397 protein-coding genes, 16 tRNA genes, 3 rRNA genes, 4 pseudogenes and 1 riboswitch (2 of these 421 cut by a window edge) are annotated in these 461,373 nt (G+C 45.2%); of the genes and pseudogenes, 153 read left to right on the top strand and 267 right to left on the bottom strand.

Annotated features, from left to right (window positions below):
- Nucleotides 1-1,139, top strand: the 3' portion of a protein-coding gene (locus KXJ80_RS09565; protein ID WP_037428301.1) for a multiheme c-type cytochrome. The gene continues 976 nt to the left of window position 1, outside the view; only the last 1,139 of its 2,115 coding nucleotides appear in the window; its start codon lies off the left edge, out of view; its stop codon occupies nt 1,137-1,139.
- A 171-nt stretch (nt 1,140-1,310) separates the two neighbouring features.
- Nucleotides 1,311-3,461: a M3 family metallopeptidase gene (locus KXJ80_RS09560; RefSeq protein ID WP_218678864.1), complete on the top strand. Its 2,151-nt coding sequence runs from the start codon at nt 1,311-1,313 to the stop codon at nt 3,459-3,461.
- A gap of 92 nt (nt 3,462-3,553) precedes the next feature.
- Here the strand turns inward: KXJ80_RS09560 and KXJ80_RS09555 are convergent, their stop codons facing one another.
- The 3 genes from KXJ80_RS09555 to KXJ80_RS09545 all read right to left on the bottom strand — a co-directional run bounded on the left by KXJ80_RS09555 (nt 3,554) and on the right by KXJ80_RS09545 (nt 7,170).
- The gene (locus KXJ80_RS09555; RefSeq protein ID WP_259474685.1) at nt 3,554-5,122 is read right to left on the bottom strand and encodes a Na+/H+ antiporter NhaC family protein; all 1,569 of its coding nucleotides are present in this window, start codon (nt 5,120-5,122) and stop codon (nt 3,554-3,556) included.
- 79 nt (nt 5,123-5,201) lie between these two features.
- A riboswitch (Lysine riboswitch) is annotated at nt 5,202-5,398 on the bottom strand.
- Between the two features lie 95 nt (nt 5,399-5,493).
- Nucleotides 5,494-6,420 carry an electron transfer flavoprotein subunit alpha/FixB family protein gene (locus KXJ80_RS09550; RefSeq protein WP_037428291.1) on the bottom strand — a complete coding sequence of 309 codons (927 nt, stop codon included), beginning with the start codon at nt 6,418-6,420 and terminating at the stop codon, nt 5,494-5,496.
- Complete coding sequence (locus KXJ80_RS09545) at nt 6,421-7,170, bottom strand: electron transfer flavoprotein subunit beta/FixA family protein (protein ID WP_144375108.1); 750 nt, start codon at nt 7,168-7,170, stop codon at nt 6,421-6,423.
- A 309-nt stretch (nt 7,171-7,479) separates the two neighbouring features.
- Here KXJ80_RS09545 and KXJ80_RS09540 point away from each other — a divergent pair, with 309 nt between their 5' ends.
- From KXJ80_RS09540 to KXJ80_RS09485, 12 genes are all read left to right on the top strand, one after another.
- Nucleotides 7,480-7,872, top strand: a complete 393-nt coding sequence (locus KXJ80_RS09540) for an H-NS histone family protein (protein WP_037420523.1) — start codon at nt 7,480-7,482, stop codon at nt 7,870-7,872.
- A 207-nt stretch (nt 7,873-8,079) separates the two neighbouring features.
- The gene (locus KXJ80_RS09535; RefSeq protein WP_259474684.1) at nt 8,080-11,154 is read left to right on the top strand and encodes an amidohydrolase family protein; all 3,075 of its coding nucleotides are present in this window, start codon (nt 8,080-8,082) and stop codon (nt 11,152-11,154) included.
- A complete protein-coding gene (locus tag KXJ80_RS09530) occupies nt 11,154-12,443 on the top strand; it encodes an amidohydrolase (protein ID WP_172591435.1) in 1,290 nt (429 codons plus the stop codon). Before KXJ80_RS09535 ends, KXJ80_RS09530 begins: the two co-directional genes overlap by 1 nt.
- Nucleotides 12,444-12,520: 77 nt before the next feature.
- Entirely contained in the window at nt 12,521-12,901 is a 381-nt protein-coding gene (rcsF, locus tag KXJ80_RS09525; RefSeq protein WP_037420516.1) for an Rcs stress response system protein RcsF, read from the top strand.
- A gap of 95 nt (nt 12,902-12,996) precedes the next feature.
- Nucleotides 12,997-13,731, top strand: a complete 735-nt coding sequence (tsaA, locus tag KXJ80_RS09520; protein WP_011716468.1) for a tRNA (N6-threonylcarbamoyladenosine(37)-N6)-methyltransferase TrmO — start codon at nt 12,997-12,999, stop codon at nt 13,729-13,731.
- A complete protein-coding gene (locus KXJ80_RS09515; protein ID WP_259474683.1) occupies nt 13,732-14,361 on the top strand; it encodes an acyltransferase in 630 nt (209 codons plus the stop codon).
- Nucleotides 14,362-14,558: 197 nt separating this feature from the next.
- The gene (locus KXJ80_RS09510; RefSeq protein ID WP_259474682.1) at nt 14,559-16,271 is read left to right on the top strand and encodes a proline--tRNA ligase; all 1,713 of its coding nucleotides are present in this window, start codon (nt 14,559-14,561) and stop codon (nt 16,269-16,271) included.
- A 264-nt stretch (nt 16,272-16,535) separates the two neighbouring features.
- Nucleotides 16,536-17,660 carry a patatin-like phospholipase family protein gene (locus KXJ80_RS09505; RefSeq protein WP_259474681.1) on the top strand — a complete coding sequence of 375 codons (1,125 nt, stop codon included), beginning with the start codon at nt 16,536-16,538 and terminating at the stop codon, nt 17,658-17,660.
- 268 nt (nt 17,661-17,928) lie between these two features.
- Complete coding sequence (locus tag KXJ80_RS09500; RefSeq protein WP_099458403.1) at nt 17,929-18,177, top strand: hypothetical protein; 249 nt, start codon at nt 17,929-17,931, stop codon at nt 18,175-18,177.
- A 150-nt stretch (nt 18,178-18,327) separates the two neighbouring features.
- Nucleotides 18,328-19,038 (top strand): YjbF family lipoprotein, encoded by a 711-nt coding sequence (locus KXJ80_RS09495; RefSeq protein WP_172588772.1) that lies wholly within the window; start codon nt 18,328-18,330, stop codon nt 19,036-19,038.
- 10 nt (nt 19,039-19,048) lie between these two features.
- Entirely contained in the window at nt 19,049-19,834 is a 786-nt protein-coding gene (locus KXJ80_RS09490; RefSeq protein ID WP_259474680.1) for a capsule biosynthesis GfcC family protein, read from the top strand.
- A complete protein-coding gene (locus tag KXJ80_RS09485) occupies nt 19,834-22,212 on the top strand; it encodes a YjbH domain-containing protein (protein WP_259474679.1) in 2,379 nt (792 codons plus the stop codon). Before KXJ80_RS09490 ends, KXJ80_RS09485 begins: the two co-directional genes overlap by 1 nt.
- A gap of 19 nt (nt 22,213-22,231) precedes the next feature.
- On the opposite strand, the gene rfbC (KXJ80_RS09480) is transcribed toward KXJ80_RS09485, so the two are convergent.
- From rfbC (KXJ80_RS09480) to KXJ80_RS09470, 3 genes and pseudogenes are all read right to left on the bottom strand, one after another.
- Nucleotides 22,232-22,774, bottom strand: a complete 543-nt coding sequence (rfbC, locus tag KXJ80_RS09480; protein ID WP_069455291.1) for a dTDP-4-dehydrorhamnose 3,5-epimerase — start codon at nt 22,772-22,774, stop codon at nt 22,232-22,234.
- Nucleotides 22,761-22,940: pseudogene (locus KXJ80_RS09475) on the bottom strand (glucose-1-phosphate thymidylyltransferase RfbA); the annotation flags it as partial. The gene rfbC (KXJ80_RS09480) and the pseudogene KXJ80_RS09475, both read right to left, overlap by 14 nt.
- 180 nt (nt 22,941-23,120) lie before the next feature.
- Entirely contained in the window at nt 23,121-24,482 is a 1,362-nt protein-coding gene (locus tag KXJ80_RS09470; RefSeq protein WP_172588775.1) for a sensor histidine kinase, read from the bottom strand.
- Nucleotides 24,483-24,871: 389 nt separating this feature from the next.
- Between KXJ80_RS09470 and KXJ80_RS09465 the strand changes: the two genes are divergently transcribed.
- Together KXJ80_RS09465 and KXJ80_RS09460 are read left to right on the top strand one after the other, a co-directional pair.
- Complete coding sequence (locus tag KXJ80_RS09465; RefSeq protein ID WP_172588785.1) at nt 24,872-25,318, top strand: copper resistance protein NlpE; 447 nt, start codon at nt 24,872-24,874, stop codon at nt 25,316-25,318.
- A 134-nt stretch (nt 25,319-25,452) separates the two neighbouring features.
- Nucleotides 25,453-25,698 (top strand): annotated as a pseudogene (locus KXJ80_RS09460) (HutD/Ves family protein); the annotation flags it as partial.
- A gap of 53 nt (nt 25,699-25,751) precedes the next feature.
- Here the strand turns inward: KXJ80_RS09460 and KXJ80_RS09455 are convergent.
- From KXJ80_RS09455 to rfaH, 21 genes and pseudogenes are all read right to left on the bottom strand, one after another.
- A pseudogene (locus KXJ80_RS09455) lies at nt 25,752-26,674 on the bottom strand (IS5-like element ISSpu11 family transposase).
- 43 nt (nt 26,675-26,717) lie between these two features.
- Nucleotides 26,718-27,272 carry a nucleotidyltransferase family protein gene (locus KXJ80_RS09450; protein ID WP_172588776.1) on the bottom strand — a complete coding sequence of 185 codons (555 nt, stop codon included), beginning with the start codon at nt 27,270-27,272 and terminating at the stop codon, nt 26,718-26,720.
- Nucleotides 27,273-27,552: 280 nt separating this feature from the next.
- A complete protein-coding gene (gene gmhB, locus KXJ80_RS09445; protein WP_172588777.1) occupies nt 27,553-28,098 on the bottom strand; it encodes a D-glycero-beta-D-manno-heptose 1,7-bisphosphate 7-phosphatase in 546 nt (181 codons plus the stop codon).
- Nucleotides 28,095-28,790: a sugar phosphate nucleotidyltransferase gene (locus KXJ80_RS09440; protein ID WP_254068288.1), complete on the bottom strand. Its 696-nt coding sequence runs from the start codon at nt 28,788-28,790 to the stop codon at nt 28,095-28,097. The genes gmhB and KXJ80_RS09440 overlap by 4 nt, the downstream gene beginning before the upstream one ends.
- 5 nt (nt 28,791-28,795) lie before the next feature.
- Nucleotides 28,796-29,392, bottom strand: a complete 597-nt coding sequence (locus KXJ80_RS09435) for a D-sedoheptulose-7-phosphate isomerase (protein WP_172588779.1) — start codon at nt 29,390-29,392, stop codon at nt 28,796-28,798.
- Nucleotides 29,377-30,405: a GHMP family kinase ATP-binding protein gene (locus tag KXJ80_RS09430; RefSeq protein WP_172588780.1), complete on the bottom strand. Its 1,029-nt coding sequence runs from the start codon at nt 30,403-30,405 to the stop codon at nt 29,377-29,379. Before KXJ80_RS09430 ends, KXJ80_RS09435 begins: the two co-directional genes overlap by 16 nt.
- On the bottom strand, nt 30,402-31,580 hold the full coding sequence (locus tag KXJ80_RS09425) for a glycosyltransferase (RefSeq protein ID WP_259474678.1): 1,179 nt from the start codon (nt 31,578-31,580) through the stop codon (nt 30,402-30,404). The genes KXJ80_RS09430 and KXJ80_RS09425 overlap by 4 nt, the downstream gene beginning before the upstream one ends.
- Nucleotides 31,577-32,467 carry a glycosyltransferase family 2 protein gene (locus KXJ80_RS09420; RefSeq protein WP_259474677.1) on the bottom strand — a complete coding sequence of 297 codons (891 nt, stop codon included), beginning with the start codon at nt 32,465-32,467 and terminating at the stop codon, nt 31,577-31,579. The genes KXJ80_RS09425 and KXJ80_RS09420 overlap by 4 nt, the downstream gene beginning before the upstream one ends.
- Entirely contained in the window at nt 32,464-33,672 is a 1,209-nt protein-coding gene (locus KXJ80_RS09415; protein ID WP_259474676.1) for a hypothetical protein, read from the bottom strand. Before KXJ80_RS09415 ends, KXJ80_RS09420 begins: the two co-directional genes overlap by 4 nt.
- A complete protein-coding gene (locus KXJ80_RS09410) occupies nt 33,672-34,271 on the bottom strand; it encodes an acyltransferase (protein ID WP_259474675.1) in 600 nt (199 codons plus the stop codon). Before KXJ80_RS09410 ends, KXJ80_RS09415 begins: the two co-directional genes overlap by 1 nt.
- Nucleotides 34,258-34,782, bottom strand: a complete 525-nt coding sequence (locus tag KXJ80_RS09405) for an acyltransferase (RefSeq protein ID WP_259474674.1) — start codon at nt 34,780-34,782, stop codon at nt 34,258-34,260. Before KXJ80_RS09405 ends, KXJ80_RS09410 begins: the two co-directional genes overlap by 14 nt.
- 8 nt (nt 34,783-34,790) lie before the next feature.
- Nucleotides 34,791-36,092: an MATE family efflux transporter gene (locus tag KXJ80_RS09400; protein WP_259474673.1), complete on the bottom strand. Its 1,302-nt coding sequence runs from the start codon at nt 36,090-36,092 to the stop codon at nt 34,791-34,793.
- Nucleotides 36,093-36,153: 61 nt separating this feature from the next.
- A complete protein-coding gene (locus KXJ80_RS09395) occupies nt 36,154-36,981 on the bottom strand; it encodes an NAD-dependent epimerase/dehydratase family protein (RefSeq protein WP_259474672.1) in 828 nt (275 codons plus the stop codon).
- A 6-nt stretch (nt 36,982-36,987) separates the two neighbouring features.
- Nucleotides 36,988-37,539: a dTDP-4-dehydrorhamnose 3,5-epimerase gene (gene rfbC, locus KXJ80_RS09390; protein ID WP_172590020.1), complete on the bottom strand. Its 552-nt coding sequence runs from the start codon at nt 37,537-37,539 to the stop codon at nt 36,988-36,990.
- A gap of 9 nt (nt 37,540-37,548) precedes the next feature.
- Nucleotides 37,549-38,412: a glucose-1-phosphate thymidylyltransferase RfbA gene (gene rfbA / locus KXJ80_RS09385; protein WP_259474817.1), complete on the bottom strand. Its 864-nt coding sequence runs from the start codon at nt 38,410-38,412 to the stop codon at nt 37,549-37,551.
- Nucleotides 38,413-38,462: 50 nt separating this feature from the next.
- Nucleotides 38,463-38,813: a four helix bundle protein gene (locus KXJ80_RS09380; RefSeq protein ID WP_259474671.1), complete on the bottom strand. Its 351-nt coding sequence runs from the start codon at nt 38,811-38,813 to the stop codon at nt 38,463-38,465.
- Between the two features lie 96 nt (nt 38,814-38,909).
- The gene (gene rfbB, locus KXJ80_RS09375; protein ID WP_259474670.1) at nt 38,910-39,983 is read right to left on the bottom strand and encodes a dTDP-glucose 4,6-dehydratase; all 1,074 of its coding nucleotides are present in this window, start codon (nt 39,981-39,983) and stop codon (nt 38,910-38,912) included.
- Between the two features lie 37 nt (nt 39,984-40,020).
- Nucleotides 40,021-41,007 (bottom strand): sugar transferase, encoded by a 987-nt coding sequence (locus KXJ80_RS09370; protein ID WP_172590024.1) that lies wholly within the window; start codon nt 41,005-41,007, stop codon nt 40,021-40,023.
- A gap of 14 nt (nt 41,008-41,021) precedes the next feature.
- Nucleotides 41,022-41,990 carry a Wzz/FepE/Etk N-terminal domain-containing protein gene (locus KXJ80_RS09365; RefSeq protein WP_172590025.1) on the bottom strand — a complete coding sequence of 323 codons (969 nt, stop codon included), beginning with the start codon at nt 41,988-41,990 and terminating at the stop codon, nt 41,022-41,024.
- A 177-nt stretch (nt 41,991-42,167) separates the two neighbouring features.
- The gene (locus KXJ80_RS09360) at nt 42,168-44,933 is read right to left on the bottom strand and encodes an SLBB domain-containing protein (RefSeq protein ID WP_425289240.1); all 2,766 of its coding nucleotides are present in this window, start codon (nt 44,931-44,933) and stop codon (nt 42,168-42,170) included.
- Between the two features lie 888 nt (nt 44,934-45,821).
- A complete protein-coding gene (gene rfaH / locus KXJ80_RS09355) occupies nt 45,822-46,322 on the bottom strand; it encodes a transcription/translation regulatory transformer protein RfaH (RefSeq protein ID WP_037420418.1) in 501 nt (166 codons plus the stop codon).
- A gap of 475 nt (nt 46,323-46,797) precedes the next feature.
- Here rfaH and KXJ80_RS09350 point away from each other — a divergent pair, with 475 nt between their 5' ends.
- Nucleotides 46,798-48,267 carry a peptide MFS transporter gene (locus KXJ80_RS09350; protein WP_037420415.1) on the top strand — a complete coding sequence of 490 codons (1,470 nt, stop codon included), beginning with the start codon at nt 46,798-46,800 and terminating at the stop codon, nt 48,265-48,267.
- A gap of 325 nt (nt 48,268-48,592) precedes the next feature.
- Here KXJ80_RS09350 and KXJ80_RS09345 read toward each other — a convergent pair whose 3' ends face one another.
- Both KXJ80_RS09345 and KXJ80_RS09340 read right to left on the bottom strand, forming a co-directional pair.
- Entirely contained in the window at nt 48,593-49,696 is a 1,104-nt protein-coding gene (locus KXJ80_RS09345; RefSeq protein ID WP_259474669.1) for a response regulator, read from the bottom strand.
- A gap of 120 nt (nt 49,697-49,816) precedes the next feature.
- Nucleotides 49,817-50,602, bottom strand: a complete 786-nt coding sequence (locus tag KXJ80_RS09340; RefSeq protein WP_259474668.1) for an MlaA family lipoprotein — start codon at nt 50,600-50,602, stop codon at nt 49,817-49,819.
- A gap of 220 nt (nt 50,603-50,822) precedes the next feature.
- Here KXJ80_RS09340 and KXJ80_RS09335 point away from each other — a divergent pair, with 220 nt between their 5' ends.
- Entirely contained in the window at nt 50,823-52,823 is a 2,001-nt protein-coding gene (locus KXJ80_RS09335; protein WP_259474667.1) for a hypothetical protein, read from the top strand.
- A 15-nt stretch (nt 52,824-52,838) separates the two neighbouring features.
- Nucleotides 52,839-53,147 (top strand): EscU/YscU/HrcU family type III secretion system export apparatus switch protein, encoded by a 309-nt coding sequence (locus tag KXJ80_RS09330; protein ID WP_037420403.1) that lies wholly within the window; start codon nt 52,839-52,841, stop codon nt 53,145-53,147.
- A 95-nt stretch (nt 53,148-53,242) separates the two neighbouring features.
- Here the strand turns inward: KXJ80_RS09330 and KXJ80_RS09325 are convergent, their stop codons facing one another.
- From KXJ80_RS09325 to KXJ80_RS09080, 50 genes are all read right to left on the bottom strand, one after another.
- Nucleotides 53,243-53,641 (bottom strand): DUF2802 domain-containing protein, encoded by a 399-nt coding sequence (locus tag KXJ80_RS09325; RefSeq protein WP_037420401.1) that lies wholly within the window; start codon nt 53,639-53,641, stop codon nt 53,243-53,245.
- A 147-nt stretch (nt 53,642-53,788) separates the two neighbouring features.
- A complete protein-coding gene (locus KXJ80_RS09320; protein WP_011073088.1) occupies nt 53,789-54,283 on the bottom strand; it encodes a chemotaxis protein CheW in 495 nt (164 codons plus the stop codon).
- A gap of 7 nt (nt 54,284-54,290) precedes the next feature.
- Complete coding sequence (locus tag KXJ80_RS09315; protein ID WP_259474666.1) at nt 54,291-55,271, bottom strand: chemotaxis protein CheW; 981 nt, start codon at nt 55,269-55,271, stop codon at nt 54,291-54,293.
- Nucleotides 55,255-56,046, bottom strand: coding sequence for a ParA family protein (locus KXJ80_RS09310; protein ID WP_069453224.1), 792 nt, complete (start codon nt 56,044-56,046; stop codon nt 55,255-55,257). The genes KXJ80_RS09315 and KXJ80_RS09310 overlap by 17 nt, the downstream gene beginning before the upstream one ends.
- A gap of 66 nt (nt 56,047-56,112) precedes the next feature.
- Nucleotides 56,113-56,631 (bottom strand): hypothetical protein, encoded by a 519-nt coding sequence (locus KXJ80_RS09305; RefSeq protein ID WP_047540461.1) that lies wholly within the window; start codon nt 56,629-56,631, stop codon nt 56,113-56,115.
- A gap of 13 nt (nt 56,632-56,644) precedes the next feature.
- Nucleotides 56,645-57,769, bottom strand: coding sequence for a protein-glutamate methylesterase/protein-glutamine glutaminase (locus KXJ80_RS09300; protein ID WP_218737119.1), 1,125 nt, complete (start codon nt 57,767-57,769; stop codon nt 56,645-56,647).
- A 20-nt stretch (nt 57,770-57,789) separates the two neighbouring features.
- Nucleotides 57,790-60,099 (bottom strand): chemotaxis protein CheA, encoded by a 2,310-nt coding sequence (locus KXJ80_RS09295; protein ID WP_172590028.1) that lies wholly within the window; start codon nt 60,097-60,099, stop codon nt 57,790-57,792.
- A gap of 15 nt (nt 60,100-60,114) precedes the next feature.
- Nucleotides 60,115-60,852, bottom strand: a complete 738-nt coding sequence (locus KXJ80_RS09290; RefSeq protein ID WP_037424753.1) for a protein phosphatase CheZ — start codon at nt 60,850-60,852, stop codon at nt 60,115-60,117.
- A gap of 13 nt (nt 60,853-60,865) precedes the next feature.
- Entirely contained in the window at nt 60,866-61,249 is a 384-nt protein-coding gene (gene cheY / locus KXJ80_RS09285) for a chemotaxis response regulator CheY (protein WP_007649667.1), read from the bottom strand.
- Nucleotides 61,250-61,296: 47 nt separating this feature from the next.
- A complete protein-coding gene (locus tag KXJ80_RS09280) occupies nt 61,297-62,010 on the bottom strand; it encodes an RNA polymerase sigma factor FliA (RefSeq protein WP_109277554.1) in 714 nt (237 codons plus the stop codon).
- Nucleotides 62,003-62,884, bottom strand: a complete 882-nt coding sequence (locus KXJ80_RS09275; protein WP_037420384.1) for a MinD/ParA family protein — start codon at nt 62,882-62,884, stop codon at nt 62,003-62,005. The genes KXJ80_RS09280 and KXJ80_RS09275 overlap by 8 nt, the downstream gene beginning before the upstream one ends.
- 4 nt (nt 62,885-62,888) lie before the next feature.
- Nucleotides 62,889-64,268, bottom strand: coding sequence for a flagellar biosynthesis GTPase FlhF (gene flhF, locus KXJ80_RS09270; RefSeq protein ID WP_218737120.1), 1,380 nt, complete (start codon nt 64,266-64,268; stop codon nt 62,889-62,891).
- Between the two features lie 11 nt (nt 64,269-64,279).
- Entirely contained in the window at nt 64,280-66,379 is a 2,100-nt protein-coding gene (gene flhA, locus KXJ80_RS09265; protein ID WP_037420379.1) for a flagellar biosynthesis protein FlhA, read from the bottom strand.
- Nucleotides 66,380-66,688: 309 nt separating this feature from the next.
- Nucleotides 66,689-67,819 (bottom strand): flagellar biosynthesis protein FlhB, encoded by a 1,131-nt coding sequence (gene flhB / locus KXJ80_RS09260; protein WP_218737121.1) that lies wholly within the window; start codon nt 67,817-67,819, stop codon nt 66,689-66,691.
- Between the two features lie 17 nt (nt 67,820-67,836).
- A complete protein-coding gene (gene fliR, locus KXJ80_RS09255) occupies nt 67,837-68,634 on the bottom strand; it encodes a flagellar biosynthetic protein FliR (RefSeq protein WP_069453227.1) in 798 nt (265 codons plus the stop codon).
- A gap of 4 nt (nt 68,635-68,638) precedes the next feature.
- On the bottom strand, nt 68,639-68,908 hold the full coding sequence (gene fliQ, locus KXJ80_RS09250) for a flagellar biosynthesis protein FliQ (RefSeq protein ID WP_037420368.1): 270 nt from the start codon (nt 68,906-68,908) through the stop codon (nt 68,639-68,641).
- Nucleotides 68,909-68,925: 17 nt separating this feature from the next.
- Entirely contained in the window at nt 68,926-69,672 is a 747-nt protein-coding gene (gene fliP, locus KXJ80_RS09245; RefSeq protein ID WP_370687101.1) for a flagellar type III secretion system pore protein FliP, read from the bottom strand.
- Nucleotides 69,669-70,076, bottom strand: coding sequence for a flagellar biosynthetic protein FliO (gene fliO / locus KXJ80_RS09240; protein ID WP_037424769.1), 408 nt, complete (start codon nt 70,074-70,076; stop codon nt 69,669-69,671). Before fliO ends, fliP begins: the two co-directional genes overlap by 4 nt.
- Nucleotides 70,077-70,109: 33 nt before the next feature.
- Nucleotides 70,110-70,484 carry a flagellar motor switch protein FliN gene (fliN, locus tag KXJ80_RS09235; RefSeq protein WP_037420360.1) on the bottom strand — a complete coding sequence of 125 codons (375 nt, stop codon included), beginning with the start codon at nt 70,482-70,484 and terminating at the stop codon, nt 70,110-70,112.
- A gap of 12 nt (nt 70,485-70,496) precedes the next feature.
- Nucleotides 70,497-71,528 carry a flagellar motor switch protein FliM gene (gene fliM, locus KXJ80_RS09230; RefSeq protein ID WP_037420356.1) on the bottom strand — a complete coding sequence of 344 codons (1,032 nt, stop codon included), beginning with the start codon at nt 71,526-71,528 and terminating at the stop codon, nt 70,497-70,499.
- A 40-nt stretch (nt 71,529-71,568) separates the two neighbouring features.
- Nucleotides 71,569-72,090: a flagellar basal body-associated protein FliL gene (gene fliL / locus KXJ80_RS09225; RefSeq protein WP_037420354.1), complete on the bottom strand. Its 522-nt coding sequence runs from the start codon at nt 72,088-72,090 to the stop codon at nt 71,569-71,571.
- Between the two features lie 83 nt (nt 72,091-72,173).
- Entirely contained in the window at nt 72,174-73,799 is a 1,626-nt protein-coding gene (locus tag KXJ80_RS09220; RefSeq protein ID WP_259474665.1) for a flagellar hook-length control protein FliK, read from the bottom strand.
- Nucleotides 73,800-73,958: 159 nt separating this feature from the next.
- Nucleotides 73,959-74,405 (bottom strand): flagellar export protein FliJ, encoded by a 447-nt coding sequence (gene fliJ, locus KXJ80_RS09215; RefSeq protein ID WP_086903727.1) that lies wholly within the window; start codon nt 74,403-74,405, stop codon nt 73,959-73,961.
- Nucleotides 74,406-74,416: 11 nt separating this feature from the next.
- Nucleotides 74,417-75,754 (bottom strand): flagellar protein export ATPase FliI, encoded by a 1,338-nt coding sequence (gene fliI, locus KXJ80_RS09210; RefSeq protein ID WP_218737123.1) that lies wholly within the window; start codon nt 75,752-75,754, stop codon nt 74,417-74,419.
- Complete coding sequence (gene fliH, locus KXJ80_RS09205; protein WP_218737124.1) at nt 75,723-76,685, bottom strand: flagellar assembly protein FliH; 963 nt, start codon at nt 76,683-76,685, stop codon at nt 75,723-75,725. Before fliH ends, fliI begins: the two co-directional genes overlap by 32 nt.
- Nucleotides 76,672-77,718 (bottom strand): flagellar motor switch protein FliG, encoded by a 1,047-nt coding sequence (gene fliG / locus KXJ80_RS09200; RefSeq protein ID WP_011716417.1) that lies wholly within the window; start codon nt 77,716-77,718, stop codon nt 76,672-76,674. Before fliG ends, fliH begins: the two co-directional genes overlap by 14 nt.
- Nucleotides 77,711-79,396 carry a flagellar basal-body MS-ring/collar protein FliF gene (fliF, locus tag KXJ80_RS09195; protein ID WP_259474815.1) on the bottom strand — a complete coding sequence of 562 codons (1,686 nt, stop codon included), beginning with the start codon at nt 79,394-79,396 and terminating at the stop codon, nt 77,711-77,713. The genes fliG and fliF overlap by 8 nt, the downstream gene beginning before the upstream one ends.
- A gap of 44 nt (nt 79,397-79,440) precedes the next feature.
- A complete protein-coding gene (fliE, locus tag KXJ80_RS09190) occupies nt 79,441-79,779 on the bottom strand; it encodes a flagellar hook-basal body complex protein FliE (protein ID WP_011716415.1) in 339 nt (112 codons plus the stop codon).
- Between the two features lie 175 nt (nt 79,780-79,954).
- Nucleotides 79,955-81,295, bottom strand: a complete 1,341-nt coding sequence (locus KXJ80_RS09185) for a sigma-54-dependent transcriptional regulator (protein ID WP_259474664.1) — start codon at nt 81,293-81,295, stop codon at nt 79,955-79,957.
- Entirely contained in the window at nt 81,288-82,370 is a 1,083-nt protein-coding gene (locus tag KXJ80_RS09180) for a sensor histidine kinase (RefSeq protein WP_011716413.1), read from the bottom strand. The genes KXJ80_RS09185 and KXJ80_RS09180 overlap by 8 nt, the downstream gene beginning before the upstream one ends.
- 108 nt (nt 82,371-82,478) lie before the next feature.
- Nucleotides 82,479-83,912: a sigma-54 dependent transcriptional regulator gene (locus KXJ80_RS09175; protein ID WP_047539521.1), complete on the bottom strand. Its 1,434-nt coding sequence runs from the start codon at nt 83,910-83,912 to the stop codon at nt 82,479-82,481.
- 286 nt (nt 83,913-84,198) lie between these two features.
- Entirely contained in the window at nt 84,199-84,612 is a 414-nt protein-coding gene (gene fliS, locus KXJ80_RS09170; RefSeq protein ID WP_037424797.1) for a flagellar export chaperone FliS, read from the bottom strand.
- Between the two features lie 6 nt (nt 84,613-84,618).
- Nucleotides 84,619-84,948 carry a hypothetical protein gene (locus KXJ80_RS09165; protein ID WP_037424799.1) on the bottom strand — a complete coding sequence of 110 codons (330 nt, stop codon included), beginning with the start codon at nt 84,946-84,948 and terminating at the stop codon, nt 84,619-84,621.
- Nucleotides 84,949-84,966: 18 nt separating this feature from the next.
- Nucleotides 84,967-86,337 carry a flagellar filament capping protein FliD gene (fliD, locus tag KXJ80_RS09160; protein ID WP_259474663.1) on the bottom strand — a complete coding sequence of 457 codons (1,371 nt, stop codon included), beginning with the start codon at nt 86,335-86,337 and terminating at the stop codon, nt 84,967-84,969.
- Between the two features lie 48 nt (nt 86,338-86,385).
- Nucleotides 86,386-86,772, bottom strand: a complete 387-nt coding sequence (locus tag KXJ80_RS09155) for a flagellar protein FlaG (protein ID WP_088585287.1) — start codon at nt 86,770-86,772, stop codon at nt 86,386-86,388.
- Nucleotides 86,773-86,909: 137 nt separating this feature from the next.
- Complete coding sequence (locus tag KXJ80_RS09150; RefSeq protein WP_086903733.1) at nt 86,910-87,734, bottom strand: flagellin N-terminal helical domain-containing protein; 825 nt, start codon at nt 87,732-87,734, stop codon at nt 86,910-86,912.
- Between the two features lie 255 nt (nt 87,735-87,989).
- Nucleotides 87,990-88,817: a flagellin N-terminal helical domain-containing protein gene (locus KXJ80_RS09145; protein ID WP_088585285.1), complete on the bottom strand. Its 828-nt coding sequence runs from the start codon at nt 88,815-88,817 to the stop codon at nt 87,990-87,992.
- Nucleotides 88,818-88,919: 102 nt separating this feature from the next.
- A complete protein-coding gene (gene flgL / locus KXJ80_RS09140; protein WP_259474662.1) occupies nt 88,920-90,131 on the bottom strand; it encodes a flagellar hook-associated protein FlgL in 1,212 nt (403 codons plus the stop codon).
- Nucleotides 90,132-90,142: 11 nt separating this feature from the next.
- Nucleotides 90,143-92,068 carry a flagellar hook-associated protein FlgK gene (gene flgK, locus KXJ80_RS09135; protein WP_259474661.1) on the bottom strand — a complete coding sequence of 642 codons (1,926 nt, stop codon included), beginning with the start codon at nt 92,066-92,068 and terminating at the stop codon, nt 90,143-90,145.
- 40 nt (nt 92,069-92,108) lie between these two features.
- Complete coding sequence (locus tag KXJ80_RS09130; protein WP_259474660.1) at nt 92,109-93,263, bottom strand: flagellar assembly peptidoglycan hydrolase FlgJ; 1,155 nt, start codon at nt 93,261-93,263, stop codon at nt 92,109-92,111.
- Between the two features lie 17 nt (nt 93,264-93,280).
- Nucleotides 93,281-94,372, bottom strand: coding sequence for a flagellar basal body P-ring protein FlgI (locus tag KXJ80_RS09125; RefSeq protein ID WP_037420597.1), 1,092 nt, complete (start codon nt 94,370-94,372; stop codon nt 93,281-93,283).
- A gap of 11 nt (nt 94,373-94,383) precedes the next feature.
- Nucleotides 94,384-95,058, bottom strand: a complete 675-nt coding sequence (gene flgH / locus KXJ80_RS09120) for a flagellar basal body L-ring protein FlgH (protein WP_011716401.1) — start codon at nt 95,056-95,058, stop codon at nt 94,384-94,386.
- A 12-nt stretch (nt 95,059-95,070) separates the two neighbouring features.
- Complete coding sequence (gene flgG / locus KXJ80_RS09115; protein WP_011716400.1) at nt 95,071-95,859, bottom strand: flagellar basal-body rod protein FlgG; 789 nt, start codon at nt 95,857-95,859, stop codon at nt 95,071-95,073.
- 10 nt (nt 95,860-95,869) lie between these two features.
- Nucleotides 95,870-96,613 carry a flagellar basal-body rod protein FlgF gene (gene flgF / locus KXJ80_RS09110; RefSeq protein ID WP_011716399.1) on the bottom strand — a complete coding sequence of 248 codons (744 nt, stop codon included), beginning with the start codon at nt 96,611-96,613 and terminating at the stop codon, nt 95,870-95,872.
- Between the two features lie 172 nt (nt 96,614-96,785).
- Nucleotides 96,786-98,147, bottom strand: coding sequence for a flagellar hook protein FlgE (gene flgE / locus KXJ80_RS09105; protein WP_086903735.1), 1,362 nt, complete (start codon nt 98,145-98,147; stop codon nt 96,786-96,788).
- Between the two features lie 62 nt (nt 98,148-98,209).
- Nucleotides 98,210-98,989: a flagellar hook assembly protein FlgD gene (flgD, locus tag KXJ80_RS09100; protein WP_086903736.1), complete on the bottom strand. Its 780-nt coding sequence runs from the start codon at nt 98,987-98,989 to the stop codon at nt 98,210-98,212.
- A 24-nt stretch (nt 98,990-99,013) separates the two neighbouring features.
- On the bottom strand, nt 99,014-99,430 hold the full coding sequence (gene flgC, locus KXJ80_RS09095) for a flagellar basal body rod protein FlgC (protein WP_011622048.1): 417 nt from the start codon (nt 99,428-99,430) through the stop codon (nt 99,014-99,016).
- A 2-nt stretch (nt 99,431-99,432) separates the two neighbouring features.
- Entirely contained in the window at nt 99,433-99,837 is a 405-nt protein-coding gene (gene flgB / locus KXJ80_RS09090) for a flagellar basal body rod protein FlgB (RefSeq protein WP_086903737.1), read from the bottom strand.
- 144 nt (nt 99,838-99,981) lie between these two features.
- Nucleotides 99,982-100,821, bottom strand: coding sequence for a CheR family methyltransferase (locus KXJ80_RS09085; protein WP_011716394.1), 840 nt, complete (start codon nt 100,819-100,821; stop codon nt 99,982-99,984).
- 101 nt (nt 100,822-100,922) lie between these two features.
- Nucleotides 100,923-101,843: a chemotaxis protein CheV gene (locus KXJ80_RS09080; protein WP_259474659.1), complete on the bottom strand. Its 921-nt coding sequence runs from the start codon at nt 101,841-101,843 to the stop codon at nt 100,923-100,925.
- Nucleotides 101,844-102,048: 205 nt separating this feature from the next.
- Here KXJ80_RS09080 and flgA point away from each other — a divergent pair, with 205 nt between their 5' ends.
- From flgA to KXJ80_RS09065, 3 genes are all read left to right on the top strand, one after another.
- Nucleotides 102,049-102,756, top strand: a complete 708-nt coding sequence (flgA, locus tag KXJ80_RS09075) for a flagellar basal body P-ring formation chaperone FlgA (protein WP_086903739.1) — start codon at nt 102,049-102,051, stop codon at nt 102,754-102,756.
- A gap of 75 nt (nt 102,757-102,831) precedes the next feature.
- Nucleotides 102,832-103,158, top strand: coding sequence for a flagellar biosynthesis anti-sigma factor FlgM (flgM, locus tag KXJ80_RS09070; protein ID WP_218737128.1), 327 nt, complete (start codon nt 102,832-102,834; stop codon nt 103,156-103,158).
- A gap of 2 nt (nt 103,159-103,160) precedes the next feature.
- Nucleotides 103,161-103,586, top strand: a complete 426-nt coding sequence (locus tag KXJ80_RS09065) for a flagellar protein FlgN (RefSeq protein WP_218737129.1) — start codon at nt 103,161-103,163, stop codon at nt 103,584-103,586.
- 124 nt (nt 103,587-103,710) lie between these two features.
- On the opposite strand, the pseudogene KXJ80_RS09060 reads toward KXJ80_RS09065, so the two are convergent.
- The 3 genes and pseudogenes from KXJ80_RS09060 to KXJ80_RS09050 all read right to left on the bottom strand — a co-directional run.
- Nucleotides 103,711-103,785 (bottom strand): annotated as a pseudogene (locus KXJ80_RS09060) (LPP20 family lipoprotein); the annotation flags it as partial.
- A 47-nt stretch (nt 103,786-103,832) separates the two neighbouring features.
- Nucleotides 103,833-104,282: an LPP20 family lipoprotein gene (locus KXJ80_RS09055; protein WP_218737130.1), complete on the bottom strand. Its 450-nt coding sequence runs from the start codon at nt 104,280-104,282 to the stop codon at nt 103,833-103,835.
- Nucleotides 104,279-104,911: a FlgO family outer membrane protein gene (locus KXJ80_RS09050; protein ID WP_218737131.1), complete on the bottom strand. Its 633-nt coding sequence runs from the start codon at nt 104,909-104,911 to the stop codon at nt 104,279-104,281. The genes KXJ80_RS09055 and KXJ80_RS09050 overlap by 4 nt, the downstream gene beginning before the upstream one ends.
- 278 nt (nt 104,912-105,189) lie before the next feature.
- Here KXJ80_RS09050 and KXJ80_RS09045 point away from each other — a divergent pair, with 278 nt between their 5' ends.
- The 13 genes from KXJ80_RS09045 to KXJ80_RS08985 all read left to right on the top strand — a co-directional run bounded on the left by KXJ80_RS09045 (nt 105,190) and on the right by KXJ80_RS08985 (nt 120,023).
- Entirely contained in the window at nt 105,190-106,365 is a 1,176-nt protein-coding gene (locus tag KXJ80_RS09045; protein ID WP_259474658.1) for a flagellar assembly protein FlgT, read from the top strand.
- Nucleotides 106,366-106,420: 55 nt separating this feature from the next.
- A tRNA-Arg gene (locus tag KXJ80_RS09040) sits at nt 106,421-106,496 on the top strand.
- Between the two features lie 47 nt (nt 106,497-106,543).
- Complete coding sequence (locus KXJ80_RS09035; RefSeq protein WP_218737133.1) at nt 106,544-107,869, top strand: motility associated factor glycosyltransferase family protein; 1,326 nt, start codon at nt 106,544-106,546, stop codon at nt 107,867-107,869.
- On the top strand, nt 107,869-108,138 hold the full coding sequence (locus KXJ80_RS09030; protein ID WP_218737134.1) for a hypothetical protein: 270 nt from the start codon (nt 107,869-107,871) through the stop codon (nt 108,136-108,138). Before KXJ80_RS09035 ends, KXJ80_RS09030 begins: the two co-directional genes overlap by 1 nt.
- A 67-nt stretch (nt 108,139-108,205) precedes the next feature.
- Nucleotides 108,206-109,078, top strand: a complete 873-nt coding sequence (locus KXJ80_RS09025) for an N-acetylneuraminate synthase family protein (RefSeq protein WP_218737135.1) — start codon at nt 108,206-108,208, stop codon at nt 109,076-109,078.
- Nucleotides 109,078-110,823 (top strand): thiamine pyrophosphate-binding protein, encoded by a 1,746-nt coding sequence (locus KXJ80_RS09020; protein WP_218737136.1) that lies wholly within the window; start codon nt 109,078-109,080, stop codon nt 110,821-110,823. The genes KXJ80_RS09025 and KXJ80_RS09020 overlap by 1 nt, the downstream gene beginning before the upstream one ends.
- Nucleotides 110,816-111,550: an SDR family NAD(P)-dependent oxidoreductase gene (locus tag KXJ80_RS09015; protein WP_218737137.1), complete on the top strand. Its 735-nt coding sequence runs from the start codon at nt 110,816-110,818 to the stop codon at nt 111,548-111,550. The genes KXJ80_RS09020 and KXJ80_RS09015 overlap by 8 nt, the downstream gene beginning before the upstream one ends.
- On the top strand, nt 111,522-112,748 hold the full coding sequence (locus KXJ80_RS09010; RefSeq protein WP_256930933.1) for a class I SAM-dependent methyltransferase: 1,227 nt from the start codon (nt 111,522-111,524) through the stop codon (nt 112,746-112,748). The genes KXJ80_RS09015 and KXJ80_RS09010 overlap by 29 nt, the downstream gene beginning before the upstream one ends.
- Complete coding sequence (locus KXJ80_RS09005; RefSeq protein WP_218737138.1) at nt 112,748-113,977, top strand: ATP-grasp domain-containing protein; 1,230 nt, start codon at nt 112,748-112,750, stop codon at nt 113,975-113,977. The genes KXJ80_RS09010 and KXJ80_RS09005 overlap by 1 nt, the downstream gene beginning before the upstream one ends.
- Nucleotides 113,974-115,878, top strand: coding sequence for a polysaccharide deacetylase family protein (locus KXJ80_RS09000; RefSeq protein WP_218737139.1), 1,905 nt, complete (start codon nt 113,974-113,976; stop codon nt 115,876-115,878). The genes KXJ80_RS09005 and KXJ80_RS09000 overlap by 4 nt, the downstream gene beginning before the upstream one ends.
- The gene (locus KXJ80_RS08995; RefSeq protein ID WP_218737140.1) at nt 115,875-117,608 is read left to right on the top strand and encodes a cytidylyltransferase domain-containing protein; all 1,734 of its coding nucleotides are present in this window, start codon (nt 115,875-115,877) and stop codon (nt 117,606-117,608) included. The genes KXJ80_RS09000 and KXJ80_RS08995 overlap by 4 nt, the downstream gene beginning before the upstream one ends.
- 10 nt (nt 117,609-117,618) lie before the next feature.
- Nucleotides 117,619-119,055, top strand: a complete 1,437-nt coding sequence (locus KXJ80_RS08990) for a B12-binding domain-containing radical SAM protein (RefSeq protein WP_218737141.1) — start codon at nt 117,619-117,621, stop codon at nt 119,053-119,055.
- On the top strand, nt 119,052-120,023 hold the full coding sequence (locus KXJ80_RS08985; RefSeq protein ID WP_218737142.1) for a glycosyltransferase family 2 protein: 972 nt from the start codon (nt 119,052-119,054) through the stop codon (nt 120,021-120,023). The genes KXJ80_RS08990 and KXJ80_RS08985 overlap by 4 nt, the downstream gene beginning before the upstream one ends.
- Here the strand turns inward: KXJ80_RS08985 and KXJ80_RS08980 are convergent.
- Genes KXJ80_RS08980 through pseB form a run of 6 tightly spaced genes read right to left on the bottom strand, consistent with a single transcriptional unit; the run spans nt 119,966 to nt 126,136 of the window.
- Nucleotides 119,966-120,829, bottom strand: a complete 864-nt coding sequence (locus KXJ80_RS08980; RefSeq protein WP_218737143.1) for an NAD-dependent epimerase/dehydratase family protein — start codon at nt 120,827-120,829, stop codon at nt 119,966-119,968. The two genes, KXJ80_RS08985 and KXJ80_RS08980, sit on opposite strands and share 58 nt — an antisense overlap.
- The gene (rfbH, locus tag KXJ80_RS08975; protein ID WP_218737144.1) at nt 120,822-122,135 is read right to left on the bottom strand and encodes a lipopolysaccharide biosynthesis protein RfbH; all 1,314 of its coding nucleotides are present in this window, start codon (nt 122,133-122,135) and stop codon (nt 120,822-120,824) included. Before rfbH ends, KXJ80_RS08980 begins: the two co-directional genes overlap by 8 nt.
- Nucleotides 122,132-123,214, bottom strand: coding sequence for a CDP-glucose 4,6-dehydratase (rfbG, locus tag KXJ80_RS08970; protein ID WP_218737145.1), 1,083 nt, complete (start codon nt 123,212-123,214; stop codon nt 122,132-122,134). Before rfbG ends, rfbH begins: the two co-directional genes overlap by 4 nt.
- On the bottom strand, nt 123,211-123,984 hold the full coding sequence (gene rfbF, locus KXJ80_RS08965) for a glucose-1-phosphate cytidylyltransferase (protein ID WP_037424876.1): 774 nt from the start codon (nt 123,982-123,984) through the stop codon (nt 123,211-123,213). Before rfbF ends, rfbG begins: the two co-directional genes overlap by 4 nt.
- 8 nt (nt 123,985-123,992) lie before the next feature.
- Nucleotides 123,993-125,144, bottom strand: coding sequence for a UDP-4-amino-4,6-dideoxy-N-acetyl-beta-L-altrosamine transaminase (gene pseC / locus KXJ80_RS08960; RefSeq protein ID WP_218737146.1), 1,152 nt, complete (start codon nt 125,142-125,144; stop codon nt 123,993-123,995).
- Nucleotides 125,141-126,136 (bottom strand): UDP-N-acetylglucosamine 4,6-dehydratase (inverting), encoded by a 996-nt coding sequence (gene pseB, locus KXJ80_RS08955; RefSeq protein WP_037424882.1) that lies wholly within the window; start codon nt 126,134-126,136, stop codon nt 125,141-125,143. The genes pseC and pseB overlap by 4 nt, the downstream gene beginning before the upstream one ends.
- A gap of 378 nt (nt 126,137-126,514) precedes the next feature.
- On the opposite strand from pseB, the gene KXJ80_RS08950 reads away from it, so the two are divergent.
- The 3 genes from KXJ80_RS08950 to KXJ80_RS08940 all read left to right on the top strand — a co-directional run bounded on the left by KXJ80_RS08950 (nt 126,515) and on the right by KXJ80_RS08940 (nt 130,372).
- Nucleotides 126,515-128,983, top strand: coding sequence for a motility associated factor glycosyltransferase family protein (locus tag KXJ80_RS08950; protein WP_218737147.1), 2,469 nt, complete (start codon nt 126,515-126,517; stop codon nt 128,981-128,983).
- A gap of 104 nt (nt 128,984-129,087) precedes the next feature.
- Nucleotides 129,088-129,567, top strand: coding sequence for a DUF2947 domain-containing protein (locus KXJ80_RS08945; RefSeq protein WP_037424885.1), 480 nt, complete (start codon nt 129,088-129,090; stop codon nt 129,565-129,567).
- A 244-nt stretch (nt 129,568-129,811) separates the two neighbouring features.
- Complete coding sequence (locus KXJ80_RS08940) at nt 129,812-130,372, top strand: chalcone isomerase family protein (RefSeq protein ID WP_037424887.1); 561 nt, start codon at nt 129,812-129,814, stop codon at nt 130,370-130,372.
- Here KXJ80_RS08940 and KXJ80_RS08935 read toward each other — a convergent pair whose 3' ends face one another.
- Together KXJ80_RS08935 and KXJ80_RS08930 are read right to left on the bottom strand one after the other, a co-directional pair.
- Entirely contained in the window at nt 130,373-131,248 is an 876-nt protein-coding gene (locus KXJ80_RS08935) for a DUF6268 family outer membrane beta-barrel protein (RefSeq protein ID WP_256931005.1), read from the bottom strand.
- A 176-nt stretch (nt 131,249-131,424) separates the two neighbouring features.
- The gene (locus KXJ80_RS08930; RefSeq protein ID WP_037424895.1) at nt 131,425-132,045 is read right to left on the bottom strand and encodes a TetR/AcrR family transcriptional regulator; all 621 of its coding nucleotides are present in this window, start codon (nt 132,043-132,045) and stop codon (nt 131,425-131,427) included.
- 137 nt (nt 132,046-132,182) lie between these two features.
- On the opposite strand from KXJ80_RS08930, the gene KXJ80_RS08925 reads away from it, so the two are divergent.
- A complete protein-coding gene (locus KXJ80_RS08925; protein WP_218737149.1) occupies nt 132,183-133,298 on the top strand; it encodes an efflux RND transporter periplasmic adaptor subunit in 1,116 nt (371 codons plus the stop codon).
- Between the two features lie 2 nt (nt 133,299-133,300).
- On the top strand, nt 133,301-136,381 hold the full coding sequence (locus KXJ80_RS08920) for an efflux RND transporter permease subunit (RefSeq protein ID WP_218737150.1): 3,081 nt from the start codon (nt 133,301-133,303) through the stop codon (nt 136,379-136,381).
- Here KXJ80_RS08920 and KXJ80_RS08915 read toward each other — a convergent pair.
- Nucleotides 136,366-136,611 (bottom strand): HP1242/YdcH family protein, encoded by a 246-nt coding sequence (locus tag KXJ80_RS08915; RefSeq protein ID WP_047534029.1) that lies wholly within the window; start codon nt 136,609-136,611, stop codon nt 136,366-136,368. The two genes, KXJ80_RS08920 and KXJ80_RS08915, sit on opposite strands and share 16 nt — an antisense overlap.
- Nucleotides 136,612-136,881: 270 nt before the next feature.
- On the opposite strand from KXJ80_RS08915, the gene KXJ80_RS08910 reads away from it, so the two are divergent.
- The gene (locus tag KXJ80_RS08910; protein WP_218737151.1) at nt 136,882-138,885 is read left to right on the top strand and encodes a methyl-accepting chemotaxis protein; all 2,004 of its coding nucleotides are present in this window, start codon (nt 136,882-136,884) and stop codon (nt 138,883-138,885) included.
- Nucleotides 138,886-139,432: 547 nt separating this feature from the next.
- Here the strand turns inward: KXJ80_RS08910 and cydX are convergent.
- From cydX to purL, 4 genes are all read right to left on the bottom strand, one after another.
- On the bottom strand, nt 139,433-139,549 hold the full coding sequence (gene cydX, locus KXJ80_RS08905; RefSeq protein ID WP_011622029.1) for a cytochrome bd-I oxidase subunit CydX: 117 nt from the start codon (nt 139,547-139,549) through the stop codon (nt 139,433-139,435).
- 18 nt (nt 139,550-139,567) lie between these two features.
- A complete protein-coding gene (cydB, locus tag KXJ80_RS08900) occupies nt 139,568-140,707 on the bottom strand; it encodes a cytochrome d ubiquinol oxidase subunit II (protein WP_037420654.1) in 1,140 nt (379 codons plus the stop codon).
- A gap of 15 nt (nt 140,708-140,722) precedes the next feature.
- Nucleotides 140,723-142,279: a cytochrome ubiquinol oxidase subunit I gene (locus tag KXJ80_RS08895; RefSeq protein WP_037420657.1), complete on the bottom strand. Its 1,557-nt coding sequence runs from the start codon at nt 142,277-142,279 to the stop codon at nt 140,723-140,725.
- Nucleotides 142,280-143,517: 1,238 nt separating this feature from the next.
- Nucleotides 143,518-147,399: a phosphoribosylformylglycinamidine synthase gene (gene purL / locus KXJ80_RS08890; RefSeq protein ID WP_259474814.1), complete on the bottom strand. Its 3,882-nt coding sequence runs from the start codon at nt 147,397-147,399 to the stop codon at nt 143,518-143,520.
- A 278-nt stretch (nt 147,400-147,677) separates the two neighbouring features.
- Between purL and mltF the strand changes: the two genes are divergently transcribed.
- Complete coding sequence (gene mltF, locus KXJ80_RS08885; RefSeq protein ID WP_037420663.1) at nt 147,678-149,114, top strand: membrane-bound lytic murein transglycosylase MltF; 1,437 nt, start codon at nt 147,678-147,680, stop codon at nt 149,112-149,114.
- Between the two features lie 452 nt (nt 149,115-149,566).
- Here mltF and tadA read toward each other — a convergent pair whose 3' ends face one another.
- Entirely contained in the window at nt 149,567-150,079 is a 513-nt protein-coding gene (tadA, locus tag KXJ80_RS08880; protein WP_144375230.1) for a tRNA adenosine(34) deaminase TadA, read from the bottom strand.
- A 377-nt stretch (nt 150,080-150,456) separates the two neighbouring features.
- On the opposite strand from tadA, the gene KXJ80_RS08875 reads away from it, so the two are divergent.
- Nucleotides 150,457-151,095, top strand: a complete 639-nt coding sequence (locus KXJ80_RS08875) for a GGDEF domain-containing protein (RefSeq protein ID WP_172588201.1) — start codon at nt 150,457-150,459, stop codon at nt 151,093-151,095.
- A gap of 57 nt (nt 151,096-151,152) precedes the next feature.
- Here the strand turns inward: KXJ80_RS08875 and tnpA are convergent, their stop codons facing one another.
- The 3 genes from tnpA to guaB form a co-directional block, all read right to left on the bottom strand.
- On the bottom strand, nt 151,153-151,587 hold the full coding sequence (gene tnpA / locus KXJ80_RS08870) for an IS200/IS605 family transposase (protein ID WP_259474645.1): 435 nt from the start codon (nt 151,585-151,587) through the stop codon (nt 151,153-151,155).
- A gap of 175 nt (nt 151,588-151,762) precedes the next feature.
- The gene (guaA, locus tag KXJ80_RS08865) at nt 151,763-153,340 is read right to left on the bottom strand and encodes a glutamine-hydrolyzing GMP synthase (RefSeq protein ID WP_037420668.1); all 1,578 of its coding nucleotides are present in this window, start codon (nt 153,338-153,340) and stop codon (nt 151,763-151,765) included.
- A gap of 116 nt (nt 153,341-153,456) precedes the next feature.
- Nucleotides 153,457-154,923 (bottom strand): IMP dehydrogenase, encoded by a 1,467-nt coding sequence (gene guaB / locus KXJ80_RS08860; protein WP_140907529.1) that lies wholly within the window; start codon nt 154,921-154,923, stop codon nt 153,457-153,459.
- Nucleotides 154,924-155,045: 122 nt separating this feature from the next.
- Here guaB and xseA point away from each other — a divergent pair, with 122 nt between their 5' ends.
- Nucleotides 155,046-156,383, top strand: a complete 1,338-nt coding sequence (gene xseA, locus KXJ80_RS08855; protein WP_259474657.1) for an exodeoxyribonuclease VII large subunit — start codon at nt 155,046-155,048, stop codon at nt 156,381-156,383.
- A 162-nt stretch (nt 156,384-156,545) separates the two neighbouring features.
- Here xseA and KXJ80_RS08850 read toward each other — a convergent pair whose 3' ends face one another.
- The 13 genes from KXJ80_RS08850 to rlmN all read right to left on the bottom strand — a co-directional run bounded on the left by KXJ80_RS08850 (nt 156,546) and on the right by rlmN (nt 171,972).
- Entirely contained in the window at nt 156,546-157,391 is an 846-nt protein-coding gene (locus KXJ80_RS08850) for a LysR family transcriptional regulator (protein WP_259474656.1), read from the bottom strand.
- Nucleotides 157,392-157,513: 122 nt separating this feature from the next.
- Nucleotides 157,514-158,638 carry a putative porin gene (locus tag KXJ80_RS08845; protein ID WP_259474655.1) on the bottom strand — a complete coding sequence of 375 codons (1,125 nt, stop codon included), beginning with the start codon at nt 158,636-158,638 and terminating at the stop codon, nt 157,514-157,516.
- A 139-nt stretch (nt 158,639-158,777) separates the two neighbouring features.
- Nucleotides 158,778-160,427: an HAL/PAL/TAL family ammonia-lyase gene (locus KXJ80_RS08840; RefSeq protein WP_047534051.1), complete on the bottom strand. Its 1,650-nt coding sequence runs from the start codon at nt 160,425-160,427 to the stop codon at nt 158,778-158,780.
- 96 nt (nt 160,428-160,523) lie between these two features.
- The gene (locus KXJ80_RS08835; protein WP_052183958.1) at nt 160,524-160,898 is read right to left on the bottom strand and encodes a cytochrome c3 family protein; all 375 of its coding nucleotides are present in this window, start codon (nt 160,896-160,898) and stop codon (nt 160,524-160,526) included.
- A gap of 9 nt (nt 160,899-160,907) precedes the next feature.
- Nucleotides 160,908-162,422 (bottom strand): flavocytochrome c, encoded by a 1,515-nt coding sequence (locus tag KXJ80_RS08830; RefSeq protein WP_231570468.1) that lies wholly within the window; start codon nt 162,420-162,422, stop codon nt 160,908-160,910.
- A gap of 514 nt (nt 162,423-162,936) precedes the next feature.
- Nucleotides 162,937-164,403, bottom strand: a complete 1,467-nt coding sequence (gene der, locus KXJ80_RS08825; protein ID WP_037420678.1) for a ribosome biogenesis GTPase Der — start codon at nt 164,401-164,403, stop codon at nt 162,937-162,939.
- A 79-nt stretch (nt 164,404-164,482) separates the two neighbouring features.
- Nucleotides 164,483-165,670: an outer membrane protein assembly factor BamB gene (gene bamB / locus KXJ80_RS08820; RefSeq protein ID WP_037424915.1), complete on the bottom strand. Its 1,188-nt coding sequence runs from the start codon at nt 165,668-165,670 to the stop codon at nt 164,483-164,485.
- Between the two features lie 11 nt (nt 165,671-165,681).
- Nucleotides 165,682-166,302, bottom strand: coding sequence for a tetratricopeptide repeat protein (locus KXJ80_RS08815; protein ID WP_140907526.1), 621 nt, complete (start codon nt 166,300-166,302; stop codon nt 165,682-165,684).
- Nucleotides 166,303-166,314: 12 nt separating this feature from the next.
- Nucleotides 166,315-167,592, bottom strand: a complete 1,278-nt coding sequence (gene hisS, locus KXJ80_RS08810; RefSeq protein ID WP_259474654.1) for a histidine--tRNA ligase — start codon at nt 167,590-167,592, stop codon at nt 166,315-166,317.
- Nucleotides 167,593-167,750: 158 nt separating this feature from the next.
- Nucleotides 167,751-168,866, bottom strand: a complete 1,116-nt coding sequence (gene ispG / locus KXJ80_RS08805) for a flavodoxin-dependent (E)-4-hydroxy-3-methylbut-2-enyl-diphosphate synthase (RefSeq protein ID WP_037420691.1) — start codon at nt 168,864-168,866, stop codon at nt 167,751-167,753.
- A 42-nt stretch (nt 168,867-168,908) separates the two neighbouring features.
- The gene (locus tag KXJ80_RS08800) at nt 168,909-170,033 is read right to left on the bottom strand and encodes a RodZ domain-containing protein (RefSeq protein WP_218737157.1); all 1,125 of its coding nucleotides are present in this window, start codon (nt 170,031-170,033) and stop codon (nt 168,909-168,911) included.
- Nucleotides 170,030-170,818, bottom strand: coding sequence for a type IV pilus biogenesis/stability protein PilW (gene pilW / locus KXJ80_RS08795; protein ID WP_218737158.1), 789 nt, complete (start codon nt 170,816-170,818; stop codon nt 170,030-170,032). Before pilW ends, KXJ80_RS08800 begins: the two co-directional genes overlap by 4 nt.
- Before the next feature lie 32 nt (nt 170,819-170,850).
- Nucleotides 170,851-171,972, bottom strand: coding sequence for a dual-specificity RNA methyltransferase RlmN (rlmN, locus tag KXJ80_RS08790; RefSeq protein WP_047534067.1), 1,122 nt, complete (start codon nt 171,970-171,972; stop codon nt 170,851-170,853).
- A gap of 144 nt (nt 171,973-172,116) precedes the next feature.
- Here rlmN and KXJ80_RS08785 point away from each other — a divergent pair, with 144 nt between their 5' ends.
- On the top strand, nt 172,117-173,208 hold the full coding sequence (locus KXJ80_RS08785; protein WP_037424927.1) for a CNNM domain-containing protein: 1,092 nt from the start codon (nt 172,117-172,119) through the stop codon (nt 173,206-173,208).
- 95 nt (nt 173,209-173,303) lie between these two features.
- A complete protein-coding gene (locus tag KXJ80_RS08780) occupies nt 173,304-175,055 on the top strand; it encodes a bifunctional metallophosphatase/5'-nucleotidase (protein ID WP_109277536.1) in 1,752 nt (583 codons plus the stop codon).
- 396 nt (nt 175,056-175,451) lie between these two features.
- Here the strand turns inward: KXJ80_RS08780 and KXJ80_RS08775 are convergent, their stop codons facing one another.
- On the bottom strand, nt 175,452-176,345 hold the full coding sequence (locus KXJ80_RS08775) for a LysR family transcriptional regulator (protein WP_172589085.1): 894 nt from the start codon (nt 176,343-176,345) through the stop codon (nt 175,452-175,454).
- Between the two features lie 164 nt (nt 176,346-176,509).
- Between KXJ80_RS08775 and KXJ80_RS08770 the strand changes: the two genes are divergently transcribed.
- Nucleotides 176,510-176,953 (top strand): DoxX family protein, encoded by a 444-nt coding sequence (locus KXJ80_RS08770; RefSeq protein ID WP_011716306.1) that lies wholly within the window; start codon nt 176,510-176,512, stop codon nt 176,951-176,953.
- A gap of 10 nt (nt 176,954-176,963) precedes the next feature.
- The gene (locus tag KXJ80_RS08765) at nt 176,964-177,659 is read left to right on the top strand and encodes a pirin family protein (protein WP_218737159.1); all 696 of its coding nucleotides are present in this window, start codon (nt 176,964-176,966) and stop codon (nt 177,657-177,659) included.
- A 103-nt stretch (nt 177,660-177,762) separates the two neighbouring features.
- Here the strand turns inward: KXJ80_RS08765 and KXJ80_RS08760 are convergent, their stop codons facing one another.
- The 5 genes from KXJ80_RS08760 to KXJ80_RS08740 form a co-directional block, all read right to left on the bottom strand.
- Nucleotides 177,763-178,293 carry a GNAT family N-acetyltransferase gene (locus KXJ80_RS08760; RefSeq protein ID WP_037420716.1) on the bottom strand — a complete coding sequence of 177 codons (531 nt, stop codon included), beginning with the start codon at nt 178,291-178,293 and terminating at the stop codon, nt 177,763-177,765.
- Nucleotides 178,294-178,356: 63 nt separating this feature from the next.
- On the bottom strand, nt 178,357-178,896 hold the full coding sequence (locus KXJ80_RS08755) for a GNAT family N-acetyltransferase (RefSeq protein ID WP_055648339.1): 540 nt from the start codon (nt 178,894-178,896) through the stop codon (nt 178,357-178,359).
- A 150-nt stretch (nt 178,897-179,046) separates the two neighbouring features.
- On the bottom strand, nt 179,047-179,349 hold the full coding sequence (locus KXJ80_RS08750) for a hypothetical protein (RefSeq protein ID WP_011622005.1): 303 nt from the start codon (nt 179,347-179,349) through the stop codon (nt 179,047-179,049).
- A gap of 127 nt (nt 179,350-179,476) precedes the next feature.
- Nucleotides 179,477-179,686: a DUF3820 family protein gene (locus KXJ80_RS08745; RefSeq protein ID WP_011622004.1), complete on the bottom strand. Its 210-nt coding sequence runs from the start codon at nt 179,684-179,686 to the stop codon at nt 179,477-179,479.
- A gap of 149 nt (nt 179,687-179,835) precedes the next feature.
- Nucleotides 179,836-180,294, bottom strand: coding sequence for a GNAT family N-acetyltransferase (locus KXJ80_RS08740; RefSeq protein WP_218737160.1), 459 nt, complete (start codon nt 180,292-180,294; stop codon nt 179,836-179,838).
- A gap of 533 nt (nt 180,295-180,827) precedes the next feature.
- Here KXJ80_RS08740 and KXJ80_RS08735 point away from each other — a divergent pair.
- The 6 genes from KXJ80_RS08735 to KXJ80_RS08710 all read left to right on the top strand — a co-directional run bounded on the left by KXJ80_RS08735 (nt 180,828) and on the right by KXJ80_RS08710 (nt 186,913).
- Nucleotides 180,828-181,610 carry an AAA family ATPase gene (locus tag KXJ80_RS08735; protein ID WP_037420721.1) on the top strand — a complete coding sequence of 261 codons (783 nt, stop codon included), beginning with the start codon at nt 180,828-180,830 and terminating at the stop codon, nt 181,608-181,610.
- A complete protein-coding gene (locus KXJ80_RS08730; RefSeq protein ID WP_172589088.1) occupies nt 181,570-182,007 on the top strand; it encodes a CopG family transcriptional regulator in 438 nt (145 codons plus the stop codon). Before KXJ80_RS08735 ends, KXJ80_RS08730 begins: the two co-directional genes overlap by 41 nt.
- Before the next feature lie 181 nt (nt 182,008-182,188).
- A complete protein-coding gene (locus KXJ80_RS08725; protein ID WP_088586910.1) occupies nt 182,189-183,634 on the top strand; it encodes an ABC transporter substrate-binding protein in 1,446 nt (481 codons plus the stop codon).
- On the top strand, nt 183,631-185,355 hold the full coding sequence (locus tag KXJ80_RS08720) for a GGDEF domain-containing protein (RefSeq protein WP_218737161.1): 1,725 nt from the start codon (nt 183,631-183,633) through the stop codon (nt 185,353-185,355). The genes KXJ80_RS08725 and KXJ80_RS08720 overlap by 4 nt, the downstream gene beginning before the upstream one ends.
- Before the next feature lie 122 nt (nt 185,356-185,477).
- Nucleotides 185,478-186,302 carry a M90 family metallopeptidase gene (locus tag KXJ80_RS08715; protein WP_037420729.1) on the top strand — a complete coding sequence of 275 codons (825 nt, stop codon included), beginning with the start codon at nt 185,478-185,480 and terminating at the stop codon, nt 186,300-186,302.
- Between the two features lie 119 nt (nt 186,303-186,421).
- The gene (locus KXJ80_RS08710; protein ID WP_370687113.1) at nt 186,422-186,913 is read left to right on the top strand and encodes a nuclear transport factor 2 family protein; all 492 of its coding nucleotides are present in this window, start codon (nt 186,422-186,424) and stop codon (nt 186,911-186,913) included.
- Between the two features lie 4 nt (nt 186,914-186,917).
- Here the strand turns inward: KXJ80_RS08710 and KXJ80_RS08705 are convergent, their stop codons facing one another.
- Together KXJ80_RS08705 and ltaE are read right to left on the bottom strand one after the other, a co-directional pair.
- Complete coding sequence (locus tag KXJ80_RS08705; protein ID WP_218737163.1) at nt 186,918-188,381, bottom strand: HDOD domain-containing protein; 1,464 nt, start codon at nt 188,379-188,381, stop codon at nt 186,918-186,920.
- 162 nt (nt 188,382-188,543) lie between these two features.
- Nucleotides 188,544-189,557, bottom strand: coding sequence for a low-specificity L-threonine aldolase (gene ltaE / locus KXJ80_RS08700; protein ID WP_218737164.1), 1,014 nt, complete (start codon nt 189,555-189,557; stop codon nt 188,544-188,546).
- A gap of 299 nt (nt 189,558-189,856) precedes the next feature.
- Between ltaE and KXJ80_RS08695 the strand changes: the two genes are divergently transcribed.
- The 3 genes from KXJ80_RS08695 (at nt 189,857) to tpx (ending at nt 191,992) form a co-directional block, all read left to right on the top strand.
- Entirely contained in the window at nt 189,857-190,432 is a 576-nt protein-coding gene (locus KXJ80_RS08695) for an OmpA family protein (RefSeq protein WP_069453278.1), read from the top strand.
- Nucleotides 190,433-190,463: 31 nt separating this feature from the next.
- Complete coding sequence (locus KXJ80_RS08690) at nt 190,464-191,291, top strand: mechanosensitive ion channel family protein (protein WP_037420742.1); 828 nt, start codon at nt 190,464-190,466, stop codon at nt 191,289-191,291.
- Nucleotides 191,292-191,401: 110 nt separating this feature from the next.
- Nucleotides 191,402-191,992 (top strand): thiol peroxidase, encoded by a 591-nt coding sequence (gene tpx, locus KXJ80_RS08685; RefSeq protein WP_099456808.1) that lies wholly within the window; start codon nt 191,402-191,404, stop codon nt 191,990-191,992.
- A 38-nt stretch (nt 191,993-192,030) separates the two neighbouring features.
- On the opposite strand, the gene KXJ80_RS08680 is transcribed toward tpx, so the two are convergent.
- On the bottom strand, nt 192,031-192,672 hold the full coding sequence (locus KXJ80_RS08680) for a trimeric intracellular cation channel family protein (protein ID WP_037420748.1): 642 nt from the start codon (nt 192,670-192,672) through the stop codon (nt 192,031-192,033).
- Nucleotides 192,673-193,025: 353 nt separating this feature from the next.
- Entirely contained in the window at nt 193,026-193,586 is a 561-nt protein-coding gene (locus tag KXJ80_RS08675; RefSeq protein ID WP_055647824.1) for a DUF4136 domain-containing protein, read from the bottom strand.
- A gap of 178 nt (nt 193,587-193,764) precedes the next feature.
- On the opposite strand from KXJ80_RS08675, the gene KXJ80_RS08670 reads away from it, so the two are divergent.
- From KXJ80_RS08670 to ruvX, 4 genes are all read left to right on the top strand, one after another.
- Nucleotides 193,765-194,079 (top strand): hypothetical protein, encoded by a 315-nt coding sequence (locus KXJ80_RS08670; RefSeq protein WP_037420754.1) that lies wholly within the window; start codon nt 193,765-193,767, stop codon nt 194,077-194,079.
- Between the two features lie 162 nt (nt 194,080-194,241).
- A complete protein-coding gene (gene yciH / locus KXJ80_RS08665; protein WP_037420757.1) occupies nt 194,242-194,571 on the top strand; it encodes a stress response translation initiation inhibitor YciH in 330 nt (109 codons plus the stop codon).
- A gap of 68 nt (nt 194,572-194,639) precedes the next feature.
- A complete protein-coding gene (locus KXJ80_RS08660) occupies nt 194,640-195,203 on the top strand; it encodes a YqgE/AlgH family protein (protein ID WP_069453279.1) in 564 nt (187 codons plus the stop codon).
- Between the two features lie 29 nt (nt 195,204-195,232).
- Entirely contained in the window at nt 195,233-195,658 is a 426-nt protein-coding gene (gene ruvX / locus KXJ80_RS08655) for a Holliday junction resolvase RuvX (protein ID WP_037420762.1), read from the top strand.
- A 63-nt stretch (nt 195,659-195,721) separates the two neighbouring features.
- Here ruvX and hemH read toward each other — a convergent pair whose 3' ends face one another.
- From hemH to KXJ80_RS08635, 4 genes are all read right to left on the bottom strand, one after another.
- Nucleotides 195,722-196,705 (bottom strand): ferrochelatase, encoded by a 984-nt coding sequence (hemH, locus tag KXJ80_RS08650; protein ID WP_211164613.1) that lies wholly within the window; start codon nt 196,703-196,705, stop codon nt 195,722-195,724.
- A gap of 68 nt (nt 196,706-196,773) precedes the next feature.
- Nucleotides 196,774-197,307, bottom strand: a complete 534-nt coding sequence (locus tag KXJ80_RS08645; protein ID WP_037420768.1) for a glutathione peroxidase — start codon at nt 197,305-197,307, stop codon at nt 196,774-196,776.
- Between the two features lie 171 nt (nt 197,308-197,478).
- A complete protein-coding gene (locus KXJ80_RS08640; protein ID WP_188870156.1) occupies nt 197,479-198,591 on the bottom strand; it encodes a PilT/PilU family type 4a pilus ATPase in 1,113 nt (370 codons plus the stop codon).
- Between the two features lie 9 nt (nt 198,592-198,600).
- Nucleotides 198,601-199,638 (bottom strand): type IV pilus twitching motility protein PilT, encoded by a 1,038-nt coding sequence (locus KXJ80_RS08635; RefSeq protein WP_037420775.1) that lies wholly within the window; start codon nt 199,636-199,638, stop codon nt 198,601-198,603.
- A gap of 35 nt (nt 199,639-199,673) precedes the next feature.
- Between KXJ80_RS08635 and KXJ80_RS08630 the strand changes: the two genes are divergently transcribed.
- The 8 genes from KXJ80_RS08630 (at nt 199,674) to KXJ80_RS08595 (ending at nt 207,049) form a co-directional block, all read left to right on the top strand.
- Nucleotides 199,674-200,393, top strand: coding sequence for a YggS family pyridoxal phosphate-dependent enzyme (locus KXJ80_RS08630; protein ID WP_259474653.1), 720 nt, complete (start codon nt 199,674-199,676; stop codon nt 200,391-200,393).
- Between the two features lie 215 nt (nt 200,394-200,608).
- Nucleotides 200,609-201,427, top strand: a complete 819-nt coding sequence (proC, locus tag KXJ80_RS08625) for a pyrroline-5-carboxylate reductase (protein ID WP_218737165.1) — start codon at nt 200,609-200,611, stop codon at nt 201,425-201,427.
- Between the two features lie 74 nt (nt 201,428-201,501).
- A complete protein-coding gene (locus KXJ80_RS08620) occupies nt 201,502-202,050 on the top strand; it encodes a YggT family protein (RefSeq protein WP_037420784.1) in 549 nt (182 codons plus the stop codon).
- Nucleotides 202,050-202,340, top strand: a complete 291-nt coding sequence (yggU, locus tag KXJ80_RS08615) for a DUF167 family protein YggU (RefSeq protein WP_037420787.1) — start codon at nt 202,050-202,052, stop codon at nt 202,338-202,340. Before KXJ80_RS08620 ends, yggU begins: the two co-directional genes overlap by 1 nt.
- Nucleotides 202,341-202,413: 73 nt before the next feature.
- Entirely contained in the window at nt 202,414-202,848 is a 435-nt protein-coding gene (locus KXJ80_RS08610; protein WP_218737166.1) for a DUF4426 domain-containing protein, read from the top strand.
- 160 nt (nt 202,849-203,008) lie between these two features.
- Complete coding sequence (rdgB, locus tag KXJ80_RS08605) at nt 203,009-203,626, top strand: RdgB/HAM1 family non-canonical purine NTP pyrophosphatase (RefSeq protein ID WP_011625625.1); 618 nt, start codon at nt 203,009-203,011, stop codon at nt 203,624-203,626.
- Nucleotides 203,626-204,783, top strand: a complete 1,158-nt coding sequence (gene hemW / locus KXJ80_RS08600) for a radical SAM family heme chaperone HemW (RefSeq protein ID WP_011625624.1) — start codon at nt 203,626-203,628, stop codon at nt 204,781-204,783. Before rdgB ends, hemW begins: the two co-directional genes overlap by 1 nt.
- A 418-nt stretch (nt 204,784-205,201) precedes the next feature.
- On the top strand, nt 205,202-207,049 hold the full coding sequence (locus KXJ80_RS08595) for a DUF885 domain-containing protein (RefSeq protein WP_218737167.1): 1,848 nt from the start codon (nt 205,202-205,204) through the stop codon (nt 207,047-207,049).
- A gap of 625 nt (nt 207,050-207,674) precedes the next feature.
- On the opposite strand, the gene KXJ80_RS08590 is transcribed toward KXJ80_RS08595, so the two are convergent.
- The 5 genes from KXJ80_RS08590 to trmB form a co-directional block, all read right to left on the bottom strand.
- Nucleotides 207,675-208,616, bottom strand: coding sequence for a LysR family transcriptional regulator (locus KXJ80_RS08590; protein ID WP_011625622.1), 942 nt, complete (start codon nt 208,614-208,616; stop codon nt 207,675-207,677).
- A 404-nt stretch (nt 208,617-209,020) separates the two neighbouring features.
- On the bottom strand, nt 209,021-209,842 hold the full coding sequence (locus KXJ80_RS08585; RefSeq protein ID WP_144375274.1) for a YggN family protein: 822 nt from the start codon (nt 209,840-209,842) through the stop codon (nt 209,021-209,023).
- A gap of 178 nt (nt 209,843-210,020) precedes the next feature.
- On the bottom strand, nt 210,021-210,935 hold the full coding sequence (gene glsB / locus KXJ80_RS08580) for a glutaminase B (protein ID WP_011621971.1): 915 nt from the start codon (nt 210,933-210,935) through the stop codon (nt 210,021-210,023).
- A complete protein-coding gene (locus KXJ80_RS08575) occupies nt 210,935-211,261 on the bottom strand; it encodes a YggL family protein (protein WP_037420808.1) in 327 nt (108 codons plus the stop codon). The genes glsB and KXJ80_RS08575 overlap by 1 nt, the downstream gene beginning before the upstream one ends.
- 47 nt (nt 211,262-211,308) lie before the next feature.
- Nucleotides 211,309-212,025 carry a tRNA (guanosine(46)-N7)-methyltransferase TrmB gene (gene trmB / locus KXJ80_RS08570; protein WP_055647817.1) on the bottom strand — a complete coding sequence of 239 codons (717 nt, stop codon included), beginning with the start codon at nt 212,023-212,025 and terminating at the stop codon, nt 211,309-211,311.
- 179 nt (nt 212,026-212,204) lie between these two features.
- Here trmB and mutY point away from each other — a divergent pair, with 179 nt between their 5' ends.
- Both mutY and KXJ80_RS08560 read left to right on the top strand, forming a co-directional pair.
- A complete protein-coding gene (gene mutY / locus KXJ80_RS08565; RefSeq protein ID WP_218737168.1) occupies nt 212,205-213,302 on the top strand; it encodes an A/G-specific adenine glycosylase in 1,098 nt (365 codons plus the stop codon).
- 9 nt (nt 213,303-213,311) lie between these two features.
- A complete protein-coding gene (locus KXJ80_RS08560; protein WP_037431342.1) occupies nt 213,312-213,590 on the top strand; it encodes an oxidative damage protection protein in 279 nt (92 codons plus the stop codon).
- A gap of 72 nt (nt 213,591-213,662) precedes the next feature.
- Here KXJ80_RS08560 and KXJ80_RS08555 read toward each other — a convergent pair whose 3' ends face one another.
- Both KXJ80_RS08555 and KXJ80_RS08550 read right to left on the bottom strand, forming a co-directional pair.
- Entirely contained in the window at nt 213,663-214,238 is a 576-nt protein-coding gene (locus KXJ80_RS08555) for a YceI family protein (RefSeq protein ID WP_218737169.1), read from the bottom strand.
- Between the two features lie 4 nt (nt 214,239-214,242).
- Nucleotides 214,243-214,794 (bottom strand): cytochrome b, encoded by a 552-nt coding sequence (locus KXJ80_RS08550; RefSeq protein ID WP_047533772.1) that lies wholly within the window; start codon nt 214,792-214,794, stop codon nt 214,243-214,245.
- Between the two features lie 387 nt (nt 214,795-215,181).
- Here KXJ80_RS08550 and KXJ80_RS08545 point away from each other — a divergent pair.
- The 4 genes from KXJ80_RS08545 to KXJ80_RS08530 all read left to right on the top strand — a co-directional run bounded on the left by KXJ80_RS08545 (nt 215,182) and on the right by KXJ80_RS08530 (nt 215,972).
- Nucleotides 215,182-215,257, top strand: a tRNA-Phe gene (locus KXJ80_RS08545).
- A 21-nt stretch (nt 215,258-215,278) separates the two neighbouring features.
- Nucleotides 215,279-215,354, top strand: a tRNA-Thr gene (locus KXJ80_RS08540).
- 445 nt (nt 215,355-215,799) lie between these two features.
- A tRNA-Phe gene (locus tag KXJ80_RS08535) sits at nt 215,800-215,875 on the top strand.
- 21 nt (nt 215,876-215,896) lie between these two features.
- Nucleotides 215,897-215,972 (top strand) — tRNA-Thr (locus KXJ80_RS08530).
- Between the two features lie 57 nt (nt 215,973-216,029).
- On the opposite strand, the gene KXJ80_RS08525 is transcribed toward KXJ80_RS08530, so the two are convergent.
- Nucleotides 216,030-216,215: a hypothetical protein gene (locus KXJ80_RS08525; protein ID WP_037420841.1), complete on the bottom strand. Its 186-nt coding sequence runs from the start codon at nt 216,213-216,215 to the stop codon at nt 216,030-216,032.
- Nucleotides 216,216-216,369: 154 nt separating this feature from the next.
- Here KXJ80_RS08525 and KXJ80_RS08520 point away from each other — a divergent pair, with 154 nt between their 5' ends.
- Nucleotides 216,370-216,714 (top strand): DUF3634 family protein, encoded by a 345-nt coding sequence (locus tag KXJ80_RS08520; protein WP_037420843.1) that lies wholly within the window; start codon nt 216,370-216,372, stop codon nt 216,712-216,714.
- A gap of 75 nt (nt 216,715-216,789) precedes the next feature.
- On the opposite strand, the gene KXJ80_RS08515 is transcribed toward KXJ80_RS08520, so the two are convergent.
- The 12 genes from KXJ80_RS08515 to KXJ80_RS08460 all read right to left on the bottom strand — a co-directional run bounded on the left by KXJ80_RS08515 (nt 216,790) and on the right by KXJ80_RS08460 (nt 227,019).
- A complete protein-coding gene (locus KXJ80_RS08515) occupies nt 216,790-217,002 on the bottom strand; it encodes a hypothetical protein (protein ID WP_218737925.1) in 213 nt (70 codons plus the stop codon).
- A 91-nt stretch (nt 217,003-217,093) separates the two neighbouring features.
- Complete coding sequence (locus tag KXJ80_RS08510; RefSeq protein ID WP_218737170.1) at nt 217,094-217,645, bottom strand: DUF3833 domain-containing protein; 552 nt, start codon at nt 217,643-217,645, stop codon at nt 217,094-217,096.
- The gene (locus KXJ80_RS08505) at nt 217,633-218,181 is read right to left on the bottom strand and encodes a chalcone isomerase family protein (protein WP_203433149.1); all 549 of its coding nucleotides are present in this window, start codon (nt 218,179-218,181) and stop codon (nt 217,633-217,635) included. The genes KXJ80_RS08510 and KXJ80_RS08505 overlap by 13 nt, the downstream gene beginning before the upstream one ends.
- A 20-nt stretch (nt 218,182-218,201) precedes the next feature.
- Nucleotides 218,202-218,753 carry a DUF2878 domain-containing protein gene (locus tag KXJ80_RS08500; RefSeq protein ID WP_259474813.1) on the bottom strand — a complete coding sequence of 184 codons (552 nt, stop codon included), beginning with the start codon at nt 218,751-218,753 and terminating at the stop codon, nt 218,202-218,204.
- 42 nt (nt 218,754-218,795) lie between these two features.
- Nucleotides 218,796-220,052, bottom strand: coding sequence for an SAM-dependent methyltransferase (locus KXJ80_RS08495; protein WP_037420850.1), 1,257 nt, complete (start codon nt 220,050-220,052; stop codon nt 218,796-218,798).
- A gap of 1 nt (nt 220,053) precedes the next feature.
- The gene (locus KXJ80_RS08490; RefSeq protein ID WP_218737172.1) at nt 220,054-220,845 is read right to left on the bottom strand and encodes a DUF1365 domain-containing protein; all 792 of its coding nucleotides are present in this window, start codon (nt 220,843-220,845) and stop codon (nt 220,054-220,056) included.
- Nucleotides 220,842-222,092 carry an NAD(P)/FAD-dependent oxidoreductase gene (locus KXJ80_RS08485; RefSeq protein ID WP_218737173.1) on the bottom strand — a complete coding sequence of 417 codons (1,251 nt, stop codon included), beginning with the start codon at nt 222,090-222,092 and terminating at the stop codon, nt 220,842-220,844. Before KXJ80_RS08485 ends, KXJ80_RS08490 begins: the two co-directional genes overlap by 4 nt.
- Complete coding sequence (locus KXJ80_RS08480; RefSeq protein WP_099456815.1) at nt 222,089-222,889, bottom strand: SDR family NAD(P)-dependent oxidoreductase; 801 nt, start codon at nt 222,887-222,889, stop codon at nt 222,089-222,091. The genes KXJ80_RS08485 and KXJ80_RS08480 overlap by 4 nt, the downstream gene beginning before the upstream one ends.
- A complete protein-coding gene (locus KXJ80_RS08475) occupies nt 222,889-223,335 on the bottom strand; it encodes a nuclear transport factor 2 family protein (RefSeq protein ID WP_037428819.1) in 447 nt (148 codons plus the stop codon). The genes KXJ80_RS08480 and KXJ80_RS08475 overlap by 1 nt, the downstream gene beginning before the upstream one ends.
- Before the next feature lie 44 nt (nt 223,336-223,379).
- Nucleotides 223,380-224,918 (bottom strand): deoxyribodipyrimidine photo-lyase, encoded by a 1,539-nt coding sequence (gene phrB / locus KXJ80_RS08470; protein WP_218737174.1) that lies wholly within the window; start codon nt 224,916-224,918, stop codon nt 223,380-223,382.
- A complete protein-coding gene (locus KXJ80_RS08465) occupies nt 224,908-225,945 on the bottom strand; it encodes a MerR family transcriptional regulator (RefSeq protein ID WP_218737175.1) in 1,038 nt (345 codons plus the stop codon). The genes phrB and KXJ80_RS08465 overlap by 11 nt, the downstream gene beginning before the upstream one ends.
- Before the next feature lie 120 nt (nt 225,946-226,065).
- Nucleotides 226,066-227,019 carry a YbgA family protein gene (locus tag KXJ80_RS08460; RefSeq protein WP_037420865.1) on the bottom strand — a complete coding sequence of 318 codons (954 nt, stop codon included), beginning with the start codon at nt 227,017-227,019 and terminating at the stop codon, nt 226,066-226,068.
- A 201-nt stretch (nt 227,020-227,220) separates the two neighbouring features.
- Here KXJ80_RS08460 and KXJ80_RS08455 point away from each other — a divergent pair, with 201 nt between their 5' ends.
- On the top strand, nt 227,221-227,730 hold the full coding sequence (locus KXJ80_RS08455) for a hypothetical protein (RefSeq protein ID WP_218737176.1): 510 nt from the start codon (nt 227,221-227,223) through the stop codon (nt 227,728-227,730).
- Between the two features lie 132 nt (nt 227,731-227,862).
- Here KXJ80_RS08455 and KXJ80_RS08450 read toward each other — a convergent pair whose 3' ends face one another.
- Together KXJ80_RS08450 and KXJ80_RS08445 are read right to left on the bottom strand one after the other, a co-directional pair.
- A complete protein-coding gene (locus tag KXJ80_RS08450) occupies nt 227,863-229,092 on the bottom strand; it encodes a DEAD/DEAH box helicase (protein ID WP_218737177.1) in 1,230 nt (409 codons plus the stop codon).
- A 128-nt stretch (nt 229,093-229,220) separates the two neighbouring features.
- Nucleotides 229,221-231,857, bottom strand: coding sequence for a bifunctional diguanylate cyclase/phosphodiesterase (locus KXJ80_RS08445; RefSeq protein ID WP_218737178.1), 2,637 nt, complete (start codon nt 231,855-231,857; stop codon nt 229,221-229,223).
- Nucleotides 231,858-232,393: 536 nt separating this feature from the next.
- Here KXJ80_RS08445 and KXJ80_RS08440 point away from each other — a divergent pair.
- A complete protein-coding gene (locus KXJ80_RS08440) occupies nt 232,394-234,814 on the top strand; it encodes a Lon protease family protein (RefSeq protein WP_218737179.1) in 2,421 nt (806 codons plus the stop codon).
- Nucleotides 234,815-234,893: 79 nt separating this feature from the next.
- Here the strand turns inward: KXJ80_RS08440 and KXJ80_RS08435 are convergent, their stop codons facing one another.
- A complete protein-coding gene (locus tag KXJ80_RS08435; protein ID WP_037428790.1) occupies nt 234,894-235,961 on the bottom strand; it encodes an alkene reductase in 1,068 nt (355 codons plus the stop codon).
- 129 nt (nt 235,962-236,090) lie between these two features.
- Here KXJ80_RS08435 and KXJ80_RS08430 point away from each other — a divergent pair, with 129 nt between their 5' ends.
- Nucleotides 236,091-236,672, top strand: coding sequence for a TetR/AcrR family transcriptional regulator (locus KXJ80_RS08430; RefSeq protein ID WP_055647802.1), 582 nt, complete (start codon nt 236,091-236,093; stop codon nt 236,670-236,672).
- A 100-nt stretch (nt 236,673-236,772) separates the two neighbouring features.
- Here the strand turns inward: KXJ80_RS08430 and KXJ80_RS08425 are convergent, their stop codons facing one another.
- Both KXJ80_RS08425 and KXJ80_RS08420 read right to left on the bottom strand, forming a co-directional pair.
- Nucleotides 236,773-236,997: a TIGR02922 family protein gene (locus KXJ80_RS08425; protein WP_037420886.1), complete on the bottom strand. Its 225-nt coding sequence runs from the start codon at nt 236,995-236,997 to the stop codon at nt 236,773-236,775.
- A 323-nt stretch (nt 236,998-237,320) separates the two neighbouring features.
- Complete coding sequence (locus tag KXJ80_RS08420) at nt 237,321-238,889, bottom strand: methyl-accepting chemotaxis protein (RefSeq protein ID WP_055647801.1); 1,569 nt, start codon at nt 238,887-238,889, stop codon at nt 237,321-237,323.
- A gap of 383 nt (nt 238,890-239,272) precedes the next feature.
- On the opposite strand from KXJ80_RS08420, the gene KXJ80_RS08415 reads away from it, so the two are divergent.
- The 3 genes from KXJ80_RS08415 (at nt 239,273) to KXJ80_RS08405 (ending at nt 242,486) form a co-directional block, all read left to right on the top strand.
- Entirely contained in the window at nt 239,273-239,995 is a 723-nt protein-coding gene (locus tag KXJ80_RS08415; RefSeq protein WP_055647800.1) for a YebC/PmpR family DNA-binding transcriptional regulator, read from the top strand.
- A 608-nt stretch (nt 239,996-240,603) separates the two neighbouring features.
- Nucleotides 240,604-241,746 (top strand): sensor histidine kinase, encoded by a 1,143-nt coding sequence (locus tag KXJ80_RS08410; protein ID WP_088586889.1) that lies wholly within the window; start codon nt 240,604-240,606, stop codon nt 241,744-241,746.
- A 44-nt stretch (nt 241,747-241,790) separates the two neighbouring features.
- The gene (locus KXJ80_RS08405) at nt 241,791-242,486 is read left to right on the top strand and encodes a response regulator transcription factor (protein ID WP_055647799.1); all 696 of its coding nucleotides are present in this window, start codon (nt 241,791-241,793) and stop codon (nt 242,484-242,486) included.
- 64 nt (nt 242,487-242,550) lie between these two features.
- Here the strand turns inward: KXJ80_RS08405 and hpf (KXJ80_RS08400) are convergent, their stop codons facing one another.
- Both hpf (KXJ80_RS08400) and KXJ80_RS08395 read right to left on the bottom strand, forming a co-directional pair.
- On the bottom strand, nt 242,551-242,907 hold the full coding sequence (gene hpf, locus KXJ80_RS08400; protein WP_023266557.1) for a ribosome hibernation-promoting factor, HPF/YfiA family: 357 nt from the start codon (nt 242,905-242,907) through the stop codon (nt 242,551-242,553).
- A gap of 228 nt (nt 242,908-243,135) precedes the next feature.
- Nucleotides 243,136-244,704, bottom strand: coding sequence for a methyl-accepting chemotaxis protein (locus KXJ80_RS08395; protein WP_037420899.1), 1,569 nt, complete (start codon nt 244,702-244,704; stop codon nt 243,136-243,138).
- Nucleotides 244,705-245,085: 381 nt separating this feature from the next.
- On the opposite strand from KXJ80_RS08395, the gene KXJ80_RS08390 reads away from it, so the two are divergent.
- The 4 genes from KXJ80_RS08390 to KXJ80_RS08375 all read left to right on the top strand — a co-directional run bounded on the left by KXJ80_RS08390 (nt 245,086) and on the right by KXJ80_RS08375 (nt 248,019).
- A complete protein-coding gene (locus KXJ80_RS08390) occupies nt 245,086-245,454 on the top strand; it encodes a DUF3649 domain-containing protein (protein WP_037420902.1) in 369 nt (122 codons plus the stop codon).
- 1 nt (nt 245,455) lies between these two features.
- On the top strand, nt 245,456-247,135 hold the full coding sequence (locus KXJ80_RS08385; RefSeq protein WP_055647798.1) for a PepSY-associated TM helix domain-containing protein: 1,680 nt from the start codon (nt 245,456-245,458) through the stop codon (nt 247,133-247,135).
- Nucleotides 247,132-247,482 (top strand): DUF3325 domain-containing protein, encoded by a 351-nt coding sequence (locus KXJ80_RS08380; protein ID WP_037428781.1) that lies wholly within the window; start codon nt 247,132-247,134, stop codon nt 247,480-247,482. The genes KXJ80_RS08385 and KXJ80_RS08380 overlap by 4 nt, the downstream gene beginning before the upstream one ends.
- 99 nt (nt 247,483-247,581) lie before the next feature.
- On the top strand, nt 247,582-248,019 hold the full coding sequence (locus KXJ80_RS08375) for an OsmC family protein (protein ID WP_055647797.1): 438 nt from the start codon (nt 247,582-247,584) through the stop codon (nt 248,017-248,019).
- Nucleotides 248,020-248,224: 205 nt separating this feature from the next.
- On the opposite strand, the gene KXJ80_RS08370 is transcribed toward KXJ80_RS08375, so the two are convergent.
- From KXJ80_RS08370 to thrA, 5 genes are all read right to left on the bottom strand, one after another.
- Nucleotides 248,225-251,509 (bottom strand): S41 family peptidase, encoded by a 3,285-nt coding sequence (locus KXJ80_RS08370; protein WP_218737180.1) that lies wholly within the window; start codon nt 251,507-251,509, stop codon nt 248,225-248,227.
- A 195-nt stretch (nt 251,510-251,704) separates the two neighbouring features.
- Nucleotides 251,705-252,589, bottom strand: a complete 885-nt coding sequence (locus KXJ80_RS08365; protein WP_089068217.1) for a substrate-binding periplasmic protein — start codon at nt 252,587-252,589, stop codon at nt 251,705-251,707.
- Between the two features lie 528 nt (nt 252,590-253,117).
- Nucleotides 253,118-254,401: a threonine synthase gene (gene thrC, locus KXJ80_RS08360; RefSeq protein WP_218737181.1), complete on the bottom strand. Its 1,284-nt coding sequence runs from the start codon at nt 254,399-254,401 to the stop codon at nt 253,118-253,120.
- A 67-nt stretch (nt 254,402-254,468) separates the two neighbouring features.
- The gene (thrB, locus tag KXJ80_RS08355; RefSeq protein WP_218737182.1) at nt 254,469-255,407 is read right to left on the bottom strand and encodes a homoserine kinase; all 939 of its coding nucleotides are present in this window, start codon (nt 255,405-255,407) and stop codon (nt 254,469-254,471) included.
- Nucleotides 255,404-257,872, bottom strand: a complete 2,469-nt coding sequence (gene thrA, locus KXJ80_RS08350; protein WP_218737183.1) for a bifunctional aspartate kinase/homoserine dehydrogenase I — start codon at nt 257,870-257,872, stop codon at nt 255,404-255,406. The genes thrB and thrA overlap by 4 nt, the downstream gene beginning before the upstream one ends.
- A gap of 642 nt (nt 257,873-258,514) precedes the next feature.
- Between thrA and slyD the strand changes: the two genes are divergently transcribed.
- Together slyD and KXJ80_RS08340 are read left to right on the top strand one after the other, a co-directional pair.
- Complete coding sequence (gene slyD, locus KXJ80_RS08345; protein WP_218737184.1) at nt 258,515-259,177, top strand: peptidylprolyl isomerase; 663 nt, start codon at nt 258,515-258,517, stop codon at nt 259,175-259,177.
- A 193-nt stretch (nt 259,178-259,370) separates the two neighbouring features.
- The gene (locus KXJ80_RS08340) at nt 259,371-259,748 is read left to right on the top strand and encodes a hypothetical protein (protein ID WP_037420926.1); all 378 of its coding nucleotides are present in this window, start codon (nt 259,371-259,373) and stop codon (nt 259,746-259,748) included.
- Between the two features lie 31 nt (nt 259,749-259,779).
- Here the strand turns inward: KXJ80_RS08340 and trpR are convergent, their stop codons facing one another.
- A complete protein-coding gene (trpR, locus tag KXJ80_RS08335; protein ID WP_011073277.1) occupies nt 259,780-260,055 on the bottom strand; it encodes a trp operon repressor in 276 nt (91 codons plus the stop codon).
- A gap of 189 nt (nt 260,056-260,244) precedes the next feature.
- Between trpR and KXJ80_RS08330 the strand changes: the two genes are divergently transcribed.
- Nucleotides 260,245-260,694, top strand: coding sequence for a c-type cytochrome (locus KXJ80_RS08330; protein WP_037420929.1), 450 nt, complete (start codon nt 260,245-260,247; stop codon nt 260,692-260,694).
- A gap of 121 nt (nt 260,695-260,815) precedes the next feature.
- On the top strand, nt 260,816-262,138 hold the full coding sequence (locus tag KXJ80_RS08325) for an IS4-like element ISSba6 family transposase (RefSeq protein WP_259474652.1): 1,323 nt from the start codon (nt 260,816-260,818) through the stop codon (nt 262,136-262,138).
- A 47-nt stretch (nt 262,139-262,185) separates the two neighbouring features.
- Here the strand turns inward: KXJ80_RS08325 and KXJ80_RS08320 are convergent, their stop codons facing one another.
- Nucleotides 262,186-262,875: a cytochrome b/b6 domain-containing protein gene (locus tag KXJ80_RS08320; protein ID WP_203433116.1), complete on the bottom strand. Its 690-nt coding sequence runs from the start codon at nt 262,873-262,875 to the stop codon at nt 262,186-262,188.
- Between the two features lie 297 nt (nt 262,876-263,172).
- Here KXJ80_RS08320 and hpf (KXJ80_RS08315) point away from each other — a divergent pair, with 297 nt between their 5' ends.
- The 3 genes from hpf (KXJ80_RS08315) to KXJ80_RS08305 all read left to right on the top strand — a co-directional run bounded on the left by hpf (KXJ80_RS08315) (nt 263,173) and on the right by KXJ80_RS08305 (nt 268,054).
- Nucleotides 263,173-263,529 (top strand): ribosome hibernation-promoting factor, HPF/YfiA family, encoded by a 357-nt coding sequence (hpf, locus tag KXJ80_RS08315; protein WP_037420938.1) that lies wholly within the window; start codon nt 263,173-263,175, stop codon nt 263,527-263,529.
- A gap of 1,168 nt (nt 263,530-264,697) precedes the next feature.
- Nucleotides 264,698-265,162: a DNA polymerase III subunit chi gene (locus tag KXJ80_RS08310; RefSeq protein ID WP_218738149.1), complete on the top strand. Its 465-nt coding sequence runs from the start codon at nt 264,698-264,700 to the stop codon at nt 265,160-265,162.
- A 15-nt stretch (nt 265,163-265,177) separates the two neighbouring features.
- A complete protein-coding gene (locus KXJ80_RS08305; protein WP_218738148.1) occupies nt 265,178-268,054 on the top strand; it encodes a valine--tRNA ligase in 2,877 nt (958 codons plus the stop codon).
- 406 nt (nt 268,055-268,460) lie between these two features.
- On the opposite strand, the gene KXJ80_RS08300 is transcribed toward KXJ80_RS08305, so the two are convergent.
- The 13 genes from KXJ80_RS08300 to recA all read right to left on the bottom strand — a co-directional run bounded on the left by KXJ80_RS08300 (nt 268,461) and on the right by recA (nt 275,964).
- Nucleotides 268,461-268,537: transfer RNA gene (locus KXJ80_RS08300), tRNA-Arg, on the bottom strand.
- 94 nt (nt 268,538-268,631) lie between these two features.
- A tRNA-Ser gene (locus KXJ80_RS08295) sits at nt 268,632-268,723 on the bottom strand.
- Between the two features lie 36 nt (nt 268,724-268,759).
- Nucleotides 268,760-268,836 (bottom strand) — tRNA-Arg (locus KXJ80_RS08290).
- A 44-nt stretch (nt 268,837-268,880) separates the two neighbouring features.
- A tRNA-Arg gene (locus KXJ80_RS08285) sits at nt 268,881-268,957 on the bottom strand.
- A gap of 43 nt (nt 268,958-269,000) precedes the next feature.
- A tRNA-Arg gene (locus tag KXJ80_RS08280) sits at nt 269,001-269,077 on the bottom strand.
- Between the two features lie 83 nt (nt 269,078-269,160).
- Nucleotides 269,161-269,237, bottom strand: a tRNA-Arg gene (locus KXJ80_RS08275).
- A 28-nt stretch (nt 269,238-269,265) separates the two neighbouring features.
- Nucleotides 269,266-269,342, bottom strand: a tRNA-Arg gene (locus KXJ80_RS08270).
- Between the two features lie 18 nt (nt 269,343-269,360).
- Nucleotides 269,361-269,452 (bottom strand) — tRNA-Ser (locus KXJ80_RS08265).
- 203 nt (nt 269,453-269,655) lie between these two features.
- Nucleotides 269,656-269,853, bottom strand: a complete 198-nt coding sequence (gene csrA, locus KXJ80_RS08260) for a carbon storage regulator CsrA (RefSeq protein ID WP_006082602.1) — start codon at nt 269,851-269,853, stop codon at nt 269,656-269,658.
- Between the two features lie 118 nt (nt 269,854-269,971).
- The gene (locus tag KXJ80_RS08255) at nt 269,972-271,228 is read right to left on the bottom strand and encodes an aspartate kinase (protein WP_218738147.1); all 1,257 of its coding nucleotides are present in this window, start codon (nt 271,226-271,228) and stop codon (nt 269,972-269,974) included.
- A 9-nt stretch (nt 271,229-271,237) separates the two neighbouring features.
- On the bottom strand, nt 271,238-273,862 hold the full coding sequence (alaS, locus tag KXJ80_RS08250; protein ID WP_218738146.1) for an alanine--tRNA ligase: 2,625 nt from the start codon (nt 273,860-273,862) through the stop codon (nt 271,238-271,240).
- A 543-nt stretch (nt 273,863-274,405) separates the two neighbouring features.
- A complete protein-coding gene (locus KXJ80_RS08245; RefSeq protein ID WP_373290347.1) occupies nt 274,406-274,873 on the bottom strand; it encodes a regulatory protein RecX in 468 nt (155 codons plus the stop codon).
- A 17-nt stretch (nt 274,874-274,890) separates the two neighbouring features.
- Nucleotides 274,891-275,964 carry a recombinase RecA gene (gene recA / locus KXJ80_RS08240; protein WP_037420979.1) on the bottom strand — a complete coding sequence of 358 codons (1,074 nt, stop codon included), beginning with the start codon at nt 275,962-275,964 and terminating at the stop codon, nt 274,891-274,893.
- Nucleotides 275,965-276,346: 382 nt separating this feature from the next.
- Between recA and mutS the strand changes: the two genes are divergently transcribed.
- Nucleotides 276,347-278,917, top strand: a complete 2,571-nt coding sequence (gene mutS / locus KXJ80_RS08235) for a DNA mismatch repair protein MutS (RefSeq protein ID WP_218738145.1) — start codon at nt 276,347-276,349, stop codon at nt 278,915-278,917.
- Between the two features lie 81 nt (nt 278,918-278,998).
- Here the strand turns inward: mutS and rpoS are convergent, their stop codons facing one another.
- From rpoS to mazG, 11 genes are all read right to left on the bottom strand, one after another.
- The gene (gene rpoS, locus KXJ80_RS08230; protein WP_218738144.1) at nt 278,999-279,979 is read right to left on the bottom strand and encodes an RNA polymerase sigma factor RpoS; all 981 of its coding nucleotides are present in this window, start codon (nt 279,977-279,979) and stop codon (nt 278,999-279,001) included.
- An 81-nt stretch (nt 279,980-280,060) separates the two neighbouring features.
- Complete coding sequence (locus KXJ80_RS08225) at nt 280,061-280,957, bottom strand: peptidoglycan DD-metalloendopeptidase family protein (protein ID WP_259474651.1); 897 nt, start codon at nt 280,955-280,957, stop codon at nt 280,061-280,063.
- Nucleotides 280,958-281,016: 59 nt separating this feature from the next.
- Nucleotides 281,017-281,652 carry a protein-L-isoaspartate(D-aspartate) O-methyltransferase gene (locus KXJ80_RS08220; protein ID WP_203433109.1) on the bottom strand — a complete coding sequence of 212 codons (636 nt, stop codon included), beginning with the start codon at nt 281,650-281,652 and terminating at the stop codon, nt 281,017-281,019.
- Complete coding sequence (gene surE / locus KXJ80_RS08215; RefSeq protein WP_218738142.1) at nt 281,649-282,398, bottom strand: 5'/3'-nucleotidase SurE; 750 nt, start codon at nt 282,396-282,398, stop codon at nt 281,649-281,651. The genes KXJ80_RS08220 and surE overlap by 4 nt, the downstream gene beginning before the upstream one ends.
- Nucleotides 282,395-283,522, bottom strand: coding sequence for a tRNA pseudouridine(13) synthase TruD (gene truD / locus KXJ80_RS08210; RefSeq protein ID WP_218738141.1), 1,128 nt, complete (start codon nt 283,520-283,522; stop codon nt 282,395-282,397). Before truD ends, surE begins: the two co-directional genes overlap by 4 nt.
- A 29-nt stretch (nt 283,523-283,551) precedes the next feature.
- Nucleotides 283,552-284,031 (bottom strand): 2-C-methyl-D-erythritol 2,4-cyclodiphosphate synthase, encoded by a 480-nt coding sequence (gene ispF / locus KXJ80_RS08205; protein WP_011621907.1) that lies wholly within the window; start codon nt 284,029-284,031, stop codon nt 283,552-283,554.
- A gap of 51 nt (nt 284,032-284,082) precedes the next feature.
- Nucleotides 284,083-284,832 (bottom strand): 2-C-methyl-D-erythritol 4-phosphate cytidylyltransferase, encoded by a 750-nt coding sequence (gene ispD / locus KXJ80_RS08200; RefSeq protein WP_218738140.1) that lies wholly within the window; start codon nt 284,830-284,832, stop codon nt 284,083-284,085.
- 10 nt (nt 284,833-284,842) lie between these two features.
- A complete protein-coding gene (ftsB, locus tag KXJ80_RS08195; protein WP_011625569.1) occupies nt 284,843-285,142 on the bottom strand; it encodes a cell division protein FtsB in 300 nt (99 codons plus the stop codon).
- A 100-nt stretch (nt 285,143-285,242) separates the two neighbouring features.
- Nucleotides 285,243-286,538 carry a phosphopyruvate hydratase gene (gene eno / locus KXJ80_RS08190; protein ID WP_011621904.1) on the bottom strand — a complete coding sequence of 432 codons (1,296 nt, stop codon included), beginning with the start codon at nt 286,536-286,538 and terminating at the stop codon, nt 285,243-285,245.
- A 213-nt stretch (nt 286,539-286,751) separates the two neighbouring features.
- Entirely contained in the window at nt 286,752-288,392 is a 1,641-nt protein-coding gene (gene pyrG, locus KXJ80_RS08185) for a CTP synthase (RefSeq protein WP_218738139.1), read from the bottom strand.
- A 116-nt stretch (nt 288,393-288,508) separates the two neighbouring features.
- Complete coding sequence (gene mazG, locus KXJ80_RS08180; RefSeq protein ID WP_218738138.1) at nt 288,509-289,387, bottom strand: nucleoside triphosphate pyrophosphohydrolase; 879 nt, start codon at nt 289,385-289,387, stop codon at nt 288,509-288,511.
- 1,066 nt (nt 289,388-290,453) lie between these two features.
- Between mazG and KXJ80_RS08175 the strand changes: the two genes are divergently transcribed.
- Complete coding sequence (locus KXJ80_RS08175) at nt 290,454-290,663, top strand: hypothetical protein (RefSeq protein ID WP_047537043.1); 210 nt, start codon at nt 290,454-290,456, stop codon at nt 290,661-290,663.
- Nucleotides 290,664-291,114: 451 nt separating this feature from the next.
- On the opposite strand, the gene relA is transcribed toward KXJ80_RS08175, so the two are convergent.
- Nucleotides 291,115-293,322, bottom strand: coding sequence for a GTP diphosphokinase (relA, locus tag KXJ80_RS08170; protein ID WP_218738137.1), 2,208 nt, complete (start codon nt 293,320-293,322; stop codon nt 291,115-291,117).
- A gap of 189 nt (nt 293,323-293,511) precedes the next feature.
- Nucleotides 293,512-294,861 (bottom strand): 23S rRNA (uracil(1939)-C(5))-methyltransferase RlmD, encoded by a 1,350-nt coding sequence (gene rlmD, locus KXJ80_RS08165; protein ID WP_218738136.1) that lies wholly within the window; start codon nt 294,859-294,861, stop codon nt 293,512-293,514.
- Nucleotides 294,862-294,962: 101 nt separating this feature from the next.
- Here rlmD and barA point away from each other — a divergent pair, with 101 nt between their 5' ends.
- The 3 genes from barA to KXJ80_RS08150 all read left to right on the top strand — a co-directional run bounded on the left by barA (nt 294,963) and on the right by KXJ80_RS08150 (nt 298,720).
- Nucleotides 294,963-297,770: a two-component sensor histidine kinase BarA gene (barA, locus tag KXJ80_RS08160; protein WP_218738135.1), complete on the top strand. Its 2,808-nt coding sequence runs from the start codon at nt 294,963-294,965 to the stop codon at nt 297,768-297,770.
- A complete protein-coding gene (locus KXJ80_RS08155) occupies nt 297,745-298,344 on the top strand; it encodes a YjaG family protein (protein ID WP_037421135.1) in 600 nt (199 codons plus the stop codon). Before barA ends, KXJ80_RS08155 begins: the two co-directional genes overlap by 26 nt.
- A gap of 142 nt (nt 298,345-298,486) precedes the next feature.
- Complete coding sequence (locus tag KXJ80_RS08150) at nt 298,487-298,720, top strand: DUF3319 domain-containing protein (RefSeq protein WP_047534791.1); 234 nt, start codon at nt 298,487-298,489, stop codon at nt 298,718-298,720.
- 2 nt (nt 298,721-298,722) lie between these two features.
- Here the strand turns inward: KXJ80_RS08150 and lldR are convergent, their stop codons facing one another.
- The gene (gene lldR / locus KXJ80_RS08145; protein ID WP_088586863.1) at nt 298,723-299,622 is read right to left on the bottom strand and encodes a LysR family transcriptional regulator LldR; all 900 of its coding nucleotides are present in this window, start codon (nt 299,620-299,622) and stop codon (nt 298,723-298,725) included.
- Nucleotides 299,623-299,874: 252 nt separating this feature from the next.
- Here lldR and KXJ80_RS08140 point away from each other — a divergent pair, with 252 nt between their 5' ends.
- Together KXJ80_RS08140 and recN are read left to right on the top strand one after the other, a co-directional pair.
- The gene (locus KXJ80_RS08140; protein WP_218738134.1) at nt 299,875-300,837 is read left to right on the top strand and encodes an AEC family transporter; all 963 of its coding nucleotides are present in this window, start codon (nt 299,875-299,877) and stop codon (nt 300,835-300,837) included.
- 129 nt (nt 300,838-300,966) lie between these two features.
- Nucleotides 300,967-302,625, top strand: a complete 1,659-nt coding sequence (gene recN / locus KXJ80_RS08135; RefSeq protein WP_218738133.1) for a DNA repair protein RecN — start codon at nt 300,967-300,969, stop codon at nt 302,623-302,625.
- A gap of 195 nt (nt 302,626-302,820) precedes the next feature.
- Here recN and KXJ80_RS08130 read toward each other — a convergent pair whose 3' ends face one another.
- The 9 genes from KXJ80_RS08130 to glyA form a co-directional block, all read right to left on the bottom strand.
- Nucleotides 302,821-303,315, bottom strand: a complete 495-nt coding sequence (locus KXJ80_RS08130; protein WP_218738132.1) for a phosphatidylglycerophosphatase A family protein — start codon at nt 303,313-303,315, stop codon at nt 302,821-302,823.
- Nucleotides 303,315-304,271 (bottom strand): thiamine-phosphate kinase, encoded by a 957-nt coding sequence (thiL, locus tag KXJ80_RS08125; protein ID WP_047534785.1) that lies wholly within the window; start codon nt 304,269-304,271, stop codon nt 303,315-303,317. Before thiL ends, KXJ80_RS08130 begins: the two co-directional genes overlap by 1 nt.
- A gap of 78 nt (nt 304,272-304,349) precedes the next feature.
- Entirely contained in the window at nt 304,350-304,754 is a 405-nt protein-coding gene (gene nusB / locus KXJ80_RS08120; protein WP_218738131.1) for a transcription antitermination factor NusB, read from the bottom strand.
- Between the two features lie 14 nt (nt 304,755-304,768).
- Nucleotides 304,769-305,245 (bottom strand): 6,7-dimethyl-8-ribityllumazine synthase, encoded by a 477-nt coding sequence (gene ribH / locus KXJ80_RS08115; protein ID WP_011073313.1) that lies wholly within the window; start codon nt 305,243-305,245, stop codon nt 304,769-304,771.
- Between the two features lie 140 nt (nt 305,246-305,385).
- Nucleotides 305,386-306,489: a bifunctional 3,4-dihydroxy-2-butanone-4-phosphate synthase/GTP cyclohydrolase II gene (ribBA, locus tag KXJ80_RS08110; protein WP_047534781.1), complete on the bottom strand. Its 1,104-nt coding sequence runs from the start codon at nt 306,487-306,489 to the stop codon at nt 305,386-305,388.
- A gap of 67 nt (nt 306,490-306,556) precedes the next feature.
- Nucleotides 306,557-307,213, bottom strand: coding sequence for a riboflavin synthase (locus tag KXJ80_RS08105; RefSeq protein ID WP_011621887.1), 657 nt, complete (start codon nt 307,211-307,213; stop codon nt 306,557-306,559).
- Between the two features lie 7 nt (nt 307,214-307,220).
- Nucleotides 307,221-308,366 carry a bifunctional diaminohydroxyphosphoribosylaminopyrimidine deaminase/5-amino-6-(5-phosphoribosylamino)uracil reductase RibD gene (gene ribD / locus KXJ80_RS08100; RefSeq protein WP_218738130.1) on the bottom strand — a complete coding sequence of 382 codons (1,146 nt, stop codon included), beginning with the start codon at nt 308,364-308,366 and terminating at the stop codon, nt 307,221-307,223.
- A gap of 98 nt (nt 308,367-308,464) precedes the next feature.
- Nucleotides 308,465-308,914 carry a transcriptional regulator NrdR gene (gene nrdR / locus KXJ80_RS08095; RefSeq protein WP_011073317.1) on the bottom strand — a complete coding sequence of 150 codons (450 nt, stop codon included), beginning with the start codon at nt 308,912-308,914 and terminating at the stop codon, nt 308,465-308,467.
- Nucleotides 308,915-309,124: 210 nt separating this feature from the next.
- Nucleotides 309,125-310,378, bottom strand: coding sequence for a serine hydroxymethyltransferase (glyA, locus tag KXJ80_RS08090; protein ID WP_218738129.1), 1,254 nt, complete (start codon nt 310,376-310,378; stop codon nt 309,125-309,127).
- A gap of 190 nt (nt 310,379-310,568) precedes the next feature.
- Here glyA and ettA point away from each other — a divergent pair, with 190 nt between their 5' ends.
- The gene (ettA, locus tag KXJ80_RS08085) at nt 310,569-312,236 is read left to right on the top strand and encodes an energy-dependent translational throttle protein EttA (RefSeq protein WP_218738128.1); all 1,668 of its coding nucleotides are present in this window, start codon (nt 310,569-310,571) and stop codon (nt 312,234-312,236) included.
- Nucleotides 312,237-312,371: 135 nt separating this feature from the next.
- On the opposite strand, the gene KXJ80_RS08080 is transcribed toward ettA, so the two are convergent.
- Complete coding sequence (locus KXJ80_RS08080) at nt 312,372-313,310, bottom strand: LysR family transcriptional regulator (protein WP_218738127.1); 939 nt, start codon at nt 313,308-313,310, stop codon at nt 312,372-312,374.
- Nucleotides 313,311-313,500: 190 nt separating this feature from the next.
- Between KXJ80_RS08080 and KXJ80_RS08075 the strand changes: the two genes are divergently transcribed.
- Both KXJ80_RS08075 and KXJ80_RS08070 read left to right on the top strand, forming a co-directional pair.
- Nucleotides 313,501-314,400 carry an MBL fold metallo-hydrolase gene (locus KXJ80_RS08075; RefSeq protein ID WP_037426260.1) on the top strand — a complete coding sequence of 300 codons (900 nt, stop codon included), beginning with the start codon at nt 313,501-313,503 and terminating at the stop codon, nt 314,398-314,400.
- Between the two features lie 113 nt (nt 314,401-314,513).
- On the top strand, nt 314,514-315,179 hold the full coding sequence (locus KXJ80_RS08070) for a DsbA family protein (protein WP_218738126.1): 666 nt from the start codon (nt 314,514-314,516) through the stop codon (nt 315,177-315,179).
- 155 nt (nt 315,180-315,334) lie between these two features.
- Here the strand turns inward: KXJ80_RS08070 and KXJ80_RS08065 are convergent, their stop codons facing one another.
- A complete protein-coding gene (locus KXJ80_RS08065; protein WP_047534758.1) occupies nt 315,335-315,670 on the bottom strand; it encodes a TapY2 family type IVa secretion system protein in 336 nt (111 codons plus the stop codon).
- Between the two features lie 22 nt (nt 315,671-315,692).
- Nucleotides 315,693-319,325, bottom strand: a complete 3,633-nt coding sequence (locus tag KXJ80_RS08060; RefSeq protein WP_259474650.1) for a pilus assembly protein — start codon at nt 319,323-319,325, stop codon at nt 315,693-315,695.
- Nucleotides 319,326-319,868: 543 nt separating this feature from the next.
- Between KXJ80_RS08060 and KXJ80_RS08055 the strand changes: the two genes are divergently transcribed.
- The 5 genes from KXJ80_RS08055 to KXJ80_RS08035 all read left to right on the top strand — a co-directional run bounded on the left by KXJ80_RS08055 (nt 319,869) and on the right by KXJ80_RS08035 (nt 327,293).
- Nucleotides 319,869-321,023: a metallophosphoesterase gene (locus KXJ80_RS08055; RefSeq protein ID WP_218738124.1), complete on the top strand. Its 1,155-nt coding sequence runs from the start codon at nt 319,869-319,871 to the stop codon at nt 321,021-321,023.
- A 173-nt stretch (nt 321,024-321,196) separates the two neighbouring features.
- Nucleotides 321,197-321,991 carry a substrate-binding periplasmic protein gene (locus KXJ80_RS08050; RefSeq protein ID WP_218738123.1) on the top strand — a complete coding sequence of 265 codons (795 nt, stop codon included), beginning with the start codon at nt 321,197-321,199 and terminating at the stop codon, nt 321,989-321,991.
- 199 nt (nt 321,992-322,190) lie between these two features.
- Nucleotides 322,191-323,300, top strand: coding sequence for an efflux RND transporter periplasmic adaptor subunit (locus KXJ80_RS08045; protein ID WP_037421088.1), 1,110 nt, complete (start codon nt 322,191-322,193; stop codon nt 323,298-323,300).
- Nucleotides 323,300-326,440, top strand: coding sequence for a multidrug efflux RND transporter permease subunit (locus KXJ80_RS08040; RefSeq protein WP_218738122.1), 3,141 nt, complete (start codon nt 323,300-323,302; stop codon nt 326,438-326,440). Before KXJ80_RS08045 ends, KXJ80_RS08040 begins: the two co-directional genes overlap by 1 nt.
- Nucleotides 326,441-326,819: 379 nt before the next feature.
- Nucleotides 326,820-327,293, top strand: a complete 474-nt coding sequence (locus KXJ80_RS08035; protein WP_069455408.1) for a LabA-like NYN domain-containing protein — start codon at nt 326,820-326,822, stop codon at nt 327,291-327,293.
- Nucleotides 327,294-327,305: 12 nt separating this feature from the next.
- On the opposite strand, the gene KXJ80_RS08030 is transcribed toward KXJ80_RS08035, so the two are convergent.
- From KXJ80_RS08030 to KXJ80_RS08020, 3 genes are all read right to left on the bottom strand, one after another.
- A complete protein-coding gene (locus tag KXJ80_RS08030) occupies nt 327,306-328,574 on the bottom strand; it encodes an HD-GYP domain-containing protein (protein WP_037421083.1) in 1,269 nt (422 codons plus the stop codon).
- A gap of 136 nt (nt 328,575-328,710) precedes the next feature.
- The gene (locus KXJ80_RS08025) at nt 328,711-331,854 is read right to left on the bottom strand and encodes an efflux RND transporter permease subunit (protein WP_259474649.1); all 3,144 of its coding nucleotides are present in this window, start codon (nt 331,852-331,854) and stop codon (nt 328,711-328,713) included.
- A 13-nt stretch (nt 331,855-331,867) separates the two neighbouring features.
- A complete protein-coding gene (locus KXJ80_RS08020) occupies nt 331,868-333,106 on the bottom strand; it encodes an efflux RND transporter periplasmic adaptor subunit (protein ID WP_218738120.1) in 1,239 nt (412 codons plus the stop codon).
- 624 nt (nt 333,107-333,730) lie between these two features.
- Here KXJ80_RS08020 and KXJ80_RS08015 point away from each other — a divergent pair.
- Nucleotides 333,731-334,351: a TetR/AcrR family transcriptional regulator gene (locus KXJ80_RS08015; RefSeq protein WP_218738119.1), complete on the top strand. Its 621-nt coding sequence runs from the start codon at nt 333,731-333,733 to the stop codon at nt 334,349-334,351.
- Between the two features lie 94 nt (nt 334,352-334,445).
- Here the strand turns inward: KXJ80_RS08015 and KXJ80_RS08010 are convergent, their stop codons facing one another.
- Together KXJ80_RS08010 and KXJ80_RS08005 are read right to left on the bottom strand one after the other, a co-directional pair.
- Entirely contained in the window at nt 334,446-334,874 is a 429-nt protein-coding gene (locus tag KXJ80_RS08010; protein ID WP_218738118.1) for an OsmC family protein, read from the bottom strand.
- A 286-nt stretch (nt 334,875-335,160) separates the two neighbouring features.
- A complete protein-coding gene (locus tag KXJ80_RS08005) occupies nt 335,161-336,657 on the bottom strand; it encodes an aldehyde dehydrogenase (protein WP_099457656.1) in 1,497 nt (498 codons plus the stop codon).
- 281 nt (nt 336,658-336,938) lie between these two features.
- On the opposite strand from KXJ80_RS08005, the gene aptA reads away from it, so the two are divergent.
- The 4 genes from aptA (at nt 336,939) to KXJ80_RS07985 (ending at nt 341,108) form a co-directional block, all read left to right on the top strand.
- A complete protein-coding gene (gene aptA / locus KXJ80_RS08000; RefSeq protein WP_218738117.1) occupies nt 336,939-338,279 on the top strand; it encodes an omega-aminotransferase AptA in 1,341 nt (446 codons plus the stop codon).
- Nucleotides 338,280-338,330: 51 nt separating this feature from the next.
- Complete coding sequence (locus tag KXJ80_RS07995; RefSeq protein WP_099457654.1) at nt 338,331-339,821, top strand: CoA-acylating methylmalonate-semialdehyde dehydrogenase; 1,491 nt, start codon at nt 338,331-338,333, stop codon at nt 339,819-339,821.
- Nucleotides 339,822-339,834: 13 nt separating this feature from the next.
- Nucleotides 339,835-340,206 (top strand): cupin domain-containing protein, encoded by a 372-nt coding sequence (locus tag KXJ80_RS07990; protein ID WP_055648318.1) that lies wholly within the window; start codon nt 339,835-339,837, stop codon nt 340,204-340,206.
- Nucleotides 340,207-340,385: 179 nt separating this feature from the next.
- Entirely contained in the window at nt 340,386-341,108 is a 723-nt protein-coding gene (locus tag KXJ80_RS07985; RefSeq protein WP_055648319.1) for a TorF family putative porin, read from the top strand.
- A 92-nt stretch (nt 341,109-341,200) separates the two neighbouring features.
- Here the strand turns inward: KXJ80_RS07985 and nagP are convergent, their stop codons facing one another.
- The 8 genes from nagP to KXJ80_RS07945 all read right to left on the bottom strand — a co-directional run bounded on the left by nagP (nt 341,201) and on the right by KXJ80_RS07945 (nt 352,734).
- Nucleotides 341,201-342,508: an N-acetylglucosamine MFS transporter NagP gene (gene nagP, locus KXJ80_RS07980; RefSeq protein ID WP_099458503.1), complete on the bottom strand. Its 1,308-nt coding sequence runs from the start codon at nt 342,506-342,508 to the stop codon at nt 341,201-341,203.
- Nucleotides 342,509-342,847: 339 nt separating this feature from the next.
- A complete protein-coding gene (gene nagX / locus KXJ80_RS07975) occupies nt 342,848-344,035 on the bottom strand; it encodes a transmembrane glucosamine N-acetyltransferase NagX (RefSeq protein ID WP_218738116.1) in 1,188 nt (395 codons plus the stop codon).
- 136 nt (nt 344,036-344,171) lie between these two features.
- Nucleotides 344,172-345,308: an N-acetylglucosamine-6-phosphate deacetylase gene (gene nagA, locus KXJ80_RS07970; RefSeq protein ID WP_218738115.1), complete on the bottom strand. Its 1,137-nt coding sequence runs from the start codon at nt 345,306-345,308 to the stop codon at nt 344,172-344,174.
- Between the two features lie 42 nt (nt 345,309-345,350).
- The gene (gene nagB-II, locus KXJ80_RS07965) at nt 345,351-346,349 is read right to left on the bottom strand and encodes a glucosamine-6-phosphate deaminase NagB-II (RefSeq protein ID WP_218738114.1); all 999 of its coding nucleotides are present in this window, start codon (nt 346,347-346,349) and stop codon (nt 345,351-345,353) included.
- A 58-nt stretch (nt 346,350-346,407) separates the two neighbouring features.
- Complete coding sequence (nagK, locus tag KXJ80_RS07960; protein WP_208659795.1) at nt 346,408-347,316, bottom strand: N-acetylglucosamine kinase; 909 nt, start codon at nt 347,314-347,316, stop codon at nt 346,408-346,410.
- 222 nt (nt 347,317-347,538) lie between these two features.
- Complete coding sequence (locus KXJ80_RS07955; RefSeq protein WP_218738113.1) at nt 347,539-350,229, bottom strand: beta-N-acetylhexosaminidase; 2,691 nt, start codon at nt 350,227-350,229, stop codon at nt 347,539-347,541.
- A gap of 28 nt (nt 350,230-350,257) precedes the next feature.
- Nucleotides 350,258-351,745: a methyl-accepting chemotaxis protein gene (locus tag KXJ80_RS07950; protein WP_099457648.1), complete on the bottom strand. Its 1,488-nt coding sequence runs from the start codon at nt 351,743-351,745 to the stop codon at nt 350,258-350,260.
- Nucleotides 351,745-352,734 (bottom strand): substrate-binding periplasmic protein, encoded by a 990-nt coding sequence (locus tag KXJ80_RS07945; protein ID WP_218738112.1) that lies wholly within the window; start codon nt 352,732-352,734, stop codon nt 351,745-351,747. Before KXJ80_RS07945 ends, KXJ80_RS07950 begins: the two co-directional genes overlap by 1 nt.
- 490 nt (nt 352,735-353,224) lie before the next feature.
- Here KXJ80_RS07945 and KXJ80_RS07940 point away from each other — a divergent pair, with 490 nt between their 5' ends.
- Nucleotides 353,225-354,133 (top strand): sulfite exporter TauE/SafE family protein, encoded by a 909-nt coding sequence (locus KXJ80_RS07940; protein WP_218738111.1) that lies wholly within the window; start codon nt 353,225-353,227, stop codon nt 354,131-354,133.
- Between the two features lie 59 nt (nt 354,134-354,192).
- Here the strand turns inward: KXJ80_RS07940 and KXJ80_RS07935 are convergent, their stop codons facing one another.
- The 3 genes from KXJ80_RS07935 to KXJ80_RS07925 form a co-directional block, all read right to left on the bottom strand.
- Entirely contained in the window at nt 354,193-354,882 is a 690-nt protein-coding gene (locus tag KXJ80_RS07935; RefSeq protein WP_218738110.1) for a SapC family protein, read from the bottom strand.
- Between the two features lie 35 nt (nt 354,883-354,917).
- A complete protein-coding gene (locus KXJ80_RS07930) occupies nt 354,918-356,441 on the bottom strand; it encodes a tryptophan halogenase family protein (protein ID WP_218738109.1) in 1,524 nt (507 codons plus the stop codon).
- A gap of 96 nt (nt 356,442-356,537) precedes the next feature.
- Complete coding sequence (locus KXJ80_RS07925; protein ID WP_037421023.1) at nt 356,538-359,162, bottom strand: TonB-dependent receptor; 2,625 nt, start codon at nt 359,160-359,162, stop codon at nt 356,538-356,540.
- A gap of 426 nt (nt 359,163-359,588) precedes the next feature.
- On the opposite strand from KXJ80_RS07925, the gene KXJ80_RS07920 reads away from it, so the two are divergent.
- A complete protein-coding gene (locus KXJ80_RS07920; RefSeq protein WP_037421020.1) occupies nt 359,589-360,605 on the top strand; it encodes a LacI family DNA-binding transcriptional regulator in 1,017 nt (338 codons plus the stop codon).
- A 165-nt stretch (nt 360,606-360,770) separates the two neighbouring features.
- Here KXJ80_RS07920 and KXJ80_RS07915 read toward each other — a convergent pair whose 3' ends face one another.
- Nucleotides 360,771-362,060 (bottom strand): NAD(P)/FAD-dependent oxidoreductase, encoded by a 1,290-nt coding sequence (locus KXJ80_RS07915; RefSeq protein WP_144376115.1) that lies wholly within the window; start codon nt 362,058-362,060, stop codon nt 360,771-360,773.
- Between the two features lie 192 nt (nt 362,061-362,252).
- Nucleotides 362,253-362,591, bottom strand: a complete 339-nt coding sequence (gene glnB / locus KXJ80_RS07910; protein ID WP_011073353.1) for a nitrogen regulatory protein P-II — start codon at nt 362,589-362,591, stop codon at nt 362,253-362,255.
- Nucleotides 362,592-362,837: 246 nt separating this feature from the next.
- Between glnB and KXJ80_RS07905 the strand changes: the two genes are divergently transcribed.
- The gene (locus tag KXJ80_RS07905) at nt 362,838-363,350 is read left to right on the top strand and encodes a GspH/FimT family pseudopilin (protein ID WP_218738108.1); all 513 of its coding nucleotides are present in this window, start codon (nt 362,838-362,840) and stop codon (nt 363,348-363,350) included.
- Between the two features lie 275 nt (nt 363,351-363,625).
- The gene (locus KXJ80_RS07900; RefSeq protein ID WP_144346248.1) at nt 363,626-364,120 is read left to right on the top strand and encodes a GspH/FimT family pseudopilin; all 495 of its coding nucleotides are present in this window, start codon (nt 363,626-363,628) and stop codon (nt 364,118-364,120) included.
- A gap of 150 nt (nt 364,121-364,270) precedes the next feature.
- Here the strand turns inward: KXJ80_RS07900 and KXJ80_RS07895 are convergent, their stop codons facing one another.
- The 12 genes from KXJ80_RS07895 to murJ all read right to left on the bottom strand — a co-directional run bounded on the left by KXJ80_RS07895 (nt 364,271) and on the right by murJ (nt 378,035).
- Nucleotides 364,271-364,576, bottom strand: a complete 306-nt coding sequence (locus KXJ80_RS07895) for a TapY2 family type IVa secretion system protein (protein WP_047536832.1) — start codon at nt 364,574-364,576, stop codon at nt 364,271-364,273.
- Complete coding sequence (locus KXJ80_RS07890) at nt 364,573-364,965, bottom strand: type IV pilin protein (RefSeq protein ID WP_047540417.1); 393 nt, start codon at nt 364,963-364,965, stop codon at nt 364,573-364,575. The genes KXJ80_RS07895 and KXJ80_RS07890 overlap by 4 nt, the downstream gene beginning before the upstream one ends.
- Nucleotides 364,966-364,975: 10 nt before the next feature.
- On the bottom strand, nt 364,976-368,488 hold the full coding sequence (locus tag KXJ80_RS07885) for a pilus assembly protein (protein ID WP_218738107.1): 3,513 nt from the start codon (nt 368,486-368,488) through the stop codon (nt 364,976-364,978).
- Nucleotides 368,489-368,491: 3 nt separating this feature from the next.
- On the bottom strand, nt 368,492-368,953 hold the full coding sequence (locus tag KXJ80_RS07880; protein ID WP_144376112.1) for a pilus assembly PilX family protein: 462 nt from the start codon (nt 368,951-368,953) through the stop codon (nt 368,492-368,494).
- A gap of 11 nt (nt 368,954-368,964) precedes the next feature.
- Nucleotides 368,965-369,924, bottom strand: a complete 960-nt coding sequence (locus KXJ80_RS07875) for a PilW family protein (RefSeq protein WP_144346244.1) — start codon at nt 369,922-369,924, stop codon at nt 368,965-368,967.
- A gap of 13 nt (nt 369,925-369,937) precedes the next feature.
- Nucleotides 369,938-370,525 carry a type IV pilus modification protein PilV gene (gene pilV / locus KXJ80_RS07870; RefSeq protein ID WP_218738608.1) on the bottom strand — a complete coding sequence of 196 codons (588 nt, stop codon included), beginning with the start codon at nt 370,523-370,525 and terminating at the stop codon, nt 369,938-369,940.
- A gap of 192 nt (nt 370,526-370,717) precedes the next feature.
- Nucleotides 370,718-371,674: a 4-hydroxy-3-methylbut-2-enyl diphosphate reductase gene (gene ispH / locus KXJ80_RS07865; RefSeq protein ID WP_037421194.1), complete on the bottom strand. Its 957-nt coding sequence runs from the start codon at nt 371,672-371,674 to the stop codon at nt 370,718-370,720.
- A gap of 1 nt (nt 371,675) precedes the next feature.
- Nucleotides 371,676-372,098: an FKBP-type peptidyl-prolyl cis-trans isomerase gene (fkpB, locus tag KXJ80_RS07860; protein ID WP_069454418.1), complete on the bottom strand. Its 423-nt coding sequence runs from the start codon at nt 372,096-372,098 to the stop codon at nt 371,676-371,678.
- Nucleotides 372,098-372,610, bottom strand: coding sequence for a signal peptidase II (gene lspA, locus KXJ80_RS07855; RefSeq protein WP_011623704.1), 513 nt, complete (start codon nt 372,608-372,610; stop codon nt 372,098-372,100). The genes fkpB and lspA overlap by 1 nt, the downstream gene beginning before the upstream one ends.
- A gap of 9 nt (nt 372,611-372,619) precedes the next feature.
- Nucleotides 372,620-375,442 carry an isoleucine--tRNA ligase gene (gene ileS / locus KXJ80_RS07850; RefSeq protein WP_218738106.1) on the bottom strand — a complete coding sequence of 941 codons (2,823 nt, stop codon included), beginning with the start codon at nt 375,440-375,442 and terminating at the stop codon, nt 372,620-372,622.
- Nucleotides 375,443-375,474: 32 nt separating this feature from the next.
- Nucleotides 375,475-376,410: a bifunctional riboflavin kinase/FAD synthetase gene (gene ribF / locus KXJ80_RS07845; protein WP_023267621.1), complete on the bottom strand. Its 936-nt coding sequence runs from the start codon at nt 376,408-376,410 to the stop codon at nt 375,475-375,477.
- A 65-nt stretch (nt 376,411-376,475) separates the two neighbouring features.
- Complete coding sequence (gene murJ / locus KXJ80_RS07840) at nt 376,476-378,035, bottom strand: murein biosynthesis integral membrane protein MurJ (protein ID WP_218738105.1); 1,560 nt, start codon at nt 378,033-378,035, stop codon at nt 376,476-376,478.
- A 252-nt stretch (nt 378,036-378,287) separates the two neighbouring features.
- On the opposite strand from murJ, the gene rpsT reads away from it, so the two are divergent.
- A complete protein-coding gene (rpsT, locus tag KXJ80_RS07835) occupies nt 378,288-378,554 on the top strand; it encodes a 30S ribosomal protein S20 (protein WP_037421209.1) in 267 nt (88 codons plus the stop codon).
- Nucleotides 378,555-378,614: 60 nt separating this feature from the next.
- On the opposite strand, the gene KXJ80_RS07830 is transcribed toward rpsT, so the two are convergent.
- Nucleotides 378,615-378,911, bottom strand: coding sequence for an ArsR/SmtB family transcription factor (locus KXJ80_RS07830; RefSeq protein WP_006084975.1), 297 nt, complete (start codon nt 378,909-378,911; stop codon nt 378,615-378,617).
- Nucleotides 378,912-379,046: 135 nt separating this feature from the next.
- Between KXJ80_RS07830 and KXJ80_RS07825 the strand changes: the two genes are divergently transcribed.
- Nucleotides 379,047-380,453, top strand: coding sequence for a M28 family metallopeptidase (locus KXJ80_RS07825; RefSeq protein WP_055648481.1), 1,407 nt, complete (start codon nt 379,047-379,049; stop codon nt 380,451-380,453).
- Between the two features lie 101 nt (nt 380,454-380,554).
- On the opposite strand, the gene yaaA is transcribed toward KXJ80_RS07825, so the two are convergent.
- Together yaaA and KXJ80_RS07815 are read right to left on the bottom strand one after the other, a co-directional pair.
- Nucleotides 380,555-381,328 (bottom strand): peroxide stress protein YaaA, encoded by a 774-nt coding sequence (gene yaaA, locus KXJ80_RS07820; protein ID WP_055648480.1) that lies wholly within the window; start codon nt 381,326-381,328, stop codon nt 380,555-380,557.
- A 108-nt stretch (nt 381,329-381,436) separates the two neighbouring features.
- Complete coding sequence (locus tag KXJ80_RS07815) at nt 381,437-382,903, bottom strand: alanine/glycine:cation symporter family protein (protein WP_037421222.1); 1,467 nt, start codon at nt 382,901-382,903, stop codon at nt 381,437-381,439.
- A gap of 430 nt (nt 382,904-383,333) precedes the next feature.
- On the opposite strand from KXJ80_RS07815, the gene KXJ80_RS07810 reads away from it, so the two are divergent.
- The 5 genes from KXJ80_RS07810 to KXJ80_RS07790 all read left to right on the top strand — a co-directional run bounded on the left by KXJ80_RS07810 (nt 383,334) and on the right by KXJ80_RS07790 (nt 390,317).
- The gene (locus KXJ80_RS07810; RefSeq protein WP_037421225.1) at nt 383,334-385,700 is read left to right on the top strand and encodes a phosphoketolase family protein; all 2,367 of its coding nucleotides are present in this window, start codon (nt 383,334-383,336) and stop codon (nt 385,698-385,700) included.
- A 239-nt stretch (nt 385,701-385,939) separates the two neighbouring features.
- Nucleotides 385,940-387,052 (top strand): OmpA family protein, encoded by a 1,113-nt coding sequence (locus tag KXJ80_RS07805; RefSeq protein ID WP_037421235.1) that lies wholly within the window; start codon nt 385,940-385,942, stop codon nt 387,050-387,052.
- 248 nt (nt 387,053-387,300) lie between these two features.
- Entirely contained in the window at nt 387,301-388,257 is a 957-nt protein-coding gene (tal, locus tag KXJ80_RS07800; protein ID WP_218738104.1) for a transaldolase, read from the top strand.
- Nucleotides 388,258-388,277: 20 nt separating this feature from the next.
- A complete protein-coding gene (pgi, locus tag KXJ80_RS07795) occupies nt 388,278-389,915 on the top strand; it encodes a glucose-6-phosphate isomerase (protein WP_218738103.1) in 1,638 nt (545 codons plus the stop codon).
- A 216-nt stretch (nt 389,916-390,131) separates the two neighbouring features.
- Entirely contained in the window at nt 390,132-390,317 is a 186-nt protein-coding gene (locus tag KXJ80_RS07790; RefSeq protein ID WP_037421244.1) for a DUF3545 family protein, read from the top strand.
- Between the two features lie 86 nt (nt 390,318-390,403).
- Here the strand turns inward: KXJ80_RS07790 and KXJ80_RS07785 are convergent, their stop codons facing one another.
- The 4 genes from KXJ80_RS07785 to KXJ80_RS07770 form a co-directional block, all read right to left on the bottom strand.
- The gene (locus tag KXJ80_RS07785) at nt 390,404-390,940 is read right to left on the bottom strand and encodes a hemerythrin domain-containing protein (protein ID WP_037421247.1); all 537 of its coding nucleotides are present in this window, start codon (nt 390,938-390,940) and stop codon (nt 390,404-390,406) included.
- 213 nt (nt 390,941-391,153) lie between these two features.
- Nucleotides 391,154-391,882 carry a hypothetical protein gene (locus tag KXJ80_RS07780; RefSeq protein ID WP_218738102.1) on the bottom strand — a complete coding sequence of 243 codons (729 nt, stop codon included), beginning with the start codon at nt 391,880-391,882 and terminating at the stop codon, nt 391,154-391,156.
- Entirely contained in the window at nt 391,875-392,477 is a 603-nt protein-coding gene (locus tag KXJ80_RS07775) for a sigma-70 family RNA polymerase sigma factor (protein ID WP_037429652.1), read from the bottom strand. The genes KXJ80_RS07780 and KXJ80_RS07775 overlap by 8 nt, the downstream gene beginning before the upstream one ends.
- Before the next feature lie 44 nt (nt 392,478-392,521).
- Nucleotides 392,522-394,399, bottom strand: a complete 1,878-nt coding sequence (locus tag KXJ80_RS07770) for a vWA domain-containing protein (protein ID WP_218738101.1) — start codon at nt 394,397-394,399, stop codon at nt 392,522-392,524.
- 225 nt (nt 394,400-394,624) lie between these two features.
- On the opposite strand from KXJ80_RS07770, the gene dauA reads away from it, so the two are divergent.
- The 4 genes from dauA to KXJ80_RS07750 all read left to right on the top strand — a co-directional run bounded on the left by dauA (nt 394,625) and on the right by KXJ80_RS07750 (nt 399,646).
- Nucleotides 394,625-396,385: a C4-dicarboxylic acid transporter DauA gene (dauA, locus tag KXJ80_RS07765; protein WP_037429656.1), complete on the top strand. Its 1,761-nt coding sequence runs from the start codon at nt 394,625-394,627 to the stop codon at nt 396,383-396,385.
- A 255-nt stretch (nt 396,386-396,640) separates the two neighbouring features.
- Nucleotides 396,641-397,132: a 5-(carboxyamino)imidazole ribonucleotide mutase gene (gene purE, locus KXJ80_RS07760; RefSeq protein ID WP_037421257.1), complete on the top strand. Its 492-nt coding sequence runs from the start codon at nt 396,641-396,643 to the stop codon at nt 397,130-397,132.
- On the top strand, nt 397,132-398,229 hold the full coding sequence (gene purK, locus KXJ80_RS07755; protein WP_218738100.1) for a 5-(carboxyamino)imidazole ribonucleotide synthase: 1,098 nt from the start codon (nt 397,132-397,134) through the stop codon (nt 398,227-398,229). Before purE ends, purK begins: the two co-directional genes overlap by 1 nt.
- A gap of 154 nt (nt 398,230-398,383) precedes the next feature.
- Nucleotides 398,384-399,646, top strand: coding sequence for a sensor domain-containing diguanylate cyclase (locus tag KXJ80_RS07750; protein WP_218738099.1), 1,263 nt, complete (start codon nt 398,384-398,386; stop codon nt 399,644-399,646).
- Between the two features lie 51 nt (nt 399,647-399,697).
- Here KXJ80_RS07750 and KXJ80_RS07745 read toward each other — a convergent pair whose 3' ends face one another.
- The 5 genes from KXJ80_RS07745 to KXJ80_RS07725 all read right to left on the bottom strand — a co-directional run bounded on the left by KXJ80_RS07745 (nt 399,698) and on the right by KXJ80_RS07725 (nt 406,233).
- A complete protein-coding gene (locus tag KXJ80_RS07745; protein WP_218738098.1) occupies nt 399,698-400,315 on the bottom strand; it encodes a transglycosylase SLT domain-containing protein in 618 nt (205 codons plus the stop codon).
- Between the two features lie 156 nt (nt 400,316-400,471).
- Complete coding sequence (locus KXJ80_RS07740) at nt 400,472-400,915, bottom strand: hypothetical protein (protein WP_370687122.1); 444 nt, start codon at nt 400,913-400,915, stop codon at nt 400,472-400,474.
- Between the two features lie 17 nt (nt 400,916-400,932).
- Entirely contained in the window at nt 400,933-402,582 is a 1,650-nt protein-coding gene (gene gshA / locus KXJ80_RS07735) for a glutamate--cysteine ligase (RefSeq protein WP_218738096.1), read from the bottom strand.
- A 236-nt stretch (nt 402,583-402,818) separates the two neighbouring features.
- Complete coding sequence (locus tag KXJ80_RS07730) at nt 402,819-405,668, bottom strand: M16 family metallopeptidase (RefSeq protein WP_259474648.1); 2,850 nt, start codon at nt 405,666-405,668, stop codon at nt 402,819-402,821.
- Nucleotides 405,669-405,807: 139 nt separating this feature from the next.
- Nucleotides 405,808-406,233: a YqaA family protein gene (locus tag KXJ80_RS07725; RefSeq protein ID WP_218738094.1), complete on the bottom strand. Its 426-nt coding sequence runs from the start codon at nt 406,231-406,233 to the stop codon at nt 405,808-405,810.
- Between the two features lie 287 nt (nt 406,234-406,520).
- Between KXJ80_RS07725 and KXJ80_RS07720 the strand changes: the two genes are divergently transcribed.
- The gene (locus KXJ80_RS07720; protein ID WP_037421282.1) at nt 406,521-407,762 is read left to right on the top strand and encodes a dicarboxylate/amino acid:cation symporter; all 1,242 of its coding nucleotides are present in this window, start codon (nt 406,521-406,523) and stop codon (nt 407,760-407,762) included.
- A 63-nt stretch (nt 407,763-407,825) separates the two neighbouring features.
- On the opposite strand, the gene KXJ80_RS07715 is transcribed toward KXJ80_RS07720, so the two are convergent.
- Entirely contained in the window at nt 407,826-408,449 is a 624-nt protein-coding gene (locus KXJ80_RS07715; RefSeq protein WP_069454405.1) for a 2OG-Fe(II) oxygenase, read from the bottom strand.
- A 225-nt stretch (nt 408,450-408,674) separates the two neighbouring features.
- A complete protein-coding gene (locus tag KXJ80_RS07710; RefSeq protein ID WP_218738093.1) occupies nt 408,675-410,825 on the bottom strand; it encodes a M3 family metallopeptidase in 2,151 nt (716 codons plus the stop codon).
- 697 nt (nt 410,826-411,522) lie between these two features.
- On the opposite strand from KXJ80_RS07710, the gene KXJ80_RS07705 reads away from it, so the two are divergent.
- Both KXJ80_RS07705 and KXJ80_RS07700 read left to right on the top strand, forming a co-directional pair.
- A complete protein-coding gene (locus tag KXJ80_RS07705; protein ID WP_218738092.1) occupies nt 411,523-413,580 on the top strand; it encodes a bifunctional 2',3'-cyclic-nucleotide 2'-phosphodiesterase/3'-nucleotidase in 2,058 nt (685 codons plus the stop codon).
- Nucleotides 413,581-413,807: 227 nt separating this feature from the next.
- On the top strand, nt 413,808-414,524 hold the full coding sequence (locus tag KXJ80_RS07700) for a DUF2057 domain-containing protein (protein WP_218738091.1): 717 nt from the start codon (nt 413,808-413,810) through the stop codon (nt 414,522-414,524).
- Nucleotides 414,525-414,760: 236 nt separating this feature from the next.
- Here KXJ80_RS07700 and rrf read toward each other — a convergent pair.
- From rrf to pssA, 4 genes are all read right to left on the bottom strand, one after another.
- A 5S ribosomal RNA gene (gene rrf, locus KXJ80_RS07695) occupies nt 414,761-414,876 on the bottom strand.
- Nucleotides 414,877-415,098: 222 nt separating this feature from the next.
- A 23S ribosomal RNA gene (locus KXJ80_RS07690) occupies nt 415,099-417,991 on the bottom strand.
- A gap of 318 nt (nt 417,992-418,309) precedes the next feature.
- Nucleotides 418,310-419,852 (bottom strand): 16S ribosomal RNA (locus KXJ80_RS07685).
- The 16S, 23S and 5S rRNA genes sit together here, the layout of an rRNA operon.
- 692 nt (nt 419,853-420,544) lie before the next feature.
- On the bottom strand, nt 420,545-421,363 hold the full coding sequence (gene pssA, locus KXJ80_RS07680; protein WP_069454401.1) for a CDP-diacylglycerol--serine O-phosphatidyltransferase: 819 nt from the start codon (nt 421,361-421,363) through the stop codon (nt 420,545-420,547).
- A gap of 91 nt (nt 421,364-421,454) precedes the next feature.
- Here pssA and KXJ80_RS07675 point away from each other — a divergent pair, with 91 nt between their 5' ends.
- Nucleotides 421,455-421,916 (top strand): DUF4124 domain-containing protein, encoded by a 462-nt coding sequence (locus tag KXJ80_RS07675; RefSeq protein ID WP_037421312.1) that lies wholly within the window; start codon nt 421,455-421,457, stop codon nt 421,914-421,916.
- A gap of 166 nt (nt 421,917-422,082) precedes the next feature.
- Here KXJ80_RS07675 and clpB read toward each other — a convergent pair whose 3' ends face one another.
- From clpB to rluD, 3 genes are all read right to left on the bottom strand, one after another.
- Nucleotides 422,083-424,656 carry an ATP-dependent chaperone ClpB gene (gene clpB / locus KXJ80_RS07670; RefSeq protein WP_037421313.1) on the bottom strand — a complete coding sequence of 858 codons (2,574 nt, stop codon included), beginning with the start codon at nt 424,654-424,656 and terminating at the stop codon, nt 422,083-422,085.
- A 117-nt stretch (nt 424,657-424,773) separates the two neighbouring features.
- Nucleotides 424,774-425,547 (bottom strand): peptidoglycan editing factor PgeF, encoded by a 774-nt coding sequence (pgeF, locus tag KXJ80_RS07665; protein ID WP_218738090.1) that lies wholly within the window; start codon nt 425,545-425,547, stop codon nt 424,774-424,776.
- 3 nt (nt 425,548-425,550) lie between these two features.
- Nucleotides 425,551-426,522 carry a 23S rRNA pseudouridine(1911/1915/1917) synthase RluD gene (gene rluD / locus KXJ80_RS07660; protein ID WP_011073400.1) on the bottom strand — a complete coding sequence of 324 codons (972 nt, stop codon included), beginning with the start codon at nt 426,520-426,522 and terminating at the stop codon, nt 425,551-425,553.
- A 122-nt stretch (nt 426,523-426,644) separates the two neighbouring features.
- Between rluD and KXJ80_RS07655 the strand changes: the two genes are divergently transcribed.
- From KXJ80_RS07655 to KXJ80_RS07635, 5 genes are all read left to right on the top strand, one after another.
- Nucleotides 426,645-427,406 carry an outer membrane protein assembly factor BamD gene (locus tag KXJ80_RS07655; RefSeq protein ID WP_011073401.1) on the top strand — a complete coding sequence of 254 codons (762 nt, stop codon included), beginning with the start codon at nt 426,645-426,647 and terminating at the stop codon, nt 427,404-427,406.
- A gap of 219 nt (nt 427,407-427,625) precedes the next feature.
- A tRNA-Phe gene (locus KXJ80_RS07650) sits at nt 427,626-427,701 on the top strand.
- 56 nt (nt 427,702-427,757) lie between these two features.
- Nucleotides 427,758-427,844, top strand: a tRNA-Leu gene (locus KXJ80_RS07645).
- 42 nt (nt 427,845-427,886) lie between these two features.
- Nucleotides 427,887-427,973 (top strand) — tRNA-Leu (locus KXJ80_RS07640).
- 161 nt (nt 427,974-428,134) lie between these two features.
- Entirely contained in the window at nt 428,135-429,760 is a 1,626-nt protein-coding gene (locus KXJ80_RS07635) for a methyl-accepting chemotaxis protein (protein ID WP_218738089.1), read from the top strand.
- Between the two features lie 285 nt (nt 429,761-430,045).
- Here the strand turns inward: KXJ80_RS07635 and KXJ80_RS07630 are convergent, their stop codons facing one another.
- Together KXJ80_RS07630 and KXJ80_RS07625 are read right to left on the bottom strand one after the other, a co-directional pair.
- Nucleotides 430,046-430,768, bottom strand: coding sequence for a pseudouridine synthase (locus KXJ80_RS07630; protein ID WP_047537344.1), 723 nt, complete (start codon nt 430,766-430,768; stop codon nt 430,046-430,048).
- Nucleotides 430,769-430,782: 14 nt separating this feature from the next.
- The gene (locus KXJ80_RS07625) at nt 430,783-431,403 is read right to left on the bottom strand and encodes a helix-turn-helix transcriptional regulator (protein ID WP_218738088.1); all 621 of its coding nucleotides are present in this window, start codon (nt 431,401-431,403) and stop codon (nt 430,783-430,785) included.
- Nucleotides 431,404-431,549: 146 nt separating this feature from the next.
- On the opposite strand from KXJ80_RS07625, the gene KXJ80_RS07620 reads away from it, so the two are divergent.
- The 3 genes from KXJ80_RS07620 to KXJ80_RS07610 all read left to right on the top strand — a co-directional run bounded on the left by KXJ80_RS07620 (nt 431,550) and on the right by KXJ80_RS07610 (nt 433,272).
- The gene (locus KXJ80_RS07620; protein ID WP_218738087.1) at nt 431,550-432,164 is read left to right on the top strand and encodes an NADPH-dependent FMN reductase; all 615 of its coding nucleotides are present in this window, start codon (nt 431,550-431,552) and stop codon (nt 432,162-432,164) included.
- A 50-nt stretch (nt 432,165-432,214) separates the two neighbouring features.
- Entirely contained in the window at nt 432,215-432,631 is a 417-nt protein-coding gene (locus KXJ80_RS07615) for a VOC family protein (RefSeq protein ID WP_218738086.1), read from the top strand.
- A 170-nt stretch (nt 432,632-432,801) separates the two neighbouring features.
- On the top strand, nt 432,802-433,272 hold the full coding sequence (locus KXJ80_RS07610; protein ID WP_037421331.1) for a YcxB family protein: 471 nt from the start codon (nt 432,802-432,804) through the stop codon (nt 433,270-433,272).
- An 82-nt stretch (nt 433,273-433,354) separates the two neighbouring features.
- Here KXJ80_RS07610 and KXJ80_RS07605 read toward each other — a convergent pair whose 3' ends face one another.
- Nucleotides 433,355-433,924: an acetate uptake transporter gene (locus KXJ80_RS07605; protein WP_047537352.1), complete on the bottom strand. Its 570-nt coding sequence runs from the start codon at nt 433,922-433,924 to the stop codon at nt 433,355-433,357.
- Nucleotides 433,925-434,642: 718 nt separating this feature from the next.
- Between KXJ80_RS07605 and KXJ80_RS07600 the strand changes: the two genes are divergently transcribed.
- From KXJ80_RS07600 to KXJ80_RS07580, 5 genes are all read left to right on the top strand, one after another.
- Nucleotides 434,643-434,879, top strand: a complete 237-nt coding sequence (locus KXJ80_RS07600; RefSeq protein ID WP_037421337.1) for a hypothetical protein — start codon at nt 434,643-434,645, stop codon at nt 434,877-434,879.
- A 348-nt stretch (nt 434,880-435,227) separates the two neighbouring features.
- The gene (locus KXJ80_RS07595) at nt 435,228-436,091 is read left to right on the top strand and encodes a MipA/OmpV family protein (RefSeq protein WP_218738085.1); all 864 of its coding nucleotides are present in this window, start codon (nt 435,228-435,230) and stop codon (nt 436,089-436,091) included.
- Between the two features lie 26 nt (nt 436,092-436,117).
- Nucleotides 436,118-436,510, top strand: coding sequence for a DUF3019 domain-containing protein (locus KXJ80_RS07590; protein WP_080612404.1), 393 nt, complete (start codon nt 436,118-436,120; stop codon nt 436,508-436,510).
- Nucleotides 436,510-437,223 carry a winged helix-turn-helix domain-containing protein gene (locus tag KXJ80_RS07585; protein ID WP_011073412.1) on the top strand — a complete coding sequence of 238 codons (714 nt, stop codon included), beginning with the start codon at nt 436,510-436,512 and terminating at the stop codon, nt 437,221-437,223. The genes KXJ80_RS07590 and KXJ80_RS07585 overlap by 1 nt, the downstream gene beginning before the upstream one ends.
- Before the next feature lie 8 nt (nt 437,224-437,231).
- Nucleotides 437,232-438,497 (top strand): ATP-binding protein, encoded by a 1,266-nt coding sequence (locus KXJ80_RS07580; RefSeq protein ID WP_099457611.1) that lies wholly within the window; start codon nt 437,232-437,234, stop codon nt 438,495-438,497.
- Between the two features lie 42 nt (nt 438,498-438,539).
- On the opposite strand, the gene KXJ80_RS07575 is transcribed toward KXJ80_RS07580, so the two are convergent.
- Nucleotides 438,540-438,848: a DUF1289 domain-containing protein gene (locus KXJ80_RS07575; protein WP_037429746.1), complete on the bottom strand. Its 309-nt coding sequence runs from the start codon at nt 438,846-438,848 to the stop codon at nt 438,540-438,542.
- 147 nt (nt 438,849-438,995) lie between these two features.
- On the opposite strand from KXJ80_RS07575, the gene KXJ80_RS07570 reads away from it, so the two are divergent.
- Complete coding sequence (locus KXJ80_RS07570; RefSeq protein ID WP_099457610.1) at nt 438,996-439,532, top strand: DUF4136 domain-containing protein; 537 nt, start codon at nt 438,996-438,998, stop codon at nt 439,530-439,532.
- A gap of 135 nt (nt 439,533-439,667) precedes the next feature.
- On the opposite strand, the gene cysM is transcribed toward KXJ80_RS07570, so the two are convergent.
- A complete protein-coding gene (cysM, locus tag KXJ80_RS07565; RefSeq protein ID WP_218738084.1) occupies nt 439,668-440,546 on the bottom strand; it encodes a cysteine synthase CysM in 879 nt (292 codons plus the stop codon).
- Between the two features lie 209 nt (nt 440,547-440,755).
- Between cysM and cysP the strand changes: the two genes are divergently transcribed.
- The 4 genes from cysP (at nt 440,756) to KXJ80_RS07545 (ending at nt 444,789) form a co-directional block, all read left to right on the top strand.
- Nucleotides 440,756-441,763 (top strand): thiosulfate ABC transporter substrate-binding protein CysP, encoded by a 1,008-nt coding sequence (gene cysP, locus KXJ80_RS07560; protein ID WP_218738083.1) that lies wholly within the window; start codon nt 440,756-440,758, stop codon nt 441,761-441,763.
- Nucleotides 441,764-441,937: 174 nt separating this feature from the next.
- A complete protein-coding gene (gene cysT, locus KXJ80_RS07555; RefSeq protein ID WP_218738082.1) occupies nt 441,938-442,783 on the top strand; it encodes a sulfate/thiosulfate ABC transporter permease CysT in 846 nt (281 codons plus the stop codon).
- A 9-nt stretch (nt 442,784-442,792) separates the two neighbouring features.
- Nucleotides 442,793-443,662, top strand: coding sequence for a sulfate ABC transporter permease subunit CysW (cysW, locus tag KXJ80_RS07550; protein WP_218738081.1), 870 nt, complete (start codon nt 442,793-442,795; stop codon nt 443,660-443,662).
- Nucleotides 443,659-444,789, top strand: a complete 1,131-nt coding sequence (locus tag KXJ80_RS07545; RefSeq protein WP_218738080.1) for a sulfate/molybdate ABC transporter ATP-binding protein — start codon at nt 443,659-443,661, stop codon at nt 444,787-444,789. Before cysW ends, KXJ80_RS07545 begins: the two co-directional genes overlap by 4 nt.
- Nucleotides 444,790-444,911: 122 nt before the next feature.
- Here the strand turns inward: KXJ80_RS07545 and KXJ80_RS07540 are convergent, their stop codons facing one another.
- From KXJ80_RS07540 to KXJ80_RS07520, 5 genes are all read right to left on the bottom strand, one after another.
- Nucleotides 444,912-446,057, bottom strand: coding sequence for an HlyD family secretion protein (locus tag KXJ80_RS07540; protein WP_218738079.1), 1,146 nt, complete (start codon nt 446,055-446,057; stop codon nt 444,912-444,914).
- A 1-nt stretch (nt 446,058) separates the two neighbouring features.
- Complete coding sequence (locus KXJ80_RS07535) at nt 446,059-446,472, bottom strand: DUF3302 domain-containing protein (protein WP_226770068.1); 414 nt, start codon at nt 446,470-446,472, stop codon at nt 446,059-446,061.
- A 593-nt stretch (nt 446,473-447,065) separates the two neighbouring features.
- Nucleotides 447,066-447,548 carry a hypothetical protein gene (locus tag KXJ80_RS07530; protein WP_218738078.1) on the bottom strand — a complete coding sequence of 161 codons (483 nt, stop codon included), beginning with the start codon at nt 447,546-447,548 and terminating at the stop codon, nt 447,066-447,068.
- Between the two features lie 47 nt (nt 447,549-447,595).
- A complete protein-coding gene (locus KXJ80_RS07525; protein WP_218738077.1) occupies nt 447,596-447,748 on the bottom strand; it encodes a hypothetical protein in 153 nt (50 codons plus the stop codon).
- A gap of 39 nt (nt 447,749-447,787) precedes the next feature.
- Complete coding sequence (locus tag KXJ80_RS07520; protein WP_037421380.1) at nt 447,788-449,275, bottom strand: AAA family ATPase; 1,488 nt, start codon at nt 449,273-449,275, stop codon at nt 447,788-447,790.
- Between the two features lie 217 nt (nt 449,276-449,492).
- Here KXJ80_RS07520 and purT point away from each other — a divergent pair, with 217 nt between their 5' ends.
- The 3 genes from purT (at nt 449,493) to KXJ80_RS07505 (ending at nt 454,665) form a co-directional block, all read left to right on the top strand.
- Entirely contained in the window at nt 449,493-450,668 is a 1,176-nt protein-coding gene (purT, locus tag KXJ80_RS07515; protein ID WP_099457603.1) for a formate-dependent phosphoribosylglycinamide formyltransferase, read from the top strand.
- 237 nt (nt 450,669-450,905) lie between these two features.
- On the top strand, nt 450,906-452,396 hold the full coding sequence (locus KXJ80_RS07510; RefSeq protein WP_218738607.1) for a DUF3142 domain-containing protein: 1,491 nt from the start codon (nt 450,906-450,908) through the stop codon (nt 452,394-452,396).
- Nucleotides 452,386-454,665 carry a hypothetical protein gene (locus tag KXJ80_RS07505; RefSeq protein WP_259474647.1) on the top strand — a complete coding sequence of 760 codons (2,280 nt, stop codon included), beginning with the start codon at nt 452,386-452,388 and terminating at the stop codon, nt 454,663-454,665. Before KXJ80_RS07510 ends, KXJ80_RS07505 begins: the two co-directional genes overlap by 11 nt.
- 235 nt (nt 454,666-454,900) lie before the next feature.
- Here the strand turns inward: KXJ80_RS07505 and KXJ80_RS07500 are convergent, their stop codons facing one another.
- The 7 genes from KXJ80_RS07500 to KXJ80_RS07470 form a co-directional block, all read right to left on the bottom strand.
- Nucleotides 454,901-455,122 (bottom strand): hypothetical protein, encoded by a 222-nt coding sequence (locus KXJ80_RS07500; protein ID WP_256931065.1) that lies wholly within the window; start codon nt 455,120-455,122, stop codon nt 454,901-454,903.
- A 143-nt stretch (nt 455,123-455,265) separates the two neighbouring features.
- Entirely contained in the window at nt 455,266-457,473 is a 2,208-nt protein-coding gene (locus tag KXJ80_RS07495) for an SEC-C metal-binding domain-containing protein (RefSeq protein WP_218738074.1), read from the bottom strand.
- Nucleotides 457,474-457,969: 496 nt separating this feature from the next.
- On the bottom strand, nt 457,970-458,923 hold the full coding sequence (locus tag KXJ80_RS07490) for a D-2-hydroxyacid dehydrogenase (RefSeq protein ID WP_218738073.1): 954 nt from the start codon (nt 458,921-458,923) through the stop codon (nt 457,970-457,972).
- A 45-nt stretch (nt 458,924-458,968) separates the two neighbouring features.
- On the bottom strand, nt 458,969-459,613 hold the full coding sequence (locus KXJ80_RS07485; RefSeq protein ID WP_218738072.1) for an outer membrane beta-barrel protein: 645 nt from the start codon (nt 459,611-459,613) through the stop codon (nt 458,969-458,971).
- Nucleotides 459,614-459,668: 55 nt separating this feature from the next.
- Complete coding sequence (gene djlA / locus KXJ80_RS07480; RefSeq protein ID WP_011621706.1) at nt 459,669-460,457, bottom strand: co-chaperone DjlA; 789 nt, start codon at nt 460,455-460,457, stop codon at nt 459,669-459,671.
- A 93-nt stretch (nt 460,458-460,550) separates the two neighbouring features.
- Nucleotides 460,551-461,222, bottom strand: a complete 672-nt coding sequence (gene murU / locus KXJ80_RS07475) for an N-acetylmuramate alpha-1-phosphate uridylyltransferase MurU (protein WP_218738071.1) — start codon at nt 461,220-461,222, stop codon at nt 460,551-460,553.
- On the bottom strand, nt 461,219-461,373 hold the 3' portion of the coding sequence (locus tag KXJ80_RS07470; RefSeq protein ID WP_099457592.1) for an aminoglycoside phosphotransferase family protein. The gene runs 937 nt beyond the window's last position; only the last 155 of its 1,092 coding nucleotides appear in the window; its start codon lies off the right edge, out of view; it ends in the stop codon at nt 461,219-461,221. Before KXJ80_RS07470 ends, murU begins: the two co-directional genes overlap by 4 nt.

Here is a 461,373-nt window from a genome sequence, read left to right as displayed (position 1 = left end):
ATGAAGGTAAAACAGGTATTACTGAGCGCCAAGCATTACGTGCTAAGTATAAACTTGAATTATCTACCCCTGTTAAAGTTGATGATATTTCAACAAAAACAGATCATTATGCGCCAACTGGTGCAGCTTCTGCCGTTACCGCACCAGGCTGGTGTACCACTCTGACAGTAAAAGATACTGACGGTAATATCTTTAGCATTAAAGATAACTTCAACTACTCAAATCCGCTGGTATTTGATGCTAAGAAACCGATTGTTTACGCAGGTGCTTATCTGCATTCCTACGAAAAAAATAGCTTAGTCGGTCGCCCAGGTAACCGTACTAACTATTACTATGGCTACAATGCTGATGGTACTAAAAATATCTGTCATCTGCTGACCGATATCAGCCCTGTAAACGCCAACTATGTCTACTCTGCACGTGTGACCTTCAGCACCGCAGGTTGGATGGAGTACGACGGTAACCAACGCTATCAAAGCAATGGCAGCCTCAGAGCCAATGGCTATGACGGCTCAATGGGGGTCTCGTTCACCGCATACTCTGATGTAGTCGATCCTGCGACTGCAACCAAAGTATCCGCCTTTGAACGTCGCACCGTAGTCAGTGATAACAGCTGTACTACTTGTCACAATGATGCCACCGCATTCCACAAAAATGGCGCATTTGACGAAGGCGGTAAGGCTTGCGTAGCTTGCCATGATAACGGTATGGCACGGACTTCGGCCACTCTGGGTGCTGGTTTTGGTCCAATGGTGCACAGCTGGCACTGGGGCAACGGTGCGAATGTCGGTGAGATGAAGGCCGATGGCACTCAAGCGAAAACCGCTAACGGTGCAGGTGCAATCAACCCAGTCACAAGCTGTGTTGCCTGTCACGAAACCGCGATTGATTTAAACAAAATACCAAACCAATACATCCTTGAACCTGGTAACAAAATGACCAGCCCTGTCACCGCTAACTGCTATGCTTGCCACACAGGCGATGCAGTCAAAGCTCACATGGCTAGCAATGGTGGCGAGATCAGCGTTCCTGCAGTAGGTGATTGGTTCAAACAACCAACAGGAGAAGCATGTGCTGTTTGCCATAACACAGGTAGCAGCTCAGGTATCGACAAATACCACAACTTCACCCGTAAATAGTTAATCGTCCCGCTATTTTCCCTGCAAGAAAATAGTTCAAAGCGCCCTGTAACCTTGGGGCGCTTTTTTTGTTTACTTTTACTTACAACTTCATCCCATAGGTTTTCAGTCCTATTTAAGTTAGTAACGCTAGAGTCACAAAAACTACAATTCTAAGGAAATCACTCAACTATGCGTAAAAGTTTTATTGCCATCGCCATTGGCGCCACACTGATGACCGGAGCACTCGCAGGCTGTAGCACTCAAGATACAAAAGCTGCAAATGTCACCGCAGTACAAACCCAAAACCCCTTATTCCAAGCCAGTACACTGCAATATCAAGCACCTGATTTCAGCGTTATTAAAGACGAGCATTTTCAGCCCGCTTTAGAACAAGGTATTAAAGAGCAGTATCAAGAAATTTTAGCGATTGCTAACAATCCTGCTGCGCCAACCTTTGATAACACAATTGTCGCCATGGAAAAAAGCGGCGCCCTGCTCAACCGTGCATCGAGCGTGTTTTACAACCTCGCAGGTTCGAACAGCAATCCAGCCCTGCGTAAAATCCAAGGTGAAATGGCACCCAAAATGGCTGCTCACTCGGATAACATCAACCTTAATCCTGCGCTATTCGCTCGTATTGAAGCCATTTATAACGACCGCAATAACTTAGGTTTAACGCCTGAAGCGGTACGTTTGGTTGAGGTGTATCACCAGCGCTTTATCATGGCTGGCGCTAAGCTGACCGATGAGCAGAAAGTAAAAATCCGCGCCCTAAATGAAGAACAATCAACGCTGACCAACGAGTTCTCTCAACGTTTACTACGCTTAACCAAAGAAATCGCTATTGTTGTCGATAACAAAGAACAACTGGCGGGCCTAAGTGACAGCGAAATCACCTCGGCAGCAAACGATGCCAAGGCAGCAGGCCATGAAGGTAAGTACTTAATCAATATCACCAACACTACTCGCCAGCCAATACTCGCCTCTTTAGAGAACCGTGAACTGCGCCAGCGCATTTGGGAAGCCTCGGCAAACCGTGGCTTAACGGGTGAAAACGAGACCGCATCTTTAGTGTCTCGCTTAGCCCAATTACGTGCCGAGCGCGCGGCTCTCTTAGGTTATGAGAACTGGGCTAGCTATCGCCTTGCACCGCAAATGGCAAAAACGCCAGAAGCGGTTTACAGCATGTTTGGCTCTATGGTGCCAGCCGTAGTCGCCAACACAGAGAAAGAAGCGGCCGATATCCAAGCGATGATCAACAAGACCGGTGGCAAGTTTGAACTCGCACCATGGGACTGGGAGTTTTACGCAGAGAAAGTCCGCCAAGAAAAATACGCTCTTGATGCCAATAGCATTCGTCCCTACTTCGAATTTAACCGCGTCCTCGAAGACGGCGTGTTCTATACGCTTAAAGAGTTGTATGGCGTGACGTTAAAACCACGTCCAGATTTGCCTGTATACCACCCAGATGTGAAAGCCTATGAAATGTTTGATGCCGATGGCTCAAGCATGGCGATTTTCTATGCTGATTACTTTGCCCGTGAAGGCAAACGCGGTGGCGCATGGATGAGCTCGTTTGTAGGGCAATCCTTCCTCGAAGGTACTAAGCCCGTCGTAGTTAACGTGATGAACATTAAAAAGGCGCCTGAAGGCCAACCTACCTTCGTCAGCTATAACGAAGTCACCACCATGTTCCATGAAATGGGCCACGGTACCCACGGTATGTTCTCCAAAGTGACTTACCCAAGTCTTTCTGGGACTTCGGTATCCCGTGACTTTGTGGAATTTCCATCGACTTTCGAAGAAGATTGGGCGGCTCACCCTAAAGTGTTAGCCAACTACGCCAAGCACTACGAAACAGGAAAGCCTATCCCTGATGAGTTACTGCAAAAACTGTTAAAATCCGGCAGCTTTAACCAAGGCTTCGATACGTTAGAGTATATGGCTGCGGCGCTAGTGGATATGGAATGGCACTCATTAAGCCCTGATGCCCCACTGCAAGATGTAGCGACCTTTGAGGCTAATGCGCTGAAAAAGCACGGCTTAAATATCACCGCTGTACCGCCACGTTATAAGTCAACTTACTTTGCCCACGCCTTCCCAGGTGGTTACTCAGCAAGTTACTACGCTTATATGTGGAGTGAGATTTTAGCGGCTGACGCCTTTGCCTATGTGCAAACCCAAGGCGGCCTAAACCGTGAGATCGGCATGAAATACCGTAAGACCATTCGCGAAGTGGGCAACAGTATTGCGCCAATGGAAGCTTACAAGAACTTCCGTGGCCAAGAGCCTACCACTGAAGGTTTACTCAACCGCCGTGGACTCAATCAGACTCAGTAATCTTAGATACTGAGTAGATAAAAATCAGCCAGCATAGTTGCTGGCTGATTTGTTTTACATTCTCAAGATAAGAGCGAAGTTAAATCACGGACTTATAAAGCCGTACTTTTGGATTTAATGTGCAAACCAAAAATAGTCAATACAAACAATATGCTACAAGTCACTAATCCCGCATTGACCGATTCAGTAAAGCCAAGCACTACGTAGCCGATCATGCTGATCAGCGCAACGATTACGGCGTAGGGAAGCTGAGTCACTACATGGTCGATATGATGGCAACTGGCCCCCGTCGACGACAAAATAGTGGTATCAGAAATCGGTGAACAATGATCACCAAATACCGCCCCCGCTAATACCGAAGCCAGCATAGGTAACATCATGGCAGTATGGCTGCCCATAGCCATATCCGCAGCTATCGGCAGCATAATCCCGAACGTACCCCAACTAGTTCCTGTAGAGAATGCAGTCAGGCCCGCTAACACAAACATTAATGCAGGTAAGAAAGCAAAGGGAATATTCCCAGTGGCTAGGCTAGCCATAAACTTACCGGTTTCAAGCTGGCCGATCACACCTGCAATGGTCCAAGCAAATAACAAGATGTAAATCGCAGGCAACATAGAGCGAGCGCCCTGCACTACGCCTTTTAATACCATTGATTTTTCAACGCCTTGCACTAAGTTAAGTACCAGCGCAACCGCTAAACCAATCAGGGCACCAAAGAACAGTGATGAACTCACATCGGTTTTCTCGAAAGCAGAAATAATATTAAATTCAATGCCTTCTTTAGCTAATACTTGGGCACCGCTATCAATCATAAAATACAGGGTCGCAAATACCAGTACTGTGATAGGTAGGAATAACCCGAGGATTTTACCTGTTTCAGCTTCGGGTAAATCAGCATTAGCACCTGGCGGTAAACCTTTAGTCTCATCGTATAAATTACCGCGCATGGCATTTAATTCATGTTCACGCATAGGGCCAACATCTAAGCCCATAAACGCCACACAAAGCAGTAATAATAAAGAGAAAATTGCGTAGAAATTCATAGGGATCATTTGAATAAATACACTCAAATGACCAGAGTCCGCAAAACCATGTGCTGTTAATATTCCGCCAATTAACGCAATAATATAAGCGCCCCAACTTGATACCGGTGAAATGACACAAACTGGTGCTGCGGTAGAATCTAATAAATAAGCTAACTTAGCGCGGGAAATATGGTAACGGTCGGTAACAGGCCTTGCGACAGACCCAACGACTAAACTATTGAAATAATCGTCAATAAAAACAACACAGCCTAAAAACATGGTCAGTAATTTCGCATCGCGCTTATTACGAATATGTAACCTTGCCCAATCAGCAAATGCCCGAGCACTACCACTCACAGTAATTAGAGCGGTGATCATCCCCAATGCAATCAAGAAACCGAGAATGTATAAATTCCAAGAATTTACGCCATCTTCCGACCAAAAAAGTCCTTTTACACTGTTAAATAAAAACTCACCGCTGGCCACAGGAGAAAATTGATTGAGCAATAATACTCCAATCATAATTCCTAAACCGAGGGAAAGAAGCACTCGGCGAGTAAAAATCGCCAATACAATTGCAACCACAGGCGGGAGCAAAGAAAGCGCCGAATCGGCATAACTAACTACAGTCATTGATTATTTCTTCGTCAAAATACGAATGGAGGGCGACTGAACTGGTGGGAAAAGGCAATAGATACCCAAGATCACCTGTCCTATCAGTAGCGCTCCATAGTAACTATTCCTAATATCCGTATCTGGAAATACTATGGCAGTGTTGTACCTATTAGACACAACCCCAGCAGTTGATCGTGATATATCAAACTACTTCGGCACCAAATCCTTTCGTGAACGATCAACGGAATCACCCTACTGATCACTACTGATATTTGGTGCGCCTCTACTTCTAAGAACGCCCATACATGGGCGTGAGGCTCATAAAAACATAAGCGGCTAAGCAGTTACCACCGCGAAGCCGCTTACTTTGACTTAGCTCACAAATAAAATCAACTTAAGCTTGCAATCAACTGCGGAACGGCTTCGAACAGGTCAGCTTCGAGGCCATAATCGGCAACTTGGAAGATAGGCGCTTCAGGGTCTTTGTTGATAGCCACAATCACCTTAGCGTCTTTCATTCCCGCTAAATGTTGGATCGCGCCTGAAATACCTACTGCAATATAGAGGTTAGGTGCGACAATTTTACCAGTTTGACCGACTTGCAAGTCATTCGGAACAAAGCCTGCGTCAACCGCCGCACGCGAAGCACCTACTGCAGCACCAAGCTTATCAGCCAGTTGCTCTAACATGCCGAAGTTTTCACCGCTGCCCATGCCACGGCCACCAGATACGATAATGCTAGCATTACCTAACTCTGGACGTGCTGAAACTGTCAGCGCTTGAGACACAAACTGAGCTTTGGCTTCAAACACTTTATCCAAGGTAGTTACAGCAGCATTATTACCCTGTGTCACCGCATCGAAGGCACTGGCACGCACTGTCATCACTTTGATAGCGTCATGGCTTTGAACTGTCGCTAAGGCGTTACCCGCATAAATCGGGCGAACAAATGTATCGCTACTCACCACGCCAATCACTTCCGAAATTTGCGCCACATCTAAAAGTGCTGCCACACGCGGTAACGTGTCTTTACCCGCACTCGATGCCGCTGCGAGAATATGGCTGTAGTTTGGTGCTAAGTCCACCAGCAATTTAGCCACGTTTTCGGCTAAATGCGCTTCATAAGCGCTGTTATCGGCAACTAATACTTGCGCGACACCTTGTAGAGCTTGAGCGGCTTGCACCACTGCACCACATTGATGGCCCACCACCAATACATGTACATCACCGCCGATCGCACGAGCTGCGGTGACAACTTTAGCGGTATCCAGTTTCAGCGCCGCATTATCGTGTTCTGCTAATACTAAAATGGCCATTTAGATCACCTTCGCTTCATTCTTTAACTTTTCAACCAGCTCTGCTACCGACGCAACCATAATACCGGCCTTACGTTCAGCAGGCGGCGTTACCTTGATCACCGTTTGATGCGCTTTGAGCGTCACGCCTAAATCAGCCACCGTCAGCACATCTAATGGCTTACGTTTGGCTTTCATGATATTAGGTAATGAGGCATAACGTGGCTCATTCAAACGTAAATCCGCAGTCACCACAGCTGGCAACGGTAGATTTAAGGTTTGCATACCACCATCTATCTCACGAGCAACTTGAAGTGAATTACCTTCAACTTTAATTGCTGAAGCAAAGGTCGCTTGCGGCATATCCGTTAATGCAGCAAACATTTGGCCCGTTTGGTTATTATCACCATCAATGGATTGCTTACCAAACAGCACTAATTGCGCTTGTTCTTTTTCTTGTACGGCTTTAAGTAATTTGGCAATTGATACTGGTGCTAACTCTTCTTCAGTATCAATGTGAATCGCGCGATCAGCACCTAATGCTAATGCGGTACGCAATTGTTCTTGAACGGCTTTATTGCCGATGCTGACGACCACTACTTCAGTAGCACTGCCCGCTTCTTTTAAACGAACCGCTTCTTCTACTGCAATTTCACAAAAAGGGTTCAACGCCATTTTGAGGTTTGCGTTATCAACGCTGGTGTTGTCAGCTTTTACCCTGACCTTCACATTGGCATCAACTACGCGCTTAACAGGCACCAATACTTTCATAGGGCTTCCTTCCTACACTTTCATGTACATGGACAAAACATTGGTGATCACCAATGCAGGATAGCGCCACTTTACGTCCTGTTAACGTTAACGTCAACCAAAGTCAAACGCTTGTTTGCATTTTTAAGACTGTCGTATTGGCCACATTTTTGAACACTTATTTGCCATATATAAAAAGTTCAAAAATTAAATAATATTTAATTTTTGTTTATTGCATAATTTTATTTGATTCGAGCAATATTAGTTTCTATCATTTAGCTGTTGTTCACCATTATCCTGTAATAAAAATAGAGTGGGACGAAAATAGATATGAGCGAATTTTTAGAGATATTAACTCACGGTCGTCGTTTTAAAGCTGCGGTAAAAGATCTTAGCGTTGAAGAACTGCGTGATTTAGCAGCTAAACTAGATAAAATTTTAGTTGAGCGTGAGTCAATGGAAGCAGAAGAACAGCAAGCTATTGCTGCTCGTAATGCAAAAATTGAAGAAATCCGTCAACAAATGGAAGCCGTTGGTTTATCAATCGACGATTTAGGTGGTGTTGCAGTTAAAGCCTCGAGCAAGAAACGCGCTCCTCGTCCAGCGAAATACCAAATTGAAGTTGATGGCGAAGTGATCCAGTGGACAGGTCAAGGCCGTATGCCAACAGTATTTAAGAACGAAGTCAATAAAGGCCGTTCTATGGATGATTTCTTAATCTAATCCAATACCGTAATGGTAATGACAATAGCCATTCGCTATTATCATTGAGTAACATAAAAAAGCTCGCGCCCTGCGAGCTTTTTTATGCCTATCCCACCCCGCCCATTGTCATTCAAGTAAATGCTTAAATTGCGTTACAATTCATCTTTAGTATTTACATCTACTTTAGGTTACTCTTTATTCACCCTCCGTCTAAGTGAATAAAAAATGCAGATAAACAATAAGATAATAATAAGCTGCGGCATAATAAGTAGTTTTGTATCTCAACCCATTTTTGCCGAGGCCAATCCCATCCCCCCCGTCAATAAGTTAACTGCATTGATCAATGCAGAATTAATTCTTGCACCGGGGAAACGACTCTCAAATGCCACATTATTAGTTGAAAACAATCGGATCAAAGCCATTATTGACCAAGGTGATATCCCCGCGGCGGCACTAAAAGTCGATCTCAGTGGTTATACTATTTATCCCGGTTTTATCGATCCTTTTACCGATTATGCTATCGAGTTTGAATATCCCAAATTGCAGCTCACTCGTCCGGTATATGATATTAAGCGTATTGGCGGGAATGCTGAAAATGGTGCAATTCATGCTGAAAAAGAATGGTTTAATTACATTTACCCCAATAAAGAACGCGCACGAGATTGGATCAATAACGGCTTTACCAGTGTACAAAGTAGTAAACTCGATGGTATTTTCCGAGGCACGGGTGTCAGTCTTTCACTCGCGGATAAAACTGCCAATGAGGTAATTTATCGCGCACGCAGCCAACCTTTTATGGCCTTCGATAAAGGCACCTCCGAGCAAGACTACCCCAATTCCCTCATGGGTAGCATCGCGCTTATCAGACAGACCTTTGCTGATGCTAACTGGTATAACCAAAATAAGCACAAATCGGTTAATAGTTCAGCTACACCTCAAATTGAATTTAATATTGCCTTCGAACGTTTAGATAACTTAGCCGAGAAACCAATCGTATTTGAAACAAAAAATCTGAACGATTTGTTGCGTGCAGCGAACCTACTCAAAGAACATAAGCAGCCCGCCAACTTACTCGCAAGTGGCCAAGAATATGCTCGGATCAACGAATTAAAGGCTCTGAATTATCCTTTAATTCTTCCTCTTAATTACCCACAAGCACCCGATGTGGGTACCGATGATGCCGATCGCGAAGTCTCCCTTGCAGAACTCAGACAATGGGAGCGCGCGCCCACAAACCCTGCCGCAGTAGCAAATGCAGGTATCCCCTTTGCGTTTACCCAATTTGGCATTAAGACAGAGGCGTTTTGGCCACGCCTTCGTCAAGCGATTGCGCAAGGACTCAGCGAAGATAAAGCCCTCGCGGCCCTCACCACTCAAGCTGCTGAAATGGCAGGAACCGCTGACTTGACCGGTAAACTTGCCCCGGGCTATATGGCGGACTTTGTCATTACTAAGGGCAATATTTTTAAAGACGGACAGATTTACAGTGTCTGGCTACAGGGACAAGAACAAGCAATCCGCTCACTTTCACAAGCCAAGATGTTGGGTGACTATCAGCTGACGTTGAATAATTTAACTTTAGATTTGAGCCTTGAAGAAGCAGACAAAGCAGGTAAAACCACTTTGCAAGGAAATCTGAGCAGTGGCGAGAAGAGTATTCCACTCACCAACCTCAAGCTTGAAGACGACGGCCGCGTCAGCTTTAACGCCAATTTAACTGATGCAGGCATTCATGGGATCAGCCGTTTTACCCTCTGGTTTGCCAAAGACGGCATTCAAGGCCGGATGGTAGACGCCCAAAGTCGTAGCATTAATGTTGCTGGTATTGCCCTTACGCCTCCGCCAAAGACGGAGCAAGTAGGCACGCCTAAAGCCGATTCAACGCAAACCTTAGTCAGTCAACTTACCTACCCTAACGTCGCCTATGGTTTAAGTGAGGCGCCCAAAGCCGAGAAACTCCATATTAAAAATGCCACCCTGTGGACCTCAGATAAACAAGGTATCTTGGAACATGCGGATCTGCTAATGGCCAATGGCAAGATTGAAAAAATCGGCCAGCAACTCAACACGCCTTCTGGATATCAAGTCCTCGATGCAACGGGCAAGCACTTAACAGCGGGGATTGTCGATGAGCATTCCCATATTGCCATCAACGGCGGCACCAACGAAGGCACAGACGCAGTCACCTCTGAAGTGCGGATTGGGGATGTGATTAATCCTGAAGATGTCTCCATCTATCGCGCACTCGCGGGCGGCGTGACCAGCGCACAATTACTCCATGGCAGCGCTAATCCTATTGGTGGCCAATCCCAGTTAATCAAAATGAAGTGGGGAGAAAGCGCAGAACAGCTAAAGTTTGCCAATGCCCCTGCCAGTATCAAATTCGCCCTTGGCGAAAACGTTAAACAGAGTAACTGGGGCGAAAAGTTTGTGCAGCGCTTCCCGCAGACGCGCATGGGGGTAAAAGCCTTATTTGAAGAAACCTTCGATGCAGCACTCGCCTATGAGAATGCACTGAAGGATTATGATGATTTACGCAGCAGTGAGAAGAAGAAAACCCTCGCACCGCGCCCAAGTTATCGCCTGCAGGCGGTGGCCGAAGTGCTTAAGCAACAGCGCGATGTGCATATTCACTCTTATGTACAGTCGGAAATCTTAATGTTCCTGCGCTTAGCCGAAGCCTACCACTTTAAAGTGCAAACCTTTACCCATGTGCTTGAAGGTTACAAGGTTGCCAGTGAACTGGCTGCCCATGGTGCGGGCGCCTCGACCTTTGCCGATTGGTGGGCTTATAAGTTCGAAGTTTATGATGCGATCCCTCAAAACGCGTGCCTAATGCAAAAACAAGGTGTGCTGACGAGTATCAATTCCGATGACTACGAAATGCAGCGCAGACTCAACCAAGAAGCAGCTAAGTCAATGATGTATTGCGGTATGTCAAAGGAAGATGCCTGGAATATGGTGACCATCAACCCAGCGAAACAGCTCAGAGTCGATGAGTATGTTGGCTCACTCACCTCAGGCAAAATGGCCGATATTGTGCTTTGGAACGCCGAGCCGCTGTCGATTTATGCCAAAGTGACCCAGGCTTGGGTTGAAGGCAAACGCTACTTCGATCGCGACCAAGACCAGCTTGCCCAGCAGCAAGTGGTGGCTGAGCGTGCCGCTCTTATCCAAAAAATTCTCAGTAGTGATGATAACGCTAAGGCGGGTGAAAAAGTTACACCGCTTAACGAGCCACAATGGCACTGCGATACCCATTATCAGGCTTGGGGCCAACATCATCAGGGAGCAAAATAATGAAGCACTTACCCACGACCTTGCTGCTGTCGACACTGGCCATCACCTTGTCCGTGCAGGCACATAATCTCATCCCTACGCCTAAACAAACTCACGGTGTGTTGATTAAAAACGCCACTGTGCATACGGTCAGCCAAGGGGTTTTAACCAATACCGATGTGTTGATTGAAAACGGTAAAATCAGCGCACTAGGGCCACAGTTAAGCGCCAATGAGGCTGATGGCCAGATGCAGATCATCGATGCTACGGGTAAACATTTATATCCAGGCCTTATTGCACTGGATACCAGTCTTGGCTTAGTGGAAATCGAGATGGTTCGCCCGACCGTAGATAACGCTGAAGTCGGTGACTTTAACCCGCAAATTAGTGCAGCAACGGCTTACAACCCGGATTCGGAGCTGCTGCCAACCATTCGCTATAATGGCATCACTCACGCACAAATTGTCCCTAGTGGTGACGGACTCGCAGGCCAATCGGTGGTCGTCGATCTCGATGCGTGGACCATTGAAGATGCATTGCACCCCAGTGAAGGCCAATTTCATGTTTACTGGCCACAGATAAAACGCATGCCAGAGGATGAAAAAGGAAAAGCCAAAGCGATTGAAAAAAATCAGCAGGCGATCAATCAACTCATCACTGCCTTTGAAGATGGTTACCGCTACTTTTTGAGCCAAAATACACCGGATGCCGACCACAAGCCTAATCTGCGTTGGCAGGCCATGTTGCCACTGTACCAAGGTAAAGCGACGCTATTTGCCCACGCAGACAGTGTTAACCAAATCGAGCAAGTAATTGCACTGACTAAAAAATATCAATTTAAATTGGTCATTGTCGGCGGTTATGACGCGTGGCGATTAGCTTCAAGTTTAAGGGAAGTGAATGCCAGTGTGATTTACCCGCACACCCTAAGCCTACCTAAACGTACAGATGAACCGGTAGATTTACCGTTTAAAATCCCGTCGTTACTTGCGAGCGCAGGCATTCCCTATGCGCTTGGCTTTTCATCGGATTGGAACAGTCGTAACCTACCCTATGCCGCAGGTTACAGCGCAGCTTATGGCGTTACGGCAGAGCAAGCGTTGAAATCTGTCACGTTAGATGCTGCAAAGCTGTTAGGGATTAACGATTTAGGCGCTATCGAAGTAGGCTATCAGGGCAGCGTTGTGCTGAGTGACGGAGATATCCTCGACCCCATGAGTAACAAAATTGATGCGATCTGGATTGAAGGAAGACAAATAGATCTGAATAATCGCCACCAGCAGCTTTATCAAAAGTATCTTAAGCGATAGAATTTACTGAGATAAATCGCACAGCACCGCGCAGTCCATGGGACTGCGCTTCTTTACCCTTAATCTCAGGTCAAACCATGAAAATCATCCTCTCAAGTGCATTAGTGCTCCTGCTTAGCGCCTGTGCCAGCGACTACAGTTTTAATAGCAATTTAGACGGTGAGGCGATTAGTGACTACTTCAAGGCAGGCGATGTTACGCTATTTGAAGGTGATAGTTTGCCTAAAGGCCACTACGAATTGAAAGGCTTAGTGCAAGGAGAATCTTGCCAAGCGGATGTAAATGGCGTGCCAGCATCCTTAAGCGAAGCCAGAACCGAAGCCCGCCGTGCTGCGGCAGACAAAGGTGCTAACGGTATCATCATCAAACAATGCGTGATGATGGAAGAAGCTGCGCAAGGCTGTATCAGCCGCGCGTTATGTGTCGGTCAAGCGATTAAAATGGCCACCGCCGACTAGTTCATCGCGTGTATACTGCACGCCATTCTTGTTGTACTTTACAACCTAAGCCATCTGAGTTTGGGTTGTTGCTCCTTCCTTTAGGTGTTTTTTGCATGACATTTACCAACCAAATTACCGCTGTGGCCACCTGTCGTACCCCCTATAAACAAAAATTTGGCATTCCAAGGCAACCTGGTTTGGTAGAAGCACGCGGTTATGTTGAGCTGGAAGGCCATATCAATCATCTCGACGCCGTGCGCGGTATCGAGCAATATTCGCACCTTTGGCTGCTGTTTTGTTTCCATGAAAATCTCGCCCAAGGCTGGAAAACCACAGTTCGCCCACCGCGTTTAGGTGGTAATGAAAAACTCGGTGTATTCGCAACCCGCTCGACGTTTCGCCCAAACGGCATTGGCCAATCAGTGGTAAAACTCCACCGAGTGGTGCAACGTAAAGGCAAAGTATGCCTGGAGATTTCAGGTATGGATCTTGTCGATGGCACGCCCATTATCGATATTAAGCCCTATATTCCCTTCTCAGATTCGATTGAAGGTGCCGTCGGCGGTATCGCTCAAGAAGCGCCTAAGCTGATTAGCGTGGTGTTTTCCGAGCTCGCGGCAACGCAGATTAACGCCTATAGCAAACAGGACGCTTATACTGATTTGGCCGAACTTATCCGCGGCGTACTCGGACAAGACCCTCGCCCTGCCTATAAAAAAGCCAAGGATGATCCCAAGCTATATCAAGTGGCTTTGTATGATTTGGATATCTTTTGGCGGATGGCGGTTGATGAGGATGATCGGGAATATATTCAAGTGCTCGAACTCAAACCCGGGAAATGTGGCTAAATGCAGACGCTAAACACAACCGCATTGCCTGATTATCAGAGCCAACACAAAAAGCGTCTGTCTTGGATGCCCTGGCTGTATTTTTCACTCAAAGAAAAACACTTAGTCTGGGCTAAACCTTGGCAGGATGAAATTCAAACCAACCTTTGCGCCCTCGAAACCGTCACCATTGGTGATAACTGTTTTATCGCTCCCGAGGCACAGTTATTTGCCGAGCCCAATCGCGATATCAAGATAGGTAATCACTGCATGATTGCCGCCGAATGTTTTTTACATGGCCCGATCACCCTTGGTAATGAAGTCGCCATCAATCATGGCTGCTCCTTCGATGGCGGTCGAGTGGGGATTCAAATTGGCTCCCAAACTCGCATTGCTAACCATGTGACAATCTACGCCTTTAATCATGGCATGGCGCCCGATACGCCCATTTATCAACAAGCCTCCCACTCTAAAGGAGTCGTGATAGGTAAAGATGTCTGGATTGGCGCACAGGCCGGGATAGTTGATGGTGTCACCATTGGCGACCATGCGGTGATTGGCATGGGCTGTATTGTCACTAAAGATGTCCCCACATGGGCTATCGTCGCCGGTAATCCTGCACGGGTGATTGGCGATCGGCGAAATAAGTAAGCAGCGACGAGAATCTAGATATGAGCAATGACGAAGTCGCCCCCTAACGGCGTAGTGCTTATCTTTCTTTATCCGTTATCCAGCATCAAAAATGCTATTTGTCTCCCAGCTAGTTGAATTTAACCTAAATCCATAGGTGACATCATCAAAGCAGGTGATAAAATGGCGCCCATTCAACTCAAATTTGGACATCGGTAATGCGCGTTAGCAAATACCTACTTTCTACTCAAAAAGAAACACCTGCGAATGCAGAAGTCATCAGCCATCAATTAATGCTACGTGCGGGTATGATCCGCCGTAACGCTTCAGGCTTATACAGCTATCTGCCCACGGGCCTGCGTGTATTACGTAAAGTCGAAGCGATTGTTCGTGAAGAAATGAACAAAGCGGGCGCGATTGAAATCCTAATGCCTATGGTGCAACCGGCTGATTTATGGGTAGAAACGGGTCGCTGGGACAAGTTTGGTCCTGAACTACTGCGTTTTAAAGACCGTCATAGCCGTGACTTCGTTCTGGGACCAACCCACGAAGAAGTGATCACCGACTTAATCCGTAAAGAAGTCAGCTCTTACAAACAATTACCGCTGAATCTTTATCAAATTCAAACTAAATTCCGCGACGAAGTTCGCCCACGTTTTGGCGTGATGCGTTCTCGCGAGTTCCTGATGAAAGATGCTTATTCTTTCCATCTTGATGTGGATACCATGAATGAAACCTATGAGGCGATGTATCAAGCCTATAGCAACATTCTGTCGCGCATGGGCTTAGCCTTCCGCCCTGTTTTAGCGGACACGGGTTCTATCGGTGGCAGCATGTCACACGAGTTCCATGTATTAGCGCAAAGCGGTGAAGACTTAATCGCCTACTCTACGGGTAGCGATTATGCCGCTAACATCGAGAAAGCCGAATCGCCAATGCCAACCGAAACGCGCGGCGCGGCGACTGAAGCATTACGTTTAGTCGATACCCCAAATGCGAAAACCATTGCTGAGTTAGTTGAGCAATTCGGTTTAGATATCACTAAAACAGTGAAAACCTTGATTGTTAAGGGTGCGACTGAAGCGGCGCCACTGGTTGCGCTGATTGTACGTGGTGACCACGAGCTAAATGAAATCAAGGCAGATAAATTAGATTTAGTGGCATCACCATTAGAATTTGCCCCAGAAGCCCTGATCCGTGACGCCATTGGCGCAGGTCCAGGCTCATTAGGCCCTGTCGGCCTGAATATGCCGATCATCATCGACCACAGTGTTAGCGTGATGAGCGATTTTGCTGCCGGCGCAAACGTGGATGATAAACACTACTTTGGCATCAACTGGAAGCGCGATCTGCCACTGGCACAAGCGGCCGATATCCGTAACGTGGTTGAAGGCGAGCCAACACCGGATGGTTTAGGTACCTATGCCATGGCTCGTGGTATCGAAGTGGGTCATATCTTCCAACTCGGCACTAACTATTCTAAATCGATGAATGCGACTGTTCTCGATGAGAACGGTAAATCACAGGTGCTGCTGATGGGTTGTTACGGTGTTGGCGTGAGCCGTATCGTGGCTGCTGCGATTGAGCAAAACTTTGATGACCGTGGCATTGTATGGCCAGAAGCGATTGCACCATTCAGTGTGGGCATTCTGCCAATGAATATGCACAAGTCGCACCGCGTCACCGATATCGCCGAGCAGTTATACAAAGACTTAAGCGCTGCGGGTATTGATGTCCTGTTGGATGACCGTAAAGAGCGTCCAGGCGTGATGTTCGCCGATATGGAGCTCATTGGTATTCCTCACACTGTGGTGATTGGTGATCGCAATATCGACGCGGGTGTATTTGAATACAAAAACCGCCGCACCGGTGAAAAACAAGACGTGCCATTCGACCAAATCGTCGATTTCTTAAAGAATCTGCAAGCTTAAGCACTGTCTTTTGCGCTGAATACACATTCGCCAGTGCGAGTTAATGGCTACCATTAACCTCTCAATACAGCAACGCACTTAGGTTTAACTTAAGTGCGTTTTTTATTTCCCGTCTGTTGATGACAAACAAGCTCTCAAGTGCTTGCCTTTGACTCTTCTCATCAAAAACTAAAGAAATGTCATTAAGATAACTGCTCAGACTTGCTTTTTTAGACAAGGCATTGCTTTAATAAAATCATAATAACAAGTCGTTGAGTATTAAGATTGCCAACATCAACAGCATTAGTTCTCGGTGGCGGTGGCGCTCGTGCCGCCTATCAAGTGGGAGTGTTAAAAGCACTGGTCCAGCTTTATCCTCGCAACCATGGCATTCCCTTCAAAATCATATGTGGCACTTCCGCTGGTGCCATTAATGGTACTTCAATCGCCACCCATGCCTCATGTTTTCATTTAGGTGTCAAAAAACTCGAATGGGTATGGCGTCATTTTGAAACTAGAAAAGTGTACAGAGCCACTCTTCCTGGCGTGTTAAAGCACCTCTCAAAAATGGCGCTAAAAGGCTTACAGGACGATAAGGTCAATACAGATGCTGGCAGCCTGCTCGATAATGAACCTTTACGGCACTTATTGAATGAACTTATCGATTTTAAAAGAATTGATCGCAATATCCGCAACGGCGCTTTAACCGCTCTGAGTGTCGATACCTCCTGCTATAACAACTCGCGTTCGGTGACGTTTTTTCAAGCGGCACGGGATATTGAAAACTGGACCCGCGCCAGACGCAGCGGTGAGCGGCGCATGTTAAATACCGAGCACTTGTTAGCAAGCTCAGCCATTCCCATGGTGTTCCCGTCAATTAAACTTAATCAAGCTTATTATGGTGACGGCTCAGTCCACCAGCTCGCGCCGCTTTCAAGTCCAATCCATTTGGGGGCTAATAAGCTATTAGTGATAAACCTAGACAGTCCCCATAAGCATTTTCCGATGGAGCTAGAATATCATCCGAAGACAGCGACCATCGCGGGTCATCTGCTGGATACTATCTTTTCTGATACCTTAAATAGCGATTTAGAGCGCCTAGAGCGCATAAATCATACGCTTTCCCTTATTCCAGAAGAAAGCCGTGCACAACTAGCATTACACCCCATAAAAACCTTAGTGATAAAACCCAGCGAAGATTTAAGCAAAATTGCCGCTCGCTTCTATGATGATATGCCCTGGGCAATTAAAACCTTGCTGGGATTTTTTGGTATCGATAGGCAGTCTGACTCCAGTATTGTGTCGTACCTCTTGTTTGAAAAATCCTATACCAGCGCCCTAATCGATTTAGGTTATAAAGACGGCATGGCGCAACTGAATGAGCTAAAAGCATTTTTCAATTTAACCTAATGCGATGGCGCACAACAAAAAGGCTTACTAAAATCAAATTGAAGCCAGAGTCTTGCCATGATATAAATTGCGCGATGACATATTTCCTTAATCACAATGTGCGAAACTCATTCAAAATTAAGGATTATTCAGTAGCAGCTAAGCTGTAAATCAGTCTAAAGTCTGAGTGACGGAATAGATTTAACATTGATCATTTAAGTTGAATCACCTATCATGCTGTACTAGATTAGCTAAAAATTAGGTTAATTTTTTCTAAAAGGGAATCACGATGAAAAAAACTTCATTAGCACTTATTGCTGCTATTTCAATGTTAGGTTCAGTTGCTGCTAACGCTAACACAACTGGTGTAGCAACTGGTGGTACTGGTGTTGGTGGCGCTACAGGTGCTATCGTTGCTGGTGGTATTGCAGCTGGTGCAGTTGTAACTGGTGTTTTAGTTGCAGCTAACAGTTCTGATGGTAGCCCAGCAGCAACTGGTACTGGTACTGGTACTGGCACAACTACTGGCACTAACTAATCTTTTAGTCAGTGTATTTAAACAACCGCCTTATTGGCGGTTGTTTTTTTTAGGCTTTTTGTAAACAAAATGTATGCTTAATCTAGCTTGAAATCACGCCATCATATATTTACATTGGTTAACAACTACTATTGAGAATAAGCAACTCGGATGCGTATATATAAAAAAATCTTTTCCTTTATTGCTGTTTCGACAGTATGTCTAGGCTTATCGGGCTGTAGCCAACGAATTAGCGCACTAAACGATACCGCAAAACTCGCCTTTTTTGGGAGTGACGATGTGATTCTCTCCCCTGAGCAAGTATCGGCTAATCCTTATGCCAGCATCTATGTAAAAATGGAAGATACGGCTCAGGCATTTGTGGTTTTAGCCTTTGCAGAGCCTAAAATCAGCCTATCTTCAGTAAAAAACTCGCCCGAAGCACTCGAACTTAAATGGTTATCAGCGGATAAGGGCATGTTAGTGACAGTTAACGGCCGCCTAGTCAAAACCCATAATTTGCTTACAGGTAATTTAAGTGCTGTTGAAAGTGATGAGCCAGATCCACTGTTATTAGGATTACACTTAAGCTCCACCCCCAAAACTTGGACTCGAACCCTCGATTGGCAACCTGGTTATCATTATGGCTACCGAGCAACATCAGAATTTAAATTGATTGGTGACGAAAATATTCTAATCAATGGCGCTCCTACACAAGCTTTGCATTTTAGTGAAAACGTCTCTGTGGATGCACTCAATATCCAATATCAAAATGAGTTTTGGCTAGATCCACAAACAGGCAACGTTATTAAAAGCCATCAGAAAATTGCGCCCAATCTGCCGTTTATTGATATCACCTTACTGAAGCCTTTTGCTGCTTAGTGGAGCCATAATGAGATCCTATATTACCCCGTTGGCGCTACTAGTAAGTTCAGTGTTTTTGCCATCCGTAGAAGCCAATACCCAACTTTCTGTCAGTACCTCAGCGTCTCACACGCCGCAGCTACACATTACCTATCCCACAGCTATTCGAGTAGGGCAAGCGGTACAAGATGGGTTAACACAACTTCCCCTTTATAATCAAACGATAAAAAATGAGCCAGTCTCAATTTATTGGCTAGGTGCAGCCCTCTTGGATACAAACAATACTGCTGAATTAGAGGTCACTCGCAAGCAAGTATTGCAACAATTAGCAGACATGGGAGAGCAGGTCGATAATAGTCAATATATTGCTAAACTGGCCAAATTTGCCCAGTTTTTGCGCAACATCAAACTAGGCCAGCGAGTTAATCAGCCGTTAGATCTCGACTTAGTCCGGATTACCGACGCTTATAATCCGGTTATCGATGGTGATTTTTTACTCGTATTACCGCCTCGACCAACTACGGTCACTGTCGTTGGCGCGGTCGCGCAAACGGGTGAACAAGCATGGCAATCACGGGCCAGCAGTAAAGATTATCTAAACCAAGCAGGTTTACTCGATGATGCCGAAAATAGCTTTGTGTGGATTATTCAACCCGATGGCAATGCGATAAAACAGCCTATCGCCTATTGGAATCATCAGGCTCAGGATATAGCCCCTGGAGCAATACTCTTTGTGGAGTTCACGGCGCTGTTTGATGACCATGCCGAATTAAATAACAATATTATTGAATTACTCAAAAATCGGGCTCTGTAATGAAAAAGTCAACTCCCACTTTGCATACGTTCGGGCGTTTATCTGCGCTGTCATTAGCACTGCTACCTTTATTACATGTTAGCGCCGATGAATTTTCTTATCCAACACTCTTACCTTCACAGTCAGATTTTGGTGGCGTTGGTTTAATGCAAATGCCGACTGGCCGCATGGCACCAGAAGGTGAGTTTAACTTTGCCACAAGTTATAACGACGAATACCAACACTTCACCGCCTCAGTACAATTATTCCCTTGGTTTGAAACAACAATCCGCTATACCCAAGTACAGGATTTACTTTATAGCGATGATCCGAGCTTTAGCGGAAGCACTAAATACACAGATAAAGGAATTGATTTTAAGGTACGTCTACTTGAAGAAAGTAACTGGCTGCCAGAAACCTCGATTGGGGTTCGGGACTTTGGCGGCACAGGCTTATTTGATGGTGAGTTTATTGCCGCAACAAAACGAGTCGGCCCATTAGATTTTACCCTCGGCATTGGCTGGGGCTATATTGGCAATAGCGGTAATCTAACCTCGGACAAAAAAGATCTTAATTACAACTGCGACAGAGATACCTCCTATGGTGGTAAAGGTGGAACCGTAGATTACCAACGTTGGTTTAAAGGCTGCGCAGCGCTCTTTGGTGGTGTTGAATACCAAACGCCATGGAAGCCTCTTCGCTTAAAAGTGGAGTACGACGGTAACGACTATCAATCGGATTTCCCCGTTGTACGTGGCGGCATTCCAATGCCTCAGGACAGCAAATTTAACTATGGGATGCTCTATCGGTTTGGCAACTGGGGGGATCTGCATTTAAGTTATGAGCGGGGTAATACTTGGACGCTTGGTTTTAGTCTACAAACTAATTTTAATACCTTATCGCAGATTAAAACCGATCCTGCTGCCGCAAAATATAAGCCACTCCCGGCTGCGCCATTAACCCTTTCACAGACAGAGTCCTCCGCGCCAGTAAACACACCAACAGTCGAACAAGTGACTGTTAGTGTTGATACTTCCGCAACAAATAAATCAGAAGAGCAAAATGCAGAAGTAGCTAATCTAGAGCCTGTAAACGCTTCCAGTCAGACGGTTGCGAATACCCAAGTAGATTGGAATAAGGTCGCTCAAGACTTACAAACCATCGCAGGGTACGCAAACGCCAGAATTTATTTGGATAAAGACAGCATCACTGTCGTCGGTGAACAAACCAAATTCCGTGATAGAAATGAAGCACATCAAAGAGCGGCAACCATACTCGCTAATAGCACTGATGCAACTCGTATCAAAGAGTATAGGTTGATTGAAACCCGTTATAGCCAACCAATAACAGAAACGCGCATCGATGCGCAAAAATTTGCCCAAGTGGCAAGTTATGGCTATCTGAATGCTAAAATCACTGATGCCAGTGTTGTGAGTGTTCCCAGCTTACCACAGGGACAACAAGTCAATAACACTGATAAAGATTGGTTAGATAAGCTTAGTTTTGATGTTTCGCCCACCATGGCCCAATCCTTCGGAGGCTCTGAAGGTTTTTATATGTTCAATATTGGGGTCACAGGCAGTGCAAATTATCGCTTTACCGATAATTTAGACTTTTCAGGTTCCCTTTATCTGAATCTTTACGATAACTACGACAAGTTTTTATACGATGTTCCACCTGATGGAACTGACTTAAAACGTGTTCGCACACTTATCCGTCAATATGTTCATGAAAATCCAGTAAGGGTGAATAATCTGCAACTGACTTGGATGGATAATTTAACGGATAATATATCCTACCAAGCCTATGGCGGCTATTTAGAAATGATGTATGGTGGTGTAGGGACAGAGTTCCTCTACCGCCCCCTTAACAGCCAATGGGCCTTTGGTGTTGATGTGAATTATGTTAAGCAGCGCGACCCAGATAGCATGCTTGGCTTCTTTAAAGATGAACATCAATTTGATCCTATTACAAACCGCCCTTATAGAGTACAAACGGGAGCTGTCACAGGTAATGCGACTGTCTATTATCAACCCGACTGGTTCCCCAATACTTTATTGAGGATCAGTGCGGGTCAATATCTGACTGAAGATAAAGGGGTAACGGTTGATTTCTCCAAACAATTTGATAGCGGCGTGATTGTTGGCGCCTTTGCGACTAAGACAAACCTTTCTTCTGAGGAATATGGTGAGGGTAGCTTTACCAAAGGCTTCTACATCTCTATCCCATTTGATTTAATGACGATTAAATCAACTCATAGTCGTGCGACAATCAGTTGGATGCCGCTCACCCGCGATGGTGGTCAAATGGTCGGCCGTAAGTATTACCTCTTTGATAATACTGATGCTCGCTCACCTTGGTTCACTCGCCCCAGCACTGAAAATAAGCCTGTAAAATAACCGAAACCGCCGTTAGCGTTTAGACGCTAACGGCGGCATTGGCATCTCTTACGGAAAGAATGGGTGTGTTGTTTAACAGTGGCCACTCAATCGCAAACTTGGCACTATTCCAAGCAAGTACATATTCATCACTCGGCGCATAATAATCACTACAACGATACAACACATCAGCATACTCACTTAACACATAAAACCCGTGGGCAAAACCTGGGGGGATCCACATTTGCAAATGATTATCCGCAGAAAGAATCCTGCCAATCCATTTGCCATAGGTCGCGGATTGTGGACGAATATCGACGGCAACATCAAAAATACTGCCAGCACACACTCGGACTAATTTACCCTGCGGATATTGTTGCTGGTAATGCAATCCACGCAATACATGCTGCTGCGAGCGACTATAGTTATCTTGCACTAACGCTGGCGCTTCAAATCCGCGACTCAGCAAGCACTCAGTAAAATACGCTTGTCGAAAGGTTTCCATAAAAAAGCCTCGCTCATCGCCAAATACCTTAGGTTCAAAGATAAGTACTTCAGCCAGCTCGGTTTCAATGCACTTCATTAAACACCTGTTTATTTAATAAACCTAAAAGATACTCACCATAGCCACTTTTAAGTAAAGGTTGAGCTAAGGCAGCTAGCTGCGACGCATTAATCCAGCCACAATGGAATGCCACTTCCGGGCAATTTACTTTCAAGCCCTGTCGTTTCTCAATAGCGGCAATAAATGACCTTACCGACCATTAAATCCAACATTCAAAATGCCTTTTCTCATTGATACATCAAGGATTAGTGAATTGAATCGAGGCGCAGATAGTAGCATACAAATACAAATTAAACGCAGGGCGAAACGGCTTACTAGAAAATGCAGAACGTTGCTATGCGGGTTCTAGATTCTAGATTCCGCTTTATTTCTCAGGAAGTTGTATGTCGACTTTTACGCCTTGGTTAGGCGAAGAGGTCAGAATAATACTGCCATGGAGCTTTTGGGTAACCAAATTGTAGATAATTGACATGCCTAAGCCTGTGCCGCCATCTTTGCGAGCGGTGGTAAAAAAAGGCTCAAAGGCTTTCATCTTGACCTCATCAGTCATGCCGACACCATTATCTTGATAACTCATGCAAACGCTCGAGCCTTGCTGTTCAACTCGGATAGTTATTTGTTTATCACCAGCAAAATTGTCAGGAAACCCATGCCGAAAGCTATTGGCAACTAGATTGGTAAAAATTTGCGCGATTGCCCCAGGGTAAGACTCGATAAAAATTTGGTCACCAAGGTCAACGGTTAAGGTGATATTCTTCTTACGCATTAATGGCCTTAATGAGCTAAAAATCTGGAAAAGATAAGCCTTTAAATTAAATCGCTCACGTTCAAGTACCGACTGATCCGCCGCGGTCCGCTTAAAGTTGTGGACTAACTCCGCTGCTCGCGCCAAATTTCGCTCTATCAGTCCCAAACCATCTTGCATCGTATTGATAAAGTTTAAAAACTTATCTTCGTCGAGTTCATTTTGCTCAAATGTACTTTTTAGCAATGCGACCTCATCTAAACAATGAGTTACTGAGGTCACAGCAATCCCCAAAGGCGTATTGACCTCATGGGCAACCCCTGCCACTAAACTCCCTAAAGCCGCCATTTTCTCATTTTCAATCAAATGATGTTGTGTTGAACGTAAATCCGCCAATGCGGTTTCCAATTCTTGAGTTCTTAATTCAACTTGCGCTTCCAAATCCGCATTAATGGCTTTTAATTGCTGCTGATAATCTAAAATTTCCCTTGCACTCATTGCCCGACCAAATAAATCGGCCAAAGCGGAAGCAAAGGCTTTTTCATCGCGGGTCCATTCTCTTGGCTCACCTTGATGTTCAGAACAAATAATGCCCACCATCTTACCGCGATGACGGATAGGGCTATCTAATATGGAGGTAATACCATTAGGCACTAAGTAAACCTTTACAAACTCATGGGTTGCTCTATCGGTTTGAGCCTGATTAGCCACTATCGCTCTTTCATTATCTAATAAACTGAAATAATAAGGATAATCAGCACGCGTTAAGACAAAAGCTTCTTGTCTTTGCATATTATCGAGCAGGTAAAAGCAGTGCATACTTTGATGATCTTCAGTCCATAACCAAATACTGGCACGGCTGATGTTTAAGCCTTGGCACACTGAAGCAACAATGAGTTGCGATGCCTCAGCTAAATCGCCACCATCAATAATTGAAGAGCGACTCACGTCAAATAAAATCCTATCTAACATCCGCGTCATAATGATGGAGTTCTCCGCGTGGCTTCACCAGACATTGAAATCTGACAATAGCTTCAGTGGCCACTGCTTATGCAAGAGTCTTAAGTACTAACCTTAAAGTGACAGTCTTTAGTATAGATTCTATCTGCAAACTCACTAGGTCATTACTCTACAGAATAGCATTTCAGCGCATCTCGTTCCCCCAGCTCAACTGCGACAGCGCCATATTCTCGGATTTAACACTATAGCAATGAAGCCGTAAGCGCCGCTGAAATTAAGATCCCAAATGCCATATCGAGCATAGCCTTAAGGCCTTTAATATGACCCCATACCATAGTAAATAAGTTTGGTGCCATCGTAGATGGCGGTTATCATCCCTAATATCAATAAATCAGAGGCTTGAGATGAATATGCAACGTCCACTCTTTACTATCGCCTTAGTCGCAATCATGGCAACCGCTTGCAGCGATCCGCAACATGCAACAGATCAAACCTCCACAGCCAATACAGAAACTCAAAAGACCATCCCCCTTGGCGATACCAGCCAAAATGCACTCGATTGGCCAGGCATGTATGAAGGTGTTTTACCCTGTGCGAGTTGCGAAGGTATTCAAACCACGCTAACGCTACTGGCAGATAACAGCTTTGAATTAAAAAGTATTTATTTGGGCAAAGATGAGAGCATCTTCAAGGTGGCAGGAAAATTTGACTGGGATGGCAAGGGCTCAAAAATTACTTTATCCGATGGCAGTAAATACCTCGTCGGTGAAAACCAGCTATTTATGCTAGATAACGAAGGCAACAGGATAAGCGGCGAACTAGCTGAGCACTATATATTGAAAAAGAAAGGGATGTAAAAAAGAGCATTGCAGCGTGACAGTGAGAAGTTGAGTGCTCCACCCAGCTAGAACGCTGTGATTCTAGAGCAAGCTTGTCAGCGTCCTAGATTCTCACATTGGTGGTCACTCAAAATGAAAAGAGTTACTAAGACATGAACCCAGATATCCAAATTATCCGCTATCAAGACTGTGAATCGAGTTTATGGAAAAACGGCGGCGGTAGTACTAAACAACTGTTAATATCGCCAAAGGATGCTGACCTAACTAACTTTGATTATAGGTTCAGCGTTGCCACCATTTCGAGCAACGGCCCCTTCTCACCATTTCCTGGCATCGATAGACAGTTGTGTATCTTGGAAGGCGAAGGCGTAAAGCTAATGATGTCTGACAATGCGGGGCTTTGTTTCCTAAATCGATTCAGCGAACAAAGCCCCTCATAATCGTCTAAATATCAAACTACACGGTAAGTTACAGGCATGCCTAGCCCTGTAAGCTTGTTCAAAGCCTTTATCATCGCGTAAGTTTCTCCCACCTGACCGTTATAATTTCGCAGGCTCAATCTACCACCAAGTAATTGCTTTACCCTGTACATGGCAGTTTCTGAGATTGACCGCCGATGATAACCATACCGTTTTTTCCACTGCTTATTTGAACTATAAAGCTGTTGCCAACTGACCGCTAAGTTACGCGGATGTCCGTGTTCCCAGAGTGCAGCACCTTCCCTCGGTGGAATGAGTACTAAAGCGCGTTTTCTACGAACCGCATCGTGACAGGCTCTTGTGTCGTAAGCACCATCACCTGAAATATTTCGGATTTTTCGATGGGTTTGCTTGAGCAAATTCGGCATAACTTCAGCATCAGTGACGCCGGATAAACTCAGTTCTGCTGCAATAATTTCATGGCTATGGGTATCGACGGCGATATGCAGCTTACGCCACACGCGGCGCTTGCCATCTGTGCCATGTTTCTTCACTTTCCACTCACCTTCGCCATAAACCTTCAAGCCTGTCGAATCGATAGCCAAGTGCTCAATGGTGCCACGCGTCTTGGTTTTAAAAGCAATCTTGACGGCTTTCGCTCGTTTGCTGATACAAGTGTAATGTGGGCACGAAAGCGGAATATCAGCCAGTTTAAACACCGAGTTGATAAAGCCTTGTAACGCTCGCAGTGGCATAGAGAAAACACGTTTAACCATCAGTGCGGTGGTAATGGCTAAGTCGCTAAATACGTGTGGGCGACCTTTCCTTGGTTGCTCAGCCTTAGCTTTCCACTGGGCGATAGCGTCCTCATCAATCCAGAAGGTAAGTGAGCCACGATTAACTAAGGCTTGATTGTATGCTTCCAGTTAGTTGTTTTATAGCGAGGTTTTGACACGATTGATGGGTGAGTTGATAGGCTATGCCGATCAGATCACCAGCTATGGTTTTAGTTCAACTGATTTAGGAAACAAAGCCTTATTTTGTGCAAGTTTATCATGATAAACTATCAAATCTATTAACCATTTTATCCGATGGCAATTTGTTTTCATCGCATGAAGACATAAATACAGGTATTCTAGCGTGCAAGGCTCTCGAGTGCCGGAAAGGTAATAAGTTGACATGTCTTTACTAATTTGCGAATTTTCGTTATCTAACCTAGTGTGTAACTCTATGATCTTATTATTATCTGAAATATAAACTTTATCTTTAAATGATTTAGTGAGCATATTTTCACCGAGATCATTGTCAGCAAATAATCCATGCTTTGGTTTAAATCCATATTTCAGTAACATCTCTTCGACTGAAATTACATTATCTGAATTGGTGAGTAAATCTATATCGTTCGAATACCTTATCCCTAAATTTTCATAGAGGCGCATAGAGAGATCTATTCCTTTAAAAAATCTAAAGCTGAGGCTGTTATTAGAGAAATCTTTACTAAGCTCAGTTTGAATTTTAAACTGAACTAGCGTGAAACCATTGTTTTTTGGCAATGCTAGCAAGCCGCTAGTTAAATGGATTAGAAAAAAAACCTTAAATCGGAGATATTATTAAATACTAAATTCCACACTCGGTGATAATTTATTAACTTTTTCAAATTTTCTTCATCAAAGCCATCGGCTAAAGCCTGCCTGACATGTTCACATTTAGATAGAGGATTACACAATAGAAAAAGTAATCGTAACTGATTAACATCTGAGCCTAGTATTAATGCAACCTTGATAAGATTAAATTAGATAGCAAAAAGCCCTATAAAATAGGGCTTTTTTAAGATTAATAACCATGCTTGGTCGTATAATCGATTAAAGAGTCGTAAACAGCATCGGCAACGACAAGATCATCTTCGCATAATGGATGACCGGAACGCAGTAAAATACTCCTCCCTACATTCGCAGCTTTTGCAGCCAAAATATCTGAAATCTTATCTCCAAACATTATGCTCTCAGACATATTGATATTGAACGCCACTTGAGCCTCAAGCAACATACCAGGATTAGGCTTACGGCAAGAGCAATCCATTAAATATTTGCCAACCCCCTTGAGAGGGTGATGAGGACAAAAGTAAACTTTTAAGACCTCAATTCCTTCTCTCTGAAGTATGTCAAGATAATAACGAGTGAGTGTATGATATTGCTCCTCAGTATAATAACCCCTGCCAATCCCGGCCTGATTAGTGATAACCACAAATGAAAATCCTTCAGACTTAAGGGATTTAAGTGCAGGAATAACACCATCAACAAACTCAAAATCTTCTATCTTGTAGAGATAGTTCTTTTCGACATTAATGACACCGTCACGGTCTAAGAATACTACCTTCATTGAGTAAATTCTTTGATTAAACGGAAGTAGTCCTCAGGTACACCTATATCAATAAACTCAGCATCTGCGACACATGTCTCAACTAAATTTAATGCAACGAGTTTAGGCAATATATCTGTTTCGAAAGAAAATACTTTCATATCAGCATTTACAACATCAAATGCAGATCTTTTAACGTTATAAATACCTGCATTGATAAAACCTGAACCAAGCGTCCCTTTTTCAAGAAAGGCGGTTACTTTGCCAAGTTCAAAACTGAGACCACCGAAACGAGCTCTATCATCTACTTCAATCGCAAGGATCTTAACCGCAGAATTTGGGTCTTCGAAAGCAATCGCCTGACTCGAATACTCACCAAAAATTAGCGTATCACCGTTTACAACTGTAGCCTCTGTAATGTTGCACTTATCCATGGCATAACGAATTGCACCACCAGTACCAAGTAACTCATCTTCAATGACACATTCGTATGAAAAATCATTTACTGAATCAGCTAAATAACTGATTACCGTTTCAGCCTTATAACCGAGTGAAAAGATAAAGTGCTCGTATCCCTTTGAGACTAACTGATTTAATAAAATTCTTAAAAAAGGGTCAGTTCCAATGGGAGCCATACACTTAGGCACATCGGCAACAACACTTCTTAGTCGAGTTCCTAAACCGCCAGCCAAAATGATACAAGTTTGCTTCATCAAGATTATTCCGGTTTTAAATGGGAGAACATTTCTTGCTCTACATGTTGACACAACATGTGGCCAATCAAAATATGAGATTCCTGAATACGCGCAGTGTGATAAGAAGGAACCTTGATCGCATAATCAACAAGCTCTTCTAATTTGCCGCCAGCACCACATAAAGCTACAGATGTCACTTCTAGACTTTTACAAATATCAAATGCAGCAACCACGTTTTTTGATGTACCAGACGTTGTAATACCGACAAACATATCGCCCGCACGAGCCTGTGCGGCCAATTGTCTTTTAAACAAGTTTTCATACCCATAGTCATTACCAATAGCAGTGATCATGGAGGTGTCTGTAGACAGAGATAATGACGGCAGTCCGGGACGATCGAATTCAAAACGACTCACAAACTCAGCAGCTAAATGTTGAGCATCGGCCGCACTACCACCGTTTCCAGCAAAAATAACGCGATTACCACGGCGAACAGTTTCTGACATCAGCTCACCGACTTTTACGACTAAAGCCAACAGCGCTTCGTCTTCAAGCAATTGTTGCTTAACATTAATAGAATCTTGAATGCCCTTTTTAAGTAAACTTAAGCGATTGTCCATGATTTAACTCCTTCCTCGACAAATTTAAATGAAAAAAAACTTCCCTCATAAATTGAAAGGGCACGCATTACGTTTAAGCGATTAGCTGGAGATACAGCAATCATCATAAAACCACCACCACCTGCACCAGAAATCTTTAGTGCTGAAGCGCCAGCAGCCATCGCAGAGTTCGCAATGTTATCGATATGAGAGTTGGAAATACCTGCAGCAGCATTCTTTTTCGCTATCCATGACTGGCCTAATACTTCAATAAAGCCATCAATATCGCCTTTGAGCAATTGCTCTTTCATCTTAATCGCAATAGCACGAATTGCATGCATAGCATCTAAAGCCTTGGTATTCTCTTTAGTAGACGCAATTTGCTCATTAATGATTTTAGCCGACTCACGCGAACGACCAGTATGATAAAGTAAAAGACGACTTTCTAACTCGAGTAAAATATCACCTTTAACTCTTAATGGATTAACGATTACATTGTTGTTATCGTGAAATTCCATAAAATTAACACCACCAAATGCAGCTGCGTATTGGTCTTGCTTTCCTCCTGCCATTAAGCAATCAACGCGCTCAATTTCGTAAGCTAACTTTGCAACGTCATATTCGCCTAACGGTAGCTTTAGGTATTCACTATAAGCTTGTACTAATGCGACAACGAGCGCAGATGAAGACCCCACACCACTTCCTGGAGGTGCATCTGAATATGAAATCACATTAACAGAAAGGGGTTGGCTGTTATTGAAATCCTTAATAATCCGATTGTAAACCGCTCTGTGTAGAACTAGATCCCCTTCAAGGTCATAGTGAGAGGATATCGGCAGTAACTCAGACACATTAAAATCTGAAGCCTCAAATCGCACCTGTGTACCATTATATTCAGTGATATGAACATTGGTTGCGAGTGAAATGGTTGCATTTAACACTAGGCCACCATAAATATCACTGTAGGGACTGACATCTGTCCCACCACCTGCCAAACCTAGTCTGAGTGGCGCCTTAGCATGTACACTTTTCATCTACCATTCCTTTCTATACTAGACTCTATTACTTCAATGTATTTTTCAGCAGAGGATGACCACGTAAAACTCTGTTGAATATATTCCCTGGCTGCAATTTGCACAGATTTTCGACAGACATCATCCTCTAATAATTGCGAAATTAACCTAATCCAATCTTCATTGTCTTTTGCAATAAATGAATGAACAGTATCTTCTAATCCAACCATTGGTTTGGCAGCTAATGGACTCATAATATTAGGCAAACCCAGAGCCATTGTTTCGAGTACCTTATTCTGAATGCCACCACCACTCACCATTGGTGCAATAGAAAATTTTGTCTTTGAAATAAAATCAAAAGGGTCATCCATAAATCCAGTGATAACGACTCTTGAATCACGCTCTGCCAGCGCTTTTACTTCAGCAGTTGGACTTGCACCAACAATATAAAAATTTACATCCGCTGGCAACCTGTTCAAAATGTGTTTGGCAAACCACAAAACTGCGTCAATGTTGGGTTGATAATCCATTTTCCCCAAGAATGAAAAGGCATTTTTCTTTTCCTCAACAATAGGATAAGTTAATAATTTCTCATTAACACCATGAGGAATCCAAGTTATTCTTTGCTTATTCTTAAAGTTATCGATTTCGGTCAAGTTGAACAAAAAAGTGCCATCGAAATGGTCGACTACTGTTTGCTCATATTTAATTAAAAGCTTCGATTCAAACTTATAGTAAAGTGATTTCCAAGAACTTGCGACCGTTTCTGCTGATTTCTGGTAATTCTGACCTATGCTGTCAGCCATATCGCAAAGTTTTGTCTTTTTTAATAATCTTGCATATTCAGCTGTACGTACTAGGGTACAAAATATTGCATCAACATTATTTGAATAACTTTGAATGTAACGATTGACATCACTAAAAAAGTAAAGAGAGCATTGCAAAGGTATTGGTAGACGAAATACGCCCTTTAATAACGAGGCCAAAAAATCAAACTTTGACTTTTTGAACACTTTATATTCACCTACTGACTCTAAAAAAGCGACCTGTTCCGCAGTCACATCTTCACTAGTGATAACAACTACATGCAACTTATATTTTAAAGCTAATTTTTTTAATAAATTGTAGTTTTTCGCTCTATCACCACCTATCGGTGGATACGGCATACGCGAACACAAAAACATCAACTTTTTCACTTTGTCACCTGCATTGCCATACCTTCCCAAAAGGCTTTTTGTCTTATTTTATATTCATCCAAGGACTCCATTCGAAGAATGATTCGTAAAATAAAGTCAAATTGAATTAACACTAAGTGAATCGGCAAAAACAATAAATTGGAGAATTTCCTTGCCATATAAACTCTATTTCGAGCCGTCATACGAACAGAAAAAGGAGAACCTTTACCTGTCAGGCTGCTTACCTTATGGAAAAGAATAGGTGTAGGCGTATAAAATAGAGTTAAGCCCGCATGGTAAGCCCGAATACAAAAATCTGTATCATCACAATACACAAAATATTGCTTATCCATTAAGCCAATTTTATCAAAAACATCATACTTGATAAGCATCGCGCAAGTTGGCGAATAGTTGATTTTCTTAGCGACATTTAACTCATGACAATCTTTTTTATTGATGCCAAGGTGAGTCGCTGCATATCCACGCCAAATCTCTAATTGTCCGCCGGCACACCAGATAGTATCTCTTGGATCATCATAGTAAATTTTTGGTACTAGCAGATCAGCATTAAGTGCATCTTGCTCCAAAAGCATATTGAGCAAAAAATCATCCGGAAAATGAGTATCATTGTTCAATAAGAGGATAAAATCACACTTATCTGATAAAGCCGCTTCTATACCCTGATTGTTACCTTCTGCAACACCAAGATTATCCTGATTTGCAATCACTCTAACCTCAAAGGGTAACTCAGCCTTCGCGAGCATATCTAGAGTTAGGTCGCGAGAATTATTATCAACCACATATAAAACAAAATTTTGATGTCTTTGGTTGGTAAGAGAAGCAAGAAAATCTTCTAATACAGGTTCGCTATTAAAGGTAACTGTAACTATACCTATTTTGTTACTCATAAACTTCTGCCACCACTCTCGCTAGAATGAGTTTCAATTAGCTTGCCTAGAAAAGCTAACCAAAACCAAATATATATATCATTAAAAACGGGCAACCCAATTAAGGTATAGGCTGCCATACCAAAAAAAATAGGCTTTAGAATTTTACTACTTTGTTGTTGATTACAAATAGTAAACACACCACGCCAAAAAACAAAGTAGTATAAAAAAAGTCCAACTACACCCGTTGAAACGAGCATCTTTGCAGAAACTGAAGATAGTGAAAAGTTAAACTGCTTTACATCTTGAATGACGGGAAGAACATCTTCAGGTATAAACATTGCAAATTCAGAGCTTTCTGCAGCCAAGCCTAAACCAATCCAATTTTCAGGTTTAAGAAAATAGTCAAAAATAAAAAATAACACACCGCGGTCAATCACAGAGGCACTTTGTTCTCCGGCCCCATTTATGCCATTAAAAGCAGACAATATCATCAACTTTGCGTAATTGTTTTCAGCAGAAAAAAGCATTAAATACGCAAGAAAACAAGATAGTGCTATAGCGAGCATTATTCCATATTTGCGATAGTTCGAAAATAAAACAACACCAAGACCGAGGCAACCGAGTCGAATAATACCTGTTCCACTAAGACTTAAAACAAAGACTAGCGCTACCATCAGGGCTGTTACTTTCGAGAGCAAATTTAATCGATTAAAATAAATAACTTGAAATAGCAACAGTGGCATCATAATAAAGACTGAATACTCAGCCAAATGCGATGGCTCAGTAAAAATAAAACCTGTCGCTCGACCTCCCACTAAAACGACTTGCACAAGAGATAAAACGAATACACCTATAAAACTATAAAAAATTAAACTAATAATTTTCTCAACTGACGTGCGACTAAAAAGATATTGAAACAATAAGAAGGTTAAGTAACCTAATAGAAGTGAAATTGTCGTACGGATAATGGACTGCACTCGCAAGCCATTAAAAGGGTCAATATCTTTAATGATACCCTGCAAAAGTAAAGAAAAAAGTGATAAGAAAAAATAACCTAATAAAACAGCACCAACAAATCGACCAACTTTACCACGAAAGACTCGTGGCAAAAGAAATGGTGCCATAACTAATGCAATAAAATTAAGTAGCCAAAAACTTTGTACTGGTAGACCAATGTAATAAAACAGTGATTCTATTGGCAACAACAATAATAAATAAGACATTACTGACCTATTCGTTCCCAGCTTGCTGTTTCAAAGTTATACTTTTTGATTATTTTTGCAGGGTTACCTGCAACAACACAATAATCTGGTACACTTTTAGTAACCACAGACATCGCTCCTACAATACAATTTCTACCTATGTGTACTCCAGGAGATATATGTGCACCATACCCGATAAATGAACCCATTCCAATACGCACACCTAAAGAATGAGAATCAACTCTTGCGCCAATTTTAGGTTCAACGGATATATCATCGAAAGGGTGAATAACATCTACTATTGAACAATTACCTGTTATAGAAACATTATCTTCGATACAAATTGAACGCATGCCTACTATATGTACGTTCTGTTCTATATTCACGTTATTCCCAACTAGAATTACAACATCACTAACAGGACATACTACTTCAATTCGAGCACCTTCTCTTATTGAAACACGATTACCTATTGATACATGATTAATATTAGAAAATAGGATTGGCTTATGAATTGTGCAACGCTTGCCAACATTACTAAATTGATGCTTATAATATAAAAATGTCACAAGACGTCTATAAACGACATTTATAATATTTAAAAAATTATTCAATGTCACTAACTGACTCCCAACAATTTGTTTGATTGTTATATTTCTTAATTAGTCTAGCAGGATTTCCTGCAATCATACTAAAACTTGGGAAAGACTTTGTAACAATGGAACCGGCACCTACAATACACCACTCACCTAATGTCACATTTCCAAAAACCTTTGCACCATGTCCTATGAATGAATTTTCTCCTATATAAATTTCACCTCTATCATACCAATCTTGCTTCATGATCAAACCGTCTCTAGGTGATATCCCATGAGCCACAGTGCTCATGTACACATAATCAGATAAAACTACGCCATCTGATAAAGTAATTTTCGACGATGTATGTAAGTCAAAAAACTTTCCAACATACACATCATCACCTAGAACAATTTTTGCATTTAAGTTTTTATTTTTAAAAACCAAAAAATTCCCGAAATAGTGTAGACTAACATTTTTACCATATACGATAGTCCCACTAATTTTTTGCAGAAAATATTTAAATCTATATAGTTTTAAAATTAAAAAAGACAAATTAAACCTCAACTATTGAACAAAAAAAGCCAAATCATTAGCAGCGGAAATACTACATAGGTTATAACAGCAAAAAATAAATTTACATCAATATTTCTTCTTAGCAAGAAAAAGCAATAAATGGCCATGATAATAAGTGCAGACAAAGCAACAGCATATACTATTGAAAGCCAACCTACTGAGAAAACATTAATAAATAATAATGAAAACCCAAAACAAAGAGCCCCCTCGACAAATGGAAATAGCATGATGTTAGAATGCTTCGCCTTTGCGAGTAATACAAGCCCAAATGGAACACCAATGCTTCTAATAAGGTAAACCAATAATAATGCACTAAACATTGAAGACACTTCAGCTGAGTTATCTCTATTTGTTAATATGTCAAATAAAAACTCCCCAATGTAAAGTGATACAAGTACAGAAAAAGGAATTATAATGCAGATTGATATGGTAACTATCTTAAAAACTTTTGATATTCCATTCTCATTACCAGTCTTATATAAATGCGTCAATGGCTGAATAAGTGGAGAAAGAACAGTCGACATTGCTCCAGAGATAAGACCAACAAGACTCATTGCAACAGAGTAATTTGCCACGTGTTCATAATCGTACTTAGATATAATTAGAACACCAATTCCGCTCACTAAAAACGTCGAAAAATTTAATACAAAAACACCATAATAATATCGCCACTCTTGATTGTTTAACTCTGGAAATGAGTTAATTACTTTCTTTGCACATCGAATAAATATAAACTTTATATAACTAGGCGATAAATAACACAATACCAAGTACGAAAAGATATTAATTATAAAAAATGATAACGACATGGCAAGTAGCCCATAATGCGCTACATTCACGAGTACGACACCTAAAATACATTTAAATACGACGTTGACAAGTGCCGGTATTTCATTTTTCTCTTTGCCGATAAAAACACCGGTAAAATAGCCGCCAAATATGTTTAACATATAAGAAAAACAAACAATACTGATCGACCAACTCGCGTTAGGCAAAGTGTCTGTGATTGCTTGATAATTCTGGATTAGCCAACCGTAATTAATACTCAACAAAGAGATAAACAATGTCGACAATAGAATCAAGCAAAACGCAAGTTGCTGAAATCTAAACATCGAGTTTACAGATTTTGAAAGCGAATTTGACCTGTAGGAGACAAAACGGCCAACACTGACTTGAAGTGATGTAGCAGCTACATTAATTAAAATACCGAGCTGTATCGTTACCGACCAAATGGAGAACTCATCTTTAGTTAAAATTTCGTATAAAAATGGCGTAATAGCAACACTCATTAAACTTGTTGCAAAGCCATTTACTATGTTTGAAATCGAGTTTTTAATTAATCTCGACGAATTAATCATTTAAAAGTTCTGACTTAAATTCGGTTATCATTAGTGATAGATCTGAGAGTACATTTCTGGGCGAATAATGAGGTATAAACTTTTTTATTTCATCGATACTTACTGGAGAGAAACGCTCTCTCGGAAAATTCATATCGTGCCAAGTAATAGTACAGTGAGTTTCTGTCTCGAGTACGTCGGCTATTTCTGCCGCTGTAATATTAAAGCCAGCTGCGATATTGATTATTTGCCCTTTGAAATCAAGGTGCTGCGATAGATAGATGCAGGACTCTGCGACATCATAAACAGAGACATAATCTTTGGCATAATCCTTTGCTATATACATATCAATATGCCCGGTATTAATCGCATTACGCGTTATCGCAGGCAAGAAAAGTGGACTATTTAATGCCACTCCGTACACATTACTAGGCCTAACAATACAAACCTTATGCGCGCTTTTAAGACAAAGTTCTTCCGCAACTAATTTAGTTAAATTAAATAGGCGGCGATTATCGTCTACACAAACCGTCAAGTCGGCCGATTCAAAAGATGCCTCTTGGTTCATGTATACACGCGTTGATGACATATACAGCAGACGCTCAAAATGAGCTTTTTGCAGTAGTGAGGATAATAACGTTACATTCGCCTCCAATACTGCAAACGGCGCATTTTTACAATCACCATGACCAGCACAATAAATAATTGTACCAAGATCTTTGTGATAAATGCTTTCATCACCTCGTTCAGGTACAAAAACATTGTGACCTAATTGATTGAGTTGTTTTACTATTTCTGAGCCGATAAACCCGCGACCACCAAATACAGTATATAGGGACATAAAATCCTACCATCCATTAATCAGATTATTTCTGATTGCTGCTAACTCGGGTTGTAGTTTGTCTTTTTCTGATAACAGCGGGTTCTCAATTGGCCACTGGATATTAAGTGATGCATCATTCCAAAGAAGACCACTTTCATCACTTGGGTCATAATAATCTGTACATTTATACTGAAAATCTGCCGTATCACTTAACACACAAAAACCATGGGCAAAACCAGGGGGTACATAAAATTGCAATTTGTTCTTACCGGTTAGGATAATGGTTTCATACTGGCCAAATGTTGGCGAATTCGGCCTTAAATCCACTGCAACATCGAAGACTTCGCCATCAGTAACTGTCACAAGCTTGCCTTGGGGTTTAGTCTTTTGAAAGTGTAATCCCCTGAGCACACCTTTAGATGAGCGTGAACGATTATCTTGGACGAACTCCGCATCAATTCCTGCTTCTCTATAGCGCTGCTTTTGGAAGGTTTCATAAAAAAAACCTCTGTCATCCCCGAAAACTTTGGGTTCGATAATCAGCAGATCTTGTATTTTGGTTTTAATGACATTCATAACACTGACCTACTTAGTGATATTGAGCAAATATTGACCGTAACCCGTTTTCGAGAGTGTCATCGCTGTCTCTCTAACTTGTTGCTTGGTCAACCATCCCTGAAGTAGGGCAATTTCTTCAAGACAAGCAATTTTAAAACCTTGTCTTTTTTCAACTGTTTGCACAAATTGTGATGCTTCTAGCAGTGAGTCATGGGTTCCTGTATCTAACCATGCAAAACCACGACCTAACTGCTCGACTTTAAGCGAACCTTGCTCTAAATAGGCTTGATTGACTGAGGTAATTTCTAACTCACCACGCTCTGATGGCTTCACCTTTTTAGCAATATCAATAACGGAATTGTTATAAAAATAAAGTCCAGTAACCGCCCAATTCGATTTGGGATTAGCTGGTTTTTCTTCTATTGAAAGCGCCTTAAAATCTGCGTCAAACTCAACAACACCAAAACGTTCGGGGTCCATCACTTGGTAACCAAATACAGTTGCACCAGTTAGGTTTTGAACAGCATGCTTGAGTTGTTTACCAAATGCTTGGCCAAAAAAGATGTTATCTCCCAAGGCTAAACAAACGTCGTCCTTGCCGATAAACTCTTCTCCAATAATAAAGGCTTGAGCTAAACCATCTGGTGACGGCTGAACCGCGTAGGATAAACGAATGCCAAATTGGCTACCATCGCCAAGTAAACGGATGAAACCATCTTGTTCTTCGGGTGTAGTGATGATCAATATCTCATTAATCCCCGCTAACATAAGAACAGATAATGGATAATAGATCATCGGTTTATCGTATATGGGGAGTAGCTGCTTAGAAACACCTTTAGTGATGGGATGTAAACGAGTACCTGAACCACCCGCAAGAATAATTCCTTTAATTTTACTCGTGACTGGTGAGTTGTTATTTGTTAATTGTTTGCTATCCATTTCTATAAACCTTTTATGCTTTTCTTTAGTCCGGTGAGCAATGCGCCAACACTATTCAGTTGTTGTGTAATCAATGGGTCTGGTGACAAATAGTTGAGCATTTGCGCAATTTCTAATTGCGTATCCAATTCCGCTAATGAACCACGAGCAATATCGAGGAAATGCGCAAATTCTTTACTACCACTCCGACCAGCACCTTCTGCAATATTCGATGGTATTGAAACTGCGGCTCGCCGCATTTGACTTGTTAAACCAAACATCTCTTCACGCGGGAAAGTCGATGTAGCTGCATATATCATTTTTACCAGCGCCATAGCCTGTATCCATACATCAAGCTGCTTATGCGTTTTCATTCCTTGAACCTTTATGAGCCGTTAATAGTTATTCGTTAAAAAGAGAGTCGCGAATGTGCCACTCTCTATTCACCATTCACTATTCACAACTCACCACTAAAGTGCGCCTAAACGCTCACGCTGATAAGTACCGTCTTGAACATGCTGGCACCATTCTTGGTTAGCTAAATACCATTCAACTGTTTTACGTAAGCCAGTTTCAAAGGTTTCTTGTGGTTGCCAGTCAAGCTCTGTACTCATTTTACTTGCATCAATGGCATAACGGCGATCATGGCCAGGTCTATCAGTGACATAGGTAATTTGCTCAGCGTAAGGTGTGGCTTTAGGCATTAATGAATCTAAGATGCTGCAAATGGTTTGAACCACTTCAAAGTTCCGCTTTTCGTTATGACCACCAATATTGTAGGTTTCTCCAATTTTGCCCTCGGTAACTACTTTATAGAGCGCGCGAGCATGGTCTTCGACATATAGCCAATCACGGATCTGATCGCCCTTACCATAAATAGGTAATGGCTTGCCTTCGAGTGCATTAAGGATTACCAGAGGAATTAACTTTTCTGGAAAATGATAAGGTCCATAGTTATTGGAACAATTCGTCACTATTGTCGGTAAACCATAGGTGCGTAACCAAGCACGTACAAGATGATCGCTTGAAGCTTTAGAGGCTGAATATGGGCTGCTTGGAGCATAGGGTGTTGATTCAGTGAAAAGAGGCAAGGTCACATCCGGTGACACTTCATCAGGATGCAGCAAATCACCATAGACTTCATCTGTTGAAATATGATGGAAACGGAATCGAGTTTTAGCCGCAGAATCCATTTGCATCCAATACTTGCGCGCAGCTTCTAGCAGCGTGTATGTACCAACTATGTTGGTTTGGATGAAATCGCTAGGTCCTGTGATTGAACGGTCTACATGAGACTCAGCAGCCAAATGCATAACGGCATCAGGCTGATATTGAGCAAATACACGGTCAAGTTCTGCACGATTGCATATATCTACGTGCTCAAAAGCATAACGTTCACTTGTCGCCACGCTTTCAAGTGATTCGAGATTACCCGCATAGGTTAGTTTATCTACGTTTACAACGCTGTCAGTTGTGTTGTTAATAATATGACGTACTACAGCCGAACCAATAAAACCTGCGCCGCCAGTTACTAATATTTTCATACTACAAGACCTTTAACCTAATCAATAATACTTCTTGTTATCGGCCCATGCCAAATAACACGACTTTGACAGTCTTTAATAAAATTTTAATGTCCAATAATGTGCTGTGGTGCTTAATATAATAAATGTCGTACTTATGCTTCCAAATCGCATCTTCAATTGATGCTCCGTACGGGTAACTTACCTGAGCCAACCCTGTCACCCCCGGCTTTACCGCATGACGGAAACGATAATATGGTATTTCTTGCTCTAATTCGGCAATAAAGACTTCACGCTCGGGTCTAGGACCAACGATTGACATTTCACCTTTTAGGATATTGATAATCTGCGGTAATTCATCGATACGGGTCTTCCGAATAAAGTTACCCACTTTAGTAACACGTGCATCATTTTGAGTAGCCCATTGCGCTCCAGACTTTTCAGCATCGTTGCGCATTGAACGAAATTTTATGACTTCAAATTCATCGTTATATTGTCCAGTGCGCCGTTGTTTATAAAAAATGGGTCCTGGACTTTCAAGCTTAATGGCTAATGCAGTAAGTAGCCCTACCGGTAACGCCACTGTAGACAATAGAAAAGCAGCACATAAGTCAACTACTCGCTTGGCAAGTTGTGTACGTTTAGTCGATAAAATTGAAAATGCTTTTTGGTGCAAAAAATAGCCACTGTGTAGTAGCCTTACTTCTGTATAACCAAGTCTTTCATCTAAATAGCTGACTAACGGTTCAACCCAAGCCCCAAGCTCAGTCGCCTTGACCAGGAATTGGCGCTGTTCTTTTGTCAAACGCGCGCTTTCGAAATGGCAAATAACTTTGCAGCTTAAATCTGTAATGGTGTAATCATTAACAACCATGTCAAAAGAGTAATCATCGACTATCTCACCGATTTCCCGCTCTCTATTCTCTGGGCAGTAAACGTAGATTACGTCTTGATTTAGAACTTGTTTTTTCGACTTGAAGCGTAAGATTGCTTTAGCAGTGGAAAAACTTTCTGGCTCAACAGCACTATTAATTCTTGTATTCATGTCAATATGCCAAATTAAGAAGATTTACGAGAAAAATATCTAACTAAAACGATCATACATCCTAGGCATAAACCTAGTAAAAGACCAAGTGCTACTATAAGTAACCTTTTTGGCTTCACTTTAAATTCAGGTGCAATTGCTGGATCCACTGTTTTGAAAACATACTCATCACGAACCTCAGCAAACATGATTGTTTTGGTTTGCTCTTCAACTAGCTTATATAGAACTGATTTTATGTCTGCTACATTAGTCAAAGCAATTTGCTTGTTTAAAAACTCACGACTTCTGTTTGCCTCAGCGACATCTCGTTCCTTCATCACAGTGTTAATATCATGAACTAGCCAAGTAACCCATTGCTGAGCAATATTGGGAGAAATATGCTCTACAGAAATGGTCACCATACCAGTCTGTTTATCAGTTTCAACAGCAAAAATTTTAGTAAACTTTTTAAATGCTTCCTGCATTGAAGGTTTAGGTGTAAATGGAGGCTTAACCTTCCTAATCCAGGTTTTTGTCTCTACAAGATAATCATCTTCATCATAAACTAACTTATCTTCGAGTTTCTCCCAGGTTTTGGCCGCCATCAACTCAGCTAAAATATCGTGTTGCTGAATAAACTCGCTTGCAAATTGACGTGATTTTAAAACTTCTATCGCCATTTGTGCTTTGTCTGAACCGGCCCCTTTACCTCGCAAATTTACACCAGCCAAACTGGCTAACCCACCAAATTGCGAAGCTAAAGCACTCAAGCCGCCACTTTGTTCTTCTGCAACAGGAGCGAGTAAAGCCTCCGAACGATAAACATTAGGCATAAACAGGGCTGCAGCAACAGCAAAGGTTGTAAACAGTAAAACTGAAGACAAAACGAGCCATTTCCCCCTCCATAACTCAGAAAAAACTTCTCTTAAGTCAATTTCATCGGGTGAAGACATTGGCTGTGCGAAATTTGCATTTGTGTTGATCTTTGTAACGTCAGTGGACATTGGACATTTGTCTCTTAATGTATGTGTATAACCAAATTAATTACCGTTAAAAGAAAACTTGTATCGTATAAAACAAAATTAATAAAAATAAGGAAAAGGTACTTCTCCTTATTTTTTGATACGTATACAAATGACTAACAGTTAAAAAGCCGTCGGATAAAAGAGCAAGCCATATAGCTATAAACCAGCGATAGCAGATATAGCAACCGCAGTGTTATAGATGATACCAGTCACCTGTGACCAAAGCGTTAAGCTGTCTTTATATTCAGTATCTAATGGAACAATCACAGTATCACCAGGTTGCAATTGTTCACCACTGCTAAACCAGCTTGAACGCGAAGGCATTAGAACGGAACCATTAGCCTGAATAACGTATGTTCTGCCCTCGTCAGCACGCTCTCTTGTGCCGCCTGACATAGACAAATATTGATCTAAGGTTAAACCTTCTTTAAATCTATGGGTGGCAGGATGTTGAACTTCTCCCATCACAGAGATCGTTTGTTTAGTTGAAGGGACATATAAAATGTCAGCATCTTCTAACTGCAAATCAGCCTGAGTAATACCAAGTGAAATTGCGGGTAAATCCACGACTAAACGGCCAACCGCTTTAATATTTTCAAGGTCGGTTAGCATTAACTGTGCATCAGCATAATTAACTACCGTGCCATCCTTTGAAATCCCGCGGGTAGCTATATCACGACGCAGTTGGTCTGCCAGCTTTTTGATTTCAATCTGCTCTTGTTGGCGCACAGACTCACGTACAAAGACTGCGGAAGGTAATGCCGCATATTCGGTAAAGCCACCCACACGGGTGATTAAGTCACTTAAGGTTTCACCACGTCGAATATTGTAACGGCCAGGGAATTTAACCTCGCCTCTGACCTCAACCACTTTGGTTTCTTGCCAATCTGGCGTTGTCATCACAGTAAGAATATCTCTGCCAGATAACAATAAATTGGCACTAGAGTTATTTTGCAGTGCTAAAGCAAGGTCAATATTTTTATGCTCAGTTTTAGAACCAGAATTATCAACTACCGTTGATGTTAATTCGGCTCTAGTTGTGTAAGCACCTTCTTTCAAGCCACCAGCAGCAACAACTAAATCATTGACTCTTGCACCTGCGGTTAATGGGTACAGACCGGGTAAACGTACCTGACCATCAATCCCGACAACCTGAATCCCAGCTCCTGCTCGGCCCTGGTTATTAAGCTTAACCATGACCGGATAGAGTAATTCTTGGCGAGCCATTTGATTACTGAGTTTGAGTAACTCTGTATCATCAAATAAGTTTGCCAACATTTTGTTGACGACACCTTTAACCACAGCCACATCTTCTGACTCAGTTTTATCAGTAACAACCACTCCAGCCAACTGCGAACGCTGAGTTAATCTACTTTTATCAAGCTGAACAAACCCTGCTTTGAATAAATCAGAACTGATCAGAGAATTCGTGTTTAAAGAGGTCACCTTCTCTACGCGCTGTTTAACTAATTTATTCAGCTCGAAACGATTTTGTACATCGTCAGAAAAATTAAAAATAATGATTTTATCTCGGGGATTTAAAGCGATATCTTGGTCACTATTTTTGTCATTAATAGCTTTACCCGGTGAAAACTGACGAACTTCAATATCACCATATTGGTTCACTTCACGAACCACTAAGGCATAATCTAAATCAGCAGAAATGGCTAAATCCCCCCAAATTGAGGGAAAAACATCACTGACTTTTTGTCCGGAAAACCATTGATATTTACCAGGACGTACGACAGCACCGACTACGGTCACTGCGCTTTCAAACTGTTCAGAAGCGTTTTTAACACGAATAACATCACCCGCTTTGGCTAATGTCATTTTGCCCTGTTCGCTAGTAAGGTCGACATTGATGACTGTTTTTAGCGATTTACTGTTGTAACGTTCAACCGAACTGCTTTTAGGATAGGCGCCAGGATTTAAACCCGCTGCCATGGCGATAACATCAGCCATGGTTTCGTTGTTTTTTAACTCATAAATAGCTGGACGTCTTACTTCACCAGAGACGCTAACAAGGCCACCAATTGAAGGAATAAAGACGACATCTCCAGAACGTAAGCGCAGGTCGCCCGATGCATCCCCTTTTAACAGCAGATCATATAAGTCTAATGTACCGACAAGTTTACCATTACGTTTAAGTTGTACATTCCGTAATGAGCCAATTTCGTTAACACCACCAGCAACAAATAACGCTTGGGTGATAGTCGATAAACTAGAAACCGTATATGAACCAGGTTTGTAAGCATCACCCGCCACAAAAATACGAATAGAGCGCAATTCCCCCATGGTGATATTGGACTCAATACCAATCATTTGTTGTTGAATACGCTGCCCCAGCGTTTCTCTTAACTCAGAGAACGTTAACCCATTTACAGGAATGGGCCCTAATTCGGGGAATTGAATGACTCCTTCGCGATTAATTACTAAGTCGTATTCTTTATTCTCTTTCCCATAAAGCTGTACTTTGATGTTATCGCCTGGACCGACAAGATATTCCCCAGGAACTGGCACATCAGATACAGGCGCAAAGGTGCTAGGCTCACCTGCAAACATTTCATAGCCAAAGCGACGTAGTTTAAGGTTGGAAGAATCCGCAGAAAAATCTAATTCCGCTTTTTCTTTCTTATCACTTGCCGTATTGATGCGCTCAGGTTGCATGTCACGCTCGGAAACAACCTGCGGATTTGCAATCTGCGGCTGAGCTTGACTACCGGAAATCATACTGGGATCAATTCCGTACTGTCTCGCTAAGCGCTGTTGTTCTGCTTTGGGTAATTGTTTGAATTGTTCAATCATCTGCGGAGAGGGCGTAACGGCTTGCGCCTGAGCGCCCATCAATATTGCAGCACTCATGCTTGCGAATATCGCGACTCGAGGGGCCGCCTTGATGTATTTTTTAAGTTGTTGTAACACCAGATATCTCCGATTGGGTTTAAAGATGAAAAACAATAATAAAGCAGAGCGTCGCTACGCTCCTTCTAGATTCTAGCGCCACCGTAGTGGCGTCCTAGAGCAGCGCTTTTTTGCTTCGTCCTCGCAGTTGCGAAGCAACGTCCTTCTTTTTTTCAGACACGCTACCGATTATTCCGTATGTCCATATACTCCACCCTGCGGGCTTGCTAAAGCAATTTTGAAGTGTTCCTGACACTTCTATCGCGTGGCGGCCAGAGGCCTTATTCAGTGCATCGAGCACTTCATCCTTCGGATCAGCTAACGCTGTTAATAATTGTTCCAGACAATTATTTGCGGCGTCCGCTTAACGAATGAAACTATTCATTCGATGCCTTTCAGGCACGCTACCGCCCATAGATTGCGGCCTCTATATTGCCCTTCGCGCTGCGAATATTCTAATTTTTCAAAATCTTAGCATTTGTTGCTTGCTGTTTTAATTGTTGGCTTTCTGAATTCCAAACTTATCAGTTAACCATCTTTAGTTTGGCTAACATCTTCAAAAGACCTAAGCCCTGCTGGCAATTTAAGCCCGCGAGCCTCATATGCCACAGCGTAAAAAACAAGTAAAACTTTTGTTGCACACAACTTAGATCAGCCGCAAAAATTGTACAGCCAAACCACTACGTCGTTTGCTCAAAAAACATGCACACAAATTATGTTTAACTTTTAATGGTGCAGATTTAGTTTTCTGATACCACCTCAATGCACAAACAAATATAACACACTGAAAATTATATATTTTTAATTTCAAGCTCTATATTACTTGAAATGAAATAAGTCAACCTATGGCAAATGTCTTACACAACTCTAAGCTAAAGTCTTAATCAACATAGTAAAATAGTTCACAACTCACACTCGTTCTACGGACTGTTCTGGCACAGTTAACATATTGATCTGTCCCATAATATTAAATAAAACGTGGCAACGTTTGTTTGGGCATTTCTCTTGAAAAATAGCTTCTAAGTCTGCAAACGGGCCGTCTTTAAAACGAATTTTCTCCCCTGTCTTTAGCTCTAACGGAGTGTCTAAAACAGATTGGGAAGGCGTTAATTCTTTCATGCGAATGGCGTGAATGACTCGGTCATCAATGGGTGTCATTCTTTCCTGACAATTGACAATACGACTCACACCGCGAGTAGAGTGGACCTGCTTAACGCTAGTTTGGCTTGGGTCAAAATTGATAAACAAATAATTTGGGAATAAAGGCACACGACAGATCCGCTTCTGACCGCGTTGAGATTTTTCTTCAGAGACCATTGGTAAATATGTCTCTAAATTTTGAAGAGCTAAATTTTGTTGTGCCCTCGCTTCACTACGAGGTTTACAGTACAAAAGGTACCATGCCTTCATCGATTAATCTCACTACCCTATGTTAAGTGACGTCCATTCACGGGTCGCAATCATAACAAAGTTGTCAAGACGGATGGAAGCAGTTTTTTGCCTTAAAACCCTTGCTGTTCGGTATCTAAACAAAGTACCGATATATTAGGAAAATCAACATAAATCGATATTAGGCGGCGAGTTGCAGATAATCTCACCAGTTAGCAAGTCAAAATTGACTTTAGTGACTTTTAAAGGGTATATAAGGTGGGAATTTTAGCGAAAATATCCTAATTAACGCTTAAAATATTACTTTTATTATAAGAATGTAACAATAACTCATACTTAAATCTCAGCAATTCAACAATTTACTCATGCTTTTAAGCTAGAGCTAAATATCGAATTGACTCAAGATAAATGAGAAGAGCAACAATCATTTTTCTGTGGTGACATCATCCTGTTTCAGGGGCGCCACAGGCAATCACGAGCTTAAGGTGGAAACTTCATGAGCGTAGCAAAACCACAAGGGACAATGCTTGGCCATCCCAAAGGTCTGTTCCTACTGTTTACAACAGAACTCTGGGAACGTTTTAGTTATTATGCAATGCGTGCCATTTTGGTACTGTACTTAGTTGATAAAGTGCAAAGCGAAGGTGGACACGGTTTAGGTTGGAGCCAAGCTGATGCCATTTCGTTATATGGCACCTTCACTGGGCTTGTTTATTTGACCCCACTTCTAGGTGGTTGGTTAGCAGATACCTTTCTAGGCCAACGCCGGGCCATTATGATTGGCGGTACTTTAATGGCGGCTGGTCAATTTATTTTAGGTACGCCCCATGCGTGGGTACCTGGGATGGAAACCGAAGTATTCTACGTCGGCTTAGGCACGTTAATCTTAGGTAACGGCCTGTTTAAACCGAATATTTCTACTATGGTGGGCGATCTGTACCAAGAAGGAGATCACCGCCGTGACGGTGCTTTCACTATTTTCTATATGGGGATCAACGTTGGTGCTTTCCTCTCAGGTATTATCGTAGGCTCAGTAGTTGCCGCTTACGATGGCAACTTCCAAGCTGGTTTTATCTGCGCAGGTATCGGTATGATCCTGTCGTTAATTATCCAACTTGTGTTTGCGCAAAAGTTACTTGGTGATATCGGTAGAACTCCTGCTGCTAAGCTTGAAAAGCAAAAAGCAGCAGAAAAAGGAGAAGTCCGTAAAGAACCACTGACGAAGGTTGAACGTGACCGTATTAAAGTCATCATGGTGATGGGTTTATTTACCATTATTTTCTGGGCAGGCTTCGAGCAAGCTGGCGGTCTGATGAACTTGTTCACGAACGACTTTACCGACCGCATGATCGGCACATGGGAAGTACCAACCACTTGGTTCCAATCCTTAAACGCAATGTTTATCGTTATTTTTGCTCCTGTTGTTGCTTCCATTTGGGTACGTTTAGGTAAGAACGAACCTAACTCCCCGATTAAGTTTGCTTTAGGCTTAGTGCTGTTAGCCGTTGGCTTCTTATTTATGATCGGTGCCGTTGTCGAAATGGGCGGTGACGCTACAGCTAAATCAAGCATGTGGTGGTTGGTTGGCGCTTATTTCTTCCATACCATGGGTGAACTTTGCTTGTCGCCTATTGGTTTATCTATGGTCACTAAGTTAGCTCCACTACGCATAGCTTCGTTAATGATGGGTTCTTGGTTCCTCTTTGTGGCTGCAGCTAACAAAATTGGTGGTGTGGTGGGTTCCTTTATTGGCCATGGCGGCGAAAAAGAAGAACAACTTGCCAATGCAATGGCTATCTTCTCGGGTATTGCGATTACCGCAGCACTTTCTGGTGTGATCTTATACTTTATGGCTGACAAATTAGTCGATTGGATGCACGGTGCGGAAAGCAAGCATCACAATGAAGCCGAAGCATTAGAAGATGAAATTGCGGTAACCGCTGAACACGAAGCCATTAAAAGATAACGCAGCTAGAAGCTAGGACGCAGCCAAATGCGCTGCTCTAGTGACTTAGCTGCGAGAAAAAGCAGATCGGGCTTCGTCCTGATAGGACGCTTCTACCATCCTGAATAATTCTATATTAGATAAAAACGCTGCAGAAATGCAGCGTTTTTTATTGCTTTGCTCCCAAAACACGTTGAGTTTAGAGATGGGATGTTTCGCACTCTGACAAATTAGAACATGGGTGCTAGGTGCTAGGTGCTAGGTGCTAGGTGCTAGAGTCTAGCTTCTCGAGCCACGCAGTGGCGTTCTAGCAGCGCTTTTGGCTGCGTCCTAGCATCTTATCTTCTTATAAACTTAATTGAATAAAACCACCCGCAGGCAAGTTTGAATTGTATACTAATCCTTTAAATTGATTATCTAATAACTGCTGCTTGTGTTCAGGCTCATTGGTTGCGATACAAAGTTGCTCCTGCGGCAGAATCGTTCGAAACTGAACACTCGGTTTACCCCAATCTAATACCCCTAGTGGTAAACTTTCTGAAATAGCCAATGGACTTAACCCTTTGTCATTACGTAAATAGCACCTCATTCCCTTGCCTGCTAGGGCAATGGCTGCACGATAACGTGTTAATTCGATTGCGACATAAACAATATCTACGGTGATATCCAAACCGGACTTAACTAAACGCTCATTCAAGTAGCTCAGCATATTGAACGGCTCGATAATGGTTTTACTCTGACCACTTCGATAACTTTTCAGCTTTTGGTTTACAAAACTGCGTAGCAAAACACAAGCAAACGCCGCGCGATTGTCTTCGGGATAGAGGTGGGCCATATACATGATCAAATGATCACTACCCACCATTGTTGAGTCAATAAAGTAGCTACTGATATCACTGCTTTTAAATAAGCTGTAATCAACTTTGGCGGCGGGATAACTGATATTTGAGGCTGGGAAAAGTTGCTGCTGAACTTGTTTGGCCGCTTCAACACTTTGTTCTAATAAGGCTAAATTATCATTCAACTCTTGGTGAGATAAAGCATCAAAGTCTGCCTGAGTAATATCATCGGGATGATTTCGCTGCAGCCCTTGTTGAATGGCTTGCTCGATAATAAAGAGATCGGCAACAGGTTTAACCAAATAATCACTCGCACCGATGCGCAGCGCCTCGACAACATCCGCCATAACATTGTTACCTGAAATAACAATAGAAGGCACTAATGGCTCTAACCTGCTCATTTCCTTAAGCATATCTAAGCCACCAAGCTTTGGCATACTCAAATCGGCAAGTATGATATCGAAACGTTGTTGCTTGAAATGAATCAGCCCCTGCTCTCCATCACCAGCCTGCACTACCTGTGCACCGCGACCATTTAGAAAGGTAGCAACGATTTGCCTGAATACTGGGTCATCTTCAACCCACAGAATTGAAACACCATTTAACGCCATAAAGATTCCCGCGTAACGTTTACTGCAACAGCAATGATTCGATGATGACATGGGAAGAATCATTTATACGGCATGGGCTTGGCTGCATATTCATGCCTGCAGCCAAGTTAGCGCATGAGCTTACTCAAGTTCCTGCATGTACTGGTCGAGTAACTCATCATCTTCTTGTTTTTGAGGAACATTGCCATCATAGACCTTATAGTCCATGTGTTGTAAGTACGCATCTTTCACGAAGGCATAGGGATCGAGCGCATTATCAACAAGTCTTTCCTGGTCAATTGCCGAGGCTCTAGCATGTAAGCTTTTAAGGCCCCATTTAACCACGGATTGCCACACTGTGAGTTCAGATAGTGGAAAGTATAGACCATCAACCCAATCTGATGCGAGTTCACGAACAACATATGGACCAGCAAAGGGTGCCATAAAATAGGGACCATTAGGTACACCGTAATAGCCCAACACTTCGTTAAACTCGTCCTGCTTACGTGGCATTCCCATCATATCAGCCACATCAATAACACCTAGTAACCCTATCGTCGTGTTAACCGTAAAACGACCACCCGCATTCGCCGCCCACCCCCATTTGCCTTGCAATAAGTTGTTTACCACGCTGCTGGGTTCTTCCAAGTTTTGCACAAAGTTATTAATCCCTGTTTTAGCAGGCAACGGGATATAATCGTTATACCCATGTGCAACTGGCCGGTATAGGTACCTATCGAGAAACAGATAGTTAAAGTCCCACATGGCGCGGTTGAACCCTTCAAAGGGATCTCTTGGATCTTCGTAAGTAATTTTTACAGCTGAAGCCCCGTCCTTTGGAGTGTTATCGGGTACGGCTACCTCTGCGCCATAAACCTTGGGCAGTAATGCAAAGCCTAAAAGTCCCCCTATCCATTTCAACTTCATATTGCTCTCTTAAATAAATGTACTGCCGAGTTCACGAGTTTTCGTTAAAGTGACCATCAACAAGTGACGATAAAAGATTAGTCATCCGAGTCGTATACTAAGTATGACAGACAAAATGCCACTGACTTTACAAAGCGCATAAGCATACTTGGCAAAACAGTTTGGTCAATTGTTAATTTTTTAAATAACGCACCGCGAGTTATTCCAACAAAGGTTTAGTATGGAGTCGATTCCACTTAGTCAGATTACCAACGCACCATTAATCACTTCAGGGACTCAAAACACTGCCCTGAGCACCAATGCGCGTCCTATTCCCGCTGAAGTCCAACTATCTCCTGAAGGCGATAGTATTATTCTAAACGGTACAGAATATAATTTAAAGCTCGTTAATGCTCAGCAGCGCCAAGCATTAATTATTGCTAGTCAATTTTTAGTCAATCAAGTCGTGAATAGCCCCTCTGAATCGAGTGCTATGCCCCAAACCTCGCAACTGATTGCCTTGGGTTCGACAGTCAACCTTAAGCTCCCAGAAGCGATCACATTACTTGCCCAACAAAATGGGATTTCAGAGACAAAATTATACTCTCTCTCTGCCCGCCCACAGGGCTACCCCCTCCCTAATGTCATTGTTACTGCAAAAGAATTCCAATTTACGAATGGAACTGTTGTGCCACAGGATCCAGGAACACGACTTAATGCGGGTGAATATCAAGCAAAAATTACCCTTTTACAAGGGAAACCTATTTTAGTGTTGACCCCAATACTGAGCAAACTCGAAATCCAAATTGGCGCTCCGATAAATGAAACTCAGCTTCCCATTATTGACAAGCAAGCGAGTCATGTTGTGATAAGCAAAATGGAACCCGTTCAGATTATTGCGAGTTTTTTACGGAAACTTGAGGGCTTAGTCCCCCAAACGGATAGCACTGCTGCAAAAGTAAATACGTCTAGCACCCAAGGTGGATCAATTTCCGACATAAAAATATCCCAGACTCAAACGGGTTCTATTGCGGATGAAGTGACATCCGTAAAAAACTCACCACCCAAGATTGCTATTAGCGTAAATTTACAATCTACCACTGAAGCAAAGCTGACGGCAGGACAAACTACCAATCAACAAATTGATCCCAAAACAGCTATTCCTGAACCTAAGGCACTGACTAAAGATGCAAGCGCATCGGATGTAAAAAATACCGTAACGGTGTCAAATACTTTGCAAAGTCAACATGCAAAATCGGACTTTAGCAGCTTACAGACCAAACCACAGGTCCCCGCTAATGAGTTAGCGATGACCAAAAATTTGTCCACTAATGAAACACAGCTAAATCTTAAAACCCCATCAGACTCGTTAGGTGCTGACAAACAAAATAAACTCAACGAAGCCAATATCAATGTTAATCAAGTGCTTCAAAAAGCCTTTACCAAGGCCGGTGCTCTCCCCATCGAGCAGATGGTCTCTCGAGCTAGCACAAACTTAGCTGCCGAGCTGTTAAAACATTTGCCTCATCTAGGCCCACATCCTTTAGGCCAATTAAGCGATCCAAACGAACTAAAAGACAGCATCCTTGGTCTCGCAACCTTAAATTTAGCAACGCCGCAGCTCGCTCAAGCCTCAATGCTATTGAATGCGGGAGCCATTAGCTCATTGTTTCAGTTGTTATTGGGGTTTAGGGCAAATAATGCCAATAGTAAAATGAGTGCTAAGTTGGCTGATTACTTAGAGCAACTCCAAACTAAAATCGGATTATCTAACCATCAGCTAGGACAATTTAGCAAAGCTGGCGGCTTAGAAAGCATGGTACAACTAGCTTCAAGCCTACAGCTTTATCAACAAGCCAGTAGTGAAAATAATGGCAATTTAGTGTGGTTTTTTGCCCTTCCCTATGGGATTAATCAACGTCATGAACAATTAGAAGGTAAATTCGAGCGAGAAGCCGATAGCGATGAACAGCAACATCATAAAGGCTGGAATTTACAATTGAAGTTTAATCTCGCCCAGGGTCCATTACTGATATCGGCACGTTTTCACCAACAAGTACTAGATATTCAGTTCAAAGGTGACAGTCAGTCATTACTTCGCCGAGTAGATAACTTTCTGGCTCCACTGGGACAAAAACTATCGCAATTAGGATTTACACCGGGTGAATTATCCACCCAATTAGCACCAGTTCCAGCAACATTGCTGCCTGGTGATCATTTTCTTGTGAAAACAAGAGCATAATTAAAGAGTCTATCTATGGCGGAAGAATATAAAACCCAGCAAGCTGTTGCCTTGAGTTATGACGGAAAACATGCGCCTAAAGTAGTCGCATCGGGTGAAGGGCTAATCGCTGACGAAATTATCGCTCTAGCAAAAGCCTCAGGCGTTTATATTCACCAAGATCCGCACCTGAGTAACTTTCTTCGATTGCTTGAATTAGGCGAAGAAATTCCAAGAGAGCTGTATCTGCTTATCGCCGAATTAATCGCATTTGTGTATATGTTGGACGGAAAATTCCCAGAACAATGGAACAATATGCATAAGAAGATTGTTGATAAGGCTTAAAGCAAAAGTGGCTAGCTCCTAGAGCCACAACGTGGCGTTCTAGAGCAGCACTTTGCTGCGGCCGAGAGTCACGAAGTGCGTCCCAAATTATTCACCTATTTACGGTGTAAACGAATTAACAACTCAGCCTCAGCTTTAGGCAATTCACACTCTTTGATTAGCTCATCTACACCAGCTCCGAGGGCCACCATCTTCATCGCACGCGTATAAAGCTTTGCTTGGGGATCCTGTTGAGTAGATTCTTCAATGCGTTCAGATTGTTGATGTAAGCGTTTTTCAAGCTCAATCACACGACGTCCCATACCAATAGTACCGCTTCGAAGCTCCTGCATTTCACGCTTAAAGCCCTCGCGCTGACGATCGCCCTCTTTCACTAATACGGTTAACGCTTCAACTTTACTGCGCAACTTACTTAATTGTTTCTGAAGGTAAAGAACTAAACCTAAACACGCAATCACATAAACTAAGGCTGCGATTAAAAATTCATCGCCCATTCATCATCCCTACGCATCACAATCAGCTGAAATCAGCACCGACTCATCAAGTGGCATTCTAAAAGAGTAAATTAAAGCCAAATGAATCGTTCGCATAACAAAAAGCAAAGCGGCAGATAGACACTATCTGCCGCCTCCGATGAATATTTAGAGTTGATTTAACTCAGCCCACTCTTCATCAGATAATAGTTTGTCTAAATCAACTAAGATCAATAACTCATTATCACGATTGCTAACGCCTTGAATAAACTTCGCACTCTCTTCTGTACCAACGTTAGGCGCGTTATCAATTTCAGAGCGGCGTAAGTAAACGACTTCAGCAACACTATCGACCAAAATACCAATGACTTGCTTTTCTGCTTCAATGATCACGATACGTGTCGAATCATCCACTTCCGCTGATTGCAACCCAAAACGTGAGCGGGTATCAATAACAGTAACCACATTACCGCGTAAATTGATAATCCCTAAAACATAGTGTGGTGCACCAGGTACGGGAGCAATTTCGGTGTAACGCAGCACTTCTTGCACTTGCATGACATTAATACCATAAGTCTCGTTGTCTAACTTAAAGGTAACCCATTGCAATACTGCATCATCTTTACTTGCAGCCACGGCTGCGACATTTCTTGTATCTTTCATGTTTACCTCAACCAATGGAGTCCTGACAGCCTAAACCCGCATCAAGCATTTCAACTAAGGCTTGTACGTGCAAAATGCCACACATTTGTTCTTTAACCACACCAGCTAGCCAAGGACGTTTCCCTGCTTTGCTGCGCCAATTTACTTGCGATTTGGTAATTTTTACTGCATTAAGCAGGGACTCACAAGCTAATCCCCAATTACTGCCCTCTAATAATACAAGATATTGATAATTTACCGATTGCGCCAGTTTATCTGTGTATTTTTCTGGCATAACCCACGCACAGGTATCCACTAGATTTAACTGTTCTTCTCGATGAGTTTGTACACCAAGGAACCAAGAAGGACGGCCAATAATATGATTAATCCGTTCTACTTTGACGATACCACCGAGACTGACTAATGGAACCGCTAACGTCAACCCAGCTACCTTAAAGAATAGTACTTGAAACTCATCATCGAGTACTTCTTGCAGATCTTTTGTCACACTTGGAGGCGCAAAGCCGACTTGAGTGTCAGGCACAGTCGATAAGTTATCGACTTGCGTCGGCGCAACATCCGCAGTCTCATCAACTTCAGCAACCGTTATTGCAACAGGTTGCTTGGGTGCTGGTAAAGGTTGCTCGATAACCTCCGTTGGCTTATCAACAACTGTAGCTTCCACTTTTAGGACTGGCGCAAGCAGGCGCTCTAGCGACTGTTTATTCACTAACGGCTCAGCACTCTCCTTAGAGGAGACAGTAACAATGCTTTTTGCCCGAATAGGTTGTACTTCAGGCTCTAGAGTAGCTTTAACATCCGCTTTAGACCGCTCATGCTCTGCCAAAATGGCATTATTGAGCTGCTGAGTTTCCGTTTTTTTACTGCTATCAAAAGCGGTCGCAACATTTTCTTGAGATTTAATGGGGGAAGCACCAAAGGCACTATCGTCTTCGTGCAATAATAATTCAAAAAAATCAAAAACAGTTTCATCAACCGATTTTGACATGGCCAAACTCCCCAGCTAAAAGAAAATCTAATAATCTTTCATAGGCCTTTACACCACGACAACCGCTTGCATAATGGGAGGCGGGTAAATGCGCTAAACTTGCATCTCTAAACTTAGTATCTACAGGAATAACATCACGCCATAGACTCTCACCATACTGTTCACTCAACACCTGCAACGCAGCAGGAGATGCCTTAGTACGCTTATCAAACATGGTTGGGACTACGGTATAACTGTAACGAGTCTTCTTTGACCGCCCCATGATTTCCATAGTTTTGACCATGCGCTCAAGCCCTTTAATCGCTAAGAACTCTGTTTGCACAGGAATGACAATATGTTGGCTCGCGGCTAACGCATTTACCATCAGCACACCTAAGACGGGCGGGCAGTCGACGATGGCAACATCATATTCATCAGCAACAAGGGCAAGCAAATTACGCAAGACAAGTCCCATGCCTTCTTGATGGCCTAAAGCTCTATCCAGTGTTGCTAGCGCCATAGTCGACGGTAATAAATCTAAACCATCCACCAAAGTTGGTACGATATGCGATTTAACCAGCTCTTTTGTAAGATGATTGTGCGCAACAAATACATCAAAAAGAGAACCAGGCACCTCTTCTGAGTCAATCCCAAGGTAGTAACCGAGTGAAGCATGAGGATCGGTATCAATCATCAAGACGCGCTTCCCCCGTTTAGCGAGGGCTCCCGCTAAACTTGCTACCGAAGTGGTTTTACCGACCCCACCTTTTTGATTCGCTATGGTCCAGACTTTCAAAGCACTGACCTCTTAAATGTTGATTCTGTGCCATTTATAAGTGGAATGATTACGCGGCCCACCACGTTACTCTTCTTCCCTTGTCGTGACTCTTATGCCACCGTTAGGCAGACTTATCACCTTAACACCGTCGGCATTTTCCGAAATCACCACAGGAACTTGAGTCGACTCCTGTCGAACCTCTGTTGTCAATGCTGCTTCATTTTGCAAACGCAAAGAGACTGATGATTCAGCAGGTGACTGAGAGGATAACTGTTGTTTATCCATCTCAGGCACTTTTTCAAGTAAAGGCGGAATATTATTACCATCCGCCGCTGGCATTTCAGGCCCAAGAGTCACCGCATTATGTTCACCAGGCGCCACCATTTTTAGCATAGCCTTAGTTTGTTCTGGATGTGTGGCAAGCCAATCAGCAATGACCTTAGCTTGTTCATCAGGCACCATGAGCACGACTTGGGTCGATGCTAAGCGTTTAACATCAGCAAGCAATTTTATGTTTTTTCGATGATAATCGAAACTTAAGGCACCAAGACAAACGATCGTCATCATCATTAGCACCATAATAAGCACAATATTTGTGCTTATCTGTGACTTGCTACTAGCCACGTGCAGACTCTTTTAAAATCGATTCAGCCATGTGCTCCAGTGAAATGGATTGAGTGGCAATTCCCGCACTGGCCACTGCTTGAGGCATGCCATAAACGACGCAACTCGCTTCATCCTGCGCCCAAATGGTCGCACCGGCAGCTTTAAGCATGCGTGCTCCTTCTCGGCCGTCAGCTCCCATTCCAGTTAACACTACAGCAAGCACATCTCCACCGTAGGCTTTTGAGGCTGAAGCAAAAGTGATATCGACACAAGGCTTATAATTCATTTCAGCACTACCAGCGAGCACTTTTATTCGGCCTGTGACGCCTGTACGCTCTACCATCATCTGCATTCCACCTGGCGCTAGATACGCACAACCTGGACGCAAAATATCGCCATTTGCCGCTTCTTTTACCTCGATTTTACATAAACCATTTAAACGATTTGCAAATGCTGGGGTAAAAGCGGCTGGCATGTGTTGGATCAGCAAAATAGGATGCGGATAATTTGCTGGAAACTGAGTCAAAATTTTCTGTAAGGCGACAGGCCCCCCCGTCGACGTACCGATTAACAATAATTTGTATTGCTTACCACTAGCACGAATAGACGATACTGGTGACGTGCGTACTGGCGCAGGTACACTTTGAACAGGTGTGGGCACATTCCCTAATACCGAGCCCGTGCTTGGTCTTGGGGTAATTGGGGCAACACTAGGGCGCGCCACTGGACGGAAAATTCGACGACGACCAAGAGCCTTGACTCTTTGCTGCAATAACAAAATCGCTTCATCTTTATTGGTCGCGATATCTTCAAAACGTTTAGGTAAAAAATCTAACGCACCCGCATCTAGGGCGTCTAAGGTGGCCTTAGCGCCATCATGGGTTAATGATGAAAACATCAGAATCGGGGTTGGACACTTTGCCATGATTTCACGGACGGCGGTGATACCGTCCATGACAGGCATTTCAATGTCCATAGTGATTACTTGGGGATTAAGCTCAGCAGCCATCTTCACCGCTTCAGCCCCGTTAGCAGCCGTCGCGATCACTTCCAGTTCAGGATCTTGATTGACTATTTCACTAACACGTCGTCTAAAAAAGCTTGAGTCATCAACGACTAATACTTTAATGGCCATTCCATTCCTTAACTTGGGAACTAACTTTTATTTTTCGCATAATGCTTTAATAGCCCAGGAACATCCAAGATAAGCGCAATACCACCATCGGATGTAATCGTTGCCCCAGCCATACCTGGCGTACCGTGCAACAAGGCTCCCAGTGGCTTAATCACCACCTCTTCTTGGCCAATCAGTGCATCCACAACAAAACCGATCTGCATCATACCTAACTGCACTATCACGACATGACCATGTTTCTTGTCACCATGTTTGAAGGTGGTTTTATTTCGATGCAACCAATGCTCTAGATAGAATAGCGGCACGGCCTTGTTGCGAACGATAACAGTGAGTTGTCCGTCAACAATATTGGTTTTGGTAAGATCGAGATGAAAAATCTCATTAACACTGGATAAAGGTAATGCAAAAACTTGTTTAGCCACATCGACCATAAGTGTTGGCATAATTGCCAAGGTTAACGGCACTTTAATCTCAAGTATGGTGCCTTTGCCTTTCATCGAGTCAATATGCACAGTACCGTTGAGTTGGGTGATACGGGTTTTAACCACGTCCATTCCCACGCCACGACCAGAGATATCTGAAATCTCGACCTTGGTTGAAAAGCCTGGGGCAAAGATCAAGTTATAAGCTTCGTTGTCCGTCATACGCGCAGCGGAATCTTCATCCAGCACGCCACGTTTAATGGCAATTTGTTTTAACTTTTCGGGATCCATACCTGCGCCATCATCTTCGATTTTTAGCAGAATATGGTCACCCTCTTGGCTTGCCGATAGAGTAATCGTCCCCGTCCTAGGTTTACCTGAGGCTTCACGGTCATTTGGCATTTCAATACCATGGTCGACCGAGTTACGAACCAAGTGCACTAAAGGATCCGCCAGCGCCTCAACCAAGTTTTTATCAAGGTCAGTTTCTTCACCGACCAACACTAAATCAATTTCTTTATTGAGCGTACGGGCTAAATCACGAACAACGCGAGGGAAACGGCCAAAAACCTTTTTAATAGGCTGCATACGGGTTTTCATGACCGCGCCTTGCAAATCAGCAGTCACTAAATCTAGATTCGCGAGTGCCTTAGACATCTCTTCGTCATCACGACTAATGCCCAAACTCACCAAACGGTTACGTACTAATACTAGCTCTCCCACCATATTCATGATTTGGTCGAGTCGTGCAGTATCTACGCGAACGGTCGTTTCACCTTGAGGAACATTTGCTGATGCGGCAGCGGCCGCTTTAACAGGAGCCTTCTCGGCGAGCGCAACTTCGGCCTGAGGTTTAACCGCTGGAGGGGTTACCGGAGTAACACTGGCTTTAGGCACAGCAGGAGCCGCAGCAGATGTGGCAGGAGTGGGAGTCGGTTTCGCAGATTCCACTTTTGCAACAGCTTTGGCTGGTGCCCCACCTTTTCCATGAAGTTCGTCGAGTAAACGCTCAAATTCATCGTCAGTAATTTCGTCTGAATCGACAGCAACAGCAGTTGGTGTTGGTGTTGACACTGGCACAGCAACAGTTTCAACCTTAGGCTGAGGTGATATAGGTGTATCTACTTTGCCATTAAATTTTCCTGAACCATGAAGCTCATCAAGCAGGGCTTCAAACTCATCGTCAGTGATATCATCACCCGAGCTGGTAGCTTGTTGTACTTTAGGCTTGGCTGTATTTGATACAGAGGGAGTTGACGCAGTGGGTGCTGCCACAACATCAGCATTAGTAGTGTTAGTCACACCGGGACCTTTTCCACTACCGTGCAGTGCATCAAGCAAAGCCTCAAACTCCGCTTCATTAATCTCATCAATACTTGAGTTTGAAGAACTCACAACCTCAACAGGCATCTCTTCAACTGCGGCAACGTCAACAACAGTTTCAATAACGGGCTCGAGTTCGGGCTCAGCAATAGATTCAGGCTCTGACACAGTTTGTCCTAATTCTGACGGCAGAGGCTCACCAGAACTAAGTAACTTTAACTTTGCAAGTAATGCAGCATCAGCAGGATCTTGTTGCTCTCCCTGCTGGGTTTGAGCAAACATGGTGTTAATCGCATCAACAGCCTGAAGAATAATATCCATTAATTCTGCTGTGACACTGCGCTTGCCAGTACGCAATAAATCGAATGTGTTTTCTGCCTCATGGCAGACATCAACCATGGGAGTCAAACTTAGGAAACCTGCGCCGCCCTTTACGGTGTGAAACCCCCTAAAAATGGCATTTAGCAAGTCAGTATCATCAGGATTATTCTCAAGGGCAACAAGCTGCTCTTGAAGCAACTCTAATATTTCCCCCGCCTCGATTAAAAAGTCCTGGAGTATCTCTTCATCTACATCAAAGGCCATCAAATTGACTCCCAGTTAGAAACCCAGACTCGATAGCAGATCATCCACTTCGTCTTGACCTGTTACTACATCTTGACGAAGCTCGGCATTCATTATCGGCCCTTCAGCTTCAATATTATTTTTCTGAGTAATCTGACTCTCAATCATTGGCTGCTCACCAAACACCGTCAGCATAGACACCAGATTACTTTCAACTTCCATCACTAGATCGATTACCCTGCGGATCATTTGTCCAGTCAGGTCTTGAAAATCCTGCGCCATCAATATTTGGTTGAGCAATTCGCGTAATCGGTTTGAGTCCAATTCACTTCGCGACATCAAATGCTGAACGTTATGGCAAAGCACCTTAAAATCACTGAGGGCAATTTCACGACGCATTAATTTGTCCCACGATGGCATCACTTGTTGGATGTTCGCGGTTAATGCATTCGCTAACGGCAAGCACTCCTCAACAGCATCCATAGTCTTATTTGCAGCTTGTTCAGTCATGTCAATGACATAACTTAGCCGTTCCTTAGCATCGGGTATTTCTGTATTGGCTAACTCAACTAACCGATTATCGATTTGGAAATCCATAAGAGCGCTATGCAATTGGCGAGTGAGTTTGCCTACCTCATCAAAAAGTTCCCTCTGAAGAGGAGCTGCCAGTTCTCTTAATAAATCATCAGCTTGATTTTGTTCATTCGCGCTTAACAGTTCGACTAAACGCTGAGCATGCTCGAGCGTGATGAGCCCTGATGTATGTGACTTCATAGCTCATCCCTGCTTAAGCGAGTCGTTCAAATATTTTATCTAGCTTCTCTTTCAATGTTGCTGCGGTAAAAGGCTTTACCACATACCCATTCACACCCGCTTGTGCTGCAGCAATAATTTGTTCACGTTTTGCCTCGGCAGTGACCATTAATACCGGTAGATGCTTCAAGGAGTCATCGGCCCTAATGGCTTTAAGTAAATCGATACCCTGCATGCCTGGCATATTCCAGTCTGTAACGACAAAATCAAAATCGCCTTTTTGCAACATTGGCAAGGCGGTTGAGCCATCGTCCGCTTCCTGGGTGTTGTTAAAGCCCAAGTCTCGCAACAAGTTCTTGATGATACGTCTCATTGTCGAAAAGTCATCAACGATGAGAATCTTCATATTCTTGTCCAAGGTTTCCTCCGGTGAGCTGACATTCAGTGCTCAATTAATAATTATACTTATGTCCAATGCTTGAGTTTGCCTTTGAGTCGCAACATTGCCTGACTTAATATCTGGCTAACACGCGATTCGCTTACCTCAAGAATGGCGCCAATCTCTTTTAAATTCAATGCTTCATCGTAGTATAACGATAGCACTAGCGCGTCCCTTTCGGGCAATAATTTTATCGCCTCAACAAGTGCAGAATGAAACTGGGTTTCTGCCAAGACCTCAAACGTACCATCGCTAATATCATCCCTTGTAGTGAGTATATCCTGTGATACGCCTAAATCTTCTATCCCTATGATTTTACCAACAGAAACATCGTTAAGAATATGATGGTACTCATCGAGCGTCATATCAAGTTTTTCTGCAATTTCTGTGTCGCGCGCATCACGACCTAGCACTTGCTCTAATTCATCAATAGCTTGGGCAACTCGACGATTATTTCGGTGGACAGAACGAGGAACCCAATCGCCACGGCGGATTTCATCCAACATGGCGCCACGGATCCTTATGCCGGCGAAGGTTTCAAACTTTGCACCTTTACCGCCATCAAACTTAGATGATGCTTCTAATAATCCCATCATCCCCGCCTGTAGCAGGTCATCTAACTGCACAGAGGCAGGTAATCTGGCGAGCAAGTGATGTGCAATTCTTTTAACCAACGGTGCATACTGTTCAACGATTGACGTTTTATTGTCTAAACAAGTATACGCTGCGGCTTTATTCACTCGTTTTTTCCTCTTGAAAATCTGGTCGTTGAACTAAGCGCTCAACGAAAAACTCCAAATGCCCACCAGGTTGCTGTGGTACTGGCCAGCTCATAATTTTATTCGCTAGGCCTTGATAAGCAATTGCAGCGGGAGACTTAGGATAAGCTTCAACCACTAACTTTTGCTTGCGAACCGATTTACGCAAATTTTCATCAAATGGAATGGTCGCAACTAATTCAAGTGCTACGTCCAAGAATCTGTCGGTCACTTTACTGAGTTTAGCAAACAATTCCATACCTTCGCGTAAACTACGCACCATATTTGCAACAATTTTAAAGCGGAAGACGCCGTGTTCACGGCTGAGGATTTTGATTAATGCATAGGCGTCAGTAATAGACGTTGGTTCGTCACAAACAACAACCAACACATCCTGTGACGCACGGGAGAAACTGAGTACCATGTCAGAAATCCCCGCGGCAGTATCCACGATGAGGATATCAAACTGGGTACGCATCTCACTGAAAGCACGAATTAAGCCCGCATGTTGCGCAGGACTTAGCTCTACCATTCCCTGAGTACCCGATGTGGCTGGCACAATCCCAATACCTTTAGGCCCCCGGACAATAATGTCATCTAACTCAGCATCGCCAGACAATACATGGGAAAGGTTACGTTCAGCACGGATCCCTAACATGACATCGACGTTTGCTAAGCCAAGGTCAGCATCAAGCACTAAGACACGCTTGCCCTTCTCGGCTAATGCTACGGCAGTATTGATGGATACGCTGGTTTTACCCACACCACCTTTACCACCCGTAACCGCGATTACTTTCACTTTTTCGTTATAGGGTTGATTCATCATACGTAAACCACTTGCTTGATCCAGGGTCATAACTCTACTCAAATGCACAGGTCATATTATCTGACCACGCTGTGTCTGGTAACGATTGTTGTTCTGTGTTTTCTAAGGCCGCTAATGCTTGCTCAGCGAGCATCAAAGTATCAGCAACTTTCATATCTTCGGGCACTCGCTGCCCATCCGTAACATAACTTAATGGCAATCCACTTTGGATCAACACACTTAATGCGCCCGCTAACGACACAGATTCATCAAGTTTGGTGAGTACAACACCAGATAAGGGAATGCGTTTAAAGTGATTTACAGCATCTTGCAGCACGCGGCGCTGTCCTGTGGCAGACAGTACCAGATAACTGCGGATAGGTATTCTGCTATTTGCAGTTAAATTATCAAGTTGCTGGTAAAGCCGCATATCTCGTTGGCCCATACCCGCGGTATCTATCAATACTAGCTTGCGATTTCTAAACTGATACAGAATTTGCTCTAGTTCAGCAAGGTCATGGGCTTGTTTGACTGGGCAGCCCATGATTTTGCCATAGGTGGCCAATTGCTCATAGGCGCCAATACGATAATGATCTGTGGTAATCAATGCCACTTGGTCAGCACCATGGTGAGCAGCAAAGCGTGCGGCCAGTTTAGCCAAGGAAGTGGTTTTCCCCACACCAGTGGGACCAACTAATGCCACAACACCGCCTTGCTTAACAATATCATCACCTTGATTATCAAGCATATTAGCAAGACTTTGCGGCAGTGCACGAACTAATTCTGCAGGAGTATAGTGTTGGCTCAGCGCAGCTAATTTGTTTGCCACCGGTGGTGAAAACTCGGCCTCCAACAACTTTGACTCCAGCATGGCACCGACAGGGTCGATACGCTTTTTATGCTCAGTCATCAATGCTGAAACCTGATGGGTCAACAAATTACGTAAGGATGATAACTCGTCGCGCATGGCTTCAAGATCGGCATTTTGCTTTTGCGAACTCTGTGACTTTTTATCGAAGGGATTGCCCATATCACGGCGCTCAGCTTTAGGCGCAGCTGCGGTGGCTTGTAATCCTTTAGCCCATGCAGGAAGCTCAGCATCTTGTTGTTGATGCGTGAGTTGTTGGTTTAAACGATTTTGTTGCTTCTCAAGCAAGGCTTGGAGTGAGTCCGCTGGCGCCGAGGGTTTTAGCTTAGTTTCAGCGCGGATCGGCGCTTTGGCGCCGAGCGAAACTAAGTCATCACTCACATCCATAAAGGTCGGAGTCGCAGCAGGCGCTTTCGCTTTTGGCTCGTCGTAGTCAACGGCAGCGACAATCTCAATACCGCCGTTCACCTTTTTATTGGACATAATCACCGCATCGGAGCCGAGCGTGTCCTTCACTTGGGCCAGTGCAGCACGCATGTCTTTGGCAAAAAAACGTTTAATCTTCACTTATGCGTCCTCTACTGGCCGACGGCAGATACGATGCGTATTTGCTTTTCATCGGGGATTTCTTGGTAAGAAATCACTCTGAGATTAGGAATAGTATATTTAACAAAGCGAGACAGGGTCGCACGTAACATACCAGACGTTAGCAAAATGGCAGGCTGTCCGACCATTTCTTGCTTTTGAGCGGCATCCGCTAAGGATTGTTGCATACGCTCCGCAAGACCTGGCTCGATATTGGGGCCATCGCCACCCGTTGCTTGCATTGATTGATGCAACATCTGTTCCAACTCTGGTGCCAAAGTTATGACGGGGATTTCGAGTTCAGGGCCAGAGATCTCTTGAACGATCATGCGCTTCAATGCGATACGCACCGCCGCTGTTAACACTTCAGTATCGTTACTCTTAGTGCCGTATTCTAACAAAGTTTGCACTATGGTACGCAAGTCTCTGACAGAAACTCCTTCATTTAATAGGTTTTGCATCACTTTTACGACATTTCCGAGCGGCATCACATCAGGAATAAAGCCATCCACCAACTTAGGCGAGTGTTTAGCAAGCATATCCATCAGTTGTTGCACTTCTTCGTAGCCTAAAAGTTTTGCTGCATTATTCGTCAATATTTGGCTGATATGAGTTGCCACTACCGTCGCGGCATCCACCACGGTATACCCTAAGGTTTGGGCATGTTCACGCAGTTCGGGGGCAATCCACACGGCTTCTAGACCAAAGGCAGGGTCACGGGTCTCAATGCCATCTAACTTACCGTACACTTGTCCTGGATTAATGGCGAGCTCGCAGTCATGGCGAATATCCGCCTCACCCACAACAACGCCCATAAGAGAAATACGATAGGCATTAGGCGAAAGGTCTAAATTGTCACGTATGTGAACCGCAGGAACCAAGAATCCCAATTCTTGCGAAAGCTTTTTACGTACGCCCTTGATCCGGCTGAGTAATTCTCCACCTTGACCTTTATCGACTAAGGGGATTAAACGGTAACCCACTTCAAGACCGATAGTGTCAACATGATGCACATCGTCCCAGCTAAGTTCCTTAGGCTCTCTTTCAGCTCTTTCCGTTGGGCCCGTTTTGACTTGTTCGAGGGCTTTGGCACGTTTAGCCTCATTACGTTTAAATATAAAATAAGCCGCACATCCCGTTAAAACGGCGAAACTTAAAAACGCCATGTGCGGCATTCCAGGCACAATCCCCATAACGAACAATACGCCAGCAGCAATCCCTAGCGATTTATGACTGTCAAACATCTGACTCATCAACATCTGACCCATATCGCCAGATTCATTTTGGCGAGTTACCATCAATGCCGCAGCAATTGACAGTAATAAGCCTGGGATTTGGGCGACTAACCCGTCACCTATTGTTAAGAGGGTATAAATTTCAACCGCTTGAGAGAATGTCAAACCATGCTGAACAATCCCGATAATAAAACCACCGAGAATGTTGATCACTAAAATCATGATACCAGCGATAGCATCGCCCTTAACGAACTTAGACGCACCGTCCATTGCGCCATAGAAGTCAGCTTCGCGGGTGACTTCAGCCCGTCTGGTTCTGGCTTGATCTTGATTAATAATGCCCGCATTTAAGTCAGCATCAATTGCCATTTGCTTACCGGGCATCGCATCTAAGGTAAAGCGAGCACTCACCTCAGCAATCCGGCCAGCACCTTTGGTAACAACAGCAAAGTTGATAATAATCAGAATGATAAATACAACTAGACCAACGGCATAGTTACCACCAATCACTACGGAGCCAAAGGCCTCAATCACCTTACCCGCCGCATCACCACCGTTGTGACCTTCGAGTAATACCACACGGGTCGATGCCACGTTAAGTGCAAGTCGAAGCAGTGTCGCAACTAATAAAACGGTTGGAAAGGCAGCAAAGTCTAAAGGTCTATCGGTGTAAATCGCGACCAAAAGCACAATCAAGGCTAAAGCAATGTTAAAGGAAAATAAGATGTCGAGTAGAAACGGGGGAATTGGCAGTACAATCATCGCCAATGCTGCAAGCACTAGTGCTGGCGTACCTATGCCCTTAAAAGAGCTTAGCTTCAACTGTTTTACTTGGCCTAGGGAGGCTTTAACATCCATTCACAGATACCTAAACTTTGACGTATAACAGCCTAAAAGCAAAAAGCACGCCAACAACTAACAATCAGGTAGTGAAGCTAATATGTAGCTAGCTAACTTTACGTTAGAGCACTATTTACTCGTTACTAGGACTTGTTGAGATTTCAAGATTACATTTTGTTCATTCTGGGGCGAAACGAAGAAAGATGTGTGGTTGTTCTACTCAAATGACGAGCAGCTTTTATGACAGAAAGTAAGAGTAAGGGCTTACCAGATAACTCCTGAGGGCTGCATTTAACTGCAAAAATAACCCTGAAACGTCAACACGCCCTAGTACTTCAGATCTTCAGGAATAGGTTGATTAACGGGGATAGGGATAGGTTTGCGGCCACGCCCTTTTTGATACTGCCTTAACTGGAATACATAAGCGAGTACCTGTGCTACCGCGGTAAATAGGCCTTCGGGGACTTGTTGATCAAGTTTCGTTGTATGGTAAATCGCCCGCGCAAGTGGTGGTGCAGTAACAATGGCAATATTATGCGCCCTTGCTACCTCACGAATTTTAAAGGCAACCTCATCGACGCCCTTAGCAATCACAAACGGTGCTGCAGAGCGCTTAACATCATATTTTATCGCCACTGCATAGTGCTCAGGGTTCACCACAATCACATCCGCATTGGGAACTTCGGCCATCATGCGTCGCTGCACTAATTCACGCTGCATTTGGCGGACTCGCCCTTTGACCTCAGGTTTACCCTCGGTATCTTTATACTCGTCTTTGACCTCCTGCTTAGTCATTTTCAGCTGTTTATTATGGTTCCAGATCTGAAATGGCACATCGATCACCACAATGAATAATACGGAAGAGCAAAGTAGGATAAACATCCATACCAGTAAATCTAAGGCGTGGTAGACATTCCCAGGAAGATGATCGGCAGAAAGGAGTAAAATATCATTAAAATAATGATTTAGAAGAAAATATGCCGCCAACGCAACAACAGAAAACTTAGCAATCCCCTTCGCTAATTCAACCAAGGCTTGCACACCAAACATCCGTTTAAAACCCGCAATCGGGCTCATTTTGCTGGCTTTAGGCATCATGGCTTGGGTAGAAAAATTCATTCCACCAAGGGACACGTTACCGATAAATGCCACCACCACAATCAGCAACATAATCTTAAGTAACGGCCAACCAATTTCGCCGCCGACAACGCCCCAGACATTAAACATTTGATTAGTATCAAAAATTGCAGATCTATCCATGGTAAACACACGTTCAAACACATTGGAAAGTGCTTTTGCAATACCAGGACCGAGCATATACAGTCCTGTTGCAGCCGAAAGCAGAACTGTGGCCGTACCTAATTCTTTGGAACGGGCAACCTGACCTTTTTCCCGCGCCTGTTCGAGGCGCCTCCCGGTGGGTTCCTCGCTGCGTTCGCCGCTACTTTCTTCAGCCATTACGCGTTCCTATCCGGTTAAAGTATGCCATCGGCTTGACACTGAAGCCCTAAAATATCACACAGCAAAAGCTGTGCCGATGCCCATACTTCATCGAAATGAGCCATAACAGGAGTTAAGGTTAACCATAAAATTAACAATCCACCGATCATCGTAATCGGAAAACCAATCGAAAAAATGTTTAGCTGTGGTGCAGCGCGGGTCATAACCCCAAAGGATAAATTGACTACCAATAACGCGATAATTGCTGACAGCGACATAGTTAATGCCGCACCAAACATATAAGACCCCCATTCCGCCAACGCGCGATAGCTGGTCAACGTTAATCCCACATTAGAAATCGGCAATGTATCAAAACTGGCAACAAGCATACGGATCATCAACAGATGACCATCAACAGCTAAAAAAATTAAGGTTGCGAGCAACAGGAAGAAGTTACCAATCACTGGAGTTTGTTGTCCTGAACTCGGATCAACCATAGAGGCAAAACCTAAGCTGGTCTGCATGCCGATAATCTGACCCGTTAACACAAAGGTTTGCATCACCATTTGGGTCACAAAACCCATGGCAACACCAATAATAATTTGCTGTGCAGTAATAAAAACGGCGCTTAAGGAAAAGAGTTCTGCATCCTTAACGGGCGGCAACACGGGGGCAATTGCGAGGGTTATGGCAATAGCAAGAAGTAAACGCACACGAGTGGGAGTTGTTGCCGCGCCAAACACCACCATAACCATCAGCATACTGGCGACTCGAAACAGTGGCCACATATACGAAGCAATGGTTTGCATTAACGTATCAAGCAGCAACTCCATGGGGTTAACCTACCACTTGAGGAATACGGTTAACCATTTCAATAAAGAAATCCATTAAGGTCTGTACTAACCAATGACCCATTAACATCAAAGCAAGCAAGGTCACAATAAGTCGAGGTAAAAAACTTAAAGTTTGCTCGTTAATTGAGGTCGCAGCTTGGAATACCGCCACAATTAAGCCAATGCCGAGTCCAGGCAAAACAATAGCCGAAACCATCATCACAATAACGGCTAGAGCTTCGCGAAAAATATCGATTAGCGCTTCTGGCGTCATCTCAGTACTCCGCCTGTCTAACCAAAGCTATTGGCTAAGGTGCCCATCACGAGCCCCCAGCCATCAACAAGTACAAACAGCATAATTTTAAAGGGCAATGACACAATCATAGGCGAGAGCATCATCATCCCCATGGCCATTAAGATACTGGCCACCACTAAATCGAGTACTAAAAAAGGTACAAACAACATAAAACCAATTTGAAAGGCCGTTTTGAGCTCGCTGGTGATAAATGCTGGCACAAGCACACTCATTGGTGCTTCTTCGGGTGAATTAATATTCTGGTAACCCGAAATATCGATAAAGGTTTTGAGATCCGTGGTACGCACTTGCCCCAACATAAATGCCCTTAACGGCTCTTTGCCCTTATCAAAGGCCTGTTGCAGAGTAAGCTGTTCATCAATATAAGGTTTTACCCCTTGATCATAAATTTTATCAAATACCGGCGCCATAATGAAAAAGGTCATAAACAAGCTCATACCGATTAAGACTTGGTTAGACGGTGTCTGCTGTAAACCAATCGCTTGGCGCAAAATGGAGAGCACCACAATGATGCGGGTAAAGGACGTCAACATAATGACCATGGCGGGTAAAAAACTCAGCGAAGTCATTAGCAATAGGATTTGCATGGTAACCGAATATTCGGTCGAACCATCGGTGGCGGTTTTTACGGTTACCGCAGGCAGTACACCATCGGCAGCGCCTACCGAGGTCGCAAACATCAGTGCACTGATCCCTATAAAAGTGAGTATGTACTTCATCATTGTTTTAATTTCGCCTGCCGTAGCTTGTCCGCAAAAGATACGGACTCAATTTCGATAGGCTCAGCTAATTTATCAATTAAATTAACTTGTTGCCCACTCACGCCAAGTAAATACTGCTGCTCACCCACTTGAACCAAAACAAGGCGCTCTTTCTGACCAAGGGATGTTACTGCAAGGGTTTTGAGCACACTATGATTGGTTGGCACTAAATTAAATCGCCTTAGCAGGTAAGCTAAGGCGAAAATAAGCAATAGAACTAAAATAAGCCCACCGAGCATACTCGCCGCTGCTGCCATTTGTGATGGCTCAGTCACTTTTGCTGTCGCCACTGCACCTTGGGTAGCCACTTCAGCGACACTCGCCTGAGCTGCTGACGCGGCATTGAGAATTACCGATGTGCTCATCTCGCTCCTTCAGGCTTTTCTTAATGAGTGATATTACTTAAGCTTTTTAATTCGCTCAGTCTGACTAATTACATCTGTTAAGCGAATACCAAATTTATCGTTTACCACCACCACTTCACCATGGGCGATAAGCGTGCCATTAACCATCACATCCAACGGTTCACCTGCAACTCTGTCGAGCTCAACCACTGAACCTTGGTTCAGCTGTAACAGATTACGGATACTGATGAAGCTGCGACCAACTTCCATCGAAATTGTCACAGGTATATCTAAAATGGTATCTAACTTAGCCGCTTCTGCCTTGCTAATCGGCTGTGAGTCATCCACTAGCTCATCAAGATCAACGGCATTAGCCTCTTCCAGAGCTTGTTCGGCCATCGCTGCTGCCCAATCATCATCTGTACTCATCTCACTCCACCTTTATAATTCTGATATGTCTCTAGCTTTGCCTTTACGCGTCACTAATTGTAATTCGGATTTGACCGTCTCAGGACGAGGGATTTTTTCGTAAATTTTAAGTGCTAGATTATCTCGTGAACGTCCCATTTTACAGCGGTAAGTCGGTAAGTCCTCAATTCTCATCATAATGTACTCTGGTAATTCAATAGGGATAATATCCCCAGCCTTAAAGTTCATTACATCTTTGAGTGTGAGTTCGTGCTCAACCACTGTGGCATCAAAGCCTACTTTAACGTCCATAATCTCGTCATGCAGCGCCTGCGACCAACGCATATCGGTATCTTGTTTATCACTCTGTACGCCCGCATCGAGTAATTCGCGGATTGGCTCAATCATCGAATATGGCATCGTGATGTGGAAATCACCGCCACCACCATCCACTTCGATATGGAAGGAGTTAATGACAACGACTTCAGTTGGACTGACAATGTTAGCCATCGCAGGGTTAACTTCGGAGTCTAAATAATCAAACTCCACATCCATCACGGGTGCCCAAGCATCTTTATAATCTTCAAAGATAATTTTAAGTAATAACTGCACAATACGCCGTTCAGTGGGGGTAAATTCCCGCCCTTCAATCTTGGCATGGAAACGGCCATCACCACCAAAAAAGTTATCCACCAAAATAAATACCAGTCGCGCTTCCATGGTAATCAGCGCAGTACCTTTTAGGGGGTGGAAACGTACCATGTTCAGACTGGTTGGGACGAATAGGGTATGTACGTACTCACCAAACTTGAGCATTTGCACGCCGTTGATCGACACTTCGGCCGCGCGACGCATCATGTTAAACATGCTGATCCGCAGGTGACGGGCAAAACGCTCATTAACAATTTCGAGCGTGGGCATACGACCACGCACAATCCGATCTTGGGAAGAAAAATCGTAGGAACGAGCCTCCTGCCCAGCGGCATCAAGCTCATCATCCTCTTCGACATCATCGACCCCGTGTAAGAGCGCATCAATTTCGTCTTGGCTTAATAAATCACTCACAGTATTGTCTTCGCCTCTTTAAGGTGCTGAAGATGAAAGGTTATTGCATGACAAAACCAGTAAAGAGCACTTTTTCAACGACTTTACGTCCCGTTACAGATTGCAACGTGTTTTGTACGCTCAACAGGGCTAATTGTCGTAATTCATCTTTACCCGCCTGTGTACTTAGCTTTTGCACATCGGCACCACTAAAAGTGGTTAGCAGCGCATCTTCAATCAATGGAATGTGCTTTTGGGTCAACACATCATCATCTTGACCTCTGACCATAAGTTGCACTTTGATTTCGACAAGCCGAGCGCGATCCGGTCCTGGAAGGTTAAATAAAAATGGGCGAGGCATCGGCACATAAGCTGCTAATGCTGGCTCAGCTGCCGGCGCAGCCGTTTCGGTTTTAGCACCTTCGGCCTCGACAGGAGCCTCTTCACTACTTCCAAGGAAAAACCAAAGCGCGCCACCAATTAATAGCGCAACAAAGACACCCACACCGATAAAAATAAATAGCTTCTTTTTACTTTTTGGTGCTTCAGTACTTTCAAGTTCTAGTGATTCTTCCTTGGCCATTTTCTGTTCTCTTTAATAGGCTAAATTTGGTAATGGGATTAAGGCTCAGTTTATAATCCACTTTGTTACTATAGGTTACCTGCTTAAGCGTAATAATCTATACCCGAATTTAAACTAGTTGCTTGATTTAAACCTAAATCGAGTTCTTCTGCCGAGAAATCATCCACATTTCCACCACTTGAACCGCCACTGTCTGCAAATCCTCCCTCACGGCGTTGTCCTTGGTCACCTTGAGAGACGTGACTGTCAGCGAGCTGCATGCCTTGTTCTTGTAATAATTCACGTAAACGAGGAATCGCTTGCTCAACCACATCGCGGGTCTGCGCCTGAGCAACATGGAATTGCACTTGCGTCTGCTCACCATGAACTTGTATTTTCACTATCATGTGTCCAAGTTCGGGTGGATCTAGGCGAATTTCAGCCTGTTGAATACCTTGGCTAACCATAGTGACAAGCTGCTGTTTCATCACAGGAGAAAAGCGCTGGATCATTTCCTGCATCTGATTTTGGTTTTCAACGCCTTGACGTAAGGAAAGATGAACCTGTGGTATCTCTTGGCGTTGAATTTGCTGGTTAGCTAAAGAGTGTTGTATCGATACCGCTTTAAAATCAACAGGCTTAAACTCTGTAACAGATTCTTCATGACCAGTATCGAGTGAAGATAAGGCGTTTTCTTGCCGCGAATCCAGTGTGACGGCTAACTTGGCATCTTTTAACAATAATCCTGCCGAAATTTCGGCGCGTGAAGGATTGTCGTCAATAGCATTAGGCTCAACCGAAACCGCACCTAAGGTATTAAGCTCTTTAGTCGTAGAGTTTAATATCACGGCATCAGCATCGGTAACTGACACATTAGCTGTATTAATTGACGGTGACTGTCCAACCGTTGGTGAAGTCGTTTTATCAGTTGATAGGAGCGACAGATTGCTCGACTTATTGCTTAGTTCAGCCTCTTTCGCCTCTAACTTGTTAGCTTCAGAGATAGATTCCCCTTCAATCGGTAAAATGGGGGTTTCTGGCGGTTTAACCCATTTTTCAGTTCGCATCTCTGCAAGCATTGATGCATCATCTATAAGCGTATCATCGGTCGAAGCGCCAGTCTTATCCACAGTTTCAGTATTCGCCGTTGCAATCAAACCTACTGTATTAATTGACTGATTTTGTTTATTTATAATATCTTCTGGAAGTGCAGATGCTCGTTCTTGTTGAAAAACAAATGTACCCGTTTGCTCTAAAACTTGTGCATCTAATGTATCATTCGTTAAGGTAACTTCATTTGACTGAGCAAATTTCGCTAGCTCATCTAAAAAAGTTGGCTTGATAGTCTCTTCCGTTGGTAAATCGCCATCCTCTGTTGCAGGCGCTAAGATGCTAGCGGCATCTTCTGTCGTTAATTGAGCTTCAAGCGGCAAAGAGTCGCTCGGAGCGGCCGCTTTCTTCATCTCATTTGCCATACCAATCTGGGCAAAAATCAAGTTGATATCGGCTTCATCATCAGTGTTGGTATCGTCAGGGCTGGCTTCCACTTTGGCAGATTTGACGGCCACATCCTGAGACACAGGGGTTTTAGTCGAGGGGGAAGATACGGATGTGACTGAAGCCAACGCTGCAGAAAAGTCTTCACTATTAGTATCTTGAGTCAATGCTTTACTTGAGCTAGCGCTATTTTTCGCGCTTGACGCTAATAGGATATTGTTCATTTGTTGCATATCAGCTCCTAAACATTCACCCGAAGACATACAAACGTGCGGGCAAACGTCAATTTATGCGGCTTTGGCCATCTCTGGCATAAAGCAAGCAAATAAAGTGCCAATAAGTGAGGGTTACATGTCGAAGAAACAACTTACACACGCAATGGCGAGCTTGGGTTAGGGTTTATTGCGGCGAAAAAACTGCTGAGAAGCAAATTCATCGGTCATCTTTTGTTCTTTTTTCAACTCAAGAGCTTGGCGTTTTTTCTCTTTATTATCCAAGAGCAGTTCAACCGCCTTGCGTTTCTTTTGCTTGTCGAGCCAATGCTGCTGACGATAATATTTCTGTTTCTCACCATCGGCGACCACACGATTTTGCTGGGCGATGGCCTCATCGATTTGCCGAATAAAACGGTGGAATTGGTGATAATGGCTGGCGCTAATGGCTTGGCCCTGCTGAGACTGCATCTGCTTCATATAATCCAAGCGATAGTTATTTAGCGCATCAAGCTGATTTTGGCGCTTTTGGCACTCAAGTTGTGCCGACTTGAGCAGCAGCGCAGCCTGTTCCTCGGCATCGAGGGCTAACTTTAATACGAGTAATAGGGGATCGGCATTCGCCATAACGGCCTCAATTATTTACATTGCGCAGCGAGTTGCCCGAGCATCATTTGACTATCAGCAAAGCTAAAGGCATCACGCATGGTCTGCCGTAAAAAGGCATTCATCGCAGGTTGCAGGCGTATAGCGTTATCGATTCGCGGATCGCTGCCTTGGGCATAGGCACCAATCGAAATCAGATCCTTATTCTGTTGGTAGAGGGAATAAGTCTGCTTGACGCGGCGCATGGCTTCTAAGTGCTCGCTCGAAATCACCATTGGGGCCACACGGCTGATCGAAGCCTCAATATCGATTGCGGGATAATGCCCAGAATCCGCCAGCGAGCGTGAAAGCACAATATGTCCATCGAGGATCGCCCGAGAAGCATCGGCAATCGGATCCTGTTGATCGTCGCCCTCGGTCAGCACAGTATAAAATGCGGTGATAGAACCTTGTCCAGGCCCACCATTACCCGCCCGCTCAACCAAGCGTGGCAATTTAGCAAATACCGAAGGCGGATAACCTTTAGTTGCCGGCGGTTCACCTACGGCCAGAGCAATCTCACGCTGCGCTTGGGCGTAACGAGTCAGACTATCCATTAATAACAATACGTTATAGCCTAAATCACGAAAATACTCAGCGATACGAGTCGAAGTTTCACAGGCGCGAAGGCGCATCAAGGGTGAGGTATCGGCGGGCGCCGCCACCACAACAGAGCGTGCTCTGCCCTTTTCACCGAGGATTTCTTCAATAAATTCTTTAACTTCGCGGCCACGCTCCCCGACGAGTCCCACCACAATGATGTCAGCTGTCGTGCCCCGTGTCATCATCCCTAACAGCACACTCTTACCCACACCCGAGCCTGCAAATAGGCCCATACGTTGGCCCTTACCAACGGTGAGCATGGCATTGATGGCGCGCACACCCACATCGAGTGGTTCGGTAATCGCACGGCGAGAAAGTGGGTTGATGGCGTTACTGTGCCTTGGCGCCTGCTGTTCGGTCGATAACGCGCCAAGACCGTCTAACGGCACACCATTACCATCGAGCACGCGTCCCAATAGGGATAAGCCCACACTCAGCCCCGCTTGCTCACCGAGGGGGACGACACGGGCGCCGGGTAACACGCCGCGTAATTCCTCAATCGGCATAAGGTACAGCAGTTCATCGTCAAAACCGACGACTTCGGCAATCAACTCTCCAGCCATGGTTTCGATAGAGCACAGGCTGCCCACGGGCGCACGGCAACCACTCGCCTCTAAGGTTAAACCTACCACGCGCACAAGTTGACCACTGGCGACGGCTCGAAATGGCGGGACTTTGTCGATGCAATGATTCAGTTTATTCAGCAGTTGATGGCGGCGATTTTGCATCTTGCTCTCCATCAGCTTGCGACTCTGTACTCAGGGACTCGGTGCTCTGCGCCTCGTCACCTAGCTCAGCACCCGATAGCACTTTTGCGGCGTTTTCCTCATCGAGAACCGCTTGCCGTTGTTGCTGCTGATGACTCAAATGGAACTGTTGATTACGTAATGACTCAAACACCGCATCGATGCGCGACGACAGGGTTAAATCCACCAGCGAGCGTTGGCTGCTGATAATGCAATCCCCAGAATTTAAGCTGGGATCGGCCTCTAACTGCCACTGATTACGGTTTAATTGGGTACTGGTATATAGCTGCTCCACCAAGGCGACATCATCGGGATGCATGCGAATACTGACGCTTTGCTCCTTGATTGGCAGAGATTCGACCCCTAAACGTAGCGCCGACAGGATTTGTTCTGGATGAGTTTTAAGTTCATGACCAATCACAGATTTGGCCAGCGCCATAGTGAGTGTCATTAAGGAATGTTCAATATCGCCATCGAGTAACTGCAATGGCTTTTCAAATTGGCTTAACAGCCCTTCGAAGCGGCTGACTAATGCCTTGGCTTCAGCAAGCCCAGCCTCAAGCCCTTGCTCATGACCTTGGGCGAGGCCCTCGGTATGGCCTTGCTCTAAACCTTCGAGTCTGCCCTGCTCCAGTCCTTCGGCATAACCTTGCGTCTTACCTTCGTTAAAACCTTCTTCTTCGGCTTGAGCGCGAATATCTTCAATTTCCGCCATGGTAGGTGGCGCAATGGTTTCGGCGGCCACCGCCTTGGGCGCTTGCTGCGGCGAATAACCAAAGAGGTTTGAAATACTCACCTCTTCGGTTTGGGTCACATCGGGTAATTGCCAATGGCTGAACTCGATCTCCGAGTCGCTGACGACCCGATGGGACAATTTATTGTCGCTATTGTCACTCCGATTAGAGGAACTCATCGCCGCCACCGCCGCCTAACATGATTTCACCGCTGTCACTTAATCGACGCGCAATTGACAGAATTTCTTTTTGGGCGATTTCCACTTCGCTGATCCGGATTGGGCCCATGGCCTCTAAATCGTCACGCAGCAATTCGGCGGCCCGTTTTGACATATTGCCCAATATTTTGTCTTTGAGCTGATCGTCTGCACCTTTCAGCGCCTTCATCAATACATCCTGCTGCACTTCACGCAGCAAGGTTTGGATACCACGGTCGTCCACATCGATCAGGTTTTCGAATACGAACATTAAGTCTTGGATTTGCTGCGCCATTTCCTCGTCGGTTTCGCGCATGGTTTCCATCAACTGACTTTCGACCCCCGTATCGAGGTAGTTCATAATGTTGGCCGCCGCCTTTAGACCGCCCATCTTCGCTGCTTGCGCGCCGCCTTGACCGGCGAATTGCTTCTCCATGATGTCGTTTAATTCCTGCAATGCCGCAGGTTGCACTTCTTCAAGGTTAGCAATACGCATCATTAAGTCTAAGCGGGTATTCTCTGGGAACTGGCCGAAAATTTCCGCCGCTTGATCTGGCTCTAAATACGATAAAACAATGGTTTGGATCTGTGGATGTTCGTTTTGGATGATAGTCGCGACTTGGCGCGCATCCATCCATTTAAGCGAGTCCAAACCTTTGGCGCCGCTGCCCATGATAATTTGTTCAATCAAATTACCGGCTTTGTCTTCACCTAGAGCCGCGGTTAACGCCTTACGGACGAACTCTTCGCTGTTAAAGCCAATAGAAGAATACTTTTGAATATCATCGAGAAACAGCTTATGCACTCCGATGACTTTTTCCTGCCCAAAGTCTTCCATGGCCGCCATCGCCATACCGACCTTTTGCACTTGTTTAGGTTCTAAGTGCTTTAAAATAGAGGCGGCATCGGCTTCACTCAAACTTAACAGTAAAATCGCCGTTTTTTCGATGCCACTGAGATCCTTAATATTGAAACTTGAGGTTTCAGCGGCGTCTTTTGATTTATTCTCAGCCATTGTCTTGTAACCAGTTTTTCACGACTTGGGTTGAAAGCTCGGGCTCATTGGCCACAAGCGCACGGATAGCTTTAATCATATCATCATCTTTATGCAGATTAGGGATAAGAATTGAGCCATCGTCGGCATAACTATACTCTGCTTCTTTGGTATTGAGCATCCCTAAGGTGTCGGCAGCGTATTGATCCTCAATCTCGGCCAGCTCATTACCCAATCTTGAATCTTCAGGCATGTTCACACTGTCTGGGTAGATTAAGCGTTTCAGCATTGGGCGCACCACAGCAAGGATCAGCACTAAGATAACTAAGGCACCGATACCTAACTTAACGGCACGCCAGAACCAAGGCTGTTCCCAAAGCTCAGGCGCAGGTACATCTTCAACCAATTGATCCATAAAGGGAACAGTGACCACCTCTAAAACATCACCACGCTGCGCGCTAAAGCCTACCGCGCCTTCCAGTAAACGGCGGATATTGGTGAGCTCTTGCTCAGTGCGGGCAACGCGCGCCACTTGACCATTTTCACCCGCAGCGCCCGGTTTAAAGTCCACGGCTACTGACACACTGACGCGGCGCACTACGCCAATTTGCTGACGGGTATGGCTGATGGTGGTATCTAACTCAAAATTACGGGTCGCTTCGCGGTGCGAGTTACCTGCCGTCACGCTTTCTGTCGCCTTGGTCGCATCCTGAGGAATATTTGACTCCATCGGAGGTTGGTTCGACAACGCGCCAGGAATACCGCCAGTTGAACCGCCTGTCGAATTATTCTCAACAGTCATTTCGCTACGCAGCGACGGTAAGTCAGGGTTAAAACGTTTAGCGGTTTGCTCAACCGCGGTGAAATCCATGCTCACATCCACTTGGGAGGTGAAATTATCTGGGCCAAGGATGGGCGAGAGAATCGAATCAATCTTGGTTCGGTATTCGGCTTCTTTTTGTTGAACCAACTCAAGCTCGCGGCGCGCCCTGGCAGAGATGCCATCTTGGCTGCCAGAGTTCAGTAAACGGCCGTTAGAATCTGTGACGGTAACGCGAGATGGCTCTAGGCCCTGAACGGCAGAAGCGACGATATCCACAATCGCATCGACCTCTCCTTGGCCTAAACCGCCACGACGAGTGTTAATTACAACTGTTGCACTTGGCTGAGAAGTATTACGGGCAAATACGTTTTCTTTGGGGAGTGCCAAAATCACTTTAGCGCGGCTTACGCTTTGTAACTGTTCAATCGCGCGGGCGAGGTTTTCCTCTTGGCTATGCTTGAGGCGAGCCTGCTCCATTCTTTGGCTCACACCAAAACCACTGTCTTGGGTGAGAAAGTCTTTGTTTGAGGCGGCGGCACTATCAATACCCGCACGGCTCAGCATCATTTTAACTTCTTGGTATTTGTCCTCGGGTACCTTCACGACGTCAACATCGATTTGATACTTGATCTTATTTTTATCAAGCACGTCGAGCACTTGCACCATTTCTTGAGTTTCCATTTTACCCAATGGACGGTACTCAGGTTCCTGTGCCCAGATCATGACGAACACGGCTAACGCCAAACAAATGGCGAGGGCTAAAATCATGGTGATTTGACGCATCATATCGACGCCACCGAGACTCCCCAGCACGCCGGATTTATTTTCCTGTTGGACCCCTTGGTCCATTACGCCGGCATTCGATCCGACAATCATTTCTGTGCTCACGATTCGTACCTGCTAATTGCGTTATTCAAGGCCTAAACAGGCATGCTCATTATTTCTTTATAAGCTTCAACGAGCTTATTGCGCACTTGGACTGTGGCTTCAAAGGCAACACTGGCCTTTTCGCGGGCGATAACAGTATCAGAAAGGCTCACGGTGGTATCACCCATTTCTAAGCGAGTCGAGAGGTTAGATGAGGTTGACTGCAAACCACTCACATTACCAATGGCTTGTGAAAGTAGCTGGCCAAAGTCAGCACCACTGGTGTTATTCACTTGCTGCACAATATTATTAGGTGAAATCCCAAAAGAGGGTTTGATTTCACCTTGAAGTGACTGCATTTCTTGCAGTAATGAATTCGCGCCAATTTGCATGTCGTGCTCCCCATCGTCGAGTTATTGACGATTAAACTCTCAAGATAACGAGGATATGCAAAACTACGGCCAAGTTTTTACTTGGCCGAGCTAAAAAGAATTGCAGAGGTCATAGGTGTGAAATCGCCAAAGGATAACCAGTGGCGATGGTGCTAGAAAGGTTGCAAAACTCGACTTAGTTGGGCAATTGAATCCCCATATCGCGCATTCTGGCCATCTTGTATCTTAAGGTGCGCGCACTGATCCCAAGTTTTTCGGCAACCAGCTTACGACTACCTTGGCATTGCGCTAAGGTTTCGAGAATGATCACATGCTCCTGCGCTTTTAACTCTTCACCTAAACCTTCCGGCTCGTTGGCGTATTCGGCGTCATCGGATGACAGAGGCACATCTTGGGCATCGATAATAATATCGTTGGCACTAATCACAGCCCCAGCACGTAAAATTAACGCGCGTTGGACAACGTTATCCAACTCCCGCACATTACCCGGCCAGCGGTGACTGAGTAAACGACGACAAGCAGCTTCATCAAACTCTGGTAAATCAAGCACATTTAGTGCCTTTGCGTGTTTTGTGAGTAAATGCCGAGCTAAGGGTAAAATATCCGCAGGCCGTTGATTCAGCGCAGGCCACGTCAATGGAAACACGTTAATGCGATAATAGAGATCTTCCCTAAATTGCCCCGCGGCAACTACGGCTTTTAAATCACGATTTGAGGTTGCTAGCACTCTCACATCCAGCTTGATGGTTTTACGGCCGCCTAACCGCTCTACTTCACGCTCTTGCAATACGCGCAGCAGTTTGGCCTGTAACCCTAAATCCATCTCTGAAATTTCATCGAGTAATAAAGTTCCGCCCTGTGCTTGTTCGAATTTACCGGGGCAAGCTTGGTAAGCACCGGTAAAGGCGCCCTTTTCATAACCAAATAATGTGGCTTCAAGCATATTCTCGGGGATGGCCGCACAGTTGATGGCCACAAAGGCCTCGTCAGCACGGCTACTATGTTGATGAATATAACGGGCTAACACTTCTTTACCCGAACCACTTGGCCCAAGGATCATCACAGAAGCATCGGATGCTGCCACCCGCTGTGCCAGAGACAAGAGCGCAAGACTCTTTTCATCGGCAACCACAGGTTGATCGCTATTTTGTTTGAGTGGTAAATAGCGGGAAACTTGATTGAGCAACACCTCTGGAGCGAAGGGTTTTGCCAGATAATCGACGGCGCCCAATTTAATTGCACTGACAGCACTGCCTATAGTGGCGTACGCCGTCATTAACAGCACGGGCAATTTGGGATGATGTTGCTGTAAGTAATTTAATAAGCCTAAGCCGCCAATGCCCTGCATCTGCACATCGCTGATCACAAGATCAAATTGATGTTGTTTTAGTACGATTATGGCTTCTTCACCTGATGCCACATCAATACAGTCGTATTGCGCCAACATTAAGGTATCGAGCAAAGCCTCACGCAGGGAGGCATCGTCTTCGACTAAGAGTAATTTGGCTTCAGACATAGGGTTTCTCCAGCGGCAATACAGCAGCCGATTTCGCCTGCGGGAAGGTTAGCGACACAGTACAACCCTTATTGGGCATGCAGCTTAATTGCAGTTGGCCGCCATGATTACGCACCACAGACTGTACAACGGCTAAGCCTAAACCTGTCCCCTGAGCTTTAGTGGTAAAGAAAGGTTCCAACACTTTTTGTTGCATCTTAGCATCCAACCCTTTGCCATTATCGATGACATTGAGATGTAACTGTTCATTGCTATCACTAGCAACGATTTGGATCTGCGTTGCCCCGGCTTCAAGACTGTTCATCACGAGGTTATTGACGGCTGAACTGAGCGCATTCACATTCGCCAGCATTAAGCTATTAGAAATATTGGTTACCGCCAGTTCAGCGCCATGCTTAGCAACTATTGGTTCACAGTTAGCAACAACATTCTCGATAACATCATTAAGATTAATCAGTTCGCCCAGCTCATCTTGACGTCCTTTGGCCATCAGCAGCATATCGTTCACTTGGCGTTCAAGCTCATTGAGTCTATCCACTAATTTCTGCTGAAATTTTGCCTTAGCAGATTCCGATAATTTGGGACTGGCCAGATTAGCAGCATATAACAGTGCAGCCGACAATGGCGTACGCACCTGATGCGCCAGCGTCGCCACCATTTTGCCGAGGGCTGACAGGCGCTGCAGATGGGAAAGATTCTTTTGCAGTAGACGAGTTTCGGTCAGATCCGTCAGCACAATTAATTGGCCAGGTTCCGGCGTTAATGGGGTAATCGCAAATTTGACTCGGCGGCCATTGCGTAATGAGACTTCATGGCCATCATCGTCCTGTGGCGCAAACGCCGTATGGATCACATCAATCCAGCGGGCGCCGCATAACGACTGCTCCAGCAATTCGACGGCTACGGGGTTTGCATCGGTGACAATACCATCACCGTTCAAAATCACCACGCCAGAGGGCATAGCCTGTAAAATATGCTCCATCCGATTGGACATATTGGCGGCCTCACGCAGTTGGTTCCATTGTTTGCTAGTGTGCTTGAATGTTTCAATTTGCGCTAGTGGATGAGCAGACATAGTCACTCCGTCAAAAAATTGCTTATGACGGAGTGTTTGCAGATTCTATGCCAAATTAGGAAATGAATTTAGATAGATAAAACAATAAGATAAATAACATCAAAATGACTATTCTTTCGTCATTCCGTACTTACGCATTTTCTCAACCAAGGTAGTACGGCGAATACCGAGCATTTCTGCAGCACGCGCAACGACGTTATCCTGCAGCTCTAACGCCTGACGAATCATATCGATTTCAAGCTCAGCCAGCAGATCCTTGAGGTTAACGCCTTCAGGTGGTAACTCACTGGGGAAACGCGTTTCAGGAATTTCTACTGGCTCTTCGCTGGTGAAAATCGAAGCGAGCGCATCACGTTCTTGCTGCTCTTCACTGAGTTCGACACTATACTCAGGCACATCAATATGACGATACTTTATCGGCAAGTCGTTCACATCGACTAAACCGCCTGGATATAAAATCGTTAGGCGTTCAACAAGGTTAGATAACTCCCGGACGTTACCTGACCAAGCATGTTCTTTTAACGATTCAATAGCACGCTGAGTAAAACGAACTTTGCCACGCCCCTCGTTATAGACACGACTCACTAACTCTTGCAGCAGTAAAGGAACATCATCCTTACGCTCACTTAATGCTGGCATTTCGATCGGGAAGACGTTAAGGCGGTAATAAAGATCTTCACGGAACTCATTGCTGCTGATCATAGTTTCAAGATCCCTATGGGTTGCCGCTACGACACGTACATCAGCATTAATCGTTTTAGTTCCCCCAACACGCTCAAAGACACGTTCTTGCAACACGCGCAGCAATTTTACCTGCATTTGCAAAGGCATGTCGCCAATTTCATCGAGGAACAGCGTGCCACCTTCGGCAAGTTCGAAACGGCCCTTACGAGAACTAATTGCCCCAGTAAAAGAGCCCTTTTCATGGCCAAATAATTCACTCTCCAATAACTCAGGCGGAATCGCGCCACAGTTAACCGGAATAAAAGGACCATCTCGGCGCTCAGATAAATAATGAATGTTCCGAGCAACCACTTCCTTACCTGTCCCCGACTGACCCAGGACTAATACAGTGGCATCAGAGGTGGCGACTTGGCTAATCAAGTGACGCACATTGGCAATGCCTTCACTACGACCCACTAAGCTACGAAACAGTTTGGTTTGATTTGCACTGGTTGGGACTTGTGGACGTTTGACTTGCCCATAAACCTGACAAAAATGCAGGAGTTCGGTTAGTTGTGGGTAGTTTAATGGCTCTTCAATGTGACCCAGTACATTCGACACTTGCAGATCATCTACATTGCCAAATAACAAAATGGGTTGCCATGGGTACTGACTCGCAAGTGACTTGAGAGCATCAGCTGGCATGTTATCAGCAGTGACCACTAAAGCGCGGAACCGGGTATCTTGCAGACAAAGACTTAACTTTTCGATGGCGACGATTTCAATCTGCTCACCCAAAAATTCAAAAATGCAACACAGGCGACTTAAGCGCTCTGATGGGGTTCCGACAAGTAAAATTCGTTGATCTGTTTGCATCATTCAGTAGGCCGTAAAGCTCTAATATGTATTAATTTGCATTAATTATTTTATGATTAGTTGCTGTAAAAGCTTAACAAATTCAATGTAACAATCTGTGCCACCATCACTACTGTGATGAATATTGTATTATCAGCAGTCGAGAAGCAAGCCTCGAATGCCGATTCTGCCAAACTGAATTGATTTTAGTTCATTTAAGCTATGATTCTAGCTAAAAAGGTCAATTAATTGACACAAGACAAAAAAGACGCACTTTAGGGTGCGTCTTTTTTATTACTTAAAAGTAGGGTTAACGAGCTTCTTCAGTATGGGAAGATATATTGTGTTTATCTACAGGGATGGCATCCCACCCTTCTTTGATGGTTCGTAAAATATCACAAACATCATCAATGGCCTTTACATCGTTATTGAGGTTAGCTTCAGAAATCTTACGTAACATAAAATCGTATAACTCACTCAAATTTTTAGCTATTTGCCCACCGGCATCCATATTTAAACTATTACTCAATCCGGTAATAATACCGATAGCTTTATTAATATAAATACCTTTATTGGCCAAATCATTTTGCTCAATAGCGTAACGGCTTTGTGCCAAACGTTGCAGCGCTCCAGCAAACATTAACTGAATGATTCGATGCGGTGAAGCTACAGTGATCTCACTTTCTAACGAAACCTTACGATATGATTGCAGCGATCCTCTCATAAATACCTACCTGTTTGAATCTATAGTCTCGTAAACACTGATCTTGCGCTTATTCTTACTGCCCGCATGTAATAATGCTTGCCTGTCCGCCATGATGTGATTTGCCTTAATAGTGAACTCTTTAGTGAGGTCAAGCTGACACTGAAGATAATCAGCGTCCGTCATGCTAGCATCAGCCACTAATACATTGAGTAAAAGTTGACGCTCTCCAACGAGTACCTGCAAATTTGACACCAACTCGTCAGTTTGAGGATATTCTGCGGGGATGCGAGTTAACTGATTCAATGTGTCGCTGAGCGTTATATTAAGTTCATTAAGTTCATTAAGTTGTTTCACTAGACGTTTCCTTACTTACTAACTCTTTTTAACTGCTCCAGGAAGCGAGTTTAAACTAGCTTGTAAACCACTACTCTGCTGGTTAAGTTGTCCTACGACAAGATCCATTGCATTAAACTGTTTTGTTAAACGGGCAGTTTTCTGGTCCATTTTAAGAGTAAAAGCTTCTCTTTGTTCTGCTAACCTACTTTGCTGATTAGTATAACTTGTCTCTCTATCTGCAATCACGCCTCGGGATTTAACATAGCTTTCAGAAACATCGTAAAACCGATTAGCTAAGCCTTTTTCTGGTGTAGCAAAGAGAGCTTCAACACTAGACATATCCTCAGAAAGCACTTTATCAAGCTTAGTATCATCAATAGATAACTTACCATATCTATCTGTTGTGATACCTATATCATACAAAGCTATAGAACCACCATCTTCGGTAGGCACTCGTTCGCTCGCAATACGACGGAGTTGTGATTCAATCGAACGGATCATCGAGTCGCCCTGCAATGCCGCTGCAGTATTTGTATCTTGATCGTAGGATGACAGCTCATCGACCGTTGTAACTAAGCTATTGTAGGCATCAACAAATGCCTTAACGTTTGTTTTAACTGCATCGTTATCTTGTTCTATTTTGAGTGAAGTGGTTTTAGTAAGATCAGCATCTGTTAACTGTAAAGTCACACCTGTAATCGCATTCTTAACTTCATTAGTTTGCGAGGTGACTTTTTGGTTATCAATATAGATCACTGCATTTTTGGCATCTTGTAATGTTGTAATATTACTGGCATCAAACATATCACTGAGCCCTGAGCCTGAAGTGTCAGTCGCAGTAATATTGATTTGATTATCCTCACCCGTTTTATTGGAACTAAACACCAATCGACTACCAGCATCACTGGTAACTACGGTTGCGGTAACACCCACATTGTCAGAAGCTTTATTGACTTTTTTGGCTATTGCATCAAGGGAATCTGTTGCGGCTATATCAACAGAGAAATTTTTTCCATTGATGTCAAAATCTAGGCTTCCTTCACCAACACCAGATGCAGGATTCGCAACATTTGCTCCTGCAATCTTATGGTTGACAGCAAGCTGTTCAACTTTAATAGCATAACTACCTGTTTGAGCTGTTTTATCAGCAGTTGCAGTTAAATATGTACTATTACTAACGGATATTTTGCGTTGATTTAAAGCCTCACCGGTTTGTAATTTTTTTACGGCATCCTGAAATGTCGTCAGTGCGCTTTTTAAGGTTCCCATAGCAGAAACCTCAGCTTTAATGCTATCTTCTTGTGCTTTAAACATTGCTTCTTTAGGAACTTTTTCAGCATCCACTAATACTTTTACAATGTTAGCAGTATCTAACCCTGAACCGATACCTGTCGCTGTGATTGCCATACAAACCCCTTACTCATCAACTATCACTATATTTAGTAATGTCAGTATTTAAGCCTCTGTTTTCATCAAAAGCCCTGTCACTTCAGATAGCTTTTCAGCTAATGCTAGTGCTTCTTCACTCGGCATTTGTCTAATGACATCACCCGTATCTTTGTCTAAAACAGTCACAACGGCTTGACCTGACTTCTCATCAACCTTAAATGCAAGCCCCTTACGCATCATAGACATCATATCCGACAGCTCAGTAGCAATTTGCGTAAGTTTAGCCGGATTAAATTCGTTATCGACACCATCTTGTGCAATGGTTTGTTCAATTGTCGATACTGCGGCATCTCCCTTTAACTCAACTCCTGAAGCTGGAGTCTTTGGAGACACTTGAGCTAAATCGACTTTATTGTGAACCATAGTAGCTGAATTTGATATATTGATATCCATAGCCACACCTCACCATATTAACCCCTTGTTTTATTTATCATAAAACAAGTCTACTTTAAAAGCTTTATCAACCTTTAATGTGGCAAAGGGAGATCCGTTGCCGAACCTCCCTTAGAGCCTTATACTTCAGTATGTTATTAAAGTAGTGATAAGGCCACTTGGGGTAATTGGTTAGCTTGCGCCAACATTGCTGAACCTGTTTGTTGTAACACTTGGTTCTTGGTCATTTGCGATGTTTCTTTCGCAAAGTCAACGTCTACAATACGGCTCTTCGCATCAGCAACGTTAGCTTGCGTATTAGCACTATTGCTGATGTTATAAGCTAAACGGTTTTGTATAGCACCTAATTTTGCCCTTTGGTTATCAATTGACTTAATTGCTGCATCAATATTTGTTAGTGAAGTACTTCTCTGGGCTGCAGTAGAAACCTTAACATCCGAAGCCTGTACATTTAGAGCACTTGCAGTCACTTTAGACACAGAAACCGCTATATCCTCTTTATTCTGGTGTCCCACTTGGAATGTCTTACCAGTAGCAAATGAACCATCCAGTAACTTAGTGTTACCAAATGCTGTTGTATTAGCAATAGCAGTAATCTCAGTTGCAAGCGCGTCCAGCTCTGATTTTATAGCATCAAGATCGGATGTAGAATTTGAACCGTTTTCAGACTGAATAGTCAGATCACGCATACGTTGCAACATATTAGTTTGTTCTTGCATCGCGCCTTCAGCAATCTGTGCAATAGAGATCGCATCGTTGGCGTTACGCATACCCACTTCTAAGCCACGAACCTGACTATTTAAACGGTTAGAAATAGCTAAACCTGCTGCGTCGTCTTTTGCGCTATTAATGCGCAGACCACTGGATAAACGTTCCATGGAGGTGGCCAAGCCGCTTGCTGAAGTATTTAGGTTTTTCTGTGCTTTCAAAGATGTAACGTTTGTGTTTACTGTAATGGCCATGATCGTTTCCTCTTTATACCTGGCTTTATCTAAACTTGCCTGTCTGCTTAAGCCAGGCGGGTCTTAGTGGTTACAGTATATTTAACGGCCATCTTTTTTTTATCTTTAGTATTATTTTTAAAAAATTTTTATGTTTATAAAAAATCTTTTTTTTCATAAAGATAAAGCTTTTCAATTAAAAACTTTGCCTACTTTTCTAATCGTAGCTAGAAAAAGTAGGCAAAAGTACTCTACAAAAGATACGCTAACTTAAGCTTAGCCCAACAATGACAACGCCACTTGTGGTAATTGGTTTGCTTGAGCGAGCATCGCAGACCCAGTCTGTTGCAGTACTTGGTTCTTAGTCATAACTGACGTTTCTTTCGCAAAGTCAACATCCACAATACGGCTCTTCGCATCGGCAACGTTAGCTTGAGTATTAGCACTATTACTAATGTTATAAGCTAACCTATTCTGAATCGCACCCAAGTTTGATCTTTGCTTATCAATGGCTTTAATTGCTGCATCAATATTTGTTAGTGAAGTACTTCTCTGGGCTGCAGTAGAAACCTTAACATCCGAAGCCTGCACCTTTAGAGCACTTGCAGTCACTTTAGACACAGAAACCGTAATATCCTCTTTATTCTGGTGCCCCACTTGGAATGTCTTACCAGTAGAAAATGAACCATCCAGTAATTTAGTGTTACCAAATGCTGTAGAGTTTGCAATTGCTGAGATTTCAGAGGCTAATGCATCAATTTCTGATTTAATTGCATCAATATCAGAAGTTGAGTTCGCACCGTTTTCTGCTTGGATGGTCAAATCACGCATACGTTGCAACATATTAGTCTGCTCTTGCATTGCGCCTTCAGCAATCTGGGCAATAGAAATGGCATCGTTTGCATTACGCATACCCACATCTAAGCCCCGCACTTGACTATTTAAACGGTTTGAGATTGCTAAACCCGCAGCGTCATCTTTGGCGCTATTAATACGCAGACCACTCGATAGACGTTCCATAGAGGTTGCTAAGCCACTACTGGATGTATTTAAATTTTTCTGTGCCTTCATCGAAGTCACGTTGGTATTAACTGTAATAGCCATAGTATTTTCCTCTTCTAAGTATCTTGCCAAGACTTCGAAGCTTGGCCATTTCCAATCTTGAAACTACCAGTGCATTTAGGCTATTACACCTAAAAATCACGATTAAATATAATCAAACAGGGAAACAGAACCCACCTTACTAAACACGCTAGAGACTGCGTTCAATGCAAGCTGCTGCTTTGCAAATTCCGTAATCGCTGACGCGTAATCAAGATCCTCAAGTAGAGAAAGAGCAGATGTATTCAACACTTGTTCCTCGATGTGAGTATCTTTGTAGCTTTCAACGGCTTTCAGATTATTCCCCGCCACACTTCTGGCAGAACTGATCTGATTGACACCACTATCGATGTCATTCAATATCTGTGCCAACTGAGATCGACCTTGAGGTGTGTTAGCTGAATTAGGATCTTCAATTAATGCGATCGCACGACTGATTGTATCGAAAATGCTGACTTCAGACTGTGGCTCCATGGTGAAACTATCGCCAGCGCTGGGTTTTCCAGAAATGTTGACTTCAATACCATTAAAACTTACAGGGGTTGCCGCATCAAAATTAGCAATGTTCGCCACTGGATTATTGGCTGAATCAAGTACTTGTAAATTGGTTCCACCAGAACCATTATCTGAAAAATTAAATGTATATGTATCAGCTAGATAAGTTGCTGGATCAGCAATCTTCGCCGTTTTAACACTAAACTCGCCCTGCTGGCTGGCCAAATAATTGACACTATAATCGCCAAGTCCATTGGGGGCTTTCATAAAAGCGGTGTCGCCAGGGACATTAGTTCCTAGTGCAACGCCAGACTGCACTAAACTATTTCGAATGCCAGAATCACCGCTATAAACTATTTGGGGAGGTGTTGAGTTGTCGAAAGCAAATGGCTCTTTATCCGTGCTGTAACCAGAGAACATATAGTTGCCAGATTCATCCTTACTATTGGCAATAGACAGTAACTCTTCTAAGCTTCCTTTCATTTCATCGGCAATCATTTGCCGCTCAGAATCCGCTAGTGTGCCGTTTACCGCTCGCATAACTTGTTCACGTATGGAAGATGCCAGATTTTCGGCACTCCCCAACTTACTTTCAGTTACTGCTAATCGATTAGTCGCGTAGTCAATATTCTTCATAAATTGATCGACTAAGGCATTGCGTTGATTCAGGTTATCGATACCTAGCGCCGCAACGGGATCATCACCCGCAGTATTGACTTTTTTGCCGCTACTGAGCTGTTCGAGGATCTTGCTAGTTGCCGTTTGCTTTTGCAGTACACTCGTAATGCTTTGATTAAAGATCTGCGCGGATGATAGTCGCATGATTAAATCTCCTAACGCACTGAAGTTAATAGGGTGTCAAAAATTTGTTGTGCCGTAGTCATGATACGAGCAGAGGCTTGATAAGCCTGTTGAAAACGCATTAAATTGGCGGCTTCTTCATCTAAGTTGACGCCCGATTCGCTTTCTACTCTGGCATAGGCTTGTTGGTAAATAGCCTCTGCAGACCCTACACGCACTTCGGCCGCTTTTGTCTTACTGCCTATGTCAATTTTTGTATTTTCAAATACATCCGCTAAGGTTGACTTCCCCCCATTCATCACTTTACTTTCACTCAATTTGGCCATAGCAACGGCGTTAGAGTTGTCGCCTTCAGCAAAGGCTAAGTTAAAGGTAAATCTGTCATTACTGGCGGCTGCGGTACTATCAACTTCAAAGGTAAAACCAAAGGCACTTATACTTGGGGGAGTATAAGGAGCGGCAGCGCCAAGGGAGGTTCCGGAGGCATCAAATGCTTCATAGGTTGGAGGTATCGCGGTGGTATCGAGCTGGATCGTCAATTCACTGCCAGTAACGGGAAAGTTGGCGGCACTACGATTAGTAATTTGCGTCACTTTAACTTGGGTATTACCCGAGTTCGCGGTATCTGGTGTTATTTTAGGCGAAGCCGCAGCAATGCCTTTAGGATCCGTCATTTCAACGGTAATGCCGTTAGCGGCGCCCGCAGTAGGTCGAATAATAAAGCGATCACCTGAAGCCATCGCCCCTGCTTTAATATCGATTGAAAATCCAGCACCACCTTCTAAGGTCGACCCATTTAACGTCAGTGGTGTAATTACCCCTGTTTCTGTATCCCTTAGTTCATAGGAGGCCGGCGCAGTAAAAGATAACTCATATGAGCCACCCGTTAATAAGCTTGTGTCATCAATATTCACGCCTAAGGTTGCGTTACCAGTATTGTTTGAATAGCCACCAACACGACCCAATGACATCAAAGGATCATTAATATCCCTAAAGATATTCGCTCCCACTTGGCCATTTAGATCTAATCCTTGTTGCTGCATTTTGTTGAAGTTATCAGCAATCCCCAGGGCCAACTGATCAAGCTCATGGCTTGCAGGAATTAACGTTTGATCACGGTACTCAAACAACGCCCCTAATTGCCCGCCTAATTTACTCGGATCGGCAGCAACACTTTGTGAGCCAATACTTGACGTCAATTGCAATTCATTGGGAAATGGATCTCCAGTTTTAGTATCCATCGTCATGGCGATTTCACCGGAAACCAACATCACCGAACCACCTAACATAATACTTTTTGCACCATTCTCTTGAGGAATTACATTCACCTGAGCATATTGGCTTAGCTCTTGAATGAGTGCATCTTGCTTATCGAGTAACATGGCATCTTGATTTGGCGATTTCATCAGCTCGAGATTTAAATTAGCCAGCTCCTTACTAATCTCGTTGATGCGCTTAGTCATCCCCGTGATCTGGTCATTGGTTTGCGTAAGCTGGCCATTTAGACTCGATTGCATCTGATTCAAGCTACTTGCCACTTGTTTAGCATCAGTCAGGGTTGAGCTGCGAAGACCTAAATCAGCAGGTAAATCCGCTAAACTGTTTACTCCAGCAAAGAGAGAATTTAAGCTCTGCGGCACCATTTTACCGGTTTGAGAAAACAGTTGGTCGAGCTCACTGAGTTTGCCATAACTCGCTTCAGCACCACTTAGGGTTGTTTGTCCAATACGTAATTCTCTTGCCGCATAGTCGTTGTAAATACGTTTTACATCATCAACGTAAGTCCCCGTGCCATAAAAACTATTACCAAGCCGTTGTGACTCTAGCGTCGACTGGGTTGCCACCTGCCTGTGATAACCTGCGGTATTCGCGTTGGCAATGTTATTACTGGTAACCCCAAGTTGCGACTGCGAGGCTAGCACCCCAGTACGAGCAATATTTAATAGGTCAATCGCCATTAGCCGACACTCCTCAGAACTAATAACCTATGAAGATTTATCATTTGTCTTCTCCTTGCAGTATCGACTTAAGCTCTTGGCTTATTGTCTGCATCACTTTAATGACTTTCTCAGCATATTTTGGATCGGTGGCATAGCCCGCATCCTGCAATGCACGAATAAATTGGGTTGGTGAAGCGGCGACTTTTTTAGCATCTTGATAACGCTCACCCTCAGCAATAAAGGAAACAAAATCGTTAAAACTGTGCTCGAAATCGGCATACACCCTAAAATCGGCTTTTTGTCTAACGGCAATACCCTGCTCAAATTCCAAGGTACTCACGTTAGCCTTATCCCCAAGCCAACGGCGATCAGCCTTAATGTTGAATAAGTTATGGCTAGGAGTGCCGTTATTTCCGCGAACAATTTTTTGCCCCCAACCAGTCTCGAGAGCCGATTGAGCCAATAACACTTCGGGTTTAGTGCCAAGGGCTTTAGCGGCTTTTTCGGCATGGGGATATAACGTCGCTAAAAATTCTTCACGGCTACCAAACTTAAGCGTCTTTTGCGTTTCTCTAAATGCCACTGTCGGCAATATTTGGCCGCTGATAACAGGTTCTATCGGTGATAAGGGTTGCTCAGACCAGGTAGGCTTAGGTGTATCTATCGCCAACAAGCGTTCAGGTCGGTCAATGTCTAAGGAAGAAGTGACACCATCGGCCTTTTCAAATTCAACATTTGGACGCGCTATCGATGCAGGTACACCTTGTGCGGCTTGTTCTGAAGTGTTGCTATTTATAGCTTCAGCAGTCGATGGGGCTTGAACAGGAATATTAAAGGCTTTAGCGTCATGTTCTAGTTTCATGCCACCATCATTACGTAGCACCGATGCAGGTGTTAGCTGGCTTGACTCAGGATACAACTGCTGCACCATCATGTCAGCCAGCCCCAGCACACCTTTATCCGATAAGTCGACGGATAATTGCTGATCCCGCATCTGCTCATAAAATTTGGTGTATTGACTATTGAGGGGACTGTCAGACTCAAACACCGCATTAGCATCACGCATGCTCTTCATCAGCATTTGCACAAAAACGCCTTCAAATTGCTGGGCAACTTTTTTCAAAGCGCCCTTTTCATCTTTCTGAGCCTGGGCGCGCAGGTTATCGAGCCCGCCCAGATCAAGAAAATGTGATGAACTTGAAAGCTTTTCCATGATTTTCCCGACAGAAATTAGATGATGATAAGTTCACCATGCAAAGCTCCTGCCACTTTTAACGCTTCCAGAATGGCAAGGACATCAGAAGGGGCTGCACCGACCAAATTCACGGCGCGCACTAATTCATCTAAGGTCGTGCCGGGATTAAACATAAACATCCGACGATCACTTTCAGTCGCATTTATCGTGCTATTGCTGGTCACTGTTGTTTGGCCATTGGCTAGCGCATTTGGCTGAGACACCTGAGTCGCTTCGGCGATCGTCACCGTCAAACCACCATGAGTCACAGCCGCAGGTAATAACTTGACGTTCTGCCCAACGACTATCGTGCCAGTGCGCGAATTCACAATCACTTTGGCAGACTCCTCAGCAGGTTCCACCTCGATATTTTCGAGCGTAGCTAAAAAAGACACCCGTTGTGATACATCCCTTGGCGCACTGACTTGAATCGACGTTGCATCCAATGGGCGTGCCATATCAGGGCCGAGCAGATCATTAATCGCATCGGCCATACGCTGCGCGGTCGAAAAATCCGAGCGACGTAGGTTAAACGTCAAATAATCGCCAGTAGAAAACGGCGTAGCCACACTGCGTTCAACAATTGCGCCGTTAGGAATACGGCCAACCGTTGGCGTGTTTTGAATCACTTTCGAACCATCCAAACCATCGGCACTAAAACCACTTACCACTAAGCTGCCTTGGGCAATCGCATATACATTGCCATCAACCCCTTTGAGGAAGGTTTGCAGTAACGTCCCACCACGTAAGCTTTTTGCTTCACCGAGGCTTGAAACGGTCACATCCAATTCTTGGCCTGGTTTAATAAACGCTGGCATATCGGCATGCACAGCAACCACGGCCACGTTTTTGATTTTGGGTCTAAAATTTTCAGGCAAATTGATGCCGAAATTTTTAAGCATGGTGGTGAATGTTTGCTCTGTGTAATTGGTTTTCTCACCCGTACCAGGCAACCCCACTACTAAGCCATAACCAATTAACTGGTTATTTCGTACCCCTTGCACATTAGCAATATCTTTAATGCGTTCAGCCTGGCTTGGCATCGAAAACGCCAACATAACAACGGCCAAAATGAGTTTATATTTCATGATATGACTCCTTAGAAGGGCCACCAATCGCTCATAAAGAACTGGCTTAACCAGCCCACTTTTTGCGCTTCGGCGAAAGTACCAGTACCGCTATATTGAATACGCGCATTGGCCATACGGGTTGAATCAATGGTGTTATCTGGCTTGATATCCTGCGAGCGCACAATACCGGTCACGCGAATAAACTCATCACCATTGTTGATTGAAATCCACTTTTCACCGCGCACAACTAAGTTACCGTTATTGAGCACTTGCATAATATTGGCGGAGATACTGCCGTCTAAGCTATTGCTTTGATCTGCATCGGATTCACGCTTAGTATTCATGCTGTCTTTGTAGCGTAAATCGAGGGGAATACCGCCTAAAGACACATTGCTCCCGCCGGCATAAATGGGATCGAGTGTCATATCAGAACCTTTTTTGATCTGATTACCGGCACTCTTTTTCGCCTGAGTCGCTTCTTTCAACACGATAGTGATAATGTCACCGACTTTATGGGCACGAATATCCGAGTAAAGACTCGCCGCTTGGCTATCTTGGTAAATCGACCCCGTTGCAGCAATTTTAGTCGGTGGTGCTTCGGGATAAACTGGGGCATAGAAGGGATCATCCGCAATCGGCTTCTTTGGAGTTGAACTACATGCCGCCAGCAAGAGCGTACTAGCCAATAGTAGATATCTAGCCATGATCATGTGCCTCTATAGATTCTGATTCACATAAGCCAGCATCTGATCGACCGCCGAAATCACTTTGGAGTTCATCTCGTAGATCCGCTGACTTTCAATGAGGTTAACTAGCTCTTCGGTCACGTTCACGTTAGAGGTTTCTAACGCACCTTGACGAATCGCTCCCATACCATCAAGTGATGCAGTGCCTTGAATAGGCGTACCACTCGCACCAGTTTCGGTGTATAGGTTTTGTCCCATAGGATCTAAACCCGACGGGTTAATAAAGTCGGTCATACTTAGCTGCCCAACGACCTGGTTTTCCGCCGCACCTGGTGTTTTTACCGAAACTTCCCCTTCAGCAGAGACTGTAATACTGGTTGCATCCTCAGGGATAGTGATCGCAGGTTGCAACACATAACCCGAACCCGGTGTGACAATTTGCCCAGTATCATCTAAGGTAAATTGACCATTACGGGTATAAGCCGTAGTCCCATCGGGGAGCTGCACTTCGAAAAATCCTGGGCCTTCAATCATCAAATCGAGCGAGTTGTCCGTGGTCAGCATATTGCCTTGGGTAAACATTTTTTGGGTGGCTACCACCTTGGTACCCGCACCAATGTTCAAACCGTTTGGCAACTTAGTGTTAGAGGCGCTGATCCCACCCGCTTGGTTAACAGTTTGATAAAGTAAGTCTTCAAATACCGCGCGGCTTTTTTTATAGCCCACAGTACTGGCGTTAGCGACGTTGTTTGAAATCACCGCAATATCGGTTTGCTGTGCGTCTAAGCCAGTTTTACTAATCCATAACGCTGGATGCATAATTTATCTCCTAACTAATCCGCATTAATGAAGATGAAGCGCGGTCATTTTCTTCCGCGGTTTTCATCATCTTCACTTGCAATTCAAATTGTCGCTGTAGGTCGATTAAGGACACCATCTCATCCACTGGATTGACGTTACTGCCCTCTACAGCACCACTTTCTACAAATACACTGGGATCGGCAGGCGCCGGATCACCGGATACCAAACGGAACAACCCATCCTCGCCGCGCATCATTTGTGCATTGCCAGGGTTTACTAACTTTAATCTTCCGACCTCTTCGACGACTTCTGTCGTCGCACCTTGAGGACGAACAGAGATAATCCCATCCTGTGAAATAGTGACCTTTTCAATTGGCAGCGGTAACACTATCGGTCCGGCATCACCCATCACGGGATTACCACGGTCGTTATGCAATAAACCTGTTGAGTCAAAACTGAGACTGCCAGAACGGGTATAAGCTTCACTACCATCCTGTGCTTGCACGGCAAACCAACCGTCACCTTTAATGGCAACGTCAAGATCGCGTCCAGTAGATTTAATCGGGCCCGAACGAAAATTGGCGGAGGGGGTTTCAACCATGGCAAAGACCCTTGTCGGTAATCCTTCACCAAAGGCTTGCATCGATCTGGCTTGCGCCATATCCGACTTAAATCCATCGGTATTTGCGTTGGCTAAGTTGTTGGCACGCAACGCCAATTCATTCATATTTTGCTTAGCGCCGCTCATGGAGATATAAAGGAATTTGTCCACAGACTGCTCCGTCAAAGTTTCAACCTGACAATAGCAAAGCAAGCATCATGCCAATAAAATTAATGGCTAATTTACTGATAAATTGGGAGAAGATTATGAGGAAATGGCGACAACGCCAAAAGAGGCTAAGTGTTGCCGCCAGCGGCAACACTTAGAAAAGGAGTAAATCAGCTTAACGAATTTGCAGTACAGTTTGTTGCAGAGTGTTGTTCACTTCGAGGGTACGCGAGTTAGCCTGGAAGTTACGTTGCGCCGAAATCAAATCCACCAGCTCAGTCGTTAAGTCGATGTTGGACTGCTCTAATGCCGAAGAACTGATGCTACCGAAGGTACCACTGTTGGGTTCCCCCGCAAGTGCTGGACCCGACTCAAGGCTCGCTTTCCATGAGGTGTTACCTACCTGCGTTAAACCTTGCTCGTTGGCAAAACGCACTAAGGCAACGCGGGATAATGGCACGGTTGAACCGTTAGAGTAGCTGGCGGTGATCAAACCATCTTCACCGATTTCAACGTTGGTTAAACGGCCCACTGTCGTACCATCTTGAGTTAATTCGGTGGCCGCAAACGGAGCTGAATACTGAGTCGGTGCATTGAACTTAATGGTCACATCTTGAGTACCATCGGCACCAGGGCCTAACACACCAGCACCACCCACGCCTAATGCTTCAGTTGTCACGACAGCAGGATCGCTTCCGGTATACACACCGACAGAGTTAAACTTCAATACCGAACCTTTCCAACCGCCTGTGGTTTGGGCTGTCTCTGTACCATCAGCCGTACCATCGCCATTGGTATCCGTCTGATAAGTCCCCGCAGGACCAGACACATCCACTTGCTTACCATCAATTGCGTAGTAGGCAACCCAGTTGTTTTCACCGTTGTAAGAGCCGTTGTTTGGCTTCACAAAATAGGTGGTCATGATATGCGGCTCACCGAGTGAGTCGTAAATCGTCATGGAGGTCACACTGTTGTAGGTTTTAGAGTCCAGCGGGTCAAAGGCAGCAGGATCGAGTGAACCTTCTTTCGCATTTAAGTTCATCTGCAGAGTCACGTTTTCAGTCTGAACTGGACTGCCAGCAGTATCAGGAATTTGCACAGGTTTAGCCGTCGTTAAACTGACCGATGTCGAATTACCATCTTTATCAACAGGGAAGGTTTGCAGATAATTACCTGCAGAATCAACCATATAATTATTTTTATCGACTTTAAATGCGCCAGCACGGGTAAACTGATGATCTAGGGTGCCAATCTCAGAAGCCGTGACAAAAAAGCCGCCCCCTTTAATCGCTAAATCTAAGGAGTTATTGGTCAGCTGCAAACTACCTTGGTGGAATTGCTGCGCCACTTGGCTCGTTGCCACACCACCACCGACAGCGGTTTTAGAGTTAGAGAAAATTGAATTAGCGTAAACATCCGCAAATTCAGCACGCGATTCTTTAAAACCAATGGTGTTAGCATTCGCGATGTTGTTCGCGGTAGTGTTTAAGTCTTTCTGTGCAGCAGAAATGCCACTCAATGCAATGTTAAACGACATAATTCACCTCTACATTTCACTCAATTCAATTAAGGACCCAGGTCCAACTCAATACTGACAAATTAGGTTTCTGATACCGCGAGTACATCAGAGAGCTTAATACCTGCACCACCGCGAAGATTAAGAATCGCCCCAGTACTTGCAGTGCCCAGAGAAACGCTGGTCACGTGGGCATAGGTCGAAACGGCAAGCTCTTGAGATTCTCCATCAACAAGACCACTGGCCTTAATGGTGTAATTGCCAGCACTGACAGGTTGGCCATTTTCATTCAGACCATCCCATGTCACTGGGATGTTGCCGCCATCACTGCCATCGATGTTAAAGGTGCTAACCACTTGGCCTTTTTCATCGAGTACACGCACGTTAATCACAGGAATTTTGTCTGGCGTACTCACCACGCCACTCAGGGTGGGGCTTTCGACTGACACATTGCCGGTATCGGTTGGGATCAACACCTTTCGTCCAACTAATCCCGATGCTTGCAGCGCCTGACTCGATGTCATCACGCTGTTTAAATTAACAATCTCATCATTGAGCTTTGAAATACCATCCACGGTAGAAAAAGATGCCATTTGTGCAATCATCTGGTCGTTGTCGACGGGCTTAAACGGATCCTGCATCGACAACTGCTGACTGAGTAATGAAAAAAAGTCTTCCTGTGTCAGCTGTTGACTCTTGGCTTCTGGCACAACAGATTGGCTAGGCAAGCGGATCCCATCTAAAAATGGATTGCCGGTTGATGTACTCGTTGTGCTCGTGGTATTAGTCGCTACCGTATTCGATTGGCTCTTAGTTTGAGTCGTCTGAGCCGTATTCTGGCTAAGTTGGTTAATGAGGCTCACAGCTTACCTCCTAAATCGCGCATGTTATTTACCCATCCCAAGTGTTTGTTGCAGCATAGATTTTGCGGCTTCAGCGACTTGAACATTCATCTGATATGAGCGAGAGGCAGAAATCATATCCGCCATTTCTTCCATGACATTTACATTCGGCTTATAAATAAAACCATCCGCATCCGCCATCGGGTGATCAGGCGAATACTCTTTTAATAGGGGTTTATCGCTCTCAACGATGCCTTTTACTGCAACACCTTGAGAAGCTTGCTGTTGGCTCTGCGCTTTCGCCATTTCAGCTTCAAAAATGGGATGACGTGAGCGGTAAGTTTTATCAATACTGCTAGAAACAGAATCGGCGTTAGCGATGTTACTCGCCGTGGTATTGAGTCGGACGGACTGAGCTGACATACCAGAGCCAGCCACATCAAAAATGCTAAATAAACTCATGATTAATCCCCTCTCAGCGCTTTTTTCATGCCGCTAAACTTACTGTCCAAAAATCCCAGAGACATTTGATATTCGAGGGCATTTTGCATAAATGCCGACTGTTCCTGTTGAATATCCACTGTATTACCATCTCCAGTATCTGGCTGATTTGGCACACGGAACTTCATGTATTGTCCCGTTAACTGTGCGAGGCCAAAATGCTGCTCATCGCCTGTCATCTCAAGGCTATTGCGTTGCTGTTGCTGGGTCTTCGCAATATTTAAGGCCGCAGAAAAATCGACGTCACGGGCTTTATAATGTGGCGTATCGGCGTTTGCGATGTTGCTTGAAATCACTTCGGCACGCTCGGCACGTATCCCCAAAGTGAATTGGTGCACACCTAGTGCCTTATCAAAATTAATCGCCATAAAATTGCCTCCATCGTGACTCTCACGGGAACAAAGCAATTCATGTGCCAAAAAACAGAAACTATCAGAAATGTGTAGAAATGGGGTTTGGTGGGGTAAAAAATTACCGACTAATGTCGGTAATTTTTATTTAATATCATAACATTAAGTCTTTTTCTGGTAATAGATACCAGGGTTGCAACGCACCATGTCAAACTCATCTGTCAGGCCCGCAATGGATTCTGACGCGCCGAGAAAAAGTATGCCCTTCGGATTTAATGCGGCAGCGAATTGCCGCAAAATTTTTGCTTTTGCCTCTGGGGCAAAATAGATCAGCACATTTCGACAGAAGATAATGTCGAACTTGCCGAGTAAGGTGTAACTCTCAAGTAAGTTATGGGCGCGAAAATTGACTAAACGCTTAACGTTATCCTTAACTCGCATGTTGCCAGAGGGCAAAGCATCAAAAAACTGGCGCTTACGTTCCTCGGATAAACCACGCGCTAGCGCCAAACTATCGTATTCGGCATTTTTGCAACGTTCCAACATCGAAGGCGAAAGATCGGTTGCTTGGATCGAGGCGCCGCCCGGCAAAGCTCCCGGCTTCTTCTGTTGATATTCTAAGATAGTCATTGCCAACGAATAAGGCTCTTGGCCAGACGAGCAGGCAGCGGACCATATTTTTAATGGACGCCCCAACTTACTGTATTCAGGTAACAACACATTATTGAGCAACTCAAACGGATAACGGTCACGAAACCATAAGGTTTCATTGGTAGTCATGGCGTCGATCACTTCTGCCCGTAAGGCTCGCTCCGTGGGCTTCATCGAATGTTTTACCACATCGGATAACGAAGGCAGATTATATTTGCCCATCAAAGGAGCAAGACGGCTACGTACTAGGTATTGTTTATTTTCCCCCAGTACGATGCCGCTGTGTTGTTCTAGGAACAACCTAAATTGATTATATTCGGCTTCAGCGAGTGATTTGTCAGGCACATTCACGTCCTAGATCCTATAGCAAGCACCCAAATAAGTGCCAACAATCATGTAATAAGGGCTAGATTATAGCGTAAAGCGCTACTAGGCACTAACCCACACTTTCACTACAAACTTAAATGCTTGTTCACTGCTGCCGCTAATTCATCAGGATTGAATTTCGCGATAAAGTCGTTGGCGCCTACTTTTTGCACCATGGCCTGGTTGAACACGCCGCTGAGTGAGGTATGTAAAACGACCTTAATATGCTTGAGCTTTGGATCGTCGCGGATTTCTGCCGTTAAGGTATAACCATCCATTTCAGGCATTTCGATATCGGAAATAATTAATGGGATCTCTTCCGCGACATTGTTCATTTCACTAGCAATCGCCTTTAACTTGTCCAATGCTTCGCGGCCATCTTTTGCCGTATCAATTTGTAAATTTAACGACTCTAACGACCGAATAATTTGCTTGCGTGCCACCGCCGAATCATCAATCACCATAATATGGTAATGCTGACTTCTATCGAGAGTAAGTTGCTCATTAACCTCTTCACTAATGGCCGTTTTGACAGGTGAGATTTCATCTAAAATCTTTTCAACATCCAAGATTTCAACCAACTCACCTTCAATCTCGGTAACCGCGGTTAAATAGGAATAACGCCCAGCACCTTGTGGTGGCGGCATAATAGCTTCCCAGTTCATGTTGATAATACGTTCAACAGAACTAACCAAGAACCCCTGCACACTACGGTTATATTCCGAAATGATAATAAAGCAATTCTCGGTACTCGCGAGCGGACGCCCACCAGTTGCGGCACTTAAATCGATGACTGAAATGGTCGTTCCGCGAATATGTGCCACCCCTTTAACGTAGGGATTAAGTTTAGGCAAGGCCGTTAATGGTGGACACTGCAGAACCTCTTTTACTTTGAATACGTTAATCCCAAAACGTTGACGACCATTCAACTTAAATAGCAATAGTTCTAGTCGGTTTTGACCTACGAGTTGGGTGCGTTTGTTGACTGAATCAAGAATACTCGACATAACTCTGCCTTGTTGTTCTGTTTATGTACGGCCCTAAAACTCGTTTGAGTATAGGCATATTAATTGCTTGCGTCTTGTTATCCATAACCATAGTTGAAACTGAGTCAAACTTCTGACACGAAATTTTGGCCTTAACGACACAGGACAGTTTCACGTTTGATAAAAGTATAGGTGCATTCTGGCGTTACAAGCTAGTCTCTTCATTATGAAAGTAAATTTAGTATATTTTTTATGTGTTATCGCATTATTTCTCACCTCGGCGGCCAATGCAGCTCCCGAGGTACCTAGCGTATCGGCGATATCAGAGTTAGCTAAAGCCCTTATTAATGAAAAGATTTCAGTACCGGCGAATGCCAAAGTGGAAATCGCTCCCCAGTCTATTGATAACCGACTATTACCAGCACAATGCGCGTCCCCAATAAAAGTTGAACTAGCATCGGATAGGGAAATCAGCCGCAACAACACAGTAAAAGTCAGCTGTGACACACCGGATTTGGCCTACCCTTGGCAGATTTTTATGTCGGTACGTGTTGATATTATGTTCCCTGTTGTGGTAGCCAGCGAAACACTGGCGCCAGGCGAGTTAATCAGTCCGACTCAGATTGAAATCCGTTATATTGATCAAAATAGCTTACGCGGAATGCAATTTAGCGATACCAGCCAACTTTCAGGCGTACGGGTTAAACGCCGTGTTGCCAAAAATTTTCCCATTTTTGCAAACAACCTTTGCTTTGTTTGTAAGAATGATTCAGTGTCGATTTATGTCCGTTCCAGTAATTTTGTACTAAAAACCGTGGGGGAAGCACTGCAAGATGGTAATATTGGTGACCAAATTAGGGTCAAAAATAGCAGCTCAAACAAGGAACTAGATGCTATAGTCACAGCCATTGGCGAAGTCGAAGTTAGAATGTAAAATAAGCTAAAGCTTTTCGATGGGCTGCCGATACCCCAGTTAAGAAATCCCGTATACACGACGCTGGAGCCTAACATGGCAATTGATATTAGCAAATTTAACGCCGGAGCGGCCGCGCAAGTCCGTTCAAACAGTACAAAAAAGAACAGCGAAAGCGAGCAATCGACTCAGGTTGCGGCTAAATCGACTCAACAAAAAGGTGACTCAGTTGTCATTACGGCTCAAGCTCAACAGCTTCAAGGAGCTCAAACCAAAATGGCCAGCCTACCTGAAGTCGACCAAAAGAAAGTGGCCGAAATAAAACAAGCCATTGCCGAAGGTCGTTATAAAATTGATCCCGAAAAGTTGGCTGCGAATATTGCCAGCTTCGAAGCAGAATTAAATGAGCTTAATAAAGAGTAACTATGACAGAAATAGCTAAACTGGTAGATCAACAACACGCCCATTTGGCTGTTCTTAAACAAATTATTCTTAAGGAAAAAGGCGCTTTGGTTGACCAAAACGCCGATTTGCTTTTGTCGCTTGCTGAGCAAAAATCAACATGTCTACAAGCCCTTAAAGCAAATGATGACTTGCTGGCTGGTCACAGTGATAAAGCCTTACTCACAGAGCAAGTTGAGCTATCCGATAAAATGGCAGTGGTTAAAGAGGCACTCGCAGAATGCAAAGATCTCAACGCACAAAATGCTAGTTTGATCGAGATGAATCTTGCAAGCCTAAACCGCTTTGCTCAAGCCTTGCAGGCGAGCCGAAATGCCACCACGCTGACGTATAACGATAAAGGTAAAACCTCGACAATCTCAAGCTTAGGCAATGATCTAAAAGCGTAAGGCGTGTTATAAGAACAAACGGATTTCAAACAAAAACCGCGCTTAGTTAGCGCGGTTTTTGTTTATCGATTATCTGTACCCAAACCATCTCATGCTTGTCTTCTGGTTGATAGGAGATGACACCTTAAAAGTAAGTGACTTCTTTAATTCTCTGTGGCCGACTCTGCTGTTGATAGATTTGCCATACCTTAGAAAAATCACCCAAACCATCTCATGCTTGTCTTCTGGTTGACAGGAGATGACACCTTAAAAGTATGTGACGTCTTTAATTCTCTGTGGCCGACTCTGCTGCTGATAGATTTGCCATACCTTAGAAAAATCAAGTTCTAACTCAGTAACGTAATGCTCACCTGCAGGATAACTTTTAACTACTCTTGCGCCGCGGATCACCCCAGTGACTGAAGCTTTAACATTATCATCGGTTAGCATCCAATCACTGACACTGCTGTTAGCGGTGATCTTTTGACCATATACTTGTTCAGCTAGCTCACGGTAAGCCACAATTTTGGATGCTTGCATCGCCATCAACATTCTTTGAGATTGCTCTTTCGCTGGTTGAGTCGCTAACGGGGCATAACCAATAGCAGTCAACTTAGGGAAGCTAGATGGAGGAACATCTTCCCACTGCACATACTTGTCTCTAGAGGCACAACTTGTCAGTAGAAGCGCCGCAATCACTAACAGGTAGCGTTTCATTTTCCATCTCCTAATACACGCACTTCATTCATACCGGGAGCCGACTGACGATATAAAATCCCATCGTGGGAGATCACTTGCTCAGAGGGCTGCATATAATTGCTTAATTCTTTTTGTGTCACAAAGGTCTGTGAAGCTGACACCACTCGGTTGTTACTTAAGGTAACGATTCGAGTATTAATGGCTAAGCCATTGGTCGTCGGACTCATCGTGGATACCACAATATGGTCAACAGGTAAGTTGGTCGAAAGCTTTTGCCAATCGCGCGTCAAAATAAAATCGCCCTCACCAGTAACATGCAGTCCATCAGCGAGATTTAACTCCACCACATTAAATTGAAAACTGTGCAACGATGCCATGAGTCCCTGCTGCAATTGCAGCGCAACCGCATTCGTACTCGTCATGTCGCCAACTAATACTGGTGTAGTTACAACGATAGGTTGATCAGGACGCAATGCATCATTTTGCTTGACTAGCTCGGTCACAATACGCTGCGCTAAATGATTAATCACCGCTGTCGGCGGCAAACCATTGCCGTCAACTAGGCTAGGTTTTGGCGGCACAACGGGTTTAGTCGCACACCCAATCAGCGCCAAAAGAGCCAAGGGAATGAACGCACGCTTTAGCATGGGAATAACCTCATTATCGATATCAATGCGCCTCAAAGCGAGTCGCAATCTTTAGTCAAAAAGATTGCAAATATTAGACCAAGTCAAAATACAATCCTTGATTCACTCACCTGATTATCGACAACGATGCCAATAACTTTACCCTCTATACCTATTCAGCAACTTCAGATAGTTTGGGGATATTTCATAAATCAGGCACGGAACTTGCTTTTACAGCCAATAAAACCGCCATTAAACTGACTCAACTGATTGGCACAATTGACCTGAAGGGCTTATTAATGAACATACTCAGAAAGCACTTGCTCATCATTAGCAGCCTACTGCTGGCCGCACTTCAAGCTAATCAAGCACAAGCAGAATGGGTCGAAGCCAGTGGTGAAGCAATCATCACTAATGGCAACATTGCCCAAGCGCGGGAAGAAGCTATCAATCAAGCGGTTAGCTATGCCACCCTCAGCACCGGGATCCAAATATCCAGTGAACAACAAACCACCAACGGCAATCTCACACAAGACAGCTTCGCCATTAATCGTAACGCTCAAGCGATTAGTATTCAGTTAGTAAGTGAACGCATTCAAGGGAATAAAATTTATGTGTCGCTCAGGCTCGATCTGAATGATGACCCAACACAACAATGCCCTACGGGCCAATTAAAAGCCGCGATCCTTATTCCCCAAGCCCAAATAAAAGATCGAGCACAATTACGCTACGGCCAATTATCAGGATTTGAAGAAGTCATATCCGAAAGACTCGGTAATAGTATTGATGGCTACTCATCAACTGGATACAGCCATATCCATGCCAAAGAGCGGCTTGATATCGCACAAGAATTGGTCGATATCCGCGGCTATCGACTCCCTAGTTGGTTGAGTGAAATCACCGATAGCCAATATATTTTATTGCCACAAATCATCGATATATCGACGGAGCCAGTGCAATCAACCTTTATGGGATGGTGGGATGAAGCGCCACTCAGACAATTCCAATTTAAGCTCAGTCTCTATCACGGCATTAGCGGCGAGGAAGTGTGGAGCAAAACCTACAGTACCTCTGCCCCGTGGGAGTTTGAAGAACAGGCCATCATAGCCCCTAATAGTGACCGATTTTGGCGTTCATCCTATGGCAGAAATATCAGCCAAATCATGCAAGAAGCGACTCGAGATATAGACAACACGCTCAATTGCAGACCACTGTTGGGGCAAGTCGTCAGCCGTCAAGGCGATAGAATTATCCTCAACTTAGGTCGCAAACACGGCATTCGAGTTGGCGATAAATTCCAGGTCGTGTTACAACAAAACTTACCCGATAGACTCAACGAAATGCGTGCCGTCGCCACCAAGAGCCGAGCAACGGTAAAAATCGAACAAGTCAGCGAAGAAAGTGCAACGGCGGTCCTCGTTGACCAAAATGCGGCTTACAATGTACAGATAAACGACATCGCGCTTAAGATTTAACCAACTAAATCATAAGCCTTTTAATCAAAGATAAAACCAGTATAATCACTGGCGTCTCTTCATAGCTCAACAGGATAGAGCAGCCGCCTCCTAAGCGGCCGATCGGGGTTCGAGTCCCTGTGGAGAGACCAGATAGTGATGTCGGTAATATCAACACGAAAGCTTCCGAGGAAACGGAATGACTGAACTATTTGCCACTAATCTGAGTATTATTGCTAAACGCTGGCCAATTGTGGCTGCTGCGATAAAAAGCCAATCAATTGACCATCTTGATGCACACTTAGTCCAAGGCCAAAACCAAACTATCAGTGTTAATGGCATTCAGCTCAGCAGTCGCCATGACCGCATCGCTGAAGCACAGCTGTTTATTAGTACCCTTCCCTCAAATGTTCAGCAAGTCACGGTTTATGGGGTAGGAATGGGCGATGTGCCGAGTCTACTAACGGATAACCAGCAATATCAAAAAATCGAAGTTTGCATTTTAAACTTAGCCGTATTCGCATTACTGCTTTGTTACACCGATCAGAGGGAATGGCTCTGTCATCCGAATGTGCTATTAAATGCGATGCCCAGTGCCACGCTGCAATTTCCGAATGTTGCCATTACCCCAGATCTCAATCTGGTCAGTGATGACAATGCCACACTGAGGGATCTCTTGGTGATGGAGCTTAATCGTGATTTCACCAATCGACACCATCAAATCGATGATCCTGAGATCCTTAAGCGCTTTGCCGATAATCAGGTTTTTATTACCAACGATCCTGATGCTGCCCATTTAACGAAAAGCTACAATCCATACAAAGCAATTGTTATAGGCTCAGGTCCGTCTTTAGAAGAACATTATGCTTATCTTAAGCAACTGACTTTAAGCCCATCGAAACCCTTGTTGATTGCTGCGGATACGGCTTTACGTGGCTTACTTCATCATCAGATTAAGCCTGATATAGTGGTCTGTATTGACGGTTTGATATCCTCCTATCATTTGCCTTTGTCAGAAACCCAAGAAATCAATCTTGTGTATTTTCCTCGGGTAGCCCCCGAAGTATTAGCCCATTGGCTAGGGCCAAGATTTGTGGCTTATGGCACGAGTAAAATTTACGACAGCATGGCCCAGCTGAACCCCAAGCTGAGGCTGTTTACAAACGGCAGTGTGATTCACCCAGCAATTGATTTAGCCGTTAAGTTACATGCTAAGGAAATCACGCTATTAGGCTGTGACTTTTGTTACTGCAATAATAAAAGTCATGCTTTTTGGAATGATTATCCGTTTGAAAGTAAGGACAAATCTGAAAAAATATGGGTTGAAGCTGTGATACAAAAGGTGAAAGAAGCAAAGCATTGGTTGATTAATGGCAAAGGCCAACGGATTGCTACAGATCTTAATCTTCGCGCTTATTTACGACATTTAGAACGCTATATTGCTAAACATCCACAGGTGAAGTTTTACCAAGCGAGTTTATCGGGTGCGAAAATCCGTGGTTCGCAATATAAGGAGCTGATTTAATGTCTTTCAAACCACATAATTCACCAAAACAATCCCTAGAAGACATGCTTTGCCAAGCGGCCCACTCCTTCCGTTTAGGCAAGGAAGCTCAGGGCTCAGTGGAATTTCGTTTATGTCTCGATTCAATAGAGAAACATCACCCCGAGCTGATGCAATTACCCTCATTTAAGCAAATGCTGGCGCCAATGCTACAAGCTCAGGAGCAACACGATTGGCTAAGTCTTGCAGATTACTTAGAGTATGAACTCATTAGCCTTGTCAGTAGCTAAAACACTAACATAAAGCTTCCCTATCATTTGCCGTTAATACCTTATCAACGCCATTTAGTGAGCCACTATGACTAAACATTCCCCTGTCTTTATCGCCGAAGTTTCTAGTAACCATCATAGAGACTTACAACGTTGCATAGAATTTATCAAAACAGCTGCTGACATAGGTTGCGATGCCGTTAAGTTTCAACTGTTTAAAATTGAAGAACTTTTTGCCCCAGAAATTCTATCTAAGAGTGAAATGCATCGTAAACGTAAAGCATGGGAGTTGCCCGTCAGTTTTCTGCCCCAACTCAAGCAATCCTGCGATGAATACGGTATTCAGTTTTCTTGTACCCCGTTTTATCTCGACGCGGTAGCAGAGCTTGAACCCTTTGTGAATTTCTACAAGATCGCATCCTATGAATTACTTTGGGACGACCTACTCGCGGCCTGCGCGAAAACAGGAAAACCAGTTGTGATTTCAGCGGGCATGGCCACGATAGAAGAAATCGATCACGCGTTAAAAACCTTGAAAGAAAATGGTGCCAGTGACATTACCTTACTGCACTGTGTTTCTGCATATCCAACCCCAGAACGTGAATGTAACTTAGCCGTTTTAGGTAGTTTTAGAAATCGTTACCAAGTTAAAGTTGGATGGTCTGATCATACTGTTTCCAGTGCTGTCATTAATCGAGCCGTACACAGATGGGAAGCCGATGTTGTCGAGTTCCATTTAGATTTAGATGAAACAGGCGATGAATACGCTGCTGGTCATTGCTGGTTACCACAACAAATTGCAACGGTAATTCAGGGAGTCAAACTTGCAACTGTCATTGATGGAAACCCAGTAAAACAATTTGTTGCCAGCGAAGCCTCAGATAGAGAATGGCGAGCCGATCCGCAAGATGGATTACGCCCAATGAAGTCTCAAAGAGAAAAATTTGGAGTATCAGAATAATGAGTATGTCCCCAATTACAGTAGTAGCAGATGCTATTATTGAATTTTTAGCCCACCAAGGGATTAAAGCATTTCACAATTATCCCGGTGGAACCATCGCTCCTTTATTAGATGCTTGCAAACGTTTCGGAGTAACCGTTTACACTTCACGAAATGAGCAAGGCGCCGGTTATGCTGCACTGGCTCAAGGTAAACTAACCCAATTACCAGGTATAGTGGCAGTAACATCAGGCCCAGGTGTAACCAATGTATTAACGCCCGTCGCCGATGCCTATTTTGATGGTATTCCGATGTTAGTATTTACGGGCCAAGTGGGTACTGGCGACCTCACAGGCCAAAAACGAGTAAGGCAATCTGGGTTCCAAGAAGTTGATACCCCATCATTGATGAAACCTATCACTAAGGGACAATTCCAACCTAAAAACAGTGAAGAGCTATACGCTATTCTTCCTATTGCATGGCAACTGGCTTTAGAAGGCAGAAAAGGCCCGGTTTCGATTGATTTACCAATGGACGTTCAACGCAGTGCAGCAACTGAATCCATCAAAGTTCCCGAAATGGTTGCTTATCCAGTCAATAACACTGAGCTAGGCACTTTTATAGATGAACTAATCAATGCCATTGAACATTCGCAAAAACCAGTGATTATTTGCGGCAATGGTATGACATCACCCGCATTAGTGGATGCAATCCGTACCTTAAGAAACTACTGGCCTGCGCCAGTGAGCCATAGCTTGCTAGGCGTTGGAGTTTTGGACACCGATGATTCTGGGTCATTAGGGTTTCATGGCCATACAGGTAGCCAATTAGCAGGTAAAGCCATTGCTGAGTGTGATTTATTACTGGTATTAGGTTCCAGATTAGATGTTCGCCAAACTGGCACACTGAAAACAGCCTTTGCATCCAATGCGAAAATTTTTAGAGTCGATTTAGATATTGGAGAATTAACTGATAGTCGTATCGCTCACCATAAGGCTGTTCAAGCTGAACTAGAGCAATTTTTTGATGCCTTACACCCCAAATTTGCTCAATTATCACCACCTAATCTATCATCATGGCATAACACCATTTCGCAGTGGAAAGCGCAATTAGCTTGGCCCTACCCAGATTATCCAGGAATTGCACCTAAACTCTTGCTAGAAAAACTAAGCAACTCTTTACCCGAGAACACTATCGTCACCACAGGTGTTGGCGCACATCAACATTGGGTTGCAAGGCACTTTAGATTTGCCCTCCCCCATCGCCAGCTTTTTACCTCGGCAGGCCATGGCACCATGGGCTATGATCTCCCGACAGCGATAGGTGCCGCAATCCACTCACCAGAGTCCACCATTTTGTGTATCGCTGGAGACGGTTCATTTCAAATGAATATCCAAGAACTGGGCGTGATCAAGGAGTTAGGCCTTAAGATCAAAATACTGGTTCTGGATAACCACAGATTAGGCTTAGTATCTCAATTCCAATTAATGAATTGGGAAACTGATACTGCTTGTGGTAACAAACAATCGCCTAATTTTGCCTTAATAGCTCAAGGTTACAGCATTAAAGCATTGCATTGTAGTGATAGCGCTAAACTAGAACAAACATTGGCTGAATTTATTGAGACCAATGAATCTATTCTGCTTCATATCGAAATTGCCACACAGCATGATGTCCTCCCAATGCTATTAGGGGGTCAAACAACAGATAAAATGTGGCCTTACTTTGACATGCAAGGTAATCCAAGGGATCCATCAAATGTCTAAACTCGTTTTGATCACAGGTGGAAGCAGAGGAATTGGTGCCGGTATCGCCAAAGCCTTTGCGGAGGCGGGATATTGGGTCGCGATAACTTACCTTAATCACCAAGATAAAGCCGTATCATTAGCTAACATCTTAGGAGATAAGGTAGCCGCTTTTGCATTGGATCAATCAAAACCTGAGAGTATTAAACAATGTATTACTGAGGTCGAAAAATATTTTAATCGAAGTATTGATGTACTGATTAATAATGGCGCCATAGCCCAGGAAAAGCCCTTTAGCGACATTACTGCCGATGATTTTACCACTATGCTGAACACTAATCTGCGCGGTCCATTCTTGCTCGCACAAACTTGTATTCCTGCAATGCAACAGCATGGCTTTGGCAGAATCATCAACATTGGCTCTATTGGAGGTCAGTGGGGAGGCTATAACCAAGTTCACTATGCCGCAGCCAAGGCAGGGCTTATTAACCTAAGCCAATCAATTGCAAAAATCTATTCGCGAGATGGGATAAGAGCCAACACGATTGCTATAGGTTTAGTTGCAACAGAAATGACTGAGCATGAATTGAATACCGAGGCAGGCAAACAAAAAGCAGCGGCAATTCCAGTTGGACGTCTTGGCAAAGTTGAAGATATAGCCTCAATCGCCCTCTTTCTCGCCTCCCAAGATAGTGATTATCTCAGTGGACAAACCATAAATGCCAATGGCGGAATGTACTTCGGATAAGGATGCTCTTCTAATGATAAGAAATTGCTTTCTTTGTCAATCAAAAACCGAAGTTGTTTTTTCAACAACTTGGGCACTTCCAGGCCTCGCACCAAGGGAAATTGGTTTTTCTGTATGCCCTGAATGTGGATCTGTTTGTCAAAGTCCATCGGTTAGTTTCGATGAAATGATGACGTTTTATAGCTCGATGGCGGTTTACACTAATCCAGGAAGACAAGAGAAACCAACTGAAGCCAAGATTAGAGACCTTGATGAGCAAATTCGTTTTATTCGTAGAGGCATAGGTTTCCTTCCCAACTCAGCACTGCAAATTGGTAGCTCTGACGGTTATACCTTATCGCGTTTTCGCGAGGCAGGAATTAGCAGAGTCCTAGGCGTTGAACCAGGTACAGCGTCAGTTGAACTTGCAAAACGGTTATATCAAATCGATTGTATCCACGGCAGCGCAGAAGATTTTGACACTGACGAACAATTTGAGCTAATTATTTTGACCCATGTGCTGGAGCATCTTTATCGTCCCCAAGATACCCTAAAAAAATGCCATAACCTGCAACAGAACATGGCAGAGGGGTTTATTTATGTCGAAGTGCCACTCATGGCTAAACCTGCCAGTCTATGCCCTGGATTTTTCTCTTTCGAACACATTAATTACTACACTCGGGATAATTTGGTTCGCAGTCTGAGCGACGCGGGTTATTCAGTTGTATCTCTAGTCGAGCACTACAACAGTAACCTTTCGCCTATTATTGGCGTGCTAGCAAGTACCAAAGCACAAGACCACTGTGATGATGCACAACCCAATATCAGCCGGAATAGGGCTATTTTGTCTGATTACCGCGCAAAAGAAGTGGCGTACTGGCAAGGTTGTTTAAATGCAATATTACCAGCACTTAAGCAGAGTAAGCGAATCTTCCTTTGGGGTGCAGGTATCCATACATGCCAAATTGTTGCCAACACTAATCTTATCGACGAATGCGTTATAACGGGACTGACTGATACCTCCAAACTAAAGTGGGGATTAAGGCAAGGTGAGTGGATTTGCCAAGCGCCAGATACAATCGATTGGCAGGATGGAGATTGTGTCCTCATATCATCCTACGCCAGTGAGAAAGAAATTTTTGATGCGCTCAAATGGCTAAGAGATAAAGGTATTCTTACCTTAAGACTTCACAATGTTGACGATACTCGGACTCATTAATGACAAAGAATTTACTGATTGTGGGTGCAGGCGTAGAAGCCTGTGAAGGTATCCGCATTGCCAAGGAAATGGGACTTAAACTTGTTATTGCTGATGGCAACCCCTCCGCCCCAGGACTTACCATGGCAGATTGGCCAATTATTGCCAGTACCTACGATGGTCAAGCCATCTTAGCAGAAGTCAAAAAACTCCAAACACAGGGCGTAAATATTGATGGTGCGATCGCCATGTGTGCCGATGTACCTTTAAGTGTAGCTATCGTCAGTAATGACTTGGGGTTGCCAGGCCTGTCACTTGAGTCAGCTTTTTGGGTTTCTGATAAATTAGCAATGAAAAAGAGGCTGCAAGCAGAAGGTATTCCTATTCCACGCTTTGCGGATGTATCTGATAAATCAATTTTACTTAGTCAAGCCAATCAGATTGGCTTTCCACTGATTATTAAACCCGTTGATAGCCGTGGCGCACGCGGGGTGCAACTGATAGAGATGGCCTCAGAGCTGGATAGTGCATGGAAATTGGCTGCCAGAGAATCCCCAACCTCAAGGGTCATGTTAGAAGAATATCTCGAAGGTCCACAGTTCAGTACAGAAACCTTGGTCGATCGTGGACGCTACTATACCCTCGGTTTTGCCGACCGTAACTATGAGTGGCTCCCTCGAACTAAGCCTTTTATCATTGAAAATGGCGGCGATGCTCCTACGGGTGTTAGTGCAAACATCAAAGCTGAGGTTATTGCCACTGTTGAACGAGCAGCGGCGGCACTTGGGATCAACCAAGGCGTAGCCAAGGGAGATATGGTCTATACGGCTCAAGGCGCTAAAGTGATTGAAATTGCAGGGAGACTCTCAGGCGGATTCTTTTCGACCACTCAAATCCCCCTTGCGACTGGCGTTAATTTTATCGAAAAGGCTATCAAACTAGCCCTTGGCGAGCCCTTAACCACAGAGGAAGTTACAGCTAAATATCAGCGGGCGGTCGCTATTCGCTACCTTGATTTAGCATCAGGCAGAGTACGTCATATTTATGGAGTATCGCAAGCAAATCAAGCCATTGGCGTAGAAATGTTAACGCTATTTATCGCGCCTGGAAGCGTAATTTATCCGCTTGCTAATCATACGCAAAGAGCGGGGTTTGCTATTGCGAGTGCCGATAACAAAACCGATGCAATAGCTAGAGCAGAAGCTGCGCTGGCGTTGATCCATATCGAATATGAGGATGAACCAGTATGACTACTGCCCTCTACACGGTATTTCATCTCAATCTGGCCTTTTCCTCCATTGAAAATGAACAACATGCCGAAGTCATTCGCAAATGCTATTGGCCACTCCTACAGATAGCGCAAAAAGGTATTCCTGTTGGAATTGAAATGACGGCCTATACCTTAGAAGCAGTCCAACAGGTTGATCCTCTGTGGGTACAGGAATTCAAACTATTGCTCCAACAAGGAATGTGCGAACTTATCGCCAGCGGTGATAGCCAAATTATTGGGCCTTTGGTTCCTGCAGAAGTCAATCAGGCTAACCTCCGTCTTGGGCAGGATACCTATCACACCTTGCTTGGGGTGCGTCCTCAAATTGCCTATATCAATGAGCAAGCCGTTTCAGCAGGGCTCTTAGATGTTTATATCGACCAAGGTTTTGAAGCTGTAGTGGTGGAATGGGATAATCCCTACTCCCATAATCCAAACTGGTCCAACACACTGTTGGACAGGCCACAGAGTTTACAAGCCGCAAGTGGTAGAACAATTAAGGTGATTTGGAACCACGCAATCGCTTTTCAAAAGTTCCAGCGTTATGTTCATGGCGAATTAACACTAGAAGATTATCTGCACTATCTCGTTAAAATATTCAAACCTGGCATGTTGGCCTTTCCAGTTTATGGCAGTGATGCCGAAGTGTTCGACTTTCGTCCCGGGCGCTATCAAACTGAGGCGGTTCACGTTGAAGGAGAATGGCAGCGGATTTCCACCCTTTTTAACACTCTTGCAGAGATGGATAACTATTGTTGGCAATTGCCTCAACACATTCTTAAGTTTTGGCAAGAATCAAATGCGGTCGAAATCACCAATGCAGAGCATCCGGTTTCAGTCAAAAAACAAGCTAAATATAATGTTAGCCGCTGGGGATTAAGTGGTCGTAATGACCTCCTACTCAACAGTCTATGCTATCAACGATTCACCACACTCGCACATAATCCACATGCAACAGAGCAAGACTGGCGAAACTTATGCCGTATGTGGGCAAGCGATCTGCGTACCCATCTCACCGCAAAACGCTATCAGCAACTTAACTTGGTTGCTAATCCTGCTAATGCGCCAGTATTTGCGTCTTGGGAAGCACAAGAAGATATTCAGATTGAGTACGATACACAAAGACGTCGTTTGCATATTCGTACCCCTAAGGTACACCTGAGCCTAAATGGTAACCGTGGATTGGCTATTGATAAATTAGCCTTTAAGTCCCACGGCTTTGAACCTGTCCTTGGTACCTTATCACATGGTTTCTTCGACCATATTAGTTATGGTGCTGATTTCTACTCGAATCATTTATTGATGGAACGATTTCGTGCACGTGATCGTGTCACCGATCTCAATCGGGTGAATTATGAATTGGGCTGCGTAGAGGGCAATTTAGTGATTTATTGCCGTCAATCATTAAAAAGTGGCGCCATCATTAAATGGTACCGTATCGAGCATGAGTCTTTGCATACAGGCCTTTTCTTTGAGGACAAGCAGCGCCCTGAAGCCTCAATCCGACTCAGTTATCTGACTTTACTCGGCTGTGATAATAGAGCCTGGTACCAGACCAATCTCGGTGGTGAACAGGAAGAGTTTTTTCAAATACAAGAGGATATGGACCAAGGTTCTCCAGTTTCTTCAATTGTTTCCGCAAATAGCGCCATTGGTGCTACTGCTGGCCAAATTCGGTTTGGCAGCGGCCAATGTGGCGTGCGATTAACTTGGGATCCCGCCAATTGTGCTGCACTCCCCATGATTTCGAGTAAAAAAATAGATGATAAATACCTTAATCGATTATGGTTTTCGTTAGCAGAAGCCGATGAGACACTCAAGGAAGGTGGCAATTTACTCGATTTCAATCTCTGCATTACCCCTGAGAGTATTAATCTATGACCAAAATACTCGCCATCATTGGCGCACGCCTTAACTCTAGTCGCTTAGCTGGTAAACATTTGCTACCACTTGCTTGTGATGCCGCAGGTAATACTCTTCCTATTATTGGCCATATTTTAAGGCGCCTAAAGACGTGTAGCACAATTAGCGCAATAGAACTTGCCACAACTGCAGATGAGTTCAACCAACCCCTAATCAATTGGGCACAAGAAAACCAGCTAACCTGTGTCCCCTTTGAAGGTGATGTTAATGATCTGATGGGCAGGCTTGATAGGATCATCCAGCGACAACAGCCTGATTATATCGTGTATATCTGTGGTGATTGCCCACTTATAGACCCCAATTTTATCGATCACGCCTTAACGGCACTAATGGCATCAAACAAGGACAGTATTAAGCTCCGTGACAATCTAAGCTCAATTCATGAGGGAATGGCATTTTACAGCCAAAGGGGATGGAAAAAACTGATGACAGCCAGTCAATGCGACATGTCTCGGGAACACGTAGGTTATGCAGATAAACTCACCCCTGTACTTGATTATCTCTCTATTGACGATAGTGCGGATTATTCACGGATAAAGCACCGGATTTCCGTGGATACCCCTGCCGATTTTCGCTTTATGGCAGAGGTGTACCTTCGTTGGTATGTCCATCATGGTGCGGAGTCGATTGTAAGCCTTCAATGGGTACAGCAACAACTGCTTGATGACCCTGCATTAGCCGCAATAAATACCCATGTGCAGCAAAAAGCCGCCGATAAACAGTATCCTAAGGTAAGCCTTTATTGCCACGTTGATAGTGTCATCGGTATGGGACACCTCAAACGCTGCGCCCTAATTGCCGAGGCACTGCAGGAACAATTAGGTTTAGGCACCAAATTACATGTTATTGGCTCCCCATATGAACTCCCTTGGCTACACACTAAAGTGCAATGGTTTGATGGTGACGTTGAACTCTTTAATTGCATTAAGCAGGACAATAATCCTCTGTTGATATTGGATTTCCATCCCGATTTTATTGATATGCTAGCCCTTGAAAATGCCTGCCACCATGCCAAGTTGCAAGGCCGTGCATTACTAGCACTCGATAAGCTAACTGCGCTTGTAGAAAGTGTCGATAAGCTATTTATTCCGAGTTTTTATTGCAGTATTAAACATCCCAATATCAGTTATGGTTGGCAGAATTATCTCTTTAGTCCAATCACATTGCTCCCTAAAAAACCGCAAGTAATGATTTTAACGGGCGGCACAGATGCGCTGGATTATGGTCGATATCTACCCAATTTACTGGAAGATACGATCAACCCTCACTGGGATTACCTTTGGATAAGAGGCCCGTTAGCAAAGGCGCCTGAGATCAAAAGTGACTCCAAGATCAAGGTTCTCCATAATCCGAGCAACCTGCCACAATTACAGGCCGAATCAACAATAATATTAAGCTGTTACGGCTTATCCTTATTTGAATCTATCGCCGCACGGGCAGCCACTATCCTGTTACCGGTCAAACACCTGTGTGAAAATGCCGAATTGGACGCACTGGCAGCATATCAATGTTGCCAAATAAGCAATACTTTACCCGAGGCCGTATCTCAATTAATGATTTTACAAAACCAGCCTGAAGTTCGGAATCAACTTATAAATAAAGCTGGAACAGTTTTTGCCGATATAAAGGGGATGTCAAAATTACTTTCTATCGTGAGTGAGTTGCTTACGACCGCAAACCGTCACTGAGGAACAATGTATGTTTATCTTAGTTACCACCCCCGTAGGTAGAACAGAGCTAGGCGATCAAATCGATTATTTTCCAAGCCGTTGGAGTGGTAGCTCAGGCAAATTTAAAGTCACGACCTTTTATCCGTTTAATTTATCTTATCTCACCGCCATGCTAAAACGCGATACTGAGCATCGGGTCCGTATGATAGATATGAACTATTACGGAGTCGACAGTGATGAATATCGCAATATCGTCACCCAACTCGCACCAGATTTATTGATTGTGGAAATTGACTCTATTATTTACCGCAAACAATTGGCCATATTTAAGATGCTTAAGCAACACTTGCCGCAACTTAAAATTCTTGCCTGCGGTCCGCAGCCGACTGCGACCCCTGAAGACTGTTTGCTGCAAGGCGTAGATTATATTGCTACAGGTGAATTTGAGCATTCCATCACTCACTTTATCCAAAGCGGTTTAAATGTTCATTCTCCTGGGATATATCCCAATAAACAGCCGAATTTAGTTGATATTAATACATTACCCTTGCCAGATGATATCGATCTCAAACGACGTAATTACTGCCGTCTTTATGGCTCAGAATATAACGAAGTTGAAATGTGGGTCACCCGTGGCTGCCCGGTAATGTGCAATTTTTGTGTGGTGGCAAATGTCTACTATGCCAAACCTAACCACAGGGTGAGGGATTTAGATAAAGTCATTGCTGAAATTCGCTATCTCCAAAAGACCATACCCGATTTAGAGGGTATCTTCTTCAATGAAGAAGCCCACACCATTAACCGCAATTATCTACGAGCCCTGTGCCAAAGATTGATCGATGAAGGCCTGAATAAAGAGCTTAAATTCAACTGCATGGGTAACTACGACACTCTTGATACCGTGACACTCACACTGATGAAGCAGGCCGGATATTATAAAATCCGCATTGGGCTTGAGAGTTTAGATGAATCAGTAATGCAGCATATTTCTAAGTACCGTTCGAAGAGCAACTACCAACGTCTACTTGATGTACTGTACGATTGCCGCGAACTAGGAATTAAAATATACGGCACAATGTCAGTCGGAACCGTTGGGGCCAATTACGATTCAGACATTGAGTCGCTCAATACGATTAAAAAATTGCATGCCGAGGGATACATTCAGGAATTTTCTCTCTCCATCAACACCCCACTTCAGGGGACGCCTTTTTTTGATAAAGCAAAAGCGGAAGGTTGGCTTATTGCCACCTCCTCTGACTATGATGGAAGCTATGGTTCGATGGTCAACCTCCCAAATTATTCGGCGGAATTGATCAATAAAGCTTTTGAATATGGTTCGCAAATCAGAGCTCACATCAACCAAATAAACCTAGAGAAAGGCGTGCGTTACTCCTCCTATGACCGCGAATGGTGCGCCCCTGTTTATGCCACCTCCCATCGTCTAATTGGGACCCAAATACTATGATGCCAATCTTGAGTGTTTGCATTCCTAACTACAACCATGGTGCGGTATTAGGGGAAACCTTAACCTCAGTATTATCAAAAAACGTCACTGCAAATTTGGATGACGTTGAAGTACTGGTTTCCGATAATGCGTCCACCGATAACAGCCTCAGTATTATTGCTCCGTGGCGCAGTCACCCAAATCTCAGGGTACTTGAGCAACCCCACACGCTGCCAATGTCCAGCCACTGGAACAGAGTGATGCAAGCTGCCAAGGCTAATTGGGTATTAGTGTTATCCTCCGACGATATATTACTACCCCAGTCACTGGACACCTTAAAAGCAGTGATCAAATCAACCGAAGCCGACGCGATATTCTTTGAATACGATTTTCTCACGCCCCAAGGCCGAGTCAGTAAATGCCCCTTCTATAGGAACAGCGCGATAATTCTAGGTGAAGAGCAAAGCAAAATTTTTCTGAAGGGAAACAATTTCCCTCTCTCTGCATGCTTGTTTCGTCGCAAAGCACTGGAACAACTCGGTGGATTTGACGAAACAAAAGTCTTCTGCACTGACTGGCATGCATGGCTAGGCTTAAGTGCACGGGCATCTAAGATCATATATATCAAAGAGCCTTTAATGCTATACCGACAACACGAGGCCAACGAAACCCATCGATGTATTGAAAACCTGAGTGCACTTAAGGAAGTCATCGCGATGAAACAGGACTTTATCAACAAAAATAAAGTGACTGATCCCGACGTACTATGGGGGGCGTTAAATAATGATGTAAAACTAGCCCATCGCTATGCTGAAATAATGAAATCTCGTCAGTTAGAACAAGCTTATTTACATTATCAAAAACAAGTGACGTTACTCACGAATAGACTCACTAGTCTGAGGTCAACAAAACCCATGCCGATGACTGCTCCTTATCCATTACCATGGGGCTCAGAAGTAATAGAACTGGCCAATCTAGCTCTCAAATAATCCTCTAGACAGTAACTTTCCGACCAATGCGGCAGGGTCGGTATATGCTCATCGTTAGGATGTATAATCTCCATCATGCCATTATTGAGCGGACTATATCTGACGTTTAGCGTATACCCCAACTTTTCAAACAAGCGACCTAAACGTTCGAAGGTCCATAATTGTTCAGTCCTGACTCGATATGTTAACAAGGGTAGTGGAGCTGAATAAGAGGACAACAACATAATAGCGCTAGCTACATCCCGCACATCGGTTAACGCAAAGTGTTTATCTTGATGTCCAAGATTGACTGACCGTTTAGTCTTGGCTGCATTGACAAAGTAATCAACTAACTTTCCCCTAGGATCATTAGGGCCATAGCTAGATGACAATATCAAATGATAACAATCAAGCCTTTCACAGCGACGATAATAATCCAAAAACACCGCAAGACTTTGTTTAGATGCACTATACATATCCACTGGGCCAGGAGTTTCAATATCCCCAAATTGCCAAAAACTACCTGCTGCGATAAAGCGAATATTCGCCTGTGTCGATGCCCATTTTAGCAAACGAAGGGGCAATAATAAATTCGCCTGCAAGCCTTCTCCTTTAGCCTCCTCACCATAACTGGCCGCAAGGTGAACGATCACTTTAGGGGCAAACATGGTCAGGTGAGATTCAAGCCGAGGGTCATCAAATGCTAGAGCCCCATCTATCGCGTGACGATTAATACATAAAATCTGCCAACCTTCTAACAATGCGCTCTTTCGTAACGTCTGCCCAAGAAACCCCGAAGCACCTGTTATCACCATACTCTTAGTCACTTAACCTCCGGCATAATGACACTAACGTATCAGCCATATAGTCGAGCATTGTTGTATCTAAACTGGGATGCACTCCTAACCAGAAGGTATTAAACATCACATTGTCGGTATGGATTAACCTAGTCGCAATGCGATAATTAACCCCTTTAAAATAAGGTTGCTTGGTCAAGTTCCCTGCAAAGAGTAATCGTGTTCCAATTTTTGCCTGTTCTAACTCTCGCAGTAGTAAAGTTCTTCTCCCTGCAAGGGAGCCAGACAAGGTCAGCGGTATACCAAACCAACTTGGATTACTTCCCTGTGTAGCTTGCGCAATTTCAAGCCCATCAACATGACTTAGTTTAGATGCTAAATAGTTGAAATTATGGCGACGTTTCTCACAAAATGAAGCTAATTTATCCATTTGTGATAGACCACAAGCCGCCTGCATATCGGTGATTTTTAGGTTATAACCAATATGGCTGTAAATGTACTTGTGGTCATAACCTTGGGGAAGCTCACCGAGTTGATGGTAGAAGCGACGTTTGCAAGTATTATCCTCCCCAGGCTTACAATAACAATCACGCCCCCAATCACGAAAGGATTCGACAATTTTTGCCAACTTTTTGGAACGGGTAAACACTGCACCGCCCTCCCCTGTTGTGATATGGTGAGCGGGGTAAAAACTTAAGGTTGCGACATCACCAAAACTCCCCACATGCGACCCCTGATATGTGCTGCCAAGGGCATCACAACAGTCCTCGATTAACCACAACCCATGCTGATCGCAAAACGATCTCACTGCTGCAAGATCGAAAGGGTTACCCAAAGTATGCGCAATCATGACCGCCCGCGTCCGCTCACTTAAAGCTTGCTCAAGTAAATTTACATCAATGTTCAAAGTGTGGGGATTGACATCCACAAAGACAGGAATCGCTTGGTTTTGAATTATCGGATTAACCGTCGTAGGAAATCCGGCTGCGACAGTAATCACCTCATCGCCAGCCCGTATAGCTTTTTCCTGCAGTTTGGGGGATGTCAATGCAGTGAAAGCTAATAAATTTGCCGCAGAGCCTGAAACTGTAGTCAATACATGTTCAACCCCCAGCCATTGCCCCAACCGCTGCTCAAAAGCTTTATTGTAACGTCCTGTGGTCAACCAACCATCTAAGCAAGCATCAACTAACATGCTGATATCATTACTATCAATCAACTTACCCGAAACAGGTATATAGCTCTCTCCTGCGATAAACAACTTCTTTACTTGCTTATCAGTATATTGTCGGGTAAGGGTTAAAATCTGCTCCCTCAATGCAGCTTGGTTCGTCAAAGGCAAGCTCCTGTTTCAGATAAAGATGAATTCATATAATGGTGAATTTGCGCTTGAGTGAGTAGCCTAACATCTGCACCATCCGCTACACCTAGATACCATTCAAGGATCTTTTCAATTGTCTGGTTCAGGCTCCAATGGGGTTGCCATTGTAATGACTCGCGTGCCTTTGTGCTGTCCAATAGTAGAATTTCCGTTTCCTTAAATTGACTAAATTGCGATTCAATACAATATTGCATGCCTATGTGTTGGTAACAACGTTGCACTAACTCGCCAACAGTCAACATATCCTTTGCAAGGGGACCAAAATTCCACGCTTCAGCATACTTCTGGGGCTGCTGATATAACGCCTCAGCTAACAGTAGATAACCGTGTAATGCGTCTAGCACATGTTGCCAGGGGCGAACAGCATCTGGATGACGCAATGCGACATGCTTACGGCGAACGATCGCAGCCATAGTATCAGGAATAATACGGTTAGCAGCATAATCGCCCCCCCCAATCACATTGCCCGCCCTTACAGATGCAATACCTATTTGGGGAGTGTTGCCAAAAAATGAAGCTCGATAAGCATTAACCACCAGTTCACAGCCAGCTTTGGAGCAGGAATAGGGATCAAAACCACCAAGACGATCGGACTCAATAAAACTATACTCGCCATGGGAAGGCTGATAACACTTGTCGGAACTGACGATGATAACAGCTAAAGGTAAAGGCCAATCCTTAAGGGTATCGAGTAATTTAGCCGTCCCCATGATGTTGGTATCTAGAGTGCTCAAGGGGTCCTGATATCCCGTAGCAACCAAAGATTGCGCCGCAAGATGGAAAATTACGTGAGGTTTAAACGCCATGATCTCTTTTTTGATTAACTCAGCATTATTTATGTCACCAATCCTATGCTCAACCACTGAGGCAATTTTTGCTAAATCAAATAATTGCTTTGGCATCACCTCTAAAGAAAACCCACGAACCTGCGCCCCAAGTGTCGTTAACATCAGGCTCATCCAACTGCCCTTAAAACCAGTATGTCCGGTCAGAAACACCCTTTTACCGGACCAAAAATCCGCACTTGCTTTCATAGCCAGCATTTCCAAGGCGCTTTATCCGTTTGCCACAAGTTTTCCATTTGTTGTTTGTCCCTTAATGTATCAATCGGATGCCAGAATCCATCATGGCGAAATGCCATTAATTCCCCTGCCATGGCGAGTTGTTGCAGTGGCTCTTGCTCCCAAGAGGTGTTATCACCGTCAATAAAAGTCAGCACCTTAGGCGACAGGACAAAAAAGCCACCATTAATCCGCCCACCTTCATTGGCAGGCTTTTCATCAAAACGAATCACTTGATTCCCCTCAAGCGTAAGCCCACCAAACCTTGGGGGAGGAACCACAGCCGATAAGGTAGCTAACCGGCCATGCTCTTTATGAAATCGGATCACAGAGCTGATATCAATATCCGACAAGCCATCCCCGTAGGTCATACAAAAAGTGTCTTCACCATCGAGCAATTTAGCAATGCGTTTAAGGCGGCCACCAGTCATAGTGTCACGCCCTGTATCTACTAATGTCACTTTCCAAGGCACAGTTGAAGCGTTATGAAGATACCGCTCCCCAGTCATAAAATCCAAAGTCACATCACTGGTAAAAAGATGATAATTACTAAAATACTGCTTAATCACTTCTCCCTTGTAACCACAAAGGATGATGAAATCACTTAATCCATGCACTGAATAAATTTTCATGATGTGCCATAACAGGGGTAAGCCCCCAATCTCTACCATTGGTTTAGGCCGAAGGGCAGTTTCTTCACTTAAACGAGTCCCCAAACCTCCAGCCAAGATCACAACCTTCATAGAGCCTCCTAAGATGCAATAAATTCCATAAACAAGGATGAAATCCGTTGTACATCCCCTTCTGCCAGTCCTGGATATAATGGTAGGGTTAGGATTTGCCCATAGAAGCATTCAGCATTGGGAAAGCCTCCTTCCTTAAAGCCTCTTCGTAAATAAAAGGGTTGAAGATGTACGGGGAAATAATGCACATGCACTTGTACATTTGCAGCTCTCATATCGTTGAATAGCTGCTTTCTTCTTGATGCGTCATTTAGGCGGATGATTTGTAAATGTCTGGCACTTTGAGTATTTGATAAAGGCTCAACACAGCTTAAGGGTAAACCAACGAGTTCTTTACGATAGATAGCGGCTAGTTCATTGCGTTTCAAAACAAAGGCATTAAGCCTGCTGATTTGCGACAAACCAAGTGCTGCCTGCAACTCCGTCATCCTATAGTTAAATCCCAAGGCGTGTTGTTCGTAATACCAGTCCCCTTCATCAGGTCTTAACATTTTATCGGGGGCTTTAGTAATACCGTGGCTGCGGTAAAGGGCCATTTTTTCAGCTAATTCTGAGCTGTTTGTCATGGCCATACCGCCTTCGGCGCTGGTGATAATTTTGACGGGGTGAAAGCTAAAAACGGTAATATCAGAGTATTGGCAGCTACCCAAAGGGTATCCATGATAGCTCCCGCCAATCCCATGCGAGGCATCTTCAATGATGTGAAAGCTATATTGTTCAGCAAGAGCAGCGATCGCTGCCATATCACAACTATGACCACATAAATGTACAGGTATAACAACCTTAGGGAGCTTCCCTATCCGAGCAGCTTGTTCTAATTTCATTGCCAATGTATTTGGACAAAGATTACCCGTTAGAGGGTCCACATCGACAAAATCAATCTCAGCTCCACAGTAAAGCGCGCAGTTTGCCGAGGCGACAAAGGTAATTGGAGAAGTCCATACTATATCGTTTGGTCCAACCCCAAGAGCGAGACATGCAATATGCAAGGCGGAAGTCGCACTGTTTACCGCTACGCCATAGCGAGCTGAACAATAGGCAGCAACTGCTGACTCAAATGCAGGAACCCTAGGCCCTTGAGTCAAATAATCAGAATTAAGCACTTCAATCACAGCATCAACATCAGCCTGATTGATGTCTTGTCGGCCATAGGGGATCATGCAACGGTATCCAGTTTAAGAATTTCAGCCTGTGTTAAAAAATGTGGATTAGTGCCAGAATTATATTCAAATCCCATCGACACAGCCTGCCCCTTCTCTCCTAAGGCATTGGTACAAAAATCTGTTTCACGCCCAAAAAAACGAATACTTGGCGTGATGACAAAGTGATCATCAAATTCGATCGTGTGATGTGAGTCATCCCCTGGACACATGACCTCATGCATTTTTTCCCCGGGACGAATACCTACAATCTGCTGCTCCAAACTCGGCCCATAGGCTGCGGCAAGATCAGTGATGCGTATGGAAGGTATTTTAGGTACGAAGATCTCCCCGCCCTGCATACGGGAGAAGTTTTTTAAAACAAAATCAACACCATCCTGAAGAGTAATCCAAAAACGTGTCATATCGGGATGGGTAATGGGCAGCGAAGTCGCGCCATTGGCAATGAGTTGTTTAAAGAAAGGCACGACTGAGCCACGTGACCCCACAACATTACCATAGCGAACAGCAGCAAATCGGGTTTTGCCATCTCCAACCACGTTATTGGCGGCAACAAACAGCTTATCGGAGGCCAACTTAGTCGCACCATATAGGTTAATAGGACTCGCGGCTTTGTCTGTTGAGAGGGCGATAACCTTCTTAACATTATTACTGATGGCGGCCCGGATCACATTTTCGGCCCCATGGATATTGGTTTTTATGCATTCCATCGGGTTGTATTCGGCAGCGGGAACCTGTTTAAGTGCTGCGGCATGGATAACAAAATCCACATCTTTAAAGGCTTGCTTTAGGCGATCACCATCACGCACATCACCGATAAAATAACGCATACATGGCGCGTTAAACACTTGCTGCATCTCATACTGCTTTAATTCATCTCGAGAAAAAATGATCAATCGCTTCGGTTTATACCGTTCGAGAATGGTTTTGGTGTATTTTTGTCCAAATGACCCCGTGCCACCCGTAATCAAAATTGTTTTATTATCAAACATAGAGTTCCCCACTCACGATTTAAACCTTCGATTAGCTACTTGTGACAACGATGAGCCATTTCGTCAACTCTCCAACTCCTACAAGATCCACGCCAAAAATCCTCGTCGGAATAAAATGATCTGAAATGTTATACATACAAGCCACTTCATTATAGGCAAATATCGATAAAATATAAATTTTTTATATACTTATTGCTAGATACCTAGCAAACAAATGCTTTACAGCTCAAGCAAGGTACCAGCCTATTAGTGTCAATTTTTTGCTGGAACATATTTTGCAAAGTCCTAGTAACACTTGCTCAGACAATGAATGAAGTGACATTATGCTGGCGTATCATCCGTGTAATCGCTCAGTTGTTCGCTCTACTCGAGGAAAACATGCAACTACAAGCCCACATCTTGAATAACTTTGCGATCAGTCGCTTTAACGAATACTACTTGCCTAGTATTAATCGCCATACCTTTGAGGGTATTGACTCTAAAACCCTTTACAATCGTCGTTTCAGGCAATCATTTTCTCAACAAGATAAGCTGCATATTGTGGTTGGAATGGATTCAGGGCTGCTAGCCAATTACGTGTTGGAGCAGGATCTCCCACTCGGTGCTAAATTTCTTTTTGTTGAATTAGATGAAGTTATGCCCTTATTGGTTATCGATATCCCCGCAGACAAACAATCTGCAATCAGGATTGTTAATGAAGCCAGTTTTATTGAGTTAATGGAACATGATGAATTTAAAATCTATCTCATCAAAGGCGAATACGAAATTCATCAATCCTTAGGCGTAGCATCTCAACACTTAAACGCCTATAGCGCTTTATTCAATCGCATTGAAACCAAGATTCAGGATGATTATTTCACCCATAGGATCGGTTTTAACCAAAAAATCTTTTTTCAAACCCAGCTTGAAAATATTGCCGATAATCAAACGCCAGCCAAAATACTACGGAATAGATTTAGCGGAAAAACCTGCCTAATCATCGCAGGCGGTCCTTCCCTTGACGAACACATCAATTGGATAAAACATAATAACGACAATTTATTTATTATCGCCGTCTCACGCATCGCAGGAAAACTAGCCGATAATGGCATATCCGTAGACATTATTACTTGTGTCGACCCTCAGGATTTTAGTTTCGACGTAAGCCGTGACATGTTTAAATTAAGCCACAAAACCTTGCTGGTAAATTCCTATCACGTAAGTCATAAAGTCCTTTCCCAATGGAATGGCCCTAAAGCCTATTTGGGTCAACGCTATCCTTGGAGTGGCAAGCATGATCATGACAATATAATCACCGTCGGCCCAACGGTCACCAACAGCTCAATACGCCTTGCTATCGAAATGGGCTTTACTACCCTATTGCTAAGTGGCGTCGATTATTGCTATTCAAAATCCGGTTATAGCCATGCAAAAGGAACGTTTGAAGCCAGCATTGGTCCAAGTCTAGGCCGTAATAATAAATGGGTTGAAACCTACGCAGGACTGCCAGCAGAAACCCCAATTCAGCTTATTCATGCAATGGAATCTCTTGCTGAAGAAGCCAAGACCTATCCCGAAATTAGCTTTATTAACCTGTCAATCAATGCGGCTAAAATTGAGGGTATTGTTCACATGCCAACAACGGCAATAGTGCTTTCATCCTTTACGGATAAATCCGTCATTGAAGTGATCAACGAGGCAACTCCCGATACTGAGGATGACTTAAACTCCGCAATACAAGCGTGCAGTAAAGCCATTAGCCAATTAGAAACATTAAGGCAGCTAACTAAAAAAGCGCTAACGCTTGCAAAAACACTGAATGAGGATCCACAGGACGCTTGTTTAACGCTGGATAAAATCAACCAAATAGAAGAAGAGATTAATCTTCACTACGCCACACTGTCTCGGTTGATTAAAACCTACGGTTATTATGAGTTCTCACATTTTCTCACTTCAAGAAATACCGATAGTTGGACACAATCCCATATCAATGAAATGACGCTAAACTATTATGAAGCGTTCAATACAATATGCCATGATATTTTGGAACTCACTAAAAAATCCTATGATAATCTTAAATTTCGACAACTCGAATTAAATTCCACCTCATTAACGCTGCTTGCACCTATTTGGTTAAAAAAAAACCAATCAGGCCGTATTTATATTTGGAATAAATACCATAAACATCCCACATTATCTGAATCCGATCAGGTAATATGGAATGAATTAACAGAACAATTTTCTCAGGATATTACCCTAGTAAGCCCAGTCTATGTTGAGGCATTAAATAAAGCGTCTACTGCGGAAAATATCTACACAAAAATCATGACGCTTTACGCAATGAGAAACAATCAAGGTCTATCGATAACAGTAGAAAATCTACTGCCATTTGTCGATGGCAATCCAGAATTGCAAAGGCTGTATCACTTGGCTCTCGCGTTACAACTCAGCCTAGAGCAACAACATCAGCAAGCCTTAGATGCACTATTAGCATTACCCGAAGAACTCTGTACAGAAATGGAGTTAAAACACATTATTCTGCTTGCGCTAAAATTGAGCAAACTTGAGCTTGCCGAGTCAACCCTTGTCAAAATTTTGGCCTATAGCGACGAGTATATGCCACAGTATGCGCATATCCTTAAGCTACGCGGAAAAATCCAAGAGTCAGTCAACGTCTATCTAGACTACTTAGAAAAATATCCTTCAGATACGCAGACTTGGATAAAACTTGGCTTATTCATGGTTGAACTTGGCCAAGCTGAAGGCGCACATACTGCGTTTACCAATGCCCTCAATGCCGATCCGAGTAATCAGGTAGCACAACATTATGTGGCAGAACTCACCCGAATCATGACTGAAGCACAATAACCTAGTTGCCAAGTGGTGATATCTCCACTTGGCGATTTTATTATTCATGCTTAGCATCTTATAATGAGCCTGTTTCAATCTTGCCATTTCCTAGGAGATATTGCTTGGCTCATACCTACATACCTTTAGACACCTATCGCCGTAAGTGGATTTTTAACCACAAAGACTTACCTGTGAGCGATGATGACAAGACTGTCATTCTGCCGCTAACGGATAAAAGCGCCATGCTGGTGTGGAATCAGTGGATTAGCAATAAAAGTAGCCGCGCCGAACAGTTTACTAAAGGGGATTGGGCCGCCAAAGCCAACGCATGGGTCAAAACAGATCATTGGCAGAGTGCGTGGGACAGTGAAGATAACAGTCTACCCGAGATGTTAGCCGAGTTTATTCAGTGGCCAGAGGATACTCAGGTCTATTTTTGCTACGAAAAATATCAAGTGATTGAGACTCGTTGGGATGTGTTTGTCCGCAATTGGAAGTGCTTTCTGTTTTTTGATGATGGCCCAATCCTGATCTCCCCTAAGCAAAAACAAGCGGTGATGTTTGAGCAAAATGGCCAATATAAATTAGGCGTTCGTGGCTAACCCTGCCAGCTAATAAACTAAACAGGTCGAATATTTCTTCACACATATCGCTTTTTTAATGCGCTCGACAAGGGAAAGTCGCCTTGTTTTGCCTAAGTCACCAGCGATAGCTTGCATAGATTAGGCTATCGCTCCTCTTGGGTTTCGATTAGTATCGCTTCGCAATCTACAGATAAATCACCGTTCGAGTCACTCAGATGATTGATACACTCAACGGCCATAACTAAAAAATATGAGGTGTATAATGAAGTTACTCTCAACCTTAACGCTCACTACTGCTTTGCTTTTTCCACTATTTACCCAAGCTAAAGAAGTGTCAGGTGTTCAAGTCGCCGACAGCATTACGCTCGATGCTCAGGCGCTGCAATTAAATGGCGCCGGTGTCCGCAGCAAATTCTTTATGGATTTGTATGTCGGTAGTCTGTACGTGCCCACTCCCAGCAAAACCACCGCCGAGGTGATCAATGCTCCGATAGCCGCGATTCGCCTTAATATTACGTCTGGAATGATTACGTCTGAGAAAATGCGTGATGCGATAACCGAAGGTTTTGAGCATGCAACCGCCGATAATACGACTGATATTCAGCCACAAATTGATGCGTTTATGGCGCTATTTAAGGATGAAATTAAACAAGGAGACCAATTTACCTTAGTCGCCAACAAAAGCCGTGGTGTGACCGCCTATAAAAATGGCCAAGAACAAGCCACGATTGAAGGTGAAATGTTCCGTCAAGCCTTACTCAAGATTTGGTTAGGTGAAAAACCAGCCCAGACAAGCCTCAAAGAAGCCATGCTGGGCCAGTAATTAAAATCGAAACTCGAGATCCAAGGCCGCTGCGCCTTGGTTATCGAGATCAAGCGCGGCCTCATCGGTCACTTCTAATTCACCGTTAAAGTAATAGCCCGCGTAGAGATTTAACGCGATTGCTGGTGTCACACGCCAACCAGCTCGCAGATAGCTCACCCATTCATTGGTTTCGACTACCGTTTCATCATCGGCAATTAAAAATCGCTCCGTGCGGCGCGAATTACCCAAGCCCACGTTCCAAGCGGGATTGAACTGATAACTAAGTTCCAATCCTGCTGGCCCACTAAAGCCCGCTTGGGAAGGATTTGCTAGACGCCAGCGATCATTAATCTGCCAGCTCACGGCAAGGTAAGGCAAAGTACGCACTTCATCTATGTCATTCAAGTAGGCCACACCAAAGCCCAGCATGTTTCCCGATTCAAAGGCATACATGGCCGAGGCAACCACACCATAACTCTGTGCATTACTGGCGGACGCGGTATCGGCATAAGCATATTGGATTTGTGGCGAAAGCATAAATGACCAATGCTTATCCATCCGATAATTAACAGATAGGCTCGCACGGTAGCGATCGATATTTTCCCAGGTTTCACCCGCATCACTAAACAATGCTGCCGTATTATTGGCGCCTGTTAAACGAATATTACGCCAATCGTAGTCAAGTCTGTCGTAGCCAAGTCTCATCCCAACGGACCATTGTTGACTCAAGGGCATAGTCACGCCAGCGTTGAGTAACAGGCTATCCCGCTGCAACTCAGTTTCACCATTGGCAACGTTGGCACTCTGGGTACTAATTTGCGATACGCTGACCTTAAAAGGCTTATATTCTTGACGAGGCTCTGCTGCGAAAACGGAGTAGCTCAACAAAGGCATCAACCCTATGAACACTATGCTGGGGTTAATATTGACTGGTGAATGAAGTGGTTTAGCCACGCCTGCTCCTTGCGTTACTGGTTGAATAATGTATTGCGTATAATACGCGTTACCCAAGACAAAAGTACATTCTTAATCGAAGAATGATACAAACTGATACCTTAACTCCACTTTAATTAAACACAATAAGCTTTTAGGAACATCTCAGCACAACCCCGAATATACTGCTCACGTTCCCCCAATAAGCTCTCGGTTTCTAGCCCCAACTCTAACCTGAGCTTCAATTCACCAAACAGCATTAAACATAAACGAACCGCACAGTGATGCGGTTGTGGAAATCGATACAATCCAAGCGCCTCAACAGCCACTAAATATTTTGTCAGCATCGCAAGCATATGTTGTGGACCCGCCTCAAAAAATAAGCGTGAGACTTCAGGGTGGCTTTCCGATTGCGCCACACAGGCTTTAAAGACTGTAATAGCCTCAGGGCTGACAATCATTTCACCAAATTGCAACGCAAACTCGGTGATAGTGGCTTCGGGTTGGCTTGGATCACTCAGTAAGTCATCATGTAAATTGTGACCCACGCATTTTGACTCAATCGCAGCCACAAACAGGTCATCTTTACTGCCATAGTGAGAATAAACGGTTTGCTTAGAAACACCTGCCAATTTAGCGACTTCATCCATACTGGTATGGGGAAATCCCTGGCGGCAAAACAAGTCAATGGCCGCCACTAGCACTTGCTGTTTCTTTTGTTCACTGCGGCTCATCGGGATCTCAGTGGACTGAGTCATATCTTCACTCAAGGTAGCAACATAATTAATTCGTATTAGTTAAGCATAAAATAGACTAGACAGTCCAGTTCCGCACAACTAGACTAGCAAGTCTAGTTACATAAAATTAACCTTAAGCTTACAACGGAAGGATTCAAATGGATCAAGCGGCCCGATGTTTTTGGCGTGTATTTTGCGTTTGCGTGATTGCCGTCACCACCTTAACGGCCTGTCAAAAGGAAGTGACAGAGCATGCCAATACTGCGCAATTACAAACCGTGACGACGGCACCGCTGCGCTTGTCGACTAGCTATCAGAGTGAGCAAGTATTCACTGGCACAATCCGTGCGGGCAATACCACGGGCGTCGGATTTGAATTATCGGGTAAGCTCAGTGAGTTAACTGTCGATAGCGGCGCTAAGGTGACTCAGGGGCAAGTATTGGCCAAACTGGATACCCGCTTGCTTGAAGCCGAGCGCCAAGAAATCCAAGCAAGCTTAGCGCAAACCCAAGCCGATGTTGACCTTGCCACCAGCACTCTCAAACGGAATCTAGAACTGAAAAAGTCCGGTTATGTCTCTGAACAATTGCTCGATGAAACTCGAACTCAACTCACCAGCCTAGAGGCGGCTAAACAACGCTTGCTCGCCTCGCAACATGCCAATCAACTCAAACTCGACAAATCACACTTACTCGCCCCCTTTGATGGCATCATCAGTCAGCGCCAACATAATTTGGGGGAAGTCGTTGCCGCGGGTAACCCCGTCTTTACCTTAGTTGGTAGCATCAATACCGAGGCCTATATCGGTGTCCCGGTTGCCATTGCTAACCAATTCACTACCGGACAAGAAGTAAAGGTTAGTGTCCAGAATCAACTATTTATGGCTAAAGTCGCTGGGATCAGTGCCGAGGTCAACCCCATTAGCCGCACGGTACAACTGCGGATTAGTCTACCTGCACAGGCCAAGGTGATAAATGGAGAAATAGCCTATTTACATCAACAACAAACCGTTGAACAAGCAGGCTACTGGGTGCCAATTTCAGCACTGATTGATGGTATTAGAGGACGCTGGAATATCTATGTTACGGCGCAACAAACAGCTGATAGAGCTTCAACTCAAATAGAGCGTCGCGATGTCGATATTCTCTACACCACGCAGGATATGGCTTATATCCAAGGAGCGATTAAAGCCGACGAACAATATGTGACTCAAGGTTTGCATAAATTAGTCGTTGGCCAAGCCGTTTCCACAACAATCGCAACGACGAGGTAATCATGATTAAAGCCTTCGTCGAAAATGGTCGCTTAGCCAGCCTAGTGATCGCCCTACTACTGGTCGCGGGATTTGGCGCGATGTCCAGTTTGCCTCGCACCGAAGATCCACATATCACCAACCGCTTTGCCTCTGTCATCACTCCTTATCCCGGCGCATCCGCCGAGCGGGTCGAGGCACTTGTCACCGAAGTATTAGAAAATCAATTACGTCGCCTTGAGGAAATAAAGCTGATTCAATCCACCTCAAGGCCCGGTATCTCAGTGATCCAGTTAGAGCTCAAAGACACAGTGACAGATACTGCGCCTGTGTGGTCAAGGGCGAGAGATCTGCTGGCCGATGCCAGAAACACCCTCCCCGATGACATACAGACACCGACCTTAGACGATCAAGTCGGCTACGCCTACACCGCGATTTTAAGCCTAGTGTGGAACGATAATAGTCAACCACGGGTGGATATGCTCAACCGCTATGCCAAGGAATTACAAAGCAGGCTCAGACTCTTATCCGGCACCGATTTCGTTAAACTCTACGGCGCACCCGAGGAAGAAATCCTAGTCCAACTCGATGGCTATAAGATGAGCCAGTTGCAATTAACACCGGGTACCATAGCGAAAATCTTAAGCAGCGCCGACAGTAAAATTGCCGCAGGCGAGATCAATAACAATCACTTTCGCGCCCTTGTCGAAGTCTCGGGTGAGCTCGATTCGCAGAGCCGTATTCGCCAAGTACCACTTAAAGTTGATAACGATGGGCAAATCATTCGTCTGGGCGATATTGCGACTATCAGCCGCCAAGCTAAAAAACCAGCAGATAGCATCGCTCTCGTTGACGGCGAGCAAAGCGTGTTTGTCGCAGCGCGAATGTTGAATAACACCCGTGTTGATATCTGGCAAGGACAAGTCAAGCAACTGGTCGATGAGCTCAACAACGAGCTTCCCGCAAATATCAAAGTGCAATGGTTATTTGAGCAAAACAGTTACACCAGTGACCGGCTTGGCGGACTCGTTATCAACCTAATACAAGGGTTTGTGATTATTCTCACCGTCTTACTGCTGACCTTGGGCTTAAGAAACGCGATTATCGTTGCCCTATCACTTCCCTTAACCGCCCTGTTTACCTTAGCCTGCATGAAGTATATCGGCCTACCCATTCATCAAATGTCGGTCACAGGTTTAGTCGTTGCTCTAGGGATCATGGTGGACAATGCCATTGTAATTGTTGATGCCATTTCCCAGCGCCGCCAACAGGGTATGAGTCGCTTAAACGCTGTGACTGAGACCTTACATCACCTGTGGTTGCCTTTGGCGGGCTCAACGATTACCACTATTCTAGCCTTTGCGCCGATCGTATTAATGCCAGGCGCAGCCGGAGAGTTTGTGAGTGGCATCGCTATATCGGTAATGTTTGCACTCTTTGGCTCCTATGTAATTTCCCATACTTTGATCGCCGGTCTTGCGGGACGCTTTAGCCTCGAAGGTAAACATCCCGTCTGGTATCAACATGGCATCAACGTGCCTTTAGTAAGCGGTTACTTTCAAGCAAGCCTAAGATTTGCGCTCAATCGCCCACTACAGAGCGCTACGCTTATCGGGATAATACCGCTGTTAGGTTTTTACGCTTCAGGCAAGATGACTGAGCAGTTTTTCCCGCCATCGGATCGGGATATGTTCCAAATTGAGCTGTATCTCGCCCCCCATGTCAGCCTCGAAAACACCTTAAACCAAGTGCTATTGATGGATAAGCAGTTGCATCAAATCGAGGGTATCAGCCAAGTCGATTGGGTTGTGGGTGGCAATACCCCTTCGTTTTATTACAACTTAACTCAGCGCCAACAGGGGGCCACTAACTATGCTCAAGCTATGGTGAAAGCCAGCGACTTTGAGCGCGCCAACGCCCTTATCCCAGAGTTGCAGCAAAGCTTGGATAAAGACTTTCCAGAAGCGCAGGTGCTGGTGCGTAAACTGGAGCAAGGCCCGCCCTTTAATGCCCCGGTCGAGTTGATGATTTTTGGCCCTAATCTGGAAACATTACGCACCTTGGGTGATGAAATCCGTCATATTTTGGCTGCAACGCCCGATGTGATCCACACCCGCGCTACCTTAAGTGCCGGCGCACCTAAGGTATGGCTACAGGTCAATGAAGATGCGAGCTTAATCAGCGGATTAAGCCTGACGGATATTGCTAGACAAGTCCAAATGTCTACAACTGGAGTGATTGGCGGCAGCGTATTAGAACAAACCGAGTCACTTCCTATACGCGTGCGTCTAGGTGAGAGTAGCCGCGAGCAGGCGAGCCGTATTGCGGAAATCCAGCTCATGACCCCTTCGGGCACTGCAGTTCCTTTATCTGCGCTGTCCCACAACGAGGTGCAAGTCAGTCGCGGGGCGATCCCTAGGCGTAATGGTCAACGCGTCAACACGATCGAAGCCTATATCGTCAGCGGGGTATTACCTGCCCAAGTCTTAAATGATGTAAAAGATAAAGTGGCCGCAATCAAACTACCGGCAGGTTATCGGATTGAAATTGGCGGTGAAAGTGCTAAACGCAATGAAGCGGTAGGTAATCTACTGTCTAATATCATTTTAGTGGTTACCTTATTGCTAGCCACAGTTGTCTTGTCCTTTAACTCCTTTAGGCTAACAGCGATTATTTTACTGAGTGCATTACAGTCGGCGGGGCTTGGGCTACTTGCGGTCTATGTGTTTGGTTATCCCTTTGGCTTCCCTGTGATCATCGCCCTACTCGGCCTAATGGGGCTTGCGATCAACGCGGCGATTGTGATTTTGGCTGAGCTGGAAGATACACCGAATGGCAGAGCGGGAGATGAAGCTGTAATTATCAATATTGTCAGCGGCTGTGGCAGGCATATCAGCTCAACCACAATCACGACGGTGGGGGGATTTATTCCACTGATTATTGCAGGTGGCGGATTTTGGCCGCCCTTTGCCATCGCTATCGCGGGAGGCACCTTGCTAACAACCTTGCTATCACTCGTTTGGGTGCCAACCATGTATCTGCTACTAATGAAAAACCGCAATAGGTTAAATAAATCGCCGTTGTCGCCTCAAATAGCATCATGAACCAGATATTGATACAACTTATCTTTAAGGTGAAGCCGTTCTAATTTTAAGGCCACAAAGTGCTCATCATTGGTGGGCACTTTGGTTAACTCTAGAGCGCGAATTTTATGGTCTAACTCATGGTAACGCTGCGCCATGGTCGCGAAAATTGCATTGTTTTTTTTAAGATGATGAATATGGTCAGCAAAATCTGGAAACTCATAAATTAACGCATGATTTTCACCCAACATAGTGTCACTCCTTGTCGTCTTGTATTGGTTCGATTGCGATAAGCCATGGGAAGTCATCCATTTACCCCAAAACTTATCACTCTAGACCGCATTCCCCACCGCAAAGTGCTATATTCCTATCCGCTAAAATAAAGCAAAGTTATCGTGGTAGGAATTAGCAATATGTCAGCGAACTATCTATAAATAATAGAAAATCTTAGACCCATATCAAGACCATGACGTAAAAGTTAGGTTACATTAGCGTTAACCTTTACCCTATAGGATCGCAGAATGAACTATAAAAATTGGCCTATTGCAAAACAGATCGGTGCCCTCGCGTTTGCCCTTACCCTTATTATTTTCTGTATACTCAGTACTCTTTCCTATAAATCCGCTTCAAATGTGCTCGAGGACAAAGGCATTAGTGCCATGAAAGCCGAAATGCACGCTGTATCCGATATGCTTGAGCTTCAATACGATAGCTTGTTGCAACTAGCAAGACGCAATGCCGATGTATTTAAAGAAATGTATCCTGGTCAATTCAGTATCTTGGATAAAACGGTCAATGTACTTGGCGTAAACACGCCAGCATTGTTACATGAAAAAGAACAAATCAACTCTTCAAAGAGTAAAGTTGACCGTTTTGCTAACCTCACAGGTGGCACAGCTACGGTCTTTGCTCTCGCTGGAGATGATTTTGTCCGTATTGCAACCTCCCTTAAAAAACCCGATGGCAGCCGCGCCTTAGGTACCTTTTTAGGTAAAACCCATCCAGGTTATCCGACCTTAATCAAGGGCGAGGTTTATGAAGGTTACGCCAAACTTTTTGGTAAAGACTACATGACCGTCTATCGACCCATTAAGGATCTGCAAGGAAAAGTGATTGGAATCTTATATATCGGTTTTGAAATCACACAATCCTTAACCCAATTACAAAAAGCGGTGAATAAAATCACTCTAGAAGAAACTGGCCATTTCCTATTAATGCGTAAGATAGACAACGTTCTCGTCGCTCATCCCAAATTTAATACTGGCGAACCTGTGACAGAGTCTATGCTTGATGGCTTAACCCTCAGCCAAGCCACCCAAGATCAAGCTGAATGGCGTTATAGCAACAGCAAAAACCAACCGATGTTTGCTTACAGTCAAAGTGTTAGCGGTTGGAACTGGATGCTGATTGGTCAAGTTAACGCAAATGAATTAAATGAAGAAAGCCTTCTCTTATTGACGATTAATGCCATTGTGGCCGTCTCAGGCATAGTGTTAATTACCGTACTACTGTCCTTAGTGCTACTGCGCTCACTCAAGCCTTTGCACACACTCCAACACCATATGGAAATCTTAGGTTCAGGAGACTTTAGTCACCACCTCCCCGCATCAACTTTAGGTAGTCAAAACGAAGTCGATAAGATCACCACAAGTGTTTCCACTATGTCATCGGAACTGCGTCAATTAATCAGTGCCTTGCAAGCGTCGGTGCAGAGTATTGAACACCAGGCATCAAAAGCGCAGCGTATTGCCAAACAAAATGGCGAAGAAGCTCAAGCGTTGATGCAACAAACGGATCAAATTGCTACGGCAATTGAGGAAATGTCCACTTCAATCCGCGATGTAGCAAATCACGCTCAAGAGGGGGCAACTCAAAGCCAGCAGGTCGATATCGCCGCGAAAGAAGGTCAACAGCAACAAGTACGCTTAGTACAAGACCTACTTAAATTAAGCCAACAACTTAGTCAAAGTCACCAAGCCGTAGAGAAAGTTAGCCAAGAAAGTGAAGCGATCAGCAAAGTTACAGAAGTGATTAACAGTATTGCCGAGCAAACCAACCTACTTGCTCTCAACGCAGCCATTGAAGCGGCAAGAGCTGGTGAACAAGGGCGTGGTTTTGCCGTGGTCGCAGATGAAGTTCGAACTTTAGCTCAACGGACGCAATCATCGATTTTGGAAATTGGTCAAACAATCGATAAGCTTCAAAGCCAAGTTAAAACGACAACAAACCAAATGTCGCAAAGCCATCAACTGGGTATTGCATCGGCAAATCAAGGGGAAGAAACAGGCAAACAACTTGAGGAAATTACCCGCAGGATTGGAGAACTTGCGATTAGCTCGCGCAATATTGCTTCTGCGACTGAGCAACAAAGCAGTGTTGCCCAAGAGATCACCCATAATCTGCATCAAATTAGTGAACTTGCCAATGAAGGAGAGCATAGAGCGGCTGAAACAGTAAACTCGGCAAATGAGTTATCTTCCCTCGCCGTCGCGCTTAAGCAGCAAATTAGCCAATTTAAGGCTTAACCAATACTGCTAAAATTAAGCCCCAAACTCTAAATACCGCCCAACAGGGCGGTATTTTTTATCACTTTATCAAAGCTTAGTTGATGTATTGAGGCAAGATGTTGTTCGCTCTAGCCATTTAGACCTCGTAAAACGCGCAGTAATCTGCCGTTACTCTCCTCACACAGCAAGTGACAAATAGCGAACGAGCCAGACGCCTGTTTGGGCAATGTTTGACTAACGTTTCTGCGGCATTCTCGTTCGTTTAGGTAACATCAAACTCCGACATTACCTTGCATCCCTCCAACCGCTGATCACCTAACACATCAGCACGCAATGGAAACTTTGCCTCTCATGTTGTTAAGATTGATTTAACCATTTTCAACGGCACAGACTTATCCCTGCTATCGATAATTTCAGTCATAATCTTCCCTCCTTAAACAGGCTTATTGTCTATGCATGCGAATAAGCAGCGTGTTTAGGATTAGCGTACTGGTATTTTTTTATTCCAATAAAAAACCCTGCAGATGCAGGGTTTTAGATGATTTACGCTGTTGGAGTTTAGCGATTACTCAGCGTCATCGCTTGAGCGGTCCATATTCTCCGTGTTTTCAAGCCAAAGCGCATTGATAACACCGAAGGAACAGGCTAACAAAACCCCTAATATCCACGTGAAATACCACATAGTAGATGCTCCTTAATTCTAATAGAGTGAGGCTTTGTTATCTTCAATATGTTTGCGGTTTAAACGACCAAACATCTTGAAGTAAGTCCATACAGTGTAACTTAACACGATTGGAACGAAGATAATCGCCGCCCAAGTCATCACAGTTAATGTCATTTCACTCGCAGTCGCATCCCACATGGTTAAGCTCACGTTAGGATCTAATGAAGATGGCATAACGAATGGGAACATTGCTGCACCACAAGTTAAGATCACCATCGCCACAGTCAGCGAGCTAAATAAGAATGCGAAACCTGAACGATTTAAGCGACTCACCACAATCACTAACAGTGGTAATGCCACACCTAATACTGGGAACAGCATAGTAATAGGATACTTATCGTAGTTAGCTAACCAAGCACCAGACTCAACGGCTACGGTTTTCAGCGTTGGGTTTGACAGTGCATGGTGGTCAAGGGTTGAAGTGATAACATAACCATCAATACCATTGGCTAACCACACACCCGCAGCGGCAAATAATACTGCCACTAACAGTGCACATAGCTGAGTCGCATTCGCGGCACGTACACGCAGCTCACCGTCGGTCTTCATTTGCAGCCAAGCAGCGCCTTGCATCATAAACATGCTCACGCTCACTAAGCCCGCCAGTAAACCGAATGGGTTCAACAGGCCAAATAAACCACCGTGATAAGTCGCACGCAGGAACTCATCGAAATTGAATGGTACACCTTGGAGTAAGTTACCGAAGGCCACACCGATGATCAGCGGTGGAATAAAGCCACCACAGAACAACGCCCAGTCCCACGATTTACGCCATTTTGGATTTTCAATCTTAGAGCGATAGTCAAATCCAACTGGACGGGTATACAAGGCAAACAGCACTAACATCATGGCCACATAGAAGCCAGAGAAAGATACTGCATATACCATAGGCCATGCCGCAAATAAGGCACCACCCGCGGTGATTAACCATACTTGGTTACCGTCCCAATGGGGGGCAATAGTGTTGACCATAATACGGCGCTCAGTATCGTCTTTACCGATAATCGGTAATAGTGCACCCACGCCCATGTCAAAACCGTCAGTGACCGCAAATCCGATGAACAGTACGCCGATCAGAGCCCACCAGATAACTCTCAATATTTCATAATCAAACATAATGAAATCCTCTGCTTAGGCTTCTAGTTTCTCGAAGTGATAACGACCAGTCTTTAAGCTGCTAGGGCCAAGACGGGCAAACTTAAGCATCAAGAATATCTCGATCACCAGCAGCACAGTGTAGAACAGTGAAATCGAAATAATACTGAACCACAGATCCCCAGTCGTTAGACTCGAGGCAGACATAAAGGTCGGCAGAACCTCAGAGATGGTCCAAGGTTGACGGCCATATTCAGCCACAAACCAACCACACTCGATAGCAATCCAAGGTAATGGCAAGCTAAAGAGCGCCGCTTTAAGAACCCATTTCTTCTCTTCGATTTGATGACGTGTGCTTTGCCAGAAGGCCGCAGCGAACACAATCAACATCACAAAACCTAAGCCAACCATCACACGGAAGCTCCAGAAAATCGGTGCCACGTTCGGGATAGAATCCTTCGCAGCCGCTTTGATTTGCTCTTCTGTCGCATCAACTACGTTGTCGGTGTAACGTTTCAGCAGTAAGCCGTAACCTAAGTCAACTTTAGCCGCTTCAAATGCTTCACGTAATTCTGGAGACTTATCACCAGCGCGCAGTTTCACCAGCATCTCATAGGCTTTCATACCATTGCGAATACGCACTTCGTGTTCAGCCACTAAGTCACGCAGACCAGTCACTTCTTCATCTAAAGAACGTGTTGCCACGATACCCATTGCGTAAGGGATCTTCACCGCAAAATCGGTATGCATGGTTTCTTGATTTGGGAAACCAACTGCAGTAAAGGCCGCTGGAGCTGGCTCTGTATGCCACTCAGCTTCGATTGCCGCTAACTTAACGCGCTGCGCTTCACCCACTTTATAACCTGATTCGTCACCCAAAACGATAACAGACAGGATAGATGCCATACCAAAGCTGGCGGCAATCGCAAATGAACGACGGGCAAAAGGTAAGTCACGTTTCTTCAGAATGTAGTAAGAGCTGATCGCTAATACGAACATTGCACCTGTTACATAGCCAGAAGCCACAGTGTGAACAAACTTCACCTGTGCAACAGGGTTGAAGATAACATCAGCAAAGCTGGTCATTTCCATACGCATGGTTTCGTAATTGAACACGCTACCTACAGGGTTTTGCATCCAACCGTTTGCTACCAGAATCCACAATGCGGAGAAGTTGGAACCAAAAGCCACCAACCAAGTTGTCGCTAAATGTTGACGTTTTGAGAAACGATCCCAACCGAAGAAGAACATACCTACGAAGGTCGATTCTAAGAAGAATGCCATTAAACCTTCGATGGCCAGCGGTGCACCAAAGATGTCACCTACATAGTGTGAATAGTAAGACCAGTTAGTACCAAACTGGAATTCCATCGCTAAACCCGTTGATACACCCAAGGCAAAGTTGATACCAAACAACTTACCCCAGAACTTAGTCATATCTTTATAAATTTGTTTATCAGTCATCACATAGAGTGATTCCATGATAGCCAGCAAAAATGCCAACCCCAAGGTTAAGGGAACAAACAGGAAGTGATACATGGCTGTCAGCGCAAACTGTAGCCGCGATAGCTCAACAACCTCTTCAACAATCATCGGTGACTCCTTACGTGGTGCGTCCAATTGCTACGACAACATGAGCCATTCATAGCAAGTGCCTTTGTAGGATAGTGAGTTTTCATTTTGTGTTTATAGCTGAAGCCAGTATAAACCGTTAAATATCATCTTTTTCATTACATCGAGGCAGCAAGGCCTAAAAATCCCCTTTTTCCTTGCATACTGAGACCCTAGTCACACTATCGCTCGGCTTTGAGACTTCCACCTCACCACCCAATCCTACAAATGATCCCATCGATATAAATATCAGATAGTTAAGATATTTAATCGCTTTCATTTGTGAGTATTTTATACCACCCGCCTTTGATTCAAATCAATCAAACTCAGGGGTTTAGATGGGTTTTGCGGCAGGGCACACACTTCACTTTGACACCCTATTGACAGGAAATAAAATATGAAGTAGAGAACAAGATTGAAAGAATTAAAAAATAAACTTTTAAGCACTTTAGTACAAATTACTACCATAACCAGCAAAAACAACAAAAAACAAATAAAAAACAACATTAACACTAATAAAACAATAATCACAAAAAATGCAAACACACAAAATAAACTAATACAAACAATAAGTTAAAAAGACATAAAGGATTAGCAAAAAAACAAATCAACTAATATTAATTAGTTTTTTTAATGATTAATTGTATTTTTTCTCGTTTGAGAGTGACTGTGAGATTGGTTAATATATCTCCTGTGTTAAGGAGACGGTTTGGTACGACTGGTGAAGTGTCCCAGACAAGCCCAACTCCGCGCACATAGGTCTAACTTTGGTGTGGAGAAAGAGATATGACAAACTTATTCGAACGTCTGGTTAACAGCTATAAGCGTGTTTTTGTTGAACTTTATACAGCGCATGAGCTGTAATCGTTCACCGCTTACTCTGAAATAATACTGATTTGATTTGAAGTTTTGTTAGCGCAAAACGAGCCCCCTTCTCGATGAGTTGGGGGCTTTTTATTTTTATTGTCCGCAGATTGCAGGCATTAAAGCAGTTAAAAAATGGCAATAAGGTTTTGTTTCACTTGTGTGAACTACTTATTAAGAGGTATTTAGCTGATTAAGTCGGTATTTTTCAAATTGACTGCATTAGAAAAAAAGCATATAAAGCTAACATATTAAAATATATTATTTTTTTAAAAGATGCGTTTTATATATAAAAAAGGAGCGAAAATTTTCGCTCCTTTTTAGTCACTTAAGTGATGGTTTTATCAATAAAAACCTTAGCCTAAGTTGACTCGCGCATTGCGGAACATCCGCATCCATGGGCTGTCTTCACCCCAGTTATCTGGGTGCCACGAGTTCGCAACCGTTCTAAATACACGCTCAGGGTGTGGCATCATCAAGGTCACACGGCCATCAGTACTACAGATACCGGTTAACCCGTTTGGCGAGCCGTTCGGGTTTTGTGGGTATTGAGTCGCGATCTCGCCTTTACCATTCACAAAACGCAGCGCAATGGTGCCAGAAGCCTCTGCTAAGGCCAGCGCCTGTGCACTAGCAAACTCAGCATGTCCTTCACCGTGGGATACAGCGATTGGCATACGTGAACCCGCCATACCTTGGAAGAACAATGACGGACTTTGCTGCACTTCAACCAAGCTGAAACGTGCTTCAAAACGCTCAGAGCGGTTACGCACGAAACGTGGCCAATGCTCGCTACCAGGAATAATTTCCTTCAGATTTGACAGCATTTGACAGCCGTTACACACGCCGAGCGCAAAGCTTGAGTCACGTTCAAAGAAACGTGAAAACTCATCGCGAGCACGCTCGTTAAACAGAATCGACTTAGCCCAACCTTCACCGGCACCTAGTACGTCACCGTAGGAGAAGCCACCACAAGCCACCAAACCTTGGAACTCTTCAAGGCTAATGCGACCTGACAGAATGTCAGACATATGCACGTCGCGGCTTTCAAACCCTGCGCGATCAAACGCAGCAGCCATTTCGACATGGGAGTTTACGCCCTGCTCACGCAGGATTGCCATTTTAGGTGCAGCACCTTTGAGGATATAAGGCGCAGCAACGTCTTCACTCGGGTCAAAGCTTAACTTAACCGTTAAACCTAAGTCAGTTTCATCCTGCTTAAGCTTAAATTCTTCTAATGCACAGGCTGGGTTATCACGCAGTGCTTGCATACGGTAAGTGGTTTCTGACCACACAGTGCGCAGTGCAACACGCGTCTCGCTGAACACTTCACGCTCACCCTCTTTAATGGTGATGCGTTGATCATCGGCTAGCGTTCCGATCACATGGCAAGGTACGCCAGCGATAGCAAACTGAGCGGCGATTTTGGCAGCGTTATCGCGGCTCACTTGCAGCACAGCGCCGAGCTCTTCATTAAAGAGTATTTCTAAATCAGTGCCCTGTAGATCTTCTATATCAATGTCTAAGCCAGTGTTACCCGCAAAGGCCATTTCCACCAAGGTCGTGAATAAACCACCGTCGCTACGATCGTGGTAAGCAATCACTAACTTATTAGCCACTAGCTTTTGCATGGTTTCGAAGAAACCACGTAACAGTGCAGCATCGTCTAAGTCTGGCGCGATATCGCCTAACTCACCGTAAACCTGTGCTAAACAAGAACCACCTAAACGATTTTTACCAGCGCCTAAGTCAACTAGCAATAAAGAGGTTTCACCTTTATCGCTGCGCAGCTCTGGCGTCACGGTGTTACGAATATCCTGCACCACACCAAAGGCCGTGATAACCAATGACATTGGTGATGTCACGGTTTTATTCACACCATCTTGCTGCCATGCGGTTTTCATCGACATGGAGTCTTTACCGACAGGAATGGTCAGGCTCAGTTCTGGACACAGCTCTTCACCGACAGCCTTAACCGCTTCATAAAGACCCGCATCTTCGCCAGGGTGACCTGCGGCCGACATCCAGTTAGCCGACAGTTTGATACGTTTGAACGAACCAATATCCGCACCCGCGATGTTCATAATCGATTCGGCCACCGCCATACGGGCAGAGGCGCCAAAATCGAGCAGTGCCAGCGGCGTACGTTCACCCAATGACATAGCTTCACCGGCGTAGGTATCAAAGCTTGCCGCAGTTACCGCGCAATCTGCAACGGGTACTTGCCATGGGCCAACCATTTGGTCACGGTTCACTAGACCCGTTACTGTGCGGTCACCAATGGTGATCAAGAAGGTTTTGTCCGCCACTGTTGGCAAGCTAAGAATACGTTTAACCGCATCTTTAATATCGATATTGCTTTGCTCAAGTGCAGGTGAAACCGCCTTTTTAGACACCACATTACGGCTCATCTTAGGTGCTTTACCTAATAACACCTCGAGTGGTAAATCGATGGGATTGTTATCGAAATGGCTGTCGGCTAGGGTTAAATGCTGCTCTTGCGTCGCCTCGCCCACTACCGCAAACGGTGCGCGCTCACGCTCACAAATTGCAGTAAATAAAGGCAAGTCTTCGGCAGCAACCGAAAGTACATAACGTTCCTGCGATTCGTTACACCAGATCTCCAGCGGGCTCATGCCCGGCTCGTCCGATGGCACATTGCGCAGATTGAAGATACCACCACGGCCGCCATCATTCACTAACTCAGGGAATGCGTTAGATAAACCACCCGCGCCCACATCGTGGATAAATTGGATTGGGTTTTTATCGCCTAACTGCCAGCAGCGGTCGATCACTTCCTGACAGCGGCGCTCCATTTCTGGGTTTTCACGCTGTACTGACGCAAAGTCTAAATCTTCGCTCGATTGACCTGACGCCATCGAAGAAGCCGCGCCGCCGCCCAGACCGATGTTCATCGCAGGGCCACCGAGTACGATCAGCTTAGCACCGACGGTGATTTCGCCTTTTTGTACATGCTCTTCGCGAATATTACCTAAACCACCCGCTAACATAATGGGCTTATGATAACCACGGACTTCTACGCCGTTGTGGCTAGAGACTTCTTGCTCATAGGTACGGAAGTAACCTAACAGGGCTGGACGACCAAACTCGTTGTTAAACGCGGCGCCGCCTAATGGGCCTTCGGTCATAATATCCAGAGCGCTAACGATGCGATCCGGCTTACCATAATTACCTTCCCAAGGTTGAACAAAACCTGGGATTTTTAAATTCGATACGCTAAAGCCAGTTAAACCCGCTTTAGGTTTAGAACCACGACCAGTTGCACCTTCGTCACGGATCTCACCACCAGACCCCGTCGCCGCACCAGGGTATGGACTGATTGCCGTTGGATGGTTGTGGGTTTCCACTTTCATCAGTACGTGCATTGGTTCAGTGTGATAGCTATAAACACCGTTTGGATCGGGGAAGAAACGTCCCGCAACCGAACCTTCCATCACAGCGGCGTTATCTTTATAGGCAGATAACACGTGGTCTGGTGTGGTTTCAAAGGTGTTTTTAATCATCTTGAACAGAGACTTAGGCTGCGCCTCGCCATCAATTGTCCAATCTGCGTTAAAAATCTTGTGACGGCAGTGCTCGGAGTTGGCCTGAGCAAACATCATCAGTTCGATATCATTTGGATTGCGGTTCAAACGGACAAAGTTTTCGACTAAATAATCGATTTCATCTTCAGCGAGCGCTAAACCCATTTCGACGTTGGCCACTTCAAGGGCACGGCGACCTTCAGCCAACACGTTCACACTCTTGAAAGGCGCAGGTTCAGTGCGTTTAAACAGCACATCGGCCTTTGCAAAATCGTCCAGAACCACTTCAACCATACGGTCGTGCAATAACCCTTTGAGGGTTTGTTGCTGCTCGGCAGTCAAAGTGTCTGACTCCACATAATAGGCAACACCACGTTCCAAACGCTTTACCTTACCGAGACCACAATTGTGGGCGATATCAGTAGCTTTTGAAGACCATGGGGAAATTGTGCCGGGGCGGGGAGTAACAAACAGGAGTGAACCTTGGGGGGTATGGGCTTCGATAGCAGGTCCATAGGTGAGAATTTTTTCAAGTTGCTTGCGCTCATTGGTCTCAAGCAACTCGCTCAAATCCGCTAAATGAACATACTCAGCATAGATTTGGCGTACCGGAAGCGCAGCGTTTACGCAGGCCTCCATTAGCTTTTGCACTCTAAACGTCGAGAGTGCTGGGGCTCCGCGGATGATCTCCATCACGTCAATTCACCTTATATTTATAATTGCAGGGGTCAGAGATGGCGCTATTATAGGGAAATGTCTGTCACAAATCACCTGTGACCTTACGCAAAACAGTGTTTCCTATAAGATAAAAAGCAAACCTTTTTTCTTGGTTTGCACACCATTCGATACGATTTTTTTACGTAATCGGTGACAAACGGATATAATCACAGCAATGTCAGCTAGTTTATCTTAGTTACCTCACTGACCTTCTACTATTCATCTTTTTGATTTTATTTAATAAAGTGTACTTAATGGCTCGATTTCTGTTCTTGACTATCTTGGGTTTCTTACTGACTGCCTGTCAGCAAGTTACCGTGGAAGAAACAGAATACGTCCCCCATAAACTCACCGAATTAAGAGTCGGCACCCTTTATGGCCCGCAAATTTATATGACCTCGGGCCAAGGCAACAGCGGTTTCGATTATGATATGGCCGTGCTCTTTGCCGAATACCTCGATGTCCCCTTAAAAATGGTGCCCTATACCAGTCGTGTAGAGCTCTATGAAGCACTGAAAAAAAACGAGATTGATATCATCGCCGCAGGGATGACAGAAACCCCAACACGGCGCGAGCAATTCCGTTTAGGCCCGCCACTTTATCGGGTTAATCAAGTATTGGTTTACCGTGAAGGTATGCCTACACCCAAAGATATTACTGATTTAAAGGGTAAAATTACTGTTATTGCCGACTCAGCATTTGTCGAAACCTTGACTCAATTGCAGAAACGCCATCCGACGCTGGTATGGGATCAAGTGACAGATAAAGACAGCGAAGAACTGCTAGCAATGATCGCCAATAAAGAAATTGACTACACCATAGCCGACTCCAGTAGCGTACAAATAAACCGTCGCTACTTACCCGATCTCCGCGCTGGATTAGTACTTGAAGAGAAGCTCGACGTAGTCTGGTTATTACCCGCCAATCATAGCGATGGTTTGATGAGTCAACTGCTAGCATTTTGGCACCAAGAAAAATTAGCTGGCACACTCGATCATCTAAACGAAAAATATTTTGGCCATGTTAAACGTTTCGATTATATCGACACCCGCGCCTTCCTACGCGCCATCGAAACCGTGTTACCACGCTACCGCCAGTTATTTGAAACCCACGCCGGTGACTTAGATTGGCGAAAATTAGCAGCGACCAGTTATCAAGAGTCCCATTGGAATCCCAATGCCCGCTCACCGACTGGCGTGCGCGGTATGATGATGTTGACACAACCGACCGCCAAAGAAATTGGCATCACCAACCGACTCGATGCTGAAGAAAGTATCCGCGGCGGCGCCGCCTATTTACGGGATATGATCAACCGTTTACCCGAGTCGATTCCCGAAAGTCAACGCATGTGGTTTGCACTGGCATCTTACAATATCGGTTATGCCCATGTGGAAGACGCCCGTAAACTTGCTGAATCTATGGAGTTAAATCCCAACGCGTGGCGAGATCTTAAAAAGGTGTTACCACTGCTGCAAAAGCGCAAATACTACCAAAAGACCCGCTACGGTTACGCCCGTGGTAGCGAAGCCGTGCATTATGTGGATAGCATTCGTCGCTACTACGACACCTTAGTCTGGGTCGATAATCAGTCTCAACAGCAAAATAGTGATGACGTCGAACCCAGCGATCTAGCTTCAGAAGATACACCCGCACCAGTATCTGGCACCTTAAGCCCTGATAAGCCAAAATAGCCCAACAAATATCTGCCAAATAGTTTGAATTACGCCACAGTGTTGAAACGCCAACAGAATAAGCCTTAGCTTTTAATCTTAGATTAAGTGAATACGCGCTAAAGTGAAGCCGCTTTGAGGTAAAAATGCTGCTTTATAGAGCAGATGCATCATGGGGGATTGCCGCATGAGATCTCTACTGATACTGTCGTAATGACAAATAAAGACAAAAATGATTGCCGCGTTAACCATTGTCTCTCAACCAAAATGGTAACCCAAGCAAAGTAGCCTTAACTTAAACAATAACAAGATTGAAATGGGGTCTATATGAGAAGAAAAACCATCAATAACAATGCGTCTCGCCGTCGTACTTTACTTAAAATTCGCCATCGCCGAGTGCTGAATCGTCACAAACTGTTTTTTACCTTTCTGCAAGCGCAAGACTAAATCAAAACAATAACTCAATTTAGTCCTTAAGAAATCCTCTCCTGCTGCGCCTTTTGAGCCTGTTTTAAAGCCTTCTTTTCCTCCCGACGACGTTTAAAAAAGCGGCTCAATTGGTCGGCACAATCCTGCGCTAACACGCCGGATGTTACCTCAACTTGATGATTAAAAACGGGATGTTGCAAGAGATTAAGCACGGTGCCCGCGGCGCCCGTTTTTTCATCCCGAGCCCCAAATACCACTCTAGCAATACGGCTATGCACCATAGCGCCAGCACACATGGCACAAGGCTCAAGGGTCACATATAAGGTAGCATCAAGGAGTCGATAGTTTTCAACGGTTTGCCCAGCGGCGCGCAAACAGAGGATCTCAGCATGGGCACAAGGATCATGCTGACTGATAGACAAGTTATACCCAGCCGCAATTTGCTGGCCATCCTTCACTAACACCGCGCCTACGGGCACTTCACCTTCAGCCTCGGCCTTCTCGGCCATGGCCATCGCGACCCGCATCCAATGTTCATCTTGTTGATTTGTATCCACTCACATACTCAATTTATCAAGCTTAAATAATGACAGATTATATCAGCAATATATTGATAATTCATGGCGATAGCTAATCTGATGCACAAAACTATCGCCATACTATACTTGACCTAACATCCTGAACTGATACGAATATTCAAATGACTCGATACATTTGGCAGTTCTTCATTCTTATGATTAGTATGAGCTTTTCGTTCGCCATGCTATATGGCAAACCTCTCAAAGCTGAGATTAATTATTATGAGCTCAATCTTGAACTGCTACGCACTGTTATATGGTTATTTATGATGTTCTATATTGCCCATATCCGGCGTTGCAACCAAATCTACTTTTGGTTATTGACTGGTTGTGGCTGTTTATTTTTTGGAAACAATATGAATATCTTGGATGAGGTAGCCTCATTTGAAGATCATTACTATCAAGAAGTTGAAGATTTACTTTTTAACCTAGGAATAATATGCGCTTGGTTCGGCTTATATAAATTGATCCAACAACAGATAATCCGAACTCAAATACTTGATATTGCGGCGAATACAGACCCATTAACGGGACTATTAAATCGACGTAGTTTTAACCAAACATCGAATAAACCAACCAAGACTGAAGTCAATTCGTACTTAATGCTCGATATCGATTACTTTAAACAAATTAATGATAATTATGGTCATTCTGCTGGTGATGAAGTGCTTACTCAAGTCGCTGACTACATCAGGCAATGTTTACGAAAAGAAGACCGAGTTGCCCGATGGGGTGGTGAAGAATTTCTAATTGAAATCAACAATTGTAATACCGACACGGCTAAGATCATCGCCGAAAAAATAAGAGCATTAATAGAAAAAACTTATTTTACAGTTGAAAAACATGTATTACAGCTCACCGTCAGCATTGGCATTGCACATGTCAGCGCTAACAATCAAAACCGAGATGAAGTCATCAATCTTGCGGATAAAGCATTATACCAAGCCAAACATCTGGGACGAAACCGCATAGTCAGCGCTGACGAGCTGGAATAGTAAAGAATCCACCTTCTGAAGAAGGTGGCTTTGTTTTAACCCCCTAAAAGGGGGCCTTTATTCAAGAGCAAGTTGACCCTGCTCTTGCCACTCTACTTTCTCTTGATGCCTAACGTATCTACGGATTATTTCCTCGTTAATTCCAATCGAATCGACGAAGTATCCTCTCTGCCAAAAATGATTTCCCCAAAGTTTATTCTTACGTAGGTAAGGAAATTTACTGAATATTTTCAAAGCTATCTTACCTTTTAACGCCCCCATTAAATTCGATATAGATATCTTCGGAGGTACCTTCACCACTAAATGAACATGGTCAACTTGAACATTTAGCTCCATGACTATGCATCCCATTTGATGGCAATAAACCTGAATGCATCGATAAACCTCTTTTCCGACATTACCTTTCAATATCCGAAAGCGGTACTTTGGTGTCCAGACTATATGATATTGACATCGCCAGAACACATGCGATGCTTGCTCGTATCTACTCATGTTATTTGCCTCTTTTGACTTCGCTAAAAATCAAAGATGCATTTAACATGGGTAGGTATACAGGCAAAGCCTCAAATGATGATAACCACCTACTGAAGTAGGTGGTTTTGGGCTAAAAATAAAAAAGGCGCACTTGGCGCCTTTCGTTAATTAATCATGCCATTAAGACAAGCAATTATTCCCATTCGATGGTTGCAGGTGGCTTACCTGAAATATCGTAAACTACGCGGGAAATACCGTCGATTTCGTTGATGATGCGGTTTGATACGCGGCCAAGGAAATCATATGGCAAATGTGCCCAATGCGCGGTCATAAAGTCGATGGTTTCAACGGCGCGCAGTGACACCACCCAATCGTATTTACGGCCATCGCCCATCACACCCACAGAGCGAACCGGTAAGAACACAGTAAAGGCTTGGCTGACTTTGTTATAAAGATCAGCTTTGTGCAGCTCTTCGATGAAAATCGCATCGGCGCGGCGCAGCAAATCACAGTATTCTTTCTTCACTTCGCCCAGTACACGCACGCCTAAACCTGGTCCTGGGAACGGGTGGCGGTAAAGCATGTTGTATGGCAGACCTAGCTCAAGGCCAATCTTACGCACTTCGTCTTTAAAGAGTTCGCGCAGTGGCTCAACCAGACCTAACTCCATATCGTCTGGCAGACCGCCAACGTTATGGTGCGACTTAATCACATGGGCTTTACCTGTGGCGCTGCCAGCGGATTCAATCACGTCTGGGTAGATGGTGCCTTGGGCTAACCATTTAGCGTTAACGCATTTCTTGGCTTCTTCGTCGAAGATCTCAACGAATACACGGCCGATGATTTTACGTTTCGCTTCTGGATCGGCTTCGCCTTTCAGCGCGTCAAGGAAGCGGTTTTCCGCATCGACGTGAACAATGTTCAGACCAAAATGGTCGCCAAACATTTCCATCACTTGCTTGGCTTCGTTTAAACGCAGTAAGCCGTTATCAACAAATACGCAGGTCAGCTTCTTACCAATTGCGCGGTGCAGCAGCATGGCCACGACAGATGAATCCACACCACCAGACAGACCTAAAATCACTTCATCGTCACCCACTTGCTTTTTCAAGCGCTCGATGGCGTCTTCGATAATGGATGACGGCTTCCAGTTTGCGGCACAACCACAGATATCTAAGGCAAAGTGCGACAGCATACGCATACCTTGACGGGTATGGGTTACTTCAGGGTGGAACTGTACGCCGTAGAAACGTTTTTCCTCACAAGACATGGCCGCAAATGGGCAAGTATCGGTTTTAGCTACGGCCACAAAGCCTTCTGGGATCGCCGACACTTTATCGCCATGGCTCATCCATACATCCAGCAGAGACTTGCCATCGCTGCTAACGGCATCTTCAATACCTTTAAACAGGGCAGATTCGGCAAGCATTTCAATCTGGGCATAACCAAATTCGCCTTCACCCACGCCTTGGATCACTTTACCGCCAAGCTGTTCAGACATGGTTTGCATGCCATAGCAAATACCAAGAACAGGTACGCCAGCATTGAACACATATTCAGGTGCGCGGGGAGAGTTATCCGCAGTCACGCTTTCTGGGCCGCCCGCGAGGATAATGCCGTTCGGGGCAAACTCACGAATTTGGGCTTCGGTCACATCCCATGCCCATAACTCACAGTAAACACCAATTTCACGGATACGACGGGCAATCAGTTGGGTGTACTGAGATCCAAAATCGAGGATCAGTATCTTATGCTCATGAATATCGCTCATGGATAACCTTTATTTCATCTATTGTTTTAACTTAGCTCAAGACGAGAAGTGCAATCTTGAGGGCATACGGATCTTAATACCGGGGCGGCTAACTGCCGCCCCGGTATTACAAACGCTTAAGAACCTGAACGATAGTTCGGTGCTTCTTTAGTGATCGTCACATCGTGCACGTGGGACTCGCCCATGCCCGCTGAAGTAACTTTCACAAACTGGGCTTTTTCATTCAGCTCTTGGATAGTGGCACAGCCTGTTAAGCCCATGCATGAACGTAAACCACCCATATGCTGATGGATGATTTCCTTCAACTTACCTTTGTAAGGTACACGGCCTTCAATGCCTTCTGGCACAAGCTTGTCGGCAGCATTGTCAGATTGGAAATAACGATCGGAAGAACCTTGAGACATGGCGCCTAAAGAACCCATACCGCGATATGACTTATAGGCGCGGCCTTGATAAAGCTCGGTTTCGCCCGGCGCTTCATCAGTACCTGCGAACATTGAGCCCGCCATAATGCATGATGCACCCGCCGCTAACGCTTTGGCTAAGTCGCCAGAGAAACGCACACCGCCGTCGGCGATAACAGGGATACCTAATCCTTTTACGGCTTCGGCCGCATCAGAAACCGCAGTAATTTGTGGCACGCCCACACCCGTCACGATACGTGTGGTACAGATAGAACCAGGGCCAATACCGACTTTAACTGCGTTAACGCCGGCTTCAACTAAGGCCAATGCGCCTTCCGCTGTCGCCACGTTACCACCGATAATTTGTAAATCTGGGTATTTAGCGCGGGTTTCACGGATACGTTGGAGTACGCCTTCAGAATGGCCATGGGAAGAGTCAATCAGTAGCACGTCGACACCGGCTTTCACCAGCGCATCGACACGCTCTTCGTTACCCGCACCCGCACCAACGGCTGCGCCCACACGTAAACGACCTAGCTCATCTTTACAGGCGTTAGGTTTACGCTCGGCTTTCTCGAAGTCTTTAACTGTGATTAAGCCTTTCAGCTTGAAGTTATCATCAACAACTAATACTTTTTCGATACGGTGAGAGTGCATTAATTTTTGCACTTCATCTAACTTAGTGCCTTCGGCAACCGTGACTAAACGCGCTTTAGGCGTCATCACTTCTTCTACGGTTTTGCTCCAGTCAGTCACGAAACGTACGTCACGGCCAGTGATAATACCGATCAGCTCATTGGCGTCGTTGACTACAGGATAACCCGCAAAACCATTCTTAGCGGTCAGCACTTTAAGATCGGCAAGTGTGGTTGAAGGCGTTACCGTTACAGGTTGTTGAACTACACCTGCTTCGTAAATTTTAACTTTACGAACTTCTTCAGCCTGCTTTTCTATGCTCATGTTTTTATGAATAAAACCTAAGCCACCTTCCTGTGCCATGGCGATAGCAAGACGCGCTTCGGTCACAGTGTCCATAGCGGCAGACACAAGCGGAATATTCAGTTCAATGGTATTGGTCAGGCGAGTTTTAAGAATGGCGGTATTTGGGAGTACAGTAGAATGCGCAGGAACAAGTAACACATCGTCAAAAGTTAGCGCTTCTTTAATTAAACGTAGCATAGGCAACATCTCCCCAGTTGAGTAGGATTTTAGAGGTGAAATATTGCGGCGGGATTATACCTTGCATCTAGGGAGCGGTAAATGGAAAATAGTGAAAAAATCCCATTTGCGCGAGAAAACACATGCAAGTCCCTAAAAATAATATTTATACCGTCTCACGCCTCAATGGTGAAGTCAGGCAAATTCTTGAGGGGCAACTGGGTAAGATCTGGCTAAATGGGGAAATTTCCAACTTTTCAGCCCCCAGTTCAGGCCATTGGTATTTAACCCTTAAAGATCATTATTCACAAATTCGCTGCGCCATGTTTAAGGGCCGCAACCAAAGCGTTAGCTTTAAACCCGTAAATGGCCAGCAGGTGATCGTAAAAGGTGCGATTAGCGTTTACGAGCCGCGGGGCGACTATCAATTATTGATTGAGTCAATGCTCCCCGCAGGAGACGGCTTACTGGCACAACAATTTGAAGCGTTGAAAATGAAGCTCGCGGCGCAGGGATTATTTGCCGCCGACACTAAACGCCAACTTCCGAAAAATATTCAACGCATCGGGGTGATCACCTCCCCTACAGGTGCCGCCATTCGCGATGTGTTACATGTGCTTGCACGTCGTGACCCATCGATTGAAGTCATAATTTACCCGACACAAGTACAGGGTGAAAACGCGGATATGAATATCTGCCAAGCGATCAATATCGCCAATCAACGGCTTGAGGTAGATGTATTACTGCTTACCCGCGGCGGTGGCTCGTTAGAAGATTTATGGTGTTTTAACAGCGAAGCGCTCGCCCATACCATTTATAACAGCGCACTGCCCATAGTGAGTGCCGTGGGCCATGAAGTCGATACCACAATAAGCGACTATGTCGCCGATGTGCGTGCCCCCACGCCCTCAGCAGGCGCTGAACTGCTCTCGCAGGACAGTGACAATAAAAGCCAACGTTTAGCCACAGTACTTGCCCGTCTTAAACAGAGCGTAAGCCACTATCAACTCAAGCAAGAGAGACGCTTAAGCTTGCTTGAACACAGGTTGCAACGCTTAGATCCTAAGCGCACCCTACAGCAGTTTGAGCAACGTTTCGATGAAATGCAATTACGCCTCGAAGCGGCGTTTACCAATAAGCTGCATGGCTTAAGTCGCCGTCAGCAGCAACTGGCAAATCGCCTCGAGCAACAATCACCAAAACATAAACTCGCACTTGAGGCCAATCGTTTGAGCTATTTAGCAACGCGTTTGCAGGACGCAATGCAAGATACCCTCAATCAAAGCGAGCAGCGAATTAAATATGCCGCCCATCAGCTTGAAACGGTCAGTCCATTAGCCACCTTAAGTCGCGGCTACAGCATCACAACTGACAAAAACGGTGAAGTTATCACATCTGCAAGTCAAATCAGTCTTGGTGATACAATTACAACTCAACTGTCCAACGAGCGTCTAATGTCTACCGTTACTCGTCTCCCATAACATTAAGCCTTTATTATTTTGCAGTTTATTGGGGAGTATGTGACAAAAAGTGATAGGCTTTCTGCCATTTACTCTTCAAGCATTAGCTGCCACGCATGACGTGCAGCTAATAAACTAAAGATTTAGTCCTAAAGGCTAAAAATATTATCTTTATATAAACGACTAACTGTCACTTGATTCCTTTTTAAACATATTAACCAATGACCTTAAATTTTTATGTTGTGAATATTTCTTTGAATAAAGGCATATTGGCCCGAGAACATTGTTTCTAGTTGGACCATGACATACTTCTAAATTAGCATTATTACTAATCATAATGTTCGGTAGCAGTCCAATACCAACACCAGACTCAATCAAACGCTCAGCAAAATCTGGCGTATCAATAATTAACTTACGCTTAAACTCTTTGTTTCGATTTAAAGCTGATGATAAATCATGCCAATGATCCCAGACTTTTGAATGAACGAGTGTTGGACAGGGGATATCAAACTGTTGATTAACTTTTTTAGCCCAACTAAACTTCAATACATCAATAACACCCTCATTAATATATCTAGAATGACTATCAAATAACCCTTCAGTAATCACTATGTCAGCTTCTTCCTTATCCAGCCAACTTTTTATAGCTGTCAACTCGCCAGTTTTAATATGAAATAAATTATTGTTTATCAACTCATCTGTCAAATAAGGTGCAACATACTTTGTGTAAAGCCTAGGTTGAGTAACAATTACTATTGGTTCTTCTTCAAAAAAATATTCTACAACACTATCAAACTCTTTATAACTATTTACTATTTTTTCTGCAACCAAATACAGCTTCTCACCTTCTTTAGACAGTGAAACGCGGCCTTGCTTTCTAATAAATAGTATTGTATCAAGATCTTTTTCTAATTTTATTATTTGTCCACTTATATTAGGCTGCGTTGTCTCCAATATCTCCGCAGCCCGTGAAAAGCTGGAATATTTTGCTGAAAAATAGAAAGCATGAACAGTGCCACTGCTAATCATAGATTAAAAACCTTGATTTAAAATAATGACAATATAGTCAAAAACCTACTTCTGCCCAACAAAAATATCACAACACGTGTCAAAAGTAACAAATATCAAAATATGGTGAACTAGATCTACCACTAAAAATAGAAGCCAAAGTTTATATTAACTCTTTTATCCCAATCATCACCCACTTCAGGTAAACCTATGTGATCATTATTGGCGGTAGAGAAGGTCATATTTTTACCCATAATAAAGTCAATCATTGTGTAGGTAGGACCTGCAGAAATCGCCATACCAGTGACGTTTTGCATACTGTTATCGTAGCTATCGTCATCAACATCTGGCGTCATTAAACCAAAGTCGTTGTAGAACTTAATGCTACCCCAATCTGTGTTCACGGTTTTGGCAATGTTGATGTTATAGGCTTGGCCCTTAGAAGCAATTTCATACTGCCAGCTTACTACTGACACGCCAATTTTATTAGAGTCAATAGCATCTGCAGCATCGTATTCATATTGCATGGCTTGCATTTGTAAATTCCAGCCTTTGTAGCTGCTGTCTAAATGCAATGCTACGGCATAGCGATCGCCATTGTTGCCCGTCTCGCTGTTGTAGATTTGACCATACTGCACAGAGCCACCAAAGGTAGTCGAGCCGCCTTCGTATTCTGTTGTATAAGTTTGTCGCACGTTTAACTGGTTAGTCTCTTCATTGTGATACTCAGTGCCATTGATGGTACCGGTATACAAATCGGTCGAATAACGCTTGTTCTCGGTCGCACCATACTCAGCACTTTTATAAAAGGCGACATCTGTATGCCAACCTTGATTTTCATAAACCACTTTAACACCTACGTCAGAGTCATCTTCAAACCCTAAGTAATATGGCAAACCAAACCACCAACTATTTGATATTAACTCTCGATTACCAAAAGGAACCTTATTAATACCAACTTGAACTTGCAGATCATCATTTACATCATAGAAACCATAACCATGTTTAATGAAATTCGTTTTTGATGACAGTCTATAATCTGCAGATATCCCCCAGTCCCCTATTTTTCCATTTAACGTTAAAGTTGCAACATCAAAATAAAAATCCCCCCCTTTATCTTTTGAAGCTTGGTCATAATCTCTATAAGCATAGTTCGCTCTAACCGAACCGCCAAATTTAATTCCTTCATCTGGCGTATCCGCATAAATACTAAACGCAGACAATCCAACAATTACAGAAATAAACTTACATAATAACTTAATGTTCATCAATTACTCCAAAGACATTAAACTGATAGAATTATATTATTCATGGAAGAATGAAATAGTTATGCTAGGTCGACTTATAGCGTGCAAAGCATATATAAAATGCCTTGCACGATAACCATCATTTAGAAAGTAACAAAAATTATCTTGTACTGTAGGTTTTTAAAAATTTAACACCGTTATTTATATCAGGAGTGTAAATTCTATCTTTAGATACAAATGGAACATATTTACGGTATTCATGAAGAAATTCACTCGTACCATTTCCCATTTTTTGGCTATATTCTTTTGTTCTGATATCCATACCTTGTGTGGTATGCAACACCTCATAAGAGTAAATTTCATAAGCAATATCTGCAATTTTATCTAAGCGATTTGCAATTAAATTGACGTTACTAAAAGTTTCCTCAATACCAACAGATGTTGGTACGCCATAAATTGCAGCACTATTGGTCAGAGACATTGCTTCAGCATAAAGACCGGACATTGACTGTGCAATATTAGCAAAACCATCACCACCAACATTTTCCTTAGAAATTAAGTATGTTGTTAATTTTGTACGGTGACCGTCATCTAATTGGGTAGTACGCCAGGCTGAAATATGAATCACTTGAGCAAGTGCACGACTCAAAGACTCCAGCTGCACTGCTAGCTGGGTATTATCAAAATTAGAACCTGAGTTTACAAAAACATTTTTTCCACCAACCCGTAAACCATTAACATAATCGCTATTGCTGTACCATAAATCATCTCTTGCATCTGTATGCACTATTGGATTATCTGTCGTATGGTTGATTGCGGTATTGAGTAGCTCTTTTGCTTGGCGTAATTCTTCTTTCGCTGCTGCTAAGATTTGACCTGATGATCGAAAACTTAACGGGTCCTGTAAATTTCGCTTAGCATCAACACTCCAAAGATATGAACCTTTTAAATGAGATAAAATAGATTCTGCCGCTTCATGTCCCTGTGGCCATCCTTTTGTATCGACTGTATGCCATAGAAAAGGAGACACGTTACCATTTAACGCTTCTAAACTAGACGCAATTATCACAGATGATAGATCGAGCAGATGCTCCACTTTTTTCACTGCCGTAACCGATTGTGCTTCAGCTACATTACTATTTGAGAGAATTGAAATACCATCCATCCCAAATGGCTGATATTTTTTCAATCCAAGCTCTTTACGTACCTCAGCTGAAGAGCGACGCTTTCCTTGGTACATGACATCCCACTCACCCATTAAGGCTAAGCCGACATGTGTCACCATACTCAAATCATTTGCACCTTCTGAACCTCGTGAAGGAATTAATGGATAAACATCATTGTTGATATATTCCATGTAGGCATTGGCAGCCTCAACACTCATCCCAGTAAATCCAGCAGCCATCTGGTTCAAACGGATAACCATCGCCATTTTAGATTCAGCTTCAGGTAAAAATGGCTCCATCCCTGCTGCTTGAATTCGCATTTGCCGCTCATTAAATTTAATCGACTCTGAACGATTCGGCTCATTTTCGACCGAAGACCCCGCGACACGCTGGTCTTTCAGCGCACCATAATTAACCGTTAATCCATAAATAGATCGCCCATCTTCAGCTGCATCAATAGGTGCTTTATAAGACGCTCGAATACGCTCCCAACCTTCTTTCGAAATGTTAACATCTTCACCGGACTTAGATATTTCCCAAAGTTTATCTACAGTCAATGAAGTACCATCAAGCGTATGAGTTGCTGCGATTGATGTCATAGGTAATATAGCGGCTATTACAAGCGGTATAGTTTTTAATTTCATGGCAACGTCCTATTATTAGTTTAATATAAAAATACCTAGTTATTTTTCGAATCAAGATTAATTAAGAATCAACAAATAGAGTCTATTAAATTGGAATTACTTTAAATTTGGAAACTCCACTATATGGCAATCACTACATATAGCATGTGATGGTTTATGCTCTGAATGACAAGCTGTACACTCCAATGTATTCCGATAGTGAGCAGAGTCATGGGGTAATTTATCGTATTTATTTTCTTTCGTTGGAATTTCGTCCATTGTACCATGGCATCTAATACAAAAACTTGAATCTGGTCTTTCATTCGGGATACCGCTACCGTGACATGTTTTACAACTGCCACCTTTTCCCATCAACTTAAAATGATGTTCTTTAATGGGGACTCCACTTAACGTATTCTCCGTAGTGTAGGCTGATAAAGATGTCATTAATAAAGCACTAACCAAACCTAATTTATGTATATATTTCATCATTATCACCTATTACACTTTTCTAATCGCAGCTTGATTTCCTGCAATTTGTCCAAACACGAGACCATCAATAGAAGAGCAACCGCCTAATCGGTCCATTCCATGTGTACCACCAGTAACTTCACCAGCAGCAAATAAGCCTGAAATTGGTTCACAAGTGTTAGAATCAATAACCTCTGCATTAGGTGTAATAGCAACCCCCCCCATGCAATAATGTAACTTGGGTGACAATCGGATTGAATAAAATGGAGGTTTTAAAATTGTTTTCTCATCTAAAGGCTTATTAAACGGATCTTTTGCTTTACCTTGAACAATCTCATTCCATTCATTTACTGAATTTTTTAATGCATCAATATCAACATCATAACGTTTAGCTAATTCATCAAGCGTTTCTGACTTTTTAATTGCACCATCACGGTAAGCCGCTTTAAAACCTTCAGCATGATTTGCCGTTGCTTCACCACAAAATACAAATGGCATATTAGGTTTTTCTTTCGTACCTGAGGCCAATACAGCCAACTGCGCATCCGCACGAGTTCGACGGTCTGCTAATTCATTCATGAATCTCGCGCCAGTTTTAGGGTCAATTGCGATCCCTTCTGCAAAAGCATAATCCGCAAAGAAACTCGCAGGGCCTGCGCCCTTCTCATCTGGTGTAGCCCAAGGACCTAACTGGTACATGTCTAACATTACCGGCAGGGCTCGAATAGACAATAATGACTTAATCATGGTTGCTGAAGCGCCAGGCTGAGCAGTGCTTTCAAGTTCCTGATATGCAGGCATTGTTGTTTTAATAAACTGGTGATCTTGTCCCCATCCACCAGAAGCAACAATTACCCCTTTTTTAGCCTTATAAGCGAATTGACCTCTATTGGAACCACTCTTAAAATCGTATTTTTCACTGACGACAATTCCTGTTACACCACTGTCGCCACGAATAACTTCTTCAACATTCGTTCTATTTTGAAATATGATCCCAGCCTTACGAAGGTAGTTATGCATAGGAACGACAATGCCACCACCGGATGCACTTTCGGGTAAATGTGCACGTGGAGCACTATGCCCACCGAGACGAATTACCTTGTCTTGAAACTTTACGCCACATTCCATCAGCATATCGTAGGCTTTGTGCGCTTCTGTAGCTAAAGTGCGACAAAGTTCAGGATGATTAAAACCACGCCCAGCTTTAAGCATATCTTTGATCATTAATTCTGCGGAGTCTTTAATTCCTAATTTTTTTTGCATCGGCGTTAATGGCATACACATCAAGCCACCACATATAGCTGAGTTACCACCAAATGCCTCCATTTTTTCTAGCACTATGATATTTTTTATTCCTGCTTTATGAGCTGAATAAGCAGCCGACAGGCCAGCAAAACCACTGCCGATAATGATAATATCAAATTCTTTATCCCAAGCTCTTCCATAATTATCGTTCGATGCTTTAATTGGAAATGCCATAGCGGCGGTAACGCCTGTTGCTAACTTAAGGAAATCTCTTCTTCCGGCCATAATACCCTCACCCATTAAATATTCTATTTAATAATCAAAAAAATAAATTAATAGAAATAATAAATCGCAATTAATCTAATTTTTGAAATTAATTTTACTGCTAATTAAAAAATCGATAATCTTGTAAGCAACATTTAAAATAGGCTAACAATTATCACGATGTATGAGCATATTATTTTTATTAAACATTTGTTAATGTGACTAACGACCGCCATTTATGTCCATAAGTTTTTCTTATAATCTGAGCGTGATCTAGATCTATCTATAGGAAAAGTCGTGAGATAAATATTGATGATTAACTGTTTAGCATCAGACAAAAATTTAGTGTAAACATCAAATAACGTCTTCAGTTCAAGAGGGGTAACTTAAAGATTTTCTGAATTAGCTAATACATTATTTGATATTAATTTCCAAATAATTATTGGAAAGTGTTAAGGCTATTTATGACCGTTCAGTTAAAAAAAAGGAACCCTAGGGTTCCTTTTCTATTGATTCACTTAAATAAATGACTCGGTTTTTCGTTTGAGTCTTATTTTGCCTTGCGGTCTTTAATATGACTCAAGGCACGTTTACGGCGACGCTCTTGGCTCATGGTCAGCTTTTCCACTTTGTTTTCAAACGGGTTATCACCCTCTTGGAAACGCAGTTGGATTGGCGTACCGACCACTTTTAATGAACGGCGGAAGTAGTTCATCATGTAGCGCTTGTAAGAATCCGGTAGCTTGCTGACTTGGTTACCGTGAATAACCACGATTGGCGGGTTATAACCACCGGCGTGGGCGTATTTCAGTTTCACACGGCGACCGTTCACCAATGGTGGCTGATGGTCATCCTGCGACATTTGCATAATGCGGGTCAGCATTGAGGTGCTCACGCGGCGAGTCGCACTGTCGTAAGCTTCTTCAATCGACTCAAACAGATGGCCAACACCCGTGCCATGCAGCGCCGAAATAAAGTGAATACGGGCAAAGTCGATAAAGCCTAAACGACGGTCGAGTTCACTCTTAACACGGTCTTTAATGCCTTGGTCGATGCCATCCCACTTGTTAACGGCAATCACTAACGCGCGGCCTGCGTTTAGGGCAAACCCTAATAGGCCAAGATCTTGCTCGGCAACGCCTTCACGGGCGTCGATGATAAGTAACACCACGTTAGCATCTTCAACCGCTTTGAGGGTTTTAATCACCGAGAACTTTTCAATCACTTCATGGACTTTACTGCGGCGACGTACACCAGCAGTATCGATAATCACGTATTCGCGACCATCGCGTTCCATCGGAATGTAAATACTGTCACGAGTGGTGCCAGGTTCGTCATAAACCACCACACGCTCTTCACCTAAGATACGGTTGGTCAGGGTCGATTTACCCACGTTAGGTTTACCGATGATGGCGAGTTTGATCGGTAAGTCCTGTAGACGCTTTTGCTCAGCTTCGGCTTCTTCTTCAGTGTACTGACGCTCGTCAACTTCTTCCTCTTCGCCTTGGCGCTCAATGCCCATGGCTTCAGCGTAAGGAGTTAAGGCGTACTCAATCATATTGGTTACACCGCGACCTTGGGCGGCAGCCATTTGATAGACTTCACCTAAACCCAAAGACCAAAATTCGGCGCAGGCCGAGTCGGCATCAATACCGTCAATCTTGTTAGCCACCACAAAGGTGGTTTTTTGGCGGCTACGTAAATGCTGAGCGATAGACAAATCCGCAGCGGTTAACCCAGCACGCGCGTCGGTCATAAATAAGACTACATCGGCTTCTTCGATAGCGGCAAGGGACTGCTCGGCCATCTTAGTTTCGATCCCCTCTTCAGTGCCGTCGATACCGCCGGTATCCACCACGATAAACTCATAGCCGGATAAGAATGCTCGACCATATTTACGGTCACGTGTTAGGCCAGGAAAGTCAGCAACCAGCGCATCACGCGTACGCGTAAGGCGGTTAAATAAGGTGGATTTACCGACGTTCGGCCGACCAACAAGGGCCACTACAGGGATCATGATTTCGCCTCTAAAAAACTTTTCAATAAAAAGCCCCCGGAACACACTTCCAGGGGCTCTACAAGGATAACACTTTTAACTAAGGAAGTGTTACAACAGCTAACTTTCCGCTGCGACCTTGCACATAGATTTTATCATCCACCACTAATGGCTGGCTGAATAATCCAGAGCTGTCCACTTGGATACGACCGACAATACTGCCTGTGCTACGGTCGATAAAGTGCAGATAACCTTCAAAATCACCCACGACCAAATAGTCTTTATATACCTCTGGTGAAGTGAGTGTGCGATTGACCAACTCAGAGTTGCTCCACAACTCTAAACCGTTACGTCTATCCACTGAATAGATACGACTATGGTCATCAACCAAGAACAAACTTAAACCCGCCGTAGCTAACTCATTGAAGCTTGAGTACTTACGAGTCCAAATAATCCGTCCGGTGCGCAGTTCCATCGACACCAAGTTACCGTTGTAGCTCACCGCATATAAGTTATCGCCGAGGATCAACGGTGTCATATCCACATCGGCCATACGGGTAAACTCATTGCCACCTGTAGGATTATAGATGGCTTGCTCCCATGCAGCTTGACCGTTGTTTTTGACGACAACAGCCACTTTGCCATCGGCGGTACCAATAAAGAAACCACCCGCTTCATAAGCTGCTGAACCCGTTCCCCGGAGCGTCAGGTTAGGCAACTGCATGTTATAAACCCACAGTTTTGCGCCAGTATCAACGTTATAGGCTTCAAATGAACCTGAACTGGTGCTCACCACCACGACGTCGTCAGCCACGGTTGGCTTAGATAACAATTCGCCACCCGCAATAACATGCCATAATACTTGGCCGTCTTCTGCATTCAGCGCAGCCAAAAGGCCACTCTCACCGCCGATAAAGAGCTTATTGCGTGCCGCTGTTACACCAGCGGCCAAACGTGCACCTTTGTTTTTGGCTAAGGCGTTATCACGGAACTCTTCACTAAAATCTTTTTTCCAAACCTGTTCACCCGTTGCTTCATCAAAAGCAACGACTTCACCATAACGGTCGGCCGCAAAAATTTTACCATAACGAACTGCAGGTGTGAGACGAGAATAGTAATCCCCAACACCATCACCTACAGAGGCGCTCCAACTTACTTCAGGAAATACTGTCGCCTGAATCGCAGTTAACTCACTTACCGGTTCTTCTTCCACATCACTAGAAGAACAGGCGGATAACATGGCTAGGCTTAACCCAGCGGCTAGCAGGTTCTTGCACCAAGACTTCATCAAGGGATCCCTTATGCTTGATTTAAGTTATCAAGTTTGATTTTAAGTGCAGGGCTGGTCACAACACCGCCGTTATCCATTGCTGCCTGATAAGCAGTTTTCGCTTTATCGGCTTGGCCTTGACGAACAAAGAAGTCACCTTTCAGTTCTTCACGTTGTGCTAAAAAAGCCTTATCAGTCACTTGTTCTAGCGTGGCTAACGCAGTGTCAACTTGACCTTGTTCAGCCTGAATACGCGCTAAACGCAGCGTTGCAATGGTGTCTAATCCGGCGCCTGGTTTCGCAGCAATCACTTTCTTCAGTGCTTCTTCGGCCTTAGGAAAATCTTTCGCTTCCACCGCGGTTTTCGCAACGATCAGGTCTAGCAGTGATTGATAGCCCTTTTGGTCGTAATTTTTCGAAAACTCAGCCACACCAGCAATCATGGCCGCTTCATCGCTTGATTTGGTGGTTAAGGTTTGGAACGCCTGTGATGCTTCTTCGGCCTTCACGATTTTCATGTCGGAATAAGTGTTCCAACCGTACAGGCCGCCTAAACCAACGACCGCCCCGATAACAATCGAGGTTCCATAGTCTTTCCAGAACTGTTTGATAGCATCAACTTGTTGTTCTTCTGTGCTATAAATTTCCACGCGCACGTCCCCTTATTTGCTAAGTTCAGCTAAAAATGCGCTTAATGCATTTCGAGCGACCCGTTGTTGTTCGTTGTCATTGCGTAAGTATTTTACGGTAACCACACCTTCGGCGAGTTCTTCTTCACCGATGAGTAAGGCTACTTGTGCACCGCTTTTGTCGGCACGCTTAATTTGCTTCTTGAAGTTACCACCACCGCAGTGACTCATCACTCGCAGTGTGGGCAACGCTGAGCGTAACTCCTGCGCCACTTTAATGGCTTCAACCAAACAGCTATCCCCCATCGCCGCGACATACACATCGACAGCCGCTGGGATATCTTGGGTCAGCTCTAAGGTTTCAAGCAGTAAAACGATGCGCTCTAATCCCATCGCAAAACCGACGGCTGGCGTATCTTTACCGCCCAGTTGAGCGACTAAACCATCGTAGCGACCGCCCGCAAGTACTGTGCCTTGAGAGCCTAAGCTATTAGTAACCCATTCAAAAACCGTGCGATTGTAGTAATCCAGACCACGAACTAAGCGCGGGTTAACTCGGTATTGGATGCCAACCGCGTCGAGGAGTTCACGCAATTGTGCAAAATGTTGTGAAGATTCTTCGCCTAAGTAATCCATCAGCGCAGGCGCATCACCTAAAATGCTTTGCACTTGGGGATCTTTTGAGTCCAATACGCGCAGCGGATTGCTGTACATACGGCGCTGGCTATCTTCGTCTAGTTTGTCCTTGTGTTGCTCTAAAAAGGCAATCAAGGCTTCACGGTAAGCGGCGCGCTCGGCAGGATCGCCTAAGGTGTTCAGCTCAAGCGTCACATGCTCGCTAATGCCGAGTTTTTCCCATAGACGGGCAGATAACATCAACACTTCGGCGTCGATATCAGCGCTACCAATACCGTAGACTTCAACACCAAATTGATGGAACTGGCGGTAACGGCCTTTTTGCGGGCGCTCATGGCGGAACATGGGGCCCATGTACCACAAACGTTGTTCTTGGTTATACAGCAGGCCATGCTCATTGCCAGCACGTACAGTCGAAGCGGTACCTTCGGGGCGCAACGTCAGACTATCGCCATTACGGTCTTCGAAGGAATACATTTCTTTTTCAACAATATCAGTCACTTCACCGATAGAGCGTTTAAAAAGATCGGTATTTTCCACTATTGGAGTGCGGATCTCACTATAACCATAAGCAGCAACGCTTGAACGTAGTACCGCTTCCACTTTTTGCCATAGAGGACTTTGAGTTGGCAGAATGTCATTCATTCCGCGAATCGCTTGGATCTGTTTTGCCACTGTATCGACTCGTCCGATTTCGCTAAATTAATAAAAAATGTCAGGCATTATAGGCTGTTCAACACTAAACGTAAAATGACCCCGTCAGTTTCGAGGTCTAGCTCAAGCCTTGAATGTTTTTATAACGCTTAACCTATGAGGTTATTCGGCTGCGGTTGTTACTCAGTAGTGTCTTTCACTTGGATGCGGTTAGCCATTTGGCTCGCCTTAGCGCGAATTTTCGCTTCGAGGGAATCGACTAGGTTATCATTGTCGAAACGCTCTTTTTGACGCTCGCCTTCATCGTAGTAACCACTCTTACGATGTCCACCCGTTAAGCCGATGTGTGACACTAAGGCTTCGCCTGGGCCATTGACCACACAGCCGATGATAGACACATCCATCGCGGTCGTCACATCTTCGAGGCGGCGTTCTAACTCATTTACGGTGCTGATCACATCAAACTCTTGACGTGAGCAAGAAGGGCACGCAATAAAGTTAATGCCACGGCTACGGATACGCAGTGACTTTAGAATATCAAAGCCGACTTTGATTTCTTCAACCGGGTCGGCCGCCAAGGAAATACGCAGCGTATCACCAATGCCCTCGGCAAGCAGCATACCTAAACCGACGGCAGATTTGACCGCCCCCGCACGCGCTCCCCCCGCTTCAGTAATACCTAAATGCAATGGCTGACGAATTTGTTTGGCTAATAAACGATAGGATTCCACCGCTAAGAACACATCGGAGGCTTTTACGCTGACCTTAAATTGGTCGAAGTTCAAACGGTCGAGAATGTCCACATGGCGCATGGCCGACTCGAGCAGGGCTTCTGGCGTAGGTTCTTTGTATTTGTCCATCAGATCTTTCTCTAATGAACCACCATTAACCCCAATACGAATTGGAATGTTTTTATCGCGGGCGCACTCCACCACACTGCGGATACGCTCTTCGTTACCGATATTGCCTGGGTTGATACGCAAACAGTCCACCCCATATTCGGCCACTTTCAGGGCGATACGGTAATCAAAATGGATATCCGCGACTAACGGCACTGACACCGATTGCTTAATCACTTTAAAGGCTTCGGCGGCGTCCATCGTCGGCACTGAGACACGCACAATATCGGCACCCACTTTTTCTAAGGCGCGGATTTGGGCAATGGTCGCCTCAACATCAGTCGTTTTAGTGTTGGTCATTGACTGCACTGCGATCGGTGCACCATCACCAATGGGTACATTGCCCACATAAATGCGGGTTGAAGGACGTCTCTTTATGGGTGTTTCGTTATACATACTCAATACGCTCTTTTCGGTACTCTGCGTTAAGCGTGAGACTTAAGCCTGTGGGATAGTCAAACGCGCAACACGACCCTTAGGAAATTCAGCAAGACTGATGGCTTTACCATCAACCGTAAAACTAGACACAACAGTCGGCGCGCCTAAGATCACTTTAAACGGAGGCACACCACTGGCTTGAATAGTTGCGCCAGCACCTCGGACCCCATCAACAATCGCTTTGCCCTTGGCATCGACGATGTTGATCCAGCAATCACCCGTGAGTTGAATATTGATATTGGATTGTCCAGCAACCACAGGCATGGTTTGCTCACTCGAAGCCGCTGGCGTGACACTGTTCACCGGCGCGCTGGCTGTTGGTACATTTTGAGCCGCTGCGTTTGTTGCAGAAGAATTTTGTGTAGAAAGCGTGTTTTGCGCAGTCACCCCTGCCGTTTGCACCGCACCTGATGCACTTTGGGGGTTATTAGGCTCACTCGCATTGACTGTCGAATTGGCAGACACCTGCCCTGCTTCCATTGCCGCCATATCCCTGATATTCGGGTCAATAGTGCTAGCATCAGTATCTTTTACTGGACCATCGGTCGCCATTGAACCGTTGACCGCGATCTCACTCAAACGTGCACTCGCATCCGTTTCGGTGAGTAAAACATCACCCGGCAAGGTTTGATTCGCCGCGGCTAACTCTTCAGCGGTTGGTTTTGAAATATCGACATGAGTCACTAGCGTCGTTCGTTGCATCCACCAAAGCACAAACAGACCGAGCAACACGATGACAATAAAAAAGCTCAGCCACTTTAATTTAGTGTCACGAGCTTGATAAGTGGTCTTACGGGAAAAACTTTGCATCGCAGGCTGTGTTACATAGGGCACCTGCCTTGCGAGACAGGCTTCGATGAGCGTGTTGTCGACCCCCAGCATACGCGCATAATTTTTAACGTATCCGCGTACGTAGGTTGATGAGGCAATATTAGAAAAATCATCGGCTTCGAGATTTTCAACAATACCAGGCCGCAAATGCAGCTTCACAGCTGTCTCTGCAATGCTCAAGCCCATCTGCTCACGAGCTGTTTTGAGTACGCTTCCGAGCGTTACATTAGGCGTCGACTCAGCTTCTTCTGTTGTCACTGGTTCTACTGACGCGTTCATTTCGTTATCTTTCATTGATGCAAATTAACTCTATATTGCTTGGCTTGAGGCGATGCTGGGAATTTGGCAAGCAATAAAATGCCAAATCGCTTCATGGCAGCATCATCATTCAACGCCTGCTCAATTTTTATTCCGAGCGTTAAACTCTCTGGAGTCTGGGCCGCAACTTGGTGGTAACGCGCTAACTGGTTACGCGCATCAACATAATCACCTTTATCTATCCCAAGCTCAACCAGCTCCAGTAAAGACACCGAGCGTCTCGGGTCATACTTTAACGCCATCTGAAAATACTGTCGTGCCTTTTCTGCTCGTCCCGAGTCTCTGCTGCAAAGACCTAAGTTTTCATAACTGGATGCGGTACGCGTATATTTGGGCATTTCTATTGCAGCCAAAAACATTTTTTCAGCTTTTTCGTATTGCTTTTGTTGGCACAAAAACACCCCAAAGTTATTCATGGAATCGCCAGAGGCGTCCTTAGTATTGATAGCGTCCTGATACGCCTGTTCGGTACGTACTAAATCGCCTACGGTTTGATAGTAATAAGCCATTGCCACATGCACATCTTCGAGCTCTGGCGCATATTCGATTGCTTTATCAAGATTATACTTGGCTTGTTCCGAGTTACCTCGATTAAGGTAGGTTAAACCGAGCTGCATACGCTCCCGCGCAGCGGCAACTTTATCCAGTTTTCGCTCCGACACCGGAATATCAGTCCCTGAATAGGTACGCTCAGTTACGCATCCTGTCACTAATAATGACAGGGCTATTGCTAATGAAAACCCTGACAATCCATGCTTCATGGGCAAGCCTATAAATCTGTGCAAACAAAGAGTTAATTCATTGTGACCGAAATCTGATTTTCTTGCATGCGTTTTTTTGCTAAACGCTTGGTTCGATCGCGAATATCCCCAGCCAGCTGTCCACAGGCGGCATCAATATCGTCACCACGGGTCTTACGCACAATCACGGTTAAGCCATATTCCATTAACACTTTCGAAAAACGGTCGATGCGCGAGTTTGACGAACGGCCATAGGGTGAACCTGGGTATGGGTTAAACGGAATAAGGTTTACCTTACAGGGGGTATCCTTCATTAATTCTGCTAATTCATGGGCTTGTTCGGTACTGTCGTTGATGTGATCGAGCATCACATATTCCACAGTGACACGACCACGGTTAGCGTTAGATTTGGCGATGTAACGGCGGATCCCCGCAAGGAACTCCTGCAGTGGATACTTTTTATTCACCGGAACCAGAATATCGCGCAGCTCATCGTTTGGCGCATGGATACTGACGGCCAATGCGACATCGAGGGCATCACCTAATTTGTCTAATGCTGGAACAACGCCTGAGGTCGATAGCGTTACGCGACGTTTTGACAGACTAAAGCCAAAATCGTCTAGCATGATATCCATTGCAGGGATCACGTTAGCAAGGTTAAGTAAAGGCTCACCCATCCCCATCATCACCACGTTGGTAATGGGGCGCTCACCAGTATCTTTCGCGAATCCTAAGAAATGAGAAACACGCCAAATTTGGCCAACAATTTCAGAGACAGTTAGGTTGCGGTTAAAGCCTTGCTGCGCCGTAGAGCAGAAAGTACATTCGAGGGCACAACCCACTTGAGACGACACACACAAGGTAGCGCGGTCATCTTCAGGAATATAAACAGTTTCGACCTCTTGGCCTTCACCGACATGGATGGCGAACTTAATGGTGCCATCGGCGGATTTTTGATAGCTGGAAATCTCGGGCGCCACAATCTCACAGCGCGCCGCCAGTTTTTGGCGTAACACTTTGTTGATGTTAGTCATCTCTTCGAAGTCACTGACACCGAAATGATAGATCCACTTCATCAGCTGATCGGCACGGAAAGGCTTCTCACCCAGATCGGCAAATAATGCCCGCATCGCTTTACGATCAAGGTCTAATAAATTGATCTTTTTTTCACTCATAGGACTAACCTCAACACCAAAACCTGCAACAGGGCGGCGAATTATACAGACGCAGAAAAATTTTAGCCAGCAACTCCATTCTCCTATGCTAGAATCGCCGAGGGTCAATGTTGGCCTAAATTATGGAGTTGTAATACCACCAATATGTTAACCCTCATCATTATAGTGCTTGTCGCTGTTGCAGTTTCTTTTCTGTGCAGTGTATTCGAAGCAGTGTTGCTCTCGGTTACCCCTAGTTATATCGCTACGCTCGAACAAACTGACAGTGCTGCGGCGACAAGGTTGCGTAAACTGAAAGAGAACATCGAAGCGCCATTGGTGTCTATTTTGACCCTCAATACCGTCGCCCATACCGTAGGTGCCGCCGTTGCTGGTGCGCAAGCCGCTAAGGTCTTTGGGGATGATATGCTCGGCGTTTTCTCCGGAGTGTTAACCTTTATTATTCTGTTCTTCTCAGAGATTATTCCTAAATCTGTCGGAGCCAATCACTGGCGCCGTTTAGCCCCGAGTGTGTCGATTGCCATTACGTGGATGAAGCGTGCTACCCAGCCATTAATTTGGATGTCGCAGCAAGTGACTCGCCTGCTAGGTAAAGGTGAAGAAGGCCAATATATTCGCCAAGAAATGAGCGCGATGGCCAAAATCGGTCAAGAATCCGGTGAGTTAGACGAACAAGAATCCAAGATTTTGACCCAAATGCTTAAGGTGCGTGATGTGCCCGTTACCGCGATTATGACGCCGCGCACCGTGATGTTCTCTTTGCCTATTTCACTGACGCAAAATGAGTTTGTGCAAGAATATCGTGACAAGCCTTTTACCCGTATTCCGGTATACGATCAGGACCACGACGATATTATCGGCTATATCACCCGCACCGATGTGTTGCTGGCTGAGCGTTATACTCCTGACGCGCCAATTGGCGAACTCAAGCGTAGCCTGTTTGTCGTACCCGAAACGGCCAAAATCCTGCCGTTATTTGAGCGGATGATTAAGCGCAACACCCAAATTGCCATGGTGGTTGACGAATACGGCAGTAGCCAAGGTATTGTGACCCAAGAAGATATTATCGAGTCGCTACTGGGATTAGAGATTGTCGATGTGAATGACCCCGCGACCGACATGCAGCAATTGGCGCGTAAACTCTGGACCAAACGCATGAAGCAAAAAGGCATTCGCCTCTCCGATGATGGCGACTTCGAAGCCGCCGCCGACGATGATGAAGCGCGCTCGGGTTAATCTTGATTTAGTCATTGTTAAAGTAAAGGGAGCTTAGCTCCCTTTCTTGTTTTTGATGAGAAGGTTATAATCTCCCGCCGTAAAAGAGGTAAGTTATGACACAGAGATACACTCTCTCACTCGCGCACATCAACGATACCCATTCGAATTTTGAGCCTAGCCGCGTACATTTTTCCCTTAATCTTGGGCTTAAATCCTTAGATATTACCAGCCACAGCGGTGGTTATGCTCGTTTGGGATATCAAATTAGCCAGGCGCGCGTTCAAGCCATCCGAAGCAATACCCCGTTTTTATTTTTGCATGGGGGCGACAGTTTCCAAGGCACACTGTATTTCAGCCATTTTAAGGGTAAAGCCAACGCCCATCTGCTGAATTTACTTGCCCCCGATGCCATGGTAATTGGCAACCACGATATTGACGAAGGTAATGCGCGGCTCGCCGAATTTGCCAAGCAAATCGATTTCCCGCTGCTGGCGGGGAATATGGACTTGAGCCAAGAGGATATCCGCAAGCCGGGTAACCTGCGTACTGTGGCGAATATTCTGGCCTATGATGAAAAAACACAGCTTGCCAGCTACCTAGAAAAGCCCTTCTATGACAAAAAGCTCGCCGTCATCGGCATTACTCTGGATCAGATGAAGGACATTGCCAGACCCGATCCCGATACCCACTTTGTCGATGCGATTGCGACCACGGCGCGAACCGTCTCGCATCTGCATGCCAAAGGCATTAAGCACATTATTGTGCTGAGTCATTTAGGTTTAGATCAGGATAAACGGCTCGCAGAACAAGTCGATGGTATCAGCCTTATCGTTGGTGGCCATACCCATACTCTACAGGGCGACTTTAGCGCCTTGGGGTTAAGCAATCTTCCCTATGGCGAAACCATCAATGGCACGCCAATTGTCCATGCAGGGAAATACGCCGAAACCTTAGGTTTGGCCGAAGTTGAGTTTGATGAAGCTGGCCGCGCGATAAGTTTAAGCGGTGGCAACTACTTTATGCTCGATAAGCAGTTTATGTTGAGTTCGAGTGAGCAAGTGGATGACACCGACTATCAAGCCGTGCGCCAACGCTTTGATGAACATCCCTATATATTGTGGGATGAAGCCGATGAAGATATTCATGGCGTGATCCACGATATCTATCGCCCTGCGATTGCCGAGATGGAAAACAAAGTCTTAGCTCTAGTGCCTAAGAATCTGGTGCACACTAGACTGCCTTCTAAGGCGCTGCCCCATGGCAGTGAAATCGCCCCTTGGGTAAGTCGCAGTATGTTCCAAGAGGCTAAACTTGAAGACCCTCGCATCCACTTTGCCCTGCATAATGCGGGTGGTGTCAGGCAATCGGTCGCCCAAGGTAGACTGACCCTCGCCGATGTGTTGGGCCAATTGCTGCCCTTCGAACTGCCATTAGTCAAATACGAAATCCATGGCCAATTTCTGTATCAGGCGCTGGAGTCGGCGATTAACGCCGCCACCAATAACAGTGTACGCGGCACAGGCGCTGGCAGCTTCCCCTATACCTATGGATTGCGTTATTACTACGATGGCAGACGCCCCTTAGGGGAACGTTTATTCAAGCTAGAAATGATGCAGCAGGATGGCTTATCACTCTGGTATCCAGTGCAACCCGATGCGCTCTATGTGGGGGTATCAACCTCCTATACCGCCGCGGGGAAAGAAGGTTATCACCCACTGTTACAGGCACGCTGGCAAGAGCCGATTGAGACGCTCACCCTACCCCAGGCTTTTATTCGCTTCCTCAATCGGGCGCCCAACCCCAATTTAGCGGATTTGCTCTCCCCCCATGTGCATTACACCAGCCATGTAAAGCGCTCAGTGTAAGCGCCTAGTGTCAGGGATTTATATCAGCGCTGCCACAAAGCCCAGCCCTCTTAATTCATCACAGTACTTAGGGCGTGTTGACGTTTCAGGGTTATTTTTGCAGCAGTTTGGCTGGCGTTTATGCAAGGTAAAGTCCGTGCAGTGTAGTTATTCTACATAAACGGACGATAACGCAGCAGAAACGCCAGCCAAACGCTGCCCGAAGGGTTCGTCTAGCAAGCTCGTTCTCTTTGTCACTCGTCATTTGAGTAGAATAACTACACATCATTCCTCGTTTCGCGAGCACGAGCTTGCCAGAACGAACAAAATTTAATCTCGAAACGTCAACAGGCCCTAGCAATGGTTAAGTACTGTGATTCACTCAATCCAGTAGCCAAACGCACTATCGACATCTCACTAAAACAACCAGTCGCAATGGGGCAAACGCTCGGCAAACCACGCCTGCGCCTTGCCTTGGTTGCCCTTGCGCCACGCCAGAAACACTGGCTGCGCTGGTCTTGGGATCTCAACCTTGCACGCGACCAATGCGCCTGAAGCGAGTTCTTCGCGAATCAAATGCTTGGGAAGATAACCTACACCTAGCCCAAGTTGCTGTGCTTTAATCTTGGTCTGCATGTTCGGCACGCGGATGACTTGGCGACTATCAAATAACCCACTGGAGCGCTGCGCGAGCGCCGTTGAACTGTCGGCCACCACCACGGAGGGAAATTGCAACAGGGCTTCGGTCGGGATTGGATGGTCAAACTGCGCTAAGGGGTGGTGAGGTGCAAGGGCAAAGATGAATTCAAGCATACCGATCTCAACTAAGTGATATTGCCCCTTAGGTAACTCCCCCGTGACCCCAATGGCAATATCTGCGCGGCCCGAATACAGTGCATCCCAACCACCACCCAATGACTCCTCAGTGATATTGATGGTCACCTGTTTACCTAACTCGGTAAATTCAGCAATCAGTTTTAACATTGGTAAATCGGGCACTACAGTGTCTATGGCTAAGGTTAACACCGACTCCCAGCCGGTTTCGAGTTGCCGAACCGCCTCTTCAAGCCTTGCGGTGGCGGCTAAGATCTCCCGCCCTTGGCGTAATACCAGTTGGCCAACTAAGGTCAGCTCGGCGCGCTGCCCCTTACGTTCAAATAATTTTACCCCTAAGTCGCTCTCTAATTTCTGCACTGTATAGGTCAGCGCCGATGGCACTCGGAATAAGGATTCAGCTGCAGCCGAAAAACTGCCTTTCTTATCAATAGCATCTAGCACTATCAATCCATCGAGACTCATCACTGGCAACATAACCGCTCCATATTCAAATTTTTTGAAATATACTTTGAAAATGTTCCGATTTTCTTCCTTAAAGGTCAAGTCTAGACTGTAAACCAATGGAGAGATTGACGCTAAATCTCGACCGACTCCCCCATTAACGACATAGTTAAAAAATTTGAATTAAGGAACATCCCATGAAAGCACTTATCACAAAATTACTGACCTCTGCGCCTAGTTTCGCCCCATTGGCCCTGCGTATTCCTATCGGGATCATCCTCATGGCCCACGGCTCACAAAAACTCTTCGGCTGGTTTGGCGGCTATGGCCTAGAAGGCACAGGACAATGGATGGCCTCCATCGGCTTAACCCCTGGTTACTTAATGGCGCTGATGGCAGGTTCAAGCGAATTCTTTGGTGGCTTGCTGATCATTATCGGTTTACTAACTCGCCCAACGGCACTGGTATTGTCCTTTACTATGGTGGTCGCGATTTTCTCGGTTCACATTGGTAACGGTCTGTTCCTTAGCAATAACGGTTATGAATTTGGTTTAGCCCTGTTAGCCGCTACGGTATCTCTGGCCGTGTCAGGTGCAGGTAAACTGAGTGCCGACAATCTGTTAGCCGCACGCTTAAAATAAGGAGTTAACGATGATCCGTATACGTAAAGCGCAGGACCGTGGGCAGGCAGACTTAGGCTGGTTAAAGAGTCAACATACCTTCTCATTCGCAAGTTACTACGATCCGCGGCATATGGGTGTGTCTTCCCTACGAGTCATTAATGATGACCGAGTCGCGCCGAGCGCGGGGTTTGAAACTCATGGCCATAAAGACATGGAAATCATCAGTTATGTGATTTCAGGCACAATAGCTCATAAGGACAGCTTCGGTAATATTAAGACCTTACCAGCGGGTGAGTTTCAGTTAATGTCCGCCGGTAAAGGGATTTATCACAGCGAGTTTAATGCATCAAACACTGAGCAACTGCACTTTTTGCAGATCTGGATCCAACCAGACACCTTAGGCATTGATGCGGGTTATCAGCAAAAAGCCTTCGAGCAAACCTCGGCGCTCACAGCCGTGGTCACGCCAACGGGTGAAAATGGCACCTTGAAAGTACAGCAGGATGCGACCTTATATCGCCTAATGCTGGCACCGCAAGAGCAAGTGCATATGCCGCAGCTTAAGCCGCAGCGTCAGCTGTATGTGCAACTGGTGGAAGGTACGCTTAAGGTCAATGAACAAATACTCACCCCTGGGGATGGCGCGCATATCACCGCCGAAGAAGTGGTTAGATTTAGCGCCACTGACAGCCCAGTCACAGCACTGGTGTTTGACTTAGCCTGATGATGCTTACTGACCAATAAAAACCGCCAAGGAAACGAGGCGGTTTTTTATTACTCTGTGTATGGTGTATGGCTAAAACAGAATAGTCTCTTCAAGCGCGAACCTATGATAAGGACATGATCAAACTAAAGTTCACTAATACTTGCGCCCTGTCGTTTTGTTTGTCTTCAGCGGTGAGATAGCGACGTAGTTCATTACGGCGAATGCAATTAAAGCCCTGTTTTTCAAAGAAAGGCCGCGCCTGATAGGAGGCTTCAACTGTGAGTCTTTTAAGGTTTAGCCTTTTCGACTCTTCGAGTAGTGCCAAGTATAAATGTGTCGCTACACCAGCACGACCATATTCAGGATGAACAAACAGACAATCAACTTCGCCGACTAAGCAATCAAGCTCTTTATCGGGGCACAACCTTAAACTGATAAAACCAACCAGCTTATCGTCTTCAAGTGCAACCCACGTGGTTGTATCTTCTAACTTGGCCAGCCAGTAGGCATCGCTACGTGCCTCACCTTGATTTTGCGCCCACGCTAAACGTTCTGTCAGCGAATAATATTCCTGTGCGCCCTCCATAACACTGGCGTTAAATACCGCCGCTACCTGCGCCACGTCCGCAGGAGAAAATAAGCGTATCTGCATTGGAGTCCACTCCTATGGGTTAATCATGACCAATGGGCACACAGGCAGTGCATTCCCATTCAGTTACAGTTTTTTAGTCATATAAAAACTCGGCAACACTTGGCCCAGTTTTTGTTGATAGCTGCGTTGCTGTTGGACGAATCCGAGTTTAATAAACAGCCCACGGGAAAGATAAGAAGCATCGGCACTTAATTGGCTGTAACCTTGCTTCCTCGCCCATTGCTCTAACTGTCTGATAGCCAGTTCACCGAGTCCACAGCGCTGCCAATTAGGATGAATATACAAACTATCGATATATCCCCTATGGCGAAAATCCGTTTCAACATTGATAAAACCTGCACAAATCTTAGTTAAGCTCAGCGCATCTGTCACCAAAATAATCCAAGCTTGGGAACGACTTAAACGTAAATGCCAATGTTTACTGGAACGGGGCGAGGGTGACCAGGCATTTAACTGCGCAGTAGTATAACGCTCATGCTGTATTTGATGAACACAGTGATGAAAAAGCTGACTGACCGCACTTGCATAGCAACGCTGATAAGCGACGACTTCAATTTTCTCGTTAGTTTGGTTAGACGTTGGCACGGTATGCTCAAATATCATTGCGAGTATTTGCCGTATTTTGCAGTTATTTATTGAGAAGTGATAGCGTTGACGTTTATTTAAGCCGAACACCGCTGAAAACAAAACCGCCTCGAACAAGGCGAGGCGGTTTAGGAACTCATTGCAACATGAATGTTGCTAAGACATCGATTATTTCTTCTCGATTTGACCAACAAACAACAGCTTGTCGAAGGTGCGGTTTAAGGTTTTGCTGGTGAACTGGTTCATCCACATTTGCTCAACCACAGCTACTTTGTCACCTTTCTTGACTTCAGCTTCTGGGCCAGCGGCCCAAAACGTGTTGTCAGCTTCTTTAATTTGAACATAGGTGTAGCCGCCACCATTCATAGTATCAACCACAGTACCTTCATGAACTACGCCCTGTGCCCAAGCACTTGACATACCTAACGCTAATGTTGCTACAGCAGCTAATTTTACCAATTTTGCCATCATGCCTTTTGTTCCTTGTGTTTTACTAATATGCAGCATTAAAACATGCCATAGGTAATAAATCGCCAATCTCTATCACGAAATACAACACTTATCGCAAAAGTAGGATTTTTATCTCCAGCTAGGGAACTCATTTCAATAGCGGTTTTAACATGCCCTCAAGGCCATTGAGTTTTACCTCATAAATCAGCGCTAACTGCTCCCCTAATTTTCCCTTTGGAAAACCTTGTTGATGAAACCACACAAGATAGGGTTCAGGCAATTCGAGTAAGCGGCGGCCAGCATATTTACCAAAGGGCATGACCTGATTTACGGCATCGATAAGCTGTTGTTGATCCATGACAGTATTAGCTTGAACTCAGACAGAAAACTAGATTGAGGATGCTACCCTAATACCCAATGAATGCCTATGGCTAATACAAGCTGAGAACGACTAAGGGAGGGATAAACTCAGAGCAAACAGCAGGCTTACCCTGAGTTGATACGGCATCAAGCGTAGATTTTACGCAGATTCGGTCCAAGATTCGCACAATGTGAATACTCAAAACCGTACTCAATACAGAGTCGTTGTTCTTCTCCGTGGGCGTTAATGCTCACACAAGTTCCTTGACTCGCATGCTCATCAACAAAAGTCATGACTCGCTCTAACATTATTTTTGCCAGCCCCACATGCCGATACTCAGGTAAAACAATAAAATCCTCAATCGCCAGATGGTTAGCCTTATCACCATATACGCAGGCTGTTGCCACTATCGCGCAGGTATTTTTTGACTGCTCACTCGTTAAGCGAATAGATACCCAATATAAAGGCTGTAACGGATGCCCATCAGCCATCTCAACGCCGATAGAAGGATACCCAGCCGCATCGCGTAGATTCAGCAACTCATGAAATAAAGGAGCAGTTTCAACCAGCTCAAATTCAATAGGCATTGACATTTTAATATCCATTTGGGCATCCCTTCACGAATGGTAGAAAAATCAAGGTGATTAGACGGCATTAATGGGAAAGACTAACTCAACAAGGTGGCAATTTGATGACACTCAAGTTTTATGCAAGACAACTTTCGTTTGAAAAGTAGTCGTGAGAGACCAATATTTTAATAATATTTTTGCATAAAAAATTAAAATAAACGTTCAAAGTAAACTATACCAAGCCTTAATTTCAATATCATTGCCGCAATGGAGAGCAAACACTCATAATCAATTGATGTTAAAAATTCACTAAAAACCTTAATAATCAGATAACTAAAATTCAAAATCGCCTAAGTAATCCCGCTAGCAGAAAGAGTCAAATTAACGGCATATTACATGGTAGCGTCAAATATTAATCACGCGACATTTTATAAAAAAACGTCAAAAATCAGATAATTGACCAACGTTAACACAGGGTTTACATTCGTTTATGACAACAAGGTGCGGTAAAAAAACCATAAGCAACATATTACCGCCCAAGTGATAGCCTAAGCATTGAGGAACTCGTCATGATAGTGTTAGTCGGCGGCGAAAAAGGCGGCAGCGGTAAGAGTTGCCTCGCACAAAATATCGCAGTATTTCTCACCACCGAATGTGGTGCCTCTGTCATCATGGTGGATTGCGATCCACAGCGAACCACATCGGATTGGATCCAAGCCAGAAACAATAATCCGAAACTGGCAAGCATCAACTGCGTACAACTTTATGGCAAGATCCGTAACGATCTTCTGAGCTTAGAACAACACTATGACTTTGTACTCGTTGACTGTGGTGGGCAGGATAATCTTGCATTAAGGGCAACCATGTCAGTTGCATCGCATATATTAATGCCGCTCAGACCCAAACGCCGAGATTTAAAAACCGTGAGTCATATGGATGATATCGTCGCGACTTGTAAGATGATTAACCCTAAATTACACGCGTCTTTCGTTATCACGCAATGCCCCAACCTTCCCAATCAAGCGAATCGTATTTTAGAGGCTAAAGAGGTCTGTAAAACCTACGATATCAATGTATTAGATGCAATTACCTATAGTCGTAATATCTATGATGACAGTGAAGAGTCTGGATTGTCGGTGATGGAGATAGAACCAAAGGGTAAAGCCGCAGCTGAAATCCGTGCTATCGCCTGTGAAATGTTTCAAGTGGACTGCGCAGCCTCGTTAACGGCCTTACTCAAACCAAGCACACCAATAGCCGCGCATCGTGCCGCTATCAATCAACCTCAGCCGAATCATCTGAGAGGACAATATGGGACTCAGCGACCTCAAGAAAAACGCTATGCCATCTAGGGGAGGCGTCCAGCCCCTCTCCCTCGATGAGTTTATTGATGCCGCAACCCTTTATGCTATGGGAGAAAGTCATATTCCAAGCACGGGCAACTCAGTGGCGGCGATGGAGCGAGTGAAAGAATCACCACTTGAAGTCACCTTGGAAACTTCCAATGTGGTGACTTTGCATCGACCACAAACGGCATCAAGACCCCTTGATGCCACGATTGACGACGAACGGCCACATTACCGCAAAGCCACATTTTCACTGAGTGAGGCGGCAATAGCCCATTTAGCAACGCTCTCAGAGGAAAGTGATATTTCTAAATCTAAATTGATCCGTTTTTTAATTGAACAACATTATGCTTTGCCAACCGCATTGAGGCAGATGCGCGAACAGCAAATAAAACAAGCTTAATTGCGCACCATCTCCCACCCTTTACCGATGATCTGAATTAATTAGGTCATCGGACTTTTTTTGTCTAAAAAACCGATAAAAAAATTGAGTCAATTTTTTTACAAATCTATCCTTAATGTACAGCTGAGCTGATTAATGCTATTGATTAGCATCAATAGCCCGAGTATTTAAGGAGTTATTCTTGTTAACACGTTTGTCAATCCTATTATTCGGACTGGGATTAACGCTAGCACCTCCCGCCTTAGCGGAGTTTTCTTTGGATCAAATTCCCCCCTTGCCGAATAAAACGCCAATCACTTTAGTTGCCGAAAAAGGCTTTTGGACTGACTATCTCACCCAGCAAATGCTACCCAAATTCACCGAAAAAACTGGTGTTAAAGTCAATGTGATTAGCACCGAACTTGAAAGCATGTTCGAACTTCAGACCCACGCATTATTAATGGGGGAAGGAAAATACGATCTGCTCACTATGGAGGCTGGCTGGGCAAAAGAATGGGCGGCAAACGGCTATACAGTCCCCCTGTTGGAATTAGCAAAACTCTATGATCCCGATGGTGAAAAAGCGATGGAAAGCTACCTCGAACCCTACTATCCATCATTACTGAATATTTTATCCTACCACGGAGAATTGCACGCAATTCCCTATAATAACTACGTAATGGGAAGTCATTACCGCGCCGATTTATTTGAAAATAAAACCGAACAGTCTCACTTTCAACAACGGTTTGGCTACCCACTCAAACCCGCGACCAACTTTCAAGAATTAGAAGATCAAGCCGTCTTCTTTACGCGAAAAGCGGGTGAACTCCTTGCAGACAAACCATTGACCCATAACTTTTATGGCCTAGCGTTGATGTCGGGTAATAAACCCCATATTAACGATGAGTTTTCCAGCATTATTTGGAGTTTAGGCGGCGTTTGGATGTGGCCTATTTATGATCAACAAAAAAAACTGACTCACTTTGAAGTTCCGAGTGTCAATCAACAGGCAATTACCGCTGGAATAATCTATCGCAAACTAATGCCCTATGCCTATCCTGCTGATGATAAGTTTGCCTTTAATGAAGCCGCGAATGCTATGGCGACGGGACAGGTAGCCATATGGCCCTTTGCCTATAACAACCTTTGGCCAGCCTCTTTTAAAGTTGAAGCCAATATACCTGGTGCTCGACTTGGGGTATCTCAAGTCCCCGGAGGAACTCCTTACAATGGTGCCTATGCCTTTGCGGTGAGCTACGACAGTAAAAATCCACAAGCCGCCTATTGGTTACTCAAATATATGGGCACTTTTGAAGCCCAATATGCCTATGCACTTGGCGGCGGAAATCCATGCCGAATGGATGTCGTTACGGCTCCCGAATTTAAACAAGCTTCAAAAAGGTCTGTTGCTGGTGCATTTGAGGCAAGCCATATTGCTAACTTGTTCTGGTCGACTAAAGTATTGGAAGTAGGACACTTTACCACTACAGCAATGGGGCAGATTTATCCAGAATTAAGCCATGCTTGTTATGCCGCAAGCCAGCATGAAGCCAATAGTACAGATATTTTTATTGAGTTAAGCACCAAAATTAAACATTTGCAGAACACCTACGGGGAAGTCCCTGCAATCGACAAGAAAAACAAATGAACTCAAAACGACTGACCAGTCTTAAACAGAAAATTACGCTAGCCTTCTATATTATTCTCGGCATGGCGTTACTCAATGGCATTATCGCTATCCTATTGTCACAACAATTGAGAACTGAAATTGAGCAACTGGTAAATAGTGATGTCGTAAAAGTCACCACTGCGCTGCAACTAGCGAAAAACAGTGAAAGGTTGCAAATTATCACCACAGAATTAAACCACTATGATACTGAGCAACAACGACTGTCCCTACTTTCAGAGTTAACTAATCAATGGGAGCATTTGTTAAAAGATACAAAAGTATTACTAAGTCTTGAAACCACTCCCAAGATGTATCAAGCCCTAAACACAACGATTGATACTCAGCTTTATTATCAGCAACAACTCCCATTGCTCAATACGCTTACAGACAGTGCTTTACAGGCAAAGTTACAGGCACAAAATATTCAAACAAATTTGGCCGGTATGTCATCAGCATTTTCTGATGAAATGCAGACTCAACTGAATCAGACCCATGAACGATTCGCTCTATTAGTTAACCATAAAGATCTCAGTGGAATTACCAACAATCAGATAGAACATCAAGCAATTTCGGAGTACCAGCACCAAGGTGAGCACCTGTTTGTGTTATTAGATGAAGTAAAAAATACCCCAAATATAGCGACGTTAAATCACCTTCAACGGGAAGCGATGCGACGACTTATTCAAATGGAAAATATCGTCGCGTCTATGCATTCGAGTAATACAATTTATCTCAACTGGTTATCGCAAATAAAACAAAACATGGTTGGCAATGACAACCTATTTGAGCTATCCCGTAATGCCTTAAAAAGTACTCAAATAGCCAATGCTCATTTTGACTATCAAGCCAGTGCAGCGAGGCAAATAGCAACCTTCACCCAAGAGTTAGTCAACCATGTTGAAGAAGAAATTCAGATCGCAGGCACCGATCTCAAGAGTGATAGTACCTCGTTTGTCATCCTCATCTTTTGTGGAGGTATTCTTTATTGCTTTTTTATCTGGCTCACCAGTTGGCACTTTATTGCTAAAGGTATTATTAAACCCGTGATTGAGACTCGTGATGCAATGAATGCCATCGCCAATGAAAAACTCGATACCCAAATGCCGATTACCGATAACCTTGAACTACAACAAATGGTGAGTTCACTTGAAACCCTAAAAACCTACGCAGCTCAAGTTAAAGCGATGGCAGAAACCGATGGACTCACTGGATGCTATAATCGCCGCTATTTAGATAGCCAAATACTAAAAGAATTGAGTTACGCCAACGATCATAATATGCCATTGAGTATTGTGATGTTCGATTTAGATCACTTTAAGGAATTTAATGATCAATATGGCCATGTGGTCGGTGATCAATGCTTAAAACAGATCGTCGAGGCCACCAAAGCAATTCTACAACGTCCCACAGATATTCTAGCTCGCTATGGTGGTGAAGAATTTATGTTACTCTTGCCCTCAAGCCATATTGAAGATGCTTACAAAATTGCCGAACATCTGCGCGAAACCATTATAGACTTGCATATTCCCCATCAAGGCTCATCAAACATAGGGATTGTCACCATTAGCTTAGGAATTGCCTGCTGGCAACCTCCGCAATTACTCGATGCAAACAAGCTGATAAGCCATGTTGATGAGGCGCTCTATCGTGCCAAACTAGCAGGGCGAAATCGCACAGAAGTCTTCATTGGCGCTCACTAACACCACTCGTACCGCATTAAGCCGCTCACTGAAAGCGTTTTATTTTTAACCAAAGGATTGAGTTCAGTACGCTCAATCCCCATTAGCTAATATAACTGACACCAATAACACACTGAGGGACTATGCTCGCCAGTTTAACGATTCTAATATTTGGCCTCAGTGCGATTGCTTGGTTGGCCTCCAGTCGTTGGCGCAAAAACCTCCATCGTAAACAAGTGATGGCAAGCCCCTTTCCAAAGACTTGGCGAGCAATACTAAAAAGAAGACTTCCATTTTTTCATGCATTACCTGCAGATCTTCAATTGCAACTTAAACGTCATATTCAGGTATTTTTAGATGAAAAGCATTTTGTTGGCTGCGATGGTTTACTCATAACCGATGAAATTCGAGTCACTATTGCTGCCCAAGCATGCCTACTGCTACTTAATCGCAAGACCGATTTCTACCCTAAACTAAGACAAATTTTGGTCTACCCCGATGCATTTATAGTCGACAGCCAACGACAAGATCCATCAGGCTTAATCAGGGAGCAACGTAACGTACTCGCTGGAGAATCATGGGAGCAGGGACAAGTAATACTTTCATGGAAAAATACGCTTGAAGGCGCTGCCAATCCACACGATGGCAACAATGTTGTCATCCATGAGTTTGCCCATCAATTAGATCAAGAGGATGGCCACGCCAATGGCGCCCCAATTTTAGCTCGTGGCCAAGATTATCTGTCTTGGTCAAGCGTATTTAATCAAGCATTTAATGAACTAGTTGAAGATACTGCCGTCGGTAAACCAGCCCTATTTAATGGCTATGGGGCTACCAACCCAGCAGAATTTTTTGCCGTAGCGACCGAAGTTTTTTTTGAAAAACCAGCAGAACTCAACCAAGAACATCCAGCACTTTACCGAGAATTAAGTCATTTCTATCAAGTTGATCCGCTCAATTGGCACTGATGTCATTACAAAGTAATAAACACAAGGAATACCCTATGACAATAATAGCTAAATACAAACATCTTTCAGCCACTTCGCATAATGCCACTCGGCAAAATTCAAGTCGATTCTGTACCACTATGTTCATTCTTGTTGTGGTCGCGTTACTCTTCAGCTCTAACAACCATGCTAATGATAATAATGCCATCACACCAGCAACAAGCGGCATATCAGCCCCATCAGCCGATGAACAAGCCGCAGCTCAAGTACTTGATCAATTGAATCAATATTCCAGTAGTGCCGATTGGGATAAATATTTTTCACTGTATCGTCAGGATGGGATTTTTATCGGAACGGATGCAAATGAACGTTGGGGAATGGCAGAATTTGAACACTATTCCCGTCCCACAAAAGGCTGGCGCTACGATTTAACTTCGCGCCATTTAGTGCAGCATGGTGATGTAATTCTGTTCGACGAGCTGCTCAATAGTCCGAGTTATGGCGTGAGTCGTGGTACAGGAACATTAATCAAAACTAATGGAGAATGGAAAATAGCTCAATATCATTTAAGTTTTCCCATCCCCAATGGTATAGCGAAAAAAATCACTGCTGAAATTAAAAAAGCACAGTAAATCGTTATTTTAAGGACACGGTAAAACACACATTTGCCAGCTGCGAGAAGTGGATAAAAGCTTGAAAATCCACTTCTGTAAAACACCTCTCAGATGGTCCTCTATCTGCATAATAAAAGCCGATCACTTTATTATCCACCAACAAGGGCGCCACTAAAAAACCCGACTCTGGCAATTGCACTTTTAACTCACGACATTGTTCTTGCCATTTTTTTGCACTCAGATTATCAACCCAAAGTGACTCCTTATGCTCCATCGCCATTGGAAATAACCCCTTCTTATCCCCAAGTTCGATAATAAATAATCGCTTCATTTCCTCTGCATCTCTGCCAAGCATAATTCTTGGCTGTAGCTGTTTACGGCTAGGAGACAACAGCAACACACCACAACGATCAACTCCAACCCCCTCTAAAATACCCTCAAGTACGGTTTGCATGATTTGATTAAAATCGGCTTTATTGATTGCAAAAGCTGTAAGCTCACGCAGTTTAGCTAATTGGATATTTAAATTGGCGGCAAAAATCGGTAGTTCTACTTCTGGCAAACGAGACTCAAGCTTATCGAGCCTCTTGGGATCAGGTAGATAGTCAATCAACACTTTAGCACCATAGGCTTCAGCTAATTTATGGGTCGCCTTGGTACAACGCTGCATTCTTAAGGTAAATTCACTCTCATCCAGCCCGGTAAAGTTGGCCGCTTGAGTTATAAATTTCTCAAGATCGATCTGATCTGGTATCGCCACTGAGAGCGTTTCGCAAAGTTTATCCGCTAAAAATATGCAGCGTATTTCAGGACGAGAGTCATCGGGATTATTTACCGCTTGGATCAATAATTCCCCCAATCCCCAATGGCGAGCAATACTCTGGGTTAGTTGTGAAAAAGAGGTACCTAATGATTCACGAATAAGAGTTCGCTCTTCTGCTGGAGTTTCACATTTCGTTAATTGGCTATCGAGGGTTTCGGTAAATTCTCCCCCGATACTCCAAAACGCACTCTCACCAATATGAAAAAGCAAACAGGCTATAAAGGCCTCCTCTTGAATATCATCATCATAATGACTCAGCATCATCCGAGTTAACATGGCAGCTTGAAATGCCTTAGCCATTAATTTGATTAATCTTTGATATACTGAAGGCGAGAGGTTTTTACTTTCTAACAAGCTAGATAATAATTGTGCAGTGATACAAATATTACGAACTGCATCAAAACCAAGCACAATAGCGGCTCGGCTTACAGTAGAAATTTGCGTACTGCCCTTATGGTAAATAGCACTATTTGCGACCCGTAAAATACGTGATGTGAGGGCGTTATCATGCATCACGCTACGCCCTAATAAGGCAAGTGAAGAAACGTCATCCTTGGCAAGCTTTTCTAACGTTTGGACGGTGGAACAAAGCGCTGGCATTTCCAACTCACTTATCCGTTTTGTCCAATAATCAACCCCTTTATTAGTATTATTAGGTTTCAACCTAGCTTTCCCTTGATGGTTTAATGTTATTGTTTTTAGTATAGATAGGCTTAAAAAATTCGCCTTGCATCTGGTTCACAATTCAACGATTGATTTTTAAATCCGCAATAGGCTGAACTGAAAACAAAGAAAAGCCCAAGGTTTAACTTGGACTTTAATTAATTATGCCTGCAGATGTAATTTAAAAACCCGCAGTACTTTATCAATATCCTGGCGCGAGACATCTTTATGGGTAACAAAACGTATGGTACGCCCAGGACTAATCAAAATGCCCTCATTACGACAGCGTTGCGCTAAGGCCTGTTCATCGATATGAGAAGCTAAGGTTGCAAACACCATATTGGTTTGAACGGATGGCAAGTCAATTTCAAACTCGTCTAATAGGCTTAACTGTTGGGCCAGATATGCAGCGTTTTGATGATCATCTGCCAACCTTTCAACTTGCGCAGTTATAGCTAACTCCCCCGCAGCTGCTAGAATCCCAGCTTGACGCATACCTCCACCAAGCATTTTTCGCCAACGCTTCGCTTTTTTAATGAGGCGTTCATCGCCTAAGAGTAACGATCCGACTGGCGCGCATAATCCCTTTGATAAACAGATCGAAACGGAATCAAAGTGTACGGCGATATCAGCAATAGCGATCCCTTGTGCCACTGCGGCATTAGCCACTCTCGCACCATCTAAATGAATTTTTAAACCGCGCTGAAAAGCCAGTGCCTGCGCATTGGCAAGATAGGTTTGGGGCAACACTTTCCCCCCGATAGTATTTTCCAAACTCAGCAAGCGCGTTCGGGCAAAATGAATATCATCAGGCTTGATTGCCGCTTCAATTTCGCTAAGAGCAATAGTCCCATCTAATTGATTTGTTAGCGGTTGTGGTTGAATACTACCTAACACCGCCGCACCACCACCTTCAAATTTATAGTTATGAGCTTGCTGACCGCATAGATATTCATCCCCGCGCTCACAATGCGACATCAAAGCCAGTAGATTGGCTTGGGTGCCAGATGCCGTAAAAAGTGCTCCCTCAAAACCAAACATCTCGGCGGCCATGTCCTGTAAACGGTTAACGCTCGGATCATCACCATAAACATCATCACCCACTTCAGCCCTCGACATGGCTAAACGCATTGCCTCAGTAGGCTGGGTTACAGTATCACTGCGTAAATCTATCATTTTGTCCTCAACTTCTTCTGCCTATCCCCTATGCGCATATCAAACACGCCTAGCGACTCTAGCCTTAAAGGAAAAAATTGTATAGCTTGCTGATATAGCTGCCGATAAAACATACAACCTAATGCAAAATTTAATCTGATATAATTGATTTATATCGAATAAATGGCAAAACTTGGCGTTAGAACGTTTAAAAGCTACAATAGCAAACTAGGATGCTCATGCTAAAGCAATGCCAATCTCCTAGTGATTTTGACTGCTAGATATTAAACATAAGGTGATTTGTGGTGAATATATCCGTAATGCAATGGATTAAACTAGCCTCTTTAGCATTGAGTTTAACCCTAATGCTACCAGCTTATGCGTGGCAGGATACAGATCAAGATGGCGTGCCCGATATTAAAGATGCCTGCCCCAACACAACCGCTAACACTACGGTGATGGCAAATGGCTGTGTTTATGAAGTCGAAGCCACGGCCACTAATATTCAATGTAATCTCAATGACCCCAGCACCTATTCAGCTCCTGATTGTCATCATATTGAGACAGCCATTGTGTATTTTGAGTTTGCGATAGCAGAGGTAGATTTATCGCAGTGGAAAGCATTAGCCTTAGTCAAAGCATTTTTAGAGTCAAATACTGATGTTCATTTAATCTTGGTTGGGCACACAGATATTGTCGGCACACCTGAGTTTAATTATCAGTTATCACTTCAACGTGCGCAAAATGTGAAACAAATTTTGGTTGAAGACTATGGATTCAACCCAAATCGCTTTACCGTTGTCGGTAAAGGTATATCTGAACCAGTAGCAGATAATCGTTCCAGCGAAGGTCGCAGATTAAATCGACGAGTACAATTTTTCGTCAATAATAAGTAGTTTTGTTAGCGTATTTTTAGGGAGTAATTTAATGGAAAACCTTGAAGGCTTATTAAAGCAGGCTCCAGATCTGATCATGACCTATGGAGTGAAGATCTTATTTGCCCTTGTTATCTTTTTTGTCGGTAAATATTTTTCCGGCGTTGCGCAAAAGGTAGTGCGAAAGCTACTCAACAGCCGCAAAGTTGATCCAACGGTGGTCTCTTTTGTAGCCAACTTATCGTGGGCTGTTGTGTTTGTCTTCACCATTATCGCCACCTTAGGCCAAATTGGTGTGCAAACCGCATCTTTAGTCGCGGTTATCGGTGCCGCCGGTTTAGCGATAGGTTTAGCGCTGCAAGGATCATTATCTAACTTTGCTTCAGGCGTGTTAATGGTGTTATTCCGCCCATGTCGCGTGGGTGACTATATTGAAGCTGCTGGTATTGCTGGCACTGTTGATGAAATCACCATTTTCTCAACTAAATTACGCACGCCAGATAATAAGGTTATCGTTGCGCCCAACTCTTCAATCATGAATGGCACGATCACCAACTACTCAGCCTTAGAAAATCGTCGTATCGATTTAGTCATTGGCGTGTCTTATTCTGCGGATATTGCCCAGACTAAAAAAGTTTTAACCGAGATTTTAGATAACAACCAATATGTGCTGAAAGAACCGGGTTACACCGTGGGTCTGTCTGAACTAGCAAATTCTTCAATTAACTTTGTAGTTCGTCCTTGGGTAAAAACGGCGGATTACTGGACAGCTCGTTTCGAGATTTTAGAACAAATCAAAAATGCGCTTGATGCAGCCAATATTGAAATTCCATTTCCACAAATGGATATTCATGTAAAACAACTGCCCGAGAGCAAATAATCAGCAGTGATATTAGAAGGCCGGTGAAAACCGGCCTTTTTTATGGTGATAAGCCGGATTTTGGCGTACCTTAACCGAATATGCACACATATCTGAGTAAGAGAGAGAATATGCCAAAGTATGTTTCATTTCTGGCCGCTGGCTGTGTTTTTAGTTTAATGCTGCTCAGCCCAATGGCGATTGCCAGCAATAAAACCCAAGTAATGATGGGTGAAAAGGCTGTCACCCTAGAAGGAAAATTACCTCAACTTGAGCAAATGGCTCCAAGATTTAAAGTCGTTGATGATAAATTCAATCCAATCAACTTAACCGACTTTAAGGGAAAAACCATCCTGGTTAGTGCGGTGCCTAGCTTGGATACGGGTGTTTGTGCGTTACAAACTAAACGCTTTAATAGCGAGGTCAGCCACTTTTCTGATGATGTCGTCATGCTAACCATCAGCACGGATTTACCTTTCGCGCAAAAACGTTTTTGTAAAGTTGAGAATGTCGAAAATATTAAAGTGTTATCCGATTCTGTTTGGCGTGATTTTGGCGAGAAGTATGGTCTGTTAATTGAAGATTATGGCTTACTTGCACGGGCGATTTTCATCGTCGATGCCGAAGGTAAACTCAAGTACCAAGAATTAGTACCCAACATTGCCCAGCATCCAAACTATGATGCCGCGCTAGAGGCGCTAAAAACCATTCAAGCACAGTAATATGCATAAAAATAGGGCATTTAATGCCCTATTTTTTACTAGTGCGTATGTTGGTCGCCGTTGGCTTGATAGTCGAAGGTAGGCATAGACCAATGATAGCGTAATGCTAACATCCGCCAGCTAAATCCAAAACTTAAGCAAATTAATAGATTAATCCATTCAGCCAATTGATAGGCGTTTAGCGTGATATATAACCCCGCCGTAAAGAGTGAGATTACCGCATAGAGCTCTTTCTTAAAAATCAAAGGCACTTGATTACAAAGAATATCGCGAATAACACCACCAAAAACACCGGTAACCAATCCCATAACGACCGCAATAGTTGGACTAAAACCAAGCATCAGGGTCTTTTGCGCGCCAACAATTGAGAACACCGCTAAGCCTAAGGCATCGATGGCCAAAAACAGCTTAGACAAATAACGCATAACTGGCGCAATCGCGACGGTTAACAAAGATGCAAATGCAATCGCAATTAGATAGTGGACATTCTCGACCCAAATCAAAGGGTAATTTCCAAGTAACATATCTCGTAATGTGCCGCCACCAATAGCGGTAGCACAACCGATAATGACTACGCCGAATAAATCCATCTGCTTACGGCCAGCGGCTAATGCCCCAGTCATGGCCTCAGCCAAAATCCCAATCAGCCATAATAATCCGATAAATTGCGCTTCTTGCATTTAAACTACTTATTACCCATGCATAAAAAACGGATTTTGCCTGATAATCCACGGGCTGGATAATGAGATTATTTAAATTTTGTCATTAGAATATTTAATCTATTGATACCATTTATGCATTAGTCATTTCTAACTTTCAATATCACGCTACACTACACTCCTTAAATAACAATAAATTAACTAACAGACAGTTGCCAGCCGCATTCAATTAAGCTTATTTTTTGATAAGTTTTAATAAAGCATAATCAATTAAACTTTGAAATTTTGTAGAAAACTCAACATCATGTCATTCAAGCCTAAATTTTGGCCACAAAAAAGCGGCCTAATGGCCGCTTTTTTAGACGAAAAGTAAATTATTTGTTTTCAGGTTTCGGAGGATAATTCGCCATGACACTTCCAACGGCATCATTGATGAGCTGGACTCTTTCAGAAGGAGTATTTTTATCACGAATGGTGTCAGCCACCGAACCACGCCATATTAACTTAGCGGTTTTATTATCAACTAAATCAATGATCAACGTACCAACTTCGTATTCTCTCACCGTGGTTTGTGTTTGCATGTTGCCACCCCATCCCCAACCAGGACCATAGTAAGGGTTATAGCCAAAGTTGGTATTGAAAGTATCGACATTAATCTTTTTGTCGATTTTAGTCAGATAGTTAACTAGGACATCAGCGTCTTTTGTATCGACTAACGTCATGCCCTTAGCAGAAAGCTGTGCATTAACTGCATCACGCACTCGCTGATCCATCAGACCATCGAGATGATAACCTGAAGCATCGGTCTTTTGTGCTACCCAAGCATAGGTTTTGTATTGAGAGAAATTGGCACTGGGATCATAGTCCCAACCAGACTTAAGAGAACTACAAGCACTCAAGGCCAGCACTGCTAACCCTACGATAAAATTTTTCATGGTGATTTCCTTGGATTTCGTAAAGAACACAAATGAGCCGATAAATAAATTTAGCTTACAGAGCAATGGCCGATTCTACAACTCAATATAATGAAAAGCAGAGCGTTATTCAGCTTGACTTCAGCAATCGCTTTAAATGATAATGATTATCACTTAAAGCGATTAAGGGATAAATAACATGTACTGGTTCATTAGCGCATTGATTGTTGCATCAGCAATTTTCTGGCTAGCGCCACAAAAAGCCTCAATCGACACCAATAACAATAAACTCACGCCTCATCTCCCGATGATGTTATTGTTTTTGCCTTTGATTGTAATGAGTTGGCTGATATTCGAAGCTGTATCAAATGGTGCAGACTACACCACAATTGCCGCATTTGGTTTTGTTGCCACAGCCTGTTTAATTGCACTTCCCAAATTACATCGTTTTATTATGCCCTGCGCCCTACTCACCGCATTGGCATTAATCGCTATGGTTTTGCAACATCTATAAATTCCGTTTGAAAACATGCTACTTCCCTGCAAAGAGCTAGCATTTACCTTCGGCCACTTTCAGTCTCTGTCTGTGGCCTTTTTTTACCTCTACTTTTTACCTCCACGAAGCATAATGAATTTGATAGACTTAAGCAGTTTACATTCAGATAAAAGATGACTTATGAGAGTAGATCCCAACGTTTCCTTAGTATACAGCACTGATAAAGGTCGCATTACTGCCGAACCAGAAGCAAAAGCACTCCCCGCATCCGATGGCATTGTGCGTATCCACAGAGACAGCAAAGGCCGCAAAGGGAAAGGTGTCTCGGTCATTTCAGGCCTAGGGCTTGACGATACTGGCTTAAAAGCACTAGCACAAACACTTAAAAAACAATGTGGTTGTGGTGGGACGGTTAAAGATTTCACGATCGAAGTGCAAACCGATAACCGTGAACTACTCAAACAGTTGCTTGAAAAACAAAACTATAAAGTCAAATTAGCCGGCGGTTGATACGCCACGATCCCAAGTAGCTGGATTTTATCTATCGATCAATGCATATGGGCTGAACGGAGCATTTAATGGAGAGTTTGCAGAACCATTTTTTAATCGCCATGCCATCACTCGATGACACTTTTTTTGAGCGCACCGTCATCTATTTATGTGAGCACGATGAAAAAGGCGCCATGGGACTAGTGATTAATAAACCGCTGGGCATTGAAGTTAACTCCTTGCTCGAGCAGATGGATCTCCCAACAGAGCAAGTGTCTGCCGATTTTGCAATGGGATCGCAAGTCTTAATGGGCGGGCCAGTTTCCCAAGATAGAGGTTTTGTACTGCATACTTCCCAACCCTATTGGGCCAATAGTACGGAATTAGGCTCGGGACTGATGCTTACCACATCTCGAGACGTATTAACCGCTATAGGCAGTAAGCGCTCGCCAGATAAGTTTCTCGTGGCATTAGGTTATGCTGGCTGGAGTAAAAATCAGTTAGAGCAAGAACTTGCCGATAACTCTTGGCTTACGATCCCCGCTGATCACACCTTACTCTTTGAAGTAAACCACGAAGATAGATGGCAACAAGCTAGCCGTTCACTGGGATTTGAGGCTTGGCAACTTTCAACACAGGCAGGCCACGCCTAATCTCACTTTATTTAACGAGTTAATATCAGATGAATACTAAAACCGTGTTAGGTTTTGATTTTGGTACAAAAAGCATCGGCGTTGCCGTAGGGCAACAAATTACCTCCAGCGCAACACCACTTTTATCTCTTAAGGCCGTTGATGGCATTCCAAATTGGGATGAAATAGCCAAACTCATCCAAGAGTGGCAACCCGATTTAGTCGTCGTGGGTTTACCGCTCAACATGGATGGTACAGAACAAGAAATGACCCACAGAGCAAGAAAATTTGCCAATCGACTAAACGCTAAGTTTGGGGTCAAAATTGTCACTCAGGATGAAAGACTCACCACCACAGATGCAAAAGCTAGGCTATTTGAACTCGGCGGCTTCAAAGCCCTCACCAAAGGTCAAGTTGATGCTGTGTCAGCCGTATTGATTGTCGAAAGCTATTTTGAAAATCATTTCGGCGACTAATGAGCGATATCAAAACAAAAGGATAGCCTGAGCTATCCTTTTTTATTTCTACGATATTAGTGTCTACAGATAGGGTTTAACCAAGCTCGCCATCATGCTGATATGGTCATCATTATCATTTAGCGCTGGAATATAACGGAACTTCTCCCCCCCAGCATGAGTAAAGATATGGCCATTTTCGCCCACGATCTCTTCTAACGTCTCTAAACAATCGGCACTAAATGCTGGACACACAATCGCAACATCACGCACACCTTGACTCGGCAGAGCCGCCATCGTCGCATCCGTATAAGGCTGTAACCACTTAGCTTTACCAAAACGTGACTGGAATGTAATTGCAAATTCATCTTTGGCCAAACCCAATTGCTCAGCCACAAGACGAGTGGTCTTCATGCAAAAACAATAATAGGGGTCACCCAGATGAAGATTACGCTCAGGCATACCATGGTAAGACAGCACCAACTTTTGTGGCTTGCCATGTTTGTCAAAATCGGCACGAATCGAATTGACTAATGCAGCAATAAACTCAGGGTTATCGTGATAAGTATTAATAAAATGCAGCGAGGGCAAATAGCGCCATTGACAAAGTTCCTTGGCAATAGCGTCAAAAGCGGAACCCGTTGTCGGCGCAGCATATTGGGGATATAAGGGTAAAACAACTATCTTATCAATCCCTTGCTTATGCATATCCTGTAATGTGTTTGCCACTGAAGGGTTTCCATAGCGCATAGCTAAGTGAACCGACACAGGATAACCATCGGCGGTTAATTTATCGGACAATTTAGCCGTTTGCCGCAAACTGATATCCATCAGTGGCGACCCAGCTTCTGTCCACACCTTTTGATAAAGTGCCGCGGACTTTGCTGGGCGAACGCGCAGCACTATGCCATGTAAAATCAGCATCCAGAGGAGTTTTGGAATTTCTACCACCCGAGGGTCGGATAAAAACTCTGCAAGGTAACGCCTTACGGCCGATGCCGTTGGCGCATCTGGCGTGCCAAGGTTAAGTAACAACACACCCACTTTGCCACGCGTTGCGTGGCCCATCTCTTTTGATAATCGTGAAAACCTAGCCAAAGTAGCCTCTTAAAATTTGTAAATGAATAAATTGGGCATTAAAGCACGGATTCTATTGCCTGCTTAAGCTCGGCACTATCGGGTTTAACCTTAGAATTAAATTGCTGCACAGTATTGCCATCGCCACTCACTACATATTTGTAGAAATTCCACTTGGGTGAGCCAGCTTTATCGCCTAAGTATTTGAATACACTGTTAGCATCACTACCTCGGACGGGAGACGTCGCGAGCATGGTGAAGGTGACACCATAGTTGATGTAGCACACCTTAGCTGTGTCTTTTTCATCATTCTCCTCTTGGAAAAAATCATCCGAAGGGAAACCAATTACCACTAACCCTTTATCTTTATATTGTTGATGGAGTGCTTCTAAGGCTTTAAATTGCGGCGTATAACCACAATTACTGGCGGTATTGACCAGCAGCACAGGCTTACCCTGAGTGAGCTCACATAAGTTAACGCTCTGTTCTGAGTGCAATTTACGCACTTCAACATCAAGGTAGCTTGGGCATGTTGCCGCCAAAGCGCTGGTGCTCATCAAGCTAGTCAAGATAAATAGCGGGAGTTTCATCATAATGTCCTTCTTATTCAATGATCCAAGATAGGCGAACTTATTCTTATTACGTCACTTGCTACGGTAAAGATCATATTGAATAAAAAAATAAAAGCTACAAGGAGTTATCGATTGCTTTAGCTGATAAAAAAGCAGCTCAATCGAGCTGCTTTAACACACGACAAAATAGGATTAATCCATATCCAAGGTCACGCCTTCCATAAAGCTCGAACTGGCGGGTTCTTTATTTTGCAATTTAATCATTAACCGCAAGTCGTTGGGTGAGTCAGCATGGTGAAGCGCGTCGGCATAACTGATCTCCCCATCGACATAGAGCTGTAACAGTGCTTGGTCAAAGGTCTGCATGCCCTGCTCATTCGATTTGGCCATGGTTTCTTTGAGCAAATGCAGCTCGTTTTTAGCAATCAAACTCGCGACACGTGGCGTATTGATCAAGACTTCAATCGCCGCCCGGCGCCCTGTGCCATCAACTTTAGCCACCAGCTGCTGCGCCACAATGCCACGCAGGTTGAGTGACAAATCGAATAATAGCTGTTGATGTTTACTCTCTGGCACTAAGTGCATAATCCGGTCTAATGCTTGGTTAGCATTGTTAGCATGCAGTGTCGCCATACACAGATGGCCCGTTTCAGCAAAGGAGAGCGCAAACTCCATGGTTTCTTGGGTTCGAATTTCACCGATAAGGATCACATCAGGCGCCTGACGCAACGAGCTTTTCAACGCCGCATCAAAGGACTCTGTATCTATGCCCACTTCACGTTGAGTAATGATACTTTTGCGATGATCGTGAACAAATTCCACAGGGTCTTCAATCGTCAAGATATGCCCGCGGGCATGGGCATTGCGGTAACCGACTAATGCAGCTAAGGAAGTCGATTTACCGGTCCCTGTTCCCCCCACCATGATGATAAGTCCACGCTTACTCATCACCAGATCTTTTAAAATGGGTGGCAGTTTTAAATCATCCACTTCAGGGATTTTGGTCTCAATCCGGCGCATAACACAACCCGGAGACTCACGCTGCCAGAATGCACTGACGCGAAAACGACCCAACTCCTTAACCGCAAAAGCAAAGTTACACTCACGAGTCGTGTGAAACTCCTTCTTTTGCGCCTCCGTCATCACGGACTCGACAAAATCCAAAGACTGCGCGGGCGTGAAGGCACTCTCGGCTAACGGGCGTAACTCACCATCGATTTTGGCGCTCGGCGGAAACCCTGCGGTAATAAACAGGTCCGAGGCTTTACGCTCCACCATGACTTTTAAAAACGGACGGACATCCATCATAAATCCTTAAAACGTCGCTTGTTTGTTTGAGCTCTTCGCCATGGCATCCTCACGGGTGATGAGACCACGGTTCACTAAGTTTTGCAGACACTGTTCGAGTGTTTGCATGCCATGGGCCATCCCCGTTTGAATGGCTGAGTACATCTGCGCCACTTTATCTTCACGGATAAGGTTACGAATAGCGGGCGTACCCATCATAATTTCGTGGGCAGCCACACGGCCGCCACCGATTTTCTTAATCAAGGTTTGTGAAATAACCGCCTGTAATGATTCAGATAACATGGTACGAACCATGTCCTTTTCACCGGCAGGGAAAACGTCAACCACACGGTCAATAGTCTTAGCCGCCGACGTGGTGTGTAAGGTGCCAAAAACTAAGTGACCCGTTTCAGCCGCCGTCATCGCCAGACGAATGGTTTCAAGGTCACGCATCTCACCAACGAGGATAACGTCAGGGTCTTCACGCAGTGCGCTACGCAGTGCCGCGTTAAAGCTGTGGGTATGGCGATGCACTTCCCGTTGGTTAATCAAACATTGCTTGTTGGGATGAACAAATTCGATTGGGTCTTCAATGGTTAAGATATGATCATGGCGGTTTTCATTGATGTAATCGACCATGGCCGCAAGTGTGGTACTCTTACCGGAACCTGTAGGCCCAGTGACTAACACTAACCCACGGGGAAAACTGGCAATTTTTTTAAAAATTTCAGGCGCACCTAACTGCTCAAGTGACAAGATATCGCTGGGAATGGTACGAAATACCGCCGCAGCGCCGCGAGATTGGTTAAAGGCGTTCACACGGAAACGCGCTAAATTAGGGACTTCGAACGAAAAGTCGATTTCTAAATGTTCTTCAAAGTCCTTGCGTTGTTTATCATTCATAATGTCATAAACAAGGCTGTGTACACCCTGATGATCGAGCGCGGGCAGATTGATTTTTCTCACTTCACCGTCGACACGGATCATGGGAGATATCCCTGCAGAGAGGTGTAGATCCGAGGCTTTGTGTTTTACACTAAAAGCTAATAACTCAGTGATTTCCATAGTTTGGGATATCCTTGCAACTAGATAATTACATCATGACAACAATAGCAGACAGACTCGCCCACGCCCAGAGCAGGATTGCGCAAGCGGCGCAAAAATGCGCACGCTTACCTCACACTATTCGCTTACTTGCCGTCAGTAAAACTAAACCTATCGCAGATATTATAGCCGCCTATAATGCAGGCCAGCGTTGCTTTGGTGAGAACTATGTTCAAGAAGGTGCGACAAAAATTGAAGCGCTAAAAGATACTCATCCCGATATTGAATGGCATTTTATTGGGCCTCTACAATCCAATAAGACCACATTAGTTGCCCAGCACTTCGATTGGATGCACACCCTTAGCCGAGAAAAAATTGCCCAGCGGCTCAATGAACAGCGCCCCACTCACCTTGCGCCACTTAATGTGTGCATTCAAATCAACATCAGTGATGAAGACACAAAATCTGGTATCGATGCCGAGCAAATGCTACCGCTAGCCAATATCATCAGCCAACTGCCGCAGTTAAGGCTCAGAGGCTTAATGGCTATTCCCACTGCAACCGATAACATTACCCAGCAAACCCGGGAACTTACCGAGCTCAAGCAGTTATTCGAGACACTGAAACAGCATTATCCCGATGTCGATACACTATCAATGGGCATGAGTAATGATTTGGACATCGCTATCGAGTGCGGCTCAACCATGGTGCGCATTGGCAGCGCCATCTTTGGAGAGCGGGATTATTCCTCAAAAGAAACTCAATTGAGTCGATAAGTATCAAACCTATTGCCATTAAAGAGGTCATTGCCAACCATCGCTATCACAGATTGAAAACTAAGGTATAGCGACTGACTCGGTATTTGGTCTTGTTTTTACAGGCTAAAGCCCAAATACTGTAAAGAGACATTAAATAGAAATTTTTATCCGGTCTAATTTTGTCATCGCTGAACCATAGGATTCAGCCCTAGGCCAGACATTATGGGGTACACATGAGTCAACAAAAAATCTGCTTTATCGGCGCGGGCAATATGACCCGTAGTATTATCAGCGGCTTAATTCGTAGCGGTTATCCAGCATCACAGGTTCAGGCGACCAACCCAAGCCAAGGTAAACTCGATGCCCTCGCTCACGACTTTGGTGTGCGAGTATCCCAAGATAATGTCAGCGCCGCCCAAGATGCCGATGTCATCGTATTATCCGTTAAGCCGCAGTTGATGGAACAAGTCTGCCAAGCACTGCAAGACATTGATATGTCAAATAAGCTGATCATTACTATTGCCGCAGGGATTAAAGCTGAACGCTACAGCCAGTATTTAGCACAACCCATCACGCTGGTTCGCACTATGCCAAACACCCCAATGCAAATCGGCGTCGGCATGACGGGACTCTACGCACCGCAACCCCTATCGGATGCACAAAAAGCCATTACTGAACGATTGATGTCCAGCGGCGGTGAAATAGTGTGGGTAAATGAAGAATCTGAAATTAATCAAGTCATTGCCCTTGCTGGTAGCTCACCAGCATATTTCTTCCTGCTGATGGAATCGATGATTGATGCGGGTAAACAAATGGGCATGGACGAAGCCAAAGCCAGAAGCTTAGTGCAGCAAGCCGCCCTTGGTGCTGCTATGATGGCTAAACAAAATCCTGAGCTCACGCTGGGTAATTTACGGGAAAATGTCACCTCTAGAGGTGGAACAACGGCGCAAGCCATCGCCACATTCGAAGCGGCAGATCTCCGTGGCGTCGTAAAAAAAGCCATGGAAAACTGCATTAATCGCGCAGAAGAAATGGCAAAGACATTTTAATTAAACCACTTTCCCGACGGCTCAAACACAGATAACGGGCGTTTTTAATTGGACTCATATAGGCAGAAATCTCGATGAATGCATTAACCTTCTTGATCAGCACACTCTTCGATTTGTATTTGATGGTAGTGATTTTGCGGCTCTGGCTCCCCTTGGCACGGGCCGATTTTTATAACCCTTTTAGTCAATTTATCGTGAAAGCAACTCACCCACTCATCGCCCCAATGCGCCGAGTGATCCCATCAATAGGAAGATTTGATACAGCCTCGTTTGTGTTGGCATTATTGGTCGTCATCGTAAAAGTCTTGCTATTGAGCCTTATCGCCGGTGGCGCTATTGATATTGTGCTGTTCTTTGTATTTGCGCTTGTCACTGTCATCAAACAGACAGGCATTTTGCTGTTTTGGATGTTGATCATCCGCGCGATTTTGAGCTGGTTCAATCAAGGCTATAATCCGATCGTGATGATTATGGGGCAATTAACCGAGCCCATTTTGGCCCCAGTGCGCCGCATCATTCCGCCCATTGGTGGTTTAGATTTGTCAGTGATGTTGGTGATTATCGGCATGAACTTTATCAACATGCTGTTGGCGCAATACGTACCTTTTTGGGCCGTGATTTAATGAGCGCAGTCATTATGCAGCAAGGCGACTTGCTGCTTAATTTGTATATTCAACCTAAAGCGAGTCGCGATCAGATAGTTGGGCTTCATGGTGATGAGTTAAAAGTCGCCATTACCGCCCCGCCTATTGATGGCAAGGCCAATGCCCATTTAAGCAAGTATTTAGCCAAGGCCTTTAAAGTCCCTAAAAGCGATGTTCACATCCTTAAGGGCGAATTGGGGCGCCATAAACAGGTACGGATTAGCGCTCCTAAAAACGTCCCGACAGAAATCGCGACACTGCTCGAATAAACACAGCGTTGGAAGTCTAGGTTCCGATACATATAATCAAGCAATCTCTCATATTAAGTTAAGGTACAACATTATGTTACGTAACCTCCTAATCATGCTCGTATTAACAGCTAGCCTTTGTGGTGTCGCTGATGCCGAGCAAAAAGAAACCGTCGGTAATTTTGATATTCATTATATCGCGTTAGGAAGTACCTTTCTGACCCCCAGTATTGCTAAAACCTATGGCATTGAGCGTAGTAGCTACAAAGGTATTATCAACATCGCGGTATTAGATACGAGCGAAACAGGCTCCCCCGCAGTTCCCGTAGAAATCACCGGTGTTGCCAATAACCTACTCGATGCACGTATCGATTTGAAATTTAGAGAGATCCGTGAAGGTAAAGCGATTTATTACATCGCCGAAGTCCCTTACCGCGACGATCAAGAAATCAATTTCAACATCGCCATCAAACACGGTAATCAACTCAACACCAATCTGCAGTTTAAGCAAAAATTCTACGTCGAATAATCTCAACCTCATAAGGCAGGACGATACCAAGTATCGTCCTGCCTTTTTCTGTCCTTTACCGCTCAGCTTGGGTATCATTGCCGCATACAGTCCAATGACATCGCTCAATGTTCACACTCAGTGACACACAGACAAGAGCGCCCAATCCAATAGGTATTCCATGCAACAAATCGTCCTCGCCAGTGGCAATAAAGGTAAACTTGCCGAATTCGATCAAATGCTCGCCGCCTATGGCGTAAAAGTGCTGCCACAAAGCCAATTTAACGTTAGCGAAGTGGCCGAAACGGGCACCACCTTTGTCGAAAACGCCATTATCAAAGCCAGACATGCGGCGCAAATTACTGGACTTGCCGCCATTGCCGATGACTCGGGATTAGAAGTCGATTTACTCCAAGGCGCACCGGGGATCTACTCTGCGCGCTATGCGGGGGAAAATGCCAAGGATCAAGACAATGTGTTAAAACTCTTAGACACATTAAAGGATAATCCTGCGCCGCGTACGGCCAGATTCCAATGCGTTCTAGTCTATATGCGCCATGCCAAGGACCCAACGCCCATCATTTGCCAAGCCTCTTGGGAAGGCCAAATCGATTTCGTGCAACGGGGTGACAACGGCCATGGTTACGATCCGATTTTTATTCCAGAACACCATGATTGCAGCGCCGCCCAAATGAGCAGTGACGAGAAAAATGCCTTGAGTCACCGTGGTAAAGCTTTAGTGCAACTGATTGCTGCCATGCAAGAAAAAGGCGTATTTACCGACGGGAACGCCCAATAATGTCAGTGAATGTGTCACCTCAGTTAACCCTGCCGCCGTTGAGCTTGTACATCCATATCCCTTGGTGTGTACAGAAATGCCCTTACTGCGACTTTAACTCCCATGGGCAAAATGGCGAATTACCCCAGCAGGCCTATGTGGATGCGCTGCTAGCGGACCTACGCCAAGACTTGCACTTAGTCCAAGGCCGTAAGCTGCACACCATTTTTATTGGTGGTGGAACACCGTCTCTGTTTGATGCCAATCAAATCAAACGGATATTAGATGGCGCCAATGCGCTAATTCCCTTTAGTGACGATATTGAAATCACCATGGAGGCCAACCCTGGCACCCTAGAGCACGATGACTTTAGTGCCTACCGCGCCGCCGGGGTCACCCGGTTATCCATTGGAGTACAGAGTTTCTCTAAGGATAAGCTCAATCTGCTGGGGCGGATCCACGATCAAAACGAAGCCCAAACCGCCGCCCAAAAAGCCAGCCAAGCGGGTTATTTAAGTTTTAACTTGGATTTGATGCACGGACTTCCGAATCAAAGTTTTGCTGAGGCCATGGCGGATATAGATACCGCTGCAGCGCTCAATCCGCCGCATTTGTCTTGGTATCAACTGACGATTGAGCCCAATACCCTGTTCCATTCAAAACCGCCGCAACTACCCGACGATGAAGATCTCTGGCAGATCTACGAACAAGGGCAACAAAAGTTAGCGGCACTCGGTTATGAGCAGTATGAAATCTCGGCCTATGCCAAACCCGGCTATCAATGCAGGCATAACCTTAACTATTGGCAGTTTGGCGATTATTTAGGCATAGGCTGCGGTGCCCATGGCAAAGTGACCTTGCCCGAAGAAAATCGCATTATTCGCACGGTTAAAATCAAACACCCTAAGGGTTATTTAGCTGCCGACAACTATCACTTCGAGCAGACTGAGGTCGCCGAAGAAGATCGCGCGCTCGAATATTTGATGAATCGTCTACGCTTAATGACGCCTATTCCTAAGCAAGAGTTTGAAGACAGAACCGGTTTACACCGAGATACGTTGAAAGAGGGAATGGAAAAGGCCAAACAACGGGGTTTACTGACCGAATCGGCTGAACATTGGCAATTAACCAGTAAAGGTCACATGTTTGTGAACGATTTACTGACGCAATTTTGTTGATTCACTAGGGCGTGTTGACGTTTCGAGATTAGATTTTGTTTGTTCTGGCAAGCACGTGCTCGCGAAACGAGGAATGATGTGTAGTTATTCTACTCAAATGACGAGTGACAAAGAGCAAGGGCTTGCTAGACGAACCCTTCGGGCAGCGTTTGGCTGGCGTTTCTGCTGCGTTATCGTCCGTTTATGTAGAATAACTACACTGCACGGACTTTGCCTTGCATAAAAGCCAGCCCAACTGCTGCAAAAATAACCCTGAAACGTCAACACGCCCTAATTAAATTCCCCATATAAATAATGTGTTAGCTTAGGTTTCTCGATGAAGCATCTTTTATGGCTAACACATTTTCTAACATTTATATTCATACATTTTCCCCCTGCTTCTTTAGAATTGCCTGAACATTGTTAAGGAAGCCTGATCATGCCAATAAAAACGAACATCAGCTTAGTCGCATTTACTCTCTCCGCCCTGCTTGCACTGCCCTCCTATGCAGTGCCCACCTTAAGTGACTCACATCATGTGGCCAGTACCAGTGTTGCCGCCCAAAGCGAGTCAGAAAAAGCCAATGCCTTGTTTGAAACCATCTTCATGGAAAACATTATGGCAAGCCCCATTGCGCAAACCTATATGGGCATTAAGCAGGACTATGATAAGTGGGACGACATTGGCGATGAGGCGGATGCCCGTGAGTTGGCGCGAACCAAGAAACAGCTAGCCGAAGTGAATAAACTGGATGCGAGTAAGCTTGATCCACAAACTCGCCTAAGCCTGACGTTACTCACCCAAAACCTGAATAACGATATCAAAGACTATCAGTGGCGTTACCATAACTACCCAGTGAATCAGATGCATGGTGGCCACTCGATGATAGCCTCCTTCCTGATTAATCAACACCAGATCACCGATGTCAGCGATGCTAAGGCCTATATCAGCCGCTTAAATGGCGTGCCTAAACGCTTAAGCCAACTGCAACAGGCGCTTGAGATCCGCGCAGATAAAGGCATTATTGCCCCTAAATTTGTGTTCGGTTACGTGATTTCTGACAGCCAAAACATCATTAAAGGCGCCCCCTTCGATAAAGGCGAAGACAGTGCGTTGTTGGCGGATTTTCGCAAAAAAGTGAATGCACTCAGCATCTCTGAAACAGAAAAAAACCAACTGATTGCCGATGCTGAAAAAGCACTAGTCTCGCAAGTTGAGCCCGCATACAAGACGCTTATCGCCTATATCAAAACCTTAGAAGCCAAGGCCGATACCCGCGATGGGGTTTGGAAACTCCCCGACGGCGAGGCGTTTTATAACAATGCACTTGCGCGTACGACCACTACCCACATGACGGCGGATGAAATCCATCAACTTGGTCTTGCCGAAGTGGAACGCATCCATAATGAAATGCGCGCCATTATGAAAAAGGTGAATTTTAACGGCACCTTGCAAGAGTTCTTCGCCTTTATGCGCGATGATCCGCAGTTCTATTATCCAAATACCGCCGAAGGCAAGGCGGCATATTTAGCCGATGCAACCAAGCTTATCGATAATATGCGCTCACGCTTGGATGAAGTCTTTAAGGTTAAGCCTAAAGCAGCCATGATAGTCAAACAGGTTGAAGCCTTTAGGGAAAAATCCGCGGGTAAAGCCTTCTATGAACAACCGGCGCCCGATGGCTCTCGCCCTGGCAGCTACTATGCCAACCTCTACGATATGAAAGCCATGCCTAAATACCAGATGGAAGCACTGGCTTACCACGAAGGGATCCCTGGCCATCATATGCAAATCGCTATCTCACAGGAGTTAAAGGATATTCCTAAGTTCCGTAAATTCGGTGGCTATACTGCCTATATCGAAGGTTGGGGACTCTACAGTGAATCTTTCCCGAAGGAGATGGGCTTATATGCCGACCCTTACTCCGATTTTGGTCGACTGGCGATGGAGTTATGGCGAGCTTGTCGTTTAGTGGTCGATACTGGGATCCACGCCAAGAAATGGACCCGCGAACAAGGGATAGCTTATTACGTCGATAATACCCCTAACGCAAAATCCGATGCGAAGAAAATGGTAGAACGTCATATCGTTATGCCATCTCAAGCCACAGCCTATAAAGTTGGGATGATTAAGTTACTCGAACTGAGACACAAGGCGGAAAAACAACTGGGTGATAAGTTTGATATCCGGGATTTCCATACTTTAGTCTTGGCTAATGGGGCACTGCCTTTGGATGTGCTAGAAGAGCAAGTCGATCAATGGATTGCCAGCGTTAATAAAGCCTAAGCATATAACCTTGGGAGGCTAACGCTAGCCTCCCTTGAACGCCATTGCGAATAACATCGTTAAATCGCAGCCAATAAAAAAGCCACTATCAAGTGGCTTTTTTATTGGATTTATCACCGGCTTGGTCATAAAACCCTATCTCACTGTGGGTCACTATATTTAATGTATTAAGCATAAGCACTTAACACTCGGTGTGACTTTAGGGTACAGAGAGACAAAACTCGTTTTGCGCACTCAACCATCAGAAAAAAATTACCTCAGCCTAATGAGCTGAGGTAAACCAAAAACTAGGATGATGGTTTAAAAGCCAACATTGTTTTAGTTCGCAAACTTCTGCTGGCTGTGATCCGAAACTGCATTGCTGCCAACCTGTACGCTGATATCGAAAGGGGTCATTTCCAATAAAAGTGTAGGACTCAGGTCATTCCGAATCATCTGGCAACCATTGTATTCATTTAAGAACAGACTTCAATACACCCACTAAAAAGCTGTTTTAGAAAACCCTAAAAAACCAAACTAAAATACAACCAAAAAACCACATAACAGATTGATTTTAATAAGGTCTAAAAACTACCAAACTCGCTCAAAACGCATTAAACGCATTTTAAGAACAATGTTTCCAAAATTACTGACGTTCACTGAAGAGTTCCGCATAGGGAATATCCCAATAAGGCGGATTACCAATGTGGTCTTTAATAAACTCTATGAAGGCACTCACCTTAGGCGCTAAGTGTTTACGACGTGGGTAAACGGCCTGTAGCGGTAAATGATGAGTCAGTTGCCAATCCCTCAGCAGCGGCACTAAGGTGCCCTTAGCGATTTCATCTTCCATCAAGTAACTGGCAAGATAGACAACCCCTAAGCCACTGATCGCAGCTGATTTTAAAGCGGGAGCGTTATCCACTCTAAAGTTACCAGAGACACCTATCTCACAGTAATCATCGCCTTTTTTAAACTGCCACATGCTGTGCTCATGCCACTCACCTTGATACACCAAGCAGTTATGGTCGACCAATTGCTCTGGACGCGACGGTTCGCCATGTTTAGCAATATAATCGGGTGAGGCAACGAGTAGGAACTGACACTTCATCAAAGGTCGCGCCACCATACCAAGAGGAAGCTGCTCAGACATAGTTAACAGTAAGTCTAAACCTTCACTGACCACATCCACCTTATGATCAAGCAAACTGACTTGCAGTTCGAGCTCAGGGTGTTTTGCCATAAAGGATGGCAGTGCGGGAATGATATGCATAGCGCCAAAGGACTGAGAAATACCCACCTTCAACACGCCGCGGGTCGCATCGTTTAAATTATGCACGCTAGCAATCGCCTGCTCAGCATCGCGGAGTAACTCTTCACCTTGCAGATATAACAAATGCCCAGCTTCAGTCAAACTTAAGCTGCGAGTAGTACGCTGGATCAGTTGAACACCGAGTCTATGCTCGAGATCGGCTACCTGCGTACTAACCTTAGATTTAGAGATCCCAAGCCTTCTTGCGGCCGCACTGAAACTTCCGGCTCTGGCCACATGAGTAAAAATCGCAATAGGTTCTAACAGTTCTAACATGGAAAGTCGCCTTAAGCAGTTTCGACAGTGATTTAAACTTTCGGAATAACGCAGGAATGCAGCATTCCATAACGCCTTAATATCTCACAGCAAATGGGTTCGTTGTAGAGATTTAAACCGAAAAAGTCAGCTAAAGTAGAGTGTTTTATCTGACTGAGTTGCCAGCTTTTCATTATATTTTAAGAGTATACCAAACATTAGTCTGAAGAATGTAACATTCCACACTAAATAGCCGCAAGCATTGGGATTAATATCAAGGTGCTTGGTAACAATTCCCCAATAAAAAGCCCCAAACACAAAGGTGCTGAGGCATTGATCATTTATACTGCTTTATTCATTTTGTCAGCTAGGCAAACGTTCTAGCGTAAAAACCTGTTTATTCCCTTAGATATCTTCTGCGATATCTACTCACGCAATTCGTGGTGAGTGTTTTGCGTCAACACATAAGGTGCTAACTCAGGCACTTCTTTACGCAGTTGATTTTCAAGCACTAGCAGGTTTTCAAAACGGTCACATAAACGGTCGGCTTTCGCTTCAATCCCCTTGGATTGGGATTCAATTTGCTGCTCAATATCATCGCCTAATTTATCCATTTTTTGTGAAAATGCCTCCATCTTAGCATCGAAGGACTCACCATCGCCGGCAAGAATTTGGCCACCGATGTTCATCATCAGGGTACCAATGGAGTTTTGCACGATTTGCTCCATTTCCTGTTCAAACTCATCGTTAAAAGTGTTTTGCATCGACTCTTCGGTCGCACCAAGGTAAAAACTATCGCCCTGCTTGTAGGCTACGGCATCGACACGCTTCTGCACGCCTGCCATCATCTCATCAAACTTGGCGCCAGCGGCATCGCCCATCAGTGGCGTTAACGCCATACTCACGGCTTGAGAGGCCAGTGCAACCGCTTCATTGACTAATTCAATCACCTCAGGTACCTGAGTAGACACCTCATCGGCATATTGGCTAACTAGCTTCTTCTGCTTATCAGTTAAAGTTACCTGCTTGCCTTCAACGTATAACTTGTCAACCTCGATACGATACTTCTCGGCGCCCTTCTCACTCATCACTAATTTTTTAGGCTCGACTCTCACATCATAATTAAGGGAAACCTCACAGCGCTCATCAATTTGCGGCTCGGTTTTCGCTTGTGCTGATTGCAAGCCAGAAGCACCTAAAATAACGCCCGATAATGCCACTCCAGTTAATAGCGTATTTATTTTCATTGTGGTTCATCCTTTAATCTGAGTAATTCGACTAAGCTAACATGCTAAAAGCCAATTAGCAGAAGATGTGCCAACTTTGTAATAATATGATTAGTATGGAGTTATAGAAATTAGCACCGATAGATGATTAGTGATTTTCACCAATATTTAGCCTAAGGGTGCTAATAAAAGAGGTAAATCAGAAGATTGAACGTCCGAGACGCTGGCTGAGATGCTCAAGCATCGCCGTCCCCGCGAGGGAGTTACCTTGGTTATCTAATTCGGGTGACCAAACGCAGACCGAGAGCTCCCCAGGGATCACCGCAATAATGCCGCCACCGACACCACTTTTGCCAGGCATTCCGACACGATAGGCAAACTCACCAGCGCCATCGTACAAGCCAGACGTTGCTAACAGGGCATTTAACTGTCGAGTCTGCACTTGCGAAATAAGCTCGGTACCGTCTAAAGTTTTACCGCGATTAGCTAAATACAGCATCGCCCGCGATAGATCGGCGCAGTTCATTTTTAAGGCGCAGTAATGAAAATAAGTGCGCAGCACTGTATCGACATCACCTTGAAAATTGCCGAAGGATTTCATCAGATAGGCGATGGCCGCATTGCGAGCACTATGCTGATATTCAGAATCCGCCACTTGCTTATCGAAACAAACTTTATCGTTTTGACTCAGCGCCCTGACCAATTCCAACATCCGATGCTTAGGTGCCCCTAAACGGCTCTGCAATAAGTCAGCGATGACTAATGCGCCAGCATTAATAAAGGGATTGCGAGGTTTACCCCGCTCGAGTTCGACTTGGACTAATGAATTGAAGGAGTGTCCCGAGGGTTCTTTGCCGACGCGGCTCCAAATTTCGGTTTCTTCATATAAAGTTAGCGCTAAGGTTAAGCTGAAAACTTTAGAAATACTTTGAATTGAAAATGGCTCAAGGTAATCGCCTGCGCCTATGGTTTCACCGTCAATAGTGGTCACGGCAATGCCCAATTTGCCAGCATCAACATTGGCGAGCGCAGGAATATAATTAGCAACCTTTCCTTGGCCGAGCAAGGGTCGAACTTTGTCGACCACTTCCTCTAATAACGCCTGTTCTGGCATTAACTCCACCAGATATCGTACAGTTCGCTAACTTCGAGTTGAGTCACTTTTTGACCCGCCCAGAATGCCTTAACAGCAGCGATATCTTCCTCGGTGCACTTACCGATAGTTTGGGTCGCAATAATACCTTCCCATTCGATATGACCACCGCCATGGAAGCCTAGCTTACGGGCTTCAATCACCTCATCAATAAACTTATCGACAGTTGCATCAATTTCAGCTTCAGAGACAGATGCATCGAACGTCCAAGTGATGTCAAAACCTAACTCTTGGAATTCATCGACGCGCATTTTCTTACGTAAACGACGGCTACGATTCGTTGCCATAGTGATTTTCCCCGTTGTGTTAAAAAACCAATAAAAAGATAACGATATTAAGCGATACGCTCGAACATCAGATCCCATACGCCATGGCCAAGGCGATGACCGCGGGCTTCAAATTTCGTGAGTGGACGATGATCCGGACGCGGTACAACAGTACCATCGGCAGATTGATTCTTGTAACCGCTCGCCACATTCATCACTTCCAGCATATGTTCGCTGTAGTTTTCCCAGTCGGTTGCCATATGGAATACGCCGCCAATCTTCAGTTTACGGCGGATCAATTCGGCAAATTCAGCTTGTACGATACGGCGTTTGTGGTGGCGCTTTTTATGCCAAGGATCGGGGAAGAACAACTGCACACGCGTCAGGCTGCCATCGGCAATCGCATGTTCTAATACTTCCATCGCATCATGGTGATACACACGAAGATTGGTCACGCCCGCGACAGCGGCATCACTTAAGCATGAGCCAACACCAGGCTTATGGACTTCAATACCGATAAAGTTCAGCTCTGGTGCTTCTTGCGCCATTTGCACTAAAGAAGCGCCCATACCGAAACCAATCTCCAGTACAGTGTCAGCTTCGCGGCCAAAAACTTCGGCTAAATCCAATGGTGTTGGGCTGTAATCTAAGCCCATTGTTGGCCACTGAGTCTCAATGGCTTGCGCTTGACCTTTAGTCAAACGCCCTTCTCTTAGGACAAAGCTTCTGATCTTACGCAGATACTTGCCTTCTTCATTAAATTCAGCAGTAGTGACTTCGCTCATTTTTGCCTCGTCTCGTGGACAACACCCTCTAAAAAGAAGGGCATTATCCAAAGTTCAACTTACAGTGCAAGCACTAATGGAGGCGAAGTATAACAAGATTCTTCGCCGGAGCGAATCTAGCACTGTTTTTCCTGTGAGAGTGACTTGTTTGCCGCCCTATCTCCCGCTACACTGCGCCGATGAAATCTACAGCCTCCTTTGCAACACGTATCGTTAATTGGTACGACACCCACGGTCGTAAAACCCTCCCTTGGCAGCAAGATAAAACCCCATATAGTGTATGGGTTTCAGAGATTATGCTGCAACAAACTCAGGTGGCGACTGTTATTCCCTATTACCAGCGTTTTATGACGCGTTTCCCCGATGTATTAGCCCTCGCTAACGCCCCGGATGATGAAGTATTGCACCATTGGACTGGCCTTGGTTATTACGCTAGGGCTCGCAATCTGCATAAAGCCGCTAAGATGATCCGCGATGAATATCAAGGACAATTCCCGACGAATTTTGAGAAAGTGCTAGCACTGCCAGGCATTGGCCGCTCGACAGCGGGTGCAGTGCTATCCCTATCACTTGGGCAGCAGCATCCGATCCTCGATGGCAATGTTAAGCGCGTCCTAGCAAGACATGGCGCGATTGCGGGCTGGCCTGGACAAAAACCAGTGGAGGAGCAACTCTGGCAATTAACTGAACAGTTAACGCCAGAGCAGGATATTCAAAAATATAACCAAGCCATGATGGATATTGGTGCCAGTATTTGTACTCGCAGCAAACCCAATTGCGCCGCTTGCCCTGTGGCTATCGATTGCAAGGCCCAACTTATGGGTAGGCAAACCGATTTCCCGGGTAAAAAACCGAAGAAAACTATCCCAGAGAAATCTGCTTGGATGTTAGTTTTGCTCAAAGATAACCAAGTCTTCTTGGCTAAGCGCCCTCCTGCTGGCATTTGGGGCGGACTCTGGTGCTTCCCCGAGTTTAATACTCAAGCCGCACTCAATGCAGAGCTTGAAGCCCAAGGTTATAAAGCCGCTCAACTCGAACCATTAATTGGTTTTAGGCATACCTTTAGTCATTTCCATTTAGATATTCAGCCTATGTTGCTGAACGTAGATAAATGGGCAAGTGGTAAAACGAGCGTGGGCGCAGTCATGGAACAAAATCAGTCTCTCTGGTATAACATCAATCAACCTTCCAAAGTGGGACTCGCCGCCGCAACTGAGCGCGTGTTAGCCAACTTGGGATCACTCGTAGCTATTGCTCGTAACCACTGTAGTCAGTAAGGAATAATCATGGCGCGTACTGTCAATTGCGTACATTTAAACAAAGAAGCCGACGGCCTAGACTTTCAACTGTATCCAGGTGATTTAGGTAAACGTATTTTTGATAACATCAGTAAAGAAGCTTGGGGCCTATGGCAGAAAAAACAGACCATGCTGATTAACGAAAAGAAACTCAACATGATGAATGTTGATGATCGTAAGTTTTTAGAAGAGCAAATGACATCCTTCCTGTTCGAAGGTAAAGACGTTGAAATTGAAGGCTTTGTGCCTGAAAAAGATCAAGAATAAGCCTAAGCGCCTATCCATAAATAGCAAAAAAGCGCCTAAGGGCGCTTTTTTGTTACAGGAGAAATGGCGTGCTTACTTACGCACACCTTCTACCACTAAATCTAATTCAACATTGGCAGATGCCGGACCTAAGTCCATCTTGATGCCATAATCTTTCATCGCAAACGTGGTAGTACCGGTAAAGCCGGCACGATATCCGCCCCAAGGATCTTGACCTTCACCCACAGCATGCACTTGAATCGCAAGTGGTTTAGTCACACCGTTTAGCGTGAAGTTACCCTTGATAACCATATCGCCATTGCCTTTATCTTCAACCGAAGTCGAAACGAAAGTCGCTTCGGCAAATTTAGCAGCATTTAAAAAGTCAGCGCTACGGATGTGTTTATCACGCTCAGCATGGTTTGAATCCACACTTAAGGTGTTCACTTTTACATTCACTTTGGCTGCCGCTGGATTTTTAGCATCGTAGCTGAAATCACCGCTGAAATCATTAAAACGGCCAACTACATAGCTATAACCTAAGTGACTCACTTTAAAGGTAATAGAGGCATGGGCACCTTCACGATCAATCACATAATCGGCGGCAGATGCAGCCATAGGTGCCAGTAAAGACCCGCCAATCAAAGCCGCTAATAGTTGTTTTTTCATTATATTATCCTCGGTTAAATTTAATCATCTTGAGTAATGTTGAATCTTTATCGATAAAATGGTGCTTTAGAGCACCTAAGGCATGCAGTACAACCAAAGCAATCAAGCTATAGGCGGCATATTGATGAATATCCCCCGCTATATCAGCCTGATTTTCAATCAGCGGCGTCAGACCAGGTAACTCAAACCAGTCAAACACCATAATTCCTCGCCCCTCTGCCGTTGAAATCAAAATGCCAGCGGCCATAATCAGCAGTAATAAGAGGTAAATCGCGCCATGGGCAATCTGGGCAGTAACCTTTTCCCATGGCTGATGATTTTGCTCTGGTGCAGGCTTTGGATTAATCAAACGCCAAACTAAACGAAATAACGTTACCGCCAGCAGCAAAATCCCGACGCTTTTATGCCAATGTGGAGCCGTTTTGTACCATGGGCTGTAGTAGGTCAACTCAACCATCCAAACCCCCATGGCAAATAATCCAATCACGGCTACAGCGCTCAACCAATGGCTTGCAATAGCAATAAGTCCATAACTTAACTTAGTATTTCTAAACATACTGCCACTCCGAACCTTTATACTTCTGCCACATAATTAAATAATAGTCATTATCATAGAACTAAAATTAAAAACTAAAATCAGTAAAAATAGCTCATATTTTTCTAAAATTTAGAATGTTTGTCATTTTAACGTTTTGAAGCTGATAGCAAGGTTAGTAAAGGCAATATATTCGAGTGGAAATACAACTTAGTGATATTAAACTGAACCGATTTTGATAGGTTTATAGATAAAAAACAGCCAAAGTGCACATTAAACAGTCGAACACATCATTTATCAGGAAAAAGCACTTGCAGCGGCTAAATACCCTCGCTAATATAGCCGCACTTCGAACGAGACAGCATTGAGTTGTCAGTTTTAAGTAGCCAACTAACGCTTAGTTTAGTTGCCCGAATAGCTCAGTCGGTAGAGCAGAGGATTGAAAATCCTCGTGTCCCTGGTTCGATTCCGGGTTCGGGCACCATTATTCAGCAGTAAAAGTTAAGCCGGCATAGCTCAGTTGGTAGAGCAACTGACTTGTAATCAGTAGGTCCCGAGTTCGACTCTTGGTGCCGGCACCATAAAAAACAAAAAAGCCACTCATTGAGTGGCTTTTTTGTATCTGGAATTTCAATCAAATCATATAACTCCACTCTAAGTCACAGCCAACCTACTCTCGATAATCGCAGCGGTTTCCAAGCTCGACTTTTGCTCCTGACACCATTCAAACAAATATTGATTTACGGCTTTACACTTAACTTTGCCAATTTTCAAAGTTCGGAGTCAGAGACTAAGGTGTTATTCGCGCCTCCCACTATTTAATTGTATTAAGCCATTGATAGTTAGGCTAAGTAAGCCTTTCACATTCAAGTAAAGCGATAAATATTGCGCATTTTGTTTAATACTTGGTCAGTCGAATTAAAAGGGCTTGCACACTGAAAGCGTGCACTATATGATACGCGCACTTCGAACGAATGGGGTGTTAAGCTCACCGTTTGAAGTAGACAACTAACGCTTAGTTTAGTTGCCCGAATAGCTCAGTCGGTAGAGCAGAGGATTGAAAATCCTCGTGTCCCTGGTTCGATTCCGGGTTCGGGCACCATTATTTAGCAGTAAAAGTTTAGCCGGCATAGCTCAGTTGGTAGAGCAACTGACTTGTAATCAGTAGGTCCCGAGTTCGACTCTTGGTGCCGGCACCATAAAAAACAAAAAAGCCACTCTTTGAGTGGCTTTTTTGTATCTGTGATTTTAGCAATTTACTTTATCAGCTCATGCACTATCGGCCTATCCCCCGTTTGGACTTGATGCTGCAAGTGTCGCCAACCATGAGTTAACTCGCTTAGCGGCTCTTTTCGCTCAGGAAAGTGCGAAGATAATTTGTCGATCACTTCAATTTGCATTTTACACAATAACGACCAACGGTCTGCATTTGATAGGTACATAGCGTTTTCCTTAACGAAGGGGATGATATTTCCTTAATTGATTAACACTAGGTCATAAACCTAACGTTGCCAAATTAAAATTGCGTGTTAGCGCACTGTTAAACATTGCTACTCCAGAGTATCTTTATTCTATAAACATAAGATAGGAGACATCATGACAGCTACGATTTTTAAACTTATTTTTATCGCAATTGGTTTGTTTCTGGTTTATAAGCTGATATTTGGTGGTAAGAAGGGATCGACTATTTTCGAAATGCACTTTAAAGACGGCCGTATGACTCACCACAAAGGCAAAATCCCCGAGCGTTTCGAGAAGGAATGTCGACATCTTGCTAAAGCAGATAAACTCACTTGTACTATCAGAGCCGAGAAAAATACCGACGTCCGACTACATATATCTGCCAATGTAAATGACAATCTACAACAAAGGATCCGTAATCAATTTCCCTTTGAGTATTACGATAAGAAGACAGTGGATAATAGTCGTCAAGCGGGTTAATTTTCCGAATCATCAGCCCTTATGTCAAAGTAAGGGCTGCACAATCCACTCAAACTCTATTGAGATTGATCAATCTTAGAATTTAATCGGATCCTTTGGCTCTAGCTTTCCATCTTCGCGCGCATCACGAACACGGCGCTCATTATCTTGCACCATAGGATCGCTACTCGATTGATGAGGATCTGCTTGTTTCTCTGAAGTGTCTTCGAAACGAAAATCAATGTTAGAACAAGCTGTTAATGAAATACTTGCTAACACAGCCAGTAACATCCAATACTTTTTCATTATATGATTCACGATAGATTGCTTTGAGCCAGTCTAGAGCAGTCAGAGAGCGATTATTAGCCAAGCCATACCGTTAACCATGGCCGCAAGCCGCTTAATCTAGCTTCTGGATCACTAAAGTCACCTTAGCAACGGTAACCCCCCACTTAATAATGTCGCTTTTATTGATGATGGTATTGTCATTAACTAAAAACATCCAATCATCAAAATGCACTTGGTATTCATCACCATCAACAGGCAATAACATATCGTAGCGCCAGCGCAGCGCGCTTCCCCTCGCCTCACCTACTGCAGTACCAATAATATCGCCTGCCGTGCCGGTATATTGTCCATCACCTAGGGCGGTTATACGCCAGATACGGGTTTGGGTTTCACCGTCATCATAGACAAACCATTCATCGATAACACCTTCGTTCCCTTGCCAACTCGCCTCCATAGTGACATTAAATTTACGGATCACTTTGCCACTAAAATCCTCAACGATGCCCGATGCCTTAAGCGGGCCATTAAAGAATTTTTCCAATACTAATGGTGGATTTGTATCTTGATAATCAGCTACTTCAACCGAGGAACAACTAGATAACAGGCTGAGCATCAATAAACTTAAGATGACATTTTTAGTCCAATTTAGCTTTAACAATCGCATGATTTTTCTCCTAGTAATTGCGCTCGTAAACTTGGACGACTGGTTTTAGTCGATAACCAAATCGCTAAAAAAGCCTGTGCAAATTGTGGTTCTTGGATAAGCCCGAGGGGTTGTTGATTAAAATAAAATTGACTCTGGTTTGCATCGATAATCTTAAAACTTAAATGATCACCTGGCGTGACATCAGGCCAAATGCCCTTTAGTAAATTAAGCCAGTGACCAATATCACTATCGGCATAACCTAGATGTCGCCATTGGTCGGCTGTGGCTTCCAGTAAATCTGCAGCATCAATATCACGATAATATTCAATATCTAACAGTTGCGGATACTCCCCCTGCTGATACTGACCGGTTGGCGTCATCAGACGAGCTTTATATAAGTTGAACCACAGCCAATCCATTTCGCCGCGCCCAACCTCAACAAGATCCTGGGTCACCGAGTTATCGACCGTAGCGGTTGAATTTGCATATCCAGGAAAAAGGAGTAACAACCCAAAGATGGCGCTAAGATACGTTTTAGTCGATAGCATAGACATCCGATTCCTCCACTTGAAAATTAACGATCACACAAGCGACGATGTTCTAGCCCATAACGCCTTATCTGCCTATAACTACGGGATATTTTGATAAACAGCGGCAATAAGATAGTCCAAACAACAGCAAGGATAATCATGGAAATACTTTCGCCAAAAGGAAGCGTCACCGCATTAAATTGCGCGCCCGCAATGTAGCTAAGACTGCCAAAAACACCACCCAATATAACCTGCAAAATAATAGGTAAAGCACGCATAAAAACGAGGCTATGGTGCAGGCTCAAGGCAAAATGCAGCCATAGACAAGCGAGCCACCAAGGTAAAACGGTAAACTCAAATACCCCGAACAAAGTGAGCAAGGTATCAATCGCAATACCCAGCAACCCCACCTTAATCATGGTACTGAAGTCCCGAAACACAGCTTGTCGGTTTTCAACCAAAGCCAACAGTAAAAAATGAATCAATAACAATGAGATATTGAGTAACAACACTCGATTACCCCATAAGATGCTACTCCACCAAACACACTGAAAGCTCAAGGCGTTGTAGATAATAACTCCTTGAAGCTTAGACATATTTTGAATGTATCTGACCATAGGGAGCATCTCTGCGCGACGTTAACTACGGTTAATCGTATTAGGTAAACGATACCCGGGGCGTACAGCTACTAAATGCACAGTGCTTGTGGTGCGCTCTAAAAATCCGCCTTCGCAGTAACTGAGGTAAAACTTCCACATGCGAATAAAATCTTCACCATAACCAAGGGCTTGGATTTGGGCAACGGAACGATCAAAGTTGTCGTGCCAATCCTTTAAGGTTTTGGCGTAATCTAAGCCCATGTCATCAATCGACCAGACCTGCATATCGGTGCGCTTCGCCAAATGGCCAACCATTTGATGAACCGAAGGCAAACAGCCGCCAGGGAAAATATATCGCTGAATAAAATCAACGCTTTTACGATAACTATCGTAACGCTGATCTGAAATAGTGATTGCCTGTAATAACATCCGTCCTTCAGGTTTGAGCAATGATTCCAGCTTTTTAAAGAATCCAGGCAAATATTCATGACCTACGGCTTCAATCATCTCGATAGACACCAATCTATCGTATTGACCGCTAAGATTTCGATAATCCTCGGTCAGCAACGTTACACTATCGCTTAGCCCTTCACGTTCGACCCGCGCTTTAGCATAGGCATATTGGGCATCGGAGATGGTAGTGGTCGTAACGTGCACGCCATAATGTTTAGCTGCGTAAATCGCCAAAGCGCCCCAACCAGTACCGATTTCTAATAGGGTTTGCCCCGGCTTTAAATCGAGCCGTTCGCAAATGGTTTTGAGCTTGTGTAGCTGCGCATCAGCAAGGCTTGCCTCGCTATGGGGATACAAGGCACTGGAATACAGCATTTCACGGTCTAAAAACTGCTCATACAACGCATTGCCCAAATCGTAATGGGCAAGAATATTACGCTTAGAGCCCTGTTGAGAATTACGATTAAGCAAGTGCTTAAAGCGATTAATCGAGCCAGTAAGCCAACTAAATTTAGCTTCAATCTGGTCAAGCAACGGCAAATTTCGAGCAAAAAGTTGCACGACTTTGGTTAAGTCAGGGCTGGTCCAATGGCCTTGAATATACCCCTCACCTGCACCGATGGAGCCTGAAAACATCACTTGACGATAAAAGCTCGGATGCTTCACGACTAGCGTTGCATGTAGCTCACTGTGGTGCTCACCAAAACGATAGCTTTTATCACCCTCGACTAAGGTTAAACATCCGTTAGGGAGATTTTCTAATGCCTTAAGCAGTAGCTTACGGGCAAGACTGTCAGGCAATTTTGCCGTAACAACTGAAGATTGCGATGCAGTGTTTTCCATATTATTTCTCCATTTGAGCAGGATGTGGCACAAAAGGCACTCGTTTGTAGAACAGCTTTAACGCCTGCCAGTAAATCCCACCGAAAATTTTCAACGTCATAAAAGGGAAGCGAAACAACAGCGTCCTAAGTGATGTGGCATTAATGTCTTGGCGAGTCATCGAAAGCGTTGCATTAAATAAACGCTTGCCTGAATGATTCGGCAGATTTTCTATACCAATATTTAAGCGTTCAGTGGGTGGGGCAACATGCCACTGGTAGCGCATATCAAGATTCATAAAAGGCGAAACATGGAACACTTTATCCGTTGTTTCAGGAGCCGATAAATCCACTAAATAGCAGTGGCGCTGATCCCACGGGGTGTTACTCACTTCGGTAAGCATGTATAAAGGCTGTTGATTTTGATAACAAAAATAGAAATTTACCGGGCTAAAATACACGCCAAAATGCCGAATTTGCCCAACAAATAGCACTCGATTACATCGCTCTTCTCCGCCCAATTCTGCCACTTGCTGAAGCACTCGGATCTTGAGGGCTGAAGCACTCGGCTCCTCTATATCGAGTTTGCGGTTAAGATTGTCCTTTGAGGTAAACGTAGTGAGATAGTCCGCAGGATTAAATCTCAGCAAGGCGCGGCGCTGACTAGCAAATATCCGCCCCATACGACTGATAGAATCAACTTCATCCAAATCAATCGCCAGCAACGCCATTTGGTAGCTAAAGTGATGTTTTATTGGGGTAAAGCGACTATGCGTCACTGTGCCGTAGTAAATACCACTATTGAGCTCACTCATAGGCTGATCCCAAAATGGTCGCAAACATCTAACGCACTACGTACACCATCTTCATGGAAACCATTGTGCCAATAGGCCCCTGCAAAATGGGTGCGGTTTTTGCCAGAAATCTCCTCCCGCCTTGCCTGTGCCTGTAAACTACGTTCGTTAAAGACTGGATGAGCATAGTTGAAACGACGCAGAATTTTCGACTCATCAATGAGCTCACTCTGATTAAGCGTCACACAAAACGTTGGCGCGTCGCTAGGTAGGCGCTGCAGGATATTCATATTATATGTCACTGATGCAGGGCGTTTTTTATCGCCATCTAAGCGATAATTCCAACTTGCCCAAGCCGCTTTCCGCTTAGGTAAAATGCAGGTGTCCGTGTGCAGCACCACTTCATTATTTTGATACTGTAAGTCGCCCAAAATGGCTTTTTCAGCGGAGGTAGCATCGGTTAGCATTCCAAGCGCTTGATCGCTATGGCAAGCTAGAATCACTTCATCGAACACATGCCACTCTCCATTAACCTGAAGCTTGACGCAATCATCATGGCGCTCGATGGCACTAACTGGGCTGTTTAAATGGAGATTATCTTTAAATGGTGCAATTAAATCAGGAATATAACTGCGTGAACCGCCCTTCAGCACATACCATTGTGGTCTGTCTGTTACATTTAACAGTCCATGATGCTCGAAGAAACGGATAAAAAAGCGCAGCGAAAAAGCCCGCATATCTTCAATGCTCGATGACCAAATCGCCGCGCCCATTGGCAAAATATAATGCTCCGCAAAAAAAGCTGAAAAGCGCTCTCTGTCGAGGAAATCCCCTAAATTAGCATCAGGATATTGGTCCAGCTGATAAATGGCTTTACAGCTTTTATTAAATTGAACAATTTCATTTAAAAAGGCCCAAAAGCGCGGATTCAGGAGGTTACGCTTTTGGGCAAACAAACTCGCAAAATGATGGCCATTGTATTCAAGCCCAGTGAGCGCATTGTGCACGCTAAAACTCATCTCTGTCGGCAAAATACTGACATTAAGGCGGGCTAATAACCGCTCAAAACGGGGATAAGTTCTATCGTTAAATACGATAAACCCAGTATCTATCGCATAGGTTTTACCTTGATAATCCACATCCACAGTGGCAGTGTGGCCACCGATATAATCATTAGCCTCAAATACAGTCACGTTGTGTGACTGGCTCAATAGATGAGCGCAGGTCAGCCCTGAAATCCCAGTACCTACAATGGCAATATTTTTCATCTTCCGGTGTCCTTTAGCGCTTTTGCTTGGCTATCTCTTTGGATCATTTTTTGCCATACAAATGCTGGTAAAAATGACATCAATTTCAACAAATAAGTAAATCGTTTGGGAAAATGGATCTCTGCGTCGCCGCGTTCGATACCAACACGAATCGCCAACGAAGCTTCATGCACATCAATTTGCATTGGCATGGCAAAGTCATTTTTGGCGGTTAAGGGGGTTGCAACAAATCCAGGGCAAATCACGCTGACACGAATATCATCTTGCGCAACATCGAGTGACAGACTCGCAGCCAAGTACTTAACGCCCGCTTTAGATGCGCCGTAAGCCTCGGCACGGGGAAAGGGTAAATAAATCGCGCTGGAACTCATCAAGGCTAATTTCGATCCTTTTGGCATTAGAGGCAAAAATGCCCCTAAACAGTAGCCCATCGAAATCAAGTTAGTGTGAATGACTCGCTCAAAGAGCTGATCATCAAAATGTTTTGCATCGTCGATATACTCACAACTACCGGCGTTGAGGATCACGATATCCAATAGACATTCACTGCTCGAGAGCATATCGCCTAGCTCAGTAGCAGCCTGCTGGACTTGAACACGATCGCTAATATCAAAACTCAAGCAAGTGGCGCCTATCAATTCCTTCTGCGCCAACAAATCAAGTTTTGAGGCGTCACGGCCACAGGCAATCACATGCCAACCTAAGGCCAAATAATCCTTTGCTAACTGCAAACCGATACCTGAACTTGCCCCAGTTATCAGCACTGTATTGATTTTTTTGGTGAGCAAAGAGGTCATTACTTAGCCGCCCTATCTTTAAGCAAGCGAATAAGTCCGCCCATACAAGGCAAATGTTCATACAGCATTTGCCCTAGGTCGAAATAGTCCCGATGAAAATAAATGCGCTGATGAAATTTAAGCTGGCTCATCCCATCAACCCGAACTATCTCTCCTTTATTGAGCTTAGGATGACGATATTGCATTTGCCAAAACAGCGATGCTTGAGTGTCATCCTGTAATACTTCTTTGATTTCAAAATGAATATAGCCAATATTTTGATAAAGCTTGGCAAAATACTGTGTCAACGCGTTTAAGCCATTCACTTGATGCATAGGATCGATAAAACAAATATTGTCATCATAGACCTCTGCAAGTAGATGCAGATTATCCTTATTTAACGCTTGATAGAGGCTGATAAAATCATCTACTAATCCGCTATGCTCAATCTTCGCTTGGTTTATCATCCAGACACTCCCTAAGGGATAAGTATTAAGGTTGAACTTGTGGTCTAAGCCTTTTTCAGCACACCCAGTACCGTCAGCGCTCTTGCTCTTGCCGCATTGTGCTCAACAATCGCATAGGGATAATCCGCTTGCGATGCAAATAACGGTGCTTCAAACAGCGAAGGCATTTTTTGCTGATTCGGTTGATGCAATAGCTTAACGCCCCAAGATGCGAGTTCTGGTAAGTACTTACGAATAAAGCGGCCATCTGGATCAAACTTTTCGCTCTGGCTCATAGGATTAAAAATCCGAAAATACGGCTGCGCATCACAACCGCATCCTGCCGACCACTGCCAACCGCCGTTGTTAGCCGCCAGATCGCCGTCGATAAGATGCTGGCGGAAATACCGCTCGCCCCAACGCCAATCAATGAGCAGATGTTTGGTTAAAAAGCTCGCCACCACCATGCGTAAACGATTATGCATCCAGCCGGTTTGATTAAGTTGCCGCATAGCCGCATCCACTATCGGATAGCCGGTTTTGCCCTCGCACCAAGCTAAAAACTCATCGCGATTGTTGCGCCACGGCACATGATCGGCTTGGCGATTAAAATTGTGTCCCTTGGATAAATCAGGAAAAGCCACCAGCAAATGGCGGTAGAACTCCCGCCAAATCAGCTCATTTAGCCATGTACGCCCGGGGCTAGTGTCATCAACCATTACCTCAGGGAAACGTTGTAAAAGCGCCGCGACACATTGCCTTGGACTGAGTACACCAATCGCCAGATAAGGGGAGATAACACTGGTGCCATCAATGGCGGGGAAATCTCTATCTTGCTTATAGTCTTGCACTTTTTGCTGAATAAACTGATTAAGCAGCCGCTTGGCTTGCCCCTCACCTGCCGCCCACTGTTCACTCGAGATAAACGGGGTTGATATGGTTTGATTTAAACCTGTTTCTGATGGCGCAATGCCCTTGTTAGCAGGAGAATCAGCAAAGCCGATATTTTTAAAAAATAATGGCTTAGGCTCCGATAAGATAGGACCAAGCGGTGCTGGCACACCCAGCGGCACAATCGGCTGCTTTGCGGCAACCTCTCGCCACTTGCGGCTAAAAGGAGTAAACACCCGATACATGTCACCGCTTAAATTGAGCACAGTTCTCGGTGGTAATAAGCAATGTTCATCACTAAGCACCAAAGGAATCCCCGCCTCAATACAAGCTTGATCGCGCTTTTGCTCATTGATCTCAGGTTCTCGTCCTGCAAATACCCGTCCAATACTATGCTCTTCACAATAACCCGTTAAAAATGCGGGAATATCTTTAAAGCTATCAAGTTGAATGAGTTCAAATTCAACCCCTAAACTCGCCAGTCCTTGGGCCAGTAGATTCACATGCCGCTGAATAAAGTCGAGTTGAATTGGCGCGATATCATGGCGACGCCATTGACTTGGGGTGGCAATGTAAATCGCTTTAAGCTTGGTGGCATGATGTTGCCTTACCCAATCACAGGCTGCCGTAAACGCTTGATTATCAGTAAGGCGCAGATCTTGGCGAAACCACATTAACGCCTGTTTATCCAAACCGCATTGATTAATGCTCATCGGCGCTCTCTCCTTCAATCAGTGCGGCGTTAGCCTGGTTTTTCTGTCTACGATACTGTTTTTTATGTTGCTGCTTTGCGGCCGTTATTTGCCTAATGATCTCGGTAACGCTAGGGGCGATATAGTCCGATAAAGTGGTTAATGTCGGCGCGAAAGGGCCAACGAGATAGCAAGCAAGTGACTTAGTCTCCAGCAACACTTGCAACTCAGTCTGCTTTGATAGTGAGTGATTTGCCTCTGGCAATAACACTAAGGCATCAACCTTAAGTCTGTTATTGATAAGCTCAAGACTGCTGATATGTTGCACGCCTAAGTTGACCACTGCGACTCTTAAATCGGCAAGTTCCAGTAATAGTGCAAGGCAATACAAACGGTTAGTAAGGCTTGAACTGGGCGCAAGCGTAGGCTCTGTATTTTTTTGCGATGTAACATAAGGCAAACGCACTAACGCAATCTGGGGCGAGCTTGCTAGCCCCGCTACGCTTAAACGCCCACCGATACGGCTAGCTAACTCACTGTCTAACCAAGCAAGTAGCAGCTCCACATCTAAACGCGGCTCCAATAAAGGCATTAATTGTGCAAACCAAGCCTGTAGCAGTTTTTGTTTAACCAATTGAAATGGATATAAGCCCAAGGCTTCATCTAAGATTTGGTGAAACTTGAGCTGATCTAGCTCAAAAAATGCAGTATTTAACGCCAATATCTGCTCATGCCAAAAATCAGACGATTGAGATTGCACACTTGCGACATCTATCGCTTTAGCCGAACTTATCAATAATGGCTTTACCTTACTGATGGCAACGCCTTTTGCTAACCATGCATTAATCTCATGGATTTGTTGAATATTTTCGGCAGTATACAGCCTGTGCCCCTTGGGAGTACGCTCAGGGATAACAAGCCCAAAACGCCGCTGCCATGCCCTTAATGTCACCGCATTAACGCCAGTAAGCCGCGACACCTCACCGATCGGCAGCAATTCGCTACTGCTGGGATTATCAGCTGCAAGCTCTAAATTATGATCTTCCATTTTTGTCTCTTAACTCATGAATCAGATTGGTTGGCCCAAGCATGTTGCGCTAAACCATTTCGTCAATCGTGGTTTGTATCTGTTAAGCCATTTTGATCAAACGCACCTATCAGCAAAAACCTAGTAGGCATAACGCAGTTTTAACTCCTCCGGATGGGGATTTAAGTACACTTGATCTTCAATATATGGCGTTGGGAATTGTCTTAAGTAATGGTTAATCAAGGTGATAGGCACTAACAGAGGCAAGAGTCCTTGACGATATTTCATAATCATTTCAGACAGTTCTTGTTTTTGCTCCTTAGTTAAGTGCTTTTTAAAATAGCCCTGAATATGCTGCAAGGTGCTGGTATGATTTCTACGGGTCGCATTGATTTTTAAGGCGGTCATAAAGCCTGTAAAATAGCGGTCAGCGGTCGCTTCAATATCCTCAATATTGGCCACAATCGGCCCAAGCTCGCGATACCATTTAGGACTGTGGGCCATTAATAAGTACTTATAACGGGAGTGAAACTTCACTAACTTATGCTTAGTCAGCCCCTCGTGACGCATTGTATGCCAGTCGTGATAGGCGTAGACCCGAGTAAAAAAGTTTTCCCGCAGCACCATATCGTGCAAACGCCCTTCTTCTTCAACTGGTAAATGGGGATAACGTTCCATCAATTTGCGGGCAAATACGCCAATACCGGATTTAGAGCCGTTATTGGTGCCGATCTTGTACTCTGTCACACGTTCCATACCGCAGGTTGGGGATTTAGCACATAGTAGATAACCGCCTAAAAAATCTAACTCTTCTACTTTGCGCTCACTGAAATCATTGAGTTTTTCGGTGACATCTAAACTTCCATCCGCGCTCTGTACCCGTATTTGTTCACCATCGCGTACTAAACGAATACTTTTACGAGGTGCGCCTAGGCCAATCGCCATTTCTGGGCAGATAGGAACATAATCAAAAAATGGGGCAATTTCTTGATTACAATAAGAGGAATTTTTATGACCACCGTCAAAACGCACCTTTTCCCCCAATAAGCAGGCACTGATCCCTATTTGAATACGTTGCGGATTAAACTTGTACATAATGAAATTCCTTGTATCAATTTAGATACTATTACGGACCAATCTTGTACAAGGATCAAGTTTTTGTACAATTTTTTATAAAAATATTTTTCTACTAAAAATCCAACGAAAGTCGCCAGAGTTTGGCCTTGATATTGCTTAATTTATTTGCCCTATTGGCGCGGCATCTGAAAGTGAAAATCGACGAGGAAAAATAAGGAAATGACTGTCATCAATCCCAATAGCTATGCGGCCATCGCGTTGAACCAAGTAAAATCGTTGCAAACTCAGCAAACGCAAGGTGTATCAAGCCCTGCGGAAAATCCGAGAGCTCAAATGACAGCCCCGCAAGATACAGTCACCCTATCTGGCGGCGTGACTCGAGATGCTGAAACCAGTGATACCTATAGTCAGCTTGCGCCTAATGCCAAACAACATTACACCGCTAATGTGCAACATATTGCCGGTACGGCAGAGACTGAAAAGCCGCATAATAGATTAGAAGACGCAATGCAGGCGATTCTCGATAAACGCACAGGCATTGATAGGCATAAGCTTAAACAACTAGATGCGGAGATAGCAAAAATAGCCGGTGATGACAGCTTATCCGAAGAGGAAAAAGCAAAAAAAATTGAATTACTCCAAGCTCAAAAAGTGGAGCTAATTAAAGAAGCCACTGAGAAAAATGAAGAACGACAACGCAATAACCAGGCTGAAGTGTATTTTAGTTAATAACGCGAGCGGTATGGCAAGAACAACAAGCCAACTGAATCATCACGTAAAACCATTAGCGAAATGATCGTCCGCCCTATCAAAGGGCGGCTCGCTATCAGAATAAAAGCTTAAACAACCTTGTCGCCTTAATTAGCGCTTTTTACCACCTAACGCGCGTTTTTTAGCCCGTTGTTTTTGAGCAGCTTTGCTATTGCGTCTTGGCTCGGAGACCATTTTGTTAAAATCGGGTTCAAAGCCAGGATACCATTGTTGTGGCAAACGCTTATCGAGCAAGGCTTCGACTTCTTCTAGCAGTAGCGCATCCTCTTGGCTAAAAAGCGTAATAGCCACGCCGGCACTGCCAGCGCGACCAGTACGACCGATACGGTGAATATAATCTTCAGCTATAAACGGCAATTCGAAATTAATCACATACTGTAGCTCAGCAATGTCAAGCCCACGAGCTGCCACATCGGTGGCGACTAAGACTTGCACTTGTCCTTGTTTAAACTCCTGCAATACCTTTTCCCGCGCACCTTGGGACAAGTCGCCATGGAAAGCTTGCGTTGTCACTCCGAGTTGATTGAGCTGAGTGGTCAGCTTATCGACACCCTGCTTAGTGCGGCTAAAGATCAACACTTGCTGCCAATTTTTGCTACGGACTACATGGCTGACAAACTCAGTTTTACGATCGCTATCAATCGCATAGACTCGCTGCTCTATCTGGGCCGCGGTCGTATTACGTTTAGCCACTTCAATCAGCTTGGGATTAAGCAGAAGGTTTTTGCTGAAACTAAAAATCGAATCATCCAAAGTGGCGGAAAATAGCAGGGTTTGTCGATGAGCGGGCACTTGCTTAAGCACGGCTTTGATTTCATCTATAAATCCCATATCAAGCATCCGGTCGGCTTCATCAAATACCAGTGTGTTCAATTGGTTAAGATTGAGTGCACCTTGACGTAAATGATCAAGCAAGCGGCCAGGGGTTGCAATCAACACATCGATCCCGGCGTTAAACACCGCTTGCTGCGCCTCGATACTCACTCCGCCGTAGGCAATACCCACACGAATATCTGTGCCTTTCGCATATTTTACAAAGCTTTGCTGAACTTGTAGTGCCAACTCCCTCGTTGGCACTAAAACTAAGGCGCGGATTGCTTTTGGCACCTTAAGGTTTTCGTTATCAGCGATTAAGTGTTGCAGAATGGGTAATGCAAAGGCTGCGGTTTTCCCCGTCCCAGTTTGAGCCCCCGCCATCACATCCTGTTTTGCTAAAATGGCGGGAATGGCTTCAACTTGAATAGGCGTGGGTTGTTGATAACCAAGTTCAGCTAAGGTGTTAACTAATTGGGTATTTAAGGAAAGCGCGCTAAAAGACATGAAACATCACCAAAAACAATCATGCCGCAATGTTAGCAGACCGGACGGACTGCGACCAGTTTACGATCGCGCCTTTAATATCATGCTTATCGGTCACAGCCACACCACTACTTAGGTTTGGTAAACAATTACGCTTCAGTAAAAAAGGCTTCAACATCCGCTGGTAATTGTGGGCGGCTAAAGAGATATCCCTGTGCTTGGTCGCAAAAATTTTGAGTTAAAAACTCGGCTTGCTCGGTGGTTTCTACCCCTTCCGCAACAATATCTAATTTTAAGGCATGGCCAAGGGCAATCACAGCTTTAGCTATCGCGGTATTGTTGGTATCGAAGGGAATGTCTCGAACGAAAGACTGGTCGATTTTAAGCTTATGAATTGGAAGTTTTTTCAAATAATTCAGTGATGAATAACCCGTACCAAAATCATCGACCGAGAGCTCAATGCCCAAATCACCTAACAATTTTAAATCACGAATCGCGACATCCGGATTATTCATCATCACACTTTCTGTCACTTCAAGCTCAAGGCACGTTGCAGGTAAGCCTGTTTGCGTTAGGATACGTTTCACGTCCTCCACAAAGGAGCCACGTTGCAACTGCTGTCCTGCGACGTTAACCGCAATGCGGCCAAACTGTTTACCGTCAGCCAACCAACACACACCTTGCTGGCAAGCCGTTTCAAGCACCCACAAACCAATATCGTAAATTAAGCCAATTTTCTCGGCGACGGGAATAAACATCCCTGGGGAAATTTGTCCTAAAATCGGATCGTTCCAACGCAATAGCGCCTCAACTCCAACGGTTTTGCGGGTCACCAAATTTAATTTAGGTTGATACATCAAATACAGAGAATTTTGCTCAAGTGCACCATAAAGCGCACTCTGCAACTTTAAATGCTCGATCGATTCTTTGGTCAATGATTCAGTGTAAAAGGCATAATTATTTCGCCCCTCACTCTTAGCGCGATACATGGCGGCATCGGCATTGCGTAGCAGCGTATCAGCATTACTACCATCACTTGGGTAAAGGGAAATCCCCATACTGGCGGTAAGGCGTAAATGATCCCCGGTGCTCACCACAAAAGGCAGATCAAATACTTGGCGCAATTGGTTAATTGCCGCTGTAGCATCCTCATGGCCTTGAATGCCCGAAATCAGCGCCACAAACTCATCGCCACCAATACGTGACAACACATCTTGCTCCTGTAATTGGCTACGAAGACGTTTAGCCAGTTCCACCAGCATTTCATCGCCAATACTATGGCCAAAACTGTCATTAATGTGTTTAAACAAATCCACATCAATAAAGACTGTCGCTAATTGGGGATTGAGTCGTTTCGCATGCCTGAGTTCTTGCTTAAGCTGCATCATCAGCTTCATGCGATTCGGCAAATGAGTCAGTGGATCAAAATAAGCTAAATGAGCAAGTTGCGCTTCACTCTGTTTTTGAGCGGAGATATCGGCGAAAACTGCGACAAAATAGCGGATCTCCCCAACCTCATCGTAGATGGCGCTAATAGTGATATTTTGCGGAAAAATAGTGCCATCTTTACGTCGATTCCAAATTTCACCATTCCACTTACCAGCATCGAGTAAATGATTCCACATGGTTTCAAAAAAAGCTTTATCGTGACGGCCGGAATTAAATAAGCGTGGATTTTGCCCAAGTAACTCTTCCCGCGAGTAACCTGTAATCTCGTAAAAGGCACCATTAACATCGGTAATATTACCGTGCCTATCAGTCACGACTACACCTTCAAGGGAGTGTTTAAAGACATTGGTAGCGAGGGTAAGTTGTTCTTCCACTTCTTTATGTTTAGAGATATTACGGGTCATGCCTATCACGCCCGCCAGTTCACCCTCGGGCGTTAAGGCGGGGATTTTAAGGGTCTCTAGCCATAAGTGTTTATTTTGATTCTCACCATCTAAACATTCGGCAACAATAATTGGCACCCCAGTCTCAATAGCAAGTTTGTCACCATTGAGAAAAATATCCGCAATCGCTTTGCCAAATAGCTCTTCGTCCGTCTTGCCAATAATGTCACTGCGGGGTAGCTCCCACGCATTTTCAACACTTTGGTTGCAAATGGTGTAAACACCGTCGGTATTTTTGACCCAAATATGCTCTTCAAAACTATCGATAAAGGTCTGCAAGTCAATAACATCCATCGACTTCGCATCACCGCGCAAGGCGGCCATTTTCAGTCGTTGGGCCCTGTGCAACTCACTCAAATTAAGCTGTAGGCTATTAACCGTTAGGGAAGCGAGTTGCAGTGCCTTATCATCTAACAGTAAAGGAGTATGATGATATAAACAAAATACCCCGAAATGCGCTCCAGAATTCCAGATGATAGGCAAATAAATTAAGCTTCCAAGTCCGGTATCACGCCATTTTGGCGTTGATTTTACATCCGGGATCAAGGCTTGCTTGAATGCAGCAGCATGACGTACATCCAACGGAATATTAACCTGATGATGGCTAAAGGTACTTGATTCGTTGAAGGGATAATGGGAAGCGGAGCGAGTGGATGGGGTATTAACTTTAGGTGTCGCATGTTGATAGAGGTTTAAATGAGCTTTATGATTAAAATGCCGAACAAGAGCTTCTATATCAACAAGTTGGCACCGTTCAGACTGAATTAACTGACGATATTCACCCGCTACATTCGCAGTTAAAATCACCGCATGCGACTGAGTGATATTGGCGACTAACTGTAAGTCGTTTGCCCAATCTGTTAACTGCTTTTGTGAAATTGCAAAATCAATCATAAGCTTGCTAACTATAGCCTCTACAATTCCATGTTAAATAAGGACAACAAGCGCCCCCCTAAAAAACACTACACCGACAACAATACCCACCCACTGTCTTAATAAAATCTGAGCCTAGGCTGAAGTACAAAACCAGTACAATCCCACCCTCAATTGACAGATATTACCGCAGACACTCAATCATCGTCATTCACTAATACATAATTATTTGAGTTATTAGCAGATTAGTTTGTTTCAGATAACGAAATTTAAACACCATTATCGCCAACAGACTCACTGTCGATAAAGGTTAGACTCAAAGCTACTCAAAAATGAGTACGTCAGTAAAAGCTTAGCAATAAAACATTTGAATAAAAATCAAACATCTTCATCTTCGTTTCGCAAGCAAAAATTCACGCCTACAAACAGGGCCGAATCCCAAGGTATAGCCCCCTCGCATAAGGATTGTTTAAGTAGAAATTACCGTCTTTTCATTGACAATAACATTATCCTATTGTCTACAATGGAAATAATCAGAAAGAAAAACAAGGATTTTTATGCCTACCGTGCCTACAGCCACACCCGCCATCCCGTTAACGAGCCAGCAGCTTTACCGAAAGTCAGAACTTAAACAGCTTAATACTGAGTGCCAATCTACAGCCCAGCTCACGCCACTCGATGATATTGTTGGCCAAGAACGTGCCCAACAGGCGGTAGAATTTGCCATGGGGATAAAAGAAAAGGGCTATAACATCTATGCGATCGGCCAAAATGGTCTCGGTAAACGAACCATGATGCTGCGCTATCTCAATCGCCACGATCCCATAAAACCCGCGTTATTTGACTGGTGCTATGTGGTCAACTTTGACGATACCCGCAGCCCTAAAGTGCTAAAACTCACCGCTGGCACGGGGCAAGAGTTTAAGAAATCCATCGAGAAACTCATGCTCAAACTGGTAAGAGCATTACCCTTAGCCTTTGATAATGAAATGTATTATGCCAGAGCTGAAAAACTTAAAAGCCAACTGATACAAAAGCAAGAAGCCGCACTCACAGAGCTCAGCGAAGAGGCCAAACAAAAAAATATTAGTCTGAGCTTAACCATGCAGGGAGATTATCAAATGATCGCCCTCAATGGTGATGAACCCCATGATGAAGCCAGCTTCAGCGCCCTCACGGAAGCCGAGCGTAGTCAATTTGAAAGCAATATCAATGGGCTAGAAGTAAAACTAAGGAGCATTATTCGCCAAAACACTGAATGGGAAGAAGAATTTAGTGATACTCAGCAGGAACATGATGAACAAGTTGCCAAGGATGTGTTGATCCACTTTTTTAAGCCATTGAAGGATAAGTACAAACATCAACCAGATGTCAGAGCATTTTTAACCGGAATGCAGGCAGATATCCTAAGTAATTTAGATATTTTCCTTGAAGAAAGCGAAGAACAACTCGCCCTAGCCTACGCTTCACTTGAAAAGAAAATGCCCCGCCGCTATCAGGTCAATGTACTTGTATGCCAAGGCGAACAGAAATTCCCCATCGTGGTCGAAGAAAGCCCAAGCTACCACAGCCTGTTTGGTTATGTTGAAAACGCGACCTTCAGAGGTACAGTGTTTACCGACTTTTCATTGATCCGCCCAGGAAGTTTACATAAGGCAAACGGTGGCGTGCTATTAATGGACGCGATCAAAGTGCTTGAACGCCCCTATGTTTGGGATGGGTTAAAGCGAGCATTGCGTTCACGCAAGTTGGATCTGAGTTCATTAGAGCGGGAAGTCTCACTATCTGGCACCATTTCATTAGCACCGGAACCGATCCCGTTGGATGTAAAAATTATCCTGTTCGGCGACCATGAAACCTACCAACTATTACAGCATTATGATCCTGATTTCAGTGAGTTATTTAGGGTAACTGCCGACTTTGAAGATGTCATGGATAGAACCGACGACTCCGAAGCCCATTATGCCCGATTTATTTCCAGTATTGTCCACGATAACAACATGCTGCACTGCGACCGTAGCGCCATTGCACGCATCATTGAATACAGCTCACGTGAGGCACAGGATCAACAGAAGCTCTCACTGCACTCTGCTAATATTGCCAACCTATTACGGGAATCCAACTTTTGCGCAAAAGCCGCAGCAAGTGAACAAATAGAAAAGCAGCATGTTGAACAGGCACTTAAAAATCAAGAGAAACGCGTCTCCCGCCTGCATGACAACATCATGGAAAGCTTCGTGAATGGCACCACACTAATTAATACTCACGATAAAGTCGTTGGTCAAATCAATGCGTTATCTGTTGTTTCTACTTCAGATCATCAATTTGGTCTGCCTAATCGCATCACCGCCACGACCGCGTATGGTAAAGGAGAAGTGCTGGACATCGAACATAGGGTCAAACTCGGTGGGCGAATACATTCTAAGGGGGTTTTAATCCTCACCGCCTATTTAGCCTCTGTGTTAGGTAAAACCGCGCAAATTCCTCTCACCACTTACCTCACCTTCGAGCAATCCTACAGCGGTGTCGATGGTGATAGTGCGTCAATGGCCGAATGCTGCGCTATTATCTCCGCTATCAGTGAGTTGCCCTTAAGACAAGATATTGCCATTACTGGCTCAATGAATCAGTTTGGCGAAGCTCAACCTATCGGCGGGGTTAATGAGAAAATTGAAGGCTTTTTCGATGTGTGTCAAATCAAGGGTAGAACCTCGAGTCAAGGAGTGATTATTCCCAAGTCGAATATTGCAAACTTAATGCTACGCCAAGATATTGTGGAAGCGGTTGAACGTGGTGAATTCCATATTTGGGCGATTAACCATGTTACTCAAGCGATGACTTTGCTATTAGGTAAAGCCGCTGCGATAGTGCAAACCGATGAGAGTAAACACACAGAGCACTATGCATCAGATTGCGTGTTCGGCATTGCCCAACACAAACTTAATGCTTTGAGAGCACTCAGCAAAACGAATTCATAGTCTCGATTGAACAACAGATACAAAAAGCAAAAAGGGTTAGCTTAGCTAACCCTTTTTTACCAGCGTTGCAATCTAAACCTTAAATCAAGGTTGCTAACATCTCATCACTATAAGCCACCAGCTCCTCGCCTTTACGCACTTTAGCAACATAATCGGGGTTAGCGATAAAGGGGCGACCAATTGCAATTAAGTCAAATTTATTCTCAGCAATGGCCTTGCTCGCCGTCTGTGCACTATAACTGCCCACACCCACTAGCGTTTTGCCATAGTGTGCACGAACATAACTTGATGCAGAGCCGCCTAAGTAATCAAACTCCATACTGTCATCGAAAATACCGATATGCACAAAGGCCAGATCGCGTTTTTCTAACTCAGGAAGTAAATAATCAAAAACCGCACGGTCACGGCTATCGCTTGCCATATTGAAATAGGCGCCAGGGGAAATACGTAAACCCGTTCTGTCTTTACCAATACGCGCGGCAATTGCATCGACCACTTCTAAGGCAAACCGTGACATATTGGCTGGTGTGCCACCATATTCATCGGTACGACGATTACTATCATGGTGTAAGAATTCATCAATCAAGTAACCATTAGCACCGTGGATCTCAACGCCATCAAAGCCGGCTTCAATCGCATTCTCAGCCGCTTTTGCATAATCACGCACCAGCCCCTGAATATCTTCAACCGTTGCAGCTTTTGGCGTTACATAGGTCAATTCACGCATTCTTGGCACACTGCCTTCAATTTTCTGGGCAGAAGGAGCCAGCACATCACCACCACCGAAGAAATGTGGATGAGCAACACGGCCTGTATGCCATAATTGCACAAAAATCTTACCGCCATTGGCATGCACAGCATCAGTCACTTTGCGCCAACCTGCAATTTGCCCTTGGGTAAAAATACCGGGAGTGTTTGGGTAGCCTTGGGCATCAGGGCGAATAATCGTGGCCTCAGAGATAATCAATCCGGCTTCAGCACGGCGTGCATAGTAAGCCACCATATCATCGGTAGGAACCAAGTCGGCATCAGCCATACAGCGCGTTAATGGCGCCATCAAGATACGGTTTTTTAAGGTTATCGTGTCATTAAGCTTATAGGTGTCGAATAGATTACCTACAGAGTTCACTGCATTTTCAATCGTCATTGGTTAAACCCCATTCTTGAATGTACGTTCAAGATATTACTATTTGAATGATCATTCAAGAACATTTTTGAATGTTTGTTCAAAATTAGTTAGAATCTCCGGCAAGTATCGGTAAGAGGTAAGAATGCAATGCGAAACGCAGAGTTTGATAGGGCGCAAGTACTCAGGGGGGCAATGGCGGCCTTTATGCGTAAGGGATATACCAAGACCAGCATGCAAGATCTCACCCAAGCCACCGGATTACACCCTGGGTCCATTTACTGTGCTTTTAGTAATAAACGTGGATTACTCATTGCCGCTATCGAGCAATATCAACAGGATAGAAACGAGCAATTCAAGCTTATCTTCTCCAACAACCAGCCAGTGCTTAAAAATTTAAAAACTTACTTAGATAATGTCGTCGTCGAATGTATCAGCTGCGATAGCCAGCAAGCCTGTTTACTGACCAAGGCGTTAAATGAAATCGCCGAGCAAGACGATGAGATTCAACATATTATCAGTCAGAATCTCCATCTATGGCAAAACGCACTCACCGCACAATTTGAACTTGCAGCTTCTCAAGGAATGTTACAAGGGCAGCTCAATAGCGAGCAGAGAGCACAATATTTAATGATGGGAATCTATGGCTTACGAACCTTCGCCCACACCCATCCGCAGGCGGAGATATTGCAGCAATTAGCCAATAAACTGTTTGATGATGTTTGCAGATAACAGCCGAACCTGACGCTTATTTAACCGAACGCATAAAGCAAAAGGACGATAAATCAACTTATCGTCCTTTCAATATGATGTTTTGCCAGTATATTTTTTCTTAACCTATATTTGCCTGTGCAAAAACACGCTCACCGAGTGAGTTCAAAATCTTACACTCACCTTCTAATACGGCAATAATGGATTTTCCTTTGCGAAAACTTGCAGGAATCATCACACGACCTGACTCGCTAACAGGTAAACCTTGTAACACCGAATTGTGCATAATTAACCCAACGGGCGCATCATAATACAAAACTGTAACAGTCGCTTGTGTTGCTTGCATAACTTTTAACTCACATTAAGCAGTATCTACTGCTATCGATCAAAGTGGCAAGAGTCTCCATTCATCTCTTATGAAAACAAAACCCAAAACTTGTTTTACCATTTAAAATCAACAAATTAAAAACTCAAAGCGATATAACTTTATACAAAAGGTAAAGACATCATCGCGCCATGAATATCACATCATTTAAGCACTTCGGCAAATAGATGCCAATCTATTTCTATTTTGTTAATCAAATCCGCGCAATCGATCACACTTAAGCAACAAGGACAGATGAATATTTATCTACAAAATAAAAGCGTTAATTCTATATTAAACTACAGTTACTTCGCTTTAAACCCCACTCGAAAACCGCCCCAGTGTTTACCATTAACATAAATGGGTACTGACAAGTCATGCATAATCTCCCCGGTATCTCGCTTATAGGTTTGCAGTAAAACAGGATCCGTATGTGTCCCACAACGGTTGCCCGTTGGGTCATTAAATAAGCGTTTAGTGCGATTATGCACCATATCAACCTCAACTTTGCCCGTTAATGCTTGGCTAAAGCGTTTATTATGGGTTGGGAAATAACCTTTTTTATCAACGGCTCCAGCATAAATGATCTCACTATGCTTAGCTAAAATCGGTTCTTGAATCGCGGGAAAATGTTGATCGGTGAAACGGTCAAATGCTGTGGTATATTTCTGCGGCTGAGTATTGGCAATTGGCTGATATTTGGGACTAAACAACTCTGCTTCCGTAAAACTACCATTAGCTAATCCTTGCGCAAGTTTCTCTCCGCAAGCTTTTGCCGCTTCATTAGCGACTAATAGCACTTGTTGATCAAAGGTTTGAGTATCCCAATGAGACAATGCTTTAAATATACCCTCTGTCGTTAATGACAGGGTAAACGCCTGCTCAGAAACCGTCATGCTTTGTCTTCCTGTCGCAGTCAGCGAGTCACGGATCTGCGCTACCGAGTTGCTAATCTCATTGGTGGTATGATTGTATTGCTTAAGGGATTCTTCCATATCTCCAAGCGCATGCGCAGAACGAGTTACAGAGGTTGAGATATCAGTAAAGTGACCATCCAACTCCCCCATCGCACCGACAACATCAGCAGTTTGCAAAACCACTCGTTCCATTAACGCTGAACTTTTGTCTGTTTCAGCACGAATTTCGAGCAGCATCTTACCGATATCTTGGGTCGCTCCAGCCGTTTTTCCGGCAAGGCTTCGAACCTCATCAGCTACCACAGCAAAGCCTCGCCCTTGCTCTCCAGCTCTTGCCGCTTCAATAGCAGCATTTAATGCCAGTAAGTTTGTTTGTTCCGCAACCGAATTAATGACCTCGGTGATTTTTTGAATTTGTTCAGCTTTTGACTTTAAGGCCTGCACTTGCTGAGCGGCAGTGTTGATATCAGCATTTAATGATTCGATAGCAGATACGCCCTTTTGTGCTTGAGTTCTGCCTTGCACACTCAAGCGCTCAGCCTCTTGGGTTTGGACTAAAATGCTGCTGGCATTATCCCCAAGCAAAGCAGTTGTATTACTCAATTGCGCCGCAGCCACCGCGATAGCACTCGCATGTTCACCATTGGACTCAATCGATTTATTCAATAAATCAATAAAATGTGAGACCTCAGCTGCACCAATTGCAATCTTACTGGTTTGGACGCTGATATCATGTTCAGGAGAGCTTAACCGATTGAGCCTAAGAGCATTTTCATCAGGATTTGGCGCCTTGATACTCAAAAAACGCTTAACAATCCATAATACCCACACACAAACTATCCCGCCTAAAACCAAGGCATGTGTAAAACCGGATAAGGAGATGGCATTAAGTAAAAGGCTGCCAAACACAACTAAGACTAAACTCAGTGCAATGACGATTTTATGTTGTAATTCCATATTTGTATCTCACCAAGAAAACGCACATGCAAAGTGAGCGAAGTGAGTATTCACTTGCTATCCATTGCTATTTGATTGGCCGCAGTAAGCAGAATAGACAAATTCAAACACTGCGTAGTGAGTCTATCCTTCTGACTAAATTGAACTATTCATCCTAAAACCTATAGTCTATCTTCAGCGCTCTAACGCGCTTATGGCATTAGACATTAGTATAGATTTCGCCGAATTACCCAATAAATCCTTCCTAAAATCCTCTGGCCATTTTTAGCTGACAAAATGTGGTGCTTATCGCTTTATTGACAAGAATTCCAACTAGAGTGACTGCACATACGGCAAGAAAACTGCTACTATCGGCGCAATTTTTTTGAGCTAACGAGATCAAGATGGGCAGAGCATATCAAAACCGTAAAGAATCCATGGCGAAAACAGCTGGCCAGAAAACCCGCCTTTACTCACGCTACGGTAAAGAAATTTACGTAGTCGCCAAACAAGGTGGTGTCGAGCCGGACGGCAACTTATCACTCCGTCGTTTAATCGAACGCGCGAAGAAAGATCAAGTACCAGCACACGTTATTGAACGTGCTATTGATAAAGCCAAAGGTGGTGGCGGTGAAGATTATGATACTGCCCGTTATGAAGGTTTCGGCCCAGGTAACTGCATGGTCATCGTCGACTGCTTAACCGATAACGTAAAACGTACTTTTACTGAAGTACGTCAAGCCTTCGTAAAAAACGATGCCAAACTTGGTACACCCGGTACAGTAGGCCATATGTTTGACCAATCTGCCGTGTTCGTTTTCCCCGGTGAAGATGAAGATGCCATCCTCGAAATTCTAATGATGGCCGATGTCGATGTGAACGACGTAGAAGTAGAAAATGGCATGATCAGCGTTATCGCGCCACACACTGAGTTTTTCAAAGTTAAAACTGCACTGACGGATGCAATGCCTGATATCAACTTTGAAGTTGAGAACATCACTTTCGTGCCGCAAACCATGACCCCAGTGTCCGGTGAAGATGTGGCAGTATTCGATAAATTTATCGCCGCTTTAGAAGATTGTGATGACGTGCAAAACGTTTATCACAATGCAGAAATTCAAGATTAATTAAAATCTTACTTAACAAAAACGCAGCCAATGAGCTGCGTTTTTATTTGCGATCATGCATGAAATTCAATCGCTGCACACTTGGCCAAACGCGCGAGATCTCGTAGCGCGCTTCATGGAGGGACTCATCATCGCGATGGGCCATAATCATTATGGAAAATAGTTGCCACTGCCGAAAGCAGCGCCATATCCATACAATACCCCCGACCACTAACACCTGCGAGTAACAAAGCGTTACCGCATCCGGCAATTGGTATCGCAATGCCAAGGTTGCATTCCTACTATCACTAACTCATTACCTCATAGGCTAACGACACCGCCACTCCCGCTTAATAAAAACAACGTAGCTTGGTTTTATCAAAAACGCTGATCACATTGAGCCACTTCACTAAGCAATTGATTTAAAATAAATATATAACATCACCATATAGCTGGCGTTATTAGGCGTGGTTAATAATCCACATATCAGATAAAACTTCACAAACTGAATTAAATAAATAATTCAAATAACTTAGCGGATTAAGACTTTGCCTGCGTGATAGACATAGTCTCTTATGGAATACTTGCCTTAGAATGGATGATAAATTGTGATTGAAGGAAGCAAATAGGTGCAAGGAAATCGATTAACCAAAGCAGAAACGATGCTAATTGGTGCGGGTAGCCTCACTTGGGCACTTGTCGCTTGGCTGGGATTTAATCAAGATATTCAAGCCAAGCTACCCACGCTCAACAAAAGTTGCCATATAGCACTTTATGCATTGTTTATATTATTGTTTTTATTGCTGACAATCTTCGAACATCCTCGTAAAAGTCTCAAGATAAATAGGCTTTTAACCATAGTACTTGTTTGCTGTACCCTCAGCTTAATGCTGTTAAGTGAGCATTCTTTGTTACCCATCTTGCTCGTAATATGGGCGTCACTGTTACCCGAGTTCTTTAGCCGCAATGCCGCGATAGGACAAATCCTGTTAGCCAATCTTAGCTATTACTTCATTCTGCACTTACACACCTCAAACAGTATTATTTTTAATGTCCTTATTTATATGGGATTCCAGCTATTTGCATACAGCAGTAGTCAAGCGAGATTGTCCGAGCGCGAGTCTCGCCGGATACAGGAACATCTTAATCAACAACTTATCGCTACGAGAGCCTTGCTGAGTCAAACCAGCGAGCAGCAAGAAAGGTTGAGGATCTCACGGGATTTGCACGATATTCTCGGCCACCAACTCACTGCGTTATCATTGCAACTTGAGCTATTAAGTCATCAAGCACCTACGGAGCTCAAATCCACAGTCAATCAGAGTAAATCACTTGCCAAGGAATTATTAGAGAGTATCCGCGCCGTGGTTCGTGCGCAGCGGGTTAATATTGGCCTCGACTTAAAGCCTCCGCTTGATGCAATAGCAAGCCGTTTACCTAATGTTAGCTTGCGGTATAAATCATTAGTGCCGCTACAGTCGACTGAACTGGCTCAAGCCTTATTACTGGTATTGCAGGAAGGGATCAGTAATGGGGTGCGCCATGGCAAGGCCAATCAGTTCACGCTGTCGATGCAACTGCAACAAACCGAACTTATCATTCAACTTAACGATAATGGTCAAGGTATCAACCAAACCGCTTCAACAGGTATCGGGCTCAATAGCATGCAGGAAAGGTTATCAGCCTTTAATGGTAAGGTGTGTTTGCAGCCCAATGAAGATGCTAAAGGTTGTAGCCTTATTATCCGGCTGCCACAAAATACAACAATGTAAAAGACATCCCAACAAAACGGGTTACAAGGAATAAGTCGCTACTTATGGAAAAATTTCAATCGGCAATCACAACTGATAACCCATCCGCACCTCATACTATCAAGGTGGGATTAGTGGAAGACCAACAGTTAGTTCGTCAGGGGATCGCGAGCCTAATTGCCATTTCTCAGCATATCAAGGTGACTTGGCAGGCTGAGAATGGTCAAGAAGCACTTAGGCTGCTGGAAACTGAAGCCGTAGATTTGCTATTAAGTGATATTCGCATGCCAGTGCTCGATGGTATTAGTTTGCTAAAACAGCTTCGCGCCGTACAAAATCCCTTACCAGTAATAATGTTAACCACCTTTGATGACAGCGAATTGTTTTTAAATAGCTTACATGCCGGCGCAAATGGCTTCTTATTGAAGGATGTGTCTCTGGATAAGTTACTGCATGCCATTGAAACGGTTGCCAAAGGTGAGTATCTGATAGAACCTTCAGTACTTGAACAGATGCAGCACCGATCTCCTACATCTCTATCTCCTGCGCCTCTCAACATTGCAACTCAAGCGTTGTTATCAGCTCGCGAGCAAGAGATTTTACGCTATATGGCGGGAGGGTTTTCCAATAAAGAAATCGCCTATGCAGTATTTTTGGCCGAAGGAACCGTGAAAAACCACGTTTCAACCATTTTGGCTAAGCTCAATTGCCGAGACCGTACTCAAGCAGTACTAAGAGGCTTACAAATCGGCTTAATTTAGGACGGACACACCAACGAAAAAGGGCCTTAAAGGCCCTTTTCAATGTAATTACTGCCGCAAAAAACTAGCGTAAATCCATCTCTTGGATAATTTCATGGGCAATAGGTGGCGTTGTGCAGGTCGGCTTTTCATGTAAATCGGCCTTTAACTGACCTTTACGGTGTTTTAGTGCAGCATCCAATTTTTTAGCTGCTGCAGCAATCGCGGGGTACATGATTTCATCCGTACCTGAGGCGGAGATGCGACTGCCTTCGTAATTTGTTCGAATTTCAACCTGAAACTCGCCATGCTCCTTAGCAATAATGATATCGAGCCCAATGAGAGTGGGGAAATGAGTGGCGATTTTTGAAAACTTTTCGTTAACGTGTTCTTTGACAGAATCAGTAACATCGACATGGTGACCAGAAAGATTAATTTTCATAGGTTGTCCCTTTTAGTGTCTTTACTTTTTTTTCGCTTCACTATTAGAGCTTGGGGCATGGCAAATAAAACACAAGCCCCCTAGACAAATATTTCGAATGAAACAGGTATTAGCAGCAGCTAAATGTGAGGCTCATCAAAGAAATGGCACAATACGGAAACGTTAAAATAAATTAACTGGTTGATTTATAACCGACAAAAAATAAACCAACCAGTTGAATGCCAAGTGCTAATACTTACGCTGCACGCTTTGTTGCCAAAATTGCTGCGATAGGTGATGAGTTTTTGTCGATAAGCGCGAAACCTGCTCGCCCCTTGCCGCCGCATCTTGAGTCTGCTCTAAACTCTGCTGCGCCAAATCGCTGATCACATGGATAGCACGGCTAATTTCCGCCGCCACAGATGTCTGTTGAGTCATTGCTGCGGCATTGTCATCACTTAAAGAGTTGATCCGAGCGATAGAGGATAACAACTCACCAAAAGCCACACTGGCATCCTGCGCTAAAGAGACTGAGCGCTTAACCTGCTCCTGTCCGGCCGTCATCGTCGATGTCGCTTTTTGCGTGCTGTCTTTAAAGCGACTCACAATTTGCTCAATTTGTGAAGTTGACTGACTGGTTCGGCTAGACAATTGCCGCACCTCATCGGCAACGACAGCAAATCCCCGGCCAGTCTCCCCAGCCCGTGCCGCTTCAATTGCCGCATTAAGCGCCAGTAGATTAGTTTGGTCGGCAATAGAGCGAATAACTTCTAACACTTGATAAATCGCTTGGCTATCCTGCTCTATGGTTTGGACGACATCTGAAAAATGGCTCACCTGTACACTCAGTTGATGGATAGCTTCGATAACAGTTTCAAGCCGTGAATGGCCGCGCTGTGCAGCCTCATGGCTGGAGACCATTTCAGATGCCGTGCGATGGATATTATCTGTTACCTCAGCAAAACTGGCACTCATTTGTTCCATAGCCGTTGCCGCCTGAGTGGTTTGCACGCTCTGACTATCGGCATGCTCCCAGGTATTAGTGATGGTTTGTTTGAGATTGACGCTCTGCTCTTGTATTTCACTTGCAGAATCCGCCATCCGGCCAACAACCCCACCGATTTCAGTAATTAAAAACCGCAGAGCCAGATCAATTTTCCCGATTTCATCCTGTCTACCGGTATAAATCCCCATCGCGACGGGATCATCAATAATATGAGTAGCAACGCTAACTAATGCTTGTAATGGTTGCATAAGCTTGTACCACAATACCCAAGCAACTAAAGCCCCCACAAGTGCGGCTAATAAAGGGGAGTAACATGCCAAAAACGCCGTCGCCGCAATAGCTAAAAACATGGAGGATAGAATTTTCCCCCGAAATCCTAATCTATCTTTTTTTAATGCTTTAGGTTGTTTACCTTGATTAATGCCTTGATAAACATCTTCAGCTGCTCTGATTTGCTCAGGTGTCGCCTGGCGACGTACTGATTGATATTCATGAATTTTGCCATCTTCATATACAGGTGCAACATAGGCATTGACCCAATAGTAACCGCCAGTTTTGGTCTTGTTTTTGACTATGCCCATCCAAGGTTTGCCGCTTTTAATTCTATCCCAAAGCATTTTAAACGCAGCGGCAGGCATATCCTCGTGACGAACGATATTGTGAGGACTCCCTTGCAACTCAGTAACGCTATATTCACTTATCTGCGAAAAGGTTTGATTAACGTACTTAATGTTTCCTTTCAAATCGGTCGTAGAGAGTAGGATTGCGTTTTCAGATAGGTGTTTTTCACCTTTTTTTGAATGTGTTTGCATAGGGATATCAAAATGACTCCAAGTGAAAGTTGCAGGGGATTTTGCCAAAATGACAGAACACCTACTTTGATTAAGTTCACACTGAAAGCAGAATATTTAACCAAATGCTAAACAAGTAAGATCAATCTCATCAATAAAACCAAACATTTGTGACATATTGCACAGGGTTACGCATAACGCGAGCTAGCACTCAAAATGCGTTAAGGATATTTTGTGCACCGCCTCAATAAATGCAAATGATATTGTTTATCATTTAAATCAACTGCGTTATAATCATCAAAACAATAGCCTGATAGCTCATCAGAATGCCCGCTGTATTCAGCTATGGCTGAATTGGCATTTGGATTAACCGTTTAATATTGACTGAAATAAGTAGCACTTATGTCACATATCCCAACATCAAATTCCCCCCTCTCAGCGATAGCTGTACGTCCTGTATCGGGTTATTTTCAAGCCGCCATTCGGTGGCTAAAACAAGAGCAAACTCAATTTGGTTTGCAGGTATTTGTTCGCGCGAGTGCTGCGTTATTGGCTGGCTATATTGCAGCGGCAACGCTGGCCTGTTTACTGACTCAAATACTGCCAATGTCTCGATTTGAGAGCACATTAACGGCCAATATGCTGGCATTCTTGTTTTATGCCATCGCCATTATTTATGCCTTTTGCGTGCGTAAAACCTGGCATGCGTGGCGGGATCTGATGTTATTTAGCCTCCTGTGTTTTACTCTGCTTAAGGTGTGTGGACAGTAAGATGAAAGAAACCTTTTTTAGAACCTTATCTTGGCTACACACTTGGGCGGGTTTACTCGTTTGCTGGGTATTATTGCTGATCTTCTTTGCAGGCAGCCTGAGTTATTTCCGCCATGAAATCAGCCTATGGGCTGAGCCAGAACTTCACCGCGGTACATTTCAAGACTATCAAGCAAATCAATTAATAAGCCAGCTTGATAAGGGCCAACACTATATCGAGAGTCATTCGCCAGCGGAAACACAACGCTGGTTAATAAACTTTCCGACCCAGCGCAGTCCTATGCTTAGCTTTGCTTGGCAACTGCCGCCTGAAAAAGGGCAACGTCGCGGCAAAATCGAGCAACATACGGCACTTGCTGATGGGAGTGGCGTCATCACTGACGTCCGCGATAGTCGTGGGGGTGACTTCTTCTATCGTTTACATTTCGACCTGCACTATATGCCCGCCATTACAGCGCGCTACATTGTGGGCGTCTGCACTATGTTTATGCTGATTGCCCTTATCAGCGGTATCGTTATCCATAAGCGTATCTTTAAGGATTTATTTAGTTTTCGTCAAAACAAGGGCGCACGCTCTTGGCTCGATGCCCATAATGTCAGTTCTGTTATTGCGCTGCCTTATCATCTGATGATCACCTATACCGGCCTTATTACCTTGATGCTGATCTATATCCCATGGACGGTAAGCACAGCTTATCCTGAGGATAATCAAGCCTTTTTAAAAGAACTCAATCCGGCAAGACAAACGGAGAAGGCCTCAGGCATTTATGCCGAGCAAGTACGTTTAAGCCAACTGTTACCCCAAGTTCAGGCTGAATGGGGCAATGCGCCAATCAAGCAGGTGATTGTTTCCTATCCTCAAGATAAAAATAGCCAAGTGACCTTCTATCAAAATACTGGCAAAGATGTCACCGATGAATCAACACTCCTCGTGTTTAACGGCGTGACAGGTGAACTCAAATACGCCAGTCCACACGAAGTGTCAGGAACGGTGGCAACCTACGACACTATGATGTCACTGCACACCGCGCGTTTTGCTGCGCCGTTGCTGCGTATTTTGTTCTTCTTCTGCGGCTTACTCGGCTGCGCCATGGTAGCGACTGGCACCTTAATGTGGGCAATTCGTTTGCGCCAGAAACAGCAAAAGACAATCGATAAAGGTGAGAAACCGAGCCGTGGCCTGCGCTTAGTTGAGGGATTAAACTTCATGTTTATCTTAGGCTTGCCCTTGGGTGCGGCTGCATTTTTCTATGCCAATCGCATATTACCCGCCGATTTTGCAACGCGTTCTGCTTGGGAAGTACATAGCTTCTTTATTGCTTTAGGTGCTATGGGCGTGTGGGCATTTTTCGGGCGCAGCAGACGCGATTGGCAAATAGCTCTGGTGCTGATTGGCACACTCTATTGTGCGCTGCCCATACTCAATGCACTCACATCGCCAAGCCACTTTATTGATAATATCCAGTCTCAACAGTGGGCTTTGGTTGGTTTTGATGTGTTAGCGGTTTTAATCGGTGTAGTAATGCTATTTGCCAGCACCAAACTCTCAGTGGTGGCAAAAACACTGCAAAAACCGAATCGAAAAAATACTATTTCAGATAAAAAACCTATGCGAAAACCCGTTGAGACCACTTACGCAACCGAACTTACCTCATCGCCCTTGGAGGAAGCAAAGTCATGATGCCAGAATTTATCCCTATGCTCGGCATTCTCGGGCTTAGTTATCTCTCCCTTGCGCTGTTTGCGTTAGCTAAGTTTGGCCACTTTAAAGATGTGTTTAAACGCCCACCGTCACAATGGCAGAGCCGCCTGTTAACCCTGTTTGCTTGGCTGTTATTAATCATTAGCTTAAGCACCTGCGCCCACGGGCAAGGCTGGACCTATGGCAGTATTCTGTTTATGGGGATCATCTCACTAGCCGCCATGTTAGTGATTTTGACCCTAAGCTATAGCCCACGCCACCTTCCCATAGGGATAGTCACTGGCAGTGTATTGACTGGCAGCTTACTGTTAAGTGGTGGGATCTAAACCGTTTCACAGATGGCGCACTAAACTGTGCGCCCCATGCTGGAGAAGTCTTTTTAGCTAAGCTATAGTGCCCAGATGTCCTGCAATAAGGAGAAAAACATGGGCTTTAACTTAACAGTGAATTGGCAAACCTCGCCAGCAGAAGAAGGCGAATTTTGCCGTGATCACAGTATTACCTTTGGCAGCGGTCAAACGATTCAGGCATCCTCAGCCCCTGAATACAAGGGCAATGCACATTTTGTCAATCCAGAGGAAAGCCTACTCGCGGCGCTGTCTTCCTGCCATATGCTGACCTTCCTCGCTATTGCGCACCTCAAACGCCTCCCCGTCGTGTCCTATGTCGATGAAGCATCTGCGGAACTAGGAAAAAATGAAGCTGGTAAACTTGCCGTCACTAAAATGATCTTAAATCCTAAGGTCGTTTTTGCTGAAGGTGTGGAAGTCACTCAGGAAACACTTGAGAAAATTCACGAAAAAGCCCATGCAAACTGCTTTATCGCTAATAGCTTAGCAACGGATATTCAAATAAAGTTTTGATGGTTATAGGCAAGTTCATGCAGATAGACTTGCCATAGACCAATTACCTTGCCGCAAAAATAACGATGAACCGTTAACCAGCACCAAATCTATAGGCAAAAAAATGGGCGTGGTCTTGGGAACTACAAGACCACGCCCTAACATTGAACAGACTCAGCTTAGCTGAATTAGCTTAAATTTCGGTTAAAAATTTACGTTAAGCCAACTACTTAGCCTTTATATCTTCCGCCATACCTTTCGCTGGCATAGGTTGCGCCTTCAATGCTGGAATAGGCTGCTTAATCAATTCATCCTTAAGATAGCTAATGGCGGTTTCGAGCTGTGCATCGTGGCCGTTAAAGGTCGCAAAGGGTAAGTTATCCACCTCGATATCCGGTGTTACACCATGACCTTCGAGTACCCAGCGACCATCCATCGCATACTGCGGATATTCGGCGACCCGCGCCATCCCTTTATCTGTGAGTGAGTTACGACCCGATAACCACACGCCAGCACCCGCCGTTTGCTTACCGATGAGCGGAGCAATTCCCAGCGCCTTGATCCCCGCCGAGAAGGTTTCACCATCTGAGTAAGTCAGCTCGTCGGTTAACACCACTAAATGCCCACGGAAAGTTTGCTGCATATTGGTATTAGGCGTGCCATGGGTTGGCTGCCAAAATGCCCAGGCGCGGCGTAACAGTTTTTCGATAATCCAACTATCAATATTGCCACCACGGTTACGGCGAACGTCGATAATCAGACCGTCTTTATCATAATTGGTGTAAAACTCACGGGCGAAGCTCTCAATATCGCCGCCGCCCATGGCATATAAGTGCAGATAACCCATCTTGCCCTGGCTCGCCTTGGTCACGACCTCCGCATTATGGTTGACCCAATCTAAATAACGTAATTGGCCATCGACCAGAGTGCTCACAGGCATCACTACGGTTTTATGGCTTTGGCTACCACGTTTAAGCTCCAGTAACACTTGCTTATCCTGTTGATTACGCAATAAGCGGGTCACATCAGCCACATTCCCCACCGGCGTGCCATTGATGGCGAGTAGCACATCGCCCTCTTTGGCATCGACTTCGATACGGCTCAAAGGTGATGCTTGGCTCGGCAGTTCAGGATCATTTCGATAAATGTGAGCAATTTTCACCCCGTCGCTAGTTTGCTGTAATCGAGCGCCTAAACTCGCGCCCTTCGCCGCGTCAGGGTCCTTCGGAAAATCACCACCACGCACCTGCGAGTGCAACGAATCTAACTCGCCCATCATCTGCATAAAGATATCGTTTAGCTCATTACGATCCGTTAAACGTGCGAGTAATGGTTGGTACTTAGCCTTGGTTGCCTGCCAATCGAGACCGCGCATTTTTTTATCGAAGAAGGAATCTCTATGCATTAACCACGCATCTTCAAACATTTGTTGCCATTCTAAGCTTGGCGAAATCGCTAATTGCCATTGGTCAGTCTGTACCTTGGCATTGTCGGTATCGCCGAGTTTATCGCCCACATCAACAATCATCAGCGACTTTTCATCACTTTGTTTACGCAGTAACAACTTTTGACCATCAGCAGAGACACTGTAGTTCGCCACATCTTCAGCAAACACTTCGACTTTAGGGCGCTGTTCAGTGAACTTAACTGTCATGAGATTAGGTTGGCTTTCGTCACCAATCGCTTGGTCGAGTACATACAAACGACCATCAATGGCGGATAGCTGGCTGTAATTACCCGAATCAACAGGTACTTGCCATAAACGCTCACTAATTCCCGCCCAATCAATTTTTACAGGCGTCGGTTTATCTTTTGAGTCAGCTTTTTCTGCCGCCTTTGCCACTAATTCCGTTGGTTTACTGAAGGGGAACTTGGCATTCTTCACTAAGGCGATCGCAAAAATCTGGCTGCGTTTATCAAACACTGGCCCCATATTGCGGTCGCCCCAAGGTGAACTTGGTGTTGCGGTAAACTGGCGATTGGAGAGGAAATATAACCACTGGCCATCACTACTAAAAGTCGGTGAATAGGATTCATACTTGTCACTGGTGAGTGCTTGGGCCTTATTCTCATCCACCGAATAGAGTACGATTTGTGGTCTTTGCTTGCCGATTTCAGCTTTGGTTAGCGCAATAAAACGACTATCACCAGACCAGCGAATATCAGCATAGGGACCGAGTCCTTCACCGTTGCTGATGATTTTTTGGTTTGTATTTTTCTTTAAATCCAATAGCCACACATTACCGTCGTTATCGTCATGGGCAAGATAACGACCATCGCTTGACTGACTCAGCGACATTCTAAAAGTATGACCATCTTTAGTAAGCTGTTTAGCACCACTGCTGCCGTCGGCAGGAAATTGCCAAATTTCCTGTTGGCCGTTCATATCGCTGATGGCGTAAACCGACTTGCCGTCCTGACTCAGAATGGCATTGCGTACTCGATAAGTGCCAGGAAGCGCGACTTGCACTAACCGCGAGCCATCAGTCCCAGCAATCGCCACATGACTGCGGGCGGTAATCACCACTTTATCGCCAGCAAGGGCAAGATTAGCGGAGGTCGCATAATCCATCGGATCTTTTACCCAATGTTCGCGACGTTGGGCAAAATCGGAGGTTAATTCAATATCTAATAATGAGTCTTTAGCGGAGGCGATATCAAAAACATGAATATCTGCGCCCAACTGGAACACCACTTTGCCTTGATCCATACGGGCAGCGCGCATTTGCCAATCTTTATACTGAGTCAACTGTTTAGCATCACTGCCATCAAGCGCCATTGACCAGAGATTGTCATTACCATCGCTATCGCTAATAAAATAGAGTCTGTCTTGCCATAGCATAGGTTGGCGGACCGAGCCTTGGTGCTGCTTACTAAGTAATTGTGCCTCGTCTTTACCACCCAGTTTAAAGCGCCATAATTCGCCCTTAGCGCCGCCGCGATATACCTTTGCATTATCGCCCGTCACCTGCAGGCCGAAACGGGTAAAATAGACATACTGATTATTGGCATCGATCACCCCTTCCACCGCATCGGCTAAGGGCAGATCGGTTGTGGTTAAGCTCTCGGGATTGACAAGACGCAGCATCCAATTATTCGCGGGGCCAAAGCCAGTGTCGGTGGAATAAAGCACTTCTCCCTTAGAGCTCCACCCTTGCACTCGCACTCTGCTGTTTTCGAAACTCACGCGTTTGGCCACACCACCAGCCACTGGTATCACATAAACCTCACTCGCGCCCTCATAATTGGCCACATAAGCCACCCATTTACCATCGGCAGAGATGGCTGCGCCGAGCTCTTCAGCAGGCAAGGTAGTCAAGCGCGTCGCCGCCTTTTGGCCTAGGGTTTGCGTCCACAGGTCCCCTTCAGCGGTAAACACTAAGGTCTGGTCATGCAACGCTGGCGCGCGGTAATAACCTTGATTGCTAGTCGATTGTGCTGCAAATACCTGCGCTGCAGACAAAGTGCCAAGGGCGAGCATGCAGCAGGCAACGGAGTGACGAAGTTTCATGTGTAATCTCTATCCTATTGTTATTGTTAGCAATGGACTTTCTAGTGGGCAAAATTCACCAATAATGACCCAAAGTCTAACCCAGTAACCCAACAAGCTAGCAGAAATTGATAGAGAGAGCAGTAACTTAAAATAAGAGATGTTTTAGCAAATGTGTCATAGACTTATCATTTTGCATACTCATTAGAATAGCGCTTATCTTGCTATATCAAACGTTAATAACCCAGCATACAAGCGATAAAATGGGCCATATTGATTGCTGATTTTCGATTGCTGTGCCAGCGAAATTTGCTGCCATTTATAGACAATTCGCGCAATTTCACCATTGATTGTTAACGCCTTAATTGCACGATTAAATTGCGCTAACAGTAGGGGAGACATACTCTGCTTACTTAGCATTAAGTGTATTGGATTATGGTCCAATATCGGTTTAAGTGCTGATAACCTGACCCCTTGGTGTTGACTTGCAATATAGGGCATCGCTATAGCATCCCCAATCATCAGATCCGCTCTGTCATAAGTGAGCATTTGCACTGATTTGTCGACATCAGGACTCAGTATCAATAAGTTTTCCAGTGCTAAACGTTCTCGAGTGTTCTCATAATCCGCACCATACCAACCACTGATTGGCACTAAGAGCCGCAACTTTTGAGTAAAAATATCCTGCCATTGTTCTAACTTAACATTGTCTTTGTTTTCATCTAATACGAATAAGCGCACTTCTTCATCACGGTAGGGATCTGAAAAAAATGAATATTCTTCGCGCTCGACGGTTTTTGTAGCCCCCATCATTATATCTAGTGAGCCACTTTTCAGCATTTGATGTGAACGCTTCGCAGGGACATTGATAAAGTTAATCTCACATCCCAAAAACTCAGCAAACGCACGCAGTAATTCAACATCCAGTCCTTGAGCCTCCCCCTGCATATCTTGCCAGGCATAGGGAGGCCAATCGTTATAACCGACTTTAATGGGATTCGAACAAGCAGGAGAATTCGCCTCGGATGGAACACTCCAAGCGAGGAAAATAAAAATACATAACAGCAAGATATGGCTAAACTGAAAAATGCACTTTGGCATTATCGTTGCCCCGTCGCGAGTTATTCTTCGATGATTTTACGGCTTAATACTCAGTTTTTACGGCTTAATGCTATGTAAGCTACTACGGCTTATTTATGACTCGATCTAAGCTTAGTCGGCATCCCAACTTGATGCCATCAAGTTGCTCTGTACAGTCCATTGGTCGAACTAGCGTGAACAATAATAAAAACATCTATACAAAAGGAGTCAAACGACTCCCTTTGTATTTCATCTAGTTAGTGTTTATCGTCGTTTACAAGATTAGGGCGTGTTGACGTTTCAGGGTTATTTTTGCAGCAATTTGGCTGATGTTTATGCAAGGCAAAGTCCGTGCTGTGTAGCATTCTACATAAACGGACGATAACGCAGCAGAAACTTCAGCCAAGTGCTGCCCAAAGGGTTCGCGTCTGGCAAGCACTTGCTCTTTGTCACTTGCCATTTGAGTAGAATAACTACACTTCATTCCTCGCTTCGTGAGCATGAGCTTGCCAGAACGAACAAAATTTAATCTCGAAACGTCAACACGCCCTAGTTTAATACCGCAAATAAATGGTTTTTTAGCTGGGCAAAATCAGCTGGTAATTCAGCCGATAATATTGTTTTGTGCTCTACCACTTTTAATTCAGGCGGAAGGGGTAAGTTAAGGGCAAGCTCCCTGTCGACCACATCCTTAAACTTAGCGGGATGAGCCGTACCTAAAAATATCCCCACTTCATCAGGCACTAAGTTAAGGGTTAACGCTTTAGCCGCAATCGCTGCATGGGGCTCAGATACATAACCTTTAGCATAAAGATCTGCCAACGCCTCCGAGGTTTGCACCTCTGACAGGCGAATCCCCACTAAGTCCGCCAATGGCCAACCGAGTTTCTCGCAAATAGCTTCAACGCGCGGCCAGTTGCTTGGCTCACTCACATCCATCGCATTGGACATAGTGGCTTGAGTAGGATTAGGCTGCCAATCGCCACTCTCTAAATAGCGTGGCACTGTGTCATTCGCATTAGTAGCAGCAATAAAACGTTTAACGGGTAACCCCATGGCTTTAGCAAACAAACCCGCGGTGAGATTACCAAAATTACCACTGGGCACGGCAATCACAGGATCGGCCTCATGACGCTGTTTTGACTGAGCAACAGCTTCGAAGTAATAACAAATCTGTGCCAGTAAGCGACTGATGTTGATTGAGTTAGCTGAGTTTAAATGCAAACCATCACGCACATCGCTATCTTCAAATGCCTGTTTGACTAAGTGCTGGCAGGCATCGAAATCTGACTCAACCGCGACTGTGTGGATGTTCTTGCCTAAAGTAGTGAACATTTTTTCCTGTAGCTCACTGATTTTGCCCTTAGGATAAAGCACCACAACATTGACTTTATCTAGACCATAAAAGGCATCGGCCACTGCCGCCCCTGTATCCCCTGATGTCGCCGTTAAAATGGTTAAGCGCGAGTCTTGAGCAAAAACATTGATGCATTGTGCCATAAAGCGCGCGCCAAAATCCTTAAATGCTAAGGTCGGCCCATGGAAAAGCTCGAGGCACGAGCGCTGCTCATCGACTTCCACTAAGGGTAAATCGAAATTAAAGGCACGCTCAACCAGTTGATCTACCGTATCTTGACCCAGTTCAGAGGCGAGCCAAGCACCGAGCACTTTTTTACTGCGCTCGACAAAAGGCATCGCCAGCAGCGCCTCAATATCGTGCAATACTGGAATTTGTGTAGGAAAAAACAGCCCTCTGTCTTTACCAAGTCCTAATTGCACCGCTTCTTTAAAGCTCACTTTCTGCGAAGGGTGTTTTAAATTATATAGTTCCATGCTCACTCGACCTTATCAGTGCCAAACCTTTAAGGCTTGGGCTTAATGCTTTTAAAAGTAAGAAAAATTAATCGACTCGGCGCGTGCCTTGCTCATCGAGGCGGCACACATGGGCAAAGCCCCCCGCTTCGGTCAGATAATGAGCCTCTAACCAAGCTTTGGCAGCATTGGCAGTAGCGAGATCGTCGGTCACTGAAAACAGGGTTGGCCCACTGCCAGAAATACCTGTAGTTAACATGCCTAATTCGGCGAGCGCCGCTCTGGCATTGTCATAGCCCGGAATCGCCGCTGCGCGGTAAGGTTCAGCCAATACATCCTTTAATACTTGAATCGCAAGCTTGGCGTTTTGCTGATAAGAGGCGTGCACAAAGGCACTCAAATAACGCCCAAAATCGATGGCCACTGACTTATCGTATTGTTCTGGCATGAGTTTACGCATCATGGCCGTAGAGAGTGAAATCCCAGGATACGCCACCACCCAATACCATTGTTTAAAACTGGGGATCGGCTCGCAGATAGCGCCGGGTACATTGAGCATCAGCTGCATGCCGCCCAAATAGCAGGGCGCGACGTTGTCGTAATGCACGCTACCGCTGATCTTGCCCTCAAACTCGCCCATGAGTTCGAGTAGCGCTTGTTTATCGTATGGGCGTCCGAAATGCTCGTTAAGCGCGTAAAGCGCTGCAACCACAGAACTGGCGCTCGAACCTAAGCCACTGCCGACGGGCAAGTTTTTTTCTAGGGTTAATGCCACGCCTTGGTTTTCTTTCCCAAGGGCTTTTAAGAAAAACACCGCGCATTGATGGACGATATTCTCCTCGGGATTGCTGGGTAACTTATGCGCCCACGCTCCCACTTGAGTGAGGCTCACCCCAGCATCCGCTGCCGCAATCGTGACTCTATCGCCCAGTAAACTGCCATCGATGGGCGCAAGTGCTGCGCCCAATAAATCAAAACCCACACCCACATTACCCATAGAGGCGGGAGCGTAAACGGTCAAACTCATACACTCACCTCACGAGTCCAATTTAAGGTTCTTAATACATCGGCAAAGGCACCTGCCGCAGTCACTTCTGTGCCCGCACCATATCCACGCAACACAAAGGGAATCGGCTGATAATAACGGCTGTAGAATGCCAAGGCATTTTCACCGCCTTTTACGCTATAGAGCGGATCGGTTGCATCGACTTCGGTGATACGCACATAGCACGCGCCTTCTTCAATCTGCCCCACATAACGCAGCACTTTACCCTGCGCTTTCGCCTCCGCCACTCGCGCCGCAATCGCAGCATCGGCCTCGGGTAAACGCGCCATAAAACTTTCCACATCGCCTGAATCATCAAAATCGTCAGGTAAGACTGAGTCGACAACGATATCACTTAGCTCAAGTTTCAAACCCACTTCACGGGCCAAAATCAGCACTTTACGCGCCACATCCATACCACTTAAATCATCACGGGGATCGGGCTCGGTAAAGCATTTTTCCCGCGCCAGTTTAGTCGCCTCAGAAAGTGACATACCCTCATCGAGTTTACCGAAGATAAAGGATAAGGAGCCTGACAAAATGCCATTAAACTTGTGCAATTTATCACCGGCGAATAACAGTTTTTTCAAGTTATCGATAACGGGTAATCCTGCGCCCACGTTGGTCTCATACAGAAACTGCCGACGTTGCTTTAATGCTGTTTGACGCAAAGCTTGGTAATAGGCGTAATCGCGAGTGTTAGCCTTTTTATTGGGCGTCACCACGTGCATGCCCGCGTTCATCACCTCTAAATACTGGTTCGATACTTGATCGCTTGAAGTACAATCCACCAGCACAGGGTTTAATAATTGTTGTTCTTTCACCCAAGCCAATAGCGCAGGAAGATCGCTTGGCTGCTGAATGTCGGCAAGCAGGTTTTGCCAATTGTTTAAATCGATACCCGCACTATCGAGTAACATCTTGCTTGAATTGACTATGCCGCAGACACGTATGCTAATGTGCTGCTCTTTTAACACACTCGCCTGATGTTTGATTTGCTCGAGTAAGCCTGCGCCAACATTGCCACAACCCACTAAAAACACATCCAAATACTGCTGCACATCGAAAAAGCCTTGATGACAGGCGGCGACCGCATGTTTGGTCTTACGCTGTTCGATCACCGTTGAAATAGAACGCTCGGAGGAGCCTTGGGCAATCGCGATGATATTCACACTCGCCTGCGCTAACGCTTGGAAGAACCGTGCTGCCACACCTTTATGGGTACGCATTCCATCACCGATCAAGGAGACAATTGCCAAGTCATGGCGCATTTCGATTGGCTCGAGTAAGTCACTTTTGATTTCTAACTCAAATTCCTGCTCTAGCGCCGACTTCACCTTGTCGGACTCACTGGTCGCCACACAAAAGCTGATGCTGTATTCGCAAGAACTCTGGGTGATGAGTGACACGGAAACACCACTACGGGAAATTGCAGCCAGTGTGCGGCTCGCCATGCCGACCATGCCTTTCATACCAGGGCCTGATACATCAAACATGGTTTGATTATCGAGGTTTGAAATGGCTTTAACCTGCAAGCCGCTCTGATCGGCCTGATTCGATACCAGAGTGCCGGGCGCATCGGGATTAAAGCTGTTTTTGATATAACAGGGGATGTGGAACTGGGCGATAGGCGCAATGGTTTTAGGGTGCAACACCTTAGCCCCAAAGTAAGACAGCTCCATCGCCTCCTGATAACTTAACTGCGTTAGCAACTTAGCATCGGCGACCACCCGAGGATCGGTATTATATACGCCGTCAACGTCGGTCCAAATCTCGCAGCTTGAAGCATCTAAACAAGCGGCCAGCACGGCAGCAGAGTAATCAGAACCGTTACGGCCTAAGGTCACAACCTTGCCGTCTTCATCGGCGGCGGTAAAGCCGGGCATCACCCAAACCCGCTTCTCATCGAGGGCAAGATTTTTAAATCGCGGTTTGCTGACGGCAATATCGACCACGGATTCTAGCGGACGACCACGGCCTAAAAATAGTTCACGTGGGTCTAGCTGCGCCGAAGTAATGCCTTTTGCCAGCATGACTTGCTCCATCAACGCAGCAGACAAACGCTCACCCGCAACCACGATCTCGGCGCGCACCCCGTCTGGGCATTCCTGCAACAGCGTAATACCGCGTAATCTGTCCTGCCAACGTGCAAGCTGCGCGCTTAGTCCGGCGAACAGCACTTCGCTCTGGCTACTAGAGAGTCCAGAACTAACCGCATCCTGATAGAGCGAGGTAAACACCCGCTCAACGTGTTGAATGACTGGTGAATAATCTTCCCCTTTCACCGCCACATCGACCATTTCAAGCAGAGCGTTTGTCACTGTTGCAGGCGCAGAGAGCACTGTCGCCACCAGCTCAGCTTTCGCTGCCTTGGCCACGATATCCGCCGCCATTGAAAATCGCTGCCAATTTGCAAGCGAGGTACCACCAAATTTCATCACTTTCATCTTGATCTCCTGTACCGCGCCCGACTAAGAAACATAAGCTAAAAACAAAAAAGCCCGCTTCTTTGTGGGAAGCGGGCTCGTCGTTAAAATTCTTTAGGGTGTATCAGCCCGCCCCCACTCTGGTTGTAGTGGTGGTTGTAATAATGGTAATTACTACGAAACCAAGGCTATGCATACGTTTAGACTTATCTATGTCAATGTGATGTTAAACAGAATTGCCTTTTTCACCTAACCTTGTCAACCCCCAAACTGGATTATTTATGCACAAATCTTTCACTTGAGTAAATTAGTGATTCAAGATTAATAAATATCAAGTTTTCATAGGCTAAAAATGCGTTTTCATCAATACAAAACTGTTTACGTAAACGTAATGCCAGACAATTACACTCAACTTAACCTATTAAAAAATAAATAATTTATAATGATATATTTTCATCATTCGAAAATTAAAGCATTTCAGTCTGTTTCCACACATAACAAAGGGCAACTCATAAAAACCACAATTCATCTTTTGTATCGTCCTTAATCTCAGTAAATCGAACTCACAAAAAGCTGTGCGATATCTAACATAAGCAACTTCAAATTATCGCCAGCACCCTAAAAGCGCGTTATTATGCGCGCACATTCCGAACCGGAGGCGATATGAAGATCACCCAACACAGCGCGGTAACCATTCATTACCGTTTATCAGATCAAGAAGGCAGACTTTTAGAAGACTCTTTTGATGCCGAACCAATGTTATATCTGCACGGTGCAGAAAACCTGATCCCAGGTTTAGAGGCTGCATTAGAAGGTAAAACCAAGGGCGAAACACTGGATGTGACAATCAGTGCTGAAGAAGCTTATGGTCCTTACCACGATGGTCTGCGTCAAGCCGTACCATTAGAAGCGTTCGGTGATATCGAAGATATCGTTCCTGGCATGCGCTTTATTGCCGAGACAGAAATGGGTCAACGCCCAGTGCAAGTTGTCGAAGTCAAAGATGATGTCGTTATCGTTGATGGCAACCATCCTTTAGCGGGCCAAGCACTGAGCTTCAATATTGAAATTATCGATGTTCGTGCGGCAACAGCTGAAGAAATTGCCCATGGTCATATTCATGCCCACGGCGGATGTGGTGGTCATGGACACAGCCATGATCATGACCACGGTGGCGGATGTTGTGGTGGTTCAGGTCATGATGCGGGTGGCTGCTGTGGCGGTTCTGATGACCATGGTCATCACCACCATGACCATGATCACGAAGCTTGTGACACACCTAAAGCGGGATGTGATGGCAACGGTGGTTGCGGCTGCCGCAGCTAATGTAGGTTCACAAGCCTAATAGCCCTCCCAGAGGAGCTGATAAAAAAGCACTTCCTTAAATAAGGAGGTGCTTTTTTTATCGCCAAATGATTATAATCAGCAGGTAAATAGGGAAGTTTAAAATCAAACAGCATTTTCAGCTAAAAAAAACAATATTTTCAAATCGATATAAACATCACGCAACGGAGTGCATATGTTAGCAAAACCAGTATATGAAGTTTTACCCTTTGGCTATATGGTACTAGGCTGTTTAAGCTTTATGCTGCTAGAACCTGATTATGCGCTGATTGCTGCTCTTGTTGTGTTTGTTTTGGGCGCCAGAATTTACAATTTACGTTCTCAAAATCGCCGAACCGATCCTGTAAAACGCCGAAAATCTGGATATCTACCTAAGACAATTTACGATTTATTGCCTTTTATTTATCTCTTTTCTGCCTTAGCTATTTTTAAATTTTTCCCTAAAAATCTTTATCCTTTGCTGGCCATTATGTTACTCAGTTATAGTTTTTATATTCTCGTTAGACGCTCCATCCACCGCCGACATAAAATACCGACAACTCCCCAGTTTTAATCAAATATCTAGTCCAATGGAGCCCAAATAATTAACTGATAAGCTGTTGGATTTTATCCCTATGGCTGGGTGCCATATTCTTTAAATAGTTAGAACAACGGGTAATAGTCGCAATACTCACCTGATACTCGGCAGCAATTTGTCTCTGGCTCATTTCTCCATTTAGCAATAGCTGGAAGACTTTTAGCCGACCGGCAATAGCGCTGCGCTCTTCCTCGGTCAGCAATAAATGAAACAATACCGACAGCTCTTCATAATTCCCATGGCTCAAAATTTTTTCTAATACTAAGTCCCAATTGGCTCGCATAATCGCCCCATAAGTATTGTTTAAGCATTACAACGGCAGTTTAGCAGATTTACTCTGCCGGCAAATAACTTGTTACGTTTATCCCTCTTATCTAGACAAAAACTGACAAATTTGCTTCTAGTACATTGAGTTAATTTGTGTACAATAGCAGAGCAATGTCACACTTCGACGCTAATTTGTGAGAATACGATGAAAAAATTACTCCTAACTCTCGTTGCCGGTACCTTATTGGCTTCAACTGCTCAAGCACACAATTTTGAAGATGCAAAAGATGCGATTCAATATCGCCAATCTGGATTCAGCTTAATTGCTTATAACTTTGGTGATATGGGCGCCATGATGAAAGGTAAAAAGCCTTTCGATGCTGAAACCTTTGCGATGCGCGCAAAAAATGTCGCTGCGCTTTCACACATCCCTTTCGAAGGCTTTATTGAAGGTTCAGATAAAGGCGATACCGAAGCCCTAGCCAAAGTATGGCAAGACAAGGCTGACTTTGACGCTAAGATGAAAACCTTCCAAGAAAATGCTGCAATTTTAGCGACTGTTGCTCAAAAAGGTGACCAAGCTGAAATCAAGCAAGCCTTTATGGATACAGGCAAGAGCTGTAAAGGCTGCCATGACGTTTACAAAAAAGATTAATGTTCTCGTAATCTCTTGTAAAAAGCCTGCAATATGCATAATGCCGATCAGTTAAGACAGATCGCTTGACGATCTCGCTGAAAAGATCAAAATCCGATGACCTCATGTCATCGGATTTTTTATGCAACTCTCAGAAGCACTCGCCCGTACTCATATTACCCGCCTAACCGAATTCACCTGCTTAGCTGATGTGTTAGAACCTGAGTTAATTCAATCTTGCCTAGACTCTCAGGGCGTTGCGACGTTAAGACGGCGTAAATTGCCGATGGACGCGATGATTTGGGCCGTTATCGGAATGGCTTTGTTCCGAGGGGAGTCTGTTCGGTCACTCATCAACAAACTCGACATTGTTTTGCCGCAAGAGATTGATTATGTTGCACGCAGCGCCGTGACTCAGGCGCGTAAACGATTGGGCAGTGAGGTTATTAGAGAAGTATTTAGCCGCAGCGCCAATACCTGGCACGCGAGAGCTGAACATCCTCATTGGTGCGGTCTTAACTTGTATGGTGTTGACGGTGTCGTGTGGCGGACACCCGATAGTGTCCAAAATCAAGCCGCCTTTGCGCGAACCGCCAACGCTTCAGGCGAAGCGGCTTATCCGCAAATTCGCATGGTTTGCTTGATGGAATTAAGCAGCCATTTATTGGTCAACAGCGCCTTTGATTCGGTTGCCGAAAATGAAATGAACTTAGCGTCCCAGCTCATTCCTAGCATTCCTAATCACAGCCTAACCCTATTTGACCGAGGATTTTACTCGCTCGGCCTGCTGCACGCTTGGCAGCAAGCGCAACCTGATAGCCACTGGTTGTTGCCATTGAAGAAAGGCACTCAATATGAGGTGGTGCGAACGCTAGGAAAGCATGACCAGAGGGTGAAACTCACCACGACACCTCAAGCCAGAAAGAAATGGCCGCAGCTCCCAGATACCCTTGAAGCGCGTTTATTGACTAAGACAGTGAAAGGTAAGTCAGTCGCCATTTTGACCTCGTTGACAGACCCGATGCGTTACCCCAGCGAAGACATCGTCGACTTATATGCCCATCGATGGGAAATCGAACTGGGCTATAGAGAGATGAAACAACATCTACTGGAGAGCCGTTTTACGCTTCGCAGTCAACTACCGGAGCTGGTGACTCAAGAGTTATGGGGCGTGCTACTGGCCTATAATCTCATTAGATATAAGATGTTGCTGATGGCTAAAAGCTTGCCATCGGTCCATCCCAATCAACTGAGTTTTCGGGATGCGGCGAGTTATATCATCTTCAAGTTGACACAACTGTCATCACAAACACCGGGGAATGTCCCGAGAGACGTATTGGATATAGAACGAAATGCACGGCAATTTAAGCTGGATGGTAAACGGGAAAGGGCATATCCACGAGTCCTTAAAATGAGCAAAAACAAGTTTCCGGTTAGACCAAAGAAAAATGCCGTTCACTCTTAAGTGAACGGCATTATGCAATATGCAGGCTTTTTACTCCTGAGCATTCGCTAAAGCACTTGCACTACAGGCCACATCAAATAAGTAAATACAACCCCTGCGATGATTAACAGCAGGATTAATGCCAGCCACAGTGATTTAAAAACCAACTGAGACTCTAACTTTGCGTACTCAAGCTTAGATACACGCTTGTAACCGCTAACCATCGCACCTACTAACTTGTCACCTTTAAGCGCGTGCACAATAACCGCCAACACATGCACGGCAGTTAAGGCTAAGATCAGGTTAAAATTCATCTTATGTAACCAAGTGAGAAACGAACCTGTATCAGCACTCACATAGCTGTATAGCGGACCTTCGGTAAACACATCATCGGTAGCAAACAGTCCAGTGATTAGCTGTAAGCTAATAATGGCAATCAACACAATTACCATATAACCGCCCATCGGATTATGTCCTAATACCACAGACACGCCCTTTGTTCGAACTTCTTTTAAATACTCAAACACAACCCTAGGGTGGTGCACGAAGTGGCTAAATCTGGCTGTATCACTGCCAATTAAGCCCCACAAAAGACGAAAGCCAATCAAGATCAACAGACTATAAGCAAAGATCTGATGCCATTGCATTTCGCCCACTTCGGCGCTCCACCACAATAAAGCTATTAGGGCCACCATGCCCCAGTGAAAAAAGCGTATGGGTAAATCCCAGACCTTAACTTTGATATGTTCGGTTTCCATAATACCTGCCACTCGACGAAACAATGAAATAAGTGAAGGTATTTTATCGGGATCTAATGAAAAACTTAAAGTAAAGATAGGTCAATGATAGGAAAGACTGCGGAGTTATCCCATCAAATATGGCCTGTTCTGATAGCCAATACAAGCCTTTTCGGCTAAGAATCACCGAGATTTGTCTAAGCGATCAAATATCCAACGAACAGTATCTAACCGGACAGAAAATGTGATTTAGATCTCGTTTTTAAAGATGTAGATTGGTAATCTGAAACTGAAGAAAATAAATAGAAGGTTCGACATATGCTAAAGATTACGAGCAAGCAATTAGAAGTAACTGCCCCAATCCGTGAACGCATTGAAAGCCGTTTGGAGAAACTTTCTAGACATGATGTGCAGTTGATTAATCCCCATGTCATTATTACCGAGGAGAAACCTGGTTTCAAAATTGAAGCGTCGGTTGGCATCCCAAATGGAGAACTTTTTGCTCAAGCTAAACACGATAATCTTTATGCAGCTATCACTGCTATGGGTCAAAAATTAGAGAAGCAACTCAATCGTTTAACCCACAAACCTGAAGCACAACGTTTTACATCCATTGCTCATCCCGAAGAGGCTATTAATGTCGAGGATGATTACGAGGAGGAAGATGCAGCTTAAGTTACTCAATGTAGTGCGAGACCACATCACTTCGAGAGCATAAAAGTAGATAAGGTTTAATAGGTCACATTTTTTAGCAAAAGTTTGATAGGCCATCCTAATGGCCAGTAAAAAGAGTGTGAACCTTTAAATAACTACTACACTTTACTAAGTGACAGCAAAATCGAAGTGATGTGAATTTCAGATTAATAGCATTTAATACCACCACAAGAAGGAGTACGCCGCCATACAAAACTCACACTCAAAAACAGTGACACAGGTAGTCACATAAAGCATTAAAGCAGCCACATAAATTCGGTAACGCCAAGCTGTAATGTTTATGCGTTTCCCATCTGATTATCAAATGAGATGCGAGGTTACTAAAAGTACAAACCGATGACCAACAACTAACGACAAACGCACTAATGGGTGTTAACACACGAGTCGATCATTAAGGAGTAACCTACTACATCATATTGCCAGTTTAAGTCTTACACACTTTTCAAGCCCAAATGTAACAACCAAGAGGAGGACGTTAGCAATAGAGCCACATAGGTACCATGAAAGGCCACTTTAGGTGAATTAGCTTCTTAACAGTCAAACAATATGAGGAGGTTAATAGCGTTATCGGTAATATGAGCAAGTAGACATATTACAAATAGTGATTAAATGAATTTAGATAACACGAAACAAGGCGAGCTGCTTAACAGCAAAATACCCAGTACCTTTTTGAGTACTAACTATCGGCCAGATTTCTTTATCTATGTTCTAAAGTGTAATCGTAAGTGAAAATGTAAGCGAAAGTTGTAAGTTGAAAAATGAGTTAACATGCTGAATAAACAAATCTAATGCGATATCTGTTTGTTTATTCACAAAGCGTCAATGAATCCTTTAATAACAATGCTCAATAACCTAGGAGGAATAGTTTGTTTGACCAGTCTTTCAACCAGCGCACCTTCGGGTGCGCTTTGCTTTTATACTCCATAGTCGTTCAACCATTTACTTAAGCACTTAGTATCAAACTTGTTCTTAAGCTAATGCACATTTCGCACAGTAACTGTTTAAGTGAAACACCAGTCCCCCGTAGCTTAATCTACCGCTAAAAACCCCAGAGCGAAGCGTTAACCCAGCTCGAGTTTTAGTGTAGACTTACCCGTTCGTCCATAACTCAAAGCAAGGCATTGAAATCATGACTCAAGCGCTGTTTTATCTACTGCCGCCGATGGGCGTGAACACGGCCTTTAGTGACATGTATCAATTGGCTTGCCGCTTGGCCCAACAGGGATTTATAAACCAGCAGCAGGTCTATATTCACTGTCAGGACAAGAACATCGCCTTCGAAATCGACGAGTTACTATGGCAGTTTGAACCCTGTGCATTTGTCCCCCATAACCTCAAAGGTGAAGGCCCAACCACGGGTTCCCCCGTTGAAATCGGTTTTGATCGACTTGGACCTAACAAAAGTCGTCAACTTCTGATTAATCTTGCAGACCAAGTACCGCCATTTGCGGTAAACTTTGGTCAAATCTTCGATTTTGTAGCTAATGACGACCAACATAAGGCGATAGCACGTGAACGCTACCGCCAATATCGTGGCTTAGGGATTGAATTAACAACCCAAAATTTAGCAACACATCCACTTAATTTAGCTTGAGACAGATACGTTCCCATGGAAAAAACATACGATCCTCAGTCCATTGAGCAGACTCTTTACCAAAACTGGGAAGAGCAAGGTTACTTTAAGCCCCACGGCGATGCCTCACAGGGCAACTATTGCATCATGATCCCACCGCCCAATGTGACGGGCAGTCTGCACATGGGTCACGCTTTCCAAGATACCATCATGGATACCCTGATCCGCTACCAACGTATGAAGGGCAAAAACACCCTATGGCAAGTCGGTACTGACCATGCGGGTATTGCGACTCAAATGCTGGTTGAGCGTAAGCTTGAAGCCGAAGAAGGCAAGAGCCGCCATGACCTTGGCCGCGATGCCTTTATGGAAAAAGTATGGGAATGGAAAGCGCAATCGGGTGGCACAATCACTAAGCAGCTACGTCGTATGGGCGCCTCTGTGGATTGGGACCGTGAGCGTTTCACTATGGACGAAGGCTTGTCTAAAGCCGTTCAAGAAGTGTTTGTCCGTCTCTATGAAGACGATTTGATTTACCGTGGTAAACGCTTAGTGAACTGGGATCCTAAGCTGCACACCGCGATTTCTGATCTCGAAGTGGAAAACAAAGAAAAGCAAGGCCACATGTGGCATCTGCGTTATCCATTAGCCGACGGCGAGCTGACCGCAGACGGTAAAGATTACCTCGAAGTCGCCACCACGCGTCCTGAAACTATGCTGGGTGATAGCGCAGTAGCTGTTCATCCAGACGATGAGCGTTATCAAGCACTGATCGGCAAATTTATTCTGCTGCCTATTGTTAATCGTCGCATCCCTATCGTTGCCGATGACTATGTAGACATGGAGTTTGGTACAGGCTGTGTGAAGATCACCCCTGCCCACGACTTTAACGACTATGAAGTCGGTAAACGTCACAAACTTCCTATGTTCAACGTGTTGACCTTAGATGCAGCCATTCGTGCATCCGCCGAAGTCGTCAATACTGATGGCACAATCAATACTAGCTTAGATGGCAGCCTGCCAGAGCGTTATGCAGGTTTAGATCGTTTCAAAGCCCGTGATGCCATTGTGGCAGAGTTTGAAACTTTAGGTCTGCTCGAAAAAATCGCGCCACACGGCCTAAAAGTGCCCTACGGTGACCGCTCAGGCGTGGTTATCGAACCAATGCTGACCGACCAATGGTACGTTGCCGTTGCGCCTATGGCCAAAACCGCAATCGAAGCCGTTGAAAATGGCGATATTAAGTTCGTGCCACAGCAATACGAAAACATGTACTTCTCTTGGATGCGCGACATTCAAGATTGGTGTATCTCTCGCCAATTATGGTGGGGTCACCGCATCCCTGCTTGGTACGATGCCAACGGTAAGGTCTATGTCGGCCGCACCGAAGCTGAAGTGCGTGCTAAGCACAATATCGATGATGCTATCGCCCTGCGCCAAGATGAAGACGTACTGGATACTTGGTTCAGCTCTGCCCTGTGGACATTCTCGACCTTAGGCTGGCCTGACAAGGTTGAGGATTTAAAAACCTTCCATCCAACCGACGTGTTGGTAACGGGTTTTGACATCATCTTCTTCTGGGTTGCCCGTATGATCATGATGACCATGCACTTCATCAAAGATGAAGACGGTAAGCCACAGGTGCCATTTAAAACCGTTTATGTGACAGGCCTTATCCGCGATGAAGCGGGTAACAAGATGTCAAAATCTAAGGGCAACGTACTTGACCCATTGGATATGATTGACGGTATCGATCTAGAAGCCCTCGTTGAAAAACGTACTGGCAACATGATGCAGCCACAACTGGCCGCCAAGATTGAAAAGAGCACCCGTAAAGAGTTTGAAAATGGTATCGAAGCCCACGGTACTGATGCCCTGCGCTTTACTCTAGCGGCAATGGCATCAACTGGCCGTGATATCAACTGGGATATGAAGCGTTTAGACGGTTACCGCAGCTTCTGTAACAAGCTTTGGAACGCATCACGTTACGTGCTGATGAATACCGAAGGCCAAGATTGCGGCCCGAACTCACCTGACTACCAAGGTGGTGAGATGGAACTATCGCTGGCGGATCGCTGGATCATCGGTTTATTCAACCAAACCGTAAAAACCTACGACGACCACATGGCAAACTACCGCTTCGACCTCGCAGCCAACACCTTGTACGAGTTCACTTGGAACCAGTTCTGCGATTGGTACTTAGAGTTAACTAAGCCAGTACTGCAAAACGGCAATGAAGCGCAAATGCGCGGCACCCGCCATACGTTGGTCAATGTGTTAGAAGCGATGCAACGTCTGATGCACCCAATGATGCCATACATCACTGAAACCATCTGGCAACGCGTTAAACCACTGACTGGCGCCCAAGGCGACACCATCATGCTGGCACCATTCCCAAGCTATGATGCCGCCAAAGTAGATGCGACCGCGATGGCCGACCTCGAGTGGGTTAAGCAAGTCATTGTTGCGGTTCGTAATATCCGTGCAGAGCTCAATATAGCGCCTTCTAAGCCATTAAATGCCCTACTGCGTGGCGTGAGTGCCCAAGACAAAGCCCGTGTTGAAGCTAACCAAGCCTTCTTCACAACGCTTGCACGCTTAGAAAGTATGACAATTCTTGGTGAAGGTGAAACGGCGCCAATGTCGACCACAGGTCTGATTGGCGAAATGGAATTATTAATTCCGATGGCAGGTCTGGTGGATGTAGCGGCCGAAATGGCTCGTATCGACAAGCAGCTTGAAAAGCTGACTCAAGAGATTGCCCGTATCGAAGGTAAATTATCCAATGAAGGCTTCGTGGCAAAAGCACCGCCAGCCGTAATTGATAAAGAGCGCGCTAAGATGGCCGATCTCAGCCGTGATATGGACAAACTAAAAGAGCAAAAAGCCGAGTTTGCTAAGCTAGAAGCCTAATCACGACATCTACGCTAAAAAGGGCTGTATTTTACAGCCCTTTTTATTTCCCCTGTTCCACCTAAATCGCGTTAACACTCTTCAAACCTCTCTCAGAACTCGCCCCCCCTAAGACCCAAAGAAGCTCATCGATCCCTTGTTCCATGCTTATCTCCCCTTCTCTCTTTTACGGCAGATATTGCTAGCCCATTGCTATCTCTTTATCACACGTAAAATAGCAAGCCAGAGCGATAAACATCATCGCTTAAGGCGTTGGCATTTCAACAAGCATAACGTGGCGTAAAAGACGGGCTATCAATGCGTAAAGCTCAACAAGAGATAAGGATTGAAGCAATATAATCCAGAAAAATCCCATAAAAAAAGCCCTGCAATTACTTGCAAGGCTCATCTAATCTAACTAAGTAGATGGTGCGCGTGGAAGGATTCGAACCTCCGACCGCCTGGTTCGTAGCCAGGTACTCTATCCAGCTGAGCTACACGCGCTTAAATACAGGGTAAGTTGCTAACTTACCGACAGACTAGAGTCTAGAAGAAGCACTTAAGTCTCGCAAATTAAATCTATTCACTAGGAATAGAATGGCGGAGAAGGAGGGATTCGAACCCTCGATGGGAGATAAAGCCCATACTCCCTTAGCAGGGGAGCGCCTTCGGCCACTCGGCCACCTCTCCGCAAAATCTGCATTTGTAAGCTAATGCTTACTAAAATGGTGCGCGTGGAAGGATTCGAACCTCCGACCGCCTGGTTCGTAGCCAGGTACTCTATCCAGCTGAGCTACACGCGCGATTTTTGCGTTTTGCTAACAAAGCTAATGCTTTGCCTGCGAATTGGTGCGCATGGAAGGAGTCGAACCTCCGACCGCCTGGTTCGTAGCCAGGTACTCTATCCAGCTGAGCTACATGCGCATTTTTAACTGTTATCTCAACACATTCGCATTAAGATTGAATATGGTGCGCGTGGAAGGATTCGAACCTCCGACCGCCTGGTTCGTAGCCAGGTACTCTATCCAGCTGAGCTACACGCGCTTAAAAACACTTACTTGAAGCACTAACTACAAAATTTCGTCTGAAATTCAAACCTGATGAGTTAAAGATAACTAATGCAGAGATGGTGCGCATGGAAGGAGTCGAACCTCCGACCGCCTGGTTCGTAGCCAGGTACTCTATCCAGCTGAGCTACATGCGCGACTTGTATCTATCTTGCTTCAATAAAATGGTGCGCGTGGAAGGATTCGAACCTCCGACCGCCTGGTTCGTAGCCAGGTACTCTATCCAGCTGAGCTACACGCGCACTTTTATCGGTAAGAAATGGCGGAGAAGGAGGGATTCGAACCCTCGATGGGAGATAAAGCCCATACTCCCTTAGCAGGGGAGCGCCTTCGGCCACTCGGCCACCTCTCCGTTTTCTTGGCGCACATATTACTGTTTGACGAAAATAAGTCAAACCCTTTTTCTGAAACAACTTCTGTTTGAAGCGTTTTTAATCACATTGCTGTTATATCAATCCAATGTGTTGATTTGCGCCAATCTTTCGGTTCCAAAAATAAAAAAGCCAGTTAAAAAACTGACTCTTCTATGTCGTTAATACTCGCATAAACGCCGTATTAAAAGTTACCACCTTCTGAAGGTGTACCTGATTTTTCAGATTGAATGCGTTGGTAGATCTCTTCACGGTGGACAGAAACCTCTTTCGGTGCATTCACACCAATACGCACTTGATTGCCTTTTACCCCTAGCACTGTAACAGTGACTTCATCACCAATCATCAGTGTTTCGCCAACACGACGAGTCAAAATCAGCATTCGATAGCTCCTTTATGTCTTAATTCAGCTTACACACGGCACTCATCCGGTAGATGGGCTTATTATAGGGTCAGCTGAGTACAAATTAATAGTATTCAATACTCAAACGGTTATTTAATTACACCTTATTTAGTTCGAAAGCGTGATGTAGCGCCCGAACCGCCTTGTGTAAGTCCCTTTCATCGATCACAGTTGACAATTTACTCTCCGATGTCGAAAGTAACTTAGCATGGATTGTTTCATTACCCAATACATCTAACATCTTAGTCAATAATCCAACTTTTGCCTGTAAACCTTTGCCAACTAAAGACACTTTTGCACGTTGGCGCTCAACAATCAATTGGCCTAGATCAAGACTTTCACTTAAAAGCTCTAGCTCATGCAATAAAATATCCACCTTGGCTTCGGCCAGCATAAAACTGACACATTCGGCTGCCGAAGTTTCATTGAGTTTGAGCGGGGTAATAAACTCAACATCAATCTCAAGCCGTGCCAAGCAAGCTAACAGTGCTTGATAATGCTCACTGCTGGTAAATAACCCTTTTATGGTTAAGGTCGCGAGCGCCTTATTAATCGCAATACCTTGCACAGATGCTGCCATCGCCAGCTCGGACTCATCACCAAATTGGATTAATGTCCCATGGCCCGCCTCAAAGCTCGACAATACACGCAGTGGCACTTTAAAACGTTGTGCGTACTCAACCGAGTCGGGATGCAACACCTTAGCGCCGAGTTTTGCCATTTCTAGCATCACATCAAAACCAATCACATCGAGGCGTCTGGCACTACTATCGATATTTGGATCGGTCGTAAATACACCGGGCACATCGGTAAAGATTTGGCATTCATCGGCTTTTAACGCCGCTGCGAGTGCCACTGCCGTAGTATCTGAACCACCGCGCCCTAAGGTTGTTACATCACCATTGGGATCGATACCTTGAAAGCCAGCCACAATCGGCACAATGCCATCGTTTAGCAACGAGGTTAAGTATGCCGTATCGACACGCTCAATACTCGCCCGACCAAACTGACTGTTTGTATGAATTTGCACTTGATCACCAGTCAGGGATCTTGCGTTAATGCCGCGACGTTGTAACGCCATCGCCATTAACGCAATACTGATTTGCTCTCCCGTAGAGACCAGCATATCGAGTTCCCGCGCACTTGCGCGGGGATCGATTTGCGCCGCAAGCGCAAATAGTCTGTTGGTCTCCCCTGCCATCGCAGACAGCACCAAGACCTGCTGCTCACCATTGTGAGCGGACTTTGCAATTTGCTCGGCAACCACTTCGATGCGTTCAATCGAACCCACCGAAGTGCCACCAAACTTCTTCACAAAAAGCTTGCTACCACTAAGCTTTCGTTTTTCGAGCACAGCAACCTCTTAAGCTAAACGCTCAGTAATCCAAGGTAATACTTGAGACAGTGCCGCATCCAGATTTTCTGGTTGGCTACCACCCGCTTGGGCCATATCAGGGCGACCACCGCCTTTACCACCCACCTGCGCAGCAACCATAGCAACCAGTTCACCGGCCTTCACTTTACCGACTAAGTCGTTGCTTACACCCGCAATTAGGTTCACTTTGCCTTCTTGAGCCACACCAAGCAGGATAACGGTGGATTTCAGCTTCTGCTTTAACTCATCTTGCAGACCACGCAGTGCACCTGCTTCAACGCCTTCAAGCTTCTTAATCAGCACATTTACGCCATTAACCACAACCGCATCACCGGCTAAATCCGCACTCGCTGCCGCAGCTAACTTATCTTTTAGTTGCTGCATATCTTTTTCAAGTTGCTTCATTTTATCCAGTTGCGCTTTCAGCTTAGCCACAACAGATTGAGTATCGCCTTTCAGCAGTACTGCTGCTTCTTCAAGTTGCGCTTGTTGCTGTGCCACATAGGCCATCGCCGCAGCGCCGGTTACCGCTTCGATACGGCGAACGCCCGCAGCAATACCGCCTTCAGAGGTTATTTTGAATAGACCAATGTCACCGGTACGGCCAACGTGAGTACCACCACACAGCTCGATAGAGAAATCGCCCATAGTGACAACTCGCACCTCGGCATCATATTTCTCACCAAAGAGTGCCATCGCGCCTTTTTCTTTGGCTTCATCAATCGCCATTTCAGCGACTTTCAGCTCATGGTTACGGCGAATTTGGGTGTTGACTAACTCTTCAACCTGTTTCAATTCAGCAGGCTTGACCGCTTCGAAATGAGAGAAGTCGAAACGTAAACGCTCAGGGTCAACTAACGAACCTTTTTGAGTAACGTGAGTGCCTAATACTTGACGCAGTGCAGCATGTAATAAGTGAGTCACAGAGTGGTTTAACTGAGTACGGTGGCGCAGTTTCTTATCTACTTTCGCTTCGAGTACTTGACCAACGCTTAGGCTGCCAGCCGTTAACGTCCCTTTGTGGCCAGAGGCTTGACCAAACTTTTGCGTATCGTTAACAGCGAACTCAATACCTTGAGCCACTAATACGCCCTTGTCGCCGACTTGGCCGCCCGATTCTGCATAGAATGGCGTCACATCGAGCACCACTACGGCATCATCACCCGCATTGATTGCAGGCACTGACTCACCGTTTAGGTAAAGTGCTGTGACTTTGGCATTGCCAGTGAGTTCTGAGTAACCACAGAATGCAGTTTCAGCATCAATTTTCAGTGCTGCGTTGTAATCGGCGCCGAAGTTACCCGCGGCTTGAGCGCGGCTACGTTGCTCAGCCATCGCCACTTCGAAGCCAGCTTCATCGACGATAATGTTGCGCTCACGGCATACGTCGGCGGTTAAATCCACTGGGAAGCCATAGGTATCGTACAGTTTAAAGACAGTTTCACCGTCTAAGGTATCGCCCTGCAATTCGTTTAACGCGCTATCTAGGATACCTAAACCACGCTCAAGCGTACGGGCAAACTGTTCTTCTTCCGCTTTAAGGGCTTTTTCAACAATCACTTGGGTATCGGCAAGACCTTTAGCGGCATCGCCCATCACTTCGATTAGCGTCGGAACTAACTTGTAGAAGAAGGCTTCGGTTGCACCTAACTTGTTACCATGACGCACTGCGCGGCGAATAATACGGCGCAGTACATAGCCACGACCTTCGTTTGATGGCATCACACCATCGGCAACTAAGAAGGCGCATGAACGGATATGGTCGGCAATAACGCGCAGCGACTTGTTAGATAAATCAGTCACGCCGATGATTTCAGCCGCTTTGGCAATCAAGGCGCGGAAAATATCGATTTCGTAGTTTGAATGCACGCCTTGCATAATCGCAGCGATACGCTCGATACCCATACCGGTATCAACAGAGGGTTTTGGCAGCGGCAACATTTCACCAGAGGCTTGGCGATTGTATTGCATGAATACGATGTTCCAGATTTCGATGAAACGGTCGCCATCTTCTTCTGGGCTACCAGGGCGTCCGCCCCAAATATGATCGCCGTGATCGTAGAAAATTTCGGTACAAGGGCCACAAGGACCTGTATCACCCATTTGCCAGAAGTTATCTGAAGCGAATGGCGCGCCCTTGTTGTCGCCGATGCGAATGATGTTTTCAGCGGCAACACCAATTTTTTTATTCCAAATTTCAAAGGCTTCATCGTCCGTTTGGTAAACAGTTACACACAGACGTTCCTTCGGTAGCTTTAATACTTCGGTCAGGAAGGTCCAACCAAAACGAATCGCATCTTCTTTGAAATAATCACCAAAGCTGAAGTTACCCAGCATTTCGAAGAAAGTATGGTGACGAGCGGTGTAACCAACGTTATCTAAATCGTTGTGTTTACCACCCGCACGGACGCAGCGTTGGGCAGTGGTCGCACGTGTATAGCTACGTTTGTCCATGCCAAGAAACACGTCCTTGAACTGGTTCATACCGGCGTTGGTGAATAACAGTGTGGGATCGTTGCCTGGTACAAGAGAGCTACTGTCCACAACTTGGTGACCATTGCTGCGGAAAAATTCGAGGAAAGCACTTCTAAGCGCTGCTGTCGTTTGATACATGAAATCGTCCTGAATTGGGTAAGCATGACCAGCTACACCATAAGGTAGCCGTATTTCTATTTGCCCAGCATTATAAGCAGACTGAAGAAAGACGACCAGCCTTGAATAGCGATATCACGCTTCGGAGTCTAATATTTTCGATGAGTTTTCATCTAATACAGGGCTTATCACAACAACCCAAGATGAAAGTGGTGAAAAAGGACTAATTCTGTGAGGGAGATGAACTGAGTTAAGAATGATAAGCACAAACTTACCAGGGCAAGTTTATATGATTACATTAGGGCGTGTTGACGTTTCGAGATTAAATTTTGTTAGTTCTGGCAAGTTCGTGCTCGCGAAACGAGGAATGATGTGTAGTTATTCTACTCAAATGACTAGTGACAAAGAGCAAAGGCTTGCCAGACGAACACTTTAGGCAGCATTTGGCTGGCTTTTATGCAAGGCAAAGTCAGTGCAGTGTAGTTATTCTACATAAACGGACGATAACGCGGCAGAAAACCCAGCCAAACTGCTGCAAAAATAACCCTGACACGTCAACACGCCCTAGTCATCATTATCTTCCAAAGGATCATAATCTAAGGCATAGGTGACTTGTTCGTAATTAAAGCCTTGGCTCAGTAAAAACCGTACTCGTTTGGCTTTTTCTTTTGCAATTTGCTCGCGGGATAGTGAGCCTTTTACTTCAAGCACTTTAGGGACCGTATACTTTTTGATGGCTTTCGCTTTTGCCAACTCAAACCAATCATGCTCATTTGCAGATAAGGCAGCTTCGATACAATCTTTAGTCAGCCCCTTTTGAGCAATAGCTTGACGAATGCGAATTGGTCCATGACCACGGGCAATGTGGCTTCGAACGAGAAGCTCGGCATAGCGCTTATCATTGATAAATCCTGACGCTTCACAATCATCAAGCACAGGATCGATATCAGCGACCTCAAAGCCTTTTTCGAGCAGTTTTGTGCGGATTTCTTGGCGGGAATAATCGCGGCGCGCTAACAGCGCGACCGCAATTTGACGGGCAGACTGGCTCAGAATACTTCGCCTGTTTCTAAATCAATATTCCCCTCGATATTATCATCATCGGATGCTGATGATGCCAGTGCACTTGGGTTACTCAATAATAACTCACGCAATGTCTTATCGATTTCAGCGGCAATGGCTGGGTTTTCAGTCAAATATTTACCCGCATTGGCACGGCCTTGACCAATTTTATCGCCCTTGTAGCTATACCAAGCACCAGCTTTCTCAATCAGTTTATGGGCTACCCCTAAATCGACTAACTCGCCAGTACGGTTGATACCTTGACCGTAAAGGATTTGAAACTCAGCTTGCTTAAATGGTGCAGCCACTTTGTTTTTAACCACTTTGACACGAGTCTCGTTACCAACCACTTCATCGCCTTCTTTGATAGCACCAGTACGGCGAATATCTAAACGAACAGAAGCATAGAATTTCAGAGCATTACCACCCGTTGTGGTTTCTGGGTTACCAAACATCACACCAATCTTCATACGAATTTGGTTGATGAAGATTAACAGTGTATTCGATTGCTTGAGGTTACCCGCTAACTTACGCATCGCTTGACTCATCATACGCGCCGCTAAGCCCATGTGTGAGTCACCGATTTCGCCCTCAATTTCTGCCTTGGGTGTTAATGCCGCGACTGAGTCAACGATGATCACATCTACCGCGCCAGAACGGGTTAACGCATCACAGATCTCAAGAGCTTGTTCACCGGTATCGGGTTGTGAACACAATAAGTTATCAATATCTACACCTAACTTTTTCGCGTAGATAGGATCGAGAGCGTGCTCAGCATCGATAAAGGCACAGGTTTTACCTTCGCGCTGAGCAGCGGCAATCACTTCTAATGTCAGCGTTGTCTTACCTGATGATTCAGGACCATAAATCTCAACAATACGGCCCATTGGTAAACCGCCAGCCCCTAAGGCGACGTCAAGGGAAAGTGAGCCAGTAGAAATGGTCTCGACATCCATAGAGCGGTCTTCGCCCAGCTTCATGATGGAGCCTTTACCAAATTGCTTCTCAATTTGGCTCAATACCGCAGCAAGTGCTTTCTCTTTGTTTGGATCGACCTTCATTCCTGTTCCCTCATCTAGACAGCATCAGTACTGTCAAAAGTGATATTCAATTTAATAAAGCGGGTGATCAAAAAGCGAGGCTCTTTGTCGTAATCTGCTGACTAGTATACTGTACAATCATACAGTATCAATACCTGTGAATGAATTATTTTTATACCTTAAAATTTTCCCTTTTAGACAAGCTTTTACCCACCCATCCTGCAGATTTATCAAGATATCAGTGAATATCCACGCTTTGAGGATCAATTTTCTGTAAATTGTTGCTAAGATTGGCGCCAATTGATTTTAGACAGTAATAGTGCAAATCAACTGATTTTATCTCCCATTACTGTATGACTTTATTCCCTATTTCAGGGCCGGCATAGCGGACGATAACGATTTAATGAATCCTATAGATACCGATGATTTAGAAAAACATACCCCGATGATGCGTCAATATTTGACCATGAAAGCAGAGCATCACGACATGCTGCTGTTTTATCGTATGGGTGACTTCTATGAACTCTTCTATGATGACGCCAAACGAGCCTCTGAATTATTGGGCATTTCCCTTACGGCCCGAGGCAAAAGTGGTGGCGACCCGATCCCGATGGCGGGTATCCCTTACCATGCAGTTGAAGGCTATCTCGCAAAATTGGTTCAAATTGGCCAATCGGTTGCGATTTGTGAACAGATTGGCGATCCTGCCACCTCAAAAGGTCCGGTTGAGCGCAAAGTCGTACGCATTGTCACCCCAGGAACCTTAACCGATGAAGCGCTATTGCAGGAGCGGCAAGACAATCTGTTGGCCGCGGTTTATCAAGGCAAAGTGGGCTTTGGCTATGCGACTCTTGATGTGTCTTCTGGCCGTTTCGTGATTGCCGAATTAGAGACAAAAGAGTCCCTCGAAGCCGAATTGCAACGTACGAATCCGGTCGAAATTCTTTATAGCGAAGATTTTGGTGCACTGGAGTTATTGCATCATTTTAAAGGCAAACGTCGCCGCCCTGAGTGGGAATTTGATTACGATACCAGTATCAAACTGCTGTTGGCCCAGTTTGGCACTAAGGATTTACACGGTTTCGGTATAACCGATGCTCGCCTATCGCTGCAAGCGGCAGGCTGCTTGATGCAGTACGTAAAAGACACCCAGCGCACCGCCCTACCCCATATCAATGCTATTACCCGTTTTAATCAAACCGATACGATTGTCTTGGATGCGGCAACGCGCCGTAACCTCGAGCTGACACAAAATTTGAGTGGTGGTCGGGATAACACCCTAGCAGCCGTGCTCGACAATACTGCCACAGCCATGGGCAGCCGTATGTTACAACGCTGGATCCATCAGCCGTTGAGGGACCATGCACAGATTTTTGCTCGCCAAACGGCGGTCAGTGAGTTGCTCGCGACCGCAGCCCATGAGTCATTGCATGAGCAGCTTAAAGCTCTAGGAGATATTGAACGTATCATGGCAAGACTGGCGCTTCGTACCGCTCGTCCACGGGATTTTGCCCGACTACGCCAAGCATTAAACCTATTGCCTCAATTGCAGCAATCATTAGCACAGTTAAGTGCCCCCCATACGGTGAAGCTAGGCCAGCTCTTAGGTGAGTTTCCCGAAGAGCAACAACTGCTTGAGCGCGCCATTGTCGATAACCCGCCCATGCTTATCCGTGATGGCGGCGTGATCCGTGAAGGCTACAATGCCGAGTTAGATGAATGGCGTGGCTTAAGTGAAGGTGCCAGCGATTATCTAGTACAACTCGAAGCGCGGGAAAAAGAACGCACTGGCATTGCCACGCTGAAGGTAGGCTACAACCGAGTCCATGGTTACTATATTGAAGTCAGCCGTCTGCAATCACAGCAAGTGCCATTAAATTACCAACGCCGTCAAACCCTTAAGAATATGGAGCGTTATATCACGCCCGAGCTTAAGGAATATGAAGAAAAAGTGCTGTCGAGCCAAGGTAAGGCGCTCGCTCTTGAAAAACAACTGTGGGACGAATTGTTTGATTTAATCCTCCCCAAATTGCATGAGCTACAAGCCTTTGCCAGAGCAGCAGCCGAACTCGATGTGCTCAGTAACTTTGCCGAACGTGCCGAAACCTTAGGATATACCTGCCCAGAACTGAGCAGCGAAATCGGGGTAAAAATTGAAGCGGGTCGTCACCCTGTGGTTGAGCGTGTGAGTCAAACGCCTTTTATCGCCAACCCTGTCACTCTGCACAATCAACGCCGGATGTTGATTGTTACAGGTCCAAACATGGGCGGTAAATCGACCTATATGCGTCAAGTTGCACTGATCACCCTAATGGCACACATTGGCAGCTTTGTGCCAGCTGATCGCGCCATTATTGGTCCTATCGATCGAATTTTTACCCGTATTGGTGCCTCAGACGATCTCGCCTCAGGCCGTTCAACCTTTATGGTGGAAATGACTGAAACGGCCAATATTCTCCATAATGCCACTGCGCAGAGTTTAGTCTTGATGGATGAAATTGGTCGCGGCACATCAACCTACGATGGCCTGTCATTAGCCTGGTCTGCGGCTGAGTATTTAGCACAGCAAGTCGGCGCGATGACGCTGTTTGCGACCCATTATTTCGAGTTAACACAGTTACCGGAACTCATGGCTGGCGTCTATAACGTGCACCTCGATGCGATTGAGCACGAAGACACCATCGCCTTTATGCACGCGGTGCAAGAAGGTGCGGCCAGTAAGAGTTACGGTTTACAAGTTGCGGCCCTTGCTGGTGTACCAGCTCGGGTGATTAAGGCGGCAAAACATAAACTACATCAGCTTGAGAGTCGCGACCATCAAGTAGAGGGCACAAAGGCACCGATTCAAACCTTGTTAGCCCTGCCGGAGCCAGTGGAGAATCCGGCCATAAGCAAGTTAAAAGCCATCAATCCAGATAACCTGACCCCAAAACAGGCACTGGATTTACTCTATGAGCTTAAACGCTTGAGTTAAATAGCTTTGTTCATCGTAACTTAATAATAAAAACGCCCACAAAATGGGCGTTTTTATGGGTTGATTAAACAACCTTAAGCATTAGTTTCTAAATAAAGCCTCTACAGATAGCCCTTGCGCCCCCAGCAAATCGCGCATGCGTTTTAAGGCTTCCACTTGGATTTGGCGCACACGTTCACGGGTGAGACCAATTTCAGCGCCAACATCTTCAAGAGTTGATGGCTCGTAACCCAATAACCCAAAGCGTCGCGCTAACACTTCTCTTTGCTTGGTATTAAGTTCATTTAACCACTTCACAACTGAGTTAGAGATGTCTTCGTCTTGTACTTTAAAGTCTGGACCTACGTTATCGTCATCAGCAAGCACATCGAGTAACGCCTTGTCGTTATCGCCACCTAAGGGAATATCGACAGAAGTGATCTTCTCGTTGAGTTTCAGCATACGGCTGACGTCAACACTGGAGACTTGCAATTTTTCGGCAATTTCCTCTGCCGTAGGTTCATGGTCAAGTTTTTGCGCTAATTCCCGAGCCGTACGTAAATATACGTTAAGCTCTTTTACTACATGGATAGGCAAGCGAATTGTGCGAGTTTGGTTCATGATTGCACGTTCGATGGTTTGTCTGATCCACCAAGTCGCATAGGTTGAGAAACGGAAACCTCTTTCTGGGTCGAATTTCTCGACAGCACGTATCAAACCAAGATTACCCTCTTCGATTAAATCCAGCAGCGCAAGACCACGATTATTGTAACGACGGGCAATTTTAACCACGAGTCGCAGGTTGCTTTCGATCATGCGGTTACGGGATTTTTCGCAGCCTTTTAAGGCTTTACGGGAAAAGTAAACTTCTTCTTCTGCACTAAGCAGTGGGGAATACCCTATTTCACCTAAATAGAGTTGTGTGGCATCAAGATTTTTTTGCAGGTCATCTTGAACCTGTTGTTCGAGTCCTAATTCTTGAACTAAATCAGCGGCGATATCCTCTTTATCGAGATCAAACTCTGCGGCATCAACGGAAAAATCTACTAGTTCTTCTACGGCAGTGCTATTTATGCGGCTCATGATCGAATCTCCCAAACCTAATTTAACTGCTTGTATTACTGCAATTTATTATCCTCCATGCCAAAACAAGGCCCTAAACAATCATTGCTTAGGTAAGTAGTTGAGTGGGTTAACAGACTGACCATGGTAACGAATTTCAAAACGTAACATTACTTGATTAGTACCTGTACTACCCATTTTAGCAATCGTCTGTCCAGCGAGGACATGTTGCTTTTCGTCGACTAAGATCTGATCCGCATGAGCATAAGCACTAAGGTAATCGTCACTATGCTTAATAATGACTAAATTACCATACCCCCTAAGCGCACTACCTGCGTATACCACCCGCCCATCTGCTGCAGCTTTGATGATATCTCCACGTTTTCCTGCGATCTTAATACCTTTATTTCCCTGCTCATTGGCAGAGTATGTTCCTATCAATTTACCTCTTACAGGCCATTGCCACTGGCTTACACTATCGGGTAGTGTCGATGTCGGAGCAATTATTGAAGGGTTAATTTTTTGTTGGGAACTTGTTGCAGAATACGCAGGCTTTGCTTTCTGATCAAGTGTTTTTTTCGGTGTTTCACTAGATACAGAATTCTGAGGAAAATCATCACTAACTGATTGTTTTTTATTTTGATTATGCTGATACCCACCTTTGCTTGCCGAATTAATTCCACCTAAAGTCGTAGAAGATTTGCTATTTTGATTATGGTCATATGTTAAATACAAAACCTGACCAGGATAGATGGTATACGATTTATCTAATTGATTAATTTTAGCAATTTCGGCGTAATCTTTGCCTGCAGCCCAAGAAATAGAGTAAAGAGTGTCGCCTTTCTTAACTTTATATGAATTAGATTTAATATTGCCTTTGTTGTGCTTTGAATAATTGTGGGAAAGACTTTCGACAGGTGCGGGGCGACTCGCCTGAAAGCTACAGCCCGCAAGCAACAACAGTAAACTGAGGTTTAAAAGTAAACCCGCATTCAACAATAAAAACTCCTTTTTGGGGCTATCTTACTGTTTTAGTAATTTATAAATCGATAAACGCGCTATGCAAGCTCACCATTTACTAAAGGAACAAATTTGACTGTCTCTATCACTTCAGAACTAAAACTATCCAAGTGACGCGTAATCCGCATCAATTGCTGCGTTTCTTCCCCCACGGGGATAATTAATACGCCGCCTTCGGCTAACTGGGATAATAACGCTTCAGGAACCTTTGCAGCAGCTGCGGTGACCATAATGCCATTATAGGGACTACGATTCTGCCAGCCCTGCCAGCCATCGCCATACTTAAAGGAAACATTATGCAGATCGAGCCGCTTTAATCTTTGCCTTGCTTGGATCTGTAACGTCTTTATACGTTCCACAGTGCAAAGCTCTGGTACTAATTGGGCGAGAATCGCCGCTTGATAACCTGAGCCCGTTCCGACTTCAAGCACCTTATGGGGTTTATGTTGAAGCAGTAACTCAGTCATTCGCGCGACGATATAAGGCTGAGAAATGGTTTGCCCTTGGCCAATAGGTAAGGCTGTATTCTCATAGGCTTTATGGGCTAACGCATTATCAAGAAACAATTCGCGTGGGGTAAAGGATATTGCCTTAAGCACGGCTGGATTGCGGATCCCTGCATCCTGAAGCTTTTTCGCTAAATTCACCGCCGATGTTAAGGCAACTCGAGTCATATTTTATCTACCCAATTTTGCAATATCGATAACTGTTTATACGCGGTCAAGTCTACGGTTAACGGAGTGATCGACACATAACCATGAGCAATGGCATGGAAATCGGTACCTTCACTCGCATCTTGTTCAACACCCGGTGGGCCGAGCCAAAAAATTTCTCGTCCTGCGGGATCTTGCGTACGCACAATGCCTTCAGCTTTATGCCGCGCTCCAAGGCGCGTCACTCTTATGCCTTTAATCTCATCCAACGGTAAATCCGGCACGTTGATATTGAGGATCTGATCACTGGCAATCGGGTGCGCTAATAGCCCCTGCACGATTCGCCGCGCGTAAACGGCGGCAGTGTGATAATGCTTAAAGGCTTTGCCATTAAGCGAAATCGCTACTGCGGGGAAACCTAAAAACCGCCCCTCCATCGCCGCCGCTACTGTGCCCGAATATAAAGTGTCATCCCCCATATTCGCGCCAGCATTGATGCCCGATACCACCATATCCGGCTCACCATCACAAAGCTCACGTATGGCTAAGTGAACGCAATCCGTGGGTGTACCGTGAACCGAAATATAACCATTATCTAACCTATTAATTCTTAATGGGTTAGTCAAGGTTAAAGAGTTACTTGCACCGGAACAATTGCGATCGGGCGCGACCGTCATCACAGTGGCGATTTCGGCAAGCGCCTCGGTTAAGGCTCTGATCCCCGGCGCATTCACACCATCATCATTACTGACTAAGATGCGGATCATGAAGCGGACTCATCAGGCTCTGGCGCACTGGTTTCGGGTGTATTGAGCTCTGCCGTCTGACTCTCTGTTGCAGCATTAGCTTCTGGCGAGACTGTCGCTTGCCATTGCAGCTCTTTCACATCTTGATAATCAACTAGCTCTCTTAACAGCGATGTCGCAAAGCTGCCCGCAGGTAAGATAAATTCGAGCAATAATCCATCTGCAGTTTGCTCGTATTTAAGGCCTTGAGGTTCGAGTAGCAATGGGCGACGCTCCTGCTCAAGCCCCGCGTGCTCAAGGCCGTAGCAATCTTCGCTCAGCTCTGCCATGGCGAGGGTTTCAACCTCGGCGGCTTCGCCCTGCGGCAGCATTTTCCCGCGGCCCCAGAGTGGCGCAGAAAGCTGAATATCCTTCTCAATCAAGCGTTTTAATACCACTAAGTCCCATTCTGGCGTGACGAAAAAACTCTTACTGCCCGCCAGCATCACGCAATCCCCCGCTAAGGGTTTAGTGCCATGATTAGCCAAACGATAGGAGACAACGGTATTAAACAGATTGGAACGCACCGCAGACAGGTACATGCTGCGCTTATTACGGTCTTTCACCTTTTTGCCCGCCAGCATTTGCCGTCCCATCACGAGGTTTTTACCATCGTGGCCGAAACGCTGCTCACCAAAATAGTTAGGCACACCAATTTGGCTGACTTTTTCGATGCGGCTGATAATGTCTTCCACGTTTGTGACATTACGCAGGGTTAGAATAAAACGGTTGCCCAAGAGCGCGCCAATACGCAGTTTTTTACTGTGCCGACTACTGGATAATATGGTTAAGCGCTCGCTGTTTAGCTCGCTCCACGCGGGGGTTTCTTTACCTGGGATACGAATGCCAAACCACTGTTCTGTGATGGCATTTTTATCTTTTTGTCCGGCATAGGTCACTTCTTTCGGATGAACCTTAGCGAACTTCGCTAGCATTTCAGCCACTTGCACCGTGTTTAGCCCATCCTTACGAATGTGGACTAAATGATGCTCGCCCTCGCCCGACGGGCTAAAAGGCAAAATCTCTTTCACGATAAAGTCGCTGTTAACGGTTCTTAAATCGGCAGTGGCCGTCGGTTTGCCGTACAGGTAATGTAGTTCGCTCATGGGTCTTTCTTATCTCTTAAAGTTTCAGGCTATTGGCGGCTGAGTAATACAACGGCTTCAACCGCAATGCCTTCTTTACGGCCGGTAAACCCGAGTTTTTCAGTGGTGGTGGCCTTGACGTTGATATCGGCAATGTCAGCATTAAGATCGGCCGCCAGCACTTGGCGCATATCCTCGATATGCGGCGCCATCTTAGGTGCCTGTGCAATGATAGTGACATCCAGATTACCCAGCTCAAATCCCTTCGCCCGCGCTAAGGCATAACAATGGCGCAGCAAGACGCGACTATCGGCGCCCTTATAGGCGGCATCGGTATCAGGGAAATGTTTACCAATATCCCCAAGGGCCATCGCCCCTAGAATGGCATCGGAGATGGCATGCAACACCACATCACCGTCGGAATGAGCCACCAGCCCAGTTTCGTAGGGGACTTCGACCCCACATAAAATTAACGGGCGCGCTTCACCAAATTTATGGACATCAAAACCATGGCCGATTCGGATTTTCATTACTTATTTCCTAACGTATTTAATAGATTGCGCAATTCACTCTGCTTGGCTTCAAGCATTCGCGCGCAGTAAAAAAAGCTCTGCCAACTCCAAATCATCGGGATGAGTGACTTTAATGTTATCCGCCCGCCCCGCGACTAAACCTGGCGAAATGCCCGCCCACTCCATCGCCGAGGCCTCATCGGTCACGACTGCCCCCGCGGCAAGCGCGGCTTTTAAATGTAATCGCAACAAGGTGGTTGGGAATAACTGCGGCGTCAACGCATGCCAGAGATTATCGCGGCAAACAGTCGAGCTAATTTCACCTAAGCTATTGGCGCGCTTCATGGTATCCCGGACAGGCATAGCCAAAATCGCCCCTTGGGGAAAGTGCACCCGCGATGCCAACAATTTATCTATGTCTTGCGCAGTCAGGCAGGGTCTGGCCGCATCGTGAACTAAAGCCCAACCATTATCAGGCGCCTTATCGAGTGCCGCCAGCACCGAGTCGGCGCGCTCAGAGCCGCCAATGACAGTTACCAGCTTGGGATGCTTGGCCTGAGGCAACGCAGCAAACTCGGTATCCTCAGGATGCAGCGCCACAATCACTTGGTTAATTTGCGGATGGGACAATAACTTGTCTAAGGTATGGGCCAGAATGCTTTGCCCCAGCAAGGTTAAATATTGCTTGGGTTTGCCTGCGCCCATGCGGCTACCAATCCCCGCGGCGGGCACAATCGCCACCACATGGTGCGAGAAAGGATCAATTTGAACTGCAATTTGGGTTTCGACCTGCGGCGCGGCCTCTAATACGGTATCCATAGGCGCTCCGTTACTGCGAGGGACTCGATACTGAACGATCACCGCCCACCACGCGATAGAAGGTTTCGCCTTCTTTCACCATGCCTAGCTCGTTACGCGCCCGCTCTTCAATCGCTTCAGTACCACTCTTAAGGTCGATAATTTCCTCTTTAAGTACTTGATTACGCTCATTGAGTTTTGCATTACCTTCTTGCTGAGCCGCGATCTGTTTTTGCAGAACAAAGTATTCGGGCAGGCTGTTATCGCCCGACCACAGCCGATATTGCAGCAAACCGAGAAGCACTATGAGTGCAATGACAAAGAATTTCATGGAGGAATTAGCGTCAGTATCTTGAATTAAAAAAATATACTGCAGATAGTACAACAAAAAAGGCCACCAAGTGGTGGCCTTTTTACATCAGACGACTAAATTACGCCTGACCTTTGATTTCTTTCAAACCGCGGTATGGCGCTTTTTCACCTAATTGCTCTTCGATACGCAGCAATTGGTTGTATTTAGCCACACGGTCAGAACGGCACAGTGAACCGGTTTTGATTTGGCCAGCCGCAGTACCTACCGCTAAATCAGCGATAGTCGCGTCTTCAGTTTCACCGCTACGGTGTGAAATAACCGCAGTGTAACCCGCTGCTTTTGCCATACGGATAGCCGCTAAGGTTTCAGTTAATGAACCGATTTGGTTGAACTTGATCAGGATTGAGTTTGCGATGCCGTTCTCGATACCACGGGTTAAGATCTTAGTGTTAGTTACGAATAAATCGTCGCCCACTAATTGGATCTTGTCACCCATGATCTTAGTTTGGTATGCCCAACCATCCCAATCTGACTCGTCCAGACCGTCTTCGATAGAGACGATTGGATATTGTTCAGTCAATGATTTCAGGAAGTCAGAGAAACCGTTTGAATCGAATACTTTGCCTTCGCCAGACAGGTCATATTTACCGTCTTTGTAGAACTCAGAAGCAGCGCAGTCTAATGCCAGAGTCACGTCGGTACCCAGCTTATAACCTGCTAATTCAACAGCTTCTTTGATTACCGCTAATGCATCAGCGTTAGAAGACAGGTTAGGTGCGAAACCACCTTCGTCACCCACAGAAGTGCTTAAACCTTTACCGTGCAGTACTTTCTTCAGGGTGTGGAAAATCTCAGCGCCCATGCGTAAAGCTTCGCGGAAGTTTTTCGCGCCAACAGGTTGAACCATAAATTCTTGGATATCAACGTTGTTATCCGCGTGTTCACCACCGTTGAGGATGTTCATCATAGGCACTGGCATAGCGTATTGGCCGGGAGTACCGTTTAATTCCGCAATGTGAGCGTATAGAGGCATGCCTTTGAATGCTGCAGCCGCTTTAGCCGCCGCTAAAGACACAGCCAGAATCGCGTTAGCGCCTAACTTGTCTTTGTTTTCAGTGCCGTCTAAGTCGATCATGATTTGATCAAGCTCAGCCTGTGCAGTCGCATCTTTACCGATTAACGCCGCACGGATAGGGCCGTTTACGTTAGCCACAGCAGTCAATACACCTTTACCTAAGTAACGGCTCTTGTCGCCATCACGCAGTTCCAGCGCTTCGCGGCTACCAGTAGATGCACCAGATGGCGCAGCCGCCATACCGATAAAACCACCTTCTAAATGCACTTCGGCTTCAACTGTTGGGTTACCACGAGAATCCATAATCTCGCGACCAATCACGTTAATAATCTTAGCCATATTACCCTCGATTTAAGTTTAAAAGAGAAAAGAAAAAACCAATACCAATGGGAATTAACAGATGTAGAGTACGACCAAAATCTTTAAATTCCGTTTACTATTTCCGTCTATACGCATGTCGTTTATACACATGGGTATGAGTTTTGACTCATGATTACGCGGCCTGAGTGTAACAAAAGGCCGGGCCCACTGTCGCGGGTCCGGCCTTAAAATTTATTTCTTCAGATCACGTTTTTGATGTGCACTTGCGGCAGCAACGAAACCTTCGAACAATGGATGACCATCGCGTGGGGTCGAAGTGAATTCTGGGTGGAATTGACCCGCTACAAACCAAGGATGATCTTTCAGCTCAATCATCTCAACCAATTTACGATCAGAAGATAAACCACTAAATACCAGACCCGCTTGCTCTAAACGTTCTCTGTACTTGTTGTTCACTTCGTAACGGTGACGGTGACGCTCAACACAAGTGTTACCTTTGTACGCTTGCGCCGCTTTTGAACCTTCAAGTAGGTGACATAACTGCGCACCTAAACGCATAGTGCCACCTAAGTCAGAGGCTTCATGGCGTTGTTCAACATTACCTTCTTCGTCAACCCATTCAGTGATTAAGCCAACCACTGGGAATGGCGTTGCTTTGTTGAATTCGGTTGAGTGAGCATCGGCCATGCCTGCAACGTTACGGGCAAATTCAATCAGTGCCACTTGCATACCTAAACAGATACCAAAGTATGGCAGGTTGTTTTCACGGGCAAATTTAGCCGCCAGAATCTTACCTTCCACACCGCGCTCACCGAAGCCACCTGGGACTAAGATACCGTCTAAACCTTGTAAGACTTCATCGCCTTTGGCTTCTACGGTTTGTGAGTCGATATACTTGATGCTCACAGATACACGGTTCTTCAGACCCGCATGCTTTAATGCTTCGTTGACTGACTTATAGGCGTCTGGCAGTTCGATGTATTTACCCACCATACCAATCACGACTTCGCCGTTTGGATTGGCTTCTTGGTAAATGACGTTTTCCCACTCAGACAAGTCAGCTTCGCGGCATTCTAAGCCAAAACGCTTAACGACTAAGTCATCTAAGCCCTGTGAGCGCAGCAGCGCTGGGATCTTGTAGATGCTGTCGACGTCTTTTAATGAAATAACCGCACGTTCTTCAACGTTACAGAATAATGAAATCTTCGCACGCTCGTTGGCAGGAATCGCGCGATCGCCACGGCAGATCAGCACATCCGGTGCAATACCGATAGAACGCAATTCTTTCACTGAATGTTGAGTCGGTTTCGTTTTCACTTCACCCGCAGCGCCAAGGAATGGCACTAAGGTTAAATGCATAAACAGAGTACGATCGCGGCCCAGTTCAACGCCTAATTGGCGGATAGACTCAAGGAATGGCAGTGATTCGATATCACCCACAGTACCGCCGATTTCAACGATAGCCACATCGTGACCTTCACCACCTGCAATCACTTTTTCTTTGATCGCGTTAGTGATATGTGGGATCACCTGAATTGTCGCACCTAAATAGTCACCGCGACGTTCTTTACGTAATACTTCTTCGTAAATACGGCCAGTGGTGAAGTTGTTACGACGGTTCATCTTAGTGCGGATGAAACGCTCATAGTGGCCTAGGTCAAGGTCTGTTTCTGCGCCGTCCTCAGTCACAAACACTTCACCATGTTGCGTTGGGCTCATGGTACCTGGATCAACGTTAATGTATGGGTCCAGTTTCATGATGGTTACATTGAGACCACGGGCCTCTAAAATTGCGGCTAATGAAGCGGCTGCAATGCCTTTACCTAGTGATGAAACCACACCACCAGTAACGAAGATATACCTTGTAGTCATGCTGAACCTGAGAAAATGAGTTTGAAAATACGTGCTTGTAAGAAAGCACTAGGACGGGGCAGTAGTATACCAAAGGTGTTGCCATTCGACAAACACCAATCCGGATAATTTGCCCTTTATCTTGGCTCGCCCTGTTTAACCTTATCCCAGTAGGCATCTAACTCTTCTAAGCTATGTTCTTCTAATGCTTTATTATTTTGTCTTGCAAATGCCTCTACACCTTTAAAACGGCGTTCAAATTTAACATTGGCTTGGCGCAGCGCTTGTTCTGGGTCCACCTTTAAATGACGCGCCAAATTCACCACTGCAAATAATAAGTCGCCCATTTCGGCCTGCACTTTGGTTTGGTCGAGTGTTGGCTGATTCACCTCCGCCAGCACTTCATCAATTTCTTCATGGATTTTTGCGACAACGGGCTCAAGCTCAGGCCAATCGAACCCAACGCGTGCGACCCGCTGCTGAATTTTGATAGAACGGGATAACGCCGGCTGCGCACGCGGAATATCATCAAGCACAGAAACCTCACTTGGTGAAGTCACCCCAGCCGCCAATGCCTTTTGTTCACGCTCGCTGGCTTTGATCGCTTCCCAATTGGCTTTCATTTGCTGACTACTGGCATCGGCCTCAAACACTTCATTACCAAACACGTGGGGATGACGACGGGTGAGTTTGTCGGTGATTTTATTGACGACGGTGCTGAAATCAAACCTGCCCTGCTCTTTGCCTAGCTGGCAATAAAACACCACTTGGAATAATAAATCCCCCAGCTCATCGGGCAATTCGTCTAGGGCTAAACGTTCAATCGTGTCAGCCACCTCATAGGCCTCTTCGAGGGTAAAAGGCACTATGGTTTGAAAGGTCTGCGCCTTATCCCAAGGACAACCCGTTTGCGGATCGCGCAGCTTCTCCATAATCTTCAGTAGCGGCGCAACATCGGTTGCAGAAAGTGCTGTTGCTGAAAGCTCAGTAATAGAAGGCGTGGTATGGGAAGTCATGCAGATATCCTTTCAAGAGAGTCGACACAGGTGCAGGATGCGTAAACAGGAATACACTCAAGCTGAGTCGCAACTAAGGCCGTAATAAGGGCAATAAAGCGCTAATGATAAAGTAGCCAAGCTCAAAGTGCTATTTTGAGTCTGGTATTAGGTTTTAACGAAGAGGATATGCCCTAAAACTAGATAAGTATGTCGTCAGGTGTGTAGGATGAATTGTCATTGTCTCCCCAGTGACACGCCATAAACTCATTCCTGAGGACTCGACGGCGGCATCCATGCCGCCAACGGTCACTGTTGCAACAATGCCAATCTTAACTATCCCTCTAGCGGTTCCTTCATCTAAAAAGCTTATGCACCAAAGCAAGAAAAGTTTGTCGTCAGGTGTGTAGGATGAATTGCCATTCTTTCCCCAGTGACACGCCGTGAATATGTCCCTATAGGCTCGACGGCGACATCCATGTCGCCAACGGTCACTGTTGCAACAATGCCAATCTTAACGACCATTGAACGGTTCATTTGGCTAAAAAGCTAATGCCCCATTGTGTGTTTAGGCTCATTAGCTCAAACGAAAATTTCCACTCCTGTTGCCCGACAAATTCTCATATATCAGCCTATGTTTGTCCCTACTGTAAAGCGGCTAACTATGGGTATACAGTCGTATTTAAATTTAGTTATTGGGGAGTGATTTGAAGACAATATCAGTGCCCATTAATTCTATCTGCAAAAAATAAAACTCTATAAAATCAGGTAACTATAGTAGCTGACTTTTAGTTAATAGGCTTGGAAAACGCGCATGTGCGTTTTTCCAGATGGTGTATTAGGCAGAAAGCTGATAAGTTCTTTACATACAGATAGTTAACCGTACGCGTTTTTACTGGTCCAACGAGGTAAACGCGCATGCGCACGAATAAAATGTTAGGTATATGACGTGAGCTTCGAGAATTATTCAAATTTAAAGGTTCGTTATCATGTTTACGGAACCCTGTTTACTTGCTTAGCTATAGTGATTTCAAGCATACCAACGTATTACATAAGTAATTGGGTTGCCGATTTTTTAGGAGTGGACATGGACGCTCCAGGTACTCCAGGTGCAAGTTTGGACTCATTTGATTATTTACTCTTATCTATCATGTTCTTGGATTTTATTTTTAGTTTGTGTTTTGTAATTTATTTGATTTGCCTTTATAAAAAATGGTCCTTCAAGCAAGGAGTTAGCTTGTTAATTTTGGGTAAAAATATACCTAGTCATTGGTTTGACAAGCCGAATGATACCTAACAAGTTGCTTAATTTCGTTCCGGCCACAAAAAGCGTGGCCTCCACTGGACTGCCTACGCTGCGCTGCGGCAGCCCATTAGCAAAGCGTTAAACCCATAGAAATTTTAATCCGAAACTCAAAAATTAATGTTGGGGATCTAACACGCTTTTGTCCCAAAGCATGCTGTGTGTCTCTTTGAAACCTACAGCCAACAACGATGCTAGGAAGCTGAGCAATGGTGATTTGCGAGACGACCGTCCGCCCACGGCCGCTCTTTGGCATCCATGCCACCGCGGCATTCGTGAATCCATTCACATCAGACGGGGCGGTCGAGCATCCAAGGACGGACTCGCTGCGCGTCGGAGAGCAAATGCCATTGCTCAGAATGGTGAACAGCCTCCCGCCCCCCCTATCTATATCTCTTATCAAAGCTAATTTCGAGGCTAATCGCTTCGAAAGGTATTGCTAACCTTAAAGCCGTCTTGCTTCTATCACGCTATCGACTTGGGAGAGCTTAGATAACACCCGCGATAAGCCATCGAGATTATATAGCTCTAATTCCAGCTCAATGGCTGCCGTCTGATTCTTAATATCCGATGAGGAGCTCATGGCGAGTACATTGGACTTTTCGGCGGCGAGTACTGAGGTGAGATCCCGCAATAAGCCGCTACGATCATGTGCCAAGACGCGCAGGCGCATGCGATAACCGCCTGAATAGTTCTCGCCCCAAACCACATCGACGCCACGTTCTGGGTGAACGCGCATTAACTCTTTCACCTGCTCGCAGTCGGAGCGATGCACCGAAATACCGCGCCCTTTGGTGATGAATCCTAAAATCTCATCCCCAGGCACGGGCTGGCAGCAACGGGCGATATGACTGAGTAAGTTACCCACGCCATTCACTTCCACCTGCCCACGGCTGTTGGTGCCAGATTTAGGTTGGCTCTTCTTAACTAATTCTTCAACCGCATCTTCTTCGCTCGCCTCATCGAGGCGCAACTTACTTTGGATATGGTTAACGACCTGATGTAAACGCACATCCCCGCCGCCGATGGCCGCAAGCAAGTCGTCCATACTCGCCATATTAAAGCGCTCAACGGCAATGGCGGCATCTTTGATTTTAAGGCTCACTCGCGCCAGCTCGGCTTCGAGCATTTCTTTACCGGCGATAATGTTTTTATCGCGGTCTTGCTGCTTAAACCAATGCTGAATTTTCGAGCGCGCCCGCGATGTGCGGATATAACCTAAGTTTGGATTGAGCCAATCGCGCTTAGGATTGGGGTGCTTCGAGGTGATGATCTCAATGCGCTCGCCCGTTTCAACCTGATAAGTAAAGGGCACAATCCGGCCATCGACCTTGGCGCCAATACACTTATGGCCAACCTGCGAGTGAATATAGTAGGCAAAGTCGAGCACAGTTGAGCCAAGTGGCAAGTCAACAACCTCACCGCTTGGGGTAAAGACATAGACTCTGTCTTCAAACACTTGGCTGCGGACTTCTTCGACAAGGTTGCCACTTTCGACCACGTCTTCCTGCCATTGCAGAATTTTACGCAGCCAATTGATTTTTTCTTCGTAGCCGCTCTGTTTACCGGAGTGATTACCCTCTTTGTATTTCCAGTGCGCGGCAACCCCAAGCTCTGCATCTTCATGCATATCTTGGGTACGAATTTGAATTTCAACGGTCTTGCCCTCAGGGCCTACAACAACAGTATGGATAGATTGATAACCGTTAGGTTTAGGGTTGGCCACGTAGTCGTCGAACTCGCGTGGAATATGGTGCCATAGCGTGTGCACGACCCCTAAGGCGCCATAACAGTCCTGCAAACGCTCTGTGACAATCCGCACGGCGCGCACGTCAAACAACTCATCAAACTTGAGGTGTTTGCCCTTCATCTTGCGCCAAATACTGTAGATATGTTTTGGACGACCATAAACCTTAGCGCGGATATGATCCTCATCGAGGCGCTGCTGCAACTGCTCGACAAATTTTTCGATATAGACTTCGCGGTCTAACCGCTTACCGTCTAGCTGTTTCGCAATATCCTTGTAGGTATCTGGATGCAGATAACGGAAGGAAATATCTTCTAACTCCCACTTTAACTGACCAATCCCCAAACGGTTAGCGAGCGGCGCATAGATATCGGCAATTTCGCGGGCCAGCAAGACGCGGGTTTCTTCGTCGGCATTTTTCACGGCGCGCAGCAAACAAACACGCTCGGCCAGTTTTATCACCACCGCGCGCACGTCTTCGACCATCGCCAGCAACATGCGGCGGATATTGTCGATTTGCGGCTCGGTTGAGCGGCTATTAGGATTGATTTTTAACGCACCAATAGCATTCATGGTCACCACGCTGGCGACTAACCGCGCGAGGGATTCGCCAAACTTTTCTTTGATCGCTTCTTCGTTTAATAAGCCCGCATCAAACACCACAAACAGGATGGCCGCTTGTAGTGTCTCGATATCCATATTCAGCGGCGCGAGGATTTCAATCATCTCTCGGGCACGTTCGAGCAGTTCTCTTTTCGCGGCAGGACTCTTAGCGGGTAAAGCATCTACCTGCTCAATCAGAGCGAGCAAGGTTTGCGCCTCATCGACATGACTAACATAGCGAGCCACCCACTCTTCAAGATGAAAATCGGGATCATTAAAGTGCGCTTCGCGAACAGAGACCATCTAATTTATTTCCTTATTCGTGCTCAGAGAAAAGTGGCACCACCTCGGCACTCCTATCTTCAGCATTGGCACGGACTTGTCAAACCCAACGAGACGAAACTTCACATTTTTTACGTTATTCAAACGCTTTGCTTACTTTACACTCGAATAACGCGGGCAAGTGAAGCAACCTTGCCCAGCCTGCAAGACTTATTTTGCAAGCTCAAACAACGCCATGGCTTCGATATGATGTGTCTGCGGGAACATATCGATTAAGCCTAACTTTTGTAACTTGTAACCACGTTCGAGTAACACCGCACTGTCGCGGGCCAAGCTCGCCGGATTACAAGACACATAAACCACTTGGCGAGGTTTCATCTTCTTAAGCCATTGCAAACTCTCAAACGCCCCCGCGCGGGCAGGGTCGAGTAGCAATTTATCAATCTTGCCCATCCAAGGCTCACAGGATAAATCGGCACTTAAGTCGCCATGGTAAAAGGTTAAATTGTTTAAGCCATTTGCCGCCGCGTTTTCACGGGCTTGGCTAACCATTTCTGGCACCCCTTCAACCCCAATCACTTCGGCGCCCAGTTTAGCTAAAGGCAAACTGAAGTTCCCCATACCGCAGAAGAGATCGAGAATGCGCTCACCCGGCTGCGGTGCTAACCAGTCTAACGCTTGCGCCACCATGGCCTTGTTAATTTGCGCGTTGACTTGCACAAAGTTGCCAGGGGTAAAGGTTAAGCTCACAGGCGTTGCATCGGCTTTATCATCGAGCAACTGGTAAACAGGCAATAACAGCGTGCCATTGACGCCATGGAACTCGCCGTTGTTGTCTTGCAAACAAATATGGATTTGGTGCTGCTCGGCAAACTGCGCAAGCTTAGCCATGTCCTTATCATTTAAGGATTTAGTGATCCGAATTACCGCAAAATGGCCGTTGTCGGCGTCAATCAATTCTAAATGACCAAGACTCGATTTGGCTGATAGTTGATTAAGCAACTTAGCAAACGGGGCGATTAAATCCGCTAAGGGCTTAGCCAAAACTAAACAGCTATCAATAGGCACGACTTGGTTGCTGCTTGAGGCACGAAACCCTAGGCTCAACTGCTTGGTATTTTTATCAAATAGGGTCGCAAGGCGGGCGCGGCGACGATAGTGCCAACCTTCGCCCGTTAATGCGGGCACTGATTTGCCTTCGGCGCCAGCAAATTTTGCCATAATATCCACCAGAGCCGCTGACTTATGCTCGCGCTGGCCAGCTAATGACATATGCTGTAAATCGCAGCCACCACAGCTACGGTAATGTGGGCATAGCGGCGTGACTCGCTCAGCGCTCGGCGTCTCAACTTTAATCAGCTTGGCTCGGGCATAGTTTTTCTTTTGTTCGGTCAGCTGCGCCTGCACAGTTTCATTCGGCAAGGCGCCGGGGATAAATACGACTTTTCCCTGATGTTGTGCTATACCAGCCCCTAGATGATCGAGCTGGTGCACGCTAAAGGACTGCTTCGCGGACAATTGCTTGGAACTATTTGGTTTTGCTTTAAAAAATTGTGCCATTTCGGCCTCTAAATCAATAAAAAACTGGTAAAGACCGCCCTTTTTCTGGCAGTCTTATAAAATTATATCGTCCCTAGAATTTAGGAAACTGCGCTGCGGCTATGAACCCTGTCAACAACATGACCAAATACAGCTTACGTTCCTGGGTTCTGGTGCTTGCGCTTGCGCCGACGATCTTAGTCGGAATTCTGCTGGGCAGCTACTTTACCATAAATCGCTTCTATGAACTCGAAGATACGCTGATTGAACAGGGCAGCAATATTATCGAGCCACTGGCAATTGCCAGTGAAGTGGGACTCGTGAGTAATGACAGAGAAGCAACCAAACGACTCCTTGCCGCAGCCCAACTGAATAAATCCACGCTCGTTAAATCCATTGCTATTTTTGACATTCAAAATCAACTGTTTGTCACATCGCATTACCACAAAGATTTCGAAATCATGCGCTATAAAGAGGCGCTGACGAATCTGCATAAAACCGAAATCGAACATGTGGGCGACAGCCTTATCCTACGCACACCGATTTTTGCCACCGCGCCAACTGCGGCGGGGGCGCCCGTGAATTTTGATATCCAAACCGATAATGGCGAGTTGCTCGGTTATATTTCGGTGATTATCAATAAAGAGCGCGCCTTGCTCGAGCAACATAGGGCCGCCGTAGCCGCCTTTATTATCGTCTTGATTGGGGTGCAATTAAATCTGCTGTTTACCTTTCGTCTGGTGAAAAACGTCACCCAGCCGATTACCGAAATGGTGCGGGTGGTCGCCAAAATCCGTGAGGGTAAACTCGATGCCAGGCTCGAGGGTAATCTTATCGGTGAGTTGGATTTACTCAAACGCGGTATTAACGCCATGGCGGGCTCGCTATCGGAATATCACGATGAAATGCAGCAAAATATCGATCAGGCAACTTCGGATCTGCGGGAAACCTTAGAGCAGATTGAGATCCAAAACGTCGAGCTCGATTTAGCCAAAAAACGCGCGCTGGAGGCCAGTCGTATTAAGTCGGAATTCTTGGCGAACATGTCCCACGAGCTGCGCACCCCATTAAACGGCGTGATAGGATTTGCCCGTCAGCTCGTTAAAACCCCGCTGCACTCGAGCCAAGTCGATTACATTAACACCATCGAGCGTAGCGCCACCAACCTACTGGCGATTATCAACGATATTCTCGACTTCTCGAAACTCGAAGCCGGCAAAATGGTGCTAGAAAGCATGCCATTCGGCCTAAGGGAAACCCTAGGTGAGACAATCACTTTAATCTCCGGTAGCGCGCAGGCCAAAGGGCTGGAATTGGTCGTCGATATTGCGCCCAATGTCCCCGACAACGTTAACGGCGATGCCATGCGAGTGTGCCAAATTATCAATAATTTAGTGGGCAATGCTATCAAGTTTACCGACTCAGGCAGCGTACTGGTTAAATTAGAATTACAAGCGCAGACCGATGAACAAGTGGTGCTGCGCTGTGATGTTATCGATACTGGGATTGGGATTGATGAAAGTCAGCAAGACTTCCTGTTCCAAGCCTTTGGTCAAGCGGACTCCTCGATTTCCCGCCGCTTTGGCGGAACAGGGCTTGGATTAGTCATCACCAAACGCCTCGTCAACCAAATGGGCGGGCAAATTGGCTTTACCTCTTCGGTGGATAAGGGCTCTAACTTCTGGTTCACCCTACCATTAGGCCTTGGTCAATTCCAAATTGGTGATTCACTACCGCTTGAAAAACTGAAAGATAAAACCGTGCTCTTTTATGAGCCCAGAGTACTCACCCATTCAGTGATTAGTCGCCAACTAACACAGTGGGATACTAAGGTCACTCATCATCAACATATTCCTAGTTTGCAGACAACCCTATCAACGACTGAGCATCCGTTTGATTATGTGTTATTGAGTTGCCATGGATTTAGCAATCCCAATCAATTGGTGAGTACGTTAAATCTAGCCAAGACAAAAACAGATTGTTTAGTCGTGCTATTCGACTGCCAAGAGCAAGACATGTTAAGTCAGTTTATTCGCCCCAATGCTGACGTGGTATTGTCTCTGCCAGTAAGCGAGCACCAACTGGCGCGTAATATGCTCTATCCACCAATGGAATATGACCTATTACCACCCGCAAGTATTACAGTTCCAGCGGCGCGCCAATCGCTTACCGTATTAGCGGTGGACGATAACTTCGCCAATTTAAAACTGATTGATACGCTGCTTAACGAACTAGTCACTACCGTTATCGCCGTCAATAGCGGTGAAGAAGCGGTAAAACAGGCGAAGACTCGCACTTTTGATCTTATCTTTATGGATATCCAGATGCCGGGCACCGATGGCATCAGCGCGACCAAGCAAATTCGCCAAGGGTCGATGAACCGCAATACGCCGATTATTGCCGTGACCGCCCATGCAATTGCCGAGGAACGTGAGCTAATTTTAGGTAGTGGCATGGATGGTTATTTGCCCAAACCCATAGATGAAGCCGCACTTAAAGCAGAGATTAACCGCTGGATTACTCGGCCCAAATTCACTCACTTTGATTTACATACCCTCAACTGGGATCTTTGCTTAACCCAAGCTAACCATAAGTCTGACCTAGCATTAGATATGCTACGCATGTTATTGGAATCGTTACCTCAAACGGTCTCGGCGATAGAGACGGCACTGAGTCAAAACGATCAAACCACGATGCTCAGCACTATCCATAAACTTCATGGCGCCAGTTGCTATTGCGGGGTGCCGACCACACAGCGATTATGCCAAGAGATTGAATCGGCATTGAAACGTGATGCCCGTGTCGAAGATCTCGAACCGGAAATACTAGAGTTACTTGATGAGCTAACTAAGGTAGAATCGGCGGCAAAACAAGTGCTATCACAGCTATCAGCGGAAATAACAGATGACCAAAAAAACGGGCTTCTTTAAGCGTTTAAAAGCGCTAGAACTACCACAGAAAAAACTCTTTGCCATTGCCCTTTGCCAACGAATGTTGCCTAACTATCAACTGTTTTCAGAGGTTTGTGAGTTTGGTGATCCTGCGGTATTAAGCACTGTGCTCGAGCTTCTTTGGCAATCCCAGTACGACAATAAGCTGAAATTCAACATCGATGTGCATCTGCAACGCTTAGAAGATAACACCCCAGATCCTGCCGATTTTGATAGCTATGGCGTATACCCAGCAATGGATGCCGTGGTTGCACTTTCCACTTTGCTTGGGGCGATTCAAACCAACCTTGAGGAAGATATAACCAATATCAGCAAGTTATCCTCAAGCACTGTGGCGAACTATATCGAGACTATCAGCGATGTAGAGTTAACCGATGATGCCTTAGATGACTACGTCTTCGCCCATGAAGTGATGGAAGAAGAGCGCGCGCTACAAAATACCCTGCTGGAAATTATCGAAGAAAATCCTAAGATTACTGCCGAATTAGTGAAGGGGTTACGCAAAGAGATTATCGAAGCGGGTGTATCGAATATCGGGATCAGCGTCGCATAATAAACCCGTTTAAGGTCTAGGGTTTATCTCTTCAGTTGCCTTGAAAATCCGGTGATGTTACCTAACATTTTTACTGCTTAGGTAGCATCAGCGACGGGTTTGAATCACCGGAGGATAGAGTTAACTCTATAACCCATTCAATATGAAAAAAATTGTTTATCAAGGTTTTATTTTAACCAATAGCGAAGGCCGTACCGATACCTGGAAACTCACCATAGGCGGGCAAAACCGTATTGGTTCTCTATTTGAATTACGCCGTTTAGTGAATTATTACCGTGAGCTTGGGATTGTGCCCGCCACCCGTGCGAGCCTGCAAGATGCGAAGCAAACGCAAAACTCCATGAGCCAAAATACTTTAAAACCCCGTAAACGTTAATCTTAAGCCATTGAAAAGAGTTCGGGCGCTTTGGATTGCATAAACTCGATAAACACCTTCACTTTCAGCGGTTGCTGACTACGCTGGTGATAAAGAATCGAAATTCTACGTTGTTCGCCAATCCATTCCGGTAAGAGCACTTTTAAACGCCCTTCTTTAATCTGTTGTTTTACAAATAATTCTGGCCCATACAGAATACCACCATGATCTAAGGTCGCCTGAATCGCGCCATGGAGATCCGTGAGCGTGAGTTTTGTTGGGCCATTAAAATAGAAAGACTCGCCATTAGGATGCTTTAAATGCCAATTAAACAGCGGCCAAACTTTGATCAACTGATGGTTTTCAAGATCATCGGGATGGATCAATTCAGGGGCATGGGCTAAATATTCCGGCGTCGCAAACAAACGATAATCAAGCTCACCTAAAGTACTCGACACCCAAGAAGAATCAGGCTGTGCACCACCGACAATCGCGACATCAATGCCTTTATCAATTAAATCCACCAACTCATTGCTTTGGGAAATGTGTAAACGAATATCGGGATATAAACGGCCAAACTCGTTTAATGCGTGGATAAAGATAATTGAAATAATTGAGATCGGCGCAGCTATCCGCAATGTGCCTTCAGGTTTATCGCTGCCAATGCCACTGAGCTCATCGAACTGTGCAATCACACTCTGATATCGCTGAAATAACGCTAAACCTTCCTCGGTTAACCTCAGCTTGCGGGTACTTCGCATAAACAATTGCTTATCGAGTTTTTCTTCAAGCTTGGCCAGCTTACGGCTCACTGTAGCGATAGGCATATCGAGCACTTTCGCGGCTTGAGAAAAACTGCCCGCATTCACCAAATGCACAAACAGATAAATTAACTGCAGCTCAGCGCCAACATCATCAGCCATGTTCAATCCCATCGTTTAGCGTGAGTGCCGCTCACAGGTATAAGGCACTAACTCATTGTGTTTTAAACGTAGAATTATTCATTTCTACGACCATAGCGCAATAGCTTCCAAGGTTAATCCTATGCTATTTTGCCAATAAGTTTACTGCGCTAACACCGATTATCGTCAATTACCCTAGGTATTATTCCCTGCTAGCGCACCCACAACGTCTTGTTGCGGGAAAGCAAAAACACAAAAGGATGAGTGAGGGATATGACCATTTTAACCCCTCTGTTTGCCGTCTTCGGGATCATGCTGCTCGGCACTCTTGTACAAAAACTGCGTTTTCTCCCAGTAGAAACCGACCAAGTGCTCAATCAATATGTCTACTATATTGCGTTTCCTGCCATTCTCCTGATTGCACTGGCGCAGCAACCGATTGAAGAAATTCTGCAATGGGGATTTATTGCAGGCTACAGCGCAGCCATGCTGATGATTTATCTGATTTGTGTTGGTATATCCTTACTTTTCAATCCTAAACAGCATGCAATTGCCGCCGTGCGCGCCTTAAATGCCACCTTTGGCAATACCGCATTTATTGGTATTCCGCTGCTGGTGATTATATTTCCTGAACAACAAAGCGCCCTAGTTGCCGCCGCCATAGCCAGTTTATTGTCCGTTCTTATGTTTGCCGTGGCCTTGGTCTCACTGGAGCTTACGACAAATACCCACAGACAACACCACGCCGTAGTGATCATGTGTTTAGCTGTGGTTAAAAATCCCATCGTTATCGGCTGCTTTATCGGCATTGCAATTTCGGCATTGGGGATAACACTGCCCTCTGGCGTAGCGATGATGATCCAACAAATTGGCAATACCTCAAGCCCCTGCGCTTTATTTGCCGTTGGCATGGTATTAGCCAAAGCCATGCGCTACCAAAAAGATAGCAAGGTATTTAGCCTGACGAATCTTATCGAACTTAGCCTTATCAACCTCTTTAAATTAATCCTACAACCCGCATTGGTTTTCTTCATGCTTAAAAGCGTGGGCGTTAGTGGAGATTACTTAGTGATGGGTGTAATCCTCAGTGCCTTACCCACTGCGGCAAGTGTCTATCTGTTGGCTCAACGCTATAACACCCAGGCCTCCAGCAGTGCTCAAGGGATACTCTTTGGCACTATAGTGACTTTTTTTAGCTTACCTATTTTAGAGCAACTTGTTAAAACCTATTCATAAACAAGCGATTAAACTCTAGCTTATTGCAATGTGTCGAATATTTACCCAAAGCCACTTTACTGTATATAAAATCAGTATATACTGTTTATCAATACAGTGATTTGGTAAGTTTTTCGACAGGAACTCATTATGCTTTGCCAACTCAGCATCAATAATTTCGCTATCGTCCGTTTTCTCGAACTGGATTTTCGTCCCGGTATGACCAGCATTACTGGTGAAACTGGCGCAGGTAAATCCATCGCCATCGACGCCTTAGGTTTGTGCCTAGGTAATCGTGCCGATGCCAGTAGTGTTCGCCCTGGTGCAAGTAAAACCGAAGTCAGTGCTCGATTTTCACTACACGATGTCCCCCTTGCCAAACGTTGGCTCGAAGATAACGATCTCGAACTCGATGATGAATGTATTCTGCGTCGAACTATTGGCAGTGATGGCCGCTCACGCGCCTACATTAATGGCAATCCCGTACCGTTAACTCAACTCAAATTACTCGGGCAATTGCTTGTGGGCATCCATGGGCAGCACGCCCACCATGCTATGCTAAAGAGTGAGCATCAACTCACCTTGCTCGACAGCTACGCCAATCACAGACTACTGATAGACACAGTGGCAGCAAGCTATCAACGCTGCAAACAAATCGAAGCCGAACTCAAGCAATTAGAAGCCTCACAGCATGAACGTATTGCCCGAAAACAACTGGTGCAATATCAAGTTGAAGAGCTAGATGAATTCGACCTCAAGATCGGTGAATTTGAAGATATTGAGCAAGAGCATAAACGCCTCGCCAATGGCACTGAACTGGTGGATAGCTGCCAAGCCAGCCTATATTTACTCACAGATGGCGAAGAGAGCAATATTGAGTCACTGCTTAACAAGGCTGTAAGCCTTGCTGAAAATTTGCAAAGCTATGATCCCGCATTAACCAATGTGAGTACTATGTTGAATGAGGCCCTCATTCAAGTGCAAGAGAGCGCGGGAGAATTACAGCATTACCTGAGTAAACTCGAACTCGATCCAGCGCATTTTGCCTATTTAGAGGAACGACTCTCAAAGGCTATGCAACTGGCCCGTAAGCACCATGTCAACCCTGACAAATTAGCCGAACATCATTTGGCGCTCAAAGCGGAACTCACAACCCTCGATGACGATGAAACTAAGTTAGAGGAAATCCAACTCCAAGTTGAAGCGAGTAAAACCGCTTACTTAGCGAACGCACAAAAACTGAGCCAGAGCCGCGCCCGTTATGCGAAAGAACTGGATAAGCTAGTGACTCAATCTATCCACGAACTCAACATGCCCAAGGGTAAGTTCACCATTGAAGTGAATTTTAATCCCGAGATAATGTCGGTAAATGGCAGCGATAACATCGAGTTTATGGTCACAACCAACCCTGGCCAGCCTTTACAACCGATTTCACGGGTAGCCTCTGGCGGTGAATTGTCGCGTATCGGTTTAGGCATCCAAGTGATTACCGCGAAAAAGGTTGCCACACCTACCCTGATTTTCGACGAGGTGGATGTGGGAATTTCAGGCCCGACCGCTGCTGTGGTTGGCAGAATGCTGCGTAGTCTAGGAGAATCGACTCAAGTACTTTGTGTAACCCATTTACCTCAAGTTGCTGGTAATGGCCATCAACATATGTTTGTGAATAAATTCAACAAGGCAGGCAGTACAGAAACCACAATGATGCCTTTGGATAGGGAGCAACGTATCCAAGAATTAGCCAGACTTCTTGGTGGCGATACAATTACTTCTAACACTCTCGCCAATGCACGAGAACTATTACAGTAAAATACAGTAAAATACAGTAAAATACAGTAAAATACAGTAAAATACAGTAAAATACAGTAAAATACAGTAAAATACAGTAAAATACAGTATGCCACCGAAACGAAAATAAAGCTTGATAGCCAATGCCTTATCTACAGCAGATAAGGCATTGGCATTTATAGGGTAACGAACTTTAGTTTGGGTTAACTAAAGATATTATTGGCAAATAAAGACAATCACTTGCAGACAAATAAGTGCAAAAAATCCAGCTAATACATCGTCTATCATAATGCCGAAACCACCTTCAACTTTGGCGTCGAGCCAACGTATCGGCCAAGGTTTTAGGATGTCGAATAGCCGAAACAGCACAAAACCGACAGCGAGCCACAGAATACCAGCGGGGGCGGCAATCATAGTGATCAATAAACCTGCAACTTCATCCCAAACGATTGCACCATGATCATGTACACCCATATCCCTAGCAGCTTTATCGCAGATATAAATCCCCGCGAGTACGCATACTAAGGTTACAGCTAAGTACCAACTCAAGGGCAATTGCGCCAATAACAAATAGAGCGGAACTGCCGCCAAGGTGCCAAAGGTGCCGGGCGCCTTAGCCGCTAAACCACTGCCAAAGCCTAATGCTAAAAAATGGACTGGATTTTTAAGAGACAGGCGCGACAGCGCCTGATCTTGGGATAACAACTTCATTAAAAATGCTCAAAACCGTGGTACGGTGGCGTAAATAGCTCACCATTAAGTTGCAACTTAAGCTTACTGCCCGCACAGATTTGCCCAACACGGACAAACTTAGTACCAGCATGGCTGAGGGCGGTTTCTAACGCACCTTTTTGTGCCTCAGGCACGGTAAAGAGCAGTTCATAATCCTCGCCCCCCGTCAGCGCATAGCCTAATGCATGTTCTTCGCTCACGGTATCTTGCATCGCGCGCGACAAAGGAATCGCCCCCACATCGACTACAGCGCCAACCTTTGATGCCTTGAGGATATGCCCAATATCCGAGATAAAACCATCGGATAAATCGATGGCACTGGATGCCAAAGAGCGCAATGATTGCCCAGCCAATACTCGAGGAGTGGGTCGATAATGGCGATTAATCAAAAACTCTTTATGCTCCGCTCGCGCATGTTGCACGCCGCGGATCAAGTCCAGCCCTAACGCAGAATCACCAAGCGTACCCGTTACATAAATCCAGTCACCGGCCTTAGCGCCATGACGGGTCAAGGCTTTGCCATGGGGGACTTGCCCGTGCACTGTGATATTAATTGCCCTAGGCCCGCGAGTTGTGTCACCACCTATTAAGGCGATGCCATAATATTCTGCCGCTTCAAACAGGCCTTCACTAAAACCACTCAGCCAGGTCTCGTTAACCTCTGGCAAAGTGAGTGCAAGCGTCATCCACGCAGGCTCGGCCCCCATTGCCGCTAAATCAGAAAGATTTACAGCTAAGGCTTTGTAACCTAAGGCTTGAGGTGGAATATCGGGGAAGAAGTGAACATTTTCGACTAAGGTATCGCAGGAAATGGCGATCGACTTGTTTTCGGCGGGCTGCACAAGGGCGCAATCGTCGCCAATACTCAATTTGACATCACGGCGTGCTGGGCCGCGGTGATTGAAATAACATTCAATAAGCTGGAATTCTTTCACTGTACAGTTTGGCGCGACTCACATCGGCCACCTTTGTTAGCAATGAAAAACGGTATCCTAAGATACCGTTTGTCCTTATTACTTACGTGCAACCAGTTTGTCGAGTAATCCATTAACAAACTTATGGCTTTCATCCGCACCGAAAGCTTTAGCCAATTCAATCGCCTCGTTAATGGCAACTTTAAATGGCACATCTTTACGGAAAGTCAGCTCATAGGCCGCTAGGCGTACTATGGCTTTCTCCACTGGAGACACCTCATCAATGGGGCGATCTAAGTGTGGAATGATCAACTCATCCAGTTGGATTTTCTTAGTTGCTACGCCTGCAAATAGCTCACGAAAATAAGCTACGTCTACACCATCGAGACTCTGTTCAGTTAAAAACTCATGCTCGACATCGGCAATATTATTCCCGCTTAGTTGCCATGAATAAATGGCTTGAACGGCTAAACGGCGGGCCTTGCGGCGCTCAGAAGGCTTCATTATTTTTCCTACTATTACAACTGTTGTTCAAGCTGTTGCAGAACGTTGACCATTTCAAGCAAGCTTAGCGCAGCTTCGCCGCCCTTGTTACCCGCTTTAGTACCTGAACGCTCAATAGCTTGTTCAATGGTATCTGTAGTCAATACACCGAAAGCAACTGGCAGATCGAACTCTAATGCAATTTGAGCTAGACCTTTGTTACATTCGCCTGCAACAAAATCAAAGTGAGGGGTACCACCACGGATTACCGCACCAAGTGCAATAATGCCGTCAAACTTACCACTTGCAGCAACACGACGTGCCGCCAGCGGTAACTCAACCGCACCAGGTACACGGACGACAGTGATGTTTTCATCACTGACTTGGCCAAAACGTTTCAGCGTGTCAAGTGCACCTTCAAGCAGGCTTTCTACTAAAAAGCTGTTAAAACGCGAAATTACAATCGCAACTTTGGCATTCTTCGCTTCGATATTACCTTGAACTACGTTCATTTTCTTACCTAATTTAGCTAAAGCACCCGGCTCGGGGCGAAAAGTGGCGACATGATACCACAGTCAATTGCCCACGGCCTTATGCAAATGATAGAAATGGTGAATTTTACCTTAGTGGAACCTATTAAAAGCTTAGCCTGTTACTCAGCTACGTACTCTGTCACTTCTAGGCCAAAGCCTGATAGTGAATGGTAACGCTTAGGCGAGCTTAAGAGTCGCATTTTGGTCACACCTAAACTGGCCAGAATTTGTGAACCTACACCGACACGGCGTGAAGTACCTTGCCATTTGGCTGACACGGGCGTCTGACCTTGATCTTCCGCCTCAAAGGCTTTGACCTTGGCGAGAATTTCACTGGGATGTTCTTGATTGCCAAGCAATACTAACACACCACCTTCGGCAGAAATCCGCGCCATCGCTTTTTCGAGCGGCCAGCTACGTTGCTGATCGCGCTCAGAATGGAGTAGATCGTTAAACGTATTCTGTAAATGCACCCGCACTAAACAGTCAGGTTTCACCTCGCCCTTCACTAAGGCAAAGTGCAATTGGTTGTCGATAGTATCCCTAAAGGTCACCATATCGAACTCACCAAAACGGGTTGGCAGTTTGCATTTTGCTTCACGCACAACGGTCGTTTCTTTGGTGTTACGGTATTCAATCAGCGCCGCAATAGTGCCGATTTTAACGCCGTGTTTTTCAGAGAAAATCTCTAAATCTGGGCGGCGAGCCATGGTACCGTCTTCATTGAGGATCTCAACAATCACGCCCGACGGCTCAAGCCCCGCTAAACGGGCTAAATCACAACCTGCTTCTGTGTGGCCAGCGCGGGTTAACACGCCGCCGTCCTGCGCCATTAATGGGAAGATATGCCCAGGCTGGACTAAATCCGACGCTTTGGCATCTTTAGCCACGGCCGCTTTTACCGTTACGGCGCGATCATGGGCCGAAATCCCGGTGGTTACGCCTTCGGCAGCTTCAATCGATACCGTAAAGTTAGTCGAGAACTGCGCATTGTTATTGGTTACCATCAAGGGCAGATTTAGCTGCTGGCAACGAGCTTTAGTCATGGTTTGGCAGATGAGTCCACGACCGTATTTCGCCATAAAGTTAATCGCTTCTGGCGTCACCAACTCGGCCGCCATAATCAGGTCGCCTTCGTTCTCTCTGTCTTCGTCATCCATCAAAATAACCATTTTGCCTTGACGAATATCCTCGATGATCTCTTCTATACTGTGCAGCGCCATTGTAGGACCTTTATGATTTTACTGTTGTTATGAAATTCTATACCTAAGTGAGCTAAGTGCCAGTGCCCTAACGCACAAAGCCAGCACGGGCTAACATTTCCATGGTCACCCCACCGCCTTGGGTTTCTTTAGTATCAAAGCGCATTAAACGCTCTAAATAGCGGGCGATTAAATCCACTTCAATATTCACCTTATCGCCGGCTTTCAAATCCACCAATGTGGTTTCGCCCGCGGTATGGGGCACTATGGTTAATCTGAAACGATGGCCATCAACTTCGTTTACCGTGAGGCTCACGCCATCGATGGTGATAGAACCTTTATGAGCAATATAACGTGCCAGCTCCGCAGGAGCCGCTAACCAAAACTCAATCGCTTGGCCCCGCGCCAAACGCTGTTCTACGGTGGCAATGCCATCCACATGGCCGCTGACCATATGGCCGCCTAAACGTGTAGTTGGGGTGACAGCCTTTTCAAGATTAACCTTAGTGCCGACTTTATAGTTAGCAAAGCCTGTAAGGCTGACGGTTTCTGCTGACACATCCGCCACATAGCCATCGGCTAATTGTTGCACCACGGTCAAACACACACCGTTGGTGGCAATACTGTCGCCTAAACGCACATCGCTTAAATCCAGTTTGCCACTGGCGACCGTCAAACGAATATCATCGCCTTTGCGTTCAAGCTTTCGCAGCGTGCCAACGGCCTCAATAATCCCAGTAAACATGGTTAACTCACTTATTCGCTAAAGATGGATTGGACTCGAGCCTCAAGGTAAAACGCGTATCCGCGCCCACTTTACGCTCATCGACCAGTTTGAGGGTCGGAATATCGGCCATCATTTGATAATCGGGTAATTCGAGTAGATTACGTCCCTGTGCCCCAAGGATTTTCATCGCTTGATATAGCACTAACTCATCGGCTAATCCCGCGCCGATAAAGGCACCCGCTAAGGTCGCGCCCGCTTCGATAAGCACCTGATTACAGCTTTTGCCTAAATAGCTTAAGAGCTCGGGTAGCGAGATTCGACCATCAATCGCCGGTAATTGGAGGCAAGTCACATGGGCGGGTAATTGCGCCATAAAGTCTGACGAATAGCTCACTGTCGAGACTAATAAAATTGGCGATTCAATTGTAAACAAGGCTGCCGTAATAGGCATACGGGCGCGACTGTCTAAAACTACTCGCAGCGGTTGTAAAACCTGCGCTTCACTCAATTGCGAGCTAAGACTGCCAAGCTCTGAGAAGCGCACATTGAGCGAAGGATCATCGGCCAGCACAGTTTCAATCCCAGTAACTATGGCGCAGGCGCGCAAACGTAAACGCTGCACATCGCGGCGAGCTTCGGTGCCTGTAATCCATTTGGACACCCCGTTTGATAACGCGGTTTTACCATCGAGACTCGCGGCCAGTTTGACCGTCACCCAAGGTAGCCCCAATTCCATGCGCTTCATAAAACCAAGATTTAAAGCGTAAGCTTCGTCTCGGTGCAAGCCAACATCCACTTTAATGCCCGCATCGCGCAGCATTTGAATACCGCGGCCACCGACCTGCGGATTAGGATCTTCCACCGCCACGACCACACGTTTAATACCGATATTGATCAGCGCCAAGGCACACGGCGGTGTGCGGCCATAATGGCTACAAGGTTCTAAGGTGACATAGGCGGTCGCGCCACGGGCAAGCTCGCCAGCCATGCGCAGTGCATGCACCTCGGCGTGGGGCTCGCCGGCTTTTTGATGATAACCTTCACCGACAATCTGATTATCTTTTACGATAACGCAGCCCACACAGGGATTGGGGCGAGTGGTATAAAATCCTTTGCGAGCCAGTTGTATGGCGCGGCTCATCATCTGGTTATCGAGTTCTGACCAATTCATATAAACCCTATGAAATCTTGAGGAAGCGTGCCGAATGCGGCGCAAAACGAGGCACTAACCTAAGCACGAACCTAAGCACTAACTTAAGATAACCCACGTTACTTTTGCAGTTTCGCAATCGCCTCACCAAATTCGGAGACGTCTTCAAAGGCGCGATAAACCGAGGCAAAACGAATATAGGCAACCTTGTCTAGGCTCATTAACTGTTCCATCATCAAGTTGCCTATCATCTCGGATGGCACTTCACGCTCGCCAGTCGCCCGCAGCGTTGACTTGATTTTACTTAAGGCCTGCTCGATTTCATCCATGGACACGGGGCGCTTTTCGACCGCGCGTAACATACCTGCTTGCAGCTTTTCTTCATCAAAGGGTTGACGCGTGCCATCACGTTTAATCACCCGTGGCATCACTAATTCGGCCCCTTCGAAAGTGGTAAATCGTTCGTGGCATTCGGTGCATTCTCGGCGACGACGCACTTGATGGCCTTCCGCCACTAATCGGGAATCGATCACCTTAGTATCTGTCGCGCTGCAAAATGGACAATGCATTGAGCCTCCTGCCGTGAATGGAATAAAGCCTATGGCTTTCGCTGTATCTTGCTTAAACCGAGCGGGTTTAAGTCTACGATTTTAGCAATAAAAATGGCCGCTTAATGCGGCCATGGGATTTTATCCTATTTATCGGCTGAGGTTAACCACCTAAGCTTAACGACCTAAGCTGTTGTGAACTTAGCCGATATATTCGGATAAATTAACGAATTAACCGTAAACAGGGAAACGAGCGCACAGAGCCAATACTTGGCCTTTTACGCGCTCGATGACCGCTGGATTGTGGGCATCGTCGAGGATGTCACAGATCCAACCGGTTAACTCTTTCGCTTCAGCTTCTTTAAAGCCGCGGCGAGTGATCGCAGGCGTACCAATACGCACACCAGAGGTCACGAATGGAGAACGTGGATCGTTTGGCACAGAGTTTTTGTTTACTGTGATGTTCGCGCTACCTAAAGCGGCATCGGCTTCTTTACCCGTCAGGTCGCGACCGATTAAGTCCACCAGCATTAAGTGGTTGTCAGTACCGCCAGAAACGATCTTGTAACCGCGCTCTAAGAACACTTCAACCATGGCTTTAGCGTTGTTAACCACTTGTTGTTGGTAGGCTTTGAACTCTGGCTCTAGGGCTTCTTTGAAGGCGACCGCTTTACCTGCGATAACGTGCATCAAAGGACCGCCTTGACCGCCTGGGAATACCGCAGAGTTCAGCTTCTTGTATAGCTCCTCATCATCGGCAGCAGACAGAATGATACCGCCACGAGGACCAGCTAAGGTCTTGTGAGTAGTAGAGGTCACAACGTGCGCGTGTGGCACTGGGTTTGGATAAACACCAGCAGCGATAAGACCCGCAACGTGCGCCATGTCGACAAACAGGTAAGCACCGATTTTGTCTGCGATTTCGCGCATTCTTGCCCAGTCAACGATGCCTGAGTAAGCAGAGAAACCACCGATCATCATCTTAGGCTTATGTTCAACCGCCAGACGTTCCATTTCGTCATAGTCGATTTTGCCTGATTCATCGATGCCGTAAGGAATGATGTTGTACAGTCTACCGGAGAAGTTTACAGGTGAACCGTGGGTCAAGTGACCACCGTGAGCGAGGTTCATACCTAAAACGGTATCGCCTGGTTTTAACAATGCCATGTAAACGGCGCTGTTTGCTTGAGAACCTGAGTGAGGTTGCACGTTTGCGTAAGTCGCACCAAACAGTTGTTTTGCACGCTCAATCGCTAAGGTTTCAACTACGTCCACATACTCACAACCACCGTAGTAACGCTTGCCAGGGTAACCTTCGGCGTACTTGTTGGTTAATTGTGAACCTTGCGCTTGCATCACGCGTGGACTGGTGTAGTTTTCAGAAGCAATCAGCTCAATATGCTCTTCTTGACGCAGAGTTTCGTTCTGAATTGCGTTGAACAGTTCCGGATCATAATCTGCGATATTCATATCTTTTTTCAGCATTGCTTACTCCAGCTGCCAATTCTTGTAGGTAGGGTTGCGCGGTATTCTACTCGTAACGAGCCGACAATCCCAGTCTCTGAAACATGAAAATCCTACAGTTTTACCTTGAACTCGCCTCAATGCCGAGTTGAGTTCGGCGCGCAATCGAGTAGAATTAGCCGCATCATTAGTCACTTATAGATGCAGAAAAATGGCTCAGTTTGTTTACAGCATGCTGCGGGTGGGCAAGGTTGTTCCTCCTAAGAAGCAGATCCTTAAAGACATTTCCTTAAGCTTTTTCCCCGGCGCTAAGATCGGTGTGTTAGGTCTTAACGGTTCAGGTAAATCCACCCTACTGCGCATCATGGCCGGTATCGATACCGAGATTGAGGGTGAAGCGCGCCCAATGCCAGGTCTGAAGATTGGTTATCTGCCGCAGGAACCCAAACTCGACCCAACGCAAACCGTGCGTGAAGCGATTGAAGAAGCGGTTTCTGAAGCCAAAAATGCCCTCAAACGCTTAGACGAAGTCTATGCGGCTTACGCCGATCCCGATGCGGACTTCGACGCACTTGCCAAAGAGCAAGGCGAACTCGAAGCCATCATTCAGGCGCAGGACGCCCACAATCTGGACAACATCCTCGAGCGCGCGGCGAATGCGCTACGTCTGCCTGATTGGGATGAAAAGATTGAAGTCTTATCGGGTGGTGAGCGCCGCCGTGTAGCAATTTGTCGTCTGCTGCTGGAAAAACCAGAAATGCTGCTGCTCGACGAACCGACCAACCACTTGGACGCCGAATCCGTCGCGTGGCTCGAGCACTTCCTGCAGGAATACTCGGGCACCGTTGTGGCGATTACCCACGACCGTTACTTCCTCGACAATGCTGCTGGCTGGATTTTAGAACTTGACCGTGGTGAGGGTATCCCATGGGAAGGCAACTACTCTTCATGGCTAGAACAAAAAGATGCCCGCTTGAAGCAGGAATCTGCCGCAGAAAGCGCACGTCAAAAGACCATTGCGAAAGAATTAGAATGGGTTCGCCAAGGCGCGAAAGGCCGTCAGTCTAAGGGCAAGGCCCGTATGGCGCGCTTCGAAGAGCTGAACACCACTGATTACCAAAAACGTAACGAAACCAACGAGCTGTTTATTCCGCCTGGACCACGTTTAGGTGACAAAGTCATCGAAGTGAAGAACTTAACCAAGTCCTACGGTGATCGCGTGCTGATCGATAACCTGTCGTTCTCGATTCCTAAGGGCGCGATCGTCGGTATTATCGGTGCCAACGGTGCAGGTAAATCGACCCTGTTCCGCATGCTGTCTGGCAGCGAGCAGCCCGATAGCGGCACCATTGAGATAGGTGAAACAGTACAACTGGCGTCGGTTGAACAGTTCCGCGATTCGATGAATGACAAAAACACCATTTGGCAAGAAATCTCTGGTGGTCAAGACATCATGCGCATCAACAACATGGAAATTCCAAGCCGCGCCTATGTGGGCCGCTTTAACTTCCGTGGTGCAGATCAGCAAAAGATTATCGGTACTCTATCGGGCGGTGAGCGCAACCGTGTTCACTTAGCTAAACTGTTGCAGGCTGGCGGTAACGTACTGCTCCTCGACGAACCGACCAACGACTTAGACGTTGAAACCCTGCGCGCACTGGAAGAAGCGATTCTCGAATTCCCTGGTTGCGCTATGGTGATCTCGCACGACCGTTGGTTCTTAGACCGTATCGCGACCCATATTCTGGATTATCGCGACGAAGGCCAAGTTAACTTCTACGAAGGTAACTACACCGAATACTCAGCGTGGTTGAAGAACACCTATGGCGCCGATGTGGTTGAACCACACCGCCTGAAATACAAGCGCATGACGAAATAGATCGAGAATCTAGAATCTAGAATCTAGAATCTAGAATCTAGAATCTAGAATCTAGGCAAGCGTGTATCTGAGGAGGTTAACTCGAAAGGGTTAAGCTCCTTTTTATTGCATTGAATTTAGGGTGAGGATTTTCCGTTATTTCAGGCTGGCACTATATTCATGCTGGTTCATGCTAGCAAAGTAGGCCACCAGCATATCCATCATCACTCTTAAGGCGGGCTGCATATGTTTACGGGATTGATACACCCCATATACGCCCAAAGATTGAGGTTTAAATTCCCGCAGCAGTGGCACTAATGCCCCCGAGTCGAGATGCGGTTTAACCGCCCACAGGGGCTGCATAGCAATCCCCTCGCCGGCCAAGGTGGCGTTTAGTACCACCATAGAATCATTGGCACTTAAGTTACCTCTTACGGGAATATTAAAAAGCTGCCCCGCCTCGATACCATCAGGATGAATAATTTGGGTAAACCGCCACATCACATCGCCAAAGTAGGAATAGGTTAAACAGTTATGCCGAGTTAAATCCTCGGGATGGCTAATAAGTGAATGGGTGGCAAGATAACGCGGTGCGGCGCAGACCACGGACTCACATTCCCCTAAACGTCTGGCGATTAGACTAGGATCGAGCTCATTAGTGATACGTATGGCAAGATCAATACGTTCGGCAACTAAATCAACGGTTTGGCTGCTAACATGAAAGTTCACACTCGCCTGCGGATATTGGGTTAAGTAAGGACGCACGACCGTGGGAAAGAGTAAATGGGCCATAAATTGCGAACAACTGATCCGCAATAATCCTCGCGGTTGGGCGCTTTGTACATGGCTGACCGCGGGGACTTCCTGCGCTAATTCAAGCAAGCGCTGGCAATAATCGAGCACTTGCTCGCCCGCGCTGGTTAGGCTCAAACGTCTTGTCGAACGGTGCAGTAAGCGTGCACCTGACCATTCTTCCATCTCGGCCAAATAACGAGTTACCATAGAACGCGACATATCCAACGCCTCTGCGGCGCCAATCATGCTGCCCCGCTCAACGATGGTCACAAATACCTTTGCCGCTTCGAGTCTATCCATGGTTTATCCGCCCCTAGTGTTGATTGCGTTGCACTAAATAATCAGTTTCAAACGTTGATTCATCCGAATTATGCAACAAACAAGCGCAAGTTTCCGTGTTTATCTAACGTTTTTTGCAACCTAAACTAAGCTCACTTTTGCAACAGTGCAAATCACCGAATCCTATTTGAATGAATAAGTGAGAACAGAAATGACACTATTGAATGCTCTAAAATTAACCTCTTTGAAACCCCAGTTAGCCGCAACCATGCTGGTGGCGGGAATGGCTACTGCTCAAGCTGCACCTTTGCAAGTAAGCCATTTTAATCCGGGCGAAAACAGTATTTTTGCGGTGTCTTCAAGCTTTATCAGCGGCGAGCATGAAATGATGCTGGTCGATGCTCAATTTCAAAAAAATGATGCCCAGACCTTAGTGGATACCATTAAAGCCAGCGGTAAAAAGCTTACCTTGGTGTATATCAGCCATAGCGATCCAGACTTTTACTTTGGATTGGATGTGATTAAGCAAAACTTCCCCGAGGTCGAAATCGTTGCCACTCAAACCACAGTCGATGACATTAAAGCCTCGATGGAAGGCAAGCTCGCCTACTGGGGACCGATTTTAAAGGACAATGCCCCGAGCCAATTAGTGCTGCCTAAGGTGGTTACCACCAATCGCTTTAGTATCGACGGTGAACAAGTGCTGATAGAAGGGCTAGAGGATGCTCACCCTAAGCATACCTTCCTGTGGGTACCGTCGGCTAAAACCATCACTGGTGGCGTTGAAGTGTTTGATAACACCCATGTTTGGATGGCAGATACCCAAAGTGTTGAGTCGCGTAAAGCCTGGTTAACCCATTTAGAAAAGATGGAAGCCTTATCTCCCAAAGAGGTTATCCCTGGACATTATCTCGGTGATGCCAGATTTGATAAGCGCGCCATCGCTTTTACTCGCGATTATATTAATGCCTTTGAAAAGGCAGCCAAAACAGCAAAAGATTCTGCGGACTTAATCGCCAAGATGCTCAAGCTCTACCCACAAATTCCTTTAGATGCAGGGCTTGAGATCAGTGCCAAAGTCATCATGGGTGAAATGCGCTGGCCAATGTAAGGGAATAGGGGCATGGATATCTCCATGTCCCATTCAATCTGACATTCGCGCTTAGGCTAGCCCTTAAGCCAAAAAGCCAGAACAAAAGACTGTTTTTTGTAGGAATAATTGCGATGAACCCAACTATCAATACCACCATGAAAGCTAAGGCCGTGTTACATGCCATTATCGATCCCTTGTGCGGTTGGTGTTACGCAGCCGCACCGCTGTTTGATGCAGCAGCCGCTGCCGGATTTACCATCAAACTCCACGCAGGTGGCATGCTCACAGGGCCAAGGCGCAAACAGATTGATAACCAATGGCGCGATTATGTAATGCCCCATGATCAACGGATTGCCGCGTTAACCGGACAAGCCTTTGGTGAAAACTATTATGAAGGCTTATTACGTGATACCAGCATTGTACTGGATTCTGCGCCCCCCATTAGAGCTATGCTTGCCGTTGCAGCCTTAGGGGGCAATGAGCTAGCTTACCTACATGCAGTGCAACTCGCCCATTATCGCGATGGCAAAAGCGCCAGCGATGAACAGAATCTACATCTTTTAGCGGAAAAAATGGGAATAGATGGCGCTGCCTTTACGAAGGAATTTGCCCAAAATGAAGACGCGTTTTACCAGCACATTTTGGCATCACGGGCGCTGATGAATCAGCTGGGTGCCCAAGGTTTCCCTTCAGTAGCACTCACAACAAGTGAGGGAAATCTGCATTTACTCAATCACAGCCGTTTTTACGGTCATCCGAGCAAGTGGCTTGAGTATCTGAATGAACAAGTGTCTTAACACGCCACTTTCTTGAAAGTGTGCCAGTCTTACGTTTTACGTATGAAGACTCAAACCTTGGCTTTTTGAGTCTGGGGTTTCCCCCTTAAACGATGGGATAAGTCACTATAGGATTTATCCCATCGGCATGTTCAATGTTGATACCACAGGCCAAGTTAACCCTGATTCTCGGGCGCAAGCTCGGCTTGCTTTGCCTGTTCTAGCGTAAAAGGCTCACTCCTTTTTACACATTCAAGTACCGCTTTCGCGTAGAGCGGAATCGGCTTATCCCGAGGTAAACGCGGTAATTCTGTACCTGGCAACCTGAGTAAATAATCATTCACCTTAGATTCAAACCACGAGAAACGTATCAATTTAAATCCTTGATTCGTTTCTAAATAGCATTTGTAATCCTGTCGCTTCTCAGTTTCTGTCGCCAGCGCTGACCATTGGGATCCCGCTAGCAGCAACAAACCAAGGGCACCGTATTTCATCATAAGGCTATTACTCATCTCGACTCGTTAACTCTTTACATCATTGACTGATGTAATAATAAATTTTGTTCGTTGTTGGCCCGCCCCCAATACACTTAGGGTTACCACTTTCACATGTCGCCTCATCTGGCACCGCATTACCGATACCAATCAAAAACATATCTGGCGTTGGTACTTTGGCATTCGGGTCCTTAGGCTGCTCGGCAGGCGGGATCACCAACTGCGGCGTATCCAGTACCAACTCTCCTGCATACAAATAATCTGTTTTGTAACCACGAGTGCCCCTGTGCAAATTCTTTTTATAAAGATAGCCTTTACCCGAACTCAAACATTGGTTGACTGAGCCATCACTACCAGGCACAAAACTGCTGAAGTACACCTCCCCCCCGACGATGGTCGCAGAAGACAGGCTTTTTTCGCCTTTACGAGAGAAGTTATAGTACCAACCTCGTTTTTGACTAAAGACGATTTCACTGGCCTGATCATTGGGCGCCGCCGAACTGACATCATATAAATCACTTAACTGTAGTGTTTTAGGCACAGGCTTTTGATTTGATTTACCTTGGAATGATTGAGTGACTATGTTTCTATCTTGCAATGCAAAAAACATATCCGAGCGGGACACATCACTTGGCTTTGCCCTGTGGCCACTGCCGACAACAATTGCGTCGTAAGGAATATTCTGTGATGTGACAACTTTGGTCGATGTTCCATTAATGACTTTAGTCAGCTCAAAGGTATTGGAGATCAAGGTCTGGGCCACTGTAGGCCCAGAAAAGAATCGCCTATCTCCTGCCACTGAACTCTTATCCCCTAATGCGGCAAATTTAAATCCCGACCAGGTCGACACATTCGCGGAGGGCATATCCATCCGCCATACATTACCTTGGATATCTGTGGCATAGATTCTATCGGTATGACCATCACCATTGCCGTCTAATACAGCAACACTGCTTGGAATACTGTTGGCAATACCTGGCAATGGCGTGTTAGCCCCACTGCCGCCGAATTGATGGATTAACGCCCCCGTTTGCGCATCGGCAATAAACACGCCACGGCCACTGCTGTCATCAGTACCCATCTCAGCGCCATCTTTAGTTGAAGGGGAATATCCACCACCAAAAATCAATACAGGCTTATCGCCAGTCGCACTCGGAATTGTCGTCACCACAGGCGTCGACCAAGATTGCCCTAACTCGCCCATACCGGGTGAGCTGGCATCTATCTTCCACATAAAACTGGGGTTATCAGGTGTGGTCACATCGAGGGCGTAATACGCATTGCCGCCTCGGCGCATTCCCACAAATACCCATGCCTTTTCAATCCGTTTGCCCTGCATTTTGGTGTAGGCAACTGGCGAGCCATCAATACCGTATACCGAGTGTACGCCCGTCGGCGCGTTAGCCTTGAGATCGCGCAAATTCGGCAGTAGCTCATAGGGGATAAATCCCCAAGTCTCAGACACGCTATCACCTTCATCCTTAAACATATGCAGGAACCCATGGTTCGTCCCGACAAGAATTCGGATATCAGGTTTAGCTTCAGAACCAAAATTGAGTGCTAAGGGCTTGGAATGTAGAGCATCTCCCATAATATCAGCGCGCCAGTTTGGGGTTGCGCCACTGACAGTACTTAAGTCCTGATTTTTATCGTTATCAACATCAATTCCCTTCGCCCAGTCAAATAGCCCAGTGAGTTCTGTTTCATCGACCCCCATATAGGTGGCTAAACGCACATTATCCCCAGCTTTTCGAGCTGCATTTGACAGAGTAAAAGCGCTCAATCCACTGCCAAAATTACTGTATAAAGTGCGACTAGTCGCCTGCTGCATCGCGGCGAGCACCCCGCCACGCTTAACATCGTTACCATCACCGCTGCTTCCGCATTCTTCAGCAGATGTCCAATAGGAGCAAGCATCGGCTTTGATATTGCCATCTTCGCCTATCACATTTTTGCCTTTGCTATCGACAACATCACCGTCACTGGTCACCTTGAACTTTTTAATATTCCCTAGCCATCTTGGTCCCTTATTAGGCAAGAACATAGAGTAATAAGCTGAATCAAAGGTTTGAGTACGATTGAAGTTATTGCTCGCTACCGAGGGGGAAGTAAAGCTGGCATTTTTTTCGAGGATATTATTTAAAGCCGTTTGCAATGAAGAACGTAATTGACTGGCATCGGTGGCATCAAAATACTTACCACCGCCATTATCGGCGGTTTGCTTCAGTAGGTGCTCGGCACTGGCTGCACCTTCACTAAACCCAATGGTAAAGGTTCTAACGGTTTGTTTTCCGGCTAAATTAGGATTCACATCCTCAGTTCGCATCCAGCCAGAAAGCGCACTGAGATAACTTTTCGGGTTTGAGGTATGCTTACCCACACCATTGGTTAAACGCTCAATAATGCCATCGGCCGCGTTATCAAGCGTTGGCTCACCGTCGGTGATATAGACGATATACGCTTCATTTTGGCAAGGCTTAAACGGCGAATTGTACGTGTTACTTCCAATAATAAGCGCACCTGGGTCGGTAAAGGGATTAGAACTGGCGTTATAGGTACCTTGGTAACGCCCCCAATTATCGTAGTAATTATAATCGCTATCATCATCGCCAAAATACTGTTCCTGCCCACCAAAATAACGATAGGCTTCGTAGAGCGTTTCGCATAGCGGCGTATTTTGGGCATAACTAATAAGATTGACCCTTTTCAATAAATCAATTTTGGCTTGGGCGGACATAGTCTTAATCCCAGAGATAATCCGCCCACCGTCACGCGCACCATCACGTGGCCCATTCATATTAAAAATAGCTAAACCAAAATCCACACCCGGCGTAGTTAAAACCACACTTTCAATCGCATCTTGCGCCAGCTCTAGACGGGTTTTATTGACCTTCTTTTTAGTACCATGGTGCCATTTTAAATAATCTTCGGTATAAACTGTGACCACTTTGCCGGAGCCAAAACCTGTTTTCTGCGCCTTTGCCTTCGCGCTTGCCTTAGCACTCTCGGATGAGTGAATATTGACTGCAGTGTACCGAACGGGTTTAGCCGCAGAGCCTAAACTGTCAACGGGTAAACCGTTAGCCTCTCCTGCTGCATTACCGAGTCTTTCCTCTTGGATATCTTCAAAGCAATCGACAGCAGCTATCGAGCTACCATTTAGTTCAGAAAATTCTTTCCACGCACCAGTCCCCCCCGAAAAACCATACTCACGAAAGAAACCAGTGAAGGTGCCATACCGATTGAGGTAATCCCACGAGCTTTCACAGCCATTGAGTGCGGCATTAAACTGACGCATTTCACGCTGAGAGGCAGGATTAGGTAACTCAGCATTATCAGCCGAACCTCGGCTATAAAATAGCTTTCCCGACTGGGCATAGTTAGCATTACGTTTATTCTCGTAAGGAGCATCGACCCCATAGGCAAGATTACTCATACTGCCGGAGTTATCGAAAATGATCAGCACCTGCGGGCGCGAGCCATTACGGGCGGACGCTTCGAACACATAAAGCTCTGTATCATCAGCAACGCTTGACGCGGTAAATAAACTCGCCGCGCCGACAACGAGGCTCGAAATAATAAAAGCGACTATTGATGTTAACGTATGACGGACGTTTTGAAGCCGAGATTGACAAATATGTTTCAATAAAACGTAATTAAGCGAAAAGTTCATCAACGAGCTTTTCTGACATTTAAATAAAAACTGACTCATACAGTATGCGCATCTGTTATTAAGGAATAATAAAAGCACCTGCATTTACAAAACTGGGATTTAAATTGTTTAAAAAGGCCAAGTTAACCGCACAACAAACAGTAAATTAACCGAACGTAAAACAGTAAAATCATAAACTTAGGCTACTTTCAGCAATTATTACCATTATGCACACCGAATTGACAACAAATAAATAAAAAATGTAACCAATAAAAATATCACCATCATAGTAATGAGCTAAAAAATAAAAAAGTGACACTTATGATATTGAGAATGCGCTATTAACGTTATAGGAAATAAAGGAGAACACCTGCCAAAAAAAATATAAAAAATGCTATACCATTAATTTAACTTGCCAAAACAAAACAGGCTGAACAACAAACATAGAGATAAAGCGTTCTCACCATGAAAATATCCCAACATAGGATCCCTTGCCCTACCAAGTCATTAACATTATGCTAACCAACCCCACATAAGCCACGTTTCATAACTCAGGAGCTTTGAATGCACACGCTCTTCCGCCATGGTTTCGGTCACTCGACACCTCAACCACAGGATATATCTTCGCTCACATTGAAGAAGAGACTCACTTCGGCTCAGGCTACACTGTTTACTTTGCTAAGTTTATTTTCTGTTGGCGCATTTAGCACTGAACTTACGCCATCATCCGTGACCGATGGTCCTTATGTTTTCCTCGACCAAGGTAACCAAAATACCGCCTACTGGATCTGCCAGAGTCAGTTAAAACAAACCCCTATCGCAAACAATCAATTGGCTCGCCCAAATGATTGTGGCAACTTGCCACAGCCCAAACGCCATACCGATGCTCCCAAAGTTGAAGCTGATACCTACACTCATGCAGGCAAGATAGTGGCCTTAAGCGATGTGCATGGGCAATTCGATGTGATGATTAACCTGCTGAAAGCCCATCAGATTATCGATGAAAATAATCACTGGACCTTTGGTGACGGCCATATGGTCATGACGGGAGATATGTTCGACCGTGGTCACCAAGTTAACGAAGTTCTGTGGTTTTTATATGAGTTAGATAAGCAAGCCCAAGCCGCCGGTGGTAGATTACATTTACTTATGGGCAACCACGAGCAAATGGTGTTTCGCGGCGACTTACGTTATGTGAATGAGCGTTATCAAACCTCGGCGGAATTACTCAATCGCAGCTATGATGCGCTGTACAACAAAGACACCGAAATCGGCCGTTGGCTTCGCAGTAAAAACACTCTAGTAAAGATCAATAATCTGCTGTTTATGCACGGTGGAATAAGCCCTGAATGGGTCGAGCGTAAACTCAATATCAGCGATGCTAATCAGTTATTCCGTCAACATTTAGACGATAAAAAAGAAGATTTAAAACAAAACGATCTGTTGAATTTCCTGTTTTTCACTAATGGCCCCACTTGGTACCGTGGCTACTTTAAAGATGCACTCGCCGAACCCGAAATCGACCGAATCCTAAACTACTTTAAGGTTGATCATATTATCGTCGGCCATACCTCACAGGAACGTGTACTTGGACTTTACCATAATAAAATCATTGCAATAGATAGTAGTATTAAGGATGGTCAGTCAGGAGAATTATTACTGATAGACGACAATAAACTCACCCGCGGGCTATATAAGGGTGAGCAAGTAGCACTTTAAATCGATTCAGGGCTTATAGGTTTAATCCATAAGCCCTTTTTATTATTCAATAAAAGGATAACGAGTCGACTCCATATCGAGTAAGCGATAACTTACCTATCTATACAAAATTCAACTCATCGGCTTAACACCCCCTATACTCAGCAAATAACGCTTTAACGTTAGGGATGCGTATGGACTTCAAACTGCTGATAAATTTAAGCCTTGTATTGCTGTTGTTAGGATTGCCTTCCCGCAGTTTTGCAGGACGAGATTTAAACTTAGTTGCGACCAATTATCCGCCCTTTTATGCCGATTCGTTACCCGAGCAAGGTGGCGTAGCCCAAGTCGTTAAAGAGGCCTTTAAACGCCAAGGCTACAATGCCAATGTTAAGTTTTATCCCTTTGCGCGAGCAGCATTACTGGTAAAAACCGGCCAAGCCGATGGCATTATTGGACTTTGGTACCGCAAAGAACGTGAGCAATGGGCGCATTATTCCGCACCGATACAAGCCGTACAGATTGTCTTCTACAAACGTAAAGATAACCCGTTACGTTTTAGTCAATTAAGCGAACTTAAGCCCTTTACCATCGGCATTTGCCGCGGTTACGCCAATCCACCCGAAATAGCCGCTACAGGGCTAACGACAGAGGAAGGTAATTCCGACGAAATGAATCTTAAGAAATTGTTTCTAAAACGCATTGACTTAGTTTTAATCGGCCACAATCTTGCTCAATATTTAATCAAACAAAATCAAAGTGAATATGCCGATACTTTCGAGCAGGTAGGAGACCCCATCGCCACTGAGGTATTCCATCTGGGCGTATCTTTGGCGATAACGGATCAGTCCACCTTGATCGACGAATTTAACAAAGGCCTTGAAAGTATGGGCCAAGATGGTCGTCTTGAGGCAATTTTAAGTCAGTATCCGCAAATTCAATCAGCCGTAGATCCGATAGAAAAAATACGAACACAAGCACATCCTTAGCAGAATAACTCAGCTATCGTATGCACTTCGAATGGGGCGAATGAGATTGCCATGGGGTATCTCGACACAAAACACAATTTCTTTCACTTTCGAGTGCTTAACTTTACAAACTTTTACCCACCTGATGACGGTTATTCACTAGAATAGCGCCATTAGTGCTAACGCCTGTTAACCGTCTTTGTGCGAGATAATTATTCCAATGAAAAAAACCATAATAGCCATTGCCTTAGTTGCGGCGGTTGCCGCCGCTGTGAGCTTTAGTGATGTATTGCAGGCTGCCAAACCCGAAAGTGCCCCCCAGCTTATGCGTACCGTGCCGGTTGTCACAGGGGAAGTGGTTGAACATCCACTGGCTCAATCTATTTCACTGATTGGTAAACTGGCCGCTGAGCGCGCAGTGGTGATCGCGCCGCAAGTCACCGGCAAAATTAAACAAATTGCCGTGACTTCGAATCAAACAGTGAAAAAAGGCCAGTTGCTAATCGAACTCGATGATATGAAAGCTCAAGCCGCGGTGGCTGAAGCCAATGCCTTTTTAAATGATGAAACCCGCAAGCTCAGAGAGTTTGAAAAACTTATCAGCCGCAATGCCATCACTCAAACCGAAATCGATGCTCAAAAAGCCAGTGTCGATATTGCCAGAGCACGCTTAGCCTCTGCGCAAGCAGATTTACATTATCACTCACTGATCGCACCTTTTGCTGGTAAAACCGGGCTGATTAATTTTAGCGAAGGTAAGATGGTAAGTATTGGCACAGAGTTAATGACCTTAGATGATTTATCCAGCATGCGACTGGACTTACAAGTGCCTGAACATTTTCTGTCACAACTTAGCATTGGCATGCCAGTATCGGCCACCAGCCGAGCTTGGCCAGGACAAACCTTTATCGGCAAAGTGGTCGCCATCGATCCCCGCGTGAATGAAGAAACCTTAAACCTGAAGATCCGCGTACAATTTGAAAATAGCGATAATCGCTTAAAACCTGGCATGATGATGTCATCAACCATCACCTTCCCACCGATTTCAGCCCCCATAGTGCCAGTGCAAGCCCTAGAATATTCAGGCACTAAACGCTATGTGTATGTGGTTGGTGAGGATCATATCGCCCATCGCACCGAAGTGATTTTGGGTGCCCGTGTTGGCGACCAAGTGCTTATCGATAGCGGCCTTAAAATTGGCGATAAAGTGGTGGTTCAAGGGCTTGTGAATATGCGCGATGGCTTAAAAATCAATGAAGTCGCTCTTGAAGCTAAGAATAGTAATAACCGCCCAGCCAAGTCAGACGTCAACACTGCGGAGACGAAATAATGTGGCTGTCCGATGTCTCAGTTAAACGCCCCGTCGTTGCAATTGTTTTAAGCTTACTGCTATGCGTGTTTGGCTTAGTGTCCTTTACTAAACTTTCAGTGCGGGAAATGCCCGATGTTGAAAGCCCAGTGGTGACAGTCAGCACCAGTTATTCCGGTGCATCGGCAGCGATTATGGAAAGTCAAATCACCAAGACCCTTGAGGATGAACTCACGGGGATCAGCGGTATCGATGAAATCACCTCTACCACTCGTAATGGTAGCTCGCGGATCACGGTCAAATTCCTCCTCGGTTGGAACTTAACCGAAGGGGTGAGTGATGTGCGTGATGCCGTGGCCCGCGCCCAGCGCCGTCTGCCGGAAGACGCTAACGATCCTGTAGTATCGAAGGACAATGGCTCAGGCGAACCCTCCGTGTATGTGAACTTAAGTTCAACCGTGATGGACAGAACCCAGCTGACCGATTATGCCCAGCGGGTTTTAGAAGACAGATTCAGTCTGATCAGCGGCGTGAGTTCCATCAGCATTTCGGGTGGTCTTTATAAGGTCATGTATGTCAAGCTCAGACCCGAGCAAATGGCGGGGCGCAACGTCACCGTCACCGATATCACTAGCGCCCTACGTAAAGAGAACATCGAAACCCCTGGCGGCCAAGTGCGTAACGATACGACAGTGATGTCGGTGCGTACCAAAAGGCTCTATTACACCCCAAAGGATTTTGACTATTTAGTCGTACGCACCGCCAGCGACGGGACACCTATCTATTTAAAAGATGTGGCCGATGTTGCCGTGGGCGCACAGAATGAAAACTCCACCTTTAAAAGTGATGGTATTGTTAACCTAAGCTTAGGGGTGATCACTCAATCCGATGCAAACCCATTAGTAGTCGCTCAGGAAGTCCATAAAGAAGTCGATAAAATTCAAGACTTTTTACCCGAAGGTACCAGTCTTGTGGTCGACTTTGACTCCACCGTCTTTATTGACCGCTCAATCAACGAGGTCTACAACACCCTCTATGTCACTGGCGCCCTCGTGGTGTTAGTGCTGTATATCTTTATCGGTCAAGCAAGGGCAACCCTTATCCCCGCGGTAACGGTTCCAGTATCTTTAATCTCCGCCTTTATTGCCGCCAACATGCTAGGTTATTCAATTAACCTACTGACATTAATGGCATTAATCCTCGCCATTGGTCTCGTGGTCGACGATGCGATTGTGGTGGTCGAAAACATTTTCCACCATATCGAAAAAGGCGAAGAGCCGCTGCTTGCGGCTTACAAAGGCACACGGGAAGTCGGCTTTGCGGTCGTGGCAACCACCGCGGTGTTAGTCATGGTGTTCCTGCCGATTTCATTTATGGATGGCATGGTCGGTTTACTCTTTACCGAGTTTTCCGTGATGCTGGCAGTGTCTGTTCTGTTCTCATCCCTCATTGCCCTCACGCTAACGCCGGTATTGAGTAGCAAATTACTCAAAGCCAATGTAAAACCTAACCGTTTCAATCGCATCGTGGATAGTGGTTTTGCGCGCATGGAAAGGGTTTACCGTGTGGGTGTGACCCATGCGATCCGCTTTAGATTACTGGCACCACTGGTCATTCTCGCCTGTATTGGCGGTAGCGCATGGTTAATGCAGCAAGTCCCCTCGCAATTAGCGCCGCAGGAAGACCGCGGTGTACTTTACGCCTTTGTGAAAGGCGCCGAGGGCACTAGCTATAACCGTATGACGGCGAACATGGATATCGTCGAAGACAGATTAATGCCACTCCTGGGCCAAGGTGTATTGCGTTCTTTCAGTGTGCAAGCTCCTGCCTTTGGTGGTCGTGCTGGCGATCAAACTGGCTATGTGATCATGCAGCTAGAGGATTGGGAACATCGCAATGTCACGGCGCAACAGGCGCTCGGGATTATAAGTAAGGCATTGAAAGATATTCCCGATGTGATGGTTCGCCCTATGATGCCAGGCTTTAGGGGGCAATCGAGTGAGCCAGTACAATTTGTGCTGGGTGGCTCAGATTATGCGGAACTCTTTAAATGGGCACAGGTGTTAAAAGAGCAAGCCAATGCCAGCCCGATGATGGAAGGCGCGGATCTGGATTACGCCGAAACCACACCGGAACTGATTGTCAGCGTTGATAAAGAGCGCGCAGCAGAACTTGGGATCAGCGTCGATGACGTCTCACAAACCTTAGAAGTGATGCTCGGCGGTCGTAAAGAAACCACCTATGTGGATCGCGGCGAAGAGTACGATGTGTATCTGCGCGGTGATGAAAACAGTTTTAACAACGTCGGCGATTTAAGCCAAATCTATATGCGTTCAGCCAAGGGCGAATTAGTCACGCTCGATACGGTCACCCATATCGAAGAAGTGGCCTCAGCGCAAAGATTGAGCCATACCAATAAACAAAAATCCATCACCCTCAAGGCCAACATCAGTAAAGGTTACACCTTAGGCGAGGCCTTAACGTTCTTGGAAAACAAGTCCATAGAGTTATTACCCAAGGATATTTCCATTAGCTATACCGGTGAATCAAAAGACTTTAAAGAAAACCAAAGCAGTATTTTTATTGTGTTCGGTTTAGCGCTACTGGTAGCTTACTTGGTACTCGCTGCGCAATTTGAAAGCTTTATCAACCCCTTAGTGGTGATGTTTACCGTACCAATGGGAGTATTTGGAGGTTTCCTCGGCCTGTTAGTGACCAGCCAAGGTATTAACATCTATAGCCAGATCGGCATGATCATGTTGATTGGCATGGTGACCAAAAACGGGATCTTAATTGTCGAGTTTGCCAACCAACTGCGTGACCGAGGTTTAGCCTTAGATAAAGCCATTATCGATGCCTCAACCCGCCGTTTACGCCCGATTTTGATGACGGCCTTCACCACCTTAGTCGGCGCGATACCGCTGATTTTTTCAACGGGCGCAGGCTCTGAGAGCCGGATTGCGGTGGGGACTGTGGTGTTTTTCGGCATGGCCTTTGCGACCTTTGTCACCCTGTTTGTCATCCCAGCAATGTACCGTTTAATCTCGGCCGCGACCCATTCACCGGGTTATGTTGAAGCAAAACTCGAAGCGGCCATTAAAGCACAAGAGTTAGCGGCACAAGAGGCAGCCAAACAGCAGGAACAAACGGCAAAAGCCTAATTTATCGCCATGATGTAAACAGGCGCGAAATAATGCGTTTGCTTAAATCATAAAAGCCAAGGGAGCAGTCCCTTGGCTTTTTCATTTAGGTTTCAGATGAGTTCCTTCTATGTTTTATTCAACCTACATGATCTGCAAAATCAAGTCCGACGCATAACAGCGACAGTGCCTTTATCAGCTTTTTAAACAATATACCAGCACAACACCGGCGCAATACTTTAAATAATCAATCCATTAACCTAACTAAAAATCCGTTAAGCAAAGCTAAACTCGGCCATTACCGATTAGATCCATTGCTGTTTTTGCCTGCTCGCGCCATTAGCTACCTTGCTGTGCTATAGTGCACAGAGTCTTCCAACTGATAGCCATAACTTATCCCTTGAAAAGAATCGCCCTCTTTGTCGATGTGCAAAACATTTATTACACCTGCCGTGAGGCCTATCAGCGCCAGTTTAACTATCGTAAACTCTGGCAACACTTGAGTGCGCAAGGAAATATTGTCAGTGCTGTTGCCTATGCCATTCATCGAGGTGATGATGGCCAGCTTAAGTTTCAAGATGCTTTGAGACATATCGGCTTTGAGTTAAAACTTAAGCCCTATATCCAGCGCAGTGACGGATCAGCAAAGGGAGATTGGGATGTGGGGATCACAATTGATGTACTCGATACCGCTCCCAATGTGGATACCGTAATACTGCTTTCTGGCGATGGGGATTTTGCAATCTTGCTTGAGAAAATAACGCAAAAATATGACGTTAAGACAGAAGTCTATGGCGTCCCCCAACTGACAGCAAAATCACTAATGGATGCAGCAACACAGTTTAATCCGATTGATGATGCTTTACTGCTCTAACAACAATGAATATTAAGCTGAAAATTCTTGGGTTGATAATTGATAAAAATTATCTATATCTGCCAACAAAATACTGTAAACACCTGCATCTAACTGCCCTTTATCGACCATGGGCTGCATAATGTCGCCAATCTCTGATAGCGATAAAGAGCCTCGATAGGGTCGCTTTTGAGTCAACGCCTGAAAAACATCGACCACAGCAAGAATACGCGAGGGTAAATCTAATTGTTCCTGCTGCTTACTGAAGGGATAGCCTGAACCATCGAGGCGTTCATGGTGATTTGAGGCCCATTCGCCTATTACAGACTTAGGGAAAAAACGATGTAAAGTATGCTCTGTATCAACGGTATGACGTTTGACAATCGAATACTCTTCCTTTGTTAATTTGCCTTCTTTATGCAGCAACAGGTCAGGCGTTTTGAGCTTACCGACATCATGTAACAATCCCGCAACGTACAATAATTCAGCATCGGTATCTGATACACCGCAGTCCTTTGCCACTAATTTTGCTAACAGTGCGACTTTTTCTGAATGGTGAAATGTAAAGGGACTCTTAGCATCAACTATTCGAGCTAAAAATCGCGCTAACTGCTTTACCCCGTCAATATCTAATTCTTTGTCGTAAAAGTGATTAGCTTTGAACTCCAGACCTAATAACTCAATATGAGTTGCATCCATGTTGTACCAAAAGCCATCCTTTTTGACCAGTTGACACATTGCATTGACCATTTCTGGTTCAAATAAGGTTCCACTATGGGCCAATAAATTCTCTGCGACCATACTTTCATGCAATGTAATCAGCTCCTCATGACAACCATGCGTATATCTGGCTCTTAAAAAGTCGGTACGATCCGCTAAGAAAATCAGTGCTGCAATATCACGGTCAAATACGGAAAGCTCATGGGATTGCAACTCAAGCCAAGGTGTGTGGTGGTAAAGAACGACAGGCGCAAAAACATCTAAAATCGGGCATTTAAGCAATGCCTCATAGCCACGTTGACTATGGCACTGCGCATCTTCTGGCTGCATTAATTTGAGCAGACGTAAGTGCTCTTCGGAGGAAGAAACGCCGCAATCATGAATAAGTCCGGCAAAATAGGCGAACTGCTTTTTTTCATCGGGCCAGCCGAGCACATTCGCACATTCGTAAGCCATATAGCCAACCCGATGTCCGTGGTGCAAATCGTCCACCCCAACAAAATCCAATGCCGTCGCAACGGCTAATAAAGCATGCCTTACATCAATATTGACTTTGAAGTCATGGGGCTGAAAGGCATTCATTGAATTTTCCTAATAAATTATTTGTCCCTCACTAAAATATAGTCAATACCTTGATAATTAGCTGCAAAATACAAAAAAAGCCTGAAATTTCAGGCCTTTTTTATCAATATAAAATAGAACTTATGACACAGCTAAGTTAGACCTCTGATGCTGTACTATGACGGGCGCGTTTTGCTAAGGCATAGTAAAACAATGGTGTTAGGATCAAACCAAACAGCGTCACCCCAATCATGCCGGCAAATACTGCCACGCCCATGGCTTGACGCATTTCAGCCCCCGCGCCTGTCGAAAACACCATAGGCACCACGCCCATAATAAAGGCGATAGAGGTCATCAAGATGGGGCGTAAACGTAAGCGCGCCGCCTCGAGAATCGACTCCATCACTTCCATACCATGGTCTTGTTTTTCTTTGGCAAATTCGACAATCAGAATCGCGTTCTTGGTCGCTAAGCCCACGAGCACGATAAGACCAATCTGGGTGAAAATATTATTATCACCGCCATAGATAAGCACGCCACTGAGCGCCGAGAGTAAGGTCATTGGGATAATTAAGATAATCGCCAATGGCAAACTCAAACTCTCGTACTGGGCGGCGAGCACCATAAACACCAGCAGGATCACCAGAGGGAACACTAACAAACCTGTGTTACCGGCGAGGATTTGCTGATAGGTCAGCTCAGTCCACTCGTAGGTCATGCCTATCGGCAAGGTCTCGGCGAGGATTTTCTCAATCGCCGCCTGCGCTTGACCCGAACTCACACCGGGTGCTGGGCCACCGTTAATCTCAGCCGTGGTGAAACCGTTATAGTGCATCACACGATCGGGCCCCGCACTCTGGCTCACATTGATAAAGGAGCCGAGTGGGATCATATCGCCATTCACATTAGGCACTTTTAGCTGACTAATTTGCTGCGGGCTTTGACGGAATGCTTCGTCGGCCTGCATATTCACCTGATAGGTTCGACCGAAACGATTGAAGTCATTGACATAGGTCGAACCCATATAGGTTTGTAATGTCTGGAAAATTTGATCGAGCGACACTGCCTGCTGTTTCGCTTTAGTTCGATCGATATCCAGTTCAAGTTGTGGCACGTTCACTTGATAGCTAGAGAAAATCCCCGCTAATTGTGGATCGGCCCACGCCTTGTACATTACTTGTTGGGTCACCTGATACAAGGCCTCATAACCAAGGTTGGCTCTGTCTTGAATTTGCAGACGGAACCCTCCAATAGTGCCGAGGCCTTGCACAGGTGGCGGCGGGAAGATGGCAATAAACGCATCCTGAATACCAGCAAACTGCTGATTTAATTGGCCGGCAATCGCATTCGCCGAAAGCTCAGGACTCTTACGTAACTCAAAATCATCTAGGGCAACAAACACCACGCCCGAGTTAGGACTATTGGTAAAACCGTTAATACTCAGACCGGGGAAGGCAATAGAGTGCGCCACACCGGGGTGATTTAAGGCGATGTCGGACATTTTCTTGATCACCGCATCGGTACGCTCGAGTGAGGCCGCATCCGGTAATTGGGCAAATGCCACTAAATACTGTTTATCCTGTCCTGGCACATAACCCGTTGGAGTATTCACAAATTGCACACCCGTCAGCGCAACCATGCCCAGATACACCAGTCCGATAATGCCGCCAAAACGGATCACCTTACGCACTAAATAGCCATAACCCTCTGATGCACGGTTGAATAAGCGATTGAATGGGGTAAATAACCAACCACCAAACAGCTTATCCATCAACCGAGTGAGCGCATCTTTAGGCGCATCATGGCCCTTGAGTAACAACGCCGATAACGCTGGGCTCAAAGTGAGCGAGTTAATGGCCGAAATAAAGGTCGAAATCGTGATAGTCAGCGCAAACTGCTTATAAAACTGCCCCGTTAATCCGCTCATAAAGGCGGTCGGAATAAACACTGCGGCCAACACTAAGGTGGTTGCTACAATCGGCCCAGTCACTTCTTTCATCGCTTTTTGTGTTGCGGCAATTGGGCTTAACCCTGCGGCAATATTACGCTCGACGTTTTCCACCACGACGATGGCATCGTCAACCACGATACCGATAGCGAGCACCAGCCCGAATAACGACAAGGCGTTGAGTGAGAACCCGAGCAGATGCATAAAGGCAAAGGTACCGACCAAAGACACAGGCACGGCCACCAGCGGAATAATCGAAGCGCGCCAAGTCTGCAGGAACAGCACCACCACGAGTACCACTAAGAGCACGGCTTCGAGCAGGGTTTTCACCACCGCATGGATTGAGCCACGCACAAACACAGTCGGGTCGTACACAATCTCGTATTGCAGCCCTTCGGGGAATGACTTCGCCAGTCTTGCCATTTCGGCGCGCACATCGTCGGAGATTTGAATCGCATTTGAGCCCGATGCTTGGAATACCGGAATAGCGACCGCATCCTTGTTATCCAGCAATGAACGCAGCGCATAGCTGGTTGCACCGAGTTCGACACGCGCCACATCCTTAAGACGGATCACCTCACCGTTTTGACCGACCTTGATAATAATGTCTTCGAATTCTGACAGTTCAGTCAGACGCCCCTTAACGTTGATCAAGAGTTGGAAGTCGGCATTACCGCTAGGCTGCGCCCCTAAACTGCCCGCTGCCGCTTGCTGATTTTGCTCACGTACCGCGGCGATAATTTCAGCTGGCGACATGCCAAGCGCCGAGACTTTATTCGGGTCAAGCCAGATCCGCAGACTATATTCGCCCGCACCGAATAAACGCACCGCGCCCACGCCTTTGATACGCGCTAACTCATCTTTTACGTTGAGCGCCGCGTAGTTAGACAAATACAACATGTCATAACGGTTATCCGGCGACAGTAAATGCACCACCATGGTTAAGTCTGGCGAGGACTTTTCGGTCACAATCCCGAGGCGTTGAACTTCCTGCGGTAAACGTGGCATAGCACGGTCAACCCGGCTCTGTACTTGGGTTTGCGCCCTGTCCACATCGGTGCCAATGGCAAAGGTGATGGTCAAGGTCATGCGTCCATCGGACGTCGCCTGCGATGACATATACAGCATGTCTTCGACGCCGTTGATTTCCTGCTCTAAGGGCGAAGCAACCGTTTCAGCAATAACTTTAGGGTTAGCGCCAGGGTAGTTGGCGGTTACCACGACCGTCGGAGGCACCACTTCAGGGTATTCGGTAATGGGTAATTGCCAGACGGCAATCGCCCCTGTGATAAAAAATAGCAGCGAGAGAACGGCTGCAAATATCGGTCTTTTAATAAAAAACTGCGACAACATTCTGTTGGATTCCTTAACCGCGGCTCGCTACTTCAACGTCTGGGGTGGTGATATTTTCTTGATGTTTATCAAGCAGTAATTGAGCTTGACGAAGCGCCTCTAGCTGTTCGCTGTCGGCCATATCAACCAGGTGTGGCTCAATTTGCATCTTAGGACGAACCCTTTGCATGCCATTGACGACGATTTTGTCGTCTGCCGCTAAACCTTGCTTAACAATGCGTAAACCTTGAACTTTTTCACCTAAGGTGACGCCGCGATACTCCACGGTGCCACCGTTTGCCACCACTAAGACGAACTTGTTGTTCAGATCCGTGCCCACGGCTTTATCGTCAATTAAGATGCCGTCATAGGCGCCGCTACCGGCGGTACGTAATCTGGCGAACAAACCAGGGAGCAGGCTGTTGTCTTCATTGCTAAACGTGGCACGTACTCGAATAGTGCCCGTCTGTCTGTCCATCGAGTTATCGACAAAGTCCACTAGACCTATGTGTTGATATTCGCGTTCGTTAGCCAGCGCCATATACACGGGATTGTCGCCGGCACGAGGGTCTTTACGCTTTTTCTCGGCAGTTAACTTGACGTATTTCAGATAGGTTTGCTCATCCACATCGAAGTAGGCATACATGCTGGCGGTCGACACTAAGCTGGTTAATACACTCTGCCCCGCAGACACATAGTTACCCGCGGTGACATTGGCGTAGGAGGCTCGGCCATCAATCGGCGCGCGCACTTGGGTGTAATCTAAGTCCAACTCGGCGCGCAGCAGCGCCGCTTTCACTGAGGCTACGGCCGCCGTGGTTTGACGTTTGTTAGACTCACGGGTATCGAGTAACTCGGCCGAGACCGCCTTTTGATCAAACAACTTACGGGCACGCTCAAGGTCGTTAGTGGCCAGTTGCTCAGCAGAGAGCGCGCTAGCAAGATCTGCTTTTAACCGGGCCACTTCCGCTTCGAACACACTCGCATCGATACGGAATAGCACATCGCCTTTTTTCACTAAGGCGCCTTCTTTAAAGTTTACCGACGCGATATAGCCAGACACGCGTGGCACTAAGGTCACACTTTCTGGCGCCTGCAAACGGCCGGTAAATTCATCCCACTCGGTAACGCGCTCATGCAATACCTGCGCAACATCGACCTTAGGTGCACCTTGAGCTTGGCTTTGCTGTGCAGCTGGTTTACCACAGGCCGAAAGGACAAACGCCGCCACGGCAGTCAACATCAATATCCGTAAAGGTGGGTTACTTTTCATCTTACAATCCTCATGTGGCAGGCATTTATCTCGTTTAAGACAGACATCAGTGATGGACACTCGGTCAACACCAATAAATACCGACTGGTAAAAAATATTATGTACTGAGCGGTAATATATAGTGTAAAATGACCCTGTCAACTTATTTTGTACCGAAAGGTATTTAATTTTTGTGACAGCTTGAAACCGTGCAGTTAAGCTTTTGAGGTAATTAGGGCGTGTTGACGTTTCGAGATTAGATTTTGTTCGTTCTGGCAAGCTCGTGCTCGCGAAACGAGGAATGATGTGTAGTTATTCTACTCAAATGACGAGTGACAAAGAGCAAGGGCTTGCCAGACGAACCCTTCGGGCAGCATTTGGCTGGCTTTTCTGCCGCGTTATCGTCCGTTTATGTAGAATAACTACACTGCACGGACTTTGCCTTGCATAAAAGCCAGCCAAATTGCTGCAAAAATAACCCTGAAACGTCAACACGCCCTAGCCACAGCGAACGTGCTATGTGAGCTTGAATGGACGATATATTTTGGTGAGTTACGCACCTAACGCGCAGACAGCAGGCAAGAGTGGCTGGACATGAGCTAAACCCATGTCTATCCTAGGGGCAATTGAGAATTGAGGAGCCTAATGATGTCAACCGTCACCCAGACGCCCTGCGTAGGTCGCCCACGAGCCTTCGATGCCGACGATGCATTGGCCAAAGCCTTAGAAGTCTTCTGGCGAAAAGGTTTTGAAGGTACATCGTTAACCGATCTCACTCAGGCCATGGGCATCAACAAACCCAGCCTATATGCCGCCTTTGGTAACAAAGAGCAGCTGTTTCTGAAAGCGATCGAGTTATACGAGCAGCGTCCCTGTGCATTTTTCTATCCTTCGCTTGAAAAAGAAACAGCCTATCAAGTGGTTGAGTCCATGCTCTATGGCGCTGCATCTTCCTTAGTGGATGAAAACCAACCCCATGGCTGCTTGATCGTCCAAGGCGCTCTCGCCTGTAGTGAGGCAGGACAAGCCATTAAAGAAACCCTAATCACCCGTCGCCGTGATGGTGAGCAAGCATTATGCGAACGCCTGCAACGAGCAAAGGATGAGGGCGATCTCCCCGAAGATGCCGATCCGCTGCTGCTGTCTCGATACATTGGCACAGTGCTACAAGGCATGGCCGTACAAGCAACCAATGGCATTTGCCCCAATGAATTACGTAAAGTGGCGGAGTTAGTGTTAGCTAACTTTCCGAAAAATAACCAGTGATAGCACGATTAGCATATAACGATTGACATAAACCCCAGTGAACACTGGGGTTTATGCTTTTAAGACGCTAAAAAAAATCGAGATGAGTATCGAGTTAACACTGGACTTGATGAGTGACCAGACTTGGACGCAGCAGATTGTCATGGACGGGACAACGATTACACACAGTATCTAAAAACTCATTCTTTTGTACGTCGGTTAAGTCGGCGTCTATGCTGGCATTGATGGCAATTTCTTTAAATCCAACAGGATCGTCCGAGGGTTGGCCTAATAATCCCGCCGAATTCATCACGGCTCTCACATGCACATCAAACCGGTGAATAGTGATATTACGTTCACGCGCAACCATCTTAGCTATCGCAGAAATGCAGCCACCAAGCGAGAATAAAAAGGTCTCTAAAGGGTTAGCTCCTTCATTGGTAGCGCTAGGTTGATCAATAACCAGCAAATGCTCACGCACCTGCGCTGTAACCTTCCAACCGCTTGCCATATGTGTGGTGACTTCAACAACTTTTTCAGCCATAACAAACTCCATTAGCTTTATTTCAATCAGATTATTCTAATGGTGTTAACATGAAAAGTCACAAGCTAAGATCACAGTTTATAAAGTCAGGTTAGTAAGTCAGTGTATGGGTTTAACCTAGATATCTAGAGTGTAAGGTTTTAATAAAATCGCTATAAATGTCAGTTATTCTGCACAGCAAACCAATGAAAATCCAAGCCATCGAAGTAAAAAAGGCATTAAAAAGCCCCTTTCAATAACATTGAAAGAGGCCAAGTATGCGTTAAAGCGTTATCGCACTATCCACTTATAGCACTATCCACGTTGCCTTGATTTCAGTGTATTTATCAAAGGAGTGTAGAGATTTATCTCGGCCATTACCCGATTGCTTATAACCACCAAAAGGTGCCGTCATATCGCCACCATCATAATGGTTAATCCACACCATTCCTGTTCGTAGTGCCTTAGCCGTTTTGTGTGCCTTGCTAATATCCGCTGTCCACACCCCTGCCGCTAAGCCATAAATGGTGTCGTTGGCGATCGCAATAGCCTCCTCCATACCATTAAATTCAATGACAGATAGCACAGGACCAAAGATTTCCTCGCTGGCGATTTTCATTTTGTTGTGCACTTGGCTAAAGATAGTGGGCTGCACATACACACCGCCCGTTTCGGCCAGCACTTGTTGTCCACCATGCACTAAACTGGCGCCTTCGTCTTGGCCAGCTTTGATATAGCTTAAGATGGTATCTAATTGCTGCTTATCGACCACTGCGCCGCTAACGGTAGCAGGATCCAGTGGATGCCCAGGCTGCCACGTGGCGAGCTCTTCTGCTATAAGTGCAATCAGCTGATCTTTAACACCAGCTTCCACCAGTAAACGCGAGCCTGCGGTACAAACTTCACCTTGGTTAAAAGCAATGGCTTCAGCGGCAGCCACAGCCGCTGCTTTAAGATCAGGCGCATCGTTAAATACGATGTTCGGGCTTTTACCGCCCGCCTCTAACCAGACCCGCTTCATATTCGACTCGCCAGCATAAATCATTAATTGCTTGGCGATTTTTGTTGAGCCAGTAAAGACTAAGGTATCGACATCCATATGCAGCGCCAGTGCTTTGCCGACGGTATGGCCATAACCCGGCAATACGTTTAGCACGCCCTTAGGGATCCCAGCTTGAACGGCAAGCTCGGCAATACGAATGGCGGTGAGCGGTGATTTTTCAGAGGGTTTAAGGATAACACTGTTCCCCGTCACGAGTGCTGGGCCTAACTTCCAACAGGCCATTAGCAGCGGGAAATTCCAAGGCACAATCGCTGCCACCACGCCCACGGGTTCGCGAGTAATCATGCCGATTTCATTATGCGCCGTCGGCGCCAGCTCATCGTAGAGTTTGTCAACGGCCTCACCCGACCAACGAATTGCACGGGCAGCGCCGGCAATATCTACCGCCTTTGAAAAACGTATTGGTTTACCCATATCCAACGTTTCTAACAGAGCCAGTTCATTGGCATTTTCTTCCAATAACTCGGCAAAACGGATCATCACTTGTTTACGTTTAACAGGCGTAGCCTTTGACCATACCCCAGACTCAAAAACCTCACGAGCATTAGCCACGGCGATATTGGCGTCCATTAAATCGCAACTGGCAACTTGCGCTAATAAACGGCCATCGATTGGACTGATGCAATCAAAGGTATTGCCTGATGTCGCATCCCGATACTCGCCGTTAATAAAAGCCTTACCATTGATTGCTAGGCTTGCAGCGAGGTTTTCCCAATCGCTCCGTGTTTTAGGTGTACTCATGATGACCTCTTAATCGTTTGTATTCGTTTATTTTAGCTTTATTGGGATAAGAGCTATCTCGACTAACAACTGCCAAAGATGACCTAAGGCTGTAACTGCTGCCTAGATTACGCTTTTAAGACATCAAAATTCAATATTTTTTACAAAAATAGCATTTTTGCCACAAATAACTGCACACACCTCTTCCATGTTCATTATTTCTAACATAGCATAGCAAATATTAGCCACCCTTAACGAAGACCTGCCCCCATTTAACAAGGAAAAGGACAAGGTAAACATCTATGGCCGACTCACCCAACAATCTCGCCCACGAGCATCCTTCACTTGAACACTATTGGATGCCTTTTACCGCCAATCGCCAATTTAAAGCGAGCCCTCGATTACTCGCCAAAGCTGAAGGCATGTATTACACGGATATCAATGGCAACAAGGTATTAGACTCAACCGCGGGGTTATGGTGTTGTAATGCGGGCCATGGTCGACGTGAGATCAGTGAGGCCGTCAGCAAACAAATTCGAGAAATGGATTACGCTCCCTCCTTCCAAATGGGCCATCCCATCGCTTTTGAACTGGCCGAACGTTTAACCGAACAGAGTCCAGAAGGACTCAACAAAGTATTCTTTACCAACTCAGGCTCTGAGTCGGTAGATACCGCCCTTAAAATGGCACTTTGCTACCATAGAGCCAATGGCCAAGCGTCACGCACCCGCTTTATTGGCCGTGAAATGGGTTACCATGGCGTAGGATTTGGTGGGATCTCGGTAGGTGGTTTAAGCAATAACCGTAAAGCCTTCAGCGGCCAGCTATTGCAAGGCGTGGATCACCTGCCCCACACCTTAGACATTCAACATTCCGCCTTTAGTCGTGGCTTACCAAGCCTCGGTGCTGAAAAAGCAGAGGTATTAGAACAATTAGTCACACTCCATGGCGCCGAAAATATTGCTGCCGTTATTGTTGAACCCATGTCAGGTTCTGCTGGGGTAATTTTACCACCTCAAGGCTACTTAAAACGCTTACGTGAAATCACTAAAAAACACGGCATCTTATTGATTTTCGATGAAGTCATTACCGCATTTGGCCGTGTAGGTGCAGCATTCGCCAGCCAACGTTGGGGCGTTATCCCCGACATCATCACCACAGCTAAAGCCATTAATAATGGCGCGATCCCAATGGGCGCCGTGTTTGTGCAGGATTATATCCACGATACTTGCATGCAAGGGCCAACCGAACTGATTGAATTTTTCCACGGTTATACCTATTCGGGCCATCCAGTGGCTGCCGCAGCAGCACTCGCCACGCTCTCAATCTACGAAAATGAGCAGTTGTTTGAACGCAGCTTCGAACTTGAGCGTTATTTTGAAGAGGCTGTTCATAGCCTCAAAGGGTTACCCAATGTGATTGATATTCGCAACACCGGATTAGTTGCGGGTTTCCAGCTTGCACCTAATAACGAAGGCGTTGGCAAACGCGGTTATCGGGTGTTCGAGCGCTGTTTTCATCAAGGCACGCTCGTGCGGGCAACGGGCGATATTATAGCCATATCCCCACCACTCATTGTTGAGAAACATCAAATTGACCAAATGGTAAATAGTCTCAGCGATGCCATTCATGCCGTTGGATGATGCACAATTTTCAATCACACGCCCAGAAATTAGGGAAAATAAAGGTTAGCTATGCTTAAGATTACCCACTATGTGAATGGCCAACACACTCCAGCGAGTACAAGAAGCCAAGATATTTTTGAACCAGCCACCGGCGAATGCCGAGGTCAAGTCTCCCTCGCCAGCAGCGATGAAGTCGCTGCCGCTATTGCCAGCGCCAAAACGGCTTTTGACGCTTGGTCACAGGTAACGCCCCTTAATCGCGCTCGTGTACTCTTTAAATTCAAAGCGTTAGTCGAGCAGCATATGGATGAACTGGCGCAGCTCATCACCCTAGAGCACGGCAAAGTGCTCGATGATGCTAAAGGAGAGCTTATCCGCGGCCTTGAAGTCGTTGAATTTGCCTGTGGTATCCCGCACTTACTCAAAGGGGAGCACACGCAGCAAGTTGGTGGTGGTGTGGATTCTTGGTCCGTTAATCAAGCTTTAGGTGTTGTCGCAGGCATAGCGCCCTTTAACTTCCCCGTGATGGTTCCCATGTGGATGTTCCCAATCGCCATTGCCTGCGGCAACACCTTTATTATGAAACCCTCAGAAAAAGATCCAAGTTCAGTGATGAGGATTGCCGAGCTGCTCAAACAAGCAGGCTTGCCCGATGGGGTGTTTAACGTGATCAACGGTGATAAAGAGGCCGTAGATACCCTGCTCACTCATCCAGATGTGCAAGCCATAAGCTTTGTTGGTTCCACTCCAATCGCTGAGTATATCTACAGCACCGCATCCAAACACGGTAAACGGGTACAAGCCTTAGGCGGTGCCAAAAACCATATGCTGCTGATGCCAGACGCGGATTTAGATCAAGCGGTAAGCGCACTGATGGGCGCGGCCTACGGCAGTGCGGGCGAGCGTTGTATGGCGATATCGGTGGTGTTGGCGGTGGGCGATGTGGGCGATAAACTGGTCGACAAGTTATTACCACAAATCCAACAATTAAAAGTGGGCAATGGCCTCACGCCAGAGATAGAAATGGGCCCCCTTATTTCCAAACAACACTTAGCCAAAGTCACTGACTATGTAGAAACTGGAGTTCAGGAAGGAGCAACCTTACTGGTAGACGGCCGACAATTAACCGTTGCCGATCATCAACAAGGTTACTTCTTAGGGGCGTGTTTATTCGACCATGTCACGCCGGATATGCGGATCTATCGCGAAGAAATCTTTGGCCCTGTGCTATCTATTGTTCGAGTCAACGATTATCCCAGTGCACTTACACTTATCAACCAACATGAATTTGGCAACGGCACCGCCATTTTCACCCAAAGCGGTGAGGCTGCCCGTCATTTTTGTCACCATGTGCAGGTGGGTATGGTCGGCGTTAACGTGCCAATCCCCGTACCGATGGCTTTCCATAGCTTTGGCGGCTGGAAACGCTCACTCTTTGGACCTTTGCATATGCATGGCCCTGATGGTGTTCGTTTTTATACCAAACGCAAAGCCATTACCGCTCGCTGGCCTGTAGGCAAACAGACTCAAGCTGAGTTTGTTATGCCCACCATGAAATAATCCGGAGCCATTTATGACAGTGAGCGTCACATCAATCATTCGCTTTGCCAGCGCACAATCGCCAGTGGAGAGCTATCAAGTCGCCCCTGAAAAGCGTATTGCAGGCAATCCAACTCAGCAATTGCAAAACCACTACTCCAGCCCTTGTAATCAATTCCATAGTGGAATTTGGCAAAGTGAATCAGGCGCTTGGAAAATCAACTACACTGAATATGAGTATTGTGAAATTCTCGAAGGAACCAGTGTGATCACCGATCTTGAGGGACAATCTCAAACCTTTAGCGTAGGTGATCGCTTTATTATTCCAGCGGGATTTCAAGGTGTGTGGCAAGTCGTCACCCCCTGTCGCAAGGTGTATGTCATCTTCGAACAAAACTCACAGTAATACAGAGGTGCGTTTTGCCTCAATGAACAAAGTTAAAGTGAGTTAGCTTTACCGCCATGAGGTCACAGCAACGGAGTTTCCTTGGCTGTTGTTTGGCAAATTATCGGATGTACAAACCTGTTTTAAAACATAAAAGAAGCTTGTGCATCCGTGTCAATCAAGAAAATGGGAGAAATACCGTGAATAACAACCTACAGAAAAAACGGCTAGCACAACTTGCTGGACTCGCGCTTACTACCAGCTTATTTTCCAGCATAGCCAGTGCAGAAGTGTCTGGTGAGATTAGCTTAACTAACGATTATCGCTTCCGCGGTGTCTCGCAAACCGCTGGAGATCCCGCTGTGCAAGGTGGAATAGACTGGAGTTTTGAATCAGGATTTTCCGTCGGCGCCTGGGCCAGTAACGTCGACTTTGATGAACCTGGTTATAATGGCCCAGATGTTGAGTATGACTTCTATGTTGCCTACGGCGGTGATATCAATGATAACGTCAGCTACGACGTGACACTGAACCGCTATAACTATTCGGGCGAGAGTGATCTTGGCTATTTTGAAGTAACGGCTGGCGTCGAGTTTAGCGGATTTCGCGTAGCCTATTGGTATACCAATGACTACGGTGGCACTGATTTAGATTACCACTACGGTGAAGTCAATTATTCCTATGAGTTTGTCGAAAACTGGAATCTCGATCTGCATTACGGCTACAACGTTGGCGATGCATTAGATGATGGTGAAGGCTTCGATAGTTACTCCGACTATTCTGTTGGTGTCTCCACGGAATTAATGGGATTTGGCCTTTCACTTGCTTGGCTTGGCACAGATTTAAGTGGCGATCAAAAAGTCTCCGACGGTGTATACCAAAACGACGATACCGTCCTCGCGAGCGTTAGTTACGCTTTCTAATAGGGTTATCTCATTAGACAAAACACCCTAGTACAAAAGTCATTAAAAAGCCCTCTTTCGAGGGCTTAGTTATTTTTGTCATGAATGTATTATTAATTTGAAGACCAACTGCGCATCTTATGGCCTTTGACTGCATAGAAGAGAATAAACAGATAACAAGGTAACATCACCATATACCCGCCCTGCTGCCCCATATCCGTTGCCGAACTCATTAACCCCCAAGACACTGGACCAAAGGCACCGCCGGCAATCCCCATGATAAGGAGCGCAGAACCCGTACTCGTCAATTTGCCCATGCCCGACAAAGCAAGAGGCCATACGGCAGGCCACACAATCGCATTGGCTAATCCTAAGAAAGCAATCAATAGCAAGGTATCAGGTAAAGCTACGCCCCCAAAAGGCACCAACAAAGTGTTAGCAATAGCGTAGGAATTGTTATCCCCAAACAGAATGCCTAAGGTGAGTAATATGCCTAAAATTGCGGAAATCATCAGCGCTGTCGGTTGAGAAATAATGCGAGGGATAAGGATAATCCCCAGCGTATAACCCAGCACCATGCAAACCATAGTGTATGAGGTCATGACCCCGTAATGCTCAACGCCTAAAGATAACGCAAAGGTACCTATAGTATCGCCAGCGATCACCTCTACCGCTACGTACACAAACAATGCCAACACACCAAATGCTAAGTTAGGGTGAGATAACGCCGCTTTAATCTGGCTTTTATCTGTATGCTCAGCGACTTCATCTTCATTAGATAATTCTGGTAATGGGGATTTTTTCACCGCCAAGGCTAAAACACCGATAAACACCGCCATGCCTAAGTAAGGAAAAACCAAACTATTGGCCATTTCATCAATTTGTACTTGCGTTAATGTTGTGCCGATACGGTCTTTAAAACTATCTAAAATCAACGCTGAGAACACTAACGGTGCAATCACCCCCGCACCTTTGTTCAAAATACCCATCACGCTAACACGCGCCGCCGCTGACTCTTCAGGCCCAAGACGAACAACATAAGGATTTACTGCGGTTTGCAGTAACGTCTGCCCCGCCCCCATAACTAATTGGGCAAATAAAAATAGGGCGAAGACTTGGGTCTTCGCCGCTGGAATAAACAGTAAACCCGCGAGCATCATCACGCCCATGCCCAAGGCCATCCCATTTTTGTAGCCCACTTTACGGATAAGCCACGCCGAGGGCAGTGCAGTAAAGGTCACCGCGATATAGAAAGAAAACAGGATTAATGAAGCTTGGAAGGGATTGAGTTGCAAAATTTGTTTTAAATAGGGCATTAAAGAACCATTCAACCAGGTTGCAAACCCGAGGATGAAAAAGAGTGCTGCCACTATCGCCATAGGGAGAAAACTGCTTTTCTGCTGGCTTTTATCGAGTGTCATTTCCATAAACCTGCTTCTTATAGTAATTAATTTTTTAAGGTGATGGCGGGACTAAAAACCGCTGAGTATTCCGCACATCCGTATCGCAACTCATCTGCAATGGCTAATGTTATCATCCGAACGCACCATTGTTTCAGTGATGTTAAAACAAACAACACAAAAAGACAACGCTGTCATTTGCGATTTAGCCAGCAAAATGGCTTTGTTTGCCTAGAATGAACCCTAAACTCTCAGTTAACCGCTGATTTACAACCAAAGATGCGCAGCGCTGTTTGTTTGCTAGAAATAAAAAAGCCACAGAGTCGAGTCTGTGGCTTTGAGAAAAATCTGCTATCGACGTTAGATCCGCACAAAAATATTGCGACGATACATCCAATACAGCACTAACCATTGAACGGTGAGCAAACCAATCACGGCCGCTAAGGGCTGAGCATTTTCTGGCAATGCCGCGATGACGCCACCGAACACACTCTGGGCGATATATTTCCAATCCACCAGACTAGAGGCCAGATAAATAATGATGGCGTTAGTGCCTATCACCACAAAGATAAAGGCGAGCTTTTGCCATTTGAGCACATCCACTATGGCATAAAACAGCGCTAACAGCAGCATGCTCCAACCGCTAGTGACCAATACAAATGAGCTTGTCCACAGCTCTTTATTGACGGGAATAACCCCATCCAGCAACCATCCTAGGGCCAAACAAACACCACCGGCAACGCTCAATAGACCAACCTTAGCCCACTCCCCTTTTGGATGGGATTTCACAATAAAGTGACCGACAAACACACCCGCTAAGGCGTTGACTACGGCGGGCAGTGTCGATAACACGCCTTCAGGATCGGGCGTTCGTCCTTGATAGCTCACACCAGGCAGTAAAAGGCTATCCACATAAGCATTGATTGACTCTGTGGGTGATAACACTCCAGCCTGTCCACTAGGAAACGGCAACCAGAGTTGCATCGCACCATAGGCCACTAATATGCCCAAGGCCACCAGCACTTGGGTTCGTAAACTGGTATGCCAGACCAGCAAGGCGGCAAAAAACCACGCAAAGGCAATTCGACCTAAGACGCTGGCATAACGGACTTTTTCAGGATCGACAGGCGCCCCCGTCCCCCAACCATGGTTATAAAGAATGCCAAGCAACAACAAAAGAAATAGCCGTTTAATCCCGTGGCGATACACAGGCATACGCTCATGCATTGGCAGTTTATCTAAGCGTTTTGGCGATAATCCAAGGGCAACACCTGAGAGGAAAATAAACAGCGGAAAAATCAAATCATAGAAGCGAAACCCATTCCACTCGCTATGGTGCATTTGGGTATCACCCCATTGCCAGCCAGCCCAGCCCGTCAAGATAAGCAAGGCGCCAAATAGGGCTTCGCCACCTAAAATCCAAAACATATCGAAGCCGCGCAAGGCATCGAGGGACATCAACCGCGGTTTTGACTGACGCTTTTTCGCGGCAGCATCCTGAGCATTCACGCCCGTATTGGCGACAGATCCCGGCGCAGTCGTACTCATACCATTATCCTTTATTATTGTTATTTCACTTATTTTATAACTTTTGAGCAAAATGCAGACTGTACAATAAAAAAACTTAGCCCCTGTCATCAAAATACGACAAGGGCCAAGGTGAACGGTTTACGAACTCAACACACTACGGGCGAACATAAACCGCATTTCCAGCAATATAGTTGGCCAGCACTTTGTGTTGATTATCCAGCAGCACTAAATCGGCACGCTGCCCAACCGCTAACCGACCTACGTTCTTGGCAATGCCAAGGAACTCGGCAGGATACAAAGACGCCATCCGCAAGGCTTCACCGAGCGGTAAACCGAGCATCTTCACACTGTTCTCAACCGCTGTCGCCATGTCTAACACACAGCCTGCCAGTTCACCCGTCACTGCATTTAATCTATCGCCGACACGCAGCACCTGAGTACCAAACAGCTCAAAACTGGTTTCATCATCCATGCCCACTGGCGGCATAGCATCAGTCACTAACATCACTTTGCCACGGGGTTTGGCACGTAGGGCAATTCGAGCGGCAGCAGGATGCACATGGTGGCCATCGACAATCAAACCACACCAAGCGGTTTCGCTCTCAATCGCTGCGCCTACCACGCCTGGCTCACGGGAACCTAAGGGTGACATCGCATTGTAGAGGTGAGTAAAGCCTGTCGCCCCCGCCGCTAATGCTGCAACAACGGTATCGTAGTCCGCATTGGAGTGGCCCAAACACACTTTAACGCCCGACTCCACCAACAGGCGGATCACCTCGGGCGAGACATTTTCAGGTGCTAAGGTGACAACGCAGATACCTAAATCCTGACGGCAAAATATCGCCAGTTCCGCTTCCGAGATCTCACGAATAAAGCCTTGTGGATGAACGCCTTTTTTAGGCACAGATAAATGCGGACCTTCGAAATGCACCCCTAATACACCAGCACTTTTTTGCGCAACCGCAAGAGCAACGGCATCGGCCGCCTTAGCCATCACCTGCACATTATCGGTAATCAGCGTAGGTAAAAAACCTGTGGTACCAAAGCGAGCATGCGCCTTGCCTATGGTCTCGATGCAAGCGACCGTCGGACTAGTATTGAATAACGCGCCGCCGCCGCCGTTAACTTGCACATCGATAAAACCTGGCACTAGGGTGCCTGGATAGCGAATTTCCTTAGCACCCGATGCGGTGTCTAAGCTGGCTATCAGACCATCTTCAATGGTGACAGGCACATCCCGATGGAAGGCTTCACCATCAAACAGTTGCTTGGCAATTAAGGTGAATTTCATCCCAAACCTCTTTTCAAATTACTGCGGCACAACGGCCATCCATTACAGCGTTTGAGTGACTTTTTTCAGCCCAGCGGGTTGGTCAGGGTCAATACCACAGGCAATCGCGACTGCTGCCACGTCAATATAAAAACGTTGTAGCAAGGCTAACGGCGCAACACGTGGGTGAATATCCGTCGATGTTTGGTTTAAATGCACTAAATCTGCGCCACGTTGACTCACATTTTCAATCTGTTCGATATGGCTAGCGTACGACTCATCACCAATGCAGACATCCACAATCGTGAGTTTTTTCTCCACTAAGGTCACAGGACCATGGAGGAACTCAGCGCTACTAAAGGCTTCGGCATGGATAGAACACACTTCTTTTAACTTAAGTGCGATTTCCTTAGACACGGCATAACCTAAACCACGGCCTAACACAACTAAGTTTTTAACGTTTTCAACTGATTCAGGCGTCAGTTGTGGCTCAGCATCAACCGCCGTTTGCAGCGCTTGTGGTAAAGAGCTTACCGCTGCGGCAAGGGATTCGCTCTGCGTCCACGCCGAGGCTAATTGTAGAATCGCCGACAGAGTCGCAAGGTAGCTCTTTGTTGCAGCTACGGCTTTTTCTTCGCCTGCACGTAATGGTACCACCACATCGACGATGTCCTTAATTGGTGCGGTTTCATCGTTCACTAACGCCACACAAAACGCGCCTGCGTTTTTCGCCATACGCGCTTGGGCTAAAATATCAGGGCTACGGCCAGATTGTGAAATCACAATCACTAATCCGCCTTCTAACTTCAAGGTTTTACCGTAAACGCTGGCCACAGATGGCGCGGCGGCAAACGTTGGCACGCCGACTTCAATTTCAAAAAGATATTTAGCAAATACACCCGCATGGTCCGATGAACCACGGCCCACAATCATCACAAAACGGGGATCGAAAGCACGCAGTTTTTCACCTAACTGCTGCATTAAATCGGCGTTAGCGGCTAACTGACCCGCAATCTTCTGCGGCGCGGTGCGAGCTTCTTGCTCCATAATAGTGTTTGTCATGTTATTTACCTTACAAATCAATACGGGTATTGCTTTAGCACTGATGCGCTAAAACGGCTTATTCATTAATGTTGATTGAGTTAAATTGCTGCTGAGCGAAGTACATGGCACCCAATTCTGGCGGCGCTAAGGTTTCAGAAATCTTGACCACCACATCGCTGCCAAGCCATGCCTGTAAAGGTTCGGCAAGGCCGCCGATCATCGAGAAACGCACCGGATTGAGGCTAAACAGCTTGCGTGCCATTTCACTGATGTAATCGGCACCTTCCTGCACAATCCCGCGAGCGACTTCATCACCCGCGTTTGCACAATCGAGTACGCTTCTGGCTAATTCGGCATAGCAACTCGAAGACTTACCGGCGAGATGCTCGACGATGCCCAAGGCATCACTTACCCCAAAATGGTTTAACAGCATCTTGGTTAAAGCAGTCGGCGCGGCAAAGCCATCGAGGGCGAGTAACACATGCTCGGCGGCTTTTAAGCCAAGCCAAGCACCGCTGCCCTTATCACCCAGCGCAAAACCGTGGCCACCAATACTTAAGCTGTCATCACCTACATGGGCATAACCGCAAGAACCCGTACCCGTAATGATCACCGCACCATCCGCGCCGCGGTGTGCACCGATACAAGCGGTGTGAAGATCCGTAGTGACATACATGGCGGCAAACGGATGCTGCCAGCTGATCACATCCTGATACAGGCGCGGCACATTGACTCCCGCCAGCCCTAAGCCCGCGACGAGTAAATGGCTATCGGTTTCCTTCATGCCCGCATCCAACAGAGCTTGGCGAGTCGATGCTTCAATCGATGCAAATGCTTGTGCAAGACCATGCAGCGGATTAGCGCGCCCAGCAACACCTGTCCCTAAAACGGTACCGTCCGCAGTATAGATAGTGGCTCGGCACTTACTGCCACCGCCATCAACACCGATAAACAGTTGTTGATCTTTTGTCTGGACTAACCCCATGACATCCCTCTTCATCTCTTAATGCAGCGCTACCGTTGCTTATACTTATGCCGTTAATACGACACTCAACTTTAGTTAACTCAATGTTACAGCAAAAATGACAGCGTTGTCATTTACTTTTTGAAGCAATTTCTAATCAAATGTCAGGCGAAAGAATTGACTGAAAGTGAAAAAGAAAAAGGCTGTATTTTTCTTTTAAAATACAGCCAGATACATAACAGATTAATTAACGATTAAGCTTCTGCCTTTGCGGATACCATCAGCAGCAATAGCACGGATCTGAACGGGCGCAGTTACCGCCTGCCCTGCTTGATAGGATTGCCATTGCCCACTCGTTTGCCGCCACTCAATCTTAAGTCCTGGATAAGCCACGTTGGCAAACAGTTTACCGTCACGGATCTCGGCACCGACAGTCGGCACTCGGTAATCGATACCCGCTTTATCGAGTTTGATAAACTCCTTATGTCCTAAGGTGTTAGCCATTTGCTGCCAAGATTGTGCCTGCGCGTCACGCATTGCCGCAGTAAAGTGCCCAGTGCTTTGGTTATACAATGCACCTTGATATTGGTAAGGCACTTCCCACTCTGCTTGATGCCAAGCACGCTCAGCCAGCATCAATAAACGAGGGAAAATCATGTACTCAACGGTATCGTTGCTGCGAATGGTTTCACTCCACAACTGCCCCTGTAAACCAGCAAAGTTTTTACCTTGCTCCCGTGGTCCAGATTTTTTGCCTTTCTCATCGATTCTTGCCCTATCGTCGGCTTCGAAAGGCAGATTTTGCAAGTCGGTCCACTGCTCCGCATTCGCCACTAAGTTATCCGGCATAAAGCTAAACACTTTGTGCGCGTTGGTGGCGCGGCTTGCCCAATAATAGCCATGCTCTTTAGGATCGGCTTCGTAGGGAAAATCAAAATAAAGCACTTCAGGATTCGAGAGCACCACATCCCAGCCGTTGTTCACTTGCTGATTGGCATGCTCATATCCTTTATAGGCGATCACATCCCAAATATTGGATTGGACTTTAGCAGGCATATAGCTTGGGCGAACATGGCTCATGCCATCACTCCAACCTGCGGCTTCAATGCCTTTTTCCGCCAGTTGATTCGATATCCGCTCAATAAAGTAAGCGCCTAAATCCTCGATAGATTTAACGCCTTTATCGTTATTGGCTACAAAGGATAAACACTCAGGAGATTGCTTCCACGCCCCAGCGGTTTCGTCGGCGCCGATATGGTATCGAGTTAATGGTTGACCCGCGGCTTGGTGTAATTTGGCAATTTCATCAATCACTTTATCGACAAACTGATAGGTCGATTCCATACAGACGTTCAAAGTGTTGTCGTTGTAATACTGCACCGAAGAATACACAGTTGTATCAGCCGCATCCGACAACAAATAGGTTTTCGCCTCAGTAGGCTTACCTTGGGCGAGTAATTTACGGTAACGCGCCTCCATGGATTTTATCGCTGCGCGACTATGGCCAGGCATGTCCATCGAAGGGATCACTTGAATTTGGCGGGCATCGGCATATTTGACTATATCGATATAGTCTTGTTTGCTATAGAAACCATTAACGCTCGACTCCGCAACAGGCCCACTGCCAAGCTGCGGTAACAAACAGGTATTTTCCTCAAGATCGTGGCAACGCTTACTACCAATATCGGTCAGTTCAGGCAGGCCATCAATCTCTAAGCGCCAACCTTCATCATCGGCCATATGCAGATGTAATTTGTTGAGTTTGTAAGCCGCCATTTGATCAATCAACGCAAAAATCATCGCCTTACTGTGGAAATTACGGGCCACATCGATATGCATACCGCGGAATGGATATCTTGGGCTATCTTCAATTGTCATCGCATTTACGCGCAAATCCTGCACATCGATTAAACTGGCAAGCGATGATAACGCATAGGAAAATCCTGCCGCATCACCTGCGGCAATTTTGATACCATCGGGTTTGATATCCAGCAGATAACTGCTCTCTACGCCTTGGCGCCAGCTCAGTTTCACCACTAAGCCTTGGTCTGACTCTTTAACGCCCAAACGTGCTAAGCGTTCAAGCGCCGCAGCCACTTGCTCGGTTTTAAAAGACTGATTTTCAGCGGATGGACTCAATACTGACGCGACATCCAATGTAATGCCAGAGGTGAGTGATACCGCTTTATCGTGAGAATGGATCGTCACTTTTTGCGGCGTAGGAATAATGGTATTCACCGCTAAGCTGGCATCTTCACTGACATTTTTGTTGTTGCTAAATAACTGCGCTGGCGTCGCAGGCACTAATTTATCCGCATCAGTGCGGCGATACTGTTTCACCATATCGGTGAACGGCTCAACATAGGGACGCACTTCCATTCGAGTATCAGGATCTTGCTGCACTTGCGTGCTGGCAATCACCACTGGCGATAAATCCCCAGCAACGATGTAATAGTTTGGCATGGCATCGGTTTCGGACAGTTGCCAAAGCTCACCACGGAACCTTAAGGTCTTTTTAACTCCTTTGTTAAAACCGCTAAATGTCTCAGTAGGCGCAATGCGATAAAGATCGCCCTTGATATGAGTGATGGAGAACTCTTTGCCTTCAACCGTTTGCACCGGACGCATCTGGCTAAAATAAATCGCCCAGTCGTGACCTTGGAGATCAACGCCAGGGACAAAATCAATTTCAGCCACAAAACAACGACCTTCAGCGGCGGCTTTATCACAGTTATTATCGGGTCGGTTGGTGAGCACGCGATAACTCACGCCCAAGGTATCCCCAAACTGCTGCAATTGCGCTTGGGTTAATGACGCAGGCGTGGCGAGCTCGGCTGAGCTTGGCACTGGCACATTCACTGTTTTAGGCGCTTGGCTACAGGCACTTAAACCTAATGCAAATAAAATGGCGGTGGCGGCAATCGTTTTATTCATGATATTCCTTTTCTAGCTTCAGAATTGGCTACAATCTGAAGGAAGTTACTAACGTCCGCAGTCTTTCCCCTTGGTGAAACAGTCGCTCACTCGATTGTGCTAGATGCTCACTATCGAGAGAGGCTGAACCTGAGACATTGGCAAGATCATTTAATGTACGAGAAATCGCTTCGGTGACACAGGTTTGCTCCTGCGCCGCATGGGAAACTTCGATATTCATATTACTGATATTGGAAACTAAATCAGTCACTTTAGATAGAACGAGCTTAATTTCTTCCGAACGGTTGACCCCTTGATTGGAGAGAGTCTGGCTCGATTGCATCACATTCACGGTTTCGGCCACTCGGCTTTGCACCTGTTGGATCATTTTTTGGATTTCTCCCGTCGCCTGTTGGGTGCGACTCGCTAAAGAGCGCACTTCATCGGCAACGACGGCAAAACCACGCCCCTGCTCACCCGCTCTGGCAGCTTCAATCGCGGCATTTAACGCCAGCAGATTAGTCTGCTCAGCAATGCTGCTGATCACCACCACAACTTCATCAATACGCTGCGTTTCCTGTTGTAACTGCGACACCGACTGAGCCGAACGTGTTAACTCAGCCGCAAGTTGGCGAGTAATGGCTAAGCCCGAGTCAAACTGACGCTGGCCATCGTCAACCGCCCTATCGGCTTGGGTTGCCGCATCGGCGGTACGTTTAGCATTGATGGCCACTTCGTTGGCACTGGCACTCAATTGAGTCACGGCCGTGACTGCGGCTTCGGTTTCTTTAAGCTGAGCTTGCACCCTTTGATTGTTGCTTTGCGACAACGTGCCCAGCGCTTTAGCATCGCCCAATAGCAGACCAGAGGTTTCATGCACCCTTGAAATCGTGCCGTGAATGTGTTCGACAAAACCGTTGAAAGCATTGGCGAGTTTGCCAATTTCATCTTCAGTTTCAACGGGTAATCGATGACTTAAATCGCCATCACCATTAGCAATCTCTTCTAACGCGGTGACAACCTTATCTAATGGGGTGATCACTAAACGCTTTAAAATAATGAAAATCACGAAGAGGCTGCCCGCTAAAATCAACAAAGCCTGTATAAAGTAGCTCAGCAACAACTCGGATAACTGCGCTTTTACGGGCAAAATGGAAAAAGTAATGGTTAAGCGTCCGGTAGGATTACCTTGGTCGCTGAACTGTAACTCTCTTGTTTGTAGATAGTTGATGGCAACTGCCTCGACTTGTTTATCCTCAGCAAGCAGTTTACCGCGATGATCCATAACGGTAATTTGATAAATTTGTTCAGACTTTAACATGACGGATAATACAGCCCGGATCTGTTCGTAATCGTAGGTAAAAATCGGCTGTGCCATTGTGACTTGCAGATTAGCGACCGTATTGTCTTCAAAGGCCATTTCGCTGCTCATTAACTTATTGCTCGCCAACCAATAGGACGCCCCAAACAAGGCGCTCACTATCATAAATATCGCCGCAGCTAGCCCAATTTGTACTTTTAAGGCTAAATTTTTCATTATGTTGCACCTTGCATACTAAATAGATCTAACCACAGCTCCTGGCGTTCAATCGGCGTTAAGGGATGTAAATCTGGCGTATCTAAGCGGATAATCACGCGCCGCTCAAACTGCGCATCACGGTAGAGCTGCTCAATCTTAAGTTCACGATTAAACATTTCATCGAAGCTACCGTCGCTAATCATGTGTTCAAGCCCCGCTAAGATTGCCTCAGCTAACTCGGGGCGTTTTGGTGAGACAAAAAAATAGGCCGGAGAGCGATATTGCAGCAGGATATGGCTATCAATCTTAAGTGCGGGATCGGGGTGGCTCGCAAGTTCATCGCCGATTTCCTGTGCGCCAAGCGCAAGGTAGTCGAACCGGCCACCTTCTAACATCGGGTATAGATTGGTGTACTGATAGCTCGCTACCAACGGCACACCATTGGCTTCGAGAATGCTCGCATCAGGCCAATAACGGTTTTGCCCAGCGGTTAATTGTTTAAAATCCGCCAGTGTTTTTACGTTGGCAAACTTAGCCTCATCACTCTTACGGATAATTAATAATCTGTTACCAAGCAATCCCTTAAACAGTGGGATCCGCACTGGTAGCATGGTTTCCTCAAGCTCTTTGGAAGTCATGCTCCAAAATACGTCAACAGTGCCGGCAAGTGCTTCTTCTGCATTGCGTTTTTGGTTCATCTGCGTCGACATTTGTTCTACTTGATACGGCTTGCCGGAGCGGCGCAGCGCCTCTTTAAGCAGATTAAACTGCCATTGCTGTTGGATGGTAGTCACTATCTTGATAGGAGTGGGATTGCTTGCCGAAGAAGTGCCAGCCGCAAAAGCAGCATTAGTAAGCGTGAACGACATTTGCTCCACAGCGGCTATCGCGGTGAAACTCAACGCACACAGCATAACGCTCGGCCAGAGTCTCAAGATGGACATCAACAAACGCTTAGCCAGAGTTGTCACTACGCTGCAAAGCAATGTAGCAATATGAATAACCATGAATCGCAGCCTCTTTTATAACTGGAAAATCCAGCGAGTTTTATTTATTAATGCCGCTAACTTGTTTGCTTATACTAAGCAAGGTCGCTCTACCTAAAAAAATGGCTGGGCACTGCTTACAGTACCCAGCCAACGCTAGTTTCTGGGGAGAGACTATCAAATATTAAAGACAAACGTACCGCCGCCCGACCAGCAATACTTCTGCCAAACACATGAATAAGGAGACCTCATCCTCTTCATGCAGACCTTACTAAACAACGCATCACACAAGCAGATGACAGCGTTGTCATTCATTAAATTACACAAGAAAGAACAGGATTTCTACATTTTTTTGACAATTAGCTTTATATTTTTAAGAAAGATAAATTTATTCTTTAAATTTCAATTGGTTAAATTTAAATCTATATTTATCAACCTATGTGACAACGCTGTCTTTGACTGATAACATAGGTGCAACAACTCAAACGACACACTCAGTTATCTGAAAAAGATGCTCACATATATCCCTACCTTTAAGCGTAAAAACACCTTCAGCGGCCAATATTATCGGTCGTTAACGGTACTGCTCACTCTGTTAAGCACATGGATAGTTTGGTTTGTCCAATTCGCACAACCATTTGAGTTAATTAAAGAATATGGCAAGTTTATATTTTTAGGAATAACAGGAGCTATCTTTGCTAATTCAACTGGAGCAGGCGGAGGCGTTATTTTCATCCCTGTTTTCTCTAGTTTAGATTTTACCGAAACTCAAAGCGTTTCAACGTCTTTTATGATCCAGTGTTTTGGCATGACTGCTGGCGCAATTTCATGGTCAAGATACTATCAACGGCATCACCATATGGATAAAACTTGGTGTGGTTTTATTCCATGTATCTTGCTTTGTGCATGCTTTTCAGTACTCGGCCTTTGGAGCAGCGAGTTATGGCAACTGACTTCGCCCTCTTCGCTCCACACCAGTTTTAGTCTTTTCTCTATCGCGCTTGGGATAGCAATCATTTTCAGCAGTCAACACCGCTATTTGCAAAGTAAAAGTCTTAAATCCATAGACTATTTTTGTTTAGCGGTTATTGGTTACTTTGGCGGGATCATCACCGCTTGGTTGTCTGTTGGTGTAGGTGAACTGATTGTAATCTATCTGATGTTACGGGGTATCTGCGCCAAGATGGCCGTCGCGGTTGGCGTTGTGGTATCGGCCATAACCGTTTGGTCGGCAAGCCCAATACACGTGTTCTCCGACCACAGTCACGCTTTATATGACTTAGTGCTATTTGCAGGACCCGGTGCAATTATCGGAGGATTGTTAGCCCGCAAGCTGGCGTTATTTCTCCCAGTCAAAACCTTAAAACTGTTTTTTGCAAGCTGGATTATTTTGACTGGGAGTGCGATGCTAGCAAACTAAATAGCCCAGTTATAATAGTTCGTTTTAATATTATTAAAACGAACTATATAAAATTGAGTTTATTTTTCCATCACTAAATCAATTAAATTTAATGAGCAAAGATGCGCATAAATAGCCGAATAGAAACCTCGTTTAGCAAAATCAAGCAATGTCGTATCGTCTAGCTGCTGCAGTTTTCCTTCATCAACGGTATATATTCCATCAATATTAGTTTTAGTGCCATCAAGTGTAGTCACTGTTAATGTACGTGGTTGCAACAGTCCATGATTGAGTAACACTTTGATAAAGTACTTTGTCATCTCATGATAACTAGCCTGTAAACTCGCCAATTCAAGTTTTTTTGATAAATAAACCGTTTGATTGCCTGAATCATCAAATAAACGATGCGCTTCATGTTCTGCCACTGATGAATTATTGACATCAACACCTAAGATAACTTTGTCGTTATCTATATAACTCATTCCAAAAGGATACAATTGAACTTGAATAGGTAAATAGCGACATTGCCACTGACCGTTTTTGAGCAACTTATTAGAATTAGGCTTAAGTGCAGTAATCGCAATGGAGAGGAACTCACCAGTTTGAGCGTTTTTTGTAAACACGATAGGGAAACTGGTCGCAGCAGACATAAACTCTTGAACCTGAAGAGGGAGCATATGCATAGTTTCAAAAAGGCTGTAATCAACCTTATCCCCAATCGCTAAATTTTTATGACTTGCGTCATTTAAAGGTACAAATTGTGTTTTCATTTTATTTTTCCTTTTTACACATTAAAATAAAGTGCTTAGATAGCTTGCAAGCCATAAGTACAAATCTTATCAATCAATTCTCTATGTTCTGGTAACCCCTCAAACATTTGGCGCTTCACATTTGACATGTTACTCATATAAGCATTCAAATTAGCTTTTGCGACTAAACCTCTATCATGCGGTTGAGTCGGATATTTCATCCCATAAAGAACATATAAGTAATTATCTAAGTTAAACACCTCAAATTTTGAGGGGAAATCCTCTGCAATAGGGCTAAATGACTTCCACATGTTAAGCCGCTCTTTTAACGGCTCAGGAATTGTCTCTTCACGCTGATTATCAAGCCAAAATGCCGAGTCAGTTCTATCTGACAAACAATAATGCAATTTGGCAAATTCGACGACCCTTTCCCATGCGTGGTTAACAGTGCGATTAAAACGCATTGATAAGTAATCCACCTCATCTTTATTAGCAGGGAAACGTTCAGCAAGAAATCGAGCAGAAAAGTCCGTTAATAAAATTGAAGTCGCTTCTATGGGTTCTAAAAAGCCCTGTGCCAGCCCTAATGCAACGCAGTTTTTGACCCAAAATTGTTGACGATAGCCGACCTTCATTGGGATTTTGCGATGGGGAATATCGGCGAGTTTACCACCAAGATAACGGTCAAACTTTTGTTCAGCTTCAGTTTGATTCATATGCGCAGATGAATACACAAATCCTGTACCGCGGCGCTGGGTAAGTGCAATATCCCAAATCCATCCCGCTTGATGGGCAGTTGCTTTAGTATAAGGAGGAATAACATCAGCTGGCTGGGTCGGAATTTGCGCAACTAATGCCGTATCAATAAAAAGTTGCTGCGCTTTACTGATAAATGGCACTTTTAATGCCTTAGCTAACAAAATAGATTCAAAGCCACTGCAATCAATATAGAAATCAAAAGATAGATTCCCCTGCTCAGCCTGCAATGACTCGATAGCGCCATCTACACCTAAGCACACGTCGTGTACTGTCGTTAAAATATGCTCTACATTAAATTTCTCAATGGCATTTTTAGCGAGTAATTTGGCAAACTTTGCTGCATTAAGGTGATAGGCATAGCCTAAAACACCAGCATATTCTGGCGTAGTAATGAACTTTGGTGCTTTAGCCGCTTCGCAAGCTAAATGCTGTGGGGAAACAAAATCGGCAAAATGTCCGCTTTTTTCGGCCAACCAAGTCGATACAGCGTCACCTTGGTGTAAATTAATGATATCGAATAGATGATGATAAAAATTATGCTTACCGTGACGCGATTTATCTAACCAGTTCACAAATTTAATAGACTGTTTAAACGTGACATCGCATGTTCGAATAAATTCTGACTCACTAATACCAAAACTCTGTAATGATTTTCTAATCGAAGGCACTGTACCTTCCCCGACACCAATAATAGGAATATCAGGAGACTCAATCACTGAAATAGATAACCCAGAACGCCCCTTCAACGCTCGGCCTAAGTGGTTCGCCGCTAACCAACCTGAAGTACCGCCACCTATAATAGCTATTTTTCTGATTGTCATCACGAGCCTCTAAATTGGAGAAACCTAAGTTTATTATTAAATTTATTGATAATAAAAAGCCTAGCGAATGCTAGGCTTTTTCGTGATTAAATTGAATTAGAAGCGTAACGCTACACCAAGCTTGTAGCGAGCTTCACCATCGAAGCTCCATACTGGGTAGTTATCTTTAAATTCACTAATAACACCTTCTGCATCAACAGGTGAAACACCTTTCTGAATACTGTCTTCTTCAAGTAAGTTAACTACTTCAAATGTTACAGATAGATAATCTGTCACATTATAGTTAGCACTTAAATCTACTGTGCCATAAGCTTGATGCTCGCGGTTACCGTAGAAACCTGGTAATTCACGCATCATATACTCTGAACGCCAGTTATATGCTATACGAGCAGAGAAATCATCCATCTCGTAGTAACCGACTAAGTTTACAGTGTGCTTAGATGAGTCAGAAAACACTCCAACACGATCAGCATAATTTTCGGCAGGTGAGGTTGCATCGGCAAAGGTGTAGTTAGCGGAGTAACCAAAACCGTTATCGAATGAATCTAGTAATTGCAGTTCAATACCATCTATTGAACCACCTGTAGCATTATAGTTTTCACTCACTGTCCAACAGTCATATATACCTGCACCACAGGAGCTACCACCTTGACTCACTAAGTTTGGATCTTCAATACCAATTTGTTGATTTAATTTTTCACGGGTTGAAATAAATGAACTAACATCTTTGATAAAGTAAGTTGCTGCAAATAAACCTTCACCGCTGAAATACCACTCTAAGCTTAAATCTGCTTGAGAGGCTTTAAATGGCAACAGATTCACACTCCCAGTTACTTTCTTTTCGTTACCTGGAGTACCGTCGTTAAAACCAGGTAATTTAGAAGTCGCAAAAAGATCTGCGTAGTTAGGGCGAGACATAACTTGTGCTGCTGATGCTCTTAAAATTAAATCACTTGCTAAATCAAATGCAATGTTAACGCTTGGTAAAACATCATTATAGCTTGCCTTATCTGTACTTAAATCATCTGCATAAGTACCTTTTGTACTGAATGCGTAATAATCCGATTCAACATCGGTAGAGATATATCTTAAACCGAAATTACCCCGTACACCTTCACCAGCAAATGTGGCCATAGTGTATAGAGCTAAGTTTTTCTCTTGAAGCGTACCGTAACCAGATTTGTCTAAAGTAAAGCCATCAATGGCGGCATAAGCATCTCTGATCATATTGTCAAAGATAGGCTTAGGTAAGGTAAAACCTGCACCTGATGATATAGTTCCTGAGTAATATTCAGAGGCGTCTTTTGCAGTAATATTTGATGATTGCGCAGCTTCAGTCGTTTGAGTTACGTCATGATCCGCATAGCTAATACCTGATTTAATTGAGGTAATAACACCAAACTCAACTGGAACTGTTATATCAAAGGTCGCAAATGACTCTTCATCAGTATTAGGTTGTTTTTTCAACGCCCAACCAGCAGTTTCCAACTTGCCATTAAAATCACTGGCATCGAAAGCATTATTAGCGATGTCAATTTTGATAACATCACCAGTTGCATCGTAAATACCCGCAAAATCTGCCGCTTTACCAATTGACTGACCATAGTTGGATGTCAAATCGGTACCACCCTCAGCTTTAGTCTTACCGATACGGCCTTCTAACTTATAGGCATCAGCTTGATATGCAAAATCGAGGTCCACTGTATCAGAGGACATGCTTGCCTTACGAGCCCAAGTTTGTGCCCATGCAAAACCACCTTTATCGGTATGCTCAACTAAAGTACAAACACCTGCGGCATTTTTCTTAAGACACTTGTTTTCACCCTGTTGGGTCGGGAATAAGAAAATTGACGTATTGGCATTGTTTGCATCAAGCTGCAAACTCATAACATTTAGACCGAACTCAAGGCTATCAGTTGGTCTGTATTGGAAAGCAGCATTAACAGCTGTGCGTTCACGGTCTTGTTGGAAAGTTGTTGGAACAATTTCCCCCCAACCAAGTAACGACTCAATACCATTACGTTGGTATTCAGTTTTATCTAATGAACCAGCAACTAAAAAGCCAAATTTTTCGTCTTCAGTTTTCCAGCTATATAAACCTGAGGTCTGCGGATCTGTCGCTTCAGAAACAGTACCGTAATCACCTTTCGCACTTAAAAATACAGAATTAGCTTCTAAATCAAGCGGCTTACGAGTCTTAACTAACACTGTGCCGCCAATACCGCCCTCTGCAACATCAGCCTGAGAAGATTTCTTGACCTCTATACCACCAACTAATTCGGGAGGAAGTAAGCTGTAATTAAAACTGCGATCAATGGCTTGTTGATCAAACCATCCTGTTGAGGCGACAGAATGCCCATTTAATAATGTGCTAGTAAGTTGGCTAGAAGCACCTCGAATAGAAACTTGTTGACCTTGGCCAAACTGACGGTTTACCGCAACACCAGGAATACGGCCTAAAGACTCCCCCACGTCACCGTCAGGAAATTTACCAATATCTTCAGCGGTCACAGCATCAACAACAGCGTCAGAAAAACGTTTGTCGTTAACAGAAGCTTTCATTGAAGCTCTCATACCACGCACTTCAATTTTTTCAATATTTTCAGGAGCGGCAGCAGTTGCAGCCGCTTCTGCAGCGACAGCACTGATTGAAACCGCGCTGCCGAGGAGGATAGCAATGTTTGTAGCTAGTACACTTTTCTTAAAGGATGATGGTCGCATCTCGTTTCCCTTCCATAACTTTATTATCGTTTTAGTATTCATAACCATTCCGATGGAATGACAACGCTGTCATGTCTAGAGCAAACATTACACAATAATTAACAGCCTTGCCACAACAAAATAACTCTGGACGAAAAAAAATGTCATAACACTGACTTTGGCAGGATAGAATCTGAATATATTTAAGCAAAAATAATCACTTAAATAATTTGATGTAAAATTACAACTTATAACGGAGTGTTAACAGTTGAAAAATGCCGCAGTTTGTAACAAATGAGCATTGCTATACGGCATAAATGCTCGCACTATAAGCAACATAATAAAAAGTTAACTGACAACGCTGTCGGCTTGTAAATTACGCTTAAAGGATTGAGGTTCATCAATCTGCTAGCCCTTCGTAAATTCGAATAAAGAGTTTTTAGATCAATGAAAGTCACTATCAACGACGTCGCTAAATATGCTGGAGTGTCAATCAAGACAGTTTCCCGCGTAACCAATAATGAGCCATCGGTGAAACAAGCCACGATTGATAAAGTGAACGAGGCCATTAAAGCATTAAATTATCAGCCCAATCTTGCCGCAAGAAATCTGGCAGGGACAAAATCCTATGCTATTGGTTTTATTTATGATAATCCTAATGCGTATTACATTATTGATATGCAAAATGGGATTTTATCGGCATGTAAAGATAAAGGCTACGAGCTTGTCATCCACCCTTGTAATGCTAAATCTGACACAATTTGTGATGAGCTGACTCAGCTCGTTAAACATTCGAGACTTGCAGGTTTAGTGCTAACACCGCCACTTTCAGAAGATCCAAAAGTACTGAAATCTCTCAACGAGATCGATGCAAATTATGTCCGCATTATTGCAGGGGAAGGAGTTAAAGAGCCAGATGGGCTCACCATTTTAGTGAATGACAAGTCGGGGGCGGTTGAAATAACCCAGCATTTGATTGATTTGGGCCATAAAAATATCGCTTTTATAAGTGGTGATTTGCACCACGAATCCACGAAAGAACGATTACTTGGCTATAAACAAGCATTAACAAAAAACCATCTAATTCTGAATGAGGATTACATAATTGAAGGGAAATACTCATTTGAATCGGGGGTCGAAGGCGCAAATATCCTGATTAAACTTAAAAACCGTCCTACTGCGATTGTTGCTTGTAACGACGAAATTGCAGCTGGAGCACTTTTTGCCGCTCGTTTAGCAGGGCTTGATATTCCTGGTGACTTGTCGATTGTAGGATTCGAAGATAGCCCATTTTCACGCCAAACTTGGCCGAAGCTTACCACAGTTCATCAACCCAATTCTGAAATTGCCCAAGTTGCGACAGAACTGTTAATCGATAAACGTCGTGAGCTAGATGCTAAATTTGCAAAAACATTTACCCCAGAGCCGGTTATCCGCGATTCTTCTGCCTCACCTAAACACTAGGATATATTGACGTTTTAGACTTATATTCGCAGTGTGTGATGCAAAAGTGGCGCATTGTCGTTGTAGTATGTAAACGGATTTTCTAGTAGCAGTAATATCAAATCCAATATCGAAAAATGCCATACTAAAAACACGAGAGAGCATAGCTCACTCGTGTTTATACCATTAGTGTAATTTCAGCTTTGGTCTTTGCCACTTGAGTAGCTTTTGTGCGATGCGATAAATAATCGCAGAGAACCAACCATATAGGCTCGCTAAATGCCTTTGATATAAAGAGATGTACATCAGCCTTGCGATATGGCCTTCAACGAAGAAAGTGCCAGAGCGTAGATTCCCCATTAAATTACCCACGGCCGAAAAGCGGCTTAATGAAACTAAGGAACCATAATCTTTATAGACAAAAGCATTTTCAGCCTTATTTTGTAGCCGGTTCACAATATTCTCATATAGCGTATCTGCCATCTGAGCAGCGGCTTGAGCGCGTGGCGGAACAGGTTGACCAGACTCGAGAATTAATAGGGCGCAATCCCCAATGGCATAAATATCTTGATGGCCTTTCACCCGCATACAGGCATCAACTTCGACTTGGTTTCGCGGCGTAATAGGCAGTTTAGAAAAATTTCGGAAGGCTTTTGGACCTTTAACGCCAGCCGCCCAAACCTTTAGGCCCGCCTCAATCACATCACCATCTTGAGTGATGAAGCCATCACGCGTCACTTCCTTTACCTGCACCCCGATGTGTAAACGAATACCGATTTTATCAAGTACGGCTTGGGCTCTAGCACTTACACGCTCTGGTAGTTGGGGAAGAATTTTGGGAGAGGCTTCAATAAGATGCACATCAAGATGATGTTTTGAGATATTAAGGTAACCATATTCTTTAACTGATTCAATCACATGATGAAGTTCAGCGGCTAACTCAACGCCTGTTGCGCCTGCGCCAACAATGCCTATACTGACTTTCTCTTGTGTTTCATTGAGTTGTAACAAGGCATCCAAGAGCTTTTGATGAAATAAGTTAGCGTTATCTAAACTATCGAGAAAAATACAATGTTGCTCCGCTCCTAGGGTATTAAAGCTATTGGATACTCCACCTAAGGCCAGAACTAAATAATCATATTCAATCTGACGAGGTTCAAGCAATAATTCTCCTGAATCACTATATACAGCAGCAAGCTGAATAGTCTTTGCATCTGGTTCACACTGCTCAATTTCACCACGAATATAACGATATCCATTTTTAAGGCCATGATCTCTGTAAAGTAATCCCTCAATCGACTGATCGATAACCCCCACAGCAACTTCGTGTAATTTTGGCTTCCAGATATGAATAGGGCTTTTATCAATTAAGCAGACATCGACGACATCACCACCGCCCAACTTACGGCCTAATTTTGAGGCCAGCGCTAAACCTGCAGCTCCACCGCCCACAATCACGATTCGTTTCGTAGCCAAAATAACAACCTCACAAGCTCATTTAAGTGGCTAAGTTATACCATGGAACAGATAAGAGATAACTACTTTAGTCTAACTAAGCAGACCATTTTACATTAAAGATATTTCAGAAATCGAACGACTTAATGTGCTACGTGATAAAATTTAGGCGACAAAAAAGGGCCCTCAGGCCCTAATTTTAAAAGAATAGATTTAAACCGCTTCTTCGTTTTCTTCCCCAGTTCGAATCCGGATAACCCGCTCAACATCTGTCACAAATATTTTGCCATCACCAATCTTACCAGTACGTGCAGTTTCAACAATCACATCTATAGCTTGATCAACGAGATCATCTTGGATCACAAGCTCAATTTTTACTTTTGGCAAAAAATCAACCATATACTCAGCACCACGATAAAGCTCCGTATGTCCTTTCTGACGACCGAAACCTTTGACTTCGAGCACAGTCATTCCCGTGATCCCAATCTCAGCAAGTGACTCGCGCACATCATCTAATTTAAAAGGCTTAATAATGGCTTCAACTTTCTTCATCAAACATTCCTCAGCACTTGCTTACAGATAATCAAACAGAATAACACTAGCTTACACGGGGTTAAGGTATTATTGAAGCATCGGCATCGCTTTACTCATAAAACACAGTTTCTATAAAACGGTTCTTAGCACATAAAAATCTAAAAATTACATCGCAGCTCCTAGCCTGACATTTATACTTGGAGTTAGCTGTTGATGTTTAAAACCGCCTGCTGGATGCGGGATACTTATGACAAAGGAACTGTTATGAAAACCCATCAAAATGGTTTTAGCCTGATAGAACTATTCACCACTTTATCCATATCAACACTTCTCCTTACGATTGGGGTTCCAGCGTATACTGACATAACTGACCATTTTAGAGCAGATTCGAATATAAAAACTGTTCAACAAACATTCGCATTTGCACGTAACACCGCAATAAACTACGGATATAGGGTAACTGCTTGTCCTCTCGTTAATGGACAGTGCACTGATAACTGGCAGCAAGGTATCTCAGTTTTTACTGACTCAGGTGCAGCTGAAACACTTGATTTAAATGATAAAGTGATAATGATTATTGATGAATTCGATAGCAAAGATTTTATAAAGTACAATCGTAACTCTGTAAAATTTCAGCCAGATGGGCTTGCATCAGGCAGTAACGGCACCTTTAAATATTGCCCACGAACATTAGATAACAAAAATTCTAAAGCAATTGTGGTCAATCAAGCGGGACGAGTTCGCTTATCTACGGCAAAAAATATTGACTGTAAATAAATGCATATTGGTTAATATGCTAGTACACGATCCATTGAATGCTGCTAAGTTGTTAATGCACTGCCACAGTATTGAGATGCAGAGCATCAGCTTTCTCTATACTGAATATAAATTACTCGTACATAACTAAAACCATTTAAACCTAGTGTATTGGCTGTGCTAATTATAAACGACACTGTAAAACAACTTATTGGTTATATTGAATATCTTAGATAGTTACTGATCTTGTAGGCTCTCTCGCATATACTTAACCGAGTTAACGCGAGGATTATTCAATGTTTACTCTCTCAAAAGGTTTTACTTTAGTTGAACTAATGGTCACCATCGCAATTGCGGCTTTACTTCTTTCTATTGGCGTCCCCTCTTTTACTGCAATGTATGAAGCGACTCGTAGCGCAAATGAAATACAAAAAATTAATGACCTTTTTGCCTTTGCGCGAAATCAAGCGGTGAATTACGGTTCTACAGTCACAGTATGCCCCTATGCAGCCTCCCCCTGTGGTAATGACTGGAGTAAGGGGTTTAGTGTGTATATTGAAAAAAATGGTTCAAAAAAAGTCCTAAAGGTAATAGATGGATTTAACTCTAAAGATACTATTTCACTAACTGGCCCGACAGATAAAACCGTGAACTTTACTTCTGATGGCCTAGTCTCTACTGAAACATCGATTATATATTGCCCAAGTGGAGAAAGTGATGGTTCTAAAAGCATAAACATTAGTACATCAGGATTAATTAAAGAGGGAAGTGATAACCAAAATTGCTTATAACTGACTGAGCATCCACTTACAAATTATCACTATATTCAATTTCAAAAATGCCAAATCAAATAAAACGATTTGGCATTTTTAATGCTAAGTTTAAAACCATCGTTTTGGCGCTAAGTTTTTATTAAGCTTAAAATGAATCACTAAAAGTGTTTATCTAGGTGTCAACTTATCCAATTCTTGAGCCTTAAGGCTGTTGAAAGAAGCATTAAGCTCAACGCATTCTTCTACTGCATTGATGTAAGACTTTTTACCATCACTCGACTGACGAAGAGTCCCAACGAGATTTGCCATTCTCAATGGCATTTCACTCATTTTCCAACGATAAAAAGCAATTTCAGCATTATTTTTAAACGTAATATAACATTTAAAATCCTGTTCGACCTGTGGATTTCCGCTGTCAGCCCAAACTTTACTCGATATCAACACCAAAATCGTGGAGAGAATGACTCGTTTCATTTCCAACACTCCGTACTTGGACCTTTAGCCCCGGTATCTGTAATGGTTAAAGGTGTACAGGATGAATCTCTGCTTGCCTGTACTCCTTTTGCGACTGCTTTTAGCGTAAATGATGTAGTACCACTTGATGTCACAGAGTAATTACCATGTTCAGTAATATAGGGATCTGCGCCTATCAGCTTAGTTAAATCAGTAGCATACTTACGATTATCTAAGTAATACTGTTCTTGTAAATTGGCTAATCTCATCAACGCCGACAAACCTTCAGCTCTTGTACTTTGCGCCACGTATCGAGTATAAGAAGGATATGCGATTGCCGATAAAATTCCGATGATAACAACAACTATCATCACTTCAATTAATGTAAAACCGTTATCTTTAATCTTCATATACAAATATTTACTCATTTATATGGTAATAAATTTTATTTACACCTAAACCAGAAGCGACGTTTATCGTGCCACTGTATTCACCATTTTCATTTTTATCGCCTTTTCCGACACCAATAATATAGATATAGGGATCCTTACCAGATTCTGGAGCTGGGATCACAATTTGCGGCGTGTCAGGAACTCTTTCTCCGAGTTCATAATATAACTGAGAAAAAGATCTTGTTCCTTTATGTAAATCAAATGCATAGAGCTTACCAGCACCAGAAACTAAACAAACGTTATCAGCAACAGAATCAGCTGGCGGTGAATAAGAGGTAAAATATACTTTTCCTTGAACAATCAGTGCCGCAGTCAAGCTTTTTTCACCGAGTCCAGAAAAATCATAATACCAACCAAGTTTAGTACCGAAATTGATATTATCCGTTTCTGACGTAGGAGCACTTGATGTCACATCATACAAATTATTAACTGTAATCGTTGCGGGCACATTACTTCCCGTAAAACTCTTAGTGACGACGTTACGATCCTGAAGCATAAAAAACATATCATTAACATCAGTGCTTGAAGGACTTGGCCTCATTCCACTACCCACAGCAACGGCATCATAGGGGACATTTTGGTGTGTTTTCGTCGTTACGGTTTCGGTCCCTGTTGTCACCGATACTTCGGACAAATTAGTAAACATTGTTTGCGCAACCACAGGTTCTGCGAAGAAACGTCTATTATCGCTATTTGAACCTCCCAATGAAGCAAACTTAAAAGCGGTCCATGTACTTGAACTTGCTGTAGGTAAATCCATACGCCAAATATTACCTGTAACATCCGATGCATATATGCGGTCTGTATAGCCATCAGTGTTGCTATCAAGCACTGCGACTGAATTAGGAATACTGCCTTGGATACCTGGAAGCACAGTTGCTCCACTCGCCGATCCGCCAAAAGAATGGATCAGCGTTCCCTTTTGTGCATCAACAATATATACAACACTACCTAGGGGTGAAGTCGTCGGCGTAGCATCAAAGCTCACATCATAACCTCCACCAAAAATCAATACCGGTTTATCGTAACCAACTATTTTAGTCACAATTGGTTCCGACCATGTCTGACCTAGATCGGCAAAACCATCACTAGAAGGATTAATAGTCCACATAAGAGAGGGACTGTCTGGATTAGATACATCTAGAGCATAATAAGATGAGCCACCACGCCGCATACCTACAAAAACCCAAGCCTTGTTTACTTTACCGGTAGAATCCGTTTCAGTATAAGCAACGGGAGATGAATCCATTCCATACACAGTGTGGACACCTGATGGGTCATTCGTTCTAAGCTCAAATAAATTTGGTAAAAGCTCGTAGGGTATAAATCCCCATGTTTCTGACACTGACTCACCAGCATCTTTAAACATATGTAAAACGCCTTGGTTTGTGCCCAAAATAATTCGGATATCCGTGGCCGTTTCACTACCAAAATTCAATGCAAGAGGTTTCGAATGTAAAGGGTCTCCCATAACATCACTGCGTTTATCTGTTGTACTACCGTTTTTATTGTCGTCGTCAACATCAATACCTTTTAACCAGTCTAGAGTATTTGCGACTTCATCAATGCTGGTCCTCATAAAGGTAGCTAAAGCTTGATCGCCACCAGCGGCACTTTGTGCATTCGATAACGTAAGAGGAGACAAACTATTTGCTCCTCCTAAATTACTCAAAATGGTTCGACTCGCTTGACTCTTGATTTGAGCCGCAGCACCACCAACCTCCACCTTATTACCATCTTTTTGACTGGCGCAATCAGACCAAATCGTACAAGCGGTATCTTTAATATTTCCGTTATCAGCAATAGCCGCATTTCCTTGACTATCAACTAAGGTGCCATCAGCTGTTACTTTAAGTTTCTTTAAATTACCACTCCAGCGAGGACCTTTACCTGGTAAAAACATCGCATAGTAAGCAGCATCAAAGGTTTGTGTTCTATCAAAGTTATTACTCGCAATACTTGGAGAAGTAAAACTCGAGTCTATATTAAGAATATTTGATAACGCATCATTAAGGGCATTTTGTAATTCTAAACTATTCTGAGCCGCAAAATATAAGCCACCACCACGTTTAGCAGTTTCCGCTAATAAGGGGGCCGCATCCTCTGCGCCTTTACTAAAACCAATAGTATAAGTGCGCACATTTTGCATTTGCTCAGTGTTAGAGCTATCAAGTTTATTGATTAGATCATTATTGAACATATAACTTGCTAATGCAGGTAAATAACTAGGCGAACTTAAACCCTGAGAAAATGAGGAATAATCACCGCTTTTACTTGCTGCCGCAGTTAAACTTTTAACATCGTTATTAGCACTTCCATCAACTGTTGGTGAGCCATCAGTAACATAAATCACATAGGCAATATCAGTACAAACTTTAAATGGGCTACTATAAGTACCGTTTTTTTCTACAGAAGTATCATAAGGAGGGCGATTGCCTACATAAGAGCCATAATCGGTATCCGCGTGTCCAAAAACAACACTTTTACCAGCAAAATAACGATAGGCTTCATACATAGTTTCACACAAAGGTGTATTAGTTTTTGCTGGTAACTTATCAATAGTTAATAGTAAGCTATCTCGAGCAGCATCCGTCATTTGTGTAATACCAGAAACTATCCGGCCACCATCCCTATTCCCCTCATTAGGATAATTGTAATTAAATACAGCCAACCCAAAATCCACGGTTGGGGTAGAATTAATAATGTTAGAAATCGCCTTCTTCGCAATCTCTAACCTTGAAACTTTTACGGTTGGCAACCGTCCGTCTTTAGACAACCAATACCATCTTAAATAGTTATCTGTATAAAAAGTGACAGGCTGACCAACACCAAAATCTGTATTTTTTGCGGCGGCTAAGGCATCAGCCCAGGTATTACTGGGAGATGCAGATGTATAGTAGGGAAATGCCGTTTTTCGTTTACCTGAACCAGTGGTTAAGCCGTTAGCGGGAAAACCATTTGAATAAGAGGATGAGTTCCGAGGATCAACTTGAGAAATATCTTCCCAACAATCAACCACCTTAATATTACGACCATCTGTCTCGGGAAACTCTTTCCACACTCCCGTAGTCCCACTTGAAGTAAACTCGCGAATATAACCTGTAAAACGGCCATATTGATCCAATGCAGCTTTACTTTGATTACAACCGTTTATCGTGGCATCAAAATATCGTCTATCAGAACTTGTATCAGGCTTTGGTAATGCACCGCCTCCCACTGTGTAATAGATTCGGTCGCCACTGTAACCCGAACCACTTACAGGGGGATAATCATAATCGGGATCATAATCAATCACCTGAGTAATTTCTTCGGTAGACATACTTCCCGAGTTATCAAAAATTACCAAAACTTTAGGCCGAGCACCCGTGCGAGTTGTCGACTCTTTAACATATAATTCCGTATCATCGCCAAAGGTTGAGGTTGAAGTTGACGTTACAGCCAATGCAAGCAATGTACACAAAGTGAGCTTTTTGATTAGCATATCTTAACTCCCTGTTAAAACTTCTTGCTCTACACCTGCTACAACGGTGAGTTGCCCTAAGTTATCGCGACCAAAATTAGCTGTACTACTAATTTCTACTCGCCGACAACTGATGATATTACCGCTATTTGGCCTAGTACTCCGTTGACAACCAACATCTTTCGCACCAACAACCACATTACCACTGGCATCCAGTTCAAATGGAATCGGTGTTAAAGTTTGTTTTGCACCGAACTCAGTTCCTGTGGTCACATTGGTTAGAGTGGCTAAGCTAGGCCCCCTATTAGCAGCTATCGCAGCCTCTAGACCACCATCCGCAATTGATTTTGCTTCGATTCGCTCAGAGCCTGCACCAGACATACGCATAGATTGTGTTGAATTGACGGCCAATGCGACACCAATAATTGTCATCAAAAGCAGTACAATAAGTGCGAAAAATAGTACTATTCCTTTCTGCTTTCTCATCCCTTTACCCTCTAATTGCGAATTAACACAGGATTGGCAAGCACCATAGTGGTTGAAACCACTTTTCGTCTAAAGTGGTCATTTAATCCTTTGATTTCCTTGTCACCTAAAGTGTAAGTCGTATCATTTGTATAGCTTTTATCTTCATCGATTGCTCTAACTAATAAATAAACTCTCGCAGCAACTAAACGCTGAAATAATTCGTTATCCCACATTAAAGGTGTAACATTTTCAGCAGGCATAAAACTATCAGCGGCATCATCGCCATCATTATCAAAACCATAGAGAATACGCATATTTTCTATGCCTTCGACTAATTGTTCTTCATTGTTCATACCATTGTTTTTAGTTAACGTTTTACGTCTTAATACCGGCACTGAACCATCATTCTTAATAAAATAAATATGATGTTGATATTCCCAAAATCGTGCATTTTCAAGAGCAGGATTTGGAGGATTCCCCCCTTTAAATAACACCGCTTGACTAGAATTTGCAGCCATGTAATAGCGCTCTCCGTTGGGATTTGTAACAGGCGGGCCAACCAGCCTTTTTATTTGGATCACATCCGTATTTGCATTAACACCATTTAAGCACGTTAACTCCACAGCACTTTTACCTGCTTCATACCCCCACAGTCTTCTAAAGTGTGCAGGTTCATTATTGGGCAATGTGCCATTATTTATCCCAGCCCCAATACAATCATTTGCAATACCATCTCTTAGAGCCATATTCGTTCCGAGAATAAAGTCCGTTCCGGTAATATCCCCCATAAAGCCGAGTTGGGTAATATCTCTTTCCATCAGCGCCAATGCAATCCTGCCATTTTCTTGTAATTGGTTGAATTGACTAGTCGTTACCACATTTGAAGATGACATACTAAACATGGCGAACAGCCCTAGCGTAAGAAATAGCCCGATCAGCATCGAAACCATTAACTCCACTAACGACATTCCCTTTTGAAAATTCGTCATTTTGTCTGCTCGCCTAAATAATCACTGTTGATACAACAAAAATACGTCGACGAGTGCCAAGATCCTCACCACATTCATTCCCTGTGTATGTTGTGCCGGCGCCCTCACGAATACCTCTCCATGCCACGGCAACAGTCACCGTCGTTCCATCAATGGCTATACAAGCTGTTGGAGTATCTAATCCACCGACATTTTGGCCATCAACGATTTCCGCAGCGCCCATGAAACTCTGTTCCCATTGATAAAGGTCCCAAGCTTCAGTTTCAGCTGGAGAACACAAACTGACTGCGCCAACAGCAACATCACACTCTTTAGCCGGCTTAGCCAGCGTTCCAGTATATTCTCCGCTATAATTGGCCAATTGAATTCGATTAAGCTTCATGCGGTTAATAATATCGTTGGCATAGTAAGAAGCTTGTGTCTGCTGAAAAGATTCAAAGCTGCCGCGCTTAGCCACTATGTGTAAATTAAAAATACCGATCAAGCCAATCACTAAGATCACTAATGCAACAAGCACTTCAATTAGTGAGAAGCCTCGTTGAAATCCTTGATGTGTCAATCGTTCGAATTTAGTCATATTTTTGACATGCTTTTCAGCTATTTACCCTTTTAAATCTTAATCTTACGATAAAACCATTGCTAACAGTTAATAATAGATGAGTAAAATGTAAGTGGCCAGTAACAATAGCATATAAGCTGCAATCTCATTATGCTTTGTTTGAATTTAGTCATACTTAGACAATAAAAAAGAGGCCATTGGCCTCTTTCAATTGACTACTATTTTCTACATTAATTAGCGTAGTTCAGCGGGTACGGCAAAGACAGTATCTTCTTTTCGTCCTTCGACTTCAGTCACCACACTTGGCGCTAATTTCGCTATGGCTTGAACCACTTGCTGTACAAGAACCTCTGGTGCAGACGCGCCAGCCGTTACAGCAACTTTAGTTACACCCTCAAACCAAGATGAATCAATATCATCTGCAGTATCAACCAGATAAGACTCTGTACCTGTTTTTAATGCTAATTCACGTAAGCGATTAGAGTTAGAGCTGTTTTTCGAACCGACCACAATTAACAAATCAACATCGGCCGATAAGTTACGCACCGCATCTTGACGGTTTTGCGTCGCGTAGCAAATATCATCCTTACGAGGGCCTTCAATGGACGGGAAACGCTTTAATAAGGCGCTGATGATATCGAGAGTATCATCTACCGAGAGGGTCGTTTGAGTCACGAAGCAGAGGTTATTAGGATCGCGAACTTCTAAAGTCTCGACATCTGCCGGGGATTCAATCAGATAAACCCCACCATTAGGGTTATCATATTGTCCCATTGTGCCTTCAACTTCAGGATGTCCCGCATGGCCAATCAAAATACATTCAATACCCTTGCGACTTGCTCGAGTGACCTGCAAATGCACTTTGGTGACTAATGGACAAGTTGCATCGAATACTCGCAGCCCACGCGCTTTAGCTTCGGCACGTACCGCCTGAGAAACCCCATGAGCACTAAAGATAACAATATTGTTATCAGGTACTTGGTCTAACTCTTCTACAAAAACAGCACCGCGGTCTTTCAAATTTTGCACCACATAGCGGTTATGCACGACTTCATGGCGAACATAAATCGGTGGTGAAAATAACTCGAGCGCACGCTCAACGATGCTAATGGCACGATCCACACCAGCACAAAAGCCGCGAGGATTTGCCAGCATAATATTTAAACTTGGGCTGGTAGGATCTAATTTCATCTTACAGTACCTTTACCACGTCGAGTTCAAATGTGACTTTGCGTCCCGCTAGAGGGTGATTGAGATCGACGGTAATCGAATCACCCGCAACCTCACGCACAATTCCAGGTATCTCACTGCCGCCAGGACCAGCGAAACTGACGATAACACCCACTTCTAGCTCCATGTCGGCTGGAAAGCGGGTTCTATCCATATAATGAATCGCATCGGGATTTGACTCACCAAACGCATCGACCGCTTCAAGCGTAAAGCTGTGCTTATCACCTTCATTCAAGGAGGCAAGCTGCGCTTCAAATGCAGGGCTTAAAGTACCATCGCCGATATTGAGACGTGCTGGCTTACCCGAGGCTTTAGTACTATCGGCGGTCGAACCATCTTCAAGCACAATATTCATATGGCACAATAACGAACGTGTCACAGTCACTACTTCACCTCTTCGGTTTTATCTTGTTCGGATTTGCTGTTAAAAAACGAATCCCAAATGATCAGTACTGCGCCGATAAAAATCGCGGAATCGGCGATATTAAAGGCGGGATAATGGCTCTTACCCCAATAAAAATCGATAAAATCAACCACAAAACCATGCATCAATCGATCGATTAAGTTACCTAGGGCGCCACCAATCACTAAGGTGTAAGCCAAATTTAACTTCCAGAGAGATGCCGATTGCTTGCGCAGCCACACAGTCAACAAGGTACTGAAACCAACAGCCACTAGGGTAAATAACCAACGTTGCCAACCGCCCGCTTCACTTAAAAAGCTAAATGCGGCGCCATAGTTACGTACATAGGTGAAATTAAAAAAAGGTAATAACTTCACCGATTCGAACAAATCAAAATTGGCTAAGACCCATTGTTTGGATAGTTGATCGGCTAAAAACACCAACACAACTACCCAATACCAACGTAAGCCACTGTCTTTCCAAGTTAATGGCATACAGATCCTTTACGCAAACAGACGAACTTCGCCGTCACCTTCAATATTGGTTACGCAGCGATGGCACAGCGTTGGGTGAGCCTCAATCGTGCCCACTTCTTCCCTGTGGTGCCAACAACGTTCGCATTTTTCTGCTGTTGTTGCATTTACCACCAACTTCAATGACGCTAGCTCAGTTTCAACGGCATCGCTTGTCGCATCTGCTAATGGCAATACTTTGGCTTCTGAAGTTAACAGGACGAAACGCAGCTCATCACCAATGTGCGTTAACTGCTCAGTTAAAGCAGCATCGGCAAACAGCGTGACTTCGGCTTCCAAGGAGCCGCCAATACGTTTATCGCGGCGCGCTTGCTCGATAACCTTGTTGACTTCGTTACGCACAGTCAGCAGATTTTCCCAATACGCATCACTTAAATCAGTACCTAAAGTGATAGATTGCAGATCTTGGTACCATTCTTGGGTAAACACGTAAGCATCACGTTGACCGGGCAGTAATTGCCACACTTCATCGGCAGTAAAGCTCAGGATTGGTGCAATCCAACGCACCATAGCCTCAGCAATGTGGAACAGTGCCGATTGGCAGCTACGACGGGCATGGCCCTCTTGCTTAGCGGTATATTGACGGTCTTTGATGATGTCTAAGTAGAAGCTACCTAGCTCAACCGAGCAGAACTGCATCAGCTTTTGCGTCACAATATGGAAGTTATATTGCTCATAAGCTTCAATGATTTCTTGCTGCAGCGCTGCCGCGCGGCGCACTGCCCAGCGATCTAACGCCACCATATCTTCTACAGCCACTAAATCCTTATCTGGGTCGAAGCCATTAAGGTTCGCCAGTAAGAAACGAGCAGTGTTACGAATACGGCGATAAGCATCGGCGCTACGGTTTAAGATTTCATCCGATACGGTCATTTCACCGCTGTAGTCGGTTGCTGCAACCCAAAGACGCAGAATATCCGCACCTAGCTTGTTGGTCACTTGCTGCGGCGCAATGACGTTACCGATAGATTTCGACATCTTGCGACCTTTACCATCAACGGTAAAGCCGTGGGTCAGCACTTGTTTGTAAGGTGCTTTGCCAGTCATAGCGGTAGAAATCATCAGAGATGACATAAACCAACCACGGTGTTGGTCGCTACCTTCAAGGTATAAATCGACACCATGACCATGAAACTCTGGGCGCGCGCCTACCACAGAAGCAAAGGTTGAACCTGAGTCGTACCATACGTCTAAGGTATCGGTCACTTTGCGGTATTGTTCTGCTTCTTCACCCAGTAATTCGGCAGCATCGAGATCCCACCAAGCTTGAATGCCTTCTTGCTCAATGCGGTTGGCTACACGTGCCATTAACGACACGCTGTCAGGGTGCAGCTCTTCAGTTTCGCGGTGTACGAATAAGGTAATTGGCACGCCCCAAGTACGTTGACGGGAGATACACCAATCAGGGCGATTCTCAACCATCTTCTCGATACGGCTTTGGCCCCAGTCAGGGATCCACTGAGTCTGCTCAATTTCGCTTAATGCTTGCTTGCGCAGGTTTTGGTTATCCATTGAGATAAACCATTGCGGCGTAGCACGGAAGATAATGGGCGTTTTATGGCGCCAGCAGTGTGGGTAGCTGTGACGGTACGCAACATGGTGTAATAGCGCGCCTTTTTCTTTCAGCAGTGCAACCACATTGTCGTTTGCTTTAAATACGTGTTGACCAGCAAAAAACTCAGTGTCTGGTTTGTAAACGCCGTTATCACCAACAGGGTTTGCTACTTCTAAACCGTATTTTTGGCCTACCACGAAGTCGTCTTGACCATGGCCAGGTGCAGTGTGAACCACACCCGTACCCGCGTCAGTCGTCACGTGGTCGCCTAAAATCACAGGTACGTCAAAGGCTAAGAATGGATGCTTAAAGCGAACCAGCTCAAGTGCTACGCCTTTAACTTTACCTAACACGCTGTGGCTCTCGGCGCCGTAACGCGTCATACAAGCCTCAACTAACACATCGGCCAGAATAACTGCGTGAGTCGCGCCCTCTTTCGCAAATTCAACCAAGCTGTAATCCAGCTCAGGGCTGATAGATAACGCGCGGTTAGCTGGCAGCGTCCAAGGGGTGGTAGTCCAAATCACCATAGCCACAGGATGTGAGTAATCGCTTACACCAAACTGAGCGGCTAAAGCTTTGCTATCAGTCGCAGTAAAGGCCACATCGATAGCGGGAGAGGTTTTATCCTCGTATTCCACTTCGGCTTCGGCAAGGGCTGAACCACAGTCTGTACACCAATGAACAGGCTTAACACCTTTATGTAAGTGACCGTTTTCAATCACTTTAGATAAAGAGCGTACGATATTGGCTTCGGTAGCAAAGTCCATCGTTAAATAAGGCTTTTGCCAATCACCTAGCACGCCTAAACGAATAAAGTCGGCACGTTGGCCATCGACTTGCTCGGCGGCATATTTACGGCATTCTTCACGGAATTCGGCCGCAGAAATTTTTTGACCAGGCTTACCGACTTTTTGCTCAACTTTCAGTTCAATTGGCAGACCGTGGCAATCCCAACCAGGCACATAAGGCGCGTCAAAACCTGACATGGTTTTTGACTTAACAATAATGTCCTTAAGAATTTTGTTGACTGAGTGACCAATATGAATACTGCCGTTCGCATACGGTGGACCGTCATGCAGAATAAAAGGTGTGCGGCCAATTCGGCTATCACGGATCTGCTGATACAGACCGTCTTTCGTCCAGCGCTCTAACATCTCTGGCTCGCGATTTGCCAAATTACCACGCATCGGAAACTCAGTTTCCGGCAAATTCAAAGTAAATTTATAGTCGCTCATTGATCCTATACCGTTAATTAAACTGATAAATATCAGCCTGCATCGTTACCAAATAAAGCTCTGGCCTCATTTGCATCATTCAAAATCTGTTGTTTTAGTGCATCCAATGAATCAAAGGGTTGTTCATCGCGAAGTTTTGCCACTAACTCAACCTCAACATGCTTGCCATAAATGTCACCTTCAAAATCAAAAAGATGCACCTCGAGCTGGCAAACTTGACCATTTACGGTCGGGCGGAAGCCAATGTTGGCTACCCCTTCATAAATATCGCTATCTTCCCAATAGAGTTTCACCGCAAACACCCCGCGCACCGGCACCACATTGCGTTTGAGGGCGATATTGGCGGTGGGGAAACCTATGGTGCGGCCAATTTTTTGGCCGTGGGCCACGCGGCCGCTTAAGGTAAAGGGATGACCGAGTAGGCGCCTTGCCTGCTCTAGGTTTCCTTTAGCCAATTGTTCTCTTACCGCGGTCGAACTCACGCGCTGCGAGCCCACCATAAAACTCTGGGTGCTGACCACGGTAAAGCCATAACGAGCTCCCGCCTGCATCAGCATTTCAAAATTGCCTTTTCGGCCTTGACCGAAGCAAAAGTCATCGCCAACGACGAGGTACTTCACTCCGAGTTTACGCACCAGCAGTTCTTCGATGAAATGCTCCGCTGGTTGATCTGCAAAGGCGCGATTGAAGTTAACACACACTAACCGTTCAACGCCTAACTCATCGAGCAGGATGATTTTGTCCCGCAATAGGCTCAGACGCGCGGGCGCATTCTCACCACGGAATAACTCCTGTGGTTGAGGTTCAAATGTCATCACTGTCGGAGGTAATGAAAGCTGTTTGGCCTTTTGCACCAAATTAGCAATCACCTGTGCATGGCCGCGATGCACGCCATCAAAATTACCTATCGTCAGCACACAGCCATGGTGAGATGACAAAATGTTATGTATACCGCGGATTAATTCCATAACTTTAGACAACTGCCAAGCGCAAATCGGCTGATTATATAACAGCTAACGATAAGAATCAGCAATCAAACTCCCCGTTTCATTGACCAAGGACGAATTCCTAACGCCAATAAGCCAAGTAAATACGTCATAGCACCAACAGCAATCAAGCCAATCAAAGCCTTAGCACGTAAAGCTAAATGCCATTCTACCCATTGAGATTGCGTGGGTAATAAATAGTACAAGACTACCACCATCAATGCCGTAGAGACCACGGCTTTAAGGAAAAACACCAAAGTCGGTTTGGTAATACGATAAACCCCTGCTTTATGCAGGCCGCGATAAAGTAATGTGGCATTAAGCAAGGCTGACATGGATGTAGCAATCGCCAAACCCACATAACCAAATGGGATTGCAAATATTAAGTTAAAGCCCATATTGGTGATCATAGCGATGATGCCATAGCGTACGGGGGTTTTAGTATCCTGGCGAGAATAATATCCTGGCGCTAACACCTTGATTAACATAAAACTCAGTAAACCGCTTCCGTAAGCCATCAAACTGTAAGAGGCCATTTGCACATCATTGATAGTAAAGGCGCCGCGCATAAACAATACCATTAACATAGGCTGCGCGAGCACTATTAACCCCATCATCGCAGGCAAACCGAGTAATAAAATCGCTTTAATTCCCCAATCCATGGTGTTACCAAAGCCATCTCCTTCTGCATTCACATGATTTCGCGATAACGCGGGTAAAATCACGGTTGCAATAGCAATACCAAATAAACCAAGTGGAAACTCTAATAATCGGTCTGAATAATAGAGCCAACTAATAGAACCAGTCATCAAGAAGCTGGCGATAAAGGTATCAAATAACAAGTTGATTTGTGAGACAGAAACCCCAAACAATGCAGGGATCATCAAAGTTCTAATCTTCACAACCCCGGGATGTTGCCAACCCCATGAGGGTTTTACTAACGCTTTCTCTCGGAGCAGAAACGGAATTTGGAATAAAAACTGAATTAAACCACCGCAAAATACTCCCCATCCCAAGGTAATTTCGGGCTGAGAAGACGTCGGAGCGAAAAACATTGCCGCCGCAATAATGGCCACATTTAGAAACACTGGCGTAAAAGCCGATACAGCAAAGCGTCCTCGAGTATTTAAGATTGAGCCCGCTAAAGCAGTAAAGGTGATAAACCACAGATAAGGAAAAGTGATTTTTAGTACGACCGTTGCTAACTCAAACTTAGCGCCATCAGGTTCGTTATTCAGCCAGGCCATAAACCAGCCGCCACCAAATAAGGCGGACAACACAGGAGATGCAATCACACCGACAAGCGTGACAATCGTCACTAAGAGCCCTAAGGTCCCCGCAACCTTACTGAGTAACTCGCGAGTTTCGTCCGAGGTATGCTTTTCTTGATATTCGGTCAGTACAGGAACAAATGCCTGTGCAAAGGCGCCCTCGGCGAATAATCGACGTAAAAAGTTAGGAATTTTATTCGCGAAGAAAAAAACATCAGCGCTTGTCCCTGCACCCATTAAATTGGCAACGACAACATCTCTAACCAAACCTAAAACACGGGAAATCAATGTCATAGCACTAACAATCATGCCTGACTTCAATAATTTTTTACTCAAACGTCCCCCAGACCTATATCGAATGGATTAGGTGATTCATCTCAAAAAATCGACTCAGGCTCTGTCACACTGCGGTAATAGCTGCTAGAATTGCGCCACATATTACACGAGTTGGGTTGAAGATAGCCAAGGCAGGTTGAATTAATTTATCTTTATGATGATTATTCAATCATAGTCATTGACAAAGTGACTAAATGCAGGCATATTCCTCGGCCTTTAAAAGTATCAAATCCAGTTTTTAGGAGTTGCACCTTGGCTAATAGCAAGTCTGCAAAGAAGCGCGCGCTTCAATCTGAAAAGCGTCGTCAGCATAACGCCAGCCGTCGCTCAATGTTACGTACATACGTTAAAAAAGTTATCGCAGCTATCAAAGCTGGTGATCACAAAACAGCAACCGAAGCTTTCGCTGCTGCACAACCAATCGTTGACCGTATGGCGACTAAAGGCCTTATTCACAAGAATAAAGCTGCTCGTCATAAGGCTCGTTTGAACGCTAAGATCAAAGCGCTTGTTGCTTAATTATCTTAGTAAATAAAAAAAACCGGCAATTGCCGGTTTTTTTATATCTGCTGAAAACCATTAATGACAATAAATATTGTTTAGTAAATGGATCATCTCACGCACTTCATCACTCTTCAGTGAATAAAATACGGTCTGCGCTTCTTTGCGTGTGGTTACTAAATTATCTTTGCGTAACCAAGCAAGGTGTTGTGATAGTGCCGATTGACTTAAGCCTAATTTTTTATTCATTTCGCCAACGCACATTTCTCCTTCATTCAGTAAATAACAAAGGATAAATAAACGGCGTTCGTTTGCGAGTGCCTTTAATAGCACCACGGCATGATCGGCTCGCTCCTGCATTAATTCAATATTCATTACGCACATTTTCTCCTAAAACTAACCCCTGCGCTAATATAGCGTTGCCTTACAGATATAGTCGGGACATAAAGCACACTTTTTGCTAGATTGTTTTCAAAAGTGGGACATGCTTAATAAAAACAAAGGAAACCTATGAAACCCTACCAAACAACGTTGATAACAGGCCTTTTTATTAGTGGTTTGAGCGCTTGCCAAACTCATATCGAAACACCAGTCAAAACAGATACCCCTTCTCAATTACAACAAACCGCTTTAGCCTCTTCGATTGGATATGACATTGTCGAATCTCTTACGGTAGAAGTAGGACCGCGCCTTGCTGGTAGTCCAAAAGACATTATTGCCGTGAACTGGGCAATGAATAAGTTAACCAGCCTCGGGTTTGATAAGGTTTATAAAGAGCCAGTACAGGTTCCTATTTGGGAACGTGGAGAAGCCAAAGCCAAGATTATCTCTCCGGTAGAGCAACCTTTGGTGATTACTGCATTGGGTGGCAGCATTGCAACGCCAGTAACGGGCATTAGGGCTAGAATAGCTCGCTTTGATAGCCTAGAAGCATTACAACAAGCCAACCCTGATGATGTAAAAGGTAAAATTGCCTTTATCGATCAAAAAACGGAGCGTCATATAACTGGTGAAGGTTACGGAAAAAGTGTCGGCGGCCGCTCGAAGGGCGCTGTCGCAGCAGCACAAAAGGGAGCCGTAGCAATCGTCATTCGCTCAATAGGCACCGACCATGACCGCATGGCACACACTGGCGTGATGCGTTATCAAGATGGTGTGACTAAAATCCCTGCTGCGGCGATGTCTAATCCCGATGCAGACTTAGTCGATGCCATGTTAAAACGCGATCCGAATGCGGTGCTCGAGCTGCATATGTCACCGAAGGATTTAGGTACGAATACCTCTTACAACGTTATTGCAGAAGTCACTGGCAGTAGTAAACCTAACGAAATCGTGCTGATTGGTGCCCATTTAGATTCATGGGATGAAGGTACAGGTGCAATTGATGATGGTGCTGGTGTTGCGATTGTGACAGCGGCAGCAAAACATATTCAAGATCTTCCACAAAAGCCCGCTCGTACAGTGCGAGTAGTACTATATGCAGCTGAAGAAATTGGCTTAGTGGGGGGTAAGGCTTATGCTGAAGCACACAAAGCCGAGCTACGTCTGCATTATATTGCTGCCGAATCGGACTTTGGCGCGGGTCCGATTTATCAAATCGATACTAAAGTAAGTGACAACGTTTTCGCCCAAGTTCAAGAGAGCATTAAACCAATGACATACAACGGTGTTGCCCTCGGCAATAACCAAGCATCTGGTGGGCCTGACGTCTCTATGCTACCCGCATTAGGCGTACCTGTTGCATCATTAAGACAGGATGGCCACGATTACTTCGATTATCACCACACACCTAACGATACCTTAGATAAAATTGATCCTAAGGCTCTGGCACAAAATGTGGCGGCATATGCTCAATTTGCTTATATTATGGCAAACTCGAATTCAGTGTTAACCCCCATTAGCACTGAATCGAAATAAGCCTCATAACTAAATCATTCACCCATAAAAAGAAAAATGCCAGTCAGCTTAACTGACTGGCATTAAGCCTAAGCAGCTCTTTTTATTTAAGCCGTAATACGTTATTGCGCTTCACGTAAGAATGTTGGCTCATTCGGTTTACTCAATTCTTCACTGTAGTAATAACCTGCCACATCAAATGCTTTTAATTCATCAATCGAACTCACTTGCTGCTCAATAATATATCTTGCCATCATTCCCCGCGCTTTTTTCGCAAAGAAACTAATGACTTTGTATTGACCATTTTTAAAATCTTTAAAAACAGGAGTGATTAATTGTCCTGCTAATTGCTTTGGCTTTATCGCCTTAAAATATTCATTGGATGCAAGGTTGATAATGATCTCATCCCCCTGCGCAGCGACAGCATTATTGACCGCTTCGGTGAGAGTGTTGCCCCAAAAATCGTAAAGATTCTTACCTTTAGGATTGGCAAGGGCCGTCCCCATTTCTAAGCGATAAGGTAAAATTAAATCCAATGGCCGCAGTAACCCGTATAGCCCAGATAAAATGCGCAACTGCGACTGAGTACGTTCAAGCTGTTCAGGTGTCAGGGTATCAGCATCAAAACCTGTGTAAACATCGCCTCTAAAAGCGAAAATAGCTTGCTTAGCATTATCAATACTGTAATCGGGTGTCCACTCGCCAAAACGTGCCGCATTTAAGCCCGCAATGTTATCGCTGACCTTCATTAATGTTGCTATGTCACTGGGAGTTAACCGTTGGCAAACTTGAATGAGCTCTTGGCTATAAGCTAAAAAATCGGGCCGAGTATGGGTTTGAGTCAAGGGAGGTTGCTCAAAATCTAGGGTTTTCGCCGGTGAAACCAAAATCAACATTAACACACTCCAACAAATAAAATACGCCACTATGATACTGAACAAGCATAAAAAAACCACGTACGGATGACGTGGTTTTTCCGATAGCGCTAATCAGTGAACTTGAGCTTAACGACTAACCGCTGATTCAGTACGCGATTTAGCCAACTCATTGGCACTATTGTCCTGCCAAATGCCATCATCAAGTTGTTCCATCAATTCGGGGAACTTACTGCGGTCAAACTCAGGCATTTTGCCACTCTTTAATTGTTCACAGTAATCGTTGATAACCCGTATCGCCAAGCCAGATAACAGCAACAATGCGACGATATTGACCGTTGCCATTAGCCCCATTGACACATCGGCTAAGTTCCACACTAAGCTGATTTTGGCTACGGCACCAAACATCACCATGCCCAATACGCACAGGCGAAATAGCGGTAACGCCTTAGTACTGTTACCCGTTAAGAACATCACATTGGTTTCGGCGTAGGAATAGTTAGCAATGATAGAAGTAAAGCAGAATAGGAAAATGGCTATCGCAATAAAGGCGCCGCCCCAATCTCCAACGTGGTTTGACATCGCATTGATGGTGAGACGAATGCCGTCATCGCTAGAACCAATATCGCCTGAAAGCAAAATAATTGCCGCAGTTGCAGTACAGATAACGATGGTATCGACAAACACTCCCATCATCTGCACAAAGCCCTGAGACGCTGGATGATTAGGATTAGGTGAGGCACTCGCCGCCACGTTTGCTGCGCTGCCCATCCCCGCCTCATTTGAGAACAAACCACGGGCAATACCTGCTTGCATCGCCTGAGCGACTGTATAAGCAACGCCACCTGCTGCTGCCTCTTGCCAACCGAAAGCACTTTTTACAATCAGGCTAATAACTGCGGGTAATTGCTCTAAATTGAACAACACAATAATGAAAGCGATCAGAATATAAGCCAACGCCATAATTGGCACGATAAACTCAGATACTCGCGCAACTTTACGTAAGCCGCCGACGATCACAAAACCACTGGCTAACACTAAGCCGATACCGACATAGGTCGGATCGAAGCCAAACACGCGCTCCATCGCCCCCGTAATGGTATTAGCTTGCACCGCGTTAAACACCAAACCAAAAGCGATGATCAGGAAGAAAGCGAACAACACCCCCATCCATCTCTGACCAAGTCCCTTCTCCATATAATAAGAAGGGCCACCACGAAATTGGCCGTTGGTATCACGCACCTTATAAACCTGCGCAAGAGTGGACTCTACCATAGCCGTTGCCATACCCAACATGGCAATTAACCACATCCAAAAGACAGCGCCAGGTCCGGCGGAGCCAATGGCCACCGCTACCCCCGCCATGTTTCCAGCACCTACACGGGCCGCCATACTCGTACAGAATACTTGGAATGAAGACAAACCACTTTCACAGCCTTGGCGGCTCATTGTCATGACTTTTAGAGAGTGTTTGAAGTGTGTAAGTTGAATAAATACAAGTCGTAAGGTGAAATAGAGCCCCGCACCCACCAGTCCGTAAACGAGCAATTTGCCCCAGAGCAGTGCGTTCAAAAAGTTTACAATCGTTTCTAACATATTATTTTACTTCTTCCCGTAGCAAATGCCCTCCCCCACCTATACTTAGCGAGGTGCAACATTTGTGGTGAATGAATCCTTCCAAATAAAGGTAAGAATATCGGTAGATTTATTCTTTCAAATTATCCTTCCGTGAATTTACAACATCACGGCTACCGAATTCAACGCAGCAAAATAGCACAGTATTCGAAATTACTCATGTGATCAAGCCTAGGTTTACATTGTTAAATAGCTACAAGCTCACGATCATAAAGCTTAGATAAGTCACTGTTAATATTAAATTAACAATTTAACAAACTTCATTCACATGCGTTAACGACAAACACAAGTTTTAAAATTTGGATGTAGGGCACATTTTTGTAATAAAATTACAAATATAGTAACTCCAAGAAAACATTATTTACTTCCGTCTGCTCTAGTGAGGCTTAATATGACGACAACACATGAGATAAATGCTCTTAAAAAATACGTAAGAGCCACTAACTTCCTAGCCACCTCCCAGATTTACTTAAAGCAAAACGTACTTCATAAGCGCCCACTAGCGCACTCGGACATTAAGCCTCGCTTGCTCGGTCACTGGGGAACGTGTCCTGGTATCAACTTTGTCTACGCGAACGTTAACCGACTCATTGTAAAACATAATCGTCCCTTTATTTACTTAGTTGGTCCAGGACATGGCTTCCCTGCCGTACAAGCTAACTTATTCATTGAAGGCTCTCTAAGCCACTACTATCCAGAAACCATTCCTTATAATGAAACGGGCATTGAGGATATTTGTAAAAAGTTCTCAGCAGCATACGGTTATCCTTCACATGCTAATCCTGAAGCACCAGGACAAATTCTGGAAGGTGGTGAATTAGGTTATTCATTATCCGTTGGCTGGGGCGCAGTGCTTGATAACCCCGATCTTATCGCGACAGTTTTAATAGGTGATGGAGAATCAGAAACAGGCCCATTAGCCGCATCTTGGTATGCAAACCGATTGGTATCACCCGCCACCAACGGCGCAGTGTTACCAATCGTGCATATCAACGGCTATAAAATTTCTGGCCCAACCCGTATGGGACGCATGAGCCATGAAGAATTAGATCTTGAATTCCGCGGTCTTGGCTACCACCCCATTATTGTGGACAGCGAAGCGGAAGAAGATATCTACGTTCAAATGGCAACCGCCATGGATACCGCTTATAGCATGATTAATGATATCCAAGCCCGAGCACGTAAAGGTGAAGATATTGTAAAACCTCGCTGGCCAGTGATTTTAATGCGCACAGCCAAAGGTTGGACTGGCGTAAGCGAATATAATGGTAAGAAGTTAGAAGGCAACTGCGAATCACACCAAGTGATTGTCAATAAATGCGCGACCGATAAAGGCCATCTAGCCGCATTGGATAACTGGTTAGCTAGCTACCAGTTCCAAGAGCTCTATCAAATCAATGCTCAAGGTGAACTGATTTTTGATGCGGATATTAGCTCATTGATCCCACCAAAACACTTAGCTTGTGGCCGCCAACATCTCACTTATGGTGGTGAAGTTGTTAGAGCTTTATCCAATCCTGATCTAGAAAAACTCAGTTACGGTCCAGAAGTACCACGCGGACACCGCGGTTACTCCATGCTGAAAATGGGCGAATGGATGCGTGACGCATTCAAACTGAACCGTGATCAACGCAATTTACGCATTTTCAGCCCTGATGAAACCTATTCAAACCAACTGCAAGCGGTATTTGAAGAAACCGACCGTGCATGGCAATGGCCAATTGAAAGCTGGGATGAAGATATGTCTCGCGATGGCCGTGTACTAGAGCTCCTTTCTGAGAACTTACTATTTGGTATGTTACATGGCTACACAGTGACAGGTCGTCATGGCATGTTCCCAACCTACGAGTCATTCTCGCAAGTAGTTTCATCCATGGCCGACCAATATTGTAAGTATGTTTATGCCAGTCAAGGGGTGCATTTCCGTAAACCTTTACCAGCATGCAACGTAGTACTTTCTTCATTATTAGAGCGTCAGGATCACAACGGTTACTCGCATCAAAACCCATCGTTCCTAGGTGCGATGTTAGAAAAACATCCAAAGATTATCTCTGCTTATTTACCAGCTGATGCAAACAGCACCTTAGTGTATACCGAACGTGCTTTTGCGGATCGTGACAAACTAAACATCCTAGTCGCAGGTAAAAAAGAGCTGCCACAATGGCTAAGCTTAGATGAAGCACGTAAACAAGCCAAAGATGGTGTCATGGTGTGGGATTTTGCTTCAGATGAAAATCCAGATATCGTCCTTGCTGGCTGTGGTGATTATGTCACTCAAGAATGTATGGCCTCTTTAGTGATCATTCGGGAAATGCTGCCTCGAGTCAGAATCCGTTTTGTGAGCGTCACCGAATTAAGCAGTGATGGTTTAGGTAGCCGTAAATTTAAAGAAAAACCATGGATGATGGATGAAATATTTACTCAAGATAAAGGAGTAGTATTTAACTATCACGGTTATCCAAATACAATCAAAAAGTTAATTTTTGATTACAAAGGAAGCCGCCGTTTTAGAATTAAAGGTTATGAAGAAGAAGGCTCAACAACTACACCATTTGATATGGGTGTGCGTAATGGAACTTCTCGCTACCACCTTGTTATTGATATGGCTTATAAACTATTCCAACAAGGCGTCATTGATGAGACTAAACACGTTTCAATCACAACAGATATGTTGCAAAGACTTGTTGATCACCGTAACTATATTAAAGCACATGGTGTTGACCCAACTGAAATCGAAAATTGGGTTTGGACTCGCTAGCAGTTAATTAAATTAACAAAATAAATACAATTTAAAGGCATCCGAAAGGATGCCTTTTTAACATCTCAAGTTAATTACAAGATGGAGTCCCATAAAAAAACTTCAGACTAAGCACTGGAAAATTTTAACAAATGCAGTGATAATTAACCGCTGGCTACAATACCAAAGGATCCCCACACTAAGTGCTAGCAATGTTTTGCTTAAAACCCGCAAAGCATATTGGTGGAGAATCATAAACAATGGACTTAGAAAAAATGATGAAGAATACATTAAAAGTAGTTTTACTTACATCAATGCTTCCACTTGCTGCCAGTGCATCTCAAGAGTTAACTCCTTGGTATGTTGGTGCAGGTTTAGGCGTTAATAACTATGAACACATTGCAACTGATAACGGCGATGATAACCCATACGCATGGGATATTTTCGCAGGCTATATGTTTAATGACTACTTTGGTGCAGAAATCGGCTATCGTGATCTAGGTAGTGCAGATTGGACTAATGGTGGCATTAGCAATGATGCAGATGTTAAAGGTGCAACTCTGGGCTTAGTCGGTGTATGGCCACTAGGTAACCGTTGGAGCCTATCTGCAGAAGCGGGTGCAATGTACTACACCTTAGAAAACAGCCAACATACTGGCACAACTTCAAGCTCATACAGCTCTAACGATTTTGCGCCTTACTTTGGCGCAGGTGTTGGTTATAACTTCACCGACAATCTGAAGTTACAAGCTAAATACCGCCGTTATGAAAACTTAGACGACACAGACTTCAACACAATCGAAGCTGACAGCAACTATTGGGGCTTAGAATTAAGCTACCGTTTTGGTACTCCAGCAGCAGCGGCTCCTGTAGCTGCCGCCGTTGTTGCAGCAGCACCAGTTGACTCAGACAACGATGGTGTATACGACGATAAAGATCAGTGCCCAGCAACGCCTGCAACTCACAAAGTTGACTCTGTTGGCTGTACTATCTATGAAAACGTTAAAAAGCAAGAAGATGTAGGTTCTATCCAGTTTGCTAACGATTCTGCAGTAGTGAAGAAAGAGTACTACAAAGACATCGAAAGACTGGCTAACTACCTGAACAAGAACCCAGAATTCACTGTTGAAATCGCGGGTCACGCTTCTAACGTAGGTAAACCAGAATACAACATGGTTCTGTCTGACAAGCGTGCTGACGCTGTTGCTAAGATCCTTGTTGAAAAATATGGCATCAGCCAAAGCCGCGTAACTTCTAACGGTTACGGTATCACTAAGCCATTAGTGGCTGGTGACTCGAAAGAAGCTCATGCAGCTAACCGCCGCATCGAAGCCATCGTGACAACTACTGAAAAACAACCTGTTCTGAAGTAATTGCACTGTTAAGAATAAAAAAGTCGCTGCTTGCAGCGACTTTTTGTTTTTAAGGCATCGACACTACCTAACCTGATGGCGCTAAGACTGATTAAGTGGCATTCGCCACTATGTTTAGCAAGAAACGATGTAGTTTTACCATTTTTGTAATTTTTTTACATTGATGGTTGGAAAAGTTGGCAAAATCGCTTCTAATAGTCATCAGTTCATTTCTGAGTTTTGACCGCTATCTGAGAAGGATGTTTTTCATGGCAAATACATTAGAGCAACTCAAGTCATACACTACTATTGTGGCCGATACTGGCGATATTGAAGCAATTAAGCGCTATCAACCAGAAGACGCAACCACTAACCCATCACTCATTCTAAAAGCCGCTCAAATCCCTGAGTATAGCGCTCTAATCGACAATGCTATTGCATGGGCTAAATTACAAAGTGCTGATATTGAGCAACAGATTGATGATGCCAGCGATAAACTTGCAGTGAATATTGGCGTGGAAATTCTGAAACTGGTTCCAGGCCGAATTTCAACCGAAGTGGATGCCCGCTTATCCTTCGATAAAGAAAAATCCATTGCAAAAGCGCATAAACTAGTACGTCTCTACCAAGAGGCTGGCGTGGATAAATCTCGTATTCTGATCAAATTAGCCTCAACTTGGGAAGGCATTTGTGCCGCCAAAGAGTTAGAGCAACAAGGCATCAACTGTAACTTAACCCTATTATTTAGCTTCGCTCAAGCACGTGCCTGTGCTGAAGCTGGCGTGTACTTAATTTCTCCATTCGTTGGCCGCATCCTCGATTGGTACAAAAAAGACACAGGTAAAGACTATGACGCAGTCAATGATCCTGGTGTCGTTTCTGTAACCGAAATTTACAACTACTACAAGCAGCATGGCTATAACACGGTAGTCATGGGGGCAAGTTTCCGTAATATTGGTGAAATCATCGAATTAGCGGGTTGTGACCGCCTGACTATTGGTCCTTCATTACTCGAAGAGCTAGCAAACTCTCAAGTCGCTATTCAACCTAAACTCATTCCTGCCAGCACTACAGTTGCTGCGGGTGAGCCTTTAACCGAAGCGCAATTCCGCTGGGACTTTAACCAAGATCCTATGGCCGTTGACAAGCTAGCAGAAGGCATCCGTAACTTCGCCATCGACCAAGGCAAACTCGAAGTCATGCTCAAGGCTAAACTGGCAAACTAAGTATCTTCGGAGACGATTCGATGACTATCTTGACCCAAAGCACAACCTGGAAGGCGTTAGCAGCCCATAGCCAGCAGATCCCGCATATGCGAGAACTCTTTGCAGGCGATCCTGCACGCTTTAGCAACATGTCGCTTTCTACCTGTGGCTTATTTTTAGATTATTCAAAAAATAGAGCAACACCTGAGACTCTCAACTTGCTGCTGACACTGGCGCAAGAAGCCAAGCTTGACGCTAAAATCAAGGCGATGTTTGCCGGTGATATCATTAACAACACCGAAAAACGTGCCGTTTTGCATACCGCACTGCGCAGCACCGCGGACCAATCCATCATTGCCGAAGGTCAAGATATCGTTCCTGAAGTACAGCAAACGCTGAACAAGATGCAGCAGTTTGTCACTTCAGTCACCTCAGGACAGTGGAAAGGCTACACAGGCAAAACCATTACCGATATTGTCAGTATCGGTATCGGTGGTTCATTCCTTGGCCCTAAAATTGTTTCCCAAGCCTTACGTCCATACTGGATAACAGGTCTCAATTGCCATTTTGTTGCCAACGTAGATGGCACCTCGATCAGTGAAAAACTCAAGCTGCTCGATCCTGAAACCACGCTTTTTATCATGTCGTCTAAGTCTTTTGGTACACAAGAGACGCTGACCAACACCTTAACGGCCAAAGCGTGGTTCTTAGCTAAAGGCGGTTCACAGTCAGATGTCGCGAAACACTTTGTTGCCGTGACCTCTAACGTGGCAAAAGCAACTGAGTTTGGTATTGATGCCGCTAATATCTTCCCAATGTGGGACTGGGTTGGAGGTCGCTATTCTCTGTGGTCAGCCATTGGTTTACCCATCGCTTTACTCATCGGCATGGATAACTTCCGCTCCCTATTAAAGGGCGCGCACCAAATGGATACCCATTTTGCCACTGCGCCTTTAGCGGAAAATATGCCCGTCATCATGGGACTATTCTCACTGTGGTATGGCAATTTCTTTAATGCTCAAAGCCATGTGGTATTGACCTACGATCATTATCTGCGTGGACTTCCTGCCTACTTCCAACAACTGGATATGGAAAGTAACGGTAAATCAGTCACGCTCAATGGTACGCATGTGGATTACAGCACAGGTCCTGTGATTTGGGGCGGCGAAGGCACAAACGGTCAACACGCTTACCATCAGTTGCTGCATCAAGGTACTGCATTAATTCCTGCTGATTTCATTATGCCGCTGCAAAGCCATAACCCTATCGGTGAACACCATGATCAGTTAGCCTCTAACTGCTTTGGACAAACTCAAGCACTCATGCAAGGCCGTACCTTAGATGAAGCGCTGGCTGAATTGAGCAAGAGCAACTTGAGTGATGAAGAAAAGTTACTTATCGCCAAACACAAAGTCATGCCGGGCAATAAGCCAAGCAACACTCTGTTAATGGATAAGCTGACTCCAGAAACCTTAGGCGCACTGATTGCGCTCTATGAGCACAGAACCTTTGTCCAAGGCGCCATTTGGGACATCAACTCCTTCGACCAATGGGGTGTTGAGCTTGGCAAAACCTTAGGTAACGACGTCCTCGCCCGTATAGGTGCAGATCAAGAAGCGACTGCGTTAGATGCCTCAAGCAATGGCTTAATCAATCTTTATCGACGGGGTAAAATCTGATCGAACAAAAAGCCAGCAATTGCTGGCTTTTTTATTGTATCTCATTAATAAAATAAACATTTCAAGAAGCAACCACCACTAAAGTGATAGTTAAGATCAATGACATATCATCCAAATTTCATTTCAAGTTAACACAAATGAAACATAATTCTTGCACCCTGTTTTGAAAATATGTTATTTAATCGCTGACAAAACATACAACAACAGGAGGTTACCATGGATCGTTTAGATTATGGTTGTGCGCTAGATGAAGTTGTAGAAAGACCCGACCGCTCGCGTGGTGCTAATAAAAAGCGTAAGTGGCGCGAAATCGAGGCGTTAAAGGACAAACATCGTTTACTCAAGGAACTGCAAGAGATTGATAACAACTTTGATTACGATATAGACACCATCCAGTTGTAACCTGCTGTTTTTTTTATTGACAGGATATAGAGAAAAAGCGCTTATGGCGCTTTTTCTGTTTTTACCCTTCAGATGACTTACAACCCCTAATCGGACGCTTTTAAATAGGAACGTAAGTCATCAAAGGCTTGCTGCTCTCGGTCAAGGAATAGCGGATCATCAATTAACGATGCTTGGCATTGTTGTTCAATCTCCTTCCAATCTTGCTCGGTTAAAGACTTCGCAAGTAAGGGGAAAATCTCCCGCTCTTCCATTTGCATATGTTTTTCTTGTAAGTCAACATATTCGGCAAAATCGGCAATCAGTTTATCCCTTGCGACAACAATGTCACTTAATATCAGGTTTAAGGTATTCATTAATGCCGATGAAGCCGCAGTCACAACTTGGTGCTCGGCACTTAGCTTGTCGATCTCATCATTCGCCTTATGTGCCAAATAATAAGCATAAATAATATCTTCAACGGGGTGATGGCTACGCTCAGCATATCCTTGCATATACTCAACGATGTCTCTCACAACAATAAAATTAATCGCCTCGCCTTCAACTAATTTCATCTGTTTATTTTTCAAGACATTCAATAGCACTGCTATATGTTTATGATCATGCATGAGTCTTTTGAGCATATCGCCTCCTGAACTTAGGACTGACTATTGATACTAGTCAAGTCGTTTATCAATATCCAATATAACAGGCGAGTTCCTGTGCACTTTATGACCATGATCAAGTAATTAACATTACGACCTGTAAAAAGTGTCCTAGATTAATACGACAACGTTAAGAATAAGATATTAATATCAGTGAGTGGCCTTAATGAGACCAGCCCACTGATTTACGCTTTATTTGCTCACAGAATGAAGCTGATGCTGTAGAGCTTTAAATTTCTCAATTGCCTTTGTGTCATCGGTAGATTCAGCATTGGTTTTAGACAACTCGGGATACTGCTTCACTAAACTTTGCTCAAGAGCTAAGGCTTCCTGTATTTGCTTCGAGTCTATTAACGCCTGCAAACGTGTTAACGACGCCATCAACACATCTTTATCACGCAGCGCAGCTGCGGCTACATCACTTTGAGGCAATGCACGCGCCATTTGCGATAATGCTTGAGACTCTGCTTGCTGATTTTCCGGGGTTGACATCTTAGCTTCGGCCCTCATCGCTTCCCTTTGCCTACTTTGTGTTGCGGCATCTTCCATTCTCGCTTGACGCGCCATTTCGGCTTGCTGAGCAGCGTTATCTAACGGTGCTTGAGCTGGCATGGGCGCACTCATAGTCAACGCTGCTGGAGCGGCTAACTCCTCTTCAAAATAGCCTCTATTCAGTACGATTAAACCCACAACCAGTACTAAGGAAGCGGCGCTCGATAACGCCCATGGGAAACGGCGCCACACAGGCGTAGCAGCAGGCTTTAGCTGGCTCACATTCATTTCAGCCAAATGAGCTTGTGATAGGCGCAAAATATCTTGGTCGAGCCGCTCGGGTGGCATTTCCAGTGCTTGCTTGTGATACCAAGCCGAGACTTCCTGACGTAGTGCCTCTTCTTCCGATGACAGAGTGGAATTACTCATGACCAACCTCCTGCCATTTAGCATTGACACAATCTTTTAAGCTTTGATACGCGTAGCGAATGCGGCTCTTGGTCGCTTCGAGTGTCACCCCTGCGATATCGCTGATCACCGCTGCGGTAAAGCCCATTTCGATATTGAGAATAAAGGCCTCTTTCTGCACTTGGGGTAACAGGGCAATACAGGTTTTCAGTAACAGGCTCTTTTGCGTTTCCTGCCAATGTACATCGGGTTGTTCCTGCTCCGCCCCCACAAAGGTATCTAGCCCTTCCTCATTATCATGGCTAACTAAGTCGACGGGTTTGACAGCTCTAACGTGGTCAATCAACAGATTATGGGCAATCCGATAGAGCCAAGTAGTAAACTTAGCACTCGGCTCATAATTGGCGGCGGCACGGATCACCCTCCCCCAGGTTTCTTGATATAAATCTTCGGCTAACTGTTTGTCACCGAGTTGGCGCACAAAGTAACGGTACAAGGCGCCTTTGTGTTTGAGATAAAGCTGCTCAAACGCTTTGCCATCGCCTTTGGCATAGCGTTGCATTAACTGTTCATCGGTATGCTCATGGGCATGCATTTGCGGTATCGCCAGGGCCATGGCAGCTCCCTAATGGTTAACTAACTGAAACATAATAATTTGGCTCATTGTTGATGCGGTTTGTCCTCGGGCGGGAAAGGTTTATCTCCGGCATCAAAGGATTTTTTGATTGCTACTCGCTGTGTTTGTGCAAGCATTGCAGCGGTATCCACAAGCTGCATAAATTCATGTCGGTAGCCGCTGGCATCTTCCCCCAGCGCAGAACGAGTGAGCGCACTAAGCTTATTATAATCAAATTGATGCAAATAGTGGCTTTGATTCAGTAACTGTCCTAATCCTGCCACCGCAGCGGCAAAGCGAAAATCATCACTCGCCTGCGCTAAGGATTTCACTTTTTGATCGGCACGGATTGGATAGGTAAGTAACTGGCTTTGAGTGGCATCCGGTAGCTGATAACGTAATTTCAGATAGGCGATTTCATCGCGGCTATATTTTTCATTGCCCGTTTTGGGATTATACCCATAGCGAAGTTGATCATTAGACAAATTACCCGCATCAACATAACGCAGCTCGTAAAGTGCCGTGACGGTATGCCCAGCGCCTATTTCGCCCGCATCCACCTTGTCGTTATTAAAATCTTCACGCGCTAAGGCGCGGTTCTCATAACCGATAAGACGGTATTCGGCCACAAGAGCAGGATTAAACTCGACCTGCACTTTCACCTCTTTGGCTATGGTGAGCAAGGTTGCACTTAATTGTTCCACCAGCACTTTTCTCGCCTCATTGAGGGAATCGATATAGGCATATTGTCCATTGCCTTTATCGGCTAATTGCTCCATCAAATGGTCATTGTAATCACCCATGCCAAAGCCGAGCGTCGTTAACCCAATCCCTTGTTGTTTCTGTGCGCTAACCAAATCGATTAGCTCATCGAGATTGGTCGTGCCGACATTAAAGTCACCGTCGGTCGCAAGTATCACTCGATTAATGCCGCCTTTAACAAAGTGTTTCTGCGCTAACTGATAAGCAAGCAGAATCCCCTGCGCCCCATTGGTTGAACCACCCGCACTAAGCTGCTCTAACGCATAATGAAGAGTTTGACTGTCGTTACCCGCCGCGCCATCTAACACCACTCCAGCAGCGCCGGCGTAGACGACAATCGATACCTTATCCTGAGCATCCAGTTGCTGGGTCAGCATTTTCAAGGCAGTTTGCAACAAAGGTAACTTATCGGGCGATGCCATCGACCCTGACACATCCAGCAGAAACACTAAGTTACTGGCGCCCAGTTCAGCTTTACTCTGCTCATACCCCTTCAAACCAATGCGAAGTAACATCATGTCATCGTTATAGGGTGATGGAGCAAGCTCAGTCGTAACACTGAAGGGTGCCTCATTTTTCCCCGGCAGTGGATAGTCATAGGAAAAATAATTCAGCATTTCTTCAACCCGCAGCGTGTCCTTTTGAGGCAATCGCCCTTCCTTTAGCATTCGCCTTAACGTCGTGTAACTGCCGGTATCGACATCGATAGCAAAAGTCGATACAGGGATCTCCCCTGCGACCATGATGCCGTTTTGCACTTGCTTCTCGAATCGATTGCGCTCAGGTTGCACAGCCCCTGGCCAATCGCCGTTTAACGCGGGCGCCGCACTGATACTGGCCGCAGGTTGAGCAATATACGATCGCCCCTCAGCATTCATTGTTTGCAGCCTAGCTAACGAGACTTGCTCCTGTATGGCGATTGCAGCATCCAATTGCCGATTGGCCTGACGCTTGGCACTTTCCTTAAGCTCTGCGCTTTGCTTTAGCGCTGCTTGTTGCTCCGCGGCAATTTTTGCTTGAACTGCTAATTCAGTAGGGTTTTGCTGCTTCGCAGATTTATCACTGCAAGCACTCAAACCGAGCAGTACAGCGACTGTTAATCCCGAAACAACAAAGCTTAAATGCGTTTTATAGCGAAAGACTGAAGATGGATATCTCATGATAGTGACCTAGTGATTGTGACCCCAATGGTTGATATCCCTATAAACGCAGCCTAAGCACAAAAGGGTTATTTGATAAGAGAAATCGCCACACTCACTTTGCCAAGCATACTATTTATTAAAAACAAAGACATTTAAGCGTCTTTTGCAACCATGATCACACAAGAACATTCTTCTGGACTCTAGAATAGAGCCTTGTAATAAGCCGCGTTTATGGACCCACTCGTGTCACACTCTGCTCATTTGTTTTCATTAAGAATTGCCCACGCCCTTAGCGAAGCGTGCGTAAAAGATAAATATTCGTTTAAACGTTTTGGACAAGATCTCATGGCGGGTCTGACCGTCGGGATCATTGCGATACCACTGGCAATGGCACTGGCGATAGCTAGCGGTGTCGCCCCACAATATGGCTTATACACCGCCATTGTCGGTGGTTTTATTATCGCCATGACAGGTGGCTCCCGTTATAGCGTCTCGGGGCCAACGGCCGCCTTCGTCGTCTTACTCTATCCCATCGCCCAACAATTTGGGTTGGCGGGACTGCTGATCGCTACCGTCATGTCTGGCATGATGCTGGTTGCCATGGCGATGTTAAGACTGGGTAGATTAATCCTATACATTCCTGAATCGGTCACCTTAGGCTTTACCGCAGGGATTGGGGTAGTGATAGCAACCTTGCAGCTAAAAGACTTCTTCGGTCTGCATATAGAGCACATGCCAGAGCAATATTTTGCCAAACTCATGGCACTAGGTCAGGCATTGCCTGCACTTCACCTACCAAGCTTATTAGTGGCTGCTGCTACCTTAGCCACTATGCTACTCTGGCCTAGATTAAAAATCCCAGTACCTGCCCACCTTCCGGCCATCGTTTTGGGCAGTATTCTCGCTTTAGTGTTAAATGCTATGGGCGCTGATATTGAGACCATAGGAACACGTTTCCATTACCAATTAAGCGACGGCAGTGTCGGCACAGGTATCCCTGCGGTTCTCCCCCACTTTGAATGGCCTTGGTTACAAACTGGCGCCAATGGTCAAACCTTTGAATTTAATCTGGCCACTTTTCAAGCCTTACTCCCTGCCGCCTTCGCGATTGCCATGTTAGGTGCCATAGAATCGCTGCTATGTGCCGTTGTGCTTGATGGCATGACAGGCAAGCGCCATAGCGCGAACAGCGAGCTTCTCGGCCAAGGGATAGGCAATATTATCGCCCCCTTCTTTGGCGGGATCCCAGCAACCGCGGCCATTGCCCGCAGTGCGGCAAACGTTAAGGCGGGTGCTCAGAGTCCGATCGCATCGATGATCCATGCCATAGTGGTCTTGGTTGGTTTAGTCGCGCTCGCAGGAGTACTTGCCTACTTACCCATGTCGGCCATGGCCGCATTATTACTGGTTGTAGCTTGGAATATGAGTGAAGCCCCTAAAGCGGTGCATTTACTGAAAACTGCGCCCACCAGCGATATATTGGTGTTTTTAAGCTGTTTTTCACTCACGGTGATATTCGATATGGTGATCGCCATCAGCGTGGGGATTATTTTAGCCGCACTGCTATTTATGAAAGAAATCGCGGAGATGACCAAGCTGTATGATATCAGTAGCAACAAGCGTTATATCGATCAGCCTCTGCCCGCCGACTGGGCCGTGCTCAAAATTAATGGCCCACTATTTTTTGCCGCTGCGGATCGTATTTTTGCCGAAATCGCCAGCCTCACTCAAGATAAACAAGTGATTGTACTTTACTTAGATGGGGTATCGATTCTGGATGCTGGTGGTCTTGCAGCACTCAATAAACTGATTGAAAAATGTAAGCATAACCATACTAAGTTGATTATTGCCGATTTGCAGTTTCAGCCCATTCGCACCCTTGCGAGGGCTAAAGTGCAACCGATTGAAGGGATACTGAAGTTTTATCCTACCCTGCGGGAAGCTTTAGCCGAAGCGCCATCATTTGAGCATATCGTCGAATCTAATCCAGCAGCAACCCACTAATTGCAAATTGATATTTTATCCCCAACGCACAGTATCTGCGTTGGGGTATAGGGTTTATTTAGGCCAATTCAACGAACACTTTATCCATCCTAAAGGCACTATTTTTACGCGCAAAAAACGCCAGAAATCGGGCTTTACATGGTATTATTCTGCGCCATGATGCTCCCTGCTCTTACAGGAGCTGCGAACATCGACTGTACCCAGACCTGAAACAAGGTCGAAATATAATTAAAATTAGTGAGTTAAGGAGTTATCATGCAAGCCCTTGTTGCTGTTGTTATGGGTTCTAAGAGTGATTGGCCCACAATGGAAGCCGCCGCTGAGATCATGGATAAACTGCAAGTGCCTTACCATGTTGAAGTTGTATCAGCCCATAGAACGCCAGATAAGCTGATGGAGTTTGCAGCAGGAGCCGCTGACCGTGGTTTTAAAATTATTATCGGTGGTGCGGGCGGCGCTGCTCACTTACCCGGTATGATTGCCTCAAAAACTCGCTTACCCGTATTAGGTGTACCAGTACAAAGCAAAGCGCTATCGGGCATGGATAGCTTACTGTCTATCGTACAGATGCCAAAGGGTATCGCCGTAGGCACACTCGCCATCGGTACCGCTGGAGCCTTTAACGCTGGTCTACTGGCCTGCCAAATTCTCGCCAATAACGATGCAGATCTTGCCGCACGTTTAGAAGCCTTTAGGGAAGAACAAACCCGCGCAGTACTGGACAATCCCGATCCGAGGGAAGCCTAATGACCCAAGCAAATGCAAAATCAAAGGTTTGGGTATTAGGGAATGGTCAACTCGGCGCTATGCTGACCCACGCAGGCGAGCCACTGGCTATTGATGTTCGCGCCGTCGATATCATGACGCCAACCGATGAAATCCTGCCGCTAGCGCCTCAGGATATTATCACCGCCGAACGCGAGCAGTGGCCAGAATCCGCCTTAAGCTTACAACTCAGCAGCCATCCGCATTTTGTTAACGGCCCAGTATTTAGCCGTTTAGCTGACCGTTACAGCCAAAAAAGCTTACTCGACCAGCTCCAAGTCCCTACTGCGCCTTGGACACTCGTCGATGATAAGACCAACGTCGAAAACTTGTATCAAGCCTTTGGCCCACGCGTGTTGATGAAACGTCGCACGGGCGGTTACGACGGCAAAGGCCAACATTGGCTCAAACAAGCCGAAGCGGGTGACATCCCCCATGATTGGCGCAACTTAGCCATTGCCGAGCAAGCAATTAACTTCGATGAAGAAGTCTCCATAGTCGGCGTGCGTACCCGTGAAGGCCAATGCGTGTTTTATCCATTAACACTCAACCTGCACCAAGATGGCATTTTGATGGCATCGATTTCGCCACTTGCTCGCCTGAATCACCTGCAAGCGCAAGCGGAAGGCATGCTGAGCGCAATTATGCATGAGCTGGAATATGTCGGCGTAATGGCGATGGAATGTTTCCGAGTTGGTGATAAGCTGCTGGTTAACGAGTTAGCGCCGCGGGTACACAACTCTGGCCATTGGACCCAAGCGGGTACCCATATGGATCAATTCCAACTGCATTTAAGAGCCCTGTGCGGCATTGCTATTCCGCAGCCACAGGTAAACTTTCAATGCGTGATGGTCAACCTGATTGGTATCGATAACGATACCCGTTGGTTAAGCCTGCCTAATGCCGAGCTTTATTGGTACAACAAGGAAGTGCGATCTGGCCGTAAAGTCGGGCACTTAAATCTTTCGGTACCTAATCTTGCCGTGTTAAAAGACAGCATTGGCGCATTGCAAACTTGGATGCCAAGCCAATATCAATCGCCCCTCGCGTGGATTTTAGCAGAGTTTGCTAAAGACTAACGGAGCCACGCATATAACTGATAAGGGAGTATATTTGTTCCCTTATCAGCTGATTTCTCATCTTGGTTATATACTTATCCATACTCAGCGTGAATGAGTTAGTGGTGTAGTGATTAAAGCTGACTAACCGGAGCACGAATAAAGGAACTGCCGAGTGAAATTAAGGGATAATTTTAAACGAAAAACCATAGACCGCTTGGACTATCGCTATCATCTATTACTGCTGATAGTGCCAATACTGCTATTCGTCTTATTGTTTGTGTTTAATGCTCCCACCGAAGGCTGGACTATCCTTCCGTTGCTGTTTGTCTGTCTTATCTATGTGTTTGCCTACAGCTTAATTTATTATCTTCATCAGGGTCGCTTAACACGGCTATGGCTGCATTTAGAGCAAGTGGTAAGTATTAACGATGCCATTTACGAGCTTGCCCACCTGTCGAGCCAGTATAAAAATGAACATGCATTTCTCGATGCCCTGTTGAATAAAGCCGTCTGTATTATTAACGGTGCAGAAATGGGCAGCATTATCAAAGTCAATGAAGATAACCATAGACTGCATTTCGAGTCAGTAGTTGGACTCGATCTTAACAAGCTAAAACAATTGAATTTTTCCCTTGAACAATCCTTCGAGTATCGACTCACCAAGGGTAAATGTGACCGTGTAGTCGTTGTGGATGATATGAAAAATATCAATGCCGCAAGCACGCTAACAGATGAACAGCAACAGGTGCTGCTTACAGCAGCCAAGCAACCGATACGCTCCACTCTCTCCAGCCCAATACGGATTGATGGCAAACTTTACGGTATGCTGAATCTCGATAGCAGTAGTGTTGGCGCCTTTAACGACTACGACCGTAATTTGGTCTCTATTCTTACCCACGAGGCCAGCAACGCCATTGCCCTGTATCAAAAGTCATTACAAATCACTAAACTCGCCAACTTCGACAACTTAACCGGACTCTATAACCGTAAAAACTTCGAAGATGCCCTGCAACATTGGCAACCTAAGGCTCAATTAGGCAGCTTTTTAGTGATCATTGATATGGATAATCTCAAAATTATCAATGATCAACAGGGACATCAGGTCGGCGATGTGGCAATAAAAGAAGTCGCTAAAACAATCCTAGGTTTCTGGAAACACAAAGGCATTATCTCTCGGTTTGGTGGCGATGAGTTTGTCGCCCTATGCCATGGCCCGCTTGAATTACTCGAAAACGATCTGGATGCCATGCGCCTTAAGTTACATCATGAGTCGCCGCTAAATCTCAATTTTAGCGTGGGCATCGCCCCTTACGATAATGATTGGGCTAAGTCTTTTAAACAGGCTGATAATGCAATGTATGAGCAAAAGCGCGGTAAAAAACAGGCCATTAATGCACTCGAAGCCATAGCGGCTAATAATCAGCTGCCGCAATAAACATTCGGCAACAGCTTATAGTCAATAAGCTCCTCGTACATGGGCGCAAGGTTAATCAAAAAATAGTCGCCATAACCAAGAAGAATCTAAATCCTCCTTGCAGGTTTTATACTGAGCCGCATAACGTTTGGCTCTATCATCCACCTTAGCTGCAACCTTGACTAACCAAGCCTTAGACTTATAAGAGCCTCGACGATAACCTCCCCAACCTTCGTGGTAATTGAGGTACTGCGCCTTCGCATCCCATTTAGAAATTCCATTGATTTTATTGGTCTTGTAAATAAACCAGCCCATAAAATCCATGGCATCATCAAAATTACTGCGCGAAGACCAACTATTACCAGTCTCGCGAACATAGTCATCCCACGTCATGGATTTGGCCTGCGCATAACCATAGGCATCACTGGCTCGGCCAATGGGAATAAAGCCTAAAAAGTACTGCATAGGCGGCGCCGCATTATGTTTAAACGAGCTTTCTTGATACATCATTGCCAGAGGCACATGCACGGGTACACCCCATTTATCGCGGGTATCCTTTGCGGCTTCGTACCATGAACGATGTTCTTGGAAAATATCGCAAATATTTTCAGGAGATTTAGGCGGAGAAGTGGCGCAGCCAGACAGTAAACCTATGGATGTACATAACAGAGTTGTCGAAAGCCATTTCATTAAGCGCTTGTTCTCCAAAGAAGTAAAACTTGCCCATCATCGCACAGTGATAGAATGAGGCAAAGCACCAATCCTGTTTTTGGCGCTAAGATCACCTTAGCACCTATTTTCAGGTCATACTCATTAACAGAAATGACAATCCATTGTTAAAACGAACTATTTTGTTTCAGGACTTAAATCAAACTGGCATTCATGATTTTCTTGTTGCCACACACCTGGCTCCCAATAGTTGGTATCTTTACCCATGTAGCGTTTATCCGTGTGGAATAATGCCCCTATGTGGTAACGCTGATGCCCTTCGACCACTAACGTAAAAGTTTTTGGCGTTCGCGCACTAAGGGACACCCCAAGGGATGGAGCATCAATTAACTCGGCAACGGTAAACTCATATTCCCCAGGTGCTAATTGATAATTAGGCTTTGAGACCACAGGCTTACCATCTAGATGAGTCACCACCACTCGATACCAATGGGTACTAGCATCGGGTTGTAAATAGCCCGATACCGTACCACAACTTAAATCATCTTCAGGGGATGAAGCGCAACCTGAGAGTAACGCAGTAGACCCAAGCAAACAGGCAGCGAGAATAAATGTCCGCATCTTCACACCTTGACTCATTAGGCTGGCGCGCCGAAATAGTCAGTCAGATAATCATCAAAGGATACCGCACTTTGCGCCGCTTCGATGTCCGCTTGCTTGTTAAGCGATGCTTGTGCCTCAGCTTGATAATAGCTGACAACCTCAGCTGATAAGGGGTAATCCATAAAATATTGATGATATTGCTGTGCCAGTGACATCACCCATTGCCCATGATCTTGCCCCTTGGTTACCAATTGCTGAAGCACTTGGCCCGACAAGGTTTTTTGTGGGTCATTTACAGCTTCACGCCAATGGGCTAAGGCCACTTGGTAATCCTGTTTATCACCATCGAGTAACTTAGCCAATGAGTCTAAATGCTCAAAGAGATCCAAGAGCCACGTCTGCAATGGCCGCGTACCCGAATCGGTCATCAGCTCAAGCCCTGGCTTGCGGCCTTCAAGTACAACTGATTTTAAGTTAGCACTTAAACGAGCTTCCTCTGCCGCATCTGATTTAGGAGAATCTGTTAATAAACAATAGAGTAAGAACAAGTCGAGGAAACGCACTTGGCTAGCCTCTATCCCAATCGGGCTAAAGGGGTTCACATCTAATGCACGTACCTCAATATATTCCACCCCTGCGCGGGCAAGTGCTTCAGAGGGTTTCTCACCCGTCTTAGTGACGCGTTTAGCACGGATAGGCGAGTAAAATTCGTTTTCAATTTGCAGCACATTGGCATTAAGTTGACGATATTCACCATCCACCTTGACCCCAATATTGGCAAAATTTGCCGATGGCATCTTAATTGCCGCTTTAATCCCCGCCAAATACTCGGGCAGAGAGTTATAACTAATATTGAGATCTTCTTGCTCTTTGTTGGTATAGCCCAAATCGCTCATCCGTAGCGACGTTGCATAGGGTAAATACAGCGTGCCGCGTCCCGACTTTTCAAAACGTAAATCGGTCTTTTGACCCTTGATAAATGAGCTACACAACGCTGGAGAGGCGCCAAACAAATAAGGCAACACCCAGACCAAACGGCGATAATTGCGGATAAGTCCAAAGTAAGACTCGGAGATAAAATCCTCAAAGCTCAAGCCGTTATCGCTCAGTTCATAGAGGCGTTGCCACAATTCCCGCGATACCGAGAAGTTAAAATGCACCCCAGAAATAATCTGCATCAAAGCGCCGTAACGATAAGTTAAGCCCTTACGATACAAGGTTTTCATCTTACCCGTGTTCGACGTACCGTACCGAGCAATGGGGATATTCGCCTCATCTTTTACATAGCAGGGCATGCTCACGGGCCAAAGACGCTGACCATGCAAATGCCGCACACTAAAGGCATGGGTCTGGGTCAAGCCTTGCAATAACGGCTCAACCTGATTATTCACCGGAGTAATAAATTCAAGCAGTGCTTCACTGTAGTCAGTTGTAATACGCGAGTGAGTCAAGGCCGACCCTAACTCGATGGGGTGACCATCCAGCGCAAGGTAGCCAGACTCATCAATACGTAGCGCCTCACGCTCAATTCCACGTTGCATGCCAAGGAGTGCGGCGCGCCCTTGAGCGTCCGAGAAATGTTGTACTAATTCATTGAATGGCTTCAATTTGCGCTTCTCTGATTGGTGGTTCGCTATCGCGACAAGGTTAACAGTCAGACCTTTATTTTGAGGCTTATCTTTCAAAATACGCCTCAAAATAAATCTAAACCTGTCCATGGGGCAAGCCAAATTACATTCTTCTGCGATTAAACGCAGACGGTGACAGCTAATGCTGTCACCGCCATACACTTTAACACTTTAGACAACAGCCACTTTGTGCTGCACGATTAACTTGTCTGCAATTTATACCCAAACAACCTAAAGAGGTTGAAACTCGTATCTTTGGGTTTGTTAGGTATATATAAGGCCAAAAAGCTAATTTACAATACTAAAGTTTCAATTGGATAGCCTAAAGTTACCAAATCCGCTTCAATTTTAGCCTTGTCACCCACAACCAAGATGATCATTTGTGAGATATCTAGCTCGGAAGCCGCGAGGGCATTGAGTTCATCTTTTGTTACAGTATTTATAATTTTGTCCTGCTCGGTAGTAAAATCTTGGCTTAATTGATAACGCTGAATCATCCGCATAAAACCCGCCTTCTGATAAGGCGTCTCATAATCCAACGCCTGCCCTTGGGAAACCGAGTTTCGCATAAAGGTCAGCTCCGCATCAGTCATCCCTTGCTGCTGATAAGCTTTGATTTCTTTAATAAACTCATTTAAGGCTTTAGCAGTGACATCAGTACGCACATCGCTAGAGGCGATAAACTCCCCCGCTTCACCCGCTCCCGAGAAGCTTGTACGCGCGCCATAGGTATAGCCCTTATTCTCTCGTAGGTTAAGGTTAATACGACTATTAAAAGCCCCCCCTAGAGGGTAGTTCATTAAATACGATTTAAAATAATTGCCTGTTGCATCATAGGGTAAGGCGCGTTTCGCAATATTGATCACCGACTGGGCTGCGCCGGGTTTATCAATCACATAAATAGTGCCCCCTTTAAGTGCAGGGAATGATTTTAGTGGCGGCAATACACTGGCCTCACCTTGCCATTGACTTAATCCTGCAAGTTTTGGTAGCAATGCGCTTTCAGGCAGATTTGCCACAGTAATAATTTTGGCATTAGCACCACGATACTGCTCGGCGTAAAATGCCTTCACATCTGCAAGTGTCAGCGCGGCGACTGAATCTAACGTTCCCGCATCACTCACCCCAAGGGCGTTATTGTTACCATAGAGCAAGCTATACAGCGCAGCACTGGCCTGATAACTCGGATTAGACTGCATATGCTGAATTTGCTGGAGTTGTTGCTGTTTAACCCGAGCAAAATCGGCCTCATTGAAGGCAGGCTCAAACAGCTTTTCTTCTAAGATGGCTAAGGTTTCATCCAAATGCTCGGTGAGCGCTGAAACTTTAATCGTGCTTTGATATTCCGAAGCACTAAAATCGACCGTGCTACCTAACATCTCAAGCGCCTGTGACAATTGTTCACTGCTACGCTTTTGGGTCGATTCATTGAGCATTTCCGCAGTTAAGCTTGCCAGTCCCGCCTTTTCGACGGGGACGAGTCGATGACCACCGTTAAGATAAATCACCAACTCAACCGTTGGTGTCTCGGCGCTTTGAGTGCCCATCACTTCAATGCCATTGGCTAACTTACTGGTCCAGATTTGCGGCACTTTCAGCACAGGCGCAGCCCCCGTTGCGGGCATTTTTGAACGATCAAAGCTTGAAACCAATTTAGCGTTAGGTAATTCACCTTCAACCGCCGTTTGGGCGACCGGCAGCGTTTGGGCTGTGAAGTTATCGGGATGGGCAACTATGGCCTTCATACCCTGCGGCACCACACTCATCACCACCATAGGTTTGTCTTTGATGTATTTTTTAAATACGCGCATCACATCGTCTTTAGTGACATTAGCGTAACGAGCAAGGTCAGAAGCTATTTTATTCGGCTCACCAAACAAGGTTTGATTTAGCGCCAAAGTCGATACTTTTCCTTTGACACTTTGCAGGCCAAATATTCTATCGGCCTCAAACTGGACTTTTACTTTTTGCAAGTCTTCGTCGGTCACGCCGCGCTGCTCGAACTCATTAATAGATGCCAAGATCCGCTGCTCAAGCTCAGCAAGCGTCGTCCCTTTTTGTGGATTAGCTAGGGCGTAAATCGACATCTGGCATGCCAACTCCTGACAGGGTTGGCTCACGCTGGCCTGCACTGCATAACCATCCTTCACCAGATTTTTATAGATTAATGAGGTTTTCCCTCCACCTAAAATATTGGCTAATAAATCCAGCGCAGCCTCATCGGGATGACTGGCATACACGGTCGGAAACCCTATACGGATCAGCGGTAAATGTACGTTATCTTCCATCGAAATATAGCGGGTCTTATCAAGCGTAACTAAGGTCTTAGGTTCGGACTGAACCTCTGGGCCTCGGGGGATTTCGCCAAAGTATTTATTAACCCAAGCTAAAGCTTGCTGCTCATCAAAATCGCCACCAATCGTCAGCGTGGCATTATTAGGGCCGTACCAGCGCTGGAAAAAGTGCTTAACATCATCCACTGTGGCGCGGTTAAGATCCTCAGGCCAGCCAATAACAGGCCAGGAATATGGATGCCCAACTGGAAACATAGCTTGATTAAAACGCTCGCTCATTCGGCCATAGGGTTGATTATCAATCCGTTGAGCGCGCTCATTTTTTACCGTCTCGCGCTGCACTTCAAATTTCTCACTGGTCAGCGCGGGCAATAAAAAGCCCATACGGTCAGACTCAAGCCACAGCATTTTTTCGAGCTGATTGCTAGGGACAGTCTCAAAATAGTTGGTTCTATCAGTATTAGTGGAACCGTTAAGCATTCCACCCGCCTCGGTCACCACCTCAAAATGCTGCTCATCGGCAACATGCTCTGAGCCTTGGAACATCATATGTTCAAATAAGTGGGCGAATCCTGAGCGGCCGGCAAGCTCACGGGCTGAGCCGACATGATAAGTCACATCAACATGCACTAGAGGATCAGAGCGATCCTGATGCAAAATTACGGTAAGGCCATTAGCAAGCTGATATTTTTTATAGGGAATACCGACTTGTGAATCTGTGAGTTGCACATTTTCAATTAACCTTATACCTGTAGGTATTTGGGTTGAAGTTTCAGAGGCACAGCCTGCAAGTGCAGCGGAAATCGCAACCGCTAGTATCCATTTTTTCAAAGTATTCCCCTTATACATCAATGGGCTAAAAATTAGCTCAGCTCAAAACCTTTTATCCATAATCACTTAAGACGCTTAAATATCAGCAAAGTTCCAATTAATACAATGACTTCCTTTACTAAATCCCGCCCTTTAACCGAACAACTGCGTTAATAAATCAACCAAGCCAGTGTAATGTCACTGCAGCTACCATAAGATAACGAACTGTTTTACCGATAAAAATCATGCTCAACGCGGGTAACATGGGTAGCTTTAACCAACCCGCAAGTAAACATAATATATCCCCGATAATCGGTGCCCACGACAGTAATAAGGACCACACGCCATAACGCTCGATAAGTGTTAAGGCTTTGGCATGTTTGCCTTCACTCAATGCCTCTGGGGACTTAGCAAACCGCCCTAAACGTCCAAGATAAAAACTTGTCATCGCCCCTAAGGTATTACCAATACTGGCTACAGCAACTAATACTAACCAAGCTTGCGGGGCTTTATTTAACAGGGCGACGAGCAAAACTTCAGATCCACCCGGTAACAAGGTGGCCGCCAAAAAAGCTCCCGAAAACATGACAATTAAGTCCGACATAAAAACTTACTCTATGAAATTAATAATTTTTTACATTAAATATTGGGTTACAACCTTGACGTTAAAACGATGTAAAAACCAACTATTTCACAACAAACTCATTTATCACAATAAGTTATAAGAAAATCGGTTTGTTATAACCCTGTCACTGCCGATACAATGCCTTTAATGGCAGAAATTGTCCTGTACCTGACGCGCCGCTTGGTATAAGTTCATTTACTTCAAGTGGATACACATACTAGCATCTCAGGTCTATGGGCTTGTAATGATATATTTTTGGAAAACGCATGATCCTTCAAACTATTAGCCGCATCCCTTTTTGGCAAAAAGTCCTCACAGGCTTTATCTTAGGTGCGCTCGTTGGCGTGTTATTAGGCGAAAGCGCAACTGTGCTTAAACCGCTTGGCGATCTATTTATTAGCGCGATTAAGATGCTAGTTGCGCCACTGGTCTTCTGCGCTATCGTGGTAAGTATTACCTCGCTAGGCTCTCAAACCAATCTAAAACGCTTAAGCCTTAAGACCTTAGGCATGTTTATGCTAACAGGTACAATCGCCTCGTTAATCGGCTTAGCCGTTGGTTCGCTTATTGATATGGGCGGCACGATGCAACTGGCCACCACTGAAGTGCGTGAGCGCAATATACCCGGGTTTGCGCAGGTGCTACTCGATATGATCCCTGTCAATCCATTTGCCTCACTGGCCGAAGGTAAAGTACTGCAAATTATTGTGTTTGCTGCTTTAGTCGGGATTGCCATCAACAAGGTCGGCGAGAAGGCTGAGCCGCTTAAACGCACAATTGAAGCGGGCGCCGAAGTGATGTTTCAACTGACTCGCATGGTGTTAAAACTCACCCCAATTGGTGTATTTGGTTTGATGGCTTGGGTGGTGGGTGAATATGGTTTATCGACTCTATTACCTCTAGGTAAGTTTATCGCCGCAATCTATATTGCAGCCCTGATACATATGATTTTTGTGTATGGTGGCTTTGTGAAATTTGCAGGCTTAAGCCCTATGCAATTTTTCCGCAAGGCCATGCCTGCGCAATTAGTGGCTTTTAGTACCTCTTCAAGCTTTGGCACGTTGCCTGCCAGCACTAGAGCGGTTGAAACCATGGGCGTTTCTAAGCGCTACAGCGCCTTTGTTATGCCGCTCGGTGCCACCATGAACATGGATGGCTGTGGTGGTATCTATCCTGCAATTTCGGCGATTTTTATCGCGCAGATTTATGGCATTCCACTCGATACCTTAGATTATGTGATGATTGCCGTCACCGCCACGGTTGCCTCTGTCGGTACTGCTGGCGTGCCAGGCAGCGCAATGGTGATGTTAACAGTGACCTTAGGTGTGATTGGGTTACCGCTCGAAGGTATTGCCTTTATCGCCGCAATCGACCGTATTATCGATATGATCCGCACCGCGACGAACGTAACTGGCGATATGATGACTGCCGTTGTGATTGGTAAATCAGAAAATGAGTTGGATATTGAACAGTTTAATGCCAAAGATACTCAAGCATCGTTAGCCTAATACCTTGGATTGAATCACTGTATACAAAAAACCACCTTAACTAAGGTGGTTTTTTTAGCCCTTTTAAAAGCCATGCATGCTGGTGCTCACCCTAAACCAACCGGCAATACTGTTACGTTGCGCCAAGGTTTTTGTCACCTCATGGGGAAAACGCTCGCTTAAGAAAATCACAAAATGCCCCATTTTTGGCGCTATACGTTCAATCACATTATCGGCTTCATCGTAAATAATCAGCTCGCCGCAGTCTGCTGGCGTCCAATCCGGATTTAAGAAAAACACCGTGGTTAAGATGCGGTTTTGACTGCCTTTTAGCGCATCCACATGCTTCTTATAAAAAGCGCCGGGTTGATACACAGCATAATGACTTTCATAGTCAAACAACCCCATAAATAAGCGACGATTGAGCCCATCCTTTAATTGCATCATCAAATCCAAATAGAGTGAATCAGGCTCATGCTGCTCCTCTAACCACTGAATCCGATCACGACGAATATCGGGGTTAAGTTGTTGTTCTGCACCACGTCCGATGGAGGCCGCTTTCAACTCATGTATTTCTGTTGTTCGAACTTTTTCCAGCAATACTTGGCTTATATGACTAGGAACTAACTCGGGTAAAAAGATATAGCCTTTGTCTACCAAGGCGTCAGCGATCACATCCAGCACTGCTTCACTTAATTGCGAAACCATTAATGCTACATCCAATATAAAGAGGCTACGCTTTAGCTGTACTCAAGGGCTCAAAGGAGGGGAAACTGAGCCTGATTTTCGAGGGGCGTCGATACGGGATAAAGAAGTTATCCCACAGTCAAATGTGGCGGGATTTTAGAGTAAAGATTATCGAAAAACAATAGCGTAAAAAAAGGCTTGATAGGTTGCCCTACCAAGCCTTTGGCCCTTTTTACAATGACTCGTTTAGTCGACTAAACCACGACGTTTTAATAAGGCATCGGTCGTAGGTTTTTGACCAGTAAAGTGGATGTAATTCTGCATCAAATCTTCGCTGTTGCCTTTAGACAATACCGCTTCACGAAACTTATCGCCGTTTTCAGCTTTTAAGCCCCCATGTTGGCCCATATAGGCGAAGGCATCGGCGGCAAACACTTCTGTCCACAGGTAAGCGTAATAACCGGCTGAATAGCCACCCGAGAAGGCATGGCTAAAATAGCTCGACTTATAACGCGGTGGGATCGGCGCGAAATCGAGGCCGTGTTTGGCTAACACTTGATGCTCAAACTGTTCCACATCCTTGATTTGGGTGTCGGCACCAATCGAGTGCCATTCCATATCCAGTAATGCAGCCGCTAAATACTCAACAGTATCAAAACCTTGACCAAATTTATTCGAGGCTAAGATTTTATCGAGTAAGGCTTTAGGAATAGGTTCACCAGTTTGATAGTGCTTGGCGTAATTGGCAATGACTGCTGGGTCAATGTTCCAATCTTCGTTAACTTGAGACGGAAACTCCACAAAGTCGCGCGCCGTAGAGGTACCTGCCACACTCGGGTATTTCACCTTGGAGAATAAACCGTGCACCGCATGACCAAATTCATGGAACATAGTGGTCACTTCATCGAAGGTCATCAAGGTTGGGCCGTCAGCAGGTTTCGGGATATTCAGGGCGTTATACACGACCGGTTTAGTACCGAGTAGTCCGCTCTGAGTGACAAACTCATCCATCCAAGCGCCGCCGCCCTTGCCTTCACGGGCATAAGGGTCGAGATAGAACAGGCCAATTGAGCTGTTGTCTTTATCGAAAACCTCAAAGGCGAGCACATCGCTATGCCATACTGGTAAATCGGTGCGAGGTTTAATGCTAATGCCGTAGAGTTTGTTCATTGCGAAGAACAAACCATCCTTGAGCACTGAATTGAATTCAAAATAAGGTTTGATGCTGCTCTCGTCGAGGGCATACTTTTGTTGGCGCACTTTCTCGGCGTAATAAGCCCAATCCCAAGGTTGCAATTCAAAATTGCCGCCAGCTTTTTTGATTTCAGCTTGGATATCCGCCGCATCGACCTTAGCGTGAGCCAACGCCTTAGGCGCCAAGTCATCTAAAATTTCATACACTGCGCTTGGCGTTTTAGCCATTTGGTCGGCTACGGCATAGGCAGCCCAAGTATCAAAGCCGAGTAAATTAGCTTTCTTGGCGCGCAGCTGCGCCATCTTCACGATTAAAGGGCCATTGCTAGCAACGGCGCGGTGGGCCGAGGTTTCCCAGACTTTTTGGCGCAGTTCACGATTATTTAAACTGGCTAAAATAGGCTGGCGCGTCGTGTTCACTAAGGTAATCAAGTAACCCGTTTTACCCGCTGCTTGCGCTGCGACCGCTAAGGTCGCGATTTCACTGTCAGATAAACCGTCTAGCTGTGCCTTGTCTGTCACGACAATCACATCGTCTTTAAATGACTTTAAGCTGTTTTGGGAAAACTCAGTCGCAAGAGTGGCCAACTCAGCGTTGAAATCACGCATTTGGGCTTTATCGGCATCGGATAATTTGGCACCAGCACGCACAAACTGCTCGTAATAAAATTCGACTAGGCGCTTATCTTCAGCATTTAACGTGTCACGTTGTTGATACACGGTTTCAACACGTGCAAATAAGCTTGGATCTAAATAAATGTTATCGCGATGAGCCGATAACTTAGGCGCTAAATCCGCCTCCGTTTTTTGAAAATTATCATCGGAGATCAAACCCGCGAGGTTAAAGAAGGTGCGTGACACTCGAGTCAACAACCCACCCGACGTTTCCATAGCTAAAATGGTATTCTCAAAGGTCGGCGCCTGCTTATTGCCAATAATGGCGGCGATTTCAGCCTCGTGCTCTTTTATCCCCTGCACAAAGGCGGGGGCATAATCCGAGCTCTTGATCAAATTAAACTGCGGTGCTTGATCTTGTAATGGACTCTTGCTTAATAACACATTGGTCGCATCTATTTGAGCTGGTGTTGAAGCAGCTTTGGCTGCGACAGCATTAGTAGCTTCAGAATTTACAGCAGAATTTTCAGAACAGGCGCCCAATAACAACGCCGCGGTAACAGCGGTAAAAATAACAGACTTACGCATATTAACTCCCTTAAGTGTCACTGCCCTGTCTTTATATTTTTTAACTGAAAGGTGCGAGTAACGGATTTTGGCTTCTCTTCCAACGAGTGCATCTTCAAGGCACTGTCGTCGATGCACAACCTTAGCAAGTTAACCGCCATTCAGCCAAGCTTTCGACCAACGTATTCAAGGCTAAATTGTATCGCTTTATGTGTGACGAACCTCAAATAACATCATCAAGCGAGCACCACTGCCATGCCCACATTACATCTGAATAACAAAAATTATAAACAACATGATAAATATAAAAATAATTTAATTTAAAAATAATAAGTTACCTAAGAACAATTATAAAAACGCTAAAGGTTAACGCGATAACGATATAAAAATCGGCTTAAAACCAAACCATTTAAATAACAAATATTAATTATTTTTAACATACAACCAATCCAAGTGTTTATCCAATAGACAAACAAAAATCACGTCATATATCGGTTGTAATTTAATCAATCGAATTCATTGTCACAATTTAATACAGCCTTTATCCAATTAATGTCACATTCAGATCATCAAATGTCTTTATAATCCTGTTAGTTAACTTAATGCTTCTGTAACTAATCGTTTTCAGAACAGTTTCAGAATATAAGTTAACAGGATGATGGGCATGCTCAAAAATAGAGCATGTATTAGGGTCACATAAATATAAATAGAGAAAACTATGTTAAATAAAAAACTACTCGCAGTGATGATCACTGCAGCCCTTGGTGTAAGCGCCTGTGGCTCAGATGATGAGCCAATTGTTCAAGCGGATTTACGTGTACTAGAAACCACCGATCTGCACACGAATATCATGGATTTCAACTACTACAACGGCAAAGTCGATCCAACAATTGGTCTCGCGCGTACCGCAAGTTTAATTCATGCGGCTCGTCAGGAGTCCAAAAACAGTGTGCTCGTTGATAACGGTGACCTACTTCAAGGCAGTCCAATGGGCGACTATATGGCTAAAGTCGGTCTGCAAATGGGCGATGTTCACCCGGCTTATAAAGCGATGAACCTACTAGATTACGAAGTGGGAAATATCGGGAATCACGAATTTAACTATGGTTTAGATTTTTTAAATAAATCACTTCATGGTGCTAAATTTCCTTATATTAACGCCAACGTATATTGTGCTGATGAAAACGGTTGTTGGAATAATGTGAAAAAAGGTGAGCATTTATTCACCCCATATATCATTAAAGAAAAACAAATTATCGATAACGAAGGAAATAACCAAACCATTAAGATTGGTTATATTGGTTTTGTGCCGCCACAAATCTTATTGTGGGATAAACAAAATCTTACTGGCAAAGTTAAGGTTGAAGATATCGTCGAGACAGCAAAGAAATATGTGCCTGAAATGAAGGCGAAAGGCGCTGATTTGATTATCGCGATCCCCCACTCTGGTATCGGTTCAACAGAGAATCCTGGCGATCCAATGGCGGAAAACGCTACCTACGCGTTAACGAATGTAAAAGATATTAATGCCATTATGTTTGGTCACAGCCACTCCATCTTCCCCGATGCCAAATATGCCGACTTACCTAATACAGATGTGACCAAGGGTCTATTAAACGGCGTCCCAGCCGTCATGCCTGGACGTTGGGGTGACAACTTAGGTGTGGTTGACTTTAAACTAGAGCGTAAAGACGGTAAATGGATGGTACTTAGTGCAACGACTAAGGCTCGTCCTATCTATGATGGCGCAACTAAAACGCCATTAGTGGAAGCAGACGCTGCCATTCATGATGCAGTCGCCGCCGAGCACCAAGGCACACTTGCCTTCGTGGATGAGCCAATTGGGGTTGCTGCCGCCGATATGTATAGCTTCTTGACCTTAGTACAGGACGATCCAACCGTACAAATCGTTTCTGACGCGCAAATTGCTAACGTTAAAGCCAAACTCCCCGAGGCGTTAAAAGATCTGCCAGTTTTATCGGCTTCTGCGCCATTCAAAGCCGGTGGTCGCCACGGTACAACCAGCGATGCAGACCAATATGTACAAGTCGATAAAGGCGCATTGACCTTTAAAAACGCCGCCGATCTTTACCTCTACCCCAACACTATGGTGGCAGTAAAGGCCACAGGTGCAGAGCTGAAAGACTGGCTGGAATGTTCCGCTAACCAGTTTAAGCAAATCGACCCAAGTAAAACAACGCCACAGGAGTTAATCAACTGGGACGGTCATCCAACCTACAACTTCGACGTACTCGATGGTTTAACTTATAAAATTGATGTGACTCAACCAAGTAAGTTCGACCGCGACTGCGCTGTTGTCAACGCCAATGCTAACCGTATCGTCGATTTAAGCTATACCGATGAAAATGGCAAAGTATTCACTGGCGAAGAATTTGCAGCCAAAGAATTTATCGTGGCCTCAAATAACTATCGCGCCTTTGGTGGTAAGTTCGCCGGTACAGGCAGTGACCATGTGGTTCTGGAACTGCCAGATACCAACCGTGAAGCCTTAGCGGCCTATATCACGGCGCAATCTAAGTACAATGAAGCAACAGGCAAGTACGAAGGCATGGTAAACCCAAGTGCTGACTACAACTGGGATTTCAAAACCATCAACACGAATGTGACCCTTGATATTCGCTTCCAAACTCAAGATAGTGATAAAGCCGCAACCTTTATCGAAGCGAATAAACAACGCGAAATGACCAAACTGAGTAAAGATGAACTCGGTTTTGCCGTGTACCGCATCAACCTAAGCCAAGATAAAGCGAAGTAATTTGCGTTATTGCGCTTAGGTTAAGCCAAGGTCAGGCATAACGTTGTCTCGTACTTAAGCAAGAAAAGGCTCCCAGTGAGCCTTTTCTTTATTCTATATCGCAGCCAAATATCGATGATATAAATCGTGCTTTGGGCGCGCCTTTTGATGATCAACTTAGCTCTCCACTTTGTGTTAACGTCCATCTCACTTATCATTAGTGCGTGATATCAACCAAGAGAAAGCTTATGAAATCCCCTTCTATACTGTGTGCATCAACCCTATTGCTTGCCAGCCTACAACCCGTTTGTGCCGAAGTCATTCTACAGCTTCCAAGCGATGTCGAGCTGCTCACCGTAAATGGACAAAAGCCATTAAACACCTCACCTGTTACGCTAAGTAATGGATTGAACCAAATCGCTTTTCGCTATAATGCCCAGTATCGCAAACAAGCTAATTCGGTACGCTATCAATCGGACGTGCTGATCATTCGCTTTAATCAAACAGACCAAGAATTACATCTCAAACTGCCCAATATAGATTCGGCTAAGGCTGCAAAGCAATTCGATGAGTTACCATTACTCATGCTTTTAGATAAGCATAATCAAGTGATTGCGTTCGACCAAGATAGATTAGTGAAAAACGGGTTACAGATAGGCCGAAACTTCGAGCAGGAAATCTTTCAGTATAATCAGGGACAACATCCCGCCTCGATAACGTTTACCACTCAGCAAAGCCTGCCTCAAGTATCAACGACAACGAGTGCACCAACTCTGCCTGCCACCTCTTCTGCGACGTCCACTATAGTTACCACCACAGCAGTCGCATCCACAGCTGCAATAACACAAAGCACAGCGCCTGATTCACCAACTCAAGCCGAAATCAGCCATATGCTGGATTATTGGTATCAACTCGCCGATGACGTCACTAAAGCAAAGTTCAAAGCCAAAATTAATGGGCAATAAGCTTATTCGTTACTTTTTGCGTAGCAGCAAACTAGCATGGTCACGCTAACCCCAATTCAGAATAGAGCAGCCTAGGTTGCTCTTTTTATTGGCCTGATGTTATGTACCTAAATTTTTAGAGTAACCCAATCTAAAATGGTATCTAAGGGAGAATGTAAAAGTGAAAAAAGCAGAAACTGAAAACATCAAAAACAAAAAAGCCAGCTTATTCAGCTGGCTTCATTGTTTAATTAGGCGCTTGGCGATGACCTACTCTCACATGGGGAGACCCCACACTACCATCGGCGCGATTGCGTTTCACTTCTGAGTTCGGGATGGGATCAGGTGGGACCACAATGCTATTGTCACCAAGCAAATTCTTACGGGTTAATTCTACGTCTGACGGCATTGTTTCCTCACTCCAGTGCTCATGTACTACCGTACACTCCGCCCTTCGCTCGTCACGGCTTTGTCTGCCGTACAATTACCTGCGTAATTAACCTTTATTTGTTAATTCGGAAAGCTGTATTGAGTACCACTTCTTAAGTGTTTCTATTCAAGCTAAGTGCTACTTAGCAAAACCCATCTGGGTTGTATGGTTAAGCCTCTCGAGTCATTAGTATCAGTTAGCTCAACGCCTCACAACGCTTACACACCTGACCTATCAACGTCCTAGTCTCGAACGGCTCTTTAGTGGACTTAAAGTCCAAGGGATGACTCATCTTGGGGCTCGCTTCCCGCTTAGATGCTTTCAGCGGTTATCGATTCCGAACATAGCTACCGGGCAATGCCATTGGCATGACAACCCGAACACCAGCGGTTCGTTCACTCCGGTCCTCTCGTACTAGGAGCAACTCCCCTCAATCATCCAACGCCCACGGCAGATAGGGACCGAACTGTCTCACGACGTTCTGAACCCAGCTCGCGTACCACTTTAAATGGCGAACAGCCATACCCTTGGGACCGACTTCAGCCCCAGGATGTGATGAGCCGACATCGAGGTGCCAAACACCGCCGTCGATATGAACTCTTGGGCGGTATCAGCCTGTTATCCCCGGAGTACCTTTTATCCGTTGAGCGATGGCCCTTCCATTCAGAACCACCGGATCACTATGACCTACTTTCGTACCTGCTCGACGTGTCTGTCTCGCAGTTAAGCTGGCTTATGCCATTGCACTAACCGTACGATGTCCGACCGTACTTAGCCAACCTTCGTGCTCCTCCGTTACTCTTTGGGAGGAGACCGCCCCAGTCAAACTACCCACCAGGCACTGTCCTTACCCCAGATAATGGGGCCAAGTTAGAACATCAACACTACAAGGGTGGTATTTCAAGGACGACTCCATCAGAACTAGCGTTCCAACTTCATAGTCTCCCACCTATCCTACACATGTAGGGTCAATGTTCAGTGCCAAGCTATAGTAAAGGTTCACGGGGTCTTTCCGTCTAGCCGCGGGTATACGGCATCTTCACCGCAATTTCAACTTCACTGAGTCTCGGCTGGAGACAGCGTGGCCATCATTACGCCATTCGTGCAGGTCGGAACTTACCCGACAAGGAATTTCGCTACCTTAGGACCGTTATAGTTACGGCCGCCGTTTACCGGGGCTTCGATCATGAGCTTCTCTTGCGATAACCCAATCAATTAACCTTCCGGCACCGGGCAGGCGTCACACCGTATACGTCATCTTGCGATTTTGCACAGTGCTGTGTTTTTGATAAACAGTTGCAGCCACCTGGTATCTGCGACTCCCGTCAGCTTAGAGAGCAAGTCTCATCACCAACAAGAGCGTACCTTCTCCCGAAGTTACGGTACCATTTTGCCTAGTTCCTTCAGCCGAGTTCTCTCAAGCGCCTTGGTATTCTCTACCCGACCACCTGTGTCGGTTTGGGGTACGATTCCCGCTAACCTGAAGCTTAGAAGATTTTCCTGGAAGCATGGCATCAACTACTTCATCCCCTTGGGGACTCGTCATCAGCTCTCAGTGTATAGTGACCCGGATTTGCCTAAGTCACCCACCTACCACCTTAAACGCGGACTACCAACGCCGCGCTAGCCTAGCCTTCTCCGTCTCTCCATCGCAGTTAGCGGAAGTACAGAAATATTAATCTGTTTCCCATCGATTACGCCTTTCGGCCTCACCTTAGGGGTCGACTCACCCTGCCCCGATTAACGTTGGACAGGAACCCTTGGTCTTTCGGCGAGGGGGTTTTTCACCCCCTTTATCGTTACTCATGTCAGCATTCGCACTTCTGATACCTCCAGTGTGGGTTACCCCTTCACCTTCAACGGCTTACAGAACGCTCCTCTACCGCGCAACTCTAATGAATTGCACCCGTAGCTTCGGTGGTATGTTTAGCCCCGTTACATCTTCCGCGCAGGCCGACTCGACTAGTGAGCTATTACGCTTTCTTTAAATGATGGCTGCTTCTAAGCCAACATCCTAGCTGTCTAAGCCTTCCCACATCGTTTCCCACTTAACATACACTTTGGGACCTTAGCTGACGGTCTGGGTTGTTTCCCTTTTGACGACGGACGTTAGCACCCGCCGTCTGTCTCCCGAGTAGTACTCATTGGTATTCGGAGTTTGCAAAGGGTTGGTAAGTCGGGATGACCCCCTAGCCTTAACAGTGCTCTACCCCCAATGGTATTCGCTCGAGGCGCTACCTAAATAGCTTTCGAGGAGAACCAGATATCTCCCGGTTTGATTGGCCTTTCACCCCCAGCCACAAGTCATCCGCTAATTTTTCAACATTAGTCGGTTCGGTCCTCCAGTTGATGTTACTCAACCTTCAACCTGCCCATGGCTAGATCACCGGGTTTCGGGTCTACGCCTTGCAACTAAACGCGCAGTTAACACTCGGTTTCCCTACGGCTCCGCTATTCGCTTAACCTCGCTACAAAACGTAAGTCGCTGACCCATTATACAAAAGGTACGCAGTCACGGTCTCAAGAACCGCTCCCACTGCTTGTACGTATACGGTTTCAGGTTCTATTTCACTCCCCTCACAGGGGTTCTTTTCGCCTTTCCCTCACGGTACTGGTTCACTATCGGTCAGTCAGGAGTATTTAGCCTTGGAGGATGGTCCCCCCATATTCAAACAGGATATCACGTGTCCCGCCTTACTCGTTTTCATCAAAGGTTAGTTTTCGTGTACGGGGCTATCACCCTGTGCCGCTGGACTTTCCAGACCATTCCACTAACACCCCTCTGACTTAAGGGCTAATCCCCGTTCGCTCGCCGCTACTAGGGGAATCTCGGTTGATTTCTTTTCCTAAGGGTACTTAGATGTTTCAGTTCCCCTCGTTTGCCTCATTAAGCTATGTATTCACTTAATGATGACACCTTATGGTGCCGGGTTCCCCCATTCGGACATCGTTAGCTCAAATGCTTGTTACTAGCTCGCCAACGCTTTTCGCAAGTTACTACGTCCTTCATCGCCTCTGACTGCCAAGGCATCCACCGTATACGCTTAGTCGCTTAACCATACAACCCAAATAGGTTTCACTTACGTGAGCCACTTGAGCTGTTGCGACCAGCTGGTTTTACTTGTCTCATCTTCGACCAAGAAGATGGACTCGCCTTAGACTTGAATATTCAAGACACTTAACAAGTGTTTTAAGAACTCAATTTTTTCGTATTAACACAACGACAGACATCATTGTATTAATTACTATCAGCTTTCCAAATTGTTAAAGAACAATGCATACCGGCTCGCGGTGCATGTCGCTCTCCCTTCCCTTACAGGAAGTTCAACAAGCCATCTGTGTGAACACTCAGCAAACATCGAGTTAGTCGTATAGGTAAGGAGGTGATCCAGCCCCAGGTTCCCCTAGGGCTACCTTGTTACGACTTCACCCCAGTCATGAACCACAAAGTGGTGAGCGCCCCCCCGAAGGTTAAGCTACCCACTTCTTTTGCAGCCCACTCCCATGGTGTGACGGGCGGTGTGTACAAGGCCCGGGAACGTATTCACCGTGGCATTCTGATCCACGATTACTAGCGATTCCGACTTCATGGAGTCGAGTTGCAGACTCCAATCCGGACTACGACGAGCTTTGTGAGATTAGCTCCACCTCGCGGCTTTGCAACCCTCTGTACTCGCCATTGTAGCACGTGTGTAGCCCTACTCGTAAGGGCCATGATGACTTGACGTCGTCCCCACCTTCCTCCGGTTTATCACCGGCAGTCTCCCTAGAGTTCCCACCATTACGTGCTGGCAAATAAGGATAGGGGTTGCGCTCGTTGCGGGACTTAACCCAACATTTCACAACACGAGCTGACGACAGCCATGCAGCACCTGTCTCACGGTTCCCGAAGGCACAAGTCCATCTCTGGTCTCTTCCGTGGATGTCAAGAGTAGGTAAGGTTCTTCGCGTTGCATCGAATTAAACCACATGCTCCACCGCTTGTGCGGGCCCCCGTCAATTCATTTGAGTTTTAACCTTGCGGCCGTACTCCCCAGGCGGTCTACTTAATGCGTTAGCTTGAGAGCCCAGTGTTCAAGACACCAAACTCCGAGTAGACATCGTTTACGGCGTGGACTACCAGGGTATCTAATCCTGTTTGCTCCCCACGCTTTCGTGCATGAGCGTCAGTCTTTGTCCAGGGGGCCGCCTTCGCCACCGGTATTCCTCCAGATCTCTACGCATTTCACCGCTACACCTGGAATTCTACCCCCCTCTACAAGACTCTAGTTCGCCAGTTCGAAATGCTATTCCTAGGTTGAGCCCAGGGCTTTCACATCTCGCTTAACAAACCGCCTGCGCACGCTTTACGCCCAGTAATTCCGATTAACGCTCGGACCCTCCGTATTACCGCGGCTGCTGGCACGGAGTTAGCCGGTCCTTCTTCTGTAGGTAACGTCACAGATGAGCCGTATTAAGACTCACCCTTTCCTCCCTACTGAAAGTGCTTTACAACCCGAAGGCCTTCTTCACACACGCGGCATGGCTGCATCAGGGTTTCCCCCATTGTGCAATATTCCCCACTGCTGCCTCCCGTAGGAGTCTGGGCCGTGTCTCAGTCCCAGTGTGGCTGATCATCCTCTCAGAACAGCTAGGGATCGTCGCCTTGGTGAGCCATTACCTCACCAACTAGCTAATCCCACCTAGGTTCATCCAATCGCGAGAGGCCCGAAGGTCCCCCTCTTTCCCCCGTAGGGCGTATGCGGTATTAGCAGTCGTTTCCAACTGTTATCCCCCTCGACTGGGCAGATCCCTAGGCATTACTCACCCGTCCGCCGCTCGCCACCTCATAAGTAAACTTACTTGTGCTGCCGCTCGACTTGCATGTGTTAGGCCTGCCGCCAGCGTTCAATCTGAGCCATGATCAAACTCTTCAATTAAAGTTTTGTTGTTTCCGAAGAAACGACTCAATGAATTCTGAATCGACTTAACTTAATAAGTCGTTGTACATATTGCTATGAACACTCATTCATTGATTTAATTCTTTGATTACTCGCCAAACGGCAGAGTAATTTCGATTAACTCAACACCTGTGAGTGTCCACACAGATTTCTTGTTTAGATTGTTAAAGAGCGTTTGACCATTCACTTCGCGTTACCGCTCAGCAGGTCAGGGCTGCGTATTCTACGCATTTCCCTTGTCGCGTCAAAGCGTTTCTACAAACTTCTTGAGGCTTTCGAATCAACTGCACAATTTGCATTCGATTCGCACTGTAACCGCGCTCGCTTTCGCTGTCTGCCGTGTCAGTGGATGCGCATTATAGGCAGCGAAATTTTTTGTGCAAGCGCTTTTTTAACAAAACCTGCCGAATGGACAAATAACCAACAAATCTTCAAGTATTGGGTGGATATGCTGCTATTTTTCTCACTTCGGCTGGTAAGTTTGGCATATGTAGAAAGGATGTGCAGGAAATTCTATAGATCGAATAGCCTTAAGAAAGGGCGCTTTAAAACTTTTACATATATAGATGAGTATGTCCGGTGCAGAGAAACGGTTCAAGAATAGGGAATGGCGACTCTTGAACCGTAGAACTAACATGGCATAAAAGATTGAGAATGTAGGAACTGTCGGACTAAGGATTATCCGTAGAACTTTTTGAACCCTTGGTGCCCTCTGCTGTTTCTTGTTCCTTTTCATGCTCTCCATCACCCACAATATGGGCTACTTTTAGCTTTCTCACGGTACGAATAGTGATCACAGGCCCCGAGATGGCGTAGAGATAAAAACCAATGCAGAGGATTAAAGCTGGCTGAACCGAAACCACAACAAATACACCCACAACGAATAGGATGGCGATAAAGTTCACTTTGCCGCGCCAGTCAATCTCCTTGAAAGAGTGATAACGGAAATTGCTCACCATTAATAACCCCGTGATTGCTGTAATCAATCCGGCAATCCAACTGATATTCTTACCATCGAGATTGTACTGATTACCAAGCCAAATACTGCCGGCAATAACGGCCGCAGCAGCAGGACTTGCTAAACCTTGGAAGTAACGTTTATCCGCAACACCGACTTGGGTATTAAAACGTGCAAGCCTTAATGCAGCTCCTGCGCAATAGATAAACGCCGCCAACCAACCGATTTTACCTAAATCCGCCAAGGCCCAATTATAGGCGAGCAGTGCTGGAGCCATGCCAAAGGACACCATATCCGCCATGCTGTCGTATTCAGCACCAAAGTCACTTTGAGTATTCGTCAGCCGTGCCACTCGTCCGTCAAGACCGTCACAGATCATAGCCACAAAAATCGCGATTGCTGCCGCTTCAAAGTTGGCATTCATCGAGGCAATCACAGCGTAGAAACCGGAAAACAAGCCTGCGGTTGTGAATAAATTGGGCAGTAAATAGATACCCTTATTCTTTACTGTTTGATTAGAAGAATTTTGCATACACTTATAAAGCTATGAGCAGGAATGGAAGTAGGCTTCAAGATAGCATATTTTACTATCATGTCGATGGGTGCCCTAAGGGATGATGTTTATGTTAATGAAAACAAATTTGAGCGTGGTATTTTTAGGTTTTGTATGCCTAGTGCTGCTCACACAACCCGTGCTGGCGGGCGCTATTTACACTTGGGTCGATAAGAACGGGGTGACTCATTACAGTCAACAACCACCGACTCAGGAACAACAAGCACAGCAGTTGAATAGCAATGATCTTGAACCAAGTAAAATTGGCTATATAGCTCCCATTAAAAAGGAAGCGCCTCCTGAAATGTCTGAGTCCGAAAAATCGGCAGCTTTAATTAAAGAGAAAGATGCCAAGCAAGCAGAAGCAATTTGTGAAAACGCTAAACATAATTTAGATGTGTTAACGACCCATACAAAACTCACCCGCCAAGAAGACGGTAATAAAGAACCTGTCGCGATGACAGAAGAAGAGCGCCAAGCGGCAATTACAGAGAATCAACAGCGGATCAAACTATTTTGCAATAAAAAATAACGCCCAGAGTTTGTTATAGACACTACTAAAAATCTTGATGGCAACCACACTATTGCTAACCGCTATTTTATCTATAACCGATATAGGCATAAAAAAACCGAAGTCCAAGACTTCGGTTTTTTTGTTTAGGTTAAGCAGCATTTTGCACGGCAAAGATTGTCGTAAATTATTGCTCAAATACCAGCTCACGACCAGCGCAACTGACCTTGATAGGTTTGCCGGGCAGTAACTCGCCACGCAGTAATTTTTGCGCTAATGGATTTTCCATCTCTTGCTGCAAGGCTCGTTTCAGAGGTCTTGCACCATAGACTGGATCGAAACCAATTTCGGCAATCAATGATAATGCCTCGTCGGTGATCTCCAGCGTATAGTCTTTCTCTGCCAAACGCTTACGCAATGAAGCAATTTGGATAGAAGCAATATGCTTGATATTTTCTGCATCCAAGGGATGGAATACCACAGACTCATCGATCCGGTTTAAAAACTCGGGTCTAAAGCTATGGGTCACCACATTCATCACCGCGCTCTTCATTTCGCTATAACTTAAGTGACCGAATCCTTCTTGGATAATGTCAGAGCCTAAGTTTGAGGTCATGATGATCACCGTATTTCTAAAGTCGACGGTACGGCCTTGACCATCGGTTAAGCGGCCATCATCCAGCACCTGCAGCAAGATGTTGAACACGTCTGGGTGCGCCTTCTCCACCTCATCGAGCAAAATCACTGAATAAGGCTTACGGCGAACCGCTTCAGTTAAGTAACCGCCCTCTTCATAACCAACATATCCAGGAGGAGCACCAACCAAACGTGAAACGGCATGTTTTTCCATAAACTCTGACATGTCGATGCGCACTAAGGCCGATTCTGTATCGAATAGGAACTTAGCTAACGACTTACACAACTCGGTTTTACCCACACCAGTTGGTCCTAAGAACAAGAAAGAACCAATCGGACGGTTAGGATCCGCAAGCCCTGCGCGGCTACGGCGAATCGCATTAGCGACCGCATCAACAGCTTCGTTTTGGCCAATCACACGCTCATGCAGTGCCACTTCCATTTGCAACAGTTTTTCACGCTCGCCTTCTAGCATCTTAGAAACCGGAATACCCGTCGCCTTTGATAACACTTCGGCGATTTCTAAGTCAGTAACTTTATTGCGCAGCAGTGTCATATCCTGCATTTCAGCTTGCGATGCCAAGTCCAATTGCTTTTCAAGCTCTGGAATACGGCCATATTGCAGCTCGGACATACGCGTTAAATCACCGGCGCGGCGCGCGACTTCTAAATCCATCCGCGCTTGCTCAAGGTCGGCTTTAATATGCTGAGTACCTGCCAACGCCGCTTTTTCGGTGCGCCAGATTTCATTAAGCTCCGACGCTTTAGCCTCAACTTCATGCAACTCGACACGTAAATGTTCGAGTCGACGACGGCTCGCCTCATCGTTTTCTTTGGCCAATGCCTGCTCTTCCAGTTTCAACTGGATAGCACGGCGCTCCAATCTGTCGAGGGATTCAGGCTTAGAATCCATCTGCATACGGATGCTCGACGCCGCCTCGTCAATTAAGTCGATGGCTTTATCGGGTAATTTACGGTCCGACACATAACGGTGCGACATAGTGGCCGCCGCTACAATCGCCGGATCGGTAATTTCCACATGGTGATGCAGCTCATAACGCTCTTTCAAGCCACGTAAAATCGCAATGGTGTCTTCAACGCTTGGCTCATCCACTAATACTTTTTGGAAACGACGCTCAAGGGCGGCATCCTTTTCAATATATTGACGATATTCATCGAGAGTGGTCGCGCCCACACAGTGAAGATCGCCACGGGCCAGTGCAGGCTTTAACATATTGCCCGCATCCATGGCGCCATCGCCTTTACCCGCGCCCACCATTGTGTGTAGCTCGTCGATAAAGAGGATCACTTGGCCTTCTTCCTGCGCCAGCTCGTTAAGCACAGCTTTTAAACGCTCTTCAAACTCACCACGATATTTAGCGCCCGCAATCAGTGCGCCCATGTCTAAGGATAAAACGCGTTTATTTTTAATCCCTTCAGGCACTTCACCGTTCACAATTCGCTGAGCAAGACCTTCAACAATCGCGGTTTTACCCACGCCAGGCTCACCAATCAGCACAGGGTTGTTTTTGCTACGACGTTGCAGCACTTGAATGGTGCGGCGGATTTCATCATCACGGCCAATGACAGGATCGAGTTTGCCCTGTTCGGCACGTTCAGTAAGATCAACGGTAAACTTTTTCAGCGCTTGGCGTTGGTCTTCCGCATTAGGATCATCCACATTCTGACCACCACGCATTTGCTCAATGGTTTGTTCCATTAGCTCTTTGGTCGCACCAGATTTCTTAAGGCATTGTGCTAACGCATCGCTGCCCTCAAGCGCCGCAAGAACGAACAACTCACTGGAGATATATTTGTCTTTGCGCTTTTGCGCCAACTTGTCGCACAGGTTTAATAAACGAATTAACCCTTGGGATAATTGTACATCGCCGCCAGTGCCTTCGACCTGCGGTAGACGTTCAAGCTCTTGGCTCAAGAGCGAGCGCAGCGCACTCACCCGAATGCCAGCTTGGGTTAATAAGGGATGGATAGAACCAGAATCCTGGTTGAGCAGCGCCATCATCAAATGTAGCGGTTCGATAAACTGATGATCACGCCCAAGTGCTAACGACTGGGCATCTGAGATGGCAAGCTGAAATTTATTAGTCATACGATCGAGTCGCATACAGCCTCCTAAAACTCACAAATAAGGTACAGCATTTTGTTAGTTAAAAGATGGGGGCTATTTGACCAATTTCAAGCTAGATGGCTAGAAATAAATACAAATTATAGGGGAATAAACTTAAGATTTAAGCCAGATCAAGGAAGCCATACGACCAGTGATTTTATCGCGGCGATAGGAGAAATAATCCTGGTTCAATACAGTGCAAATATCGGCGCTGTGGATCTGTGTAATACCCTGTTGCTTTAAGCGTAATTTGGCTAATCCGATAATATCGGCAAGGTATTTATCGCCTCGCGCAATAAAACAACTTTCCGCATTAGGATCTTTTGCCATAAAGGCGGCACGCACTTCGGCACCGACTTCAAAAGCGCTAGGGCCAATCGCGGGTCCTAAATAGGCAATCAGCTCACTCGGTTTAGAGGCAAACTTAGCCACACTTGCCTCAATCACCCCATCACACAGTCCGCGCCAACCGGCATGGGCAGCAGCAACTTCAGTCCCTTGTTGATTACACAAAAGCACCGACAAGCAATCAGCGGTCATCACCACGCAAACCCGTCCAGCGAGGTCGGTATAGCTGGCATCGGCGACCAAAGGTGGCGTATTTTGCAAGGACACACACTCTGATTGAGCGTCTTGAGTAAGATTAATTGGGGCGATATCGGCCAAATCAACCACTCGAGTACCGTGGACTTGCTCCAACCACACAGGCTCAGTCGCAAGCCCTAACTGCTTTGCCAACATGCCACGATTAGCCAATACCTGCTGCGGCATATCTCCAACATGCAATCCTAAGTTCAGACTGTCGTAGGGGGCAAGACTCACACCACCATGGCGGTCGGTCATTGCTATTGCCACATTATCAGGTACAGGCCAATCGTGCATCAACATCAGTTAGTACTCGATCGGATGTTCTAAAGTGTCTTGACGCAGTGCTTTAGTCAAAATCACCATATCTTCTGGGATCGGCGCCGTCCAGCTCATGATTTCACAGGTCACAGGATGCGCTAATTCCAAACGCACCGCGTGCAGTGCTTGGCGTTTAAAGTTTTTCAAAATCTCGAAAAACTCAGGACTTGCTGCCTTGGGTGGTTTTGGACGGCCGCCATAAACAGGATCACCCACCAACACATGGCCGATATACGCCATATGCACACGAATTTGGTGAGTACGTCCAGACTCTAAACGTAATCTTAAACGGGTATGATTACGGAATTTTTCCGCCACACGATAATGGGTCACCGCGGGTTTACCCGAATGATGCACCGCCATATGGGTACGTTTTGTCGGATGACGGCCAATCGGCTCATCGACAGTGCCACCCGCCGTCATAGTACCGAGGACAATCGCCTCGTACTCACGGGTGATTTCACGGGCTTGCAATGCGGCCACTAAATGGGTTTGGGCTTCAACTGTTTTGGCCACCACCATCAAACCTGTGGTGTCTTTATCCAAACGGTGCACAATACCCGCACGTGGCACGTGCTCAATATTAGGGCAGTGATGCAGCAATGCGTTCATCAACGTACCATCGGCATTGCCTGCTCCGGGGTGAACTACTAAGCCAGCTTGTTTATTGATCACTAGGATATCATCGTCTTCATAGACAATATCCAGCTCAATGGCTTGCGCAGCCGCATGCACTTCTTCTTCGAGCGTGGCGTTAATTTCGATTTGCTGCAGCTCAAAAACCTTTTCGCGCGGCTTGTTTACCATTACGCCATCAACATAGACTGCATCAGATAGGATCCATTCCTTGATGCGCGTGCGCGAGTAATCAGGGAACAACTCAGCCAGTGCTTGATCCAATCTCAAACCAGTTTGTGTTGCCGAAATCTCGCTTTTTAGATTAATCTCTTGTGTCATAGGAACCGTATCCCCATTTTGGGGTCAAAAAATGTGTGCTATCTGTTACAATCGAATGCTTTCTATTTTATCGTGAAATGGAAAAATTCTTAACTACAACTTATAAAGAATTGAATTCAAGTATGTATAAATTCTCCAAAGGCTTAACCTTAGTCCTATTTTCACTAGCGTTATCAGCCTGTAGTAGCAGTCCTGAAGATAACGATATTGCCGCCAAAACCTCACCTGACGAGCTTTATTCTCAGGCAAGAACCTCCATGGAGCTTGGCAATTACTCTAAAGCTGTCCGTTCATTGGAGGCGCTAGACTCTCGCTTCCCGTTCGGACCACATAAAACTCAGGTTCAATTGGATCTGATTTATGCTTATTACAAAATGGACGATGTTGCCTCTGGCATTGCTAACATTGACAGATTCATCCGTCTCAACCCAACGCACCCCAATATCGACTATGTCTACTATATGCGAGGACTCGTCAATATGCAGGCGGATAGCTATCTTTTCCACGATATGTTGAATATCGATAGAACCGATCGTGATCCGAAAAATGCCCAAGATGCCTTTAAGGATTTTGACCGTCTAATCAAAACCTATCCCAACAGCAAATATGCCGCTGATGCACAAAAACGCATGCTGTCGCTAAAAAACCGTTTAGCGAAATATTCCATTCAAGTTGCTGAATACTATATCAAAATGAACGCTTGGAGTGCTGCTGCTGTTCGTGCACAATCTGTGTTAGAAACATATCCCGGTACACCATCAACTGAGCGAGCACTGGAGATTATGGCAGAAGCTTATGGCGAGTTAGGTCAGAACCAACTGAAGCAAAACGTGCTAATGGTAATGCAAGCTAACTTCCCAAACAATGAAATCTTATCAAACTAAGTCGAAATGCCCCTTTCTAGAGGGGCATTTTTTCGTCTTCTACGGACATTTTTTACGTTTATTCCCTTTAAGTGGCACTGAGTATTTTCTCTTGTCATTCCCGCTAGGACTCAATAAATACACTATTCGAGTAAAACTTACCCAACCGCATCACTTTTTACATTATTTAGTAAAAATCAGTTGACTCAAAAGCCGAAAAGCCTTTAAATTGCGCCCGTCGCCCGAATAGCTCAGTCGGTAGAGCAGAGGATTGAAAATCCTCGTGTCCCTGGTTCGATTCCGGGTTCGGGCACCATCTTTAAGTTGGTTGCCTTAGCGACCAGTGTTAAAGGATTGCAATTAAAGTACAGTGCAGGTGTGGTGGAATTGGTAGACACGCCAGCTTCAGGTGCTGGTGCCCTTACGGGCGTGGAGGTTCAAGTCCTCTCACCTGTACCAAATTGCGATTCAACTTAATTCGACAACCTGTCGAATACCAATGCAGATGTGGTGGAATTGGTAGACACGCCAGCTTCAGGTGCTGGTGCCCTTGCGGGCGTGGAGGTTCAAGTCCTCTCATCTGTACCAACATAAAGACCTCGCTAAGCGAGGTTTTTTTGTTTGTGCAATTTTATTTCCTTAAATCACCAACCTCATTTGGCATATTTGCTATAACTATTCATACAGACTCATCATGGACTGCTCGAGCTCTGCCTAAAAGCCTCCCTGAATATACTGAGGAAATCCATATGAATGGTCTTCAAATAAAACAAAAAATGTTTATTGGCATTCTCGTGCCGCTCCTAATGCTAGTAACCATTGGTTTTATCGCCATTTATATGATGGGAAAAATCGAATATGGCGTCGAGCGTATCTATAACGACAGAGTGGTTCCTTTAGACGATCTTAAGGTTATCGCTGATAAATATGCCGTTGATGTAATTGACGCGATCAATAAAGCCAATGCTGGCGGATTTAGCGCTTCGCAAGCGGCTAATGCGCTTGAAAATGCCAGCAAAACGATCAATCAGTACTGGCCCAAATACCTTGCAACTGAACTTACCCAAGAAGAATCTCGACTTGCACAACAAGCTGAACAGTTATTTTTACCAGCTAATCAACAAGTTGAGCTACTCATTTCATATCTTAGGGGGGGGAATGGCGATGTAGCTTACCAACTGAATGACAAAATATTACCGCTTTACCAAGCAATCGATCCGATAAGTGGCAAAATATCAGAACTTATCGCACTACAAATCAAAATTGCAGGTCAGGAAAGAGCTACCGCTAACGAGATTTATCACTCATCGATTGCCATCTTTGCCACTCTTGCAGGGCTTGCAATGCTGATCAGTATTTTGATTGGACTTTGGGTTAATCGCAGTGTGATGAATCCCATCAATGATATTGTGCGCAATTTAAAAACGATCCGCCAAGACTCCGATCTCACAGTTAAATTCCGTACTTTTAATGATGATGAACTCGGACTTATTTCGACTAGCCTCACTCAAGTTATTGAACATTTGAGAGGGATTTTGCACTCCATCGCTGAAGCAGCAAATACGGTTAATAGCTCCGCGACCGAGCTAAGTAGTTTTACTCAAGAAACCAATAAACGCATGCAACAGCAACAAGCTGAAACTGAACAAACTGCAACAGCAATGAATGAAATGACGGCGACTGTGGCAGAGGTCGCGCAGAGTACTTCAGCCGCTGCGGATTCGGCAAAGGATGCGGATACTTATGCGGCGAATGGTAACCGTATCGTTATTGACTCAATTAGCAGCATGTCTCAACTTTCAGAACAAATCCAAAAAACGGCGCAAGTCATTGGCTTTTTATCCAATGAAAGCCAAAGTATTGGTCGAGTTTTAGATGTGATAAAGAGTATTGCCGAACAAACCAACCTATTGGCATTAAACGCTGCGATCGAAGCTGCTCGCGCAGGCGAGCAGGGTCGAGGTTTTGCCGTTGTCGCCGATGAAGTCAGAACGCTAGCTCAACGAACTCAAAAGTCCACCCAAGAAATTGAAGCGATGATCGCAACGCTACAAAAAGGGGTTAAAGAAGCTGTTAATGCAATGGAAGTTGGTATCAAACAAGTCGATGATGCCAATAATAAAGCCAATGAAGCAGGTCAGGCCTTAAAAGAAATTGTAACGTCAGTAGATAACATTGCTGAGCTCAATGCCCATATTGCGACTGCGGCTGAAGAGCAAAGTAGTGTGGCCGAAAGTATTAACCGTAGCATTATTGCGATCAGTGATATTACCGATGACTCGACTCGCTCAGCACATGAGCTCAGCGAGTCTGTTATAAACCTAACCAAACTGGCTAGCAGCATGCGTAATCAAGTCAGTGCATTCAGGCTCTAACACATTTTCACTGGCACAGCCGTAGCCGTGCTGTGCCAGACTAATGTTATCCTTACGTGTTTGTTACAGCGTCCTTCAAACAATCGTATGCCGAGGTGTATTGACGTTTCAGGATTATTTTTGCAACCCTTTGGTTCACGATCTATGCAAGATAAAGTCCGCGCAGTATCGCTATTTTACTTAACCTAATGAGCAAGCCAGAACGAAATTTAATCTCAAAACGTCAACATGCTCTTAGAGGTTATGTTTTTAAGTGTATATCAGCGCTTTATGCACCGTCTCGAGTTACTTCATTTTTGAATGATAGATAGAGGCGACTTCTTGTGCAGTCAACATCCGGCTATCACCAGGGCTTAAGTGTTTATCCAGGATAATCTCACCAATGGAAAGGCGGTGTAATCCCACCACTGGATTACGGAAACGACCAAACATCCGCTTGATTTGATGGTACTTCCCTTCCCTTAAAGTAACCTCTGCAATATGAGTGTCGAGGATAGTCAACTTTGCAGGCTGTGTGGTGATATCTTCAAAGCCAAAATACATGCCCTGCGCGAATGCCGCGACATAGTCCTCACTCAAGGGATTGGCTAAAGTCACTCGATACACTTTATCCACTTTTTGCTCGGGTGACATTAACGCCTCGGACCAACGACTATCATTGGTCAGTAACAATAAACCCGATGAGTTTAAATCTAACCGCCCAGCAATATGCAGCTCATGGCGAGCTTCGCAATCGAGTAAATCAATCACAGTGCGGTGCTCCTTGTCTTTGGTCGCACTCACTACCCCAACGGGCTTGTGCAACATCAAGTACACGGGCTGGTTGGCCTGTAAGACTTGCCCATCAAACACAATGTGGGAAAATTCATCCACCAGCAGATCGAGCGCTTTCGCAGGCGTGCCATCCACATATACTCGCTCCGCCAGCAAGAGTTCTCGCACGGCTTTACGGTGAATTTGTAACTTAACAGCTAGGTATCTATCGAGACGACCGCGTTTTGATTGCATCACACCATCCTGCTCTAAGATAAAGGCGCAATGCGATAGGCACAGCGACGAGCGCCGTCGATGATATGCTCTTCACGGCTTACAGTAGCGATATCGGCAAATAACTGCTGGAATTGTTGTAGTTCGGAGCGACAAAAATTTTGGCATTTCGTCGCTGCGCTGCAAATTGGACAATGATTCTCAAGTAACCAGAACACCCCATACGCTTGTTCCTGCGTCGCCATATAGCCTTCGAGGGTACGTAACTCCACCAATTTAGTTAAACGGCTGGTAATATCCGTCATACCTTGCAACGCGCTACGATACTGCTGCATAGCAGTTTGCTCTCTATGCTCAATCAGTTTATCCAACCCCTGATCACCAAATATCGTTTTTACGGAATCAATAAATTGCAAACTAAGCTCACTGTGGCGATCGGCAAAGTGGGTTCTACTCTGCTCCGTTAATCCCCAATATCGAGTTGGCCGTCCGCGGCCTTCAACTCTGTCTTCAATATCGACATCACCCGCCTCTTCTAAGGCTTGCAAATGCTGCCGGACGCCCATAGTGGTCAACGCAAGCTCTTCCGCTAGGGTCTTAGCCGTTAACGGGCCATGCAATTTGAGTAATTGAATAATCTTATCAGTAGTTTTCATATGCGCTCTCCGCTCTTCGCCTCGGATTATCCCTCAATCGCCTACCTTTTAACAGAATAAATAAAGTTTTTTATTTATTTTATCCTTTACAAGATTAAATAAAGTAATTACCTTATAAATAATTTATAAACAAATAGGTTTACATAATGAACTTGCTCATCATCAGTACCAGTCAAAGAGCCCACTCCCAAAGCGCTAAAGTCGCGAAATACATAGCCGAAACCAGTTTTTTATCGCCCCATAGTGTCGGTTACGACGCTATCCATCATTTAGAGCTTTGCCAGTTCAACCTGCCCTTTTGGGACGGTGAAGAAGACAACAAGGGCGAACATTGGCCTGATATAGAGCAAAGAGTCGATGCTGCGGATGCCCTCGTTTTGATTACGCCCGAATGGGGTGGAATGGCATCGCCACTGCTTAAAAACTTCCTATTGATGTGTAGTCGTCAGGAAACTGCCCATAAGCCGGTGTTGCTGATTTCAGTTTGCAGCGGCATTAGCGGTGCTTACCCCATTGTAGAAGTCAAAATGAATGCACTCAAAAACAATAAATTAGTACCGATTCCCGACCATTTGATCATCCGTAATGTCGAGAATGTACTCAACGCTACGCCCCAAGGTACGCGGGATATCAACCTCAGGGAAAGAGTGCAATATAGCCTATTTATGTTGCATCAATACGCCCAAGCCTTAGCGCCGATACGCCAACGCCATGTTCATCAACCCTACCCCAAGCAGCAGGAATACTGCTACGGTATGTAAGCAGCTTGGATGTGAATCACACTGACTAAAATCATTAGAAGGAACGCATTATGATCCATTTAGAGCACATCAACCTAGTCGTCGACGATATCCCTAAAGCACTCACTTTTTATCAAGCCGCCTTCCCACATTGGCGTGTCCGTGGCGGAGATAAAGGGACTTGGTACGGCAAGCCGCGCAATTGGATTCATTTTGGCGATGACTATCAATACATTGCCTTTAGCGATAACGGTGAAGGGGAAAACCGCGACTTAACGGGTCATCAAATTGGCTTAGCTCATTTTGCCTTTGTGGTGAGTGATTTAGATGAAGTGATAACAAGGCTAACCCAAGCTGGTTTTCCGATAGCCAAAGATGGCATGGAAGATCCCTATCGCCGCAATATCTACTTTTTCGATGCCCATGGATTTGAAGTCGAGTTTGTTGAGTATCTGAGTGATATTCCCGCAGAGCGAAACCGCTATTAAGTCATAAGCAAACTAAGGTGCAGGAACGGGCGCAGGTACGATAACAGGGTATTTTGCGCCGTATCGCTACTGCGGACTTATCCCAAAAATCGTTACTTTACGCAGCTAACCCGCTAAACTAGCGCGCTATCCGGCTTTAGATAATTAAACTTTTGATTAGTAAATAAGACATGACCACACCCTATTGTTATTCCACAACTTACATTTTAGATAAAGCGCATTTTGACGAGTGTTATACCCAGTCCGTCAAACCCGATCCCACTCTCAAACCTTATTATAAAGCCATAGGTTTCGGGCTCATTGGCATTGCGCTGATTTTTGCGGATGTCAGCCTCTATCTGGCCTATTTCTTTGTTGGGCTCGGGGTGATTGAAGCATTAAATGTAAAATACAACAAAGCGTGGTGGTTGATGCGGCAAATGATGAGCAAAGCCGCCAATAATGAAGTCACCCTTATCGTTGATGAGCAAGGTATCCACACAAAATCACAATATGTAAACGCTCAAATTCTCTGGACGGATATTTATCGTATTGTGCAAACGGATAAAGGGTTCCTAATCACCCATAAAACGGGGACCAGCTATATCTCTAACCGTAGTCTAGATAATGCCTGTATTGCATTTATCCAAACCAAAATCTGATGTCGTAAGTTTTAACATTACTGACCCGTCAAAAATGCAAAAGGCTGAATGATTCAGCCTTTTGCATAAACTAAGAACTCAGTTAGACCTTAGCTTTAAGCTCGCCTATCGGTAAAATAGTGCGGCCATATTCATTATTAAGCACTTGCGCCATGGCAAAGTAAATTGCACTCGCACCACAGATAATCCCTTCAAAACCCGCGATGGTGCCAATAAGCGCACTGCCAGTAAAATCTCTCGCCGCCAGAAGGAAAAATAGAATCGTCAACGAAGCAAACACAAACTGCTTAGCCCTTGGATAACGTAGCGATCCCACAAACATAAAGGCTGTAAAAATTCCCCAAAGGGTTAAGTACCATCCCATAAAATAGGTTGGGCTCGCCGCAACCCCAGCATTTGGCATTAAAATAAGCCCAACTAAGGTCAACCAGAATAAGCCGTAAGAGGTAAAGGCGGTTGTACCAAAGGTATCACCACGCATAAAGCACATAATGCCCACGATAATTTGACCCAGTCCGCCATAGAAAATCCCCATAGCTAAGATCATCGAGTCAATCGGAAAGTACCCTGCATTATGAATGTTTAGCAGGATAGTCGTCATACCAAAGCCCATTAAACCTAATGGAGCCGGATTCGCCAGTTTTGTCGACACAGAAAGTCCCCAAAATGATAAGTAAATTTCAGTACAATAATTTGCACTTATAGTTCGATAAAAAGCGGCGAAGTTTAGATAACAACAAAGAAGATCACAATCTAAATCTTATAATCATAACAAATAAACAAATTAACCATTAAAATCATCAAGATAAAAAATTAATAAATAAAAAAATCTACAGGCTAAAAATTAATCTCTTAAGATTCAAATATCTATAACACATGGGTAAAAATAGTGCGCCAAATCTTATTTATAGGGCAATTTTGCTATAGTTCAAACTTTCTACACTCCTATCAACAAATGCACTCTCTAGTAATCCGTAAAAACCATCAAAAAGATTAACTTCATCCCATAAATAGACCAAAGTTGAGATAAGTCTATTTTTAAACATATTAATTACAAATATGCTGCTCAGGATGATGAAACTTAAGGGTGGTAAGAACGTCATAGTAAAATAAGCTCAGCTTGGTAGTTGAAAATCAGGGGGATTCGCGCGGTTTACGAAGGATGAGATCGGTATTTTTGGCTGGCTTAGGCACTTAAGCTTGCCCATAAAACAACCATGATAATTCGACAAAAAATAGCTTACAAAATGAGTGAAAAATTATTTATATCTAAAAAATAATAGCAATGATAAATTGCTATCTGTTGACGCAGCGGCATGATGGGAAACCAGTTAGGCTGTTGTTAACTATCAATAACTAAAGGAAATAAAATGAAAACGTTATCAGCTGTTATCACCCTGTCGGCGCTAATCAGTTTTGCTAGCTTTGCCGATGAATCAACACTTCCTCCTGCACCTGCAAATGATATCGCTCAACTGACCGAAGTATGCCAACAGATGGCATCTGAAGATCAGATTGAAAATGCCGAGCTTAAACAATATGTCCTCGACTGCGTGAATGACCAGCTAACAGAAATGGGCTATCAGACACTAAAAGAACTCAACTGATCGGTTTTACTTCCTTTAGCTCCTGGCTGTAATCAAGCTTCATCGAGTTTTACGAATGCCATTCCGACAATGAATGGCATTTTATTTGCTGCACCAACCCAAATTAGTAACACCAACACCCAAAAAGCAAAACAGTATAAATACAACACACCAACGTCGACAAAAGCGCTAAGCAAGTGCATTTTATGCTTTTATGATGTCTTTCAATTGATTACGAGATCTACATATATGCTATTTGTATGATATCTGTATCATTTTGCATCCCTTCAGGTGAAAGCACTGTGGAATTAAGCATAAAATGCTAATCTGTTGCCCATTACCGACTGTCATTAAATCCGAACGCATATCATGTATCGAACATTATTAATCTTACTCACCGCGCTTAGCCTACCTTCAATTGGAATGGCCAAAGAACCGTGCGTCACTAAAGATGAATGTATTGAAATGCGCAACTGGGATTTAGGCGTGGCGGTCGGTTGGGGACAAAAAACCAACCCTCTTAGGGATTTTGATGATATTCCGGTCTTTTTTATCCCAACTGTAGCTTACTATGGTAACCATTGGTTTTTTGATAACGGTAACTTAGGCTATAGCTTAGTTGAGCAGCAATATTTCAGCGTCAACTTAGTGACCAGCTATAGCATGGATAGAGCTTATTTCTATCGCTGGGACCCTTCGAATATCTTTTTGGAGCGAAGTTCACAGGATGGGGCGAGAATGCTCTCGACCAAGACAGTTCTCAGCAGTGAACCCGAACCCGTGTTTAATTCCTTAGAATCGCGTAACTTTACGTTATTAGGTGGCGCTGAAGCATTTATTTATACCCCATTAGGCGTAGTTAGGTTAGCCTACACCCATGATATGTTTGATGTGCATCAAGGCGCTGAAGCGCAAATTAAATGGACCTATGGTTGGCATTTAACCCGCTGGGTAATGGATATGTCACTCGTATTTGATTGGAAAAGTACCAACGTCGTCGACTATTACTATGGTGTACGCCCGAGTGAAAATGATTATTGGAGCAAACATTACCATGCTGATGCTGGCTGGAATAAAGGGGTCGAAATGACAGCCCGTTATATCTTAACTGATAACTGGGATATGCTCTTTGCGTTCCGCTACACACAAATTGCAGATGAAATAGCCGCCAGTCCCTTGCTCAATCAAGACTATAGCAGCACTTATTTTATTGGCGCAGCGTATAGGTTTTAACAAGAGTGACGCCCCTTCATATTAGGATGCTATGCATATTCGGTCTAAGCGTTAGCTTAATGGGACCGACTCATGCACTTGCCGCTCCAAATGAAGAGTCAAAATTAAAACTGACCCCTGAAATCTGTATCACGGGGGATGAAAACCAAGCCTGTGAAATCCGTGTAGAGTTGCAGTGGCAACTCGCTAAAAATGAGCTGGTTTGTATCTTATCTGACAACAATGCCTATCCTAAATGGTGCAGCGAATCGCTAGAACAACATGAAATCACATTGAATGTCAGTACGCTAAACGATATTCACTTTGTTCTGGTCAGTAAGGATACCAACCAAACACTGGCTGGAGCCAAATTAAAAATCACGTCGACCTCGCAGCCTCAGGTGCGCAGACGTTACCGTAACCCTTGGAGTTTATTTTAATGACGAATCCACAATCACCCCACAGAGTGTTATTGGTTGAAGATGATGTCCGTCTTGCGAATTTAATCGTAGATTATTTGAAATCCCACGGCATGCACGTTGAAGTAGAGCGTCGTGGCGACACAGTGTTAACCCGCTTAATCAACTATAAGCCTGATATCATCCTGCTAGACATTATGTTGCCAGGAATTGATGGCCTTAGCCTGTGCGAAAAGTTACCCGATTACTTTGCTGGCCCGATCCTGTTGATGAGTGCCTTAGGCTCGAGCGAAGATCAGATCAAGGGACTAGAACTCGGTGCCGACGACTATGTGGTTAAACCCGTTGATCCTGCCCTGCTGGTTGCCCGTATCAACAACCTATTACGCCGCCAAAACCAACCGCCTCAGGCCGAATCCCATTGCCTGACTTTTGGTAAACTCAGTATCGATCCCCATACCCATGCAATTCGACTCGACAACAAAGAAGTCGACCTCACCAGCCATGAGTTTGAACTCCTGTGGTTACTGGCATCACAGGCAGGACAAGTACTGAGTCGTCAATATATCTATCAATTACTGCTCAATATTGATTTTGATGGTAAAGACAGAAAGATCGATGTGCGGATCTCAAGACTTCGCAAAAAGCTCAACGACAATATTGAGACCCCCTTCAGAATCAAAACCGTTTGGGGACAAGGCTATCTCTTCGCCCCTGAGGCTTGGAACAACTAAGAACTCCCGTGAAACGTCTCTTTATCAGCTTATATTTACTGCTGAGTCTCAGTTTTCTGGGCATAGGCTGGACACTGGACAGCCTATGGAAGAAAAATGTAGATGAAAATAATCCCTTAGATGCTCCTCTGGTTGCATTTGCCCAGCTGTTGACTCAGCTTCCAGAGGAGAGTCGCCACGATTACTTAGAAGCACTCACAACCGATAATCAGCTGCCGTTAAATCTACTCAGTCCAGATCAAATTGCACTGGCGAAAGATCAAGTTCTGACACCCAATCATGTAGTCACCACCACAACCAGTGAGGGCGAACAATTCCAGTTTATTCAGGTAGGTGAACAAGTATTAATGGCGGGTCCTATCGAGATAGACCCCAGAGCCGATCTGCGTAATTTATTCACTCTGTTTTTCTATTTGTCACTCGCACTCGTCGCTTTGATTTGGGTTGGACCACTCTCGCGGGACTTAAGCATATTGCGTAAGGCCACAAAGGATTTTGGCGAAGCCAAATGGGATACTCGCATCAATCTCTCGAACCGCTCTCAGGTAAAACCCTTAGCCAATACCTTTAATGAAATGGCGAGGCATATCAGCGCATTGATTGAAAACCAAAAACATTTGTCTAATGCGGTTTCCCACGAGATTCGCACGCCCCTTGCGCGACTTAAATTCGCCCTCGCCTTAATGCCCATGTACTGCCAACCTGACTCTGACGAACAAAAGCGTCAGGATTTTCTCAATGAAATGCAGCTCGACATTAAGGAAATGGAAAACCTACTGCAAGAATTACTCACCTACGCCAGTTTAGAATCCCAGCGTGAAATGCCTCTAGATGAATACGATCTTATCACCTTGATTAATCAATCCATTAAACGTTTAAGTGCATTGAGTGAAACCCCAATAACCTTGCATACAGATATAGATACCCTGCCCTTATTTGGCGAACCAGCATTGATTGAGCGAGCACTGCAAAATCTACTGACCAATGCACAGCGTTTTGCTCGCCATCAAATCTTGATTGAAGTCAGCCAAACCCAGCAACGGGTAACACTAAGTGTGAGCAATGATGGAGAGCCTATCCCTGAGGTGGATTTACCTAAAGTGTTCGAGCCCTTTTACCGCAGCCAATCGGTGCAAAATGGCAATAAGGGACATGGTTTAGGTTTAGCGATTATCAAGCGGATCATGCAGCGTCATCAGGGTGAGGTCAATGTCACCAGCCATCCAGCCCAGACGCGTTTCACCTTAAGCTGGCCGAAAAAGCGGGAAATTTAGCGCCTCTAGTTTGTATCATCTTATCAAAAAGGCTCATTGAGATTATTCGTCGAGAGCAAGATCGCCTAAATCCAACTCTGCGGCGGTCTGTGGCGCAAAATCAAGCTGTGGATTAAGCGCCGCTCTCTCCTGCTCAAGCGCTTGCTGACGCGCCTTATACAAGGCCAGCTCCCGCCGACGTTTCCGTTGATGACATAAACGGATCACATCATGTTTTTCTGCATCGGTAAAATGCAACCAATTAAACCGCTCATCACGACTGCGCAGGCAACCTTTACAATAGCCCCGCGCATCGGTTTGGCATACACCGATACAAGGGCTAGGAATATCGAAAAAGGCTAACTGTTCCATGATCTTGGGCTACTCTGCCAGTTTAAGTACGTAAAATGTGTGACCTTCTATACTTAACAAAAATCAAACACTTTTCACTAAATTACTTGCAGTCTTACTGTTAATCAAGGCACATTGAATACTGTTCGTACAATTTGGAGTGCAATGATGAGATACAAATACATCGCCAGTTTGTTCATCGCCACGGTCTTTTTAAGTGCTTGCAGCACTAAGCCGAAAAACGATTACGATCTCAATTATAACTTTAAGGCATTGCAGAGTTTCTCGCAGCTTGCTCCACAGCCCAACGACGATCCGCTCAGTGCCCAGCGTATTCAAACCGAAATCACCCAGCAATTAAGCCAAAAAGGCTTTACCGAAAATGTTTCTTCCCCCGATTTTAAAGTCGCCTATGGCTTACTGACCCAAGACAAGCCTAAAGACTCAGGTCTATCTATAGGCTTAGGCACGGGCAGTTTTGGCCGTTCTGGCGGCATTGGCATAGGCACCAGCGTTGGCGTGCCTCTTGGCAGTGACACAGCAAAAATTCAAACCATTCAAATTGATATTATCGATGCTAAAACCAATAAGCTGATTTGGCGCGGTACCGATAGTTTCGATTTTGATGCGGGCGGCGATAAAAAAGCCCAAGACACCGCTAAGGCGGTAAGCCGGATTTTGGCGCAGTTTCCACCGCAGCCATAATCATTGGGTCATGATGGTTTAAGCGATGCTTGAAACTATGAGGGCTTAAGCAATAAGTGATAAAAATGGGCGATACACGCCCATTTTTATTGCAGAAGAAATCCCAAATGCGAGGATCAGTGGATAAAACGCGGCTTAAGAAAATAACCCAGATGACAGATAACGGTCGCCCCTATCGCACACAATCGCAACCACAACGGCCCCCGGATTCTGCCTCGCTATCTCAAGCGCTGCAAATACCGCGCCGCCAGAACTCACGCCAGCACAAATACCTTCTTCACGCGCTAAAGTTCTTGCCATTGCTTTGGCATCTTGCTCTTCTATATCCATCACGGCATCGACACGGGCGGCATCAAAAATACCCGGCAAATATTCCTGCGGCCAGCGGCGAATCCCTGGAATCGAACTGCCATCAGCGGGTTGTAGCCCGACAATGGTGATATCGGGGTTGCGGCTTTTTAGGTATTTCGACACACCCATAATGGTACCTGTGGTACCCATGCTGGAAACAAAGTGAGTGATCTTGCCTCGGCTCTGCTGCCAAATCTCTGGGCCAGTTGTGAGAAAATGCGCATTTGCGTTATCTTGATTATTGAACTGATCCAGCACCTTACCTTTGCCTTGAGCCTGAAGATCTAAGGCCAAATCACGCGCAGCTTCCATATTGTCCACCAGCAGCAGCTCGGCGCCATAAGCCTGCATGGCATCCTTACGCTCTTGAGTCGAATTCGACGGCATAATCAGGATCATCTTGTAGCCTTTAATCGCTGCGGCCATCGCTAAGGCAATCCCAGTGTTACCACTGGTGGCTTCAATCAAAGTATCACCTGGGGCGATTTCTTGGCGAAGCTCCGCCTGGTTAATCATATTCAGTGCGGCACGATCCTTTACCGAGCCAGCAGGATTATTGCCCTCTAGCTTTAACAGTACCGTAGAGCTCCCGCAATCCAACCGTTGCAGACGAACTAGGGGCGTTTGCCCGATACAGGCTTCAATAGTCATAAAGTCAGACACAGGGTTTATCCTTTATTTGATAAAAGCAACTCGCATAGGGATATTTTAAGGGGCTTAGCCACAACAAACACGATGAATATCACCTCTGGCATACAATTAATTGCTCATAGTTATTCAAAAAAGTTCTATTTGACTAGCTTTTTATAAATAAAAACTTCAATTACTCTATCTCTATACCCTGACACAGTTGCCAGATTAAGGAGCACAAAATGCCAGTAAAATTCACTAAGGCCCTGCTAGGAACCCTATTACTGGGCGCTTCCCTCAATGCCGCAGCCGCCGATCAGACCTTACTTAATTCCTCTTACGATATCTCACGGGAATTATTTAGTGCCTATAACCCAGTATTTGCTAAACATTGGCAAGAAAAAACCGGTAAAACGGTTGAAATCAAACAGTCTCATGCAGGTTCTTCAGCGCAGGCTCGCTCGATTCTGCAAGGCTTACCCGCGGATGTGGTGACTTTTAACCAAGTCACCGATGTACAAATTCTGCATGATCGCGGCAAGTTGATCCCTGAAAACTGGCAACAACTGCTGCCTAATGCCAGTTCACCTTACTACTCTACCATTGCGTTTTTAGTGCGTAAGGGCAATCCAAAACAAATCAGCGACTGGAATGATTTAGCTAAAGATGACGTTAAGCTGGTGTTCCCGAATCCCAAAACCTCGGGTAATGCTCGTTACACTTATTTAGCCGCCTTAGGTTATGCCCAGAAAAACTATGGCAAAGATAACCAGGCTTCTTTAGATGCGTTTTTAAAAAAGTTCCTTGGTAACGTTGCCGTATTTGATACGGGCGGCCGTGGTGCAACCACGTCGTTTGTTGAACGTGGCATCGGCGATGTGCTGATCACCTTCGAATCTGAAGTGAACAATATTCGTCAGCAATATGGTGCCGATGATTACCAAGTTGTTGTGCCAAAAACCTCGATTCTGGCGGAGTTCCCCGTTGCCGTCGTTGAGAAAAATGCTAAGCGTAACGGCACGCAAGAACTCGCGACCGAGTATTTAAACTACCTTTACAGTGAAGAAGCGCAACGTTTGTTAGCCGGATTTAACTACCGCGTTCACAACGAGAAAGTGGTTGCCGAATTTACCAAACAGTTCCCTGCGGTGGAGTTAATGACCGTTGAGCAAATCATTGGTAACTGGGACAACGCGATGAAGACCCAATTTGCCAATGGCGCTAAACTGGATCAGTTATTAAAGCGTTGATCATCCGCTTGGGTACCTAAGTCATCAAACCTACAACCCGGGCAATGTCCCGGGTTTTGTGGTTATATCGCAATAAAGATAAACATCAGCAGTCTTTATCGTGATTGAGCAATAATGTGCTAATGGCATAATAATATTGGATTAACTCCATTAACCTTATCGGGTGGTTATTCAGTGATATTTAATTATGGGCGCTTACGCCACAAGCGGGTTTTGCCGGGGTTTAGTATCAGCCTAGGTGTGTCTTTGCTGTTTGTCAGCTTGATTCTTTTACTCCCCACCACAGGCCTGATTATGCAAACCAGCCAGATGAGCTGGGCCGAGTATTGGGGCGTGATTGCCGATCCCCGCGTGCTGGCAAGTTATAAAGTCACCATTTTATCTGCACTGGCCGCCTCCCTGTTTAACTGTCTTTTTGGCCTGTTACTCGCCTGGGTGTTGGTGCGTTATGAGTTTCCGGGTAAGCGCATCCTCGATGCCTTAGTCGATTTACCCTTTGCCTTACCCACCGCCGTCGCGGGTATCACCTTAGCGACCCTGTACGCCGAAAATGGCCAGATTGGTAGCCTGTTGGCCGAAATCGGTATCAAAGTGGCCTACACGCCATTGGGAATTGTGGTTGCGATGATCTTCACCAGCATTCCCTTCGTGGTGCGAACCGTCCAGCCCGTATTGGAAGAGTTATCCCACGATGAAGAAGAAGCTGGCATGACCTTAGGCGCAACCGATGGCGCCGTGTTTTGGCGGGTGATTTTACCTTCACTCTGGCCCGCCTTAGTGGTCGGTACAGCACTGTCTTTTACCCGCAGTCTGGGTGAGTTTGGTGCGGTGATCTTTATCGCAGGCAATATGCCCTACATCAGTGAAATCACCTCCCTGATGATTTTCGTTCGCCTACAGGAATTTGATTTTGCCGGCGCCAGCGCCATTGCCTCCGTCGTACTGCTGACCTCGCTGTTGCTGCTACTGCTGATTAACCTGTGGCAGGCGCGTTATTTACGCCGCATTCACGGCCGATAAGGAGCCACCATGAACTCATTTAAACCGTTAAGAGTCGGTGAAGCGCCCCTCATCAAATGGAGCCTGATCACCCTTGCTGTATTCTTGTCCATGGTATTACTGCTGCTGCCGTTAGTCAGTATTTTCCAGCAAGCCTTTGTCGGTGGCTGGGAGCGTTATATCGAGCATCTGAGCCAACCCGACTCACTCCACGCCATTGGGTTGACCCTTATGGTCGCAGCGCTGACCGTGCCGATAAACTTAGTGTTTGGGGTAATGCTCGCTTGGAGCGTGACACGCTTTGAGTTTCCGGGGCGTAAGTTACTCATTACCTTGATTGATATCCCCTTTGCCGTATCGCCCGTGGTCGCAGGCTTACTCTATCTACTGCTTTACGGCAACAGTGGCTGGCTTGGCGCTTGGCTGTTTGAGCACGATTTACAGATCATGTTTGCTTGGCCGGGCATTTTATTAGTCACCATTTTCGTGACTTGCCCCTTTGTTGCCCGAGAATTAATCCCCTTGATGCAGCAACAGGGTGCATCGGAGGAAGAAGCCGCAGTCATCCTTGGCGCCTCATGGTGGCAACTGTTTCGCCGCGTGACTCTGCCCAATATCAAGTGGGCGCTGATTTATGGGGTGATCCTCACCAACGCTAGGGCCGTGGGTGAATTTGGTGCCGTTGCCGTGGTATCTGGCAATATCCGTGGTGAAACCAACACCTTACCTTTGCATGTGCAATTACTTTACGAAGATTATCAGGCCGAAGCCGCCTTCGCGAGCGCGTCACTGCTTGCCTTAATCGCCCTATTTACCTTACTGCTAAAAGCCTTAGTAGAGTGGCGCCAACAACGCAGCTTATCCGCCAATGACAACCAAGAGCAGAGCCAATCATTATGAGTATTCGTTTAACTAATATTTCCAAAAAATTTGGCCAATTTCAGGCGCTCTCGCCGCTTAATCTGGATATTCAAGAAGGCGAGATGATAGGTCTTCTCGGGCCTTCCGGCTCGGGTAAAACCACCCTATTGCGGATTATCGCCGGCCTTGAGGGCGCAGATAGCGGCCAAATCCATTTCGGTAATCGCGATGTGACCCAAGTGCATGTACGCGATCGCAGAGTCGGGTTTGTTTTCCAAAACTATGCCCTGTTCCGCCATATGACGGTCGCCGATAACGTCGCCTTTGGACTCGAAGTCATTCCGAAAAAACAGCGCCCGTCAAAGGCCGAAATCCAAAAGCGCGTCAGCCATTTACTCGAAATGGTGCAACTTGGGCACCTAGCACAGCGTTACCCTGAGCAGCTCTCAGGTGGACAAAAACAGCGTATCGCCTTGGCCCGCGCCTTAGCGACTCAGCCCGAAGTACTGTTACTCGATGAGCCCTTTGGCGCCCTCGATGCCAAGGTGCGTAAAGAACTGCGCCGCTGGCTACGCAGCCTTCACGATGAGCTGAAATTCACTAGCGTGTTTGTAACCCACGATCAGGACGAGGCCTTAGAGCTTTCCGATAGAGTAGTGGTTATGAGCAACGGCCATATTGAGCAGGTCAATACCCCTATTGAGTTGTATGCCCAACCCAATAGCCGCTTTGTGTTTGATTTCTTAGGTAACGTCAATCGGTTTGAGGCGAGCTGGCAACAGAATCGTTGGACCAATGGTGACGCCTTCTTAGTGCCTCCTGAGCAAGCGCCACTGCAACAAAACGGCGCGCTCTATGTGCGTAGCCATGAGCTGGCACTGGCGGATAAACCCAATAGCCAAGCCCATATTCCTTTTACCATAGTGGCGATAACACCGGTTGGCGCAGAAGTGCGTGTCGAACTGGCGCCTATCGGCTGGCAGAGTGAAGAACTGTGGGAAGCCACCTTTACCCACCACCATCTGCAAGAATTAGGGCTGCAAAAAGGCAGTGTGGTCTACGCCACCCCAAGAACGGGTTATTTCTTTGCTGAACAAGGTGATGGTTCGCCTATCCGTCAAAGCTGGCCCTTCCTGCCGCCGGGCAGCTTGGCCTTCGATATTTAATCGCAGCCAGCATTCACCTACTACATACAACAAAAAAGCGCTGACAGTCTTGTCAGCGCTTTTTTGTTAACTCTCGAGCAGCTTAAAACCAGATCCAAGCAAAGTGGTTAGATTCCCCCCTACTAGTGACCATCGAAGAACAGATAGTTTAACCAGCCCTGCATCCGTAGCAGCACTTTGCGCATCACAGCGACATGGTGAAAATGTTCGCTATACACAGCCACTTGTCCCGCTACTCCAGCTGGGAATTGACGGCGTATCGCATCGTCTTCAATATCGATTAATACGATAACCCGCCCTGTTTGGAATAGCTGATTGGACGATTGCAGCGTGCCATTCATCTGGATCTCACCCTCTGCCATCGCAGGGAGTACCTTAGCGACGTTGCCCTTAAACACTTGTCCAGGCGCCGCATCTAATACCACTTCGGCCTCATCGCCCTCCTGTAAACGCAGCAGCGAATTTTGCCAGAATGCACCGGCAAAATACCGCTGTTCATCGGGGATAAAACTCATCACCGGCCGTAAAGGTAAGGGAACCGCCATCGCCCCTGGACGCAGCGCCATTTGGGTGACAATACCATCGGCGGGCGCCCGCACAACGGTTTGCTCGAGATTATACAGTGCACTTTCAAGATCACCCTGTAGTCCGGCAACTTTAGAATTTACCCCATCCACATTGGACTCATAGGCAAGACGTGCACGTAACTCTTCCGCTCGCGCCGCAGTAAGTTGTGCTTCAGAGGCTAAATACAATTGTTGTTTATTGTCTAATTCCAGCGCAGTAAAAGGCGAGTTCGCCCCACCTTTACGATGGCCTTGTTCATAACGATCATAGGCTGACTTATTGCGATCTCTATCTGCGGCAACTCTCGCCACATTTGCCTTAGCGGTTTCCAATGCAGCCTCAAGTTGTGGCACCTCTTGCTCCGCTGCTAACAACGCTGCTTTTTTAGTTTTAACAACAGCTTCATAGGGCGTTGGATCGATGCGAAACAGCACATCCCCTTGTTTAATCGGCGTATTAGGTTTGACATCAACAGAAGTCACTATGCCTTTGACAGCAGGCGTAATGGGAATAGTCACATAGTATTCCCGCGCAAAACGTGAATAGGGATGGTTGTAGTTCATTATCAGCAACAGCGCCCCGATAAGAATCACGCCTCCTAATACGGCGGTTGGCACTGTCCATTTGTTCATCGGGATCTTAAATACTTTAAAAATCACAATACAAAAGGAGGCATAGGTTAATATCAATAGTAAATCCATGTTATACCTCGGCTTTTGGGCTTACGACAGTGGAAGTTGCAGCAATGGTCTCAACGCTTGCTGTTGCCGGAGTGGGAATAGGCGCCGATTCAAGTTGCTCAAGCTTTGCCTGTAAGGCCATTACTGTTTCCCTTAGCGCTTTAACATCATCCTCCAATGCCTGCTCGCGCTTCATCACACTACTAAATCCCCAGCCTCGGTCCTCTCGATACAAGGTCGCCCAAATCCATAAAAAAGGCCAAATTGCATGTAACGTGAATAAACTTACCCAGCCCGCAATATGCAATGCATCCTGCTGGGGATGATTGCGCTTTTTCGCAATTTCATAGGGAATGTCGTGAATCGCAATCACGCCATAAAAAATCACCACAATGACAAAAAATAAAATGCCTAAGGCAAAATAGTCCAAAAACATGTTCAGCTCCCACTCCCTTCCCGATCTTAATTTCGGTAAAACCACCCATACCAAAATCGTGCTTTGTCAAGCCGTGTCGTTCAATTTGCGACACAATATAGATCTACACCAGAATGACAAATTCGCAACAAAACCATCCAAATAGCTTGATCAAAAACACAATAGTTTATTGCGATGCGACAAATGGCATCCAAGGAAAGGCTGTCACTAACGACAAGTCGCGTACGCCCAGATGTGTTGACGAACCAGATATGTTGACGAATGTGTATTAGCCCAGATGTATTGGCCCAGATGTGTTGACCAAGAAGTGAATTGATTGCCAAATGCAGCAAACAGCGGGAAAGGGATGCTTCAACGTCTAGGCCTTTAAATCTTGTATCGAGAAGGCGCTAGCGTGAGTGAGCAAAGCGTAATGCAAACAAAGGTTAAGTTTTTGCGGGAAGCAAATGTCAGCTTAGTTTTTTATGGGGTAACACCCGATGTTGAGGCGATCAAACCAAGGTTGGATACGATATGACAGCTCCCCCTGAGTATCAGCCCAAGAATACAACCGCCCAAACGTTTAATTTAAAAGGTGTTTTATTTCAAACGAGTTAGCATCGTTCTTGCCACTGACTCTCTACTAAATTGAACTCATAGTGGCTGTCGTGGGGGGCGATATTGGCCTTTAGCTTAAAGTTTTGGCCGCCTGCGGCAATCCAGCACTGAGAGAACCATTCGATAAGCGCGTTTGTCGCGATATGCCAAGGGTCAAGGTCCTCATCCTTTTCGATATATTCCTCTTCAAACTCATCGGGATAGACATGGTCTATGTCGAGCAAATTTGGATTGACTGGTGACGGGTATGCCGCCTTGCCATCGAGATAGATAAAATACTCGGTGTTATCTTTATCCATAAAAAATACCCGCACCGGGAATTGGGATGAAAAACGATCGACAAAAACTTCAAACGCCAGCGTGGCCACCTCTTGGGGATAATCATGCTCAATCAGTTGCTTAAGAATGGGCTGTAACTTATCGGTGAGCTTGGCTAAGTAGCCACCGACTTTTTCTGTAAACTCTTGCTCGAAACTCATCTCTATCCCTGCTTATCATGCTGTACAACACAAACGGCAAATATTACTCACACTAAAAACTTGCCATTAGAAACTGAAAAATAATCCATATCCACCAGCAAGTTAACATCGACTGTGATGATACCTAACTCTTTCCCCAACCAAAAGCCAACACTAAAATCTAAAGTCGCTTTATGGCGGATAAGAAGCGATGCCCCCATAAGCCGCTACATATAAATCAGCGATTACCAGCCCAATAGCTACTCATGGGCATTGACTGTGCGCCCCGCAGCCCATTGTCTTAGGGCATTAATCTTATCGCCCATCACTATGGATAAAGGTTTGGTTTTGGTCAGCTCTTCTAACAACATGTCTTGGTCGAGCGTTCGCGCTAAACTGCGGGCGCTGTACATGGCGGCGATCACCGCCTGCTCGATTTCAGCCCCCGAAAAACCTTGGCTATGGCGCGAAAGCTGGGCAAGATCGAGCCGAGTCACATCGATACCGCGGCGCTGGCAATGGATCAAGAAAATTGCTTTGCGTATGGCCTCATCGGGTAAATCGACAAAGAAGATTTCATCCATTCGCCCCTTACGCATCAGCTCGGGCGGCAGGGCTTGAATATCGTTAGCGGTGGCGACCACAAACACCTCAGACTTACGCTCCGCCATCCAAGTTAATAGTGTGCCAAGAATGCGGGTCGAAGTGCCCTCATCACTGCTACTGCCGCTTAAGCCTTTTTCAATTTCATCAATCCATAGAATACAGGGCGACATCATATCGGCCAACTCAAGGGCATTGCGCAGATTCTTCTCTGTTTCGCCTATGTATTTGTTATATAAGGCGCCCATATCGAGTCTGAGCAAGGGCCGCTGCCACACACCCGCCACCGCTTTGGCCGCAAGACTCTTGCCACTGCCCTGCACCCCGAGTAATAACACCCCCTTTGGCGCATCGGGTTGTACCGCAGCCTTGGCATCGGTGGTTACCTGCACCGCTGGTGCGCGCTGTTTTAACCATTTTTTGAGATTATGTAATCCGGCAATCTGCGAAAAATCACTGGTGTCGTACTCAAATTGCAATATGCCGTTGAGATCGAGCAACTGAAATTTGGCTTTGTTAATAAGGTCTACGTCCGAGTGAGTAATGGCGCCATCATCCACAATCGCTTTATGGATCAATCGTCTGGCATCATCTAAGGTCACACCGCGCAGGTTTTCCGCCAGTTTAATCACGGCTTTATCATCCACATTCAATGGCATGCCTTGGGTGCGCACTTTATCCACCTCAAGGTAAATCAGGTTCTCAAGCTGCGAGGTACTCGGCAGGGTAAGCTGAAAATAGGCGCAGTAACGCTTAATTTCCGGCGGGATCTCAAAAGCATGGCTGACCAGCACTAAGGTATGTTGCAAAGCATCGTATTCGAGGGCGATTTCTTTCAGCAGACGGACATTCTTTGGCGCATCAATCACAAAGGGATGAAAATCACAGAGCACATAAATCCCCTGCTGGGTCGTCGCTTTAATCTGCCCTAAGATATCGCTGGGTTCAGTATTAAATTTCTGTGCGGGCATCGGCTTATCAACCCGCGTAAGCCCTTGGGTAATACTCCAAGTAAATAGCGGCTGATAGAGTACATTCGCGATTCGCTTAAGCATGTCAACAACACGGTATTCCTCATAGGTTTCAATCACCACGATAGGTGTTTTAGAGCGTAGTACAGCGGTCAAATCGCGAATGTCTTGCATATCTTAAGTCCATAATCCGTTATGAAACCAAAAGTTAACATAAAACACCGCTACAAACAGGATTTTTACCACACCCAAGCACTAATCACTCTTAAATAGCTTGATCAAAAACACAGTTGTTAATTTCAGTCTCATGCTTTGCCGCCAATCGGGGTAGACTATGGCGTAAGAACGTCCCAAGGCGTCAATTATCCCAATATAAAAAGGTACCCACACCATGATAGGAACTCCTTACACCGAGGGCGCTCGACGCGCCATGTTGCTTGGCTGCGGTGAGCTAGGTAAAGAAGTCGCCATTGAGTTACAACGCTTAGGTGTTGAAGTGATTGGCGTCGATCGTTACCCCAATGCCCCTGCCATGCAAATAGCCCATCGCTCCCATGTGATCAATATGCTCGATGCCAAGGCCCTTCGCGCCGTTATTGAGCTAGAAAAACCCCACTTAGTGATCCCCGAGATTGAAGCCATTGCCACTCAAACCCTAGTTGAGATGGAGGCCGAAGGCCTCAATGTCGTGCCGACCGCGCGCGCAACTAAGCTCACTATGGATAGAGAAGGCATTCGCCGCCTCGCCGCTGAAACCTTAGGTTTACCGACGTCGCCCTATTTCTTCTGCGACACTGAAACCGAATTTAATCAAGCGATTAGCAAAATTGGCGTGCCCTGTGTGGTCAAACCCGTGATGAGTTCATCGGGCAAGGGCCAGAGTGTTATCCGTGATGTATCGCAAAGCGCCAAAGCTTGGCAATACGCCCAAGAAGGCGGCCGTGCGGGCGGTGGTCGCGTTATCGTTGAAGGCTTTATCCCCTTCGATTACGAAATCACCCTATTAACTATTAGTGCAGTCAACGGTATCCAATTCTGCGCGCCAATTGGCCACAGACAAGAAGACGGCGACTACCGCGAGTCATGGCAACCTCAAGCCATGTCGGCCGACGTGCTGGTAAAATCACAAGAAATCGCCAGCAAAGTGGTTGAAGCCCTCGGCGGTTACGGCTTATTTGGGGTCGAGCTGTTTGTGAAGGGCAGTGATGTGTATTTCTCTGAAGTCTCGCCTCGTCCGCACGATACCGGCTTAGTCACCTTAATTAGCCAAGATTTATCCGAGTTTGCACTGCATGTCAGGGCGATTCTTGGCCTGCCGATCCCGAATATCCACCAACATGGTCCCAGCGCCTCAGCAGTAGTATTGGTGGAAGGCAAATCGAAAAACATTCGCTATCAAGGTCTTGCCGATGCCTTGGCAGCAGAAAATACCCAACTGCGCCTATTCGCTAAGCCTGAAATCGATGGTCGCCGCCGTTTAGGGGTTGCCCTCGCCCGCGATAAAGATATCGAAAGCGCCGTTAATAAAGCGCTGGATAGTGCATCTAAGGTAAAAGTGATTTTCTAGGCTTGAATGCTTAACGACTTGTCACCGACAACTTAGTGTTCAGTACCGTGATCAGCACCGCGCCCAGCATTATTACTGGGCGCGTTATTCAGGTATCAAAGCCGATTTAACAGGTATATCTTATCCAGCTAAATTGATTTCGCGTCTAATGCAAAAGCCTGATGCAATCCAAGGTGGTTTTGAGGCATAGTAGCCCTCTATTTGGCACAATCCACGCTAGGCTTTTACTCTTATTCCATGGATTTACGCAGTCGTTATTCCACTCTCTTTCACTCTAAGCGCTTTCACTCTAGACGCTTTCAGTCCCAGCACTTTGAGCTCAATCGCTTTGAACCCAAGCGCTCAAAATCCTTGCAAGCGATACATCGCACCCTTTCCCTGTTACTGGCTTTATCTTTTGGCTTAGTGTCCCTTAGCGCCTGTCAACCTGCGAATCAAGACACATCGAGCATCAAAACAGACACCGCCGCCCCGCGTGAGTTAACCCAAGAGGTGTATGTTTGGCAGCGGCAATGGCGCGATGCCAATCAAAGCGCCTTGATCGAAAGCCAAAACACCTTTAATGGCGTTCGCATCCTAGCATTGCAAGCCCATCCCAAACCCAATGGCGCCGATATCTGGTTTGAAGTGCAGGTCAACCATACCTGGTTACAGGCCGATCCTCGCCCTAAAGTGGCGGTGATAAGATTAGATGGCCAACTAACGCGCCTAAATAATCGCGAAGCTTTCCAAAAAATCCTCGCGCTCATTCAAGACTGGCAGGCAAAGGGCACAAGGCTTGCGGGAATTGAAATCGACCACGATAGCGCCAGCAGTAAACTCGCGGCCTATAACGCTTTTTTACGCGAGTTAAAAAGCCAATTACCTCACTCGCTAAAACTCAGTATTACTTCATTGCCCGCTTGGATGAGCAGCTCGGAGTTTCCGGCGTTGTTTGACAATATCGATGAGCTGGTACTGCAAATTCACAGTGTCAGCGACCCACGTTTAGGTCTGTTCGACGCCACCCAAGGTTGGCAATGGGTCGAGCAGCTGTCACGGTTAGCTAAGGTGCCCTATCTCATCGCCCTGCCATCCTACGGCTCGGCGGTGTATAGCACAGCAGCGGGTTATCGGGTAGAGAGTGAAGTGCCGATGCAAATGCCTTTGGCAGACACGGTATCTTCACCGCATTTAGCGAGGCAGGAGCTAATGGCCGATCCACTGGTGTTGCAGTCCTTTGTAAAAAAACTGCATACCTTTGCCGACCCAAAGCTTAAGGGAATGATTTGGTTTCGATTGCCCCTCGAAGGCGATAAACGGGTTTGGCCACTCTCGACCCTGATTGCCGTCGCCCAGCAGCAACCGCTCGCAGCGCACATTGAGCTAGAAATATTAAGCCAGGCTAATACCGGGTCAGCCCAACATGAGGCGCCGGAAAGCCGCTTATTTCAACTGGTATTAGTCAATAAGGGCAATCTTGCGGGCAAGTTGCCGGGCCAGTTGTCCCTAGCGGCGCAGGCGTGCAGCGGGTATGATGCCCAAAACGGTTATCAAGCCAAATTAACCCAAGGAATATTAGTGTGGCAGTTACCGCAAGCCACCTCAACGGAGCGCGCAGCCGCACCAACCTCCACGCAGTTTGCGCCGAATTTAATCTCAGCGGTCGAGCTAAGCCCAAATGGACACAGAGTCATAGGCTGGGCACGTTGTGAGTCATTACATTTACAGGGAATTTATGCGCCATAAGTCAAATTCATTGCCAGCGAAGGCTATTCCACGCTGGAAAACCAAATTAAAACAAACCAGCCTGATTGGCTTAAGTCTCTTCTCCCCTGTGCTATTAGCCTGTGGCCCAGACTTCCCATTACAGTTGACTCAAGACAGGCAAAATAACCTACGTTATTTACCCCAAACCAGTTTTAGCCAGCAAATCAATGGGCTTGCTAAGCCGTTAGCTTGGCAATTTCAAGATGAGCCTGCGGCGCAGGAATACCTCTGGGATGAGGTGCATAGTCGCTATCTATCCCAGACTCGCGCCTATGAAAACAGCGAGTTATCCGAGGCTCAACTTGCGCAAGTTAATAGCCTGCGTGATGCGCAAAGCTTGGCAGAAGCCGAGCAAATCGCCGCGCAGTTAAAAGAGAGCTTAGCGCCTGCCTTAACCTGGTACAGCCTTGGCGCCATGGCGTTTGATGCCAAAGAGTACGATAAAGCCAGCGATTACTTAAAAAAAGTCATCGCCCTACCTGAGACTGAGCGCGCGGGTCGCAGCCTGTGGGCGCTGTATAGCTTGTCTCGTATCGAGCTAATTAAGAGCAAAACCGCCAGCGATAATAGCCACTTTGTCCAAGCTAATGCTTACTTGCAGCAGCTACAAACTGAGGTGACTCAGGGCGCCGCCGATCCGCTGCGCTTGAGTTTGGCAGGCCTTGGCGAGCAGGCTTATATTCTGCTGCATCAAGGCCAAGCTCAAATTGAAGTCACACGCGAGGAATATGAACCGCCAAAAATTGATGTGGCCTTAAATCCCGCGACGCTGGATAAGATTATCGAGCTGTATGCCACTCAATCGGCCGAGGGCGACAGCAGTGGCTATGATTCGTTATTGATGTTAAGCCGCACGCTAATGGCAAAAAATCTCTTAGAGTTAAAACCCTTATTGCAGCAGCCTAGCGTGCAGCAACTGCTTATCGCCTACTGGCAGAGCAGCGCCAATGACTTCGCCTTTGATGGACAGCTTACAGAAATGGGTCAACAGGTCGCTAAAACGCTGACAGTCTTCCCAACCGATGGCCTCATGCTGAGCCAAGGCGATAAGTTAGCCGCGATTTACTATCAGTTGGGCGACTATGCCAGTGCCGAGCGCCTCATTGCCCTCGCTAAACCCAGCGGCCTGACTTGGTGGCTCACGGCCAAATTAATGATGCAAAAGGGTGATCAAGCCCAAGCCGCTAAGGCCTATGCCGAAGCGGTGCGCCATTTCCCAACGGATATGAACGCTGCTACCGCAACTACCAGCCAACAGGATGCCCAGCAGCAGGCCATTGAAGCCGATGCAGAGCAAGCCACCTATTGCCGTATTCGCGCCGAGCAGGGCGTGCTATCCCTTGAACGGGGCGAATATGTCGATGCCCTAAACCAACTGTTCGCCAGTGGCGATGAGTATTGGCAGGATATCGCCTATGTGGCCGAGCGCGTGCTCACCACCGCCGAGCTTAAGCTGTTTATCGACGAGCATGTGCCGGTAATGAACTTCGAGTATCCCAAGGACAGCGATTGGTACGACAGTGTCGAGCCACTCAACAATCGCCTGCGTTACTTATTGGGTCGTCGCTTACTGCGTGAAGGCGCGATTGCCGAAGCGCCAGCTTATTTCAGTAATCCCACACTTAATGCCAATGTGCAGGTGTATGGCAAGGCACTGACCACAGCCAAGAGTAGCAAGGGTATTAAGAGCGCCCGCGCCTATTGGGCTGCCGCCGAACTCGCGCGTCATCAAGGCATGGAAATCTTAGGCTTTGAATTAGCGCCGGATTATTCGATTTACGCCGGAATGTTCGACTTAAGAGATTGGTATGCTGCGGATAAGCTCAGCGATAAAGAGCAGCAACGCATCAGCGCCAGCCAAGCAATTCCCGATAAACGTTTCCACTATCGCTACCAAGCTGCCGAGCTAGCAAGCAAGGCCGCCGATCTCGTGCCCCACAACAGCCAAGCCTATGCGGCGCTATTGTGCCAAGCCACAGGTTGGGTGTTATATCGCGATGATGAACTCGCCCAACGCTACTATAAAAAATACGTCGCCAACGGCCCCTTTGTGCCTTGGGCCGAGAATTTTGGTACGCAGTGTGAAACCCCAGACTTTGACCGCGCCGTCGAACGGGAGAAAGCCAACCAAATCGCCCAGTGGAATGCGATTTACCACAAACTGAAAAAGCCCGTGACCGTTAGTTTTGCCATCATAGCCGCCCTACTCGGCGCTTACGCGTGGCGCAGAAGAAAGCGTAAACAGTAAAAACACAAAGCGCCTTTCTTATAACCAAAGAAAGGCGCTGCTACTAAACGCTGAATCGCATAATTCACTGAATACATTGCCATAAAACATGCCATTCAGGCATAAAGCTTTTTACCCAAAGCAAGATTTCTGAAGAGTATACGGCGTTATACACATTGCCACTGTTTCCCCAGTGACACGCCAACCATTTGCTTAACAAGAAGCATCCATGGGGGTTCGACTAAAACATCCATGTTTAGAAGGCCACTATTGCAACAATGGCAATCTTAACGACCATAGAACTGTTTATTTGGCTAAAAGCTTCTTCCCTAAAACAAGATAAGTTTGTCGTCAGGTGTGTAGGATGAATTGTCATTGTTTCCCCAGTGACACGCCATAAACTCATCCCTGAGGGCTCGACGGCGGCATCCATGCCGCCAACGGTCACTGTTGCAACAATGGCAATCTTTACGACCATCGAACTGTTCATTTGGCTAAAAAGTTAATGCCCGAAAATGAGTTTTAAATACTATTATTAATCAATAAGTAATTCTAATACGAATAAGCCTCGCGATGAATGCGAGGCTCACAAACGACTGGATTTTTACCACTAAATCAGAATTATGGTATACAGCATCGTTTATATTTCTTACCACTCCCGCATGGGCAAGGTTCATTTCTTCCAACTTTTCTACCTTCTATCTGCGGCTGCTTACCAAAGGAAATTTTTCTTACGTCTTCTATGTGATGCTCTGGTGAAATAGGCTTCAGATCCGCAACTAACCTATCCATTTCATCTGATTGGTTCCATTTGCCTTCGTGGTATGAAGCAAATCGGAATTTATCTTTAGTTGGGCTAAAACAACATCCAACCCAAGATTCTGCTTTGCATGTGTATTTTCGCTTCTCACAATGTGTAACTAGTCTCTTGTAGGCAGTATCATTGTCATCTTCATTACAATGGACGGTTAAACCAGTTTTTTCCTCTAACAAGGGAAGAGATATATCATGGTGCTGATGGTCTTTTTTAAACTGAGTAATCATCTTTGAAATTGCTTCATTGAGTAGATCGATACTATTACCACTCATAGATAGAAGGTGTAATCCTAGCTTCTGAAGACAATAATCTGCCGAAAACTCAATATCGCCGATAATCCTTCCAATATGAGACTTTCTAGGACATGTGAGAAAACCTTCGGGAGTTTTTGGGCCATCATGACCATCTCTTCTGGCTAACATGGCCAATTCAAGATCTGTGGAAATATCATCCTCAAGAACAACTAGTGTCGGTTCTTCCTCAAAATATAAGTTTTGCTTGATGTAAGTTGAAAGAATTACTAGTTCATGATTAGAAAGGATTGAATCACCATAGTCACTCCGTTTAAGAAGGTAATCGAGAACCCAGAGGGGAGATGGTAGCATTTCCGTAATCATATCAACTAAAAACACATCCATTACATAAGGATGTTTTATTACATTGGTTGTTTGATATTTTAGAAAGTGTCGCGCTTGCGCAGCAAGAGCAGGGAAGTGGTCTGATACGATACAAACAGGAAATATCGTCTTGAAATCTGATTGAATATTAACTTCTTTGCCAGATTCATCTTTGAAAATATAACCTTCTTTTTGCAACAGTTTGCTACACAAGCTAGCTTGGTCATAAGCGTCTTGAATCGCTTTCTTAAAATCGTCTTCAAGCTGCTGGCTATTACCTTTACGAGCTTCAATCGTGAGCTTCTTGGACTTGGCTTGCACTACTATCGCGAAACGACCAAATGTAACTAAAACGTCAATTTCGCCAGCTTTGTCTTTACCATCGAAGATATCGATATTGGTTAAAACGTTCTCTCCGCCAAATACTAATGCTAGGCGTTCAGCGGTAAAATCCTCAGTAAAAGCACCTCTGTGTTTGCTTGCAATAGACTTGTAAGCTTTGTCTTCGTTAAACCAAAAGAATGGGCTTTCATAAAGAGCTTCCCATAAACTGTAGGCTTGAAAACTGACGAAGGTGTCGTCACCAATTTTTATTATAGGAAACGCATTCTTATGATTAAAATCATCCACAGATTTAAAGCATTGCATTCCTTCTTCGGGCTTGGCTGATAAAGCTGCGATCACAGCCACGACAACCTCTTCGCCTAAACCACTTCGTGTTAAAACTTCAGAGATAGTAAAAATGAACATAGGGAGGTGGTATGGCAATGGCCAGCTTTTCGCTGAAGAGGCTAACTGATTAGCTTTTTCTAGTTGAATTTGTTCAATAGCCGAAATAACATCAACTGCTTGAGAGATTTTGAACCCTTTGTTTGCCTCAACCCAATCCTCATCAAGAGAATATCTACGCTTGGCTAAATCTCTATATTGATGTTTAAAAACCCCATCCCCTCCGTAAAAAATAGCTTCTCGCATAAAGTGATTTTTATCACTATTTGGAGCTAGTTCTCGCATGAACTCACCAAAATTAGGCATATCATCACCATCCTTGGTACCAAACTTTTCGGACAAGGCTGCAAAGTCTAGTGGTGGATAAAAGCTATTATGTAATTCATCGAGAAGATGCCAGACATGTTCCGCTCTTTCCTTTAATTCACCTAAGCTCAATTGCTTATCTCTGAATCCGCTTTTACACGCTAAACCAATGAGTGTTGAAAGCTCAGTCCTGGATAAGCGAGTTCTATCAAATGCCTGCGCGAAGGCTTCAGGGTCCAACTTTTCACCAGAAAAATGAATAAAAGTGTCTTTCCAACAGAAAAAAGCTATAACTTCCCAGAAACCTTCTTGGGCAGCAATTACCTCTAGTTCATCAAAAATTTCTTGCTCTGTTCTCATAGTGTTCTGTGATGTGTATGGTTACTTATACTCAAATTAACACATACTGAAGCATATCAATTAGAAGAAGGCCTTGTTTTTCATTAGTTATTTAATCAATAGCCACGGGATTACAGCAATTATACAGACTCGTTTCTGTCCCAAAGCATGCTTCGTATTTCTTTAAAACTTACAGACTACGCCAATGCTAAACAGGTGAGCTATGGTAGTTTGCGAGACGACCGTCCGCCCCATGGCCGCTCTTTGGCATCCATGCCACCGCGGCATTCGTGAATCCATTCACATCAGACGGGGCGGTCGAGCATCCACGGACGGACTCGCTGCGTGTCGGTAAGCGAATGCCATGGCTCACCTATAACTCAGCACTTAAATATCGTCTCCCCCAAATTTTATGCCGTTAAGGGAACTATCCAACACATTTTTCCCCCTCTTCAATTCCAACGGCATCTCTTTGGAATGAAAACGTTTCCTACAGGAACAAGCTACCCCATAAGCCTTAGGGATTCACCCAATTAACTCGCTCGCCAGCTAAATAAGCGCTGAGATTTGCCGTCGCGATATTGAGCAGGTTCTGCCGCGCCTCTTTGGTCGCCCAAGCATTGTGGGGGCTGATACTGATATTGGGCGCAGTTAGTAGCGGATTATCGGCACTCGGTGGTTCGGTTGAGAGAACATCGACGCCAGCAAAAACTTTGCCCTGCGTTAATGCGGCCGCAAGCGCGGCCTCATCGATTAAGCCGCCGCGCGCGGTGTTGATCAGTAGCACCTGCGGCTTCATTAATTCGAGGGTTTGGGCATTAATTAGCTCGGTTGTTTCAGGAGTGAGAGGACAATGGAGGGAGAGAATATCGGACTCTTTAAATACCGTATCACGGGATGTCCAACTTACGCCTTGAGGTAAATCGCTAGGTTCGGTGCGGGTATTGACTAATACCTTCATGCCAAAGGCTAAAGCGAGTTTAGCGACCTGCTGGCCAATATCCCCATAACCAATCAAGCCTAAGGTTTTGCCTTTGAGGGATTGCAGCGGCATTAAGGTAAAACAAAAGTCACTGCAATTGCTCCACTGCCCTGCGGCAACAGCTTGATGGTGCGCCGCAACGGCTTGCGTGTGATGCAAAATATGGGCAAACACCATTTGCGCGACGGCATCGGGGCCATAGGCGGGTACGTTGGTGACCACTATGCCTAACTCTTTTGCGGCGGCGAGATCCACCACGTTAGTGCCCGTGGCGAGCACGCCGATATATTTAAGCTTAGACAATTGGGCTAAGGTGTTGGCATCGAGGGGGGTCTTGTTGGTGAGCACAATCTCGGCATCCTGAGCACGGGGGATAATCTCCGCCGAGGGCGTGCGGGCAAAACAGCTAAAATCGCCCAATTCGCTGATAGCCTGCCAACTTAGGTCCCCAGGATTTAAGGTTTCACCATCGAGTACGACTATTTTCATCTTTACCTCTTAACTGCGTTTGCACCTTGCCCGAAAGCTGAGAAATTAAAAACTGAGTTTGACCCCAATATTGGCTTGCACTTGCCACATGACATCCGATGTGACATGCCATAGGCATTGGTCTTCATTACAAAAAAGTGAGCTGTCACTGTCGATAAAGGTGGCGTAGCCACGCAGATCCGCAAACAGGGCGAAGTTTTGCGTCATGCGGTATTCGGCGCCACCACCAATGCCCATGGAGAAACGGGTTTCCGTTGACCAATCATCGGGCATCATCCGAGTCACCCCGGCACTGGCGGTAATGTAGGGCTGAAAATCGCCACTTGGGAAAAATAAGGTACCGCCAAGGTGGATATAGTCCACGTCTAAGGAGGCAACTAAGTCAGGGGTAAACAGGCCACCGCTTTTCAGCTCGGAAGATTGGCGACTGTAGAGCAGGTAAATATTGCCGGGATCGTTAGTGCCAATCCCTAACATGATGCCGTAATGGCTCGCCTCTTCGATACCCACACTCTGCTTATTATCGGTTTCAGCCTTGTTAGCATCGAGTTCATTGATATCGAACGAGCTACCACCAAAGCTATAACCACCGTAGGGGGCGACAAACAGCTCGGGTTCGGCATAGGTTGGTAATGCGAGAGCGAGCGGCAACAAACCAGCAATCACAGTTAATCGGTTAACGTGTTTCATCTTAATCCCTTATCTGTCGTTATTATTCCTTGCGTCGACAACGTTAACCGAAGCGTTAGCGCATGCCGCGCTCCGATTTCACCCTGTCGTACGCAGCTTGGATGTCCTGCGCTTTACGATTGGCAATTTCCATCATCTCGGGTGGTAATCCCTTAGCGATTAACTTATCGGGATGGTGTTCATTCATCAACTTGCGATAAGCCCGTTTCACCTCTTGATCCGTCGCCTCGGCATTAATGCCGAGCAAATGATAGGCGTCGGTAATCGAGGTTTTATTTCCATTAGAAGTCTGGTGGAAACGGTATTCCGCTTGCCAACGTTTAAGTAATTCATCGAGTTGCCCACGACCATAACCTAACTCTTGGGCCACAGTCATCAGGATTGCATGCTCAGCGGGATCGAGCTCACCGTCCGATAAGGCTGTTTGAATTTGGATCTCGATAAACATTTGCACCAGTTCTTGGCGACCTTGGGTCACGGCGCGAAAGGCTTGCAGACTGCTACGTAGGTCAAAGTCTGGCTCTTTACCCTCACGGAACGCCTGCTGCGCCTCTTTACGGGCTTCACCCGTTAAGCGCATCTGGTCCATCAACATAGTCGCGATACGAATATCGGTCTCAGTCACTCGACCCGACGCCTTGGCCACATGGCCCATCACGGCGAAGGTGGTGTTAAAGAATATCCCCTGTCGATTCTTGGCTTGACCTAAGATCTGACTAAAACTGGCGCCACCACCAGCGCGCTTGTCGTAGAGATGCCCAAGCCATAAGCCCAGTAGCGCACCGAAAATACGGCCAAACATAAACCCGATAACAAATCCAAAAAACTTACCCCAAAGGCGCATCTTAATTCCCAATTTGATAATTTATTCAGTCACTCAATCGACATTGCGAGTGAAACCGTTCACTCAGGGCGCTAAACGTTAGTCGATATGCCATTACGCTAGCGCTGACTCCAATGCTTGCAGACGCGCAATCGTCCCAACATCGCACCAGAGTCCATTAAAGTGTGCTCCGGTGATCAGGCCATCGGCCATTTTAGCCCGCAGCAAAGGCCCAAGGGCAAAGGCACCATCCGGCGTGCCGTCAAATAATGATGGGCGATATAAGCCCATGCCAGAGAAAGTGTATTTTTGCTCACCCTGTTCACGTACTTGGCCCTGTTCCAAGGCAAAGTCGCCGTTAGGATGTTGCTCGGGATTCGGCACCAACCACAAATGCGCTAGAGCTGTATCCGCTAAGGGGACAATCGTCGGCAAGGCATCGATAAACACATCACCATTGAGCACTAAAAACGGCGCATCCGAGTCTTCATCCGTCATCAGCAGAGGCATGGCTTGTTTAATTCCGCCACCGGTCTCGAGTGCCGATGCTTCGGCGCTATATTGGATCTTGACCCCAAAGTCGTGACCATCGCCTAAGGTTTCGACCAGCTTATGCCCAAGCCAAGCGTGATTTATCACGATATCCACGATACCCGCCGCCGCTAACTTCTCGATATGGTACACAATCAGCGGCTTACCTAACACTGGTACTAGGGGTTTTGGTAAAGAGTCAGTCAATGGGCGTAAACGCTCTCCCCTGCCTGCCGCCAGGATCATCGCCTTCATTGCTTGTCTCCATTCTGAGTATCCTTTTCATTGGCCGCAAACGCAGGCACAACGCGCGATTGCACCCAAGCGGAAAACGGTGCCAACTCAGGATAAAGGCTGGCAATATCCACAATGTAGGACAAGGTTAACGGAATATCGGCCATATAGG

The sequence above is a fragment of the Shewanella xiamenensis genome (assembly GCF_024971755.1).
GTDB lineage: Bacteria > Pseudomonadota > Gammaproteobacteria > Enterobacterales > Shewanellaceae > Shewanella > Shewanella xiamenensis.
Note: the sequence above shows the minus strand (reverse complement) of the source record. Positions and strands in the feature narration are given on the sequence as shown.

Bases quoted from the DNA above. Each gene is read 5' to 3' on its own strand.
- KXJ80_RS09560 (WP_218678864.1), top strand. From the start codon at position 1,311: ATGCGTAAAAGTTTTATTGCCATCGCCATTGGCGCCACACTGATGACC.
- KXJ80_RS09555 (WP_259474685.1), bottom strand. From the start codon at position 5,122: ATGACTGTAGTTAGTTATGCCGATTCGGCGCTTTCTTTGCTCCCGCCT.
- KXJ80_RS09550 (WP_037428291.1), bottom strand. From the start codon at position 6,420: ATGGCCATTTTAGTATTAGCAGAACACGATAATGCGGCGCTGAAACTG.
- KXJ80_RS09545 (WP_144375108.1), bottom strand. From the start codon at position 7,170: ATGAAAGTATTGGTGCCTGTTAAGCGCGTAGTTGATGCCAATGTGAAG.
- KXJ80_RS09540 (WP_037420523.1), top strand. From the start codon at position 7,480: ATGAGCGAATTTTTAGAGATATTAACTCACGGTCGTCGTTTTAAAGCT.
- KXJ80_RS09535 (WP_259474684.1), top strand. From the start codon at position 8,080: ATGCAGATAAACAATAAGATAATAATAAGCTGCGGCATAATAAGTAGT.
- KXJ80_RS09530 (WP_172591435.1), top strand. From the start codon at position 11,154: ATGAAGCACTTACCCACGACCTTGCTGCTGTCGACACTGGCCATCACC.
- rcsF (WP_037420516.1), top strand. From the start codon at position 12,521: ATGAAAATCATCCTCTCAAGTGCATTAGTGCTCCTGCTTAGCGCCTGT.
- tsaA (WP_011716468.1), top strand. From the start codon at position 12,997: ATGACATTTACCAACCAAATTACCGCTGTGGCCACCTGTCGTACCCCC.
- KXJ80_RS09515 (WP_259474683.1), top strand. From the start codon at position 13,732: ATGCAGACGCTAAACACAACCGCATTGCCTGATTATCAGAGCCAACAC.
- KXJ80_RS09510 (WP_259474682.1), top strand. From the start codon at position 14,559: ATGCGCGTTAGCAAATACCTACTTTCTACTCAAAAAGAAACACCTGCG.
- KXJ80_RS09500 (WP_099458403.1), top strand. From the start codon at position 17,929: ATGAAAAAAACTTCATTAGCACTTATTGCTGCTATTTCAATGTTAGGT.
- KXJ80_RS09495 (WP_172588772.1), top strand. From the start codon at position 18,328: ATGCGTATATATAAAAAAATCTTTTCCTTTATTGCTGTTTCGACAGTA.
- KXJ80_RS09490 (WP_259474680.1), top strand. From the start codon at position 19,049: ATGAGATCCTATATTACCCCGTTGGCGCTACTAGTAAGTTCAGTGTTT.
- KXJ80_RS09485 (WP_259474679.1), top strand. From the start codon at position 19,834: ATGAAAAAGTCAACTCCCACTTTGCATACGTTCGGGCGTTTATCTGCG.
- rfbC (WP_069455291.1), bottom strand. From the start codon at position 22,774: ATGAAGTGCATTGAAACCGAGCTGGCTGAAGTACTTATCTTTGAACCT.
- KXJ80_RS09470 (WP_172588775.1), bottom strand. From the start codon at position 24,482: ATGACGCGGATGTTAGATAGGATTTTATTTGACGTGAGTCGCTCTTCA.
- KXJ80_RS09465 (WP_172588785.1), top strand. From the start codon at position 24,872: ATGCAACGTCCACTCTTTACTATCGCCTTAGTCGCAATCATGGCAACC.
- gmhB (WP_172588777.1), bottom strand. From the start codon at position 28,098: ATGAAGGTAGTATTCTTAGACCGTGACGGTGTCATTAATGTCGAAAAG.
- KXJ80_RS09440 (WP_254068288.1), bottom strand. From the start codon at position 28,790: ATGAAGCAAACTTGTATCATTTTGGCTGGCGGTTTAGGAACTCGACTA.
- KXJ80_RS09435 (WP_172588779.1), bottom strand. From the start codon at position 29,392: ATGGACAATCGCTTAAGTTTACTTAAAAAGGGCATTCAAGATTCTATT.
- KXJ80_RS09430 (WP_172588780.1), bottom strand. From the start codon at position 30,405: ATGAAAAGTGTACATGCTAAGGCGCCACTCAGACTAGGTTTGGCAGGT.
- KXJ80_RS09420 (WP_259474677.1), bottom strand. From the start codon at position 32,467: ATGAGTAACAAAATAGGTATAGTTACAGTTACCTTTAATAGCGAACCT.
- KXJ80_RS09415 (WP_259474676.1), bottom strand. From the start codon at position 33,672: ATGTCTTATTTATTATTGTTGTTGCCAATAGAATCACTGTTTTATTAC.
- KXJ80_RS09400 (WP_259474673.1), bottom strand. From the start codon at position 36,092: ATGAGTGTTGCTATTACGCCATTTTTATACGAAATTTTAACTAAAGAT.
- KXJ80_RS09395 (WP_259474672.1), bottom strand. From the start codon at position 36,981: ATGTCCCTATATACTGTATTTGGTGGTCGCGGGTTTATCGGCTCAGAA.
- rfbC (WP_172590020.1), bottom strand. From the start codon at position 37,539: ATGAATGTCATTAAAACCAAAATACAAGATCTGCTGATTATCGAACCC.
- KXJ80_RS09380 (WP_259474671.1), bottom strand. From the start codon at position 38,813: ATGAAAACGCATAAGCAGCTTGATGTATGGATACAGGCTATGGCGCTG.
- rfbB (WP_259474670.1), bottom strand. From the start codon at position 39,983: ATGAAAATATTAGTAACTGGCGGCGCAGGTTTTATTGGTTCGGCTGTA.
- KXJ80_RS09370 (WP_172590024.1), bottom strand. From the start codon at position 41,007: ATGAATACAAGAATTAATAGTGCTGTTGAGCCAGAAAGTTTTTCCACT.
- KXJ80_RS09365 (WP_172590025.1), bottom strand. From the start codon at position 41,990: ATGTCCACTGACGTTACAAAGATCAACACAAATGCAAATTTCGCACAG.
- rfaH (WP_037420418.1), bottom strand. From the start codon at position 46,322: ATGAAGGCATGGTACCTTTTGTACTGTAAACCTCGTAGTGAAGCGAGG.
- KXJ80_RS09350 (WP_037420415.1), top strand. From the start codon at position 46,798: ATGAGCGTAGCAAAACCACAAGGGACAATGCTTGGCCATCCCAAAGGT.
- KXJ80_RS09345 (WP_259474669.1), bottom strand. From the start codon at position 49,696: ATGGCGTTAAATGGTGTTTCAATTCTGTGGGTTGAAGATGACCCAGTA.
- KXJ80_RS09340 (WP_259474668.1), bottom strand. From the start codon at position 50,602: ATGAAGTTGAAATGGATAGGGGGACTTTTAGGCTTTGCATTACTGCCC.
- KXJ80_RS09335 (WP_259474667.1), top strand. From the start codon at position 50,823: ATGGAGTCGATTCCACTTAGTCAGATTACCAACGCACCATTAATCACT.
- KXJ80_RS09330 (WP_037420403.1), top strand. From the start codon at position 52,839: ATGGCGGAAGAATATAAAACCCAGCAAGCTGTTGCCTTGAGTTATGAC.
- KXJ80_RS09325 (WP_037420401.1), bottom strand. From the start codon at position 53,641: ATGGGCGATGAATTTTTAATCGCAGCCTTAGTTTATGTGATTGCGTGT.
- KXJ80_RS09320 (WP_011073088.1), bottom strand. From the start codon at position 54,283: ATGAAAGATACAAGAAATGTCGCAGCCGTGGCTGCAAGTAAAGATGAT.
- KXJ80_RS09315 (WP_259474666.1), bottom strand. From the start codon at position 55,271: ATGTCAAAATCGGTTGATGAAACTGTTTTTGATTTTTTTGAATTATTA.
- KXJ80_RS09300 (WP_218737119.1), bottom strand. From the start codon at position 57,769: ATGGCCATTAAAGTATTAGTCGTTGATGACTCAAGCTTTTTTAGACGA.
- KXJ80_RS09295 (WP_172590028.1), bottom strand. From the start codon at position 60,099: ATGGCCTTTGATGTAGATGAAGAGATACTCCAGGACTTTTTAATCGAG.
- KXJ80_RS09290 (WP_037424753.1), bottom strand. From the start codon at position 60,852: ATGAAGTCACATACATCAGGGCTCATCACGCTCGAGCATGCTCAGCGT.
- KXJ80_RS09275 (WP_037420384.1), bottom strand. From the start codon at position 62,884: ATGACCCTGGATCAAGCAAGTGGTTTACGTATGATGAATCAACCCTAT.
- flhA (WP_037420379.1), bottom strand. From the start codon at position 66,379: ATGGATGTTAAAGCCTCCCTAGGCCAAGTAAAACAGTTGAAGCTAAGC.
- flhB (WP_218737121.1), bottom strand. From the start codon at position 67,819: ATGGCTGAAGAAAGTAGCGGCGAACGCAGCGAGGAACCCACCGGGAGG.
- fliR (WP_069453227.1), bottom strand. From the start codon at position 68,634: ATGGAGTTGCTGCTTGATACGTTAATGCAAACCATTGCTTCGTATATG.
- fliQ (WP_037420368.1), bottom strand. From the start codon at position 68,908: ATGACGCCAGAAGCGCTAATCGATATTTTTCGCGAAGCTCTAGCCGTT.
- fliP (WP_370687101.1), bottom strand. From the start codon at position 69,672: ATGATGAAGTACATACTCACTTTTATAGGGATCAGTGCACTGATGTTT.
- fliO (WP_037424769.1), bottom strand. From the start codon at position 70,076: ATGAGCACATCGGTAATTCTCAATGCCGCGTCAGCAGCTCAGGCGAGT.
- fliN (WP_037420360.1), bottom strand. From the start codon at position 70,484: ATGAGTACAGATGATGATTGGGCAGCAGCGATGGCCGAACAAGCTCTG.
- fliL (WP_037420354.1), bottom strand. From the start codon at position 72,090: ATGGCCAAGGAAGAATCACTAGAACTTGAAAGTACTGAAGCACCAAAA.
- KXJ80_RS09220 (WP_259474665.1), bottom strand. From the start codon at position 73,799: ATGCAACAAATGAACAATATCCTATTAGCGTCAAGCGCGAAAAATAGC.
- fliJ (WP_086903727.1), bottom strand. From the start codon at position 74,405: ATGGCGAATGCCGATCCCCTATTACTCGTATTAAAGTTAGCCCTCGAT.
- fliI (WP_218737123.1), bottom strand. From the start codon at position 75,754: ATGCAAAATCGCCGCCATCAACTGCTGAATAAACTGAATCATTGCATC.
- fliH (WP_218737124.1), bottom strand. From the start codon at position 76,685: ATGAGTTCCTCTAATCGGAGTGACAATAGCGACAATAAATTGTCCCAT.
- fliG (WP_011716417.1), bottom strand. From the start codon at position 77,718: ATGGCTGAGAATAAATCAAAAGACGCCGCTGAAACCTCAAGTTTCAAT.
- fliF (WP_259474815.1), bottom strand. From the start codon at position 79,396: ATGATTGTCGGATCGAATGCCGGCGTAATGGACCAAGGGGTCCAACAG.
- fliE (WP_011716415.1), bottom strand. From the start codon at position 79,779: ATGCAAATTGGCGCGAATTCATTACTGCAAGAAATGCAGTCACTTCAA.
- KXJ80_RS09185 (WP_259474664.1), bottom strand. From the start codon at position 81,295: ATGTCTGAAGCCAAATTACTCTTAGTCGAAGACGATGCCTCCCTGCGT.
- KXJ80_RS09180 (WP_011716413.1), bottom strand. From the start codon at position 82,370: ATGTCTGCTCATCCACTAGCGCAAATTGAAACATTCAAGCACACTAGC.
- KXJ80_RS09175 (WP_047539521.1), bottom strand. From the start codon at position 83,912: ATGATGCAAACAGATCAACGAATTTTACTTGTCGGAACCCCATCAGAG.
- fliS (WP_037424797.1), bottom strand. From the start codon at position 84,612: ATGAGAGGATCGCTGCAATCATATCGTAAGGTTTCGTTAGAAAGTGAG.
- fliD (WP_259474663.1), bottom strand. From the start codon at position 86,337: ATGGCAATCACAGCGACAGGTATCGGTTCAGGGTTAGATACTGCTAAC.
- KXJ80_RS09155 (WP_088585287.1), bottom strand. From the start codon at position 86,772: ATGGATATCAATATATCAAATTCAGCTACTATGGTTCACAATAAAGTC.
- KXJ80_RS09150 (WP_086903733.1), bottom strand. From the start codon at position 87,734: ATGGCCATTACAGTAAACACAAACGTTACATCTTTGAAAGCACAGAAA.
- KXJ80_RS09145 (WP_088585285.1), bottom strand. From the start codon at position 88,817: ATGGCTATTACAGTTAATACCAACGTGACTTCGATGAAGGCACAGAAA.
- flgL (WP_259474662.1), bottom strand. From the start codon at position 90,131: ATGCGACTATCATCCGCGCAGATCTTTAATCAAAGCATTACGAGTGTA.
- flgK (WP_259474661.1), bottom strand. From the start codon at position 92,068: ATGGCGATTGACCTATTAAATATTGCTCGTACTGGGGTGCTAGCCTCG.
- KXJ80_RS09130 (WP_259474660.1), bottom strand. From the start codon at position 93,263: ATGGAAAAGCTTTCAAGTTCATCACATTTTCTTGATCTGGGCGGGCTC.
- KXJ80_RS09125 (WP_037420597.1), bottom strand. From the start codon at position 94,372: ATGAAATATAAACTCATTTTGGCCGTTGTTATGTTGGCGTTTTCGATG.
- flgH (WP_011716401.1), bottom strand. From the start codon at position 95,058: ATGGCTAGATATCTACTATTGGCTAGTACGCTCTTGCTGGCGGCATGT.
- flgG (WP_011716400.1), bottom strand. From the start codon at position 95,859: ATGCATCCAGCGTTATGGATTAGTAAAACTGGCTTAGACGCACAGCAA.
- flgE (WP_086903735.1), bottom strand. From the start codon at position 98,147: ATGTCGTTTAACATTGCATTGAGTGGCATTTCTGCTGCACAGAAAGAC.
- flgC (WP_011622048.1), bottom strand. From the start codon at position 99,430: ATGAGTTTATTTAGCATTTTTGATGTGGCTGGCTCTGGTATGTCAGCT.
- flgB (WP_086903737.1), bottom strand. From the start codon at position 99,837: ATGGCGATTAATTTTGATAAGGCACTAGGTGTGCACCAATTCACTTTG.
- KXJ80_RS09080 (WP_259474659.1), bottom strand. From the start codon at position 101,843: ATGTCGAGTATTCTTGATTCAGTCAACAAACGCACCCAACTCGTAGGT.
- flgA (WP_086903739.1), top strand. From the start codon at position 102,049: ATGAAAGTAAATTTAGTATATTTTTTATGTGTTATCGCATTATTTCTC.
- flgM (WP_218737128.1), top strand. From the start codon at position 102,832: ATGGCAATTGATATTAGCAAATTTAACGCCGGAGCGGCCGCGCAAGTC.
- KXJ80_RS09065 (WP_218737129.1), top strand. From the start codon at position 103,161: ATGACAGAAATAGCTAAACTGGTAGATCAACAACACGCCCATTTGGCT.
- KXJ80_RS09055 (WP_218737130.1), bottom strand. From the start codon at position 104,282: ATGAAACGCTACCTGTTAGTGATTGCGGCGCTTCTACTGACAAGTTGT.
- KXJ80_RS09050 (WP_218737131.1), bottom strand. From the start codon at position 104,911: ATGCTAAAGCGTGCGTTCATTCCCTTGGCTCTTTTGGCGCTGATTGGG.
- KXJ80_RS09045 (WP_259474658.1), top strand. From the start codon at position 105,190: ATGAACATACTCAGAAAGCACTTGCTCATCATTAGCAGCCTACTGCTG.
- KXJ80_RS09035 (WP_218737133.1), top strand. From the start codon at position 106,544: ATGACTGAACTATTTGCCACTAATCTGAGTATTATTGCTAAACGCTGG.
- KXJ80_RS09030 (WP_218737134.1), top strand. From the start codon at position 107,869: ATGTCTTTCAAACCACATAATTCACCAAAACAATCCCTAGAAGACATG.
- KXJ80_RS09025 (WP_218737135.1), top strand. From the start codon at position 108,206: ATGACTAAACATTCCCCTGTCTTTATCGCCGAAGTTTCTAGTAACCAT.
- KXJ80_RS09020 (WP_218737136.1), top strand. From the start codon at position 109,078: ATGAGTATGTCCCCAATTACAGTAGTAGCAGATGCTATTATTGAATTT.
- KXJ80_RS09015 (WP_218737137.1), top strand. From the start codon at position 110,816: ATGTCTAAACTCGTTTTGATCACAGGTGGAAGCAGAGGAATTGGTGCC.
- KXJ80_RS09010 (WP_256930933.1), top strand. From the start codon at position 111,522: ATGCCAATGGCGGAATGTACTTCGGATAAGGATGCTCTTCTAATGATA.
- KXJ80_RS09005 (WP_218737138.1), top strand. From the start codon at position 112,748: ATGACAAAGAATTTACTGATTGTGGGTGCAGGCGTAGAAGCCTGTGAA.
- KXJ80_RS09000 (WP_218737139.1), top strand. From the start codon at position 113,974: ATGACTACTGCCCTCTACACGGTATTTCATCTCAATCTGGCCTTTTCC.
- KXJ80_RS08995 (WP_218737140.1), top strand. From the start codon at position 115,875: ATGACCAAAATACTCGCCATCATTGGCGCACGCCTTAACTCTAGTCGC.
- KXJ80_RS08990 (WP_218737141.1), top strand. From the start codon at position 117,619: ATGTTTATCTTAGTTACCACCCCCGTAGGTAGAACAGAGCTAGGCGAT.
- KXJ80_RS08985 (WP_218737142.1), top strand. From the start codon at position 119,052: ATGATGCCAATCTTGAGTGTTTGCATTCCTAACTACAACCATGGTGCG.
- rfbG (WP_218737145.1), bottom strand. From the start codon at position 123,214: ATGAAAGCAAGTGCGGATTTTTGGTCCGGTAAAAGGGTGTTTCTGACC.
- rfbF (WP_037424876.1), bottom strand. From the start codon at position 123,984: ATGAAGGTTGTGATCTTGGCTGGAGGTTTGGGGACTCGTTTAAGTGAA.
- pseC (WP_218737146.1), bottom strand. From the start codon at position 125,144: ATGATCCCCTATGGCCGACAAGACATCAATCAGGCTGATGTTGATGCT.
- pseB (WP_037424882.1), bottom strand. From the start codon at position 126,136: ATGTTTGATAATAAAACAATTTTGATTACGGGTGGCACGGGGTCATTT.
- KXJ80_RS08950 (WP_218737147.1), top strand. From the start codon at position 126,515: ATGCAACTACAAGCCCACATCTTGAATAACTTTGCGATCAGTCGCTTT.
- KXJ80_RS08940 (WP_037424887.1), top strand. From the start codon at position 129,812: ATGAAGTTACTCTCAACCTTAACGCTCACTACTGCTTTGCTTTTTCCA.
- KXJ80_RS08935 (WP_256931005.1), bottom strand. From the start codon at position 131,248: ATGCCTTTGTTGAGCTACTCCGTTTTCGCAGCAGAGCCTCGTCAAGAA.
- KXJ80_RS08930 (WP_037424895.1), bottom strand. From the start codon at position 132,045: ATGACTCAGTCCACTGAGATCCCGATGAGCCGCAGTGAACAAAAGAAA.
- KXJ80_RS08925 (WP_218737149.1), top strand. From the start codon at position 132,183: ATGGATCAAGCGGCCCGATGTTTTTGGCGTGTATTTTGCGTTTGCGTG.
- KXJ80_RS08920 (WP_218737150.1), top strand. From the start codon at position 133,301: ATGATTAAAGCCTTCGTCGAAAATGGTCGCTTAGCCAGCCTAGTGATC.
- KXJ80_RS08915 (WP_047534029.1), bottom strand. From the start codon at position 136,611: ATGTTGGGTGAAAATCATGCGTTAATTTATGAGTTTCCAGATTTTGCT.
- KXJ80_RS08910 (WP_218737151.1), top strand. From the start codon at position 136,882: ATGAACTATAAAAATTGGCCTATTGCAAAACAGATCGGTGCCCTCGCG.
- cydX (WP_011622029.1), bottom strand. From the start codon at position 139,549: ATGTGGTATTTCACGTGGATATTAGGGGTTTTGTTAGCCTGTTCCTTC.
- cydB (WP_037420654.1), bottom strand. From the start codon at position 140,707: ATGTTTGATTATGAAATATTGAGAGTTATCTGGTGGGCTCTGATCGGC.
- KXJ80_RS08895 (WP_037420657.1), bottom strand. From the start codon at position 142,279: ATGATTGTTGAAGAGGTTGTTGAGCTATCGCGGCTACAGTTTGCGCTG.
- purL (WP_259474814.1), bottom strand. From the start codon at position 147,399: ATGGAGATCATCCGCGGAGCCCCAGCACTCTCGACGTTTAGAGTGCAA.
- mltF (WP_037420663.1), top strand. From the start codon at position 147,678: ATGGCTCGATTTCTGTTCTTGACTATCTTGGGTTTCTTACTGACTGCC.
- KXJ80_RS08875 (WP_172588201.1), top strand. From the start codon at position 150,457: ATGAATATCTTGGATGAGGTAGCCTCATTTGAAGATCATTACTATCAA.
- tnpA (WP_259474645.1), bottom strand. From the start codon at position 151,587: ATGAGTAGATACGAGCAAGCATCGCATGTGTTCTGGCGATGTCAATAT.
- guaA (WP_037420668.1), bottom strand. From the start codon at position 153,340: ATGAGCGATATTCATGAGCATAAGATACTGATCCTCGATTTTGGATCT.
- guaB (WP_140907529.1), bottom strand. From the start codon at position 154,923: ATGCTACGTTTAATTAAAGAAGCGCTAACTTTTGACGATGTGTTACTT.
- xseA (WP_259474657.1), top strand. From the start codon at position 155,046: ATGCAAGTCCCTAAAAATAATATTTATACCGTCTCACGCCTCAATGGT.
- KXJ80_RS08850 (WP_259474656.1), bottom strand. From the start codon at position 157,391: ATGATTAGCAGTGGCACTGTTCATGCTTTCTATTTTTCAGCAAAATAT.
- KXJ80_RS08845 (WP_259474655.1), bottom strand. From the start codon at position 158,638: ATGAACATTAAGTTATTATGTAAGTTTATTTCTGTAATTGTTGGATTG.
- KXJ80_RS08840 (WP_047534051.1), bottom strand. From the start codon at position 160,427: ATGAAATTAAAAACTATACCGCTTGTAATAGCCGCTATATTACCTATG.
- KXJ80_RS08835 (WP_052183958.1), bottom strand. From the start codon at position 160,898: ATGATGAAATATATACATAAATTAGGTTTGGTTAGTGCTTTATTAATG.
- KXJ80_RS08830 (WP_231570468.1), bottom strand. From the start codon at position 162,422: ATGGGTGAGGGTATTATGGCCGGAAGAAGAGATTTCCTTAAGTTAGCA.
- der (WP_037420678.1), bottom strand. From the start codon at position 164,403: ATGATCCCTGTAGTGGCCCTTGTTGGTCGGCCGAACGTCGGTAAATCC.
- bamB (WP_037424915.1), bottom strand. From the start codon at position 165,670: ATGAAGTCTTGGTGCAAGAACCTGCTAGCCGCTGGGTTAAGCCTAGCC.
- ispG (WP_037420691.1), bottom strand. From the start codon at position 168,866: ATGTATAACGAAACACCCATAAAGAGACGTCCTTCAACCCGCATTTAT.
- KXJ80_RS08800 (WP_218737157.1), bottom strand. From the start codon at position 170,033: ATGAAAGATAACGAAATGAACGCGTCAGTAGAACCAGTGACAACAGAA.
- pilW (WP_218737158.1), bottom strand. From the start codon at position 170,818: ATGAAGCATGGATTGTCAGGGTTTTCATTAGCAATAGCCCTGTCATTA.
- rlmN (WP_047534067.1), bottom strand. From the start codon at position 171,972: ATGAGTGAAAAAAAGATCAATTTATTAGACCTTGATCGTAAAGCGATG.
- KXJ80_RS08785 (WP_037424927.1), top strand. From the start codon at position 172,117: ATGTTAACCCTCATCATTATAGTGCTTGTCGCTGTTGCAGTTTCTTTT.
- KXJ80_RS08780 (WP_109277536.1), top strand. From the start codon at position 173,304: ATGACACAGAGATACACTCTCTCACTCGCGCACATCAACGATACCCAT.
- KXJ80_RS08775 (WP_172589085.1), bottom strand. From the start codon at position 176,345: ATGTTGCCAGTGATGAGTCTCGATGGATTGATAGTGCTAGATGCTATT.
- KXJ80_RS08770 (WP_011716306.1), top strand. From the start codon at position 176,510: ATGAAAGCACTTATCACAAAATTACTGACCTCTGCGCCTAGTTTCGCC.
- KXJ80_RS08765 (WP_218737159.1), top strand. From the start codon at position 176,964: ATGATCCGTATACGTAAAGCGCAGGACCGTGGGCAGGCAGACTTAGGC.
- KXJ80_RS08760 (WP_037420716.1), bottom strand. From the start codon at position 178,293: ATGCAGATACGCTTATTTTCTCCTGCGGACGTGGCGCAGGTAGCGGCG.
- KXJ80_RS08755 (WP_055648339.1), bottom strand. From the start codon at position 178,896: ATGATATTTGAGCATACCGTGCCAACGTCTAACCAAACTAACGAGAAA.
- KXJ80_RS08750 (WP_011622005.1), bottom strand. From the start codon at position 179,349: ATGATGGCAAAATTGGTAAAATTAGCTGCTGTAGCAACATTAGCGTTA.
- KXJ80_RS08745 (WP_011622004.1), bottom strand. From the start codon at position 179,686: ATGGATCAACAACAGCTTATCGATGCCGTAAATCAGGTCATGCCCTTT.
- KXJ80_RS08740 (WP_218737160.1), bottom strand. From the start codon at position 180,294: ATGGATATTAAAATGTCAATGCCTATTGAATTTGAGCTGGTTGAAACT.
- KXJ80_RS08735 (WP_037420721.1), top strand. From the start codon at position 180,828: ATGATAGTGTTAGTCGGCGGCGAAAAAGGCGGCAGCGGTAAGAGTTGC.
- KXJ80_RS08730 (WP_172589088.1), top strand. From the start codon at position 181,570: ATGGGACTCAGCGACCTCAAGAAAAACGCTATGCCATCTAGGGGAGGC.
- KXJ80_RS08720 (WP_218737161.1), top strand. From the start codon at position 183,631: ATGAACTCAAAACGACTGACCAGTCTTAAACAGAAAATTACGCTAGCC.
- KXJ80_RS08715 (WP_037420729.1), top strand. From the start codon at position 185,478: ATGCTCGCCAGTTTAACGATTCTAATATTTGGCCTCAGTGCGATTGCT.
- KXJ80_RS08710 (WP_370687113.1), top strand. From the start codon at position 186,422: ATGTTCATTCTTGTTGTGGTCGCGTTACTCTTCAGCTCTAACAACCAT.
- ltaE (WP_218737164.1), bottom strand. From the start codon at position 189,557: ATGATAGATTTACGCAGTGATACTGTAACCCAGCCTACTGAGGCAATG.
- KXJ80_RS08695 (WP_069453278.1), top strand. From the start codon at position 189,857: ATGCAATGGATTAAACTAGCCTCTTTAGCATTGAGTTTAACCCTAATG.
- KXJ80_RS08690 (WP_037420742.1), top strand. From the start codon at position 190,464: ATGGAAAACCTTGAAGGCTTATTAAAGCAGGCTCCAGATCTGATCATG.
- tpx (WP_099456808.1), top strand. From the start codon at position 191,402: ATGCCAAAGTATGTTTCATTTCTGGCCGCTGGCTGTGTTTTTAGTTTA.
- KXJ80_RS08680 (WP_037420748.1), bottom strand. From the start codon at position 192,672: ATGCAAGAAGCGCAATTTATCGGATTATTATGGCTGATTGGGATTTTG.
- KXJ80_RS08675 (WP_055647824.1), bottom strand. From the start codon at position 193,586: ATGAAAAATTTTATCGTAGGGTTAGCAGTGCTGGCCTTGAGTGCTTGT.
- KXJ80_RS08670 (WP_037420754.1), top strand. From the start codon at position 193,765: ATGTACTGGTTCATTAGCGCATTGATTGTTGCATCAGCAATTTTCTGG.
- yciH (WP_037420757.1), top strand. From the start codon at position 194,242: ATGAGAGTAGATCCCAACGTTTCCTTAGTATACAGCACTGATAAAGGT.
- KXJ80_RS08660 (WP_069453279.1), top strand. From the start codon at position 194,640: ATGGAGAGTTTGCAGAACCATTTTTTAATCGCCATGCCATCACTCGAT.
- ruvX (WP_037420762.1), top strand. From the start codon at position 195,233: ATGAATACTAAAACCGTGTTAGGTTTTGATTTTGGTACAAAAAGCATC.
- hemH (WP_211164613.1), bottom strand. From the start codon at position 196,705: ATGGGCCACGCAACGCGTGGCAAAGTGGGTGTGTTGTTACTTAACCTT.
- KXJ80_RS08645 (WP_037420768.1), bottom strand. From the start codon at position 197,307: ATGATGAAACTCCCGCTATTTATCTTGACTAGCTTGATGAGCACCAGC.
- KXJ80_RS08640 (WP_188870156.1), bottom strand. From the start codon at position 198,591: ATGGATGTCCGTCCGTTTTTAAAAGTCATGGTGGAGCGTAAAGCCTCG.
- KXJ80_RS08635 (WP_037420775.1), bottom strand. From the start codon at position 199,638: ATGGAAATCACTGAGTTATTAGCTTTTAGTGTAAAACACAAAGCCTCG.
- KXJ80_RS08630 (WP_259474653.1), top strand. From the start codon at position 199,674: ATGACAACAATAGCAGACAGACTCGCCCACGCCCAGAGCAGGATTGCG.
- proC (WP_218737165.1), top strand. From the start codon at position 200,609: ATGAGTCAACAAAAAATCTGCTTTATCGGCGCGGGCAATATGACCCGT.
- KXJ80_RS08620 (WP_037420784.1), top strand. From the start codon at position 201,502: ATGAATGCATTAACCTTCTTGATCAGCACACTCTTCGATTTGTATTTG.
- yggU (WP_037420787.1), top strand. From the start codon at position 202,050: ATGAGCGCAGTCATTATGCAGCAAGGCGACTTGCTGCTTAATTTGTAT.
- KXJ80_RS08610 (WP_218737166.1), top strand. From the start codon at position 202,414: ATGTTACGTAACCTCCTAATCATGCTCGTATTAACAGCTAGCCTTTGT.
- rdgB (WP_011625625.1), top strand. From the start codon at position 203,009: ATGCAACAAATCGTCCTCGCCAGTGGCAATAAAGGTAAACTTGCCGAA.
- hemW (WP_011625624.1), top strand. From the start codon at position 203,626: ATGTCAGTGAATGTGTCACCTCAGTTAACCCTGCCGCCGTTGAGCTTG.
- KXJ80_RS08595 (WP_218737167.1), top strand. From the start codon at position 205,202: ATGCCAATAAAAACGAACATCAGCTTAGTCGCATTTACTCTCTCCGCC.
- KXJ80_RS08590 (WP_011625622.1), bottom strand. From the start codon at position 208,616: ATGTTAGAACTGTTAGAACCTATTGCGATTTTTACTCATGTGGCCAGA.
- KXJ80_RS08585 (WP_144375274.1), bottom strand. From the start codon at position 209,842: ATGAAAATAAATACGCTATTAACTGGAGTGGCATTATCGGGCGTTATT.
- glsB (WP_011621971.1), bottom strand. From the start codon at position 210,935: ATGCCAGAACAGGCGTTATTAGAGGAAGTGGTCGACAAAGTTCGACCC.
- KXJ80_RS08575 (WP_037420808.1), bottom strand. From the start codon at position 211,261: ATGGCAACGAATCGTAGCCGTCGTTTACGTAAGAAAATGCGCGTCGAT.
- trmB (WP_055647817.1), bottom strand. From the start codon at position 212,025: ATGAGCGAAGTCACTACTGCTGAATTTAATGAAGAAGGCAAGTATCTG.
- mutY (WP_218737168.1), top strand. From the start codon at position 212,205: ATGAAATCTACAGCCTCCTTTGCAACACGTATCGTTAATTGGTACGAC.
- KXJ80_RS08560 (WP_037431342.1), top strand. From the start codon at position 213,312: ATGGCGCGTACTGTCAATTGCGTACATTTAAACAAAGAAGCCGACGGC.
- KXJ80_RS08555 (WP_218737169.1), bottom strand. From the start codon at position 214,238: ATGAAAAAACAACTATTAGCGGCTTTGATTGGCGGGTCTTTACTGGCA.
- KXJ80_RS08550 (WP_047533772.1), bottom strand. From the start codon at position 214,794: ATGTTTAGAAATACTAAGTTAAGTTATGGACTTATTGCTATTGCAAGC.
- KXJ80_RS08525 (WP_037420841.1), bottom strand. From the start codon at position 216,215: ATGTACCTATCAAATGCAGACCGTTGGTCGTTATTGTGTAAAATGCAA.
- KXJ80_RS08520 (WP_037420843.1), top strand. From the start codon at position 216,370: ATGACAGCTACGATTTTTAAACTTATTTTTATCGCAATTGGTTTGTTT.
- KXJ80_RS08510 (WP_218737170.1), bottom strand. From the start codon at position 217,645: ATGCGATTGTTAAAGCTAAATTGGACTAAAAATGTCATCTTAAGTTTA.
- KXJ80_RS08505 (WP_203433149.1), bottom strand. From the start codon at position 218,181: ATGTCTATGCTATCGACTAAAACGTATCTTAGCGCCATCTTTGGGTTG.
- KXJ80_RS08500 (WP_259474813.1), bottom strand. From the start codon at position 218,753: ATGTCTAAGCTTCAAGGAGTTATTATCTACAACGCCTTGAGCTTTCAG.
- KXJ80_RS08495 (WP_037420850.1), bottom strand. From the start codon at position 220,052: ATGGAAAACACTGCATCGCAATCTTCAGTTGTTACGGCAAAATTGCCT.
- KXJ80_RS08490 (WP_218737172.1), bottom strand. From the start codon at position 220,845: ATGAGTGAGCTCAATAGTGGTATTTACTACGGCACAGTGACGCATAGT.
- KXJ80_RS08485 (WP_218737173.1), bottom strand. From the start codon at position 222,092: ATGAAAAATATTGCCATTGTAGGTACTGGGATTTCAGGGCTGACCTGC.
- KXJ80_RS08480 (WP_099456815.1), bottom strand. From the start codon at position 222,889: ATGACCTCTTTGCTCACCAAAAAAATCAATACAGTGCTGATAACTGGG.
- KXJ80_RS08475 (WP_037428819.1), bottom strand. From the start codon at position 223,335: ATGATAAACCAAGCGAAGATTGAGCATAGCGGATTAGTAGATGATTTT.
- phrB (WP_218737174.1), bottom strand. From the start codon at position 224,918: ATGAGCATTAATCAATGCGGTTTGGATAAACAGGCGTTAATGTGGTTT.
- KXJ80_RS08465 (WP_218737175.1), bottom strand. From the start codon at position 225,945: ATGGAAGATCATAATTTAGAGCTTGCAGCTGATAATCCCAGCAGTAGC.
- KXJ80_RS08460 (WP_037420865.1), bottom strand. From the start codon at position 227,019: ATGTACAAGTTTAATCCGCAACGTATTCAAATAGGGATCAGTGCCTGC.
- KXJ80_RS08455 (WP_218737176.1), top strand. From the start codon at position 227,221: ATGACTGTCATCAATCCCAATAGCTATGCGGCCATCGCGTTGAACCAA.
- KXJ80_RS08450 (WP_218737177.1), bottom strand. From the start codon at position 229,092: ATGTCTTTTAGCGCGCTTTCCTTAAATACCCAATTAGTTAACACCTTA.
- KXJ80_RS08445 (WP_218737178.1), bottom strand. From the start codon at position 231,857: ATGATTGATTTTGCAATTTCACAAAAGCAGTTAACAGATTGGGCAAAC.
- KXJ80_RS08440 (WP_218737179.1), top strand. From the start codon at position 232,394: ATGCCTACCGTGCCTACAGCCACACCCGCCATCCCGTTAACGAGCCAG.
- KXJ80_RS08435 (WP_037428790.1), bottom strand. From the start codon at position 235,961: ATGACGATTGAAAATGCAGTGAACTCTGTAGGTAATCTATTCGACACC.
- KXJ80_RS08430 (WP_055647802.1), top strand. From the start codon at position 236,091: ATGCGAAACGCAGAGTTTGATAGGGCGCAAGTACTCAGGGGGGCAATG.
- KXJ80_RS08425 (WP_037420886.1), bottom strand. From the start codon at position 236,997: ATGCAAGCAACACAAGCGACTGTTACAGTTTTGTATTATGATGCGCCC.
- KXJ80_RS08420 (WP_055647801.1), bottom strand. From the start codon at position 238,889: ATGGAATTACAACATAAAATCGTCATTGCACTGAGTTTAGTCTTAGTT.
- KXJ80_RS08415 (WP_055647800.1), top strand. From the start codon at position 239,273: ATGGGCAGAGCATATCAAAACCGTAAAGAATCCATGGCGAAAACAGCT.
- KXJ80_RS08405 (WP_055647799.1), top strand. From the start codon at position 241,791: ATGGAAAAATTTCAATCGGCAATCACAACTGATAACCCATCCGCACCT.
- hpf (WP_023266557.1), bottom strand. From the start codon at position 242,907: ATGAAAATTAATCTTTCTGGTCACCATGTCGATGTTACTGATTCTGTC.
- KXJ80_RS08395 (WP_037420899.1), bottom strand. From the start codon at position 244,704: ATGCAAACACATTCAAAAAAAGGTGAAAAACACCTATCTGAAAACGCA.
- KXJ80_RS08390 (WP_037420902.1), top strand. From the start codon at position 245,086: ATGTCACATATCCCAACATCAAATTCCCCCCTCTCAGCGATAGCTGTA.
- KXJ80_RS08385 (WP_055647798.1), top strand. From the start codon at position 245,456: ATGAAAGAAACCTTTTTTAGAACCTTATCTTGGCTACACACTTGGGCG.
- KXJ80_RS08380 (WP_037428781.1), top strand. From the start codon at position 247,132: ATGATGCCAGAATTTATCCCTATGCTCGGCATTCTCGGGCTTAGTTAT.
- KXJ80_RS08375 (WP_055647797.1), top strand. From the start codon at position 247,582: ATGGGCTTTAACTTAACAGTGAATTGGCAAACCTCGCCAGCAGAAGAA.
- KXJ80_RS08370 (WP_218737180.1), bottom strand. From the start codon at position 251,509: ATGAAACTTCGTCACTCCGTTGCCTGCTGCATGCTCGCCCTTGGCACT.
- KXJ80_RS08365 (WP_089068217.1), bottom strand. From the start codon at position 252,589: ATGCCAAAGTGCATTTTTCAGTTTAGCCATATCTTGCTGTTATGTATT.
- thrC (WP_218737181.1), bottom strand. From the start codon at position 254,401: ATGGAACTATATAATTTAAAACACCCTTCGCAGAAAGTGAGCTTTAAA.
- thrB (WP_218737182.1), bottom strand. From the start codon at position 255,407: ATGAGTTTGACCGTTTACGCTCCCGCCTCTATGGGTAATGTGGGTGTG.
- thrA (WP_218737183.1), bottom strand. From the start codon at position 257,872: ATGAAAGTGATGAAATTTGGTGGTACCTCGCTTGCAAATTGGCAGCGA.
- slyD (WP_218737184.1), top strand. From the start codon at position 258,515: ATGAAGATCACCCAACACAGCGCGGTAACCATTCATTACCGTTTATCA.
- KXJ80_RS08340 (WP_037420926.1), top strand. From the start codon at position 259,371: ATGTTAGCAAAACCAGTATATGAAGTTTTACCCTTTGGCTATATGGTA.
- trpR (WP_011073277.1), bottom strand. From the start codon at position 260,055: ATGCGAGCCAATTGGGACTTAGTATTAGAAAAAATTTTGAGCCATGGG.
- KXJ80_RS08330 (WP_037420929.1), top strand. From the start codon at position 260,245: ATGAAAAAATTACTCCTAACTCTCGTTGCCGGTACCTTATTGGCTTCA.
- KXJ80_RS08325 (WP_259474652.1), top strand. From the start codon at position 260,816: ATGCAACTCTCAGAAGCACTCGCCCGTACTCATATTACCCGCCTAACC.
- KXJ80_RS08320 (WP_203433116.1), bottom strand. From the start codon at position 262,875: ATGGAAACCGAACATATCAAAGTTAAGGTCTGGGATTTACCCATACGC.
- hpf (WP_037420938.1), top strand. From the start codon at position 263,173: ATGCTAAAGATTACGAGCAAGCAATTAGAAGTAACTGCCCCAATCCGT.
- KXJ80_RS08310 (WP_218738149.1), top strand. From the start codon at position 264,698: ATGACTCAAGCGCTGTTTTATCTACTGCCGCCGATGGGCGTGAACACG.
- KXJ80_RS08305 (WP_218738148.1), top strand. From the start codon at position 265,178: ATGGAAAAAACATACGATCCTCAGTCCATTGAGCAGACTCTTTACCAA.
- csrA (WP_006082602.1), bottom strand. From the start codon at position 269,853: ATGCTGATTTTGACTCGTCGTGTTGGCGAAACACTGATGATTGGTGAT.
- alaS (WP_218738146.1), bottom strand. From the start codon at position 273,862: ATGTATCAAACGACAGCAGCGCTTAGAAGTGCTTTCCTCGAATTTTTC.
- recA (WP_037420979.1), bottom strand. From the start codon at position 275,964: ATGAAGGTCGATCCAAACAAAGAGAAAGCACTTGCTGCGGTATTGAGC.
- mutS (WP_218738145.1), top strand. From the start codon at position 276,347: ATGAATCCTATAGATACCGATGATTTAGAAAAACATACCCCGATGATG.
- rpoS (WP_218738144.1), bottom strand. From the start codon at position 279,979: ATGAGCCGCATAAATAGCACTGCCGTAGAAGAACTAGTAGATTTTTCC.
- KXJ80_RS08220 (WP_203433109.1), bottom strand. From the start codon at position 281,652: ATGACTCGAGTTGCCTTAACATCGGCGGTGAATTTAGCGAAAAAGCTT.
- surE (WP_218738142.1), bottom strand. From the start codon at position 282,398: ATGATCCGCATCTTAGTCAGTAATGATGATGGTGTGAATGCGCCGGGG.
- truD (WP_218738141.1), bottom strand. From the start codon at position 283,522: ATGAGCGAACTACATTACCTGTACGGCAAACCGACGGCCACTGCCGAT.
- ispF (WP_011621907.1), bottom strand. From the start codon at position 284,031: ATGAAAATCCGAATCGGCCATGGTTTTGATGTCCATAAATTTGGTGAA.
- ispD (WP_218738140.1), bottom strand. From the start codon at position 284,832: ATGGATACCGTATTAGAGGCCGCGCCGCAGGTCGAAACCCAAATTGCA.
- ftsB (WP_011625569.1), bottom strand. From the start codon at position 285,142: ATGAAATTCTTTGTCATTGCACTCATAGTGCTTCTCGGTTTGCTGCAA.
- eno (WP_011621904.1), bottom strand. From the start codon at position 286,538: ATGGCTAAGATTATTAACGTGATTGGTCGCGAGATTATGGATTCTCGT.
- pyrG (WP_218738139.1), bottom strand. From the start codon at position 288,392: ATGACTACAAGGTATATCTTCGTTACTGGTGGTGTGGTTTCATCACTA.
- mazG (WP_218738138.1), bottom strand. From the start codon at position 289,387: ATGACTTCCCATACCACGCCTTCTATTACTGAGCTTTCAGCAACAGCA.
- KXJ80_RS08175 (WP_047537043.1), top strand. From the start codon at position 290,454: ATGGACGCTCCAGGTACTCCAGGTGCAAGTTTGGACTCATTTGATTAT.
- relA (WP_218738137.1), bottom strand. From the start codon at position 293,322: ATGGTCTCTGTTCGCGAAGCGCACTTTAATGATCCCGATTTTCATCTT.
- rlmD (WP_218738136.1), bottom strand. From the start codon at position 294,861: ATGGCACAATTTTTTAAAGCAAAACCAAATAGTTCCAAGCAATTGTCC.
- barA (WP_218738135.1), top strand. From the start codon at position 294,963: ATGAACCCTGTCAACAACATGACCAAATACAGCTTACGTTCCTGGGTT.
- KXJ80_RS08155 (WP_037421135.1), top strand. From the start codon at position 297,745: ATGACCAAAAAAACGGGCTTCTTTAAGCGTTTAAAAGCGCTAGAACTA.
- KXJ80_RS08150 (WP_047534791.1), top strand. From the start codon at position 298,487: ATGAAAAAAATTGTTTATCAAGGTTTTATTTTAACCAATAGCGAAGGC.
- lldR (WP_088586863.1), bottom strand. From the start codon at position 299,622: ATGGCTGATGATGTTGGCGCTGAGCTGCAGTTAATTTATCTGTTTGTG.
- KXJ80_RS08140 (WP_218738134.1), top strand. From the start codon at position 299,875: ATGACCATTTTAACCCCTCTGTTTGCCGTCTTCGGGATCATGCTGCTC.
- recN (WP_218738133.1), top strand. From the start codon at position 300,967: ATGCTTTGCCAACTCAGCATCAATAATTTCGCTATCGTCCGTTTTCTC.
- KXJ80_RS08130 (WP_218738132.1), bottom strand. From the start codon at position 303,315: ATGAAGTTGTTATCCCAAGATCAGGCGCTGTCGCGCCTGTCTCTTAAA.
- nusB (WP_218738131.1), bottom strand. From the start codon at position 304,754: ATGAAGCCTTCTGAGCGCCGCAAGGCCCGCCGTTTAGCCGTTCAAGCC.
- ribH (WP_011073313.1), bottom strand. From the start codon at position 305,245: ATGAACGTAGTTCAAGGTAATATCGAAGCGAAGAATGCCAAAGTTGCG.
- ribBA (WP_047534781.1), bottom strand. From the start codon at position 306,489: ATGGCGCTGCACAGTATAGAAGAGATCATCGAGGATATTCGTCAAGGC.
- KXJ80_RS08105 (WP_011621887.1), bottom strand. From the start codon at position 307,213: ATGTTTACTGGGATTATTGAGGCCGTTGGCACGCTGCGAAAGCTTGAA.
- ribD (WP_218738130.1), bottom strand. From the start codon at position 308,366: ATGAATTGGTCAGAACTCGATAACCAGATGATGAGCCGCGCCATACAA.
- nrdR (WP_011073317.1), bottom strand. From the start codon at position 308,914: ATGCATTGTCCATTTTGCAGCGCGACAGATACTAAGGTGATCGATTCC.
- glyA (WP_218738129.1), bottom strand. From the start codon at position 310,378: ATGCTGAAAAAAGATATGAATATCGCAGATTATGATCCGGAACTGTTC.
- ettA (WP_218738128.1), top strand. From the start codon at position 310,569: ATGGCTCAGTTTGTTTACAGCATGCTGCGGGTGGGCAAGGTTGTTCCT.
- KXJ80_RS08080 (WP_218738127.1), bottom strand. From the start codon at position 313,310: ATGGATAGACTCGAAGCGGCAAAGGTATTTGTGACCATCGTTGAGCGG.
- KXJ80_RS08075 (WP_037426260.1), top strand. From the start codon at position 313,501: ATGACACTATTGAATGCTCTAAAATTAACCTCTTTGAAACCCCAGTTA.
- KXJ80_RS08070 (WP_218738126.1), top strand. From the start codon at position 314,514: ATGAACCCAACTATCAATACCACCATGAAAGCTAAGGCCGTGTTACAT.
- KXJ80_RS08065 (WP_047534758.1), bottom strand. From the start codon at position 315,670: ATGAGTAATAGCCTTATGATGAAATACGGTGCCCTTGGTTTGTTGCTG.
- KXJ80_RS08060 (WP_259474650.1), bottom strand. From the start codon at position 319,325: ATGAACTTTTCGCTTAATTACGTTTTATTGAAACATATTTGTCAATCT.
- KXJ80_RS08055 (WP_218738124.1), top strand. From the start codon at position 319,869: ATGCACACGCTCTTCCGCCATGGTTTCGGTCACTCGACACCTCAACCA.
- KXJ80_RS08050 (WP_218738123.1), top strand. From the start codon at position 321,197: ATGGACTTCAAACTGCTGATAAATTTAAGCCTTGTATTGCTGTTGTTA.
- KXJ80_RS08045 (WP_037421088.1), top strand. From the start codon at position 322,191: ATGAAAAAAACCATAATAGCCATTGCCTTAGTTGCGGCGGTTGCCGCC.
- KXJ80_RS08040 (WP_218738122.1), top strand. From the start codon at position 323,300: ATGTGGCTGTCCGATGTCTCAGTTAAACGCCCCGTCGTTGCAATTGTT.
- KXJ80_RS08030 (WP_037421083.1), bottom strand. From the start codon at position 328,574: ATGAATGCCTTTCAGCCCCATGACTTCAAAGTCAATATTGATGTAAGG.
- KXJ80_RS08025 (WP_259474649.1), bottom strand. From the start codon at position 331,854: ATGTTGTCGCAGTTTTTTATTAAAAGACCGATATTTGCAGCCGTTCTC.
- KXJ80_RS08020 (WP_218738120.1), bottom strand. From the start codon at position 333,106: ATGAAAAGTAACCCACCTTTACGGATATTGATGTTGACTGCCGTGGCG.
- KXJ80_RS08015 (WP_218738119.1), top strand. From the start codon at position 333,731: ATGATGTCAACCGTCACCCAGACGCCCTGCGTAGGTCGCCCACGAGCC.
- KXJ80_RS08010 (WP_218738118.1), bottom strand. From the start codon at position 334,874: ATGGCTGAAAAAGTTGTTGAAGTCACCACACATATGGCAAGCGGTTGG.
- KXJ80_RS08005 (WP_099457656.1), bottom strand. From the start codon at position 336,657: ATGAGTACACCTAAAACACGGAGCGATTGGGAAAACCTCGCTGCAAGC.
- aptA (WP_218738117.1), top strand. From the start codon at position 336,939: ATGGCCGACTCACCCAACAATCTCGCCCACGAGCATCCTTCACTTGAA.
- KXJ80_RS07995 (WP_099457654.1), top strand. From the start codon at position 338,331: ATGCTTAAGATTACCCACTATGTGAATGGCCAACACACTCCAGCGAGT.
- KXJ80_RS07990 (WP_055648318.1), top strand. From the start codon at position 339,835: ATGACAGTGAGCGTCACATCAATCATTCGCTTTGCCAGCGCACAATCG.
- nagP (WP_099458503.1), bottom strand. From the start codon at position 342,508: ATGACACTCGATAAAAGCCAGCAGAAAAGCAGTTTTCTCCCTATGGCG.
- nagX (WP_218738116.1), bottom strand. From the start codon at position 344,035: ATGAGTACGACTGCGCCGGGATCTGTCGCCAATACGGGCGTGAATGCT.
- nagA (WP_218738115.1), bottom strand. From the start codon at position 345,308: ATGAAATTCACCTTAATTGCCAAGCAACTGTTTGATGGTGAAGCCTTC.
- nagB-II (WP_218738114.1), bottom strand. From the start codon at position 346,349: ATGACAAACACTATTATGGAGCAAGAAGCTCGCACCGCGCCGCAGAAG.
- nagK (WP_208659795.1), bottom strand. From the start codon at position 347,316: ATGGGGTTAGTCCAGACAAAAGATCAACAACTGTTTATCGGTGTTGAT.
- KXJ80_RS07955 (WP_218738113.1), bottom strand. From the start codon at position 350,229: ATGAATAAAACGATTGCCGCCACCGCCATTTTATTTGCATTAGGTTTA.
- KXJ80_RS07950 (WP_099457648.1), bottom strand. From the start codon at position 351,745: ATGAAAAATTTAGCCTTAAAAGTACAAATTGGGCTAGCTGCGGCGATA.
- KXJ80_RS07945 (WP_218738112.1), bottom strand. From the start codon at position 352,734: ATGGTTATTCATATTGCTACATTGCTTTGCAGCGTAGTGACAACTCTG.
- KXJ80_RS07940 (WP_218738111.1), top strand. From the start codon at position 353,225: ATGCTCACATATATCCCTACCTTTAAGCGTAAAAACACCTTCAGCGGC.
- KXJ80_RS07935 (WP_218738110.1), bottom strand. From the start codon at position 354,882: ATGAAAACACAATTTGTACCTTTAAATGACGCAAGTCATAAAAATTTA.
- KXJ80_RS07930 (WP_218738109.1), bottom strand. From the start codon at position 356,441: ATGACAATCAGAAAAATAGCTATTATAGGTGGCGGTACTTCAGGTTGG.
- KXJ80_RS07925 (WP_037421023.1), bottom strand. From the start codon at position 359,162: ATGCGACCATCATCCTTTAAGAAAAGTGTACTAGCTACAAACATTGCT.
- KXJ80_RS07920 (WP_037421020.1), top strand. From the start codon at position 359,589: ATGAAAGTCACTATCAACGACGTCGCTAAATATGCTGGAGTGTCAATC.
- glnB (WP_011073353.1), bottom strand. From the start codon at position 362,591: ATGAAGAAAGTTGAAGCCATTATTAAGCCTTTTAAATTAGATGATGTG.
- KXJ80_RS07905 (WP_218738108.1), top strand. From the start codon at position 362,838: ATGAAAACCCATCAAAATGGTTTTAGCCTGATAGAACTATTCACCACT.
- KXJ80_RS07900 (WP_144346248.1), top strand. From the start codon at position 363,626: ATGTTTACTCTCTCAAAAGGTTTTACTTTAGTTGAACTAATGGTCACC.
- KXJ80_RS07895 (WP_047536832.1), bottom strand. From the start codon at position 364,576: ATGAAACGAGTCATTCTCTCCACGATTTTGGTGTTGATATCGAGTAAA.
- KXJ80_RS07890 (WP_047540417.1), bottom strand. From the start codon at position 364,965: ATGAAGATTAAAGATAACGGTTTTACATTAATTGAAGTGATGATAGTT.
- KXJ80_RS07885 (WP_218738107.1), bottom strand. From the start codon at position 368,488: ATGCTAATCAAAAAGCTCACTTTGTGTACATTGCTTGCATTGGCTGTA.
- KXJ80_RS07880 (WP_144376112.1), bottom strand. From the start codon at position 368,953: ATGAGAAAGCAGAAAGGAATAGTACTATTTTTCGCACTTATTGTACTG.
- KXJ80_RS07875 (WP_144346244.1), bottom strand. From the start codon at position 369,924: ATGACGAATTTTCAAAAGGGAATGTCGTTAGTGGAGTTAATGGTTTCG.
- ispH (WP_037421194.1), bottom strand. From the start codon at position 371,674: ATGAAATTAGATCCTACCAGCCCAAGTTTAAATATTATGCTGGCAAAT.
- lspA (WP_011623704.1), bottom strand. From the start codon at position 372,610: ATGCCATTAACTTGGAAAGACAGTGGCTTACGTTGGTATTGGGTAGTT.
- ileS (WP_218738106.1), bottom strand. From the start codon at position 375,442: ATGAGCGACTATAAATTTACTTTGAATTTGCCGGAAACTGAGTTTCCG.
- ribF (WP_023267621.1), bottom strand. From the start codon at position 376,410: ATGGAATTAATCCGCGGTATACATAACATTTTGTCATCTCACCATGGC.
- KXJ80_RS07830 (WP_006084975.1), bottom strand. From the start codon at position 378,911: ATGAATATTGAATTAATGCAGGAGCGAGCCGATCATGCCGTGGTGCTA.
- KXJ80_RS07825 (WP_055648481.1), top strand. From the start codon at position 379,047: ATGAAACCCTACCAAACAACGTTGATAACAGGCCTTTTTATTAGTGGT.
- yaaA (WP_055648480.1), bottom strand. From the start codon at position 381,328: ATGTTGATTTTGGTTTCACCGGCGAAAACCCTAGATTTTGAGCAACCT.
- KXJ80_RS07815 (WP_037421222.1), bottom strand. From the start codon at position 382,903: ATGTTAGAAACGATTGTAAACTTTTTGAACGCACTGCTCTGGGGCAAA.
- KXJ80_RS07810 (WP_037421225.1), top strand. From the start codon at position 383,334: ATGACGACAACACATGAGATAAATGCTCTTAAAAAATACGTAAGAGCC.
- KXJ80_RS07805 (WP_037421235.1), top strand. From the start codon at position 385,940: ATGGACTTAGAAAAAATGATGAAGAATACATTAAAAGTAGTTTTACTT.
- tal (WP_218738104.1), top strand. From the start codon at position 387,301: ATGGCAAATACATTAGAGCAACTCAAGTCATACACTACTATTGTGGCC.
- pgi (WP_218738103.1), top strand. From the start codon at position 388,278: ATGACTATCTTGACCCAAAGCACAACCTGGAAGGCGTTAGCAGCCCAT.
- KXJ80_RS07790 (WP_037421244.1), top strand. From the start codon at position 390,132: ATGGATCGTTTAGATTATGGTTGTGCGCTAGATGAAGTTGTAGAAAGA.
- KXJ80_RS07785 (WP_037421247.1), bottom strand. From the start codon at position 390,940: ATGCTCAAAAGACTCATGCATGATCATAAACATATAGCAGTGCTATTG.
- KXJ80_RS07780 (WP_218738102.1), bottom strand. From the start codon at position 391,882: ATGAGTAATTCCACTCTGTCATCGGAAGAAGAGGCACTACGTCAGGAA.
- KXJ80_RS07775 (WP_037429652.1), bottom strand. From the start codon at position 392,477: ATGGCCCTGGCGATACCGCAAATGCATGCCCATGAGCATACCGATGAA.
- KXJ80_RS07770 (WP_218738101.1), bottom strand. From the start codon at position 394,399: ATGAGATATCCATCTTCAGTCTTTCGCTATAAAACGCATTTAAGCTTT.
- purE (WP_037421257.1), top strand. From the start codon at position 396,641: ATGCAAGCCCTTGTTGCTGTTGTTATGGGTTCTAAGAGTGATTGGCCC.
- purK (WP_218738100.1), top strand. From the start codon at position 397,132: ATGACCCAAGCAAATGCAAAATCAAAGGTTTGGGTATTAGGGAATGGT.
- KXJ80_RS07745 (WP_218738098.1), bottom strand. From the start codon at position 400,315: ATGAAATGGCTTTCGACAACTCTGTTATGTACATCCATAGGTTTACTG.
- KXJ80_RS07740 (WP_370687122.1), bottom strand. From the start codon at position 400,915: ATGCGGACATTTATTCTCGCTGCCTGTTTGCTTGGGTCTACTGCGTTA.
- KXJ80_RS07730 (WP_259474648.1), bottom strand. From the start codon at position 405,668: ATGTATAAGGGGAATACTTTGAAAAAATGGATACTAGCGGTTGCGATT.
- KXJ80_RS07725 (WP_218738094.1), bottom strand. From the start codon at position 406,233: ATGTCGGACTTAATTGTCATGTTTTCGGGAGCTTTTTTGGCGGCCACC.
- KXJ80_RS07720 (WP_037421282.1), top strand. From the start codon at position 406,521: ATGATCCTTCAAACTATTAGCCGCATCCCTTTTTGGCAAAAAGTCCTC.
- KXJ80_RS07715 (WP_069454405.1), bottom strand. From the start codon at position 408,449: ATGGTTTCGCAATTAAGTGAAGCAGTGCTGGATGTGATCGCTGACGCC.
- KXJ80_RS07710 (WP_218738093.1), bottom strand. From the start codon at position 410,825: ATGCGTAAGTCTGTTATTTTTACCGCTGTTACCGCGGCGTTGTTATTG.
- KXJ80_RS07705 (WP_218738092.1), top strand. From the start codon at position 411,523: ATGTTAAATAAAAAACTACTCGCAGTGATGATCACTGCAGCCCTTGGT.
- KXJ80_RS07700 (WP_218738091.1), top strand. From the start codon at position 413,808: ATGAAATCCCCTTCTATACTGTGTGCATCAACCCTATTGCTTGCCAGC.
- pssA (WP_069454401.1), bottom strand. From the start codon at position 421,363: ATGCAAAATTCTTCTAATCAAACAGTAAAGAATAAGGGTATCTATTTA.
- KXJ80_RS07675 (WP_037421312.1), top strand. From the start codon at position 421,455: ATGTTAATGAAAACAAATTTGAGCGTGGTATTTTTAGGTTTTGTATGC.
- clpB (WP_037421313.1), bottom strand. From the start codon at position 424,656: ATGCGACTCGATCGTATGACTAATAAATTTCAGCTTGCCATCTCAGAT.
- pgeF (WP_218738090.1), bottom strand. From the start codon at position 425,547: ATGTTGATGCACGATTGGCCTGTACCTGATAATGTGGCAATAGCAATG.
- rluD (WP_011073400.1), bottom strand. From the start codon at position 426,522: ATGACACAAGAGATTAATCTAAAAAGCGAGATTTCGGCAACACAAACT.
- KXJ80_RS07655 (WP_011073401.1), top strand. From the start codon at position 426,645: ATGTATAAATTCTCCAAAGGCTTAACCTTAGTCCTATTTTCACTAGCG.
- KXJ80_RS07635 (WP_218738089.1), top strand. From the start codon at position 428,135: ATGAATGGTCTTCAAATAAAACAAAAAATGTTTATTGGCATTCTCGTG.
- KXJ80_RS07630 (WP_047537344.1), bottom strand. From the start codon at position 430,768: ATGCAATCAAAACGCGGTCGTCTCGATAGATACCTAGCTGTTAAGTTA.
- KXJ80_RS07625 (WP_218738088.1), bottom strand. From the start codon at position 431,403: ATGAAAACTACTGATAAGATTATTCAATTACTCAAATTGCATGGCCCG.
- KXJ80_RS07620 (WP_218738087.1), top strand. From the start codon at position 431,550: ATGAACTTGCTCATCATCAGTACCAGTCAAAGAGCCCACTCCCAAAGC.
- KXJ80_RS07615 (WP_218738086.1), top strand. From the start codon at position 432,215: ATGATCCATTTAGAGCACATCAACCTAGTCGTCGACGATATCCCTAAA.
- KXJ80_RS07610 (WP_037421331.1), top strand. From the start codon at position 432,802: ATGACCACACCCTATTGTTATTCCACAACTTACATTTTAGATAAAGCG.
- KXJ80_RS07600 (WP_037421337.1), top strand. From the start codon at position 434,643: ATGAAAACGTTATCAGCTGTTATCACCCTGTCGGCGCTAATCAGTTTT.
- KXJ80_RS07595 (WP_218738085.1), top strand. From the start codon at position 435,228: ATGTATCGAACATTATTAATCTTACTCACCGCGCTTAGCCTACCTTCA.
- KXJ80_RS07590 (WP_080612404.1), top strand. From the start codon at position 436,118: ATGCTATGCATATTCGGTCTAAGCGTTAGCTTAATGGGACCGACTCAT.
- KXJ80_RS07585 (WP_011073412.1), top strand. From the start codon at position 436,510: ATGACGAATCCACAATCACCCCACAGAGTGTTATTGGTTGAAGATGAT.
- KXJ80_RS07575 (WP_037429746.1), bottom strand. From the start codon at position 438,848: ATGGAACAGTTAGCCTTTTTCGATATTCCTAGCCCTTGTATCGGTGTA.
- KXJ80_RS07570 (WP_099457610.1), top strand. From the start codon at position 438,996: ATGAGATACAAATACATCGCCAGTTTGTTCATCGCCACGGTCTTTTTA.
- cysP (WP_218738083.1), top strand. From the start codon at position 440,756: ATGCCAGTAAAATTCACTAAGGCCCTGCTAGGAACCCTATTACTGGGC.
- cysW (WP_218738081.1), top strand. From the start codon at position 442,793: ATGAACTCATTTAAACCGTTAAGAGTCGGTGAAGCGCCCCTCATCAAA.
- KXJ80_RS07545 (WP_218738080.1), top strand. From the start codon at position 443,659: ATGAGTATTCGTTTAACTAATATTTCCAAAAAATTTGGCCAATTTCAG.
- KXJ80_RS07540 (WP_218738079.1), bottom strand. From the start codon at position 446,057: ATGGATTTACTATTGATATTAACCTATGCCTCCTTTTGTATTGTGATT.
- KXJ80_RS07535 (WP_226770068.1), bottom strand. From the start codon at position 446,472: ATGTTTTTGGACTATTTTGCCTTAGGCATTTTATTTTTTGTCATTGTG.
- KXJ80_RS07530 (WP_218738078.1), bottom strand. From the start codon at position 447,548: ATGAGTTTCGAGCAAGAGTTTACAGAAAAAGTCGGTGGCTACTTAGCC.
- KXJ80_RS07525 (WP_218738077.1), bottom strand. From the start codon at position 447,748: ATGGGGGCATCGCTTCTTATCCGCCATAAAGCGACTTTAGATTTTAGT.
- KXJ80_RS07520 (WP_037421380.1), bottom strand. From the start codon at position 449,275: ATGCAAGACATTCGCGATTTGACCGCTGTACTACGCTCTAAAACACCT.
- purT (WP_099457603.1), top strand. From the start codon at position 449,493: ATGATAGGAACTCCTTACACCGAGGGCGCTCGACGCGCCATGTTGCTT.
- KXJ80_RS07510 (WP_218738607.1), top strand. From the start codon at position 450,906: ATGGATTTACGCAGTCGTTATTCCACTCTCTTTCACTCTAAGCGCTTT.
- KXJ80_RS07505 (WP_259474647.1), top strand. From the start codon at position 452,386: ATGCGCCATAAGTCAAATTCATTGCCAGCGAAGGCTATTCCACGCTGG.
- KXJ80_RS07500 (WP_256931065.1), bottom strand. From the start codon at position 455,122: ATGGTCGTAAAGATTGCCATTGTTGCAACAGTGACCGTTGGCGGCATG.
- KXJ80_RS07495 (WP_218738074.1), bottom strand. From the start codon at position 457,473: ATGAGAACAGAGCAAGAAATTTTTGATGAACTAGAGGTAATTGCTGCC.
- KXJ80_RS07490 (WP_218738073.1), bottom strand. From the start codon at position 458,923: ATGAAAATAGTCGTACTCGATGGTGAAACCTTAAATCCTGGGGACCTA.
- KXJ80_RS07485 (WP_218738072.1), bottom strand. From the start codon at position 459,613: ATGAAACACGTTAACCGATTAACTGTGATTGCTGGTTTGTTGCCGCTC.
- djlA (WP_011621706.1), bottom strand. From the start codon at position 460,457: ATGCGCCTTTGGGGTAAGTTTTTTGGATTTGTTATCGGGTTTATGTTT.
- murU (WP_218738071.1), bottom strand. From the start codon at position 461,222: ATGAAGGCGATGATCCTGGCGGCAGGCAGGGGAGAGCGTTTACGCCCA.